The sequence below is a fragment of the Chryseobacterium sp. SIMBA_029 genome, from assembly GCF_046535275.1.
Taxonomy (GTDB): domain Bacteria; phylum Bacteroidota; class Bacteroidia; order Flavobacteriales; family Weeksellaceae; genus Chryseobacterium.
This window is the reverse complement of the sequence record NZ_JAWRXA010000002.1, coordinates 1-461,373: the sequence shown is the minus strand read 5'-3', so window position 1 is coordinate 461,373 and position 461,373 is coordinate 1. Positions and strand designations below refer to the sequence as shown.

The following is a 461,373-nucleotide window of genomic DNA, read 5'->3' as shown; positions in this document are numbered from 1 at the left end:
TTCAATCTGTCTTGCAGTGATCCAAGCACCTTCTGTTGCTTTGATTCCGAAAGTTCCGTAAGCGAGTTGATTCCCTCTTTGGGCAATCCCCTTCATCTTCATCTTGTGAACTCTACGGAATTTGGTTCTTTTTGGTTGTAACATAATTTCTTAAATTTTAGATTTTAGAATTTAGATTTTAAAAAAGTAACGGTCATTTAAAAACTATCCTCTAAAATTTTATTAATTATTTTTTTTATCTCTTGAAGGTCTTCTGTTATCTCTATCTCCTCTGTTTCCGCCTCCTGAAGGTCCTTTTTTCTGTTGTCCTACTAGTGGAGAAAGTTCTCTTTTACCGTAAACTTCACCCTTCATGATCCAAACTTTTACACCTAGTTTACCGTATTGAGTTAATGCTTCACCAATATGATAATCGATATCAGCTCTGAAAGTAGACAAAGGAATTCTTCCGTCTTTGAAAGATTCGCTTCTTGCCATTTCAGCACCGTTCAATCTACCAGAGATTTGAACTTTGATACCTTCTGCACCCATTCTCATTGTACCAGCGATAGCCATTTTAACAGCTCTTCTGTAAGAAATTCTATTTTCAATTTGCTTAGCGATACTATCAGCAACTAATACTGCATCAAGTTCAGGTCTTTTGATTTCGAAAATGTTGATTTGAATATCCTTTTTAGTAAGTTTCTTCAATTCTTCTTTTAACTTGTCAACTTCCTGACCTCCTTTACCGATGATAAGTCCCGGTCTAGCAGTAGTGATAGTAACTGTTACTAATTTTAATGTTCTTTCAATATAAATTTTTGAAATACCACCTTTAGATAATCTAGCTTCAAGGTATCTTCTGATTTTGTAGTCTTCAGCGATTCTGTCTCCATAATCGTTTCCACCAAACCAGTTTGAATCCCATCCTCTGATGATACCTAATCTGTTACCAATTGGATTTGTCTTCTGTCCCATACCTTGATTAATTTTCTTTATTACCTAAGATTAATGTAATGTGGTTTGATCTTTTTCTGATTCTGTGTCCTCTACCTTGTGGTGCAGGTCTTAGTCTCTTCAATTGTCTTGCACTGTCTACAAAAATTTCTTTAACGATAAGATTAGCTTCTTCAATATCAGCACCTTCGTTTTTAGCTTGCCAGTTGGCCATAGCTGAAAGCAAAACTTTCTCTAATTTGTTAGAAGCGTCTTTTTTAGAATATTTTAGGATGTATAAAGCTTTGTCTACTTCTACCCCTCTGATGATATCAGCTACTAATCTCATCTTTCTTGGAGAAGAAGGGCAATCGTTATGTAATGCTTTTACTACATCTTGATTTGTTAATTTACGTGCTAATGCACTTTCTCTTTTTCTTGATCCCATGATTATCTACTTCCTTTGTTTTTATTACCACCATGACCTCTAAAAGATCTTGTTGGAGAAAATTCGCCTAACTTGTGACCAACCATGTTTTCTGTAACATAAACCGGGATAAAAGATTTCCCATTGTGTACAGCGATAGTTTGTCCTACGAAGTCCGGAGAGATCATAGACGCTCTAGACCAAGTTTTGATAACAGTCTTCTTACCAGACTCTATATTTGCCTGAACCTTCTTATCTAAAGTATATGCGATGAACGGTCCTTTCTTAAGTGATCTTGCCATAATTATTTTCTTTTAGATACGATGTAACGGTTAGACCCTTTGTTTTTCTTTCTTGTTTTGTAACCTTTAGCTGGCATACCGTTTCTAGATCTTGGGTGACCTCCAGACGAACGTCCTTCTCCACCTCCCATTGGGTGATCTACTGGGTTCATTACTACCGGTCTTGTTCTAGGTCTTCTACCTAACCATCTGCTTCTACCAGCCTTACCTGATACAGTTAACTGATGGTCTGAGTTAGAAACTGAACCAATCATTGCATAGCACTCAACCAGGATCATTCTAGCTTCTCCTGAAGGCAATTTAATGATTGCATACTTTCCATCTCTAGAAGTAAGCTGAGCTGAAGAACCAGCACTTCTTGCTAAAATTGCACCTTGTCCAGGTTTCATTTCAACACAAGAAATAACAGTACCCAATGGAATGTTTTTCAATTTCATTGCGTTACCGATATTCGGTTCTACGCTTTCTCCTGCGATTACTTTCTGATCTACTTTAATACCGTTTGGAGCGATGATATATCTCTTCTCTCCGTCTGCGTACTCTAATAGAGCGATAAATGCAGTTCTGTTTGGATCGTATTCTACAGTTTTTACCGTTGCTTCAACATCATGCTTGTTTCTTTTGAAGTCGATAATTCTGTATTTCTTTTTGTGTCCACCTCCGGTGTAACGCATGGTCATTTTACCAGTTTGGTTACGTCCACCTGACTTACTAATACCAACTGTTAGAGACTTCTCTGGTTTGTTGGTAGTAATTTCCTCAAAATTGTTTACAACTCTGAATCTCTGTCCTGGGGTGATAGGTTTTAATTTTCTAACAGACATTACTATTATTTATAATTAATAATTAATTTACAGCAAAAATGTCAATTACTTCCCCTTCTGCAAGAGTGATAATTGCTTTTTTCAATTTATTTGTCTTTCCTACTTGAAGACCTTTTTTAGTGTGCTTTGAAGAAACCTTAGGAGCATAAATCATGGTTCTAACGTCTGCTACTTTCACACCGTAAGCTTGTTCTATCGCTTTTTTGATTTGGATTTTATTCGACTTAGGGTTTACTAAGAAAGAATAAGCACCTCTTAAATCTGTAAGATAGTTAGCCTTTTCTGAAATAACTGGTTTAATAATAACTGACATGACTTATTTCTTTAAATTTTCCTGGAATTTTTCAACTGCACCTTCTAAGAAAACGATCTCACCTGCATTGATTAAGTCATAAGAAGAAATTTCGTTGAATTTCATAACTTTAGTCTTAGGTAAGTTTCTTGAAGATAAATATACATTCTTGTTAGTATCAGGAAGAATGAATAAAGACTTCTTATCGTTTAATGCTAATGCATTCAAGATAGTGATGAAATCTTTAGTTTTAGGAGCAGCAATGCTCAAACCTTCCACAATTCTAATGCTGTTGTCTCTCATTTTCTGAGAAAGAACAGATTTTTTCGCTAATCTCTTAAGAGCTTTGTTCAATTTGAATCTGTAGTCTCTTGGCTTAGGACCGAATACTCTACCCCCACCTCTAAAAGTTGGAGATTTAATATCACCGTATCTAGCAGAACCAGATCCTTTTTGCTTCTTAAGTTTCTTAGTAGAAGCAGTAATTTCGCTTCTTTCTTTTGATTTATGAGTTCCTTGTCTTTGTGCAGCAAGGTACTGTTTAACTTCTAAGTAAACCGCGTGCTTATTTGGCTCAATTCCGAATACTGTTTCGTCTAGAGTTACTTTTTTTCCGGTTTCTTTTCCTGATGTATTTAATACTACTAGTTCCATTTTCTGATAATTACATAAGAATTTTTAGCTCCCGGAACAGCACCTTTTACTACTAAAAGATTTTGTTCTTGATCCACTTTTAATACTTGAAGGTTTTGTACAGTTACCTGCTTACCTCCCATTCTACCTGCCATTCTCATTCCTTTGAATACTCTTGAAGGATCCGATCCAGCACCGATAGAACCTGGAGCTCTAAGTCTGTTGTGCTGACCATGAGTAGCTTGCATTACACCTCCAAAGCCATGTCTTTTAACAACACCTTGGAAACCTTTACCTTTTGAAGTTCCTGTTACGTCAACATACTCACCTTCAGCGAATAAATCAACTTTTACTTCTTCTCCTACTTTTACTTCATCAACGAATTCTCTGTAGAATTCTACTAATTTAGCTTTAGGAGCAGAACCAGCCTTTTTAAAATGACCAGCTAACGCTTTACCAACGTTCTTTTCACTCTTGTCATCGAAACCCAATTGAACAGACTTGTACCCGTCCTTTTCTATGGTTCTGACCTGTAAAACCGAGCATGGACCAGCTTGGATAACTGTACAAGGAATGTTTTTTCCTTCTTCGTTAAACAAAGATGTCATACCGATTTTTTTACCAATAATACCTGACATTATTTATATAATATGTTATAAAATTTTCTTGAATCACTTTTCATTTTAGAGCATCACAAGTAATTTCCACGTTTGAAATAGGCATACTTCGCCCCTAAAATGAGTGTGCAAATGTAAGGATAATTTTCAAATTGACAAATTTTCATACAAAATATTTTGATTTTTAATCAATTAGCCCATTTATGAAAATTTACTTCCTCATTTTTCCTCAAAATATTTTTGATTTATTCAAGCGATGAAGTGTTTTTCGATTATTTCACAATCACACTTACTCCCGCTTCTTCCAGAGCAGCCCTGTCTTCTTCTAAAATGTCGTTATCCGTGATCAGATAGTCTATCTTATCTAAGGAGGCTATTTTGCCGAATCCTTTCTTATTTAGCTTTGAAGAGTCTGCAAGAATTACAACCTTATCGGAGCATTCAATCATCAATTGGTTGAGATGAGCTTCTGCCGCATTGGATGTACTGATTCCGAAATCCAGATCAATGCCATCAACTCCAAGAAACAGTTTATTACATGAAAACTGTTTTAAAATAGTTTCCGAGATAGAACCTACAATAGAAGTAGAACTTTTCCTCACTTCCCCTCCAAGCTGGATAATATTAATATTAGGATTATTACAAAGTTCAAGAGCTACCCTAAGCGAAGAGGTAAGAACAGTAAGCTGTCCAAAATTAACCAGCATCCTTGCCAGATAGTGCATCGTAGTTCCTGAAGCCAGAATAATGCAGTCATTTTCCTGAATAAGCTGCAAAGCTGCTTTGGCTATATTTTGTTTTGCCTCTACATTGATATTTTCTTTCTCATCAACATTCCTTTCATAAGCATACCGCACATGCTTACTGGCTCCTCCGTGATTCCGGAAAAGCAATCCTAAGCTTTCGAGATAATTCAGATCCTTTCGAACCGTAACCGACGAAACATTCAACTTCTCACACAGATCCTGTACGAGAACATGACCTTTCTCATCCAGTTCCTTTAAAATGTCATCGTGCCTTGGTATTAACTTTTCCATTCTGATTCTTTCACCAAAAATACCATTTTTTTCCGAGACCGATAAAATTTCATTTATTTTCTTTTTAGTTTCGTTTTTAATTTATACATTTGAAAATGAAACATAAACGAAACATTTATGAAACGAAACGAAGAACTTAGTAAATTAACTGGCGTAGAGGAGTGGGACTTTATCGTCATCGGAGGCGGGGCCAGTGGTCTGGGATCAGCATTAGACGCAACCACCAGAGGATTCAAAACCTTATTATTAGAATCTCATGATTTTGCGAAAGCCACCTCCAGCAGAAGTACGAAGCTTGTGCATGGTGGTGTACGGTATCTGGCACAAGGGGATATCGGGCTTGTAAAAGAAGCTTTAAAGGAAAGAGGGCTACTGGCTAAAAATGCGGCACACGTGGTAAAGAACCAGTCGTTTATTATTCCTAATTATACATGGTGGGGCGGTATCTATTATAAAATAGGGCTATCCATTTATGATTTCCTTGCCGGAAAATTAAGTCTTGGCAAAACACGGTACATCAGCAAAGCTCAAACCATCTCCAAGCTTCCAACGATTGAGCAGAACAACCTGGCAAGCGGAGTGGTTTATCAGGACGGGCAGTTTGATGACGCACGCCTTGCCATCAACCTGGCCCAAACAATCATCGAAAAAGGCGGAAGTGCTATTAATTACCTTAAGGTGGTTAATCTTCTTAAAAATGATTCCAATAAAATAATAGGCGTTACTGCGGAAGACCAGTTTACCCAAAAGCAATATACTATTAAAGCGAAAGCTGTAGTGAATGCTACAGGGGTGTTCACCAATGACATCTTAAATATGAACAATCCCAAGCATGGTAAGTTTGTAGTACCCAGCCAGGGAATTCATTTGGTATTAGATAAATCGTTCCTAAAAAGCAACGATGCGATCATGATTCCTAAAACTTCAGACGGCAGAGTACTGTTTGTCGTTCCGTGGCATGACAGAGCTTTAGTGGGAACTACAGATACTCTTTTAAAGGATGAAAGTTTCGAACCACGTGCTTTGGAAGAAGAAATCAATTTTGTGCTGGAAACTGCCAGACAATACCTTTCCAAAAAGCCAACACGCGAAGATGTAAAATCTGTCTTTGCAGGGCTCCGTCCTTTAGCAGCACCCAAAGGGGAAGGAAAAAATACAAAAGAGGTATCCAGAAGCCATAAAGTGATTACTTCAGAAACAGGCCTTACTTCTATTATCGGGGGAAAATGGACTACTTACCGGAAAATGGCGGAAGACACCATCGACAAAGCAATAGAAATTCAAAACCTGAAGCAGACTCCATCTGTTACTGAGCATTTATCAATCCATGGAAACATGAATGCAGATCAGGTTGACAGAAGCAGCCATCTGTATGTTTACGGCTCAGATATCCCATCGTTAAAATCATTACAGCAAAGCAATCCTGCTTATGCCGAAAAAATACATCCGGACCACGATTTTACCATTGCAGAAGCTGTGTGGGCTATCCATCATGAAATGGCAGAAACCATAGAAGATATATTAGCCAGAAGAGTACGTCTTCTTTTTCTTGATGCGAGAGCAGCCATTGACAGCGCTGGAACGATAGCAAAACTCATTGCGGAAGAAAAGAACCATTCTCCTGAATGGATTGCACAGCAGACCGAAGAGTTTATCGCCTTGGCAAAAGGCTATTTACTGATCCCTTATTCTCCTAGAAACATAATCTAATTAACTACAATATGCGTGAACAATTAATCCTTGCTTTAGATCAGGGCACGACATCCTCTAGAGCAATTTTATTCAACCACAATGGGCAGATAGAATATATGTCCCAGAAAAATTTTGAACAGATCTACCCTACTCCGGGCTGGGTAGAGCATGATCCTAATGAGATTTGGTCTTCCCAGATTTCAGTTGCGGCAGAAATCATCGCAAAAGCAGGCATATCAGGACTCGAAGTAGCTGCTATTGGTATAACGAATCAGCGCGAAACAACCATTGTATGGGATAAAGAAACGGGTGAACCTATTTATAATGCTATTGTATGGCAAGACCGTAGAACTTCCAAATACTGCGATGAGCTGAAAGAACAAGGTCATGCGGAAATGATACAAAAGAAAACGGGACTTATACTGGATGCGTATTTTTCTGCAACCAAATTAAAATGGATTCTTGACCACACAGAAGGTGCGAGAGAAAAAGCGGAAGCCGGAAAATTATGCTTCGGAACAGTTGATACATGGCTTGTATGGAAACTTACACGGGGAAAAATGTTTATCACGGATGTTTCCAACGCCAGCCGTACCATGCTTCTGAACATTCACACCTTGGAGTGGGATGATGAATTATTGGAATTATTTGATATTCCCAAAGCAATTCTTCCGGAAGTAAAACAGAGCAGTGAGATCTATGGCGAAACTGCTACTACTCTATTTTCTACTAAAATTCCTATTGCCGGGATCGCAGGAGACCAGCAAGCCGCATTGTTCGGACAGATGTGTACGACACCGGGAATGGTAAAAAACACGTACGGAACAGGATGCTTCCTATTAATGAATACAGGAAAAGAAGCCGTTTCTTCAAAAAACAACTTACTGACAACCGTTGCATGGAAAATCAATGGAGAAGTAAATTATGCACTGGAAGGAAGTGTCTTTGTAGGCGGAGCTGCCATACAATGGCTTAGAGATGGTTTAAAACTGATCAATTCAGCAGAGGAAGTTAATGATCTTGCTAAAACGGTAGAAGACAATGGTGGCGTGTATTTCGTGCCTGCTCTTACCGGATTGGGAGCTCCTTACTGGGATCAGTATGCAAGAGGAACTATTGTAGGTGTAACCCGCGGAACTACCAACGGACATATTGCAAGAGCTACTTTAGAAGGTATTGCTTTTCAGGTGTGTGATATCGTAAAAGCTATGGAAGCGGATTCGGGAACACCAAGTCTGGAACTTAGAGTGGATGGAGGTGCTTCTGCAAGTGATCTTTTGATGCAGATACAGTCTGATTTATTCGGAGTGAAAATTACACGTCCGAAAACACTGGAAACAACAGCCTTAGGAGCTGCTTATCTTGCAGGTCTTGCTGTTGGATACTGGAAGAACATTGATGAGATACAATCGCAATGGATTGTTGATAAAGACTTCCATCCTACATTGAATAAGGAGAAAGCAGATAATATGATCCATTTCTGGAATAAAGCAGTGAAGCGTTCTCAAAGCTGGATAGAAGATTAATCCCTTTACATAAAAACGATACATATGACTCCATTTATAGCAGAATTAATAGGCACCATGCTCATGATATTATTGGGTAATGGTGTGGTGGCCAACGTTGTTTTAAAAGGCACAAAAGGAAACAATTCAGGATGGATTGTGATTACCACCGCCTGGGCACTGGCCGTTTTTGTAGGGGTTACCATTGCCGGTCCGGTAAGTGGTGCTCATTTAAATCCCGCTGTTACCATCGGGTTGGCTCTTGCCGGAAAATTTTCCTGGGACCTTGTTCCTTCTTATATCGCCGCTCAAATGATCGGTGGAATGCTCGGGGCTTTCCTGGTATGGCTTTTCAATAAAGACCATTTTGCGATTACTGAAGATGAAGGAGCTAAGCTGGCTTGCTTCAGTACTGCTCCAGCCATACGAAAAACCTCTTCCAATCTGATCAGTGAAATTATCGGAACGTTTGTACTGATATTTGTGATCTTCCATTTTTCTGACCCAAGTATTTCTTTACATACCGATCCTACGGCAAAAGTAGGGCTAGGCTCTGTGGGAGCACTTCCTGTAACATTGCTTGTCTGGGCAATAGGCTTATCTTTAGGCGGAACTACCGGATATGCCATTAATCCTGCCAGAGACCTGGCACCAAGAATCATGCACGCCGTCCTTCCCGTGAAAGGCAGCAGCGACTGGGGATATGCCTGGATTCCTGTTGTGGGACCCATTGCAGGAGCTGCTTTGGCCGCAGTTCTTTACGGATTTTTACATTAACAACAGAAATCACATTTATGAATAAAATCTTAACGGTTCTTTGCCTTCTGGCATTGAGCACAGGGAAACTGTTTTCTCAAGACACTATAGAAACCAAGGACAATAACAGACTTGATTTCACGGTAAATATTCAAACCAATCATTTATGGAGAGGGCTTATCATTACTGACAAACCTGTTGTCATGGGAAACCTATCCTACGCTCTGGATGCAGAAAAGAAATGGAAGGTAGGTTTATGGGGTGCCTCTTCTTTAACGGATGATAAAGACGGTACTCATTATAAAGAAATCAATTATTATGTTCAGTATTCGGATGGACGTCTGTATATCGGATTATGGGATTTGTTTAATTCCAGGAACATCAATACCGCTGTGGCTTCAGACGACATCTTCAATTATTCGAACAGAAGGACTGCCCATATTATTGATCTGAGAACAAATTACACTTTCGGACCCGCATTTCCTATCAATGTCGAAGCGGATATTATGCTGTACGGTGGTGCCAATGCAGGAGAAGTTGTTTTAGATCCTGACGGAAGCTATAAAAAGAATAAATATTCGACCTATGTACAGGTAAGCTATCCTGTCATTGCGGGAAAGAAAGTCAATTTAGATGCTTTTGTCGGAGCTGGGTTTGCCCTTAATGACCGCTATTTTTTATACGGAAACGGAAAGAATAGTTTTGACGTCGTGAATCTTGGAGTAAAAGCGAGTAAAGCTATAAAAATCACAGACCATTACAGCCTTCCGGTATCTATGATGGCGATGTGGAATCCTTCCAACAAATACGCCAGAATTCAGCTTGCAGCTACTGTATTTTAATTTGCTTCAAAAAAGTAAAACATTATTTTTAATAACTTTACACTTGGCCTTAAAAAGAAATGTCTTCCAACACTGGAAGACATTTTTTATCTAATAATATGAATCATTATTCTAGTTCAATAGGATTATAAGGAAGCGGTTTCGCTTTTGTTGTGATCACGCTGCCATCTTCATTATAGGCTTTACCATAAAAAAAACCGGGATTATCATGATACGTTTTTTGTACCTGTCTGAATTTTTCACGGCTTACTTTAAAGATAGTATCTTCATTTCTAAGATAGATCGGCAAAGGTTTCCGATCGATTCCTACCGCTATAAAGTGAAAATCATTTTTGGTATCCTCTACTTCGAGAATCAGACCGGGAAGACCTTCGAAAACATACGGCCCATTATTGATGGCAACTTCTTTCGTAAACCAAGCAATATATGTTCTTCCTCTATAACTCGCCTCTGCTTTAGTGCAGGAATACCCCAGAATCTTCTTTTCTCCTTTTTCTAATTTCCAGTTAAAAACCGGCTGTTTTTCTTCATACTGATAAACATCTCTCAACCTGTCCTGAACAATGAGCTCTTTATCCGCTAGTTTCTTTACTATGATTGTCGGATAATTGATATGGATATTCAACATTTCTCCGGCTTCTTTCGCATTGACCATATCCTGATGACTGAATTTTTCAGTCAGCGTATCTTTTTTAAGTTGATTCACATCGGTAAACTTTGAAAAATTCTTCCCGAACTGAAGAACACATAAGGCTTCACGTTTATTTTCAGGATGATCCGGGTTATTGGAAAACTGAAGCTGATAGTAGATATTATAAGAACTGAGTTCATAATCCACAACATGATAAGGTGAAGGCTTCAATGCAAAGCCAGGCGAATTAATAATCGTTTGCCCTTTAAACAATGAAATAATGAGCAATAGTAAGACGCTGTAAATTTTCATAATTAAAATTACAATATAAAAAAAGAACCGGCTACTGCAATAAGCAACCGGTTCCTATGAGTACATTTAATATTTTATCTAAATTAATTGCATTTCACATCTGAAAAATGATGTGCATCTGCCCAGAAAGCATCTGTTGTTGCATAATCATTCATGTCTAAATAGAAAACAGCTCCGCAAGGTGATACGATAGTAATCCAATTGTAAGGCTTCTTCGCTGTTGACTTCTTTTCTACAGAAATAGTTTTTTCAACCGGTGCTTTCTCTTTAGCATTTTCTGTTTTAATTTCTTCTGCGTTTTTTGCACTTACTAATCCTGCCACACCTAGTGCCGCGATAAATAATAGTTTTTTCATGGTTTTAATTGTTTTGTTTTATTTAACACTCCAAAAGTATCAGTATTAATGAATATTTACAAGCATTTAACCTAAAAATAGTATATATTTTATTATGTTAAATCACGTGCTGTGGATATTCACAGGAGCCCTAATTTCTAATTTGGAACGCAACATTTTGAAAATAAAAATAGAGAAATATAAGTTTCTCTCATCATAATCGTTCCTGTTCTAAGCATTTCTATTTTCCCAGAATGCTAAAAACACTACTATACATAAAGTTTGAGAGCAACCAAATGGTAAACTTTCCGGGATTTTACGGTCGTAATGTTATCTGTTTTTCCTTATTTTTGAAAGAAAATATATGAAAAGGATTTTCAGCTTAGTCATCTTATTCATCAGTGTTTTATCTTTTGCACAGACAAAGGCACCATTTACCGGCAAGAGAAGCTTTGATATTATTGAAGGATATAGTGGAACGGGAACACCACATTATTATCTTGATGTAAAGAAAAACGGTGATGTCTATTTCGGATTTGTCCAGGTGAACCAGGCTGACAGAACTGAAACGACAGAGGAAATGAATGCAGGGAAATACAATTCTAAAGTAATGAACGTCCGTTTTAAAAAAATGAACGAAAACTTTTTTGTTAAGTTTGACAAAGACCATATCTATCTTACGGATCAGGAAGGAAACATCCAAAAATCTGAAGATTGCTGCTCTTCTCAGGAAAGTCTGACTAACGATACCTGTACATGTGAAAGCAAACTCTATCAATAATGAGAGTACTGTCACTTTTATTCATTCTCCTTCTTTCGTTCTCATGCAGCAGGAGGGAAAATCATCCTTATACTTTTTATTATTGGAAAACAAACCTTAGCCTTGATCAGGAAGAGAAGAAAACCCTGGATCTGGCGCCGGTTCCCTATTTATATACAAGATTTTTTGATGTTGATAAAACTGGTGGAAAATTTCAGCCGGTTGCAGTGATTACAAAAGATCAAAGTTTTGAAAGCAACAAACAGATCGTTCCGACTGTTTTTATTACGAACCAGAGTTTCCTGAATATTTCCAAAGAAGAGATTACCTTTCTGGCCGAAAGTATTAATACCCTCATCCAAAAGAAAATTATAGAATACCACTTCAAAGTCAATCAGGAAATACAAATTGATTGTGACTGGACTGCCGGTACCCGGGATGATTATTTTGCTTTTTTAAAAGAATTAAAGAAAATCTCCGGTAAAGAAGTTAGCTGCACACTTCGTCTGCATCAGGTAAAGGATAAAAAACAGACTGGAATTCCGCCCGTAGGAAAAGTCTATCTGATGTGCTACTCTACTTCTTCTCCGCTGGAAAATTCGGATAAAAACTCAATTCTGGATGTTAATATTTTGAAAAGCTATCTTTCAAAATTGGAAGAATACCCTATTAAAAAAATTGAAGTCGCTTTACCGATCTATTCCTGGGGAATCATCACGAATCATCTGGAAAAGCACAAACTGATTAACGCTTTATCTGCAAAAGATCTGGGAAACCCGAATTTCAAAAAAATATCAGATCACGAAGTTAAAGTAATGAAGGATGGATTTTATTTTGGAAGCTATTTAAATAAAGGGTTCAAGATAAAAGTTGAAGAAATCACAGATGACCAGCTTCAAGAAGTTGTTGATTTTCTACATAAAAAAATACCTCATTTTAACATTATATATTATCAATTAGATAGTAAATTTGTAAGTAACCGTAATTTTAAAAAGTTTTAACTTAAATATCCTCTGATTTGCAGATCGTATTTCTTCGGATTTTAATATAAATCCTCAACGACAATACAAATTTTCTGCAACCAGATTTATCAATCATAAAAAACACCATACGCTCATATGAAAAAGTATATTCTTTCAATTGCCATCCTGTCTCTCTTCTATACGAAGTCTGATGCGTGTGCATGGTCCGATCCGGATTATGAATACTTTAACCTGTTTACACAGAGTATTATAAAAGATAAATCCTATCTTCCTTTTCTGCATAGTTATTCTACGAGATTTTATACAGATTTCAAGCAGTCTCAAATTCCTGATGAGAATATTGAAGCCTGGAAAAAATTCTTCAATGGCCAGCTCAGTTATTCCGAGACGAATTATCTGGTGAACACCATGAGCCTGAATGACCTGAATGACCTGAAAAAAGGAACTCCTAATAACCAGCTGCTGCAAAAACTGGGAACAGGTTTCTATCAAAAATACCGGGAAGGATTGGATTATTTAATCGAGGCTAAATATCTCGAGCCTTATATGAGAATCAACTTCGTTGAAAATGAAAATTCATTTTATTACGGCGGCACCGGAAAGGATAAAAACGCGACAAATATCGATTACGATAAAACAACGGCAGCCTTAGTTTCATTATACAATGCAACCAAAAATCCTGAAATAAAACAACGCTACGGCTATCAGCTTGTGCGTTTCAATCATTATACAAGGAATTATGAAACTGCTCTTCAGGCATTCAAAACCTATGTAGAACCTATACGGCTAAAGGGTGTTCCTTATTTTATGGCATTGGACCAGCTTGCCGGCGCCCAGAGAGGTCTGAAAATGAACAGTGATGCCAACTGGAACTTCTTCCAGGTCTTCATGAACAGCGACAGCCGAAAGGAGTCCGCTTTCGTTTCTATGAAGCTTTCAGATACTGCTTCTTTCAATAATATTTTAAAAAGAGCAGGAACCAGTAATGAAAAAAACATGGCCTATTTTCTTCTCGGGTATGAGGATTTCAACAATCCGATTCCCATCATGGAAAAAATGTACGACATTAATCCTGATTCTGAAATCCTGAAAGTAATGGCTGTAAGAAGTATCAATGAACTGGAGAGAAGCTATCTTCCCATCTATTATTACACCAATAACGATACGGATGCTGCTTCTGTAAATAAAGATCCCAGTTTAGGCAAAACAACAGATAAGGATAAAGCCGCACCGGAAAAAATAAAAGAGGAGAAAGTTTCTTTCTGGCAGAAAATTGTACGGTTTTTCAAAAGGCTCTTCGGTATTAAATCTGATCCAACGGCTGAAGGAGGCAAATCTGATCAAAGCGATGATGAATTGTTGGAAAATCCTAACAGAATTCCTTTCTACAATAACAATAATTACTGGTATGATGAAAAAACCAAAGACTATCTTGATGATCTTGAAAAATTCACAGAGAAAACAAAAGCAAAATCTAAAGATGAATATTGGCAGATTGCTGATGCCTATCTGAAGTTTTTGAAAAAAGACTATAAAGCCAGCACTGAAATTTTGGAGGATATTAAAACTACCAATCCTGAATATCTGGAAGAGATCAAAAGAATGAAAGTGCTGAATGATATTGTTTCCCAGCCGAAAATTGATGCAGCTTATGAGGATCATTTGATGAAGGATTATGCTGAATATTTTGTTGAGAAAAAAGAAGTTAAAAAAGATACTACGGAGACTGATGGCTATGATGATTATTACGGACCTGTTCCTTCTACTGCTTCTTTCCTGAAAGATGTTCTGGCCAACCGTTATTTTCTGCAGGGTGAAGATGGAAAATCATTCCTGATGAGTAATAAGCTTTCTGACCTTCAATACAATCCGAATTCAAGTCTGGTAAAGAGTGTGGAAAATTTTTACCGAAAGCCGAACAAAACACAGTTTGAACAGCAGATCATTTCTAAAAACATGGATGATGTTGGAAATATAGATGCTTTTTTCAGTGTCATCTACGGAGACCGTGCCATGAGGGCCGCTGATTTTGAAAAGGCCAAGTCTTATTATCAAAAAGCACAGAACTTTGTCGGAATTCCAAGAATCAATTATGACTGGGTTTCCAGCGAACAGCCTAAAGTTCCTCACAAATATGGTGATAATGAATACAATGGATTCAGAAATATTCCAAGCTACGTTTTTGGCCATAATGTCTGGGAAAGCTATCAGAGTGATGCTGCAACCAGTATGGAGAATGAGGACTATTCTCAGTTTCCTTTTATTAAACCGAGCATGAATAAGCTTGAACTGGCAGATGCGTTGATTCAGCTTAAAAAAATAGGTACCGGAAAGGATGAAAAGTCTGTTAAAGCCAATCAGCTGATCGGAAACTTACTCTATAATACTTCTATTTTGGGATATTACAGACAGGTATTTGTGATGGATGTAGATAATACCAACGGTGGAAAATATGACTTCTGGAATACCAACCAAAAGAATCCATATAAGTATTATTACAAAAACTTTATGGACAGAACTTACATAGAACCGGATAATTTTGATCTTGCCATTTCTTATTATAAAAAAGCATTAGATGCTTCCACCATGAAAGAAGAAAAAGCAAGAATACTCTTCCAGATGGCAAGCGCCGAACAAGGAAAGTATTATCAATATGAGGCAAAAAATAAACCTACAGAAAATTATTCTGATCCCAAATGGTCTGAAAAAGCGGATGCCTACCAAAAGCAGCTGGATGATATTAAAAATCAAAAATTCAGAACGTATTTTGCCATGCTTAAATCACAGTATTCAGATACTGAAACAGCTAAAAATCTTATGGGCAGCTGTTCGTATTTTGGGTATTTTATGAAATAGATTGTTTTATAAAAACCGTTCGATAGCGGAGGGTTTAACCAAAAGAACAGCTGCTTAAAGCAGCTGTTCTTTTATTTTAAATAACCATTTTTCCGGGATTCTTCAAAAAAATTATTCTCTATTATACTATCTTTTCTAAAAATATATTCTATAGAATCGCCTTTCTTCTTTGAAACAGAATCTCCTACTTGATATGGAAATTCTAAAATTTTTTGAGTTCCATTAGAATATTTTACATAGGGAAAATTATGTTCTTCTTTATTATTATAAATTTCAATTACTCTAGTATACCTTTCAATAGATAGTAATTGCTTTTTTATAGAAGAGTTTGAGGTTACAATTAAATAAATGATCGTAGACAATAAAATACATCCAAAAAAAACTATAAATATTATAATCGTTTTTTTACTAGACTTATCAACTTCTATATTAAAATTATTTTCCATACACTATTGTCTCTGCAATATTAGACATATAAAACGATAAACAGTACGTCTTCGCTCTCATAAATGCATTCCTGAACCAACCCAAATTACACAATCAATGATGTGAAACCAACACTACTCAATGAGTAGCGTTGGTTATTTGTATAGCTTTCATCAAAATAAGCAACCTCATTGCTATATCTATAATTTATCTTACGTAAAGATATAAAAAGAGGTAGTTTACTAAAACCTAATTATTAATAAAAATGCCGCACGAAAGGGTTCGTGTGGCAGCTTGGGGCAAATGCAGTGATTTATTTTTATTATCAAAGCCAAAGACTTTGCGCAACGAGGTAACTTTAAAAGTTAGCTTAATTATTTTTACTTAATTTATTGCATTTACATGGAGATGGGGCACCACCTATGTTTGTGGTGTCTAGATTTAGGTAATAATTATTCTCCTTATTTTCAATAAATAATGTTAAACTATCTTTCTTTTTAGAAACATAATCTCCTATTTTAATTTTATTTTTCCATTGATTAAGAAGGGGTAAGCATATTTTGCCAAAATTCAAATAAGGATACATATGATTTGTTGTATCTGCAACCTCTCCTAAGTATTTATATTTGTTCATTACAATTGGTGAAAAATCATTCAGAAAAAGCTTTTCATCTGATTCGAAAAAATCAGACATGCTTTTTTTTTCTAAATTAAAGCAGATGAACAAAAAAATAAAACCAATAAGGGAAATCAAAAACATTATTTTATTACTACTTTTCATATTTGCATTTTATGTTTTTTATGTTTTTTATGTTTTTTATGTAAAGATATAAAATGAGGTAGTTTACTAAAAAGTAATTATTATTAAAAATGCCGCACGAAAGGATTCGTGCGGCAGCTTGGGAAATTTTATTCCCAATCTAACATATTTTTTAAAATGCCCGGATTATATATTTTATCATATCCTGTTTGGTCATAAAATATAAAAGTAATGATTAATGGTTTTTGGAGATAATTAGGATTACTATTCTTAATATAATATTGGACATATTTCCGTTTTTATAAATAGTATCTTTTATCTTTATATTTTCCCTTAAATTAACTATAGCATTAATTTTTATGTAATTTTTATGTAAAAAATGCTTTTCCATAGATATTACACCTGGGTACTCTTCACTTTCATAGATTAATGATTTGTACTTACTCCCATCATCTTTTTCTACAGCACTTAAAAATTCAGTTACCGTTCGTTTTATTTTTCTTTCAGCTGAAGCTTTAGTATTGCAAGATATTAAGGTAATACCTAACAGTACTAGTAAGATTTTTATTCTCATTGTCCTCCGTTTTGTTGTTTGTTTTGACGATCCATCCTTTCTTGTTCAAGTTCTTTTCTTTTCTGCACTTCAGGGCTGTTACGAACAATGATTCCATTTTTTTCGCATCACTGAATTTGCAGTATTGACAATATTAGATTTTGAAACTAAATTAACTACCGAATTATTTCTTTTATTAATATCTTTTGGTAGAGAACCATCGAATACATATTTGGCTATTTCTGTTTTTTTCTTACTATCTAATTTTAAATCCGCTTTATTAACAACGTCTTGTGCTTTTTGTATAGCATCAAACTGTTTATTTAATTTATCCATGTAATTAATTGCTTTTACATTTTTGTCCGTTGCAATCATCCCTTTCACTCCTTCGATTCCCTTATTTACAACATTATATAATTCGACAACACCTATTACCCCTTTAAATGAAGAAGAATTTTCCGCTCCTTTTGCAGTCGAATTCGTAGGATACGTTTCTGCAGTCATTAAATCGGGATCAGGAGTCGAAGGTTTATAATTTAAATAAGACATATAATCAGGTAGTGGCTCCCTTGTGTACACATCATATTCTGTCATACCTGTTGATGTTATTAAACCTCTTTCCTCCAATAATTCAGCTCCTTCTAATTCTTTACCCAAGCCCATTTTATTTTCCTGAAACGCATAAGTAGAATTATACTGATATTTTTCCGCAAGAGGATCTATATTAAAGAATCGCCCTACATCTGGCATATAGTTCCTCCACTTAAACGAGTAAAACCAGTCTCTTGTAACTCTTGCCCTTGATACTTGTATTGATAAGCATTCTGCGTTGTCATTGTATAATTATGCAGTAATCCAAAAGGATAATAATTATTGACTTCTACAATTTCACCGGGTTTCCAGTAATCGATACACATCGGGACTTCAAATGGAGGATTCCAGGTACCTTCACATTGCTGAACATGGTACTGCCTGGGTTGTATTATTCCGTCCTTATTGGTATCTGTATAACTTAGTCTTACATTTCCCAAATGGTCGGTAAAATTATAGATATATTGATCATTAATGGCATCATAGTATCCTTCTGCAGTAGGAATAATTCTTAACTTTAATTCAGGAGCCTCATTAGGTTCCGGTAAAGATATTACGTATCCTCCGCCTACAACAATTCCTACTTCGTGTTCATACATTGCTTTATACTGAAATCCATCCAGAATAGTTTTGATTAAGTTCCTGTTGGTTTTCTTTAGCATAAAAACCCATCGCATTTGCGATGGATTTTGTTTATTTGGAATTTTCTTTAGGTGGTTTCGGCATATTAGGATAACCACCTGAATTATTATGATTAGGTACAGAATGATACAGCTTATTTTCAAAGGTTTTCTTATACAATTCTATATAATCAGCATTATTCAATTCAAAATAATCAACTTTTATTGATTCAGTATTAAATGGAATTTTATATCTAACAGAATTTCTAAAATATAAATTCAATGTATCATTAGAAAAACTACATATAAAAGGGTCTAGACCTTTTAAACTATTAGTTTTATCAAAATCTTTTACATCAATTATTTTTTTATTTGTTATTACTGTAAATTGTTTATCACCAGTAGCACCTATGTTAATTGTCGATATATATATTCTTTCTCCTTTGCTGGAAACTATTTCACTCTGATTTAATTGCTGACTTCCTAAATCATTACTACAAGATATTATACTTAAAAATAATGATGTTATATAAAGGTAATTTTTCATAATGTTATTTATTGTTTTCTTTTTCACCAGCTTTTATACCTTCCAAAATTCTCCGTCCAGAATATGGCTCTTCGCCATAATATGGTGCTGGGCCGTAACTATTACCAAAGAATAATACACTACCAATAAGATTATAATTAAGAATTGCATGTGGCGAGCTCAATAATCCTTTTTGATAAGCTCCTGCCATTTTCATATATGTTCATATATGTTGAACGAGAAAGTACTTATTAATAAAAATATTGTTGGTTTATAGAACACAAAAACCTCACAAGATGCAAGGTTTTGTGACATTTGAATTTTATTTAGGTGCCGGATAACAAAATGAACTATTATCAAAACTTCTTTCATACAATTCTACGTAATCAGCACTATTCAATTCAAAATAATCTATTTTTATTGATTTTACCCATTTAAAGTTATATTTTTTATTAATTACGAGTTTTTTCATTATATTCTTTTTCAGTAATTAAAGTGTCTTGCAGAATTTTTAAGCTACCAATTTCTTTCTTATATTCATATATAATATTAGATGATGGCTTATAACATTTCAGATATAATGTATCCTTACCTTTAAAATAAACATCAATAACAGAACCAAAATTTCCATGAAAAATAATATCTTCTTTATTATTTTTTTCTATAGCAACATAGTTTGTAATATCTGAAATTGTACTTACTTGAAAAAAAGTAATTTTAAAATTTCCATTATCAATAGTTTTGACAATAATTCTATTTTTTTGTTCTTGTTCTGCTGTATTTTCTTTCTTGCAACTATATAAGCAAGTTAAAATCACAAAAAATAATATTCTCATTATTAATTTTTATATCTGTTCTGTAAGCGAATCTTCCATAATAACCATGAAAAATATATTATCCTGAAAATGTATGCTCTCCATAAAATGGCCAGCCTTGATTATACCCTGTAGCTCCTTTATTTGGGGATTGGTTATAGCTTACATTCCAAAATGATTTGTAATTGTAAAATTTAAAATTTTTTAGATTAAAAAAAAATTGTATGTTCTAAAAAAAGAGTAACAACTCCGTATTATACAGTTAATACTAAAATAATGAAAGATATTAAGAATAAAAATGAGAATCCCACGATTATATAATCGTGGATTTTCATTTTTTTGTAATCTATTATTATTGAAATAATTAATATAGTTTGTAGTATTATTCCAAAATAGAAAATTATATTTAGGAGCCCTTGTAATTTTCTTGGATTTACTATTTCAAAAATAATATTTGGCAATAAATAGTTATATAGCCGATACCTTATTAATATGCAAATTATTAAAACCAATAATAAGAAAGTCCTTTTCTTTTTCATATAATTATTTTTTATATACACCTTTGTAAAAATGTTTATGTCCTCTCCAAATTGCGTTTTGATCTCTATTACTCTCATTACCAAATTCGTTTAGTCTTGCACCCCAAAGTGCTTTTTCAGAAGAAAGGCCGATATATTTTGTCCATGCACCCCACATAAAATTACCAGCATCAAAAGTATTATAGATCATATTTACATTATCAAATCTGAAAAAAGCATTTGGAATAAACTTATCTTGCAAGTTTTCGTTTGTAACCTCAACCTTATTATTTTGTAAAATAGGAACTAAAAAACTATATGTAAAATCAGAACCTTTTCCTACACCAAGATTATATGAATTTAGAAACAAATCAACGTAGGAATTATATTTGCTTCCTATATTATCCACACTGTTCATAAGAATCAGCTGATTGGCATGATGTACACCTTTTACTTGTGATTTTAAATCAGAAAATGAAATAGGATAATATAATCTATCACCTACATTAAAGTATTGAGAGAATATATATTTATCATCATGTTGAGAATCATTAAAAAATAATTGTTTTCCACCTTCATCAAAGAATCTATTAGGCTGACCATTTCTTAATACATTACTGATAATTCCTTTACTATTAACAGTTACATCATCAGTAGGTTTTGAAATTGAATTTCTCAAATTTATAAAAGCTTGTGCTGCTGCTGTTCCTGTAAGAGCTTCTCTTCCATCAGGATCAATAAACATAATGGGATTGTTAAGCGCATAATTATATGTTGAAAATCTTCTTGATTTCTCAGCCAGCGGATCGACTACTCCCCATCTTCCAATATCAGCCATGTACATCCTCGCTCCATAATCATACATTCCTGTCTCTTGGAGTTCTTTACCGTTGTACTTGTAACTTTACTTACTGTAATATTTTCCTATTGAGTTTGTTGCTACAAATGTTAGAGGTATCTCTTTGTAGTTCGAAGCCTTATAAATTGTGTCTTTTTCTATAATTAAAAATGCTCCCAATTGTTGCATATTAGAAACTGTAGGTTTTTTAGGAACGACGCTAAATATATATTTTTGATTTGGTTTAATTTCTTCTAATGTTCCTAATTTTGGCTTTTTATAATTATTTTTATTATAATAATTTTCCTTCAATGATAAAATTAGTATAGTATCGTTTTTTTGATTTAATGCTTTAAATTTAAATGCATATTCATATTCTTGTATATCAATTACTAGACATTTAAGGAAAATATTATCTCTCTTATTTCTTAAAGAAGAGCAACCAACAAAAAAAAGTAGAAGCCCCGAATACAATATTAAATTTTTCATTTTTACTTAGATAAGTCATTAATTAATAATTCTACATTTAATGATGGAATAGCAGAATCAGATTTATTCATATACAATTTACCATCAATAGGATCTTGTGAAACAACTGGAACAATATGTCTGGGGTCTATTGATTCTGTTTTATTATGTGCATTATTATAAGCTTTAAATTCAGAAGTTGTATTATCAAATGTTGGTGCTCCTATGCCAGGAGAATCAACACCTCCTATATATGATTCTAAAACTTCGTGAAGAACGGACACTCCTTTTTGAGCCTGATAAAAATTATCTATCTTTTCTGTTTGTTCTGGATTTACAGTCTGACTTGTAATTGTTACCTTATCCGCGCTCCCGTTGATTGAAGAATCAATGCCTAAACTAGCTTGCTTACTTCCACTATATGCACCACCAACAAACCAATGTCCAGATTTTGTATAATTAGAAGATGTTGCATCCACATTTACTTTAACTTTCGAATCAGTTGTTGCAGATAGTAACTTTTTGTCTGCATCAGTTTTAGCATTACCTGAAGCAGTAACTTTACCATTATCATCCATTTTTAATTTTAATGATGTTGACTGTTGTAACTGTTTAAAAGCTTCTTTCGCTCTATCGCCCGTAATAACAACATCATTAACCCCTCGTCCATCCGGATCAATAAACCTAATAGGATTATTTACTGCATAATTGTAAACGGAATGTCTTCTATATTTCTCCGCTAGCGGATCTATCACACCCCATCTTCCAATATCCGGCATATACATTCTCGCTCCATAATCATACATACCAGTTTCTTGTAGCTCTTTCCCGTTATACTTATATTGATAATTAGGATTTCCTGCCAAAGGATTATATCCCTCATGTTTTAACCCAAAAGGATAAAAATTGCTTTCTTCAAGAACTTCTATGTTGCTCCCATTATTAAGGTAGCTCAATCTTACGTTTCCTAAGTGATCAGTATAATTGTAAATATACTTATTTTTTACAAAATCAAAATAACCTTCCGGGGTTGGATAAAATTCTAATGCCGTCACTACAGTTGATCCTCCTCCTCGGGGACCTCCGCTTGTTACAGACTTTGTTTTATATTGGAAACCGTCAAGATAATCAGTTATTTCGGTTGATAATTCGGTTGCTGTACCCAAAGGATCGTAAGGTGCATATTTGTAGATTTTCTTTAATTTCACTCCATCTGCTCGGTATAGATGTGTAGTATTATTTCTCACAATTCCTGTTCTTGTAGAGAGTCCCGCATTAAATAATATAAAATCAGGAAGATTTAATACATTATAAGTAATACCTAAGATCCCTTTGTCCCGATGAATCGTCATATTGCCATTAAGATCGTAAGCGATTGTATTTCCCGATGTATCGGGATAACCACTGTATTGACCGGATAGATCAGTCACGTTGCTCAATGTGTTACCTGTGTAATTATAATTAAGGTTATCAATTGTCATTGCGGTGCTGCTTCTCGGTAATATGCCTTCAGATCTTTTAAGATTTGTAATATTTCCGTTCAGATCATAGGTCATTTTTTCAAAATATTCTTTGGCTGCAGGATTGACCTCATTTTGATAGAATCCTGCTTGAAGCCTGTTTAATCCGTCATATACATAACCATATCTTCTCAGATTGTCATTAGGGTTTGTACCTGTTTTCCATGATACTTCTGCAATATTTCCGTTATATCTTGGCTTTACTTTAAGGTCTGTATAATCGGAATTGGGAGTTTCCAATCCTTCTACCTGATTATAGTTGATCTTGTATCCAAAAAGATCAGTTCCTAAATCTCCCGGATTGTTAATCTGCGTCATCCAGCCACGGATATTGTAAGCATAATCAATTTTTTGAAGTGGAGTAGTAATATTTGTCCCTCCAACTTTTTTAGATTCTAACTGAGAAAGCTCATTGTATTTATTCTGGGCCAGGATTTCTTTGGGATTAGTATTTACCTGATGTTTATGCACCAGCAATCTGTTTTGCAGATCATATTGAAAAGTCTCTGTAATGACCTTTTCGGTATCAGTATCGAGTCTCTTATGTTTGGTAACGGATTTTAATGGAACGCCGGCAAAATCTAGTTTGGATTCGGTTTTGGTATATCCACCCAAATGGTTGATGGAATATCCTCCCACCGCTCTTCCTTTGGTATCGTAATAGCTGTAATTTTTAGTCCAGTTATCGTCTTCAATGTTTTTTACCAAACTCATTACAGGAAATCCTTTGGTACTTCTTCCATCAGAGGATGGAATATCCGTAAGCAGAGTTGCTCCCTGAATATCTGTAGGAAATGCAGGATTAAAACTGTAAGATGGATAAGTGTCATAATAATTGACACTAAGTAGTTTAAAATTAGTTGTCGGATATGCGGTATTGTTAGTATAATACACATCCATACCACTATTATTCCAGCTAGAAGAACTCCTAACTTCATTATTAGATCCTAACGCCTCTATTGCGTTTACCTGCTGAATCCTGCCTGGAGGACTGTCTAATACGCCTGTATAGATTGGTCTTGAAAACTGATCATATTTAGTGAAGAGCCACTGTCCTTTTATTCTTAAATTAGCATCCTGAGTTAAAACAAGTCTGTCTTGTTTATCATAGACCATATATTCCCAGCCTTTGCCCGGTGTTTTCTTTTCCACTAATCTATCCCAAATATCATAACGATACTGATAGCAGAGATTATTTAAAATATCATCATTAATTGTGGTTGATATGGAAGCTAGAGGAGGGATTACATAAGCTAAGTTCTGATAATTATCATACACATAGTAAGTATCTACATTCTGTACTCCATCATTTTTGCGTACTAAAATGGTTTGTTCTCTTCCGTTTTTAAATTCTATGGAAACATTCCCGTCTTCATCAGTTATACTATTCTTGTACAATTGATTTGCAGCGTATGTCCCTGAAGTAGTTACGGTAGATATTGTTGTCTTATCTGTCCAAACTGTAGAGGTTGTATATTTTTTGACCTCACCATCTATATTAAAATCATAAGCAAATTGAACTGGCTTATTATTCCAATCATTCCCAACTTGCTTTTGTTGTAATATTTTATCTAAAGGTGAGCTTTCTAAAATTTTCTCCGAATAGATCTTCTCTGATCCATAAGGCGTATTTGGAATATTTGCTAACGGAGTCGGAACAATTGCACCATTTAAAGTTCCATCTTGTGGGACTGGAAGATAATCTCTTACCTGTCTCCCAAATCCATCATATTCAATATGACTTACAACATCTCTTCCCAGTGGGCTTGCTTTTACATTAACGACCTGTTTTGGCCTTCCTAATCCGTCAAGATATTGAACTGTTTGAATTTGCTTGGCTGTTGGGCTGGAAGAAGTTACTGCCTCCAAATAAGTTCTGGTCTGTATATAGTTTTCTGTTATTGTTTGTGAATGAAATAAACCTGTCACAAACAATGTACTGATTGGAATTATTATTTTTTTCATCATTATTAGTTTATAGGGAAATAAAATTCGTAATTATATGAGGTATTATTGGGAAGAGCATTTCCTGTTTGTGTTTTTAAAATAACATCCCCATTGGCCTGAATAGTATAGTATACTTGTCCATTATAAGAAGGAAAGTCTGTTAATGGTTTACAAGTACCCGTTATGGTTGCAATCTTTACCCCTGTTGTCCAAGCCAGATTGGTTGAATTGGATCCAGAAGAAAACCCAAAAGATAATTTATAATTAGAATTTCCAGAAACGGAAACACTACCACCTCCTGCAATACCTAATGATGAATTAAAGGAAAGTGAGCAATATATTGGAGTACATGTTCCATTTGAATTGGCTGCATTCTGTCCATTTATATTAATATCATTCTGAACTTTTTGATCTACATCTAGTTGGTCTATTATTGAAGTGTACTGCCCTGCAGGAACTGTGTAATTATAACTTCCCCCTATTGCACTTGGACCACAATTATTTCTTGTAAAAGTCTTACTTTGTAATGAACTATAGAAAGTAGTTGGTGCATAATTATAATTGTTTTCTTTTAAAATTTTCCCATTACTATCAATTATCTGCTTTAGACGGTTAGACGAATCATAAACATATTGTTCTCTGATTCCTGATGGAGGGATAAAATTCGTTACACCCACTAAAGGATTATAAGTATACGCAGTAATTTGATAATTGCTCATTTCAGGTTTTTTCCTTAATGCGTCGAAAGCATTAATCAGGGTCTGTTCACTTGCAGCATCAACATCAAGATCAGACTTATCAATAATATCTTGTAAATATTGACTAACAGACGCATAGGAAGCACCTTCTATTTTAGCAACTGGAAGCGTTTGTTTATACCCCCACACAATAGTTGTTGGAATATTTTCACCGTTTTTATATTCCAATAAATTACCTTTAGTATCATAAGTAGTATAATTTATTATTGTTTTACTGTCTACAGTGTAATTAGGTGGCTGAACTTGGCTGATTTCAACAACAGAAGTAGGATTTAAATGAGAAGTATTATCATATTTTGTTGTAATCTGAGAATAATCGTCCCCTCCCTTGGAAATAACTTTTGAAAGAGGAATAGAAATCATATTCGCATTCATCAATCTTTGGTCATTATAATCATATGGATACGATAAGCTTATACGCTCAGTTCCTCCATCTGGAAAGGTAGTAAGCTTATTTTTTATATTACCCATAGAATATAAATAATCTGACTGGGTGGTAAATGTTTTATTATTTAGATAGTCTTTTTTTATTGACTGTGATAAAAAACTTTCTTTAGAAAAAATAGGATAATAGCCTAGTACTGTTACACCATGTTGGTAAACGGCCCAAGAACCACCCATACCCGCATTACCATTCCAAAAATATCTTGAATTTTTACTTAATGAAGTGCCATATAAAACATCAGAATAGATCTCTGAATAACTATTGTCAGTTTGCTGAATTCTATTCATTGAAGAATCATAAACGATTTCACTTAATACTTTACCATTTTCTGTTGAGTTAGGTGATTTGCTTGAAGGCATACTGATAGGAATTACTCCCTCTTGAAGAAAATAATGAAAATCAGGAGTATTGGAATAGTTGTTTTCAATTGAACCCTTGTTATTATTTTGAGCATCTTTCTCAGTTTTTATTACTTTAGAATAGCCTATGTAATCTCCTTATGATAAAGGAGAAGCAGAGTTATTATTGTTAGAATTCATAGAAATAATCCCTGATGAATACGAGAATCCCTCTCCTAAATTATCAATAGAACTTTGTCTCCACTCAAAGGTAGAATATGAATTTTTGTTAAATAAAAATAAAGGATTTGTTGATATCCCATCAAAATACTTAAATTCAGTTTTACCAACAAACTGATTATCTATATCTCTATTAGTCTGGCTAGCCAGTCTTAACCCATTTCCCACTGTTAATTTTCCATAGTCGTATTGATAAAACAAGTTATTTGCACTGTTTAATTCATATTCAAAAGAAGAAGAACCTTTGGTAGGATAAATTATTTTATTTAAAATGGCTGATTGAGAATAATTAAGGTCTGCTTTCTTAAAATTATTATTATATGCATCATCTACTGGTACGGGAGTGGGGTAATTAAAGTCGTTAGGATTTAAGAAAAGAGTTTTATTCGTAAAACCACCATTAGAATATCCCCAATAATCTACTCCTATTGAATGTTTAGAGGGTAATTGTGTTTCATTATAGCCAAATGTATATGGCTGCTCATTGTTTATTTTCACCGATAAAAGCTTAAGTCTTTTTGTCAATCTATCTGGTGGGAGCGATTGATAAAATGAGCTTAGCATACCTTGATAATATGGAGCCTCTGTTACATTTGCAGAATTTTGAGAATTGAAATAATCATAATTGAAGCTAACTGTTTTGACAATCTGATTTATATTATTTTGCTCTTCAATTTTATCTAGTTTCTGGGTTGGAAAATCAATCCGATCAGAATAATAAAAATTAACTTTTCCAAAATTTCCAGATATTGAATTGATAGGCAAATAATTTTGTTTTGTTGACCAACTCATAAGTGGTGTTGCAAATCCTACACTTTGTGGGCTTTTAAGAGGATTTGAAGATGACCCAGGGTAATAATCATCAAATTCTCCGAGCCCTGAAAAATTTGGTGAATTTGTGGCTAAAGGTAAAGTTGAATGATGAGTAGTTTGGCCTCCAAAAGTATAATTTAGTTTCCCTCCAATTGAAACTAAATTTTGGATATTAGCATATTCATTATACGTAAAGTTTATATCATTATTATTAATGTCTGTTATTTTTGTGATGACATAATTCTTACTTACACTATTCAATGTTGTAACATCTTCAACTTTTGCAAAATAGTATTTTGTACCTCGCGGATCAATGATTGTAAAATACGTATTACTATTGTACGAAATGTTATATCCCCTTTTATTTAGACAATAAAAAGTGGGATTGAAAGTATGAGTAGTATTTCCTGTCGGATAATTATTTACAACAAACTCTAACTTTTCTCCAAATAAATTACAGGTAAATATATCTGGTGAAGTATCGGTATCAACTGTAAAAGGGGCAAGATTATTTAAATCTGCAAAATTTCCATTTAAAGGCAAAAATCCATCAATAGTTTTATAATAAGAATAAGCATCCTTAGTGGGTTGTGAAACAAATCCAGCTGGAAGAGGTTGAACACTATGCGGAAAATAATTATTAAAAGGATTAGCCGACTTTGTAAAAGGCGCTAAATATTTGGCAACATCATCAAAATCACTATACCCCCCTAAAATTGATTGGGTAATTGTGGGAAGATTTATGTCCCAGCCCAATCCAACTGAGCCTGCTTCCTGAGCCACTTTAATACCATTTCCTGAAATATATCGTAACATCAACGGAATTTTAATAGTGCCCGATTCAGCTGTCAATAATGGAATTTGTGGACTATTAGTTCCAGTATATTCTGAATTTTGTATATCTCCATATCTTAAAAAAGTAGCCGTGGATGGAGAATTAGGGAAGTTTTTAAAATAGTATTCACTATATTTATTCTGAGCCCCTATTTTAGAAAAAAGTATTCCTAAAACAAAGCTTAGTATTATGTTTTTCTTCATTGTGTTATTTCTTAATCAGTTTGGCACTAGCGGTTTTGTTTGTATCTGTTTTGACAGTAACCAGATAAGCGCCTTGAATCAGGTTCTGGGTATTGATTTTGGTCACTTTATTCTTGGTTTTAAAATTCTGCAGCTGTCTGCCACCCATATCATACAGGGTAATATCCGCTTCTTTGAAATCAAAGCCAGTTTCTACATACACATAATCGGTTACCGGATTTGGATAGATTTTGATCTCCTGTTTTTTAATGAGCTTATCAATTTGACTGTCGCCGAGCTTTACAATCTTCCAATTCTCTTTTCCAAGTTCTTCGGCACTGGTTCCTGCGAGTAGAATGGAGCCATCTCTGTTGAGTTTGAGATCAGATAATCTTTCTTCTTTCTTTCGGGATTCTCCTTTTACATGTTTTCTCCACTGCTCATTACCATCCTGATTTAAGTACAGCATCCAGAAAGTTTCATCATCACTTTCTATTCTGCCTTCTGCCTGAGTGTAGCCACCAAGTAGAATTCCTTTTGAAGATTTATCATCCGCTGAATGCAGGATGCTCATTCCCATCAGCACATCTCGATTTTTGAAATTGAAAGATTTCTGCCAGATCTCTTCGCCTCTTTCATTGAGTGAAATCAGCCACAGATCGGTTCCTTCTTCAATACCAACAGTTTTATTACCTGATCTTTCGGATCTTGATTCGCCGCCGATAATGTATCCATTTGAAGTCAGGGCTAAGGTTCTTAAATGATCATCACCTTTTCCTCCATAATTCTTTTCCCATTCAACTTTTCCTTCCTTATTGAGTTTGATAATCCAGTAATCTCCTTTACCAAAGTTTTCGGTCTTCTTTGAACCTCCAATATTGCTTCTTGAGTAGATCCCTAACAATGCACCTCCATCTTTCGTTGGAATCATCTTTCAACTTCATCAAGCCCTTTCCCGCCTAAAATCAGTTGTGATAATTCTTTTCCGTTTTTGTCCAGTTTTATGATCAAAGCATCTTTTGAGCCATAACCTTTGCTGGAATTTTGGATATTTCCGGCCACAAAGAATCCAAGGTCTGTAGTCTGAACAACAGCCCGGGCTTCTTCATCAGAAGAACTTCCCAATGTTTTTTGCCAAAGTTCATATCCGAATTCATTGATGCGAATCAGCCAGATGTCAGAACCACCTTTGGAATCATCTTTCTTATCCTTATTTTTTCCGGAATATGAGGTGCCAGAAATTAAAAATCCTCCCTCTTGCGTTGCCACTGTAGCAGATAAAAAATCGTGGTTATTTCCGGAGAAATATTTTCCCAGACCTGGTCACCTTGCTGGTTCAATTTTACTAAATGAAAATCGTAGCCATTGTTTTGGGTATTATCCGTAGAAAGTTTTTTAGATTGTATTGAACTTCCTGTAATAAGGTATTGCTGATCGATGGTGGTGGTTACCTGGCTTAGAAAATCCTGTGTTGAAGACTTAATATCCTTCTGCCACAATACTTCCTGAGCAGATATACCCAAGACTGTGCACATTGAAAGTACACTCGTGTAGAGTTTTCTCATCTATTATGTGTTTTAAAGTTAATGCTAGATTTTATTATATTTCCGAAAATTTAACCTTTATTAAGAGTTAAACAAACTTAATTTATAAGATTTAATATTTATTTCATCAATTCATCATTACGATGATAATACAAATGTATTTCTACACAACGACAAAACGTGACGTATTAAATGATAAATACTGTTATTAATAAAAAAGATACTTTATTTTAATATAGAAATTTTAATCTCCGGAGCAAATCGATTTATTAAATCCGATAAAAAAATAGGAATCAAATTGATTCCTATTTTTTTTGTTTTTCAAGCCAGTCTTCATGCTTCTTTTTGAAAACATCTCGCTTGTAGTTCTGATTTCTTTTAGCGGCATCAATAGAATGTGAAGTATGGATATCTTCGTCTTCTTCAGCAAAATCTGACAGCTTTTCGTAGTATACATGCAGCTGATCCAATTCCTTTTCACTAAGGTCTTCAATATCAACAATACGGTTGCTGGCTTTTTCATGGGCTGCAATTAGTTCATTCAACTTAATCTGAATTGCTTTTGAATCTTTATTCTGGGCTTTCTGGATAAGGAAAACCATCAAAAAAGTAATAATTGTAGTTCCGGTATTAATGACTAACTGCCATGTTTCAGAATAGTGAAAAACAGGCCCCGAAATGGCCCATATGACTACAATAGCCGTTGCTCCGATAAAGGCTGATGAACTGCCCGTAAATTTTGTTGCCCAATTGGAAAATGTCTCAAAAAAATTATTGTTCTTATGACTCATTATTTTATTTTAAAGAATAAATGTATCAAATAATATGATTGTTTTGATACATTTATTCAAAACAATAGAGAAGAATATTATTTTGTCTTTCTAAAATCATCCTTCTATTCTTTGGGCTGTACAAAAAATTTTATTGCAATTCATATTTTCATTTTTCGTAATAAAGAAAAATCGTTTATCACAATGACCGAAAGTATTTTTATGAAGGCAAGAGTTCATATGTGATCTCACTCAAATCTATACCAATAAAAATCCGTCCCTAAAAAGGAACGGATTTTATAATCATTGCAAAGTATGCAGTTATCACACTTTAATTTCTACGTCTACACCGCTTGGTAACTCTAATTTCATTAGAGCATCCACAGTTTTAGAAGAAGAAGAATAGATATCCATCAATCTCTTATGAGCAGAAAGTTGGAACTGTTCTCTAGCTTTTTTGTTAACGTGTGGAGATCTCAATACAGTGAAGATTCTCTTATTTGTAGGTAATGGGATTGGTCCGTTTACAACAGCACCAGTAGCCTTTACCGTTTTTACGATTTTCTCAGCAGACTTGTCTACCAAGTTGTAATCGTAAGATTTTAGTTTTATTCTGATTCTTTGTGACATTTTTCTAATTTAAAAAATTAACCTTTAGCTTTAGCGATAATTTCTTCCGCAACGTTCTGAGGAGTAGCCTGGTACTTCTCTAATTCCATAGAAGAAGTAGCTCTTCCTGATGAAAGTGTTCTTAGAGTAGTAACATAACCAAACATTTCAGAAAGTGGAACTGAACCTTTGATTACAACGGCACCGTTCTTTTCTTCTTGTCCACTGATAGTACCTCTTCTCTTGTTAAGGTCACCAATGATGTTACCCATGTATTCTTCCGGAGTTACAACTTCCAGTTTCATAATAGGCTCCATAATTACTGGCTTAGCAGCACGTCCCGCTTCTTTAAATCCTAATTTAGCAGCTAATTCGAAAGAAAGAGCATCAGAATCCACTGCGTGGAAAGATCCGTCTTTAAGAACTACTTTAATACCTTCAACTTCGAAACCAGCCAATGGACCGTTTTTCATTGCAGCTTTAAAGCCTTTTTCAATAGCAGGAACAAATTCTCTAGGAACGTTACCACCTTTGATCTCGTTAACAAATTCTAGACCGATTTTACCTTCATCTGCTGGTCCTAGTTCGAATACAATGTCAGCAAATTTACCTTTACCACCAGATTGTTTTTTGTAAACTTCTCTGTGTTGGGCAACTCTTGTAAGGTTTTCTTTGTACTCTACCTGAGGTTGTCCTTGGTTTACTTCAACTTTGAATTCTCTTCTCATACGATCTACAAGAATGTCAAGGTGAAGCTCACCCATTCCTGAAATAATCGTTTGACCAGAAGCTTCGTCAGTTTTAACCTGGAAAGTAGGATCTTCTTCAGCTAATTTAGCTAGAGCGTTACCCATTTTATCCTGGTCAGCCTTAGTTTTAGGCTCAACAGCGATACCAATTACCGGATCAGGGAACACCATCGATTCAAGAACGATTGGGTGCTTCTCATCACACATAGTATCACCAGTTTTGATAGATTTGAATCCAACAGCTGCACCAATATCTCCTGCTTCAATATATTCTACAGGATTTTGCTTGTTAGCGTGCATCTGATAAATTCTAGAGATTCTTTCTTTATCTCCTGAACGAGTATTCAAGATATAAGAACCTGCATCTAATCTTCCAGAGTATGCTCTGAAGAATGCTAATCTTCCCACGAATGGGTCAGTAGCAATCTTAAACGCTAAAGCCGCGAAAGGCTCGTTTACGTCTGGTTTTCTTGTAATATCAAGATCTGTTCTTGGATCAGTACCTTTGATATCATCTTTATCCAATGGTGAAGGCAAGTATTTACATACTGCATCCAACATGAACTGTACTCCTTTATTCTTGAATGAAGAACCACAAGTCATTGGGATAATAGATAAATCGATAGTAGCTTTTCTAAGCGCTTCGTTGATTTCTTCTTCAGAGATTGAATCTGGATCTTCGAAGAATTTCTCCATCAAAGTCTCATCGTAGTCAGCTACAGCTTCTACTAATTTCTCTCTGTATTCATGAACTTCAGCCTTCATGTCTTCAGGAATTGGCACTACTTCAAAAGTAGCTCCTTGTCCTGCTTCATCCCAGATGATAGCTCTGTTTTTAATTAAGTCAACAACACCTTTGAAATCTTCTTCAGCACCGATTGGTAAAACGATCGGAACTGCATTAGATCCTAACATTGTCTTAACCTGGTTTACCACGTTAAGGAAGTCAGCACCTTGTCTGTCCATTTTGTTTACGAATCCCATTCTTGCAACTTTGTAGTTGTCAGCAAGTCTCCAGTTTGTTTCAGACTGAGGCTCTACTCCATCTACTGCAGAGAATAAGAATACCAATCCATCTAATACTCTCAAAGATCTGTTTACTTCTACCGTGAAGTCAACGTGTCCCGGTGTATCGATGATGTTGAAGTGGTAAGGTTGAGTTTCAGGTAATTTTTTACCTTGGTCTGTTGGAAAATTCCAAGAACAAGTAGTTGCAGCAGAAGTAATGGTAATACCTCTTTCTGCTTCCTGCTCCATCCAGTCCATTGTAGAAGCACCATCGTGAACTTCACCAATTTTGTGGTTTACACCTGTATAGAATAAGATTCTTTCTGTAGTGGTAGTTTTACCGGCATCAATGTGCGCAGCAATACCAATATTTCTTGTAAATTTAAGATCTCTACTCATTTCTAATTAGAATTTAAAGTGTGAGAAAGCTTTGTTAGCTTCCGCCATTTTGTGAGTATCAGATTTTTTCTTGTAAGCAGCACCTTCTTCTCTAGAAGCAGCTACAACTTCATTAGCCAATTTCAAAGCCATAGACTTATCATTTCTAGCTTTTGAATATTTAATTAACCATTTCATTGCCATAGAAATTTTTCTGTCAGCTCTGATTGGCATAGGAATCTGGAAGTTAGCTCCACCTACTCTTCTAGAACGTACTTCTACGTGAGGCATTACGTTAGTTAATGCATCTTTCCAGATTTCAAGGGCAGTTTTTTCAGTTTCTCCTTTTTTGTTTTCTACGATTTCTAATGCATCATAGAAAATTTTGAATGCGATAGACTTCTTACCGTCTAGCATTAAGTTGTTTACGAATCTCGTTACCAATTGATCATTAAATTTTGGATCTGGTAACAACGGTCTTTTTTTCGCTTTTGTCTTTCTCATTGCTTCTGTACCTTATTTAATGATTATTTTTTCTTTCCTTTAGCTGGCGCAGCTGGTGCCTGACCTGGTTTAGGTCTCTTAGCTCCATACTTCGATCTTCTCTGTGTTCTTCCACTAACACCTGCAGTGTCTAGTGCACCTCTTACGATGTGGTAACGTACTCCCGGTAGGTCTTTCACCCTTCCGCCTCTTACCAATACTATCGAGTGCTCTTGAAGATTATGTCCTTCGCCCGGGATGTAGGCGTTGACTTCTTTTCCGTTAGAAAGTCTTACCCTTGCAACTTTTCTAAGTGCAGAGTTAGGTTTCTTAGGAGTGGTAGTATATACTCTCGTACATACACCTCGTCTTTGTGGACAAGAATCAAGGGCAGCTGATTTGCTCTTCTTGGCAAGCGTGGCTCTTCCTTTTCTTACTAATTGTTGAATAGTAGGCATTTAATTGCTTTTTATTTTAAGGTGCAAAAATAGTAATATTTTTTCAATTGGCAAACAGTTATCTGTAAATAATCTGATTTATTAAAAATTAATTAACAGCGAGTTACGTTTAATCCATCAATCTGACCGTTACGTTTTTATCCCAGTTAAATTTCCGGATATTGTTTTTCAAAAGTTCAAGATTAGCTGTATCAATAGAATAGATCGATACTTCCAGCTGGGCGACCGTTATTTTATTTTTAATCTTAAGTACCGCAGCTTTCTTCCAGTTTTTAGGAATATGTCCATTAAGCCATGCATCATAAACCACTGCTATTTCGTATTTATTTGCAAGGCTGTATTGGGTAAGGAAATCCTCGAATTTTTGGTCAAATTTCTTTTTATTTTCATTAAAAGGAATGGTTTCTTTAGATCCTAAGCCGGCAATGTCTAATAAATGAATATCCGTATAATAAGTAATTGCCCCAATATCATTGGCCACTACTTTAGATGTATTATAATAGGTATGTAAAAAATTTGCTGACTGCACTTGCTGTTCATAGATGTTTTTCCCACCGTTATCAATAATCTGGTGAGCCACCCAGCTTTTGTAGATCATCAGTAAAACATTCATTGCAATAAGCAGACTGATGAAAATTTCTTTTCTGCAATATTTTTTAGCATCAATGAAAATATCTTTTACTTTTGGAATAAGCACCATGGAAAATCCAACAAGAAGATAGGCCTCGTAGCGGAAGAGCCCTTTAAAATCTGCAAACATGGAATGACAAATGATGGTCAGAGAAAATACGATGAGAAAAAAGTTGTTTTGAACCGCTTCCTGAAAAGTTTTGCTTTTGAAATCTCTATAGATAAAGATAGCACACAACAGAACAGGGAAAAACCCTACTTTATAAAAGCTTATGTTCAATAAAAGGTTGTCAACAACAATGGTTTTAACCTGCATTAAAAAATGGGAATCGAAACTCAGCTTGGTTCCTTTTACCACGACAGAATTGGGGAAAAAGTAGCCATCCTGCTGATAATTAAAGTAACAGAAAATAATAATCGGAATAAATCCTGCCAATAACACCCCTACAGCATCCTTCCCTCTTTTAAGCACCATCAAAACAAAAGCCAATACCACAAAATAAAACATACTTTCGAAGCGCATCAGCCCCATCAGCAGCAGCGTACTATAAAATCCCGCCACTGCCCATTTATTCTGATCCCATTTGAGGAAACAAAAAATATTAACAATGAACAGAAATACCTGAAAGATATGTTCCATCCCGGCAAGCAGCTGCAAATGCAGCACCGCGAAAAATACAGTGAACAATACGGCTATCACTATTTTTTTTACTTCATTGAAAATTTCTGCATAATACTGCGAAAGGAAATAAAGAATTCCAACACTGAAAATCATATTAAAATACAGCGGAATCTGGTCATTATTACCGAATATTTTAATTAAAACACTCAGGAGAAAAGTGAATAAAGGGGAAGAAGAGGTGGAAGAAAACTGATATCGTGTAATTCCCCAGATATGATGAAGTGCAAAATTTTTGGCTACTGCCAGATGAATATAAGTATCATCCAGAACGTACACATAATGTCCTCCCGTCTTTGAAACCGAATTCACATAATATAATAAACACACCACCACAAAAACGGCAAATGACATAAAAAAACTCCTTAGTCCTATATTTCGGAATGACTGCATTTTAAGATCAATTATAAAAATATCAAAGATAAGTATCATCAATTATAAACCTTCATTTTCGGCATGATATTTACTAAATTTGTGGTACACAATAAATAAACTATCTATATGAAGAATGCAAGTATTATCGGTTTACAGGAAACCGACTGTAAAAATATTTCAGAAAAGCTTAACGTCCTTTTAGCTAACTATTCTGTGTTTTATCAAAATACAAGAGGTTCGCACTGGAACATCAAAGGAGATCAGTTTTTCACTCTTCACCCGAAATTTGAAGAGTTGTACAACAGTCTTGTCTTAAAAATTGATGAGATCGCTGAAAGGATTCTAACGCTGGGTGCAACGCCTGCCCATAACTATTCTGATTATCTTAAAGTATCTACGATTAAGGAAAGTAAAGAAGTGAGCGACGGTACAAAAAGTGTTGAGAATATTTTAAATTCTTTCAAGGTGGTACTGGATTTACAAAGAGAATTACTAGAGATTACTGATACAGCTGGTGATGAGGGAACCAACTCGCAAATGAGCGACTATATTACAGAGCAGGAAAAAGAAGTATGGATGTATAACTCTTATCTTGGGAAGTAATTATCTTTAAACTCTTTTAATCTTTTCCTTAAATAAGGTATGTCACTTTTTGTAACAGCATAAAAATTGACATACCTTATATTAGGATTTCTGAAATTACTCATTTTCCATTTTCCCACCAAAACCCAATTTTTGGGAATTTGTCCCACAAACCATTCCGGATATATTGCAGCAATTCGCGCATTTTTACGGTTACTCAATTCTCCCATAAAATATGAAAAATCATTCTTACCAAAGTTTTTATATTTATATTTTGCAATATCTGTACTACCCAATCCATACATATCTAAAACTTCAATATTCGTAAAATAGGTGATTGCGCCAATATCATTGGCTACGATTGTTTCAGAATGATAATACTTTTTTAAAAACTGTGCGAGTTTATATTGATTGTAGTAAAGATTTTTAGAATCAGTATATAAAACCGGATGGTACCAATACATTTTGAATAGCCCAAAAACTACTGAGTAGCCTATAAATAAAACAGCAGAAAGTTTAGGAATAGAGAAATCTGAAGTTTTAAGATAATAATCACAAATTTTAACTAAAATAAAAAGATAGGCAATCATCAAATAATTTTCATATCTAAATGTCATTATTCCAAAAATGAGCTGTCCGTAAGATGTAAGCAAAATTATGATTGGCAATGCTTCCATTTCAAGAACTCTTTGAAGTTTTAAATTTCTATATCTGGAAAAAGCATATATAAAATAAAATATACTGAAAGGAAGTAAATATTTGATATAATCCACACTCAAAAACTTGCTTTTCAAAATTGTTATAAAACTTTGTACATCTGAAACATGAAAATTACTTTTGACAAGTACTGAATTTGGAAAAAACAAACCTCCCATAAGAAGAGAGTATAGTCCATAAATAATTATAGGGAAAAATCCGACAAGACCAATCAACAAACCCTGTCTAAATTTCTTCTGACCTATAAAAACAAAAATAACGGCAGAAATGAAGAACATACTTTCAAATCTTACTGCTCCGAGAAAAAAAACAACTATTAATAAATGCGAGAAAGCCTTTACATTTCCTAAAGCTAATTTATTATAAAAAATAAAAAACAAAACTATTAGGAATATATGAATGGTATGCTCCATTCCTAATATAGAGGAAAGATAAATCATTGCTAACGGCTGTAACAGAAGAGCAAAAAACAGAGCAAACTTCTTTCCATATTGAAGGACAACAAAATTGGTTGCGTAAAAACTTGTTAAAACCCCAAACGTAAGATTAATAAACAAAGGATAATAAGATGAATCTCCAAAAACTTTTATTAAAAGGCTCAAAAAAAAACTATATAATATAGATGAAGATGCCGGATCAAATGAATTTGAGTTGATAGAAAATAAAAACTTATCAGCTATATTTTTTGCTACCTCCAAATGAATATAAACATCGTCAACAGGATAAAAATAGCCTACACCTTTTGGCAAAGAAAGAATCTCCGAAACTAAGTAAAAAAAATAGCCTAATAGAAAAACAAAAACACTTATAAATCCGTACTTTTTCATTTTACTGCCTAAATAAATATGTAGAACAAAATTAAATTATAATTATTAAACTTTGTTATAAAAAAATATCTGCATTAACCTTTAACTCAATACTCGACAATGATTTTTACAGCATTATGCAAAATACCACTGTAAAATTACGCATAGATCAAACTCTCAAATGAGCGAATATATTACCGAACAGGAGAAAGAAGTTTGGATATACAATTCTTATCTTGGAATATAACTCCATTAAAAGCATGGAAATATTTCAAAAAAATCGTCTTACATTTAGACGATTTTTATTTTTAATTACTATATTTGCGTTAAAATTACACAATATGCACGACGTACGATTAAACTCTATACTGGACAATGATTTCTATAAGATAACCATGCAAAATGCAGTGGTAAAATTATTTCCAAGCTCCATTGTAAAATATGAATTTATCAATAGAGGAAAACATCATTTCCCGGCTGGTTTTGATGCGGCCTTGAGGGAAGCTGTCACCAAAATGGCTGAGCTCAAGCTTACGAAGGATGAAAAAAAATTCATGGCAAGAACCTGCCCATATCTGGATCTTCCTTATCTGGATTTTTTAGAAGGTTATCATTATGATCCGTCTGAAGTAAAAATCCATCAGGAAGGAAGCGACCTAACCGTTACCGTTGAAGGACTTTGGTACAGAACGATTTTATGGGAAGTCCCATTATTGGCTTTAATCAGCGAACTTCATTACGAGATGAATCATATGGAAAGGGATTCCAACGAAGTAGTAATGAGCAAAACGATTGAAAAAGCAGATTCACTGGCAAGACTTGGAGTTACTTTTGCCGAATTCGGGACCAGAAGAAGACATTCTTATAAGGTTCAGAATTTGGTTATGGAAGCTCTTACGCAAAAGAGAGAATCTACCTTCATAGGAAGTTCCAACGTTCATTTTGCAATGAAATACAATGTAAAACCTATAGGAACCCATGCCCACGAATGGTTCATGTTCCATGCTGCGGAATATGGTTTCAAAATGGCCAACGAACTGGCATTAGAACACTGGGTAGATGTCTACAGAGGAGATCTTGGAGTGGCTCTTTCTGATACATATACTACGGATGTTTTCTTTCAGCAGTTTGATAAAAAATTCGCCAAACTTTTTGACGGTGTGCGTCATGACAGCGGAGACGCTCTTGAATTTGCCGACAAAACGATTGCCCACTATCAAAAGAACGGAATCAATCCTTTATTCAAATACATCATCTTTTCTGATGCCTTAAATCTGGAAAAAGTAGAAGAAATCACCAATTATTGTAAAGGGAAAATAGGCGTATCATTTGGGATCGGAACCAACCTCACTAATGATGTAGGACTAAAACCGATGAATATTGTAATGAAATTAATCGGAGTACAGGCTTCCAACAAAGAATGGATTCCTACCGTAAAACTATCTGACGAACACGGAAAATATACCGGAGATCCAAAAATGATTGAACTGGCTAAAGAGTTTTTAAGAATTAAAGATTAAATTAGATTTCAGATCGTAGACTGATAAAACCAATGCTATGAAATTAAAAATTTATGTATCCCTTAGTATTTTGATCGCCTCATTATCTTTTGCTCAGGTAAAGAAAACAGAAAAGCCGGCATTCAACCAGGAGCTGGCTACTTCTCTGGGTGCAGATCAATATGGAATGAAAGCATACACCATCGTGATGCTTACCACAGGAACTACAAAGATTGAAGATAAGGCCAAGATGGGCGAATTGATGAAAGGCCATATGTCCAATATTGGGAAACTGGCAGATGAAGGTAAAATTCTTGTGGCAGGGCCATTTTTAGAAAAAAATAAAGAAAACTATCGGGGCATGTTTATCTTCAACACCAAATCTAAAGAGGAAGCAGAAGCATGGGTAAAAACCGACCCCGCAGTACAAGCCGGTGTTTTCAGTTATGAAATTTTCCCGTGGTACGGATCTGCTGCACTGCCTCTTTATTTGAAACATCACCAAGAAATCGCAAAGGAAAATCCGTAAAATGGGCTTTTACAGTAATTTTTCAGAACAGGATCTGATTATATCTTATACGAATCAAATTGATCACCAGGGTAAGGCAAATAAAGAAATCTTAGAAGAAATCGCAGCCAGGGGTTCTCTGGAAAGTTTTCATGCTATTATTGAAAAGCAAAACGAAATACAAAATGAAAGGAACAGAATTATCCGGGAAATTCATCAGTATTTTATGGATAAACAATCACAAAACGAGTGTTTATCAAAAATAAAATCTGATATCCTATCCCGGGAAGACATTCACCTTCTTGTTCGAGCAAAATACAGTCAAATACACAAGAATGTTGAGAACTTAAAAGTCGATTCAAAAACAATACTATACAGTTTGATTGGTGCTATCATTGCATCAGTCATTAGTACCATTGTTATTCTCCTCATTCTTTATCAATTTATTTTTCTGTCAGTTTTTGCCTTTTCATTGCTCATTCCTGCCTATATTATGAATTATTGGATAATACGTTTAATTACAGGGAAAACCAGAGTTAATTTAGCTGTATTTATCGCTTCATTTTTAGCAACTGTACTTAATGGTGTCTATTTCTTTTTAGTTATAAACAGCACCCATTAAAATTCAGTAATCTACTTTAAAGAAAAACAGATTTTACCAATACAATTTAAATTCGCATTTTTGTAAAAATACCCGTTATGGAAAAAGAAAAATTACGCAGATTAAGAAAGCAAAAAGGCTTTACCCAACAGCAAATTGCGGATGCAATTGCTACCGATCTGTCTAACTACAGCAGAAAAGAAACTGGTGATGTAAGAATTATAAGAGAGGAATGGGAAAAAATTGCAAAATTTATGGACGTTCCTTTAGAAGAAATTTACCAGGAGGAAGAGGCTACAATCATTATAAATAATGAAAATAACACGGTAAGCGATCAAGCTGGTTTTTACAATATCAATGGAAATAATAGTAATAATTATAATATCCCGAATTCAGTTATTGATAACCTTCAGGAATATATCACGTTACTAAAAGAAGAAATTGCAAGACTTAAGGAAAAGAAAAAATAAGCGTATATTCTCTTAAAACCGAAAACAAATGGGCTTATTATCTAACATTCTCTGGGCTTTTCAGAAGAAGAATTACAATAGTATCGAGGATTTCAATAAGGAAATCACAGACTATCAGACCCTGATTTTAAAAGAAAAGGCATCCTGGGAACCTTACAAACTTGTAATAGATGCGCCTGAAATAAACGTATTCTATGAAGCGTGGATCAAAGGAAAAGAAGATATGGCGGCCAATGAAACATTATTGGGGGACGAAAGTGATGTATTTAGCGAAGATAATAGTGACGATGGCATGTTTCAGGTAGAGCTTTGTGCAAAGCTGAAAGCAAGCAATTATACCAACTTCCCCGCCCTTGATTTACTGTATCAACTACAAAATCAGGTCAGTAATAAAGAACTCGGTGATCATATATTTTTTGAAGGTCTCACTCCACAAGACAATGAAGAAGAAAAAAACAATATACCATCATATTATATGTACTGCGGAAGCTGAATACAACAATATTTCATTCTCATCACTGAACAAAATATAAATAAATCAATATGCACCATCATGGTGATTTATTTTTTACTACCTTAGAGGTTCATTTTCAGATTTATACAAATTAAAACCAACAAAAAATTAATTCCATGAAAAAGAACTCAACAAAACTTTCAAGAACAGAACTGAAAGAGGTATTCGGCGGGTATTTATATCCGGCACCATGCCCCGGAGGATGTCCTGGCGAAGCCATGATTAAATGTCCTGACGGCTCCACCACTATGACTAATTTCGTATGCATGGGGAATAGATGCGAACCGGCCGCCATGTGCAAACCATTGGTGCTTGAGCCTTTTCCGGATCCGATTACCATCACTCCTTAATCTGATCAACACCAATACAGTGAGCTTTTCCGGCTCACTTTTTCATGATCAAAAAGATCATTCTATTCGTTTTCAAACCAATACACCACTGATGACAGGTTTTTATTATCTTTAAATAAACAAAAACCCGCCATGAAAACCATTGAAGAAGTTCTGCAAAAACTGGATACTATCATCATCTGGTGCAAAGAAAACCAAAGCCCTGCCGGATATTTTGCCTGTACATACCGGATTATGACCGCTCAGGTATTAAAAGGAATTCAACAGAAAAAATTTGAAGACAATCCCAGAATGACTATGCTTGACCTCGCGTTTGCGCAGCGATATCTGGATGCCTGGGAAAACTACAATAAGGGTAAAAAATGTTCAAACGCCTGGTATCTTGCTTTTGAAGCTGCAAAAAATAAAAACCTTCTCATCCTACAGCACATTTTCTTAGGGATGAATGCCCATATCAATCTGGATCTTGGAATTTCAGAGGCTTCTGTTATGCCTTACCGAAAGATTAATCCGCTAAAAAAGGATTTTGAAAACATTAATACGGTGATTGCTTCCATTAATCAGAAAGTGCAGGATTCTTTGAACAAAATCTGCTATCCGGTTGATCTGATTGATAAACTTTCTAACGGCAATGATAATGTGGTGCTGGATTTCGCGATCTCCAGAGCCAGAGACACTTCCTGGGCTACAGCAGTTATTGCTTCCAACACTCCCAACTTTTTACAGGAATCTGTCATTACCATTGTAGATTATGCCGCCGCTAAAGTAGCCACTCAAATATTAAACCCAAAGCTCCTTACCCCCGCTTTAATGAAAGAATTAAAGAAATGCGAAAGCAGTGATGTAGTGAAAAACATTGAAATCTTAGCATCAACGAAAACCGTTTAATCACAAAAATTGCCGGAACAATCAATCGTTCCGGCAATAAAAAAAACTAACAAGGGTATTCAAAACTTATTCAGTTTCAACATATTTTTTACGGTAGGCATAGTAAAATATAATCGGCAATATGGTGAATGATAACAGCATACAGATAATCAATCCTCCTACAATCATAATGGCCAGCGGTTTTTGAATTTCAGAACCCATTCCATTGGATATGGCTGCCGGGAATAATCCCATTGATCCCATTAATGCAATCATTACAACCGGACGAATTCTACTCTTCACCCCCTCTGCAATTGCTTTCTTTAGCGGTATCTTATGCTGTAAATTTTCTTTCATCACGCCAATTAGTACAATTCCGTCAATGGTAGCGACTCCGAAAAGAATGATAAATCCTATTCCTGCAGAAATCCCGAAAATAGTTCCCGTTAACCAAAGGGATAAAAACCCACCGATAAATGCAAACGCCAGCGTTACCGAAGAGATCAGCGTATCTTTCATATTTCCAAAGTTGAAATACAGCAGCATCAGGATAAGCACCAATGAGATAGGAACTACCATTGCCAGCTGTTTCGCCGCTCTTTCTTTGCTTTCAAATTCTCCGGCCCACGTCATTTTATGATTACTCGGAATGTGAACATCTTTAGCAACTTTCGCTTTTGCTTCAGCAATCGTACTTCCCAAATCGCGCCCTTCAATATTGAATCCTACCCCAATGTATCTGCTGTTTCCTTCCCGGTAAATAAATGAAGGTCCGGTATGATAATCGATGGTGGCAATTTCTTTCAACGGTACTTTTTTATTGTCTTTAGTAGGAATCAGGATATTCCCTATTTTTTCAGGGTTGTCACGGTACTGTTTTTCAAATCTGAGCATGACATCAAACATTCTTTCTTCTTCGTAGAACTTTGTGGCAGCCTGCCCGCCAATCGTCATTTCAATGACAGCCTGAGCATCTGCGGTGGAAACTCCGTATTTGGCCATTTTAGAATCATGAAGCTGAATCCTTAATTCCGGGAGTCCGATATTTTTAAAGACATTCACATCAGCAATTCCGGGTACTGTTTTAATGGAATTGGCTACCTGATTGGCATAATTTTCCAGCTGGAAGAGATCGTTTCCAAAAATCTTAATCACCAGCGGAGCTTTTACCCCTGCTACATATTCTTCAACATTATCCTGAATCGGCTGGCTGAACCCGAAATTAATTCCCGGATATTTTTCTAAGGACATTCTCATTTCTTCCAGAAGGTCGTCTTTCGATATTTTTTTCTTCCACTCACCTACCGGTTTCAACTGGATATTAAACTCAATATTAAAAAATCCGGTTGGATCTGTTCCGTCGTTGGGACGTCCGGTCTGAGTCATTACAAACTGTACTTCATCATACGTCATTAAGACCTTCTTCATTTCTTTCGTTAGCCGTACCGACTCATCCAGATTGACACTATTGGGAAGGGTGGCCCGGACATAAATAGCTCCTTCATTAAGCTTAGGTAAAAATTCTGAACCATAATTGGAAAATTTCCATCCGCAGACTGCCAGTAACAGCACGAAACCTAACATAAATCCTTTGCGGTAACGATCACTGAACCTGTAAAATTTAAACATGTTTACTCTAAAGAAACGGGAAATGAAATTCTCTTTTTCTTCAATATTTTTGGTGAGTAAAAGTTTACACATTGCCGGAACATACGTTAAACTTAGAATTAAAGATCCCAGCAATGCATACCCTAGTGTAAATGCCAGGGGAGAAAACATTTTCCCTTCTACCTTCTGGAAAGAGAAAATAGGCATCAGTGCTACAATCAAAATCAATAATGCAAAGAAAATATATCCGGCTACGCTGCCTGCACTTTTCTTGATAATTCCAAGTTTGGACATTTTATTGAAGCGTTCCAATCCAATTTTCTTGGCTTTGAGCTCGAGGGCAACAAAAACATGTTCTACAATCACCAGTGTTCCTTCGAGGAGAAGTCCAAAATCAAGCGCACCCATTGAAATTAAGTTAGCCGGAAGCCCCTGAATTTTCAGCATAATGATCGCAAACAAAAATGCCAGCGGAATAACCGACGCTACAATAAATGTGGTTCTCCAGTTATATAAAAAGATAAATACAATGATAGAAACAAGGATAATTCCTTCTACCAGGTTTTTAGAAACGGTATGCACGGTGGTATTCACCAGTTCTGTACGATCGATGATGGGAAGAATTTTAACATCACCCGGTAATTCACCGCCGTTTAATTCTGTAATTCTATCTTTCAGCCTGCCAATCACTTCACTAGGGTTTTCCCCACGAAGCATAATAACTATTCCTTCTACAACATCATCTTCTTTGTTGTAGCCTACCTGCCCCAGTCTTGGCTTTGCTGAAACTTTCACTTCAGCCACATGCTTTACTAAAATAGGCGTTGATCCTTTTACCTCAATCTGAATATTTTCAATATCTTCCTTACTTTCCAACAGTCCAATTCCTCGGACTACATAAGCCTGGTCGCCTTTTGAAACTACATCTCCGCCGACATTGATATTGCTTTTAGAAACTGCTTCATACACATCAAGCGGCGAAAGATCATAATTGTGTAATTCTGTTGGATTAATTTTAATTTCATACGTTTTTTCTTCGCCACCAAAACTTACCACGTCTGCCACTCCGGGAACTGCGAGCAACTCTCTTTCAATCACCCAATCCTGAATGGATGTTAATTCTTTAATCGGCAGCTTACTTTTAATAATATACCGGTAAATTTCTCCAGTGGCTCCGGATGGAGGTTCTATACTGTAATCGGCACCATCCGGAAGTTTCACATTTCCTAACCGGTTGGAAGCATATTGCTGGGCATAAAAATCGTCTACGTGATCATCAAAAATCACCGTCACAACAGATAATCCAAATAATGAGATGGACCGTACCGAAGTTTTATTCGGGATGGTATTCATCTCCTTGGAAATCGGGAGCGTAACGAATTTTTCTATTTCTTCGGCACTTCTTCCCGGCCACTGGGTAATCACCCGCACTCTTGTATTCGTAACATCAGGAAAAGCTTCAATAGGTGTATGGATATAAGAATAAATTCCACCTACCAACAACACAAATGTTCCCAACAGAACGAGTAAAGAATTTTTTAACGAGAAAGAAACTATATTCTGAACAAATTTTCGCATTACTTCGTAGGATTATTGGATTGGTTTTTCATGTTTTCGTAGATGAGCAATCCGTTGGAAGCAATTACCGTTTCCCCCTGCTTCAAATCTCCTTCTACATAAATATTCCGGCTGTTGGAAGCCACTTCAGTCACCGCCCTTACTTCCAGTGCACAATCTTTTTTATAGACAATCACGTAACTTTGATTGTTATCAAAAATCAATGCCTTTTCCGGAATTGCCAGGGCACTTTTATTCTGTGCATTTACCGGAAGTACAATATCTGCAGACATTCCCGGTCTCAGCCTCATATGATGATTGTCCATAATAATTTTAGCCTTCAGCACCCTTTCATTTTCATTAAAAACCTGTGAAATGGAATTGATTTTGCCTGAAAAATTTTCATCAGGATACGCCAGTGTTTTTACTACTACTGGCTGATCGACGTATACATGCCTCATATTGGTAGCATACACATTCGCCATTACCCAAACCTTCTCCAGATTTGAAATGGTAAAAAGCTGATCACCACCGGCTGTTACAGGCATTCCGCTGGATATATTTTTCGAAATAACATATCCGTCTGCCGGTGATTTAATCTGAATCGTGCTGCTGCCTGCAGAATATAGCTCTCTGTTTTTTCTTATTTTCAACACATTAGACTGTAGGATTTCAACTTCTGATCTGGCTTCCTGCAAGTCTTTTTGGGAAGCAATATCATCTTTGTACATGGATTCTACGGAGGCTAATTTTCTTTTAGCAACTGCCAGCTGTGCCTGTAAAGTTTTGGTATCATCCTGCATTTCATTCACGGAAACACTTTTTACCGAAGCCAGCACCTGCCCTTTCTTCACATAAGCTCCCAATGAAAAATAGGTTTCCGTCACTACTCCGTCGACAAGGCTTACAAAAGGAACCGTCTTATCAGAATTGCTTTCCACTTCGCCAGTCAGGGTAATACTTTCTTCTATGGGCAGCATCGTTACTTCCGCCAGTTTCAGATCTTTTTTAAGTTCTTTACCAATACAGTAGTTTTGAACTCCGGGTTCTTCATTTTTTTCTTTTCCGGCACAGTCTGTGAGAGCAATCATTGCCAAAAATCCCGCTGCTGCCATATATTGAGTCGATTTCATTTTCATATCTATAGATCTTGTCCCACAACATACTGCAGGTTTTCGTAATATTGATTTAATTCTTTTTTGGTATCCAGGATGATCATTTTATTGCTGATATACGTATCCAGAAAATCCATATACTCCAGCATGCTTATATTTCTGAGTCTGAAATTTTTCTCATGGCTGGTGAGCAGACCATCTAAAGTGGTTTCATACAAATCATCGATTTCGTGAGAGATTTGCTGGGTTCTGATGTAATTTTGAAACACCGAAACAATTTCATTTTCCGATTTCAGAATATTCTTACGGGTTTCGTAACCTGATTTGGTGATTTCCAATTTTGCTTCCTGAATATTTCCTTTGTTCCTGTCGAAAACTGTAAGGTCAAACGACACTCCCAATCCAATAAAATCTTTCATGATATTTCCTCCGCGGTCATAGCCTAAAGACAGCGCAATATCCGGTGTCTTTAAAGCATTCTGTAATTCCAGATTTTTCTGTGCATACTTTTCTTTGTTTTTTGTCAGTAAAATATCCGAGCGGTTTTCTTTGGCGATATTCATCCATTTGGACAATTCCAATTCGGAAATCTGTTGAGCCGGCATTTCCAACGGATCTGAAATCACAATATAAGATGAAGAAGGAATGATAAGCAGCGCTTTCAGTTCTGCCTGCTGCTCTTCGATGTCCTGATGTAAGGAAATCAGCTTTTTCTTAAATTCAATTTCCTGAGCTTTCAGCCTGATGTATTCAGATTTGCTGATATTCCCAAGATTCAATTGATTTTGATAGGATTTCGTTAATTTCTCAATAGAAGAAATCTGGTTATGATATAATTTCTGCTGCTCCTGATTGTATATCATTTCGGTAATGGTATTCCGCAAGAGTTTTTTAAGCTCACGCAGCACTTCCTGGAGCTCATACTTTTCTCCATCCACTTCAATTTTCTGAAGTTCGATATTCTTCCGTCTTTTTCCGGCGGTTTGTATTACCTGCTCTATTTCAGCCGAGATCTGGGTATTTTTTCCCCAGTTTCCGATCAGTGCAGGCTGTTGTTCAATATCATAAGTTCGCCATAAATTGACTTCACTGATGCTTAGTTTAGGGTTAGGCCAGAATTTAGCCTGTACTACACGGGCTTCAGCCTGGGAAATCTCAAGTTTTTGACTGATAAGATCCAGATTGTTCGCAATAAAGATCGATTCAGCTTCTTTTCTGCCAATCGATAGAGTATCGGAAATCTGCGCTGAAAAGAAACCGAAAAAATGAATGTACAATACGGTAAAAATAATTTTCTTCAAGGTCTCATATTTAAGACCACAAAGCTATTTCCTGCACATTAAAGCCCAATTCAAATAGAATTAAGATTGGATTAGGCCCACATTAGAGTTTGATTAGAGTGTCCCGGATACTTTGGGAAATGTAAGAGAAACCGTAGTTCCCCGGCCGATCACAGAATTAATTTCCATGTCAATATGATGGTGATCAAAAATACTTTTAGACAGCGAAAGTCCAATGCCACTCCCCTTTACATGATCAACATTTTTGCCCCTGTAAAAAGTTTCTGTCACTTTACCGAGATCATCATCGGTAATTCCTTTGCCTTGGTCTTTAATCTCTATCTGCAATTGTTGATTATTTTCCAGCAATGTAATTACAATCGGATGATGATCAGAATATTTAACAGCATTTTCCACAAGATTATACAATGCCAGATATAACAGCGTTTCATTTCCCGGAAACTCCAGCAAATACGGTTTTGTAATTTGCAAATCAATACTAATGGAATCGTTATTTTCCAACTCTTTAGGATGTAACTTTTCATAAATCTTCCAGATCAGTTCATCAATTCGTACCTGTTGGTGAGATTTTTCAAGTTTGGTCAGCCCCGACATCAATAAAAGATTATTGAGAATGTTTTCGATCTCATATACATTTTCTAATGACTCTTTAACCACATTTCTATATTCTTCCGGAGTTCTGTCTTTTTGGGCAAAAACTTCCAAATTTCCTGAAATGGCTGTCAAAGGTGTTTTAAATTCATGGGAAACATAATTGATAAAATTCTGCTGCAGTAAAATACTTTCAGAAATTCTGCCCAGTAATTTATTGTACGATTTAATAAGCTCATCAATTTCATCATGGGTATTGGTAGAAGTAATCGCTTTAGAAATATCGTTATATTCTACATTATTGATCCGCTCAACCACATTAGAAATTGGCTTGTATACTACCTTAGAGAGATACCGGCTCAAAAAGTATATTGCCAGAAGCCCGATGATCAATACACACAGCATAATCACCGAAAGCCTGATCATCTGCGAGGTAAAAGAACAGCTTGATGATTTGGCAAAGACCACAAAATTCCCCTGATTATCCGGATAAAAAATACCATAATAGAAATTATTATCCGCCATGAATTGCACACTTTTGCTGTTTCTTGCAATCCGCAGATGTTGCAGCTTAATATTTTTATCATTCAGGTTCTGTCCGAAAGTCACCTGATTATTCTGATCATATACAGCGACCTGTTTGTTTTCAATAAGGTGGGTGTATTCGCGTTTTATCTGAGCATGCCTGTTTTTCGGGAGTTCATCTTTTTCGAGGTAGTAAATCGCAGAAATCAGTGCTGTATTTTTCAGCCTTTCAAAATAAGAGATCTTCGTACTGTCATAATACGCCAGGAAAATGATTCCAAACGTAACGATGGAAACAATGCCGAATGAAAGGCTGGAAATCAGGGTAAATCTGTTTCTTAATGTCATTAATCTTTAACCAGGTAACCTGTTCCTTTTACGGTATGAATGATTTTTTGTTCTGTTTCATCAATTTTATTCCGGATATAGGAAATATAAACATCCACGACATTCGTGGTACTGTCAAAATTAATCCCCCAAACATTATGTAAGATCTGTGTTCTGCTCAATACTCTGTTTTTATGCTCCATCAGAAAAGTCAGAAGCTTATATTCGGTAGGAGACAATTCAATTTCTTTATCGTTCTGGATCACTTTATGAAGATTGGTATTGATCCTCAGATTTCCACACGACAGAAGTTCGGTATCTTCCTGATAGCTCAATTTATTCCGTCTTGTGAGTGCTTTGATTCTTGAAATCAGCTCTTCAAAATGAAACGGTTTGGATAAATAATCATCAGCCCCCAGATCAAGCATTTTTATTTTATCATCTGGACTGTTCAACGCACTTAAAACCAGGATAGGTGTATAATTTTTTTTGAATCGGATAAGCTGGGTCAACTGCATTCCATCCATTCCCGGAAGCATAATGTCCATCAGAATAATATCAAAATCATAGGTGTTGATAAAATCACGTGCCTTTTCCCCGGAATCTGCAAGCACAATCTGGTACCCGGCTTCCCCCAACCCTTTTACAAGGAATTTACTGATTCGCTCATCATCTTCAACTAACAAAATATTCATAGATCCTGAAATTTCCTATAAATATAAGGATTCAAAAAAATAAGCCTGTATCAAATACACTCTGCGAATCTATTTTAATAAAATCTTAAGCAGTGATAGTTATTCCAATAAATTTTTACACCCGGCTTTTTTTCATAATTTTGAAAGATGGAGCTGACCTATTTAATTATTGGATGTATTGCCGGAGGAATTCTGGGAGCGGTTATTTTATATTTTGTGCTGAAATCGTCTACGGTTTCAAGAAGTTCTTATGACGAACTGAATAATGCATATATTAAAAGTACATCAGATCAGGAAAATGCAAACCTGAAAATTCAGGAATTACATCTTACGCTCAATCAGGAAAAAGAACTGAGTTTACAGCAGACCGATCTTTTCAATGACCTTAAAAATGAGTTTGCAAAGATCTCAGCAGAATACTCATCGGTAGCCACTCAATTTCAGGAACACAGAAATATCAACGTGAAGCTAAATGCTCAAATTGACACGCTTTTAGCTGAAAAACAGGATATTTTCGCTAAAAATGCTGAACTTTTTGCAAAAAATGAAGGATTACAACAATCTCTCAATACCCAAAAAGAAGAAATCACCAAAATTCAGGAAGAGTCTAAACTGCAATTTGAAAATCTTGCTAATAAGATATTAGAGGAAAAATCTGAAAAATTCACCACTCTTAATCAGAACAATTTAAAAACAATTCTTGAACCTTTTCAGGAAAAAATTGCCGATTTAAAAAACCGGGTCAACGAAGCCTATGAAAAGGAAAATAAAGAGCGCTTCTCTCTGGCAGAAAAGGTAAAAGAGCTTGCAGAACTGAACCAGCAAATCTCTGAAGATGCAAAAAAACTGACAAGAGCTTTAAAAGGAGAAAGCAAAACACAAGGAAACTGGGGTGAGATGATTCTGGAAAGCATTCTTGAAAAATCAGGTTTAGTAAAAGGCAGGGAATATTTCCTTGAACATGAACTCCGTGATGAAGATAACAAAGCGCTGTTTTCAGAATTTTCGGGTAAAAAAATGCGTCCGGATGCCGTGATAAAATACCCTGATGAAAGAAATGTAATCATTGATTCTAAAGTATCTCTGACTGCATTCACAGAGTTGGTAGATGAAACCGATCAGGACATCTACATGATTAAGCTGAACCAACATTTGTCTTCTATCAAAAACCACATCAATCAGCTGAGCCAGAAAGCTTATGACGATTATGGAAAATCTCTGGACTTCGTGATGATGTTTATTCCAAGTGAGCCCGCTTATATTGCGGCAATGCAGGCAGACCCAAACTTATGGAACTACTCGTACGACAGAAGAATCCTTCTCTTAAATCCAAGCAACCTGATTACTTCATTAAAGCTGATCGCTGACCTTTGGAAACGCGAGTATCAAAATAAAAACTCCATGGAAATTGCAGAACGGGGAGCTAAACTCTATGATAAATTTGTAGGATTTGTGGACAATTTAGAAAAAGTCGGGAGAAATCTGGATCAGGCTAAAAATGTATACAATGAAGCCTATAAGCAGTTGTCTACAGGAAATGACAATCTTGTGATCCAGACCCAGAAATTGAAATCATTGGGAATTAAAAATAAAAAAGACCTGCCTCAAAGTATGATCAACAACTCTCAGGTTTATCTTGAGAATGATGAGGAATAGTATATTTCCTTTCTTTTAAAAGAAATTAACATCAGATCAAAAAATATTTTCCCAGCAGAAGTCGGGATTTTTATGGGTCTGTTTTTTACTTACCTGCTTATTTTTCATAACAACTAAAGAAGTCTAGTCATAAAATTTACATAATTTTGCAGCATGCTAATAGAAAGTCTTCAGAACGATAAAGTAAAATACATCACTAAGCTTATTACTGATAACCGATTTCGTAAAAAATCCAAAGTTTTTACGGTAGAAGGGCAGCAGGAAAATGAAAGGGCACAGCAATACAGCTTTGAAGCTGTAGAGTTTTTTGTCTGTGAAAGCATTTTCAAAGGAGATATCCCAAAGGGAAAGATCCATCATGTAAGCGAAAAGGTGTATGAAAAAATAGCATACCGTGGAAGTTCGGAAGGAATTATAGGAATTTACCATACCAAAGAATCGGAATTATCTTCTTTCAACCCAAAAAATAATTCTACGGTTATTATTGTTGAAGGGGTGGAAAAGCCGGGAAATCTCGGGGCAATCTTAAGAAGCTGTGAAGCATTTGGAATTGATGCCCTGATTGTAGCAAACGGAAAAGCAGACTTTTATAATCCAAACGTGATCCGATCAAGTGTAGGATGTCTGTTCGGAATGGAAATTTTTGAAGCTGAAAATGACGAAACGTTAGAATTTTTGCAGAAAAACAACTTTAACATCTATACCACTTTAATGGATGAGAGCGCAGAAGACCTTTATAAAAGAGATTTCAGCCAGCGGTCTGCTGTCCTTTTCGGAACCGAACATTCAGGCTTAAGTGATTTCTGGATAGGAAAAGGAAAAAACACATTGATCCCAATGGCTGGAAGCATTGATTCTCTGAATCTAAGCAATGCTGTTGCCATTACCTGCTATGAATCTTTGAAACAGAAGAAGGGATAAGGAAGATATTCAGATATTAGATTTCAGACACCAGACTATAGACTTTCATTAGGATAAACGACTATTAGAAACCATCTTTAAAAGGAATATCTAAAATATAAAGCATAAAAAAACCGCTTCACCAGGTGAAACGGTTCTTTTATTTGTTAAGCGTGAGCTAGAATTATTTCTTAGCAGCTTCTTTAGTTGCATCTTTAGCAGCTTCAGCAGCACCTTTAGCAGCATCAGCAGCACCTTTAGCAGCATCTCCAGCAGCAGCAGCAGTAGCTTTAGCAGCATCTCCAGCAGCAGTAGTTGTAGCAGCAGCAGCATCTTTAGTTGCACCAGCAGCAGCAGTAGCAGCAGAATCTACAACGTGAGCAGCAGAATCAGCAACAGTAGCAGCAGAATCAGTAGCAGCAACAGCAGCAGAATCAGCACCTCCTTCAGTAGAAGTAGCTTCAGTTTTTTTACAAGCAACTAGAGAGATTGCAGCGATAGCAGCTACGAATAATGACTTTTTCATAATAAATTAAATTTAATTTTGTTAATATTGTTTTTTTAAATTTTCTTCTGTTCTGTTATTTGAACAAGACAAAGGTATAGCAGATAGAAAAGTTGTTTATGAAAAATAATTGTAATACCTTTGTAAAATAGTTTTACAATTAAATATCACTGATAATCAATAATTTAATTATTTAAAATAAATTGACAGATTTAGATCTATTGCATTTTGAGCAGCTAAAAAAGGATGTGCAGGCTCAATATTTAAAAGAATACACTCCTTCCCATGATGATATTTCAAAATGGAAAGGAATTGATATTATATATTTCCAGGAAGACCTTCGCAAAAAAGCAAAAGGCAACATCAGCGAAAAATCTTTTTACACCTATTTCAAAACTTCACCGGTTACTAAAATTCCAAGAATTGATATGCTCAATTTATTGAGCATCTATGCGGGTTACGATTCATGGTATGAATTTAAAAAACAGCATCTTTTTTCCGGAGAATTGCTTCAGGATGACACTGATTTAAGTGATGAAGAAGTGAAAGAATTAGAAGAAACGGTTGCCCAATCACCTGTTTCTTTAAAAACAGAGATTCAGCAGAATAAAATTGATTCCACGCTACAAGAAAATATTGATTTACAAAAATCAACACCTGATAATCAAGTATTTAATGAAAATAAAAATACTGATCAAAAAGATGTAATTTCAAAACCCAATAAAAACTTTTTTAGAAAAAATATCTGGGCAATTGTTACAACTGTGCTGATTTCTATAACAGGACTCCTTGGATTTAAGGATGAAATTTTTTCAAAGACCTATAAATACTGCTTTACAGATGCAGACAGAGGAACTTCCGTGATCAATACGCTTGAAATAAGAGTAATGAAAGAAAACGAGTCGCCTTTGATCTATAAAATAAAACCGGGAGAATGTTTCTACTATTCTACGAAGGACAAAAATCTCATCATGGAGATCAGCGCCCCTTTTTATGAATCTTTAAAGGTCAATAGAAGCCTTGAAAACGCTCCGGGAGAAGAATTGATTGAGATGAAGCCTGATGATTACAAAATGGCCGTTAATTACTTCTCAGTAAAAGATGCGAATGGGAACCCTGAGCTTCTTAAACAGAAAAGAAGTCAACTGGAAAACCTGATCAGCAGCAATGCCGTTATTTATCAGGTATATGATAATAAAACCTACGGTATAGAAAGACTGGACAAACAGAAGTACATTACTTTAGTTACTACCCCTACCACATCATTGAAAAATCTTAACGTCATTGAGATGAAAAAAGATAACAATGGGAAAATAATATCCATTAAATTCAAAATAGCAAGTACAGATGAAAAGAATAAATAATTTTTTAATTTTTACCTTAATGCTTCTCGCTTTGGCTTCCTGCAGCAAAAATAAAACCGAAGCAAGCGATCTGGATAAGCTAAGAAACAGCAACAATACTAAAAGTTATCCTGCGGTGCAGATGGATAGTATGCAGGCTGTCAATACGATTACCAAACAAAAAGTACAGGAACTTCTGGACCTGTCTACCCTTTACCTGTCGGGTAATAGGAATACAGAAATCGATACCGTCATCTATTCTCAAATGGAAAGCTATTTCCATAAGCCTGATACACTGACTTTCAAAAAACTGTTCAGAGAATTGGACAGCCTGAAAGTAAAGACCGTAAAAGTGAATAACCTGAATGTCTATAAAGAATTTTATAAGCTGGATACTCTGGATTATGCAAAGTTTAATGTAGAATATTTCGACAATAAAAACAGATCTCTTGGAATTTTTGAGAAAAATGCCCAATATATTTTACTTTCAACAGCTAAAGCAAAAAAGGAATTTAAGTTCTACTTCCTTGATTTTTACTCGGCACCATTGAAGAAAGACAGTACTTCGGTGGTAGTCACCAAGTAATCTAACGGAATATCATGTTCCCAGACATCTTCAATGATTTCATCGGGAGCAAAGTAATTAACCCCTATTTTTTTTGAGTGTTGAGAGAGGCTTTTAAAAAAAGCATCGTAAAAGCCTTTGCCATAGCCTACTCTATTTCCTTTTTTATCGCAGTATAGCAAAGGAGTAATGACATAATCAAAGTGGTTTTCACCAGAATCTTCGTTAGAAACCGGTTCTGAAATCCCCCAACTGTTGGTTTCAAACACTGTATCAGGAAAGATTTCTACTGAAATCAATCCATCTGCAATTTTAGGCACATACACACGGATATTCTGCTCTAAAAAATACGTAATGAATACTTTGGTGTTAATTTCATTAAACTTCTCAATCGGGACGAAAATATGGATCTTCTGCCCTGCTGTTGGTTTAAAATAATCAATACAATTTTTAAAAATCTTTTCAGATAACAAGAAAGCCTCATCGGAAGACAAGGCTTTTCTTTTTTGCATATATTTTTTTCTAAGCTCAGCTTTTAACATGATCAAATCGTTTTTACTGAATAATTTCTAACAAACAAACCGGACGAAGTTTAACACATTTTTAAGTTATACGTTGTCAGAATTCTGTGCAATTTTATATAATTTGTCCGATAAACGAACTCTGAATGGAAGTTCAAAGGTAATCTGATCTCCTTTTTTTGCAATTTCGCAAGGACTTCCATTGCCATAAATTTCAGTGATGGTAAATTCCTGTTCTCCAGTAGTAGGACCTGAAATCAATACTCTATCTCCAACCGAAAGCTCTTTATTTTCAATTAAAAACTGTGCAATCTTTGATTTTGTATAATAATGTTCTGCTTTCCCTATCAATGTTTTTTTGACAGTTATTTTCTGGCGAACATTTTTTGTTATTGCTTTTGCTAAAGGTTTATCTGGTAAATCACCTGATTTTTTAAATTTCAATGCTTCAGACTTTCCTTTTCTGAACACTTTATTTCCAACCTGCAGTCCGCTTCTTAATTTCACCTGTTCCTCTAAAGGCAGATGGGTAATTTCCAGACATTCTGTAGAACAACAGTTCTCCATTGCAGCTTTACATTCATCACACTGGATAAACAGTAAATGACATGCATCGTTGGAACAGTTGGTATGGTTATCACAAGGTTTTCCACACTGGTGGCACTGTGAAATAATATCATCTGTAATTCGTTCTCCTAAACGGTGGTCAAATACAAAGTTTTTACCGATAAATTTACTTGGTATTCCTTCTTCTCTTATCTGGCGGGTATATTCAATAATTCCGCCTTCTAGTTGATATACGTTTTTAAAACCCTGATGTTTAAAGTATGCACTGGCTTTTTCACAACGGATTCCACCGGTACAGTACATCAACAGTTTTTTATCTTCTTTGAAATCCTGTAACTGCTCGTTGATAATCGGTAAACTTTCTCTGAAATTTTCCACATCAGGCGTAATAGCCCCTTCAAAATGACCTATTTCACTTTCGTAGTGATTTCTGAAATCAACCACAATAGTATCCGGATCTTCAAGCAAATTATTAAATTCCTGTGCTTTTAAGTGAATCCCTTTATTGGTAACATCAAAAGAATCATCATTCAAGCCGTCAGCAACAATTTTATGTCTTACTTTTATGGTTAGCTTTAAAAAGGAATGATCATCCTGGTCCACCGCTACATTTAAACGGATTCCTTTCATAAAATCATATACTTCCAATGTATCGCGAAACGCTTCAAACTGATCTGCAGGAACACTCATCTGAGCGTTGATTCCTTCATGTGCCACATAAATACGGCCCAATGCATCGAGTGCGTTCCAGGCTATAAACAATTCGTCACGAAATTTTTTGGGATCTTCAATTTTGGCGTACGCATAGAAAGACAATGTAAGACGTTCCTTACCAGCTTCATCAATAAGTTGAGCTCTTTCTTCTGCGCTTAAGGTGTTATACAGTTGCATGCTATAAACGTTTTAAGTGAGAAAAATATTTTTGCAAATATAATGATTTTTTTAATTGAGTTAATTCATCAGCACCACCCCAACCTCAAGAACACCTGGAAATAAGCAATATCACAAAGGATAATTTTTGTCATTAATGGTAAATACTCCCATAATAATTGAATAAACAATTTTGTATTTATTAGTAATTTAGACTTAACTTTAATGACAATACAACCATCTATATGTCATATTGTCATTAATATTTTTTTAAGGTTTGTTAATTGAGACCTTAATAATTATAGTATAATATATAAATTATTGCTATTGTTGTTAAATTTTAGTTAAAGCTGAAACATTCAATACCAATTGCATACCTATTTAGCATTAAATTTGTTTACAGTTAAACAAAATAAGTAATAAATAACTAAGAAAGATATACAATGAAGAGTACTTTAAAAAAACTATTACCATTTGCTGTAGTAGGAGTAATCTCCGGAGCTACTACTGTTGGAACATTACAATATTTTGGTCAACATTCTAATAATGGAGACCAATCATACTTCACTTCATCACCGAATGCCTCATTTGTAGGCATGAATACTTCGGCGACCGGAGATGATTTTGTAAAAGCGGCCAAGACAACTGTTCCCGCTGTTGTAACTATTAAAAATTATCAAAGCAGAACCACAAGCAGAGCTTCAGAACAGGATCTGTTTGACTTCTTCTTCGGTGATCCATTCGGAGGCGGAGGAGGCAGAGGCCAGCAAAAGCAAAGACAGCAACAGCAGGCTCCTGATAATATGCCATCAGGGATGGGATCAGGTGTGATCATCTCTCCGGACGGTTATATCATCTCGAATAACCACGTGGTAGCAGGCGCCAATAAATTAGAGGTTGTATTAAGCAATAAAAAATCTTATATCGCTACCCTGGTAGGAACAGACCCTAATACTGATATTTCGTTATTAAAGATCGAAGAAAAAGGACTACCATTCCTGAATTTTGCCAACTCCGATAATATTGAAGTAGGACAATGGGTACTTGCGGTAGGAAATCCACTTGGATTAAATTCTACAGTAACTGCCGGTATTGTTTCTGCTAAAGGAAGAGGTATCGGAATTTTAGGCGGACAAGGAAAAGCCAGCAACCCTATTGAAAGCTTTATCCAGACGGATGCTGCCATTAATCCAGGTAACTCCGGAGGTGCATTGGTAAATGTAAACGGAGACCTTATCGGAATCAACTCTGCTATCCAGTCTACCACAGGGTATTACCAGGGATACGGATTTGCAGTTCCTGCCAACCTTGCCAGAAAAATTGTTGAAGACATCAAGAAATTCGGAATCGTACAGAGAGGATTCCTGGGGGTAACTTCACTTGATTTATCTGACGACCAGCAGGTAGCATTATACAACAAAAGCAAAAACACGACTATAAAAACAGGTTCCGGAATCTATGTTACTGGATTCGGAGATAAGAGTGGTGCTGAAGATGCAGGTCTTAAAATCGGAGATATCATCACGAAGATTGATAATGCTCCTGTGACAGACTTCGCTGATCTATCCATTGCTGTAGGAAGCAAACGTCCTGGTGACAGAGTATTGGTGACCTATGTAAGAAATGGAAAAGAAAACACAACAACCGTAACGCTGAAAGATCAGAAAGGAGGAACTTCCACCAAAACAAAAGCTGACCTTAGTGTAACAGAGAAAATTGGAGCTGAGTTTGATCCGCTTAATGACAAATTCAAAACTGAATACGGACTGAACAGTGGTGTTGTGGCGAAAAGCGTATCTGAGGGAAGCGAAATGGCGAAAATCGGAATTGTAGACAACTACATCATTATAGAAGTCAACGGCAAGCCGGTAAATTCCCAAAAAGATGTTGAAAAGATATTAGATAAATATCAGGGCAATGTACAAGTGAAATTCGTAGATGATTACGGAAGAATCTATACGAAAGGGTTCAAAATGCCTTAATCAGAATAATTAAACAACAACTTCATATCAACAAAAAACGCTGCAAATTGCAGCGTTTTTTTTATTTTGATTTATTCATTTTTTCAGCGATTCTTTTTTTCTTATTCCGTTCATAAATAACTTCTACAATTTTACCTCCTATCCAGGAAAAAGGGAAAAAGGTAAGAAATATAGAGATCTTATAAAAGGTAGGATGATAAGGAAATATAATCACATCCAGCATCGCTATAAACAGCATGATAAACCCAATCAGGATTGCATAGGCTACTTTTGCATACTTCACAATAATGGCAGTTGCCACACCCCCGACTGTAGTTCCTAACCCGGAAATAAACAACAGGAAGCCAAAAAATGCCTTATCGCCTTTCATGCTAAAAAGAAACCTCTGCCAGTGCTCAAACGGAGCAAAAGCATCGAAAGTTACCCATTGCGGAAAAGCCCTTATACCAAGAGTGATAATAAGCCCCGCTATACCAAGGCCCACCAAAACCGCAATTGTATTTCTTATAATGTTCATTAATCCTGATGTGCAATCATAGAAATTTCTATATCAACATTTTTAGGCAGACAAGAAACCTGTACCGTTTCACGGGCCGGGAAACTTTCTGCATCCAGATAAGAAGCGTAAATATCATTCATTACTGCGAAATCATCCATGCTCTTAAGGAAGATGGTAGCTTTTACAACATTTTTAAATGTCATTCCTGCTTCTGTAAGAATCGCTTCAAGGTTTTTCATAACCTGATGCGTTTCTTTTTCAATTCCTTCTACTAATTTACCAGTTGACGGATCTACAGGAATTTGGCCAGAGATGTATAAAATACCATTTGCCATGTTCGCTTGTGAATAAGGCCCGATTGCTGCAGGAGCATTAACTGTGTTAATTATTTGTTTCATATGTGGATATTTATTTTTTTCAAAGGTCCTTTGGAATCACTACCGTCTGCATTTATCTTTAAGAAAATTTCGTCAGCAACGATTTCATTAGAATTTATTTTGGGTGCAAATATAAAATTTATATTATCAAATGCCAATCCGATATTAGAAAGGTGCACCCGGCTGCGTGAAACTTCTGTCTTTATACTTAAGTGCATCACTTAAAATGTTGGCTTTTATCCCGATAAAGAAGTCGTACACTTTATATTGTCCGAACGGAACCCAGTTGAAATTAATGGTAAAACTTCGCTGATCTCTCGAGAATCCTATTCTTGTATAAGCCAGCTGTTTCGTTACCATATCATAATGGGTACTTCCGTTGATATTCCAGTATGGAGTAAGTTTAATACTTCCGTCCATTCCTACGGAAGCAATTTTAGTACCTTCCCGTGAAAGACTTCTGGAATAAGCATAATTAGCATTAACATTCAAAGTCCATGCCTGATCGAAATGCGCATAATGATCATCATCAAAATAATACTTCTCATTTCGGACCTCTCCTTTTGAAGAATATTTTTTAGCATAATCTGTCTTTTCACCAAAAAGCTCACTGCTTAAAGGATAAGAAAGCTGAACATTAAATCCTTGTACACTGAAACTTCCAAACTGCTCCGTTCTGATTCCTGTATCTTGTCCCGGGATAAAAATAATTTTATACGGATCCAGAGAAAGACTTGTATTAACGCTTAATTTATTATTGAAGAAAGAAGATTGTCCGTTGATCGTTAACACAGACCATGGGTGATCTTTAGCTGCAAAATTGTAGTTTCCTGAAAGATTTAAAGATTCAAATAATTTTACTTTTTTCACTCCGGTAGAATCCTTTTTAGATTTAACCTTCATCTCAATATTATTTCCGATATTAAATCCTAGTGCACCTACCATTCCGCTTGAAGGACTTCCTACAATTCCTTTTTCAAAGATGGAATACGGAGTTAAAGCACCACTCGCATTGTAATAATTTCTGTAATATCCGAAGTTAGGACTCGAAAAATCCGGAGAATAAGTAAATCCGATACTCGGCGTCATCATATGTCGAATCGCTTCTATGGAAGATCCTTTTTTAAACTTCAGCATTCCGAATAAAGTAGTCTGAAGACTGGCAGTTGTTGTGAAAGTAGAATATCCCGTAAGATTTTTATCAATCTCATCCACCACTACATTTTTTACAGGATCATAAAATCTGTTCAGGGTCTTCGTCGTTAATGCGTTATCAACATTTGCACTTAAACTGAACGTAAAATATTTTGCCAGGGTTGTATTGGTCCCTATTGCAATATTATTTTTAAGTCCTGTCTGCATTTTATCCCACATCGCTTTTGTGAAAAGCTCATTTTCCTGTGTAGTCACAAAGTTAGTTAGGTTAAATCCTGTATTGATGGTAATATTTTCCAGAAGCCCCTGTCTTACTCCCGTTTTTGATTTTAATAAATAAAACTGGTTGATGGCCACGTTCATTTGAGGAAGACGAAGATCCGCCAATCCCGTTGCAAAATTCTGAGAATAAGAGGCTGTTCCCGTAATCGTTACCGGAAGTTTCAGGAATCTCTTCGTAAGAGTTACCGTTGAGTTCTGCTGGGTATTCAACACATTCTGGTTGAAGATATAATTGTTGTTAAGCGGATTATTATAAAATTTGGTACTTACCATATCCACGGAAGCTGCAAACGTAAGGAAAGGGTTTGCTTTGGTGTCCTGTGTATGATTCCATGTAATTCTGTAAGTACTGTTTTTGGTATAGTCGTCCAATCCTTTGATCCCTCTTACCATTGTTCCCACATCTGCCGTAAATGTTCCGGAATAGCGGTATTTCTTCAAGTAGTTCATCTGCGGCCTCAGGTTCCAGCTTCCTTTGGTATAGATATCCGCAAGTACTTTCATATCAAAATGCTCTCCTATCGGCTGGTAATATCCAATTCCGTTCAGGAAAAACCCTACATCTTCCCTTTCTCCAAAACTCGGAATCAAAATCCCCGCTGCTCTCTTGGCAGAGAAAGGTAAAATAGCAAATGGCATGATCAAAGGAGTCGGAACTCTTTCGATATACATCTGGATAGGCCCTGTAACAATCTGAGATTTATTTTTGGTCTTGATTAACTTAATGTTGGAAGCCCGCATGAAGTAATCGGCTGCCGTATCTTTTTTCTTAATGAAATATTCATCCGTCGTATAATCCGCATTTCTCATGGCAAAGACTGAATCATTGTATTTTTTAGTCTTTTTCGCAATGATTACCCCTTCACTTTCTTCTGTTCTTGCATTAAAAGCGATTGCCTGTCTTGTTTTGGTATTATAGCTGAATTCGTTCGTTTCGTACTTTTTTCCGGCCTGAGTGGTAATTACCGGCTCGATAATCTTTCCTAAAGAATCCAGTTTTCCACGGGCATAAATTAAATTTTTATCATCATCAATAGAAATATAATCTGCATCAATCTGCATGTCCTGGTACTTTACCTGGGCCTTTTTATTGAGGTAAGTCATCTTTTTTTGGACATCTCTTCTCTGATCTTCAGCTTTTGTGCGAAGAATATCTTCCAAAGATTCTTTTTTTACAACTATGGTATCCTTTTTGGGAATAGTATCATTAACCGTATTTTTAGGCAATTTTTCAGGATTTTTCTGTGCTAAAAAATTGTTAAAAATTAGGATAATTAAAATTTGTAATATATTTTTGAGGACGGTTTTGGCCAATTTTGTTATATAATTTAAGGCTCAAAATTAGTATAATTTTTAAAACTGTAAGATGCACAAACAAAATTTTAAAATAATTTTATCATTTCTCCTTATCATTTTAAGCAACTTTATCTTTTCACAAAAGAAGTTTACCATCGTTTTAGACGCTGGGCATGGGGGAAGTGACCACGGAGCCAATAGAACATACAGTGATATCGGAAGGGTGGCAGAAAAGGACGTTACACTGGCAATTACTCTGAAAGTGGGTAGCATGCTTGAAAAAAATAAAGATTTTAAGGTAATTTATACCCGTAAGTTTGACGAATACCCTTCACTTTCGGACAGAACGAACCTTGCCAACAGAAGTAAAGCTGATCTTTTTGTGTCCATCCACTGTAATTCATCAGTGAGACCGACTGCTTATGGAACGGAAACTTATGTTCAGGGGCCCAACCAGAATGATGAGAACCTTGAAGTGGCAAAAAGAGAAAACGATGTGATCTTCCTCGATGAAAAAGATAAGCAGACCTTCGGATCGTATAATGCCAGCTCACCGGAATCTTTAATTGCCTTAAAACTTCAGCAAAGTAAGTATTTGGAATCAAGTCTTTTGCTTGGCGGACTGGTAGAGGATAATTTTGTGAATAAAGACAAAAGGTTTTCAAGAGGTGTTTTCCAGAAAAACCTTCACGTTCTCCGTATGAATGCGATGCCATCGGTGTTGATTGAGACGGGTTTCATCAACCATCCTGAAGAAAGCCACTATCTGGCCTCTGAAAAGGGTCAGAATGAGATCTCTGAAAGTATTTACAATGCTATTATTGAGTATAAAAAAGCCGTTGACCGAAAATCTGGAGGATCAATCGCCATGAATAATAAAAAGCCCGAGCCTGAAAAGCCAGCAGAAACTGCGCTAAAAAATGATTTCAGAATTTTATTACTGAGTTCTCCTGTAAAATACAATGAAGGAGATCCGGCGTTAAAAGGGCTGAATTATATTCTTCCTCTTAAAGAAAACGGTCAGTATAAATATTATTATGGGGTTACCAACATGGCTTCCGTAAAAGATATCAATTTAAAAACGGCTAAAGATGCCGGCTTCAGAAATGCTTTTGCAGTAGGATTTATGCCTAACCAAAAACTAAGTACCGGCTACTATACGATAGAGGTATTTGTGGGTGAAAAACTGAACGGAAATTCTTTTATCTTACAGACATTGAAGGATGTAGAGAGAAACAAGGACAACGGAGTATTCTACTACACCTATGGTAAAGTCTATAGTTTGGAGGACGCAGTGAAGCTCCAGAAGGAGATCGAAGCGAAGGGAATTAAGAATACAATTATTCAAAAAGTTTATAAATAATCTAAAAAATAATTTTGAAGTTAAAAAGTTAATCGCTACTTTTGCAACCTCAAAATTTGGCCTATTCGTCTAGTGGTTAGGACTCAAGGTTTTCATCCTTGCAACAGGAGTTCGATTCTCCTATAGGCTACTAAACTACATCACTCAATCCCTGATCAATACAAGGTTCAGGGATTTTTTTATTCCAAAAGTCAACGGAATCTCCACGGATTTTAAAAGAACTCTCGTACACGCTTTGTACAGGACGAATTTCCAAAATATTTTTTAATCTCCAAAATTTTTCTTTCCTTTTGTATCTTTTTGTTTCTTGAAATTGGTTCGGAAATATTTTACCGCTCTCAGGCATGAAAGTGCTTTGAATTTCCATCTTTGTCTGAAAAACATGGGCTACCATTAAGAGAACAAAAAACAGGCTCAAAATAAGCCTGTTTCCCATGTTTTCACCAACACATCTAATAAATTATTATTTCCGCAATCTTATACCCCTATGTTTTGATCGTTCAATTTTCAAAGACATCAAATCAATCAACCCAAAATCCAACAAAACACAACTAATAATTACCCGCTTCTCCTTACTACTTTAATTGCCTTTAATTTTCGGTGGTAGTTCCATACTGAGTTTTATAATAAAAAGTTTATATCCAAATTACAATTGAGTAAGTTATCAACTATCTGTTTAACGATTGAATATTATTTTATTCACAGGAAATAACACAAATACTATCTAATTCGATATATTTTATTTAGAATTAATCCAAATTTAAAACAAAACATAAACGTATTATAATAATACTTATTTTTGAAACTCAAACACAAAAAACACCTTATAAACTTGAAAAAAAACACATACCTTTTCTTCCTATTATTTCTATTATTTCTTTGTCAATTCTCATTTGCTCAGCAGTTTCAATTAACCGGAAAAATAGTTTCTGGAAATGGCTCTCCTTTAGAGTTTGCCGAAATCTCAATATTAAAAAAAGATTCTACAGCGGTTAATAGTGAACTTAGTAATAATGCTGGATTATTTTCAATTAAAGCTTATACAGGTAATTATATAATTCAAATTAAAAGATTTAAAGATGTTCTTTATTCAAGGAATATTGATTTAAATAGTAATCTTAACTTAGGAGAAATTAAAATTGATAATATAAAGAATATAAAAGAGGTAATACTTGACGGAAAAAAGAAGCTGATAGAGCGGAAAATAGACCGTTTAATTTTTAATGTAGAAAACTCGATATCATCTACAGGAGGTGATGCCTTGGATGTATTAAAGGTTACTCCTGGAATCCGTGTTCAAAACGATCAACTTTACATGGTAGGGAAGAATAATCTTTCATTATTAGTTGATGATAAATTAGTTCAATTTTCGGGTAGTGATTTAACAAACTATTTAAAAACAATACGATCAGATGAAATTGCAAGTGTTGAAGTAATTACAAACCCATCAGCAAAGTATGAAGCAGAGGGAAATAGTGGATTAGTAAATATCAAACTAAAAAAGAATAAAAAAGATTCTTGGAGTGCTTCTGTGAGATCCATTTATGAACAAAACACCTATGCTAGCGGAACTTTTGGAGGAAACTTTAATTATCAGAAAAAAAATTTTACAATTCAATCTAATTTATCATATACTGATGGCTCTCTTAAACCACAGGAAACTGAACAAATTGATTACCCATTAAAAAATTGGTATAGTAATACTATTACTAGAAATTATTCAAATCTTATATCAGGTAAACTAGGAATTGATTATAAAATTAATGATAAGTTTACACTAGGAGCTCAATATTTAGGAGGTAAAAGTTCACCAAACATTAAGCAAAGCGCAAATTCAAGTCTTTTAGGGTTAGACCAGAATCTAATTAATGATTTACATACAGATTTATCAAATAAGAGGACTAATGAAAATCATTTATTGAATTTTCATTCATCTTATGTCATGGATTCTTTAGGTAGAAAGTTGACTTTAAACGTAGATTATTTTAAGTTCAAAAAAGAAAACAACCAACTGTTTTCTACATTTATTAATGATTATGAAAATGGAAAACAACAATTTCTATCAAGTAATAACTTAGGAGAGCAAAATATAGAAAATTATTCTATAAAACTAGATATGGAGCATCCACTAACTCTCGTAAATCTAAGCTATGGAGGTAAATTATCGTCTACAAAAACAGCTAATGACCTAACATTTTTTAATTTGAATACGGGTAATCCTGTTTATGATGCCAACCAAAGTAATACATTTAATTATACTGATAATATCCAATCAATTTATTTCATGGGAAATAAAAAATTTGGAAAAGATAAATGGGAAGTTCAAGCAGGTTTAAGGCTAGAAAGCACCCAAACAGACGGTATTTCATTGACAACAGGTCAACAAACAAAATTAAACTATACAAAACTATTCCCCTCTTTTTATATTTCATATACACCCAATGATGATAATACATTTTCTTTAGATTATGGACGAAGAATAAGTAGACCTAGATATAATTTGCTTAATCCATTCAAAACATATTCTAGTAGTTACTCATACTCTGTAGGAAATCCATTATTAAAACCTAGTTATTCAGATAATATTACATTTAACCACACATTTAAAGGTGTTTTAAATAGCTCAATTTATTATTCATTAGAAAGTAGTGGATATTCAATGATTACATTTATTGATAATAACTCGATAAACCAAATAACAAGTCCAGTTAATTATTATACATCTCATCAATTCGGCTTAAATGAAAGCTATACATTTAATAAATTTTCTTTCTTGGAAAGTTATATAAGTGTAAATGTATCTTATTCAAGAACCATTTCTGACAACCCATATACCGAAAAAATTACAGAAGGGTTTGGAGGTGACATTTCTTTAAACAACTCATTTATATTCAATAAATCAAAAACTTTTTTAGGGGGTGTAGATCTTTCATATTCTTTTCCTACTACTTTTTTAAACACTAGAAATAAGTCTATTTTTAATATGGATATTGGATTAAGATACTTACTAATGCAAAAAAACCTGCAAATCGGTTTTAATGTCTCGGATATTTTCAAAACGAATAAACAAAAATGGACAACTGTAAACAATAATATTAATATTTACAGAACAAATTACGAAGACGTTCGAGGATTTCGGCTTTCAGTACTTTATAAATTCGGAAATAATAAGCTAAAAGTTAAGGACTCGAAAACAGGCAGTATTGAAGAATTCGGTAGAGCTAAAGGAGATTAAAGTATAACTATCTATAATGATAGTATATTATATGTGAAATTTTATTTTTATTAATCAATTAATCGTTTAATTATGTTTAAAGACAACTTTAAGAAAATGGTTCTAAAGAAGGATTTCAAAAATACTGATTTTGAAATCATACAGGACAGTCAGGCATCATCTATTATTGGTGGATGTAATGCATTAGTACAATGTGGAACATTTACAGGAGCATGTGGTGATTTACAGCGATGTAATAAGTTTACTGAGAAAAGCAAATTAATAGAAGAATCTTTGTAAAAAAACTAAAATTATGTTCAAAAACAAATTTAAAAAAATGACTCTTAATAAGGATTTTAAGAGTTCTGATTTTGAGATCGTGAAAGATTCTCATGCTTCATCAATTATTGGTGGTTGCATTTCACTACAATCTTGCAATATTTTTACAGGTTCTTGTGATAACACTCTAGCAAAGTGTAATTCTTTTACTGAGAAGCACAAACTAATGGAGGAATCTTTGTAAGATTCATCCAATTTCAATGAGAAGTTGTCTTAACGAGTATTTGTTAAGGCAACTTTCTTTCTAATTAAAACATAAATGAAATGAAAAAATTTTCAGAATATTATTTAGCAACGGATGAACTATCTGAAATGGGAATGCCTGATAAAAGGATCATCTTTTCTACAAGAACATCATCATCAATTCTTATAGATGAGAATATTTATCAACATGCTATAAATGAAGAATTTCATAAAATAGATGAAAACATCTATAAAACCTTATTGGAGAAAGAGTTTGTTATCGATAAAGAACTGGACGAGTACAATAGCATAATGTATATTAATAAAGAGGCTAGGGAAAAGACCAACTTTCTTGGTATGACGATACAACCTTCTGCAAATTGCCAGCTAGGATGCCACTATTGTGGACAAACCCACACTAAAGATTATGCTAGTAATGATCTTATACAAAAATATTATGATAGGACTAAATATTTACTAGAAAATAATCAATCTTATAATGGCCTAGCTGTAACTTGGTACGGAGGAGAGCCATTAATGGGATATTCATCGATTAAAAAAACTTCAAAAAAATTAATTGAATTATGTAAAGAAAAAGGATTTTCTTATGTAGCAGACATTATAACAAATGGGCTGAGTTTGAAACCAAAACTATTTGAAGATTTGGTAAAGGAATGTAAAATCACCCATTATCAGATAACAATAGATGGTACAGCAGAAAGTCATGATAAAAGAAGAATAACAAAATCAGGTGAACCAACTTTTGATATAATAATGCGAAATATAGTTGATATTGTTAATACTGAAATTTATAAAGAATACGATTGTAATATTTCTATTCGAGTTAATATAGACAAAACCAACTATCAATTTGTAGAGCCATTAATAGATTGTGTAATAAGTAATAATTTACAAGGAAAAGTTTCTATGTATTTTGCTACTATTGTTGATTTTGGAGGAAATGATGCTGGTAAAGACAGCTTATCTAAAGATTTTTTTGCACAAAAAGAAATAGATTGGTTATTTAAATGTTATGAAAATAATATTGATGTAGGGGCTATTCTTCCTAAAAGGTCTTACTCCGTTTGTATGGTAGAAAATAAAGATAGTGAAGTTTGGGATGCCTTTGGTAACATTTACGCTTGTTGGGAATTTCCTTATTCTGAAACTTATGAAAAAGGAGATAGTTTGATTGGTAATCTTTTCGAACCTGTTGATACATATAATCAAAATGCAACTTTAAGAAATTGGTCAGAAGTAGTAGACTCAGGAGAAGTATGGTGTAAGACTTGTAAACATTTACCTGTGTGTGGAGGTGGATGTCCTAAATCGTGGCATGAAGGCACTCCCGCCTGTCCCCCGTTTAAATCAAATTATAAAGAAAAACTATTACTAGATTATTATATTAGACAAAAAAGAAAAGAGATTGCCGAAGCTTAAAATAGTTTACCAGCTAGATGAAATGGACTGCGGACCATCATGTTTGGTTATGATTGCTAAGCATTATGGTAAAGAGTATAGTCTTTCTTATTTGCGTGATATTTCATTTATTACAAAAAACGGAGTTAGTTTGTTAGGAATATCTCAAGCAGCACATACAATTGGCTTTGATACTATTTCTGCAAAACTTACACTTGAAAAATTAAAAGATAATGACCTTCCTTTCCCGTGTGTTCTTCATTGGAATGAAGGGCATTTTATTGTATTATACCGAGTTAAAAAAAAACGACTAGGAAAATACCTGTACTATATTGCCGATCCTGCACATGGTCATGTAAAGATAAGTGAGGAAAATTTAAAAAAAGGCTGGATGCATAATGAGGATAAGGGAATTGCTTTATTTTTAACTCCTAAAGAGGAATTTTATAGCCTAGAATCAAACGCTAATAATACTAATTTTTCATATTTATTAGAATACTTAAAGCCTTTTAAAAAGCAAATGTCAACAATATTTGGAGGATTGCTTTTAGGTAGCTTAATTACTCTTATTTTCCCTTTTTTAACGAAAAATTTGGTAGACAAAGGAATATCACACAAAAATCTAAATATAGTAAGTCTTATTCTAATTTCTCAACTGTTTCTTTTCTTTAGTCAAACTATTATCGAAATTTTTCGGAATAGAATATTACTCTATGTGGGTACTAAAATTAATATTCAAATAATCACCGATTTTTTAAGCAAATTAATGCTTATGCCGTTGAAATTTTTTGATTCTAAAAGAACTGGGGATCTAACTCAAAGAATACAAGATCATAAAAGAATTGAAACATTTCTTACTTCTCAAAGTATTTTAACTTTATTCTCTTTATTAAATTTTTCTGTTTTCTTTTTTGTATTGGCTTATTATAATTATTTTATTTTACTTATCTACATTTCCTTTACGATAGTCTCCATACTTTGGGTAATTTATTTTCAAAAATATAGAAAGGTATTAGATTATAATAGATTTAAACTACAAGCAGAGGACCAGAGTACTGTATATGAGCTTATCACAGGTATGCAGGAGATAAAATTAAATAGTTTTGAAGAATTTAAAAGGTCTCAATGGAAAATCATACAAGATCAGTTATTTAACGTAAACTTAAAAGTTTTGAGGATTGATCAATTGCAACTTTCAGGATATACCTTTATGAATAACATTAAAAATATTTTTATTTCATTTATTGTTGCTAAAAGTGTTATTAATGGAAATTTGACATTGGGAAGTATGTTAAGTATATCTTATATTGTTGGGGAGATGAACTCTCCTATTAATCAGTTGATTACTTTTTTTCGCTCTTTACAAGATGCTAAATTGAGTTTTTCAAGACTTAGCGAAATTCACAATTACGAAAATCATAATAATGATATTTCTTTATATAATGACGAATCTTTTATCGATGAAGTTCAAAATGAAGATGCTGGAATTAAAATTAATAATTTAAGTTTTCAGTATGGAGGACCAAAATCTCTTTATGTATTGAAAAATATAAATCTTTTTATTCCAAATAATAAAATAACAGCAATCGTTGGTGCAAGTGGTAGCGGAAAAACTACTTTATTAAAATTGATATTAAAATATTACGATGCTACTCATGGGTCAATTTTTATTGATAATAAAAACTTAAAAAATCTTGAATTTGAAGATTGGAGACAGTATTATGGTACAGTTATGCAAGAAGGATTTATTTTTTCTGAATCAATTGAAAGAAATATTGCAACTTCTGATGAAAAAGTTGATGATTTAAAACTTAAATCAGCAATCAAAACTGCCAATTTGGAAGACTATATAAATAATTTACCTATGGGGGTGAAAACCAAAATAGGAGCCTCAGGATTAGGTATTTCAGGTGGACAAAAGCAAAGAATACTTATAGCAAGAGCAGTATATAAAAATCCAGATTTTCTTTTTTTTGATGAAGCGACCAGTAGCCTAGATGCTAATAATGAAAAAGTAATAATGGAGAATTTGGAACTATTTTTTAAAAATAAAACTGTCATTATTGTAGCACATAGACTTTCTACTGTAAAAAATGCAGACCAAATTATTGTTTTAAAAGATGGAGAAATTGTCGAACAAGGAAATCATAATGAATTAGTAAGCAACAAAGCAGATTATTTTAATTTGGTAAGAAATCAGCTTGAACTAGGAACATAATTTTCATTTTTACTACGCCATAACAATAGATTCACTAAGATACCGGAAATAAAAAGAGGAGGGCTTTTCGGAAACATTTTATATGCGATAATTGTTATTAAATCCTGCATTATTAATCTAACAAAAATATACTGACTCAAATAAAAAGCTTAAAAACCTCGTACAAATACTTTACGAGGCTATCTTCTTATTCTCAATTATAGATTTATCTAGGAATAGTTTTTATCAAGAATTTCACTTATCATTTTCGTTTCACTATAGTTTCTTCCTGTTGTTTGGACTAATAGACCATACTTTATTTGTTCTTTGTATAAAACCAATTCTATAGTGCCATTCTTGTAGATCTTTTTAACAAAATTGTTGCATCTTCCTCTACACCATTCCATTGATCTCATTTCAACAACATATTCATTATTCCTAAGTCTTTTGCAAAGCGCTTTTAATTCTGCCTCACCATGATGACTAGCAATATGAATTTTTTTCTTATCAAAAGGTATAGATGTCTTTATAGGTAATATTTCCCTAGATTTTTCTAAAAAATCTAATATTACAGGATTACTGAAAGAATCTTCTGTAGCTATGTTATGAACATTATCAGTAAAAACTTCTCCCGTTTCTTTCTCAATTAAAATTGGCAAAATTGCATTTTCCCAAATTGGCACAGATGGGATGCTAGCGCTTAAGGTTTCATATAAATAAGCACCTGCCAATCCCACACAAGGTCTTTTATCTATTCCAAGAGTATTCTCTTCAAAGAAATAACTAGACAAAATATATTGTTCTTCTATTTCTTCATCCTCATCTTTGATAAATGGTTGAACAATCATGCCTAAAACCAGATTCCTATATATTTCCGGCACTTGCTTATTAGATATCCAATCATGCAGATTATAATCAGAAGCTAGCGATAATTGACTTGCATATGAATCCGAGCGTAAATATCTGTATCCATTTTGCCGAGCTATTGATAAAGCTTTTGTAAATTTAACCATCTTTTCATTAGCAATGAAACTATTATCACTTAATGGCTCCAAGCTTAATTCATTAAATAGTAATTCCATAGTTAAATTAATTTAGATAATTGATTACTCCATTCATCTAATAAATTTTCAGGATATTTACTTAATGTTCCATTTTTATCAATCTCAATATCCTCAATGGAACTATACTGTTCTGATGCATCTACAACTTTTTTAAAATAAAATGCTTTAACATCATCTTTATCAATTATGTTTTCTTTTACTGCTACTCTTATACCGTTTAGTATATGATCACTATGTGATTCGATTACAATTTGAACATCATTCTGTGCTGTTAGTGCTATAAGTTTACCTAATTCTGCTTGTCCTCTTGGGTGTATATGACTTTCAGGATTTTCAATAATAATTAACTGACCAGGTCTACTAGATAATAAGGCTGTTACAACGTGTAAGGCATATGAAATTCCAAATCCAACATTTTCAGGTTTAAATCTATTGGTATTACCGTAGTTTGGTTGTTTAAAGACATACTCTAGAAGGACAACATCAGAACCAACTTGTGTAGTTCGTACGTTTACTCCTGGAGATATTTCACCTAACCATAAATTTATTTGATTAATTAATGTTTTATTCACAATTTTTTTCCCAGTAACAGAATCTAATACTGAAGAATGCTTATGTAATAAATTGTCGAAAAAAATCTCCTCGTTTGCAAACAGCTCAATAAAATGAGCGGTATATTGACCATACTTTCCAATACTTCTTTTATCAACAACATTAGACTGGCTTGTTATATTAATTAATTTAGGTTCTACTCTTTGAGCATTTAAATATTGGAAATTAGAAGTAAATAAGGCTTCTTCTTCATTTTCTACAAGATATTTATTCGGTAACTCATTAGTAAGCTGCTTAATTACATCAGAGCCTATCTCATAATTGAAAAGTAATTCGTCAGCCTTTTTTTCATCAGTAAATTGAAGTATAAATGACATAACTTCTTCATCAGCATATTGATAGAAAACATCTTTCGAGGTACCTAAATTTACTAATCCCGTTAAGCCATCATTTAATTTAAGTTCTCCATTAAGTGCTAATTTATCAGATTGCCTAAGTAGCAGTAATGCCTGAATAAAGGATGATTTACCCTGTCCATTTAAGCCAAGTAAAATATTAAGATTTCTTAAATCAAAATACTTCTTTTTTATTGACTTGAAATTTTTTATTTCTATAGATTTTATCATTTGTTTAAAATGTCATTAATAATTTCCTCAATCTGACTATGCCGATAGTTTATCCTTTTCTGATTACCTGTTGAACTTGTAATAGTTAAATTAAAATAATCATCATGTTCAAATAAAGAATAAAATTTATCTCTGAATAATCTTTTATTGTTTAGAAGAGCTTCACTTTCTTCAAAATTCAGCAATGCAAATTGGGAAGAAAGTACGTCAAATAAAGCCTTGTTTAAAGGAGATAATCTCTGAGTTGAAAAATTTGGTCTTCTAAAAGCTTCCTTATCAAATATTTCAGATGATAAAAACATAGCTCTTTTAAAATCATTTCCGATTTTTTCAATTTCATCATTTGTTTTGTCATATAAGCTGGCCATAGCTTTGCTCATATAAGTATCTAGATCAGGCTGATAATTTTTGTAGCCTAAAAGATAGAAAGCTAAAAATCTATTAATAAAATCCCTGTCGGCCATACGTTTGGTCGAAATTGTGCCGAAAGTAGCATCAATAAATTCACTACAATTTGCTAAATCCTGAACAAATTCAGCTGGTTTTCCTTGAAATAAAGCATGTCTTATTTCTTGTGGCGATAAACTGATTCCACCTGTATTTATTCTTTTAAATATATTAAATTTAACATCCGTAGGTGTTCCTGGCATTATTTTATATATAACGACCTGGGTTTCTTCAATTAACCTCTGCATATCCCCTCCTAGATCATCCCATGATTTTCCATTTAATTGTGTTAAAAACTCTAATTTATCTAGTACTAAAGTCTTATCAACACAAAAGTTTCTAATACTACTAAGTCTTTGCAAACCATCTACAATCAACCAATTTTCATCATCTGTAGCATCAAAATAAAAAGCTGGTAATGGAAATCTAATCAATATAGATTCTATTAGTCGACTTTGTTTTTTATTATCCCATAAATCTGCCCTACGTTGAAAATATTTAGACGTATCCATTTGAATATTCCCTCTATATATTCTTTTTATCAATGTGTCTAAAGAGGGAGTTTTCGTATCAACATCAATTTTTGTAGGATCGAATGGTTGTGACATATATTCAGACTCAGAATCATCCTCGTTGTCATTTGATTCTACATCATCAATAACGTTTTCATCTTCAAAAAGACTTAATTGTTCATAGTCTTCACTAATTCCTCTCCATTCTTCAATCGGATATCCACCTATTACAAGTTTATTATCTTTACTAATATAAACAACAAAAATATCACCTCCATTTGGTTTAAATCCTTTTCTTAAATATAAGCGTAATTCTGATTTTGATGCTTTCGGATATACTAAATTTAATTCTACTTCCATTAAATCAGGAAGTATTAAAAATCTTTTAGAAGAAAGTTCTACATTTGATTTAACACTACCTACATTTATATTGTTTTTACCAAAGTAACTCTCCACAATATCAGCCTCAACTCCTGTAAGAGTTATTTGAGAATCATAAAATTCTCTAGGAGTTACTTCAGAATAAGCTCCTTTTTCAGCAGAAAAATACTCTTTTAATTTATGATCAAATTGCACTATCGTAAATTTTATTTAAGTTTACTTTTAATTAATTCAGCTATTTGCTTTATAACCGGAACTGCCACAGAATTACCAAATTGCTTATAAGCAACGCTATCACTAGCAGGTAAAATATAATTTTCAGGAAAACCCATTAATCTAGAGCATTCTCGAGGAGTTAACATTCTTGGATTTCCATTTTCTTGAGGAATTAGACATTCTTTTCCATCTTTATAATATCTTGCAACAATTGTTTTAGAAGGCTTTTCGATATCTGCAGTATTAGCAGAGAATCCAGTACCTCTTTCCAAATTTTTTTTTGTTCTTCTTATATGCCCCTCCCATAATTTGTCAGAAATTGTATATTTCTCAGGAACATGCTCTTCTAATATTGATTTTAATTTTAAAGGCTTTCCTTCAAATTCAGGAAAGCTAAAATTTATTCTCTTATCTCTAAAACAAACCATATACGTCCTTTCTCTTCTCTGAGGAACTACTGTCTGAGAATTTATAACTGTAGAAAAAAAGGAATATCCAATATCTCTTAGCGTTTTTTCAATTATTTTAAATGTATTACCATTATCATGAGATTTCAGATTCTTTACATTTTCCAAAAAAATTATTTTTGGCTTATGTTTTTTTGCTATTTCAATTATTTCAAAAAACAGATTACCTTGCGTAGGATGATTAAATCCATGTTCTAAACCTAATGAATTTCGTGACGAAACCCCTGCTAAACTAAAAGGCTGGCAAGGAAATCCTGCACACAAGACATCAAAATTTTGTGGGATAAATGCCTTAGTAGAATTTAATGTAATATCTCCAAAAGGAATTTCTCCAAAATTAGAAAAATAAGTTTTTTGGGAATCCTTATTCCACTCGGAACTAAAGACGCACTTTCCATTTAAATTTTGCAGGGCAAGCCTAAATCCACCTATTCCGGCAAATAAATCTACAAAAGTGAAATCATAGTCCAAAGGCTCTGGAAAAGGAATATTTTTACATTGATTTTTATACCACCACTTTGCAAGTATTTCTATATCTCTATCGTCAACATTTAGTGTTTCATCAATTTCTAAAATTTCCCTTAAAAATTTTAAAGCTGTTTTTTTTAGCCCAATATCCGATGAACTTAAATATTTAACAATTAATGCTGATTTATAATTCTCAGGGCCAAATAATTCGTTTCTAAACAATTTTTTAATAATATTTTCAACGAGAACATTATTAAAAATAGTTTTATTTTCTACTGCTATATTCATTTAAATTGTCTACAAATAATTTAATTAGTTGTGACTTCATTTTTAATTTGATTTATTGTTTTTTCTATTTTGTCTAAACAACCATTTAGATCATCTTTAATCTCCTTACTCCAAAACCTTAAAATTATCCAGTTGTTTTGTTCGAGGAAAGAATTAACCTCTATATCTCTTTCAATATTTCTTTCAATTTTTTTATGCCAAAATTCAATATTTGTTTTGATTCTATTCTTTTCAATCTCCCAATTTTTTCCATGAAAAAATTCACTATCAACAAAAATTGCTAACTTATACTTTTTTAAGGTTAAATCAGGCTTTCCAAAAACTGTCTTGTCATTTTTACGATATCTATATCCTAATTTCCATAATGCTTTTGCTAGTCTAATCTCATCTTTTGTACCTGTGCTCTTTATAGCTCTCATATTTTTTGAGCGTTGTATTTTATTATGACAGTCCATAAATTTACATTTTAAATAGCCCTATTACAATATAACAAAAATAACAAATACCTTCCTAATTATGGAAGGCATTATTTTTTAAAATATGTTTTTCAAATAATCCTTTTGCAAAAGCACGATCTTTTAAGCCTTGGCAAATTTAAATCTTATTAACGTCAAAACTTGACGTATTATATTTATTTGTCAATTTGTCTTGTTCTCCCGAACTTCAAGCCTACCAATTTGTTTGATTTGTCGTAAATAAACAAATTGTTTTGAGCAGATACATTCATTCCTTTGTTGAATTTGAAACCTTCTGAAAATAAGTCATCGGTAAACAAAAGTTCACAATCAAAATAAACCCTGTCTAATTCCTGACCATTTTCAGAAAAGGGAAAGATTTTTCTGATTTCTAAATTCTGAACCTCAACCTTGTTTTCAAGCATTCCTTTCAAATCATAATCTACCTGTTCTATGGTTGTTCTTTTGGAGCAGGAAACCAACAAGAGAGCAATTATTGATATTACAGCAATCCTTTTCATTCTTCTTCAAAATTTATTCTGATGATTTTCTGTGATTTCACATTTTCCTCACTGGTTTTATTGACAACCAAATAAATTCCTTGCTTCTGCATTTTCAGACTTAGCTCTTTGTATAAGTCTGAGGATTTATCAAGTGTATCTTTCATGATAAAGTCTTTTGAGGTTGATGTATCATTGAGTCTGTAATCAATATCAAGGTAGAATCTTGGATTGGTAACTTTTCTCAAATTTCCCTCTCCGTCTGAATAATACAAGTGCTGAATAAATGAGAAGGGTTGTTTGAAATAGGAAGTACTCACTATTTTTGCATCAATCATCCAATCACCGTGAGGTATTGTATTTCCGTCATAGTAAACTCCCTGTTCTCCTTTGAAATATTTTGGTGCTGGTATTCCTGCCACTCCCCGTTTGTTTTTGATGATGATAGTATCTTTGATCGTGTAAGGCAAACCCTTGTCTAAAAACACCTGTACTACATATTCTTTTGGGATTGTTCCGTCTGGATATAATATGTTGTTTTGAGGTTGATTAGTGGTATTTGATTGTTCTTTTGCCTCAGAAGTCTTGTCTTTTTCAATTGATTCTAAATAACCAAACAAAGGAAAATCAATAATATCCATTTGAGACTCAAATCCTGATTCTTCAACAGCGTAGGACTCTGTGAATTTGCTCGTTTTTATGTTGATATTTTCCTGTTTTATCAATCCTCTGTCCTTAGAATAGTATTCAACTATTTTTTCAGGGAATTGTTGTCTTCCTGACATTTGCCTTTCAATAACAAGAAGTTTTTCTTTTCCTGTTTTCCAATAGCACTGACCATAATAAATTGTTCCGCCATAATCAGCATAGCTCCATTTGGTTGTTCCTATTGGGGTAGGGAGCTTGAAATAAATGTTATTTCTCCCCAAATCATGTTCTTCTCCACCCATGTCCCCAAAAGCTCCGTCTTTTGTTCTAATCAATGAAATTTCATCATTCCCGATCTCAAAGAGCTTGGCACTGGGGTCTGAATTCATGAATCCTATGTTAAGGGTTGTTCCGACAAGCTTGTCTGAAATTTTGAAGTAGTTGATCCTGAAAAAATCCTCTGAATTTGTTTTGGATTTCAGAGAAAGAAAATTGTTTTTGGCTGGAAAAATCCATTGTTCCAGCTTTTCTGTTTCTTGTCCTTTTATTCCTTGACAAAAAGCTGTCAAACTCAATAAAAGGAAGAAAATAGCATAAATTTTATTCATTTTCTTAGTTATTACTAATCGCAAAACTAACACAAATTCTTGACTTTTACCAAGTTGTTTATCATGAAGAAGCAAAAAAAGACGAGAATTGAGCAGTTTGTAATTGATAAAGTGAAGGAAATTCGTATTCAAAAAGGAATTTCTCAGGAAGAAATTGCCCTATATTTAGAAACAACAAAGGGCTTCATTGGTCAAATTGAAACCCCAAATCATTCTTCAAAATATAATATCAATCATCTAAACACGATTGCGGTTGAATTTAATTGTTCAATCAAAGATTTTTTTCCAGACCTACCCTTCCCTGAAGAAGATAAAATCTAAAATTTGACATTTTTTCTTTGATTCTCTTTGGTTTCTTTTAAAAAGCACAAAGTAGGTCAACAACAACCTACTTGACTAATTTTTCAACAGATTTCTTCTTCATTCTGAAAATCTGTTTCAAGCCTTCAACATAGGCAACTTTCACTTTGTGGCTCAGTTCCTTGGTGTGTTGTTCAAATTCAAAGCTAAAATTATCCAACATTGCATCTTTAAACAACGCAAGTCTTTTTGATTTATCACTCGAATAAATACATTTTTTCTTCACTCCTTGTTTCATCAAAAAATCCAATCGTTCCCAACCCATTGTCTGTACTATATATCTTCGCATAAATTTGTCAAATCCTGGCAAACCTTTCAATCTCTCTGGATAGATCAGCAAAGCCTCTTTCTCAATATCAAAGTATATATCATACCAAAACCTCAAAATATGCTTACAGGTTTCTTCCTCAAACAAATCGTAAATCCTAACATCCTTTATACCCAAAATCTCAGAAATTCTTGATTGCATCTGCATTTCAATTCGCATCAAGTGTTTTTCATCAGTTAAAAAACTCAAATCATCATCAATTAGTTTCTCCCTGCTTCTAAATTCAGATAGTTTGTCATACAATAGATAATTAATCCCAACACTATTTCCCTGATACCGAAGTGTTGTTTTTCTGGCAGTATTCCGCTGAAAATATTCCAAACGAAGCAACTCAGGAAAATAATCAACAACTTCCTGATTCAAGCCAATATTTACACCAATATCGAGCCTAATAATTTTTCCATTTTCCAAGGGTACACCCATTTCATAGGAAAGCAAATCAATGGCTTTTCTAAAATTTCTCCAATCAAAATTTTCAACATTATTTTTCTGCCAATATTTGGCAATACTTCCTTCAACAACTATTTTCCTCTCATTAACCCAAATTGCCATATTTTTTATGAAACCATCAGGTTTAAAACCAATTCTGTGGAACTTCTCAAAAGGTTCAAGTTTCGATTTGATTTCATCCACATTCCAGCCCTCTTTCGTATATGAGGGCAACAAAATAAATTTCACTGAATCTGTCATTTTTTTTGCCACCTGTATTAAGACCTATATATCTTTCTTTTATCAGAAATTCAGTACGCTTTTTATCTATTTTTATCCAAAAAAGTGAGGTCTGAAATTTTTTGAGAGAATTTGAAAAACTAAAATTCTAAATTCAGAAAGGGAATAAGTCAGATTATTTAAAAATTCTTTTTTTTTGAAAAACCCAACTTCAAAATAAAAGTTGGGTTGCCCTTTTCTATTTCCGTTTGATCCGTTGATTTATTAAAGTAGCCTCAGTCTGAATTTCATCATCAGTTGGTATTTTGATCTGGGTAAGCCAATCGTTGATTTCTTCCCTTTTGAAAAATATACTTTTCCCTCCAGGGGTTTTGTAGTGCGGAATAGCTCTCCTGCTTGTCAGTTTGTACAGGTAGGATTTTTCAAATCCTGTGTACAAAGCAACCTCGTCAATATTGAGGATTTCTTTTTTCAAAAGCATCAGATTTCTGATTTCAACTAAAATATCGTAAAATTTGTTGTTGGTAGGTTGTTCTGGTTGTTTCATTATATATGGTTGTATTATTTAAACATTGAGCGAAGACTTTTGACAGCTTTTGATTTTGAGTTTTCTGCCACTCTTATGTAGATTTCTGTTTCTTTCAGGCTTTTGTGACCCAACAACTTGGAAATCGTGGTGATATTTTGATTCTGGTAGTTTAAAAGTGTAGCAAAGGTATGCCTTGAACAGTGCCAAGTGATATGTTTATTGATTCCTGCCTTTGCAACCCATTCCCGCAAAATTTTCAGACAGGTTGTATTAGTCGGCAGTTGAAAAACAAGCTTATCATTATTCTGTCTTTTGGAGATTTCTAAAAGTTTGACAGCATCTTGGTGAAGATCCATTGTTAAGCGTTCTTTGGTTTTGAGTTGTACAATGTCTAAGGTATTATTATTTTTTATGTTATTCCATGTCAATGCCTGAACATCACAAAAACGAATACCTGTATAACAGCAGAACAGAAAGGCTGTCTTGATTTCTTCATTTCGACACTCTGTTTCCAGTAAGGCTTTGACCTCTTCAAATACCAGAGTTTCTTTTTCTTTTGACTTTCCTTTGCTGTTTACAATTTCAGCCATTGGATTTGTCCTAAAATACCTAGCAATTGTTGCCTCTTTGATGACTCTTTTCAGCTTTTTGAAATAGTTGTAGGCAGAAACACCTGATAGTTCCAAATCAAGATAATCTTTGAAACCCAACAAGAATTCTTCATCAATATCACTGCAAGGAAGCTTTTCTTTCCCAACATAGCGTATGAATTTTTTTAGCATCGCTAAGTAGGTTCTCTTTTCAGAAAGTTGAACTTTTCTCTCTAGGAAATCATAAAAGTATTCAATAAAATCTTTGTTCCATTGAAAACCTTTCTCTATCATATTGATAGCATACAGCTCGTCAATTTCCATTTTCGCTTTCATTTTATCTGCTAATTGAAGCTTTGCTTTTCTCTCCTGACGCTCTTGTGCTGTCCTTGGACTTGCAGGATATGTGATCCCAGGCCTGAATGTTCTTCTTTTGCCATTCATGTTGAAGTCAAATTCAATCGTGTACCTCTTCTTGTCTTTTGATAAGACTTTTCTATACTTTACTGACATAATGTTGTCCTTTTTTTGAAATTAATTACTCATCTAGTGTAAGCGCTTACATTTAGGATAACTTGCATGTCGTTTTTTGGAGGGGTTATTTTAACTGAATTTTTGAATTTTAACAAAAATTTAACCTTTTTATGACATTTTCAGGTGTTTTCTGAGGTTCTAAAAGCTGTAAAAAACTTCAACAAAACGTGCAAGTAAGAGAAAGTCAAATAAAAGAAACAAAAGTCAAGAAAAAATTGAATTGATTGACAAGAAGAAAATTTTGACTGCAAAATTTATTATAATTCTAACAAAAATGATTCTTTGAAGATTCAACTCTTCATCACAAAAGCTATTTATTGTGAAGCGTCATAGAAATTTGCTATTTCCATTGGTCTCATTCTGTTTGGTGGTTCTAGTGGCTTTGTTTATTAATATATTTGGTAATTTATTGATGGCATTGGTTTTTGACAGCTCAGCCGTACGGACATAAATTTGAGTTTGTTTGAGGTCTTTATGACCTAACAACGAAGAAACGGTATTGATTCCAACTTCTTCAAAAACCAATGAGGTTGCAAAGGTGTGCCTTGAGCAGTGCCAAGTGATATGCTTGTCAACTTCTGCATCGGACGTCCATTTCTTAAGAATTTTCAAACAGCCTGTATGGGTAGGCAGGTTAAAAACTAATGCTTCTCCTGCTTTTTTCCGTTTTCCCAACAAATCAACGGCATTGGGATGGAGAGACATTGATAATTTTTCTTTGGTTTTTATCTGAACTATTGTCAAAACATTGTCTCTGCTTATGCTACTCCAAACAAGTGCTTTCACGTCACAAAATCTTAGTCCTGTCAGGCAACTGAAAAGAAAGGCTCTTTTTACATTGTCATTGGAACAGTAGGTTTCGGATAATGAAAGTGCTTCCTGTAATGTCAAAACATCTTTTTCAGCAGAAATCCCTTTCAAATTTTTCAAATGCTGGGAAGGATCAGCTTTGAAATGTTTAGCAATCGTTGCTTCTTTGATTATTCTTTTCAGCTTTTTGAAGTAGTTGAATGGGGTACTTCCATTCAATGTTGTATTCAGATAATCTTTAAACGAGAGCAAAAATTCTTCATCAATATCGGAACAAAACAACTTTTTCTTTTTATTGAACGTCTTAAGTTTTGCAACCATTGCTCTGTAAGTACGCATTTCGCAATGAGGAGCTTTTCTCTCTATAAATTCATCGCAATACTCAAAAAAATCTTTGTTGCACTGAAAACCCTTATCAAGCATATTGGTTGCATACAGCTCGTCAACCTCAAGTCTTGCCCTCATTTTATCTGCCAATTGTCGTTTTTCTTTTCTTTCCTGACGTTCTTCTGCCGTCTTTGGATTTTCAAGATAAGTGATTTTGGGTCTGAACATTCTTCTTTTGCCGTTCAGGTTTAAATCAAACTCAAGAGTCACTCTCTTGTTGTCTTTCAATTTAATTTCACGATAACTTACTGACATAATGTAATTTTTTTTTGAATTATTTCTTTCTTTGTTGTAAGTTTACACTCAGTTATGTGCAACCCTTACAGCCTATGTAACAGGGATATCAAACTGACACCCCTGATTTTGCTCGTTTTAGAACATTTCGCAAGAGATTTAACATTTTCCCTTGACGATATTGGATTTTCTTGTGAAAAAAAAGTTCACGAAAAGTTCACGGAACATCAACGAAACTTCGACAAAAAGTGTACGAGGAGAGTGTCAAATAAAAGAAGTGAAAATCAAAAAACTTTTGTTATATTTGCCAACTCAAAATTATTTGAGCAAAGAAAATTAGCCTATTATTTAACCTATAGGCTACCAAATTTGATATCATGCCGGATTTAAAAATACAAGAAGCTACATTGCTTTTTAAGAAAATCCACTCTAACCCAAAAAGTTATGATTTACAAGTCAATGAAGACGGGATTGCAGGCAGGGATGATAAAATAAGTTTCAGGCTTTACAGGAAAGAAGAAAGGGTCGACTTTGAAGTAACGATTGACGGACTTACCTTCACCAATACGACTGGAGAATGGAACAACGCGATGATTATGCTGAAGAGCACAATCAGGAAAATAGAGAAAGAACAAGAAAATTTAAAAATAGAACAAGCAATAGATAAACTCAGAAAATACCTGTCAGAAGAAAATTAAAATAATTTAGAAATAAATTTGGCAGTTAAGAAAAAAGTTTTTATTTTTGCACTCACATTTGAACGATATGGCAAATCATAAATCAGCATTAAAAAGAATAAGACAAAACGAAGTTAGAAAAGTTCGTAACAGATATTATCACAAGACTGCTAGAACAGCTATCAAAGTGTTAAAAAATGAAGAAGATAAGACTGTTGCTTCTGAGCAATTGCCTAAAGTAGTCGCTTTATTGGATAAGTTAGCTAAGAAAAACATCATCCACAAAAACAAAGCTGCTAACTTGAAAAGCAAATTAACGAAGCACGTTAATAAATTAGTATAAAAGTATAGTAGGCCCGTTCGTCTATCGGTTAGGACCTCAGATTTTCATTCTGGTAAGAGGGGTTCGACTCCCCTACGGGCTACAAAACTAAGAGTTGATAAACTTATAAAAACAAACACTAACACGTTAATTATATTAGCGGAAGATAGAGGGCCCGTTCGTCTATCGGTTAGGACCTCAGATTTTCATTCTGGTAAGAGGGGTTCGACTCCCCTACGGGCTACAAAGAGAAGACTTTTATAAAGTCTTCTCTTTTTGCATTTATAGTATTCTGTCACATGAATTCAGGTTTCAGCTATAAGATTTGGGGATTATCTTATCTTAATTATCCCAATATTCTCTCCTTTATTTCTTTTAACAAATCCTCTATAAAGCTTTTTTAAAGCTATTAGGGATCAATCCATATTCGTTTTGAATGCATCCCTTACAAGTATTCTTCTTGTATTAAAAACCGAAACTCATTATTGTTTATTATTCTTTCGAATCCTATGTATTAAAAAAATAATCCCTATTTATTGGTAAATCACATAAAATTGAAATATGTCTTTTGGTTTATTCTTTTTATCCCTAAATTTGAATCAATCTAATAACCAAAAATTCATAACATGCGATTTAATTTTCTATCGAAGTGTAGTCTGCACCTAAAGGCAGCATTTTTATTATTGCTATTAAGCTCTCTATCTTTTGCACAGAACAGAATCTATGCCTACGATCAAATCTCCGACACCTTCGGTGTATGCCTGGCTTGTAATGTGCAAAATCCTTTAAATGCAATAGGAGATAATGAGAACGACTACTCTACACTTACCATGGGTACCGTATTATTAGGTGGAGTTTCACAAACCCTATTGTTTCCGGATGCAACTTCCAACACGAAACTGGTTGTAGGTATCGGTACCAATAATATTCCTTTAACGGTTCAGTTACTTGGCGGAGTTACCATCGAAACGATGAACGGAGATGTTTCCAACGGTGATATGAAATACATTAACAGCAGTATCCTTAAGCTTGGCGGAGATACTCCTAACAGGGCAACTATCGAATTACAACCTACCAAACCTTATACGGGTGTGAAAATAAGAGTAAGCGGCGGAGTACTTAGTCTTGGTGGCGGCTTCCGTATTTATTATGCCTACCAGGAGCCTGTTACTTTTACTGCTTTCGGTACTACCAACGGGCAGATTAGTTTAAGTGGAAATGTTCCTGTGGAAGATTCTCAAATGACTATTACGAATATCTCAGGTAAAGAAGTATACCGTTCAAAAATCAACTCGAAAAATATTGATCTTTCTACTCCTCTTCCCGAAGGAATCTATATCCTCAATCTACAGACCAAAGAAAACAGGATTTATTCACGAAAAATAATCATCAAGTAAAAAAAATATAATCCGGTAGATTGATGTCTACCGGATTTTTTTTCAAATTATAAAATTCCAAAACAGGACTTCATTTATTTTTGCAAAAAAAAGTTGTACCTTTGCAATCATCAGATGATAAGATGTATGAGTATAATTCAAAAAAAGAGTTTGGCTCAGGAGGTTGCCGACCGACTGATAGCAGGAATTGTTGCTAAAGAATATACAATTGGCGACCAATTGCCGATTGAACCTGAATTAATGAAAATGTATGGAGTCGGACGTTCCAGCATTCGTGAGGCGATTAAAATATTATCAATACAAGGTGTGCTAAGGGTACAACAGGGTGTTGGGACGTTTGTAGTTTCCGATAATCTTCAGGAATCACTGGAATCTCAAATTAACAGAGCTGAAATAGAAGAAGTTCTTGAAGTACGTTCTTTAATTGAATCAAAAATAGCCGCAAAGGCAGCCTTACATCATAATGAAGATGAACTTAAGATTATTAAATCCTATCTTGATCTAAGAGGTATAATGGCAGAGAAAAATCAGGCACTGGAATGTTATGAGGCGGATATCAATTTCCATGTTTCTATTGCAGAGGCTTGCGGGAATCCCCTTTTGAAAGAAATTTATAAGATTGCCAGCAAACAGGTCATGAGAACTTTCGAAAATGGCCACAATAATAATACGGATGCTTTTAAAGCTTCGCATGAACTTCATACGAGTCTGTATCATTCTATAAAAGAAAGAAATGCAGATCGTTCCGCTCATATTGCGCAGCAAATCATTGATAAATTATTTTAAAAAAACTAATTCTATTTAATATCATCTTAAAATTCATCAGATGACAAGATGAATGTAAATTTATTATTTATGGACAACACACAAACCAAAAGCATTGATACAAGTACGATTGTATATCCTATTTTGTTCATGATCAGTTTTTCGCATTTTTTGAATGACCTGATCCAATCTACTATTCCTTCTTTATATCCGATTTTAAAAGGAGAATTTAAGTTATCTTTTGCCCAGATAGGAATTATTACGCTGGTATTTCAGCTTACTGCCTCCATTTTACAACCATTTGTTGGCATTTATACTGATAAAAAACCGAATCCAAGATCTTTAGCCATCGGAATGGCTTTATCAATGGCCGGCCTGCTGTTACTGGCTTCTGCTCATCAATATTATGTCATTCTTCTTTCAGTTGGACTGATTGGTATGGGATCTTCTATTTTCCATCCTGAGGCTTCCCGGGTGGCTCAGCTTGCTTCCGGAGGCCAAAAAGGATTGGCACAGTCTATTTTCCAGGTTGGCGGGAATTCGGGAAGTGCTATAGGACCTTTATTGGTTGCATTGATTGTTCTTCCTTTAGGTCAGGGATATGTTGGTTTATTTGCAATTGCTGCATTTATCGGTATTATTCTGTTGTGGAGAATTGGAAACTGGTACGCTGAAAGATTATCCATTAAAAAAACAGCAAAGCATACCGATGCAGTAGTGAATATCCAACTTTCGCGAAAAAAAGTGTTATTTTCCATTAGCATTCTATTGGCACTGGTATTTTCAAAATATATTTATCTGGCATCGATGACGAATTATTTCACCTTTTTCCTGATGGATAAATTTCATATCTCGGTAAAAGATTCTCAGCTATATCTATTTATGTTTCTTGCAGCGGTTGCCGTAGGAACTATTCTGGGCGGAAAACTGGGCGATAAATACGGTAGGAAAAAAATCATCTGGATTTCTATTCTCGGAGCTGCCCCGTTTACCCTTTGTCTTCCCTATCTTTCCTTAGCATGGACTATTGCATTTGCGGTGATAATCGGATTGATCATTGCCTCCGCATTTTCTGCGATCCTGGTGTATGCTACTGACCTTATGCCTGATAAAATTGGATTGGTAGCAGGATTGTTCTTTGGATTTATGTTTGGAATGGGCGGTATTGGTTCTGCCGTATTGGGTGCCATCGCCGATGATACAAGCATTGAATATGTCTTTAAGATATGTGCATTTCTCCCTCTGATCGGTATTATTACAGCCTTTTTACCTAATATCAAAGGATCGAAAAAAAAATAAGATCAAAAAATTGATCATCCTTATAAAAAAAGCCTCTACTGTATGGAAGTAGAGGCTTACCTATAAAAATAGATATCTAAAAATTATTTTTTAATTACTTTCTGCTGATATACTGCTTTATCAGTCACCGCTTTCAATATATACATTCCTTTTGGAAGCATGCTTACATTGATTTGCCCGTTATTGAACTCGGTATTGATCAGTTTACCAGAAGCATCGTAAAGAGAAACATTAAGTACTTTCTCCTGTGTTTTAATCGTAAGAATATCAGCTACCGGATTTGGATAGATACTGAATTCCAGTTTCTTCACTTCGGCTGTTGCTAAAGTAGAAGTCGTTGCATTGACCACAAGCGTTTTTTCAACCGTTTTACCGTTTGAATTAAAACTGATGACAATATTTGATGTTCCTGATGCCAGCGGAGTCAATACCAATTCGTCATTGTCGTTAATAACGGCAGCAACAATTGCCGGGTTGCTGTTTGATTTTACTGATTTTACGATTGCAGCTGATAAGTTATCATCATCTGAAACTACAGTCTTTAAATCAATCGATGTCATATTTCCTGCCGTAACCTGAGAAGGGAAGGTATTACTTACTGTAGGAGCTGTATTATCCGGGAATACCGCTAATGCCGGGAACCAGTAATAATCGTTCAGTGTTTTTGTATTCGTCAGAGCTCCTGTATTGTCAAACGTATGGATCCAGTTTTTCTGATAATGTGCACCGAATCCACTTTCTGTGGTATTAAGAATCAATTCATCCGTTGTTGGATTTACACGAAGTCCTGCTCCGTATGGAATCTGCTTATAGGTTCCTGTCTGGCCGGGAATCACTGCAAAATTTTCATTGAATGTTTTTGTCGTTACATCAAATTTAACAATCTGTGTTCCGGAATTAAAACTATTAATTGAATTGATCCAATATAAAGCATTCTGCTGGCGGCTTGCTGAAAAGCTTCCTGCATTCCAGGCACCCCATGATCCAAGGTATTTGGTGGTAGGAATATTGTACGAAGTAACCGCAAAAGTAGTAGGATTGATGTTCACCACTTTTTGATCCTGTACCGCCCAGATACTTCCGTCTTTAGCCTGCACAATGGAATGATATGCTCCTGAAATCGTACTGATTAAAGTATCCGTAGCAGGATCTATCACCAAAATACCCGCCGTCTGCTTTACAGCAAAAACATATTTTGAAGTACGGATCATATTACCAATCTGTCCGGCGTAAGCACTTCCGCCACCTGTTCCTGTGATGAGATTGCCAACCTGTAGATTATCAATATCAAAAAGGAATATTCCGTTTGATGCTCCGATATATCCTTTATGTTCATTCACACCTACAAAAGTTCTTCCGTCTCCGCCACCAATAGTATTGAAGCCAGCAATTTTCTGCATAGTCTGCGCATTTGCCACAACCAATCTTCCACCCGGAGTATACTGTGTATCTCCGCCATCCGCAGCCTGTTTTGAGATAAAATAGAATTTATCTCCATAGATCGTTCCGTATTGTGTGGTTGCTCCAAAAGCATGATTGTTATTGGCATTGCTGTATACACGGTAATTAATCTGTCCGTTACTATCAATAAAATTGACAGATCCGTTGGTATGACTGTACCAGTCTTCATTCACCATAAAATACCCATTCGTAAAGTTGGTAGAACTTACATACGGAGAAACAGCCGTCATTGTGGAAGAAATAGGAAATTCAGTAAAGTTTGGGTTAAAATTCCAGACATCCCATGATCCGTTGACCAGTGCTCTGGTGGTTGCTCCTACTCCTGAATACCCGAAGTCGGCATCAGTAGGATCTTTCACCCAATATGACCAATATCCGTTGGTCGCCCATCCTGAGCTCCAATGATCCGCAGCATCCGCCGCTGTATACTGGTCGAAATCGTAAGCCGAAGTATTTACAATTCCGTCAACTGGATAAAAAGGATATGTTACATTTCCGTTTTTGTACAGTGCATTTGAATTAGCACCATTCAAATCAAAACCAAACCCTCCAATGGCTGATCCGAACTGAGTTCCCTGATACAGCAAAGAGAAAAACCTGTGGTCAGCTTTTGCGATTGCTTTCAGCATATCTTCACCTGTTGCATTTCCGTTCCATCTGAATCCCCAGACCAAAGCATCGGGATTTTTACCATCATTCCATTGTACAACAAAAGCAGCTTCATTTGTTCCTGTTCCTACCCAATACTGAACATCAGCAAATGTAATAGCTGTAGTCGTCTGATTTTGAGTGGTCAGATTCTGAATGTCATTTCGGGGAACTCCCTGAACTTTTATCTGTGCATTCGTGAAAAATGCAAACAGCAAAAGCATTGTAAAAAGATAAAACTTTTTCATTTTCTAATTATTTTAAAAGTATTGTTGAATTTTAATTAAGATGAAGGTCATATGCTCCGGCAACTTCTGTTGAAACTTCTCCAAGCCAGCCTGCTTCCTGATTGACGCCGGTATATACTTTTATAAAGTCGATGCCCGGAAGTTTTACATAATGTCCGTTTTTGTCCACCGCCCAAGAAATATCAATATTGGAGGCTTCATCATTATTTGGTGCATTGTCCGCATAGCCGAAATCATACGACTTCCCTACCCAATAAGTCCCCGCTCCGCTTTGGTCGTAAAAATTATCTTTAAGCCTAGTTCCCAGGAAGCTGTAACTGGCATCTGAGATCCATAAAGGATAATAGCTTTGTGCATGGAAGGTATTTTTGGTTTTAAATCCTGAATTCCCATAATTATCTTCCCATTTGATGTACTCCACATCAGTCTGCCAAAGTTCACTTCCCGGAACGGTAGGCTTGTTTTCATTGGGTTTGAAGTAGGTTATATTGTAATTTTTAGTGGTTGTATTTTTAAAGTATTCACTTCCCGCGATCTCATACCATTCGTCATCATCAGGTTTACCGTTTCTGTTTTTGTCATAAGCCACCATGACAATTCCCGGCTCGCAAGATCCTGATCTGGGATCGTTGGCATCATTTCCCCAGAAAGCATTTCCCAGAATTTTAAAATCTCTCCCATCCAGGTTTGGAATGGTATGATCGAAACCCACTGTAACATAACCACCATAGCCTCCTAAAGTAATCATGGAAGAATTCCCTCCTACCAGGGATTCTTTGGCTTTTTGAATCATCTGGGCAGCATTGCTTCCGGAAATATATTCGGGAATTTCATTCGTAAACTGCCCTACACCAGGACGAAAATCAAAAACATTGGAAATGTATTTGCTGTAAGGAGTTTGCTCCTGTTTTACAATGATGGTTGATTTGTATGTTTTTACGATTCCATTCACTTCCACTTTCAAGGTTAAAGGATAGGTATTCGCTATATGACTAATAAAATCCAGGTCTGAATTTTCAGAAATAATAGAATCATTGATAATCCAGGTCAGTTTTCCATCAACTTTAGGATCAATATTTAAAATTTTCAGGCGGTCTATCGTGTAAGAATCCTTAAGAACTACCGAAGGAACCGTAACTTCTGCCACTACCTCATCGGTGTCGCTTTTACAGGCTACTGTCCCTATTAAAACAGAAGACAAAAGCACCGTTTTTATCATCGTAAGAGTTTTTCTTTCCATTTTTTTGATTTAATTATTTATATAAAAAGACGAAATGAGCGGGAATATTACCCCCTTCAGTCTTCCATTTGAATTTTCCGGTTTTATCAAAACAGTAGACATACCCCGTTGAAACATAATTCCGGGCATCGGTAAGATAAATATCCTCAGTGATTGGGTTTACCGCTATTCCATAAGGTGTTTTAATGGCATCTACATATTGCTGATCAATAATTTTGTTGGAAATGATCTGCTCAGTCTTCACATCGATAATTCCGAAGGATTTTGTGTAAGAATGGGTGTTGTAGTTGAATTCATTCCCGTAATAATAGAGCTTGTCATTCACGATGGTCATTTCGCTTACGGCAATATGAAAATCTTTTTTCACCACACCGGTCGCAGCATCTACGAGGAATAAACTGGATGGGATATTGTAATAATCTCCTCTGGACGTCACATACAGATCTCCGTAATTATCTTTTTTAATATGGTGAAGGTTGATGGCTACGTCTATTTTCTTGGTTTCTTTAAATGTCGAAAGATCCACCACAGAAACCGTTCTGTCATAATTAGGAAATTTATATCCTCCTGAATTGGCTACAAAAAGCTGATTTCCTATAATTTCCATTTCCTCAGGCTGGTAACCTACTGTAACTTCCCGCTGGATAGAAAGAGAGACGGTATCTATTTCGGCTACTTTTCCTAATGGTGCGTTGGGATCAAGAGAAACAGGACCCGCATAGCTTGATGCGTAGGCTTTTCCATCTTTAAACGTAATGTATCTGCAATTTTCCAGCTGAATGGTTTTAAGACGTTTCGCCGTCTTTGCATCCAGTACTTCAATTTTGTTGGAAACATTAATCACTGCATACATCTTACTTCCGTAAATCTGAATATCATTCCCTACATCTCCCAATTCTTTTACGACAGTCGGGTTGATCTGTGCATAAATATTCCGGTGGTAGATTCCGGTTTTATAATCAAAAAAATCCAGGGTCGCTTTATTGGTTCCCATATTTCCTTCGTTCAGCAAATAAAATCCTTTGATGGGAAGATCTCCTTCAGCCGGGATAAGGTAATCCAGCTCTTCACGGTCAACATATTCATCGGTTCTGCAGGAAAGAACAGCAACAAACAGTAAGGCCCACAGGCAAAAATTGAGTTTTTTCATAAGGTATAGCTTAGAGTGAGTCTGAAATTTCTTCCGGGCATCGGATAACTCAGCACGACTTCATAGAATTGGTTTAGGACATTATTAACTTCCAGGCTGGTTTTAAACTGATGCCCCTTCCATCTGAATTTTTTCTGAACGGAAAGATCATGGGTATACCAAGGCTGCACATGATTGGCAGGTATGTTATTCTGATTGATGTCATACCTTTCCCCTACATACATAAAACTATAGTTGAAGGCCCAGTCTTTATAATCCGCCATCAGCGTAAATGTTCCACTGTGCCAGGGCGTATACGGAATCTGATCTCCGAAATAGGATTCTTCTCTGCTGGTAAAATCGCGTGCACTTTGGAAGGTATAACTCAGCAAAGGTTTTACCGTTACATTTCCCAGCTTCAGTTCTCCCTGGATATTGACATCAGTCCCTATAATTTCAACTTCTCCCAGATTATACATTGACCACCGGAACATACTTCCGTTGGGTGCCGCAATAATCTTGTTCTCTACTTTATTAAAATAGCCGTCTACTTTTACATACCATCCTTTAAAGACCGGATGATCATACAATTTTTGGTAAGTAAATCCCAGATTATATTGGTTGGTAAATTCAGGTTTCAGGAAGGTATTTCCAATATTTGTATAATACAGATCGTTGAACGTTGGCATCCTGAAAATACGTTTATAAAAAGCTCTTACAATAAAATCTTTACCATCGAAAGGCTGATAGCTTAAAAATGCAGCCGGTGTCCATTCAGCTTTATCCGGAGATTTGGTGTTGAGCTCTACTTCTTCGTGAACAAAAGTTCCTAATAAGCTTCCCAAAAATTTAAGTCTGTTCCAGTGATAGGTGGTGGCAAAAGCTACCAGTGAAGTGTACCTTGTAGGGTAAGAGAATAATTTGAGATCCGAGTCCAGCATATTATACTGGAAATCTGCGCTTGCACTTACCTCCCAGTTAGGATTGATCGTATACAGACTGGAAGAAGACAAATACACTTCCTTCTGAATATATTGATTGTTTATTTTTATGGAAGAAAGCGTATCGACAAAATGAGTATAGTCGTAAGCAAATTTTGCTTTGAACTGGGTTTCCAGTTTTGGGAATATTTTTTTCCTGAAATTACCCTGCACAAAATAATTTTCATCTATCAGGCGTTGTCCCCTTGCCCCGAAACGGTTATTGACAATAGCCCCGGGGATTCCGCGGTTTGATATATAGCCATATCCTCTTACATTCCAGCTTCCGTTATTCATTGTTCCGTTAAAACTGGTTTCAAAACGCTTTGCCCGGATATCCGAATCGTATCTTTTCGCAATAGTATCATTGGCGATCTCACCGTCAGGATATTTCCTGGTATACCGGAATTTATAGATCCCGTCACTCTGCATAAATTCTGAACTGAAACTGGCCGATACTTTATCAGAAATCTTCTGCTCCACCCGAATCGACGGATTGAATAAGTCGATGGAGCTATTTTTTACCCTGATCGTCAGATTGGTTTTTCTTCCGTTTTTAAAACTTGGTGTTTTAGGCTGCAGGTAAATAGATCCTGAAGAACCAAAATCTTTGGCCGGCTGGAAAATTTCACTTTTCTGTCCGTTGTACAGCGAAATTTCTTCAAGATCATCTAAAGAAAACCGTCCTAAATCTACTAAGCCGTTCTGGGCATTCCCCAATTGGATTCCATCATAAAAAACACCGACGTGCTGGCTTCCCATACTTCGGATGTTAATCGTCTTCAACCCTCCTATTCCGCCATAGTCTTTAATCTGGACACCGGAAAAATACCGCAGGGCATCTGCCACCGAATGACTGTTAAGCCTTTCTAATTGCTCTCCTGACAACGTTTGTGCAGGAAGGATTTCTTTAAGATTTTTTTTATAGAGATCGATCTGAAGAATTTCTTTTTCCCTGAGGCTGTCCTTCGACTGGGAAAATAAAAACTGCCCTGTTATCACAAGAATTGCAGTAACTGATCTGTAAAATTGAGAAGTACTATATTGTATTACCATTAGCTCACTTGAATAATGATAACGCTAATGGATATGGGAAAACCATGACAAAGCACAGCTTTAAACTGCACAAAATCAATGATGTCCTAAGCTTTATTCCACGAAAGCGTCAAACGTTAATTGTCCGGCAGGTCTTCTGACTTACTCCATTTTTGAAATCCTTCCCATTTTACAACAGTGGATATATTCTTCAAAAACTTTGGTTTGGAGCTTACAGCAGCGGGTCTGTTCCGGATTTTCACCGGATTCCCTTTTAAGCGCTTTTTATGGCGCACCAGATTCCGGCAAAGATAGAAAATTATTAAGATATCCAATAAAAGGCTTAATAAATTAATTTTCAATAGGATAAATACAAATCCCAAGATAATCTGTCTCCTATTAAAAACTTAAAGTGTCGTTTTTATCTAAAAATTTTCTATAAAAAAACCTTACAGATTCTTGAAATCTATAAGGTTTGTACTCCAGCTTGTTTACACTTTTAATTTTACCCACAATGCCATAAAAGCTTTTTAAACATTTTAGCTTTTTAAGGTTAAATGATTACGTATACTAAGTTCAGCTAAGTGTAAAAAATCATATTTTTATTCATCATACAGAAAATAATCTGCTTAATTAGAGCCATCTGCGCGAGCTAAAACATAATCATCTGTGAAATGTGTAAAATCTGTGGTCATAAAATTTAAACCACCTTAATTTTTTAATCTTAAATCTACATCATTTCACGTCAAATTCCCACATTGATAAACAGGCTAAATCTGGATTTTGCTTCAATATCGCCTCCTGCCAGATTGGAATAGGCAGGCAGCATCACTTCTCCTCCTAAACTCAGGTTTTTATAAGCTGCTTCAAAGCCAAGTTTTCCATATAAAGCACTGCCCGCGGTATTGGGCAGCACTTCATTAAACTGTCTGTTTCTGTCATACACTTCACCCTGAAGTCCGCCTTTTCCGGAAACAATCACCTTTTCATTTCTGTAAAGCTGATAAAATCCTGCCGCTGCATAATTCCATTGACTTCCAAATCGGTAGTGTTTTTTATTTTCGGTTTTAACAGCGTAATCCGTATTGAAGAGTATTGCCAGTTTATTTTTTTGATATTTATAGTTCAAAACCATCTGATAATCCCAGCTTCCGGTTCCCAGCTGAAAACTGGGATTCACCCCGGTGATTCCTTTTTCATCAAATTTTCCCAGTGGAACTTTCACTCCAAGGCCTCCGTTGAGCTGATGAAAAGTATTTTTAGAATTCAGGAGCTGGTAAATTCCCATTACATTCATATCTCCGATTCCACTGATCCGGATATCTCCCTGCATTGTCTGTTTCTCATGAAAATGAAAAGGAAGACTGGCATATACACTTAGTTTTTTAGTGAGTGGAATTTTCCCCCAAAGCTGAAGGGTATTAAAATACTGATCCTGCGTAAGATCTTTTACAAATAAATTTTCTTTGGCCTTATAGTGCTGGACAAAATATTTAATCCCGATGAACTGAGGATTCAGCAGGGATTCAAAACCTGAGGAGCCGTTTCCGGCAGCACAGCCGCAAGCATCACAGTCATCATCAAGGATAACTTTATTGTAACTTATTGTCGGGATATAAAGACTGTCCCTGATGGTTGATGCCTGGCAGACTGTCAATACAAACAGACTGATTATTACAATGATCTTTTTTATGTTATGTTCCATTTATTCTGCAAATTTTGGATTGGTGATAAAATTGTTGTCACTGAGTGTTTTCAGAAAAGCAATAATATACTGCTTATCCTGCCCCGTCATGGGAATTCCGATGTGTCCGTTCTGCTTCAGCTGTGGATCAAGATTGGCATTGTCTTCTACGTTATCCGAATAAAAATTGAGGACTGCGTCCAACGTATAGAATCTTCCGTCATGCATATAAGGAGCTGTATACTCTATATTTCTGAGACTCGGAACCCGAAATTTCATCCAGTCATTCTGATCCAGGGTTACCCGGTAGCGTCCGGCATCTTTAAACTGACTGTTGTAATACATTCCGGTATTGCGAAAACTTTCATCGGTGAATAATTCTCCGCTGTGGCAGGCTGTACATTTTTGCTGAAACAGAGTCATTCCCTGAGATTCACCAGCAGTAAAAACGGCTTTTCCCTGTCGGTATCTGTCGTATTTGGAATCTGCAGAAATCATGGAGGCCATAAACTGCGATAAGGCTTTCAACACTCTTTCCCCTGTAATGTTTTCATCGCCGTATGCTGATTTGAAAAGCTGTTTATATTTTGAATCCGCATTGAGTTTGGAAATCACTTCCGGCATCGAACTGTCCATCTCATTGGCGTCTGTAATTGGAATAATGGCCTGTTCATTGAGGTTATGAATCACTCCATCCCACATATACCGTTTCAGGAATGCCATATTCTGAACTGCCGGAGCATTTCTGATTCCTATCCGGTCATCAACACCATGGCTTACGGTATGCCCGTGGTGGGTAAATGCATTTTCCTGAATATGACAGAATCCGCATGAAATGGTATTATTCCGCGAAAGCCTGCCTTCATAGAATAATTTCCTACCAAGTTCAACGCCGTTTTTTGTTATCGGATTCCCGGACTGATCAAAAGTCATTTCAGGAAAATAAGAAGGGATTTGCAAATGGTAAGCCTCATCTTTATCTAAAGGCTGAATAACCTCATCGGAACATGACACAACACTTAACAAAAAAATCAATGTCCATCCTATAGCAGAAAGCATTCTAGTCATTGTGAACATGGTCTACTTTAAACATTTTGGTTATATTATTCGTCACATTCACCAAATGCTGGCTTGATCCCATCATCATATCGTTCGTAGTGCTCAGCGTAAGAGGGATATCTCCGCTGAGATATTGATTGAGATTCGCCAGAATATGGATGGAAGGCGTAATCTGATTGGTTACCCTTGCTGTAGTGGGAAGGTTTAATATAATTTCCCGGTATAGATCAGGAGTATTATTGGCCGTAACATTTCCCATATTTCCTGTATGGTTCATGAATTCTGTATTGGGAGCTCCGGTTCCGTATTTACCTTCCAGTTTCACAAAAACATAGCCAGCTGCCCAAGACCATGACATTCCTTTTTGTTTGGCCTTATTCCAAAATTCAGCCTGCCCGTCCTGTCCCAGTAAATAAGCGTTCTGGCTGAGTCCTAGTCCGAATTTTATTTTTTTATAATTATTTTTCGGGATCTCATTTAAGTTCAGATAAATAATCCCGGCAACGGCATCAGCCTGGTCGATAATGAAAGCCCCTTTATCGGGGTTATTTTCATTGTACTTGAATTCATTTGCATTTTCATCAATCAAACTGATGTTACTGATCATATATTTCAGTGCAGAAAACTGATGTTTCTGTCCCTGGGAAGAAGTTTGGGTAGTCTGATTTAAAACGATATCACCCAGGTTATTGAATCCGTTTTCAAATTTGAGCTGAAGTTTTCCTGAAGTTGTAAGGTCTGTAGTATCTTCCTCGCTGCTGCTGCATGATGTAAGGGTTATTACAGTAAAGGCAATAAAGAATAATGATAAAAATTTATAAATTTTCATGTTGATTTTTTAAGTTGAATAATGTTGATGATAAAGCATAGAAATGCTCTTTGAATGGTTGTACATTCAATTTTTATAATAAAAATAATTGATGGTAACTTAAAAAACCGGTGGCCTGAAAACAGAGGGAAGAAACAGAAAGGAGTATGCTGTTTCGTATGTAAAATTGAAACTGGAAAACAGTGGTTTTTCCGTGATGGTTATTTCTGCAACATCAGGAAGAATGTAAATATCTAAGATTTTCTGTCCTGAATTTTTTGTTTTATGAAGAGGAGAAGATTCGGTATCGTTTGTTTTTGCAAGCTCTTTGCTCAGGTAACATTTTCCATTACAGTGAAGCTCCGGTTTGCTTTTATTAATACAGAGAACTTCTGAAATATAATGATAATCTGCAACATACTCTACGATGGGGATCAGAGGCCTGACCACCATATAAAAAGTAAGGAATATGCTGCAGATTAATTTCATGAATTATTTTTTGCTGATGGCATTTTCATATCTTTTGCTTACTTCTTTCCAGTTCAGCACATTCCAGATGGCAGCAAGATAATCAGCTCTTTTATTTTGATATTTCAGGTAATACGCATGTTCCCAAACATCAATTCCTAAGACTGGAGTACCTTTCTCTTCCACTACATCCATCAATGGGTTATCCTGATTAGGAGTTGAAGAAACGAACAGTTTTCCGTTTTTATCTACAGAAAGCCAAGCCCATCCTGATCCAAAACGGTCTGCTCCTGCTTTGCTGATCTTTTCTTTAAAAGCATCCATACTTCCGAAAGATTCATTAATGGCTTTTGTTAATTGTGCAGAAGGCTGGGTATTTTTTACCGGGGTAAGCATCGTCCAGAAAAGTTCATGGTTGAAATGTCCACCCGCATTATTTCTCACGGCAGGACTTAATGTTGATACTTTAGAAAGGATTTGGAACAGGGTTTCTTTTTCCTGAGGTGTTCCTGCAATCGTTTTGTTCAGGTTGGCAACATAGGCAGCAGCATGCTTCGAATAATGGATTTCCATAGTCTGGGCATCGATAGAACCTTCCAATGCGTTGTAAGCATACGTTAAAGGGGTCTGCTTAAACTGGGCAAACGCAAACTGCGCCGCAAAAACTGCACTTAAAGCAGCTATTTTCATAATCTTCATAACGTTTTGTTTTTGTGGTTTAACACTATTATTTTAATAATTTCTTGATATCTTCTATTAATATTTCCCTGTCTGGATGGTATTTTCCTATCAGTTTAGGAAGTTTTCCTTCCGGATCTTCGTAGTTTAATCCTGAATAATACAGAATCGGCATGTTGTCTTTATTGTATCTGCACCGGATATTTCCTTCCTGATCAACCAGAGCGATCATTCCGCTGTGGTTCAGGCTTTCACCTTCGTCTTCTTTATCGCCTACATAGATATTGAACTGGTCTGCAATCTTTCCTATATAATCCCTGTTGCCAGTTAAAAAATGCCAGTTGGGTGATTTCACACCAATTCTTTCTGCATGTTTTTTCAGGATTTCAGGAGTATCGTGTTCGGGATCAATACTGATGGAAACAATTCCAAATTCCGGGTTGTTGATTTCGTCTTCAATAGCTCTCATATTGCTGTTCATTACCGGGCAGATGGTAGGACAGCTGCTGAAAAAGAATTCTACCAGATATACTTTCCCAAGCATATCTTTATTGGTAATCTTTTTGTTATTCTGATCGGTCAGCGTAAAATCCGGAACTTTCATTACAGTGTAGAGGTTATTTTTAAAATAACTCATTCCAACTCCTATCGCCAAAAATAACAGGGCTATAACGGCAATCGGGATAATAATCTTCCTTTTGGCGCTGTTATCAGTCTTTTTACTTCTGGGCATACTTCTCTGGATTTTTTTTGAACTCGTCTTTACAGTATACACTGCAAAAACCGTACGTTTTATTTTTATAGACAGCCGTATCTTTGGTATGCTCTGTATTTTTCATGTGACAGATCGGATCTTCGGCATTGACTATTTTTACATTTTTCATAGGGTTTCCAGAAGAAGCTGTGCTCTTTTTATGCTTTACTTTAGGTGCCTCCTGCGCACAGGACAGCAATGATAGTGACAGTAAAGCTGTCAAAATAATTTTAGATTTCATTGTAAGTATCAATTGAAATTAATAATGATCGTTTATAAGAAGTGAATGGGTATTAAACTAAATAAATGGGTTTGTAATGTGAAGATCATTCAAAATCTTGTTACAAACTTATGGTATCATTACAAAAATATGCTTTGATAAAGCTATTGCAATCAACGGTATATTTAGTTTAAAATAAAAATCAGACCAGCGGGGGATGGAATATTCTGGAAAAATATTCTGATGTATGGGAATTCAAATATCCTGAACCGGAGTTTTTGACAAGAAGTTCACCTTCATATTGTTTTGAGAACGAAAGAATATCGTGGTGAAGAAAAACATCAATGACAGAAATTTTAATGGTTTGAGGATTGGTTTGCTTTTCTGTTTTTGCCAATTCTTTTCCCACGTAGCATTTTCCTTTACAGGTAGATTGCGGCACATTTCTGTTTTCACAAAGATTTTTTACGATGTAATCATAGTTAACAGCGTAATTGATCAATGGCAAAACAGGGCGTATTGCAATGGTAAAGATGATGAATATGGATAATAAAAATTTCAATGATAAATTCTGTCCTACAAATATACTACTGAAAATGACTGTATGCTTCATTCCTGATGAAAATCATTGATCTTATTTCAGAAAAACAAAAGCCCCGATCCCTATATACAGGTATCGGAGCTTCATCATCGCCTTGAATTTTGTGCTTTCATAAAAGCATCTGTGAATTCTTGACTTTATTTTAAAAATTCATTCTCTGTATCCTTACGGCATTCAGGATGGCCAGTAAAGCGACTCCAACGTCTGCAAAAACCGCTTCCCACATGGTTGCCAACCCTCCGGCTCCCAAAATAAGTACGATCCCTTTCACGACAAATGCGAGGATGATATTCTGCCAGACAATTTTTTTGGTTTGTTTACCAATGTTGATCGCCATTGGGATTTTACTTGGTTTATCATCCTGAATCACGACATCAGCGGTTTCAATGGTGGCATCACTTCCGAGTCCGCCCATTGCAATTCCTACATCACTTAAGGCAACAACAGGAGCATCATTCACCCCGTCCCCCACAAAAGCGACTGTCTGGTTTTTTGCTTTGATCTCTTTGACTTTATTCACTTTATCTTCGGGTAATAAATCCCCAAATGCATTATCGATACCCAGCTGCTCTGCTACAAATTTCACCACAGTACTTTTGTCTCCGCTCAGCATTGTTGCTTTTACATTCATCTTATGAAGTTTATCAACGGTTTCTTTGGCGTCTGCTTTTATACTGTCTGCAATCGTGATGTAGCCTGCAAATTTTTTATCATAAGCAATGGCAATGATGGTGTATACGATATGAGCAGGATTAAGATCATAGCTGATGTTAAATTTATCCATCAACTTGAAATTTCCTACCAACAGTTCTTTTCCGTTAACGGTTGCTTTCAGACCATGCCCGGCAATTTCTTCCATATGCTCTAAGGGAATAGAATGGTTGATATCACCAACATACTCATGGATTGCAGTTGCTACAGGGTGTGTACTTTTACTTTCCAGGGTATTGACCATTTGCAGGATTTCGTCTTTATTAAATTCAGAGGTAATGCTTACTTCCTGAACTTTAAAGACTCCTTCTGTCATTGTTCCTGTTTTATCCATCACTACATTTTTGATTTCTGCGATACTGTCCAGGAAATTACTTCCTTTAAACAGGATTCCATTACGGCTGGCAGCTCCTATTCCTCCAAAGTATCCCAAAGGAATTGAGATCACTAATGCACAAGGACAAGAAATCACAAGGAAAACCAATGCTCTGTACAGCCAGTCTCTAAACTGATAATCGCTCACAAAAAAGTAAGGCAGCAGGCAGATCAGAATAGCAAGGATGACTACAATAGGAGTGTATATTTTCGCAAATTTCCTGATGAACAGTTCGGTTGGAGCTTTCTGTGAAGTAGCATTCTGTACCATTTCCAGGATCTTACTCAGTTTACTGTCCTCATAAGCGGTTGTAACTTTTACTAATGCTACCCCATTCATGTTAATCATTCCCGCAAGCACCGCTTCATTTTTGTTTTTTGTATCAGGTTTGCTTTCTCCGGTTAAGGCAGCGGTATTGAATGATGCTGAGTCTGAGATCAGCTCACCATCCAATGCCAGCTTTTCGCCCGCTTTCAGCTGAATGGTATCTCCAATTTTCGCTTCCTTTGCTTTAATGGTTTTTGGCTGGTTGTTTTCCATTACCGTTACCTCATCTGGACGTTGGTCCAGCAATGCTTTTATATTTCCTTTGGCTCTGGACACCGCCATGGTTTGAAATACTTCTCCTACGGCATAAAAAAGCATTACGGCAACTCCTTCAGGATACTGCCCGATAGCGAAGGCTCCCACTGTAGCAATTCCCATTAAAAAGAATTCTGAAAATACGTCTCCTTTAGTAATACTCTCGAAAGCTTCTTTCAATACCGGTATTCCTACAGGGATATAGGCAACTCCGTACCATAGGATACGAACCCATCCTTTGAACCATTCTGTTGGTATATAATTATCCAGCGCTACTCCCAACAGCAATAATACTAGGGAGATTATTGCAGGAAGGAACATCTGAAAGACCGTTTTATCTGTATTGTCGTGAGAATGATCATGATCGTGTCCATCTCCTTCGGTATGAACGTGATCTTTTTCGTGGCTGTTTTTTGGCATTTTATGCGCTTCCATACGTGATAATTTTAAACAAAATTAAGGGTAAACTTCATGCAATACTATTGCAAACTTTCAAGACAGTGTTCACAGATTCCTTTGGCAAAAAGCCTTATTTCATCAATTCTGAAATTGGTCTTTGTGTTTTCAGGGAAAGAAATATCTTCTCTGCATGTGGTCTGTTTGCAGATTTTGCAGTAGAAATGAAGGTGCCAGTCTTTATGCATTTTTTCGTTGCAGCCGTCATCACACAATTTATATTTTGTAGTGGTATTTTCCTGGATACTATGCACAATTCCTTTTTCCTCAAAGGTTTTTAAGGTTCTGTAAATGGTCGTCCTGTCGGCATTTTCAAAGTGATGTTCCACTTCGGATAAGGACAGGGCACTTTCCTGAGAACGTAAAAAATCGTAGACCAAAATCCTCATGCTTGTAGGTTTGGTATTTTTATCGATGAGTTTATTTTCAATTTCTTTTTTCATTTTGATGGTTTAATTAATGAATACATTTCATGAAATTAATCATAAAACGGAATACTGTTTCCTGATAAAACAACTCTAATTTAGGCATAAAAACCGAGATTATACGCTATCAGAACCTGAATATTCACGTCTTATTCCCTTATTCATGCTCTCCTGAATTTACCAGTTTCGCATTTACAAAAAAGGCATTTTTCACTACGATTTTTGCATCAGATGGGATCGCTCTTACGGGAGTGATGGCTGTATATCCTACATCAGAGGTTCCTTTTACGACTTCTATCTTTTCAAAATTGATGGTTTTCGCATGCTCTTTCGTTTTCCCTTCTTTTTCTCCGGCTTCTTCATGTTCTTCCGGTTTTTTATCGGTTTGTACGAAGATGTAGTTTTTACCTTCCGCATCTACGATGGCTTCATTAGGGACAGCTGCTGTTGTGCTTTTATCGAGGCTTACAATCCCTGTGATATTCATTCCGTCGATCAGTCCTGCTTTATTTCCGGTAACGTCACAGTGCACTGAAATTGTTTTACTTTCATTTTCGAAAGAGGATCCGATGCTGTAGATTCGGGCATCATATTCTGATTCCGGATTATTGGTCAGTTTGAAATGAACAATCTGTCCTACTTTCATTTTGGGAAGGTCTGTTTCAAAAATCTGCAAGTCGAGGTGTATTGAACTGTTGTCTATGATTTCCGCAACGGGCGATGACACATCCACATAACTTCCTATCTGTGCAGAAATACTGCTGATCGTTCCGCTGATCGGAGCTGTAATAACTAAACCGGATCTCATATTTCCATTGCTAACTTTTCCCGGGTTGATTCCCATCATCTGAAGTCTGTTCTGCAAAGACGCTTTCCTGCTTCTTAGTGTTTTTAGCTCTGCATCGGCATTCTGAAGATTTTTCTTTGCTCCGGCATCATTATCAAAAAGTTCTTTCTGTCTTCTGTACTCCTGTTCGGCAAAGGTAATTCTGCTGTTTACCGTAAGATAATCTTCCTGAAGCTGGATAAATTCGGGATTCGCGATGGATGCAATTATTTGTCCTTTCTTTACAAAACTTCCAACCTGAACGTTTAAGGTTTTAATAATGCCTCCATACAAAGAAGTGATGGTTGCTTTATTATTATTCGGAACCCTCAGCAGGCCGTTTGCTTTAATGGTAGAGGTCAATTCTTTCATTTCTATTGAGCCTAAAGTGATTCCAACAGACTTCATTTGCTCTTCCGTCAGGGCCGCAATGGTTGGCGCTACTTCTTCATTATGTTTTTCATTCTGCTCGGTTTTTACAGCAGATTTCTCCGTTGATTCTTCTTTTTTTCCACAGCTCATGATCAACAAGGAAATGATTACCAGGCATATGCTATTATATTTCAGTTTCATATTATTTATTAAGTATTGAATTAATCGTCACTACAGATTGATTGACCTGCTGGATGGATTCTAAGTATTTTAATTGAATGTTCGTAGCTGTCTGAAGGGCAAAAAGATATTCCACATACGTGATTTCTCCTGTTTTATACCCCAATTGGCCTGCTTTTACTATTTTTTCAGCATTAGGAATTGCCTGATTGACATAATACTCATACTGCTGTACATCCTGCCGGTATTGGTTAAAAGCATTTTCCAATTGCGCCGAAAGCTGTTTCTGCTGTTGTTTTGCATTCATTTCGGCCATCTGTTTCTGATATTCCAACGACTGAATCCTTGCTTTGGTGGCACCGAATGTCAGCGGAATTGAAACTCCAAGATTTACGGAATTGAAACGGTTTGAAGCATTAAAATACTGCTCCACTCCGTTTTTGATACCGGGTCCTGTAAGTGACTGATTGGTATATCCGATTGTAAATTCAGGAAGCCCCATTGATTTTTCCACGTCTTTATTCTTCTCGGCAATTTCCATTTCCTGGTATAAAGCTTTTACAGAAGGATTGTTTGCAATAGCCGTACTATCCAGAACCATTTGCACTTTGAGCGGTTCATAGCCTTTTTGATCAGGGATCTCAATATCCTGTGGCGTATTTAACAGTGTCTTTAAATTTTTATAAGCATTGCTGAGGTAGACTTCATTCTGCTTTAACAGAAGATTAATTTCCCCTTTCTGAGTTTCCGCAGTATTTATTTCGATCTTTTTGACATCTCCGGCTTTAAATCTCACCGTTGCAATTCTGATAAAATCCTGGTAGAGGCTGTCGAGGTTACTCAACTTCGATTGAGTATATTGGAGATATTCAATCTGATAATAATATGTGCGAACCTGCTTCATCAATTCATTCACAGATATTTCTTTTTCAATCTGTCTGCTTTTAATATTTTCATTAATTAATTCTTTCCTGGCTTTGAACAACGTAGGAAAAGGAACACTTTGCGAAATAGAGAATGACTGATCGAATTTCGGACTGTTATATTGGCCTAACTGCGCGTTAAAATTGAGTTTAGGAAGTTCATTCGCGGTCTGTTTCAACGCTTCCTGCGACTGGATGCCCAACTCTTTAGATTGTAGGGTCAGGTTATTCTTTGCAGCTATTTCCATGGCCTGTTCTACGGATATCGTTGTTGATTGTGCTTTAAAAGTCTGTCCAAGGCATAAAAATCCAAGCAGTACCACGGCAGTAGTCAATTTTGTTTTACCAAAAGTCCCTGATATTTTTGAATTAAAAATAATGTACAACATCGGAAGTACAAATAAAGTAAGGAAGGTAGCACTTACCAATCCGCCGATGACTACCGTTGCCAAAGGTTTTTGAACTTCCGCTCCCGCACCTGTAGAAATTGCCATTGGTAAGAAACCTAAGGAAGCCACCGTTGCTGTCATTAATACGGGTCTTAATCTGCTTTTTGTTCCTTCATATACTCTCTTTAAGACATCTGTTTCACCATCTTTCTCCAATTGATTGAATGTTCCAATCAAAACAATCCCGTTAAGTACGGCCACTCCAAAAAGGGCTATGAATCCAATTCCGGCACTGATGCTGAAAGGCATATCTCTGATAAGAAGGGCAAAAACCCCACCGATAGCACTCATCGGAATAGCAGTAAAAATTAAGCCTGCCTGCTTCAAGGAGCGGAAAGTAAAATACAGCAGCATAAAAATAAGAAATAAAGAAACCGGAACAGCAATCATCAATCGTTTGCTTGCTTCCTGTAAGTTCTCAAACTGTCCGCCGTAGGTAAAATAATATCCGGACGGTAATTGTATTTCCCTATCCAGTTTCACCTGAATATCTTTTACTACACTTTCTACATCGCGGTCTTTTACATTAAAACCTACTACAATTCTTCGTTTTCCCTGTTCACGGCTGATCTGCGCCGGTCCCAGCTTATAGCTGATTTTAGCAACCTGAGAAAGGGGAATCTGTGCTCCTGAATTGGTGGAGATCATCAGATTATTCACATCTTTAATATCTGTTCTGTGAAGGCTGTCCAACCGGACTACGAGATCAAAACGTCTTTCATTTTCAAACACCTGGCCTGCACTTTTTCCTGCAAATGCCGTACTTACTGCATTGTTGACTTCTTCAATATTCAATCCGTAATTGGCCATTCTTGTCCTGTCATATTCAACATTAATCTGCGGAAGACCGCTTACACGCTCAATCTGAGGGGAAGTTGCTCCTTTCACCGTTTGAATAGCCCTTCCTACTTTATCGGCATATATTGCTAGTGAGTCCAGATTTTCTCCAAAAATTTTGACGGCAACATCCTGTCGTACTCCGGTCATCAATTCATTGAAACGCATTTGTATCGGCTGGTTTTTTTCAAAAAATACTCCGGGAATATTTTCCAATTTTTCACTGATCTCATCGGCCAACTCATCATAGGATTTTTTAGATTTCCATTCGCTTTGAGGCTTCAATACTACAATCATATCAGTCGCTTCGGGAGGCATCGGATCGGTAGGAACTTCGGCAGAACCTGTTTTTCCCACCACCATTTTAACCTCATCAAACTGTTTGATAAGTCTGGAAGCCTGCATAGAGGTTTCAATACTCTGGCTTAATGAACTTCCCTGGGGCAGGATACAGTGGAACGCATAGTCTCCTTCCTGTAACTGAGGAATAAATTCTCCACCCATATTTTTAAAGATGAAAACCGTAATCACAAAAATGAAAAAAGTTGCTGATACGATTATGTATTTTAACTGAATGGCTTTCTTCAACAAAGGCTGGTATATTCCCTGCAAAGCATCCATCATTTTGTCGCTGATTGTTTTTTTATTTTGGATATTCTTTGAAAGAAACAGCGCACTTGCCATCGGAATATAGGTAACGGATAAAATGGTCGCCCCGATAATCGCAAATCCTACGGTCTTAGCCATAGGCGTAAACATTTTACCTTCTACTCCTGCCAGCGTAAGGATCGGAATATATACGATCAGAATAATAATCTGCCCGAATATGGCACTGTTCATCATTTTGGATGCCGCTGTTCCTACTTCCTGATCCATCTGGACCTGCGTAAGTTTATTTTTATGGTTTTTATGCTGAAGCAAATGCAGCGTAGATTCTACAATAATAACCGCTCCATCTACAATAAGCCCGAAATCTATAGCCCCCAGGCTCATTAAATTGGCACTTACCCCAAACACATTCATCATCCCCAATGCAAATAACAGCGAAAGAGGAATAGCTGAGGCAACAATCAACCCTGCTCTTAGATTTCCGAGGAAAACAACAAGCACGAAAATAACGATCAGGGCACCTTCAACCAGGTTCTTTTCAACAGTACTAATAGCCCGGCTCACCAAATCGGTTCTGTCAAGAAAAGGTTCTATCACGACATCGTCCGGAAGGGATTTCTGAATGTTGGGAATTTTATCTTTGATATTCTGCACTACTTCACTGCTATTGGCGCCTTTCAGCATCATTACAACACCGCCTACTGCATCTACTTTTCCGTTGTAGGTCATGGCCCCATAACGGACAGCACTTCCAAAGCGCACATCCGCAACATTTTTTATAAAGATCGGCACACTTCCCGTTTCATTTTTTACGGCAATATTTTTAATATCCTCCAGTGACGATACCATCCCTATTCCACGGATAAAATAGGCATTAGGTTTTTTATCAATGTAAGCTCCGCCTGTATTTTGGTTATTTTTCTCCAAAGAAGTAAAAATATCTGTAATACTTACTCCCATGGCTTTTAAGCGATCAGGATCAATGGCAACTTCGTATTGTTTTAATTCACCCCCAAAACTGTTGACTTCAGCAACGCCGGGTGTCCCGTTCAGCTGTCTCCGTACGATCCAGTCCTGCATACTGCGGAGTTCCTTGGCATTATATTTATTTTCACTTCCTTTTTTTGGATGCAGGATATACTGATAGACTTCTCCAAGCCCTGTACTTACAGGAGCCATTTCAGGCGTTCCTACTCCTTTGGGAATTTCTTCTGCCGCTTCTTTTAATTTTTCACTGATCAGCTGACGGGCAAAATAGACATCGACATCTTCTTTGAAAACTACTGTAATCACGGAAAGTCCGAATCTTGAAATACTTCTGGTTTCTTCAATATCGGGAACATTCGCAATACTTTGTTCAATGGGAAATGTCACCAGCTGCTCCACTTCCTGCCCTGCGAGGGTGGGGCATACTGTAATAATCTGCACCTGATTGTTGGTAATATCAGGTACGGCATCTATAGGCAGCCTGGTAGCACTCCAAACTCCCCAGATAATCAATAATAGGGTCATACTTCCAATGACGATCTTATTATTGATACTGAATTTAATGATTTTATCTAACACAAATTGGGTTTTAATTTGTGATTATCTACATGGCTTTGAGGCGTTTTTTAAACGACAATATTAATATGAGGGTTTGACCTAACATATTGCACCAAGGTGCCTTAAGCAGAAAAGCTTTTAGGCAGATAATCAATTTAATTTTATCGAAATACTTACTGTCATTCATATAACAGCAGGCAAAAATACCATGAAGTTCTCTGCAATGGAATTGCAAAGTTTCAAGCATCATTTAGAAAGCAAATGTTTCTAAAAGCAATACAATTAAATTTTAGGAGGTTGCCAGATATGGTCGTACACCTGATAGGCGAAATTATTTTTCTGAAAAAGAATTTTCTTAGAAAAGTACATATTCATCTGCACCGGAATGTCTATTACTGAAACCATTTTGAAAGCCGAAACGGTAATCTGGCAACAGCTGCAAACACAAAGCGGCGAACAGATATCGCCTTTATCTTTGGAATGGGATCCCTGGATATTTAATGACAATTTTGTATCATCTGAACCTGAAGGACCGCGCACATCTTCACAAGGCATCAGTGTCAATGCCATGAAATAAAATGCTAAGAGCAGTCTCAATAGGTTCATATGGACAAAGGTAGAGATTTTTTTCTAAAAGTAATTTACTGCTTATAATAGAATAAATTTGAAATAAAACCAATATTATTAATAAAAAATTAACAATTATTTAACAATTCCAACAACAAACACAAATATCTACAAATAAGCAACTTAAATCTTCTTACCGTGATTTTTTCATTATATTTGCGCTCAAAATTTAAGACATTTTAACTATAATGAATATAAGATTATTAGCGGCTGCTTTGTTATTTTCAACATTTACTTTCGCACAATCCTGGAATCTTACTGGAAATTCCGGAACAATCCCAACAAACAACTTCATAGGGACAACTGATGATCAAGAAGTTGTTTTTAAAACTAATAATATCGAAAGACTAAGACTATTAGCAGGTTCTAATGGAAACGGTATTAGTATAGGAAGCAGGATTGCACCCGGAGCACCAGTGGGAGCAAGGTTAGAGATTGTAAGTGTATTATGCAATGGTTGTTTTTCTACTTGGGCTGTCCCATCAGACCTTGTAATTAGAAGTGTGGGAGGTAGCAAGAATATGGAATTCCATATGCCTAACGATAATGCTGTAGATCCCAATAGAGATGTTACCACTCCGAATTCACCGGGAATCACAAAAATAAAATTTTCTGATGTTGTCCATAAAAGCAGCCTTGTAATTTTCAATACCGGGAAAGTAACCGTCGGTACTGATCAATATGACAGTGATCCTAACTATATTTTTTATGTGAGAAAAGGGATAAAAGCTGAACAAGTGAAGGTAGAAAATCCAGCTGCGAACGGATGGGCAGATTATGTTTTTAAGAAAGACTATCAACTGAGATCTCTGGAAGAAGTCGAGAAACACATTGAGCAAAAAGGCCATCTTCCTAATATTCCTTCTGCGAAAGAAGTAGAAGAAGACGGGATCAATCTAGGTGAAATGGATGCTAAACTTTTGGAAAAAATAGAAGAACTTACCCTTTATTCTATAGAGCAGAATAAAAAGTTAAAGCTTCAGTCTGAAAAAGTTGAGAAACTTGAGAAACTGGTTGAAAAACTTCTTTCTGAACAAAAATAATATAAGATTTTCAAAGTTCATTATACTTTAATATCTCAATAATTTACTCTCAAGATGAAAAAAAATATACTTTCTCTATTTTCTTTATTGATAGGTTTTCTAGGCTTTTCGCAGACTGAAGTTTACTTCAAATATGACGAAACGGGAAATCAACGATACAGAGGACCTAACTCTGCCGGAAAACAAGCTCCTGAAGAAACTAAAACAGAAGCAAAAACTATCATTCCGGAAGTAAAAACAGCAACCCTTATGCAGGCTGCACCTGCTATGGATGAAAAAACGTTCTGGAAACAGATCAGGCTCTACCCTGTTCCTGTGAATAATTTCCTTACGATCGACTGGACTGAAGAAGCAGATAACCTGATTGAATCTGTTTCTATTTATCAGCACAGCACCGTTCACTGGAAATTCCAACAACAGAATATTTCTGGTCTTAACCGCCAGCTCAAAATTGATATGTCCGGTTATGATTGGGGAGTCTATATTCTCCGTTTTACCTTAAAAGACGGAAGAGTCTTCGGCAAAAATATTACGAAGAGGTAGATTGTTCAAAATTGAAAATTAAAGAATCTAAAGGTTTGAAAATCATCCTTCTTTAATTACAGTTTTATAGCATCATTTATTAATCATTATTCTTATTACAAATATGAAATTTTTTTCATCTTTTATACTGTCTTTATGTTCAGTATTGGGCTTTTCACAGACCATACTCTACCAGACGGAAAACACATCACGTACAGTTCAGGATCCTCAGGTAGTAGTACTTGCCCAGGGCTTCCACGCAACATCAGCGACTTCTAATCCTTTTGTTGCTAAAATTGGTCCTGGCACAGAAAATCCGGGAGGAGGACCTATAGATTCTGGAGCGGGAGCTACAAATCCTTCGGGAACAACAGAAACAGCAGATAACAAATTTCATGATACCAAAGGAGATATCGACGTTTCCGGAAGTGGACAGTTGCAGTTTTCATTACCTGTTGCATTGCCTCCTGGTGTAAAAAGTGTAGCACCACAAGTAAATCTTGTTTATACTAGTGGTTCCGGGAATGGGATTGCAGGTTATGGCTGGAATATTTCCGGTGTAACAGCTATTGCAAGAATGGGGAGAAGCATTGAAAAAGATGGAAATTCTAAAGGTATACAGCTGGATTATTCAGACTATTATAGTTTCAACGGGCAAAGGCTTATTATAAAGTCCGGAGAATATGGTAAAGACGGAGCTGAGTATACCACCGAAAAATATTCTAACATCAAAATCAAATCAATAGGAAGCATTAGTGGCAAACCCTGGAAGGGGCCTGAATATTGGGAAATAACTTTTGAGGACGGTTCTCAGGCATGGTATGGATCAACAACTTCCGGAGAAAGTACGGCAAGAACTCCTATAGAATATAACATTGTTAAATGGAAAGATATAAAGGGTAATTATATTACTTACAACTACATTCATAGCAATAATGTTTCTGTTATTTCCTCAATATTGTGGGGCGGCAATGAGCCATTGAATAAAGCGCATTTCAATGAGATTGATTTTACTTATGGAGTCCGAGAGCTTACTGAAACATTCTATGTTAACGGGCAGCTATTCATTCAGGGGAAATTACTCAGCAATATTACTGTAAATACGAATAATAGTTTATTTAAAAAATATAATATAAATTATGCTATAGATTCTTCCATTTCAAAATATCAATTCGTAGAAAGTATATCTGAACAGGCTGACGGTGATCAATTTGCTAATCCTGTAAAATTTTATAAACCATCGATACCTCAAATAGCCAATAAAGAAGGACTGGACACCAATTTAATTTCCCAGGATCAGAAATTAGGTGATTTTGATGGAGATGGCAGAGTGGATCTATTATATTATAGTACAGGAAGTGCAGGATACTATGACTGTATAGAAACTGATGACAATGGAAACTGTATAACCCAGGGAGCTTATATAGAACCCATGTCAAGCGGTACTTATATCGTTTTCAACAAATTAGACGGAGGGCTTTCCCCGGTAAAGGTTTCTGATGAAAATTTAAGTGACGGTATTGTTGTAGGCGGAATACTTGATAGCAACCAAAAACTATCTACCAATCAAGGGATTGTAACTTATAAAGAAAGTAATGATCCTTTACCCTCTAAAAAGCTTATTCTTAAAGCATATATTTTAAAAAACAATCTTTTAACACTCGTTAAACAGAAAGAAATCCTTTCTAGTCTTTACGATCAGACCGGTGTTTACCCTCCAAATCCAGGCTTGTTTGAAGGACATGAAGATGTAAGCACCTATTTAGGTTCTTTTAAAGAGGCCGACATTAACGGAGATAAAATTTCAGAACTTGTTTTCTCAGCGGATAATAAAAGATGTACGACCACTTATATATACAATGGTAGCCATAATCAAATCCCTACTGTAGAGACAACATGTGATGAGTATTACCGTAATTATGTCATTGACTTATTTTCTGATGCACCCTCTTCTAATCAACTTACTGAGCTAGGCATCGGAAAAAGTATTGATAAAATTGATCTGATAGATATCGATGCAGATGGCACAACAGATTTTATTGATAGAGGAAACGGCTATTTCTATATACTTGCTAAAGGCGGAAATCTAATGGGAAGTGCCGTTTTAGTTGATTTCAACGGAGAAAAAGAAGGCTTAGTGTATGGGGATTTCAATGGGGATGGAAAAGTTGATTTTGCTGTCCCAGAAAAAGACGTTGACGAAACCAGAAACTGGAGGTTCTATACCAATATGGGGAACGATACCTTTAAGGAGCAGTATATGCCTGATTTTGCCACGTATAGAAAAGTACCTTATAGCAGTAACTCAGGTTTAAAGAGGCAGATTATCAATTATAATATTGTTAAAGATGTCAATGGTGACGGGAAGGATGACTTTATCAGCGTACAATCTGAAACATTTAGAAAACATAATCTTGGGGCCAACAGAGATTCCATGTTTGATTTAAAAATTAAGATTAATGAGGGCGGTGACAGTACAGGAAATCTTGTTTTCAGAGAGGGATATACTGATAACATTCTATCATCCAATGATGCTCACTTTACCCCCATCAATATTTCTGCGAGAATCTATAATGTCGACCGCTTTATCATGATTAAACACGGAAATACATCCTTGTTTACTTATGATTATTTCAATCTTCCCCAGAAATATACAGTAAGCAGTATTTCACAGGGAGGTATAACAACTGATATTTCATATAATGATTTAGATTCAGGCAACAGCAATACTTCGAACTTTTATCAGTCAAATAATGATACTCTTGTTTATCCTTATGCCAATCTGAAAAACTTACCTTCTAAAACAGTAGTTACACAGCTTCTCCAGGAAGGAAGAAAGCAGGACTTCAGATACAGAGACCTTACCGCTCATTTTCAGGGCCGTGGTATTCTTGGATTTACCCAAAGTGCCCGTTCATCATGGTATAAGGACGGTTTTGAAAATACAAAAATATGGGCTGGAGCTCAGATTGACCCTATACACGATGCTCTCCCTATGAAAGAATGGTCGATCAGAACAACGGATGAGTCTAAAATTTTTCCTAATGATATTTCGGAAAATAATACACAGCTTCTTTCGTTCAAGTCCAGTGTTTACAAGATTGATAAATTATTAAACGGGCAAATCGTTACTACCGTACAAGATTCTGATAAACCAAAAATTGTAACCGCTATTACTCCTGTTTCAGCCTTAGTGAAAGACTTCCTAACCAATACGGTTACCAACAATACGATAACATATGGTGATTATTATCTTCCGGCACAAACAGTATCTAACGTTAACAATGGTTATGCTATAAAAACCTCCACCCTTGAATACATCCATAACTTATCAGGTATTGGTGTAGACTATTATGTTGGACGTCCAAAGTCTAAAACTGACGCTGTACAAGCATATGGTGACACCAAATCGGCTAAGGAAGAATATATTTATGAAAATAATCTGCTTAAAACACTTAAAACCTGGAACAGAGATAATACGGGATATACACAGGAAACATACAATTATGACGGTTTCGGAAATGTAACGCAAAAAGTTATCAGCAACAGTGTTGATTCCCAAACCCAAACTACCATAGCCCAATATGAATCTAAAGGTCGGTTTGTAGAAAAGAAAATCGATAATTTAGGATTAGAAACCAATATTACCTACAATGACTTAGGGCAGATTCTTACTCAGACTGATCCTTTAGGAAATAGCATTAGAAACACCTATGATAAGTGGGGGAAACTATTGACTGCTAAAAGTAATCTTGGGGGAACAACAACCTATCAATACGAGAAAGATAATAACTCCAACGTTATTATGTCTCAATACGATCCCGATGGTAATATTTCAAAGAAATTTACAAACAAGCTTGGACAGGATTATAAAACTTCCACTAAAGCTTTTGGACAGGGACAATACATCTCAAAAGAAACCCAGTATGATGTATTGGGGAGAAAAATCAAAGAAAGCGAGCCTTATTTTGAGGGACAAACTGCCAGCCAATGGAATGTAACAGAATATGATGACACCGTATTCCCCGCCAAAGTAAGAATGGTATTATTCAACACTAAAGAGACTACAGCATCTGTTTCAGGAAATACGACTACTATAAAAGAGGCAAATGGCTATGGACGAACTACATCCAAGACAACTGATGCACTGGGAAATACGATTTCCACTACGGATAAAGGCGGTACAATCAATTTCTCATATAATGCAGCAGGAGAACAGATTCAGGCTAAATATGCTGAAAACATTGTAACGACCCGTTATGATGCATGGGGAAGAAAATCAGAATTTAATGATCCCTCTAATGGAACTTATAAATATGAATATGATGGGTTCGGACAACCTAAAAAAACTATAAGTCCAAAAGGAACCAAAGAATATACTTATAATTCCTTAGGACAGGTTATTTCACAAAAAGAAATTTCTACCACAGACGGTGGGGAGGCAACCAATAAGATGATCTCCTATACCTATGACAATAAAGGAAGAATCATTACAAAATCCGGTACATCCAAAGGTAAGGTATACAGTTCAAATGTATTCTATGATCCTCAGGGGAGAATGCTATCGGCATCTGAAAGCAGCAATGATAAATATTTTATCCAAAAAGGACTCACTTACGATGACAAAGGAAGAGTGATTTCTTATGAAAAAAACCTTTATTCATCAGGAGTACTGACAAAAGTTACCATAGAAAATATCTACAGCAGCTGGAATGGCGACTTATACCAGGTTAAAGATAAAAACTCAGGGAAAGTATTATGGGAGCTTAACGAGCTTAACGCTAAAGGTCAGGTCCTTAAAACTAAGCTTGGGGCTGCAGTTATTAATAACACCTATGATTCAAACGGATTTTTAATTACCACTAATCATTCATCACATGCTAAGCCAAGTATATTACAGCTTTCTTACTCATTTGATGCGATTAAAAATGAATTAAAAAGCAGAACAACAGGAGGCGATTTTAATATTGTAGAATCATTTGATTATGATGATAATAACCGATTGGTCAATTGGACTAATCCGGTAACCGGCATCAAGCCTTCAGTCAATAGAAACATTTATGATATAAAAGGAAGAATCATTGAAAACGATCAGGTAGGAACCATTAAGTATGAAAATGCTGCCAAGATCTACCAGCCAACAGGAATGACATTGAATGCCGCAGGTACTCAAAACTACAACAATGACCTGATACAAAGCATTGCTTATAACGAGAACAATGATCCGGTATTTATCAATGGGGAAAAAGGAGATGTTGCTTTTCAGTATGGCTTAACGAGCATGAGGCAGAAAGTAAGCTACGGAGGGAATTTCGATCCTGATCAGGAAGGTAAGTTTACAAAATTCTACAGCGAAGACGGAAGTTTTGAAATTGTAAAAGACAATACAACCGGGAAAGAAAAGCACATAATCTATATTGGGGGAAGTCCTTATGAAAGTAATATTATGTATCTTAAAAATTATGATGACACCAATGGATCTTATAAATTTTTGCATAAAGATTATTTAGGCAGTATCTTAGCCATCAGTGATGAGGCGGGAAATAAACTGGAACAGAGGCATTTTGATGCCTGGGGTAATTTCACCCATCTTCAGATTGAAAATGGACCTGTGATCACCGATAAAAATATTATTGACACAACTCCGTTATTAACAGAAAGAGGATACACCAGCCATGAGCATTTTGCAGAGGTAGGCATCATCCATATGAATGGAAGATTGTATGATCCACTGCTGAGAAGATTCTTAAATGCAGATGAAAACATTCAGGATCCTACCAATACCCAAAACTACAATAAGTATGGGTATGTAATGAATAATCCACTGATGTACAATGATCCTACGGGAGAATTTTTTGGGTTGGGAGAATTTTTATCTGCTGTGATTATTGCCGCTATTGTTGGGGGAACAGCATATTCAATAGGCGTTTTAATTTCAGGAGATTATTGGAATATTGGAAGCTTTCTTAAAGCAACAACTATTGGTGCCGTATCGGGAGCCATAACATTTGGAATAGGCACTGTATTCTCAACTGCTTTCGAAACGATTAAGGGTACGGCATTAGGACCTGTTTTAGCAAGGATAGGATTAAGTACTGTACAAGCAGGAGTACACGGTTTTGTACAGGGAACCTTATCTTTAATGCAGGGAGGAAACAATTTTGAGCAATCATTTGTAGCTGGAGCATTAGGAAGTTTAGCTTCTTCAGCATACATAGATTTTGTAGGCAGTACTGGAGTTGGAAATATACTATTTAGTGCTTTATCTGGCGGAGTTGGATCCTCACTAACAGGAGGGAATTTCTGGGAAGGAGCTGTTATAGGTGGAATTGTTGCTGGATTAAATCACGCAATGCATGCAACACAGACAAAATCTACCGCAAATATTTATATTGAGACAGATGGTGTAGGTCACGTATTTATTGAAATAGATGGAGTTGTTTATTCGTACGGAAGATACGATGGTAGCTACTCGCCAGCTTCAGGAAGTTTAGCTCCTTTAGGAGATGGTGTCTTGTTGAAATTAGAGGGCAAAAATGCCTCTAATTTTATTGCAGAAAGAAATGCCAAATACCCAACTGATAAATATTCTGTAAAAGTTGATGGAGCAAAAGTAAAAGCATATTATAATGAACGATACAATAAGGGAACTCCGCTAGCAGGTAAGGATGGGTATTATAAATATGGCAGAGCAATTGATAAATATAATTTAATGGGTCCGGGAGGAAATAACTGCACAACAATTACATACAAAGCACTAAACTCTGGTGGAGCAAATATCAAACCTGCCCAGACACCTGCAGGATTACGATATGATCTTCAACAATTAGAATATTATAAACAAGGATATAATCCTTCTCAACATCTTTGGGGCCCAAAATAAATAAGTTATGAGAATTAAAAAAATTTTAATGATAATATTATTTGCTTTAATAATAGGATTAGGTTTAAATTATCTTAATTTATGCATTTCCGAAAAATATGAAACACAATTGGAAGGATTAAATCCAACTGAAAAAAGAATTAAAGAAGCGGAAGAGTTAAAAAAGAAAATAGACACTCATAAGAAAATTTCTCTTTATATAATTTTCATTTCTTTGGTTGCTTTTTATCCTGTTTCTTTAATAAAAAAATAAATGCATTTATTTGTTAAAAATAATCTCCTGAATTTCGAGGAATAAGTTTATAATGCTCCGTTCTGCTGGACTAAATCTTTAATTTTTTCTTGGGGATAAAAGTATTCGATAATTGTGTATATTCCTTTTTTTATCCAGTTACTGGAGTCCCAGAAGAACTTTATCTTTAATGCAGGGAGGAAACAATTTTGAGCAATCCTTTGTAGCTGGAGCATTAGGAAGTCTAGCTTCTTCTGCTTTCACAGGTATTGTAGGTAGTACTGGAGTCGGAAATATATTATTTAGTGCTTTATCTGGTGGAGTTGGCTCAAAACTAACAGGAGGAAATTTCTGGGAAGGGGCTGGAATTGGTGGAATTGTTGCAGGGTTAAACCATGAATTACACACATTAAGAAGCTCACTAGTCATGAGAGATGTAATAAACCGTATAGATGAAGAAATTAATAAAGCTTACGGTAATGAAGAAGCAAGTAATGCAAAACCAGAAGTAACTGCACAAGCAGCAGCAAAATTAATTTTAAAAATCCCAGAATTATCAAGGCTATTGAATGAAATAATTAAATCAGGAGGTTCAGTAAATCTATACGCTTTAAAAAATTATGAGATACATGCTATCGACGAAAAAGGAAATAAATTTAAAGCCAAAGCAATGACAACGTTTAGAGGGAAAACAGGCCTTATTAAATTAGCAAGAATAGCTTATTTTAATAATAGAAGTTTAGCTTTAACTTTAGGACACGAATTAATGCATGTTTTTTCACAGGTAAGTGGAGACTATTCTGAATGGATAAATACTTGGGGGCCTTCAAAAGCAAATGCTATGGATGAAATTAGATCATGGGAATGGAGTAAAGCATGGGGACAAGGCGCAACTGGTTGGCGATCGTTTTTACCGGATTACTATAATAAATTTAATAATTAATTATATGAAAAATATAATAGCCGGATTACTAATAATTTCTCTTTCTAGTTGTAAAAAACAGCAAGATGTTAAATTAAACATATTGAATTATGAAAATAATAAATTAAAATTTGAAATAATAAATAATAGTCAAAAAAATTACTATTTCCCCATCAACAATAGAAATTTACAATACACTACAGTAAATTTTATTAAAAACAATGGCATTTACATGATTTTTAAAAATATTGATGGTAGTAAACTTGAAGATACGGAGGTTTCATACTATCCAAGCCAATTAAGTGATGAAGTAAAACAGGATTCTATAGTAAGAAATAAGATCCCTGAGTTTCATAACAAGACATTAAGCTGGATATCTTATTATAGAAATAACTTTGTCAATAACATTTATTTACAGAGTGAGGATAAAATTGTCATTAATTCTTATTATAATGCAAATTATAGATTAAAAAAGGGAGCCAAATATAAGTTACAACTAGCAATAGCTGTAGATACTCTTGAATTTAAAAAACATTCATATAGTTCGCTTATTGAAAAATTGACGTTAAATAATTATAATGTTTACCAAGGTATATTATTTTCAAATGAAATTAGTTTTACAGTTAAATAAAAAAATAACTTCATTTTCAAAAAAAGTAAAAAAACACTAATCCATAAACAAAGGAAGCTACTTGGTAGCTTCCTTTTTGCTTAAACCCTGAAAAAAGCAAGAGCCCCAGAATCATCTGAAGCCCTTACCCCCTTATATGAGAAATCAACTCTATTACAAATTCGGATTATTTTCAATTTCCTTTTGAGGAATACTGAACAGATAATACCTGCTGTTCGGTGCAAAAGCGGTCTGGTCAGGGAACGCAAAAATGCTGTGTCCTCTTCCATTGACGGTTTTTACGGTTCCGGAAGGGGTGGTTATCTGCACCTGAATAGGCTGTCCGGCAGCATTCGTGTAAGGTTTTCTTACCACTGTTCCCTGCGTTCGGATAATATCGGATAATGAGAACCCTTCGCCAAACAATTCTTTTCTTCTTTCAATCAAGACTTCTTTAATGACGTCATTCTGCGCTAGAGATCCTGTATAAAGATTGGCATGCCTTGCGGATTTCAACTGGTTTAAAACAGCTATAGCATTCGTAACATTCCCATTTCTTGCTTCAGCTTCAGCCTCGATCAGATACATTTCTGACGCTCTCATGAATACAATATCAGCAATAAGATTGGCTTTAAATTTAAACTTCGCATATCTCAGCAGCCCTTCCCTTCCCGGAAGTCCGTCCCATGAAAACAAAGAATACCGGATATCATTGGTATCAAACAAATCTTTAAAATAAGGATCAGCCATAAAACTGTAATAATAACTTCCTGAAGATGAAACATCCAGATAATGGAATGCATAGCTCTCTCCCGACTGCTCCGCAGTCTGACCGTGCCCCCAGATCCATTCTCCGTTACTGATGTCGTTAAATCCTTCTTTATATTTTTCGGGAGTCATTAACGGATATCCTGCTTTTGCTATTTGCGCAGCAGTGATCGCTTTAGACCATTCTCCGGTGTTCAGATAAGTTCTTGCCAGCAATCCGTTGACCACAGAACGGTCTATTTTATCTTTATTGTTTCGGGTGTAGTTCTGAAGCAGATTACTCGCTTCGGACAGATCTGTTTTAATCAAAGTATAGATATCTTCAAGACTCGCTTTTTTTCCTCCTACAGATCCCGTTGTGGTAGGTACTGTATAAACGGGAACCGCTAGAGCCGTTTTATCCTTCAAATAGCTGAACTGATAAAAGCTCGCCAGATTCAGATAACAGAAAGCACGCAATGCTTTTGCCTGGCCCTTCACTTGGTCTTTCTTATCCTGGCTTCCTTCCGTTGCGTCAATTCTCGCAATCACATTATTCATATTATTGATCGTAGAATACAACATGCTCCAGATAAAAAGAGGCCTGCTTCCCGTATTATTAACCAAATCCGTGAATGCATACGCAGAAGGAAAACCGTATTTATTCGTTAACACAGCTACATCACTTCCCATCGCATCACTGGTTCTCAACACGGTTGAATACCCAATATTCGCAAAGGTTGTTCCCTCATCATTAAAGGTTGCCCAAGCTCCGTTAATAACCGTCTCAGCACTTTCCGCCGTTTTAAAGATCTCTTCTTCACTCGCCTGATTGGTTGGTGCTGTTTCCAGGTCACTTTCACAACTTACAAAAGATAATGCAGCCGCTAGAGCAAAAGATATATATATAATTTTTTTCATTGTTTCAATTTTAAGATATTAAAGAGTTGCCTGAATTCCAAAAGTTACCGTCCTCATAGCAGGATACCTGTAATACGTCGTTCCATCTAAGGTCTGTTCAGGATCCATTCCCTTATGCTTGTAGAAGGTTAAAAGATTCTCTCCCTGTACATAAATTCTGAATTTTTTCAGTCCCAGTCTCTCAAAATAATCTGACGGAAGCGTATATCCGATACTCACATTTTTCAGTCTTGCATAGGTTGCAGAATATAAAAATCTTGACGAAGCAGACGTCCAGTTATTCGTGGTTGTATTCAAAGCAGGAACATCAGTATATCGGTTTTCCGGAGTCCAGCGGTTAAGCATTTCTTCGCTCCATGCCCTTCCCGGTAAATTTCCACCCGATAAGATTGAAGTATAATCCGTATCCAGCACTTTACCCCCAATTCTGAAAGTCAACAAGGCAGATAAGTCAAAGTTTTTGTACGCAAGGTTCGTAGTAATTCCTCCCACCAGTTTTGGAAGCGATGAACCCTGAATTTCTCTCGTAGCTTTCCCTATTTCAGACGTTGTCCCTTCTACAGTCTGTCCGTTGGCATCCGTAATAATCGTCTTCCAAAGAGGTTTTCCATTACTTGGATCTACCCCAACCCAGGTCGGAAGATAGAAATCATAGACCGAACCACCTTCTCTTAGCAGCTTTGTTCCGCTAATGATGGAACCTTTGGGAAGCTTGGTGATTGTATTACTTAAAGTACTCAGATTGATATCAACATTCCATTCGAAATATTTCGTCCTAACCGGAGTCGTAAACAATGAGAATTCAAAACCTGAGTTCTGCAGTTTCCCGATATTCGCCTGAAAACCTGTAAATCCTAATGAAGGAGCCAAAGGCATTTCAAATAATAAATCCTGGCTCTCCCGTTTAAAATATTCTACATTTCCTTTAATTCTGTTATTTAAAATAGCGAACTCTAATCCAACGTTCAAATTAATATTCGTTTCCCATTTCAAATCTGGTGTAGGAAGTTTATTCGCTACTGTTCCCGGTTCTCCAAGATTATTGTAGAAAGTATATAAACTCTGATACGCGTAATACGTTTTCAGTTTATCATTTCCCTGACCTCCATAACTTGCACGAAGGGTCAGCTGATTAAAGACATTCAAATCTTTAATAAAATTTTCGCTGGATGCTTTCCATGAACCACCCACTGACCAGAAAGTTCCCCATCTGTTATCCGGTGAAAATCTGGAAGAACCATCAGATCGTACCGATCCGGAAATAAAGTATTTGTTCTGATAATCATATTCTATTTTCCCAAGGAAACTTAATAGTCCTAATTTGTCACTGCTCCCGGTAAAACCTCCTAATAATGATGCTGCAGCAGGCTCGTAATAATAGGGAAGTGAGAACTGGCTTCTGCTTCCTGATATCGTCTGATATTCATAGTGGTAGAACTCCTGCCCTGCTAACGCATTAAAATGGTGCTGCCCAAATTTTTTATCGTACGTTAAAATATTACTGGTGGTATAAGAAAACGTCCTGGAGTTTGTTTTCGTCACAGAACCTCCGATTTCGGCTCCCTGCCCCAACAGCGGATTGGTATAATAATGCCCGTTATAATTCACCAAATCAACAGAAAAACTGGATTTAAACTTCAGTTCAGGTAAAAAACTAAAATCTAAAAACCCTTTCCCGGAAAAGTTATCTTCCCTGTTTTCATTTTTATCCAAAGGTAAAGTTGCCGCTAAATTCTGGTTCTGGAAAGCACTGGTAGGTCTGTATGATCCAAAATCAAAAATAGGATTTCCATTAAGATCCAGTTTCTGGCTTCCATCGGCATTTCTTTCATAATAAGGGTAAAATGAAGGAATAATACGTCCTACATTGATAATATTATCCGAACTGGAATCTGATGAAGATGGAGACAGCTGGATACTATTCGTGTAACTTAAATTCGCACCGACATTTAACCATTTTTTGACTTCAGAATTGATTTTAAGTCTGGTACTGTATTTTTTAAAACCGGATTCAATCGCAATCCCTTTATCATCAAGATATCCCAGTGAAAAATAATAATTGCTTTTCTCACTTCCGCCACTGAAATCTAAATCAACCTGATTCCTGGAAGCTACTCTTTGAAGAACATCGGCCCAATTGTCATTCCACAACGGTTTTGCTCCCGCCAGAAGTTTCCCGTCTGTTCCTACCGGTTTTGAATAATTAGCTCCATAAGGATTGATCCCCAAAGCATTAATAAGATTATCTGTGGCCATTTGCCCAGCCTGCTGAGCTGAAATCAGATTGGATTGATAGCCATTCCTCAAAGCCTCCCAATATAACTGGAAATACTGATCCGTACTCACCTGTTTGTAATCTTTTACCGCTCTTGAGGAAAATCCCTGGCTCATGTTAAAATTAATTCTCGACTCTCCTTTTTTACCAGATTTTGTTGTCACCAGAATCACTCCATTAGCTCCTCTTGATCCATACAGCGCACTTGCAGAAGCATCTTTCAAGACACTGATCGACTCGATATCATTCGGGCTTATGGTATTGATATTTCCGTCAAAAGGAATTCCATCAATGACATACAACGGATCACTTGAAGCACTCACAGACCCAATTCCACGAATCCTGACAGAAGCCACTGAACCAGGCTGACCTGAAGAACTTACTGCCTGAAGTCCCGCAACCTGCCCTTCTAAAGCTTTCGTGATATTATTCACAGGTCTGTTGTTAATCTTATCACTTGAAATAGTTGCTACCGATCCCGTATAGCTTGTTCTTTTAGCCTTTCCGTAAGCTACCACTACTACTTCATCAATCTCCTTTGCCTGGAGTGTATCTTTTTTAGCCTTTGTTGTCTGCCCGTTTGCACTGATAATTCCCAGGAAAAATACAGCAACAGGTGGAATCCAAATTCTAGAATTAATTAATTTTTCACTAATCATAATCAATTTTATTTATCAATATTAAAAAAACAACCCTTTGCGGAAAAGTCAGCAAAGGGCATCGATAAATACGATTAACCAATTGCTTATTTTTCCTTTAAGGCTGAATGTAACACCTTGCATAGTGCAGGTTGTTAAGACTTCACAGGGTCAGTTCCCTCCATCTTTCTTTATAAGCCGATCGAAATATGGTTGCAAATCTAAAAACAATTAGTCTATAAAACAAGTAGACTACTTATTTTTTAATTATAATTTCACAAAAATTAACTTAATTTTATTTTAAAAACCACCAAAATAGACACTTATACCGATTGTCAATTTTACAAATATGAGATATATCATTATCAATAATTCAATTTTAAGCATGAAACAAAAAAATGACGTCAATGACGTCATTTTATCTTTTACTAAAGTTCAATTATAATTCTTAAATTCCAAATTTTATTGATTAAATATTTTCTTCCACTTTGCTACAGAATTTCTGCTTAACTTAAATTTACTGGCAACCTGTGTGTTATTATATCCGTTTCTTTTTTGATATGCTAAAATTTCAAGAATAGAAGATTCATCATAAGATCTTTGTTTACGGCTGAATTCAGCTGTCCCCTGATCTTCGGTGGCAAAGATCATTTGATTGAGATTAATAACATCCAACACAGATAAAACCTTTTTTTGCAAAATAGAACGACAGCGTTCAGACTTTTCAGGATATTTATTAGAAATAATATCCTGAAAAATTTTTTTATAATTTGGTGCTAATTTTTCCATATATTTTCTTTATTTCTATTGTAGAGACTTTTTCATTTTCAAAAAATATAAACATAACTGTTTTTCTGTATAAACGCTTTATTTCCAGAACATAAGTCCAGGTATTAGCCGGATAGAAGTTAAATTCATGCCCCAGCAATTCTATCACTTTTTCTTTATTCAGGTTCAATAAATAATCATATTTATTTCCTTTTTCACTCATTGCCATCATTATATTTACTGACCCATTTATAAAGTGTTGTTTTAGGAATTCTATATTCTTCAATCACCTGATGCTTCGTTTTCTGTCCTGTATTAATTAATTCTAAAATAAAATCCACCACCTGCCTGGTATAAACATTTTTCCTAAAGTTAGGAAGAGACGCTTCACCTTTAGATAAGGTATTGATGTGTGAGTTGTTTTCAGGAGCAAATAAAATAAGATGCTGAGTATAGATCCTAAAAAAATCATATTCCAAAAGTTTACTCCATTTCAGAAGAACTTCCGAATCAAGACTTTTCTGGGTATACATAGCAAGTATTTCATCCTCTGTAGTTTTGTGAAAATTACAGATACGGTCCATTGCAATCTCCATCTCTTCAACTCTTTTTTTTATACAACTCCCAATGTGGATATTTTTAAAATTAAATTTCATTCTATCTATCTTTATTCCTTTAGCTCTCTTCTGATTTTATTCTTTAAGATTTCCCATGTAATCCAGACAATTTTCCTTGTAAACATAAATGATACAATTTAGAAAACGTTGTATTCAAGTTATTTTATAATCAATCTTTCAACATATTGAAAACAGGAAAGAAGAACTTTTGATAGTTCCTCTTTCCAAAAATTTATAAAAATGGTTAGTATAATCTCTGGATTGATATGTAAACTTCCAAAGTATTATCTGCAGTACTAGCATCAGTAGTGGGATTTTGATCTCTACCGTTGACTGGGGTACCTGTCGTAGATTTGTTATCTATACGTAATACATAATATACTCTGTACCATTTGTTATCTGCTGTAGTAACATCTAATGTCACCGTCTCATTAGCTCCCTGAGAAAGGTATACACCATCATCAAACTCAGCATAATTCCCCGGTCCCAGCAATCTGTTTCCGGTAGATGCATCTCCGGTAAATGTAGATACTTCAGAAACCCATACTTTTGCATTTGCAGCGGTTATATTATAAATACGTGGAACAAAATTGGTATTAGTACCCGTATTATCAAATGCATTTGGAGCATTGACAAAAGCATCAACTCTAAACGTATTGTTCACTACTGGAAGATCAGTAAGAAACTGGCTTAAAATAAAATTTGCTGTCTGACGTGGAATTGAAGTATGATAATATACCAACTCTCCAGGAGCAATCACAGTTCCTCCTCCTACTGTAGCACTACAAGTCTGTCCTCCAATACTTAACGGAAATGTAGTCAGTGTAGGACTGGATACAGTAGGCGTTCCTGATACTGTATAACTAAGGATTCCTGATCCTGAATTAAAATTCCCGGAAGCCAGCGTTGCTGTAAGCCCATTAACAGGACCTACAATTTGTGCCGGATAAGTACCTCCGTTTCCTCCGGTATAAGGAACAGTCATTGTCCCGGTATAGGGTGTTCCGGCAGTATAAGTCCCCGGAGATAATGTTACCCCATTACAGGTAATAGCCCCCAAAGTTCCAGCTGCAAGAGAGCCGTTATTAAACGTTCTCCACTCTGTACCGTTCCAGAATACATACCCTACATAACTTAGTCCACCTGTTCCTAAATTATACACAAGCAAACCTGCTGCTGGTGAAGGTATTGTAGCCTGATCTATCTGAGAAGTCAGAGCCACTTTAGGGCCTAAAAACCCTTTTTTACTTCCAGTAGCCAAGCCATCTACATTCACATCAAGAATTGCCGATGCATTAGGCGCTGCAGTCCCAATTCCTACACTACCTGTTGAGGTTACTGTAAAATCATTAGATCCCTGTGCTGCGGTTGGAGCACCTGTTGAAGGATTATCTTTCAATCCATCTACATGGAAAGTTCCTTGGGGATTTACGGTATTAATACCTACTTGGGAGTACATAAATACCGAAGCAATGGTTGCGAGTAATAATATTGTTTTTTTCATTTTTGAATTTGTTTTTAAGTTAAAAATTGAGAAAAGTTTTGAGGAAAACTTTTCTCAAGAAATCATCATTTGTGTTTTTAGATCATTTATATCCTTATAAGGCTCAGGATATCGGTGGGGGCCTGATACAGCAATATTTAATTATTCCCAGTGCAATAATTAAATCCTTCCTGACATTGATTACCAATTTTTTGTATGAAAAAAAAATAAAAAATTTTTGTTGGTCAGCTGGAATCCCATCATACTTATATGGATTCCCATGGATTACTTTTAATTCTCCGGACAATAAAGAATGATATTTTTCATCCGAATCCTTTCTGCATATACTGATTGTATTAGTAGCATACTTTGCGGGATACTTCTTTTCTTCTACCTTTTCATTTTGATCCAATTGTTGAGAAGGTTTTTTAGAACTGATTTTAGAAATCCTATTATCTTTCTTTTCTATAATATTGACTTCAGCGGCTTGTATGTTTTCAATTCCGGAAATAACAGTTCCTTCAATGACAAAAAAATTCGTCTTAGTATCATTATCAATATTTCCTCTATTAATAGAATCATTTCCAATTTTACAGTGAGCAAAAAGAAATACTCCCAGCAATACGCTGCAAAATATCTTTTTTAGTAAAAGTTGAAAATTTATCTGAAACATTATCTCTACTGTAATTCATTTACAAAAGTATCTCTATAGATAAATCAAAAAAAAGGTCAGTAAGTCAAATTCAGGAAAATGACTTAAATTTTGTATATCAATGAAAATCAAAATATTAAAACAGTCAAATTCTAATATTCACTACTTAAATTCATCCAATTTAAATTTTATATAAAAAATCGAATACTAAAAATTTTAGTAAAACCAAAATCAATTTTGCAGATATATAATTTTCAGGAGATAATTGAAATATATTATAGCATTTGTTTTTAATTAAAAAAGATTTCTTTTTAATGATAACGGAGACTTTTATACCAAAAAATTAACTTCATTCTTCTTATTTAACAATATTATTTCGTGGTCATAATTTTATTTTTGAAATAATTGAACAGCAATTTCAACATGCCATTTTCCATACATCACATGCAGCCAGTCGTATGAAAATTATCTATCTTTGAATAAATTTTTTAAATGAAAATCCTAATTATTAATGGTCCCAATCTGAATCTTTTGGGCACAAGAGAACCTGAGATCTACGGAAATATTTCCATGGAAGATTATTTGGAAACATTACAGTCTGAATTTTCATCTTATCATTTGGATTATTATCAGTCTAATATTGAAGGGGAAATCATTAACAGGCTTCAGAAGGATGATTTTGATGCGGTAGTCATTAATCCGGGCGCGTTTACCCATTATTCTTATGCAATAGCCGATTGTTTAAAGAATATTCAGAAGCAAAAAGTGGAGGTTCACATCAGTAATATTTACAAAAGAGAGGAATTCCGCCAGAAATCCGTGACCGCAGCTAATAGTGATGCTGTATTGTCTGGATTTGGAATGGATGGATACAGATTAGCGATTTTGAGCTTAAAATCTTAAATAATATATTGACCACAGATTTTCACAAATTCTCACAGATATAATGCAAACACCTGTGCTGGTCTGATAAAATAAATATGTGTCAAATAAAAAAGCCTCATCGATGATGAGGCTTTCTATTTTTAATTAGTAGTCTGTTCCTGTAATTGAGGTCCTGAAGAGATTAATTTCTTTCCTTCTTCTGTACCGCAGTACTGTTCAAAGTTTTTAATATATCTTGAAGCAAGATCTTTTGCTTTTTCTTCCCATTCTGCTACATCGCTATAGGTATGTCTAGGATCCAAAATACCTTCAGAAACATTTGGAAGCTCTGTAGGAATCTCCAGATTCATAATCGGAACGTTGGTTTTAGGAGCATTTTCAATAGATCCGTCAATGATTGCATCAATAATTGCTCTGGTATCTTTTAAAGAAATTCTCTTTCCGGTTCCGTTCCAACCTGTGTTTACTAAATAGGCTTTTGCACCATGCTCTTTCATTTTACCAATTAATGTTTTAGAATACATAGTTGGATGTAAGGTAAGGAATGCCTCACCGAAGGCGGGTGAAAAAGATGGTTCAGGTTCTGTAATGCCTCTTTCTGTTCCTGCTAATTTTGAAGTATATCCACAAAGGAAGTGGTATTGTGCCTGGTTTTCATCTAAAATAGAAACCGGAGGCAATACTCCGAATGCATCCGCAGAAAGATAAACGATTTTTTTCGCATGTCCCGCTTTTGAAGGAAGAACAATCTTATTGATATGGTAGATAGGATAAGAAACTCTTGTATTTTCCGTGATTGATCCGTCTTTATAATCAGCAATCCCATTGTTTACCACAACGTTTTCAAGAAGTGCATCTCTTTTAATTGCTCTGAAAATATCCGGTTCTTTCTCTTCAGAAAGGTCGATAACTTTAGCATAACAACCCCCTTCATAGTTAAATACACCATTGTTGTCCCAACCATGCTCATCATCACCAATCAGATATCTTTTAGGATCTGCAGATAATGTTGTTTTTCCTGTTCCTGAAAGACCGAAGAACAGAGCAACATCTCCTTCCTCGCCTACATTGGCAGAACAGTGCATAGAAGCCATCCCTTTTAATGGAAGGTAGTAATTCATCATAGCGAACATTCCTTTCTTCATTTCGCCACCATACCATGTACCACCGATGATCTGTAGTTTTTCAGTAAGGTTGAACATGATAAAGTTTTCAGAATTCAGACCTTGAGCTTCCCAATTTGGATTAGTTGTTTTAGATCCGTTGATTACTGTGAAATCCGGTTCCCCGAAGTTTTCAAGTTCGTAATGTGAAGGGCGGATAAACATATTAGTAACGAAATGCGCCTGCCATGCTACTTCTACGATGAATCTTACTTTAAGTCTGGTATCTGCATTCGTTCCACAGAAAGCATCTACAACATAGATTTTCTTAGAAGCTGAAAGCTGATTCAGCACTAATCCTTTACAAGATTCGAAAATGTCTGAAGTAGTAGGTAAATTTACTTTACCGTCCCAGAAAATAGTATCTTTTGTAACATCATCCTGAACGATATATCTGTCTTTAGGAGAACGGCCTGTAAAAATCCCTGTTTTTACGGATACCGCACCAGATTCTGTAAGCTCAGCTTCTTCAAAGCCTTGATTCTCAGGAGAGACTTCAGCCTGATATAATTCTTCATAAGAAGGATTATATATTAATTCATAGTCTCCTTTAATTCCTAATTTTTCTAAATCTTGGATGATTTTAGCGTGTTTCATTTTACTTATATTTTCTATTTCTTTTTTAGATTCAACAAAATTAATATTAATTAATTGTTAAAGGTGGTTTAAATATAATGATATAAGTCAGAATGACAAATAAAAAAATAGGATTGTAAAATATTGATTATAAATTAATTATGTCTACCCATTCAAAAACAGTCGTAAAACCTTTTCCCCAAAAATAGTCCTTATAGCCGCCAAATTTGGCACTCATCACAAAATCTCCGCCCCAAGCTCCCAGACTTTTGACAAAAGAGGGGCAATCCTGGAAAAATTTCTCCTTAACAGTAGAAATTTCAAGGAAATTGGCGATTTTTTGTTCATGAATCATCATTAATTGAGAAAAATTTTCCAATTCATTACATAACAAAATATTTCTTGTAAGATTCGAAAACTCTTGAACCAATTCCGGGGACTTATTTTTAGACTTATAAAAGTTGATTCCTTCTCGGCTATCCTGCTTTTGATTTAAATGGATAAAAATAAGTTCATTTTTGAAAGGAGGATTAAAATCTACCTTTTCATATTTAATTTCGGGTTTATTTTGGTAAAGTACTGCTACCTTTTCTTTTGCAACAGCAATATCATATCCGCTGCCTCCGAGACTTATGGTATTAAGATAGAAAGGATCTACATCGGACCACTCTGCAAGATTATTCATCAACGTAGAGCTGCTTCCCAGTCCGTAATCGGCAGGAAACTGAAGATTAGTCTTTATATGGTAGTAATCTGTGCTTTTGAACTTTGTTTCAGATAGAGACTGAACATTTTTTAAGGTTTTGAGGATAAATTCAGCAGCTGATGGGATATTGGATTCCAGAATCTGCCAGTTTTTATAATCAATGACTGTTTTTAGCCATAGTACATCCTGATGATGGGCTTCCCAATATATCAGAGAATTCCCGTCCTGTTTTTCCTCAAAAAAAAACTCTTGTCCAAGCTTGGTAGGTACCGCCAGGACAAGAGCTCCATCCATTGCGAAATATTCTGAAGTAAGCATTAGCTTTCCCGGTGAAAATATCTCGCCCATGGTTTATTTTTATTAGATTAAATTGCGGAAGCTACGTCTACAGAACTGTCAATTTTCTTGATCAATCCCTGAAGTGTTTTTCCGGGTCCTACTTCTACGAAGTTATTAGCACCGTCTTTAATCATATTTTGAACAGATTGTGTCCATTTTACGGGACCTGTTAATTGTGCAATCAGATTTTGTTTGATTTCGTCAGGGTTTGTCACCGCTGTAGTTGTGATGTTCTGGTAAACAGGAATCGTTGCTTTTCTGAATTTTGTCTGTTCGATTGCTGCTGCCAGCCTCTCTTGTGCAGGCTGCATCAATGGAGAGTGGAATGCACCGTTTACAGGCAATAATAAAGCTCTTTTTGCTCCTGCTTCTTTTAGTTTTGCGCAAGCTTCTTCAACGGCTGCTGTTTCTCCTGAAATAACAAGCTGTCCAGGACAGTTATAATTGGCAGGAACAACGATACCGCTTATCTGTGCACAGATTTCTTCAACTTTAGCATCTTCCAACCCTAAAATCGCTGCCATTGAACTTGGATTGGCATCACAAGCCGCCTGCATTGCTTTTGCTCTTTCAGATACTAATTTCAGACCGTCATCAAAAGATAAAACTCCATTGGCAACTAATGCTGAAAACTCTCCTAAAGAATGTCCTGCAACCATTTCTGCTCCAAGACCGTTTACTGCTTTCAGGGCAGCAACTGAGTGTATGAATATTGAAGGCTGGGTAACCTCTGTTTTCTTTAGATCTTCATCTGCTCCATTAAACATAATAGAGAGGATGTCGAAACCTAAAATTTCATTGGCAGATTCCATCAAGTCCTTTATGTCTTTTCTAGAATCATACAATTCTTTTCCCATTCCTATGAACTGAGAACCCTGCCCAGGAAATACAAGTGCTTTCATGTACTAAATTAAATATTATGCAAATATAAATATAATGTTAATAATATTCTAGAAACAGATATAAATCATTAAGGCACCAAACGAATCACTCGATACCCTGTATTTACATACGCTCCATTTGCTTTAGATTTTACGAATTCAAATTTTGTAGCCAGCTGCGTCTGAACTTTATTCATTTGCTTAAAGATCTCTCCTTTTTTATTTTCTCTGGTAAGCATGTCATTCACGACATCAAATCCTACCACAGCATATTTCGGAGGTGTTTTGCAGTATTTGGTCTTATAGGCTGCCAGGATTTCTTTTTCAAAGTTTCCATCTGTATTGATCTTTCTGTCCATAAGGTAGACCATACTCGCCTGGCTCAATTCATCTACTTTCTTTTCGAAAACCGGTGAATAGTACATACTGAAAGCTTTCACTCCCTGAACCTCTTTAGATAGAGCAATTACCTTGTTGGCAAAAGCTTCGCCTGCTGCATCATTGTCATTGGCCATAATAGCGATAACCGGCACAGACTGCCCTGTCATCATATTCTGATCCAGCTGAATCTCAGCAGGAGAATTAACAATGATTACGTTAGGGTTTTTAACCAATTTTTCAAGTCCAGCCTTGATATAATTGGCATTTTCTTTTTTGGCATCTGCCACTATGTATATTTTCTGATCTGAATATACCGCCTTTACTTCTTCAACGATTTTATCAGCATACGTCTGATCATTGGTTTCAACAATAATTAAATTGCTGTAGCCATAGAGTTCCGGAGAATTAGCAAATGGCGCTACTACCGGAATTTTTTGATTTTTTGTAAAATCAAGGACATCAATAACGTTTGATTTGAAGAATGGTCCGATAATCAGGTCTGTATTCTCCGGGTTTATCTGTGTTAATGAATTTCTGAATGAAGCTTCATTTCCAGAGTCTACAATTTTAATATCTAGTTTTTGCCCGTTTCTGGCATTTCTTTCAATTGCCAATTTTGCTCCTGTCAGAAAATCCAAAGCCATAGCTCTGTATTGGGTTTCGTTTGTACTATATCCAAAAGGAAGCATCAGGACAACGCTCAATGCGTCACCATTTTTTTTGATGTAAGCAGGATCCTGTTTTTTGATTTTTAAAACCATTTCTGTTTTCAGGCCGTTAGAAAGATCCGGGTTTAGTGCAATTAATTCATCAATTGTCACCCCAAATTTATTCACGATCGAGAAAACCGTATCCCCCTGCTGAACCGTGTAGGTCACATAATCATCTGCTGTACCTGTGACTGGTGCACTAGATTTTTCGGTACCGGAATCTATTTTCGTTTTTGAATTTACAGGTTCAGAAACGGTATCTGTATTTGATTTTTTTATTTTGATGGTTTCACCAGGTTTCAATCCTTTTTCTTCCAATCCGGGATTTAAAGCAAAAAGATCCTGCTGACTGATTCCAAACTGTTTTGAAACTCTGTAATAGTTATCTTTAGGCTGGATAACATAGGTATCTCCTTCTACCGTAGAAGTTGCGGGTGTCTCAACCTGAGTCTCTACTGTTTTTGTTACTGTAACAACAGGCGTTTGTGCCTGATCACCGCCATATTTTTTTATACTTTCAAGAGGAAGTGCGATTTCATCCCCGATTTTCAAATGGGAATCTAATTCAGGATTGAGTTTTCTTAACTCTGTTTCAGAAATATGATATTGTTTTGTAATTCCATACACAGTTTGCTTAGGCTGCAAAACAATCTTTCCAAGCTGGTTGCCTGAAACTGATTTTGCTTTTTCTACAACGACGGTTTTAGCTGCAGTTCCCTTTTTGTCTGATTTTACAGTCAATACATCTCCAATCGCAAGTTTTCCGTCTTTAAAATTCGGATTTAGCTTTTGTAGCTCATCTACTGTTATTCCATACTTCTTTGCAATATTGTAAGGATTATCTCCTTTTACAACCGTGTGTGATTTCTGGGCAGAAACGCCTAAAATCATACATAAACTGGACAGAATAAAAAACCTCTTTATCATATTTGGGAATTATAATTTACAAAAATACTCCTTTAAAATTAAATGGCAACAATTATTAATTTGGATTCTTGAACCACCATTTCCTCCAAACAATTTTCAAGCCATGCGTATCCGCTATCCGAAAAGAATACACTAAAGTTATACACTCTTTCCTGCCAGATTTTAGAAGGATGCACGTCTAAAAATAGATTTTCCAATCTTTCAAGCAGTTCATTCTGTTTTATTTTTTCGGCATGAAGAAGGCGCTTTTTCATCCTTTTGAATGATTTCAGCTGTCTTACTTCTTCTGCTTTAACCATATTTCCAAATGATTTTTCTGTTGTTTCGGCTGCTGCTTTAAGTTCAGAGAAATTCGTGATTAAAAGATTTTCTTTTTCGTCCAGCAATTGCACCGTTGTATTATCTTTTAGTATTCTGCGGTTAGTAATCACAGTGAAGTTTTGGAAAAAGTCTTCCAGTTTCAGATCCAGTTTTTCAATTTTGCCGATTGTTTTTTCTTTAATAAAAAGCATTGAATTTCGGGGAATTAAAATAGGAAACGGAATATTAATGAGAGAGAAATAATCTTTCAGCTCCAGCCAATACATAATTTCCGCATTTCCTCCGATGTAAGCCAGGTTAGGTAATATGTTCTCCTGATATACGGGACGCATCAAAGCATTTGGACTGAATTTTTCAGGAAAGTTTTCCAGTTCATCCAGTATTTCTTCCTGCGTAAACTGAATATTTTTATCTACAATATGATAATTGTTTCCATCAAATTCAATTCTGTCTCTTGTATCGGACAGGTAAAAGAGATTGATATCACGGGGATTCACCTGAACCTTTCCATATTTTTCAGTCAGAAAATCCACTTTTTCTTTTGAGGATTTTTGCAGGCTACTATTAAGAAGTTCATCTTTGAAGATGTCTCTGATCTGCATTTTGAGTTCTTTTGAATCCCCATCGAGGATCAACAATCCAAATTCAGAGAAAAGTCTATTAACTAAGATTTTGATAGCATCAGTAAGGGTGTTTCCAACTTTATATGCTTCTTTCAGCATTAAGATCAGTTCTGTTCCAAAAACAGAATCTTTAAATTCTTTTTCAAATTCAGAAATAAAGAAAGTATCACTTATTTGGATTCTTCCAACCGGTCCGCCAGACTTTTCATTGGTCTCGTAATAATTATTTTCGGTTTTAAAATGATTGATTTCGGCAAAATCATGATCTTCCGAAGCCATCCAATATACCGGAACAAAATTAAAATCAGGAAAGTTTTCTTTTAAATAGCTACAGGTTTTTATGGTCTGCAAAATTTTGTACACAAAGAAAACAGGTCCCGAAAATAGATTAAGCTGATGCCCTGTTGTAATGGTAAAGGTATTCGGTTGCCTCAGATAGTCTATATTTTCTTTCTGTTTAATAGAAAGGGTAAGACCTGAAAGTTGTTTTTCAATGGTTTCAGACAGTACTTCTCTCTGATTTGAGGTAAAAGAATCTTTCCTCAGATGGATTTGTTTGATAAAATGATCCAGAGAAAAAGTATAATCCTCGAAGCCCTCAATGTTTTGATTTAAAAAATCTTTTACCAATTGAGGAATATTTTCTATATCGTTAAACGATATTTTATTTATTGTTTTCAACTTGTTTTGCTTTTAGTTGAACATATACCATACAATTCCGATGTTCAATCTGAAATCATAAACCGGATAATGTGGAAATGCATATGCTTTATTATTAGAAAGAACGGTCCCTATCTGCTGTCCTTCAACAAAGAAGAACATCTTTTTAACCTTCATATTAAAGTAAATATCTGCAATGGGCTGTCCCCCGATTGAAAACGAATTGGCATTGGGTAGAATATATTCGTTAAGAATCGGAAAGAAGTCTCTGGATGCAAATTTAGAGAAATAATACACCTTGATTCCGGCCTGAATTTCAGCTGCTTTCTCGAATGCCTGTGTCTGAAAGAAGAAGTTTGCTCTTCCAATAAATCCGGGCATTGGATACAGCTCTTTATTGGTTAATGCATTCTGGAACTGAACTCTTGTATTAAGATGCCATCTTCCATAAGTGAATGTTGCATCACCTCCGATCTGGGAAATGTTTAATGAACTTTGACTTTGTTTTGGTGCTGCATTACTGTCGAAATAGGTATAGTTATCTATTCTGAAATAGTTGGCGAAAATTTCTGTCTTGAACCATTTTAAGTTGATATTTCCTCCAATTTCGGTTATTGTCTGATTTTTTGCATTTTCCAGATAATAATTATATTTACTGTACGCAGAGGTGTTTAAGAGATAATTAAATGAAGGATATACACTTTGGAAATTAACTTTGGCATTGATAAGGTAATCTTTGATCGGTTCATAGCTCAGGTTATTGGTAGTCTTAAGATAGCTTCCGAATTGGCTTCCCTTAGAGAATTCCACAAACGACTTTAACTGGATCTTGTCCAATAATTTTACCTGAAGATTTCCAACTGCTCCTATTCTGTTTTCTTTAAGTTCACCGGGATAGGCAACGTCATTAACGGCAATAATATCTTTTATTCCGAATTTAAGCATCTGGTAGCGCACTCCGGCATCAAGCTTGAATTTTTCATTGTCAAAAACCAAACTAAGTGTATTGCTCAAATTTTCCGAATATTTTTTTGTAGTAAGTGGAAATCCAGCGACCACATCAGCTGCACTATCATACCAGTAAGGTTCTAACGCGCCCTGATTATAATAGTATTTGTTTCCCTGATGGGAAAGGGTATGTCTTATTCTGAAAGGAAATTTTTCTGAGTTAAAAGGTGTAAACTGATGACTCAAATAATATCTTCTGTATGAAAACTGAGAACTGGACGAAGCCAGATTCACCTGTGCGTTCTGTCGGTTGCTGTAGTTGCTGTCTCCGCTTTGAAACAGATCGTCTTCAACAATCCCTCCACTTTCCTGATTATTGACGTTCTGATGAAGGTAGTGAGCAAATAGTTCATAGTTTCCACTTTTAGAAATATAATGTCCTGAAAACAACGTATTGTTATTTGCTGCCAATGAATTTCTATAAAATCCCTGGGAACGAAGCCCCATATATTCTACTGCAAAGTTGAATCTCTTCCCAATATTCTGGGTATAGGTTGATTTTAAGGCTGCACCATTTTTCATTGCGGTATGGTACACAAATGTTGCCGTAGGTGTTTTTACATCATAATATCTTACTTCATTTGCTCCCATAATCATATAGGATTTATTGGTAGGCAACAAAGATAGATTTTGTTCAGCATTGACTTCATAGGAAAGCGGATTGAATCCTGCTCCGATATTCGCTGCCTGTGCTCTTCCAAAATTATCTCTGTTATTATATTGTGAGAAGATGTAGGTTTTATCAAAAGTCATTACGGTATCGAAGACTTTCTTTTCAGAAAACTGAGTCTGATACTGATAATCGTTAATCGTAGGTTTGAAAATTTTTAAAGAGTCTTTTTTCCCGGAGTCTATGACAAGGGTATCTTCTGTTGTTTTTACAATCTTAACAGAATCGGCTTTATTTACTTTCTGAGCTTTAGCGAAAAAACCAATGAAAGATATTAGGAGAAATAGGTATTTCATGTATTCATTATATTAAATAAGATCAGTGTGTATTGCACGATTTGACTTCTGATTTTATACAGCAAAAATAAGAAATAAAAGGAAATAAAAAACCCACAATAAAATTGTGGGTTTATATATCAATAAAAGTTTGATAATTAGTTGTCGTAACCTGGGTTAGATGTAACTAAAGTACCTGAAACGTTTGTTTCTGATTGTGGAATTGGGAACGCTAAACGAGTATCACCAATATTTAAAGTCGCTGTAAGACCTCCACCAGTTGAATTATACACCGGAACAGATTGCCCCCATCTTAGTAAATCCCACATTCTGAATCCTTCACCTAGAAGTTCTTTTCTTCTTTCGGTTTTTAATTTTGTATCATTTATAGGACCTAAGGCTGCTATTTGTTGAGCAACGCTTGATGTAATATTACCATTAGCATCAACTACGTCAGACAATCTATTTTTCAAGATTAGCTCCCAATAAGCTTGAGCCTTTGTAACACTACCTCCATTAAGCTCTGCTTCTATACCATTAAGAAGAACTTCTTCATATCTAACTAGTTTGATGTTATCAGCACCACTTGTATCAGCATATTTTTGCTTTATGAATCTATATCCACCTGAAACATCAAAAGTAGCAGCACTTCTTCTAACATCACTAGTTGAGAACAAATTATAAGTAGTTGGTAAAACTGCTACATTTTTATATGCCCCAGAAAAATTCATCATTGCATTTAAACCAGCAGCTCCATAAGCATTTGCTGTTCCTACCGAAAGTTCAAATAGTGAGTTTGTAGAAGCGTTGTTTAATGTCCAGCTAATTACATATGAATCCTTAGCAGCTACACTATAAACCCCTTCAGCAACAATATCATTAACATATTGTCTAACTTTAGCATAATCTTGTTTGTATAAGTAATATCTAGACATTAATGCCTTTACTGAAAGTATATTAAGCTCAGTTCTATTTGCAGTATTGTTAAACTGATTGTCTTCTAATAGTGCTATAGATTTTGCGAAATCAGACTCAATTTGAGCTTGTGTTTCAGCTACGCTTGCCCTAGCCATATTAGCCTTAGGATCATATTTTGTTGGAATTACAATTCCTTTAGTACCATTAGAATATTGTTGACCATATAGTCTTAATAAGTCAAAAAATGCTAATGCACGAACTGCATATGCTTCACCTTTTATTTTATTTACTTTATCAGTGATTGTAGCCTGATTCAGGGTTTGGCTCCAAGTAAGATTATCCGGCGAGTTAAGAACAATATTAGCTTTTGTAACAACGCCATAAATTACACCGTAAGGACCAGTTGCATATGCATCCGTAGAAGTCATTGATAAGTTGGCATATGATGTAAAATATCCTGCAGCTCTTCTTGAGAACATTTCATCACTTCTAATCTCACCAAATAACTGATAATAAGCTCCGTAATAATTAACATCTCTCATCGAACCATATGCACCTGTAACAAAAGACTGCAATTTCTCAACACTTGTAATCTGTTCTGCCTGTTCCGAATTTCCAAAATCAGTGGCAATAAATTCTTCGCTACAAGAGGTTAGTGAAAACCCGACCATTGTTGCTAAAGAAAATGCTATAATATATTTTTTCATTTTTTTTTAATTTAGAATTCAACATTAAATCCAACTAAATACGTTTTTAGAGCTGGTAAGTTTAAGTTACTTGTACCTAATAGAGCCATATCCGGATCATATTTAAGCTGCTTGTCGTATCTGTAAGTATATAAGTTATTCGCCATTACATACACAGTAACTTTATTAATTGGAGCACCTTGTAAGAAGTCCTTATCAAATGTATACGCTACTTTCAGATTACTAAGTCTTAAGAAATCAGCTTTTCTAAGGAATCTTGTAGAGGTATTATTTGCTGCCGTTGAGCCAGTTCCTCTAGCACCAACTCCATAAAATGGTTTTGGATTTGCTGCACCTGTATTAGTAGGTGTCCAATAATCCATCGCATCATCATAACTATTGTAAATATATGAATTTGTACCATCACCTTGTAAGTAGAAAGCCCAGTCATCATACATCTTAGCTCCAAAACTAAATGTACCTTGTGCACTTACTGAAAAGTTTTTATAAGACATATTTAATCCTAAACCTCCATACACTTTAGCAATACGAGATCCTTGAATTGCACGCTGAGCTTGGCTATAATTACTCGTTGTAGCTCCATCTACACCATTCACATACCATAGTGGGTTACCATTCGCAGGATCAACTCCAGCCCATTTTCTCATATACCAGCTACTCACTGTTTCTCCCTGTCTTAATATTGTAGAACCAGAAATTACATCTTTACCTTGATAAAGACTGGTAACTTTATTATCTAATGTAGAGATATTTCCGTCTAAGCTTAATGCAAATCCTCCTTTAGAAGCCGGCGTTAAGATATTACCATTCGCTGTGAATTCAAAACCTTTGTTCACTAAATCTCCAACATTATCATAATAAGCCCCTAAACCTTGTGCTGTTGATAATGGAATATTATAAATTAAGTTCTTTGTTTTCTTATTAAAATATTCAGCCGTAATCGTTAAATTATTTTTGAAAAAGCTTAAATCAAGACCAGCATTGAAAGGATTTACAGTTTCCCACTGTAAATTAGGGTTATTAAATCCTCCATAACTAGCACCTGCGAAGTTATTATAATTAATTGTATAAGAATAAGTAGCATAAGGAGACACAGAAACTCTGTTACCTACTTTACCATAAGAAGCTCTTAATCTTAATGAATTTAAATAGTCATTTTGAGGAATCAATAGTTTTGCTATGTCAAATCCTACCCCAGCTGACCAGAAATTCCCTCCTTTGTTACCTGGTTGTAAGTATGAAACAGCATCTCTTCTTCCTGATAAATCAACGTTTAAAAAGCCATCATAGTTATATCCTAAAGATGCTCCATAACCAGATCTAGAAGTAGTTTGAATTACTCCTGTATGATCAATAGGTACCACAAAGCTAGAAAGATTATCTAATGTACTTAACGCTACAGACTGTCCTGTTGCAGCTAACGTTCTACTGTTTGTCTTATACGCTTCTTGGAAGATACTTGCATTAAATTTATGCTTATCTGCAAGAGTGAATCCATAACTTAAAGCATTCGATACGTTAAAGTTGAAATAACGCACAGAACTTGAAGTCATTCTACCATTGGTATTAAAGCCATCACCATACACTGGAGATAAATATTCATCTTCTTCCGTTACAACATATTCCGGAGCAAAATTAAATTTATAATTTAAGCCTTTCAAGATGTTATATCCTACTCCAAGGTTAGCAAACAAACGGGTTGAATTAGCCTTATTGGTGTTATATGCCAATATTCCAGCTGGATTGAAAAGTCCACTAAGTGGCAAGCCATTATAAGTTCCATCATCCTGAGATCCTAAAAAGATAGATCCGTCAGGGTTGTAAGCAGGTTCTAAAGGAGAGGTAAAGAATCTTGCTAACACTGGATTTGCAAATGCTCCTCCATTAGGAAGTGTTCTCGTTGTCGAATTAGCAATCTGAAAATCTGTATTGATTGTTAATCTATCCGTAGCCTTATATTCCAATTTTGTTGAAGCACTAAATCTTTTAAAATCAGAATTTTTATAAATACTTTCCTGATCAAAAGTTCCAAAAGAAGAATAATATTTAAATTTATCACTTCCACCTGATGCAGTAAAGTTGATGTCATTTTGTGCGGCATTGTTTCTTTCAACAATTTTTCTCCAGTCTGTTTCATTATTTTCATAAGGTGACCAATAATTATCAACTAGATATTGATATGCGTCATCAGAACTAAAATTAGCATAATTACTAAGCGCATCTGTTGCATATTTTTTAAATTGGCTTGCATTCAAAACTCCCGGTTGTTTTACCGCAGATTTATTGATACCATATGATGTTGAAAAGTTAAATCTTGGCTTTCCAGATTTTCCAGACTTTGTTGTAATGATAACAACTCCAGCTCCAGCATCTGCACCATAGACAGCAGTCGAAACAGCATCTTTCAATACAGTCATCGATTCAATATCATCAGGATTCAAACTTGACAAAATATTTCCCGTAGTATTATTAATTGTTGGATCGCCAGACATTACTCTAACACCATCAATAATATAAATAGGATTGTTATTTCCATTAATAGAAGCTTGACCTCTAATACGAAGAGTTACAAATCCACCTGGCTGACCTGACGCGATACCACCCTGAACACCAGCTACTCTACCCATTAAAGCTGCTTCAGGAGATGCAATCGGCAAATCATTAAGTTTATCTGCTTTCAAAGTTCCTACAGATCCTGTAATCTCTTTAACAGCTTTCTTTTGCCCGAATCCTACCATTACTACCTCATCAATTTGAGTAGCATTAGCCGTATCCTTCTTTGTTTTTTGCGCATAAGCCACCTGTCCTAAGAAAAACAGAGCCCCAGCACTTAATACACGTAGTTTAACATTCATATTAACAAATTTTAATATATTTTAATGGGCAAATATGTTAATAAATATTAACATTTGCAAGTTTTTCTCCTACACATCTTACACTTTTTTTCACACATTACTTGAAATATTACACTAAACAAATGAGATTTAATAACAATACTCAGTTTTTATTCCATAAAATGCAAATTTTTAACACTTAGAAAAATTTTTAACACATTATTATCAATACAAAAAATGTTATTTAGAATTAATACAAATTAAAAAGATCGAAAATAATATAAAAACCACTTTATAAAAAAGTGGTTTTCATACATTTAGAAGAAAATTATTTCAACCTATTTTTCCAAAGCATTCCTATCCAGATTGCTTATATCAATGAGTTTGCTTCTATTTTAGTCATCATCAAAACTTCATGGTTTAAAAAAAATACATTAAAAATGAAATTTCACTAAAAATAGATTCTGATGAAATTTTAATGTCAAATTAGTCCTTAAAAATCTCCAAAAAGTCACCTGTTTTTAACCTTAAAAAAAATATAATCATAATATTAAAAAAATAGTTTTTTCACATTACAGAGAAATCAAAATTTAAAGTATCTTAACATTTACTTTCACAGCAGGCTTTTCGCTTCCTCATCTAAACCTTAGCCCATTTTAAAAAGAGAATATTACTCAAAAAAGGGAATTATTCTAGGTTTCAAAATATAAAACTTGTTTTCAATAAGCGAACTAAACTTGCAGCTCATTTTTTGGGTTTGGGATCAAAAATATGCCCATAAATTGAATTTTTAAATCAGAATAAAATGACAGTAATTGAATTTTGCTAGTTTCTTACCACCTGTCAATAGACTGAAATTTTCGAAAAACACTATAAAGCTCATTGTAATGCACAAAAAAAACCACTTTTTACAAAGTGGTTTTTTATATATTCAGAAGATTATTATTTCAACTTCTTTTTAACAGCTACTTCCTCGTATACTTCAAGGATATCACCTACTTCAATATCATTATAGCCTTTTAAGTTCAGACCACATTCGTAACCTTTTGTTACTTCTCTCACATCATCTTTGAAACGCTTCAAGCTTTCCAATTCACCTTCAAACTTAACGATACCGTCTCTAAGAACTCTTACTTTAGAACTTCTGGTAACTTTTCCTGAAAGGACCATACATCCTGCAATTGTTCCAACTTTAGAAATTTTGAATACTTCTCTAATTTCAACATTTCCAATTACCTGTTCTTTGATCTCAGGAGAAAGCATACCTTCCATGGCTTCTTTCACCTCATCAATAGCAGCATAAATTACTGAGTATGTCCTGATTTCGATTTCTTCTTTATCAGCTAGATCTTTAGCATTTGCACCAGCTCTTACGTTAAATCCAATGATAATTGCATCGGAAGCCGTTGCTAAGTTAACATCAGATTCAGTAATCTGTCCAACTCCTTTATGCAAGATATTTACATTGATCTCTGCCGTAGATAATCTCTGCAACTGATCAGAAAGTGCTTCTACAGAACCATCCACATCCCCTTTCAGGATAATGTTCAATTCTTTGAACTCACCTAATGCAATTCTTCTTCCAAGTTCTTCAAGAGTAGTATGCTTTTTAGTTCTTATTGAAAGTTCTCTTTGAAGCTGCTCTCTCTTATTAGCAATTGCTTTAGCTTCACTTTCATCAGAATACACCTTAAATTTATCACCTGCTGTTGGAGCACCATCTAAACCTAAAATAGTAACAGGAATTGACGGGCCGGCTTCTTTAAGGTTTCTACCTCTTTCATCAAGCATTGCTTTTACTTTACCGTGGTTTTTACCTGCCACAACATAATCTCCAACTCTTAGGGTACCGGTTTGTACTAACATTGTAGCAACATATCCTCTACCTTTATCTAATGAAGCTTCAATAACAACACCTTGAGCTGCTCTATCCGGGTTAGCTTTTAAGTCAAGCATCTCTGCCTGAAGTAATACTTTCTCTAAAAGAACGTCCATGTTATTACCAAATTTCGCAGAAATTTCCTGCGCCTGAACATTTCCTCCCCATTCTTCTACCAGGATATTCATTCCAGAAAGCTGCTGACGGATATTATCCGGGTTTGCAGATGGTCTGTCTACTTTGTTCAAAGCAATAATCATTGGTACGCCTGCTGCCTGCGCATGAGAAATTGCTTCTCTTGTTTGAGGCATCACATCATCATCCGCTGCAATCACAATAATTGCGATGTCGGTGATTTGAGCACCTCTGGCTCTCATTGCGGTAAACGCTTCGTGACCAGGTGTATCTAAGAATGTAATTCTTTGTCCGTTTTCTAATTTTACATTATATGCTCCAATGTGCTGAGTAATACCTCCTGACTCACCGGCAATAACGTTTGTTTTTCTGATGTAGTCTAGTAATGATGTTTTACCGTGGTCAACGTGACCCATTACAGTTACAATTGGTGCTCTAGAAGATAGATCTTCTTCAGTATCCATATCTTCTTCAGATTCTACCTCTTCCAAGTCAGCATCTGAGAATTCAATTTTATATCCAAATTCGTCTGCTACTAATAATAAGGTATCAGCTTCCAGTCTTTGGTTCATGGTTACCATTACTCCAAGAGAGAAACATGCAGAGATCACTTCTGTAGGAGAAACATTCATTAAGCTCGCTAATTCACCTACTGTGATGAATTCAGTTACTTTTAATGTTCTGTCCTGAGCATCGATTTCCTGCTGACGTTCGTCCTGTTCTCTACGGTATGTTCTCTTGTCTTTTCTGTGTTTTGCAGATTTAGACTTACCTCCTTTATTAGTAAGTTTTTCAAGGGTTTCCTTGATCTGGTTTTTAACCTGCTCATCAGTAAGTTCAACAGGCATCGTTCTTTGTCCTGGTCTGTTATTGTTCTGACCTGGTTTTTTGAACCCGCCACCTTGACCTGGAGGACGATTTCCTTGGTTATTTCCAAAACGGTTTCCACCTGGACCTCCTTGTCCCGGAGGACGGTTTCCACCTGGGCCACCTTGCCCTGGAGGACGGTTTCCTTGAGGACCCGTATTAGGTCTGTTTCCACCACCTTGCTGGTTATTATTTCCGCCTTGTTGGTTATTACCTCCATTTTGAGGAGTATTGTTACCACCCGGCTTCTCAATTCTCTTTCTTTTCTTTTTAGCTCCGGAGCCTGGTTTCGGTGCAAACTGAGATAAGTCAATCTTTTCACCAACAATCTTAGGACCGTCTAGTTTTTGATAAACTGTCTCAATTTTTTGAGATTCCTGAGGTTCAAATTCGTTCTTTCGAGGTTCTGTTTTTACCTCAACAGGCTTAGCCGCTGGCTCAGCCACTGGTTTTGGAGTTTCTTTCACCGGCTCAGCTGGTTTTTCCTCCGCTTTTTTCTCTTCCACTTTTGGCTTATCTTTTTTAGCCGGTCTATTTCTCGTTTCTATTTGGGACAAATCAATTTTATCCAGAACTTTGAATTCCTGTTTTTCAGGAGCCGCTTTAACTTCAGGTTCAGGTACCGGTATCACCACTACTTCTTCTTTCTTTTCTTCTACTACCGGTGCAACTGGAGCTGCAGGAGCTTCTTCAACTTCGGGCTTCTTAGGCTCCAAGTCTATTTTACCTAAAATTTTAGTTTCTGGTTTATTAGCTTTAGCTCTTATTACTTCAGGGGTTTTCTTTTCCTCAATTTCCAGTTTCTCTTCCGGAACTTTGGTGATCACCACCTCATGGGAAGCTTTTCGTTGTTCGCCATCCTTGGCAAACTCAGCTTCCAATGCAGAATATGCCGCTTCTTCTAATTGAGCGTTAGGATTGCCTTCAACCACGATCCCCTTGGATTGTAAAAACTCCACTAGTCTGGACATCGATATGTTGAATTCCTTAACCGCTTTATTTAATCTTATTTTTGGCATCTATTATATTTACTATTTTTTTAATTCTTAAAATTAAAGTATTTCTTTTTACTGTTATTAAAATTTATTAAAAAATCTTAATCTTCAAATTCTTCTCTTAGAATACGCTTCACATCTTCAATAGTCTCCTCTTCCAAGTCAACCATATTCAAGAGGCTCTCAGTCTCTTTATCCAACACTGATTTTGCAGTAGTAAGACCTACTTTTTTAAATTCATCCAGAACCCACTGTTCGATGTCATCGTTAAATTCTCTCAAATCAACATCATCGTCTTCACTAGATTCTCTATATACATCAATTTCATATCCTGTTAACCAAGAAGCAAGTCTGATATTCTGTCCTTGCTTACCGATTACCTTAGAAATTTCTTCAACAGGCGTATATACTAATGCATAGTTTCCATTCTCGTTGATATCAATTTTGTTGATGGTAACATTCCCTAAAGCTCTTTTTACCAAAATTTCAGGGTTTTTAGACCACTGAATAACATCGATGTTTTCATTTCTCAACTCTCTTACAACTCCGTGAATTCTAGATCCTTTAACACCCACACAAGCACCAACCGGATCTATTCTGTCGTCATAAGCATCTACTGCAATCTTCGCCTTCTCACCAGGAATTCTCACTACTTTTTTAAGTATAATCGTTCCATCCTGGATTTCAGGAATTTCCAGCTCCAATAATTTTTCTAAGAATTTAGGTGCAGTTCTGGAAATAATAATCTGCGGTTTAGAACCTTTAAAGTCTACCGTTTCTACAATAGCTCTGATGTTCTCTCCCTTTTTAAAGAAGTCGGAAGGAATCTGATTTTCTTTTGGTAAAATAAATTCATTGTCTTCATCATCCAGCAAGATCACATGTTTGTGACGGATATGGTGGATTTCTCCGATAACAATTTCCCCGATTTTATCTCTAAACTGCTCATACAACATAGCATTGTTATGCTCCTGAAGTTTTGTTGCTAAAATCTGCTTCAACGTAAGGATATTCCTTCTTCCCAATTGGGCAACAGGAATTTCCATTGTAAAATCTTCCCCTACTTCAAAAGTAGGATCAATTTTCTTTGCTTCAGAGATTTCAATTTCCAAATCATCATCTTCAGACATCTCATCTTCTACAATAGTTTTATTCAAAAATATCTGAAAATCTCCTTTATCAGGGTTCACAATCACATCAAAATGATCATCTGAATCAAATCTTTTTCTCAAAAGTGTTTTCAGTGAATCTTCAATAATTGCCATAAGATCAATCTTACTGATCCCCTTTTCGTCTTTAAAATCACCAAAGGATTCAATCAACGCTATATTATCCATCTATTCTTTTTTCTTTTTAAAATTTAATTACTACTAATGCTTTCTTAATCTCAGAGTAAGGAATTTCCTTTTCCTCTTCCACATCTACTTTTCCTTTGCCGATATCTTTCGGTTTACGGTAACGCAGAATAAGTGTGATTTTCTCTTCATCCACTTTGGACAGCTCCCCTTCGATTGTAGAAGAATCCTCGAGCATTACCTCAATTTCTCTTCCCATATTTTTATTGAACTGTCTTGGAGTTGATAATGGCTCGCTCAGTCCTGCAGACATCACCTGAAGGCTAAAGTCATGCTCTTCACGATCCATATTGAATTCTACTGCACGGCTTGCATCAAGGCAGTCCTGCAAAGTAACTCCGTTATCACCATCTAAAATCACTGTAATATCATCCCCTGCCGAAAATTTTAAATCAATAAGAAATAAATCTTTTCTGGTTTCAAGGAATTCATTTAATAATGTTTCTATATTCTTTCTAAACTCCATAAAATTTTACCTTGATTTACCTGTACGAAAAAAGGCTTTCTCCCGAAGCCTTTTCATTATTTTCTGTAAATCCATTGCAAATATACGCATTTTTTCTAAAAAAGCAAAATCATCTTATAATCAAGCAAATAAGTTAGAATTCATTTATAGTAAATTAAAAGACACCGTGAAGGTATTTTTATTATTTTTGTCCTTGAATTTAAAAAACAGACATTTTGAATATAACGATTGTAGGAACAGGTTATGTAGGATTAGTCACTGGGACTACCCTGGCAGAGCTTGGCAATTCAGTATACTGTGTTGATATTGATGAAAAAAAAGTAGAAGGTTTAAAAAACGGCGTAGTTCCCATCTATGAGCCGAACCTTGAAGAGATGTTCCACAGAAACATTCAGTCCGAAAGACTATTCTTCACCACCAATCTTAAAGAAGCACTGGACAAAAGTGAGGTCATTTATTTAGCCTTACCTACCCCTCCCGGAGAGGATGGTTCGGCAGATCTTTCTTATGTTTTACAGGTAGCCAATAATATCGGCGAACAAATGACCGAATACAAGGTCATCGTTAATAAAAGTACAGTTCCCGTAGGAACAGCGGATAAAGTAAGAGAAGCTGTTTCTTCAAAAACAAACATCCCTTTTGATGTGGTTTCCAATCCTGAATTCTTGCGGGAAGGTTTTGCCGTTGAAGATTCCATGAACCCTTCGAGAGTGGTTGTAGGAGCAAACTCCGAAAAAGCAAAGGACATTATGGCTAAAATTTACCAGCCATTTACCAATATTGGAATTCCTATTATATTTATGGATGAAAAATCGTCCGAACTTACAAAATATGCTGCCAATTCATTCTTAGCTGTAAAAATTACCTTTATGAATGAAATTGCAAACTATTGTGAAAAAGTAGGTGCAGATGTTGATAAAGTAAGATTAGGAATGGGGAGTGATGACAGAATAGGACACCGATTTTTGTTTCCAGGAATCGGGTACGGAGGAAGTTGTTTCCCTAAGGATGTAAAAGCATTGATAAAATCCGGAAAGCAGGAAGATTTTAATTTTCAGATTCTTGAAGCCACAGAAAATGTAAATAACACTCAAAAAGTAATTTTAGTTTCTGAAATTGAAAAATATTTCGGAGGCAGCATCGAAGGAAAAAAAATTGCAATGTGGGGATTGGCCTTTAAAGCTAATACAGACGACATCCGGGAGGCATCCTCTTTAGACAATATTGCATTACTATTAAAAAAAGGCGCGAAAATTGTTGCGTATGACACCGTTGCTGAAAATAACGTAAAAAAACTTCTCGGCGATCAAATACAATACGCCAAAGGAATGTATGATGCACTGGAAGACGCAGATGCTTTATTCATTGCTACAGAATGGCCGGAATTTAAAAACCCAAACTTTGACCTTATTGCCAAAAAAATGAAAAATAAGGTTATTTTTGACGGAAGAAACATGTACCCACTGGAAATTCCAGAACAAAATGGGTTCTATTATAAAAGTATAGGAAGAAAGACAATTTCAAAATAAATAGATGAAAAATATAATTATCACGGGCGGTGCAGGATTCATCGGATCCCATGTTGTAAGAGAGTTTGTAAAAAACAATCCGGATTCTACCATCATCAATCTTGATGCTCTTACGTATGCCGGAAATCTGGAAAATTTAAAGGATATTGAAAATGAACCCAATTATGTATTTGAAAAGGCAGACATTACAAAACCTGAAGAATTAAGAAAAGTATTTGAAAAATACCATCCGGATGCCGTTGTACATTTAGCGGCTGAAAGTCATGTAGACCGAAGCATTACAGATCCTATGGCTTTCATCGAGACGAATGTAAATGGAACAGCCAACCTTCTGAATCTATGTAAAGAATTCTGGACAATGAACCCAGACCATACTCACGGAAGATTCCCAGATGAAAAAAGAACGAACTTATTTTATCACGTTTCTACAGACGAGGTGTATGGAAGTTTAGGAGAAACAGGTTTTTTCCTTGAAACTACTTCATATGATCCACAGTCTCCGTATTCAGCATCCAAAGCAGCTTCTGACCATTTGGTAAGAGCGTATGGTAATACTTACGGAATGCCTTTTATCGTATCCAACTGTTCTAATAACTATGGACCGAATCATTTTCCAGAAAAATTAATCCCGCTTTGTATCTCGAATATCATCAACGAAAAACCATTACCTATCTACGGTGACGGAAAATACACAAGAGACTGGTTATTTGTAATTGATCACGCCAAAGCTATCCACCAAATTTTCAACGAAGCTAAAACTGGGGAAACTTACAATATCGGAGGTTTCAACGAATGGCAGAATATTGATCTTGTAAAAGAGCTTATCAAACAAATGGATGCTAAATTAGGAAAACCGGAAGGTCATTCTGAAAAGCTGATCACTTTTGTAAAAGACAGACCTGGTCATGACAAACGCTATGCTATTGATGCAGCAAAATTAAATAAGGATTTAGGTTGGAAACCTTCTGTAACATTTGAAGAAGGTCTTTCAAAAACAATCGACTGGTATCTTGAAAATAAGGAATGGTTAGAAAACGTAACCAGCGGAGACTACCAAAAATATTACAACAACCAGTATAACTAAAACACAAAGAAGATGAAAGGTATCATTTTAGCAGGCGGGTCTGGAACCAGACTTTACCCTCTCACCATTGCAGTAAGCAAGCAGCTGATGCCGGTTTATGATAAACCGATGATTTATTATCCGCTCTCAACATTACTGCTGGCAGGAATTAAAGACATTTTAATTATTACTACCCCACACGATCAGGCTGGTTTTATTAAATTACTGGGAGACGGTTCACAAATCGGATGCAATATAGAATACATCGTACAACCAAGTCCGGACGGTTTAGCACAAGCTTTTATTTTAGGTGATCAGTTCATAGGTAACGATTCAGCTGCATTGGTTTTAGGTGACAATATATTTTATGGATCCGAAATGGGAACATTATTGAAAAACAAGACCAATCCAAGCGGAGGCGTTGTCTTTGCATACCATGTTTCAGACCCTGAAAGATATGGTGTTGTAGAATTTGACAATAACCTTAAAGCGGTATCTATTGAGGAAAAACCGACCAATCCAAAATCTAATTACGCTGTTCCCGGGTTATATTTCTATGACAATGAAGTGGTAGAAATTGCCAAAAACATACAACCTTCTCCACGAGGAGAGCTTGAGATCACCGATGTCAATAATGTTTACCTGAACAGAGGCAAACTTGAAGTTGGTGTTCTAGACAGAGGAACTGCATGGCTGGATACAGGAACTTTCGATTCTCTTCATGATGCTTCCGAGTTTGTAAGCGTTATTGAAAAAAGGCAAGGTTTCAAAATTGGATGCATAGAAGAGATTGCTTTCAGAAATAAATTCATTAATGAAGAGAAACTACTGGAAACAGCAGTAAAATATGGAAAAAGCGGCTATGGTGAATACCTGAAACAGCTCGTAAAAAAATAACATCCCGATTTTATAAATTTCACAAACTATTGGCTTTATGGCCAATAGTTTTTGTTCATAACAACAAATATTAATATATTAGTTGTCGATTTCTGGTTTTATGTAAATAATAATTCATAAAACAAAAAACTGCGAACGAATTAATTATTATAAATTTGTAAAAAATTTACACAAATGAATGAACCACAACAAAAGTGGACAGAAACAATTGAAGATAGCCATTCTTTATTTGATTTGAAACTCAAAGAGGTCTGGAGATATAAAGATCTGATCTATATGTTTGTAAAACGAGATTTTATATCCAGTTTTAAACAAACTATCCTAGGGCCTATCTGGTTTTTCATCAACCCTATCTTCACGACCATCACTTATCTTATTGTTTTTGGAAGAATTGCCAATTTACCTACAGATGATGCACCACCAATACTATTTTACCTGGCCGGTGTTACCCTCTGGAATTATTTCTCAACCTCATTAATAGGAACATCTTCTACCTTTATAGGCAATGCCAGTATATTTGGAAAAGTATATTTTCCAAGGCTTGTAACCCCTCTTTCTATTGTATTATCCAATTTAATGCGTTTTGGAGTACAGTTTATGTTGTTTCTTATTGCTTGGGGCTATTACTTGGCAAAAGGGCAGGTTCACCCTAATATATGGGTATTAGCCACTCCTTTCCTAATTATTCTAATGGCATTATTTGCTTTAGGAGTGGGAATGATCTTCTCAGCTTTGACAACAAAATACAAGGATCTTAGTATGTTGTTAGGGTTTGGTATAAGTTTGTATATGTATGCTACACCTGTTATTTACCCTACCTCTGCCCTTCGCGGTGTTTTCAAAGAGCTGGCATTTTACAATCCTTTGACGGGTATTTTTGAGTGCTTTAAGTATGCATGGTTAGGTGTTGGCGATTTTTCGCCATTAATGCTGGCAATCAGCACATTTATTATTCTCATCATCTTATCAATAGGAGTCGTTATTTTCAACAAAGTTGAAAAAACCTTCATGGATACCGTATAATTATTCCCTTTTCTTTAAAAATATAAATTGAAAAAAAATATGCTGGCCTTAAAAGCAGAAAATATATCAAAACAATACCGCCTCGGACAGGTGGGTACAGGAACACTCTCTCATGATCTCAATAGATTCTGGTATAAAGTAAGAGGAAAAGAAGACCCTTATTTGAAAATTGGAGAGACAAATGATCGAACTATAAAAGGAGATTCTCAATATGTTTGGTCACTTCGTGATATCAACTTTGAAATAGAAAAAGGAGAAGCCGTGGGTATCATTGGAAGAAATGGTGCAGGAAAATCTACATTACTAAAGTTATTGAGTAAAGTAACCAAACCTACTACCGGAAAAATATACACCAACGGAAGGATCGCTTCTTTATTAGAAGTAGGAACAGGTTTTCATCCGGAAATGACAGGACGTGAGAATATATTCTTGAACGGGGCCATTTTAGGAATGACTCGTAAAGAAATCAGAAGCAAATTCGATGAAATTGTAGATTTCTCTGGAGTAGAACGATATATTGATACTCCTGTTAAAAGATATTCTTCAGGAATGTATGTCCGATTGGCATTTGCTGTTGCAGCCCACTTAGAATCTGAAATTCTTATTGTAGATGAAGTGCTGGCCGTAGGAGATGCTGAATTTCAAAAGAAGTGCTTAGGAAAAATGAATGATGTGACCAAAGGAGAAGGAAGAACTATTCTTTTTGTGAGCCACAATATGGCGGCTGTTAAGCAACTTTGTACATCGGGTATTTTACTAAAAAATGGAGAAGTTGCCTATCGGGGGACGATGCATAGCGTATTGGAAAACTATATCATTAACGAGCTATCGCCTACTACAGCCTTTAAATATGTTGAAGATATAAGTAAAAAAGCGCAGATTCAAAAAGTCAAAATATACAATAACAAATCTGTAGAAACAATTGAGTTTGGACATAATGATGATATTAATATTGATTTAGATTTCATCAACAGAAGTGTGAAAAATGGTGTGAGAGTAAACATTGCTGTTTTAGATAAATTTGAAAATGTAATCTTTATTACCAGAAAGGTGATTGAAGGTAAGGAAAACAATTTAAAAATAAAGATCGAAGGCGGTAAATTAATCCCGAACACCTATATGCTTTCTATCGCCATAGATACTCCGGCAGTCGAACTATATGATGCTATAAAAGGAGGCATCCAGCTTAATATTATTGAGACAGGGCATGATAACTTTATTACCGGAGATACTGACAATGGAATCATAAGTCCTCCTGTAATATGGATGTAGTCATGGGTAAAAAAATATTAATCCTTTCCACAGGTGATGTAAACGGGGCATACGAAGCCATGTATAAAGTGGGACATATTATGAAAAATATGGGGCACGAAGTTGTTATGTGTGTAAAACAAAAAACAAAAAATGAAGATTTCATTAAAGTTTACAAACATACTACTTCTTCCGTGGCACATCCTGGATTACTAACAAGAGTAATCAATAAATTAAAGAATAAAATCAAGCCCGTACAGATAAAAGCACTCCTTAGTACAGACGGCAAATATGCTTTTTTAAGTAAAGACGAGTTGTCAGAAAATATTAATGTTCAAAGTATGCTGAAAACTGTGGGCTTTACACCTGATTTTATTTTCACAGGAATGACCATTGATTTTCTCAACACAACAGATCTTCTCAATATATACAATGCTACTAAAGCAAAAATATATAATGTTACGGTAGACATGAATCATTTCACCGGAGGATGTCATTTTTCGTGGGGATGTGACGGTTATATTAGAGGATGTGATGAAAATTGTCCCGCTATTACAAAAGAGAGTGAAAAAATAGTGGCAAAGAATAATTTTGACAGAAAATATGAAAATGCCCAAAAAGCTAATTTTCAAATCATTGCCGGTTCAGGATTAACATTAACACAGTCTCAAAATTCGAAGATTTATAAAGATCAGAAAACAATTTATAATATCAACAGTTTAATTGATACCAATTTACTCAATGACAAGAATAAATCAATAGCCAAAAGGATTTTTTCATTGTCTGATGACCACTTCTATATTTTGACAGGAGCTCAGAATATGGAAGACCCCAGAAAAGGCTTCACATATCTGATAGAGGCTCTTGAAATACTGGATCAGGAATTACCTCAGCATGTAAAGGATAAGATCGTTCTGCTGGTGGTTTCTAATAGTGTAAATGAAGAATTTGACAAAGTTACCTTCACCAAACAGAAAGTAGATTATATAAAAGACTACAGACTACTCGCATTACTGTATCAGGCTGCTGATCTTTTTGTGAATTCCTCAATTGAAGATTCAGGACCTATGATGGTTTCTGAAGCTTTAGCCTGCGGAACTCCGGTTGTAGGTTTTGATACAGGTGTACTAACCAATATGATAATAGATAATTATAACGGGTATAAAGCTCCGTTGAAAGATAGTAAGAAATTAGCTGAAGGAATTAAAAAGATCTTTGAACTCAATAAGGATTCTTACAGTATTTTTTCTAAAAATGCAGTTAAACAAGTGGAAGAATTTTCATCCTATGAATATGCAGAGGAAATTTTCACTAAAATTTTGGAACAGGATGATCAAAAGACTTTATAACGAAAAAATTTCCGGGCTTGGCCTTTCTATTTTCAGAATTGCCTATACTATAGTATTATTCTGTGAGGTAGTTCAGCTCAATTATTTTAAACACCTAATTTTTGATAAAATTCCATTTATAAGACCCGCTGAAATTGATTTTGGTATTCCTATAAAAATATGGATGATTGCTATCATTTTTATAATGTTGGGACTCTTCACAAGATTGGCAACAATCATTAATTATCTAATGACAATTATACTGGTGGGCAGCATAACTACCTATGAGTATCATATGTTTTATGCTTATCTGGGAATCAACTTTCTCTTAATGTTTTTACCTATATCCAGAAATTTATCTCTGGACAGGCTTTTGTTAAAGTACAAATATTCCAATACCCGATTTCAGTATAACCCGCCTGAAAAAATCAGTGCTTTATGTTACCTGGTTCCTATATTCGTCGGATTAGCTTTTGTATATTTTGATTCCATATTTTATAAATTTACATCGGCTTACTGGACTGTAGGATTGGGAATGTGGTATCCAAGCAGTCTTCCTTTTACCAATTACATTTCCATTCCTTACATACTGGATCAGAAATACCTGATGCTATTTTTGGGATATTTAACCCTTATTTTTGAATTGGTTTTCATTTTTACTTTTTTCCTGAAAAAATGGAGAATTCCATTGCTTATTATTGGATTAGGATTACATCTGGGCATTTTGATATGCTATCCTATTCCTTGGTTTGGATTAGGGATGTGTACCATTTATCTGCTGATGGTTCCTGTTTCCTGGTGGGAAAAATTGTTTAAAAGCTCTGAAAAACCAGCCCTGCTCACTTTTTATTACGATGGTGAATGCCCCCTTTGTAACCGTACCAAAATTACAATACAGCATTTTGATATTGCCAAAAGGATTGATTTCAAAACGGTACAATATTATGCGGAACAAAATGAATTATTAAAAGAAATTCCTACAGATGAACTTCTGAACGATATTCATTCTGTAAGAAACGGAAAAGTTTATAAAGGACTGGATACCTATATTCAGGTTTTCAATGCTATTACTTATTTAAAACCATTAAGCTGGATTTTACGTATTCCCGGTATTTACCACATTGGAAAAGCTGTTTACCAATACATAGCCAAGAACAGAAATACAGAACGCTGTACAGAAGAAAACTGTGGTTACACACCACCGCTAATTCCTGTGGATGAGGATAAAATAAAGATCCTTCAGAATTATACCGTTAAGGATTTTAGGATCTCCCTTATCAAAGGAAGCCTGTGTCTCGTTATACTATTTCAAATAATTGTTTCTTACAATTCTATAAAGAACAAAGGAGGTTTCGAAAATACCTCAGCTGGAAAAGAAATGAGTAAATTCTCAGATGCCGTAGAAAAACCAACTAAAACATATTTTGGAATTACCCATCATGCCGTTTTTATGGATTATCATTTTAATCAATATAACCATATTATTTCTGTTGTTTATGTTGATAAAAAGGGCCAGCAGGTATGGCTGCCTATTATTAATAAGAATGGAACGGCAGGAAGCTATCTTCATGGCCCTACATGGATCAAGTGGACTTTCCGTACTACAGATAATATCATTAATCAGGAAAATCTTAAAAGAGGAATCCGGGATTTTACCGCATTTTGGGCAAGGATGAATGGAGTAAGTCTGGAAGATTCCAAATTTATAATTAAAGTAAAGAAAATTGATACCCCTCCTTATCATTGGGAAAAAGGCTTTCTAAAAAAGCAAATGGAAAAACCATGGATGGATGCAGGTATTGTAACCTGGTGTGATAATAAATACACTATAGACATCAAAGAAATTGAAAGTTTATAACATTTTATTGAATAAAAATCTTACCCTCAAATTTTAAAACAATAAAAAATGAAAAAAATTGCAATATTAGGAGCCAGTTACTTACAACTTCCCCTTGTTCAAAAGGCAAAGGAGAACGGATTGGAAGTTCATTGTTTTGCCTGGGATGACGGCAAAGCGATTTGTAAAGATATTGCTGACCATTTCTATGACGTTTCTGTTTTAGAGAAGGAAATAATTCTTAAAGAATGTAAATCAATAGGAATAGACGGCATCCTTACTATAGCTACAGACATCTGCATTCCTTCCATTGCATATACAGCCAATAACTTAGGCTTAATTGGAAACAGTATTGAGTGCTCATTACTGACAACCAATAAATCCTTAATGAGACAATGCTTCAAGGAAAACGGCATACCTTCTCCCCAATCCATCACTGTTTCCGAATTTAATGCAAAAGACTTTGAATCATTCACCTATCCTTTAATCATCAAACCCTCAGATAGATCAGGAAGTTTAGCTGTTATTAAAGTTACTTCGTTGGAAGAATGTAAAAAAGCGATAGAAAATGCAGTACAGGTTTCCTTTTCCAAAACCTGTGTGGTAGAAGAATTTATCAAAGGAAAAGAAGTAAGTGTAGAAACTATAAGTTATAAAGGCGAACACCTGATTATCACCATAACGGATAAAGAAATAACGGAAGAGCCTTATTTTGTAGAGCTGGCACATCACCAACCAAGTGCTTTTTCTGAAGAAATCAAAGATAAGATCCGCGAGGTCAGCTATCATATCCTGAATGCTACAAAGGTTGAAAACGGAGCGTCTCACATAGAGCTTATGATTACTGACGAAGGAAAAGTTTACCCTATAGAAATAGGAAGTCGCATGGGAGGTGATTTTATTGGCTCGGATCTCGTTCAGCTTTCTACAGGCTTTGATTATCTGCAGGCCGTATTGGATATAGCATTAAACCAATATACCCTTCCAGAAAGTGTGCAGTCAGTAGCATACGCTGGTGTCTATTTTCTGTCAGAAGAAACAGAATATCTTCTTCCTGTTATTAAGAGTGATAACCAAGAGAGTTATATTGTTAAAAAAGAACTTTTATTAGACAGTCTTAAACCTGCCCACTCAAGCAATGACAGATCCGGCTATCTGATTTACAGATCTTTCGATCATAAAATAATTTTAGAATAAAAAAATAATGTAATTTTCCACACAATATAACACCACAAATATGAAAAGAATTGCCATTATAGGCTCAGGACATTTAGGACAGCAGATCGCTTACCACATCCATCAGGATTCCGGCGATAAAGTTGTCGCCTTCTTCGATGAGTTTCAGCCGGTAAATACCCTTATCAGCCAGATTCCCGTTATTGGAGGAAATAATGACATTATTACAAAATATCAGCAGAATGAGTTTGATGCAGTTCTAATAGCCATTGGTTATAAACACCTTGGCGTAAAAAAAGAACTGTTTCAGAAGCTTTCCGGTAAAGTTCCCTTTCATACGTTTATTCATTCTTCTTCTTACACGGATCCGTCCGCGTCTATCGGGCAGGGATCAGTAATTTATCCCGGATGCGTTATTGACCAATATGTAAGAATTGAAGAAAATGTTTTAGTAAATATTTCCTGTACCGTCGCACATGATTCGGTCATAGGAAGCCATTCCTTTCTATCTCCATCAGTTGCCATTGCAGGTTTTGTAAACATAAAAGAACAGTGTATTATAGGAATTAATTCTACTATTATAGATAATATTACCATAGCTGCCAAAACCCAGATAGGAGGTGCAGGTGTTGTGATTCAAAATATTGACGAGCCTGGGCTGTATGTAGGAAATCCTGTCAAATTTATACGATAAGCTGATGGATATAAAAAAACATATTTTTTTTGGCGGATTAAATGAATTAAGGGCAATTGCTGCCTTTGCTGTTATTCTGCACCATATTGAACTATTTAAAAGCCGTGACAAACTTCCCTCTCTATTAGGTTCAAAGTATACATCATATTTTATTGAGCATTTAGGTAAAAACGGTGTACATCTCTTTTTTGTCCTCAGCGGTTTTCTGATCACTTATCTTTTACTATCTGAAAAACAAAAAAGCGGCCGCATCAACCTGAGAAAATTCTATTTAAGAAGAATATTCAGAATATGGCCTTTGTATTATATTATTGTTCTTATATCCTTTATTCTGATCCCTTTTTTAGCCAATTCTTTTACCTTGTTCGCTGATTCTTCCTCGTATTATAATATAGTAGTCAGCCAATCGGATTATGGCTTAAGAACCATATTACTTTATGTTTTCTTCCTTCCTAATTTTGCACTACACGAAGGAAAAATTATTGTAGGAGCGTCCCAATCCTGGTCTGTGGGAGTAGAGGAACAATTTTATATAATATGGCCCCTTATTGTATCTTTTTTTAACAAAAAAGTAACATCTGTAATTTTTGGTGCTATTCTGGTCGCCATCGTATTGATAAATTTTAAATTTTATAATTCCATATTAAGTACAATAGTGGCCATCATTCCAATTGAATATATGGCAATTGGTTCATTAGGAGGTTATTTTATTCAGAATGTTCCGATATTATTACACAATACACAAAAAGTAAATTCATTTATACAACGGTACTGATATTGATAGGATTCTTGATTGCTGTTCCTGTGTTCAAACTGTATATTCAGAGCCTTACTTTAGGATTCCTGTTTCTGTTGCTTATTCTGATTACCATCAACCAATCCAATCCGCTACCTCTCAGGAACAAATATCTATCATTCTTAGGAAACATCTCTTATGGTGTTTATATGTACCATCCTTTTGTGATGTTTTTGCTATTCCCTGTTTTTTATAAGATATTAGCATTTTATAATAATATATTTGTATTCAATATTGCGATATATATTTGTATTCCAGTTTTAACTGTTATGATTAGTTATCTTTCTTTCAAATACGTTGAGAAAAAATTTATAAAAATTAAAGATGCAAAATTTAAAACACTATGATCCCATTTAACAAACCATTTATTATTGGTAAAGAACTTACATACATCGAAGAAGCGGTAAGAAGCGGTAAAATTTCCGGTGACGGAATGTTTACAAAAAAATGCCAGCAATTTTTTGAAGAAAAATATAACTTTCCTAAAGTACTCATGACAACATCATGTACAGATGCTTTGGAAATGGCAGCCATTTTGTGCAACATAAAACCTGGAGACGAAATCATCGTTCCAAGTTATACGTTCGTTTCTTCAGCAAATGCATTTGCCCTTCGAGGAGCAAAAATAGTTTTTGTAGACTCATATCCTGACAACCCTAATATTGATCCTGCAGAAATAGAAAAACACATCACAGATAAAACAAGAGTTATCGTTCCTGTTCATTATGCAGGAGTTTCCTGCGATATGGAAAAAATAATGGATCTGGCTCACAAACACGACTTGTTTGTAGTAGAAGATGCTGCACAAGCCATTGACAGCTATTATACGTTCTCAGATGGTACAAGAAAAGCATTAGGTTCTATAGGGCATTTTGCCGCCTTTTCTTTTCACGAAACAAAAAATATCATCGCCGGGGAAGGTGGAATGCTTGTCATTAATGATTCCAAATATTTTGAGCGGGCTGAAATTATTCGAGAAAAAGGGACAAACAGAAGTGCTTTTTTCAGAGGAGAAGTTAATAAATATGGCTGGGTAGATCTAGGTTCTTCATTTTTACCTTCAGAGATCATCTCTGCCTTTTTATATGCTCAATTAGAGAATTTAGAAATCATTCAGAAAAAAAGATTAGAAATCTGGAACAGATATCATGATGGCTTACTTCCTTTAAAGGAAAATAGTTTTATTATATTGCCTGACATTCCTTCGTATGCTACAAACAATGCCCATATGTTTTATATTGTTTGTAAAAGCTATGAAGAAAGAAGCAATCTAATACAACATTTAAAAGCTCAAGATATCCACCCTGTTTTTCATTATTTAAGTTTGAACAAAAGTGATTTCTTTTTAGCAGATAATCCTGCAATAGATATTCCTAATTCTGATCATTTTACAGATTGTCTGTTGAGACTGCCATTTTACTATGAATTGTCTGAAAGTGAACAGAATACAATCATAGAACTGATCAATAGCTTTTTTACAAAATAAGAAGGATACAATCATTCTCAATACTAAATTATGAATTTTTTAAAAAAATATATTGTAAAATTTCTGAGCAAAGTGCTGAATTCAAGCACATATAAAGCCCAGCAGCAAGCTAGAAATAATGCTTGGGCCAGAAATAATTTTAAAAAATTTGACGCCAACTCCAACCTTCCGGACGTCTTTTATATAAAAAATCCTGAATATATATCGATAGGTAAAAATTTAATGTCTTTATATAACTTAAGATTAGAAGCATGGGATAATTTCAGAGGAGAAAAATATACTCCTGAAATAGTAATTGGTGATAATGTAATCTTTAATTCTGATGTTCATATTGGAGCTATAGATAAAATTGTCATAGGAAATAATGTGCTCATGGCAAGCAGAATATATATATCAGACCATACGCATGGAAATATAACCGGTGATGATCTGAAAAATGTCCCGGCTATGAGGCCATTACATTCCAAAGGTCCTGTCATTATTGAAGACAATGTATGGATTGGAGAAGGAGTATGCATTCTTCCGGGGGTTACCATTGGCGAAAACTCTATTATTGGAGCTAACTCTGTAGTAAACAAAAGTTTTCCAAAAAACTCTGTCATTGCAGGAATACCCGCCAAAATAATAAAAACATTAGAAAACTGATTATGAAAAAAATAAGACCAATCGCCATACATTTGCCACAATATCATCCGTTCCCGGAAAATGATGAATGGTGGGGTAAGGGTTTTACAGAATGGACGAACGTCACAAAAGCAAAGCCATTATTTGACGACCATTACCAGCCACATCTTCCTGCAGACTTAGGATTTTATGATTTAAGGCTGGAGGAAGCAAGAATGGCGCAGGAACTTTTGGCCAAAGAATATGGAATTTATGGGTTCTGTTATTATCATTACTGGTTTAATGGGAAGAGATTAATGAATGAGCCCGTTGACAGAAAATTAAAAAATCCAAAAGAAGATTTACCTTTCATGCTATGCTGGGCCAATGAAAACTGGACCAGACGCTGGGATGGTAACGATCATGAAGTACTCATTGAACAAAAATACTCCGTTAAGGACGACGAAGATCACATCGATTTTCTGCTTCCTATTATGAAGGACCCAAGATATATCAAGGTAAATAATAAGCCCATTATTGTCATTTACAAACCTAATATTCTTCCTAATGTACAGGAAACCATTAAATGCTGGCGGGAAAAGGCAAAAGCAGCAGGACTAGAACTCTATATCTGTCATATGGTTTTTTCTTATCAGAAAGACTGGGATCAGTTAGTGGATGGGTTTGATGCTGTAGTTGATTTTGAACCTTTTGGAATACGCAGAAAAAGTGTTTTCAAAGAAATTCAGGAAAGAAACACGAAACCTGAGAAAGGGATTATAGATAAAATTAAAGGGCGTCTTGGGAAAAAAATAACAGAGAACACATACAATTCCGTTCCTTACAAATGGATGGGAGAAAATTTAGCCCCTCAAAAGGATTTTCATTGTAAAATCTTTCCATCTGTTGTACCCGGATGGGATAACACTTCCAGAAGAGGTAAAAACCCTACCCTGATACTTGAAGATTCAACACCGGAATATTTTGAAAACTGGCTTTCAAATATTAAGTCAGATTTCACCCCATATTCTGAAGATGAGAACTTCATTTTTATTAATGCCTGGAATGAATGGGCAGAAGGTAACCACCTGGAACCTGACCAAAAGTTTGGAACGCAATATCTGGAATCCGTTAAAAAACTATTTTCGAATCAATGATGAAAAAAATAAAACCACTGGCATTTTATCTCCCTCAATACCACCCTGTTCCGGAAAACGATGAATGGTGGGGCAAAGGATTTACCGAATGGACCAACGTCGCAAAAGCAAAGCCTTTATTTGAAGGACATGAACAGCCTATATATCCTGCAGATCTGGGATATTATGACCTTCGTCTCCCGGAAGTTAGAGAACAGCAGGCCCAAATGGCAAAAGACTATGGTGTGCATGGATTTATCTATTATCACTATTGGTTCGGAAATAACAAGCAACTATTAGAGCGTGTCGCAAAAGACGTATTGGAGACAGGAAAACCCGATTTCCCTTTCTGCTTCTGCTGGGCCAATGAAACCTGGTCAGGAATATGGCACGGCTTATCAGAAAAAATATTGGCAGAACAGGTATATCCTGATGAAAAGGACCTGATTGCTCATTTCGAATACCTTTTACCTTTCTTCAAAGACGACAGATATATAAAAGTGGATAATAAACCGGTTTTTATTATCTATGACCCCAATCACTTAAATGAAGGTGATCCATACTATATTTCGAAATTCAGAGAACTTGCCAAGGAAAATGGTTTTGATGATCTGTATATTATGGCTTCCAATAAACTTCGTGATGATCTTCTCGATTATAAATCGCTGGGATATGACGGCAAGATTTCCAATGCATTTCAAAAAGCATGGGGCCCTTACATTGAAGCCAAAGAATATATATCACACTATAAATACTATAAAAACAGGATCAAAGGGCTGATTGGAATTAAGCGAAAAAAACAGCAGCAGGTCAGAATGCAGGATGCCAGTTTAGTAGTTAATGATTTAAAATTTGAAGAAAAGAATATTCCTACATTTCCATGTGTATTACCCAACTGGGATAATACTCCAAGAAGTGGCTACAGAGGAATTATACTGACCAATAATTCACCGGCACTGTTTGAAAAACAAATAGAAAAAGCCTTAGAATATTTAGAAGATAAAAAGTATCCGGAACCTTTTTTAATCATTAAATCATGGAATGAGTGGGCAGAAGGAAATATTCTGGAACCGGACAGAAAAAATGGCTTTGCCTATTTGGAAACCCTAAAAAAAACGTTACATAAACACGATATAAATGAGTAAATTCAGCCTACTTATTGCCAATTATAATAATGGCCATTTTTTTGAAAAATGCTACCAAAGTTTAATTTCCCAGACTGAAACAGATTGGGAGGCTGTTATTTTAGATGATGGATCAACTGATAATTCGCTTGACATCATAAAACAGATTACCCAAAATGATTCCCGATGTAAAATATACCAAAACGAAGGAAATAAGGGAATCGGATATACCAAAAGAAGATTAATAGAGCTTTCAGAAGCTGAAATATGTGGCTTTTTGGACCCTGACGATGCATTGGTTCCCCAGGCATTGGAAATCGTTCTAAAAACCCATGAAGAAAATAAGGAAGCAGGCCTGGTATACTCAAATCTGATATTCTGTGATGAACACTTAAACCCAAAGTCAGTACATAAAGGAAAACAGATCACAGCATTAGATGAATCTTACTATAATTTTAATGGTGAGATTTCACATTTTGCCTCTTTTAAAAAGAAAATATATAAGCAGACATCCGGTATTGATACATTTCTAAAGATTGCTGAAGATAAAGACTGGTACATGAAAATGTGTGAAGTCGCTCCTGTTAAGTACATAGATGAAGATCTCTATTTGTACAGAATCCATAATAACGGAATTTCCACCAATAAAAATACCGAGAAAGCTTTGTACTGGCATTGGGTAGCCTTGATTAAAATGGCTGAAAGAAGAAATGTTAATATAGAAGACCTTTTTGTTCAGAATTATGTATCAAAAAAAAGGTATGAACACGTCACCAATACCTTAGGCCGTGTAAAAAATTCAAGATGGGCAAAACTAGGAAATACACTTGGGTTATTTAAAATTTTCAAATACTTATAATCCCTTTTGAAAATCAAATATTCCCATGAACTCTTATATATCAAAGCTTATACGATTTTATAATGATGTTCAGAAAATGACATATAAAAACTTAAACAGATAGATATAAGTCCTGATACAATGTAAATGATGTACGTTGTAGTATCGGCTTAATTAGAAAAAAAATTATTGATGATTATTGGAAATGGTTTATTAGCAAATGCTTTAAGGAATTATGACAGAGATAGCATTCTTTGTTTTGCTTCCGGAGTTTCAAATTCACTGGAAGAAAATCCTTCTGAATTTGAAAGAGAGCTTACTCTTTTAAAAACTAACGTTGAAAAATATCCTGATAAAAAGCTGGTATATTTTTCAACATGCAGTATTTATGATCCCACAAAAACAAACAGTCCCTACGTAATCCATAAATTAAATGTGGAAAAGTTTATTGCTGAAAATTGTACAGATTTTGTGATTTTCAGGGTGGGAAATGCAGTAGGAAAAGGAGGAAACCCTAATACTTTGATCAATTTTCTCAAAAACGCAATTGTATCGGAAACTCCATTTACTCTTCACAGTAATGCCGGAAGAATCCTGATCGGCATACATGATATTGCTTTATTTGCTGATCGTTATCTTGACAGCCTTACCAATGAAATTGTGAATCTGGCATTCCCTTATCAGTACTCGCTTTCAGAAATTCTGTCTCAACTGGAAAAGCACCTTGACAAAAATGCAGTGTACGAAAATACAGATGAAGGTTCTTTTTATACCATTGAATTCAGCCCTCTTACAAAAGAATTTTTTACCGGAATATCATCAGAAAACTATTTAAAAAAATTATATTCAGCTTATTTATAATAAAAAAACAAATCAAATGGGTCTTTTCTTGTAAATCAGCGTCCCCTGTTTAATACAAGAAAAATTGTACCTTTACCCCCGTGAATTCCGCATCAGAATAACAGCTTATGTACATTCACTTTTTTATATCCCTCAATAAAAATTATACAAATGTTCGAAACAACTTTAATCAGGATTTCCCCTCCTGAAAATGATTACAAAAAACGAATGGAAGTCTTTCCTTTCCAACAAAAACATACTGCTTTAGCAGATACCACACACGGATATCAACATTTTTAAAAACTATTGTAATGATCTTTTTTAGAATAAAAAACATAGGTAATGGCAAATAAAGTATCCATCATTGTTCCATGCTTTAACCATGCAAAATATCTGGAAGAATGCATCCAATCCATTAACAACCAGTCCCATACCAATTGGGAATGTATCATTGTAAATGATGGTTCTACGGATGACACTGAAACAGTATCCCGAAAGCTCGAAAACGAAAAAGTACGATATATATATCAAGAAAACAAAGGGTTGCCCGGAGCAAGAAATACGGGTATCAGAAATGCTACCGGAGATTATATTCTGCCTTTGGATGCAGATGATACATTGAATCCGCTCGCTTTAGAAAAAATGATTGCTGTTTTTAATCAGACACCAGAAACTTTAATTGTTTTTTCAGATACGGTAACTTTCGGAAGCACCAACAAAAAGTCTAATTTACAGGAAAAATTCACCCTTAAAGAACTTCTTTTAGGGAACAAATTATACTGTACTTCTATGTTTCCCAAAAAATATTTTGATGCAGGAATCATCTTTGATGAAAAATTAAGACATGGCTTTGAAGACTGGGAATTCTGGATCCAGCTGATAGATGCTAACAGGGAAAAACCTATTACCAAAATAGATTATACTGTTTTCAATTACAGATCACATCCCGAAACATCAATGATCAAAGAGATCGTTGGAAATAACGACAAAAAAGAGATCATTTACCATGCGGTTTATGAAAAACATAAGAAACTCTTTCATGAATTTTTCCCAAGCTATATTGCCCTCTTGAATAGAAAGAATTTCTATGAACAAAAACTGGAGAGGATATACAGCAGCAAACCATACAGAATATATAACTTTTTAATAAATTTGTTTAGATGAGCCAGTTCGTACATATTATAATGACAAGATTCAATGTTCCAACGAAGGGTTGGGACGAGACCCGTTCAGGATTCAAACCTCTTACAGAAGAATGGCTGGACGACAGGTTCAAACTATTCAGAACCTATGTTCTTCCTTCTTATAAAAACCAGACTAATCAGAACTTTATCTGGCTTCCTTTTTTTGATGTTAATACTTCTGATAAATTCAGAAAAATTATATCCGAGATATCAGAAGAATATCCGACATTCAAACCAGTTTTTGTAAAGGATTTTGACGATATGAAAGTTAAAGCGGTAGAAGTGATTCCACAATTCTTTACTCCGGATACCAAATTTGTCATTACTTCTGAACTTGATAACGATGATATGCTCCATAAAGATTATGTAAAAACTGTACAGGAGCACTTCAAGCCTATCCATGATCTTGTCATAGATTTAAGAAGAGGATACCAGCTGACCATTCTACCAGAGCACAAAGCTTTAGTAAAGGCTTATAATGCCGTAGCTAATCCTTTTGTGAGCTTAGCAGAAAGCACTGATAAGTTTAAAACCATGCTTAAAGAAAGAGCTCATAACAGCTACCGTGATTATGAGAATTTCTCCGTGGAAGACAGCAAAGAGATGTATATTCAGATTGTTCATCAATTTAATTTAATGAATACATCGTTTAAACATAAAGCAATACCTACAGTAGACTTTTCAGAATATGGAATGACTGAAGAAACAAGGTTTACAATAGACGGATTCAGAACACTTCAGCATAATATTGGCAGAATCCCTTTTGTACTAGGCCTTATTGCAAAAAAAATATTTAAGAAATAAGATAACCTATTATAAAGCTTAACGTTCTACATAAATTAAGGGAAATTTCAGCAGTACCAGTTTACTGCTTCCATTTTCGTGAAACTATAAATTTTCCCCTGATTTCAATCCTGGTAATATAGTATTCAACAAAGAAAATGCCTGGATTCCTGTAGTATTTTGAAGAAAAAAAATTCCCAATTATTTACCATTAAAAGCACAGCTTGATACCAATGAAAATTTCCATAATAGTTCCCGTTTACAACGCTGAAAAATTTGTTTCTCAGGCGGTAGAATCAGCTCTTCAATTTGAAGAAGTTCATGAGGTTATTTTAGTCGAGGATAAATCTCCGGACAATGCATTGCTGGTCTGCCAGGAACTCGCAGAAAAACATAGCAGAGTAAAGCTCTATCAGCACCCCGACAAAGCCAATCATGGAGCCGGAGCCAGCAGAAACTTAGGGATACAAAATGCAACAGGAGATTTCATCGCATTTCTGGATGCTGACGATTATTATCTTCCCAACCGGTTTGATGCAGAAAAAGAACTCTTCAAAAATGAAGCAGTTGAAGGTGTTTACGGTGCTATAGGAGTACATTATTATTCCGAAAAAGCAAAGGAACAGTATTACAGAGTATTCGGAGACCGATTAACTACTGTTTATAAAAAGCATGATCCTAAAGATGTTTTCCCGGGACAGCTTAATATGAGAGGGACTTTTGGTCTTTTCAGTATTGATGCCCTAACCATAAGAAAAAGCGCTTTAAAAAAGATGGAATTTTTCTTTAAAACTCATCTGAAACTTCATCAGGATACCGAATTTTTGTTCCGTTTATCTTACTACCTCGACTTATATCCCGGAATTCTTGATAAGGCAGTTGCTATCAGAGGAGTACACGAGAACAACAGAATTACCAAAATAGATTCCCGGGAAGTAAAGCCTGCTACGACAAGAGTCGTACTATGGAAAGAAGTAAACCATTGGGCAGAGCATGAAGCTACACTTCCTAAAGAAATTAAGCTCCACATAAAAAGAGTATACCGAAGTTTTGAGATTGCTAATGCTCCTTTTCTACAAAAATGGGGAATGATCACAAAATATCTGTTGACAGACTACCAAAGTATACGTTCAGGATTATATAATATTAATTTCAGGAAAGATCTTTTTTAACAGCCTTCAGCATCGTTTTTTTATTTTTTTGAAAACCTGATCTTTCTTAAAAGATTTCTCATCGGCTTTTCAATCAATTGGTAAAAAAGTGCAGAACTGATCAGCAGAATAATGATATATATTCCAAATACTGTATCAATACCTGGACTATATTCTTTCCATTTTAAAAATTCTCTTAGGATGTACAATACAGGAATATGGGTGATGTATATCGCGTAGCTTATCTCACCCAAATATTCCAGTGGTTTCAGAGAAAAGAGTTTCGTGATGCTTCCGCTGTTACTGGAGATCAGTATAATGGCAGGTACAAAAAGTAATGCCATTAAGCCATTATGGTAAAAAAGAGGAACAAATATTAAAGAAATTAAGATCAATCCAAAGACCAGAATTAATGGCAGATCATAATTTTTGGGGTTGTAATTTTTCATAAAATATATTCCTGCCAGATTTCCGATCAGAAACTCATTGAGATGCCAGAATGGGAAATAATACAGAAATTCGTGGCTTTTGGTATGTGGCCCTTCATACATCCAGGATGCTTCATACCAATTGGAAAAGACCTGAGTAACCAACCATATACCAATCGTAAAGATCCAGATGTATTTATTTTTTTTAGAATAAAAATGGTTGTATAAAAACGGAAAAAGCAGATAGAAAAAGAATTCTACCGAAATCGACCATCCAGGAAAATTTAAGATCATTGCCTTTCCCGGTATCCAGCTCTGAACTCCCAGCAAATATAAAATGAGCTCATATAAATCAAATACATTGTATCTGGTCATAAAATATAATAAAAGCCCTATAACGTACAAAGGATAGATTCTCGCAAACCTGTTTTTATAAAACTCCCAATAATCAATTCTGGACTTTCCGCTATACGCTACGATCATGATAAATCCCGAAAGAATAAAAAAGTAACTGACACCTACGTTGGCTCTTAAAAAAAGATTGGAAACAGCCCCTATTTTATATAAAAACAGATCTTTGTTGAAATGAGAAATAACAATTGCTATGGAAGCAATAAATCGGGTAAATGTGATCTGACTTATCTTCACAAAAATAATTCTTTACTTTATTAAAATACCTGCACAAAATCTACAATATCTATCTTCCTTGAGTTTTCAAAGAACTCCCTGTTTGATTTGACGACAGTCATATTTTGTTTAAAGTGTTAATTTTAAGGCACAAAAGTAAGATTTAATTATTATAATTCTGTAAAACAAATTATCTTTGCGAGCTACAAATGTGAAAAAAAATAAATATGTTTTATGAAATTTTTGCAAAACTCCAGAGAAAGAGCCAGATTTCCCTCCTCAAGAAGCATCCGCATGTTTTCTTCAAGGAAATAAAATTGGGCAATAATAACCATTTCATCTTACATGACCATTTAAAAAAAGTAAGTATTGGAAATGCTGTCAGCTTCCGGAATTTTGTGCATATTCTTGTCCAGAAAAATGGTGTCTTAGAACTTGGAAATAATTTTTTCATGAATAATTTCTGTTCTATTAACTGTCTCGACCATATTTCAATAGGCGATAATACCTTATTTGGAGAGAATGTAAAATTATACGATCATAATCATGCCTACCAAACATCGCCGGAATACAAATTATTTCCTTCTGATTTTACAACTGCTCCCATAAAAATTGGAAAGAACTGCTGGCTTGGAAGCAATGTTATCGTTTTAAAAGGTGTAACTATAGGTGATAACTGCATCATTGGTGCAGGATGCTGTATTTATAAAGATGTTCCCGCAAATACCAGAGTAGTCAACAAACAAGAATTAATTTTTAAAGAGCAATAAATGAAGTTTTCCATCCTTATTGCCCATTATAATAATGCTCTTTTTTTCAAGGACTGTTTTGAAAGCATACTGAAGCAGACATACACAGACTGGGAAGCTATCATTTTAGATGATGCATCGTCAGCAGACGAAAAAAAGATCATACAGGAAATCATTTCGAACGATACAAGGTTCAAATTTTTTGAGAATGAAAAAAATTCCGGTGTGGGGGTTACAAAAAGTAAACTCATTGAATTAGCAACGGGAGAAATATGCGGGTTTTTAGATCCGGATGATGCCATTACTCCTACGGCCATTCAAAAATGCATGGATATTTTTCAGTCAAAAAGCAAGGTTGTTCTTACGTATTCAAGATTCATGACCTGTGATCAGCACCTTAAACCTATTTCGCCGTTTGCTTCGGCAAGACAGGTCCCCAACAATGACCCTTATTTTTTTAATTATCCCATTCAGATTGCCCATTTTGTTACTTTCAGAAAAAACATTTATGAACAGACTGAAAAGATGAACTCCAATCTGCGAATAGGAGAAGACCAGGATCTCTATTTAAAAATGTATGAAAAAGGGAAAGTACAGTTCATTAATGAAACCAATTACCTTTACAGAACACATCAGGGAGGCATCTCCCAAAACGAAAATAAAAAAAGATCCCATGAGTATTTTGCTCAGGTGATCTTTAACACAATGAAACGAAGAGGCCTGAAAATGATAAACGGCAAAAAGATCCCTGGAAGTTATACGGATTATCAGGAGATATTTAATTTATTGAACTATCAAAATGAATTGCCTTTCAGGATCAAGAAAAAAATAAAAATTACTTTACAATCAATCTTCGGATAATGTTAGAAAAAAAAATAAAAATTTTGTTCCGACACCGTTCTATGGAAATGGGGGGCGTAGAAAAAGTTCTTCTGGGACTTCTTAACAATCTCGATCCCAACAAATTTGAAATGACGGTGTGTTTAACACTCAATCAAGGTAAGCTGCGCAACGAAATCCCTCAACATGTTAGGACGCTATACCTTACCGATGGAAAAGAAGATTTTTCCACCAATCCTCTTTTACAAAAGCTGCAGCTCATCGCACGAAGGATACGCCTGAAAAAATTAGAAAATAATCCGGCTATTGCAGATCGTATCATCAATGATACTTTTGATGTAGAAATCGGGATGGATTACAGAGATTATGATGCTATCTTACATTCAACGAATAAAAATTCGAAAAAAATAGGCTGGTATCATTCAGAAGTGAATGTTCCTGAATTTCAGCCTCTGGTTCCCGGAATACTAAAAAGCTTTCCACAATTCGACCATATGGTGTACTGTTCACACAAAATAAAGGACATGATGCATCAATATTATCCGGATCTGAACTACCCACCCGAAAGCGTGATTATCAATCCTATTCCTATTGAAGAGATCAAAAAAAAGGCTGCAGAAAAATTAGAAACTTTCCCTACAGGAAAAGTTTTTGTTTCCATCGGCCGCCTTCATACCAGAAAAGGATATCACAAACTCATTGAAGCACACAAAAGGCTCATAGATGAAGGATTTCATCACACCATTATCATCGTAGGAGATGGAGGGGAAATGAATAACCTGACCAACCAGGCGATTAAATATAATGTAGAGAAAACTTTTATTTTAGTCGGAAATCAGATGAATCCTTATCCTTACATAAAAAATGCAGATTACTTTATTCTGCCATCAGAATCTGAGGCGTGGCCACTGGTTATTGCTGAAGCATTGGTTCTTCAGAAACCAATTATAGCAACGAACGTAGGAGATATAGGAATGATGATCAAAGACAAAGAAACAGGAGTTCTCATCAGCTATGAGATTGACGAAATGTATGAAGCTATGAAGGCATTTCTTACGAACCCGGAATTGGTTCATGGAATTAAAGAAAATCTTAAAACTATTGAAAGCCAGTTTGATAATAAAAAGATATTCGACGCAGTAGAAAATACGATAGAAAATCTTTGTAAAAAATAGAAATCTTGCGCCTTTTCCGATTGTTTTTCCAAGATAAAATATGATGTTGAAATTATTCTGAAATCCCGATCGGGGAAGGTTACTATTTTGACCATACAGGAAATTTTCAACCTAAGGCCTAATTATAAATAGGGCAAAAAAATATCAGGTTAACACACTATCAATCAATTCTTTTCAAATAAAAATCAATATAATGAAAATATTTTGATGAGTTCCGATTATAATGTTAACTTTAATGTCGTCCTACATTATCTTATCATGAACAATCATCGTCTGTTTCAGTTGTAAAAAAACAGGATAGACAATTACATTAACCGTAAAACTGAAGTGCCTTATACGACCTAAAGGAAATTTCCCCTTGGATTTAAAGGTTATTTCATATACTTTTGTCAAAGAAAACACTATTTAATTATGAAATAACAAAAAGAATTACCCACAGATAAACACCATTATTTTTCTGTTTGGATCAGAATAAATAGAATAATGATGATTTATTCTAAAAAAAATTAAGATTAAATTAAAAAACACAATCTCAACTATTATTAAATTTTAATACAATATTTTTGATGAAAACCAATCCCTTCCATTTATTCCCTTTTTTAGTTGTTACCATTTAGCTTCTCTTTTTATACTCAACAAATGTATTTTGTATCGTATAAAAGGCTGCTAAAACTCAAACCCTTAACAATTAAAAAAATAATGTAACACAAGTTAATATCGTATGAATATTTCCCAGCAATAGATCACTCCGGATTCATAAAATCATCTACAGGATCTTAATAAAAATTGCACTATAAATACATATTAACCTTAAAATAAACAATTTCATTCACTCATGGCAAAAAAAATTATTCTTGTTCTCACCCTCATCATATATATAACAGGCTTTTTATTTTCATTTCCATATATCTACGACAATTTATTCGGACCGGAAAAGTTCGACAGTATCAGAAATTTTTTCGAATATGGAATTATGTTCTGCTCTTTTCTAGTCTTCAACGCCCTGCTTTTTAAAAACAAATATACCTCCGTCATAGCAGTACTTTTAATCCTGCTCTTAGGTCTTAATTTCCTCATCTCTGTCTCATGCTTTTTTGTGTATCATTCGGGATTCAATGTCGGAATGGCGATCAGTATTCTGGAATCCAATGTAAATGAAGCACTGAGCATGTCTTATATGTTTATTCTACCAAGCATTTTGTTTATTGTCTTTACGGGAATGGTCCTATATTCTGTGAATTACCTTAGAAAAAATGTAGTTACGTTTAATATTAAGTTTGGTATCATCGCTTTGCTATGGCTGCTAATGCCGTTGACTTTTCATCTTAAGCACAAGTATATAAGCAATAAAGGAGGTGGAAAAATGATAAAAAGCGTTTATTATCATTTTTCAGACTTCAGTACCGCATTGAGAATTCAGGAAGACATCAATCTTATTAAGAAAAATGTTCCTGTTTTCAATATAAAAAAGATTCAGCCCGGAATAGAAAATGTGATTCTGATTATCGGAGAATCGGAAAGAAAGCAGAATATGTCACTGTATGGATATAACAAAAAAACAACACCATATACGGACCTGCAGGCTAATAATATGCTGATATTCGATAACGCTGTATCTCCGGCCGGAATCACCAATCTAAGTGTTCCGTTAATCCTTTCAAGCATAGATCCTGACGAATTCAGATATAACTACAGCAAATTGTCATATAATATCATTAATCTGGCTAATCAAAGCTCTTATAATACGTTTTGGATCAGTACCCAGGCAAGTGCTAAAGGAATCACGGCAATAGCCTCAATGGCTAAAAATAAAAAATGGGTAAATGGTTATGATGAAGCTATTATCCCGGAATTAAAAAATGTAATTCGTCAGAAAAACGACAAATTTATTGTATTCCATATTATGGGAAGCCACCCAAATCCATGCAACAGATTACCTGCCAACTGGAATTCTGCAGATTTAGACTGTTATGATAGTTCTATAAAGTATACAGACTTTGTGATGAAAGATATTTTCAGCACCCTTAAGAACACCAATTCTGTTGTGATTTATGCATCAGATCACGGACTTAAAATGAAAGACAATAAATTATTACATGTTGACTCTAAAGAATCAACGCAGGTGCCATTTTTCGTATGGTATGGTGATAAAGTACCTGAAATCTACAGAACCCCAGGACACAATACACAACTGACACAGACCACTTACATCTACCCTCTCATCATGAAGTACATGGGTCTGGAAGAACCACAGCATTACAAAAATGAGAAAAACAGATATCTGAATTTAAACATGGTAGGTTCTGATTATGACAAATTAGAAGAGTAAATTTAATCATGAAATCATAAACATTTCACCAGCGTTCAAAATGTGAAATGTTTATGGTTTATCTTGCCTGAATATCACAACAAAAGTATTCAGAAAATACAGATCTGAATATATAGAGATGGCTAATAAAAATCAATAGGACTAGAAAAACTTTGTAGAAAGTATTTATTGGGCAGAATACCCGCCATCGATCACTAGGTTGGAGCCTGTCACCCACTTGGCAGCATCAGAAAGTAAAAAGATACACGCATTCGCTACATCTTCCGGTTCGCCGATTCCCAAGGGATGTTTTTTCAGGATTTCCTGAGAGGCCTCTTCTCCAATATTTTCAAACATTTTTTCTAAAATCGGAGTATTTACCATGGCCGGACTCACACTGTTGACCCGGATATTACTTCTGGAAAGTTCCATGGCCAAAGATCTTGCCCCGGAAACGACAGCACCTTTACTGGCAGAATAAGCTGCTTTTCCAATTTCTCCTACCATCCCTGCGACAGAAGAGATAAAAACAAAACTAGATTTTTCGTTTTTGTATTTTTTCAGGGAGAGTATTTTAGCAATTTCAAATCCTGAAATAACATTAATGGCAAAAATGTCATTGTATAATTGCGGGGTATGCTTCTTGAGTGGAAGCGTTTTTTCAATACCTGCGCAATGAATAAAACCTGAAATTTTTCCCAGAATGTCAACCTTTTCAGCAATAAGCTCTTCGAGATTTTCACAATGGGTAATATCTGCAATAATAGTTTCAGCTTTGGTCCCGGGAGCCAGCATCATTACTGTTTTCTGCAGCTCCTCTTCGTTTCTTGCGATAAGAATCAGGGCCGCTCCGTTATTACTGCATTCTACAGAACAGCTTCTCCCTATACCGGAAGAAGCGCCTGTGATAAGAATAGTTTTATCTTGTAAGGAAAATGAACTCATTAGTCTTCGAAATTTTCTTTCCCGATAATGTCTGCTAAATCTGAAACGGTTTCAATATCTTTAAAATGTTTCGTATCAATTTTTTTGTTGAAGTTTTCATCTACAAATGCAATGACAGAAAGCAAGCTTATTGAATCATAGCTTTCTAATTCTTTAAGGTTAGTCTCAAGAGTCAGCGTTTGATCCTCTTCCAGTTCTTCTTGTAATTTCTCTAAAAAAACGGATGTTTTCATATACTATATAATTTTAAAATTAAATTTCTAATATGGTAGCTCCCCAGGAATACCCAACGCCAAACCCGGCCATTAAAATCTTATCTCCTGCTTTCAACATTCCTTTATCCATCATATTTTTCAGGGCAATCGGAATGGTTGCAGAAACGGTATTTCCTGTTTTTGCCATGTCAATATAAAACTTTTCTGCTGGTATTTTAGCCTTTTTTCGTAAGTAATTCAGCATGAAAGAATTGGCCTGATGGAAAACAAAATGGTCGATATCATCCATGGTTAGATTATTTACTGCCAATGTCTCTTTAATAAGTCCCGGAATATTTTCAATCGTAAAATTAAAAATTTCAGGCCCATTCATGTAAAGATCTTCCGCGCCAAATTCGTTATTAGGGTTTAATTCAAAATCAGTTTTAAAAGCACCCTTTTTCACGATAAGGTTTTCCGCACCGCTTCCATCCGTACCGAGGCAAAATTCATACCCTTTCGCATTTTCTGCCTTTTCAATAATAGTTGAAGCTGATGCATCTCCGAATATACTTCGGTTTGCTTTATCTTTCGGATTAAGATGTTTCGTATAGGTTTCTGAGGTAACCAATAAAATACTTTTAGCGATTCCAGTGGCGATAAGGCCTTTAGCAAAAGCTAATCCGTACACAAAACCGGAACATCCTAAATTAAAATCTATGGCTCCTATATTTTTTCTTAATCCAAGCTTATCTTGTAAGATGCATGCAGTAGTTGGCAGGAAATACTCCGGACTCTGGGTACAGAACAAAATAAAGTCTATTTTGTTTCTGTCATAGTTTTCGAAAAGCTTTTCTGAAGATTGTACTGCGAGATCCAGTACGGTCTCATTATCAGCAGAGATGTGACGCTGTGTGATCCCTATTTTTTCTTCGATCCTTTCTGAACTCCATTCGGGAAACTCTTTTTCCAAATCCTCATTGGTAAGAACCAGTTCAGGCAAATAATATTCTATTTTGGAAATTTTTATCATATAAATTCTTTTTCTTTGCAAAAGTAAAAAACAAATGTACGATAATGAAAATATTTATTTTTAGAATCCTTTTAAAAATATATTCTCTTTACCACTCCCTCCTGAACAAAGCCAGCCTTGAAGCGGCAAAACACAGGGGCATGAAGGTAGGAAAGAGCTTCAATATGCCTGATAAAGTGTATTTTGGAACAGAGCCTTACCTTATTGAGATCGGCGATCATGTGAATATTGCAGCAGGGGTACGCTTCGTCAATCATGGGGGAACCACTACCCTTCTGAGAAGACTTCCCGGGTATGAAGATGCAAGAATTTTTGGAAGAATAAAGATCGGTAACAACTGTACCATTGGCATCAACTGCGTCATTATGCAGGATGTACAAATCGGTAATAATTGTATCTTAGGTGCTAATTCGGTATTATCACAATCGATGCCTGACAATACGGTTTTCATAGGAAATCCGGCTCAGTTCCTTTGCACTATTGAAGACTATGGCGATATTGTCTTAAAAAACAATCCGGAATATCCCCGCGAACTGGAAAAAGACAGAAAAAAACTGGATGAATATGTAAAGGCCAATCTGCCTTATAAATTCAAAAAAGCAAGAAGAATAAAATAAACACAATTCCTGAACAAAAATTTATTTACTCAAAAAAGTAATTGATCAACTGTATGCTGAAAAAGAAGAAAATACTGATCAGAATAGGGTCGCTGCGCCACGGAGGTGCAGAAAAAGTCCTTGTTAATTTCCTGAAAAACCTCCCGGAAGATAAATATGAAGTAGATCTGCTGATCAACCTTTATACAGGGATGTACATCAAAGAAGTCCCGTCATGGGTCAATATGTATCATCTGTTAAAGGGTGAAATGATTACCACCAACAAGCCTCATGAGATCCCTGTAAAAATATTCAGAGTACTGTATCAAAAGATGTTTCTCTGGTTTCCTTTTCTCTTATATCGTTTTGTTTTAAAAAATAAAAAATATGACGTAGAGATCGCGGCAATCCACGGAATGTACAGAGAACTATTATCAAGTCCTCAAAAGGAATCAAAAAAGATCATCTGGATTCAAAATGATATCTTTAATCTGAAAGAATTTACACCCGATGTAATCAGACAGCTCTTCAAATTTGACAGAATATTGGTTATTTCCAATAAACTGAAAGAAGAGATGCAGAAGCTCGCCCAAAATGACCGTGAAAAACAGGCAGTCATTAAAATTTTCAACCCGATTGACAAAGCAGATACGTTACAGAAAGCGAATACAGCCATCGATGATTATCCTTTTTCCAATCAAATCCCTACTTTTATTACAATTGGAACGGTTTATCCGCAGAAAGGGTATGACAGACTTCTGGACGTTCATAAAAAACTGATTGAAGAAGGGCTTATTCATCAGATCATCATCATTGGTGATGGTTTTGATTATGTGAATATCCATGCTAAACTGGATCAGTTAGGTCTTCAGGAAACGGTAAAAATGCTGGGTTTCAGAAGCAATCCATATCCTTATCTGAAAAAAGCTGATTTTTATGTAATGTCTTCCAGACATGAAGGGTTCCCTACCATTATTGCAGAAGCATTAATTTTAAATAAACCTATTGTATCTACAGATGTTTCCGGAATAAGAGACCTTCTCCAGGAAGGTAAATTAGGTGTCATTACTCCCAACTCAGAGGATGGAATCTACGATGGAATGAAAAAGTTCCTTACCGACAAAAGCCTGTCTGCACAATATGAAAAAGAAATTGCAGCAGCAGACCTTCCTTTTGTCTTGCAAAAATCCGTAGCACATCTACAGGAAATTATTGACGGACTCTAAATATTTCTATCATGCCAGAGCACACAGTAATACAAAAAGATTTCTATAGAGAAAGCGGCAGATGGCTTTCTTCGTTTGAAATTTGGAAAAAATGCATCAACCCGAACCTGCATTTTATTTATATATTAAGAAAAGCGCAACAATATAGCGGAAAACCAATTTTAGGAATATTCTGGAAGTTTGTTCTCAGACATTACCAGATAAAATACGGTTACCAGATTTATCCCGAAACCAAAATCGGGGAAGGTTTTTACCTGGGGCATTGGGGAAGTTTAGTCATTAACCCTAAAGCTAAAATCGGGAAAAACTGCAATATTGCACAAGGGGTGACTATTGGCCAGCAAAACCGTGGTAAATTACAGGGCTTTCCAACGATCAGTGATGAAGTATGGATTGGCTCTAATGCGGTAATTGTAGGCGGCATTACTATTGGCAATAATGTTTTAATTGCGCCTAATTCTTATGTTAATTTTGATGTCCCTGCCAATTCTGTAGTCATGGGTAACCCAGGGACGATTTATCCCACAGAAAGAGCAACAGAAGCCTACATTAATAATACAATATAAAATACGATATTACTAAGCTGTTAAACGTATAAACCGTCTCAATCTGTATTGAGACGATTTTTTTTACACTATTAAGAATATTTTAATTTGATTCATGCATTTTATAATTTATACTTTGTAATTTTATACTGCGTTTTTACCATTTATATTATTATTGAAATCTGAAAAATCAATATGAAAACATCCGATTTATACTTCTATACTGGAGTTTCCATATGATTTTAAACATATTTCTATATTAAACTTTGTTAAAAATGATTGGCATTTCGTCAAAAATTATATTTTTGCATAATTATTGATTCAGTCTATTGAATTTGAAAATAATTTAAACGAAATAAATAATATAAACCTTTTTAAAATTTAAATTATGTCACAATCGTACGAAGTTATTTTCGAAAACAACAGGAAATGGGTAGAATCTAAAATTGCTCAAGACCCAAATTTCTTTAGTGAACTAGCTAAAACTCAACATCCGGAGTTTTTATACATTGGATGTTCAGACAGTAGAGCTACAGCAGAAGAATTGATGGGAGCAAAACCCGGAGAAGTATTTGTTCACAGAAACATTGCTAATGTAGTCAACACTTTAGACATGAGTTCCACAGCGGTTATTCAGTATGCTGTAGAACATCTTAAAGTAAAACACATTATTGTTTGCGGACATTACAACTGTGGGGGTGTAAAAGCAGCGATGACTCCTCAGGATTTAGGATTATTGAATCCTTGGTTGAGAAACATCCGTGACGTTTACAGATTGCATCAAGCGGAATTAGATTCTATTGAAGATGAAGGTAAGCGTTATGATAAACTGGTAGAACTGAATGTTCAGGAACAGTGTATTAACGTAATCAAAATGGCCTGCGTACAGGAAAGATACATTTTAGAAGAGTATCCTGTTGTACATGGTTGGGTATTTGACCTTAGAACCGGTAAAATTATTGATTTAGAGATCGATTTCGAAAAAATACTGAAGGACATCCAAAAAATCTATAACCTTACAAGTTCTGATTGGGTAATGAGCAGAAAGACTACATAGTTTTTCTAAAAAAGAATGTAACATGAAATTCTGGAGTATTATTGTATTGACGGTTTTCCTAAACTTTACTGCACTGCCAAGCATTGCTGCGGTAGCGGGTTGGGATATACTGAGAACCAATACCATAGTCAATGAAGAAGAACCGCATTCTCACCCATCCTCTTTTACTGTTTACGAAAAGACACTTCCAAAAACTTTAGATGTATTTGATTACCTAAAGTTTTTCGAGCCTGATCCAAAAGGCAGATCTTTTGTGTTGATAGATGACCACTTTCATCTGTCTCCTTTACTCACTATATTTTCTCCGCCTCCGGAAGCTTAATTTTTCAGCACACCTATTCATCATTATTCATATCAATATTTGATATCGGATTCACATGCTTTAAAATTAAATTTCCAATCTTTTATAATTGATTATTTTAGGATAAATCAGTCAATTATACTATAGTATTTTTCAAAGACATCATGAAAAAAACATCTTTATTAGGAGGAATCAAGGAGAATTTCCCTTCAGGGCTCGTTGTATTCTTAGTGGCTCTGCCTTTGTGTTTAGGAATCGCCTTAGCATCAGGAGCTCCACCATTATCGGGAGTAATCTCCGGTATAGTAGGAGGTCTGGTCGTAGGATTCCTGAGTAATTCAAACATTTCAGTATCAGGGCCTGCCGCAGGTTTAACAGCAATTGTTTTAACAGCCATTACAGATCTTGGAGCTTTTGAGCTTTTTCTCTGTGCTGGTATTATCGCCGGACTCATTCAGTTGGTCTTAGGATTTATAAGAGCCGGAAGTATTTCCAATTATTTTCCAAATAATGTGATTGAAGGAATGCTTGCCGCCATCGGAATCATTATCATCTTAAAACAAATACCTCATGCATTGGGATTTGACCAGGATTATGAGGGACACGAATCTATTTTTGATAAAGGATTAAACTTCAATTACTTCACCGAATTATTGGGTGCCGTACATCCAGGAGCCATCCTTGTAACTTTAGTTTCAGTGGCTATCCTTATCATCTGGGACAAAGTACCTGCACTCAGAAGAATGAAAATGCTGCCAGGCGCTTTGGTAGCAGTGGTGGCAGGTATTTTACTGAACGAAGCTTTTAAGTTATCGGGAAGCTCACTGGCCATCGGAACACAACATCTTGTTTCGCTGCCTGTACCGCAGTCGCTTGATGATTTTAAAAACCTGATTACCATGCCTGATTTTAATGGATTTACCAATCCTAAAGTCTGGATCGTAGGGGCAACTATTGCCATTGTAGCCTCTATTGAAACACTGCTTTGTATTGAAGCTTCGGACAGGCTTGATAAGCAGAGAAGGATTACAGATACCAATCTCGAGCTTAGGGCTCAGGGGATCGGAAACCTCATCAGTTCATTCATTGGAGGACTTCCGATGACTTCTGTAGTGGTAAGAAGTTCTGCCAATGCCAATGCGGGTGCCACTTCCAAGATGTCTGCAATGATCCACGGTGTTTTGCTGCTGGTTTGTGTACTTTCCATTCCTTTCATCTTAAATTTAATACCGTTGGCAACACTTGCCGCAGTATTGATTTTGGTAGGATATAAATTAGCAAAACCGGTTACCTTCAAACATTTTTGGGATCTTGGAAAATTTCAGTTTATTCCCTTTGTTGCAACAGTAGTGGCTGTAGTAGCTACCGACCTTTTAAAAGGAGTTGGGATTGGATTGGCTATTTCTGTTTTCTACATCCTTCAGGGAAATATGAAACGGGCTTATTATCTGAGTAAGGAAAAACTGGATGGAGCAGACGGAATTAAGATGAAACTTGCCGAAGAAGTTTCGTTTTTGAATAAAGCAGCAATCAAAAAGACGTTGAAGAATATCAAACCCAACTCTACCATAGTGATTGATGCATCCGGAACTTCATATATCGCGACTGATGTACTGGAAATGATCCAGGATTTTGCCAATATCCGCGCAAAAGAAGAAGATATCAGTGTGGAATTGATGGGTTTCAAAACTTCATATAAAGACTATGAAACAGATCAGGATTCTCATATCGTGATTACCCACAGAAGAGCAATGTAATTATATCAGATTGGAAAATACGATATAAAAGCTATCAAAAAGGCCATCGAGATTCGATGGCCTTTTATGATTATTTAATTCAAAAAACTGCTTTGTTGGTTTATCTAGTTAAATTATTTTCCGTTAAAAGCAGACATGGTATTATTGATGCCAGCAAAAACAAATGACAGGCAGGCTTTCGAAAATTTGTCGATTCTTTCGGAAAGCTTTTCAGATTCCTCTTCATTCCAGGTACCCAGTACATAATCTACCTGTCTTCCTTCAGAAAAATCAGCAGAGATCCCAAAACGGAGTCTCGCATAATTTTGAGTCTGAAGCATCTCGTTAACGCTTTTAAGCCCGTTATGCCCGGCATCGGAGCCTTTCATTTTCATTCTTAACGTTCCGAAAGGCAGTACTAAATCGTCTGTGACAATAAGTACATTTTCCAGCGGAATATTCTCTTTCTGCATCCAGAATTTCACCGCATTTCCTGAAAGGTTCATATAGGTATCCGGTTTCAGTACAAGTACTTTTCTTCCTTTATATTTGCCTTCTGCCATCCATCCGAAATTGGTGGTATTGAATGAAGCCTCCAACGTCTCAGCCACTTTTTCAGCAACTTTAAAGCCTATATTGTGTCTTGTATTTTCGTATTCCGGGCCTTTGTTGCCTAAGCCCACTATTAAATATTTCATGAGAAATTTTTTGCAAAATTAAGAGATAAAAAATAAAAAACTCAACCTTAGAAAGATTGAGTTTACATATTATTAAAATTTGTTTTCCTATAAAGGTTTATAAATATAATTTACACCCAATCCTTTAGTCATGTAGGTCTGAGGATCATATGAATAATTCGTTGTCTGAATAACAGGTGCCGGAATCGGTAATGTAAGATCTGAAACTGAAAGTCTTTTCGGACTGTTCGGAGAAAGGATAAAACTTTCCGCATCATTTCTTTCTGTAGATAAAAGCCTTGAGATCTTATAAGCCATTGGCAATAAAGTAAATGGACTGATTTGAGTATCATAACTGCTAAAATCATATCCGTATCTTTCTGTAGCGGTTCCAAATACACCTCCTGTCATAGGTCCGTAATTTCTTTCTGCTCTGGAAATATTATCTCCTAAATACGTATACGTAGTTTTTGAATAGTCGGTATACGCAAATGGAATTCCTGAAGCATCAGGACCGTTTCTCATAGTAATGGTTTCCAGCTTGGAAGTTGTTGTACTGTATTCTAAGCTGTATAATGTTTTAGACTTTCTCAACAATGCCATTGGGTTCGGTGTAGTAGCCGGCGGAACAATTGGAGGTCTTCTGTAAATAGAACGGTTTTCTGAAATTGTTTCTAATCTTCCGCTGTTTCCATAGGTAAATAACTGAGTATAAGAAACGCTGTCTGTATCTATACTACCATTATCATCAAGATCAAGGTACCCGTTAAAATTGATTTTGCTTACTTTATCTCCACTGTACATGATGTCAGTGATTGATTTCGGTTTTCCTGCAGCAACACCGCTTGAAAGAACTTTTGATAGAAGAAGTCCGTTATATTGGTATTCTGCTATGGTATCAGCATCTGTAATCTCTCTGTAAAGAGCTCTTGGACCTATTAAGCCTCCGGTATTGTTCAAATCCACTAAAGGATTTCCGTCATCATCCAATAAATCCTTGCAAGAATGTACCGAAGAGAAACCTGCTAATAATAAGATAAAGTAGAAAAGTTGTTTCATTTCCAGGTGATTGTTTATATTTCCACAAATATAATTTTTTTTTGCATAAAAATTATATTTTTATTTATATTCTAGTAAAACTAATAATGTATTAGCTCTTATAAAGTTTTGTATGTATACTTTACGGTTTGAGTTTGATCTGAAGTTGGATAATTCTGAGAATCATACATATATGACTTAGGAATACTTACTGCAGGCGTCGGAGACGGATACATGAAGTACATTGATGTAGGGTTATTCGGAGAAATTGTATAAAAATTCTGCGGACGAATCAAGCTCCATACCACAAAGAATGCTTTAGGCAGTGTACTATACGGGCTTTTTCTCGTATCATAATTCTGAAAATTATAGATATTAGTGGTTGCAGTCGCCATATTCGGAGCACCGGTTCCATCTACTACTCCTTTTGACCAAACTGCCTGAGTAACATTTTCTCCCACATAGTTAAGTACAGCCTGTGTAAAGACAGTATAGGTAGTCATCCCTCCTACTTTTCTCTTTTCCACTACCTTCGTAAGCTTTCCTGTCGCATCATAGGTGTAAACAAAATCGCTTATATATGAATTGGGTGCCGTGGATGCGGTAGCAACGCATGCTGTGCTGTATACTCTTCCATTGCTGTCTAAAATAACATTGAAATCATATGCAGTGCTGCCCGCTGCAGTTCCGGTAAATTTTATGTTGGAGATTATTTTATTACTTGTATACGTTACTGCACCCGTTAATGTAGCGCCAGCCGTATTATCATCTTTTACGGTACCTTTTTGTAAAATACCGGCGTTGGTGATGTATTCTTCCTGAACCGCATTGTTAACGGTAATCTTATCCAAAACTCTGGAGTCTGGAGGTGTAGTGCCATTTCCACCTGAACCGCCGGGTTCTACAGGATCTGAAGTCGTATTATCACAAGAAACCATAAACCCGAAAAGTATTCCAGCAAGTATTTTAAGAAGATAGTTTTTTCCCATGTAAAATTTAGATTTTAGCCGCTTCAAATATAATTTATTTTTTTTTCAGAACATTCATTTTTTTAAACAAATCGCAATTATTTAATTTTATACACAAAAAAAAATCTAAAAACATGTCATTTTTAGATTTTCAATTATATTTTATTATGAAATTAATACGGCTGTAAAACAGAGGTCGTCAAAACAGACTGCGACATCTCACTATTCAAGAAAGTAGTATTCACTGCTGTACCTATTCCCAGCGTTCCCGCATTTAGATTTCGTTTTGTACAGGCTACTTTCACACTGTAATTGTTTTTAAGGCCCAGGTTGGTAAGCGTTGCATTAAGATTAAAAATCTTATAGGATCCCTCACTACCTAACAATACATCCGTTCTCACTGCTCTAAGTGCATTATCCACAAAAATACCACAGGCAAAACCTGAAGAAGCGGTTGTATTTCCTGTCTTTTGAGCCGTTGTCTGAAAATTGAATACGACTTTATTGGTAGCATTGGTAATAGAAAAAGTATCTGTATTACCTGCAAGTACAGTCCACGTATTCCCTAATGCGTCTCCTTCACCATAAGGTGCCGTAGATCCATTTCCATTATTGAAAACAGCTCCCGTCTGATCCGAAACAGAATTCATAGAAAACATGGCCATACTTCCCTGTCCATCCGCAATTTTCACACTTTTCCAATCATTACCAGCAAGGTCTGTATTATTGTGTAGCATCGTGCCTGCTTCTCCCGCGGAACCTTTCAACAGATTGGTTCCTCCTGTTCTGATTTCTTTTCTTACACTAAGATCTCCATTTACATCCAGCATATTAACCGGAGTCGATGTATTAATGCCCACTTGCGCATGAGCAAAAACAGTCAGCAATAAAGATGTTATAAAAAATATTTTTTTCATGATTTGATTTAGTTTGTAATAGAATTAAAGACCTGTGGAACTTCATACACGTCTACTTTAAGAGAAGACTGGGTAATAAAGTCATTAATATTGCTGCTTGCATTAATTCCGATAGCTAATACAACATCATTTGTTGTATTGTAAGATTTTAACCTTGAACATGCCACACTTATGTTATGTGAACCTTTAGAAAGATTGGATACTACCCCAATCTGATTATGAGTGATAAAAGTATTTGAAGCACTACTCGCTTTCAGGTTTCTTTGTCTCAGGTTAACTAATTTATTATCCACAAAAATACCGCAGGCATAATCAATGGAGATATCAGGAGATGTATTGGCTGGAAACGTAGCCTGAACCACAGTTTCAAACTGGAAATACGTTTTACTTTCCAAGCTGTAAACCGTAATAGGCTGCGACAATCCATCTATTTTTTTAAATCCTGAAAATGTACCGATATCATTTCCTTTCGCAAACGTTGTAGATCTTGCTGTAATTGCTGATTGTTCCGTATTTGTAAATTTAACTCCCGTCTTATCCGAAAAAGAGTTGTTAAATATTAAGTAAAATTTATTAGATTCATATTCAGGAATACGGAGTGTTTTCCATGTTGGAGGATATCCTTCACCCTGAGAAACCAAAAGCTGGTCATTATTCCCCTGAAAAAGTGTGTTATCGGTAGTGTTAAGTACCACTATTTTATTTCTAAAATTCACATCACCATTCACATCCAGGCTTGCTTTTGGACTTTCCGTTTTTATTCCGATTTGTGCAGATAATAAAAGCCCCGCTGAAAAAAGCAGAGTCGATAATAATTTTTTCATCGCTATTAATTGGCTTTGTAGGTTACATATTCAATAACGTCTATTTTCATAACAGACTCAAGGGTAAATGCATTGGAAACTGTATTGGTATTCGACACATTACGACCTATTACAAACTGGGATGCTACATTGGATACATCGATTTTTCTGCACGCAACTTTCACTTTCTGTATTCCTACAGGTGCATTCTGTTCTGTATAACTAAGTGTGAAAATATAGTCCTGGATGCCTTCTTTATCAGAATTATTATTGGAAGAGATTTTATCCGGACGTACAGCCACAAGCTTTCCGTTTCTGAAAACCGCACATGCAAATCCAATATTCTGGGACGTTGTCGCAACCGGAGCTTTCATTTCAACTCCTGTCTGGAACTGATAGGTCAATCTGTTTTTTCCATTTTTGATTGTAAAATTATTTTCAAGTCCCGGAATCTCTACCCATTTTCCTTTATTGGTATCGGTTATATCATCAGCAACATTATTTTTATAAATGGTATCTCCTGCTATGTTGCTGGAAAGAGTAGTGATACCCACCTGGTCTGATGATAAATACGAATTTATTAATTTGTACTGTCCTTCTTCCATAAAAGAAAGATTTAATGACTTCCAAACAGGAGGCAATCCTTCTCCCTGTGAAACCAAAACCTGGCCGTTTAATCCGGCACTTCCTGCCAAAGCTGAAGTACCGCCTACTCTAAGTTCTTTTCTCAAGGTGGTTTTCCCGTTGACATCGAGAGTAGAATTGGGCGAACTAGTACCTATTCCCACCTGCGCGTTAGCATAAAGCGATAAAAGCCCAGCTAAACAGCAATACATTGATTTTTTCATATTAAGGGCTGCAAAGGTACAAATTGCCAACACAAAAAACCAATTAAAAGCCCGTTAAACCAATAGTAGTAAGCTTATTACAACATATAATTCACCACTTAAAAAGTAGACTTATTACATTATTTGAATATTTTTTTATCATAATTAGTAAAAAATCAATCCTTCAAAACATTGATTACATCAAGGTTAACAGCTTTATTTTTCTCATTAAAATGTGACTTGTAGAGCCCACAGACACTGTTTATCCGTAATTAGTGATTTAAATTTTGAATGTAATAATATTTCTGATTTTTGATAAAAATCATGAAAAATATACTATTTATAAGGAAATTGATTAAAAAAGAACTCCCGAAAAGAGGAGCAGAAAGAGATCTAACAGGAGAAAAAATAAAAAAAATCTAAAAGTACCGGGTATTCTAGATTTTTTTTATGTGAATAATAAGACCAAAAAAATGAGTGGTTATTTTCAGCTATGTCCAATAATAGCTTTCAATAGGATATTTACCTCATCTACATTCTTCACCTTCTCCTTCCTCATCATCAGTTGATTTCCTTCCTTACCTACTTTTTCTTTAAGCTGAGCTTCGGCAGGATTCTGAGTTAAATAGCTGATAATATGTCTGAATCGATCCGTCTGGTAAAACTTATCCTGCGGATTACCCGGGAAATATCCTAAAAACACACCGTTTTTCATCACAATTTTCTCAAAACCTATGTCTGAAGCTAACCATTTCAAGGCAACACTCTTTAACAAATTAACAGCTTCTTTTGGCAATGCCCCGAAACGGTCTGTTAATTCCGATTCAAATTGCTGAAGAGTTTGCTCATTGTCGATATCCGCTAATTTCTGATAAAGTAACAGTCTTTCTTCAATACTTGATATATAAGAATCCGGAAGCATGAGTTCAAGATCCGTATCAATATTCACATCTTTTACAGATTTGAAAAGCTTTTGTCTGTCTTCTTCATTGTCAAACAGGTTTTCGAAATCCTCATCGTCTTTCAGTTCTTCAAGCGCCTCCTGCATCAGCTTCTGATACGTTTCAAATCCCATTTCATTGATGAACCCGCTCTGTTCAGCACCCAGCAGATCACCTGCCCCACGAATTTCAAGGTCCTTCATCGCAATCTGGAAACCACTCCCCAAATCGGAAAACTGCTCAATCGCCTCGAGACGCTTTCTGGCATCGGAGGTCATCATATCATAAGGCGGAGTAATCAGGTAGCAAAATGCCTTTCGGTTGCTTCGTCCTACTCTACCGCGCATCTGGTGAAGATCTGCCATCCCGAATCTTTGGGCATCATTAATGAAAATGGTATTGGCATTAGGAACGTCCACGCCGCTTTCAACAATCGTTGTAGATACAAGGACGTCATACTTTCCTTCCATGAAATCCAGCACATTCTTTTCCAGCTGTTTCCCTTCCATCTGGCCATGTCCCGTGATCACTCTTGCATCCGGAACCAGCCTTTGAATAAGCCCGGCAATATCTTTAAGATTTTCAATCCTGTTATTGATAAAATACACCTGTCCATCCCTTTGCAGCTCATAAGAAACAGCATCACGAATGATTTCTTCATTAAACCCTACCAGCTGCGTATCAACCGGCTGTCTGTTGGGTGGTGGTGTTTTGATAACTGACAGATCCCTTGCTGCCATCAGAGAGAACTGCAGTGTTCTTGGAATAGGAGTAGCCGTCAACGTAAGCGTATCCACATTATTTTTCAGTGTTTTAAGCTTATCTTTTACTGAAACTCCAAATTTATGCTCTTCATCAATAATCAGTAAACCTAAATCCTTAAACTTTACGGAGCTGCTTACCAACTGATGCGTTCCTATAATAATATCTACTTTTCCCTCTTTTAAAGCATTTAAAGTTTCTGTCTTTTGTTTTGCGGTTCTGAATCTGTTGACATAAGAAACCGTTACAGGAAAATCTTTCAGTCGCTCTTTAAAACTTCTGTAATGCTGGAACGCCAGAATTGTAGTCGGCACCAAAATAGCAACCTGCTTTCCGTCAGTGGCGGCTTTAAAAGCTGCACGGACTGCAACTTCGGTTTTTCCAAAACCTACATCACCACACACCAACCGGTCCATGACCGTATCGGCTTCCATGTCTTTTTTTACGTCAATCGTTGCTTTTTCCTGATCCGGAGTATCCTCATAAATAAAACTTGCCTCCAATTCATTTTGCAGATAAGAATCCGGAGTGAAGGCAAATCCTTTCGCTGTCTTTCTTTCCGCATACAAACGTATAAGATCGAAAGCAATTTGTTTTACTTTCGCTTTCGTTTTTTGTTTTAATGATTTCCAGGCTGGGGATCCCAGTTTACTTAGCGTAACTTCTTTTCCGTCCGGTCCGTTGAATTTTGAAATTTTATGAAGTGAGTGAATGCTTACATATAATAAATCACCGTTCTTATAGGTCAGTTTAAAGCATTCCTGAATTTTTCCATCATTATTAACTTTAACCAATCCCATAAATTTTCCGATTCCGTGGTCGATATGGGCAATATAGTCTCCTACTTTCAGGGACATTAGGTCTTTTAGAGTAAGCTGTTCAGATTTTGCGAAATTATTTTTGGCTTTATACCTTTGATATCGGTCGAAAATCTGGTGGTCTGTATACACCAAAAGCTTGTGTCCATTATCAACAAACCCTTCATGCAATTCAGACTTGAAACTTTTAAACGGGAGCTGATGTTCCAGTTCTTCAAAAATAGATTCAAGTCTTTCCCTTTGTTTTTCTGTGGAAAAAGAAATCCACGTATCGAAACCTGCCGACTGCTTTTCTTCCAAATCTTCTATAAGCAGTTCAAAATTTTTATGGAAAGTCGGCTGAGGAATCTGTTCAATTTTAATTTCAGCCATTTCCTTAATTCCATCGATAGAAACGCTTCCGAAATCAACGGTTGCAAATTTCTTATAATCAAACAGAAATTCCTGATCGGAAATAAAAAGTTCATTCGGGGGTCTGTGGGCAATATCTTTACTTAACGTCTCATACTTTTCTAATGACTTTTCATAGAATGTTTTAATTCTCTGCATGCCTAACACTCCATTTTTAGAAACAATGAAGCTTTCTTTCGGCAGCAGCTGCAATAAGGATACCCGGCTTCCGGATACCGAGAAATTCATATTGGAAACCAGCTGAAACTCTTTTACCTTATCTATGGAAAGTTGTGTTTCAATATCAAAGGTTTTGATATTTTCAACTTCATTCCCAAAGAAGGTAATCCTGTACGGACGTTCATATGAATAGGAAAAAACGTCTACAATTCCTCCTCTCACAGAAAATTCTCCCGGCTCGGATACAAAATCAGTCTGCTGGAAGTTGTAATGACTCAGCAATTCATCAACAAAATCAAAATCAAGCTGGTCTCCTACTTTAATCTGATGGGAAATTGCTTTAAAATCTTCTTTTTTAAGAACTTTCTCTGATAAAGCTCCTGCATAGGCTACAATCACTTTCGGAGATCTTCCTGAATTTATTTTATTTAAAACCTCGGTTCGTAAAACAAGATTGGCATTTTGAGTTTTTTCAACCTGGTAAGGTTCAAGGTGTGTTGCCGGAAAATACAGAACTTTATCTTTTCCAAGAAGGTCTTCCATTTCAGTATTGGCATAAAGAGCCTCTTCTTTATCATCTACCACATAAAGAATATTCTTTTTCTGGGTTAAAAAAAGTTCAGCTATAAAAATAGAAACTGAAGAACCTGCACTTCCTCTTACAGAAATATGCTGACTGCTTTCCAGCTGCATAAAAATTTCTTTTCCAAATTCTCTTTGTAGCAGATCCGGAAGAAACTTTTCATTGATTGGTTTTAACTGCATAAATAGTAATGGTATAAACGACAAAAGCGATTTCGGGAGTTTTCCGAAACCGTTTCTGACTACACAAAGGTAAGAATATTTTTTCTTTCAAATTTCGTTACGGATTATTCAAAATTTATAACAAATACCCCACCAATCCTTAATCTTAATTTTATGCTATAATTTGTAAATAAAAGTTAAAAAAATACTCAAAATCTCGCATGGCATAGTGTTTGGGAAATTAGTACTAACAACAACTTAAGAAATAATATTATGAAAAAAGCAATTAAAATTTTAGGAGTATGTATGCTGGCAGTTTTTGCCGTTTTATCTTTTTCGTCGTGCAGCCATGATGACGATCCCACCAACAATGATTTTTTCGCAGGAACTTACAAAGGAACTATCACTTATAAAGATGGTGGCTCCACCAACATCAGTACTGACAACGGAAGTGTATTTGTAACGAAAATCGCAAGTGGAACCAAGTATAACTTCGCATTCTCCAACAGTATTCCAGACCTTAATGGGGTGGAGTTTGAGCAACAAGGGGACCATACCTTAGTAATGATTGGATCTTCCGGTACATCATACATCAGAATTGACAATAATGAATTGAAAATTTTATTTATCAAAGACGGTAAAACATGGACAGCCAATTGTACACGTTAAAATCATGATATAAATTTTTAAAGCCTGCCTTCTTACATGAAGGCAGGCTTTATTATAATATCCCCACAACCTTTAAGCTTTTTTTAATCTGTAATAAACTTTAGTTAAGTTTCTCAAATTCAATTTTTCAGCTTACTTTTTGCTTACATTTGAGTAACGAAAAACAAACATTAATTCTTATGAAAAAACTATTATCCGCAATGTCATTACTCTTAGGATTAGGACTTGCAACAGCACAACAGACTACTCCGGCAACAACACCTCCTCCTCCACCTCCAAAGGTAGCGCATCATACAAAAGCACCTGCTAAAACTGCAGCAATGACGCCAGCCAAAGAGGCTAAACCAGCCGCAGCTCCAACAGCTGTTAAGATGAAAAAGGACGGAACTCCGGATAAAAGATATAAAAACAGCCAACACCTGAAAAAAGACGGAACTCCGGATAAAAGGTATAAAGCAAATAAATAAACTCAACTTATAGTTGTTATTTTCATAATCAAATTTCGAAGAACCGATGATACTCATTCATCGGTTTTTTTTTGCATATTGTATTAAAATGACGGCAAATTCTTCAGTTATTTATAAATTTGACCCATGTTAAACTTCTTCAAGAAAAATGCGGCACTTATTTGGGCAAAAAAACATGTTCAAAAGGCTGAGGAATTCAAAAAAAATCCTGAAAAGAATCAGGAAAACCTATTGTTGTCTTTGGTAGAGACGGCTAAGAAAACCCTTTTTGGAAGAGAACATGATTTCGAGAATATTCATTCAATCCATGATTTTCAGAAAAGAGTTTCGGTCGCCGATTATGAAGACCTGAAACCTTATATAGAAAAAGTAAAAAGAGGCCAGGCCAATATTCTCTGGACAGCAACACCGGAATATTTCGCAAAGACATCGGGAACTACATCCGGATCAAAATACATTCCGATTTCTAAAGAAGGAATGCCTTTTCAGATTGCCGGAGCACAAAGTGCACTGTTCCATTATATTCACAAGAAAAATAATGCAGATTTCATTAAGGGTAAAATGATTTTCCTTCAGGGAAATCCTGAACTGGAAGAAGTTTTCGGAATAAAAACAGGAAGATTATCCGGCATTGTTGCCCACCATATTCCCAACTATCTTCAAAAAAACAGGCTTCCAAGCTGGGAAACCAATGTAATAGAAGACTGGGAAACGAAAGTTGAAAAAATAGTTGAGGAAACTGAAAAGCAGGACATGACTCTGATATCCGGAATCCCGCCATGGCTGATCATGTATTTTGAAACACTTACTGAAAAGCATGGCAAGAAGATCAAAGAATTGTTTCCCAATTTACAGCTTATCGTAACCGGCGGTGTAAATTATGAACCTTACCGTGATAAGATGGAAGATTTACTGGGCGGGAAAGTAGATATCATCCAAACTTTTCCTGCTTCTGAAGGTTTTTTTGCTTTTCAGGATGATTATTCGAAAGAGGGACTTCTTCTGTTAACCAATCATGGTATTTTCTATGAGTTTATTCCTTTGGAAGAATATGGAAAACCTGATGCCCAAAGATTACCGTTAAAGGATGTTGAGCTCAATAAAGACTATGCTTTGATCCTGACGACCAATTCCGGTTTGTGGGCCTATTCTATTGGGGATGTGGTGAGATTTATTGATAAAAATCCTTATAGAATTTTGGTAAGCGGAAGAACGAAGCATTTTACTTCAGCTTTCGGGGAACATGTTATTGCTTTTGAAGTTGAGGAAGCTCTTAAAGCGGCGTTGGAAAAACACCCCGCTCAGATTACAGAATTCCATCTGGCTCCTGAGGTAAATCCGGCAGAAGGTCTTCCGTATCATGAATGGCTGATAGAGTTTGAAAAACAGCCTGATGACATGGAATTATTTAGAAATGAGCTCGACGACCAGTTAAGAAAAAGGAACACATATTATGATGACTTGATTTCCGGAAATATTTTACAGAAACTGCACATCAGCAAACTAAAGAAAAATGCATTTCAGGAATATGCCAAATCTCAGGGAAAGCTGGGCGGACAAAATAAGATCCCAAGGCTGGCCAACGACAGAAAAATTGCTGATTTATTAGAAATCTACAAATTTTAGTCATATTTTTTCAATTCCAAAAACGTATATTCAAAAAAAATTATAAATTTGAAAAATTAAAAAATAATAATGAAAGCATCTGTACTTCTAAAATCATCTTTACTAACGTCCTTATTTGTAATTTCATCTTGTGCTACGACCAAGTACAGTGAAGATGTTTCAAAGAATAACTATTCTAATCTGGAAGCCGGAAGAATGTATGTAGTGACCATGAAAGACGGTTCTCCAAAACAAAAAATGTTGTTCCGAAATATAGACGGCGATAAACTTGTAGGCACAGCCGGTAAAAAAGACAGTGCGGTAGTGATCATTCCAAAATCTAATGTTGCAGCTGTAAAAGACAGATCGAAAGCAAGAGTAGTTGCAGGAGCTACGGTTATCGGTGCAGCGGGAGTTGCAGCCCTTGTGATCAGTTCTTTACGAGCAGACTAAAATAGATTTTATCTTTCAGTATATATTTGATTTATCATTTAAAAATACAGTATAAAAACAGCCTTAAATAGATATTTAGGGCTATTTTTGTGCATGATTTCTTTTACACCGTTAAAAACATTGCAAAATGTTGAATTCAGAAATCTTCTTACCGGGAGATTTTTTATTGTTTTAGCCTTCAGAATGCTTGCTACTTTATTGGGATGGTGGGTATATCAGCTAACAAAAGATCCCTTTTCCATTGGTCTTATTGGACTCTCGGAAGTAATTCCTGCGGTAAGCTGCGCGTTGTATGCGGGACATGTTATCGACATGAATGAAAAGAAGAGACTACTTCTGATCTGTAATTATGCCTATATTTTTCTGATCGGCCTGCTGTTGATTCCTGCATTTTTTAATGTACAGCTGCATTTTACGGGTCATCAGATTACTTATTATATTTATGGGGTTATCTTCTTCACGGGAATTGCCAGGGCTTTTATTGGGCCCATCGTTCCTTCAATGATTCCTAAAATTGTAAAGAAAGATAATCTTCCGAATGCGGTAACCCTGAATCAGGCTACTTTTCTTATTTCTTCGGTTTGTGGACATGCAATCGGCGGATTTCTTATTGGTTCATTTGGTGTAAAATGGACTTTAGTAGTGATTATTTCCCTGATTTTTACGGCTTCTCTGTTTTTCTGGAACCTGAATAAGCAGCATTCGGAATATAAAAAAGAAACGGTAAATGTGGTGGAAAGTATGCGTGAAGGAATTTCCTATATTTTTAAGACCAAAGAAATTTTAGGCGCATTATGTCTGGATATGTTTGCTGTACTTTTCGGAGGTGCGGTAGCGCTTATTCCGGTATTTGCCACTGATATTCTAGATGCAGGAGCTGAAGGTTTTGGATTCTTAAATGCGGCTTCTGATATTGGTTCAATGTGCATTATTACTCTTCTGTCCGTTGTTCCCTTAAGAAAGAATCAGGGAAAAATACTTCTGGTAGCGGTTGCCGGTTTTGGGCTGTGTATTATAGGATTTGGATTATCCAAACTGTATTGGCTTTCCTTCCTGTTCCTGGTTATGAGTGGAATGCTTGATGGAATTTCCGTAGTGATCAGAGGAACTATTGTACAGCTGAAAACACCGGATCATATAAGAGGGCGCGTATTGAGTGTGAATTCTATATTCATCATGTCCAGTAATGAAATGGGGCAATTTGAAAGCGGACTGGCTGCAAAATTATTAGGAGTAGTACGTTCTGTGATTTTCGGGGGAACGATGACGGTACTGATTGCTCTTTTTGTAGGAAGTACAAATTCCAAGCTTAGAAAAATGCAATATTGAAAACCAATATAGCAGATTTATTAAATATATCACAAAATCTTTAAATCAACGTTAATAATTTTTTATATTTGCCTTATAAAATTCCCCCTTTATGAACAAATTTTTACTAATGTTCTGCTTTTGCGTAGCAGGCTTTGGGGCCAAAGCACAGGCATTTACAGAAAAAAACCTACAACAGACTGTTTTACAATTCAATACATCTAAAACAGTAAATGATTACGATGCGCTTTTTAAGAAATTTTCAACAGCTAATGCTTCCGAAAGATGGCAGGCATATTACTACCAGTCTGCTGCTATGCTTCTTAAAACAGATCAGTTAGCGAAAAAAGGACCGGCAGAGTCTCTTAGGGAACCTAATGCACTTGCAGGAAAAGCTGGATTTGCAGCATTTACCTCCCAGCGTGATAATGCTGAACTGAATATACTTATGGGACTTGTTTCTCTTCAAAGCATTCAGCTGAATTTCTGTCTGGATGTTCAAAAAGAATTAACAGCTATTGCTAAAAATATTGCAACCGCAGAAAGCAGTTCTCCGAACAATCCAAGATTGGCTATTCTGAAAGCAAGGATCGCTGAAAGATCAGGAGATAAAGCTGAAGCTGAAAAGCAATATCAAAAAGCCCTGAACGAATTTACCAAGTACAATTCTTCGGACAGCTCTATCCCGAACTGGGGCAGACAGCTTATTCCAACCAACAAATAATCTTAAGGATCAAAAAATTTTAAACTGATTAAAATGAAAAAATATCTACTGCTTTTTCTATTTTTCATAGCACAGGTAGCCTATGCACAGCAGGACTGTATCACCGCGATACCTATTTGCAGTGATGCTGATATTGCCTTAACTCCTGGCGGAACAGGCACAGTGGCAGAGGGAAGCGGGTGTTTACAAACCGAAACTAATTCCATCTGGTTCACTTTCAGTGTACAGACTGCGGGAACTTTAACATTTGTCATTACACCAACAGGGCCTACGGCTTACGATATTGATTATGACTGGGCACTTTACGGACCTAATCATAGTTGCGCCAATGTGACTGAACTGCCTTTAAGATGTTCTTTTGCAGGATTATACAATAACCTTATAAGGCCTCTTACCGGTCTTAACATGACATCAACAGATACCACTGAAGATGGCGGCGGGGATGGTTTTGTAAAATATATCGATGTTCTCCCGGGGCAGGTTTATTATTTACTGTTAAATAATTACTCACCCACTGTTTCACCGTTTACTTTATCTTTTGGAGGTACCGCTTCACTGCTTACCCCATTTGATCATAACTCATCACATATCTATCAACCTAATCCATTCCTGGAGCCTGGACAAAATGGTGATATTAATGTTTGCGGTAATCCTTTTACTTTTGATTTCTCGACGTTATCATCACATATCCTGAACAACAATCCTAATTTTGTTGTTAAATATTATAGATCTGCTGCTGATGCTGCAGATGATAACAACCCAATTACAGGTCCTATTCCTGTAAATCCTACGAATAACTATACGTATGCGATTTCGTATGTAGATCCTGGCAGCACAACCAGTTTCTTAAATCAATGTAGAGAATTCGGACCGATTAAGTTTATCGACAAATCTTTCACCCTTACTCCGGCTACACTTACTTCTTGTAGTAACAACTATTCGGGGACAGCATCATATGATCTGACATCAGCTACCATCAATGCTCCTACTACCGGAGTTACCCTACAATACTATCCGTCACTAAACGATCTGAATAACGGAATCAACGAAATCACGGTTCCTTATGCTTATGTTTCTGCTGAAGGATCTGCTTTTGTAAAGGCAACCAACCAGTTCGGATGTATTACAATAGCTGAAATTACTCTAAAATTCCATCCAACGGTAACTGTAAATGAAGCTACTTTGAGATCTTGCTTTATTGAAACCAATCCTTCAACAGCATCATTCAATCTGATCAATGCAGGGGTAAGCAGCCAGCCGGGAGTTACCAAGAAGTACTATCCTTCTTTAACAGATGCTGAAAACGCAACTAATGAAATACTTACACCAGCTGCATATATTGCTCCAAATGGTGTAATTTATGTGAGAGTATCTAATGCTCAGGGATGTTTCTCGGTTGCTAAAGTAACTTTAATCGTACTTCCTCCGGTAAAATCTGCAGTACTTGTTGATAAAATCATATGTATTGAAGACAAAACAACATTGGATGCCGGACCTGGATTCAATGGTTATGAATGGAGCACAGGAGCTACTACTCAATCAATCAATAATGTAGGAGTTGGAACTTACTGGGTGAAACTGAAAACAGGAGACTGTATCACTACACAGACGGTAAAAGTATATCCTAACGAACAGCCTGTTGTTTCTAATATTGACATTTCAAACAATTCAATAACGGTAAATGTTATAGGAGGAACTCCACCTTACAAATACTCTCTGGATAATATCAATTGGCAGGACTCCAATATATTTACGAATATATCAAGAGGAGATCATAAGATCTATGTGAAAGATGCTTATGACTGTGAACCTATCTCTATTTCAGTGATTGTTCCTAATCTGGTTAATGCTATCACTCCAAACGGAGACGGAGTAAATGACGTGATTGACTATTCTGCACTTTCAGGGAAACAAAGCTTGGTATTAAGTATCTTCGACAGATACGGATCAAAAATCCATCAAGCCGACAAATCCAACGGATTCAAGTGGGATGGTACTGTTGCAGGAAGAAGAGTACCAACAGGAACATATTGGTATTCTGTAACATGGAATGAAAATGACAAAAAGAATACCCCTATCAAGTTCTCAGGATGGGTAATTGTAAAAAATAAAGAATAATTTAATAAAAAAATAAAAAACTGTCCCTTGGGGCAGTTTTTTATCAAAATAATCTTTATTACATTACGTATTGACATTATTTTAGCTAATTTTGTTTCACAAAAATCATTTTAAAATGAGAAAATCACTACTTCTTTTAATTTTATTCATATCACAGGTATTCTACGCACAGTCGGACTGCTCTTCTGCAATTCCTGTGTGCGGAAACTCTAATCTATCCTACACTCCTTCCGGCCATGGAAATGTAGTAGATATTCCAACCACCGGTGCCCCAGCCTCACTTTGTCTGAAAGGAGGAGAACATTATTCCGTATGGTATTCATTTACAATAGCTACGTCGGGTACATTAGCATTTACCATTGATGCTAATGATAATATTGATGATTATGACTTTGCTGTTTATGGGCCAAATCCTAGCTGTAGTTCTTTATTATCTCCTATAAGATGTAATTATTATGGATCTGATAATTTAGGGAATACAGGTTTATCCCTGACCATTCCCCCAGGCGGAGCTAACCAAACGGTTTGGAGCCCATACATGGATGTGGTAGCAGGTGAAATCTACTACCTACTGGTTGATAACTTCCTAAGTTCTCCCAATGGCTTCTCTCTGAATTGGGAAGGAACAGCTTCTCTTAGTTCAGCATTCAATGATATAACTTTGACACCTAATCCATTTGTGACTCCAGGGCTTCCTTCAGCGACTCCTGGCCAACCTAATGAGGTGATGATCTGCGGACTTCCTAGCGTATTTAATTTTACGACTCTTACAGGAGGTATTCTCAATGGCAACAGCAGCAATTTTATCGTTACTTATCATAACACAACTAATGATGCCGTTACCGGACAAAATCCACTTACTTCTACTACAGTAAACGCTACAACTACCTATTATTACAGGATAAAATATCAGGATCCCAATAATCCGAACAATCCAATGAACGGATGTTTTATAACTGATAAATTCAAGTTTAAGGATGCAAGCATTACCGCAAAAAATGCCTCTCTTTATTCATGTAATAATAATGGTGCCGGTTCAGCTACCTTCAATTTGACTACTGCCGATGTATATGGAGTTCCGGGTACTCCCAATACCGCTACAATACAGTATTACCCAAGTCTTAATGACCTGAACGCAGGAACCAATGAAATCACCAATCCTACGGCTTATACTTCTCCGGAAACAATAATCTATGTAAAGGTAACTTCTGCACTGGGATGTATAGCGACCTCAACGGTCAGACTATTATTCAATCCTGTGGTTGTATTAAAAGATGTGGTGGTTGAAGAGTGTTATATTGACAACAATATCACAAACGGACTATTCGATCTTACCACAGCACCTGTAAGCACTCAAACAGGACTTGACAAGAAATTTTACAAAACGTTAGCTGATGCTACTAGTCAGACGAACCCAATTGTAAATACAACGAACTATATTACGACCAATACGGAAGTATATGTAAGAGCAACCAACACCAACCAATGCTATGCTATCGCCAAGATCACGCTGAAAGTATTACCTCCGGTAAAATCTGCCGTTCTAAAAGACAAAACAATTTGTGCGGAAGATAAAACAACTTTAGATGCAGGACCAGGATTTGATTCTTACGAATGGAGCACAGGAGCTACAACTCAGTCTATCCAGAATGCAGGAATTGGTGCCTATTGGGTTAAATTGCATACGGGTAAATGTTTCACGCTTCAGCCAGTAAATGTTTATGCTTCTCAGCAACCGGTTATTGCCAGTGTAGAAATCACAAACAATTCTATTAAAGTGAATGCTTCAGGTGGCACCCCTCCTTATATGTATTCAATAGATGGTATCAAATGGCAGGAATCCAATACATTTACCGGACTTCCAAGAGGAGACAATAAAATATTTGTAAAAGATTCTTACGACTGTACTCCTATTCAGATTACCGTTACTGTGCCTAATCTTATCAATGCGATTACTCCTAACGGGGACAACGTGAATGATGCAATTGACTATTCTGCATTAGCTTACAAGAAAAATCTGGTATTCGTAGTCTATGACAGATACGGAAATAAGCTTTATGAAGCAGATAAAATGAGAGACTTTAAATGGGATGGAACTGCTTTCGGCAAAAAAATCCTTACAGGTACCTACTGGTACACGATCTCATGGAACGAAAATGACAAGAACAGTACTGAAACTAAATATTCAGGATGGGTACTGGTAAAAAACAGAGAATAATTGATTTTTTTTAATATTGCAAAATCACCCCAGCTTTGGGGTGATTTTTTTTATTCACAGAAGAAATCCTTATCCCTACAGAATCTTAATAAGGTCCGCAAGAAAATGTTGATTACTATTTTCCAATTATTTTCTAAATAAACTATCTTTGCACCATGGCGCAGAAAGAAACTTTATCATCTCTTACACATGGAAACTTTGCGAAAGAGCTCTCGATTGCTGATGGGAAAATGCCTCCTAATGCAGTAGATTTCGAAAGACTGGTGATCGGTACTTTTTTAATTGACAAAAAAGGGCTTGACCATTCTATCGACCTCCTTACTGCGGAAGTATTTTACGACCCAAGACATCAGGTCATTTTTTCTAGCATTCTGAAATTATACGAAGGAAACCATCCTGTCGATCTGATGACGATTATTCAGGATTTAAAGAAAGAAGAAAAATTAAGTCAGGCTGGTGGCGATCATTATATCATAGACCTTACCATGGGAGTAAGTTCATCTGCTCATATTGAATACCACGTTCGTGTCATTCTTGAAAAATATATTTTACGTAGTTTAATTAATGTTTCTGCAAACGTTATTGATTCTTCATACAAAGAATCCACGGATGTCTTTGAACTTTTAGATAAAGCCGAACAGTCATTTTTCGAAATTACCAACGGAACGATCAAAAAAGGTTTCGATACTGCCAATTCATTAGTAAAGCAGGCTATTGAGACCATTAAATCTTTAAAAGATAAGGAAGGAATTTCCGGAGTACCTTCGGGATTCAGAGATATTGATAAAGAAACCGGTGGATGGCAAAACTCTGACCTTATTATCATTGCAGCACGTCCGGCGATGGGTAAAACAGCTTTCCTTCTTTCCATGGCGAGAAATATAGCAGTTGGGCACAAAATCCCGATGGTCCTTTTCTCTCTGGAGATGGCATCTGTACAGCTTATTACCAGAATGATCGCATCCGAAACCAAAATTTCTTCTGAGAAATTAAGGAAAGGAACTTTGGATGATGACGAGTGGCAAAGGCTGTTCTCCAATGTATCGGAATTGGAAAATGCCCCGCTATTTATTGATGAAACTCCTTCTCTTTCAATATTCGATTTCCGTGCAAAATGCCGAAGACTGGTAATGCAGCATGGCGTAAGACTGATCATGGTCGACTACCTCCAGCTGATGACAGCAGGAAGCAGCGGAAAAGGAGTAGGAAACCGTGAACAGGAAATCTCCATGATCTCCCGTTCATTAAAAGCGATCGCCAAAGAATTGAACGTTCCGGTTATTGCACTTTCCCAGCTTTCAAGAAGTGTGGAAACGCGTCCGGGAAAAAGGCCTCAGCTTTCTGATCTAAGGGAATCAGGAGCAATTGAGCAGGATGCAGATATTGTGTCTTTCATTTTCAGACCTGAATATTATAAAATTTCTGTTTGGGATAATGATGAGGAAGGCCAGGAAACATCTACGGAAAATCAGGCAGAATTAATTATTGCAAAACACAGGAATGGTGCTACAGCAGATGTACGTTTATCTTTCCTTAAGCATTTTGCAAAGTTCGGTGATATTGAAGCTGCTATGGGTGGACCAGATGGATATCCTTCTAATTTCGGAGCCCATGAAACGAGCGGTTTTGATAAAATCAAGACTACGATCCAGCCTGGGGCAGCATTTGATCTTCCGGACAGCTCAAAACTTTCAGGGTCTTCCATGAATGACTTTGACGATGATGATGATTTCCCGTTCTAACCTATTAATAACAAAACAATTCTTATTCCCTTGAAGGTTTACTACAATATTTACCTTCTTGAACAGTAAGAATATTAAGTTTTATATACCTCTACATTTTTGAGAATCGAAATATACACTGACGGAGCCTGCAGCGGAAATCCCGGAAAAGGAGGATATGGCATTCTCATGCGCGTTCCCGAAAAAAATTACCAAAAGACTTTTTCCAAAGGCTTCCGTAAAACAACCAACAACAGAATGGAGCTGCTGGCAGTGATCACGGCTTTAGAAAAATTAAAATCTCCTGAAAACGATATTCATGTTTATACAGACAGTAAATATGTTGCGGATGCAATTAACCAAAACTGGATCACAGGTTGGATAAAAAGAGGCTGGAAAAATGTAAAAAACCCTGATCTCTGGAAAAGATTCATTGAGCAATACAATACACACAAGCCTAAAATGCACTGGATAAAAGGACATGCCGGCCACTTTGAAAATGAGCTTTGTGATAAATTAGCCGTTGCCGCAACCAATTCTGATACGCTTGAAATAGACACCTATTTTGAAAATCTGGAAAATAACTCACTTTTTTAAAACAACAAGACAATCCAAATTTTTAATCAATCTAAGTTCATTTCAATACCTTTAATTAATTCATTACCTAACTTATCATTCATTAAAGAATAACTATCATTTTTAGCAAAATTAACATTAAATACATATTTATTGATTAGGATTTAATATATTTACACGTCTAATTAAAAGTATCCCTATTCAATGAATAAAAATTTACTGTCTTATTTTTGCATTTTCTTATTATGCATCTCCGGGAAGCTATTTACCCAAACCTATCAACTCGCAGGAAATCCTGTCAATACCACAGGATGGACAATGGTTTCTCCTACTCAGGTAATGGGCGATTTCGTTCAGCTTACCCCGGATACCAATAACCAATCAGGATCGATCAGGCTGAACGATCCCATCAACCTGAAATACTGCGATAAGTGGAGGGTAGAATTCGATTTCAGGATGGATTCCAACCAAACTTCCAATGGTGACGGTATTGCATTCTGGTATCTGGCCAATCCGCCGGTAGCCAGTGTATTGGGCTCCGGTCTCGGGGTTTCACAAAATGCAGTTGGCTTTATTGTAGGGCTTGATACTTATAATAATACGACTACTGCCACCATGAGTAAGGTACACGTTGCCTATGGTCAGGTTCCCAATACAACCGATACTAATAACGTAGAGTTTTTCAATGTTGCAGGAAGTTCTTTCCATTCACCGGATCTGAACACCACTCAACCTTTTCAGGGAACTACTTTTAAACACGTTGAAGTTACTGCTCAGGTAGATACGGCTGCCCCTACCAACTGGATTATAAAAATAACCCTTGACGGTACTGTGATTTGCAACCAATCTTTTGCACCCTCAGGGACAGCAGCTGCAATGACGGTAGGATATTTTGGATTTTCAGCTTCTACAGGGGGTGCAAGATCAAGACATTCTATTAAAAACGTAAAAATCTACACTGATAAAGTTCCTATTTTACAAGTTGCTGCAACCCAGTCATTCTGCCCCAACCCTTCCACAGGATTAGGTGCTGTAAATTTAACCACATTCAATTCTCAGTTTGTAAGCAACCCAGGAAACTATACTTTCACGTATTATGTTTTAGGAAGCTCAACACCGATTGCAAATCCAACTAATTATCAGTTCAATGCCAATACAACCATCACGGTAGTCGTAAAAGATAATGCAGGGATACTTTGTGATAATCCTGACGGAAAAATACAGCTCGTTCTTGCTCCGTTTACCGCCACTGAAGCTACCCTTACGGAATGCAACAACAATAAAGCAGGTACAGCAATATTCAACCTTACCACCGCCAATGTGACCGGAGTATTAGGAGTTACTAAAAAATACTACAAAACATTAAATGATCTGAATGCAGATACCAATGAAATTCTAAATCCAGCGACTTATCCTTCTGCCGCAGGAACAGTATATGTAAAGGTAACTACACCACAAGGATGTACAGGTAATGCAAAAATTAATCTGACATTCTATCCAGATATCCCGGTAACAGAAGCAACCCTCCGTTCTTGTTTTATTGCATCCAATATCACAACGGGAGGATTTGATTTAACCTCAGCCAATGTAACAACCCTGGCTGGCACTACTAAAAAATATTATACAACGTTAGCCAATGCTACAAGCGGAACCAATGAAATTGTAAGTCCATCATCATACATTTCAACAAGTACAGTGATTTATGTTCGCGTAACGAATGCCACCGGCTGCTACATGATTACAAAAATCAACCTTATTGTGATCCCGCCTGTATACTCTACAGTCTTAAAAGATAAAATAGTGTGCGTTGATGCCCGAACAACCCTAGATGCAGGACCTGGGTTTGACAGCTATACCTGGAGTACAGGTGCTACTACACAGTCTATCACCAATGTTCCCGTAGGAATCTACTGGGTTAATCTGAAAACAGGAAACTGTACAGCCCAACAAATTGTAAAAGTAAATGCATCGATAAACCCTGTTATTACAAGTATTGATATTAACCACAATACGATTACGGTAAATGTATCAGGCGGAACACCACCCTATCAGTATTCTTTAGACGGAATTACGTGGCAGGATTCCAACACATTTGGAGGTCTTGCAAGAGGTGAAGTAGTGGTTTATGTTAAAGATTTTTACAATTGTCAACCCGTTAAAGTTCAGATCACCGTTCCAAACCTTATCAATGCCATTACTCCTAACGGAGATAATATCAATGACTTTATTGATTATTCTGCATTAGCTTACAAGAAAAACTTAGTTTTTGTAGTATATGACCGATATGGTAATAAGCTGTATCAGGCAGATAAAATGAGAAACTACAAATGGGATGGAACCGCTTCCGGTAAAAAAATACTTACAGGAACGTACTGGTACACCATCACCTGGAATGAAAACGACAAAAACAATACTGAAACAAAATACTCAGGTTGGGTACTGGTAAAAAATAGAGAATAATTATTTCTACGCTAAAAATCACTCCACATTTGGGGTGATTTTTAGTAACCCATCTTTAAAACAGTAATTATTCACAAAACACCCGTTTCACTCTTCAATCATATTCATTAAAATAATTAGACATATTTTATTATTTTACGTATACGATTGACATTTCATCGCAATACTAATCTTTTTAATTACATAATTAATATTTATAATATCTTCAAATAACCAGAATTTATATTTTTACATTATTAATAACTAACCAACTCGCTACCCATGAAAAAAACTCTACTCATTTGTTTTTTAACTACTTTATTGGGCTTGTCTGGAAAACTATTTTCGCAGACCTATCAGCTCGCAGGAAACCCCGTAAATACTACAGGATGGGACCTGGTCTCTAGTGCGATCGTCAGTGGAGATTTCGTTCAGCTTACTTCAGACCAAACCAGTCTATATGGAGCCATAAAACTCGCAACCCCAATCACATTGAGCTATTGCGACAAATGGAAAGTAGAATTTGACTTTAGAATCGATGGAAATGGTACAGCTCAATTCGGAAAGGGTGATGGTTTTACATTCTGGTATCTAGCCAACCCTCCAACTGGATTTGTTTCCGGAGGAGGACTGGGAATCCCGGCCAACGCTTCAGGGCTGATGGTAGGATTTGATATATTCAACAACACCACAGAAGGACAGATGAGTAAAGTGCATCTTCTGTACGGAACGAATGATACAGCAGGAAGCAACATCGAATACAATAATACTCCCGGCAGTACCTTCCATTCCCCTGACCTTATCTCAACACAGCCATTTGTAGGCCCAACCTATAAGCATGTGGAAGTAAACGGCGAAACAGATCTTACCAACCCTACCAACTGGATTATTAAAATAAGAATCGATGGTGTACTTATCGTTGATCAGTCTTTTGCTCCTTATGGCGGGGCTATAGGAATGTCGCAGGGATATTTTGGTTTTTCCGCAGCAACAGGTGGAGCCAGCGCAAGACATTCTATTAAAAATGCAAAAGTATTTGTAGACAAAGTTCCAATTCTGAACAATACGATCACTCCTTTTGTGTGTACCAATCCTGCTACTGGAAACGGAGTGGTGGATTTAACGTCTTTCAACTCACAGTTTGTTAATAATCCCGGAAACTATATTTTTACGTATTATGTTCTGGGCAGCTCAATACCTATTGCCACTCCTACCGCTTTCCAATATTCTGGAAACACGACTATCAAAGTGGTTATCAAGGATCCATCTTCTACACTCTGTGATAATGGAGACGGAGTCATTCAGCTTAACCCAACACCATTTGCGGCAAACAACGCAACCCTTACAGGCTGTAACAACAATAATGCAGGAACAGCAATATTTGACTTAACCACAGCCACTGTCACGAATATCCCCGGAGTTACGATGCAGTTCTACCCTACTCTATATGATATGAATAACGGGACCAATCAAATTACAAACCCTACCGCATACGCATCTGCACCAGCAACGATATTTGTAAAAGTAACAACTCCTCAGGGATGTGTAAGTACTGCACAGGTAACATTAAATCATTATCCTGTTGTAACCGTAAATGATGCTATTTTAAGAACCTGCTTCATTGAAACCAACCCTTCAACAGGTTTATTCAATCTGGTCAATGCTACCGTAAGCAGTCAGGCAGGAACAACTAAAAAATATTATCCTTCATTAACTGATGCTGTAAATGGAACTAACGAAATTCCTAACCCATCCACTTATATAGCTCCAAACGGAGTAATCTATGTAAAAGTAAGCAATGCAAATGGCTGCTACGCAATTGCTAAAGTTACTTTAACAGTAATCCCTCCGACATTATCAAGCGTTTTACAAGACAAGGTTATTTGTATTGAAGATAAAACAACCCTGGATGCCGGGCCGGGATTCAACGCTTATTTATGGAGTACCGGAGCAACCACACAATCCATTAACAATGTAGGAGTTGGCACCTATTGGGTAAAGCTTAAAACAGGCGACTGTACTGCTCTTCAGACTGTAAAAGTCTATCCTTCAGAGCAACCGGTAGTTACGACTATAGATATCTCAGGAAGTACCGTTACCGTTTATGCAAACGGAGGAACTCCCCCTTATAAATATTCAATGGACAATATTAACTGGCAAGATTCCAATGTGTTTACTAATATTGCAAGAGGAGAAGCAAAAGTTTTTGTAAAAGACAGCTACGACTGCGAACCTATTGTGATCAATATTACCGTACCTAATCTGATCAACGTAATCACTCCTAACGGTGATGGAGTAAATGATGTGATTGATTATTCTGCATTATCCGGCAAGCAAAATCTGGAAGTAAGTATTTTCGACCGATATGGCTATAAGCTATATACAGCCGACAAATCAAACAGATACACTTGGGATGGAACCACCAACGGAAGCAGAAAAGTCCCTACAGGAAATTACTGGTACTCCGTAACATGGAATGAAAATAACAAAAACAGCACTCCTATAAAATTCTCAGGCTGGATTATGGTAAAAAATAGAGAATAATGTAATACTTATTAAATAGCAAAAGGATCACCTCATACAGGGTGGTCCTTTTTGCATCATTTAAGAGGAGATATTTCATTTTAAGCATACTTTATTCACATTCAATTCTTAAATTTGTTCTATGAATTATTTGGAAGCTTTAAGCAGAAGATATTCTGTAAAAAAATTTAATACGGAAATTATTCCTCAGGAAGTACTTCACAATATTCTTGAGTCCGGAAAATTATCGGCCAGTTCACTGGGGCTCCAGCCTTATAAAATAGTGGTGGTGGAAAGTAAGGAAATGAAACAGAAACTCATTCCGGCTTTTTACAATCCATCACAAATTTCCACGTGCTCACACCTGGTTGTCATTATTTCAAAGAAAATAATTGAGGAAAGTTATATTAGGGGATATTTTAATCATATTTCTGAGGTAAGAGAAACTCCTGTCGAAAAACTCGACTTATTTAAAAACAGCATCAATCAACATATTAATCAAAAAACGCAGGATGAAATTTTCTCCTGGGCCGAAAAGCAGTCTTATATAGTACTGGCAAACCTCATGTATGCTGCTGCAATAGAAAATATTGACTCCTGCCCTATGGAAGGCTTCCGACAGGATCTGATAGAAGAGATCCTGAACATCAACTCCGAAACAGAAAAAGTAACCGTCACCCTCGCTTTAGGCTACCGTTCCGAAGAAGACCACTTCCAACACATGAAAAAAGTAAGAAAACCAAACGAAAAATTGTTTAAATTTATTTAATTATTTAAACAATTGCCTTAAAGCAAGCATATGATAAAAGCGGATGTATTAGTAATCGGTTCCGGAATTTCGGGACTTTCTTATGCCATAAAAGTTTCTGAGCACCTTCCTGATGCCAAAATAATCATCGTAACAAAATCCGACGAGGATGAAAGCAATACTAAATATGCCCAGGGCGGTTTAGCAGTCGTTACTGATTTGAAAAATGATAATTTCGAAAAGCATATTGAGGATACCATGCGCGCCGGAGACGGAGAAAACAAACGCGATATCGTGGAAATGGTAGTTCGGGAAGCACCGGCAAGATTCAACGAAATTGTAGAATGGGGCGCCAAGTTTGACATGAAAAATGGCGAATTTGCTCTAGGCAGAGAAGGCGGACATACAGAAAACAGGATTGTACACCATAAAGACATTACCGGTTTCGAGATCGAAAGAGCACTCCTGGAGACGGCTAAAAACAGTCCTAATATTGAAATCCTGGATCATCATTATGTAATTGATATCATTACCCAGCATCACGTTCCCGGAAAAGAATTAAATCAGGGAGATATTCATTGCTATGGGGCTTATATTTTAGATGAAAAGTCTAAAAAGATAAAAAAAATCACTTCAAAAATAACATTAGCAGCAACAGGAGGTGCCGGACATGTTTATAAAAACACCACCAACCCAACCATTGCAACTGGAGACGGAATTGCTTTTGTAGCCCGTGCTAAAGGTAAGGTTTCCAATATGCAGTATTACCAGTTCCATCCTACAGCGCTTTATAGCAAAATTGATGGTATGTTATTTTTAATTTCCGAAGCCGTACGTGGAGACGGAGCGAAATTAAGAACCAAAAAAGGTGAAAAATTCATGCACAAATATGATGAGCGTGAAGAACTTGCCTCAAGAGATATCGTCGCGAGAGCGATTGACAATGAAATGAAAATTTCCGGTGATGAATATGCCGGTTTAGACTGCCGGGCCATGGATCAGGAAAAATTTCTGGAACATTTCCCTAACATCTATAAAAAATGCAGAGAAGAAGGAATTGACCCTTTCACCCAGCTGATCCCAATTGTGCCTGCCTGCCATTATCTGATGGGCGGTATCGAAGTGGACAGAGACGGACAATCTTCTATCAGAAACCTTTTCGCAGTAGGAGAATGTACCAACTCCGGACTTCACGGAGCAAACAGACTTGCTTCCAATTCATTACTTGAAGGATTGGTTTTCGGACATAACGCTGCGATGAAGACCGTCAGTCTTCTTGACAAAAATAATTTCAACTTTGATGATTTAAAAGCAGTTCCGGAATGGGATGAGGAAGGAATGAAGATCATGGATGAGATGGTCATTATCAGTTACCTGAGAAAACAGCTTCAGGAGATGATGAGCGACCTTGTAGGGATCGTAAGAAGCAATAAACGCCTTATTATGGCCATGCAGAAGCACCAGGAAATCGCCGCAGCCGTTGATGAAATCTATCATTACTCTATTCTTTCACCACAATTATCAGAACTTAGAAACCTCACTACCGTTGCCCACCTTATTATCACTGAATCTATAAAGATGACGGAAAATAAAGGGGCATTTTATAATAAAGATCTAGCATAAAAGAATTATATGAAAAAGCCAAGCTACGTAACTGATAAAGCCCTTAAAACTTTTATAAAAAATGCTCTGGAAGAGGATATTCAGGATGGTGATCACTCTACCTTATCAACCATACCTAAAAATCTGCAACAAAGTGCGAAACTTCTTGTAAAACAAGATTGTATCCTTGCAGGAGTTGAATTAGCGGAAATCATCTTTAAAACTTTTGATGACAATTTAAAAGTAGAAACTTTTATCAAAGACGGAGCCGTAGCAAAAGTTGGCGACATTGCATTCATCGTAACCGGAAGCGCAAGATCTATCCTTTCAACGGAAAGACTTATCCTGAATTGTATGCAGAGAATGAGCGGCATCGCCACCCTTACTCACGAATGGGATTCCAGACTAGTAGGAACAAAAACAAAATTGCTGGATACCAGAAAAACGACTCCTAATTTCAGAATCTGTGAAAAATGGGCAGTTGCTATTGGCGGCGGCACCAATCACCGGTATGGATTATATGACATGATTATGCTGAAAGATAATCACATTGATTATAACGGAAGCATTACCAATGCTGTAAAAATGGCAAAAGATTATGTTAAAAAAACTAAAAAGAAGTTAAAGATAGAAGTTGAAACCAGAAGTCTGGAAGAAGTTAAAGAAGCTATAAAAGCAAAAGTTGACAGAATCATGCTTGATAATATGGATGTGAAAACAATGAAGCAAGCCGTGGATATGATTAACGGATCATGTGAATCTGAAGCTTCCGGAGGAATTACCCGTGATATGCTTAAAGAAATTGCCACTACCGGTGTCACCTATATCTCCGCCGGAGCCCTCACTCACTCGGCAGAGAATATCGATTTGAGTCTCAAAGCAGTGAAATAGCGTTATATTTTTAACAAAAACAACCCCCTTTTATTAAAAACTCAATAATGTGATTTTTTTCATGTTAAAAGTCATTTTTTATTCATTACACTGAAAATCAACAACTTAAACATTATTAAGATTGAGTAAAAATTAACATACAGTTAATATTAGTTAAATTTTATTTTAGCAATTTTGCAGAAAATTAAATCTAACTATTACTAACGATTATGAAATTAATCAACAAATCGATGCTGTCTGCAGTAATCACGCTTTCTACAGCCAGTGTCTATTATGCTCAACAAGTTCAGGATACGATACACTCGAAGTCCAACGACATTGAACAAGTTGTAATAACTGGTGTTGCCGATATCGCTAAAGATAGAAAAACACCGGTAGCAGTTTCAACAATTAAAGAAGCACAAATTGTTGAAAAATTAGGAAATCAGGAATTCCCTGAGATCTTAAATACGACTCCATCAGTATATGCTACTAAAGCAGGAGGTGGTTTCGGTGACTCTAAACTTAACATTAGAGGATTTAGTCAAAATAACATTGCCGTAATGGTAAACGGTATGCCAGTTAACGATATGGAAAATGGGTCAGTATACTGGTCTAACTGGGCTGGACTTTCTGATGTAACTTCAGCAATGCAGGTTCAGAGAGGTCTTGGTTCATCAAAATTGGCGATTGCATCTATCGGAGGTACAGTAAATATTTTGACAAGAGCTGCTGATAAAAAGCAAGGAGGGATTGTTTCTTTAGGAGTAGGTAATAATGACTATGTAAAATCCTTATTCGCTTACAATACTGGGAAATCTGCTAAAGGATGGTCTTCTTCATTCTTAATGAGTAGAACAGCCGGTTCTATGTATGCAGATGGAACTAAGTTTGAAGGTTACAACTATTATTTCGCATTAGGATATAAAAAGCCAGGAGGTAATCATGATTTCCAATTTACAATTACCGGAGCTCCTCAGTGGCACAACCAAAGGTCTTTTGCATCAACAATCGATAGCTATATCACTTACAATCAAGATCATGACGGAACACCAGATAGAAAATATAACTCTGACTGGGGATATCTAAATGGTAAAGAGTATTCAGCAAGAGTAAACTATTATCATAAACCAGTAATGTCTTTAAACTGGGATTGGAGCATCAGTGATAAATCAAAACTTAACACGGTTGTTTACGCTTCTTTTGGTAGAGGTGGTGGTACAAGTACTATAGGTACAGCAAATGGCAAATCTTTAAGTAGTTTCAGAGATCCTAATACCGGACTTTATAACTTTGATGCAATTTATGCAGCAAACCAGGCTTCAAACCCTACAAAAGGTATTTTAATCAGAAACTCTTCTGTAAACTCTCATAACTGGTTTGGTTTGATCTCTTCTTTCAACCATAACTTTAATGAAAATTTAAAACTAAGTGTAGGTGTCGATACAAGATACTATCAAGGATACCATTATCAAGTAGTTAGCGACTTACTAGGTGGATCCGGTTACCTTGATAAAAGCAACAAAAATATTGGTAACAATATCGTAACGGCAACTGAAAGTACAGATCCTAAATGGAATCCTTTTGGCGGAAAGCTGATGGATGTGAACAACAGAATCGGTTTTAGTAATGATTCTAATGTACTTTGGTATGGTGGTTTCGGACAACTAGAATATACAAAGAATGATTTCTCTGCATTTGTACAAGGATCGGTTTCTAACCAAGGCTTCCAAAGAATAGATAACTTTATCATTGATAATGTTACTAAATCTAAGAATGGTACAATTATGCCTACAACAACTGATTATAAAAACTTAGTCGGTTACAACATCAAAGGGGGAGTAAACTATAATATCAATGAGCACCATAATGTATTTGGTAATATTGGTTATTATGAAAAACAACCTTTCTTTAACTCAATCTACAGAAGTAATGAAAACGTTGTTTCTCCTGATGCAACCAATGAAAAAATCTTTGGCGCAGAACTAGGATATGGATTTAGATCTGCTAAATTTAATGCAAATGTAAACATCTATAGAACTACTTGGGATGATAGATATCAAAGAAAAACAGGATTATCTTATACAGACCCTGCTACCAATGTAAGAACGACTTATTATGCAGAAATTAATGGTCTTAGTGAGGTTCACCAAGGTATTGAATTTGATGCTAACTTAGTTCTTAATAAATTCTTATCTGCTTACGGTATGTTCTCAATAGGAGATTGGCATTATAATGGAACTGCAAACGCTACATTATTCAACGATACAGATAACTCTCCTTTCAATTTACCCGGAACTTCATCTAACGAAGCTAAACTGAATTTAGATAAAGTAAAAGTAGGTGAATCAGCTCAGATGACTGCTGCGTTAGGTATTACAGTTACACCCGTTAGAGATTTGAAATTTGATGTTAACTGGAGATATGCAAACAAACTCTATTCTTCACTAGATGTATATTCTTATAGTAGTTCCACTGCTAAAGGAGCACTACAACTTCCTGACTACCATTTATTTGACCTAGGAATCTCTTACAAAATAAGATTAAAAGATCCTTCACAATTCTTTACAATTAGAGGAAACGTTTACAACTTATTTGATACTACTTACATCGCAGAATCTCTTACTGCTATTCATGCTGATGATAAAGTTAGTACTGCAGCTACAGCTCAAACTTACGAACAAGCAGGTAAACTATACAATGGTGTTGCCACAGGTAACCAAGTTTACTTCGGATTCGGTAGAACATGGGCAGCTACATTGTCTTTCAACTTCTAATCATATAAAAACATTAGATTTTATAAATATGAATCCCGGCTTATCGCCGGGATTTTTGTTATATTTGCTACTAGAAAAAAAGAAAAAATAGGATTATGGATTTTTACAAGATTTTTCTCAGTGCCCATAAGGGATTTGGGTATTTGGAATTGGTTTTAGTGGCTTTATTTATTATTGCATTATTAACTACCATGTTTGGGTTTAGTGGAAAAGTGAACAAGTTTTTAAAGAAAACTACACTTTTCACAATGATTTTCTTTCATGTTCAGTTTTTGGTAGGAATATGTTTATTATTCATATTCTCTCCGGGCTTTAAAGCAGCCCTAGATTCCGGAACATTGATGAGTGACTCTTACTCAAGATTCCAGTATGTAGAACATCCATTTTCTATGCTAGTTGCTGCTGTTTTAATGACAATTGTTAACAAAAAAGTAAAAGTTAATCCTACCATTTCTTTAGGAATTGTAATTATGGGATTAATTGCAGCCGGTTTATTTGCATTCGCGTTTCCATGGACAAGAGTCTTTGGAGCATAATATATTAACTTAAATAATGTAATCATTAAGATGAAAGTAGCTGTAGTCGGTTCAACAGGAATGGTTGGACAAGTTATGCTTAAAGTATTAGAGGAAAGAAACTTCCCTGTAACAGAATTAATTCCGGTTGCATCGGAAAGATCTATAGGTAAGAAGGTGAAGTATAAACAGAAGGAATATACTATTGTAAGCATAAACGACGCCATAGCTGCCAAACCTGATATTGCCATATTTTCTGCAGGCGGATCTACTTCTCTGGAGTATGCTCCGAAATTTGCAGCAGCAGGAATTACTGTAATTGATAATTCTTCAGCATGGAGAATGGATCCTGATAAAAAATTAGTTGTTCCCGAGATCAATGCTAATGTATTGACGAAAGAAGATAAAATCATTGCCAATCCTAACTGTTCTACCATTCAGTTGGTAATGGTTCTGGGTCCGCTTAATAAAAAATACAACCTGAAAAGAGTGGTTGTTTCCACCTACCAATCTGTAACAGGAACAGGAAAAGCAGCGGTAGACCAGTTGAATGCTGAAATCAATAATGATGATTCTGTGGCAAAAGTATATCCTTACCAGGTGTTCAAAAATGCCTTACCTCACTGTGACGTTTTTAGTGACGACGATTACACTAAAGAAGAGATTAAATTAATGAAAGAACCTAAGAAAATTTTAGGAGATGATACATTCAATTTAACAGCCACAGCAGTAAGAGTTCCGGTACAGGGAGGACATTCTGAAAGTGTAAATATTGAATTCGAAAACGATTTTGAAGTTGACGAAATAAGAAAAATATTATCTGAAACGCCAGGGGTAATTGTGATGGATGATGTAAAGAACAATATATATCCAATGCCTTTATACTCTGAAGGGAAAGATGAAGTCTTTGTCGGTAGGATAAGACGGGATTTGTCACAACCGAAAACCCTCAATCTCTGGATTGTAGCAGACAATCTGCGAAAAGGGGCGGCAACCAACGCAGTACAGATCGCAGAATACCTTGTAGCAAACAACTTAGTATAAACTAACAAATAAAAAAAGAGTCTCAACATTGAGATTCTTTTTTTTATCAAACTTATGAAGAATAAGAAAAGTAACAATAAAGATAAAATTGGTTTCCAAAAGCTTATTGCCGTTTTTGGAGTTATACTTTTCATCGGAAAATTGGTTGCCTGGAAGCTTACGAATTCCGATGCCGTATTTTCTGATGCCATGGAAAGTGTAGTGAATGTCATCAGTGCATTTATGGGGCTCTACTCCCTTCACCTTGCCGCCAAGCCCAAGGATGAAGATCATCCTTACGGACATGGAAAAGTAGAATTTGTAACCTCCGGTATTGAAGGTGCCCTTATCGCCATTGCCGGAATCATGATTATTTACGAAGGAATCAACAGCTTGATCGTAGGAAAAGTTTTAAATAAACTGGACTGGGGAATCTGGATTATCGCAGCCACAGCGGTAGTCAATTACCTGCTTGGATATGTTTCCATTAAAAAAGGAAAAGAAGAAAACTCATTAGTCCTTATTTCATCCGGAAAGCACCTTCAGTCAGATACCATTACGACACTTGGTGTTGTGATCAGTTTAATTGTGGTATATTTTACAAAGATTTATTGGCTGGATTCTGTTGTAGCCCTGGTTTTTGGGGCTTATATCATTATTGTAGGGTATAAGATTGTCCGCAAGTCTTTAAGCGGAATTATGGACGAACAAGACCCTGACCTTCTCCGGCAGATCGTTCAGATCCTTGAAAATAATAGAAGAACAGAATGGATCGACATACACAATATGAAAATTCAGCAGTTTGGAGCATCTCTTCACATTGATGCCCACATTACTCTTCCCTGGTATTACAGCCTCCGTGAGGCACATAACGAAATGGAAAAGGCCATCATCCTTCTCGCCAACAATACAAAACGAAGCATTGAGTTTAATTTTCACATGGACGACTGCAAGCCGATCTCATGTTCTGTATGCCAGATCAAAGACTGTCCTGTACGCGAAAGAGATTTTGTAAAGCGTGTAACCTGGACTCCGGAAAATGTAACAAGTGTAGATAAACACACAGCAGAAGAGCAGACAAATTAAGTGATGTAGTTTTTACGTATTTTTTAATGTCCCGATCTGTTTCCGATAATAAAACATAGGAACAATTAACAGTAAAATTAATGGCTGGATCACAAATCTTCTCATGTAAAAAGAGAATAGATATCCTATATCAAATCTATCATAAACACAGTACAGATAGATAGGGAAAGTAATGAAAAAAATAATCGTTATCATCAGCGCTCCCTGCAAGGTCCATTGTTTATTTTTAAACAAAAAATGAATAATCAGACATGAAAAAAACAGGTTTAAAATAAATCTGAAAAGATGTCCGATTATTAATTTCCCCCATACAAATTCAGGGAATGTAATATTCTTAACCGCCTCGTGAAAATAATTCAGGAAAGGATCATAGAAAAGGCGGTCTTCCAGCAGTCTTACGCTTATAAGACCCACTACACCTGCTATGACCAAAAACCAATTAAGAATTTTCATTTTTCAATGCAAAGAATTTAATCCACACCAACCAAAGAAGTACTACACTTCCATAAATGATCGCAGGGAAAATAAAATCGTGGAACATTTTACTGTACTCAATGTGATCCGTTCTTACAATATTAAATCCTACGATTCTTGCCACATTCATACCGTAAAGAAAAACAAGTCCGAGGAAGACAAAAACAAATGTTTTAGCACCTTTATAGAACGCAAAAATAAAAGAAACGAACAAAATCATGACAGAAACAGCATTACATCCCTCTATCATTCTCGTGGCATAAGCCTCCTTTACATAAAACCAAACCTGGTCCTTTTTGATATCGTCATAAAGTGCTGTAGGATACCCTACTCTATTCTGAATCCAGCTAACCTGATCCGCGATTATTCTTGAAAATGAATCCAGCCCTGACCCTTTGCAGCTATTCAGAAAAAACTGATAGGCAAAAAGCAGCACCAGATAGATAATGATGAAGCGGAGCAAAATGTTTAAAACTGGTTTAAAATCCTTTAGCATGCTGCAAAGATAAAAATTAGATTGTAATTTAGTATATTTGTTTCCATATTATGACTTCCGAAAACGCAAAACGATTTTTTGAAAACTATCTGGGTGACAAATTTTCTGAGTTCATCACATTGGCTCAAAGCGGTTCAGCCAGGGTAAACTTTCTGGCAGCATCTTCCAGCAAAAAGTATATCGTAACCTACAATGAAAACATTCCCGAAAATGAATGTTTTTTATACTATTCTGAAATTTTTTCGTCATTGCATCTTAATACTCCAGCTGTTTTTGCCATTTCTGATGACAGAAAAACATATATCCAGGAATTTTTGGGCGAAAATACACTTTCCGAGCTTATTTCAAATGAAGGACTCTCCCCTAGAATACAGTCACTCGTTATGCAAACCTTAGAAAAGCTCTTCCGGCTTCAGATTGAAACACAAGGAAAAATTGATTTTTCAAAAACTTTTGAATATGAAAGTTATGATGAGCTTCCGGTGATCCACGATTTGTATTATTTTAAAAATTTCGTAGCTGATGTTCTTGAAATTGAATACCACAAATCTACTCTTCTGAAAGAATTTAAAGAGATCGCCAAACGTATCGAAAATCTTGAGCCAAAGGGAATTATGATTCGTGATTTTCAGGCCAGAAATATCATGGTGAATCAAAATGATGAAGTTTCATTCATTGATTATCAATCGGCTATGAAAGGTCCTTTGATGTATGACGTTATTTCTTTTCTTTTTCAGGCTAAGGCCAATTTTCCTGAAGATTTTAAAAATGAAATGCTTGAATTCTACATCCAACAATTTGAAGACAAAAACATAAAGAATCAACTAAAAGAATCGGTTAAACCTATTCAAATGATGAGATTCCTGCAGGTTTTAGGAGCTTACGGTTTCAGAGGATTGATTCAGAGAAAACAGCATTTCCTGACAAGCCTTAAACAGGGAATTCTGAACATTACCCAATTTGCCGATTCCTGGGAACATATGAAAGACTACCCGGAACTTAAAAAAGTAATCAGCCAGTTAACGCTGGAGAAAACGGAATTAAAAATTAATGAAATTATCAATTCTTAGAATTGATTTACTCGGGGCTACCGAAGAAACTAAAAGATTAGTATTACTATCTGATAAAAATTAAATATAACCTTAATGGTTAATAAAAAAATAAAATATGCTTCACATCGACATACACAGTTTTTCGTATAAAAAAGGAGGAATTCCAAAAGATGAATCAGGAAACGGAGGTGGTTTTGCTTTCGACTGCAGGGGAATACTTAACCCGGGAAGAATCGAAGAATATAAAATCCAAACAGGAAATGATATCGGTGTGCAGAAATACCTTGAAGAAAAAACTGAAATGCCTGCATTTTTAGAATTGGTAAAAAGCATCGTTTCGATCAATATTGATAATTATCTTGCAAGAGGTTTTGAAAACCTTCAGATCAATTTCGGATGCACAGGCGGGCAGCACCGATCAGTATATTGTGCTATAAAAATTGCTGAATTCATTAAGGAAAAGTATCCGGAAGGCACTGAAATCAGCCTTCACCATGATGAACAGCACCACCTGAATTCATAACGATAAGTGATATATTCTAATTAATTTATCTTTATCTCATTCATTAATCACCTATCAATTATACAATGAAAGCTCTAATTTTCGCAGCTGGAAAAGGCACAAGGCTTAAACCGTTTACAGATCACCATCCCAAAGCATTGGCAAAGGTTAATGGAATCCCTCTTCTGGAAAGAAACATCCAATATCTTAAAAGTTTTGGAATTAAGGATTTTGTCATCAATATTCATCATTTTGGAGATCAAATTGCTGAATTTCTCAAAAAGAACAATAATTTCAACTGTAATATTGAAATTTCTGATGAAACAAACGAATTGCTGGAAACAGGTGGTGGTTTGATTTTTGCTAGAAGATTCCTGGATCATGGGGAAGATTTTTTAATCATGAATGCTGATATTTTAACCAACATCAATATTACAGATCTGGTTAATTATCACAAAAAGATAAAAGATTTTGCTACTTTAGCCGTTTCGGATAGGGAAAGTTCAAGAAAATTGCTTTTCAATGATGAATTAATCTTAAGAGGCTGGCTGAATGTACAAACCGGAGAACAAAGGCTGGCTGAATTCAATAAAGGATTTAAGGCTTTAGCGTTCAGTGGTGTACACTGTATCAATCCCAGTATCTTTGAAAAAATAAAAAGAACAGGCAAATTTTCTGTTATGGAAGAATATCTGGACCTCATGCTGACCGAGCAAATACACGGTTTTGTGCATGACAGCATCCTGATAGACGTCGGAAGACCGGAATCTGTAATAGAAGCCGAAAAACATTTTAAATAATTTTTGCAATGGAAATTGATGGAACCCGGGATGAAAGCTTAGTAAATCCAGAACTCGACATAAATGAATCGAAGCTGCACAACAGCTTCAGACAGAAAACCTGGGACGAAACTATTACCAAAGACAGCTGGATGGTTTTCAAAGTGATGGCAGAATTTGTAGATGGGTATGAAAAACTCGCCAAAATCGGCCCTTGTGTTTCGTTGTTTGGCTCTGCACGATTGAAGCCGGAAAGCAAATATTACGAGATGGCTGTAGAAATTGCTGAAAAGATCACAAAACTAGGTTTCGGGATTATTACCGGAGGTGGTCCAGGGATCATGGAGGCTGGCAATAAAGGCGCTTTTAATGCTAAAGGGAAATCCATCGGTTTGAATATCGATCTTCCTTTTGAACAGCATTTTAATCCGTATATTAACAAATCCTATTCAATGAACTTCGATTACTTTTTTGTAAGAAAAGTGATGTTTATTAAATATTCTCAAGGTTTTGTTGTAATGCCAGGAGGATTCGGTACTTTAGATGAATTAACAGAAGCGATGACACTGATCCAGACCAATAAAATTGGGAAATTTCCTATTGTTTTGGTAGGCAGCAAATTTTGGAGCGGATTATTGGAATGGTTTAAGGCAACCTTACTGGAAGAGGGAATGATTGCTGAGGATGATCTTGATCTTTACAGAGTTGTGGACACTGCAGATGAAGCAGTAGCGCACATTAAAGCGTTTTATGATAAATACGCGGTGAACGTCAATTTTTAATTGGCATATTATTTGTGACTTAATACAAACAAGCATGATTGTAAATCTATTAATTAAGATGAAAAAACTTTTATATATATCTAGTATTTTAACATTTTTTGTGTTAATGAGTTTTATGTATGTAGACTTTTTCTCTTCGATGACCAAAGTGGATTATATTGATGGAAGCAAAACATTGAAGTTTACCACAAAAATGAATACAAACCACATTTCTGATGCTATTAAGATCAACCCCAACACCGCTGGATTTGAAGCTGAAGTAAAAAAATATGTGAATAATAATTTTGATGTGTACGTCAATGGCTCTCCTAAAACAATTACTTTCACAGGAAGCCAGGTAAATGGAGAAACTGTATGGGTGTATTTTGAAACCGGCGGAGTATCGGACATCAGCACCTTAAAAATAAAGAATACAATCCTTTTAAGCGCTTTTCCTAAGCAAATTAACGTAGTTACCATTGCTTACAAAGGAACTCAGAAAGCAATGAATTTCCAGCGCGGAAAAGAAGTGAACGAAGTTTCTTTTTAAAAAGAAATTTTAAAGTATAAAAACCACTGCAATGCAGTGGTTTTTTGTTTGAGTATATCAAAATCCCGACTTCCATAACAATACATTAAGATCCAATTCACTAATGTCAAAGCCATCTGCATGTGATTTAAAGCCAGGTTTCATTTTCAATACTTCAACCGCTTTTTCGGCTTGATCTAAGGAAGAAAACACACCTATGTACCTTTCATCATCCAAATGAGTATCTATCGTATAATAATGGCTTACACTAAAAATAGTATTTAATTCTAATTCTTTTACAGAACGGCAATTTTTATCAACCTCATCTCCTTTTTCCAGATAATCACGTCCCATCTCACCGATAGCTTCGTGAAATCCTTCAACCCAGTGAATTTTATCGAGAATATATTGATTAACCACAAAACACTCAGGATATTCTTTAAAGCCTGGCAGAATAACAGCTTGTTTTTTCATTTCTTCAATGCCCTTTAAGCTATTAAGAAAGCCTAACAGTTTAGAATCAGTATGCCATTCATCTGTATAGGCGTGACTGAGAACATAGACGAAATATTCCATTGTTTATGGTGTGAAATTAATAAAAAAGGCGGACTTTAAAAAGTCCGCCCTGGTATTATTTAAAAGCTCTTACTATTGTGCTTTTATTTTGAAATCATCTACTTCCCATGTCGCTGCTGCTGAAGTCGTAGAAGTATATTTAAATGCAATTCTAACGTTCTTACCCAGGAATGCACTTAGGTTTACATTTCCAGAACCTACCCAGTCACCAAATGCAGCGTTATTGGTATCCAGTGTTGCTGGTAATAAAGTCCAAACTGTTGTTGCCACATTTCCTGTGAAGTTATCCGTTGCATATACCTGTAAAGCATTTCCTGCATATCTTACATCGGTAGTGAAACTCACCGCAGCTTTTGTTTTACCTACCAAGCTTACTGCTTTAGAGATTAACCAATCTTCATTAGCATTGTTTACAGAAGCAAAACCGTTCATCATTGCATAGTAGTTTGTTCCGTTACCCTGGTTTGAAGTACCCCAAACCTGAGCTCCTGTTACGTTTACCGCAGTCCAGTCTGTACTGAATCCACCACTTGCAAAGTTTTCACTGTAAATGGTAGGGATTGGTGTATAAATACTTCCATCACATCTTGGATTATCCAAATCAACATTCGCTAATTTTGTAATCCATAATTGATACGTTCCATTGAAGATACTCGCGATTGCATATACATCACCTTTACCTCCTTCGATTTCAGTAGAACCTGGTTTTTTAGGTACTGTAGATGTTCCGAAATCTGCCAATCCACTTGTTCTAAGAAGGATTTGGTTTCCTGCACAATCTTGTAATGTTCTGTTTGAAGTTCCTGTACCGTCCGTATATGTTTTACCAAGGTCACTGTCAATAAACTGAAGATCTTTGATTTTAATCCATCTTCCTACATCAGCATTGGTAAGCTGCGTAATGGTTCTTTCTGTAGGAACTACCGGTCTTGAAGCGGTATTGGTATCAAAGAAATACTTATACATATCAGTTTCTTCAATCTGTCCGAACTGTGTATTATTATTAAACAGGTTTCCTAATTGTATTTCTCCGCTAACGTTTCTTACATATAGGTTTTTCAATTTAATATTAACATCTTTTCCTAATCTGAAACGGTTATCAAGATATAAATTCAATTTATTAATGTTTACTCTGATTCCGCCTGTAGCATCTTCTATGTACACATATTTGTATAAGTTCCCTGTTTCGTCATTAGCAACTACCTGAGCTTTTACATAGAAATCTCCTGTAATCTGTGTCCAGTTTGTTCCTGTAGACATTTGCTTAAGATCAGCTACTGTTTTAGCAGTCAGTGTACTTGGATTAAAATCACACGGGCTAGAGGTAAGACCATCTAAACGTGGGAATTTATTCATATCAAGGTCAGTCGGTTTATTAACATACAATTGATATGTAACTGTAGAGGTTGGTGTAGACTGGAATTTACTGTAAATCCCTACAAACTTACCTTTCCCTGAAGGAAGAAGCTGATTGGCAAATGAAGCATATCCACTGTTTCTTACGATCGCAGTTTTTGTGTATTTTCCTACACCGCCAGTTACTGTCCAACCTTCACCTATAGTTTTATCTATAGTTACACCGTTAGGGGCATAGGTTGTACATAATGCTCTTCCGTCAAATTCAACATCATTGATCTGGATAAGGCATCCGAAATACTGGTCATTGGAAGCAACCATATCACTCATCGTCATTACTTTAGGAACAATATTCCCTCTTGTTGTACAAGATCTGAAGATGAATTTTGCTACTTGTTTTTCCGGAATTCTTGATACTGCTCCGGCAGAGGTTTCAGCACCTGTTTTCATACCCAATTGTACAAGGTTACCGTATGCTCCTACTGCAAGACCATTAAGTTTAACATAAATCTTTGATCCTTGAGGATATCTTGTATAGGTACTTACCGCATCCACACTGATGGTAAATCCGTGGGTAGGGTTTTGTAAAGCATCCTGAATATAGATCGTCTTGTAGATATTTCCTGTTTCATCCGTAGAAGAAACATATCCTACCATATATAAATCATCAGATTCATCATTGGGCGTTTTATCTTCCGGGAAAACGTAAGTAGTACTGTTTTGATATTTTGCTTTTATATCGGCAAATGGTACTACTATTCCTTTTTTATCAGCACAGTCGAAACCGTCAAGGTTAGGCTGGTCATATTTATCATCATGTACACATCCTGTAATATACAGAGAGGCAATGATTACAAAAATATATTTTAAAATTGAAGTATATTTTTTCATAGTGGTCTTTTTAGAATCTTAAATAAACGTTAGTAAAGAAGGTTATTCCTTTGTCATACCAAAGTTTTGGTCCGAAATAAGGAGTGTCTCTCTGAGAATCCGCAAGAGCATCTGCAAAGTTTACATTTCTTCCTTGTTCAAATCCTCCGGTTACATAGTTTCTGTTGTTCAGAATGTTGTTTACAGATACACTAAGTCCCATTCTGTATTTTCCAAACTGGAAAGATTTTCCTGCATTAGCATTCAGCATAAACTGGTTGTTGAATTTCTTTTGTTTGGTAATCTGCTGGATAAGTTCAGGCGTTACTCCAGGATACGGATCGTTTGTTGTCTGATCTGTATACATGTATGGAGTTTTGTTAAGCGCTGAGAAATCCAGATACTGATCCATCAGGTAATTCGCTGAAGCACCAACCCACCAATATTTAGGAGAATTGTATTTTAAACCAAAAGAAAATGCTTTCTGAGGGGTTCCTGCTACTTTGTAATCTTTTACATTCGCTTTTCCCCATACGTCAGTTCCTCTGAATCCATTAAGGTCATCAAAAGTTGAAACTTCCGGATTGTTAGTATATTTATACTCACCAATACTTGCTACCCCAACTGCATTTAATGTAGGTGTTACTTTCACATCAAAGCCTAATTCAACTCCCATGTATCTTTTGTTCACACCACTCATTGCTTCGTTCACCAAAGTACTGAATGAGTTCCCCAGTGTTCCGTCATTAACATCTGCATAATATCTTGAAATTTCAGTAGCATTCTGAATCGTTGTAAGATATCCTGATAATCTTAATTTCAGAATCTGCCCTCTCATGATATAGCTGATATCATTAGAATTGATGATCTGATTTTTAACACCAGGCGTTAAATAATCCACCATTCTTGGGTTAATATAGATCTCATTCATTGTTGGTGCTAAACTGAAGAAAGCTCCGTTGTATACGATAAAGTTTTTACCGTCGATCTTATAAGTAAGTTTTGCTTTAATCCCAGCATCTAAAGCATCATAAACAGCACTTTTTCCTTTAGAATTGTCGCTGAATCTTGCAATACCACTTTTGAAATTACCTTCTCTGTATGCTTCAGAATAAGAAGAGAAGATGGAAGCTACCACATTAAATTTGCTGAAATCAATTTCTGATGAAATATTCAGAGAGTAATGATTTCTTGTCAGTTCATAAGAATACTGCGTTCTGTCTCCTTCTCTTACTTCTACATTCGTATCATCTGCATTGTATCTTACATCATTATTGAAAGCATTAAGATTGTAAGCATAATTAGCCCCTAATAAATCTTTAATTCTTCTAAAGTTGTCAGATTTTAAATTCTGGTAGTTAAAGTTGATATTCAATTTCCAATTGTCTTTTAATCTTGTATCAAAGTGAGAGGAGAAATTGAATGTTTTATCTTTATTCACGTCTTCTACGATGGTATACACAGCTCCTCTTGGTGAACCATCCATATTGGTAAGGTTAAGACGGTTTGCATTGTATATAGAATTCCAGTCGATTTGAGACTGCTGTCTGAACTCATCAGCTGATAAAAGTCCGTAGCTTGGTAATTTTCTGTAATACGTAGGGTTTGGATCTGCGGCATGGAACCAGTCTAATCTGCTTCTTGCATCGCTTCCAAACTGATAAGAAACTGTGTTGGTCCAGTTTGAGTTTTTACCAATTTTCAGGTAATCGGTCAACATGAAGATCGGTTCAAAAACATTTCTGATTCTTGAGTTTCTTTTTTCTCCATCCTGCCAACCCCAGTAAGAGTTGTAGTTTTTACCCATAATATCATATACTTCCTGGGTATTTGGAGCGTTTGAAGCTCTATAGGTAGGAGATCCGAAACCGGTAAGGTTGATCGAGTGTCTGTCGCTGAATTTCTTTTCAATAGATCCGAAATATGCATAGGCATCCTGATATACTCCATCAATAACCGCTCTGTCTCCCCATCTTCTGCTTCCAGAGAACGTAAATGCCCAACCCTTCTTGGTTAATCCTGAAGAATATGTTGCCATTGCTCTCTGCATGTAACTTCTATTGGTAAATGAATACGCTAATGAAGTCTGCTTTCTGTAGCTGGAAGCTCTGGTGTTATAATAAGCTACCCCTCCCAGATTACCAAAAGTATATTCTGAAGGTGTAATGTTGTCTACGTTCTCATAAGGATATCTGGTCACATCATTCAAACCACCCCAATTGCTGAAATCAACTCTACCGTCATCATTTTTAGACATCGATACGCCGTTGAAAACTACATCCTCAAATCTGTTATCTACCCCTCTTGGTCTGAACCAGTAAGCACCTAGTTCAAAAGCAGCAACATTTTGGAAAGCATCTCTCCCTGAGCTCAAAAGTCCAACTGTAGGCTGCATTGATGAGCCTCCATCTTCGGTATCATTTGCAGAGTCGTCAATGACTACAACTCCTGCATCTGTTCCTAGATTGTAATTAAGTGTAATAACACCTAAGTCTTTTCTCTTCTCATCAGCCGTTACATCAAATTCTAAAATTTTAGATTCAAAATTTGATTTTGCAACAGTAATAAGATAATGGCCAGGTTTCAAATCCACAAACTGGAAGTATCCAATTTTATCCACAGTCACATCACCGCTGGACTGTGCTAGATCTACTTCTGCTTTCTCTAATGGCTTACCGTCCTGATCCTTAACATATGCAAAAACGGTAGTCTGTGCAAAATAATAAGATGCAGGCAATAGGGTAAACAAAGAGATTAGGGATAGTTTTTTAATCATAATAAACTTATTTTTAACTCCTTCTTTATTTAAGGGGCCACAAATTTAGAACTATTTTCATTAAGTCAAACATTTTAAGCTTTTTATTCTATTAATTTTTCTTAACCTTCCACCATTATCCTAACAATATTATCTTTTCATCATTAATATAAAAATACATTTGTTAAACTATTTTTAATATTAGTCTTATATAAAATTAGTAATTTTACCCCCTTAATTTTTTTAGAATACTAAGAACATGAAAAAATATCTAATCATTGCTGCAGTATTTTGCTTTGGATCTGCTTTTTCACAGCAGAAACAAGTTAAAAGAGCGGCTGTCGCTTTCCTGAATGTAGAAAACCTTTGGGACACTATTCCTTCTGCGGATTATATCGACGGAACCCTTCAGGTAAACAATCCTAAATTTCATAGAAGCGTACCATTAGATTCTTTAAAATATCTTGAAACCACAGAAGATTACAGAGGAGAATGGAGTGATGATCTTCTTATTGGAAAAAAAGTAATCCGAAAGCAGATCTTAGCCGACGACTTTACAGCGAACAGCCCTAAAAGATGGGGAACGAAATCATACAACCAAAAATTAGCAAACGAAGCTAAGGTGATTTCCGAACTGGGAAGACAGTATACCAATGACAATCCTGTTATCTGCGGACTGATAGAAGTTGAAAACAGACAGGTGATTGAAGATCTTATCAAGCAGCCTGCCCTTGCAAGAAGCAATTATGGTATTGTGCATTTCAACACCTATGATTCAAGAGGTATTGATGTCGCGATCATTTATCAGAAATCAAGATTCTCTGTGATAAGCTCTTACAAAAAAGAAATAAAGATCTTTGGAGACGAAGGAAGAAGAGAATACACCAGAGATGTTGTAGTAGCAGTAGGCTTATTAGATGGTGAAAAAGTTGCCATTCTGATGAATCACTGGCCTTCGAGAAGAGGTGGAGAAGCAATTTCACAGGCTAAAAGAAATACGGCTGCTACCGTTTTGAAAAACGAAATGGATAAACTGACAGCTGAAAACCCAAGCATCAAATTATTCTCTATGGGTGATTACAATGATGATCCGGTAAGTCCAAGTGTGAAAAAACATTTAGGGGCAGTAGGTGACCCTAGTGAACTGTCGGACACAACTCCTTATTATAATTTAATGTACAAATTATACAAAGCAGGGGTTGCTTCTTTAGCATATAGAGATGCTCCTAACTTGTTTGATCAGATTATCGTTTCAAGAAACTTATATTCTCCTGACAAAATTACCCCTACGTATACAGTCTATAAGGCAGAGATCTACGCTCCCTCTTATTTAGTAAACAAGGAAGGACAGTACAAAGGATATCCATTCCGTTCTTGGGACGGCGACAGGTTTACCGGTGGATACAGTGACCACTTCCCTGCCGTTTCTGTAATTCAAAAGGAATACATTAAAAAATAAAACAAAAGCACTCTTCTTAGGGTGCTTTTTTAATATATTTAAGGTAAATATATCCATCATGAAAAATTTTGTATTGCTCTTAATTCTCGCGTTTATTCCTTTCAGTTGTTTTTCACAAACGACTCCCAAGAATACGAAAGAGAAATCTGAAATCAAACCTTCTAAAAATGATGACGGAGAATGGGATATCACAGTAATGGATACCCAATTTGACTATTTTCTAAATGGTGTTGCAAAACCCATCAGCCAATATTCAGAATCTTACTTAAAGACTAAAAATGCCTTTCTGGTGAACGAATGGAACTCTTACTACAACACAGGAAAGTACAGAAACATCATAGAATCCGGAATCGATTATGATCCAAAAGAAAATTACGGGATCAAATTTGAATATAAGTTGTATCAGGTATTTGCTTATGTAAGCTGGAAATACGGATTAAGGATGAACGGGTTATCCGGCAGCGATGTCATACGATAGTATTCCTTAACAATCATGCACAAAAAAGGTTCAGAAAATATTCTGAACCTTTTGCTTTTATAGGATCTAACAATTATTTGTTGAATAATTCTTCTACTTTATCCCAGTTTACTACATTGAAGAAAGCTCCAACATAGTCAGGTCTTCTATTTTGGTAGTTTAAATAATACGCATGCTCCCAAACGTCCAATCCTAATACCGGAGTTCCTTTAACATCTGCAACAGGCATTAACGGGTTGTCCTGGTTTGGAGTAGAAGAAACAGAAACAGAACCGTCTGCATTCTTAACTAGCCAAGCCCATCCTGAACCGAATCTTGTTTTAGCTGCATCAGAAAAATCAGTTTTGAATTTTTCAAGACCACCATAGTTTTCAATCGCTGCTTTTACATTTCCTACAGGCTCTTTGCTTCCACCAGGAGTTAAGATATTCCAGAATAAGCTATGGTTGAAGTGTCCTCCTCCATTATTTCTTACCGCTGGCTTATCAGTTCCTGTCTGGCAGATCTCTTCAATTGTTTTTCCTGCTAATTCAGTTCCTTCAATTGCTTTGTTTAAGTTATCGATATATGCCTGGTGATGCTTAGTATAATGGATTTCCATTGTTTTTGCATCAATAGTAGGCTCTAATGCATCGTAAGCGTATCCTAATGTTGGTAATTCAAATGACATAATTTTATTTTTAATGTTATAATCCAAAGTTAGCCAATATTTAAGCTATTATCAAAAATTGGAGATTATTTTAATAAATCTTTAACATTGATATATTCATTGCCATGAATCATTCTTCTTCAAGAAATAGAGCAGATTTAAATCCTTTGTATTTCTTTTACACAATATTTCTTTCGGATCTGAGAATTACAATTCAGGAAATGAAAACATATTTTTTTGTTATAATGATAATCAGGAATACATACTTCCATAAAAATAAAAAGCACGAACCATACGATCCGTGCTTTCTATTTAACAATATTAAATTTATTTATTCATAGACATCAGGAATTCTTCATTATTTAAAGTTCCTTTGATGTTTTTATTTACAAATTCCATGGCTTCTATAGGATTCATTTCAGAAAGATATTTTCTGAAGATCCACATTCTCTGTGAGGTAACCTCGTCCAGAAGAAGATCATCTCTACGTGTGCTTGAAGAAATTAAATCGATAGCCGGATAAATCCTTCTGTTCGCAATTTTTCTGTCTAACTGAAGTTCCATGTTTCCGGTACCTTTGAATTCTTCAAAAATAACTTCATCCATTTTGGAACCTGTATCGATAAGAGCCGTTGCAATAATCGTTAAAGAACCTCCGTTCTCAATTTTTCTTGCTGCTCCGAAGAATCTTTTTGGTTTGTGTAACGCATTGGCATCTACCCCACCGGAAAGAACTTTTCCGGAAGCTGGTGTTACCGTGTTATATGCTCTTGCCAATCTCGTAATAGAGTCCAGCAGGATTACTACATCGTGTCCGCATTCTACCATTCTTTGTGCTTTAGCAAGCACAAGATTCGCTACTTTCACATGTTTTTCTGCCGCCTCATCAAATGTAGAAGCAATCACTTCAGCATTTACACTTCTTTCCATATCGGTAACTTCCTCAGGACGTTCGTCGATAAGAAGCACCATCATGTATACTTCAGGGTGGTTGGCCGCAATAGAATTGGCAATATCTTTAAGCAACATGGTTTTACCTGTTTTAGGCTGTGCCACGATCATTGCTCTCTGTCCTTTTCCAATCGGGGCAAAAAGATCTACGATTCTTGTAGAAAGTGTAGAATTATTTCCTGCCAGATTAAATTTCTCTTCAGGGAAAAGCGGTGTTAAATATTCAAAAGCAACACGGTCTTTAATGAATGCTAAATCACGTCCATTAACTTCCGTAGGCTTTAAAAGCGAAAAATATTTTTCTCCTTCTTTTGGCAATCTAACAATACCTTTCACGGTATCACCCGTTTTTAATCCAAAGTTTCTGATCTGTGCCGTAGAAACATACACGTCATCCGGAGAAGAGATGTAGCTAAAATCTGAAGATCGTAAAAAACCGTAGTTATCCGGAAGGATTTCTAAAACCCCTTCAATACTAACCATTCCGTCGAAGTTAAACTCTTTTCTGGACTCATGATGTTCTTCATGCTTCTCAGAATGTCTGTTTTGATTCTGGTTTTGATTAGAATTTTGATTCTGATTAGAATTCTGGTTAGGATTCTGATTCTGATTCTGATTCGGGTTTTGATTTGGATTCTTATGAGAATTTCCACTATTCTGTGGATGATTGTGATTTTTTTGAGGTCTGGCCTGAGATTGAGGGGATGCAGGCTTTTCTTCTGTAGGAGCAGATTCCTGAGGTTCTGCATTTTTAGGCGTTTCTTTTCTTTCCTGAACAGATTCTGTATTACCTGTATTGCTATTCGGAGGAGAAACTCTTTGTCTTTTTTTCTTAGCCTGTGCAGTTTGTGCTTCTGTTTTCGTTTCGGTTTCTGTTGTTACTTCCTCCGGTTTCTGTTGTTCAGGAACACGTTGTTTTACCTCTGCTTTTGCCTGTACCTGTGGCTTTATTTCTACTTCTTGGGGTTGTGTTTCCTCCTGAAGTGTCGCTTCCGACTTGGGTTTCGGTGCGGTTTTCTTTGGAGCTGGTTTTCTTGCAGGAGCTTTTGCTGGTTTCTCAGCCGGTATTTCTTCAGTAGTTATACTGGTTTCCGTGGCGTTGAAATAATCTTTAGCAACTTTAGGGTTAGAAGCCTGAAAGTCAAGAATTGCAAAGATTTTGTCATTTTCATTGCTGTTTCTTGCAACTTTAACGCCCAAATCCTTTAAGATTTTAGTCAAGTCCGTTACGGATTTTGACCTTAACGTTTCTAGGTTAAACATATTTAATGTAAAAATGTAATTAATTGTGAGTAAGAAAAGTAAGTCCGGTGACTTTTATTTTCAAGTACATTGTATAATGCAAATCTACACTTATTTTTGAATTGTGCAAAATTTATGTTATTTTTGCCAACGAATTAATATTCAATGCTACAAAGAATACAGACCATATGGACATTTTTAGCAGTTTTGGCTGCTGTTTCTCTTTTCTTAACGGGACAAGATGCTACTGTTTTTGGTAGTATTCCCGTGGTAAACATTGGGTGTATCACCCTTGTTTTAGTTGGATTACTGAGTGTATTCAGCTATAAAAACAGAAAAAGACAAATTTTGCTGAATACCATCAGCATCATTATAAACGTTTTGTTGATTGGTGTATTGACGTACTGGTTACTAAACTTATCCGGAGGAATACAATTTCCTGAGAAGGGTATTGAGCCGGTTTTCCCATTGATCGCGGTAATTTGTCTGCTTATTGCAAACATCTATATCCGCAGAGATGAGAGGCTCGTAAAATCTGTAGACAGACTGCGATAACCTTACAACGATTTTTTGAGTGAAAGCAGCTTCTTTTTAGAAGCTGTTTTTTTATTATATTTATCGTATCAACTGCAACATTTCATGTAAAGCTGCGACAGATCATATAAATGTTATCAACAATGAAAAAACTAACCTACCTTACTGTATCACTTTTTTCAGTCTTTACTTTCGCTCAGGAAGTTTCGAAAGAAAGAGTGAACACCATTATTTCAACATTGGCATCAGATGAAATGAAAGGCCGCGAAATCGGAACTCCTGAAAATGAAAATGCAGCCAACTACATCGCCACTCTATTCAAAGAAAACAACTTGGAATACTGTACCGGCAATTCTTATCTCGTTCCCTTCAACTATAAAGAAAAGACAGTCTATAATGTATGTGGTGTAAAAAAAGGAAAAACGGATAAATACTTAGGATTCTCAGGGCATTTCGATCACATCGGTACCAATAATAAAAGCGGCGACAATATTTACAACGGCGCAGATGATGATGCAAGTGGTATCACCACGCTGGTAGGTATTTCTGATTATTTTAAAAATAAAAAACCTGAATTCTCTATGGTTTTCATGGCTTTTAACGGCGAAGAAAAAGGAATGCTGGGTTCTACAGCCATTGCCGGTGATAAAAATTTAGATAAAATATATAATAATTTATCTGCGCTTTTCAATTTTGAAATGGTAGCTACAGAATCCCAGTTCGGAAAGAACGCCGTTTTCATGACAGGTGATGAATTTTCTGACATGGACGAGCTTTTCAATAAAAATGCGGTAAACGGATTAACGATAAATCCTGATCCTTACGCTGAAGAACAACTATTTTACAGATCAGACAATGTGAATTTTGTGAAAAAGAAAATTATTGCCCATTCTATTTCGACAGCAGACATGACCAAAATAAAGCATTACCATCAGGTAAACGACGACGTAAGTATTGTTGATTTTGATAATATGACCCAGATTATTAATAATTTCGGGAAAACACTGGAAAAATTAAATCCGAAGAATTTTGCTCCGAAGTATACGGATAAAGTACAGTTTTAAGGAAATTCTATTCAATAAAAACCACCTTTTGGTGGTTTTCTTTTTTTATACGGACACCTTATTGATTCCTAATTTTTGAACATCATTTTTCTGCATTTCGGCTTCTACAAGCAATCTAATAGAATTTTCCTATTGCTAAAATTCACCTATTTCAGGATATTATTTAACATACTGAAGAAGTAATGCAAATAAGTTGTAACAAAAAAGATTTTATGCAAACATATTAGTTAAAGTAAAATCCAATTAAGAACGTCTTTCAGTATATTTTAATTAATTTTGCTATCCAATTTTTCATTCAATGAACGAATATAAAAAAATATTAAAATTCGCGAGGCCGCATCAAAAATATATCTACGGAAGTTTATTTTTCAACATTTTGTATTCTGTATTTCAAATTGCTTCCTTAGGAACCATTCTCCCTGTTTTGGGAATGCTTTTTGGCACCATAAAACCTGAAAAATATGAATCGGCACCTGTGTACTCAGGAGATCTGACAGACTTTTTTTCATACTTAAAAGAATATTCCAATTATTATGTACAGCATTTAGTAACTCAATATGGTTCATTGAATGTTCTTGCCTGGCTGTGTGTTATTACTGCCTTTATGTTCTTATTAAGAAATGCATTCCGTTATTTCGGATCTTTCTTATTGATCAACTATCGTGTAGGAGTTACCAAAGACCTTCGTGGTGCGATGTACCGCAAAATTCTGTCTTTACCGGTTTCATTTTTTACCGAAAGCAGAAAAGGTGATTTGATGTCCCGTATGTCTAATGATGTAGGAGAAGTTGAAGGGAATATTTTAGGAAGTTTAATTGAGTTGATCAATGCTCCGTTTATGCTGATTAGTACGTTGGTTACCTTATTTTTCTTAAGCCCGGAAATGACACTTTTCTCACTGCTGGTTTTACCTGTTATGGGAACAATGATTGCATTGGTTGGAAAAAGCCTTAAAAAAGACTCTCATGAAGCACAGCACGAAATGGGAACTATCTTTTCTATCGTTGATGAAACCTTGAAATCATCTAAAGTGATCAAGATCTTCAATGCGGAAAAAATAATGGATAACCGATTCATGCAATCAATGAATAAATGGATCTCCAGCTCGATTAATTTAGGAAGAAAGAAAGAACTGGCTTCGCCAATGAGCGAATTTTTAGGATCTATTACTTTCCTGATCATTGCCTGGTACGGAGGAAAACAAATTATTGTTGAACAGAGTATTTCTCCTGCAGATTTCCTTGTATTCTTAGGAATGTTCTTCCAGATTTTACCTCCGGCAAAAAGTTTATCAACTTCTATCTCTAACGTTCAGAAGGGAGAAGCTTCTCTGAAAAGAGTATTGGAAATCCTGGATGCCGATGTGAAAATTGAAGAAGTAGCAGAACCTGTTTCTATTTCTACTCTTCAAAATTCAATTGAGTTTAAAGACATCGGATTCTTCTATGATAAAGATAATCTGATCCTTAAAAACTTTAATTTAACCATTCCGAAAGGGAAAACCGTTGCCTTAGTTGGACAAAGTGGTAGTGGAAAAACAACTATTGCTAATCTTCTGGCAAGATTCTATGATGTTTCCGAGGGTGAAATTTTAATTGACGGAACGAATATTAAGCATTTAAGATTACAGGAATATCGAAAACTTCTGGGAATGGTAACTCAGGAATCTGTGTTATTCAATGATTCGGTATACAATAACATTTTGATGGGTAAACCTGATGCTACACAGGAAGAAGTTATTGCAGCAGCAAAAATAGCCAACGCCGATCTATTTATTTCCCAACTTCCTGACGGCTATAACACCAATATCGGTGATGATGGTGGAAAACTTTCCGGAGGTCAGAAACAAAGGGTATCTATTGCCAGAGCTGTACTGAAAAATCCGCCGATTATGATTTTGGATGAAGCAACTTCTGCACTGGATACGGAATCTGAAAGATTTGTTCAGGATGCACTGGAAAAAATGATGGAAAACAGAACTTCTTTAGTAATTGCCCACCGACTTTCAACTATTCAAAAAGCTGACTGGATCGTAGTGATGGAAAAAGGAGATGTTGTAGAACAAGGCACCCACCACGAGCTGATTGCCCGAAAAGGGATGTACCATAAACTGGTCGAGCTTCAAAACTTTGATTAATCTTTTTTAATAATCAATGAATCCTATACAAGAGTATTTCTACAGAATCGAAGAGCCTGCCAGAAGTACTCTTTTGTTTTTAAGAACAAAAATACTAGAGTCTGATACCGAAAACATAACCGAGACGTTAAGTTTTGGGCTTCCTTTCTTTAAATACAAAAAGAAAATGCTGTGTTACTTCTATTACAGCAAAAAGCATAAAAAACATTATGTCAGCTTTTATCACGGTGACCGGTTAGATCATCCAGAACTTATCCAGGAAGGCCGAAAGAAGTTTAAAATCCTTTTAATTGATGTGAATGAGGATTTACCTGTTGAGCTTATTCTAAGCCTCATGAAAGAAGTGAAACAATATATCAAAGTATAAATTATACTGAAGTTTATCCGTAACTACTCTACTTAACCAAATCTTTTCTTCTGTATATTATCGTAGGTTTTTACATAATCAGGATGTTCCGTTTTCATGACCTGATCCCAAAACCGAAAATACAAACCATAATTTCCTTTGAATTTATGATGGTGAAGATTATGATGCACCGATGTGTTGAAAATTTTAAACAGAAAGGAGTTTCTCAGCCATTTTGGAGCAATTTCATAACCTAAATGTCCATATCCATTGATGAACAGAGAGCTTAGTATAAAGATCACAATACTTATATGGTGCAAGGGAATAAGAAAAAGCAGAATAGGAACAATTAAGCCTTCTGCAGCAGCTTCAAGCAAATGAAAAGAATAGGCAGCAAAAGGACTCGGGTTTGTTGATTTATGATGGATAAGATGCACATACCTGAATATTTTTTTATGATGTAACAACCTGTGCATCCAGTAGAAATAGGTATCATGAATGCATAATCCTATGATAACACTTCCTGCTAACCAATATAACGAATAATCACTAATATTCTCATAAATTTTTGTATACCCACGCAAGGGACTCTTTACGACCAGAAAGATGATTAATACCATGATACATGATGAACCGGTAGAATGAAGTATTTCTCTTATAATATCCTGCCTTTTCATTTCTTTTTGCTGAATTTTTGCATTATACAAAGCCCTTTTAAAAAGAAAGTAACAGATCCCGTAATACAATCCGGTGAGTAAGAAATACTGCAGTAAGCCCATAAAACTTAAATTGAAAAACTCGCTTATATAATTCATCATACTATAGGGTTTAAATAAGAAAAACACCAATGTTATATTTCTATAAGCATTAGTGTTTTTTATATTGATGAAATTTGTGTTTTTTAAATCTAATCTTAAGTCCTATGGAGTATTTATTCCATTCGTTTCCGCCTGTTTCATTGCCCAAGCTAAAGCATTAGCAAAGATGATAGCATTCTGAACCTGCATTCCTCCTGTAGTATAGCCGTTACCTGCATAACCGTAGGTAGACTTCTGCACAGGAAAATATCCGCCCGTACTTGGTGCAACAAATGGCTCAATAGTATTGCTGGAAAATTGACTTCCATTGGCATTTTCATCACTTAGGAATCCTCCGTCTCCAAACCATACTAAATTTAAAGATGAGTGTCTAAATCCTGAAATTCCTGTTCTGGAAGTTGTGCTGTTAATCGGTTGGGCATAGCTAAATGGGATAAAACCACTTGTAAGCCCAGTAATATTTGTAGTAGTAGAAGCATCTTCACCCCAGTTTTTCCCTCTTACATCTCCGAAAGGTCCGTTTAATATTGGATCATTTGTATTAGCAAGTGCGTAAACTGAGCCTGCTCCTGCACCCCCAGTGGTGGAAATTGTAGGATCAGAGAAGATTGCTCTCAACATATATTGAGCTGAAGTACTATTGTCTTCAAAATCAATTATAACACCTTTCTTATTTAAATAATCTGTAAAATATCCAGCATCAGTAGCATTTACAGTATAACTAAAACCCAAAATCACAATGTCTGGTTTGTTATTTAAAGCAGCCAATATTGCAGCACTTGAAGGACTATTACCTAAAGATATATGTGTATATCCTGCAGATTTAACTACACTTGTTGCCGTAGTTCCAAAGTTAGTTGGAGAATCCATTAAGCTTCTTGAAGGCCCCGTAAAGGCACTGTATCCATACGCTGTTTCAGCTCCGATATGCAATACTATTTTTACAGGGATCGTCATCACTACGGTAACATTACAAGTACTTGCTGCATCTGCACTGTTAGAGGTAATGGTCATCATTTTATCCGTTGTAGAAGTAGGAGTTCCTATTCCTGATAACGTTACATTCTGATTTCCTGTAGCAGTAAAGGTTCCTGATCCGCTGAAAGAAATTCCGTCTACCGTATTGGTAGTAATAGAATAACTTCCCAAAGCACTTACCACAACAGGTAATGTAATAGTATTAGTTGCTCCTAGAGCCGTTCCTTTTGTATATACTCCATTCACGGTTGCGCTTCCACAAGATATTGTATAAGTTCCTGCAGAACTTAAAACATTGATAGAAATAGCTGGCGTACAAGTAACATTCACTCCGTTTGCAATAAGTTGTACAGTATTGGTCTGTACAGCAGCAGGAGTACCCTGTCCTGGGACTCTTACCGTTTGCACTCCTGTATTTAGGAAAACACCTGTTCCATAGAAATTATATCCGTTGGTAGTAGTCCCGGAAATAGTATAGTTACCAATTTTAGTAACGTTTACCGAAACACTTAAATAGTTGGAGCCCGTTAATTCCTTACCTTGAATATAAGTTCCTAACGCTTTGCTATTGGAACAGTCAACGGTAAAAACCGATTTTCCAATTTGTCCGCAGACACTTTTCCATTCACTATCTGAAAGACTCCAGTAATTGTAACAGTCTTCTGTAACATTAAAGATCGTAAGACCATCATCCGTAGCCGGGTGTATGGAAATTGCATTCCTTTGAGTCTCTGTTAAACGCGGAATAAGTATCCCTTTGTTATTGCCTCCGGAAACAACTTCCAAAACTGAATTCGTATTGGGAGTAGAGGTATTAATCCCAACTGCACCATTATTCACTTGTGAATAAAACTGTCCAAAGGTGAAAAACAATACCAAAAGTAATGTTCTAACTTTTGCTTTTGTAAATTTTACATTCATCATCGTTTTTGTATTAATTGTTAGTATTCTCAATTATCTATCACTAGATTTAACTTTGCAAAACTACCACAGAACCATTTATTCTGATGAACAAAGCACTACTCAATACTACTCGCACGTATTAAAACTCACGTAAAACAGCGATATCTTATATTTTAAGTATAAAGTTATTAATATTGATATCCGAAGCAATTCCTAATTTTTTACGGATTCTATACTTCCTGCTTTCTACTGCCCGCACACTGCTGTTGACACATGAAGCGATCTTTTTTGTGTCAAAATTTAGTTTCATCAAAGCACAAATATGCAGTTCAGAATGTACCACAGATGGGTTTATTTTTAAAACATTAGGGATAAATTCAGGAAAATAGATTTGAAATTTTTCAAGAAATATGGGGGAGTTACTTTCCGCAAGACCTACAATCTCTGAAATATTGTCCTCCGTTAGATTATTAATAACAATTTGCTGTATCATTAAATCATTATTGTATTTCAGCAGATCTTCAATGGTAGAATCCTGCATCTTTGTTTGCTTGATCAGTCCTAAAATCAACTTGTCTTTTTGGGAAACGAAATAAATATCTATGAGGAATGTTGTGATGGCAAAAATGATATTAAGCAACTGAATCAGTTTAAAGTCATTGGGCCTAATAAACCTACTTTTTGGTAAAAAATCTAATTCAAAATACAGACAGCCTATAAAATTAGCTGCAATAATAGCAACGATCAGTAATATAAAATAATAATCTTCTTTGTAGTTAAAAAAGAAAGGAATGGCAAATAAAAGAGAAAAGTAAAAATATTCAACTCCGGCATTTCTCCATGTATAGATGTAAAAAAAACTGACAATAAACGTGAGTATTATAAAGGCTATAATGTAGGCACCTTTCAAAAGATTTTTGTATTTGCTCATTTTGTTCTTGATCCCAAATAAGAACAGCCAAAAAAAAGTGATAATAATTAAAACGGTAGAACTGAAAACGTCACCAAAAAAAGAGATAATAAAATTGGAATAAAACAGGAATAATAAAAAAAGAAATAGAAGATAACGGTTAACAAGAAATAAAGACTGCTGATCAAAATCATTAGTTGATTTATCCAAATCGTAGGTCATTATTTTAGAAAATATTCTGTTTATCATATCCTAAAAACTTTATCATGAAGAATACATGAGAAATTCCTGGGAATTGCTCATCTAGAGTTTGGCACAATTAAATATAAAAAAAATATCTTATTTTAATAGGAATGAAATATCTTATTTTAAAAATAAGATATTTCAACTTAATATATTCACAAAAACAAGACAAAAGGCGGATTTTGTTCCATTTATGAAAGATTCAGTAATATTTTCTCCATTTTGCAATGGTATTTCTGCTCATTTTAAAATGAAGAGCAGTCATGCTATTACTAAGATTGTTTTTCTGCTGATAATCCAGAATTTTTAAAACAGAGTTTTTATCGTAGGAACGAAGTTTTTGATTTTTAGATTCGGCCAGCCCATCTGCCTGCCCGAAGATCAGAGTATTGAGGTTAATAACATCCATGACGGTATTCATACATACAATTTTATTTTTGATCTGTACGTCATTCATTTTTTCAGGATATTTTTCCTTGATAATATCAGTATATATTTGTTGGTAATCTGGGGCCATATCTCTTATTACATTTTTTTAATCCATTTGTACAAAGTCGTTTTGGGTACTTTATAAGTCATAATTACTTCCTGAGGTGTCATTTGGCCCGTAGTAATCTTTTCAAGAATAAAGCTTTTAACTTCTTCCGTATAAATATGTTTTCTGAATACCGGCAGTTTGTTTTCATCAGGCAAAACCGGGCTTGCATTCCTACTTGGGGCATACAAGATTAGATGCCCTGAAAAAAGCCTGAAAAAATCATATTCCAAAAGTTTAGACCATCTTAGCAAAAGATAAGTATCAATACTACTTTGCTTATATGTCATTCTGATTTCTTCTTCGCTGCATTTTAAAAATTTCTCAGCTCTTTCATAGGGTATCTGAAGCTCCTTCATCCTGTGCTCTATAAACTCACCAATGTGTATTTTTTTTAAATTCATTCTCAACAATCTTTTTTTCAATGCATTATTTGATCATTCTATCTGAAAAACATTGATTACATTAATTATTTTGATGAGCAAAAATATCCATTTAATGAATGAGACTTCCCACCTCCCGATACGCAATAATACGCACGAGTAGAAAAACTCATACGGAATCACGTTTTCATTTAGTTCTAAAGATGGTATTATCACAAAATAAAAAGGAGAAAACCATTACTGATCTTCTCCTTTTCTATTTATAAATAGTGTTATATTAATCTTTCATTCTTGCAATCACGTCAATTCCACCTTTGGTAATATCTCCGATCTTACAAGTGATCTCAGTGTCTAATGGTAAGAAAACATCCATTCTTGATCCAAACTTAATGAAGCCAAATTCATGCCCAGCTTTAGCATGATCACCTTCATTACAATAGAAAACAATTCTTCTTGCAACATATCCTGCAATCTGTCTGAAAACGACCTTATGATTTGTTAAACTTTCTACCGCCACAGTTGTACGTTCGTTTTCAGTAGAAGATTTTTCATGCCAGGCTACCAGATATTTTCCGGGATGGTATTTTTTATAAATTACATTACCAGAAACCGGATAACGGCAGATGTGTACGTTCAGTGGAGACATAAAGATTGAAACCTGAATCGCTTTTTCTTTCAAAAATTCAGTTTCCTCCACTTCTTTTATCATCACTACCTTCCCATCTACCGGAGCAATTACATTTTCTCTATGATCCAGAATATCCCGGTTTGGAACTCTGAAAAACCAAAATACCAAACTGTAGATGATCAACAGAGGTAAAATGATCAAAAGTGACCACATTTTTAAATAATAAATAGCTAATGCACCAATGATGACGAAAATTATGGTTGCTACTGTAATCGTTCCCTTCGATTCTTTATGTAATTTCATGAGTTTAAATAAATTTTTCTAAAATAAAGTACAAATATACGACAGGAACGCAAATTAAAAAACTATCCAGTCTATCCAATACGCCACCATGCCCCGGAATGAGGTTTCCGCTGTCTTTTACCCCAAAATTTCTTTTCAGCTGGCTTTCCACTAAATCCCCCAAAGGAGCGAATGCAGCGACAAGAAATCCTACCACCATCCAGTTCCCGCGAAGATCATGCTGATAACGCTCTATAAAGTATGATAAAATTAAAGTTAATACAACACCTCCTATATATCCTTCCCAGGTCTTCTTTGGGGATATTTTGGGAGCCATTTTATGTTTCCCGAAAAACTTCCCTGTCAGATAGGCAAAAGTATCACTACTCCAGATTAAAATAAACAGAAAAAGAACTTCTAAAGAAAACTTATCATCGTAGCTTGAAAATTTCGGAAGTCCAAGGGCAAAACTAAATGGCAGCGCCACGTAGATGACCGTAAAAATCAGTTTTCCGCTGTCGTAATACAATTCGTTGGGATACTTAAATAAAGTAACCACAGCAATAGCTATTAAAGAAAGAGCAAGGATTTCACTTAACCGGAAATCAAAAAAGAAATCATGGTAGAAAAATCTCTTTGAGAATATATAAAATATAAAAATAATCAACGGGAAAACGACCCATTTTTCATATCCTTTCCCGAATTTCATGAGTTTAACACATTCCCATGAACCTACTGCAAGCAGAAGGGTAATAAGACCGTGATACAAATATTGCTGCTTAGCAAGGCCGGGTGATACGCTGTTGATCAATTGAGATCCTAACGGAGTCGTGCAAAGGATGATAATGGCAACGTAGACAATTCCGGAAATTGTTCTTTGAATAAGGTTTTTGTCCAAAATGTAAGATTTATAAGTTACCGCTTAGTCTTCAAGCAGTAATAAAAACAGTTTAGTATTGGTAGTAGAGGAAGTATCCATATTTGATTTACCTCCGCTGATGGAAGTGAGGTTTTTGATATTTCCGTTTCTTTTGATCTTGCCCATCGCATCGTTAAGGTTATTCACAATCTGTGATACATTGGCCATCACAATAATCTTATTGGGAAGCTTTGAGGAGTGGTAATGTAGAATATTATTGTGTGAAAGCATAATGCGCCCGTCATAGGCAATAAGATACTCACAGGTAATGAATGCCACATCATTGGAATATTCCATTTCTGAAGTATATGGCTTTTTTACCACATTCAGAAAGCTTTGAAGCTCTTTATCCCAGCAAAAAATGTTGTGGATATCTTCAATCTTGACAATTTGATTTAAAGTCTGTAGCGCCTCCGCTTCATCTGCACAATAATTAAAAAATCCTCCTGAATGCGTAAATAATTGCGCAAACTTATAGTCGAGATCTGCATTTTTCAGCGAATCCCCTAGTTTTTCCAGGCTTTGTTTGTCATCCTCCTCAGGCTGGTTGGTAAGTTTGCTTACAATCTTCTTGAATAAATTCAACTTAATCTATTTTTAGTCAACTTTATACAAAAATAGAAAATAATTTACAATAGATTCTAAAAATGCAGGGTTAAATATGAAAAAACCTGACAGTTTTTACACTATCAGGTTTTAAATTATGTATTTCCGGGGAATTCTACAAGATGCTCGGGCTTTCAGGAGCCTGAATTTCACTTGCTTCTTCCTTATCTTTTAACGGAATGGTATTCGTTACTGGTCTTTCAGTTAATTCCGGATCCCAGGCTCTCTTTCCGAAGATTTCTTCCAGGTCTTCACGGAAAATAACTTCTTTTTCTAAAAGCTTGGTTGCTAAAGCATCCAGTTTATCTTTGTTCTCAGTAAGAATTTGTACTGCTCTCACATATTGGTTCTCAATGATAGATTTAATCTCTACATCAATTTTATTAGCAGTATCTTCAGAATAGGGTTTCCCGAAAGAATATTCTGACTGACCTGAACTGTCATAGTAAGAGATGTTTCCGATAGTAGGACTTAATCCATAAATCGTCACCATAGCCTGTGCTCTTTTCGTTACTGTTTCCAGATCAGAAAGAGCACCGGTTGAAATATTATTGAAAATCACCTGCTCTGCCGCTCTTCCTCCTAACGTTGCACACATCTCATCAAGCATTTGCTCTGTAGTGGTCAACTGTCTTTCTTCCGGAAGATACCATGCTGCTCCTAAAGAACGTCCTCTTGGAACAATGGTTACTTTTAAAAGCGGTGATGCATGTTCCACCAACCATGAGATCGTAGCGTGGCCTGCTTCGTGATAAGCCACTCTCTTTTTCTCAGACGGCTTGATAGCCATATTTTTCTTTTCAAGTCCACCAATTATTCTGTCTACAGCATCCAGGAAATCCTGTTTTGTAACAGAGGTATGATTGTATCTTGCTGCGATAAGTGCCGCTTCATTACAAACATTTGCAATATCTGCTCCACTGAATCCAGGAGTTTGTTTTGCCAGGAAATCTCGGTCTACATTATCATCTAATTTGATTTTCTTCAAGTGAACATCAAATATTTCTCTTCTCTCATGTAATTCCGGAAGGTCTACATAGATGGAACGGTCAAAACGTCCTGCTCTCATCAAAGCTTTATCTAAGATATCTGCTCTGTTGGTTGCTGCCATTACGATCACATTCACATCGGTTCCGAAACCATCCATTTCCGTAAGAAGCTGGTTCAGTGTATTTTCTCTTTCATCGTTACCACCGGAGAAATTATTTTTCCCTCTGGCACGTCCGATAGCATCAATTTCATCAATAAAAATAATCGCCGGAGATTTTGCTTTTGCCTGGGCAAATAAATCTCTAACTCTGGAAGCTCCTACTCCAACGAACATTTCAACGAAATCTGAACCTGAAAGGGAGAAAAACGGAACTTTAGCTTCCCCTGCAACAGCTTTCGCCAACAAGGTTTTACCGGTTCCCGGAGGGCCTACTAAAAGGACACCTTTAGGAATTTTACCTCCTAATTTGGTATATTTCTCAGAGTTTTTCAAGAAATCTACTACTTCCTGTACCTCTTCTTTTGCTCCTTCCAATCCTGCAACATCTTTAAATGTTACCTGAATTTTTTCTTTTTCATCAAAAAGTTTTGCTTTGGATTTTCCGATAGAGAAAATCTGTCCTCCAGGGCCACCGCCACCGCCCATCTTTCTGAAAAGAAGGAAGTAGAATAATCCTAAAATAGCAATCCAGATCAATGCTGAGAATAAGATATCCATGAATGGGTTTTTACCCGCTCCGTAATCTTTTGTCGTTTTGATATTGGCATCAGCTGCTTTTATCTGATCAAATTTTTGAAGGAAAAGCTGAAGATCTCCGTATTTCACAGAATAATCTGCTTTAGGAGCCATTTCAAATGCTGATAGAGGATTGTTTTCATTGGCTGATTTGTTTACCACAGCAGCCTTTGCAGCTTTTGTCAGGAAAACATCTGCTTTCTCTGTGTCTTTGTATATAATAATACTCTGTACTTTCCCCGACTGCAATTCTCTGAAGAATCCATCTTCATCAATAGATTTCGCACTATCACCTCCTAAAAAATTGGAGCCAAAAAATAACAAAAGAGCTACGATCGCAATTGGAAAAAACCAGTTGAATCCTTTATTGTTCATTTATACTTTTTAAAATTTAATATTCTGTTTCAATTTTTGTGATGACTGCATCACCCCATAGTTCTTCGATATCATAATACTCTCTCGTTTCTTTTTGAAAGATATGAACCACTACCGTAACATAATCTACTAAAACCCACATTGCATTTTCGGTACCCTCTACATGCCAAGGTCTGTCCTGAAGTTCATTTCTTACTTTTTTCTCTACACTACCTGCTAATGCAGCCACCTGCGTATTGGAGTTACCACTACATATTATAAACGTCTCTGCCACAGAGTTTTCAATTTTTGAAAGATCGAAAATCATTACATCTTCTCCCTTTACATCTTGAATGGCTTCAACGATTTTATCTATTAGCGCTTGCTTTTCTACTGTTTTATTCATTAAAAATATACTATAATCTGCAAATTTATTGTTTTTTCTTTACTTAAGCCTTACTTTTAGGCCCTTAATGTTCTTAAAGTTTTCTTAAATGCACCAATTATTCTATTTAAAAGAATGCTCTTCTACTAATGACGAAGTTTCAAAGTTTTTACTTTATGAAAATTCAGATTTTATTGGAGTGCATACATTTAATCAAACCCAGGGCCGCGGACAGTACGGAAATACATGGACTTCTACCGCCGGACAAAATTTAGCGTATACGCTGGCAGTAAAGGCTAAGAACTTCTTGATTTCTGATTTCATGTTCAATTATTATACCGCAATCGTGATCCGTGATTATCTGGCCAATTTGACTGAAAACACAGTATTTATCAAGTGGCCGAACGATATTATCCTCAACAGGAAAAAAATCGTCGGAATTCTGATTGAAAAGAGAAAGATTCATCAGGAGCAGTACTTTATTATCGGGGCAGGTTTCAATATTCTGCAGGAGAAATTTGATGAAATATCCAATGCAGGATCTCTTTTAACGCAGACCGGGAAAAGATTTGACCTTGAAGAATTTACAGAAAATCTGAACGATTTTTTAATTGAAAAACTTAAAAACATTCCTTCTGAGCAGGAGATTATGGACCGGTTCAACAGCCATCTGTTCCGAAAAAACGAAATATCCGTCTTTGAAATTGAAAAAGAAAGACAAAATGGCATCATACGCTATGCTGATGAAAAGGGTGAAATCTGGATCGAGCTGGAAGACGAAATGAGATCTTTTTATCATAAAGAAGTAAAACTCCTTTACTGATTGGCTCTTTTGAGATATAAATACAGGGTAAGCGGAAGAAAAACCAGATTCGGAAGCCACATCGCCAATGCTGGAGACAGGCTTTTGTTTTCAGAAACTACTTTTAATGCTTCAAAAGAGAATACGAAAATAAAGGCCATTGAGATCCCTATTGCCAGGTTAACGCCCAACCCTCCTCTTTTCTTCTGTGAAGCCAGAGAAAGTGCTAAAAACGTGAGAATAATGATAGAAACAGGCATTGAAGTCCGCTGATGAAGTTCATTAAGATAAGAATTCAAATTGGAGTTTCCTTTTTCCTTTTCTCTTTTAATAAATTTCAACAGCTCCGGAGTGGTTTTATTCTGTCCTAAAAGTTCATTCGGGAAAAGTTCTTCCGGAGTGTGTCCATAGCTTTTTCTCAGCTCAGGACCATTGCCAAGTTTCTCTGTATTATCTTTGTTGATGGTTTTTTCAACGTAATTATTTAAGACAAACAGCTTCTTTGCTTTATCCCATGAAACTTCGGATGATTTAAGTTCATAAAGCATTCTGCGGTTTTTATCAAATTTCTGATAAATAAAACCGGAACCTCTATTTTCTCTTTTATTCCATGAGTTAACAAAAATATATTCGCTTTTACTGAGCTGTGCAGAGGCCGGGGCCGTTCCTAAGATCTTCTCTTTATTGGCTGCATTATAGGTATATGCCTCCAGCTCGTTCTTTTTGATATTCGCCCAGGGCAACACCATATGATTCACTACAAGTGACAGTAGCGCAATCAATATGGAAGTATATAAATAGGGTTTTGCGAATCTGTGAAAGCTGGCACCACTGCTTATAATGGCAACAATTTCAGTATTATTCGCCATTCGCGAACTGAAATAGATCACCGAAATGAAAACTAAAATGGAAAGGAAAGTCACCACCAGATTAATAATCCAGAAGGGATAAAAATGCAGCAAAAAGTACATCAGATCCAGTTTTGGATCTAAAGCCTTTGCGGATTCTATTCTTGGTATTTTCTGCTGGACATCAATAACCAAAACTACGATAGACAGCAATATCAGCATGAAACTAAAAGTTCCAAGATATTTTTTGATAATATACCGGTCTATAATTTTAAGCATTTCCTTTCTTTATTTTTTAAAGCCTTTGTCTAAGAATCGGTACAATAGAGTTTTTCCACTGATAGAAATCTCCTGCAACGATATGCTCTCTTGCTACTTTTACCAAATCTAAATAAAAAGCCAGATTATGAATGGACGCAATTTGTTTTGCCAAATATTCTTTTGAAACAAACAAATGACGCACATACGCTTTTGAATATTCTCTGTCAACGAAACTCGTTCCAAATTCATCCAAAGGCGAAAAATCTTTCTTCCATTTTTCATTTTTAAGATTCATAACGCCCTGCCACGTGAAAAGCATCGCATTTCTGGCATTTCTTGTAGGCATTACACAATCCATCATATCGATTCCCAATCCAATAGACTCCAGAATGTTCCATGGAGTTCCTACTCCCATAAGGTATCTTGGTTTATCTTTTGGCAGAATATCGGTAACCTCGTCAGTAATCCTGTACAGTTCTTCTTCTGGCTCACCAACGGAAAGTCCGCCGATAGCGTTTCCTTCAGCACCTGCCTCAGAAATCACTTCTGCTGAAATTTTTCTTAAATCCGAATAGGTAGAACCTTGAACAATTGGAAAAAATCTTTGTTTGTGACCATATAATTCAGGATTTGCCTCATTCCAGTCGATACATCTTTTTAACCATCGATGGGTCATTTCCATAGAAGCTTTTACTTCGTTGTATCCGCTAGGATAGGCAACGCATTCGTCAAAAGCCATGAAAATATCTGCTCCGATCTGTCTTTGGATTTCCATTGATTTCTCCGGAGTAAATAAATGGTAACTTCCGTCAATGTGAGATTTGAATTTTACCCCTTCTTCTGACATTTTTCTGCTTTTAGAAAGCGAAAACACCTGGAAACCTCCTGAATCGGTAAGGATAGGAAGATCCCAATTCATAAATTTATGCAGACCACCCGCTTCCTGCATAGTATCCATCGTAGGACGAAGGTACAGGTGATAGGTGTTTCCTAAGATAATCTGGGCTTTAATGTCTTCTTTTAATTCTCTCTGGTGAACGGTTTTTACACTGGCAACGGTACCTACAGGCATAAAAATAGGAGTCTGAATTTTACCGTGATCGGTGATCAATTCTCCTGCCCTGGCCTTCCCCTCAGAGGTTTTTTCTATATTAAAAAATTTCATTCGTATATTTTTTTATTTCACCGCTGTTACGGTTGATATTTCTGTCGAATGGAACGTGTTTCTGCTTCATCACTTATTTTGCGAAAGAAGGCACGTTACCGCTCTTCTTTGATTTATCTTTTACATATTGATCCGCTTTGGGATCTTTTTTTAATAACTTTTTCTGTGCATCGTCAGCAATCCCGTTCATTTTGTCTTTTACCACATAGTATTTAAAACTGTCGATAAAATCAGCTGATTTTACATGATGGGTTTTAAGAACAAACCGGGTTCCAGCTTCTAAATTTCTATTCTGATACATGTAAGTTGCCTGGTCATTCACTGAAAGATCAGCCAGGATTTCCGCCATGGTATCTTCATCGATCAGGTTTTTAGGTTTATCGATGTAGTCGCCGCACGAAAACAGACTTAATAAAACGAAAAAAAAGATCAGTTTTTTCATAATCTGTTGATGATTGATTTCCATTTTAAATTTAACACCCCAAAAACGGCTTCATGAATGATTCCTCCGTTCATTTTGCTTTCTCCTAAAATTCTATTGGTAAATATAATCGGAACCTCTACAATTTTGAATCCTTTCTTAAAAGCTCTGAATTTCATTTCTATCTGAAATCCGTATCCTTTTAATCTTACATTATCCAATCCTATTTCTTCCAGAACCTTTCTTGAGAAACAGACAAAACCAGCGGTCGTATCATGGATCGGAAGTCCTAAAATGAATCTTACATATTTGGAGGCAAAATAGGAAAGCAAAACTCTTCCCATCGGCCAGTTGACAACATTCACTCCTCTTGAATACCGTGATCCGATGGCCATATCTGCGTTCAGGCAGGCTTCGAAAAGTTTAGGTAAATCGCTGGGATTATGTGAAAAGTCAGCATCCATTTCGAAAATATAATCATATTTATTTTCAAGCGCCCACTTAAATCCGTGGATATAAGCTTTCCCCAATCCATCTTTTGTATGTCTTATTGACAGGTGCAGATGGTGCGGGAATTTTTTCTGAAGATCTTTTACAATCCAGGAGGTTCCATCAGGAGATGAGTCATCCACTACCAGAATATGAAAGTTATCTTCCAATGCAAAAACCGCGGAAATAATATTTTCAATATTTTCCTTTTCGTTGTAAGTTGGTATGATGACCAGTTTTTTCATTTCAATTTGCAAAGATAGTTTATTTAACCTTTTTATTTTATACAAAATAATCTATAATTTTGCAAAAAACATTCCGTTGCCGTTATCACAAAATTTTACAAATCATATAAGAATACCTGAGAACAATGATTGGGTAATCTTTATCCTGCTAGGCTGTATCTTTTTATATGTTTTCATGATGAACATTATTGAAAGAGATGCCAACCTGAAAGACTTTCTGCTTCAAAAATATTTTGATGCAAGCAATAACCTGCCCAGCTGGATCATTACTTCGTGTGTAACCACGCTTAGTTTGTCCGTTTTACTGTCCCAATACATCCCTATCGTGCCAAAATATGTGGCAGATTTGCAGGTTGGGGGGTATCAACTTAACAAATTTGGGTATACTTTGATTGCTGTGGTATTTTTTTATGCTGCAAAATCTGCCTTAGGTTTTTTATTTTACCAAAGTATTGGAGATGGAAAAAAATGGTCAATTTTTTATTTCACCTCCACCAAATTCTACTTCGTCATCTCTTTTTTACTTATAATTCTCTGTATAACCCACTATTATTTCCCCATAGACAGATATAAAATATTTTCTTACTACTTATTGTTCTTTTCGTTTGTCTTTATTTTCAAGGTTTGTTTCTATTTATTTCACAAGAACAATATATTGCCGGAAAAATGGTATTATAAATTTTTGTATATTTGCACCCTCCAAATCGCACCATTATTGTTGCTTTGGAAATTATTATTTTTTTAATAAAAGTCAATGATGAGAATAAAGTCTATATTGGTTTCTCAACCAGCGCCTAGTGAGTCTTCTCCATATTTGGATATAGCGAAGAAGGAAAAAATAAAGATTGATTTCCGTCCTTTTATCCACGTCGAAGGGGTTGACAATAAAGAACTTAGAACACAAAAGATCGATCTAACGCAGTTTACGGGTATTATCTTTACCAGTAAAAATGCGATAGACCATTACTTTAGACTTGCGGAGGAATTGCGTTTTGCTGTTCCTGATACAATGAGATACATCTGCCAGTCTGAAGCGATCGCTAATTATCTTCAGAAGCACATTGTGTACAGAAAGAGAAAAATCAGTTTTGGGGAGAAAAACTTCGCAGATCTGCAGCCTCTTTTCAAGAAATTCCCGAGTGAGAAATATCTACTGCCGTCTTCGGATGTATTAAGTCCGGATATCATTAAAACATTAGATGCTTCAAATGTTGACTGGACAAGAGCAATCATGTACAGAACGGTATGCAGCGATTTGACGGATATCAATATCAAGGATTATGATATGCTTGTCTTCTTCAGTCCTCAGGGTATTAAATCTCTACAACAGAATTTCCCGGATTTCAAACAGGAGGATACCAAAATTGGAGTTTTTGGGAATACAACCCTTGCTGCAGCGGAAGAATCAGGATTAACTATTGATTTAATGGCGCCTACTAAGGAAACACCATCCATGACTATGGCCCTTGAAAAATATATTAAAAGCCTTCACAAATAGTTTTTAATACACCCTATAAAACAGCCGTCTTTTCAATAACAAGGAAAGATGGTTTTTTTTTAATTAAATTTGAACAAGAATTAATATTGAATGAAAGCTCCACAGGCACAACAAATAGATAAAACACTCGAAATACACGGCGATACTAGAACAGATAAGTATTTCTGGCTTAACGAAAGAGAAAATCCAGAAGTCATCAAATACCTGGAAGAAGAGAATGCTTACGCAGATTTTGTAATGAAGGATACGGAACAGCTGCAGGAAGATCTTTTTGAAGAAATGAAAGCCCGATATAAGAAAGATGACGAATCTTTACCGTATTTCTACAATGAATACTGGTATATCGTCCGCTATGAAGAAGGAAGGGAATATCCTATTTTCTGCAGAAAACATCTAAGTCTGGAACATCAGGAAGAGACCATTTTAGATGTCAACATCCTGGCAGAAGGGGAAACTTTTTTTGAAGTAGGAAGCGTTGCGGTAAGTCCTAATAATAAATTGGCTTCATTTTCTTCAGATAATGTAGGAAGAAGAATTTATGACATCAATTTTAAAGATCTAACCACTGGAGAAATCCTGGCGGATAAAATTGAAAATACGACAGGAAAAGCCGTTTGGGCCAATGATAATACCCATGTCTTTTATATTAGAAAAGATGACAGTTTACGGGCATTCCAAGTATACAGACATGCATTGGGAACAGATCCTTCTGAAGATGTTTTAATTTTCCATGAAGAAGATGATACTTTTGATGTGAATGTTTTCAAAACAAAATCTTTACAATATATTTTCATTGCAAGCTCAAGCACAATTTCTGACGAGCACCGTTTTATTCCTTCTGATGATGTTTTTGCAGAATGGAAAATCATTCAGCCCAGAATTGATGATCTTGAATATTCTGTAGAACATTATGAAGACGAATTCTACATCATTACCAATGCAGATGATGCCTTCAATTTCAAAATCGTAAAGGCTAAAATTGAGAATTGCGGAATAGAAAACTGGGTGGATGTCATTCCTCACCGTGCTGAAGTTCTGCTTGAAGGTTTCGAGATCTTTAAAGATTATCTCGTTATTGAGGAAAGGGAAAAAGGTCTGCTTCAGATTAAAATTATTGATGAAAAGACGAACGAATCTTATTATCTGCCTTTTTCTGATCCTACGTATACAGCATATATCGCTATTAATTTAGAATTCGATACCGAGGTTCTTCGCTATGGGTACACTTCATTGACCCAGCCAAGTTCGACGTACGAATACAATATGAAAGAGAAAACCACAAAACTTCTGAAACAGCAGGAGGTATTGGGTGGAACATTCATTCCTGAAAATTATATTTCTGAAAGAATCTGGGCTGATTCCAGAGATGGAGAATCCAAGGTTCCTATTTCATTAGTTTATCATAAAGACACTAAAAAATCGGCCGATACTCCCCTTCTTTTATATGGATATGGAAGTTACGGACATACGGTTGATGCCAGCTTCTCCAATGTAAGGCTCTCTATTCTAGACCGGGGCTTCATTTATGCGATTGCCCACATCCGTGGCGGAGAATATCTGGGAAGAGAATGGTATGAGGATGGTAAAATGCTTTTTAAGAAAAATACATTTTTCGATTTTATTGATGCCGGAAAGCACTTAATCAAAGAAAACTATACTTCATCAAAGCATTTATATGCGATGGGCGGAAGCGCCGGAGGTTTATTAGTGGGTGCCGTGATCAATTATGAACCTAGCCTTTTCAATGGAATTGTTGCTCAGGTTCCTTTTGTAGACGTCGTTACCACAATGCTGGATGAAACTATTCCTTTGACAACTGGAGAATATGATGAATGGGGAAATCCTAATGATGAAGAATATTACCATTACATGAAAGAATATTCGCCTTACGATAATATCGAAGCGAAAGATTACCCGCATATGCTGATCACAACGGGTCTGCACGATTCTCAGGTTCAGTATTGGGAGCCTGCAAAATGGACAGCAAAACTAAGAGAATTAAAAACCGACAACAACCTTTTAGTCTTCAAAACTGACATGAGTTCCGGACATGGAGGAGCCAGCGGAAGATTTGAATCACTGAAAGAAGATGCTTTAGAGTACGGTTTTCTTTTAAAATTAGAAAATAAAAAATCATGATCAACGAAGCTGAATACTGGAAAAAGATAGAACAATTTTTTGAGGAGAACTTCCAGACTGAAAAGAATCCACCGATTGAAACCATCCTGTTTCTGATCGGGCTTCAGGAATTGGGAAGCGGCCAGCAAAAATATACGAAAGACGACAAGTTAAACATTCTTCATATCGCGGTTTGCAGATTACTGGAACCGTTTGGATATTATAAATTCACGCATTATGAAGATGGATGGCCTCATTTTGAAAAAATAGAAGGACTTCCTGAACTGAGACCTAATGAACAATCTTTGCTGATGAAAAAAGCAATTATTCAATATTTTCAGGATGAAGAACTGATTTAGTCAACAAAATAAAAAATGGAAAGTACAATTACTTTCCATTTTTTATTTAAATTCATTAACAGCATTATTTCACAGAACAGACTTAAAAGTCCACGAGCAAAACATCACATTTAATTATTTTGTTCTAAGAATATCTTCCAGCTGGTTCAGCGTCATTGTAAAGCCTTCTTCAAATCCCATTTCATCGTGCTTTTTCATCGCTTCTGTAGACGGAAAATGAATATTCACGGTCATTTTAGCGCCTTCTTCTACTCCGGTAAATCCTACCAGCCATTTAGACGGTTCTACTTCTTCATTTACCTTTCCATCTTCATCACAGAAAGCTGCTACCCCGTCATAACTTCTGTGTGCATTAATTTCGCCGTATTGCATCTGGGCGTGCATTCTCTCGCCATTCGGACCCGTCATTACGTAATGCCAGATTCCATTTCCTTTAAAATCCATTGCTACAGTTTCGCATTTCCATGGTTTTGGAGCCCACCACTGATCCAATAATTCGGCTTGGGTAAAATAATCCCATACTTTTGAAACGTCTGCGTCAAAAATTTTCATGACATACACAGTATTCAAATCAAAATCTTTGTTAAAAATGATCGTTGAGTTCATAAGTAAATATTTATAACAAACTTAGTATTTTAATTTATAGAAGGGCTTTTCATAGGACAAGATCTTAAATATTTATAATAAAATGTTAAAAAACATGGTTTTAAGAAAAATTACACAATTTTTTGGCTCGTTTTTTGTTTATGAAGTCTTAAAATAATTAATTTTAACATTCATAATTCCAAATAATTCTAATTAAAAATAAATGAATAATAAATTCATCCCAATAATCTCGGTGTTTATGACGATTTCACTGATTGTTTTCGTTACACTCCAGTTTTATTGGCTGAAAGGTTATTACGGCGCACTGGATCAGGAGTTTTCCAATAAAGTTTATTCGGCTTTGGAGAGCACCTCAAAAAGCATTGGAGAAATTGAAGTTGATAAAATCATGAACGGAGATTACAAAAATTTCAGAAATAACGTTCTTGCCAACAACAGTCAACCTTCTTTAACCACTATTCAGCAAGTAGAAGATTCAGGTATCCAGCGTCAAATCATTTACTCTAAAAATATCATTGAGAAAACACAGCTTCCCATCTCCCAACGAGGAGATTCTATCCGGTTAACCACTTTATATACCGATGAAGCTGCTTATAAAGTAAAACGGGACACGGCCAACCGTGAACCTCTTACCGCAGAAATCAACCGAGACATTGAAAACGGTGATTATGCGGTGAAAGAATTTGTAAAAGTGAATGGCAGCAACCTTCCCATTACAAAAAGGGTGGATGATAAAATTTTAGATTCCGTTCTGATCAAAGAGCTTAAAATACGGGGAATCAGTTCAAAATTCGGGTTTGGGGTTACGGATAAAAACAATAACCTTACCAGTATTTTCAATAAAGCCTACAAAGAGAAAAAAGACAACAGCGTCTACAGCTACCCTCTTTTCACAGACAAAAAAGACCGTACTCTATACAGTTTAGCCCTGGTATTCCCGAAAAAGGAATATTCTCTGGCGATGAACAACTGGCCGATGCTGCTGGGAACATTCCTTTCATTACTGACTATTCTGGGGATTTATATTATTTCCATCAATTATATGATGAGGCAGAAGAAACTGGCAGAGATAAAAACGGATTTCATCAACAATATGTCTCACGAGTTCAAGACTCCTCTGGCTACAATTTCTGTAGCTACGGATTCTTTGGCTAATGATAAAATTGCAACGAATCCCGATAAAGTAAAATATTACTCCGAGCTGATCAAGCAGGAAAATATACGAATGAAAAAACAGGTGGAGAATGTTCTGAACATGTCTAAACTTGAAAGAAATGAGGTGAAATTGTTTTTAAAGGAAACCAACGTTCGGGAATTAATTAAAAGAACTACGGAGTCTTTTAACCTGATTGTACAGCAAAGAAACGGTTCTCTTACCCAGGAGTTCAATGCTTCTCAATACATCTTTAAGATTGATGAATTTCATATCTCAAACATGCTGGTTAATTTACTGGACAACGCCAATAAATACTCTCCGGAGGCACCCGAAATTCATGTAAAAACAAGAAACGAGGGTAATATGTACGTCATTGAGATTTCTGATAAAGGAATGGGAATGGAAACCGAGAATAAAACTAAAATCTTCGAAAAATTCTTCAGAGAGGAAACAGGAAACATCCATAACGTAAAAGGGCAAGGCCTAGGGCTGTCCTACGTCAAAAAGATTGTAGAACTTCATAAGGGACAAGTCCTTGTAGATTCTCATAAGGAAAAAGGAAGTACGTTTACTATAAAACTTCCAATGAGCTAGAGAATACATGATAACAGATTTTAATCAATTTATATAACAATACGAACCTAATAACAAAATATAAGAAGTAAAGAGTGAGGAAGCTCATTCTAGCTATTAATTATTTAATATTTACAACTATGAGCAACAGGATATTATTAGTAGAAGACGACCAGAGTTTCGGAGCAGTGCTGAAGGATTACTTAACAATAAATAACTTTGAAGTTACCCTTGCTACCGATGGTGAACAAGGATTGAAAGAGTTTACTGAAAATGAATTCGACATCTGCATTTTTGATGTGATGATGCCGAAAAAAGACGGATTTTCATTAGCAGAAGATGTGAAGAAAATCGATAAAAATACTCCTATCATCTTCCTTACCGCAAGAAATATGAGGGAAGATATCCTGAAAGGATACCAGTTGGGAGCAGATGACTACATCACAAAACCGTTTGATACTGAATTGTTGTTATATAAAATAAAAGCAATTCTTCAAAGAAGTTCTACCCTGGAAAATGAAGAGCAGGAGCAGTTCAAAATCAGCAATATCTTCTTTGATTCTATGTTGAGACAACTGAAAGTAGGTGATAAAGAATACAAGCTTTCTCCAAAGGAAAACGAGCTATTGAAACTTCTTTGTATCCACAGAAATGATTTCATGCCGAGAGATCTTGCCCTAAGAAAAATCTGGAAGAAAGAAAACTACTTTACCGCGAGAAGTATGGACGTATATATTGCCAAACTTCGTAAGCTATTGAAAGATGATGAAGGATTGGAAATCATCAACGTTCACGGTGAAGGATTCAGACTTCTGGTTAAAAATTAATTCCAAAACCGGATTATAAATATAAAATTAGCAAAACAATTCAAAATGTTTTGCTAATTTTGTTTCATACCTATGGATATGAAGAATACATTCTTTGGCTTGATGGCCATTTCAATACTTACGGTTTCCTGTAAAAAAGATGAAAGAGCAACTTATTTAAAAGAAGAAGCAGGGGCAGCCCAGCCAGGAATGGCGGTTAACAACGCTCCCAAAGCATCTCTTATGGATCAGGCCGGAATAGCCAATACCGTTTCTCCAGCTCCTACAGCCACAGCTCCAGGGATGAATCCTCCTCACGGACAGCCAGGCCACCGATGTGATATTCCTGTAGGACAGCCTTTGAATGGTCAAACTGCGGCTCCTGCAGCACAAAATATTACAGTCAATGGCAATAATACCATTCAGATCGATCCCAATGCCGTATCTCCCGGAAAAATCATGATTGATAATAACGGAAAGCAGGTAAAAACAGCACCGGGAATGAATCCTCCTCACGGACAACCCGGACACCGTTGTGATATTCCTGTAGGGCAGCCATTAAGCAGTAAGCCTGCACCACAGCCTACCGCTACACCAATTGAACAGAAAGTTGCCGCACCGGTTACTGTCTCACAGCAAGCATTGGCAAGTGGCGAAAAACCTAAACTTAACCCGGCTCATGGGGAACCTTTTCACGACTGCAGCTTAAAAGTTGGTGATCCATTCCCATAATTTTTGTAATTTTGCAGCTGTGAAGCTATTTCAGATTTTGGCGATATTATTCTGTTTAGGGGTCTTTTTGATTCCTAAGGATAATTTCTATGCTCAGGCTTCACAGGAAACCTGCTGCAAAAAAGAATCTAAAAGCTGCTGTAAGAATCACAGTACTTCTTCCAAGGACAAGCATTCTAAAGACAGTAAATCATCGTGTAATGACGACTGCTGTACCTTTTGCGTGGCTTGTGCCCCATTCCTGGAAATAGCCTCTTCAAAAAGTCTGATCTCTTTAGAGTTTTTGAATCTCAGCCTTAACAAAAATGGACAGTTTCAATATGCTGATCCTTACCTTTCAGATAGTTTAAAAGAAATCTGGCAACCGCCTAAATTAGGTTAATTGTATTATCAGACAGTTCATTTATAAAGTAATGAACTGATTTTCAATTAATTTAAATTTAAACAAAATGAAATCATATATTTCCAAGTTGGTACTTGGTGTATTCCTATTATTCACCTCTTTTACATTTGCCCAAAATCTCTCAAAAAATCAGTTCCGCGTAAAAGGAAACTGTGAAATGTGCAAAGAGAGAATAGAAACCACCGCAAAGAAAGCAGGTGCAACATCAGCACGATACTCTATTGACCTTCAAACCCTTACTTTAGAAACAGAACCTTCTGTTTCTCCTGATGAAATCCTGAAGAAAGTAGCCGAAGCTGGCCATGATAATGAAAAATTCAAAGCGTCAGATGCAACCTATGAAAGTCTTCCAGGATGCTGTCATTATGAAAGAGACACACAGCAACCTGAAATAAAAGCTGAAGTAAGTGATCATCAGCACGACCATAAAAAAGAAAACGAATTTTATGTAAAAGGCAATTGTAGTTCATGCAAAGCCAGAATTGAAAAGGCAGCAAAAGATGCCGGAGCTACTTCCGCAGAATGGAGCGCAGAAAAACAGTCTGTTATCCTGAATTTTGATCCTTCAAAAACCTCAGCAGACAAGATTTTAAAAAAAATTGCAGAGGTAGGACACGATAACGAAAAATACAAGTCTTCGGACCGTGTTTATAAAGCGCTTCCAGGATGTTGCCTGTATGACAGAGACATTCCATTGGGAGCAAGCAATCCTAAAGTTCATCTTGAGGAAAGTGAAAATCATGGAAACCATGAAGGTCATTCAACGGAATCCAATGGGGAAACTCATCAAAAAAACATTGAAGGAGTTGTGGTTACCGCTTCAAAAGCAGCTACCGCTTTAAGTAAAAAAGAAGCCGGTCTTGTGTTTAATATTGATAAGAAAGAACTGTTAAAAGCAGCATGCTGTAATTTGTCTGAAAGCTTTGAAACCAACGCGACAGTAGATGTTTCTTTCAGTAATGCTGTTACGGGCACCAAACAGCTGAAAATGCTGGGTCTGGACCAAAAATACACCAGTCTGACGAAAGAACAACTTCCTGAAATCAGAGGATTGGCTTCTGCTTACGGGCTTAATTTTATTCCCGGAAGATGGATTGAAAGTATCCAGCTTACCAAAGGGGGAAGTACGGTGACTAATGGCTATGAAAGTATTACGGGACAGATTAACACGGAACTTTTAAAGGATCCTGCAACTCCTGAAACTTCATTGAATCTTTTTTCAGATTTTAATGGAAGAGCGGAAGCCAACATTACCAGCGTTGCTCCTATTAATGAAAAATGGTCTCAGACATTTTTACTTCACGGAAACGGAACATTCGGAAATACTGATATGAACCACGACGGTTTTCTGGATCGTCCGAAAGGCACACAAATCAATGCGGGGTATTTACTAAACTATAATGATCTTGAAAAATCGGGATTTGGTTCTCATTTCGGAATTAATTTCGTGAAAGACAACAGGACAGCCGGACAAACGGCTTTTGATAAAAAAATTGATCAGGACAAGCAGCCTGCATATGGCGTAGGAATCGATATTTCAAGATTTCAGGTATGGAATAAAACAGGGTATGTTTTTAAAGGAAAACCTTATCAGAGCCTAGGCTGGATGAACCAGTATGTGTACCACCAGCAGGACAGTTTTTTCGGGTTGAGAAATTATTTCGGAAAGCAGCAGACGTATTATTCTAATTTGATTTTTGAAAGTATTATCGGAAATACAAACCATAAATATAAAGCCGGAGCGAGCTTCATGTATGACGGATATGATGAAACGTATGTAACGGATCATTTTAAAAGAAATGAAATTGTTCCGGGAGTATTTGCAGAATATACATTGACCGGATTAAAATACACCTTGGTAGCAGGTGCAAGAGCCGATTTTCATAATCTTGCAGGAACCCAGTTTACGCCAAGGCTGAATTTCAAGTATGACTTCACTCCGAAGACCATCTTAAGGCTTTCTGCCGGAAGAGGATTCAGAACAGCTAATGTTTTTGCGGAAAACCAGCAATATTTTGCCTCGAACCGAAGTATTCAGATTCTACAGAACGGTGGAAACATCTATGGTCTGAAACCGGAGATCGCATGGAATTACGGAGCAAGTATGCAACAGGAATTTAAATTGTTCGGAAGAAAATCCAGCATCGTTGCCGATTTTTTCAGAACAGATTTCCAGGATCAGGTATTGGTTGATCTGGACCGGTCTCCACAACAGCTTACTTTTTATAATTTAGAAGGAAAATCTTTCGCGAATTCATTTCAGACGCAGTGGGATTTCATGCCTTTCAAAAATTTTGAAGTAAGATTGGCCTACAAATATTATGATGTGCAGGCTGATTATCTTGATGGAAGAAGGGAAATCCCTTTCATGGCAAAACACAGAGGTTTTGTGAATCTGGGGTATGCTACCAACAAAAATACACATGGAGGATTCTGGAGCTTTGATACGACCCTAAATTGGGTAGGAAAGCAAAGACTTCCCAATACTTCAAGCAATCCGGCAGAATTTCAGCTGCCAGCCTATTCAGAATCGTATGCGGTTTTGAACGCTCAGATTTCAAGAAATTTCAATAAAAAGATAAGGGCTTATGCAGGTGGTGAAAATCTTACCTCTTATTATCAGAAGAATGCAATCGTTGATTTCAGAAATCCTTTTGGAAATTATTTTGATGGCGGGATGGTGTATGCGCCTATTATGAAAGCTAATTTCTATGTGGGGCTGGATGTGACCTTCTAATCATTGTATTCTAAAATTACTTGTCTTTTTCTGTCGCAAAGCTGATGATTTATACTGAAGATTTTAGCCGAGTAGAAAAATAAGCAACGGAAGCATTTCTATAGATAAACATCTATAAATCATCGATATATATCGATGGTATTTATAGGGAATCTTATTTCGGAATGTTGTTATTTTGTACCAGTAAAATTAACCAATAAGGATATTGATTTATTCCCAATGAGAAATTTTACCAGAAACAAAATGATGAAATAAAATATCGATGGACAGATAGCCTCAAGAGCTTCTTTATAATTCAAAAACACAAATGCATTAAAGAAGTTAACTTGGTTTATAGGTTATTTGACAAAAAAAGAGACTGTTTTCGAGACAGTCTTTTTTTTTGTTTATAATTTTATCTTCCGAAATCATCCTGTACCCTTACAATATCGTCTTCATCGGATGGATGAGAGGCATCGGTATGCTGCCAGATTTCGGCTACTACGCCCCAGCCGGCTAAGCCAATCAGCCGGTGTCTTTCTCCCTGCTGAAGTTTGATCTGGTCTTTCGGATAGTATTCTTTCAGCTCCCCTTCTTCATCGGTAGTACTGGTTTTAATTCCTACTGTACCTTCCACCACCTGCCAGATTTCGGCTCTTCTATGATGATACTGCCAGCTCAATCTGGCTTGCGGGGCAACGATCAGAATCTTAGGACTCAGTTTTCCGCCTATTTTTAAGCTTTCTACATCAATCCCTTCAAAATACTGATTGGCAAAATCCTGTGCCTGATTTTCATCTATCACAAAAAAACCGCCCCAAGGCCTTGTATCATCTTTTGCAGAGAGGGTAAAGCCCTGAGCTGTCAGCATTTTCTCTACTTTCTCGAATATTTCTTTTTTTCCTGCGCTCATACAGTTGTATTTCTATTTAAAGTTATGGTAATTATTCTTTCGACATCGAATATGGAAAATCTTTTTCCTGCGAGCCTCTTTCTTTATCAGGCTTATTGTCCATCTGGAATTCCAGCACGGCTCCGTTCATTAATTCTTTATGACTCAGCCAGTTTTTTGGATAAGACCGAAAGTTTACGTTTAACGATTTTACATATAGGTTTTCAGCACTGTTTTCCGGTGCTTTGATCTCAATTTTCTTTCCATTTTCCAAATGGATTATGGCTTCTTTGAAAAGGGGTGCCCCCAGCACATACTGATCTGTTGCTGGTGTTACCGGATAAAATCCTAAGGCTGAGAATACATACCAGGCAGAAGTTTGTCCGTTATCTTCATCACCGCAGTATCCGTCCGGTGTTGCAAAGTAGAGTTTATCCACCACCTGTCGGGTCCAATACTGAGTTTTATAGGGTGCTCCTGCATAGTTGTATAAATAAATCATGTGCTGGATCGGCTGGTTTCCGTGGGCATATTGTCCCATATTCATGATCTGCATTTCACGGATCTCGTGGATTACACTTCCGTAGTAAGTATCGTCAAAAACCGGCGGAAGGGAAAAAACCTCATCCAGTTTAGCTTCGAATTTCTTTTTACCGCCCATTAATTTAGATAAACCCTCAATATCCTGGAAAACAGACCAGGTATAATGCCAGCTGTTCCCTTCTGTAAAAGCATCACCCCATTTAAACGGATTGAATGGCGACTGGAATTTCCCGTCTTTATTTTTCCCGCGCATCAGACCTGTTTCCGGATCAAATACATTTTTATAGTTGTAAGCTCTTTTTTTATAAATATCAATTTCTGAGGCAGGTTTTCCCAAAGCTTTTCCCAATTGATAAATGGCAAAATCATCGTAAGCATATTCCAACGTTCTGGCGGCATTCTCATTGATCTTGACATCATAAGGAACGTAACCTAAGGTATTATAATATTGTACTCCTCTACGGCCGACGGCATCAATCGGGCCTTCGTTATTGGCACCATGCTTTACGGCCTGCCAGAGGGTTTCCACATCGTATCCGCGAAGTCCTTTGATGTAGGCATCTGCCACTACTGCAGCTGAATTATTTCCAATCATAATATCGGAATACCCGGGACTGCTCCATTCGGGAAGAAATCCTCCTTCTTTGTAGGTGTTTACCAGGCCTTCCTGCATTTCAACATTGATGCTTGGATATACAAGATTCAGGAAAGGGTATAGCGCACGGAAAGTATCCCAGAATCCTGTGCCTGCAAACATTTTCCCATCAAGTATTTTTCCGTTATAAGGGCTCCAGTGCTTTATTGTGTTCTGGGCATCGATTTCGTATAATTTCTGAGGGAAGAACAACGTTCGGTAGAGAGAGGAATAAAATGTTCTGATTTGCTGATCGGTTCCTCCTTTTACTTCAATTCTTCCCAGGGTTTTATTCCAGATATTTTTAGCATCTGTTTTTACCTGTTCGAAATTTCTGCTTCCAATTTCTCTTTTCAGATTGAGTTCTGCCTGTTCGAAACTGATGAATGAGGAAGCTGTTCTCGCATACACGCTTTCTTTGTTTTTTAATTTAAAACCAACAATTGCTCCTGCATGATCGCTGGTAATTTCTAACTGATTTTTTACAAAGACACTGTCCTTCCATGTAGTTGTCAAATCAAAATCTTTATCAAACTGAATGACAAAATAGTTTTTGAAATCATCATATTTTCCTCTGGAATATTTGGTTGTATAGCCTAAAATTTTTCTTTCTTTGGGAAGAATTTTAATGTAAGAACCTTTGTTTAAGGCATCAATAACAATATATGCACTGTCTGTTTTAGGAAAATCAAATTTGAAAAAAGCAGCTCTTTCTGTTGGAGTAAGTTCTGTTGTCACATTGATATCGGCTAAATAAACACTGTAGCTGTACGGTTTTGCATTTTCAGCTTTATGACTGAACCAGCTTGCACGTTCTTCTTCCTTAAATTTTAGTTTACCCACTCCCGGCATTATAGCAAAAGCGCCGTAATCATTCATCCATGGGGATGGTTGGTGAGTCTGTTTAAAGCCTTTTATTTTGTCTGCATCGTAAGTGTAAGCCCATCCGTCACCCATTTTTCCGGTTTGCGGAGTCCAGAGGTTCATTCCCCAGGGAAGTCCTATGGCGGGATAGGTATTTCCGTTGGATAATGAAGGTTTAGACTGGGTTCCCATTAAAGGATTTACATAGTCTGCCAGAGCTGTTTCCTGTCCAAATACAAAGATATGCAAGGCAATAAAAAGGGTTGAAAATAAAAACTTCATGGTATCATTTTGTTAAATTGATTCGGGCTTTTTTCAAGGCATAGCCTACAGCACCGAGAATAGCAGCATCTTCAAAAATAGCAGAAATTTTAATAGGAAGGTTGATTTTATGTTCTGTTAAATGCTGATTTAATCTCTTTTTAAAATAAGGATATACTTTCGCGATATTTCCACCAATGACTAAAACTTCTGGTTCGTAGTTCTTTACATATTTCACGATGAATTCCGCAAAGGAATCCGCATACTCATCAAATATTTTGGTTTGAATTCCCTGGGGTTTATCCAACAGGTCTTTGGTTCCGGAAATCTCCTCACCAGTTAACGCATGATAATAATTAACAAACCAGCGTGTTGCGAGATAATCTTCGCAAATAGAATCTTTAAAAGGAGAATCCCACAGATCTTCATCGGATGCGGTTTCCCCGTTATAGAAAGCTGACCCCAGCCCTGTTCCCAATGTTACCCCAAAAATGCGGCTGTAATCCTGTACACAACCTCCGAAAACTTCTCCTTCGAGAAAAGCCCCGGCGTCATTCACAAAATGAATTTGATCCGTCGAAATGGAAAGCCTTTTTGCTAATTCTTCTTTTATATTGACCTGATAGATATCGATAAATTTTCCCTGCTGTATGAGTGAAATCCCCTTTTCATAATCAAAAGGTCCGGGCATCGCTATACCGATCAAAAGATCTTTTTTAACCAAATCGTGGGTCGCTTTTTCAATAGTAGAGATCCAGGCGGAAAAGATACTTTCTTTAGCACCAAAGGAATCTATATGTTCCCTTACATAGGTAGAAGTAATGATTTCCCGTTTCTCCGGATCCACCTGGGCCATAGTAATATGCGAACCACCAATGTCTATTCCTACTATATTTTGCATATCCTTTTACTTTATTTTCTTACACTCTTATTTACTCTAAAAACAGACAGACAAGAAAGCAATTTGCTCTCTGTCTGCCCATCATAAAATCCTCTAATTTAATTTTTACTTTTTATATTTCCCCTGAGGATTAGGCTTTTATTCTACGATCACTTTTCCTGAAGACTGAACTTTTCTGTCTTTTGAGCTGATGGTATAGATATATGTTCCTGAAGATAAATTCTGGGTATTGATGACCATATTATCTTTATCAATTTTTTGAGTTACTATTACTTTTCCTGCCATATCATACAATATAATTTCGCTGGCAGAACGGTCATTGATGGTAAAATGGATATCATTTCCTTTTTTAACAGGATTTGGATATATCGTATTTACACTTCCTTTTTCAGACGCAACATCTTTTGTGGATAGCGATACCGCACAACCTACATCTGTTTTCCAGTTTGTATTGGTCATACTGATCAGGGTGGCAAAGTGGGTATTGGCTGTAGCGTCCAACGCTCCGTTTCCACTTCCTTCATTCATTTTCCAGTTGGCTTCAAGGCCTGATGCATTGGCCGGAACACTACAGTTGTTAGCAAGAATTTCTGTAGCCGTTAATGCTCTTTTCCAAACTCTGAATTCATCTAAGAATCCATTAAGGGTACGGGCATTTTCATAATTTCTGGCCAGATACATAATTCCATTTGCTGTAAAATTCCCTGAAGCTGTCGCACTTGCATCAAGCGCTCCGTTGATATAGATTTTCATAGAAGAACCGTCGTAAGTAGCAGCTATATGATACCATGTATTCGTATTCAATCCTGTAACGCTGTTAAGTTTCACCTGGGCAGCTCCAAAGCTTAATATAAACTGTAATTTGTTATTGGCTAAATTTCCGTCTCCAAATCTTAGCATGGCAGAATTATTATCGCCTACTTCAATACCCATTACAGATGAAATATAAGGAAAAGCAGTCTTGAATGCATTGACTTTTACCCATCCTTCAAACGTTACCGCATTTCCGCTAAGGTTAAACTGTCCGGCATTCAGATATTGGGTGCTTCCGTTGAAAGAAAGAGATCTTGCACCAGGACTCTGAACGGGGGCAAATCCACTGTTAAATGGTGTTTCACCGGAATATACGCTGGTATTTGTTCCGCCACATACAGCCTGTACTTTCCACACATAATTTGTATTTTCTGTTAAAGCAGGCAGCGTATAAGAATTGGAGGTAATATTCTGAACCTCAGTCCATGCAGTTGCTGCAGCTGTTTTATATTGCAGCGTGTATGAAGTTGCAGTTCCTACTGCATCCCACGATACTTTTGTTGTTGTTCCCAGATAGCTTTCAGATTTAAGACCGGATGGCGTTCCACATGTACTGCCGGAATTGAAACGAGGCGCAAAAAGGTAGGTGCTTTTTATGGTTGCAGAGCAATTCGACTGTATTCTCCAGTCATAATCTGTATTCTGAGTTAAGTTATTGATCGTAATATTGCTTCCGGTGTAATTATTGGCAACGTTCGTCCAGATGGTTGAATTAGCTGGTTTATAATCAATATTATAGGTTTGGGAGCCACTGGCAGTCCAGTTTAATTTAGCAGAAATCCCTGTAGTATTGGTTACTTCCAGCCCCAAAGGCGGATCGCAGGTATCTCCCTGGCTCCATGAATAGAGCTGTCCGGTAAGCAGTGTATTTTCGTTGTACAGAATATTGGATCCGGTACTTAAGTAGCTGGCGTTATTGGCTCCATTAAGATCGTACCACATAAATACACCATACCCATCATTTTTCGTACTGGTCGCCGAACTTGCAAGTACAGAAGTCGTAGTATTATTTACCCATATTGCTGCTGCAGAAAGCTTGGTATTGGTAAGAGGCGGTACTACAGGAGCATTGTACGTTCCATAGTAGGCGTTCCAGCTATAGTCGATGTAATTCCCTGCTGCATCACCATTGTAGCTCTGTCTGGTAGTAGCAGGGCCTATATAATAAAATGTGATCAGTTTATCCGGCATTGCCGCCTTTAGCTCCTGCAAAAGCATTACAAAAGAACTGTCATTAGGCTGGCCTGTTCCGTTATTTCCATAGCCAGCATATTCGTCATCCATATCTACTCCATCCAAACCGTAGGTATATACGGTGTGTGCAACCTGTAATGCAAAATCACGGGCTGCTTCCCGATTTGGAAAATTGGAAATTCCGGCTCCCTGGTGATTTCCTAATAGATCCAGCAATACTTTCATCCCCTTCTGTTGTAAAGGCTTTACGTAAGTATTTACGTCGTTCAGAACTTTTGTGACATTGTTGTTGTTGGAAATGTAGGCTCTGTTTTTTGATACGTCATAATTAATATTGGCAGCAAAAATAATAGCTACATCAAACAACTGTCTGTTGGTATTCTGCAACGTATAAGATCCTGCATTCAGCATGTTGTTATTATTCACTTCTACGTAGCATATTCCAACAGGATTAAGCTGTTGTGCATGAAGCACAGATGTTGCCTGAACGATCAGTAAGACCAGTGCAGTAAGAATGGATTTTTTTTTCATAGTATAATTTGTTTGGTAGTGTACATGAGGGAAATTCATACAGCAAGCTGAATGAGATTTATATAGTTTATATCAATAGATCCTGATTTTCGTTAAATGTTTTCCATAACAGTTCGCCGAATAAGGTATTAGCCCAGGCAAACCATTCTCTGGTAAATTTTTTGCTGTTGTCTTTATGGAAGGATTCATGCATAAATCCGGTTCCGCCATGGGTTTTCTGTAGTGTTTCTATACACCATTTGATTTCCTTTTTATCATTGGTGGTCAAGGCTTTCATAATGATACTCATCGGCCAGATCATATCAAGACCAATGTGAGGTCCGCCAATTCCTTCTGCCAGTTTTCCTTTGAAAAAGAACGGGTTATCCTGTGACCAAACGTATTTTCTGGTATTCAGGTAAATGGGATCATCGGCTTTTACAGCACCCAGATATGGTAATCCAAGCAGGCTCGGGCAGTTGGCATCATCCATTAAATTGTAGCTTCCAAATCCGTTCGTCTCGAAAGCGTAGATCTTTCCGTACTCCGGATGGTCATAGATTCCGTATTTCTTAATCGCCGCATCAACCTCATCAGCAAGGCTGTTAAGCTGCTGGGCCAGCGCTTTTTCATTTTTAATCTGTGAAACCATTTCTGCTGCCTGGCGTAAGCTTACCACTGCAAATAAATTGGAAGGGATCAGGAAAGCATAGATCGTAGCATCATCACTGGGACGGAACATAGAATTGATCAATCCGACAGGTTTTGTAGGATACCCATAACCGCCCATTGGAATTCCGTCTGTAGCCCAGGCGGTTGTACGTTCGAATTGATAAGGTCCTAACCCTGTTTTTCTCTGCTGCTCGGTAAAAGTCTGTAAAGTCAGCTTAATTCCCTGGAGCCAGTTGTTGTCAAAAGGTTTTGTATCTCCTGTTTCCTTCCAGAAATGGTAGGCAAGGCGGATGGGATAGCAAAGTGAATCTATTTCCCATTTTCTTTCATGGATACCGGGTTTCATGTCCGTATGGTCATATTCTTTCCACTTGCTTATTTTATTATTATCGTTATAAAAAGCATTAGCGTATGGATCTTTCAGGATGAACTCTGTCTGTTTATGGATGACTCCGGAGATCAGCTTGTGAAGTTTTTCATCTTTTTTTGAGAACTGCAGATAAGGAAAAACCTGGGCAGAACTGTCGCGGAGCCACATGGCATCAATATCTCCTGTAATCACGTAGGTATTCGGAGTTCCATTGATTTCTTTATAAAAAACAGTGGTATCTAAAGTATTGGGAAAGCAGTTTTCAAACAGCCAAGACAGCTCTTTATTCTTTACTTTCTTTTTAAAAGCTGCGATGGCATTGTCTACCGCTTCACTCGTAAAATGTCTTTTATCTTTAGGAACACGAACTATAGGAAAATCTTCCATGCTCAACGTTTTAGCAAATATATTTTGAGTAAACAGCAGTCCTGCTCCTGCAATGGCACTTGTTTTTATAAATTTTCTCCTTTCCATTATTTTCTTTATTTTTTATTGATTGTATTGTACAGGTTTGCTTCCCATTACAAATTTCAGTTCACCACCATTCATGATGTCGCTGTGATTAATTTCCCAACTCTTGAATTCTTTCCCGTTCAAAAACATTTTCTGAACATAGATATTTTTATCTGATATTTTATCTGCCGTAATGGTGAAAGTGTTCCCGTTTTCCAATTTCAGGGATACTTTTGGAAATTGTGGTGCTCCAATCGCGTAAACAGGCTTTCCGGGAGTTACAGGATAAAATCCTAATGACGAGAAAATGTACCATGCCGACATCTGCCCGCAGTCTTCATTATTGACAATTCCGTCTGGTTTTGCCGCGTACATATTATCACGGATATATTTTACCATCTTCTGGGTTTTGTAAGGCGCTCCAGCATAATTGTACAGGTAAGGAACATGATGTCCGGGCTCGTCACCAAATCCCAGCGAACCGATGAATCCTGAAATATCTACGTGCTGTTCACCAATCATTTTAAGCTCTTCGGTAAATGTTTTGTCCAGTTTTTCTTCAAATCCTTTCTTTCCACCATATAAATTCATCATTTCATCAATCTGGTGGGGAACAAAGAAGTCATAAGCCCAGATATTTCCGGAAACCCAGTGTGGCTGTAATTTTTTCCAGTCGTTTAAAGTAAAATCCGGTAGAAATTTTCCGTTTTTCTGTTTGGGCCAGAAATGGTTATTTTCTTTATTGAAAGTATTAAGGAAGCTCATAGAACGCTTTTTATAGACTTCCGCTTCTTCTTTTTTACCCAGTTTTTCAGCAAGCTGCTGAATACACCAGTCATCGTACGCATATTCCAATGTTGCGGAAACTGAAGCTCCGTTTTCTGATGGCGTGTATCCTAATTTGATATAATCATTAAGACCTCCACCTCCATCGCTGCTGCTCATTTTATCTGTTAAAGACGCATCTTTCATGGCTGCAAATGCTTTTTCCTGATCAATTCCCGGAACTCCTTTGGAAATGGCATCCCAGATGACGGATACGCTGTGATATCCAAGCATACAGAAATTATCATAACCGCACAGTTCCCAGATCGGCATGTGATCTTTACGGTCTGTGTATCGGCTGATCAGTGAGTTGGCAAATTCTTTGGTATGTTTCTGATCCATAATGGTGAGCAAAGGATGTGTTGCCCTGAAACCGTCCCAATACGAATAGGTACTGTAGTTCGTAAACCATTTGGTGTTCATATTTTCCTGTGCCGCTACATAATCACCGTTGGTATCCATATAAAGATTAGGCGCAATGAATGTATGGTATACTCCCGTATAGAAAATTTTTCGCTGGTCACTGGTGCCGCCTGTCACCTGGAATCTGCTGATGAGATCTCTCCATGTATTCTGTGCATTTTCTTTAGCCTTTGCAAAATCTACATTTCTAGCCTCTGCATCAAAGTTTTCCTGGGCACCTTCTGTGCTTACCGGAGATAATGAAACTTTTACTTCAATACTTTCATTCTCCTGGGTGGAAAATCTCACATACGCTTTGGCGTCTTTGGCAAGGGCAATTTTTTCATTCTCTTTGAGTTTACCTTCAGAGTAAGTTCCGTAAGATTTAAACGGTTTTGAAAATTCCATTACGAAATACGCAAACCGTTTTCCGCCCCAGCCATTGCTGTAGCAGTACCCTTTGATAGTATTGTTTCCTTCTATGCTTACAAGGGTATGATAAATATTCCCGAAGATCTTATTGGTAGGATCAATGATCACATTAGATTCTTCACTTTTTGGAAAGGTATATTTATGAAATCCAACTCTTGGAGAAGCCGTCAATTCTGCCTTAATTCCGTAGCTGTCCAACATCACGGAATAATATCCCGGTGATGCGGTTTCTCTTTCATGACTGAAGGTGGAACGGTACCCGGTTTCCGGCTTTTCTTCTGACCCGGGCAGCATATTGATTTTTCCGACAGTAGGCATAACTAAAATATCTCCAAGATCTGCCCAACCCGTTCCGCTGAGATGGTTATGACTGAATCCCATAATGGTTTTACTGCTGTAATGATATCCCGAACACCAATCCCAGTCGCCACTCTTGGTATTCTGATCCGGACTGAGCTGGATCATTCCAAACGGCGTAGTCGCTCCGGGGAATGTATGGCCATGTCCTCCGGTTCCTATAAACGGGTCTACCCAGGAAAGAATATCATCTTTTCGCTGCTGAGCGCTTCCGGTATGGGAAAACAGGGTTATCAATAAAAATACAAGCAATTCTTTTTTCATAATAGGGAAATCTTAAAAATTTCTCAATATAGAGATTTATTCAACAATATAAAAACCTTAATCATGATTTTAACAGCCGGAAAGATTGCATTAACTGTCTATTTATTAAAGTTTAAAGCGAATTATTTTTCATATAATCAATAATTTCAGAAATATATCCAAATGCAATGGCAACCACGGTATCCGCCGCACCATAATATACCGTTACTTTATCTCCTTCCGACAACGCAGCACATGGAAAAACTACGTTGGGAATATCTCCTGTAAGCTCATACAATTCTGCCGGGGCCAGTAAGTAAGGTTTTGTTCTGTACAATACTTTTGACGGATCTTCAAGATCCAGCAATGATGCTCCCATAGAATAACGGAAACCTCTGCAGGTATTGATTACCCCATGATAGAAAAGCAGCCATCCCTCTTCTGTTTTGATCGGAACAGGACCTGCTCCTATTTTAGTACACTGCCACGCACTTTCTTCAAAGGGAGCTACTTTCATTACACATCGATGCTCGCCCCAGTATTTCATGTCCGGACTGTAGCTGATATAGATATCTCCGAAAGGAGTATGCCCATTATCACTTGGCCGGCTCAGCATTGCATATTTGCCGTTGATCTTCTCAGGAAAAAGAACTCCGTTTCTGTTAAAAGGCAGGAATGCATTTTCGCACTGAAAGAATTCTTTAAAATCAAAAGTATAGGCAATCCCGATCGTTGGACCGTGATATCCGTTACACCAGGTAATCCAGTAGCGGTCTTCAATAAAGGCAACACGCGGGTCATATTTATAATCCGATTCTATCATTTCGGTATTTCCGGCTTTCATATCAATCGGATCGTGATTGATTTCCCAATTGATCCCATCTTTACTGAAGCCTGCAAAAATATTCATCTGCACGGCTTTGTTATCGCAGCGGAACACTCCCGCAAACCCATCTTCGAAAGGAACCACAGCACTGTTAAAAATGCTGTTGGATGTGGGGATTGCATATCTGTTGATGATCGGATTGGCAGCGTAGCGCCACATGATATCGCGGCTGTCTTCCGGACGATCCTGCCAGGGGATCTTTGCTGGTTGAAATGTCATAAAGTATTTTTTACTTTTATTTAATATGTTTAATAAATGATTTAGTGTTCTTTTAATTTTTCAGAATAGGAAAACGGTACCAGCAGCGTGACTATAAAAGCGGGTATAGTTGCTATCAAAACCCAGATGAAAAACATTTTATATCCCACCCAATCGCTGATCATTCCGCTGAACATTCCCGGAATCATTACCCCAAGATTCATAATCCCTGTTGCAAAAGCATAATGAGCCGTTTTATGTTCCCCCGGTGCAATCTGCTGCATGATGTACAGCATCAGCCCTACAAAACCGAATCCATAGCCAAAATATTCCACTACGACTGCAACGCCTACGGGAAGCAATGTATCCGGTTGAAAATGAGCCAATAAGGCATATACCACAAATGGAATATTAAAAGCGGAACACAGCCAGATCAGAGATTTTTTCAATCCTCTGGCAGCGATGAAATATCCTGCGAGCACAGACCCTAAAATAAATGCCGCTGAGCCATAAGTACCATAAATAAGTCCAATATCCGATGTAGATAATCCCAGTCCTCCTGAAGTTCTTGGTGCTTTAAAAAATAAAGGCGCAATCTTTATTGCAAATCCTTCTGCAAAACGGTACAGGATGATAAACAATACGGCCCACATGATGTTTTTCTTTTTGAAAAAGGAAATGATTACTTCCAATAATTCTTTACGGATGCTTCCGGATTTCCGAATTTCTTTTTTACTTCTGTTTTCTTTTGGTAAAACAACATAATGATACAAAGCCAGTGCAAAAAACAGCAGTCCATAAATACCCATGATAATCATCCAGGCATGAGTAACTCCCTTTGTTTTTTCCAGAACTCCGGCGAAATAGACCAGAACTCCACTACTGATGATCTTGGCAAGATTATAAAATGCTCCCTGCCAGCCAATATATTTTGCCTGTTCTTTGTTGGTTAAAAAATTAATATAAGTGCCATCTGCAGCAATATCATGCGTCGCCCCACAAAATGCAACGACCGCGAAAAGGGCGATGCTGTATTTGAAAAAATCAGGTAACGGCAGTGTTAGTACGATTAATGCGAAAAGAATTCCTATAGAAAACTGAGTAGCAACTACAAAGAACTTTTTTGTTTTATAGATCTCCAGAAAAGGGCTCCACAGAGGTTTTAGCGTCCATGAAAACATAATCAGAGCGGTCCAGAATGTGATCCTGGCATCTGAAATACCCATATCTTTATACATAATCCCGGAGACCGCATTAATGGTCACAAAAGGAATTCCCATTGCGAAATATAATGTAGAGATCCAGAGAATCGGTTGTACCGAGCGGGTTTCAGAATTGTTGTTTTCCATATTCAACTAAAATACTAAAGAAAAGAGAATCTTTCAAAAAGTCTCATTCCGGCGTGAAACGAACGTGATTAAAATGAAGAATCTCTGCATCAGAGAATTCCTCCGCCGGAATGAGAAAAAATTAAATCTAAATTTTGAAACAGCTTCTCTATCCTTCTGATGATGTTCTTGCTATCATTATTTTTTATCCCACCACAATTTGGTTCCTCCGGTGTCTGCTCCTCCTAAATATTGCAAAGCTTGAGAATAATTGAAAAGTGAGTTTTTGGTATCGGTCGTGAAAGGAATTCTACGAATCATAGCATCTGTACTGATAAGTCCCCCGCTATCATTCTGTCTTATTTTAAAAAGAATAGGATATCCGGTTCGTCTCTGCTCTGCCCATGCTTCCGGTCCGTTTGGATACAGGGCCAGCCATTTTTGGGTAATGATTCTCTCCAGCTTTCTTTCGGTAGAATCGGCATTGTTCCAGGCGATGGTCACTGTACTCAGCTGGGTATCTCCGGTATTGATATTATTAGCTGCATTTTTAGGATCAACATAAGGAGCTTCGGTTGCGGTAGTATTTGCCAGATAAGTGGCAACGTTTGCACTTTTCCCCCATTCCCCAAAAGATTGCTGAACGCCTGTTACATAGTTCGTTTCTGCATCACCGGCACCGGCATATCCTCTCAGGGAAGCTTCGGCTTTCAGGAACCAGGCTTCTGCTGCTGTAAACAATTTAAGTTTACCGTCCGTTGCAGAAAAATAATCTCCATTTGCAGATTTCGCCTGTGGCTGCGAGAACCCTCCGTAGGTTGTTTTTCCATTTAATAAATCAATGCCCTGACGTATTCCAATATATTTACCCTGAACACTGCCATCTGTTGCAGGAATAGCATATGCCGGAAGTCTTGGATCATTATATCCATTCATATAGGCCATCAGAGGTGCTCCGATAAGGCAATCTCCCCAGGAATAAATAATAAAACTGAGTTCAGACTGTCCTACACTTATTAAAGCATTATCAGCATTATCCGTAATCAAGCCTGCAGGGGATGCAAAAGCTTCTTCTGCATATTGCTTGGATTTTGCAGGGTCGGCATAACTCATCCGCATAGCGAACCTCAGCTTAAGAGAGTTAGCTAATTTTTCCCATTGGGCTATATTTCCCTGATATACCAAATCTGCCTTTTGTAAAGTCGATTTGTCTTCTACATTTTGTGTACTGGATGTATTCTTTATTTTTTCTAAATCGGAAATAGCAGAAGTAAGGTCATTAATGAAGTAATTGTAGGCATCCTGCTGAGAATCGAAATCAGTAACTCCGTTTGCATTCGGTGTTTCGTATTTACTGTATACTACTGGACCGTGATTGTCTGAAACTCTGGCAGCCGTGATCACTTTAAGTATTTTTTTAACGGCAAATGTTGCTGTAAAATCGATCCCGGGATAGTTATTTTTAGCGGCATTATCAATGATGATGGAATAGTTGAAAATATCCTGCTGTCTTGCAATAATCCTGTTATTCCATCCGTCCATCATATAATAGGTCATATTATTTTTCCCTCCGTTAAATTGGGTTGCTGTACTGAACATCCCGCTAAACATATCTGCACTGAGGTTCGGATACAACTGATAATCTGACTGAAGGCCTCTCTGCATAGATTTCATTGGGTTTACCACCGCAATAAAGTCAGCATAAAAATTTTCAGGTCCTCCTAACTTTTCCTGATTATATCGATCAAGTTCACTGGTACATCCGGAAGCAGTAAGTAATACCGCTGCTCCAAATACCCATGTTTTAATAGTAATGAATTTCATTTTCGTATTGTAAAATTAGAAGTTAGCTTTTAATGATAATCCGATGGAACGGGTAACCGGCAGTCCAAATGAATCTACTCCCACTCCGCCCGGTGTGTTTCCAGATACCTGCTCAGGATCAAACGGAGCTTTTTTATAGAAGAAAAACAGATTGGTTCCAATAAGGCTAACCGTTGCATTTCTCATATATTTTGAATCCACATCAAATGTGTATGAAATGGAAGCCTGGCGCAAGCGTACTGTTGTAGCGCTATACATATAAGCTTCATCAATCCCGGTCCCATTATTAACACCACCGGTTGCTGAGTAATAGGCTCTTGCATCGGTTTTTCCGTTATAAGCGGTTCCTGCCTGTGGTGTTCCGGGTGCATATACTGCATTGGGAATAGATACTCCACCAACATCTCTGGCATCGGCAGAAGCTTTACTTACACCGTACAGATCATTTGCTTTTTCAGTGAGAGATAATACTTTCCCTCCAAATTTGCCATCAACAAGGAAGGAAATCCCCAATTTTCCAATATTAAAAGCATTATTAAAGCCTATAATAAATTTAGGATTCGGGTTTCCTAAATAGCCCAAGCTACCTGTAGTGGCTAACGGAACTCCATTGGCATCCACCAGAACACGTCCCTGATCATCTCTCTGGAATTTAATTCCATAAATATCTCCGAACGATCCGCCCAGTTTCATTTTAGTATAATTTCCGCCGCCGGTCAATGAAAAAAGCTGGTCCTGCGGAACACTGATGCTTGTTGGAAATAATTCTACAATCTTATTTTTATTCGCTGATCCATTCACCATAGCGGTCCAGCCAAATTTTTCTGAACTGAAAATTTTGTAAGATAAAGAAGATTCAAGACCTGTATTCTGTATTTTCCCTGCATTGATGTAATATGATCCTGAAGGAATACCTCCCAAGTTGGAAGAAATTGCCGTCTCCAATAACTGATTGGTAGCATTGGAGTTATAATAAGTGATGTCAAAACTCAATCGGTTTTTAAACAATCTCAGCTCTGTTCCCGCTTCAAACGTTTTATTAAGTTCCGGTTTTGGAGATAATTCCTGAATACTGGTTACAAATGAACTTTTAGGATATACGATGGTTCCGGCATCTACTCCATAAGAATAGGCTTTATAATATTCTACCATGGCATTCGAAATATTCGATGGTAATCCCAGTCCGACTGTTGCATAAGACGCCCGTACTTTCCAGAAATCAATAACTTCCGGAAGTTTAAACACAGAAGATAATATAGCATTCGCTCCTACCGATTCATAATCAAAACCTTTTCTTCCGGTTAAAGCCAGGGTAGAATCCCAGTCGTTTCTGAATGTCATATCCACATAGAACATATTTTTATATCCGACAGATGCACTCGCAAAGAATGACTGTACCTGTTTTTTCATGTTCCAGTAGATATTATGATATCCATCGCCCGGAGCTCTGTTCACTGCCCATTGTAGGTTATTTAAAGTAAACAGGTTCGGGTTTGCCAGATAAGAATTATCAATCTGGGTTACTTTGTTTCTTGTCGTATTAATACTTCCTCCCACCGTAAAGTCCAGAGAAATATCGTCCGTTAATTTGGGGTTACCAATAAGTAAGGCATCTCCATAGGTAGAGGAATTTTCATATACATTTTTAAGAAGCCTTCCGTTGAGTCCGTTGGCTAGCAAAGCAGGATCTGAATAGGCAGAAATATCACGCTGGCTGTCCGAAATGTTCCAGCTATAATTTCCACGTACTCTGGCAGAAAGCCACGGGTTGATCTGATAAGACAACGCAATGGAACTGTAGGCATTTTTATTGCTGACTGTCACTTGGTTTCTGTTTAATATCCAATACGGATTCTGAGTAGCCGGATTTCCTTTGAAAGTCCCATCCGGTCCTATTTCCCACCAGTTTTGTGCAGGCAGTAACCGCGTTTTATTGAGGTAGGAATAATTATCCGGTCCGTACTGATCAAAATCTACCCCTCTCGGCAGCCAATACAAACTCACCAATGGAGAAAAAGAAGCTCCCGGGGTCTGTCTGTTTTTACTGTTTTGCAGGGAACCGATGAAGTTCGCATCCAATGTCAGCTTATCATCCAGGTATTTGCTTGAGTTCCTGAAAGAAACGTTATACTGATCAAAATAAGACATGGGCACCACTCCTTTATTCGTGGTATTTCCAATAGAGAAATAATTCGTTGATTTTTCATTTCCCGATTGAAAAGAAAGGCTATTAACCCACGTTGTCCCGTTTTGCAGAAAATCTTTGAGATAATCTTTCGAAGATCCTTTGGCTCCCCAGCTATAAATAGAAGAACCCGGAGTTTCGTTGGGTACCGCAGGATCATAAGACAAATAGCTATGCTGTAATTTAGGCAGACTGTATGCATTATCTACCGTCAGACTGGTACTATAGCTAATGGTACTTCTTCCGGCACGGCCTTTTTTAGTGGTTATCAATATCGCACCATTACCGCCGGCAGAACCGTACAGCGCAGAAGCAGAAGCCCCTTTTAAGAAATTAATGCTTTCAATATCATCGGGATTAATGGAGCTTAACACATCACCGGGATCCGGCATAGAGGAATACTGGCTTATCTCCGGAGCTTTTCCCGCTTCGTTAATAATTGGGATTCCATCGATTACATAGAGCGGCTGGCTATTGGATACCGACTTGTTTCCTCTCATAACGACCCTTACAGAACTTCCCACACCGTTGGTTCTATTGATCTGAACATTAGAAACCTTTCCGTTGATGGAATTTAAAAGATTGGGAGTTTTTACTTCCGTCAGCTCATCTCCGCCAATCTGCTGGCTGGAGTAGGTCAGAGAACGCGCCTGTCTTTTTATCCCTAAAGAGGTAACAACCACTTCCTGGATATCAGTTGTTTTAGCAGAATCAGCCGTCTTTGTATTTTGCGCATACCCAAATAAAGAAAAAGCTAATAAAACCGGAATAACTGTTTTTCTCATAAATTTTAGATTTGTTAGGGGTTATTTTGAATTAAATCCCAATCAAATATTGTTTTCCTAGTGTAAAACAAATTCTATTTACTTTTCCTCAACATTATACTTCAGATGCATCAAATAATTAAAGTTTTGTTAAGATTTAATTCATATTAGCAAATCTAAATTTTGTTGCCAACCAGATATAATACTATTTTATCATAAAACGATATTATTTTTTCATACATTTTTAAAAACAATAAACAATCTACTGATTTTAAAACACATACACCGTAATTGAAGTTGTAAAATTAATGGCATTTTCATGGTAATTTCCAGCAAAAAAAGAATCCGAATGGCTAAATCCAGATCTTAAGAGTATAATTATGTAAGGAAATACAATTTATTCGATTTTTTTCACTCCCTTAAACTGTTCTCTAAATTCTGTTGGGGTTGTTTTTTTTACGGATTTAAAAACCTTATTAAAATTTGCAATATTATTGAACCCGGCTTCAAAAGCAATCTCAAAAACCGTAAGATTTTTTTCCATAAGCCATCGGGCCGCATAACTGATTCTTATTTCATTGAGGTAATTCACGAAAGTTTTACCGATTCTTTTTTTAATAAATCTGTTGAAAGTTACATTACTCATATTTACCAATGAAGCTGCATCGTTCAATGTTATTTTATTTTCAAAATTCTTGTGGACAAAATCATGAATGATTTTCATTTTATCATGATCAGCAAAGGTTTCGAGTTCTATGCTATACGATGATAAGAGTGTGGTATTTTCAGCAGTGGCCAGTTCATTCAGAATTTTCATGATTTCTATGAAAGACTCAAAACTGTCCATTTTCGATAAATTCAGAAAAGAGTCCTTCAGCTTCTCTGCCGTTTCCTGCGAAAACAAGATTCCTTTAATGGAATCTTTTATCATCGTATTGATCGGTTTCAGAATGTTTTTCTCCATCAAGGACTGATTAAAGAAATCCTGATTAAACTGCACAGTAATCTCATGTGTTTTCTTATGTTTATTCCTGTAGTTTGCCCAACAGTGCGGCAGATTGGGACCGACTAATACCAATTCTATATTTCCTATTTCTCCCGTATGATCGCCAATCATCCGGCGGTAGCCTTTGCCTTTGTAAATAAAATTAATCTCTATTTCCGGATGATAATGATATGGGAAATCAAATGATGCTTTTATCCGGTCAAATACAAGAAAACTGTCCTCGGGAGATAATGGCGTTATTTCTCTCAAAATATTTTCTAGCTTACTCATAGGTTCTTTGAAAAAATTAAATTACAGTACAAATTCAGACTTTATAAAATGGACACAACAGTATCAACGGAAATATATGAATTTTTATATGTATTGTTAAAGAAACTAATACCATTCAAAATCCAGCTTTTTTGTATCTTTAAAACTAAAGTAACGATATGGTATTGGAAGATCTCGTTTTTGAAGATAATTATAAGAAATTCGGACTGAATATATTTTCTAATGAAAACCTTGACTCCATCAACAGTATAAAGGCTCATCCTTATATTAAAATCCTTTTTGTTCCTGCCGGATACGAACTTATGATCGATTTTAATTATCACATCACGAAAGTCCCTACTTTGTTTTTCCTTACTTATCAATATCTGGACATTAAAAACGGAAGTGCTGATGAAGCTTCTTTCCTGTATTACAACCGCGATTTTTACTGTATTCAGATTCACGATAAAGAAGTTGCCTGTGATGGACTGCTTTTTCATAACGTTTTTGAAATCCCGAATGTGGAACTTGATCCTGCTGAAAACATTATTATTCAAAGTTTATTCGGTCATATAAAAGATGAACTTAAGTGGAAAGAATCTTCTGGTGAGGAAATGATAAGAACCTATCTGAAACAGATCATCATCCGAGCCACAAGAAAATGGAAGAAACAAAATCTGAAGACGGATATTGTGAATATACCGAACAATGAACTGGATGTTTTTAGAGATTTCAGCAGGTATCTGGAGATTCATTTCAGGGAAAAACATCAGGTTGCCGACTATGCAGAGCTTCTTCACATCGCTCCCAAAACCTTAACCCATAAATTCAAAAACCTGCATATGGAGTCTCCCAACCAGTTGATCATCAACCGGATTTTACTGGAAGCAAAAAGGTTATTATTCTATACAGACAAGAGCGTGAAAGAAATCGCATACGATCTTGGATATGAAGATCCTGCCTACTTCAATCGTCTTTTTACTCAAAAAACGGGAAACACACCTTCAAACTTTAAAAAAAATTACTCTTCGGGAAAAAAGTACAATATTTAAGTCTTTTTATCTATCGTATTGAACTATTGCCCGACTTACCTTTGTAACATCAAAAATAAAATATTACTAAACAACAAAAAACAAACATTATGAGACGTAACGCAACAGCCGTTTGGAACGGTAACATCAAAGAAGGTAAAGGACATTTAACGACTCAAAGTACAACTTTGAATGAAACTCAATATTCTTTCAACAGCCGTTTTGCTGACGGAGTTGGAACCAATCCTGAAGAATTGCTGGCAGCAGCCCATGCAGGATGTTTTACCATGAAATTAAGCGCAGAACTTTCACAAGCTGGATTCACTCCTGAAGAACTGAAAACTACTTCAGTGATTACGCTTGATCCTAACATCGGAAAGATCACCAAATCTGAATTAACACTAACGGCAAAGGTTCCAGGTTTATCAGAAGAAGAATTTCAAAAATATGCTAAAATTGCTGAAGAGGGATGCCCGGTAAGCGCTGCTTTCAATTTTGAAATTACATTGAATGCTACGTTAGCTTAACATAAAACCAACCTGTACCACACAGATTTAAAGCATTGAAATCTGGGCACAATAAATCGCTCAGATTTCATTTGTAAATAAAATATACCACTTGGTATATTTTTGTATCTTTGCTGAAAATATCAACTAAAAATGTCAAAAGCAGAAAAGACAAAACAATTCATCATCGAGAAAACAGCTTCCTTGTTTAATACCAAAGGCTATACCTCGACCTCGCTTTCTGATATTACAGAAGCAACAGGATTAACAAAAGGCAGCATCTATGGTAATTTTGAAAACAAAGATGAAGTAGCTCTTGAAGTGTACCGATACAATGCAGGTGTTTTAGCAAAAAATATGTCAAGATCCTTTGGGGACGAATTTCCCACAACTGTCAATAAACTGCATGCTTTTGTTGATTTTTACCGAAAAAACTGGAAAGTAGTTTTTTCAAACGGCGGATGCCCGCTCATGAATGCCGCTACAGAAGCGGATGACACTTTTCCTGTCCTTAAAAAACAGGTTCAATCGTCTTTTGAAGAATGGAAAAAGAAAATAGGATCTGTGATTGCAGAAGGGCAAAACAAAGGAGAAATCAATAAAGACCGGAACTCCGAAGAATATGCTTCCTTATTCATCATGCTGATCGAAGGAGGTATTTTACTTTCTAAAACAACAGGAGAAATTAAATTCTTGCATCTGGCTCTGGATAGGATACTCAGCCTTATTGATAAAGAACTTACCATCATTCCATCATAAAATTCATCTTATGGAAACAAAAAAAGTGGCTATCGTAGGATACAACAGAATCCCTTTCGCCAGAATGAATACCGCCTACTCCGATGCAGGCAACCAGGATCTGCTTCTTTCCGCATTAACAGGATTGATTACCCGTTATCATTTAAAAGGAAAACTCCTTGGAGAAGTTGCCGGTGGCGCCGTGATCAAGCATATCTCCGAGAGCAACCTCATCAGAGAAACGGTAATGAATACCTCACTGGATCCTGCAACACCCGCATGTGATCTTCAGCAGGCCTGCGACACAGGAATTGAAGCGGCGATTTACATCGGAAATAAAATCGCACTCGGCCAGATAGAAAGTGGTATCGCCTGTGGCGTTGAAGCAATGAGCAATATTCCTTTCGAATCTTCCCAAAGATTAAGAAAAGCGTTGCTGAAAGCCAATAAAGAGAAGTCTGCCTTTGGCAAATTAAAACATTTATTGAGTCCGAAACTGAAAGACTGGATGCCGATTCCTTATAAAGGGCAGGAACCTAAAACAGGCATGGTGATGGGTGAACATACGGAAATTACAGCCAAATATTACCAGATTTCCCGTGAAGAACAGGACCTGCTGGCATTTAACAGCCACAAAAATATGGCTAAAGCATATGATGAAGGTTTTTTTGATGATATGATAACGCCTGCTTTTGGTCTGGATAAAGATAATAATCTGAGAAGAGATACCAGCCTGGAAAAGTTATCTCAGCTAAAACCAGCCTTTGATAAACAGAACGGAACGTTAACCGCAGGAAACTCTACTCCCTTTACTGATGGGGCTTCTGCAGTATTATTGGCAAGCGAAGAATGGGCAAAAGCCAATAATCTCCCAATTTTAGCGTATACTACGTTTTCTGAGCTTGCAGGGATAGAATATGTTGAAAACAGACAGAATTTACTGTTAGCACCCGTTTTTGCCGCTGAAAGAATGCTTAAAAAAGCAGGAATGAATCTGGAAGACTTTGATTATTACGAAATTCATGAAGCATTTGCAGCACAGGTCTTAGCAACGATTAAGATCTGGGAAAATGATGACCTCGCTAAAAAATTCGGACTTGAAAAAGCATTGGGAAAAATAGACCGGAACAAACTGAATGTAAAAGGCGGAAGTCTTGCTGCCGCTCATCCATTTGCCGCAACAGGAGGAAGGGTGATTGCCACTTTAGCAAAACTTCTTGATGAAAAAGGAAGCGGAAAAGGGTTTATTTCGATCTGCGCAGCGAGAGGACAGGGTATAACAATGATTTTAGAAAAATAAATACTGAGTGTATGGACAGACTAGCACAACTCAAACAATTCATCGGAAAAGAATTTGATCAGTCTCCGTCTCCATTTATGAAATGGCTGAATCCGGTCGTTATTTCGGCAGAAGAAGGCCAGCTGGAATTTCAGTATACGGTACGGGCAGAATGGCTGAATCCGATTGGAAATTTACATGGCGGAGTAACCGCTGCCATTGTAGATGACATCATCGGAGCAACAATGTTCTCATTAAATGATAAATCTTTCATAACAACCATCAATAATGTGATCGATTATTTTTCAACTGCAAAAGAAAATGATAATATTGTAGCCGAAACGAAAATCATCAAAAGAGGCAAGCAATTTATCAACGCACAATGCGAAATCTGGAATGCAGACAAAACAAGATTAATTGCAAGGGGAACCTCCAATTTATTTAAAATTAATAACTAGATATGAAACGAGTTGTCATTACTGGACTGGGCGCAGTAACGCCCTTGGGGAATAATGTCGAAGATTTTTGGCAAAATAGTATAAACGGCGTTAGTGGCGCAGGGCTGATCAAGCAATTTGATACAGAAAAATTCAAAGTTCATTTTGCATGCGAAGTGAAAGGCTTTGATCCAAAAGTACACTTAACCCACAATGAAATTAAAAAAAGTGACCTTTTCTCTCAGTACGCCATGTACTCTTCTGCGGAAGCTATTAAGGATTCAGGACTTGATTTAGAAAATATGGACCCGTTTGATACCGGAGTTATCTGGGGAACAGGCCAGGGCGGTATGCAGACTTTCGAAAGTGAAGTGATGGAATTTGCCCATGGTGAAGGTGTACCACGCTTTAACCCTTTTTTCGTTCCTAAATTTATTGCCAATATGGCTTCGGGAATGATCTCTATGAAATATGGCCTTCGCGGAATCAATTATACCACGGTTTCTGCCTGTGCTACAGGAAATACGGCATTAATGGATGCATTCAATTATATCCGTCTTGGAAAAGCTAAAGTGATCATCAGCGGAGGTTCAGAAGCAGCAATTACTCCGGCTTCCGTTGGAGGCTTTTCAATCATGAAGGCCATGTCTACAAGAAATGATGATTTCGCTACGGCGAGTCGCCCTTATGATGCTGACAGAGATGGTTTTGTGATGGGTGAAGGGTCCGGAGCGTTAGTTCTTGAAGACTATGACCACGCAAAAGCCAGAGGAGCAAAAATATATGCAGAACTGGTAGGTGCAGCCATGACTGCCGATGCTTACCATATGACGGCACCGCATCCTGAAGGTGTCGGAGCTATCAAGGCCATGCAGATCGCACTGAAAGAAGCTGGAGCCAATGTGGATGATATAGACTACATCAACCCGCATGCAACCTCAACACCGTTGGGAGATCTTGTTGAATTAACCGCTATTACCAGCCTTTTCAAAGGAAATAAAAACCTGGACATCAGTGCTACGAAATCTATGACGGGACATTTGCTGGGAGCAGCTGGAGCCGCGGAGGCGATTCTTTGTATTAAAGCTATTCAGAACGGTATTATTCCACCTACAATCAATATGCAGAAGGTAGATGAGAAAATTCCAAGAGACATCAATATTGTTTTTGGAGAAGCTAAAGAAAAAGATATTACGTTTGCGTTAAGCAATGCTTTTGGATTTGGAGGACACAATGCCACTCTGATTTTCAAGAAGTTTAGCTAATTTCGTAGCATATATACAGCAATATGTCCAGATTAAAAGAAATAAGAGAGCAAAAAAACCTAACTCAGGAAGAGTTAGCTGAAAGCTCCGGTATTTCTGTGAGGACCATACAACGGATAGAAGCGGGAACTCAGCCCAAAGGCCATACGCTTCGGGTTTTGGCAAAAGCTTTAGATATAAAAGAAAGCGAGTTTCAAAATATAACAACTGAACCGGAAACCCCTGAAATTACGGAAGAGCAGATTTCCATTAATTATTCTTTAATTAAAATCATCAATCTTTCTTCTATCCCTTGTATACTGCTTCCGCCATTAAATATTCTGGTGCCGCTCATTTTAATGTTCAGGCTGAAGCAGAAAAATCACTTGACAAAACAAATCATCTCCGTTCAGATACTTTGGACGGTACTTGCCCCCATTACCTTTATGCTGGGTATCTTTTTAAAACCGGGCCCCGCATTTACTCTCATCATTATGATACTGATTGTACTCTCCAATCTATTTATCATCCTTCGAAATGCAGCGGAAATAGACCGAAACAAGAAACTTTGTTACAAACTGAATTTCAACATGATATAGTTGTGTCAGGCTATTGTCGGGTTTTTGTCGGGTTGTATTTTTTGTTCAAAAAGCAGGAAATTCAATCTTTGTCAAAAATTAAAGACAATGACAAAATCCTTTTATCTTACACTGTTATTTTTCATTTTATTTTTCTGTGAAAGCAATGCGCAGACAGAAAAAACAAGCGAACCTCCTATTACCAATTCAATTTTCGATACTGATGCTGGAATAGAAAACTGGCTGAAAGAACTTAACGTTCCAGCTCTTGGACTTGGAATTATTGAAGACGGAAAGCTCAAACAAATTAGAGTGTTCGGAAAAATGAAAGATGATATTTCAGCACCTTACAACACCATTTTTAATGTAGCTTCCCTTACCAAACCTGTTACTACCATGGTTGTATTACAATTGATAAGTCAGGGAAAATGGGATCTTGACGAACCTGTTTATAAGTATTGGACAGATCCGGATATCGCAAATGATCCAAGGAACAAAAAATTGACGACCAGAATCATATTAAGCCACCAAACCGGTTTTCCCAACTGGAGATATATGAAAGAAAACAAAAAACTAAGTTTTGATTTTGATCCGGGGACTAAATTTCAATATTCGGGAGAAGGTTTTGAATACCTGAGAAAAGCTATTGAAAGCAAGTTTAAAAAACCGCTTGAGCAGCTGGCAAAAGAATTGATATTTGAACCGTTAAAAATGAAGGACACCAATTACGTTTGGGGTAAAAATACTGATAAATCAAGGTTTGCAGTTGGGTATGACCAAAATGGGAAGCCTTATAAAGTAGAAGAGAATACAACCGCGAATGCTGCTGATGATCTGCATACTACTATAGAAGATTACGGAAACTTCCTTGCTCATATTCTTAATGGAGGAAGCCTAAGCAAAGATGTTTACCAGGAAATGATGAAAAGACAGGTTGAAACAAGGAAAAATAAATATTTTGGATTAGGTTTTGTCATTTATGACCTTGGAAATGGCGAATATGCAATTTCACATGGCGGCAATGATTCGGGAACAAACTGTATCACCGTTATTTTCCCAAAAACCAAACAGGGAATTTTAATTTTCACGAACGCAGATGATGGCTATAAGGTATATGATCAGTTGCTTTCCCATTATTTAGGAGAAAATGGACAAAAAATCATTGATATAGAAACTAAATAACATAAAAAGCAGCCTTTGGGCTGCTTTACAACATTGTACGAATTATATAAAACACTGAACCAGTGATTGTATATCTGAAAATCATTTGGAATCCGGAATGAAAAAATCATCAGCATCCTCTGAAATTGGCACATACATTCTCTCCCATTCCTTGCTTTTCACCATATCCCAGCTGTGTCCTTTTCCTTTAAGATCTTCTGCTAAAAGGATTACTCCCGGTTTGATCATAAAAGTAGATCCATCGCTCACTTTAAATTTGATATTTCCTTTTAAAGTAATTACGTACTGCCTTCTTGGAGCAGGGTGTGCATTTTTTTCCCATTCTTCCGTTTTGTTGCTTATCCAGAATGTGGTGGTATTCATATGCTTCAGCGTGGGAATCTTTCCTTTTTCAAAAGTACATGTTCCGTCAGGGTTATTCACGAGCCTTATAGCCGGAATAGATTCGCTGGTACTTTCTGTACTTACGCTTAGATGTTGGTGCTTTTTGTCCTGTCCATTCATAAATCCGACGGTGCTTAATGCTGCTGCAAGGCAGATACCTTTAATGATGTTTTTCATTGTAAATTTAATTGTTTTATTTTTAATTGTAAACCGTATCATGAACCATCATTTTCTCAAACATGGGTTTATACTTTTTTACGAGAGCTAAATGCTCCGGAAGCTGTCCATAGGCTTCCAGCTCTTCTAAACTGTCAAACTCCATAGAAGCATTGTAGGTAAAGCTGTTATCCAGTACACTTCTGGGACTTGAAGCTGCCGGTTTCCCATAACGCAGATTTCTTTGGTAAGGAAGTTTTTTAAGGCCTTCAAAGAAGTTTTCGAACTCTTTGACTTCGGCTGCAGAAAGATCTTTTCTGAGCCAGAACAGTAAATAATGAAAGTACACTTTTTTCTTTTTTATGGGTTTAAATACCGCAGGTAAAGCGGATGCAAATATATTTCCTGAAACCAGCAGCAAAGCGGAAGCCTGTACTGCCTGGAATAAAAATTTTCTTCTTTCCATTGTATCATTTTTTTTAATTAAAATCAATTCTATATTTCAAGACGAACTGCCATTTTCTATCGGAAACAACAGCATTATTGCTTGGATCATTCTCAAAAACGGGTCTGTTTTGAGCATCAAAAGTCAACCGCGAAGACATTCCATTCATGAGTAGTGAAATTCCCGCATCATAAATAACTGCGTTGTCATGAAGTCCTTTTAAGTCGGAAAGCTGCATTCCTACCGCCGGCTGAAGCTGAAGGTTCTTTTTATCTTTATTAAAATATGGAAGCGTACCCCCCAACTGCACATAATACGTATTTCCGGTACCGATCACAGGCATTGCATTCCCGGCTCCGTTCAGGCTTGCCTGGGTAACATCTACAGAAGTTGCAGGATTATTTGTTCCTACATATCTTACGTAGTTGGGTCCGTAGTCATTGTGCATGGCCATTCCATAAGCACTGATTGATGTTCCTTTTTCTTTATTCAGCGGAGCATCGTACAATAAATCAACGGCAAAATTTTTCATATCATCATTTACCATATTCTTATTCACGTCCTGATGCCACATCGCGTTATGGATGTAATCAAACCCGGCACCTAAGCTCAAAACATTCTTTTTGCCTACATACGTTCCTGCATTAAAAGGAGTAGAAATATTTTCTTTGTCTAAAAATGCATATCTGAAATACCCTGAGAAATCTTTCCCCGGCGAGTTTTTACTGAAAGTGGCTACATTTAATTTAGGATCGGCTGTAGCCATTGTGTAAGGATCTGCGACAACCAAACGGTAATCAAATTTCCCCAATTGTCCTTTTACATAAGCGCCTAGTTCTCTTACTGTATAATCCGTTGCTCCTGCATTAGAAGTAGCATAAGCCGGTAAATCGTATAACAGTGTATTTAAAGGTCCTGTGGTAAATCTTGACAATCCTCTCCAGGTAGAACGTCCTGCTCCAAAAGCAATTTTATCACTGAAGCTGTATTCTGCATACGCATCCAGCAGGTCAAAATAATTACTCGCTTTGGCATTTGCATTGACGTTGGTTGTTCCTCCCTGCAGGACAAATAGTAATTTCTCTGTCGGCTTATACGTCATTTTTACCCGTACTCTACGAAGGGAAAGGTCTGATGCTCCTGATGTTGCTTCATTATTGATAAGACTTCCGGGATTCATCTGGGTGTATCTTGCCCATAATTCTGCATACCCGCTAAAAGAGATATACCTTGAATGTTCATCATTTAAATAATGGGTCAGTCCCGGGTTATTGAAGTCATTCTTTTTCTGCGCTTTCACTCCAGCCCCCATACTCATGAATGTCAGCACAACAAGACCTGTTTTAAAAGATTTTCTATTCATACTATTTTCTTTTCTAATCCTTTTCAGTTAATTTTTCTGGGACAAAATTACTTACGGAACCTCCCGGGTATCATTAGAAATCTATTAGAAAATCTATAGAAAATCATTAAAAGAAAGAATCTGCTCTTCTACAATTAAAATATGGAATACCTTTGTATAGGATTTACAGGACGGCTGTCTCTCAACTTGTTGACAGGCTGTTTTTCTTCCGAAAACTGAATATCTTTTTCTAAAAATGTTCCCCACATGAAAGTTTTAATTATAGAAGATAACGCACGAGTTTCCAGCCTTTTAAAGCGCGGCCTAGAAAGCCAGGGTTATCAGATTTACATTTCTGAAGACGCCGAAGATGCGCTCGTAATGGTTGAGAAAATTACTTTCGATCTGGTGATTACTGATATTATGCTTCCCCAGATGAATGGTATTGAGCTGAGTAAAATGATCAAGCAGAAATATCCTGACCTTCCGATCATCATGCTGACTGCGCTGGGAACTATTGATGAAAAAATTGAAGGGTTTGATGCAGGAGCAGATGACTATATGGTAAAACCTTTTGAGATCAGAGAACTGTATGCCCGGATAAAAGCTGTTTTGCAGAGGAAATCATCTACCATTCCAAAGAGTGAACTTTCTTCCCATCTGGAATATCAAGATCTTAAAGTGAACAGAAATACAAACCGCGTATTCAGAAACGGAAAAGAAATTGAACTTACTCCAAAGGAATTTAAACTTCTGATTTTCCTGATGAGCAATTCAGAAAGGGTATTATCCAGAGAAGAGATTGCAGAGAATGTCTGGGGAAACCATTTTGATACCGGCACCAATTATATCGATGTGTATATTGCCTATCTGCGTAAGAAAATCGATAAAGATTTCGAAGAAAAACTAATCCATACCCGACCGGGAATGGGCTTCATCTTCACCCATCAATTATGAAATCGCTAAAGGTAAGTCTCCCGAAAAGATTTTAAATACCAAACGATTATCTATGACCTTTAAAAAATAGCGATCCGCCTATGAAAATAGCAACCAGAACCGCCCTCAATTATGCCATCCTTACCGCAGGAATTCTTTTTGTTTTTGCTTATGTGCTCTATTTTGTTTCAGAAAAAAACCGGGAAGATGAATTCAATGACCGTTTAGGTTATAAAATTACCTGGAGATCCGAATTTATTTTTGACGCAAAAATTGACCCTTCTAAGATCAAGGAACTTCATGAGCGCAATAAAAAATTGTTGAATGAGGCAGATATTAACGTGTACAACCATCAAAAACAACTGCTTTTTTCTGATATTCCTCCTTTGCCAAGCAATGAAAAATACCTGGACCGGCTGATCAAAACGAATAAAAACCGAATGGTATGGCAGAGAGGCGACCGGCAGTATATGGCCATCCGGTATGAATACAACTCAGAAAATCATTACGTGATCGGCAGTGCAGTAGATGTTACGGGAAAGGCACATATCGCGGAGTTTAAAAAAGATGTCATTATCATTTATATCATCTCGATTGCTGTTATTTTTGTGATCGGTTTCCTGTTTTCTTACTATACGCTGAAACCCTTGAAAGATATTATCATTCAGATCCGTGATATTTCCGAACACAACCTCAATAAAAGGCTGGATGTTCCGAAAGCAAAAGATGAGATTTATGAACTCACAGAAACTTTCAATTCAACGTTTAACCGGCTGGAGAAATCCTTTAATAATCACAAGCACTTTGTAACGACCATCTCCCATGAATTCAGGACACCACTTTCTACATTAATTGCAGAGCTGGAACTGGCGAAGGAACTGAACGTGACCCTGGATGATTATAAACTTTCTATAGATAATGCGCTTGAGGACGCCAACCAAGCATCAGCACTTTCTTCTGCCCTTCTCGATTTTGCCCGCGCCAGCTATGATGTCTCCCAAATCAGTTTTGTAGACCTTCGTCTGGATGAAATTGTGGCCGAAGCAAAGCTTTCCCTATTGCAGAAAAACTCCGGCTACAAGGTGGGAATTAATTATATGGATAATACTGCAGATAAGGACCAAAGCAATTATGATTTTCATGGAAACCCTTATTTATTGCAGGTTGCCTTCTTAAATCTGATGGAAAATGCGTGTAAATATTCTGCGGATAAATACTGTACGGTGGAAATAGAAGTGCAAAACGAATATCTGGAAGTTCGGTTTATCGATCAGGGGATTGGAATTTCCGAAGCTGATCTTTCTAAAATTTTTGATCTTTTTTACCGAGGAAGTAATAAGAATTATGAAAAAGGAAATGGTGTTGGACTATCGATCGTTAAAAATATCATCGAAATTCATCAGGGGAAACTTTTCATACAATCCGAACAGGGCAAGGGAAGTATATTTAAGGTTCAGTTTCATACGCTGAAAGCATCTTAACAGAGTTTTCATTTCGAATAAGAAAGAATCATCCTGAAATAAAAAAGCAGTCAAAATTGACTGCTTTTACTTTTATGCTTTTAACCATTCCGACGAGGAAAGGTATTTCTGATCAGGATAATAAATAAACAGGCAGTTTTTGCCTTTTATTGTATTAATGATCGGCTGTGATAATGCTTTCGGAAGGGCGGGACAACCCCAGCTTCTTCCTATTCTTTTATGCACAGCAGCAAATTCATCACTCACATAATCGGCTCCGTGGATGACAACTGCTCTTTTTAGCGCTGCATCATTAAAACCTTTATCCATTCCTAATAATCTCAATGAATACCCGTTATCTCCCTGGTAAGTAGCATCCGTAATATAAAATCCTAAGCTGCTCTGATAAGAACTTTCGGTATTGGAAAAGTTCTGGGCAAATTCTTCCCCGGTATTTTTTCCGTGGGCTACCAATGAGTTGAAAAGCACCTTTTTTTCATTAAGGTCTATCACCCAAAGTCTTTTACTGTTCGAGGACATAGAAAAATCGCAGATCGTTAATAAGTGCGAGTCCTGGTCAAGCATTCCTGCTTTCTTTAAGTTTTCAAATCCTATTAATGCTGTTGAGAAAGCATTAAAATCCAATTTGTGGTCAGCCTCAAATACGATTGAGCTGTAAAGTTCCGCTGAGGAACTAGCTTCATTTTTACTTTTTGCAGATTTTGTTTCAACTACAGTTTCTATTTTATTGGCAGTAGTGGTTTCTTTTTTTATCTTTCCTTTCTCCGGAGAAAGATAAAAAGAGGTGGCAACCATATACGCAATCCCTAATAAACTATACAATCCTTTCATTCAATACTTGGTTAATTCAAAATTAGTGGGGCAAAATTATAAAAACATAATTACCAAGCAGTTAAAAATGAAAGAAGTTTAACGCTATTTAAGAAACTTTAACGGTAAGACTCGATATCATTTTGAATATTATGGTAAATTTTCTCCATTTTTCTTCTCTATCTTTTGCTGAAAAAATAATAAAACTTAGTTTTTAGCATCCGGAACAAATTCCAGACTCACGGAATTCATACAGTATCGTAATCCTGTAGGTTTAGGACCATCATCAAAAACATGTCCCAAGTGTGAGTCACATCTTTTGCAGAGGACCTCTACTCTTTCCATTCCATAAGCAGTATCTTTTTTATAATATACACCTTCTTTATCAGCTTCAAAAAAACTGGGCCAGCCGCAGCTGCTTGCAAATTTTGAGGTTGAACGGAATAAATGGTGTCCGCAGACTGCACAGTAGTAATCTCCGATCTCGTCAAATTCATTATATTTTCCGGTAAAAGCTCTTTCTGTTGCGGCTTCTCTTGCCACAGCATACAAATCGGGGGCAAGGATCTTCTTCCATTCGTCATTGGAAATATCCAATTTTGTGGTATCGGTTCTTGAATAATATGGATTGTTTTTTGCTTCTGTATTTTCCATAGAAGTAGTGTTAATGGGTTTATGGGTCTGCATGCACATGTGCAGAAAGGTCAATAAGAGTATTGAAACTAAAAATTTCATTGTCATTTAATCTTTATCCAATCTTTCAATAATTGAAAGTTATAGAGATTTCATACCCAAATTTAGTAAATTTGAGAATATGAATGATGAAGCAAAAAGAAAACAGCTAAGAAAATATAAAGCATTTGCCACAGGACTGTTTGTGCTGATGGCTGCTATTTTTATCATTACCACCATCCTCCAGAAGACCCATGATTCTCATTGGATCGGCTATGTACGCGCTTTCTCGGAAGCGGCTATGGTGGGTGCCCTGGCAGACTGGTTTGCGGTAACCGCTTTGTTCCGCCACCCTCTCGGGCTCCCTATTCCGCATACGAACCTGATTGAAAACAGCAAACAGAAACTGGGTGATAACCTGGGAAGTTTCGTGGTTTCCAATTTCCTTTCCCCTCAAAACATCCGTCCTTACATTCAGAAGCTTAAAGTTTCCAATTTTGTCGGGGAATGGCTCGCTAAGGAGAATAATCAGGAAATTCTGATCAGAAATATGTCAGATATTGTTCTGGACATCCTTAATAAACTCGACGATTCTACGGTGAGCAGCTTTATCAGCAAAAAAGTGTCGGAAATGACGGATGATATTAAGCTGAACACCATCATTGGAAACGGGATCAGCTATCTTTTAGACAAAAACGATCATGAAAGAATTGTAACCAACTTGTCTAAACAGATCAAAGAATACATCACAGAAAATGAAGATATGATCCAGGAGCGGGTAAAAAAAGGAAGCTACACCTTTATCCCTTCTTTTGTTGACAATAAAATTGCCGATAAGATTGCCAGCGGACTTTCCGATTTCTTTAAAGAAATTGAAGAAAATCCACAGCATGAGATCAGAGCTTTAATTACACAAAAGATCCGCGAATTCTCTGTAGATCTTAAGGAAGATCCGAAATGGAATGATGAATTTAAAAACATCAAAAACGAGCTTCTGAAAAATGATAAACTGGATGAATATTCGAATGACATCTGGGTATCCATCAAAAAAACGCTGATGAAAGAGCTACAGGACGAACAATCTTCTTTAAAAAAATATTTATCCAATAACCTGAATGAGTTTTCACAAAATTTAAAAACCGACGAAAAGCTTCAAAATAAAATTGATCACTGGGTTCGGGTAACGGCCTATAAATACATTCTTAAAAACACCCATCAGTTTGGAAACCTCATCAGTTCCACCGTTGGAAATTGGAAAGGCAAAGACCTGAGCGAAAAAATGGAGCTGGAGGTTGGAAAAGACCTGCAGTTTATCCGGGTAAACGGAACGATAGTCGGAGGGCTGGTCGGACTGATCATTTATACGATCTCTCATTTCTTCCTCTAAAAAACTAAAAACGACTTATAACCAACCATGAAAAAACTCTTAACCTTATCACTCTTATTCCCCTGTATTTTTATTTTATGTCAAAAAGTTGAACTTAAAACCGTTACCGATTCTTCACAAATTTTCAAGGGAGAGATTGCCGGAATGCCTATCACCATGCAGCTGAATTATACAGGTATCGTAGACTGCAGCCAATACCAGCATTTTGTAGACGGATGGTACTATTATGACAAATATCAAAAGAAAATCCCGTTGTCCGGAATTTACGACTATGGAAATTTATACCTCTATAATTTCGGAGATCAGCAAAAGCAGAGTTTTAAAATATTACAGGACAACATCACCTCCCCTCAAACCATAGAAAAGACAGACAGCATTGCTAAAAGGCTTAGTCCTAAAGAAATACTCAATTTTAAGAATGAAAATTCAGATCAGGTGCTTTCGGGGAATTTTTATAAGGGAACTAAAATTCACAATGCCCAATTATTCACCAAAAACAATATGATCTACCGGTATAACAATTACATCACCCTCCCTAACAATAAGAGAATCAATACGTATGATTTTATCAACCGATATGGCGGGAACCAGTTGATCTCCTACGCATCTGATCATACCGGCCACCGGGTTTTGCTTTATTTTGAACATTCTTCCAACTTCAATGCATGCGGAATGTGCGGCGCCAGTGAAGGAGAAAAGGGATACCGCGTGCTATATTTTACCAAAGACTGGAATTATAAAAGATTTGAAGAATTCCTGACGGAAAGCTGTCTCAGCAATATCTATGATACAAAAGTGGTAAAAAGTAAAGATCTTAACATATTAAAATTTACCGTAAATAAAACAACGAGCAATCCTGCCTACACTCTGAAAGTAGATGTAAACAATGCTTCGGTAGTGAAATCCAAATAACAAAAAAGAGAGCTCGTGTGAAACTCTCTTTTTCTATTTTATTTTCTTGGAAGACGGCTAGCTCTTTTTAAAAGCTCCTGGTTGATCTCATTGATCAGTTGCGGACCTTCATAAATAAATCCTGTATATAACTGAATCAGACTTGCACCGGCATCCAGTTTTTCGATCGCATCCTTTGCAGAATGAATTCCTCCTACTCCGATGATCGGAAACGCTCTGTTGCTTTTTTCAGAAAGATATCTGATCATTTTTGTACTTCTCTCACGAATAGGTTTTCCGCTCAAACCGCCATTTCCTATTTGTTCTAAAACTTCAGATGAAGTTTTCAGTCCTTCTCTGTTTATGGATGTATTGGAAACGATCACTCCATCGATTTTTGTTTCTGCGATTAAGTCTACAATCTCATCGAGCTGGGTGGTATTCAAATCCGGAGCAATTTTAAGCAGGATAGGCTTCTGTACCGATTTTGACTGATTGATTTTCTTTACTTCTGTAATTAATTCTCTCAGATATTCTACATCCTCCAGTTTCGCATGACTTCCGACATTCGGACAGCTTACATTCAGCACAAAATAATCTACGTGAGGGTGAAGGCCTTCAAAACAATCCAGATAGTCCTGAGTATAATGTTCCGGGCTTGTATCAGTATTTTTGCCGATGTTTCCACCGATGATAATTTTCCCTTTGTTTCCTTTCAGCTTTTCGATGGCAGCTTCCAGACCGTCGTTATTGAAACCCATTCGGTTGATGATTCCACCGTCTTCTATTAAACGGAATAATCTTTTTCTGGGGTTTCCGGCTTGTGCTTTGGGTGTTACCGTTCCGATTTCTACAAATCCAAAACCTAAGTCTCCCAATTCGTTAAACAAAACTGCATTTTTATCAAAACCAGCTGCCAACCCTACAGGATTTTTAAATTTTAATCCGAAAACTTCTCTTTCCAGACGTTTATCTTCAATAGGTTTTGGGAAAAATAATTTGGTAAGAAACCCAAAATTCTTTAGCATCGAAAAAGTAAAGTGATGAACATCTTCGGGATCAAATTTGAAAAGAATCGGACGAATGAGCGATTTGTACATTGAAAAAAAGTTTTACAAAAATACTCATTTTAAAATTAATGACTGATTACCCTGTGATACTTTATGCAAAAAAAATATTATAAATGTTATCTATAAGATGCAGACATCTGCATAATTTGCAAAATCTGCGAGATTATTTTTTTGACACAAAGTTTTTCTTACTATTTTCAGAAGCTTTTACCCGCTTTCCATTGCAATCTTTTTTTGCAAAAAAGGATTTTCATTTCAATCGGGGCTAGGGTATTCGTCTATAAATCAAACTTTCACAGTTCATTCAACATTATATTTTTTATTCTGCAGGAATCTCAATACAAATTACCAAATGTGCTTAGATTCCACGCTCCCCTTCGTTGCGCTCTGAATGACAAATATTTAACAAGAAATAACTACGAATACGCACTCAAATCGAAATTCAAAATACCCCCTACTCTTTTGAACTCGTCATCTATAGTGGCATTTACTGTAATTCTTTCGTTAGAAATAGGATGATTAAAAATCAATTGATGGGCGTGAAGTGTCATTTTTGTTATCTCAAATGTTTCCAGCCACAACTTATTCTGTTTATTGCATCCGTGTTTACGACAGCCTAAGATCGGATGTAAAATATGCTTAAAATGTTTTCTCAGCTGATGAAATCTTCCCGTTTCAGGAATGGCTTCCACCAAACAATATCTTGAAGTTTGATGTTTTAAAAAAGGCAAATCTATTTCCGAAGTCTGTAAGCGATGATAATAGGTAATGGCGTTTTGCTTGACTTCATTTTCGTTAATCAAATCATAATCTATGGTTTCTTCTTCCTTTGTCCAGCCACGAAGAATTGCGATGTATTTCTTTTCAACGTGTCGTGCTGCAAACTGATCGCTCATAGTTCTCAAGGTTTCTTTATCTAAAGTAAATAACAAAACACCCGAAGTTTTTCGGTCAAGGCGATGCACAGGATAAACTTTTTGTCCAATCTGGTTTCTTAATTCCTGAATGGCGTAAGTATCGGCTTCTCCTGCATAAAAAGATTTATGAACCAATAAACCGCTTGGTTTATTGATGGCAATAAGATGTTCATCGCGATAAAGAATTTCTAACATGGGACAAAAGTAAAGGTTTTCTGTATATTTAATTCTAATCGCAGTAGAAGAGTATTACTAAACTTCAAATGCTCATTAAAAAATGGCAACCATTGATTTTCTCTTCATCCATTTTGTTTGCTAATTTCGCTTCGGTGAATAAAAAACCTAACGGGTTTTGGAAACCCGTTAGGTTTTTATTTTGTGACAAAAAATTTCGGATGATTTTAACCTTGAAACTATTTAAAAATTGGATTAATTAAACTTAATAAAAAAAAATCATTTATATAATTAACTTTTACATCAACATTGAGGTTCAAATAATTCACACACAAATTATATCATTTATAAAATAGGTCTTATTTACTATTTATTGTTCAAATACTTATCATAAATTTCTAAATATTGTAGGATAGATTTAGCAACAGTTTCATAAGTGCCATCAAATGGAATAGGAACATAATAATCATATTCTAAATCTCTTTTCAATGTTTCTTCTTCTAATTCTCCATACTTTTTTAATGCATCAATTTTTCCTATAATAGAAGTACTTGCATCTTTAAAAAGCATCCAATTGGTTAATCCAGCTGGATTGAAATTTTCAATATACTGAGGTATACTAGAGTTAATTACACTTAATAAAAATGTTTTTTCATTTATTAAATTTTCGTCAAATTCATTACTTGGTATTGCACCAATTGGAGTTAAATAATAGCCCCCAAAAGATTTATCCTGTTCAAAAACTACTTCGACTGTTATTCCCAAAAAATTATTAAGTGCGGTCACAAAATCAGAATAACTATTAAATCCCGATATATTTCTATCTTTTAATTCTAACAACTTTATTTGTATCATATTCTTATTTTATGTACGTACTTTTATTTCTATATTGAACTTCATATATAAGTTACTTACAAAGACATCTATAACAGAAAAACCTGTGTAATAACTACTTTATTGCTTAAGCCTAATTCATGTTAATGTAAAAAACCGCCAATATTGACGGTTTCAATTTACATATTTTCTATTTCAGATAATCTTATAAGGTAATCTCCAAATCCTCAAAGGATTGATTAAACCTTTTGCGTTAGTTATAATCCGTATCCTAATTTTATTCTTTTAAATATAAAATCGGCCTTAAACATTATTCTAATTCAAAAATAAAAACAGACTACTTTCGTAGTCTGTTACATTATTTAGGCCATCTTCCCGACTCATATTCTTCAATATAATATACAGAAGATCTTGCTGTTCCTAATTCAATTATTCGACCTGATTTAATTTCAACTATGAATGGGCCATTCCCTAGAATTTCAGTGTCACTTTCTGGATTATCAAACTTCTTTTTACTATTATAAAAAAAGATATATCCATAACTTTTCTTTATAGTATATGCTTCTAACAAAATCATAGGCATTTTAAATACTTTTTCTGAATCTAAAACATACTTTTTTGCTATTTTCAAGATTTCTTGCTCTGTTAACATAATTTGTTTTTAGATACCTCTATTTTACTAAAGCTTGTTTTTGTAGTCTGCAAAGTCATTTTTTAGGCCATCTCCCTGCTTCGTATTCTTCAATATAATATTCTCGAATATTCGCAGTACCAAATACAATAATATTCCCTGTTTCTTTTTCTATTAAAAAAGGGGCATTACCAGCTACAGCGTATCTATCATCTTTAGTTTCAAATAACTTTTTACTGGTATAAGAATATATAAATCCATATGGCTTCTCAATTGTTCTATAAGAAACAATTATCATTTCAATTCCCGTTCTTTTTTGAATTTCATTAATATATTCTTGTCCAATTTTTTCAATTTCGTTTTTTGTCAACATAATTTCTTTTTTTAATTTGTTCTTAAATATTTAAAACTAATATAACCATTTCCTAAATTTGCATTAGTACCACTTTGTCCATCAATAAAAATTAATTTTCTATCTTTCTTAATAACATTAAAGACATGCCCATCAACATCAAATCCTCTATAACCAAAAATTATCCCTCGCTCTCCTTCTTTCATAACTTTATTTATTGAAGGAATTCCCATTGATAAAAACGGACCACCAAATATTTTTTCTAATTCAAAAATATTTTGGACATCTGAAGGTAAAGCGGTCGTTATTTTTCCAGTTCTCAGATATTCGTCCACCGCAATCACCATATTAACACAATGTGTTTCAGACACCTTAACTAAAATTTCTTTTCCATCTTCCAAAGTTATTTTTTTATTCAACAATGGTAATACCTCATAAATATTATCCAAAGCTTCTCCCGATTCTATTTTAGAAAGTCTTTCCAAATTATCTAAAAAAGCAGTAATTTCCTCATCTTTGGCACCAGCTTTCAATGCTCCAGCCAATTTTTTATTAATCTCTGATGCAGGACCGGCAGCTATTTTTTCTCCCTTATAAATAAAAACATATTCGTTCAAATAACTTTTACTTTCAGCAGATCTTCCGGAAAAAATAAGAACATCTCTATCTATAAGTCTTTGCACTGGGACCATTCTCAACATATAATTAGAGTTGAAAAAAGCTTCTTTGCCTGAAGATAATAATTTTATAGAGTCTTCTGTAAAATTAGTAATATTAGTTTCTAAAACAATTTTGATTACTAAAGATTTCAAATAATTTTTAACTTCTACATCTGCTATTTTTGTAAGAAGTTTCGCTGCTCCCAAATAAAAGCCACTTACAATATTGGCTGAGATTAATACAGCCCCTCCATATATATATATCTTCTCCCAAGCATCTAAAAACTCTTTTCCACCTTCATACTTTAGAATTTCTTCTCTAAAAGCCTGTATGGTAAAATCTGTTCCTGCCAAAGAAATATCGGCAACGGCAAGCAAAAGAAAATAAGGGTTACCCGTTGGTAAAGTCAATATCCCAATAATCACAGCTACAATATCTGCCGCCATACGGATATTCTGTAAAACAACCTCCCATTCCTGTGCATCTGCTAATGCTTTCAGGTAGATCGCCGGAACAAAATAAGAAATCTCTTTTTCTCCACTTATATCATTAATGTACACCATGTCTAAAGGATAATATTGTGCCCCTTCATCTATGTCTGTAGTTATTGTCCTTTTTCCAGCACCTGCACCCCCCATTGTCTGGCTGCCTTGAATATTATACGTTACATTTTCTTCTTTCTGCTGCTGCAGAAAAAATGTATCCCGGTAATTATCCCCATCCTGCTGAAAAACGCCACCCTCCAGAATATTACTGTTTATTTTGTATTCTTTCCCAATCGTAAAGGTTTTGGCAGCTTTCTTTTGTTTGGTATTCTTTGAGAACATCGAAAAAACCAACATAATATTGGCAAGGATCATACGATTGCTTAAGGGTTTCCCATTATATTCACTGCTTTTGTCCAGATTGTAATAGATCCTGTTAAGCTTTGCCGGGTTTTCTCTGAAATAGTTTAGAATAGGAATAGGCTCTTCAAACGCCTTGAAAACTTGTATCACTGCTGCACTGCTATCTTTGAACAGATCGGAATCATCATCTTTTGAAAGTATTTCCAGATGATTGATTAATATTTCATTATCTACAAAATTGGACAGATTAGATAAAATAGATTCAGGAATATTTTCATAAATAAATTTCAATTTGTCTGCATCTTTTTCATTACGCAAAACAGTTGCAAAATTTTGGAGAAAATAGTTGTAATCCGATTCATATTTATCAACATCTCCATAATTCAGCAGTATATTCAAATCTCTGAAATCCTGATACCAAGATGTTTCTAGAACAAAAGCTGTTTCCGTACTATTTACGTAATAGAAATGTAACCGATAATAGATTTTCTTATTACGTACATCTATTTTTTGAGTTATCCGTACATCTTTCCATTTCACACTTACGCTCCCTTCTTTAGGATTTCTATATACTTTTAACTGAATAAATCCACCGCTCTTATTTTGAATACTTTTACTTTCAATGTTAGCATTCAGCTCTTGCAGGTTATAAGTGAATTGATAATCACTCATTCCATTATTCGAAGCTTTTATTTTTATGATTAACCGATCCAAATCAACATATTCATCTGTAATCCAGTCTGTAATTTCTGACAGTGATTCTGAAAGATTGGTACCCGTATTCGATGGGAATACATCTTGTACAAATGAACTGTTTTGTTGTAAGGTGTCTGTCAATACATTCTTTTGAAATGCCAACAATATTCCCTGACTTTCCTTATCAAAGTCATCATAGTCTTTTAAATATTTTTTTTCGTCCATTGATATTGTTTTTAGGTATTATTTTAGATTTTTCCTGAGGCAAATATCAATGCTGAAAACGACAAAAGTTGTCGTATTATAATTCATATTTATGCAATTGTCGGATCGTAATCAGAAGTAAAAAAATAACCACAGTTAAAACTTGTTATTTATATCTCTAGCCCTGATTGCAATGGAAATCCCGGAATGGAGCGGAAAGCAGGTTCCCGGCTCCTGAAAAACTCATTTTCAAGAATAATACATCTCCATAAAATTTCTCTACATTCGTAAGAACACAAAAGTTTAAAAATTATGACAGATTATTTTAGCTTTTTCGAATCACTGATCGTCATTTCTATCATTGCAGGCGCCATTACATTAGCTGCTACTGATCCTAAAAAACACAGGGCAATAAGAATTGTATTATTGATTATTGCCGGTATTTTATTGATTATTGGTTTAGGCGGATACTTTTTAATGAGCATCTCCAATGTAGGTTCTTACCGATATTAATATTTTCCCGATAAAAAACATTATTTTTGCAACTCAGACGTTAAAAAATTATGGCAAAGCAAGAAGATGTTTTCAAGAAAGTGATTTCTCACGCTAAAGAATATGGTTTTATTTTCCCTTCCAGTGAGATCTATGATGGTTTATCCGCTGTTTATGATTACGGTCAGAATGGGGCTGAACTAAAAAATAATATCAAACAATATTGGTGGAAAGCAATGGTACAGCTTAACGAAAATATTGTGGGTATTGATTCTGCAATCCTTATGCATCCTACCACATGGAAGGCATCCGGCCATGTAGACGCTTTCAACGATCCATTGATTGACAATAAAGATTCTAAAAAACGTTTCAGAGCAGACGTTTTAGTGGAAGATTACTGTGCTAAAATTGAAGATAAAGAAAATAAAGAGATTGAAAAAGCTGCCAAAAGATTTGGTGAGTCTTTCGATAAGGCTCAATTTGAAGCAACCAATCCAAAAGTGTTGGAATACAGAGCAAAAAGAGAGGCTATTCTTTCAAGACTGGCAAAATCTTTAGAGAATGAAGATCTTGCTGACGTAAAATCTCTTATCGAAGAACTTGAAATTGCAGATCCTGACACGGGTTCTAAAAACTGGACGGAAGTAAGACAATTCAACCTGATGTTTGGAACTAAATTAGGGGCTTCTGCAGACAGTGCGATGGATCTTTATTTAAGACCAGAAACTGCTCAAGGTATTTTTGTAAATTTCTTAAACGTACAGAAAACATCCCGTCATAAACTTCCTTTCGGTATTGCACAGATCGGAAAGGCATTCAGAAATGAAATCGTTGCAAGACAGTTCATTTTCAGAATGCGTGAATTCGAACAAATGGAAATGCAATTCTTTGTAGCTCCGGGAACAGAACTGGAATTCTATGAAAACTGGAAGACAAAACGTCTGAACTGGCACCTTGCTCTTGGTTTAGGTAATGACAACTACAGATTCCATGATCATGAAAAATTAGCCCATTATGCCAATGCGGCAGCTGATATTGAATTTAACTTCCCATTCGGATTTAAAGAACTGGAAGGAATTCACTCAAGAACGGATTTCGACTTAAAAGCTCATGAAAAGCATTCAGGAAGAAAACTTCAGTTCTTCGATCCTGAAAGAAATGAAAACTATGTTCCTTATGTAGTGGAAACCTCAGTAGGATTAGACCGATTATTTCTTTCTATTTTCTCTACGTGCTTAAAAGATGAAGTACTGGAAGACGGTTCAGAAAGAACGATATTATCACTTCCTCCTGCTTTAGCTCCTGTGAAAGCAGCAATCTTACCATTAATGAAAAAAGATGGATTAGCAGAATATGCAGAAACTATTTTCAACGATCTGAAATACGATTTCAACCTGTTCTATGAAGAAAAGGATGCTATCGGAAAACGTTACAGAAGACAGGATGCCATCGGTACTCCTTACTGTATCACGGTTGATCACGATTCTTTAACGGACCATACCGTAACCATCAGAGACAGAGACACAATGCAGCAGGAAAGAGTTCCTGTTTCAGAGTTGAGAAGAATCATTGATGAGAAAACAAACTTCAGAAATTTACTTTCTAAAATATAATTGAAAAGCCCTGGTTTCAGGGCTTTTTTTATTTCCTGAAAAACATATAGCAGAAATGATTATTTTTGTAAAAAATACAAACCATGAAAAAAATAATCTGCCTTATGCTAGGCCTATCCTATGGGCTTTTTCATTCTCAGTCTCAAGATCTTGCAAAAATTGCACAGGGAAAATACTTAGGGTTACAATCCATTTCAGACCGCGAAAAAAATCTTTTTGGATACCTGGCTCTTTACGATCTTGGTAAGACAGAAAGTGATAAGAAGAAAAACAAATTAGAATATATTTTGTTTGATAAAAATCTCAATTCTCTTTCAACAGGAAATTTTGAAAGTGATGAGACTGCCGTTGAATATTATCCTTATCTCAACTCCACGAAACAGGTTGTAATCACTCCTTCTTTCAAAATCTATGACTTCGCTTTTGATAAATCATTTTATATTCCTTCAGATTTTGTTATTAATCTTAGCGATTATCAAATCAAAAAGAAGGATAAGCTGGAGTATGACGGAACCAACCTGACATTTATTTCATCTTCAAAAACGAATAAAGAAATAAAAGACGACAATAAAGACCTAAAAAAAGAAAAAGGATACAAATTATATTCTGAAATTGTAGAACTAGACAACGGGCAGACTATTATTTCAGAATTTAAAGATGAAAAATCCGGTTCTAAAGATATCATGGTAAGTCTTTTCAATAAGGATCACCAGAAACTCTGGGAATATAGATTTTTTGATAAGGATCATAAAAATAATTCTGTCAAGTTTAAAGTTGCCAATTATGACGATGATGTTTTAATCGCAAAAATATTTAAATACCAGGAAGGGGATCCTGAATACTATTTTATGGTTTTTGACATTAAGACAGGCAAGCCTTTAAATAAACTTCCATTTCCCTATGAAACTCATCTTTATATTACTTTAGATTCTGTTGATGGGCCTATCAACAGCAAATATAATACTGACAAAAAACTAACATCATTATTAAAATATTCCGGAAGCTCTACAAATATTGAAGGTTTTGTAAAGCTCACTTATGAAAAAAGCTTGAATCAGCTATCTTTTAATGAGATCAATCTGCAGGACATTTATAAAGATCATAAAGATATTGAAGAATTAAAAGATCCATTTGATTCAAAAGATCTGGATATACAATCTGTCAATTTCTTACAAAATAATGACGTCTTTGTGATTTTACAAAAAATCAACAGAAGAAAGAATGACGTTTCAGATCTTGTAGTGATGGATTATGATCCTGATATGAATCTAAGGAATATCAAAACTTATCCTTCTCAGAAAAACAGCACTTATCTTTTTTCACAATATTTGAACGACAAAAAAGATCTTGCCTTCTTTTATGCTAATACAGAGAAGAAAAACAGAGAAAAAAAGTGGAATCTTTATATTAATACATTTATAAACGGACAATTCAAACAGGAAATCCTGCCCATGTCTTCAGAAAACAATTTTGTCATTCCTTACAATGCTAAAGAGGGATATATTCTTCTTCAGGAACTCAATGAAAAAGAGAAATACAATAAAATTCGTCTGGAAAGGTTAAATTATTAAATTTTCTTTTTACTAATTCTGTATTTTTAGCATTCAAATTTTAACCATGAAAAAAATAACTCTGATTATGTTTGGGCTCATCCAGACATTTGCATTTTCCCAAACTCAGGACCTGACGACGCTGGCTTCCGGAGATCATGTAGGCATGAATGCCCTATTTGATGATAAAGACAATCTTTACGGTTACGTTTCTCTATATTCTTACGGAAAATCCGGTGATAAAACCAAAAAGTTTGAATACGTTATACTGGATAAAAACCTCAACCCTGTTGCCAATAAGGAGTTTGAAGGCGACATTACCGCAGCATCGTATCAGGGATACGTTGATTTTAAAGGGCAGATTATCCTGAGACCTTCCATGATGGATTATTCTCTGGTTAAAAACAGGGAGCTTTTCACCCCGGTTTCTATGGTCATAGATCCTAAAACCAATACGATTACCCGAAAAGTATATTACGATTACCTGGAAGACGGTACCTTTAAAGAAATCAACCAACCCAAAAACTGGAAGGAAGAACGCAAGGAAAACCGTGAAGAAAAAAGAGAAAAAGGATATAACTATGTTTCTGCCGTAGGAGAAATAAAAGAAGGAGGTTATTTTGCCATTGAATATAAAGACTTCGGAAAGTATATCAACAACAACAGCCTGATTAAGTTTGACAATAATAAAAAGGAAGTCTGGAGGTATAAGTACAACACCAACGGCGATAAAAAAGTATTTTCTACCTTATCTGTTATTGAAAAAGATGAAAACTATATCTACTCTATCATCAAGAAAGTAGATGACGGAAAAAAAGTATTCAGCCTGGTGGTTCTCGATATGAAAACAGGAAAAGAAACAGCTAATAAGCCTATCACCGGACTTTCTGACGATACCATAGATTTGATTGATTCTTTTTACTCCGGATACACGGGAAGCATCGATAATGATAAAACCTTTGACGATAAAATTGTGCTGGTAGGAAGAAACTATGCTAAAAATGATTTTGTAGGGTACGCAAGATTAATGGTCAATAAATCTGATTTCACCGTTGATACAAAGGCATTATACTTTAAACCGGATTTCGCAGCGCACCTTCCGAAGATTAGCGCATTAGGATATGTAGAAAGCGGCTATATGCTGCAATCGAAAGATCTTTATTTCATGAGTGACGGCAGCGTGGGTATCCTTGCAGAAAAATTTAAACCTGAAGGACAGTATAATGCACCTAAAACGACAGACCTTGTGTACGTATACACCGATAAAGATTTTAAAATCAAAGAAATAAAGGTTTTTGAAAAAGAAAAAACAAGATGGGTAAACAGTGATTACCTTTTCTCACAATACCTCAACAATGGAAAAGACGTGGTTTTCTTCTACCGCGACTACCAAAAGGATGGAGTTACCAAACAGAAAAAGTGGAACCTGTTCATTAATACCGTAATCGGTGGGAAATTCAAACAGGAAATCATTCCTATTTCAGAAAAGGACAATTATATCGTTACTCCGTACGTTGGAAAAGAAGGATATATTCTTCTCAGGGAATATAACGAGAAAGAGAAATTCAATAAGATCCGTTTAGAAAAACTAAACTATTAAAAACAGAGAATCCTGATCAGTGATCAGGATTCTTTTATTGGTGCATTGGTTTGATAATAGTCTGCAATGTTTTTAACCTCATCCAGACTTAAATTCCACATAAAATTAAGGAACTGCTGGTAGCTTTCACTCTGACCCTTAGGTTCTACCCTATCCAGGTATCGGTTAAGGTTATAATTTTTCCGGGCCTCATATATTTTGGTAAAACATCTTCCGAGCCAGCCTTTATAATATTGTTCCTCTTCTCCGTCCTGTAAAAACTGAAGGCATGTATAAATTCCCAATCCATAATCCTCGGAATGGAAGTAATTCGGAAGGATCTCCATTCTTGCCGTCTTTTGTAAAGCAAGATACGCTTCAGAAGGTGTTCCGGGTTCAACGGCAGTCTTTAATTCAGGAAATATTTTTTTGAGCCTTTCAATTCTTTTGTCCATTTCGGGATGGGAAGCCAACGAATCTTTACTCAGTTTTTCTTTATAAAAATTATAGTTGTACAGGGAGAAATCCTCCTTTTGCATCCATTTATCATTGAATGCCTGCTTGGGAAGGTCAAAAAACTTTTTATACGTTTCCATTTTTAGCTGATTCGGTGAAATCGTATCAAAATCCTGCAGTCTTTGAAGCGCATTCACAAAATCACCTTTTTTGAAATCACCGCTTTTAAAAATCGTATATCCCAGTGAATCAGCCTGCATCTCATGAAGCCGTCTTTCTGCTCCTTTTTTGTACACCCTGTTTTTAAAAATATCAAAAGCTTTCTGGTTCAGGCTCTGGCTACGTGCTTCCGTGGTCGTTTTTATATTCTGAAGGGTAATTTTATCCACCTCATTCTGTTCAATAATCGCTACAAAAGCTTTAAATGAGTGGCCGTCAATTTTATGCCCAAGCTCATGAGAAATAACCGCTGCAATCTGCTCTTCATTGGCGAGCCAGTTATACAGACCCATATTGATCACAAAAGTCCCGTCTGCAAGGCAATACGCGTTGGGAGTATTATCTTTGGCAATCAATATCTTTAAATCCTGCGGAACTTTAGTGTTATTCTTTCGTAAGCGTGCAATCAGGGATTTTATACTCACATCAAACTCTGATTTGAAGATAAAATCTTTGTTTTTAACCTGTTTTTCAAAATCAGCACCAAATTCTTTATAGATTCTGGCGAGTTGTGCTCCTCCTTTTCCTGAATAGTCAGACCTTACCTTTCTGATAAAGGTGTCGTTATTGTTGTTGAAAGTCGTCAAAAAACTCTTTCTCTGAACGTAATCTGCAGTATCCACAGCTTTATAGTTTTGTCCGAAACAGATCACAGATAAGAAAAAGAATAGAAATGTAATGTATTTTCCAGTCATATTTTTTCATCAAATAATCGCAAAAATAACTTATTTGACAGTACGATTCCTTCTTTCTTATCAAAATTATTTTAAATTTGTTTAAGACCGATTCACATGAAAATATTAAAATATGTTGTAGGTGGAACTGCTGCTGTAGTGGCTGCTGCCTACCTCTTAGGATATGACTATCTGTTCAGTGGAATTTCCAAAACCTATCTTAAAGGCAAGTCGAGCGCCTATATTGATGACGGAAAACTTTTTCCCAGCCATCTTATTACGACGGAAACTCCCAAAATATGGGAAGAAGACCCTGAATATAATCAACATGAACTACCGCAACATATCATTGATGACCTAAAGCATGCCCATACCGCCGCTTTTGTGGTCATTAAACATGGGAAAATCCTTCATGAACAGTATTGGGACGGCTATAACCAGCTTTCACATACCAATTCTTTTTCTATGGCGAAAGCCGTTACGGTAATGCTTTTGGGAAAAGCGCTTGAAGAGGGTAAAATTAAAAACCTCAGCGAAAAGATGTCTTCTTTTTATCCCGAATTTAAGGATAAGCCGTTTGGAAATAACGTCACCCTGAAAAATCTGGCTCAGATGGAAGCAGGGCTCGACTGGGATGAGAATTACAACAATCCTTTCCTTCCCAATGCAAAAGCTTATTACGGAACCAATCTTCTCAAAACTGTTTTTTCAAGAAAATTCAAAGAAGAACCGGGAACAAAGTACGAGTATCAAAGCGGATCTACACAGCTTCTAGGCTTTGCAGTAAGAGAAGCAGTACAACAGTCACTCGCAAGCTATTTATCAGAAAAATTCTGGATTCCTATGGGTATGGAACAGAATGCAACATGGAGCGTTGACAGCCATGGTATGGAAAAAACCTATTGCTGCATCCATTCTAATGCGAGAGATTATGCAAAACTGGGACAACTGTTTCTAAATGATGGAAAAGTGGATGATGAACAGATTTTAAATCTTGATTTCATCGAGCAGATGCGAACTCCTACCGAAAAGTCCAAAGAAATCTATGGAATGGGGCTTTGGATCAATAATGATAATCCGGTAAAGCATTATTATTTTTTAGGGCTTCAGGGGCAGTATATTATTATGGTTCCCGAATATAAGATGGTTATTGTAAGAACAGGAAGCTATAACAATCTTCCCAAAAATGACAGGGGAAGACCAGATCAGGTAAAATTCCTGGTAAACGAGCTCACTCAATTTTTCGATAAGGATCATGAAAAAGTATAGCGCCATCATTCATATCTAATGAAATCTGAAGTTGGCTTCCGGAAGTATATTGTTTTTTAAAAAAGCTTCATATTCCGGAGATAATTTGGCGCGTCCGAAAGTATTTTCACCGCTCATGCTTCCCAGACGCACTTTATCTTTTCCAAACTTTTTGTTCATCGCATCCATCGCTTTCATTACGGGCAAATGCTGGTTTTGGGTATCTTCTTCAAAAAGACTGATCAGCCGTTCATTTTCAGGGACAAAATCATTCACCAATACGCCAGCTTTTTTATAATGAAATCCTTCTTTATAAATAGCTTCAAAAAGCTCATGGACTACCCTCCCGATGATAATGGATGAATTGGTAGGATTCGGAAGAATCTGTGTAACGGCATTTTTGTATTCGGGCAAGTCACTTCTAAAACGGTTCGTCTGGACAAAAACAGTCACCATTTTACAGCAGGTATTTTGCTTTCTCAATCTTTCGGAACAGTACATTCCAAAAGTTTCTACCCGTTCCCGGACTTCTTCTTTTTTCGTCAGCATCTCCATAAAGCTTCTGGTAACAGCAATTGATTTTTTCGGAGAGGGAGTATCTAGTTCAAGCTGGCGGATTCCTTTGAGTTCATTAATCATTCTTATGCCATGAATTCCCATGACTTTTCGAACCCACATTTCAGGTTTTTGAAGCAGATCCCATGCTTTATGAACTCCACTGTCCTTCATTTTAACAGCCAGCCTCCGGCCGATTCCCCAGACATCTTCAATGTTGAGCCATTTTAAAGCTTTTTCAATTTTTTGCGGGGTATCCAGCATATAAAGGCCCTTAAACTGCTCGGGATATTCTTTAACAATTCTGTTGGCCACCTTACATAATGTTTTGGTAGGTGCCACTCCTATGCTTACGGGTATCTTTGCTTTTTCCTGAATTTCATTTCTGATTCCCAGGCAGTAATCATGCAGATTAATGTATTTAAATCCTGATAATTCCAAAAAAAGCTCATCGATGCTGTAAACTTCATATTCCAGAACATACGATTGTGCAATCTTCATGACTTCCTGGCTTTTAAAGTTATAAAGCTCAAATTTTGCAGAAAAACTTTTTACGTCATGTTCCTTGAAAAGCTGTTTATACTTAAACGCAGGCGCCGCCATCGGAATGCCAAGTTCTTTTGCTTCTCTGCTTCTGGACACGACACATCCGTCGTTGTTGGAGAGCACCACAACGGGCTTGTTTTCAAGCGTGGGATCCAAAGTCCGTTCGCATGAAACAAAAAAATTATTGCAGTCGACTAAAGCATACATGATAAAAACTGAATATTGTAAGACACAAAATTATGCTATTTTCAATAGAAAATGATCGTTAATTATAACTTTAACATTACCATTAACAACATAACTGTCAAAATATCAATTATTTAAAATACGTCAAGTTTTGTCGTATGAAACCTTTAGCTTTGAAGCCCCAATGGCCTATATCAGATAATTTTAAGGCGTTCTTCTTCCAAATCAATCTGATATAACTGTTGCCGGATTACTTCTTCATCAATCGATATGTCTTTATTAAGCTCTGAAAGATATTGTCTTTGGCTCTCGAGCATTTCAACGATAATCGTTTTGTTTTTCTCGTTCATCCATCCCACATCATCTGCCTTCATTTTTTCTTCCCAATGCTCCAGCATTCGCTCTATTCCCGCATGGCCGTTCAGTTCTTTTTCATGTTTATTTTTAAGAAAATGATAACCATGTTCTTTCAGTTCTCTTTTTATTCTTTGTCGGGTAAGCTCTTCTTTTTCCTCATTCACGAAATCCTGAAATAAGCGCCCCCTCGTTATTAAATAAGGCAGCGTGAGCCCCTGAACCAGCAACGTAACCAGAATGACAACAAACGTAATAAACAGAATCAGGTTTCTATTGGGAAAAGGAGTTCCATTTTCAAGGGTAATAGGAATCGCGAGTGCGGCGGCAAGTGATACAACTCCCCGCATACCGGTCCAACCCAGCAAGAGCGGCATCATCATCTGCCGTCTTCTGGAAGATGCCCGCGGGGCTACGCTAGGTCTAAAAATAAACGTAGCAAGCATTGCAGCATAGGAACTTATTATTCTTGCTGCAATGAGAATACCTGTTACAAGCAGCCCATATTTAATCGCGGTCGCCAAAGGGATTCCTTCAAATCGAAGTCCTCCTACAATATCAGGAAGTTCCAAACCAATGATTAAAAACACAATTCCATTTAAAATAAAAACAAAACTTTCCCAGACGCTGTATCCTTTTATACGGCTGGCACTGTTTAAAAATATCAACCGTCTGGCTGACATATATAAGCCGCCACATACTACAGCCAGCACTCCCGAACTATGAAACTGTTCTGCAATCCAATACATCAGATAAGGCTCAATCAGGGTTAATGCAATATCCGAAGAGGGTTCTGTTGGCAGACGCTTGTGTACTTCCACAAAAATCCAGGCCAGCAAAAGACCTATTCCGGCACCACCGATCAACATCCATAAAAAGCTTAGAGAAGCTTCCTGCCAAACAAACTGCCCGGTCCCTACCGCAATGAGTGCAAACCGAAAAATGATCAATGAAGAGGCATCATTTAATAAACTTTCTCCTTCCAGAATCGCAGAAGTAGAATTGGGTATTTTTACAAATTTCATGATTGCTCCCGTACTCACGGCATCAGGAGGAGACACGATTCCGCCTAATAAAAATCCTAATGCAATCGTAAATCCGGGAATAAAATAGTTAGCTGCCACCGCCACGGAGAGTGCTGTAAAAAACACAACCAAAAAAGCAAAACTCCCGATAATCCGCCACCATCTTTTCATCTCCTTAAAGGAAATGGCCCATGAAGCTTCAAACAAAAGGGGCGGTAAAAAGATAAAAAAGATAAGATCAGGATTGATTTTTATTACAGGCAAGCCAGGCATAAAGCTTACAAGCAGGCCAAAGACAACCAGTAAAATAGGATAGGCTATTTTTAATTTGGCTGCAAATATATTCAGCAGCACAATAGCCGCTATCATTGCCAGAAAAAAAGGTAAGATGGTGTGCATTATAGTATTGTGTTTTTATTTCTTTGAGTGAAAGTCTGATTATCACACAGCTTTCCTTTTACAAATATACAGGCAATTCGCTTTTTTATGATCTTATTTGCTGATCTTATCCAAACTCAATTTTAAATGAATCTTCAGAGTTTCTCAATGAAACAATATTTTTCATATTTTCTTAATTAAAGATTATAAATTTAATTTAATGCGTCAAGTTTAGTCGCAATCATGATATACTTTTGCTTTATAACAAAAAATATACAATTATGGACAAAGTAAGTTTAGAAAGGATTGAAAAACTTCATCCCGCTGTACGGGAAGAAGCAAAACAGATCATTAAAGAATGTGACGAATCTCTTACCGGAAGGGCCAAAATTAGAATTACCCAGGGGTTACGAACTTTTGAGGAGCAGGAAAAACTCTATGCCATAGGAAGAATTACTTCAGGGAAAAAAGTGACCAATGCCAAAGCTGGACAAAGCATTCATAATTATGGCCTCGCCGTTGACATCTGCTTAATGATTGACGGAAAAACAGCCAGCTGGGACACGGTAAAAGACTGGGATAATGATAAAATCGCCGACTGGTATGAATGTGTGAAAATCTTTGCAAAACATGGCTGGGACTGGGGTGGAAACTGGAAGACCTTTAAAGACCTTCCCCACTTTGAAAAAAAGAGCATTTCTACTAAAAAAGGAGTATTAAAAACCAGCTGGAGAATGCTTTCTAAAATGCCCAGGGACAAGCAAAATTATGTTGCATTTTAATTCTCTTTTATTTGAAATTAATTAAAACACGACACGTTCTGTCGCCGTCCCTGACTACCTTTACTTTACCAGAAAAAACAGTAGAAACAATGAAAAAAACAACTATTCTTTCTTTGGACGGCGGCGGAATAAGAGGCATTATTACCTGTATTATTTTACGCTATATAGAAGAACAGCTGCAGTATTATGATAAGCCGACTGCCAAGCTCGGAGATTATTTTGATCTTGTAGCAGGAAGCAGCACGGGAGGTCTGATCGCTTCCATCATTCTATGTCCTGATGAACACCGAAAAGCTAAATATTCAATCCAAAAAGGATTAGAATTATATGCTGAAAAGGGTGGCGACATATTTCAGGTTTCTTTTTGGGAGAAAATGATCAATCCGTTCGGTCTTCTCAATGAAAAAATCTCTCAGGAAGAACTTGAAAAAAATCTGAATGACTTTTTTGGGCATCTTGAATTAAAGGAACTTATAAAACCATGTCTGATCACCAGTTACGATATTGAAAACCGAAGAGCAAAGCTGTTTAATTCATGGAAAGCCAATCTAAGTACTGATAATTTTTATGTGAAAGACATCTGCCGGGCAACCTCAGCAGCGCCCACTTACTTCACTCCGGTACAGATCAAATCAATGTACGGCCAAATCTTCAGTCTGATAGATGGTGGAATGTTTGCCAATAATCCGGCGCTTTGCGCTTATGCTGAAGCAAGAAAAATTCCTTTTGCTGAAGTGTTGAAGAATCACCAGAAAGCCAATCACCCTTCCGTTAATGATATGATCATTATTTCGATCGGAACAGGAATTGAATCACGCTCCTATTCTTTCAAAAAACTGGAAAAAGCCGGAAAAATCGGCTGGGTAAATCCTATTATTGATATTTTAATGTCTGCCAATGCAGAAACGGTAGATTATCAGCTTTGTCAAATGTTCCAGACGTTGGGCCAGAGAAATCAGAAAAATTATTACCGGATTAATCCATCTCTGAAAAATGCATCGCCAAGTATGGATGATGTACGAAGATCTAATATAGAAAACCTGATACAAGCAGGCTTAAGCTATATTGATGACAACAGGGAAACGCTGAACCAGATCGTTCAGAAGCTCATTAAAAACAAAATATAAGCTTTTACCCTTATAACCTATCAATATTAGCTTAAAAGCTTATGATAATCTGATTTTCATTTTTAAGAAATTAAGTAAGAAATAATATTTCACACGTCATGTTTTGACGCCTCCCAAACTTATCTTTGAAATACTAAAAAGGAACAGAAGATAAAATAGAAAATTAAAAACATTAAAATAACACGTCAAGTTTTGTCGCCCTCCTCTACTACCTTTGAAGTATAAGCAAAGACACAAAATAGCAATCCATAAAAACTTTTAAAGCCTTTGAATTCAACACCAACACATGCTGGACAACCAGAATTATGTTCAAATTTCAACACAAATACACAAATACAACCTATGGAAAATACCGATTACAACCCAGACTTACCCCTTGATCAGGAACTCTATACTATCGAATGGAGCGACATCGAAAACACAGAGATAGACTACGAAAATTATCTTAACGATATCGAAAACTTCTTCAGGGAAGATTTTGAACATGATATTTTTGAATAAGAAATAATATAAAGCTTTTTAAAAACACGTCAAGTTCTGTCGCTGTCCGGAATTACCTTTGAAACACCCAATCAAGACACCCGACATCATCCTATAATCATTCACAAAGACCTTTGAATTCACCATTCACAAAATGCTGGACAGCCAGAACTGTGTTTAAAAAGATATAAACAACAAAAAAATGAAGGGATTGAAAAGACCTTTCAAATCTATATTAATATTAAAAAATCACACAATTTTATGAAAACAAAAGAAGAATTAAAACTCCAGTTCGAAAACGGAGACAAGCCTACACAAGAAGATTTTTGGGCCTTACTGGACTCTTACTGGCACAAGAGTGAAAAGCTAGGTAATAATGCCCTGAATTTAATCACTTATCTAGAATTTACTTATTCTCCAACTGACAGCACAGAAATTACGGGTAATGATTCTATTATAGTTTTTCCGGAAGGTATTAAGATTATCGGAGGCTTTAGGTTTAACTTAAGTTCACAAAATCGTATTACAAAAATTCAATTTCCTCAATCACTAGAGACAATTAGAGCTAATGCTTTTGGTGCCCAGTACTTGAGAGGATCTCTAAAAATTCCGGGATCATGCAAAGTTATTGAAGCCAATGCATTCAACAGTGCTGTTGCAGATGTATCAGAACTAATATTAGAAAAAGGAGTAGAAATAATTGGAGACAGTGCTTTTCAATTTCTAAACAATAAGAATTTGACTGACTTATACATCCCCAGTTCAGTAAAATCAGTAGGACAAAATGCATTTAACATTCCATCTCTTAAAACGGTGTCTGCCCTTAACGGATTAGACTTAAGTAATGCAGGCATTCCAGAAACAGCAGTAATAATGCGCTATGTAGATTTATAACAATTAAAAACACAAAAGAAAAATGAAAACAAAAGAAGAACTAAAAAAATATTTCGAAAACGGAGATATTCCGGTACAGGAAGAATTCTGGGAATGGCAGGAATCATACTGGCACAAAGATGAAAAAATCCCGTCAGATAAATTAGATTACGATTTTTCAAAAAAAGCAGATGTAAATGCATCCAATATAAACCCGCAAAATGCTCAGCTTTGGAAAGATAAAATAGAAACACAAACATCAATTCAGAATCCTGAATTGAATGGAAATATTTTAACGATATTTTACGTCGGAGAGAATGCTGTTCAACAAAGTAAATCGGTGGATTTAAGCAGTTTGATAACCAATGATATCAGTATTGAGAATGCAGAATATGATGCCTCTCAAAATATCATTACCATTACTCAGAATGACGGATCTTCGTTTCCAATCAATCTTTCTGAATTTAGTATTATTCCAGCTACAAATCCAGATGGAAGTGTTTCTTTGGCTCAGGAAGGTGTCGAAAAAGTAAAAATACATAAAGTTGGTATTTCAGGCAGCTATAATGATCTGAATGATAAGCCAACTTTTACTGGCAATGACACATTACAATCGGTTATAGACAGAGGTAATTCTTCCGTAAAACCTATTGTTTTCAATGCTGGCGAAGGAAGAGCCGGAGAATTGAACTTTAACAAAAACTCCTATTCACATTATTTTGGAAACCACAGCAATAATGATTTGTCTTATTATACAGTTGGTATCGGATATAATACTTTATCAGCATTAACCACAGGTCAGTCAAATGTTGGTATTGGGTCCTATGCACTGGAAGCAACCACTACAGGTACATTAAATACTGCTGTCGGAGTAAATGCAGGACAAAAACTAACCACAGGCCAGCATAATGCCTATTTCGGTTGGGCTTCAGGGAATAGCTGTACGACGGGTGACTCAAATACAATGCTTGGTGATGAAGCCGGAAACAGAACTACAACCGGATACAAAAATACATTTGTTGGAATGGGTGCCGGTTATTATAATACAACTGGAAACCTTAATACATTGATAGGCTGGAAAGCCAATAATCAATCCAATTTAGGTGATAAAAATATTATGATTGGTGTTTCAGCCGGATCGGGTGTTACAGGCAATAATAATGTCTTTATTGGTACAGGAGCAGGAATGAGTGAAGGAGCAGTTAACAATAAATTAGTCATCCATGGTAACCAAACATTAACAGGATATTCCAATACTGCCGATGGAAGTTTTGGAAGTTTCCAACAAGGCCAATTAAATAGGGCTTTAATCACCGGTGATTTTGGAGATCGCTGGGTTAGAATGAATGCCGGATTTCTACAAATTGGAACACCCGCTTCAAATGCTGATGATATCACAATAACTCCCACAGCAGGAATAACAGCAGCAAAACTATATACTCCTACAAGTAATAACGATTATGTTCAACGTGGTTGGATATTTAATAATTACTATAACCAGACTCAAATTAATTCACTATTGAGCAGGACGTATCGTGTAATGGGTTCCATTAACAATTTTGGGGCTTTACCTACAACAGGTCAAACAGTAGGTGATGTGTGGAATTTACTTGACACAGGTGAAAACTATGTTTGGGTTGACAACTTGAATAATACCGGCATTCCTGGCTGGGATAAGCTCTCCGGAATGGTGGATGTTTCGGGATATATCCCAAGAACAGGAACCACTACAGGTCAGCCTATAACAGGAGATCTGGTTCTTGACAATACAAATGGAAACAGAGAAATCAAAGGAGCTGTACAGGGATCATATATCTCCTTCTTTGATGATGGGGTAATTGAAATAAACAACAGTCCTAATACAAGCAGCAATGTTACTATATCAGGAATGGACTTTCTGGGAACGCAGCAAGGATTTTCTGGGATTATTGGTTCTCATTATTATGGAGATATGTATCAGGACAACTCTTTTATTCAAAAGAAATATGCAGACAAACAGCATTCCTACACTACCAAAGAAGAATTAACAGGTGGAACATGGATTAATGGTAAGCCCGTCTATAAAAAAACGGTGGTTTTCGATCAGATCCCAAGAACAGGTGAAATTGATTTCAAAACTGCATTTCCGGATCTTGAAATCATTATCTCCAACGAGATGTTTACAGAATGGCACGCAATAGATGCTACATTCGCAGGAAACCAATGGCGAACAAAAGTTTGCATTACTGTAGAAAGGGAGAGAGCTACAATTGAGCTGTTGGGTGAACCTAATTATGACTATTCTGTCATTAACTCATTTACCTTGACCCTTGAATACACAAAAAAATAAATCATTAAAACAAAATATTAAAATGGAAACAAACAATGTACCAACAATGTCTGCATTTACCGTAGGAGGATCCTTAGTAGGAGAAGGCATTATTAACTATAAAGAAACAAATAATATGAATACAACCAACAATGCGTCACAGACGCTTTTCAGATTCGTAAGCGTAAGAAGCCCGCAACTATCTGATGAAAAAGATCAGGAAAAAAGATTCATTCTTGCTCCTCAGGCATTAAAAGAAGATGATACTTTTTATCTTCCGGTAGTTAATGGAACCGGATCAAAACAAAGATTATTACAGACTTATGCAGCTAATTATGCAAACAATCCGAAATGTATCTCTTCCGATCGGAACAATGCAAATAATTTAAAAAGGTTCAAAAGTAATTATCCTGAAATATCTGATTTTGCAACATGGTTAGCTAAAAATAAAAGCACATGTACTTATACAGAACTAAAGTCTAAAAAATCCGAATTATTTGAAGGAAAAATTATTGAAAACCCTGAGATTGATTTATGGAATAACTTAATCTATCAAACGGTTACGCAAAAAGATTTCTATATCAAGGAAACGATCATGCAGATGCTTTTAGCATTACATGTTCTTCCAGTTGCTAATGAAGACCAATCAAAAGCATTACTCGGTGCAAGAGTTGTGCTTCCCAAAGAATTAATGCTGGATGATGAAAGCCTTCCTTCTTCCCAAATAGCCTCTAAAATGGCTGTTGGAGAAATCAAGGAGACATATCCAACGGAAGAAATGAAAAAGCAGCAGCTTATTTCTGTTGCCAAAACAAAACTTGAAAAGTATGAATCTTTACAAAAGAATCTTTCAACATTAGAACGACAATATCAAACTGAATATCAGAAAGAATATAAAGTCCAGGATGAGTCTTACCAAGAAAAAAACAGACCTGCTCTTGAAGAATATTACAGCGAACTAGCCAGAGTAAAAGAAGAATTCTGTGCAATAAGAAAACCTGATGTAAAATATGATCCTGCTGACCCATGCCAGCAACCTAAAGAAGTTTCTTATCCTGATATTCCGGCATTCGACTTTTCATTCCGTCCCGAAATAAGTGCAGATGAATTGAACCGTTCTTTAAAACCGGAAAATATGGATGCCCTTCTCGATATTTTAGGTTATGAATTTAACCCAGAATCTGCCAACGAAAGAAGCATAACAGACTCAGAAAATATTGAATCCCTGTTGGAAGGTAAAGATACTTTTGCAGAAATTAATACGCTTATCAAGGAATCTACAGACAAAGCTAATGCTGTTATCGTAGAAAATACAGAAGGAAGTAACGAAGTTTATACGAGTATTGGAGGAGTTATGATGCCGCTGGCTAAAACTACAGCCGTAGCTTATACCTACCAGATTTGCCCTAAAGCAGTATACAAGTTATTCAATCTCGATCTCTCCTTAAATGTTCCAGACTCATCATGGGAGGTATCCGGTGTATCCTATGCTTTATTTGGCAATGGAATTAATGTTGACGGATTCTCTTATGTAAAATCCAGAACAGGTAATACTATTTTCTTAAATGATCTTCTTGGCCAGGGCGTAGAATTTTCTACAATGCAGGACTCTTCTTTTGAAATCAAAGTCTATTTTACCAATGGAAAAATTGCTCAGTTTAAAACTTTAGGGATCAATGTAAGAACGTGTATCTCTTCCAAGTTCGAACTTCTAGTTGATGAAGGAGAACCCTCTGTCATTATTGATGATGAGAATCATTTTATTCCTTCAGGATTTGGCTTTAAACAAATCGGTATTGCTGATTATCTAAAAGTAGAACAAAGTACTCATGCGTATGTAGAAGGCGAAGTTGCACACATCGAAAATGTAATGGCAAGAGAATACCGTGAAAAATCTACCCGAAGATTAAGAAGAAGTGAAAATACAACAACAACCTCTTCAGATACGGAAAGAGAGCAACTTTCTGATACTACTACCGCAAACCGTTTTGAAATGCAAAATGAGATTGCTAAAATAATGCAGGAAGCTTCAGATAACGGCACACAGTTTAATGTAGCAACCAACTATAAAATGGGTGACTTTAACATCAATACGGGACTTGGTTTAAATAACGCCCATCATAGTTCTAAAGAAGAGAGTACCCGACAAGCTATGACACAGGCTCAGGAAGTGACATCAAGAGCTATGGATAGAATTGTAACGAAAGTTCATGAAGAAAGAATTGAGAAAATTATCGATGAGTTCGAAGAAAATAATTCTCACGGATTAGATAACAGAAAAGGAGATAAGCATGTTGTTGGCGTTTACAGATGGGTGGATAAGCTGATGAAAAACCAGATTTACAATTATGGAAAGCGTTTGATGTTTGAATTTATGGTTCCTGAACCTGCCAAACTTCATCTTTTATGGGTGAGCCAGAATAAGGCAGCCTCTACTTTAGTAAAGCCTGAAGATCCGAGAACTTCTGTAGCAATGCCAATGAAAGATTTCACAGCACTTGGTACAGACAGCATTTTAAAATATTGGATCAGTAAATATAATGTTGAAATTGAAAATTTACCTACCGAAGTCATTAAAGTCACCAAAGGCTTTGCTTACGGAAGAGATAAGGTTGCAGATGTAGGAGCATCAAGTAGTACAACAAGTGCTATTGGGATGCAGGATGTCGTTAAAATTCCTGAAGGATATGTAAGTACAAATTATGCCATAAGTGGTGGTGGTAAAGAATATGAAAAATGTCTTTTAAATATCAACATAGCCGATATGCGCGTTATTTCTAACAGTAGTTCACAAACATTTGTTTCATCTGGAGCGTTTTCAGGGTATAGCGGCGATGTTGCGGTTAGTATTTCAACAGACAGATTTTATTCATTTGAAACATCACTTTCAATAACATGTCAGTTAACTTCAGAAGCAAGAAAACAATGGCAGCAGAAAACATTTAAAGCAATTATTGAGACCTATGAAGAAGCTTTAATTGAATATAATAATGCTGTGTCTGAAGAGCAAAATAAAGCAGTAGAAATAAAAGGTTCTAATCCAAACTTCTACCGTCAGATTGAAAATACCGTTCTTCGTAAAAACTGTATCTCTTATATCGTAGACAGAAATGCCGGGTCTACTCATGGCTATGGATTGGAAGGACTTACCCAAGGGTCATCTTTTAGTGATTATGAGACCGTTTTATCATCTAATTTAGATAACTATACAGCCTATATCAAATTTATGGAGCAGGCTTTTGAATGGGAGAACCTTTCTTATTACCTGTACCCTTATTACTGGGGGAGAAAAACCAATTGGAATGACCTGTATCAGTCTGATGACACAGATCCATTATTCAAAGCATTCTTACAAAGTGGTATGGCAAGAGTTGTAGCAACTGTTCGTCCAGGATTTGAAGATGCTGTTCAGTTTTATATGGCTACCGGTAAAATCTGGAATGGTGCTGAAGTTCCGGTAATCGGTGATAATCTTTACTTATCAATTGTAGATGAAATGAAAGAACCGAAGGGAGAGAAACAAGGAAAAGCCTGGCTCACAAGACTTCCTACTGCATTGAATATTCTTCAGGCAGAAAGTATTGGATTGAAAGTTGCTCATGCATTACCATTTACAGCTGAAGATCCGAATGATTTTGAAGTTCCTTCTGAAGTAATTACTGAAGATAAATTCAATTTTGAAAAGAATGACAGTCTCTTAGGTGGTGGAGCTACTGAAAAATGGATTGAAATATCATCAAGATTATTAGATAGTACTTCAGAATATGGAATAATTCAAAACTTTGATGACTCCAATCTGTTTCCCAGAATCTATAAATGCATGGGATCTGATATAGAAATCAATAGAGATGCACAATGGGAAAAAACAGATTCATCTTTAGTCCTTTATAATGCCATAGCAGATGAGCTTTCCAAAATTGATGGGATTCAGGCTTTTCCAAGTGGAGAAAATGGATTAACCTTCCGCATTGACATTACAAAAATTAAGCATTTTAAATTTGCTAAACCGCCTCATTATTCACCAGAAATGGATACTATAGAATTCTTGACAGACGGTGAATCATTTTTAAAATTCTCAGGTGATTTTATCAATTCTGCTTTTAGAATTATGGACAAAAATGGAAAAAAAATTACAAAAGAAGAATATGTGGAAAATATTCCTTTATCAAGATTTCTAATTTAATCAATAATTTTTAAACAATGAGTCGAGTAAAACTCGAGACTATTTGGCAGCATGATAAAGTGCTGCCTTATATCCTCACTACCCTAAAGGACAGGATTGACGATATTACTGCCGTAGAAAAGATTTTTCTTTTTGGAAGCAGAGGCAGAATTCCTTTTGAAGAATGGAAGGAACTGGAAGGAAAAGACTGGGATGTCTTAGTACAGGCAAAATGCAAACTAAAAAATGCTCATGTATTAGTAGATAAAGATTATTATCTTGACCTTCTTGTATTGGATGAGGAAAAGATTAGAACCTATTATTCAAAAAATAAAATGGTAATGGTGTTTCCTGAAAATGAATTAAATAACATAGAAAACCACTTAAACGCTCCTAGAGAAATAACATAAAAAAATTTAGATCCAATAAAAGATTTGGAATAGTAAATATGATGAAATTCACTAAATTTAGATGAATATTATCTTTAAACTATGTGATATCAAAATATAAAACCGCCTCATCATCGAGGCGGTTTTTTAATTGAAAGAAACCGAATTAATTTCAGATAAGACAATTGCATTCTCTATCATAAAATTATGGAAGCCATAAATTAACGTTTTTACATTATTATTGAAATTTTCTTCTTTTAAAACCTAATAAAAAATAAAACACGACACGTTTTGTCGCATTAAGAATCTATATTTGTCTTACAAAATTAGATCATGAAAAAAGATTTTTACCTGACAAGATATGCCTTAATTATAAAAAGATTAGAAAGTTCTCCGGCGACGTATTCTCAACTGGAGGACTATCTTTTAAACTCTTTCGAATTTCAGGATGCTGATATCAAAAGCTACTCGATTCGTACATTGCAAAGGGATATCCGGGAAATTTCAGATCTTTTTAACCTTTCCATTCACAATAAAAAGAAAGGAGATAATCGTTATTATATTGAGAGTCGTCCGATTATGGAAGTAGATGAGTACAACCAAAAATTGTTGGAATCTTTTCAGGTCAGTAATGCCCTAAACCTTCATCCGGATTTTTCCAATTTCATTTTTTTCGAAAGCAGAAAACCTACCGGGATTGAGAACTTTTACGATCTGTTCTTTGCCATTCGTAATAAAAGAGTGGTTTCTTTTGAACACTACAACTATAAAAACAAGCTGATGACCTCCCGAAAAGTTCATCCTCTGGCATTGAAGGAATCCAAAGACAGATGGTATCTTATTGCCATTGATACAAAAGATAAAATCTTAAAATCATTTGGACTGGACCGTATTAACTACCTGGATGTAAGCGATAATAAATACAGAGAAAAATACAGCTTTAATTTCAGGGAATATTTTAAAAATGCTTTCGGTGTAATGAATCTCACCGAGCAAAATCCTCAAAATATTGTCTTAAAATGCAGCAGACATCAAGGGGAATATATTAGAAGTTTCCCGCTCCATCAATCTCAAAAAGAGACCAAGGAAACACCTGAAGAGATCTATTTTGAGTTTTTCCTTCATCCCACTTATGATTTTATGCAGGAGATTCTTTCGTTTGGAAAAGAGGTAACGGTTTTAGAACCTAAATGTTTAGTTGATGACATTCGCACCCATCTTCAGGAGTCGCTGAACCGTTATTTTCAAAACTAATATAAGAGAGAAAGTTCCATATTTTTTGATTATATTTACATAAACATATCCATATTGAAGGCTTTTTTCATCGGTATCTGCTGCTTATTTTCCTGTTTCTGTCTGTCACAGCAGAAAGAAGAATTCAAGCAGGTAAAAAACTATTATAACCAGCATCGCGGTATGCTGAATACTGAATTTAAGAAAAAGTTTGATGCCGAATCCAATACCTTCAAAAAAGCTACCATAAAAAATGATTTCCTTTTTTTTATGAAAAAAATGGATAGTATTGAGAATGTGGCCTTAATCGGAGCACTGCTTAAAGTCAGAAACCTGGAAGATCTCCAAACAATCACCCATACAGGGTATTCCACCGATAAATTTGCAGACAAGTCGACAATTATTGAAAAGCCTGCAGATTATCCCGGAGGAATCGATATTTTAAGACAGGAAGTCATTAATCTCTTTTATGCGGATGGTGTTTATACTGAAACCAAATCCATAAAAACAAATGTGGCTTTTGTCGTGGAAAAAGACGGCTCCATCAGCAACGTCCATGCACAAGGTGATAATTTCACCTTCAACAGACAAGCTGAAATTGCATTATACTCCATTTCGGAGAAGTTTTCTCCTGCTGTCATCAATGGTGATCCGGTACGATTCAATTTCAAATTTCCATTAACCCTGACCTTCGAATAACTACATGTTTACAGACGAATATTACATGAAAATGGCTCTACAGGAAGCCGAAATAGCATTAGAAAAAGATGAGGTTCCCATCGGATGCGTCATCGTTTCCAACGACCGTGTGATTGCAAGAGCACACAACCTTACCGAAACGCTCAATGATGTAACTGCCCATGCAGAAATGCAGGCCATTACCTCAGCAGCCAATTTCCTGGGTGGAAAATATTTGAAAAACTGTACATTGTATGTAACACTCGAGCCTTGTGTAATGTGCTCAGGAGCTTTGTCTTGGTCGCAAATTTCGAAAGTTGTGATTGGCGCAAGGGATGAGCAAAGAGGTTTTATCAATAAACACCTTTCTCTTCATCCTAAAACTGACATAGTAACAGGAATTATGGAAAATGAATGCTCCACGATCGTTAAAGAATTCTTTAAAAGTAAAAGATAAATTTTATTTCACTTCTTCTATGATAGTATGAAAAACTGGCTGCAAAGCCTTCATTTTTCTCCAGTTCAGCCCTTTGGCTTCTATCCTACTCTTTCCTATGGTAAGAGTTATAAGACTGTCTTTCTTTCGATAGCTACAACCAGCCTGTATTTTTTTGCCGTTATAATCCTCCAGCACCATATTCTGCTTCGATGGTTGAAATGAATAATGAAAGTCCATCGTATTTTCATTTTTGTCCATCAGAATTAAATAATGGTTTCGATGAAAAAAAACATACCGGACATCAGAATTTTTATCTATATTTTTAAAAGCCCCGTGAATAAATGGTCTGGCCGCAGTATCATCATTATAATTTCCCGAATATACATATGGGAAAAGAATCATGACCAGTGATAATCCCAGAAAAGCAGTTTTAAAGAATCCCCATATGGGTTGTAATTTACTATTGGAAATTGTTTCATCAGTAAGCCTTTTTTCTTTTTTCACAATTAAAAACTGATAAAGGATTACCCATTCATTTTTTAAAGTAAAAACTGCCATCAACAGCAATACCAGAGAAAATAATTTCACGGAAATATCAAACCCTATATTAATCGCAAAAACATTGATGAGAATACCGATTGCAAGCAGAAGTCCGAGAATTCGGGTTTTATTAAAGAGGATTAGCACTGCAGCTGCCAATTCCAGAATTCCAGCAAACACAGAATAGAAATGAGAAGTTCCCATTGTGCTCCAGTACAGAATATCCTTATCTAAATTTCCGAAACGGGAGTACAGAATATTGGGTTCCGGAAGATAAAACTGAGCTTTAAAGATTTTATCTAGCCCGTATTTCATTACAATAACAGCGAGATATAAAACAATAATTTCTTTGGATAAGAAGAGAATATTCTGCCTGTATTTTTTAGCTGTCAGTATGCTCAATATAACAGACACTATCAGCAGCAAGCTAATTAACACTACCATTGACAGGCTGTCTGAAGAAAAATCAATTCCTGCATTTTTCACCTTAAAAACATCAATAATAAGCCATTCCGTAAGATCGCCAAACAGGAAAGAAGTTAGTTTTTCCTGAAAATTACCCAGAAAATCCAACGGAAAAAATATCATGAAAAGCAGAAAAAAAATTCCCGCATAAAGCAGAAATCTATTTTTCATGATTCTTTTTATTTCTTTTCCACTTGTAGAGTCCAGAAACACCAGAAATCATTAAGATTCCTACCAGCAGCCCCTTCGGCATTCTGTCAGGTTTCTCCTGCTGAGGTTTTTGTATGATGGGTTTTATCTCTTTGTAAGAATTTTTTGTTTTATCATATTCCATAAAAACAACACTGTCCATGTCATTTATGAAATAGTATTCCTCTTTTAAGACCTTCTTCACGCTATCTATATTTTTTTTGGAAAACAGCTTGTTATTCCATACCGTTTCCCTTCCGGGCCTCCATTCTTTTTTTATTCCTGCCGGAAGCGTTTTGCTTGCTGAACTGGTGACCAGAATACTTTCACTTTCATTTAAAATAATAACAGAATCAAGTTTTGCGTCGGTAACCATTCTTTTGGGAACTATTCCCAAATTCGAAAAATTAGCATCAAAAAGATTTTCGGAAACAGCCGTATTGAAGTGCATAGAACTACCACTATGGCTTTTAAAAGCAATGAGCTTTGTCTGTGAAAAAGCAGATACGCCCAGTGTTATAAGAAGCAAAGAATATAAATGTTTCATGGAAATAATTTAAGGTTTGATTCCTTTTATGTCAAAAAGTTAAAACTTCACATTTTTACGGAAAACAGTTTAAATATTCACAAAAAACAATATTTTATTTGAAAACAATGATGAAATTTACTCTAAAACATACAAGTAATTAAATAATTTTCTATTTTTGGACACAACCAAATTAAAACAATATGAGAAAATTATCAAGAAAAGAAACGGCAAAAATTAATGGAGGCTTAATGCCCGGTCAATGTCTGTATACAGATCCTAATACAGGTAAAAGAGCAATAGGATGTAGATTACAGCCCATTCCGGATTGTTGTGGGGGCTGGGTATATCCAATTCCCGGAAATGACTGTGTATCATGCAACATTGAGCCATAAAAAATTAAACAGCCTTAAAAGGCTGTTTTTTTTATCCGTTATTCTTTATTTCTAAAGAGAGAATACATGACAATATCAAGATACTCGTCCTCTTTTTTGATATGCTGTTTCAGTAAAGCTTCTTTTTCCATTCCTGTTTTTTGCATGATCCTGCCAGAAGCTGGGTTATTCAGGAAGTGAGTAGCGTATATTTTATTAAACTTCAATGTTTCAAATCCGAAATCTATTATTGCTTTTGCCGCTTCTGTAACATATCCTTTATTCCAGAAGGGAACGGCCAGCCAGTATCCCAATTCAGCTTTATCATCTCCCCGGTCATGAATTCCAACGGCACCCATAAATCTATGTCCATGATCGCGAATAGCAAATGTATATCCCGTTTTATGAACGAAAGCTTCCCGTGACATTTCCAGCCAGAATTCAGCGTCTTTTTCGGTATAAGGATACGGAATATTGGATGTAAGCTCAGAAAACACCTTTTGCTGAAGGTATCCAACAATAAAAGGGATGTCAGATTCATTCAGCTGGGAAAGAATCAATCTTTCTGTCAATAAAACCGGAAATTCTTTCATTTACAAATCTTTTCCTAAAAAGTAAAGCCCTTTTAGCGTATGAAGCCTGTCGGCAATATGAATTTTATCTGTCAAAGGCTTATAAACATGCGAAACTCCTCCGGTAGCAATCACAAAACAATCATCATTAACCTCATCATTAATACGGTCGATAAAGCCTTCTACCATCCCTAAAAACCCATATACCATCCCACTCTGCATGCAGGTAACGGTATCTAATCCCAACACTGTTTTTGGTTTTTTCAACTCGATTTCAGGAAGCTGGGCAGTGTGGCTGATCAATGAGTTTAAAGAAGTAATGATTCCAGGAGCGATAATTACTCCCAGTGTTTCTCCACTTTCTGCTACACAGCTTGCGGTAAGTGCCGTTCCAAAATCAAGGATGATTTTTTTCCTGTCCGGATACATATTATGGGCTGCTACAAGGTTGGCATAAATATCCGTCCCCATTTGCTTAGACTTTGCCTGCACTTCTGAGGGGGTATTACGGTCTACGATAACAGGCTGAATACCATGAATTTTTTTTATTGCAGAACTCATCACTTTGGTAAGCTGAGGTACGACCGAGCCTATAATCACTCTGGTGATCTCTGTCGGTTCCACTTTATAGGTCTGGTACAGCATCAGTATCTGAACATAAAGTTCGTCCGCTGTTCTGTATGGCTTTGTATTGATTACCCATGATATATCGCAATTGTCATCATCAAAAAGTCCGAATCTGATATTGCTGTTTCCCACATTGATTACGATAGAATTCATTTACCTGCTTTTCAGTTGTTCGATTTCTGTTTTAGATTTCGGATCTGCTTCATACATTGCGTATCAGCTTCCCGGAATTCAGAATATCGTTTAAAATTTTATTGTGGCTGCCTGTATTATCTTTACAATGAATAAGACTGCCGTATTTGTACTCGTTTTTGCAACGATAATAATACCTATCGTAAAAGTAACAATTTTTCGGAAAAGGCATATTGTGTATTTCTAAAAAATATTTAATTCAATGCTCACTAAAAACATTAGTTCTTTAATTTGAATTTTTATAAGCTGTTTTATATTGAAAATAGTAAAGAACAATCTGTATTTTCGTTTATACCAACATTTAAAATCACACTTAAAGAAAATATCATTACACTTATTAGATCTCAATGAACATCTGCTAATTCTTTCTTTCTTCTTATTCGAGCAACTTATATATTTGATCTTAATAACATTAAAGTACTAAATCAAATTAAAAAAATTTTATTATGAAAAATCTCAAGAAAATGTCAAGAAATGCACTAAAGATGATAACTGGAGGAGAGGTAATTTGTCCTATGCCAAGTGGCATACCCGCAATATGTCCTGGAAGTATATGTCCTGCTAATCCTTGTACAGCAGTACCTTATTGCAGAAGGGCAATTCAAGACTGCGGTCCTTCTGGAATTTTCTAAAAAACAATTCTTTAGATTTAAAGATAAGGACAAACAAAAAGGGGAGTATTTTTCATATACTCCCCTTTTTGTTATTTTACATCTATAAAATTATCTTCCATATTCACATCTGCCAATCGCTGGCTGAAATCTATTCCCAACACAGCCAGCTGGGATTTTGTATAAGGAATCGTCAATGTATATTCTTTTTGCGTCCATGGCCAATATTTCAATGTAGTAAAATCACCGTAGATATCTTTATCTTTCCAGGTATGGGTCATATTCAACGGAATCTGGTAAGTGACTACTTTTTTATCCGTAGTCATTACACTGAAGTCGATCGGCATCGGAACTTGTCCTTTATTCACTAAAGTAATGGTCGTAGACTTTGCCTCGTATTTCACATCTTTAATCCCATAATCAATAGTTTTGGTGGTATTGATCCAATAGTTCTGGAACCATTTCAGATCCATCCCGGAAACTTTTTGGGCAATATGCAGAAAATCTCTGTCCGACGGATGTTTCAAACTCCACTGATCATAATACTGCTTCAACGTTTCTGCTAAATTCTGCTCACCCATAATGTAACCCAGTTGAACTAAATACAATTCTCCTTTCACATAGGATGCATAAGTATAAGAACTTCCATTGTCATGGTGGTCTCCCAACCAGATCGCAGGTTCTTCAATTCCTTTTTTGATGAATTTCCTGTATGCCTCCAGTGTTTTAGCAAAAGGATTGGGCATCTGATCTGCCGGAGGAAATAACTGATACATCGTGTATCCTTCCGCATAGCTCGTAAAACCTTCATCCATCCAGGGACGCATCGATTCGTTTGTTGCAAGCATCTGCTGATACCATGAATGTGCCCCTTCATGAGCCATTAATCCCATCAATCCTTCAATATCCTTGGCTTCTCCTAAGATCATCGTACACATTCCGTATTCCATTCCCCCATCTCCGCCCTGAATAAAGGCATATGTTGGATACACATATTTTCCAAAATGAGCATTCATAATCTGGAAGTATTTGGTAACATAAGGCTGTGCCTCTTCCCATGCTTTTGTTTTATCATTTTTCTGATACACAAGGTATACTTTTGGGCCACCCTGAACATCAAAACTTTTGATCGTATAATCTCTGTCTGCGCTCCAAGCAAAATCTAAAATATTTTTTGCCGTCCACTTCCAGGATACCTTTTTATCTTTATCTGCTTTTATTTTTGAAGCAGGATCATAGCCTTTTACTTCTGCAGGGTTTTCAAGGATTCCTCCTGCTCCTAGAACATAATCCTTATTAATTTTAATGGTAACATCAAAATCAGAGAAAGGCGCGTGAAACTCTCTTCCGATATAATCAAAAGTAGCCCAGCCATCATAATCGTATTCTGCAATTTTAGGATACCACTGTGTCATCGTCATATCCACCCCTTCATTGTTATTTCTACCACTCCTTCTGATCTGCTGCGGAATCACAGCATCCCATTCCATAGTAAAAGTCGTAGTTGAATGAGGTTTAATAGGTTCTGCCAGGTAAACTTTCATAATAGTCTCCTGAACTTCCACTTTCAGATCTTTTCCATTTTGTTTGATCCAATGGATATTTTGTGCCCCTTCCTGATCTTTAGGAATAGAAGCAAGTCTGGAAATTCCATTTTTCTGCAATCTTGAATCTCCATTTTTACCTTGGCCAGCCACCCGCTGATCCATCATTGAATTAGATTTAAAAGCATTCCAATAGAGATGAAAATATACCACATTCAGCTCATCCGGAGAGTTATTGGTATATTCTAAAGTTTGATTGCCCTGGTAGGTAAATTTTTCAGCATTCACGTCAATATCCATTCTGTATTTCGCAGATTGCTGATAATAGGCATTTTGCTGAGCCGAAGCGATTGAAAATAATAAAAGAAATAATCCTAAAAACCCTTTACTCATCTTTACATAGAATTTGAATGGGAAAGATAAGCATTTTTTAAAAAACATTTAAAACAGGCGACTTACAGATCGATATCTCCAATCATCTTAATTTTCTTATTTTCGTAGATCGAAAATAAGTTTTACAATGTTGACAGTAGAAAAAATAGGAGGGACTTCCATGTCTCAGTTTCAGGATGTTCTTTACAATATAGTTATTGGAAAAAGAAAAGAGGGAGAATTTTACAATAGGGTTTTTGTAGTCTCTGCCTATAATAATGTAACAAACTGGCTATTAGAACATAAAAAAACAGGTGAACCTGGTGTATATCAAAAATTTTTGAACGGTGAAGATTATAAAGCTAATCTTGATGAAGTATGTCAAAAACTTATTGTAATTAATCAAGGATTGGAAACTATTGGTCTTCAGCTTTCTGAAGCTAATGAATTTATAAAAAACAGAGTGGAGCAGGCCAAAACAATGCTTAGCAGCTTAAGTAAAGTGTTGGCATCAGGATATGTAAATGCTCATGATATTCATCTTGCGGCAAGGGAAATTCTTGCATCTATCGGTGAAGCACACTCTGCATGGAATTCTACCAACATTATTACTAATAACGGAATTCGTGCAAAGTTTGTGGATTTATGTGGATTTGATGATAATGAAGCCCTTACGATTGATGAGAGAATTTCCAAAGAATTCAGCGGAATAGATTTCGAAAATATCATTTGTGTTGCAACGGGCTACACCAAAGGAACGGAAGGAATTATGAGAGTTTTCGACCGTGGTTATTCTGAAGTGACTTTCAGCAAGGTCGCTGTAGATATAAAGGCTGATGAAGCGGTAATACACAAAGAATATCACCTGTCCAGTGCAGATCCCAATATCGTGGGTATAGAAAACTGTGTTCCGGTGGGGCTTACCAATTATATCATTGCAGATCAGTTAGCTGATATAGGCATGGAGGCGATCCACCCGAAGGCAGCAAAGCCGCTGGAGCTTTCCGGAATTAATATTCGTATTAAAAACACCTTCGAGCCGGATCATATTGGCACCTTAATCTCAAAAAACTATGTATCTCCGGATGCCCGTGTTGAGATTGTTTCCGGATCTAAAAAAATGCTGGCCATAGAAATTCACGATCCGCTTATGGTAAGTGAAGTGGGTTATGATGCCCGGATTATGGACTATTTTCAAAAATATAATATCAGTTATGTTCTAAAGTCTACCAATGCGAACTCCATAACCATGGTGATTTGGGAAAGTAAGACTGCTGAAAAGCTTTTGGAGGAACTTAAACAAAATTTCTATCAGGTAACGGGAGTTCCAGTTGCGTTAGTATGTGCAATGGGAACTAATATTGCGACTCCGGGATTTCTATACCGGGCAGCGAAAGCATTATATGAAAATGACATCAACATTGAATGCTATGCACAATCTATCATGCAGGTCAATATGCAGTTTGTCGTAAAAAGAGAGCATTATGAGAAATCTATTATAGCTTTAAACCAAGCATTATGTAATTAATATCAAATGAAATTTCATAAAAAAGCCCCAAATGGATAACATTCGGGGCTTTTCTTATTTTGTTGAAGATTATTTTTTCGAGCTTTGTTTTTTCCCGCTGTCTAAAATCTTTTCAAGAATCTTCTGGGTAATCAGATACGTAGGTTTTACGCCTGTAAGTCCAAGTCCTCCTGAAGATAATGTACTTCCGGTTTCCAGTGGATTATCCGAAGCATAATAAGCATAACATACAAACAGATCCGGTGCAATGTGGTGTCTGATTTTAGAAGCCACCTGAATTGCTTTCTGGTAATGCGCTCCTTCCATTTCAAGACCGATCGCTTTCCATGAAGTATGCATAAAATAAGATAAGATGTCTCTGTTCTGAAGTGAAGTTCCTAAAACAGTGATCATGGTTCCTTCAAATGCTTTCAGTTCATCATCTTTGAAATCATCAAGTTTTAAGGCATTTTCAAAAGGATAGTTATCCGCAGTTCCTTCAAAAATATGAGAAGTAGGGATCATAATATCCCCTTTCGCACCTTCTAAAATTCCTGCTTTCCCCATGATGGAAACAGACTTCACTTTCATCATATAGACTTCTCCTTTCTGTTCGAAAGGTCTTAGCAATTCATCCATTACTTCATAAGCCTGCTCTCCGAAAGCATAATCAAATACTAAAATAACATCGTCACCAGCATATTTCATGTGTCCGAACGGTGTGTTTTTCAGGTCTGTTTTGCTGAGGTCTATGATTTGTACATCAATATTACTTCCGCTTTTATCATTGATATAGATTAAACCTTCATCCAACGCATATTTAGAAACTTTGTCACGAAGTTCTTTCTTGTCAGAAATATCGCCATACATTTTATAGTCCACCTCTTTATGCTCTTTTTTCTTAAGGGCATCATTGGCGTACAGCATATTTTTCACAGAGTGCATATTCGCAGAAATAATATGCAGCGGGCGCATATGAAGATCATTTTCAAATAAAACTTCTTTTACTTTATTCGCCCATTTTTCACCAAAATAATGGTGCCCTACTCTTTCCTTTAATATAGCACTGAAATGAATCTCTCTCTCTCTGGTCTGTTTAGCATCTTCTAAACTTACTTTTCCAAGATTATAAATAATTTTGAATAAACGGTCTGGGTTTTCATCATCTCCAAAAGTATTGTAGGCATTCAGTGTTTCCTCAAATGTTCTTCCCATTAAAGAAGAAAGGTGTATTAACGCTACTTCTTTTTCTTTTCTGCTGAATTTCTTTTCTCCTTTTACTACTTCTTCTATAATTTTCCACGCACGTGTCGGTTTCCAGTTTTCATCCTGAAGGAAAGCCAGGTTACGTACTTTATCAGCCTCTATAAATAAAAAGGTTAAATGGGTAAGGATATCATAAATTTCTGAACGGCCCAAAAGAACCTCGATATTCATCTGATGCTCGTCTATTCTATAGCAGTTTCTTCTTCTCTTTTTAGGAACAATAGGTTCGAAACTTCCTTTATCGAAACCTTCATCTGACGTAAGATGAATAAATGCACATTCTTCAATCCCCTCCGGAAGTCTGTCTAAAACATACATCAAACCATCAAGCTCCAGCTTATTTGGAATATTCATGGTCCCATAAATTTCAGGATTGATCGTTTTCAACAAGCTTCTGATACTTTCTCCAGAAACACCCCCAGGCTTGAAAAATCCTCTATAAAACAAATGTCTCATAGAAATGTATAGTCTTTCAATTGCCTCTGTGGTCTCTCTTGCTCTAGAATTTGTCATAAAATAAATTTCACACAAATATACAACTCTTTGGTCAATTTTATTTTAAGCATCTTTTAACAAGCTGTTTAAGAATATTAACTTTATAAAGCTGCAAAAAAGTTAAATAAGCGTTTGAAAAATATTTTTTCTACAACTACCCCTATATTTTTTAGGGTTAAAATGTTTTGAATTCATTTTTTTTGTAAATTTGCCCCACAAAATACAACCTTAATATGTCAACTTTAAGATTCAAAGCATTAGAAACATTACCATTCAAGGACTTTAGAAAGGATAATTCAGTAGAAATTCCTGCTAAATTATCTGAACTATTTTGTGAAAATGTATTCTCTGAAAACACAATGAGAGAATATTTAACAAAAGAAGCATTCCAATCAATCATGGATGCGATCAAGAAAGGAACAAAAATCCAGCGATTAATTGCAGATCAGGTAGCCGTTGCTATGAAAGATTGGGCAATGAGCAAAGGAGTAACTCACTATACACACTGGTTCCAGCCGTTGACAGGAAGCACAGCAGAAAAGCACGACTCTTTCTTCACTCCTATTGAAGGAGGCAGAGCTATCGAAAGATTCAGTGGCGGAATGCTGATCCAGCAAGAACCAGACGCCTCTTCTTTCCCGAACGGAGGGATCAGAAATACTTTCGAAGCCAGAGGATACACCGCTTGGGATCCTACTTCTCCAGCGTTTATCATGGGAACGACTCTTTGTATTCCTTCCATCTTCATTTCTTACACAGGAGAAACGTTAGATTATAAAGCCCCTCTTTTAAGAGCTTTGAATGCTGTAGATGAAGCTGCAACTAATGTAATGCAGTATTTTGACAAAAACGTAACAAAAGTAACTCCTACTTTAGGTTGGGAGCAAGAATATTTCTTAGTAGATTCAGCATTATTCCAGTCCCGTCCGGATCTTGTTTTAACAGGTAAAACCTTATTAGGACATTCTCCTGCAAAGGGGCAACAATTGGATGACCACTATTTCGGTTCTATTCCTACGCGAGTAATGAACTTCATGAAAGAGCTGGAAATCGAATGTATGAAACTGGGAATTCCTGTAACAACAAGACATAACGAGGTAGCTCCAAATCAGTTTGAGCTTGCACCAATGTTTGAAGAAGTAAACGTTGCCGTTGACCATAACTCTTTATTAATGGACATCATGGCGAGAGTTGCTCACAAACACCATTTCCATATTTTATTCCACGAAAAGCCATTCGCAGGAGTAAACGGAAGCGGGAAGCATAACAACTGGTCTCTAGCAACTGACACGGGAGAAAACCTATTAAGCCCGGGAAAAAACCCTAAGAAAAACTTACAGTTCTTAACGTTCTTCGTGAATGCCATCAAAGCAGTTCATGAATATGCCGATCTTTTAAGAGCAAGCATCGCGTCTGCAAGCAATGACCACAGATTAGGTGCCAATGAAGCTCCACCAGCAATTATCTCTGTATTTATCGGAAGCCAGCTGTTCAGAGTATTGGAAGAACTGGAAAAAGTAACGGAAGGAAAACTTTCTCCGGACGAAAAAACAGATCTTAAGCTTAATGTTGTTGGAAAAATCCCTGAAATTCTTTTAGATAATACTGACAGAAACAGAACATCTCCATTTGCATTTACCGGAAATAAATTTGAGATCAGAGCAGTAGGTTCTTCTGCAAACTGCGCAGAATCTATGACGGTAATGAATACCATCGCTGCAAAACAATTAAACGATTTCAAAAAAGAAGTGGATGCTTTAATTGAAACAGGATTAAAGAAAGACGAAGCTATTTTCAACGTTTTAAGAGAATACATTAAGCAGTCTAAAAGCATTATGTTTGAAGGTGACGGATATTCTGATGATTGGGCAAAAGAAGCTAAGAAAAGAGGCCTGAACAACTTAAAAACCACTCCGGAAGCGCTTAAGCAGGAAATGGATAAGAAGTTTGTAGATCTGTATGAGGAAATGGGAATCTTCACTCACAGAGAAGTTGAGGCGAGAAATGAAATTAAACTTGAGAAATACTCTACCGTTATTGATATTGAAGCAAGAGTTTTAAGTGATATCGCAAGGAACCACATTATTCCTTCTGCTTTAAATTATCAAAACAGATTAATTGAAAATGTAAAAGGTCTTAAAGAAATCTTCGGAGAAAAAGAATTCAAGACTTTAGCGAAAGAACAAATGAGTTTAATTACTCAGATTTCCGGAAACATCTCTAAAATCAAATTAGGGGTTGAGGATCTTATGAAAGCAAGAGAAGCTGCAAAAGCAACGTCCAACAGCCAAAAGCAGGCAGAAACCTACTGTGAAAAAGTAATACCTTTATTCGATGGCATCAGAGAAGCTTCTGATGATCTTGAGATGATGGTAGATGATGAGCTTTGGCCAATGACGAAATATAGAGAAATGTTATTCACAAGATAACATCTGTAAAGTTCCATATTAGTTAAACTCTCCGGTTTTCCGGGGAGTTTTTTTTGCTTAATTAACAGTAGTGAAAAGTGGAGTTGTAAATCTTAAATCACGATTAATAAAGGAAAAGCGATTTATTTTGTTAAAGGATCTTAATAAAAAAAACCGCAACCCCACGAAAAAAGGGACATTGCGGTTTGTTTTTCCTTAACATACATGCTTTATATGTTAAAGTGTGTTAAAATAAGAACCTGACAATAATCATATCAGGGCTCTTTTATTTGGAATCTCTACTTTTGTATTGCTTTTGAAAATAAATGTTCCTTTTTAACACGGATAATCAAATATATATGAAGAAAAGAGTTTTGTTTTATTTAGTTGCTTTAGTCTCTACTGTTTCACTGCAATCTTGCGCTACGAATTATGTAGCATCACAACCAGCAACTTATGCTAAAGAATACAAAACAGATGCCAAACTAGCCTCTCTTGATACTAAGAGAATGGAATTGGATAAGCAAAGACTTATTGATTCTTTCCTTGAAGAAAAGGCTGCATCTATCGCTAACGCAAAAAAATCCATTAAGAATACTGAGATTGCCAAAGCAATCAAACATAATAAAACCATTGATAATATCTTAACAGAAGCTGAAACATACCTGGGCACTCCTTACCGATATGGTGGGATGACAAGAAACGGTATTGATTGTTCAGCTTTCGTTCTTTCTGTATTCGGAGCTGCAGCAGGTCTTAGTTTACCTAGAGTAGCTGCTTCTCAATCTCAGGAAGGAGAAAAGATCGAGAAAGAAAACCTTCAGAAAGGAGATTTGATTTTCTTTTCTCACGGAAGAAGAATTTCTCACGTTGGTATCGTAGAAAGCGTAACTGAAGATGGTGAGATCAAATTTATTCACGCCGCTACTTCGAAAGGAGTAATGATTTCTTCGCTTAACGATTCTTATTGGGGGCCGAAGTTCAGATTTGCAAAAAGAGTGATCAACGAAAACGGAGACACTTATAATAATCTTGCTTCTTCAACTCCATCTGCAGCGACAAGTTTTTAATTTTAAATAATTGATTTAAATAATGAAGCCATCAAAATTTGATGGCTTTTTTATTGTTGTATTAAATTCCGTCTAAAACTAGCTGTTTCCCTCGATCTGAATGTCCAGCTTATACAGAAGACCATGTACTTCAGAAAGTGAAAATTTAGCCTTCTTAAGCCTGTTAATATTGGGATCTATTGAATAATGGAAAGAAGTCCTGAGATCCGCTTTCTCAAGATTGGTATTTTGGAATACAGCTCCCGTAAAATCACAGCTGCTGAATACCGAACCGGAAAGATCACATTGCTCAAAATCTACTTCAGTGAGTTTCGTATCTTTAAACAAAGTCTTTTTAATCACGGTTTTATAGAATATGGAATTATTGAGTAAACAGCTTTCAAACTTAAAGGAAAGGCCAAACTCATTACAGTCGCTGAACTGAAGCCCAAACATCTTGCATTCTTTAAAAACCACATCCCGGAAGGCGGTATTGATTAGTTTTGCCATACTCAGATTGCAGCCTATAAAATCGCAGTCTGTAAACTTAAATCCTGACAGATCTGCATATTCAAAACTGTAGTTTCTGAAAGTACAGTTTTCATACTCTCCACGATCTAATGGAAATTGAATGCAGTCGGTATTTTCAAAATTTTGATCTGAAACATAAGCTTCCTTCATCATATTTTATGATTTTGATTTTGTAATGGAATTTGAATGAATGGTAAAGGCTATATTCCCGCTTATTAACGGAGTATTATTACACCAGCTGTATATGCTGAGGTTTTCCAGTTTTTAAACCAGACTGTTCTTATCAGAATAATTTAGCTTAAAGAAAATAAAAGTCATCATAGAAAAGGCAAGCAGTGAGCTTCCTCCATAACTGAAATAAGGCAATGGAATACCAACGGTCGGGAAAAGTCCCATAACCATCCCTAAATTGATCGTAAAGTGCATGAGCAGGATCGAGGCAAAACAATATCCGAATACCCTATTAAAGGTGGATTTCTGTTTTTCTGCAAGATAATAGATCCTGCCGATATAGACCATATAACATAAAACAAGAATTGCACTTCCTAAAAAGCCCCATTCTTCGCCTACGGTACAAAAAATATAGTCGGTTTCCTGTTCCGGAACAAATTTCCCCTGAGTTACTGATCCTTCACGATATCCTTTCCCCAAAACTCCACCAGAACCAATGGCTGTTTTTGAATATAATAAGTTATAGCCTGATGTATCTCTAAATGCTTTCTCTCCTTTAAAAAGAACCTCAATTCTTTCTCTCTGGTGTTTTGGAAGTTTCTCCAAAATATAGGGAGAACCAAAAGCCAAGCCGCACAACAATAGAATCGATCCGGAAATACTGGCAATAGAAATAACATCCCAGGACATTCTATGATAATTCAATGCTATCAAAATACCCGCGATGACAACAATCACAATGACAACATATAAAGGAGGTACTGCAAGCGAAACTAAAAAGACAGCCGCAAAAACAAAACCAATCCCAAATAAAAATCCATTTAACCCTTCTCTGTAGAGTGCAATAAAAAATGCAAGGAACACTAATAGTGATCCTACATCAGGAATGGCCAGTACGACAACACCCGGAATTCCGATAATGGCTAATATGGTTAATAAAGATTTTCTGTTTTTAAGATTAAAATCCGGTCCGGAAACATAATTGGCAACCATCAGCGCTGTCCCGATTTTTGCAAACTCTACAGGCTGCATCGTAAAGCTTCCGAATTTATACCAGTTTTTCTGTCCCAGGATTTCCTTACCAAAAGGAAAAAGCCCGATGAGTAATAATACTCCGCCAATATAAATAATACCGGACATGTTTTCGAAAAACTTGCTTCTTCCCACAAAAATTACCAGTCCTACCACCAAAGAGATACAGAAAAATACAAGCTGCTTTTCTCCTAATTTCTGGTCAACACTATAAATGTTTGCAATGGCAAAAATGCAAAGCAGGAAATATAAGCCAAGACCTAATTTATCTATTCCTTCTGTCCATTTCATTGCTTACTGGTTTTAGTGCCTTTAGTATTTTTAGTTTCTTCGTCTATTTTTTTTGAAGTTTGATACAATTCCAAACTGTCATTTTCTTCAAAAACGGAAAAGATTTTTAAATAACGTGTGTTCAAAGTGTTTTCAAACTTTTTGTTTGATTTTAAATATTAATGCATAAATAACGATAAATATAAAGGAAATTATACTTGTTACCAATACATTAAGTAATATTTCAAAAAATCTGCTGAACTTAAAGAACTCGATATACTGTACTAAAAGCTGATGCAGAAAGATGCTCGAAAACAAAAACAGTAAAAACTGCGCCCATTGAAGGGACTGGAAAGAGAAGAAATCCGTAGATGTATCCGTAGATGTCCTGAAAATCAATGTTCTGAAATAAGCAATCAGTGTTGTCGCAAATGCGTTGATTCCCCATGAAAAGAGAAATGCATCCACCGACAGTCCGATTAAAAAACTTAAAGCTAAAAATTGATATTTATTTCTAAAGAAAGGATAGAACATGACAAATACAGGATATAGTACCGGAGTATATTTCCCGAAAATGGTAATCCTGTTCAATACAAAAATTTGTAATGCAACCAGAAAAATCATGATCAATATATCGGTAAATAAAGTCCTGCTAATCATTTTCTTTTTTTATTACAGCCTGTAAAGTATCCTGAATTTTCTGTACTTCGGCTTTTTTAAGGTTTTTCACCACATATACCTTGCTTAAGGCACCCATCTTCTCACTTAACTCAACAGAAATATCCCAGAACCCTGTTTTATTATCAACGGAGTATCCTGCGACTGTACCAATCATTACCCCTTTCGGAAAAATTGCTGATTTACCATCTGTTACTACACTGTCACCAATTTTTAAGGCAACATATTTTGGAATATCTGCTAAATGCATCACTCTTGAATTATCACCATTCCAGGTTAACGTCCCAAAATAGCCTGATTTTTTCAGAGCAGCATTAATTCTGATTTTATTAACGCTTAAAACAGACTGAACTAATGCATAGCTGTCTGTAGAATTGATAACGATCCCTGCAATACCCTTAGGGGCCATTACGCCCATTTGAGGTAAAACACCGTCTCTTTTGCCACGATTGATCGTAAAGTAGTTATTTCTTCGGTTGATACTGTTAAAAACAATTTCACCGTCCACAAATGTATAGATCTGTCCGCCTCCCAACGTGTCATGAACTTTTCTGAATACCGGATTTTTAGCCCCTTCTTTTCCATAAAGTTCCAGCATCAAAGCTTTGTTCTGAGTAACCAGATCTTCATTGGTCTGCTTCAGCTTAAGGTAAGAAACCCCTTCATCAATATATCCTGAAATCCAGGAATTCAATGCAGCTGACTGACCGGCTACCCATGACTTCTGCATGGCGTTTTTGGAGAATATCAAAACCAGAGCAATAATTTGCAAGAAAATAAAGAAGACAAAAAGAGCGTTCTTCGAAAATAATCTCAGCAAGAATCCCATTCAGATATAAAGTCGTAAAAAGTTAAAATTATTTGATTAAGAAATTGAACTTATCCATATTCTTAAGTGCGATTCCTGTTCCGCGAACTACAGCTCTTAGCGGGTCCTCTGCTACAAAAACAGGAAGTCCCGTTTTCTTGTGCAGTCTGTCTGCCAAACCTCTCAATAGTGCGCCACCACCTGCAAGATAGATTCCTGTCTTGTAGATATCAGCGGCCAATTCCGGAGGAGTCAGAGAAAGAGTTTCCATTACGGCATCTTCAATTCTGATAATCGATTTGTCTAATGCACGGGCAATCTCTTTATATCCAACCATAATTTCTTTTGGCTTCCCTGTGATAAGGTCTCTACCTTGTACCGGGATATCTTCAATATCAACATCCAGGTCTTCAACAGCGGATCCCACTTCAATTTTGATTCTTTCAGCAGTTCTTTCACCAATGTAAAGGTTATGGTGTGTTCTAAGGAAATAAGCGATATCATTGGTAAATACGTCACCTGCAATTTTCACAGATTTATCACATACAATACCACCTAAAGCCACTACGGCAATTTCTGTAGTTCCTCCACCTATATCGATGATCATATTACCTTCCGGTTTTTGTACATCGATCCCAACTCCTATTGCAGCAGCCATTGGCTCATAAATCAGCCTTACTTCTTTTGCATTTACCTTCTGAGCTGAATCTCTTACTGCTCTTTTTTCCACCTCCGTAATTCCAGAAGGGATACAGATAACAATTCTCAAAGCCGGCTGAATGAATCTTCCTTTAATTCCAGGAATTTTCTTGATAAATTCTTTGATCATATGCTCAGAAGCATGAAAATCTGCAATCACTCCATCTTTCAAAGGACGGATGGTCTTGATATCTTCGTGAGTTTTACCCTGCATATGTTTTGCCTGTTCACCAACAGCAATAGGTCTTCCCGTAGAACGTTCAATTGCTACAATTGACGGCTGATCTATAACAATTTTATTATTATGGATAATTAGGGTATTGGCTGTTCCCAGGTCTATCGCAATTTCTTGCGTAAACATATCGAATAAACTCATATTTTTCTTCTGATTTTAAGTTTACAAAGATATAAATTAAACCCCACTAAAGAAATTTCATAAGCATATAATTTGGTTAAAATTTTATTAAAATTCAAAAATATTTACTAAGTTTTGGTTTAATTAATTACAGACTCCACTTAAACCAGTTTCCAAGACCATTCTTATAGTTTTTCACGATAATTATCATATACATTATCTGAAAATGTTTAATTAAAAAAAACGTAAATTTGCCCCGCTTATGTTACAGTATTCCCCCATACATCAAACGTCAAATTTTGCCGTACTTTCTATAAGCTATGAAAAAGCAGATGGAGAAACACGAGGGAAATTTGCGTTTTTTGATGAAAATATTAAAAATTTTGTCACCCAAATTCATGACGAGAATCTAGGGGATGCTTTTGTGGTTTCTACCTGCAACAGGACAGAGATCTATACGACTTCGCCCAATTATCTTCTGGTAGCCGAAGAATACTGCAAAACAATCGGAGTTAACATCACTGATTTCCTACAGTTTGCCAATATCCTTACCAAAGAAGAAGCCCTTACCCATTTATTCAGAGTAGCCGCCGGCCTTGAAAGCCAGATTATCGGGGATTTTGAAATTATCGGGCAGATCAAAAAAGCATACAGCCGTTTTAAAAAAGAAAGACAAAATTCCAATCCATATCTGGAAAGAGCTATTAATTCTGCGATACAGATTTCGAAAAGAATTAAAAATGAAACCGGAATCTCCAATGGAGCTGCATCCGTATCCTATGCAGCAGTTCATTATATTTTAAACAATCAAAAAAGAATAACCGAGAAAAACATCCTTCTTTTGGGGGTGGGAGAAATCGGGCAGAATACTGTTGAAAATCTGGTAAAGCATGTTTATCAGCCTAAAATAAAAATCGCCAACAGAACCCAGGAAAAAGCAGAGAAGATTTCTCAGAAATATAATATTCCTCATGTTGACTATTGTGATTTTGACGAGGAACTGAAAAAAACAGATATCCTTATCGTGGCAACGGGAGCAAAACAACCTATTATCAATGCAAGTCATTTTCCAAATGGCAAAGAAACATTGGTGATCGATCTTTCTATTCCGCACAATGTAGAAAAAAACGTCACCAACAATGAGAATGTAACTCTCATTGATGTGGATGAACTTTCTAAACAGATCCAGCAAACCATCCAGCAGAGAGAAAAAGAAATTCCAAAGGCAGAAAAGATCATCAAGGAAATGACCAAAGATTTTCTTGAATGGGAGAAAAAGAGAAAACTGGCTCCCAACATCCACCATTTTAAAGCGTCTTTAAAAAATATGGAGCGCAACGAAATGCATAACTTCTACCGAAAAAACAAGTACATCAATATCAACGACATGGAGCTTTCTGAAAAAATGATTCAGAAAATCACCAATCGTTTTGCAAAATATATCATCGATAATCCTTTGAAAGCCGAAGAAATTAGTAAATTAATGCACGAAATATTAGTTGAACAACCAAACAACGAATTCAATGAAAAGCATTAGAATCGGAACAAGAAATTCCGCACTTGCACTTTGGCAGGCAAGAGAGGTTGCCAGGCACCTTCAAAACAGCAATTATATTACAGAGATTGTTCCTATCGTTTCTTCAGGCGATAAAAATCTCAATCAACCCCTTTATTCTTTAGGAATTACAGGTGTCTTCACAAGAGACCTTGATACTGCCCTATTGAATGATGAAATTGATATTGCAGTACATTCTCTGAAAGATGTTCCTACCAAGCTCCCAGAAAATATTGAGCTGATCGCTTATCTGGAAAGAGATTATCCACAAGACGTCCTGATCCGTAAAGAAGCATCCAAAACTAAAGAATTCCATGAACTGAAACTTGCAACAAGCAGTTTAAGAAGACGCGCTTTCTGGTTAAAATATTATCCGGAAGCTGTTTTTTCAGACATCCGTGGAAATATCCAGACACGTCTTCAGAAACTGGAAGATCAGGATTTTGATGCTACTATTTTATCATTAGCGGGAATCAAAAGAATGAAGATGGATACTGAATATGAGATGATGCCTTTTATGATTCCAGCTCCTTCTCAAGGTGTTGTCGCGGTTGCAGGCCATTCTGACAAAAAGGAAATCAATGAAATCTTACGCACCATCAATCATAAAGAGACACAGATCTGTGTAGAGATCGAAAGAAACTTCCTGAGCACCCTGGAAGGCGGATGTACCGCCCCTATCGGAGCTTTTGCAGAGATCATCGAAAACCAGATCCGCTTTAAAGCAGCCCTTTGCTCCTTGGATGGTAAAAACTGTATTTCTACCGACGAAAATTTTGAGTACAACGAAACCGAGAACTTTGGTGAAAAGTTTGCCAAGGTCGTTCTCGAAAATGGAGGAAAAGAGCTCATGACTGAAATTAAAGGTTCATTGTAAGAACTTTTAGGCATATTTGTACCTTATCTATATTCAAGTACAAAATAATGAAAAAGTCCCTGATTTTATTAGTATTCGGATTCTGTGTGTTTACTGCAAATGCACAGAATACATTTGCATTTCGGGTATCGGATGCTGCTCTGGGGATTATAGACAAAACAATTGCGTATGATCCTGCGTATTTTATACTTCCCTATCCCAATGGAGATGTTCCTTCAAATAAAGGTGTTTGTACAGACGTTATTATCAGGGCGTACAGAAAAGTAGGCATTGATCTGCAAAAAGAAGTACATGAGGATATGGAGAAAAATTTTTCAAAATATCCAAAAACATGGGGCTTAAAAAAGCCTGATACGAATATTGACCATCGGAGAGTTCCCAATCTTGCCGTCTTTTTTTCAACATTTGGAAAACAAAAATCCATAGAAACCAATCCTGCATTATATGTTCCCGGAGATATTGTTACCTGGATTTTACCTGGAAACTTAACCCATATTGGAATTGTTGTCAATAAAAAATCGGCAGACGGAAAGAGATTTTTGATCGTACACAATATAGGAGCCGGACAAGTGCTGGAAGATATCCTTTTTAAATATACCATTACAGGACATTATCAGTACCCTAAATAAGCTATTTTTATGAAACACTTTATGTATGCTTTATTGGTATTGATCACATGCTGTATAAAAGCTCAGACCAACGAATTTAAAATAATCAGTAAACCTATTGATTATTCTCCTGAAAGAATACGTTTAAGCATAGAGTACCTTAAGGATCATTATAATATTATTCAGAATTCAGCTGTTATTTCGCCTAAAATAATTGTACTGCACTACACTGCCGGCGGAACGGTTGAAACAAATTATAAATACTTCAACAAGACTTACCTGGAGTCTGCCAGAAATGTTCTAAAAAAGCAAAGTGTTTTAAATGTTTCTTCACAGTTTATTGTAGACCGGGACGGTACCATCTACCAGCTGATGGAGCCTAATACATTCGCAAGACACACCATCGGACTCAATTACTGTGCGATTGGTATTGAAAATATAGGAAGTAAAAATCAGCCGCTTACTGAAAAGCAATCTGCATCAAATGCCCAATTAATTCGATATTTAACCAAAAAATACAATATAGAATATCTTATAGGACATTCAGAATATGGTATATTTAGAGGATCTAAACTTTGGAGAGAGACCAACCCGAACTATTTTACCGTTAAAGATGATCCGGGAAAAGATTTTATGAAAAAAGTAAGACTGTTAGTTGCTGATTTACATTTAAAAGAAAAGCCGTAATGAAAATTCTATTTACCAAAACCATAGACACCCATTTATTATCCAAAGAATTAGGATCGGATATTTCGGCTGACTGTATTGAGGTAATTAGAACAAAACCTATACAAATAGATGCTTTTGATTTGAAAAGCCATTCTCTGATTTTTACCAGTGTCAATGGTGTCAGTGCATTTTTTAAAAACCACTTCAAGCCCAACGAAGATTTTACTGCAAAAAATTACAATAAAATCTACTGTGTCGGGGAGAAAACAAAACGTGAACTGAGAAAATACGGTTTCGGAACATTTAAGGTGCTGAAAAATGCCGAAACGCTATCAAGGTTTATTATAGGAAACTGCCAGCACGAACAGTTTTTACACTTCTGCGGCAATCTGGCCCTCGATGTGTTGGATAAAGATCTTCCTCTGCAGAATATCCGGTACAAAAAAATCACTATTTACAAGACTGAAGAAATTCAACCTTCACTACCTGAAAAATATCATGCTGCAGTTTTTTTTAGTCCAAGCGGAGTTCGTAGTTTTGCAAAACTCAACTCTTTAGAAGAAATGAAGATTTTTTCCATTGGCGAAACGACCTCAAATGAACTGAGGAAGCACACCACAGGAAACATTTTCACATCGGAAGAAAATACACTGGCTTCTATTTTTGGGCTGATAAAAAAAGAACTTTGAGCAGCTGCAAGGCTGGCTGTTAAAAATAATGAGTGCCGGGAACGGCCGTATTAGTTTAAATAAATTATGATTAAAAACGACTTATATTTAAAAGCACTCCGCGGAGAAACGGTAGAAAGGCCGCCAGTATGGATGATGAGACAGGCCGGAAGATACCTGCCGGAATTCATTGCACTTCGGGATAAATATGACTTCTTCACAAGATGTCAGACTCCTGAATTGGCATCTGAAATTACTGTACAGCCCATCCGCAGATTTCCTTTAGATGCCGCGATCCTGTTTTCTGATATTTTAGTAGTTCCGCAGGCAATGGGAATTGATTTTAAAATGAAGGAAAATGTGGGCCCATGGCTGGATAACCCGATCAGAACAATGGAACAGGTTCAGAATGTTGTCGTTCCTGATGTGAATGATACTTTAGGATACGTTTTTGATGCTATTGAGCTTACATTAATTAAATTGGATAACGAAATTCCTTTAATTGGTTTTGCCGGGTCTCCATGGACAATTCTCTGCTACTGTATAGAAGGAAAGGGAAGTAAAGCTTTTGATATAGCCAAATCATTCTGCTTCCAACAGCCGGAAGCCGCTCATTTGTTACTTCAAAAAATTACAGATACTACAATTGCCTACCTGAAGAGAAAGGTTGAAAAAGGGGTCTCTGCGGTTCAGGTTTTTGATTCATGGGGAGGAATGTTATCTCCTCAGGATTATCAGGAATTCTCTTGGCAATACATCAATCAGATTGTGGAAGCATTAAGCCCGCTTACTCATGTGGTGGTATTTGGAAAAGGATGCTGGTTTGCGCTGGAAGATATGACGATGTCTAAAGTTTCTGCCTTAGGAGTAGACTGGACCATTACTCCTGAGCTTGCAAGAACATTAACAAATCATACGATGACGCTTCAGGGGAATTTTGACCCGGCAAGGCTTCATTCAACTCCGGAAACGATCAAGAAGATGGTAACCGAAATGATCAACCGTTTTGGAAAAGACAGATACATTGCTAACCTTGGTCATGGAATTTTACCAAACATCCCGGTAGAAAATGCAGAAGCTTTTATTAGAGCTGTCGTGGATTGGAAACCCACTATTTAATCTAAACTAAGTTTTACAATATAAAATCCCGTTCATCTCTGAACGGGATTTGTTTTTTAATATATTAGTTAATTTCTGTAATGAAATTTTCTTTAGACTTTCTTACTTTAGTGAGGTTCACTAACCAATCGGATTCAGAATTCCTGTACCCTAAAGGTAAAAGTAATACACTTTTCAAGCCTTTCTCTTTTAAGTTTAAAATTTTATCTACTTCTTCAGGGGAAAAACCTTCCATTGGTGTTGAATCTACTCCTTCAAACGCAGCTGCAATAATTGCCGCACTAAAAGAAATATAGGCCTGTTTTGCCGCATGAATGAAATTCTCTTCGGCGGATCTCTGAGGGTAGGTAGCTAATAACATTTGTCTGTAATTCTCCCAGCCTTCATTTTTAAAACCTCTGATCTCATTGGTAAGATCAAACATACTGTTGATTCTGTCTTCCGTATAATTATCCCAGGCAGCAAAAACCAAAAGATGGGAACAGTCTGCAATTTGCGGCTGATTCCATGCATGGGGTTTGATCTGCTCTTTTACGTCCTGATTAGTGATCACAATAATCTCAAAAGGCTGAAGCCCGCTGGATGTAGGCGCAAGTCTTGCCGCTTCCAATATTTTATCCACTTTTTCCTGTGGTACTTTTTGACCGTTCATTGCTTTCGTTGCAAATCTCCAGTTCAGTTTTTCTATTAATTCCATAAATTAATTAAATTTAGACCAGACAAAATTACTCCAAGAACCAGGATGATGAGATATAAAATTTCCTATCTCACAGATTGGTAAAGTCTATTATTTACAAACATGCTGCTCCTATTGTAGCATTAAAATCAATAAATCCTCCAAAATTTGGAGGATCTATTAATTATCGGGTGATATTTTAATTATCTTTATGTTAACATTTAAATCATTGAATATGAAAAAATTAGACAAAGAAAAAATGAAGAACATCATAGCCGGCGGAGAAATCTGTCTTGAATGTGCTATTGGATATGTTCAGGTGATTATTGAAGGAAGATGCTACTGCATTCCTCAGGATTAACTTAAAAAGAAAGCAGTTAGTCAACTGCTTTCTGTATTTTTATCCCAACATTTGCTGAGCTTTCTTCACTCCTTCTACAAGCTTGTCAATTTCTTCAAAAGTATTATAAACCGCAAAACTTGCCCGTACTGTACCTGCAATATTAAAGAAATCCATAATCGGCTGCGTACAATGATGCCCTGTTCTTACAGCAATCCCCATTTTATCGAGGATCATCCCAACATCCGAGGAAATACCCGTTCCCTCAAGATTAAAGGAAACTACCCCTGTCCTGTTCGCTTTCTCTCCATAAATCTTGATGTTCTCAATTTCCAGAAGTTGTCTCTGAGCATAATCCAGCAAAGCATTTTCATGTTTCTGAATAGCATCCTGACCTACTTTTCCAATAAAATCTATAGCTGCTCCCAAAGCAATGTTTCCACCTACATTAGGTGTTCCGGCTTCATATTTAAAAGGTAGCCCAGCATAGGTTGTTCCATCAAATGAGCAGGTAGCAATCATCTCTCCTCCTCCATGAAATGGAGGTAGAGCTTCCAAAATGTCCTGTTTTCCGTATAAAATACCCGTTCCCATCGGAGCGTACATTTTATGTCCTGAAAACACAAAGAAATCACAATCCAGCTTTTGCACATCAATGGTAAAATGCGGAGCAGACTGTGCACCGTCAATCACGATATAGGCATCAGAATTCTTTCTTGTTTTAGCAATAATTTCTTCAATAGGGTTTACAATACCTAAAGCATTTGAAACCTGATTTACAGAAACTACTTTTGTTTTTTCGCTTAAAAACTGATCCAGGAAATCCAGCTGAAGAATTCCGTTCTCATCGATTGGAATTACCCTAAGCTTGGCTCCGGTTCTGTCACAAAGCATTTGCCATGGAACAATATTGGAATGATGCTCCAGGTAAGAAATGATTATCTCATCATCTTTTTTAAGCTTCTGGGTCAAAATATAAGCGATGAGGTTTAATCCCTCTGTGGTTCCTTTTGTAAAAATGACTTCAAAGTCATGCTTTGCATTGATGAACCGTTGAACCTTTCTTCTTGAAAGCTCCATTTCTTCGGTCGCCAACTGGCTAAGCGTATGAATACCACGGTGTACGTTGGCATTGATCTCTGTATAATATTGATTCCAAACTTGTAAAACCGAATGCGGTTTTTGGGAGGTTGCTGCATTATCCAGGTAAACCAATGGTTTCCCGTTCACCTGCTGGTCTAATATAGAAAACTGACTTCTTATTTGTTGGATGTCAAACATTTATTAAATTTTTAAATTAAAAAGCTCTTATTTAGAACACTTCAAATTTACGTCTTTTTTTTCGAAAGGATGAATTTGCTTGAATACGGATGCTGATCAGTTGATAGAAATATTCAATAAAAGAGATTGAAGGTTTTAGATTTGGGAATTTATTTTTTTGCCCATAAAAAAACCTGCCAAAAAATTGACAGGTTTAATAGTATTGTTGAGTAAGCAATTCTTATTCAGCTGCAGTTTCTTCTGCCGGAGCTGTTCCTTCAGCTTCTACAGTTTCTTCTTCATCATCGTCATCTGCTACTGCACCTCCTTTCATTGCATTTCTAGACATCTTAACAGCTACAACAACTGCATTGTCTGGGTGTACGAATGAAAAGCCATTAGCTTTGATACCTCCAACATAAAGTTTGTTACCAATTTTAAGCGGAGTAACATCTACAACGATCTCATCAGGTAAATTAGCAGGGATTGCTCTTACTTTTAACTTTCTGAAAGACTGACGTAAAACACCACCAGCTACAACACCTTTAGAACGACCTGTAAGTCTTACAGGAACCTCCATAACAACTGGCTTATCAGCAGATAACTGATAGAAGTCAGCATGAAGAATTTTGTCTGTAATTGGGTGAAACTGAATATCTTGAAGAACAGCCGCGATTGTCTGGCCGTCAATTTCAATAGATACCGTGTGTGCTTCAGGAGTATATACCAAACCTTTAAAAGCTTTCTCTGTAGCAGAGAAGTTTAATGGTTCTGTACCTCCATAAACAACACAAGGGACTAATTCAGCATCACGTAAAGCTTTTGTCGACTTTTTGCCCACGCTTTCTCTTTTTGCACCTTGAATTGTAATAGATTTCATTTATAAAAATTTAAAAAATTGTTTTAATAAGTAATCGCTAGACTCTGATAATCAATTAAATAACAAACTTACTGCTAATTGATTGATGCTCATGAACCATCTTCATAACGTCCGCAAATAATGGGGCGCAAGATAGCACTTTTATTTTAGTTGACAAATTATTTTTAACAGGAATTGAGTCAGTTACAATTACTTCCAGCAATTTCGAGTTTTCAATATTATCATAAGCTTTACCAGAAAGTACCCCATGAGTAGCCATCGCTCTTACTGATTTTGCTCCCTTGTCCATCAAGATGTCCGCAGCTTTACAAAGTGTTCCTGCAGTATCGATCATGTCATCAATAAGGATTACGTTTTTTCCTTCCACATCCCCGATAAGGAACATCTCTTCCACCACATTAGCTTTCTTTCTTTCTTTGTAAGCAATTACTACATCAGCACCAAGGTGACCTGCATAGTTTTTTGCTCTTTTTGCTCCTCCCATGTCCGGGGAAGCAATCGTAAGACTGTCTAAGTTCAGCGCTCTAATGTAGTCTACGAAAATACTGGATGCATACAAATGATCTACCGGAATTTCAAAGAATCCCTGGATTTGGTCTGCGTGCAGATCCATGGTCATGATTCTTGTTGCTCCAGCAGCAGTTAAAAGGTTTGCGACCAATTTTGCACCAATTGGCGCTCTTGGTTTGTCTTTTCTGTCTTGTCTTGCAAGTCCAAAATACGGAAGTACAACAGTAATGCTTTTCGCAGAAGCTCTTTTTGCAGCATCAATCATAAGAAGAAGTTCTAAAAGATTGTCTGCTGGTGGGAACGTAGATCCAATTAGGAACACTCTACCTCCTCTTACAGATTCGTCTAAAACAGGTTCAAATTCCCCGTCACTAAACTCCTGAAAGTTGATTTTCCCTAGTTCCTGCCCATAATGCTGGGCAATTTTTTCTGCCAAGTCCTTACTAGTCCTTGTTGAAAATAGATAACTTAACTGATCGGCCATTTTTACTTTTTAAAGATTTGCAAATTTAAAAAAAAACCACAAGAAACGCTCTTGTGGTTTTTAACTTTTTATTTATCTGTCATATTAAGGGAACTTTACTCCCGAATAACCATTAGGATTTACCTGTGGTAGCGTAGATTTATATTTACCATTAATAGATTTAATAAATTCATTGGCAACGATAGCATATCCTCTACCTGTAAGGTGTACTCCATCCAGGGAGAATGCTCCTCCTGTAACAAATTTAGCCGTGTATTTTACCCCGTCAAATGAAATACCTGACTGACCATTTAAATCAACCATTTTAGCATTGGCATCTACAAAGGCTAATCCATAAGTATCAGCAAGTGATCTTATAGAGCCATTATAGGCATCTATTGCTGTTTTTACGTAAGCCGCTTCTGTTTTTGTTAAAACATGTTGGTTTTGTAATGGATAAGAAACACCGTACACATTTACCGGCGCTGGTGCACCAGGTGCAGTAGTTCCAATCACAGAACTTGAAGTAAGAAGAATATAATCTTCCTTAGTTGACTGTCTTGCCTGTCCAAAGATCTGCCCAAAAGCTGTAGCTGTCGGTAATCCCAGAGATGGCGTTAACGCTGCAGTAAGCTGAGCTGATAAATCCGTAAGAGATACATCTTTAATTAAAACAGGGTTTGAAGTAGTAGCAGAAAGCAGATTAATTCTATCTCCTGCACCAAAAGCGGTAAGCGCTTGTTTTAAAGGACCATATAAACTTGCGTTAAGGGTTGCTAAATTAGCTCCCAAAGTCGTAGGCGTCAAAGGATTGTAAGGAACTGTCGTAAAATAAGGAACCGAAGTAACGTAAGGGATATTTGCAATAACTCCTTTTGTTGTTCCTACACTTTTAAGACCATCCAGAACTCCTTTAATAGAAGCTGCCACTACATTCGGATCTGAAATATCATTTGATTTATATGTGGCAGGATTTGTGTTTCCTGTCTGAACCGTAGCTGTAGTATACGTGGTAACTCCTCCTACTGTCTGAGAGTTTGTTCCTCCATTGGTAGCATACAATAAAACATCATTATTTCCAATCCAAAGAGAGAAGAATGTAGGCTTCTGAGCCATTGCATCTGCCAAAACACTGGTAGTAGCAGAAGAAGCAAACCTCACAAAGTAAGGATTAGCAGTTCCTGTCAAAAGACCAGCCTGGCTACCATATCCATTTGCTACCAAATGATATGATTTCGCACCCGGCACTCCCATATTCTGATAAGGGGCACCAGCAGATACATTATCCAATGCAGCAGCAGGAGCACTTGGAACCGGAGATACAGATCCGTTAACCAATTGAAGTGTTAGTTTTCCAGAAAACCCAGGAAGATTGTTAAATCCTCCCACATCATTAGGCATTAAAGGCTGCTTAAAAGCTCCACCTCCTGCCAGGCTCATTTGCATAGCAATCATGCTTGGATAAGATTCATTTTGTCCGCTGCTGTAAAGCGCTCCATCTCTATACCCTGAAGTCAGTGAGTTTCCTAAAGCAATATATTTAGAGAAATCTGCGTCTCCTTTCGTTACTGCGATATCTTTCACATCAGTATCGAAATCATTTTTACAACCTGTTGTTAAAAGAAGTGCGGAGACGGCAAATGTTGATATTATAATTTTTTTCATAGTCTTTCAATTAAAAGGGATTATAGGATAAACCTAGACCAAAATAGAACGCTGTGGCCTTAGCCTGTCCATAAAAACCAAGGTAATCATTCTCTACATCTCTGGATTGAGGCATCGCGTAACCGCCTGCAATATCAACCCCGAATTGTTTAAACTTGAACCCTACTCCTCCTGTTACTACATACGTATTAAAAGAAGGTGTTTCAGCAATAAAGTTTTTATTAGAATAAGGTGCTTCATCATAGTAAGCTCCCAAACGTCCAAAAATCATATCACTGAACGCATATTGTGTTCCTAATCTGAATGTTTTTGAGTTTCTGAAGTTTTTAGGAGCAACAAGAATAGTAGGATCTGCCTGGTTTCCAACAGGAGCTGTTGCAAAATCCAACGTCAGCTTGCTGTATCTTTCCCAGCCATGATAATTGAAATCCGCTGAAACTAACCATTTTGGAGTCACTTTATAGGTTAATCCAACCGTATATTCTTCTACTAACGGAAGTGTTGCTGTAAATTTGTCTTGACCCGTTGATGCATTTAATCCTAATAATGTGTAAATAGACTGTGATGGGAAATTGAATGTTGCAACCCCATTTTTAGCCTTCATATCTACAGGAGAACGGTAAGCTATACTTACATCAAGCTTGGGATCCGGTCTGAAATAGAAACCAAAACCATAACCGCTACCAGTGGCTTTATTATCTTTAAGGTTAAGCTCTCCTCCAAACTGAGTAACCGCTTTATCCCAATTTACTTGCCCTCTGGCGTAGATATAACTTGCACCAAATGATATCCATGGTGCCAGCTTTACAGAAACCATCGGCTGAAAATAGAAACTTTTTAATTCCAGTTTTTGAACCATTTCTTTTCCCTCCCAATTGCTTGGATATTCAATGGTACTTCCGAAAGGTGTTGAAAAACTAAAACCAACTGACAAGTTCTCTATCGGTCTGTATGCAATTGCTGCATAAAGAGGCGTTCCAATAGGGTTATCCGTTGATGTACTCTGTAAAGTATTCAAGTTCTGAAAAGTAACTTTGTTACTTGCGCCGAATCCTCCTGCTACGACACTCAGTTTGGAAGGAATGAATGACATACCCGCTGGGTTAAAGAACGCCACACTTGCATCTTCGGCATGAGCACTAGTATGCGCCATTGCCAATTGTTTTACCCCCTGCAGAGAAACCCTGAAGCCACCTGCGTAAGATAGAACACCCGCCAATAAAGCAGTTGATACTAATATTTTTTTCATAGACTGTTATTATATAATCCAAATATAAAATTATTTTGAATACACCTGTTAATAAATCTTAATATTTTAAACAATATGCTAAAAGAAAATTATGTTTAAAATAGTACTTTAAGAATATTTCACTATAATCAGTTAGTTTTTAGACATTTAATAACCAATAAGATGCTTAAGAGATTTATTGTTTAATGTTAAACATTGATGTTATTGAATATTTGAGTATTTTAGAATTGCATAAAGATAAAATTACATAAATTTGCAAGATTATAAATAATAAATTATATGAGTTGTGGATGCAAAACATCCGGCGATTCTGCACATTCTTGCGGACCCAAGAAAACCGCGAATGGCTGTGAAAGTGTAAATACCTGTGGTAATAGTTATAAATTAAGTGTTTTTGACTGGCTTTCTGACGTTAATAATCCCGCCCAGAATAGGTGTGATTTAGTGGAAGTTAGATTCAAAAATGATAGAAAGTCATTTTATAAAAATGTAAATAATATCCCTTTACATATAGGTAGTATAGTAACAGTAGAATCTAGCCCGGGACACGATGTAGGCGTAGTAAGCCTCACCGGAGAATTAGTAAAGATTCAGATGAAAAAGAAAAAATTTCCTGAAGAATCTATTCTAAAGATATACAGACAGGCCAATCAAAAAGATCTTGAAGTTTGGCAGGAAGCAAGAAAAAAAGAAGACAGCGTAAAGATAGAGGCAAGAAAAATTGCCCAAAGAATCGGTCTTGAAATGAAAGTTACTGATGTTGAATATCAAGGTGATGCCTCAAAAGTCACTTTTTATTACACAGCAGACAACCGTATCGACTTCAGACAGCTGATCAAAGATTATGCAGGTGCTTTCAGAACTAAAATCGACATGAAACAGATCGGTTTCAGACAGGAAGCTGCAAAAGTAGGCGGAATAGGATCTTGTGGAAGAGAACTGTGCTGTTCTACCTGGCTTACCGATTTCAGATCGGTAAACACCAATGTGGCCAGATATCAGCAATTGAGTATCAATCCTCAAAAACTAGCCGGACAATGTGGAAAGCTTAAATGCTGTCTTAATTATGAACTAGACAGTTATCTTGATACATTAAGCAATTTCCCTTCTTCTTCTACAACGTTAGACACTGAAAAAGGAAGGGCATTCTGTATCAAAATAGACGTTTTCAAAAGAAAAATGTGGTTTGCATACATCGACAACTCTGTTGCATGGTATGATTTTGACATTGAATTGGTTAAAAAGCTAATCGCAAAAAACAAAAGAGGTGAAAAATCTCTTCCGTTGGAAGATTTGAAGCAGCCTGATACCCCGTTCCAAAGTATTGACCTTATTCAGGAGAATAATGTAGACCGTTTTGAAAAGAAGAACAAAGGAAACAGAAATCAAAACAGACCTAACAACGGACAAGGCCAAGGTCAGGGTCAGGGGCAAAAGAGAAACAGAATCGAAAGACCTGAAAAATCTGAACGTCCTGAAAGACCTGAAAAGCCAAATGGTAATGGAAATGCTAATTCCAACAACCAGCCAAGACAGCCAAGACCACAGCAGCAGCCGAAACCTCAGTTGGAAAAGGCAGAAACAAGTCCCGATGCTGAAAAAAAACCTCAAAATCCGGCCAAGAAAAAATTCAAAAAGAAATACCCTCCAAAAAAAGATAATAATGCATAAAATTTTAGGATTTCTTACCCTTATCCTTTTCTTTAGCTGTAATTCTTCGAAAGGAGAAGATATCATCATGAATTCTGTTGATAACAAATGGAATAAGAAAAGTGAACAGAAATTTAATCTTGAAATTTCAGATCCGCAAAATCCTAAAAATATTATATTTGTTGTAAGAAATAACAATAATTACCCTTACAGCAATATAAGATTCATTGTGAATTTCACCAATCTCCAAAACAAGAAAAAAGAAACAGATACCTTGAATTATGTACTGGCAAAGCCAAACGGAGAATGGCTTGGTACAGGTTTTGGTGACACGAAAGAAGCTCTTTTTCAATACAGGCTGAAATATAAATTCCCGGAAAAAGGTAAATATCAAATCGGCTTGATTCAAGCGATGAGAAATGACAACCTTCCAGGGATTGAGGATATCGGAGTAAAAATAGAAACGGCTAAACCGTAACCATAAATGGAAGAAAACAAACAAAATGCAGGAAGCAAAGGAAAAACGTTCCCCCTTCCTCCCAAAAAGAAAAAAGATACCTCATGGAAAAAATGGGTTAGATTTATCTGGATTGGACTCATTGCGGTAGTTTTAGGGATTTCAGGGATTTTCTTTGCAGTCTCTCAAGGCTTTGTAGGAGAAATGCCTGATGTAAAAGAACTTGAAAACCCAGACATTTTTGTTGCTTCTGAGATTATTTCTTCAGACGGTAACATTCTGGGCAAATTTGAAAAGGAAAAAACCCAGCCTATTTTCTATAAAGATCTTCCTCCTTATCTTATTTATGCATTACAGGCTAAAGAAGATGAGCGTTTTAAAGAGCATTCGGGAATTGACCTGCAATCTGTAGCCAGAGCTGTTGCCTACGGAGGTGGACGAGGTGGAGGTTCTACTATTACCCAGCAGCTTGCCAAGCTTCTTTTCACAGGAAATGCATCGCAAAACAAAGTGGAAAGAGCATTCCAGAAACTGAAAGAATGGGTAGTTGCGGTAAGTTTAGAGAAGAGATATACCAAAGAAGAAATCATCACACTTTATTTCAATAAATTTGATTTCCTTTTCAATGCAAACGGTGTTGAAATGGCCTCTAAAATATATTTCAACAAGAAAACATCGGAACTTACTTTACCGGAAGCAGCCACATTTGTAGCAATGCTTGAGAACCCGAGAAAGAACAATCCGTATAGAAATCCTGATAAAGCAAAGGAAAGACGAAATGTGGTTTTAGACCAGATGCAGAAAACAGGATATATTGATCAGGCTACGTATGAAAAGGCTATCAGTACTCCTATCACTGTTGATTTTCATCCTATAAAAAATATCACTGACGGATATTCTGCTTATTATAAATTTTATTTAAGAAAAGAAATCGATAAGTATCTTGATGGTTACGAAAAAGAAACCGGTAAGAAACTTAATCTTTATAAAGATGGTCTAAAAATATATGTTACGCTTGATTCTAAAATGCAGAAGTATGCAGAAGAATCAATTAAGGAGCACTTAACAGACCTTCAAAAAAGATTTGATGCCGAACAAAGAGGCAGAAAAAACAGACCTTTCTATTATCTGAATGATAAACAGATCAGCAGTGTAATGCTTCAGGCCATGAAAAGAACCGGGCGTTATAAACTGTTGAAAGCAGACGGTATGCCGGAAGATTCCATTATGATGGAATTTAAAAAGCCTATCAAAACATCTAGATTTACTTGGGCTGGAGAGGAAGAAGTAGAAATGTCTCCTTGGGATTCTATCAGATACCATAAACAAATCGCACAGGCAGGCTTAATGTCAATGGTTCCCGGAAGTGGGGAAATCAAAGCCTGGGTAGGTGGTATAGACTGGCAGCATTTCCAATATGACCATATTAAGCAAGGTAAAAGACAGGTAGGATCAACTTTCAAACCTTTCGTATATGCTACAGCGATTATGAAATTAGGAATGACTCCTTGTTCAGCAGTATCTAATGCGACCTATGATCATAATGGATGGCATGTTCCAGGAAGAGGAGGAATGCTTACCTTAAAAGATGGTTTAGCCCATTCTCAAAACCCGATTGCAGCAAGACTTATTGAAATGACCGGTGTAGATGCTGTAATTCAAACAGCAAGAGACCTGGGTGTTACAGAAGAAATTCCTAGAAACAATACTATTGCACTAGGTTCATCAGATATTACTATTTACGAAATGCTAGGTGCTTACAGTACTTTTGCCAATTACGGAAACTACAACAAACCAGAAATGGTATGGAGAATTGAAGATGCCAACGGTAGAGTAATTAAAGAAGTAAATGTAGAACCGAAAGAAGTGATGAACCCGCTGTATGCATATACCATGATTGAATTAATGAAAGGTGTTGCACAATACGGAACCGCTTCAGGAGAATTAGGAAGAAGGGGGATTTCAAAAGCAGTAGAAATTGCTGCAAAAACCGGTACCACACAGAACAACTCTGACGGTTGGTTTATGGGAATTACCCCTAAATTAGCTACAGGAGCCTGGGTAGGCTGGGAAGACAGAGCCACCCACTTCTTTGGAACCGGTGAAGGACAGGGTGCGAAAATGGCATTACCAATCTGGGCGATCTTCATGAAGAAAGTTTGGGCTGATAAATCCTTAGGAATTACCCCTGATGATAAATTCATCAAACCTTCAGACTGGAAAGACGGATGTTCAGGCCTAAAAGGTTTAAGTGGCGGATATGGAGATGATGGTGGTCTTCAGACCATTGATGAGATTAAAAACCCAAGACCTTCAGAACCTAACCCTAAAAAGAGTACTGAAAAGAAAGAAGAAAATATCAATGAAAACCTTCACTCAGCAGATGAGGTAGATTTCAATAAATAAATTCTCTTTTAGATATACATAAGACCTTTCATTTATTTGGAAGGTCTTTTCTTTTATAATTAATACCTTTGAAGAATGAATATTGAAAAGATCAGACAGCCTTTTATCAAGATATTTCCAGGAGATTTCTCGGGCAATACTATGCAGAGAAATACTCCGAAAGTCTTATTTACCACTATTAGCCCGGTGGGTTTTACAGGTCAGCAGTTAATTGCTTTTAACGAAGCCCTGTCGGAAGAAATAGGATTGGGAAAATTTGAAGAAAAAAACCTTGATTTCCTTGTGGGAAATCATCTTCCTGAAAACATTCAGACCTATGCAACAGCTTACGCAGGACATCAGTTTGGGAACTGGGCCGGACAGCTGGGAGACGGGAGAGCCATTGTAGCGGGAGAGATCATCAATAACTCTGGAAAAAAAAATGAAATCCAATGGAAGGGTGCAGGAGCAACACCCTACTCCAGGCACGCTGATGGAAGAGCTGTATTAAGATCATCCGTTCGGGAATACCTGATGAGCGAAGCAATGTATCATCTGGGAGTTCCAACCACAAGAGCACTAAGCTTATCTTTTACCGGTGAAAATATTATCCGCGACATCATGTACAATGGAAATCCTCAGGAAGAAAAGGGAGCCGTTGTGGTAAGGACTGCGGAAAGTTTCCTCCGGTTTGGCCACTTTGAATTACTGTCTGCACAAAGAGAATACGACACACTGCAAAAACTTTCCGATTTTACGATTGAAAACTATTTTCCTGAGATTATTTCAGAAGGAGTTGAAAAATACAAAGATTTTTTTAAAAACATCTGCACACGAACAGCTGATTTAATGGTGGAATGGTTCAGAGTAGGATTCGTACACGGAGTGATGAATACCGATAATATGTCTATTCTAGGCTTAACAATAGATTATGGTCCTTACTCAATGATGGATGAATATGAACTCAACTTTACCCCAAACACCACCGACCTGCCTGGAAGAAGATATGCATTCGGAAATCAGGGACAGATTGCCCAATGGAATCTCTGGCAACTCGCCAATGCACTCCACCCTTTAATTAAGGATGAGAAATTTTTAGAGGACACGTTAAACCAGTATGGTACTTATTTCTGGAATGCTCATGATACCATGCTTTGCAAAAAGTTTGGATTTAATGATCTACAGGACAGTGATGAAGATTTCTTCACCAACTGGCAGGCCTTAATGCAGGAACTTCATTTCGATTATACTTTATTTTTTAATCAGCTGGAAAAATTAGAAGCAGAAAGCAATCTACAATCTCTTTTTGAAAATACCTCCTACTCCTTTTTAGATGAAGAAAAATTGAGAAAATTAGAGGACTTCATCAAAAAATATACAGCCAGACTTCATCTAAATACCATTTCAAAAGAGGAATCATTAGCATTAATGAATGCTGCAAATCCAAAATTTACCCTGAGAAACTATCTTCTTTATGAATGTATCGAAGAAATTACTCTTGGAAAAACTGAAATGCTTGATAAACTGATAAAAGCATTAGAGAATCCTTATAAAGAACTCTATCCTGAATTCTCCGTGAAAAGGCCCGGAACATATGATGACACCACGGGATGCTCCATGCTTTCATGCAGCTCGTAATGAGAAATAATTAATAATTTTAAGTTTACAATGAATATTTATCATGGTTTATGTATTTTTTGACTACTTTTAAGAAAAAAAATTACCATGAAAAAAATTCTACTTTCTATCGCTGCATTATTAGTGAGCTCTACTGCTTTTTCTCAATTCTGGAGTACTCAAAATACAGGTTTCGCAACCGCTTCAAGGGGAATAAGCGGAATGGAAGTATATGATGCCAATACTGTTTGGGCGTTTGCTATTGACGGAAACGACACCACAAATAACATTCAAGAATTTACAAAAACCACAAACGGAGGCACAACATGGACTGCAGGAACCATTAATATTGGCAATCCAGCCCTAAGCATCACTAACATTTCCGGTGTAAGCGCAACAACTGCTTGGGTGGGAGCATTTGATCAAACAGACGGGCTTGGTGGTGTATGGAAAACAATAGATGGAGGTGCAACTTGGACTAATCAGCTTTCGTTAACTACCGCAGGTCAATCATGGACTAATTATGTACATTTTTTTGATGCCAATAATGGAGTTGCCGGTGGAGATCCTGAAAGCGGTGAATTTGAGATTTATACAACTTCTAATGGGGGCACAACCTGGACGAGAGTTCCTGCCGCAAATATCCCCAACCCTCTTGCAGGTGAATATGGATACAATAGTGGTTACTATGCTGTTGGTAATAACATGTACTTCTATACTGGAAAAGGAAGAATTTTCAAATCAACAGATAAAGGTCTAAACTGGACAGCTTTGGCTACAAATACCATCATCAGTGATTTTGGAAGTGCTACCATCAATGGAAACATGGCTTGGAGTGATGCTAATACAGGAATGATTTTCAGAAAAACTTTTTCCGGAACAGGATTACCTACAGGACTAACTCTTTATAGAACTACTGACGGTGGAGCCACATGGCCCGCTGTTACCTTTACAGGAATTACCGCAGGCAACAAAATTAATGATGTCACATACGTTCCAGGAACTACCATTTTAATAGCAACAAGTTCAGCAGGAGGATCTTGGAAAAGTACCGACAATGGAACTACATGGACAGCTTTAGATACAGGAGTACAGCATTTGGATGTAAAATGCTTTAATGCAAGCACATGTTATTCAGGAGGCTTTAATACATCAGCTACCGTTGGTGGAATGTTCAAGTCTACTCAAGTACTTGCTACTTCTGAGGTTGCAGGTGTTACCAAACATTTATCGATATACCCTAATCCAACCCAAGGACAAGTTAATATTAAAACTGACAAAAAAGTAAAAACAACTGCTGTTTTAGATTTTTCAGGAAAATCTGTTATGAAAACAGATGCTGCAAAACCAGATATTTCTTCTCTTCCAAAAGGAACTTACCTGATTCAAATTGAATTTACTGACGGTACTTCCACTACGGAAAAAGTAATTAAACAATAATAACATATACAATATTGTAAAACCACCAAATTTGGTGGTTTTTTTATTTTACTTTTGCAAAAATTTGATCCGTGTCTGCTATTAAAATAAAATTCATTCACTTTTTAAGACTCCTCTTTCCCTGCAATTATATTGAATGGGCTGTTTTCTTATTTTTCATAGTTTGTTATGGGATTTTAGGCTCTTATATTGCCCTTCACTACAGAATCATATTCGACAGCAGGATTCCGTGGGATGCCTATTTCAGCTTCGATAATAAAGCGATTGTGATGACTGGTGGCAGCTTTGAACGCCATCCCCTTTCCTATTATTTTTTCAACTGGATAAGAGCCATTGCACTGTTTATTTCAGATGGGAAAATGAACGCCACCTTCAGACTTACCTTAGCATGGTTTAGTAATATAGCAATAAGTTTAAGCTTGGTACAGATATTTAAATATCTAAAAAATATCATCCAATTACCTTTAACAATCACCTTACTGATCATTCTGTTTTTCAGCATTTTTTCTACAAACATCATACTGTCATTTACTCCTGAAAACTTTACATATACCTTATTTTTACTTACTCTATACAACCACTATGCAGCGATAAAAATCCGGAAAGAAGAAAAAACTCCTGCTTCAGCATTGGTATTAGCAGGAATCACTATTGGCGGTCTCACGGTCACCAATATTGTGAAAGTATTTATACCTGTATTATTTGAAAAAAACCTTTTTAAGAATTGGAAAAAGCTGGGGAGCGCAGTACTTAGAGTGTGTATTGCCTGCATATGTTATGTTTTATTGTATCTCAACAGAATTGATTTTAAGTATCAAACTATATTTTCTAAGACCAACCAGCAATATGAGAAATTCTCAAATGTAAAGTCTACCCCTATCTGGGATATGATCTATTCTTTCTTTTTTGGAGGAAACATTTTATTTCCAAGTTTTATCATCAGTGACAAGAATAACATGAAAGGTTTTGCTTATAAAGGACTTTTTATGGACACCTATTCATCATTGGCACCTTATATCTTTGTCGGAATTATATTGATCCTTTTATGTTGGAGTTATTTAAAAAATTTCAAAAATAAGCTGGTTCAGGTTATCGTCATTTCGTTTTTTGTAGATATCCTCATTCATTGTTTTATGAGATTTGGATTACACACTTCCTACATCTATGGAGGACATTTTATTTTTGTGTATCCACTCCTTTTGGGATGGCTTTTTTACGCCTACCGGTCAGCACCAAAAACACTGTCATTTCTAACTCTTACTATAAGTATATTGTTCGTTTATTTACTCATCAATAATATGATAAGAATGTCAGAATTCTTCTGGTTTCTAGATACTTATTACCAATAAAAAAAGGCTGAGAAAATTCTCAGCCTTTTATGTTTTTATCAGGTTATTTACTTTGCTTCTGCACAGAAAATTCTATACTGTACAGGGATCGCAGACTTGAAATATTCTTTTATTTTCGAAATATCTGATGCCGCACTTTGCTTGGTAAAATAGCTTCCCGCTAAAATTTTGTAATTAGGTCTTAGTGACGCGTCAGTTTCAACCTTTAAATTAGGAAATCTCTTTCTGAAATAAGACTTTACTTCATTCGCTTCCTCATTACTTTTCACCGTGGTGATCTGTATTTTGTATCCTAAAATTCTAGGATTCTTTCTACAAATCTCCGCATTAGTGAGTTCCCTGCTCGGAACATAAATTTTAGTGGGCTTGGAAGGAGTATATGGATTGTCAATTGCACTGTCCCGAGTGGAATTATTATTCACCGCCACTCTCGAACATTTGTCTTCAATGCTCTCCAAAGCCGAACTCACTTTGGAGTCCATAGTCATAATAAGCTCGGTTCCGGCAAGTGTATCTTTCTTAACAACCTGCTGTGCTTCAACACTATAAAATCCAAATAATGATACTATCGAAAATATTTTTATGAAATTTCTCATTTAAACTTGTTTCCGCAAATTTATACAAATTAAAAAATTATACCAAACAGAGTTATTTAGAATCAATACAAATTAAACGTAAATGATATTTTCCCCTTTGTATATACCGTTAAATTCCTGTTAAAAATATTATTTTTGCGGGATTGATTGAATGTTCAATATTTTACTAACATAAGATAATTTAAATGATTAGTTGGAGAAAGCATTATAAACAAACGTTGATTGCAATAGGATTATTGCTATCAACCAGTGCTTCAATTTACGGGCAAGACGGCGATCCTAAAAACGGCGAGAAACTTTTCAAAGCGAATTGTACTGCATGTCACGCGCTGGACAAACAAGTAATAGGACCACCTTTGAAAGGGGTTGTAGAACGAGTGAAGACAGAAGGCGGGGTAGACAAAGATTGGCTTCACAAGTGGATCAAAGACAATAAAGCTCTAAGAGCTTCTGGGGATAAATACGCCAATGAGATTTTCGAAAAATTTAATAAGACTGAGATGTTGCAGTTTCCTAATCTTACCGATAAGGACATTGACGACATTTTAGCATTTACAACTAATCCTCCGGCACCGGCACCAGAACCTACGGCAACGACAGCTCCAGCTGGAGAGGCTACAGCTGCACCGGCAGACAAAACCACTACAAGCATTGTGATTATTTCATTAATTGCTATTGCAGGTTTATTAGTTTGGATCTTAATTAAGCTAAGACAATTAGTGAAATTAGGCCAATCTGAAGAATTAGTGGGTCTTAACGAAACACGAGTTCGTTCGTTCAGCGAGATTTATGAAAAATACCATTACATTGGTAAAGGATTGCTTACTATTCTTGCAATTTTAGCTGCTTATGGTGTTTGGAACTGGATCATGTGGATCGGGGTTTACAAAGGGTACAAACCTGAGCAACCTATCTACTTCTCTCACAAAATCCACGCTGGAGAAAACAAAATCGATTGTCAGTTATGTCACTCAAGTGCTAAATACGGTAAAGTATCTGAGATCCCTTCTATGAACGTTTGTATGAACTGTCACAGAACAATCTCTGAATACAACGGTAAATACATTGAGCCAGGAAAAGACAAAGCATTCTATGATGGAGAAATCCAGAAGATTTATGCAGCGACGGGTTGGAATGCTGAAAAACAGCAGTACACAGGTAAAACGCAGCCAGTAGAATGGACAAGAATCCATAACATGCCGGATTTCGTTTACTTTAATCACTCTCAGCACGTAGTAGCAGGAGAACAGGCAATCATCAACTCTTTCAACAAGAAGAATCCAAATAACAAAATTGATGTTGTTTGTAAAGCTTGTCACGGAAAAATTGACACAATGAATGTTGTTCAGATGGCTAATGACTTCACTATGGGATGGTGTATCGAGTGTCATAGAACTACAGAAGTTGATATGAACAACGGTTATAATAAAGAATACTTCAAAAATCTACATGAAAAGTTGAAAAAACAATATCCTAAGGATGGCGGTAAGATCACTGTAGATGCGATTGGAGGTCTTGAGTGTGGTAAATGTCATTATTAATAACTAAAAATTAGAAGTATAAATGGCTTCAAATAAAATACAATTTAGAAGTATTCATGAACTTAAAGATCCAGCTTTAAACAATAAGCTGGCTCAGAAAGAGTTTCAGGAAGAAATTCCGGTAGAAGATTTCCTTGGAGATGCTGAACAAAACGGATCAAGTACTTCAAGAAGAGATTTCTTAAAATTATTAGGATTCTCAACAGCTGCTGTTACATTAGCAGCGTGTGAGGCTCCGGTAATTAAAACGATCCCTTACGTGGTAAAACCACACGATATTATTCCGGGGGTTCCAAATTATTACGCTTCAACCTATTTTGATGGTTTTGACTTTGCTAGTGTTTTAGTAAAAACCCGTGAAGGACGACCTATCAAAATAGATCCGAACCCGTCAGCTGGAGATTTAGGTAAAACTAACGCAAGAGCTCAGGCAAGTGTACTTTCTCTTTATGATAATGATAAAGTAAAACAGCCTAAATTAGACGGTAAAGACGAAACTTTCGACAAAGTAGATGATTTCGTTCTTAAAGGTTTGGCAGAAGCTCAGTCAGCAGGTAAGAAAATTGTGCTTTTATCGCACTCTTTCGCTTCACCTACTTTCAAAAAGTTATTCGCTGAATTTAAAGCAAAATATCCTACTGCTGAATTAGTAACGTATGATGCGATTCCTTACTCTGCTTCTCTGGATGCAGCACAGGAAGTTTTCGGACAAAGAGCATTACCGGTTTACGACCTTAAAGGTACTGAGCTAGTTGTTTCTTTCCAGGCAGATTTCTTAGGAGATTATAATGCTTCAAGCTTAGAAACATCTTATGCAGCAGCAAGAAAACCGGGACCAAACATGTTGAGACACATTCAGGTGGAAGCTAACATGTCTATCACAGGTGCGAATGCTGACTCAAGATACAGATTAAAGCCAAGTGCGATAAACAAAACATTAGTTGAAGTTTATAATGCTATCGTTACAGGAACAACTCCTGCAGACGTAACGGCTTCTGAGATCGTAAAAGAGCTGAAAGCTAAAAACAGTAAAGCTGTTGTTTTAGCAGACGGATCTAAAGGAGCTCAGGTTTTGGCACACTTAATCAACCAAAAATTAGGTTCTGTAGCTTTCACTGGTAAAGCGAACTTCCTAAAAGAATTTGATAAAGCAAGATACCAGGAATTCTTAGGATGGGTAAATGCAGGTCAGGTTGGAGTATTAATTACCAACAATGTAGATCCAATTTACTCTCATCCAAAAGGAGAAGATTTCAAAAAATCTTTATCTAAAGTTGCTTGCGTAGTTGCTGTTGCTGACAAGAAAAATGAAATGTACAAAGCAGCGAAAGCTGTAATTCCTGTAGCTAACTGGCTAGAGTCTTGGGGAGATATTGAACCTCAAACTGGAATTTATACATTAATGCAGCCTACTATCCAGAAAATTTACAAATCGAGACAGATTGAAGAATCTTTATTGGTTTGGAAAAACGGTAAAAACAGCGCATCTAATAACTACTACGATTATTTAAAAGGAAGTGCTGCTTCTATTTTGGGAGCAACTTCTTTCAATAAAGCTTTATACAACGGTATCGTTACTTCCAACAATGCAACAACGTTGTCTTATGCAGGAGGAAATGCTGCACAGGCAGTTGCTGAATTAGGAAACTTTAAAGCTTCTGAACTGGAATTGGTATTGTATACTAAGACTTCAATGGGAGATGGTACTCAATCAAACAACCCTTGGTTGCAAGAATTACCGGATCCTCTTACAAGAATGTCTTGGGATAACTACTTGACTATTTCTCCGAAAGATGCAGAAAAATTTGAAATAGAAAACGATCTTAATGCAAGAATGCAGTTAGACGGTTCTATCGTAAATCTTACTGTAAACGGAGTAACAATAAAAGATGTTCCTGTATTTATTCAGCCAGGACAAGCAGAAGGATCAGTAGGTCTTGCGCTTGGATATGGTAAAAAGAACTCAGGAGCAACTGCTGATACAGGAGTAAACGCTTATCCTTTATTTGATGGTTCTAACTTGACAGTGTCTGGTGTGAAAATCGAAAAAACAGGAGAAGATCATGAGTTTGCTGGTATCCAGCTTCAAAACACGTTGATGGGTCGTTATGAAATCGCTAAAGAAGTTCCTTTAGCAGAATTTATCAACGTTCCTTTTGATGATGAGCACAAAGGATGGAACAAGCCTTTAGAATATCACACCATCAGCGGAGCTCTTCCTGCAAGAAAAATCGACCTTTGGGACGCTTTTGATGATACAGACGGACCTCACTTTAACTTGTCTATCGACTTGAACTCTTGTACGGGTTGTGGAGCATGTATTATTGCTTGTCAGGCAGAAAACAACGTTCCTGTTGTAGGTAAAGAAGAGATCAGAATGTCAAGAGATATGTATTGGTTAAGAATTGACCGTTACTATTCTTCAAGACAGAAAGTGGAAGTATATGAAGGATTAAAAGAGGGAATGGCTGTTCCTGAACTATACGGAAGTAAAGTTCTAGGTATTGAAGGAGCCTTAGAAAACCCTGCAGACAATCCTGATGTAATCTTCCAGCCAGTAATGTGTCAGCACTGTAACCACGCTCCTTGTGAAACTGTTTGTCCGGTTGCGGCAACATCACACGGTAAGCAAGGTCAGAACCACATGGCGTATAACAGATGTATTGGTACAAGATATTGTGCAAACAACTGTCCATATAAAGTAAGACGTTTCAACTGGTTTACTTATAACTTAAATGATAAATTTGATTTCAATCAAAATAACGATTTAGGAAGAATGGTACTAAACCCTGATGTTGTTGTAAGAACAAGAGGGGTTATGGAGAAATGTTCAATGTGTATCCAAGAAACACAGGCTACAATCTTAGCTGCTAAGAGAGACAACAGAAAAGTAACAGATACTGAATTCAAAAATTCTTGTGCTTGTGCTGCTGCTTGTTCTACCGGAGCAATGACGTTTGGAGATATGAATGACAAAGAGTCTGAAGTTAGAGATTTATATTCTAGCAACAGAAGATATTATTTACTTGAGGAGATCGGAACAAAACCAAACGTGTTCTATCACACTAAAGTAAGAAACAGAGTAGAAAAATAAAGTTTAAATAATAAATAGGTAAAAAATGTCAGGACATTACGAAGCTCCGATAAGGGAACCTCTGATTATTGGTCACAAAACTTATCACGATATCACAGAAGATATTGCAAGACCTATAGAAGAAAGAGCAGGTAAATTATGGTGGGTATCACTATATGCAGCCTTAGTTCTATTCATCTATGGATTTGGATGTATCGCTTATACTATCGGGACAGGAATTGGAGCATGGGGGCTTAACAGAACTATTAACTGGGGTTGGGATATTACCAACTTCGTATGGTGGGTAGGTATCGGTCACGCCGGAACCCTTATCTCCGCAGTATTATTATTATTTAGACAGCGATGGAGAATGTCGGTAAACCGTTCAGCGGAAGCGATGACGATCTTCGCGGTTGTACAGGCGGCAATCTTCCCTGTAATCCACATGGGTAGAGTTTGGGTAGGATACTGGGTATTCCCTCTTCCTAACCAGTTTGGTTCTCTTTGGGGGAACTTCAACTCTCCTCTACTTTGGGACGTATTTGCGATCTCTACGTATTTCTCAGTATCTACGGTATTCTGGTTTATGGGATTAATCCCTGACTTTGCAATGATCAGAGATAGAGCAAAAACTCCTTGGACAAAGAAAATTTATACATTCCTAGCATTCGGTTGGGGTGGTAAAGCAAAACACTGGCAGAGATTCGAAGAATTATCTTTGGTTCTTGCAGGATTAGCAACTCCACTTGTATTCTCAGTACACACTACTGTATCTTTTGACTTCGCAACTTCAGTAATTAAAGGATGGCACTCTACGATCTATCCTCCTTACTTCGTTGCTGGAGCAATCTTCTCAGGATTTGCAATGGTACAAACACTATTGTTAATCGCTAGAAAAGTGTGTCACTTAGAAGAATATATTACAATGTATCATATTGAAATTATGAACATCGTAATCGTTCTAACCGGTGGTATGGTAACAGTAGCTTATGCAACTGAATATTTCATCGGATGGTACTCTGGATCAAGATTTGAAGACTTTACCTATCTTTCGCCAGGTGCGGCAGTAGGACCTTACTGGTGGGCTTTCTGGTCATTGATTATCTGTAACCTTGTAGTTCCTGCTTCATTCTGGTTCAAGAAATTGAGAACGAATATTATCTGGACTTTCATCGTTGCATTGATCATCAACATCGGTATGTGGTTTGAACGTTTTGATATTATCGTTATCAACCTTTCTAGAGATTACTTACCAGGATCTTGGACCATGTTTAAACCAACGATCATTGATGTGGGTGTATATTTAGGAACGATCGGATTCTTCTCTGTATTATTCTTATTATACGCAAGAACATTCCCTGTAATTGCACAGGCTGAATTAAAATCGATTCTGAAAATTTCAGGTGAAACTTATAAAGTAAAAGAAGGAGATGAGCACCACTAAAATTGTATACGGACTTTATGCTGATGACGACGATCTAATGAACGGCGTTAAAGCATTCAACGATAAAGGAATATCAATAAATGAAGTTTATACTCCATTCCCTGTTCACGGACTAGATAAAGCTTTAGGGTTAAAGAAAACCAGAATTTCTGATGCTGCATTCTTCTATGCTCTTTATGGTATTACAATCGGTTCAACAGTAACTTGGTACGTAATGAATCATGACTGGCCTCAGAATATTGGTGGTAAGCCTGCTTTTGACTGGGCACACAATATGCCTGCATTCGTAGTTCCAATGTTCGAATTAATGGTTTTCTGTGCAGCTCACATGATGTCATTGACTTTCTTAGTAAGAAATAAAATGTATCCTGGAGCTCCAGCACAAAACCCGGATCCGAGAACTACAGATGATAAATTCATGATGGAATTTGTAACTGAAGATGTAGAATCTGTAAAACAGTTACTGATTGAGACTGGAGTGGAAGAAATAACTGTTAAAGACGCTTAAAATGAAAAAGAATGTATTAAAAATTACAGCAATTTTAGGTTTAACTACAGTGTTACTTAATTCTTGCGGACCAAAAGAAAATACACCATTGGTATATTTTCCAGATATGTACTTTCCGGTAGCTTATGATCCATTAATGAAAGCTCAGGATGCCTACTCAGATCATGAGAATGAAATCCCGGCGTTTGTTAAAAACAGTTTTGCAACAGGTCTTGCTCCAGTAGAAGGTTCAGTTGCACAAAATAAAGATGGTATTTTTGAAGAAGGTTTACTTCCTAAAAATGCAGATCAATATAATGCAGGATATGACGCTTCTAAGAAGATGACGGTATCTCCTCTTAATCCGGCTAATGCAGCTAAGGATATTGAAAGAGGAAAGATGCTATTCGATCATACTTGTGCGGCATGCCACGGAACAGGAGGTGATGGACAAGGTCCAATTGTACAATCTGGTGCTTTCTCTGGTGTACCTAACTATGCTGATAGAGAAATTACTGTAGGATCTGTTCATTATGTATTAACAAACGGTAGAAATGCGATGGGTTCTTATGCAGGACAATTAAACGCAGGAGACAGATGGAGAGTTGCCATGTATGTGATGAGTGCATTCAAAAAGAATGCAGCTCCAGCAGCAGCGGCTCCAGCAGCAGCTAAAACAGATTCTACCGCAACTAAAAAATAAGAAAAGAAATGTATAGTTTTTCACCAAAATTAAAATCAACTTCTATAATACTTCTTGTTGTAGGTTTAGTTCTATTTGGTATCGGCTTCTTTTTAAATAAAGGAATCAGTACTGAGAAAATAGAACAGATGATGGAAGCTGTTCATGCTTCAGGTCATACAGCGCCTACACATTCAAGTGAAATGATAGGACCTCAGGATCATGCAGCTCATTTAGAGCATGCTGAACTTCAGATTCATAATCAGCCTTTAGCATCATTGCACTTTGTGGCTGTCTTTTTCTTTGGAGTAAGTTGTGCTGTACTGTTTTTTTACTGTATTCAGCACGCAGCTCACGCAGGTTGGCCAATCATTATTACAAGAGTAATGGAAGCTATCGCTTCTTACATCCCATACGGAGGAGCAATCCTGGTTATCATGATGATATTGAATATCACTCACAATGGCCACTTATTCCACTGGATGGATCCCGAATTGACAAATCCTGAATCTGCACATTTCGATGTGATCTTATTTGAAAAGAAAAGATTCCTGAACATTCCTTTCTATGCAATCAGAACGATTATCTACGTAGTAGGTGCTTCTTTCTTTGCCTGGAAATTAAAAGCTCAGTCTAAAAAAGTAGACGAAACAAAATCAAGAGTAGACTATCAAATGCTTTACAGATGGGCTGTTGGATATATTGCATTCTTCGGATTTGCATCTGCAGCTTGGGCGTGGGACTGGTTGATGTCTATTGACCCTCACTGGTATTCTACAATGTATATCTGGTACTCAATGGTAAGTTGTCTATCAAGTGGTATTGCAGTAATCATCTTATTGAGTGTATACCTTAAGAAAAACGGATTCCTTCCTCAGTTCAATGATAACCACTTACACGATTTAGGAGTATTCCTTTTCGCTACAAGTATGCTTTGGACGTATACATGGTTTGCACAGTTTATGTTATACTGGTATGCTAACGTACCGGAAGAGGTAAACTACTTCTTTGGAAGATTCCAGCATTATGGTACTACTTTCTTGCCAATGTTGATCATCAACTTCCTATTACCATTATTGGTATTGGTAAGCAGCAGCATCAAGAGAAACTACAAAGTGGTAACAACAATGGCAGTAGTAGTTATCCTAGGTCACCTTTTAGATTACTTCAATATGGTAATGCCGGGAACGGTAGGACCTTACTGGAACACTCCTGAAGTATTCTTATTAATTTTAGGTGCTGTTTTATTCGTAGCAGGATTGTTTATGTTTACTGTATTAACAGCTTTATCTAAATTAAAGTTGATCCCTACAGGAAACCCTTACCTACATGAATCTGAAATTTATGAGTATCCTTTCTAAGAAGAACTCCTAACAGAAATAAATAAAAAGACCGGTCTTTACGACTGGTCTTTTTTGTTTTAAGATATTCATATTCCCAAATATAAAACTTATAACGGATCTGTATTCCAAGTTACTTCGTGAGGTAATAAAAAAAGATCCGGAGAAAAATACTTTCTCCGGATCTTTTTATTGTTATTTATTATTTAAAGCCAATAATAAGTACGAAATAAAGTCATTTAACGAACAAATTTCACACTGCGGTGTTCAGCCTGTAAATAAACCAGTTCTTTATTTTTAATGCTATTATTCAGATGATCTATAACGCTCTCCGGGGTAAGGTTATCCTGAAAATATTGTAAAACATTTTTCCTCAATTCAGCAATTTCCAATTCGGACATTTCAAAAATATCCTGTAATATACCATTCAAATGTGCCAAATCATCAAAAATGATCGCATTAACCCTATCCGTAAGGTTCGGGTACATTACATCCGCATATTCTTTCTGAATCAATGGAATTGTTCCTACAGACATTGCTTCAATTACATTATGGCATAAAGGCATAACGACTCCGGGACAGCACAAGTAAAAATTAAAATGAGATAAAGTTTCTCTTACATCTGCCATCGGAAGTTCAAAATGCTCTTTAATCGCAAAAGCATATTTTTTCTCTAAGCTCCCCTCTTCTATTCTTTTCAACATTTCAGCTTTTCCAGGAAGTGCCAGGAAATTCGCTTTGCTTTCAAAATAACTTAGAAGTTCAGTCCTTGGAATCACTGAAAATTCTGTTCTCTTGATGTCAAGGTAAGCCTGAGCATCAAAATTACCGTAGCAAAAAATTGAATTGATTCTTTTTTTGTTGAGATCTACTTTATGATTCCAGATTCCATAATGATACATAAGGGGATGAAAGCTCATCGGAACATGATAAACCCCAGTTGTATTATTTCCCTTTTCAAAATAACTGGAAAAATAGTCCGGGCTGAACATCTCATCTGTTATTTCAATATAGTTTTCAGGCTGATATTTTTTATTCACAATTAAGAAATTATCCTCCCTTATAATTAAACTAAGATATTTTTCTTTATTACGGATGTTCCTGAATGTGGCAAAGTCCATTGGGTAATAAACGTTGTACCCGGAAAGTTTGTAGAATTTCAGGAGCAGATAAAAAAAACGGTGATAAACGGTGTGATGCTTAATACTCACTACTACTGCTTTAGGAGTATTTTCAGGGGTATTCTTTTTAATTTTCTCAAAAGCCAGACTATCTTTTATAAGCCGGTTTACCTGATCAAATCTTTTCTTAATCATTGTGTGTGTTCATTTAAAACAAATATAACATTTATTTCAGAAACGTGTATTGTAACGATATAGTAGCCTGTCAAATCATCAAACATTCATAACGAAAGATGATTGAAAATATAAGATTGAAATTTTCGGTGATAAGAATTCATTTCCAGATCACGAGTTACATTGTCTTTATGATAGATTTTTCATATTTCATTCTCTCGTTTGTTGGTATTTCCAGGTTGAGCTGTTCTGTGGCTTCATTCACCAACCTTCCTTCAACCGGTATTTTTTCCTGTGCATTTTGCAGATACCACATATATTCCAAATCTACGTGCCCAGTATCTATTGTCCAGATATTTTCTTTTGCCAGATCAAAAGCCATTACTGTCGCTGTAGGACCTAATGCAAGAAGAACCAACTTGTTTCTTCCATGGGTTTTAATTTCAGAAAGAATTTCATGATAGGCAGAAAAAGCATCTTTCGTGGGGCAAAGTATTCTTTTCAATGATTTTACTCCATCAAAAAGATCATTTCCAACGCCTAAACGAGAATATGCTCCTTCCACAATTAAAACATCCTGATCTTCCCAAATCTTTTTAAACTTCCTCAGGATATTTGGAATATGCTTTTTCGTTTCGTAATCTAAATAAAAACGGGTGATAAAAGCATTGGAATATTTTTTTTCAGGTTTGAGATACTGCGAGATCTGAACTCCTACCGTGTTGATGTAATTCAGCCACCAAAATTTTACCCGCCAATTGAGATTATTTTTCAAAGAGAACGTTTCGGGAATGGCAATAAGGTGATTGGGTACATTGGAGGCCAAAACTTCTCGAAGCTTCTCCGTTAGTTCTTCACTTCCATTTTGAAAGCCAATACCTGAAGTATTAAGTACTAAACGAAACTCTCCGTCTCCAAACCTGCTGATATTTTTTTTATGAGTTATAATTTCATCCAGCGTTTCATCCAACGTTTCCACTTTATAGAATGGGAAATTTTTCCTCAACTTTCTCGTGTTGAAAAAAAAACGGTAGTAATGGTATCTTTTTTTTAAGCTATTCATTAGAATCTAAAAGTTAAGAAAAAAGCAAAAAGCTTAAGCTTCTCCTGTAAAATTCTGTCCCTAAAAATTAGGAACGGGTAAAAATACAATATTTTTCTAACCACATGAAAAAAAGGAGAAAACATCTATATTTGTCTGATTATAAGTATAAAATAATCAGCCTTTATTACACTTAAAATTGAAATTGAAAAAGCTTTCAGGCAACCATTTTAAATTTTATGCGTCTTATAAATAAACCTGATTGTAATACCTCTTACCCTATACCCATGAAAAAGAATCATCTGTTTTATCTTCTGCTTATTTTGCTGTTCAATTTTGCAGGCGCACAAACTATTACTTTTATTTCAGATAAAAGTTCCAACCCCTTACCCAAAGTTTCTGTTTTCGGGAAAGATGGAAATATCCTGGCGTATTCTGATATCGATGGAAAAATTGATAAAAAATCCCTGAGCCCGGAGCAGGAAAAATTTAAAATTGTCTATGATAACTTTGCCGTAGCGACCCTATCCTATTCTGACTTTGATAAGGATATCATCCGACTGAACGATCAGGTAAAAGAAATTGAAGCGATTGTCATTAAAAATACCAAACCGGCAAAATACATCTTTATTAAAGGAAATTTCAATTCTTATGTAACCGTAAATAAAAGATTAAACTGTTATGCAGATGGAATTGTAACCTATATTTTCGATAATAAAACGAAGAAACTGAAAAGCACCAACGTTGAACAGTACAGAGTCTATCGTCTGGATGATCCTAAAAGCGAGAAAAAACAGACTGCTTCATGGGATTATGCTTCTTCATTATCCGTTCCTGAAATGAAAAACGTTGGAAATCTAGAAGAATACAAAAAGAAAAACACCAAAGTGAAGGAATTAAAGGGGGATCGGAAAGACGAAATAGAAATTACAGGGGAATTCCTTCAGCAAAAAGAATTTGCGTTTCTTGGATTCCGGTTTTTTGATCTGAAAGGAATTATCAATATTGCATTTGAGAAAGACTCCAAGAAAACATTGAAAGACCTGTTGGAATATAACGAGATTGATTTTCTGAAACTAAAACACAAATCAGAAGAAAACTACAATCAGTTAATAGCATACAGTAACTTCTACTCTACAGAGTTGGGCTTCACCAACGAAAATGACCTTGAAAAAGTAAAATTCAAAAAAGAAAGCAGCAACTACACCTCAAAGTTCTGGGAAAATCCTTCATTTCCCAATATGCAGCTTGTTTTCAGTTCATTCTTTAAAGATGATTTAAAAGAACAGGAGAATAAACCAAAAAATTAAGATTCTTATTTTTCCAATAAGGGATTTAGAAATAAGCCTCAAAACCCGCTTTATTTTCTAAAACAGACAAAGTAAAAATAAAAACTCTTCATTAATAAAGGTTTTACTAAATTTGTAGCAAACAGATAAAAATGAAAAAGTTTTCTTTTCTACTAGTTTTCAGTTTGTTGCTTTTTACTGCATGCAAAAAAGACCATGTAGATGCGACAACTACTAAAACGTTACAGTCAAGTATCAACGACATGACCGCCAGTCTTACGACCATTAAACAGATTAAGTTTAATGAAGCGCTCTATATCCTTAAAACATTTGGAGTAGAGGCAGACGGCGATATTAATGAATTGAAAGCTCTTGGCAAGCTCATCGACGGAAAAAAAGTTCCGGAAATTTTAGCACTCGCAGACCAGGTTGCTCAAAAAAACGGAATAGAATGGGCAAGTACTTCCCCACCTTCATTAGGAGAAATGAATATCTTCGGAGACGATAAAGCCAAAGAAAGTGATCCTAATGATGTAAAAGCTGCATCATTAAGCATCATCACAAGACCTACTGCCGATGATGGAAACGGAGCTACTGCTATCCAGATCATTCCAAGATTAGTAGACAATGCAGGAAATCCTATTTCATTTACCGGTGCCGGATTGGAAGCAACCTTAGAGGTTTTCAGTAACGGAGTAAGAATATCAACCGCTAAAAACCTGATGCAGGATAACAATTTTAAAGGTTTTAATCTAAAATTCTCGTCTATCCTTGCTTCAAAAGTAGTAGATAATAAAATTGACATCACTGTTTCTGTAAAAACAACGGCAAAAACATTCAAAATGTCTAAAATCGGATTGGATGTAAATCCATCTGCATTAAAAGTTCCTGCCCCTCCAAAAACAGATTCTACCACAGTAAACCAGGATCCAAGTGCGGTTGTAGACCCTAACAATCCTACAGCAACACCGACTACTCCAACAGATCCGAATGCTGCAACTCCTCCTCCGGCTGCACCAAAACAGCCAGTGGCAGACCCAAAAAATACAGTAAACAAATTTTTAAGTAATGTAGGTTCTCAAAATCTTAAAGCAGCATTTGATGCATCAAGCAACCCAAGCTGGGGAAGCTATGAATCTTTTGCAAGTGCAACTTCCGGTTTTGGTTCTGTAAAAAACGTAAGTGTAAAAAACATTTCTTCCAATGCATCCAATAACACGAGCGCAAGCGTTAATGCTACCTACGATGTTACCGATAAAAGTGGAAAAACAACTTCTCTGAAAGTAACTTTCGGTCTTAAAAATGTAAATGGTGACTGGAAAATTTCCAGTTACAAAATAAATCCATAATGGCGTCACAAGAACTCATCAGAAAATTAGAAGAAACCATTGAAAATGTTCCGGATTTTCCAATCCAGGGGATACAGTTCAAAGATATCTCTCCTATTTTTTTGAATCCTAAACTTTACGAAGCTGTGATTGAAGATTTGGTCGCTTTCAGTAGAGGAAAAGTAGATGCAGTCTGTGGCATAGAAAGCCGCGGGTATCTTTTTGGTATTGCGATCGCAGTAGCGTTAGAAGTTCCTTTCATTTTAATCAGAAAAAAAGGAAAACTTCCACCCACCACCGTTTCAGAAAAATATGACCTGGAATATGGGAGCGCAGAAATAGAAACACGCGAAGGACAGATCAAAAAAGGACAACGAGTATTAATTCATGATGACCTGCTGGCAACGGGAGGAACCACAGAAGCCGCCGCAAAGCTTGTTGAAAAACAAGGTGCAAAAGTGGCTCAGTTCAGTTTCCTGATTGGCTTAACAGATCTTAAAGGAGATGAAAAGCTAAAAAAATTCGATGCTGAAATCTACCATATCCTGAGTTATTAATATTACATGTAAAGCATCATCAAAGTATTTTTACGGATAAACAATTTATAATTCACAAGATTTACGCAATAATACCCGCAAAGTATTTTGTAAATCATTCAGAAACAATTAAATTTGCAATTCAATTTTTAAGAATTTATGGCAAAATTGGGAAAGAATGCTCAAAACGAGCAAGAAGGTAAAGAAACAGTTGAGTTCTTTAAAGACCTTGATAGAGAGGCTTTAAACACTGAGAGATTTCTTGAGAAATATTCAAAACCTCTAAGTATTGCATTTGGAGTTTTGGTGTTAGGTGTTTTAGGTTTCTTTGCTTACAAACAATTCGTTGTAGCACCTAAAAACATTGAAGCTGTAAAAAGTTTCCTTGCTGCACAAAAAAATCTTGCCGAAGGGAAAGATAAAGAAGCATTGGGAGGAAAATCTGCTGCAAATCCAGGTTTTATAGGAACATATAACGAATACTCTAATACCAATGTAGGTAAACTATCTGCTTATAATGCAGGTTTACTAAAATTTAAAGAAGGAAAATTCCAGGAAGCTTACGATCTTCTTGACAAGTTTTCATCTGACAACAAAACATTGATGGCAATGAAATATGGCGCAATGGCAGATGCTCAGTCTGGTCTTAACAAAAATGATGAAGCTTTATCATTGTTAGACAAAGCATCTTCTGCATCTGATGATCCTTACACAACCTACTATTTTACAAGAAAAGCAGGGATTGTAGCTTTAGGATTAAAAAAGAATGCTGACGCTAAAAAATACTTCTCTGTAATTGACGAGAAATATCAAGACTACGATAACGGAATGTCTGATTCTTATATTGAAATGACTAAATATTACTAAAAAATGGCAACAGTTAATCTTTCTGATTACAAGCCACTTCATATAACAAATGCCGAAGATTTTTCTATCGGCATTGTTTTTTCTGAGTGGAATGATTTTGTAACGTACAATCTTCGTGATGCAGCCTTGGAAATCCTTGAGAAAGAAGGCGTAAAATCTGAAAATATAAAACTTTTTCCAGTTCCGGGAGCTTTTGAACTTAACTATGCGAGTATGCAGCTTTGTAAAGAAAGAAAATACGATGCTGTAATTGCAATAGGATGTGTTATCAGAGGGGAAACTCCACATTTCGACTTTGTCTGCTCTGCAGTAGCACAAGGAATCAAAGATTGCAATATTCTGACGGACACTCCTACGATTTTCTGTGTTTTAACAGACGATACCAAAGAACAGTCTATAGCAAGAAGCGGTGGTGATCTTGGAAACAAAGGTGTAGAAGCTGCAGTGACAGCTTTAAGTATGATTAATTTTAAAAAGAATCTATCCGAGAAGAAAGGAAATATCGGCTTCGGACATTCTTAATAATTTATCCATTGATACAATACAGGACTATTTTTTTAATAGTCCTTTTTTATTGCATTCCCTCTATACTTTATACATTGGGATTCTTTCAACACTATTAAAAAGTCTAAACGAATATTAATTCCATCATAAAATTTCTTTCAGACAGCAGGTTTACATTTTTTTTGTTAAAAAATAGCACACAAAAACTATCTTTGTGAAAGTTAATATACCATCCAGATGTATCCTCAAAAAATAAAACCATTCCTGTATCTAGGGATTTTTTACCTTATTATTTCTTTAATCATAAGAGTAATATTCTTTTTCCATCCCATTACTACAGCAAGCTTCAGCGTTTTCGAAGTCATTAAAGTTCTTTCAATAGGCTTTCTGAATGATGTCTTTGTCTTCGTCCTTGCCAGTTCAATTTTGGCGATATACTTTTTATTCCTTTCAAACTCAAAATATAAAAAACCGTACGGATACATCATTCTGGGGGTCTTGGTCCTCTTTTTCCTGTACATCTGGCTGATTCCCAACAATATTTTCAAGCAGTATGGAGGATCAATATCAGAAGTAGCCCTTACTTTTGTAGGAATTAAGACCTTTTTCTTCGCTCTCATGCTGTTCCTTCCTAACCAAAGGATTAAAATACGGAACGTATTATATTTCATCACATTACTCCTGTATGTTCTACTGATTATTTTCAATGCAGTAAGTGAGTACTTCTTTTATAATGAATTTGGGGTACGTTATAATTTTATCGCAGTAGATTATCTTATCTACACCAATGAAGTGATTGGAAATGTGATGGAAAGCTATCCTGTAATTCCATTATTTTCAGCAATATTGATCGTTACACTGGCCATTACATGGTTTATATTTAAAAAGACGAAAAACGAATTACTGGAATTACCCAATTTTAAACAGAAAATGGTCTTACTGGGATCTTTTATTGTGCTTTCATTCATCAGTGTATGGGCGGTATCCTCCTTAATGAAGATAAAATCTGAAAATGTTTTTGCAGACGAAATTGAAAACAACGGTCTTCCAAAATTCTACTGGGCATTTACCCATAATGAATTGGATTATTTCCAGTTTTATTCCCAAATCGACCAAAAAGAGGCGGAAAAGAACTTTTTAAGTCAGTTTCCGGAACATACGCTAAAAAGATCTATTACTTCTGAACAGCCAGAACTTAAGAAAAATGTAGTGCTAATCTCTATTGAGAGCCTTTCCGCAGATTTCATGGAGCATTACGGAAATACCCAAAAAATCACTCCTTTCTTAGACAGTCTTGCTAATAAATCATTGATGTTTACCAATCTTTATGCAACCGGAAACAGAACGGTAAGAGGCCTGGAGGCATTAACGCTTTGTATTCCTCCGACTGCCGGAGAAAGTATTATTAAAAGAGATGATAACAAAAATAAATTTACCACAGGAAGCGTTTTCAAATCTAAAGGTTACGATGTGAAATTTTTATACGGCGGATATAGCTATTTCGATAATATGGCAGACTTTTTTGGTGGAAACGGCTATGATATTGTAGACCGAAATAACTTCAAACCTGAAGAAGTCACATTCGCTAATGTTTGGGGTGTAGCAGATGAAGATATGGCGAGAAAAGCTATTCAGGTGATGAATTCAGAAGCAAAATCCGGTAAACCGTTCTTTAACCACTGGATGACAGTTTCCAACCACCGACCTTTTACGTATCCTGACGGAAGAATTGATATCCCCGGGACTGCAAAATCCCGTGAAGGAGGCGTAAAATACACCGATTATTCCCTTAGATTGTTTTTTGAAATGGCTAAAAAGCAAGACTGGTACAAGAATACCGTTTTCGTAATCATTGCTGATCACTGTGCATCGAGCGCCGGAAAAACAGAACTTCCGATGGAGAAATACCGAATTCCGGCTATGATATTCTCTGAAGGGTACATCCAGCCTCAGAAATTCGATAAACTGATGTCGCAGATCGATATCATGCCAACGTTGTTTGGATTGCTTAATTTCAGTTATCAATCTAAATTTTTAGGACAGGATGTTTTCAAAAAAGAATTCCAGTCTAAAGCATACATTGCCACTTACCAGGATCTCGGATTTGTAAAAGACGGTTACATGACCATCATTTCTCCGGTTAAAAAAGTAAAACAATACTCATTAACCGCGGAACAAAGCGACCTTGCCCCTGAATTCAAATACAAATACGATGAGAAATTGTTGAAAAAGAATAACGAACAGTTAATTAATGAGACCATTTCTGCCTATCAATCGACTTCTTACTGGCTGAAAACAAAGCAGCTGAACCGATAGTTTTTACCTGATAATAAAGGCTTTATAAAAATCACCATTGTATGATTTTTTTTATTACTTTTGAAAAGATAAAACTTTAACCAAAATTATTATGAAAAATCTTAAAAAGATTTCAAGAAGCGAATTAAGAACCGTAAAAGGAGGTATAGAAAACAACTGTCATTGCAGCCCTGGCGACTCTGGGTTACCTCCAAGGGACTCATGGACACCTGATTCAGATACTTGTTTCAGATCATGTGTTTGTTACAGAAAAGGAGGATGCTAAGTAAACACTTTAAAATATTATACTTTACAATATGAAGTATTCATTTTCTAATAAGAGGATATTCTGTATCCTCTTATTTTATTTCTCTGTGGTAAGTGCTCAAAAAGTTACTTTTATCAACAATACGAATACCGCTGTTACCATCAAAAATGGTGATAAGGAGATTAATATTCAGGAGCATGAAAAAAAGGAATTGGCAGATGTAACGGACATCTTAATGCTTAAAGAAATAGACAGATCCATTTATTTATTCCTGGAACCAACAGAAAAGCTCACCGTAACATTAGAAAAAGGCAATAAATTACATTACGCCGGTAACCGGGCTTTAGTCTATGAGTACATCAATGGAAATTTAAACGCTGATACATATGGAAAATTCAATGATTATGTAAAAGCTGTAAAAAATAAAAATATCGGAGAATTAGCTAAATATTCAGAGTTGTTATTGATAGATATTCTACGGAATATCAAGCAAACTACTATTTTACCCACTGAAAATGATTCTTATGCCACTAAAAAAATGAAAAGCTATATCAAATACAATTGGTTAATGACCGTTTTCTCTGCCATTGACAGCCAAAACTATACAAGCTTTTCTGGCAACGCTTTTAATTATTTCAAAAAATATATTGAAGCAGATATACCCCAATACAGATGTGTTACTTTTTACCAATACAGCGTTCTTGAAAATTTAGCCCGATATAATAATCTATTAGAGAAAAAGCTGCCCACTTATCCTATCATCGAACATACAACAACAGAAAGAGATAATATCAATCAGTTTCTCCCTAAGACATGTCAGAAATATTATTTTTCTAATAAATACGAATATCTCAATCACCTTAATAGTCCTGAAAAAGAATACTATAAAAAAATTTTAAATGAAAAATTTAATGATCAGTAAACAGATTTTATTAAACACTATCATTATATACTTTGTATTTTGGTCATCTAATTTTTTTGCACAAAATTACCAGATCACCTACGAAGTAAAGTTTAAGCCAAAAAAAGAAAGTGATTCGCTGGTCAAAGAATATATGGTCTTGAAAATCATTAAAGGGCAAAGTATTTTTTATAATGTAAATAAAGAAAAAATAGATTCTCTGGTAAGAAAAAATAACTTTAAAGCAGTTTATACGATTAACAGCTCTTTATTAAGATTACAAGTATCTAAAAGTTTATCTAAAGATTACAGTACAATAGGAATTACTTTTAACCAATTCAAGTATTGGTACAAAGAAAAAAATCCAAAATATTATGACCTTAAAAAGTATGGTCCCTTTAAGGAGTATACTACCAATGAAGCCTTCACCGACTTTGGACAGAGAAAGTGGCATCTTTTATATACCGCTGATATCCCAATCAATGATGGGCCTTATATTTTCTCCGGCCTTCCGGGTTTAGTGATAAAAGCGGAATCTATAGATGGAGATTATAGTTTCGAGGCTGTTGAAATCAAAAAATTAACTGATTCACTGTTATTAACAGAAAATAAAGAAAATATAAAAAAAGATAAACTGATGAAAAATATTGGTGATTTCATTAAAGATCCTGCTTCTCACCGCATTAATTTCAAAAATGATTTTGGAGACAGTTTTACCTATGAATTCGGCGGAGCAAGGGATACAAGCTATAACAAAACAAATGAAATCATAAAAAAAGTTCTTCAGGATTTTAATAATTATCCGGATAAGAATATTCCAGTCATAACATTTTAGTGGTTGTAAACATTATTTTTATAAATTTACCTACACAAAAAAAAATACTATGAGATGGACAGACGACAGAAGTGATAATGTTGATGACCGCCGAGGCACAGGAGGAGGAGGAGGCATGATTGTAGGAGGCGGATTAGGAACATTAATTATTGCTGCTATAGTTTTCTTTTTAGGCGGCGATCCTTCTTCTTTACTTTCTTCTGGCGGTGGAAATGCACCTGCACAGACTGAACAGAGAACATTAACCCCTGAAGAACTTCATATCCGGGACTTTATAAAAATGCTCACCGCTGAAAATGAACAGACATGGACTTCCATTTTTGCAGCCAACGGAATGCAATATACTCCGGCTACAGTCGTATTATTTGAAAATAATACCACTTCAGGATGTGGACCTGCCGAGTCGGCTATGGGACCTTTTTACTGCCCGGCAGACCAAAAGGTGTATATGGATATGAGCTTTTTTAATGAACTCCAGCAAAAGTTTGGAGCCAAAGTAACGGAATTCACGGTCGCTTATGTGTTAGCTCATGAAATGGGCCATCATGTACAGACCTTATTAGGAACCACTCAAAAAGTAGATGCGCTGAGAAGAAACGGGCGCTATTCTGAAGCCGACCTAAACAGAGTTTCTGTTGCTACAGAATTACAGGCTGATTTCTATGCTGGTGTCTGGGCAAAAAACACAGATGATAAGGAACATATTTTACAACCCGGAGATCTACAGTCTGCCATTGATGCCGCACAGGCCGTTGGGGATGACAATATCCAGAAAAAGTCTCAGGGATATGTAAATCAGGAAAGCTTTACGCACGGATCTTCTGCACAACGTAAAGAATGGTTTATGAAAGGTTACAATACCGGAGACATTAAACAGGGTGATACTTTCAATCAACTTTTAAAATAATTCTCCTTAACAAAAATAAACCCCCTGAAGTTATTCTTCAGGGGGGTTTGCTTTATTGCAATTCGATAGGGTTGCTGTTTTTCTTCGCTTCTTCTTTTACCCTCTCCTCCATTCTTTTTCTCATATCTGCAGGATTCTGGTTGCCGCCACCGCCTCCCGCTCTTGGCGGAGCCGGAAAGCCACCACCTCCATTTTGCATAAATGATATCGGATCAGTCTTATATTTTTGTTGTTGCTTCAGGTAATCTGTTCTTTTCACTTTCAAGGTGTTTCCAAACTGATTTAAAGTAGGAATTTCAGCAATTTTATAATTCTTCATCAGGTCAAAAGAATATTCACCTTTATCATCTTCAACTTTAACAATAAGTCCCGGAAGTCCACTAAACTTATAAGGTCCGTCCTGATAAGGCAAATCCGTTGTAAACCAGGCTGTCCATTTTCTTCCTCCAAAACCGGTGGTTGCTTTTTGAACTTTATATTCTCCTATCTTAGAAGTTTCGGAAGACATCTTCCAGTTCAAAGGACGATCCTCTTCGTAAACGTAAATATCTCTTCCTATCCTGTCTTTATAAGATATTTTCTGACTGGATTTGTCTTTTTCAACAGAATAGCTGATATTGGTCCTAAATCCTTCCAACTGCTCTCTATTAATTGAGCCTCTTCCACCTCCACCCTGAAAAGCTTTTTGTAGAGTAGAATCTCTTTTCGCTCTGTTTTCAGAATAAAAAAGGGATTTTTCTGCTGAAATATCCAGATATGCATTTTCTGTTTTAATATCATTTTTATTTTCAGCGTCTGGTTTCATTGTAACCTGATACACAAACCTGTTGGTCTGTGCAAAAGTATTCTGTATAAACAGCGCTAAAGCAATGATGCCTATTTTTTTCATTTTTAATTTATTTTAATTCAATTGGATTTTGGCTTATTCCGCTTTTAAAAGGAAGATTTTCTGTACCGGTATTTGAAATGGAAGCAGAATTATCTTCCATTCCTCTGTGTGACATTCCGCCACCACCTGAATGGCCGCCGCCCATTCCGCCGCCTCTCATTCCGCCCATTCCGCCGCCATGTTTTCCACCTCCGCCACCGCTGAAGCTTTGCGTCCGTCCATCACCACCTCCTGCCTGAAGTCTTTTATTTTTCACAAATTCCAGTTCCATAGCCGCTTTATCACTGTGGAAATTAGCTCTTGTACTTTGTCTTGCATCAGAAGAAACGGGCTCTTCGAAAGCATTTTTCAACGTCACTTTTTTAACAAGATCGAATTTATAATCTCCTTTATCATCTTCTAATTTCACGATCAGCCCCGGTAATCCGGAAAATTTATAGGGTCCATCCGAAACAGCAATCTGTTTGGTAAACCATGCTGTCCAGACCCTTCCACCAAAATTAGCAACCGCTTTCTGAGCAGGATATCCGTTTTGTTGCTCCGTATCATTAAGTATGTCCCATTGTATAGGCCTGTCTTCCTGATAATAAATTTGTTTTCCGGCTACTCTATCATAATAATATACCTTGTGATCAGGAACATTTTTAGTGATGTAATAGTCAAAAAAAGTAGGCTCAGCATGTTTTCCTATGCCAAGCTTAGAAAAATCTTTTTTTTCTTTTTTATTTTCTTCCTTTTCATCCATTTTCATTGTGGTGAATAAAGAATCTTTAATCAGCTTGTTCTCACTGATAAATAAAGAGCGGTTTTCTTTAACATCCAAAAATGTTCTTTCACTTTTCATACTTACCAGATTGATTGAATCCGGGTTGACTAAAGTTTCATAAATGTATCTTACCGTCTGTCCATAGGACATCGTTAATAAAAACAACCCAAAAAAAACGAGGAGTTTCTTTTTCATAATTATTTCTTTTATAGATATAAAATCCGGTTCAAAGTTAAATCAAAAACAGATTCTTCAGATTGACGATAGAAAATTTATATAATTTTAACAGTAACAATCATATTCATAATGATCTTAATAAGAACGGAATCATTAAAATAGATATCTTCAATTTGAGATTGCGGAAATTAGTTCGTATTTTTGCATGATTAAATCATTCTAAATAAATACAATGATAAAAGTTTCAGATTACGCAAAGGAAAAAGCAATCCAATTGATGACAGAGGATGGCTTCGACCCTACTGAAGATTATATAAGAGTTGGGGTAAAAAGCGGAGGATGTTCTGGATTAGAATATGTTTTGAAGTTTGACAACCAAAAAACAGATACAGATCAAATTTTTGAAGACAATAATATCAAAATTATTATAGATAAAAAGTCGATCCTCTATTTAGCGGGTACCACTCTTGAATATTCAGGAGGTTTAAACGGAAAAGGATTTGTGTTCAACAATCCTAATGCATCCAGAACATGTGGTTGTGGAGAGAGTTTTTCTTTATAGAGAAAGACAGTAGATAATATCAGACTCAGACTATGTTCTGAAATCTAAAAAAAAACAATGAGTAAATATACTGAAGACGACTTAAGAGTCGATCTAGAAAATAAAAAATACGAATTCGGTTGGGAAACGAAGATCGATTATGAAGATTTCCCCATTGGATTAAATGAAGATGTTATCCGTGCTATTTCTGCTAAGAAAGAAGAGCCGCAATGGATGACAGACTGGCGTTTGGAATCCTTCAAGATCTGGCTGAAAATGGAAGAACCTACTTGGGCAAATATCAAGTATGAAAAACCGAATTTTCAGGGAATCCGTTATTACGCAGCTCCAAAATCCAATCCTGAACTGGCAAGTCTGGATGAGGTAGACCCGGAATTACTAAAAACGTTTGCAAAACTTGGTATCAATATCGAGGAGCAAAAAAGATTGTCAGGGGTAGCGGTAGATATCGTTATCGATTCTGTTTCTGTGAAAACAACATTCCAGGATACTTTGATGGAAAAAGGAATTATTTTCTGCTCCATTTCAGAAGCAATTAAAAATCACCCTGATCTGGTAAAGAAATATCTTGGAAAAGTAGTTCCAAGAGGTGATAATTTTTACGCCGCATTGAATTCCGCAGTATTTTCTGACGGAAGTTTCTGCTATATTCCTAAAGGAGTAAGATGCCCAATGGAACTGTCTACTTATTTCCGTATTAACCAAGCCGGAACAGGTCAGTTTGAAAGAACACTGGTTATTGCTGATGAGGGAAGTTATGTTTCTTATCTTGAGGGCTGTACAGCTCCATCAAGAGATGAAAACCAGCTTCATGCTGCTGTTGTAGAGCTTATTGCTTTAGATGATGCTGAAATCAAATATTCTACCGTTCAAAACTGGTATCCCGGAAATGAAGAAGGAAAAGGAGGTGTTTTCAATTTTGTAACCAAAAGAGGAATTTGCGAACGAAATGCAAAAATATCCTGGACCCAGGTTGAAACCGGTTCTGCAGTAACCTGGAAATATCCGTCTTGTATATTGAAAGGGGACAATTCTATCGGAGAGTTCTACTCTATTGCTGTGACGAATAATCACCAATATGCAGATACCGGAACGAAAATGATCCATATTGGAAAAAATACGAGATCAACCATTATTTCAAAAGGTATTTCAGCAGGAAAATCACAAAACTCATACAGAGGATTGGTAAAAGTAATGCCTTCAGCAAAAGGAGCCAGAAACTTTTCTCAATGTGACTCTTTACTGATGGGTAATGAATGTGGTGCTCACACATTCCCTTATATTGAAATTAAAGACCCAACGGCACAATTAGAACACGAAGCAACCACCTCAAAAATCGGAGAAGATCAAATTTTCTACTGTAACCAGAGAGGAATTGATACAGAAAGAGCAATTGCACTGATTGTGAATGGTTTCAGCAAAGAAGTTCTGAACAAACTACCCATGGAATTCGCCATTGAAGCCCAAAAATTACTGGAAATTTCTTTGGAAGGTTCTGTTGGATAATAAAAATAAATCGAGAATAAGCGGTAAGAAGTGATTATTCAATTGCCTATTACCAAATGTCATATTAAAACTTATGTTAAATATAAAAAATCTACACGCCAAAATTGAAGACGGCGCAGAAATATTAAAAGGTATTAATCTAGAAATAAAGCCAGGTGAAGTTCATGCTATCATGGGACCTAACGGTGCTGGTAAATCTACTCTTTCTTCTGTAATTGCAGGAAAAGAAGACTACGAAGTTACAGACGGAGAAATTATTTTCCAGGGAGAAAACATCATTGAAGATGCTCCTGAAGATAGAGCACACAAAGGAATTTTCCTTTCTTTCCAATATCCGGTAGAGATTCCTGGTGTTTCTGTAACGAACTTTATAAAAGCTGCTTTAAACGAAAACAGAAAAGCAAACGGACTTTCCGAAATGCCTGCAAAAGAAATGCTTGCTATGATCCGTGAGAAATCTGAAAAGCTGGGCATCAAAAAAGATTTCCTTTCAAGATCTCTAAACGAGGGATTCTCCGGAGGTGAAAAGAAGAGAAACGAAATTTTCCAGATGATGATGCTTAATCCTAAATTGGCGATTCTTGATGAAACAGATTCAGGATTAGATATCGATGCTTTAAGAATTGTGGCTGACGGGGTAAACCAATTTAAGAATGAAGGAAATGCAGTTCTTTTGATTACTCACTATCAAAGACTTCTTAATTATATCCAGCCGGATTTCGTCCATGTTTTGGCCAATGGTAAAATTATTAAAACTGGTGACAAATCGCTTGCTTTAGAATTGGAAAGCAAAGGCTACGACTGGCTTCTTAACTAATATTGAACGCTAGAGCATTTTTGGGAACAACCTATTTTATGTTCTCCGGGATGACAACGAATGAAACGGGGAAACCGTAACATATTGACAACAGTTTTATTTTAAATATATTAAAAAAGGTGATGGCCGAAATATCAGTAATGGCGTTATACGAACAAATTACAGACAACCATAGTAAATTTCTGGAGAGCCTTCGTCACAGATTTTTAGACGAGGACAGACAGGCTGCTCTTCATACATTTGAAAACCTTGGTTTTCCTACAAAAAAAGACGAAGAATATAAATATACCAACCTAAAGGAAATCACGGAAAAAAGCTATAATTTCTTTCCGAAAGAAAGTCATAATATTACGAAAGAGCAATTGGATCTTCTTCATTTGGGAGAAGAAAATTTTGACTGGATCGTTTTTGTAAACGGTAAGCTTCATAAAGAATTATCAAAAGTTTCTATTGAAAATGTAGAGTTTCTTTCTTTCAACTATGCGTTGAATGATGAGAAGCACAAAGAGGTTTTTGACAAGTATTTTAATACCATTGCTTCCAAAGACACCGCTTTTACCAATCTGAACCTTGCGTACTGCAAGTATGGGTTCTTTTTGAAAGTACCAAAAAATGTAGTGATTGAAAAACCAATTCACGTTTTTTATATTTCTCAAAATCAGGAAGAAAATACATTCTACAATACGAGAAACTTATTGATCGTAGAAGAAGGAGCAAAAGTGGAAATTATTGAAAGCCATCATAATTTTGATGATACTTTCGTACTGACCAATTCAGTAACAGAGATTTTCACGTATCCTAATGCTAAAGCAGACTGGCATAAAGTTCAGAATGATAATGACACTTCTTATCTTATAGACAGTACGTTCGCAAGACAGGAAAAAGACAGTTTAACGACTGTAAATACGTTCACTTTTGGAGGTAAGCTGGTAAGAAACAATCTGGATTTCATTCATAATGGACAGAATATCAATTCATTTATGAATGGAATTACCATTATTGGAAAAGATCAGCTGGTAGACCACCATACGGCAGTTCACCACAACCAGCCTCACTGTGAAAGTTACCAGAATTATAAAGGGATCTTTAAAGATAATGCACATGGTGTATTCAACGGAAAAGTCTTCGTTGACAGAATCGCTCAGAAAACAAATGCGTATCAGCAAAATAACAACGTTTTATTAAGCGAAGGAGCAACGATTGATACCAAACCTCAGTTAGAGATCTTTGCAGACGATGTGAAGTGTTCTCACGGCTGTACCGTAGGTCAGTTGAATAAAGATGCCCTGTTCTATTTAAGAGCAAGAGGTATTTCTAAAAAAGAAGCTCAGGCTTTACTGTTATATGCATTTGCGAATGATGCAATGCAGAATATCGACATTGAGCCTCTTAAAGAGAAAATATCAAAGCTTTTAGCAGAAAAACTAGAAGTAGACATAGAGTTCTAAAATAAATTGATACATAAAAAGCACCTCCGTCGAGGTGCTTTTTTAATTTTATATCTGTTGGATTATTTCATCCACGATTGATTGTCTTTTTTGTCGGAACGTTTTCTTCCGTTATCAAAATTATATCCAAATCCCACTCCTAAAGTCTGTTTAAGCTGTGTTTTCTGAATTTGATTATGATCATACATCAGATCCAAAGTAATATTGGAAGAAATATATTTATTGATCTTCATATTTAAAACAGCACCATAAGCAAGCACTAATCTGTCAGGATGATCTAAATAATTTGAAAATACAGAACCCGTATTCGTCAAGTTAATATTCTCCATAAGCTTCACTTTATACATTGCCGTTCCTAAGAAACCGAACTGAAACAATGAAGTATCACCATCTTTCTTCAAACCGTAGCTTCCGGCATATTGCAGATCTTTATCTGATACAAAAGTTATTCTTGCATTAGCAGGACGAAGGGTCATTGTAAAATTTTCATTAGGACGGTAAGTCACTCCTACCCCAACATTAATGTATCCAGGAGCCATAAAATTTGAAATTTTACGGGCATCGGGGTTATTCCCGTCTTCATATCCAGCTGCAAACTGAGTCTGCAGACTTGCACCTCCGGAAAGATACCAGTGTTGTGCAAATTCTCTTCCATAGTTCGTAGAAAGATTAATTACATCCTGTGTTTTTCTTGTTCCTGTACCTTTTGTATTGTTCTGCCCATAGCCCAGAATAACGATGTTTTCCCAGAGATCTTTACCTTTCTCATAAGTCATATTGTAATTGACACCGGCAAGCCATCCAACATTGTTGGCTCCCCCGCCAACCCAGTTTGAAAAAGCAGCTTGATTAAGCATTAATGTATTTTGTCCCTGGATAGACCAAGCCTTTACAGTATCTACTGCCGGGGCATCGGTTTTAGCTTCTTGAGCAACAGCGCTTACCCCTAGGGAAAAGGAAGCAGCTAATAAAAGTTTTTTCATGTTTAACGATTTTCATTACAAATGTATAAATATAATTCCTCACGAAAAACAAATCACTTAAAATTGAAATACGAAATTACTATTTAACGCATTAAAAGCTTGAAGATTACAAAAATAAAAGGTAAAAAATGAAGAACTAAACTTAAAATAACTTATCTCATTATTGCTTTACATGCAATAAAACGGGGGCTTTTAGATCTAAAAGCCCCCCGGTTTATAAAGTATATTTGTTTTATTTCTTAATCCACCATTGACTGTCTTTGCGGTCGGAACGCTTTCCTCCTTTATTTAAAACATAGGCAAAACCTATTCCCAACGTTTGTTTTAGCTGGGTTTTCTGAATTTGATTATGATCATATAACAGGTCTACCGTAATATTGGATGAGATGTATTTGTTAACCTTGAAGTTTAAAACAGCACCATAAGCAAGTACTAACCTGTCCGGATGATCCAGATAGTTTGAGAATATAGAAGCAGTACTGGTTAAATTCACATTTTCCATGATTTTCACTTTGTATAAAGCTGTTCCCAGGAAACCGAACTGCAGCAATGAAGAGTCACCATCTTCTTTCAGACCATAATTTCCGGCCAGCTGAAGCTCTTTATCAAGAACAAAAGTCCATCGGGCGTTGGTAGGACGTAAGGTAACCGTTAAATTATCATTAGGTCTGTATGTTATACCCATACCCACGTTTAAATAGCCAGGTGCCATGAAATTGGAGATCTTTTTTGCTTCTGGATTATTTCCGTCTTCATATCCTGCAGAAAACTGGGACTGTAAACCTGCTCCTAACGATAAATACCAGCTTTTGGAAACTTTCCTTCCATAATTGGTGGAAATATTAATGACATCCTGCGTCTTTCTCACTCCCAATCCTTTGGTGTCATTCTGACCATAGTCCAATGCAATAATATTCTCCAAAAGATCGTTACCTTTTTCATAGGTAATATTATAATTAACCCCGGCAATCCATCCTACGTTATTCGCTCCACCACCGACCCAATTCGAGAAAGCAGCCTGATTAATCATCAAACTGTTTTTCCCTAAAACCGACCAATATTTAACGGTGTCTACTACTGCAGAATCCTTTTTTAATTCTTCTTGTGCACTTGCATATATCCCCATAGAAAAGGAAAGAATCAATAAAAACTTTTTCATTATTTTAAATGATTTTCATTGCAAAAGTATTAATATATTTTTTGTTGAGCGAAAATTTTCCTGACAAAGCACCTTTAAAAGCAACATCTTTCAGTATAAAAAACTGATAACAAACCATTTATAAAAAACCCGTTTCAATAGATTCGATTGTATAACCAGTGGCCTAAAACCTTACCTTTTGTCTTAAAATCCGTCTGCTTTGTACAAATCATCGCCAAAATTTCCGAAATTTATCATTGGCTTTTGATTTGACGTAAAATCTTCATGTTTAAAAATGTAATTTCCAACAGAGCTATTATATACCCACTGGTAATGCTTGCCGCCATGTGGTTTGGCTACTTTTTGCAAACGCAGGGATTTTTCAGCAGCTGTTTTGGTGCCATCATTCCCTTACTTCCGGAAGGCCTGCTTGGAATTATCACCTCTCCCCTTTTACATGGGAATCTTGATCATATTATAGGAAATTCAATTCCGATTGCTGTGTTGATGTTCCTTCTTTATCAATTTTATCCTTTAGTGGCCAATAAGGTCTTTATCAGCGGCTGGCTGGCTACGGGACTTCTCGTTTGGCTTTTGCCGCCTATTGACATTGTTACCGGCGAATACATGTACACCTGTACAATCGGTGCAAGTGGAGTTGTTTATGTTCTTGCATTTTTTCTTTTTTTCAGTGGCGTATTTAAGTGGAATACAAAGCTTTTAACGATATCTCTGCTTGTTGTCCTGTATTATGGAAGTTTGATCTGGGGAATGTTTCCGGAAGAATTATTTTACAATCTTCAGGAGCCAAGCAAAATCTCATGGCAGGCCCATCTTTCAGGTGCTGTAGTGGGGAGTATTATAGCGTTCGCATTTAAAAATGTAGGAGAGAAAAAGAAAAAATACATCTGGGAATTTCCTAATTATTATAACGAAAAAGATGACAAGCTATGGCAGGAATACAAAGAAAATCACCCCGATGACTTCCTGGAACTGCCTTATAAAAAACGTGACGATATCTGGGATCATTTGGAGGAATTAAGGAGGAAATAAACTTATTTTACTACATTTGAAAAAAAACACACATGATTTCCGAAGAATACCTCTATGCAATCGCGCTGCGCGAATGCAGCTTTATCGGCGACATCAATTTCCATAAACTTGTGCAGACCTTTGGAAGCGCAAAAGAAACCTGGGAAAAAGCGAAAAAGGAATACAACAGGCTGGATGGAATAGGCAGAAAAACCGTTTCTGATATTGGCAATACAGAACATCTGAAATTTGCGGAGAAAGAACTTCAATTCTGCGAAAAGAACAGCATACAAATTAAGCTCAGACATCTCAGTGAAATTCCTCAACTGCTTAATGAATGTGATGATGCTCCCGCTATTCTGTATCAAAAAGGCACCCTTGATGATCATTTTCAAAAAATAAGTATCGTTGGCACCAGGAATATAACTCCTTACGGCAAACAGTTTATCCATGACTTCTTTGATGAAACTCAATCCTTTAAATATGTATCAATCAGTGGACTAGCTTTAGGCATTGACAAAGAAGTCCATGAACAATCTCTTCATTATCAGATTGCTACGGTTGCTGTTTTAGCCCACGGTTTTCATACATTATATCCGGCAAAAAACAGAAAATTATCTGAGAAAATACTACAGGAAGGAGGCGCTTTACTCACGGAATTCAATTCAGCGAGAAAACCGGACAGAGAAAATTTCATTCAAAGAAACAGAATTGTGGCGGGAATTTCTCCTTCGACGATCGTTGTAGAAACAGCTTTTGGAGGTGGTTCAATTAGCACAGCTACTTTTGCCAATCATTATAACCGGGACGTTTTTGCACTCCCCGGAAAGATAACAGATTCTTACAGCCAGGGATGTAATCACCTGATTTTTCAGAACAAAGCGGCGGCCATTTCGTCTGTAAAAAACCTAATCGATTCTTTAGGATTTCATAAACCTAAAGAGAAAATAGAAGAGCTATTTCCTTATCATGAAACAACCATACAACTATCTGAAAATCAAAAACTAATATATCAATCAATTAGAGACAATCCACAAATTTCTTTAGATGATTTGGCGGAAAAAATTTCACTCGCTTCGTATAAAATTTTGCCTGTAATTTTAGAATTAGAGCTTTTGGGGAAAGTGAAATCGCTTTCCGGGAGACAATTTATGGCAATTTGATATTTAACGATTTCTTAATATTACATTATTTCAGACATAACATTTAATTTTTAATAAAAATTACACACAAATTATCAATTTAATAAAAATTCGAAACATTATTATTAAATTTTTAACAATCTTTAAATAAGGTATTGTGAATCTTGAAAAAAAAATTAAATTTGTTGACAATAATATTCAACCTTACTATATGGAACAATATAATATTGACCAGAAGATCCAGGAGTTTATTGCAAAGATTGAAGCAAAAAATCCTAATGAGCCAGAATTTTTACAAGCTGTAAAAGAAGTTGCTGTCACTGTAATTCCGTTTATTATGACTAAAAAGGAATATACAGGAATGAAGCTGCTTGAAAGAATGGCTGAAGCTGAAAGAATCATTATCTTCAGAGTTCCATGGGTTGATGACAAAGGAGAGATCCAGGTAAACAGAGGTTTCAGAATTCAGATGAACTCTGCGATCGGACCTTACAAAGGGGGAATTCGTTTCCATCCTACGGTAAACCTTTCTGTTCTTAAGTTCTTAGCTTTTGAACAAGTGTTTAAAAACTCTCTGACGACTCTTCCAATGGGTGGTGGTAAAGGAGGTTCAGATTTTGATCCACAAGGGAAAACTGATATGGAAGTAATGCGTTTCTGCCAGGCTTTCATGACAGAATTATGCAAGCATATTGGTCCTGAAACGGATGTTCCTGCGGGAGATATCGGTGTAGGTGCAAGAGAGATCGGATACCTTTTCGGACAGTATAAAAAAATCAGAAACGAATTTACAGGAGTTCTTACCGGTAAAGGTCTTGCTTACGGAGGTTCATTAATCCGTCCTGAAGCTACAGGATATGGTGTTGTTTACTTTGCTGAGCAAATGCTTAAAACAATCGGACAGACATTCAAAGATAAAACGGTAACGGTTTCAGGTTTCGGTAACGTAGCTTGGGGAGTTATCAAAAAAATAACTGAACTGGGAGGTAAAGTAGTAACCATCTCCGGACCAGACGGATACGTTTATGATAAAGACGGTATTGATGGTGATAAAGTAGATTACTTATTAGAACTTAGATCTTCAGGAAACAACAGAGCTGAAGATTATGCTAAAAAGTATCCATCTGCAGTATTCCACGCTGGAAAACGTCCTTGGGAAGTGAAGTGTGACGTAGCGATTCCATCTGCTACTCAAAATGAGCTTGACTTACAGGATGCTAAATTACTTGTTGAAAACGGATGTTTATGTGTAACTGAAGCGGCCAACATGCCTTCAACTTTAGATGCCATCAACTATTTCCTAGACAGCAAAGTATTATTCTCTCCTGGTAAGGCTTCTAACGCCGGTGGTGTAGCCACTTCAGGATTAGAAATGACTCAAAACTCAATTCGTTTGAACTGGACTTCTGAAGAAGTGGAGGCAAGACTGAAAGAGATTATGATTGGGATCCATAAAGCTTGCAGAGACTACGGAAAAGAGGAAGATGGCTATGTAAACTACGTAAAAGGCGCAAATATCGCCGGCTTCGTGAAAGTTGCTGAAGCAATGTTAGCTCAGGGAGTTGTCTAAAAAATAAATACAGGTCGGGAATTTTCCCGACCTTTTTTGATACAGCCTGTTCCCGGGATTATAAATGGGAAAAAGTAAAAAGTGAAAGGAGAAAGCATTGATATATTCAATGCTTTTTTTATGCTAAAATATAGCATTGCTAAAATTAAAAATGTGAGATCTCTTATAGATTATCAAATTAAAAAAATCCTGAAACATATGTCTCAGGATTTCATTTCTACTTTGTACTCTATTTATTTCGACTTTTCTTTACGTTTTGATTTCCGTTCTTCTTTTGGAACATCTTTAGATTTTGATTTTGTCTTAGCTTCTTCTGCCGTGGTCGCCGGAGTTGCAACAGGTTCTGCTGTTACGGGTTCAACTTGAGTTGTCGTTGTCGTAACTGGTGTTGCTGAGCCTGCCGTTGCCGGTGTGCTTGCTGGCTGGGCTGGTATTGTTTCTGTTTTAGAACCTTCGGCCGGTTTTTGAGTCTGTGCCTGTGCTGATACCGCAATGATTCCTACGAATGTAAAAGCGGCTGTTAAGATTAACTTTTTCATATTACTATTTTGAATGGTTGTTTAATTTAAACGCCCATCATTTATAAATAGTATCTTGAAATCAGTACTTTAACTTACTTTATAATCATTTAAGAGGATTTTAGAAAATCTCCTATTTTACTATATTTTTCATAATTTTTTCAACAAATTCAAAAGCGGCAGGACATATCACGGTATTTTTCATCATCAGATCGTTGATCTGGTAAATCTTTTTACGGTCGGTATGAGGATATTCACGGCAGGCTTTCGGCCTGACTTCATAGATGGAGCAGGTATTGTCATCAAGGAGGAAAAAACACGGAAGATTCTGTAATACTTTATCATCGTCTTCGTCTACCCGTAAAAACTTCGCCTCAAAATCAGCAGGCTTCATGCGGAGATGCTTGGAAATACGTTCTATATCCTTCTCTGTATAAAGGGGGCCGGTTGTTTTACAGCAATTAGCACATTGCAGACAGTCTACTTTTTCAAAAACTTCATCATGGGTTTCCTGTACTATATAATCGAGATTTTTAGGCGGTTTTTTCTTTAATCCGTCCAGAAATTTCTTGTGCTCTTTCTGTTTTAGTAAAGCTTGTTTTTTGTAAAAGTTTAAATCCATTTATATTTGTTCTTCCTCTCTGACAGGAAGATCTGCTGTTTGATATTCATTTATTTTATCTAAATCCAGGACGGTTGTAAGGTGTTCTTTAGCCGGATAATACATCGGAGTAAATTTTGCTCCATAAACAATTTCACGGGAAACATAGGAAGACCTCTGAACCACCGTATTCGAAAAAACTTCATCAAATGCCCTTATCTGAACAATGATCTCAATATTTATATTTTTAAAATCATCTTCAGAAAAGCCATAAAAAGGTGAATTCTCGTCTATCTTATGAACTACCGTCCAGTTAAGCGCCAGTGTATTGATCTTGCTCAAATGAGTATCCAGTCTGTAAAAATTATTCTTTGCTACCCCATCTTCGACCACTTCAATAGCTGTTGAAAGAATCACATCAGCATCTGTAAGTGCATTATTCTTATAAGGAGCCAGCCTGAACATTAAAGCTGTCGTATCCTGAAAAGGAGCCACCACCGCAATATCCGAAAACCTTAAATACGCTCTCGGTCTGGAAAATCTTCCGTAAAAAAGTCCGGTTGCAATGGCAAAGGTAAGCAATCCTAAAAAAGCCTCAAAAGTAGCGACCAGACTTGCTGTGAAACCTACCGGAGCAATTCGCCCGTATCCTACCGTTGTAAAGGTTTGTGAGCTAAAGAAAAAAACGTCGATAAATTCATTTAAAGGATCGCTTTTATCTATTCCGGTAAGGTGCTCTACCCCGATCAGGTAATAGATCATGGCAAAAACAATATTGATGAGGATATAAGCAATCACCAGATAGGAAAGAAAACGGAATGTAGAGAGGTTCAGCATCGTATGGTACCAGCTTAATCTGTTAAAAACATTCACTCCCCTTCTCTGAACGTTGGGAAGACCGTCTTTATTGATAAATCTGCCGGATGCATTGCTGCCAAACCCACTGTTTTCTGTATTTTTTAGACGAATTTTTTGTCTGAATCCTTTTGCCATTTTTAAATCATTTGTTGGTATTGCCTTGAAAAAAACGAATGGAGGATCTGCCTTTTTATTCGTCTTCAATCCTGCAAAGATAAAATATTGTATTCATGAAATTTATCAAAAGCTTTTGATAAAGTCTGTTATCAAAACTTAAATATAATCAAAAGTCTAAAAAATAAATCTTAAGATATCAACTAGTTAGGCTATTAACTTTGTACTTAGACTTTTGATTACATTATTAAAATTATCCCAAACCTTTAAGAAAATCTTTTAACGCAGAATTTTTTTCCCACGAACGTTCATTATTAACTTGAGGTAATACATCTTCATAAACGGATTCTAAAGCTTTTCTTATCTGTCTTGAATTCGTTCTAGTATATCTATCTGTCGTTTGTACACTTGAGTGACCAAGAAAATCTCTTATCCAAAATAAACTTAATCCAGCTTCAGCAAGATGCATAGCTTTTGAATGCCTTAATGTATGTGGACTAATTATTTCAGGAATAATTTCAGGATTAACAAATCTAGCAGCACTAGCATATTTTTTAAGGATATATGTAACTCCCGCAGATGTAAGCTTTTCTCCAACTCTGTTAAAAAATAATGGAGTATTTTCTTTTTCTCTTTTGTCAAGCCCATAATCGATTATATATTGTTTTAAAAATTTTATTTGTTCTGCTTGTAACGGTACTAATCTCTCTTTATTTCCTTTACCACGTAGTAATATCTTACATGGTTCTTCAAATCTTATATTACACGGAGATAGGTCTATTAATTCCTGAACACGAGCTCCGCTGTCATACAATAGAGCCAGCATCGCCAAATCCCTTATCGAGCCGCGATTATTCTTCGGAATTTGTTCAAGAAGTAACTTAATTCCCTCAATAGATAAATATAAAACAGTTTTAATAATTGTTTTTTTTAATCTAATTGATCGGATGTTTTGCCATTCACCTATCCTAGTTGGCTCTTCATACATTAAGAATTTAAAAAAGGATCGAATAGCTGCAAAACGCTGATTTCTTGTTGCTATATTATTATTATGTTCATACTCAAGCCAGGATAAAAAGTCTAGTATAACATCTTTACTAATATGTTTAAGCTCAATCTTATCAGCATCTATAAATTTAACTTTATTCATAAAAGATAATAATAACGAAAAGCTATCTCTATACGCCCTAATTGTATGTTTTGACGCGCCATACTCATTAATCAAATATTTGTGGAAAAACTTTTCTAAATATTTAGCAAAATCTGTCATAAATCATCAGTATTAATAAATTTCATATCAGGAAAAACAAAAGCCGTTTTACTTTGAATTTTAATTAGATCCGGAAACATTTGTGTTGTCAATCTAATATAATGTGCTGTTGATTTTAAATTTTTATGTCCTAAAAACATTGAAATCGAAGGAAGCTCACTATGTATATCTGTACCCAAACTTATTAATTTCTGCAAGCTATGAACAGCAGCAGTATGTCTTAAATCATGTATCCTGGGAGAGTTAACATAAGTTTGCTTAGGGATATCCGCATAATACAAAGTTTTATGAAACCAAACCCGAATGTTTCCTACAGAACATTTCTTACCCATTTGTGTTGTAAAGAAATGTCTATTTGGAGTATCTATATCATGAATTGGGATAAAGTTTCTGAATGTCCTATACTCTTTTAGAACTGACAATAAAGAATCGTTCATAACAGCCAATCTTTGTTGCCCATTTTTAGCTCTGTTTATATAAATAAGTCGTTTATCAAAATCCAAATCTTCATTTTTAAGAGACAGTGCCTCACTAATGCGCATTCCTGTACTATAAAGTAATCTACATATAACTGGCATAACAAACATTGGAGTAGTATTTCTATTTCTATCTATTCGAAGTTTATCAACAGTTGCAAAAATTAGATCAATCTCTTGAGATGTATATATGTAAGGTATATAATCATTTTGGCTACCTTCCCTTGGGGATCGTGGAATATAGCATTCTATTCCTATACTGCATAAATATCTACAAAAATTTATCCAGGCAGTATATTTATAGTACAAAGTTCGTTTACCATCACTAATTCTCGTGTTTCTCCATTGCAAAATGATACCTTCAGTAATATTTAAATCCGTTATGTTGTATTCTTGGAAAAATTTATCAAATTCCAACATAAAGCCTTTTAATACTTTTGTATCAGAAAGACCTTTCTGCTTTTTTTCTATAAGGAATCCATTTATATATGGTGCGAATCTGCTTTTATAAAGATCTTTTGGTTCTTCCATAATTACGTTTTTAGTTTATTTGTAGATAAAAATATTTGCTAACGGGGGGCACATCCAAAGAGCACTTGAGTAAATCTTCAGTATTTAAATGAACATAAATCATTGTATTTGCAGTACTACTGTGCCCTAGAGTTCCTGAAATTACAGGTAATGGCGTTCCTTTTTTAAGAAGATTCGTTGCCAAACTGTGTCGTAAGGAATGTGGACCATGACGTTTTTTTGCAAACTTAACATTAGATTTTATAAAATACTTTTTCGTTATTGCGGTCAAAGCTTGTCCTCCCAAAGGTAAATGTGGAGAGTTTCCTTTAAGAAAAATGTACTTAGAAAAAGATTTAGGTCTACCGTATTTGATATAATCTATAATCGCCTCACCCACATCTACTAATAATGGTAATTCAATTGGTTCTTTGGTTTTAAATTGCTCAAGAATTATAACATTATTTTCCCAATCAATATTAGAAAATTGTAAAAGTCTTATATCTGAAGATCTTAAACCTAACCGAGTCGCTAATAAATTATAGCGTAATCCCTTTTACCTATTGCATATTTCCTATAGATTTCTCTATGCACATAACTTCCTCAGGTGTATAGTGAGAAGGTAGCTTTTTATCGGATCTAGTTTTTACATTGGTAAGAATATTTGCTGTCCGAAAATCAATAATTTTTTTTGAATGAAGATCTGCTAAGACTGATCTTAAAATAGCAGCCACATGCTCTTTATTTTTTTGTAAGTAAACAAATTCAAGTACATATTCTGCCGTAATATTATGAAGATTTGAAATCTTATCTTCAACCAATTTTTCACAAAACTTTTTAAGTCCGATATAATAGTAAGTTCTCGTATATTCTGACAAATGCCTTTCTTTTGCATACGTATTGAGAAAATCAAGCATATAACCTCCTAGATTACCTGGTAATGGTATATTATAATCTTTTCTTCTTTTCTTTACAGTCCAATCTCCATTTAATACGGAATTTAAAAGTTCAATATACCATTCATGATATTGATCTTTAGAATTTTTATTTAGCTCACTTTCACCTTGTGATTGCAGATATGTCAAATATTGTTCTCCTGTATTTTCATTATAGAGGAGAATCGATTTGGAGGACATATAGAAGGAAAGGCGATAAAATTCAGACAAAAATTTCTTTTTTAAAGTATTTGAAAAAGCATTTTCCTCCATACATTTTTCAAAAAGATTTTGAAGTTCATTAAGTTTTTTTCCCATAATGTATATAATTTTAAAGTTATAAAACCTCATATAGAAAAATAAACTTTCGACCTTACCTATTCCATTATCTATTGATATAATATTTTTGAAGTTTTCCAAAAATATTAATACTCATAATTTTTTTATTCAGCAATAAATTTTATATTTGCTAGATAAAAATACGGTATAGGGGACAAAAGAAAGTTCTTTTTTCCATATATCAAAACGAAAATATAATCCGTCGGTGCTGGAATACTGAACGGATTTTATTTTACACAAACATATTAAAAAAATACAAAACTTAGCTTTTTTTTATTCAAAACATAAGCATTCCTAATATATATTGTGAATATTATAAATATTATGTATATTGTGTACATTTCAAATAAGAATAATTTATAAAACGCTGATATTAAATTTTTTATAAAAATTATTATAATAACTCACAACCATTATCAGAAGCTCTCGATAATTCCTGTTATCGAAAATTATTTTAATCCGAAGTTGAATTTTACAATAGATATAGTTTTCTGATTTTCAATTCATGTTTTTGATCATCATAATGTGGACAAAGAGATTGATTCACTTAGAGATCAATGCCAATTTATTAAAGGGATGACGTTCAAAATTTAAATGCTTTTTGGGCTGACAGGAGAAGTTATGAATCGTGACTGAAACTTTGTAATCGAGTATAATGAGTATGTTTTCTATTTGATTACACTTGTTTTTCGAAATTGTTATTATCAAGCATGTTTTTATAACGAAAAAGATTTAATTTTTCTCGTTTCTTTTTAATTTTTATATTATTAATTCCCAGTTTTGCGAGTTTGCGTAATATGTGGTTAATTTCGCTTTCTGAGACCTTTAAAACTACCTTTATCATCCTATAATTGCTTGCTTAATATCTTACATTAAAATCCTTTGCTGCTAGATACTGCTTTTATAAATGAAAGCCACCAACCATACACTGTCCATCCTAAGAATGCATTGATTAATAATACAACTAGAAATTTAAACTTTAGAACTGGAAGGCGTAGTAAAGCTATCATTGAAGGAATGAAATAGATGAACAAAATTATTTTTAGAAATAATGCTCCTCCTTCTTCTTGTTGGGTAGTTACGGTCAAAATTTGTATCATGCCTATTTTCATAAAAAAGCGTGGAACTAATATCAATCCGTACATAGGCGCCGCGAAGTACCCGATAACCAGAAAGACTTAGCCCACGCCGTATAAGCATGGGCGTAAGTCTATCATTTTTGGTTATCATTTTAAAGTTCGCGGCTTTATGTACCAAAACGATAGCTTACGCTTGACGTTATTTTAATTTGTAGGCAAATATATAAAAAAAAGAAACATCGTATTTTTATGAGATAAACTTTAATATTTTTTTGTAAATTAAAAAAAATAATAACAAGAAAACTTTAATCTGCCAGGATGGCATGTCCAATTATGTGTATAGAAAAGCATTCATTAGATGATATTATTCGTGAGTTCCTTATAAAAATTCAAAATGAAGGCATTGCAAAGGTCCTAACAAAGAGATTTTGGGGGCATACATTAAACTATGTAGTCCTTTAATAGAATAAGCACTTCCTATTTGCTAAAAATATATTTGGAAGCCCTATAGGTGAGTTTTTATGGTATATGGCTGGGCCTAATAGGCTTTATTTTATTTTTTTTCGCCTTTAATTAAAAACCTCTCAAATTAGATTTCAAAAATTGAGCATATTTGAATATATATTGTTCTAAATTAATAATGAAAAAAATAGTTTTATTTCCAATAGTAATCTTTCTATTAAGCTTCATTCAACAGCAAGTTCAATTAATTCCATGGAACAGTAAAAGACCTTTGAGATATGAAGATTTTAAAATTGCTCAAAAAGATACTATCAAAATTGCAAATCGTGACGGGAGAAAGGAGGTGTTAGGAATGTGGCTTGGAAAAAATGAAAGTTCAGCTTTCTGGATGGTGGTTCTTACAGATCTAAAAGCTGGATTATCAAAAGCAATAGGGGATTTGGGAGTTTATTATTTGATTAACAATCCTAATTGTGATAAAAATGTTTTGATAATAATTAGTACCATTGTTATTGATGTTTACTTCGCTAATTCTGTTGGCGCAAAATATTAAAACCTCGAAAAAAATCTTTTAATACTGATTGTGGCTTGTCTATATAAAATATATAATGAATTTTATCAAAAAAAAGGAAATACTAAAGAAAAAAACGCTCTAAAAGAGCGTTTTAATTTTAATTTAAAAATTCAATTAAATCAGTGGTTTGTCTAGGGTTAGGACGGTAATTGCCTGAACTAAAATAAGCTTCCATAAGACTTTCTTTAATAATTTCGGCTGTATTTTTATCTACTGCATAAAACTCGAATTTAGCAATCTCTTTATTTCCGCCCTCGGCAACTGAAAACATTGCTATAATTGTAAATTGATATTTAATCATGATTTTAATTTTATTTAAATATAAGTAAAACATTTACCTTCCTACTATAAACTTATGTATTAATCAAATATTTAGATTGCTCATTTACTGGATTAATATGATAAACACTCTTTTTTTGCTGTAATGCAATTTTAACAATATCTCCGGTACCTCCCAAACCTTTTGCTGGCTTTCCATCCCATATCGCTATTATTACGGTTGCTTTATTGACTATTTCAATACCTGCTGAATAGAATGCAGCTTCACTGGGCTTATCAAAATCAAGTGTGTAAGTACCTTTTGACATGTTTAATAAATCTATGAAAGATTTAGAATCCTTTAGAGTTTTAAAAGTAGATATATAATTATTGCATGGAATAATCACATCATAGTTGATATTTCTTTTAATTAATTCTCTACAGAAAAGTTGATCTGCACCAATTGCCAAAGATGACATCCCCTTTCTAACATTATTCTCCGTTAAAAAATTGCCAATTGTCACTTTAATCCAATCTAAGTCAAAACCTTCGAGACTTTGATGACCGGTTATTCCTAAAATCATATAAATCTGTTTTTATTAATTATTTATGTATAAAATTTACATATTTTATTCAGTAAGCTAATAGTCAGGTTTCTCAATATCTAGTTTCCGAGCAAATGTATCACTACTTTAAATTACATTTTTCAAAATATGTTTTAAAGATTTTTACCTTCCTTCATCATCTGAGAAATTGCATTTGCAATACCATCCCAAGTCCATTGAATAACCCTATTCCTAGCCAAACCTACCGGTAAAGTAGATGAAGAATTTGCTTCATCGACATATACTCCAAAAAAAGGAACATTATTTTTAATTGCCATTTGAATTTCTTTATTTACACCAGTCGCAGTACCCATATTTCTACCAACCAATACTATCATCATATTACATCTTTTCATCTTATCTTCAATGATTTGTTGCCATGTTGATTGTGCTAAAGCTGTCTTTGAAGACCAATCTTCAATATTAAAAGGAGTGCGCGAATTAACTGATTGTCCGATAAAATACATTTTTTGCCCCTCGTTGTTATCAAAATCGAAGCTTATAAATGCTCTTGGGTTTGCCATATTTATTTATTTTAAAAAGTTGTTTAATTATTTTTAAGATTTGATTATTTAAATTCAAGACTACTAAATCGATCAGAAAAATTCACTAACAATATTTCCGTAAATCTCCCCAGTAAGTATCCAAAAGATGGTTCAAAATCGATTATTTTACCATCTGATCTAGTGACGTAAAATTCTATTTGTTTCTTAGCAATATTTAAAAAGGGCTTCACAAATAATTCATCATCCCACTGACCTGATTTTGTTGAATGATAATACAATGTATACCCATTACCGTCAGTTTTCTTTTCCCAAGTTTTAAGATCTTTTGAGATTTTATTTCTGATATCCTGATTCAGTTCTTCTACAGAATCTGTGTTTAAAAGAATTTTCATATTATTTTAGTTTGTATATTAATTTAAATTCTATCATTTTTTACAAGGTTCCAATAATGTTCACCTAATGCTGTAAGTTTACAAGATTTGGAATTTATGGCAGCATAATACATGTGATCCGAGTCAATTGGAACTACGAGCCCAACTCTGTTATAACTTTGCATAATTTCAAATTTTTCGCAATTATTTTTATCTGCATTATCACTGGTCGGTTCATAAGAAGGCTCTAATAAATGCTCTTCTCTAGCTGGGAAAAGTTCAGTGATTCTCCTCAAATCAGAAAGTGAAACGGAAGGATTTACTTCTCGTAAACTAATAAATGTTTTTACATTGGTTCGAAACATTGGACGTTGTCCAAATTCTCCTAAAGATTGATCGATATGGGCATATACGCTACCTGGTGTAATATTTCCTAAAATATTAGCTGCCCCACCCATTAATGCATCAACAAAAAGCTTAGTAAATAAGCCCGATCCGTCAATTTCTGATGCATATTGTTTATCTGTAGAGGCAGTCAATATAGTCATCCCTTCACAGATTGTAACAGATGTTTCAGCACCAGGACTACCCATCTTGCCACTATGACAACAATCTAAAATTATAATTTTATTTAAAGCTTTTGAAGCAGTAGCATATCCTAAGATTTCTGTCATGGAAAGTCCTTGATCTCCGTCTTCACAGTCAGAAGTTACAAGATAGCCTCCGGAATCTTCTAAATAGCCATGACCTGAAAAGTAGAATAACGCTATTTCTGGATTATCTTCATTGAATACATCTAAAATAAGATCTTTTAACTTTCTTCGATCAATGGCTGAATTTTCATCTACAGCAGTTTCTAATACTACATCAAAATTTTTTGTCCCATCGGCATCTCTTTCTAATACTGTTTTTACTTCATACGCGTCACTTACACACCCAAAAAGATTTTTAACATTATCGGATTTATAATAATTGACACCTACAACAACAGCTTTTGCTCTCCTTCTTCTCATTATATTTAGTGTTTAAATAATTTGTAATTTTTGTTCATTTCTTATCTTAACCATTCTTTTAAACTTTGATAGCTCCTTGAGTTTTCATTTAACCATAATATTTCTTCTGTCGAAATATTGCCTGTTACAAGACCTTTTACAGACTCTTTTGTGACATAGGGGTAGACGGATAAAAATTCTTGACCTTCAAACGTAGAGTTTTCGTAATCTGTAATTGGAAGAATGGCACATCTGCTAGTCTCTCCATCCATATAGCCTAATTCCCAAGGCATCCACTTTGATGTTGAAGCATTTTCGGAAGTTGCATAAATTAGAGATTTTGACTGCTTCATCCTGTTTCGTATTAAGGCAACAGTCCTCTTATCTACATTTTTTCTGTCAAGATGGGAATCAACTATCCAGTCAACATAAACCTTGAATCCTTTTGATGATAATTCTAAAAATAAACCTTCTATATACTCCTTATCTCGATAGCTATGAGACAAGAAAATGTCAAAGGACATACTATTTTTACTTTCATTTACTGTTGCGGAAAAGGTTTTTGTGCCCTTTCTTCCGGTTCTTGAGAGATCTCTCAAATAACTTTTTGTGTAGAACATTTTTTTAAATTATATAATTAAACTATTTACTTGGACAGGAATCAATCTGTCTTTAGATTCTTTTGGGCTAAAATTTTTGTTCATAACTTGGAATGTTTCTTTTTCAAACTTCATCAATTCCATAAAAACACTAACATTCTTTGACCAGTCTTTTATGAAAAAATCTCCATTTTGATTCTTAATATTTAATTCTGCTGAAACCCCAATGTCTATTCCTTGTGTTTTTAATCCATTGATGTTTCCGGCTAAAGTAATTTCAGAGTTTTTTGATCTGGACTGCATTATTAAAGCATTTGATGCATAGGTTACAGAAGTTACGAGATAAGTATTATCCCATATTAGAACCTTACTTTTTGAAATGATTTCATTTTCAAGTTTTGTGATGTCACCGATTTGCTTTTTGTAGCACTCAAGAGCATGGAAGTAAATAGAACCTTCCGATGTAAATTGTAATGTTATTTCACCATTTGCATTCGGTAACTCATCTACAACTTCAATTTGTGAATTTGCTGATGTAATACTCTTTACAGAGTTTTTACTTGAGAATTTGTAACTATGCTTGTTTCCTAAACTATCATCTTCTGAATAGTTGACATCAAGATTTTTGAGCGAAGAAATTTTTGTAAAAGTACCAAGTGGAGCTTCTTTTTTTAAAAAACCCGCTTTACCATATGGAAATTTAATAATATCACCTACCTCAATGATTTCACCTGGCAGATAAACTGCAATCTTACCAAGCTCCTTGGCAATTTCTGTTGAATATTTTATTTGTAAAGACATTGTAATATTTTTATAATTTGATTACAATGCAAAGTTAAATAGCCATATTACAGTGGGTTTCCCCAGTTTTAAGGATTTTTCATCCTCACTTTTGAGGATAAAAAAAGCTGCTCAAAAAGCAGCTTTTAATATTAAGTAGGATTGTAATATCCGTTTTCAATTGCAAATTTGATAAGAGTATTTGAATTCCTAACACCCGTTTTTTCTATAAGATTTCTTTTATGGGTCTCAAAGGTAGTCTTGGCAATATTTAGCTTATCAGCAATTTCAGGACCTGTGTATCCATTCCCAATATAAGTAAGAACCTGTTTTTCCTTCTCAGTAAGTTTAATTTCTCCTACTACATCTTTTGATTTTAATGTTGCATAAATTGACTGCGTAACTTCTTCCGAGAAATAATCCTTTCCATTATGAATGCTATATATAGCGCTCAATAACTCCTCTTTTCCTTTGTTTTTCAATATATATCCATTAGCTTCTGCATTGAAGATACTTCTTATAAAACTAATTTCCTCATGCATACTAAGAATAAGTATTTTAATTTCAGGATGATTTTTTTTGAGAAACTTTGTTGTTTCTATACCATCCATAATAGGCATGTTGATGTCAAGTACAACAATATCTACATTTTTAGTATTAACTATTGAAATAACATCTGTTCCTGTCAGTGCACGTCCAACAATCTCAATATTAGGATCATTCTTAATGACTAATTCCAAACCATCAAGAACTATCTCATGGTCATCAGCAATAATAATCTTTATCATATATTACTATTTATAGGTATTTCTATATTCACATAGGTTCCACGTCCAATTACAGAATCAATATCGATTTCACCTCCTAATGAGCTCACTCTAGACCTTATATTTTGTAACCCCATGCCATTGGAGTGTTCATTAGTGTTAAAGCCAATACCATTGTCTTCTACTTGAACATTTACTTTATTTTTAAGCTTTAATATTTGAATAGTTACATGACTTGAATCTGCATACTTTAAAATATTATTCATCAACTCTTGAATGATTCTATATATTTGGATTTCAATATTGTTTTCTAGTCTATTTTCTAAATCACCTGCTATGAATTCTATCTTTATTTTCTTAGTTTGTTCAATAGTAATTACTAAATCTTCAACGGCTGAAAGCAATCCGAATTTAGTGAGTACACCAGAGGACATTTCATAAGATAACCTTCTGACTTCTTGGCAAGCTTCATCTATCAGCTCATTTGCCTTCTGGAAACTCACAAGATCAAAATTCTTATTTTGTAAAAGCTGTTCTTCTCCAGATTTGTAATAGACCTTGGCAACTGATAGTATGCTTCCTATCCTGTCATGTAAATCTTGTGAAATTCTCTTACGTTCTTGATCCTGTGTATTCAACATTTCATTGTAAGATTTGATTTCTTGATTTTTAATTAGTTGCTCTAATTTTTTTTCCTCTAATTCTCTATCTTTTACTGCTATTTCTTTCTTTTGTCTTTCAACTTTCCATTTTGTCCAAAGAAAAAATAATAATACGAATAAAGAAAATATGGTAGATAAGGTGTATATCAATATGTTATTATTTTGATTTTTAAGTTCTAAATTTTTAATATTTACTATTGAAATTTTCTTATCTCTTTGTAAAAGTTCATTTTCTTTCTGTATTCTCGCAAACTTTTCTCTATAATCTACAGCCTTCTTATAGTCAGTTTCCAAACTATCTCTTAAAAAATTATACTGTTGGGAGTAGTATATTGCAGAATCATAATCTTGTTTCACAGAATATGCCAGATACAATCCATCTAAAGCTTTTAGTTTTTCTGACTTATTTTGTGAGGTTTTTGAGGTTTCTAAGGTGTTTTTATAAAACTTTATAGCTTTATCATATTCCTGATTTCGAAAGTAAATATGCCCTAAATTTATATTTGCTTCTTTAAGTCCATTTTTAGAAATATATTTTTTCTGTATATCAATACTTTTTTTAAACTTCTGAATAGCCTGTTGGTCATCGCCTTTTTTATAATAAAGAGCACCAAGATTATTGTATATCTCTGAATTTGTATCTTTTAAACCTAATTTAATCTTTAATTTCATTGCTTTATTATAATACTCTTGTGATAAAGTATTGTTTCCGGTTTCAAAGTATACAACTCCTAAATTGTTGTATATCTTCGAGAGTTCGTAATCATCATGGATTTTAATAAAGTAATTTTCACTTTTAAGAAAATATTCTTTAGCGCTTTCATGATTTTTCATGACTAAATACAGGATGCCTAAATTCGTATAGCTATGTGCTATATTTTTTTCCTCTTTCAATTGTTCCCTTATTGAAAGTCCTTTTAATAGGTATCTGTTAGCTTGTTCATATGATCCCATATTCTGATATATAAGTCCTACATTATTAGAAACCAATGCCTCTAATGATAGTTGTTTAAGCTGTCCAAATATATTCAACGCATCTAATCCATACGAAAGCGCTTTATTTAAGTCTTTTTTATTTCTGTATATTTCACTAAGTTGATTGTTGGCTCGGCCAATACCATATTTATTTCCAGATTGCTTTTCTAAGCGTAAGACTTTCACATATTCTTTTTCCGCAAGTGAAAATTGTTTATTAAAAATATAAGCGGTACCAAGTCTATTCAAGCTTGTAACGACACCATTTGGATAGTTTATTTTTTTACTAATCTTATAAGCATTTAAAGCATAGTATTTTGCTTTACTAAAATTAGTTTTTCTTAATTCCCAAGAGAGCTCATTGAAAGCTTGTATTTTCAATGTATCATTTAATGTTTTAGATTGCGACAATAAAATTAAACTATCTATTATGTTTTTTTGCTGGCAATTTGCATTAATGAAATAAATGCTAAAAAAAATCACAAATACTCTATACATATACAAATGGTGAGGGCTTTACTATGTAAATATAGTAAAACCCTCTGTTTTTGGATTCTAAGAAAATTATCTTTTTTTAGGGTTTCTTTCCCGTCCTTCAATAGGTTTAATAATTTCACCAGCACCTTCGGGTGAAGTTGTTGGAGGAGGATCTACAGTTGTTGTAGGGGGTGTTGATCCTTGGGCTTTTGAAGTTTCAGTTTCTCCTGTTGAATCGTTAGAGCCGTTACCGTTTTCATTTGTTTCAAGCTCTTTTTCTAAGTTGTTGTTTTCTTCCATAATGAATTGTTTTATGTTTTACAAAGGTCATTAAAGAAGATTTAAATAAAATCCTTAAAAAAAAGTATTTTCTTATCCTTACAAATGAGGAGGATAAAATAATCATTTGGAAATAATTGTCGTTTTTTAAGACCAAATAGGATTTTTAAAGATATTGAACCCTATATATCTTTATAATTAGTAAATATTAATATTGTTAACGGAAAAATAAGAAAATTCACCAAAACAAAATGTCTTTTCCTACCAATGATGCAGTAATGAAATCAGTGTATCTCGCATTAAAAGAAGCCACTAAAAAATGGACAATTCCTATTCAAAATTGGGGCATTGTTCTCAATCAATTTATGCTTATTTTTGAAAAAAGGCTCAGATTATAAAATCTAAGCCCTGACTTTTTAACTTACACACTTTGTGGGATAATGTCTCTATTAAAACGGTTTGGATATTAGGCTCTCTCCAATTTCTTTCGTTAAAACTTCTCTCCTATATTCATCGGAAAAGCTAAGTGATACAGAAGAAGCATTTCTATTGACGATACAGGAAATTCTGTATTAATTTATAATCTTAAAAATATAGAATTATAAATATCTAACTAATTACAAAATAATTCTCATCAACGAGATAGTGATATTAAAAATTCATCAAGAATATCTGAAAGATGATCACTAGGATTATCACCCGAATCTTTCATTTGCAACATTTTATTGAGATCCTGATTTTTAAGAACTATAATTAATTTACCATGTTCTCTAAGTGCACCCTTTGATGCCTTTAAAGCTTGTGGTTTCCCTCCCTCTCGGCTTATAATAAAGGCTACAGACCTAAGTCCTCGTAGAAAAAGATATCGCTCTGTTGTATAAATTTGGTCTTGCCCAATCGGATCAGTATAATTTTTGAATTCAAAAAGTACGTATCGTGTTTGAAATGATTGGATTAGACTTGACCAAAATGAACTTTGCCCAATAATTCTGCAAATCATATCAAAACGACTTAATTCATCATCTGTAGTATTTTGTGCGCTCCAATTACTAAGTTCATCCTCAAATACATATTTTAAAATTTCAATACATTTAAGTTCGTATCGTCTCCACCCATCCCTTCCTGTGGGAATTTCAACTAGCTCTTTATATAAAGCTTCTCCATCAGTTTTTATATCGATTGTAATATCCTGTAATTCAGGGAAGCTAAATAAATTTAGAAACTCTTCAGCTGTTTGTTCGCTATGAATAACCTTATCAAAAACATCCTCAATATCTACTCCTTGCTTTGCTTTTAATAATAACTTCTCGAAACGTTCTAAAAGCAAGTCATCCTTTAATACTTTTTTAATTAAATAATAAATGTCAGATCTATCCCAAATTGATATTCCATAATCTTCACTTGTTACTTTTTTGAAATCTTGGGTTACATAGGATGATATGATAAGTAATCCGGTTGTTTTTTCATCAGAATATATTTGAAGTTTATTAGATAGTTTTAAAATAGCATTTTTTATATTATTTATACTAACTCTGTCATCACGATAAAATTTTACTTCAGCCCATGTTGACAAACCATTTTTCTTACAAAGAAGATCAACTTCAAGAAATAAATCAGGTCGGATAGCAACCTCGACCTCAGTTTCAAAATCAAATTTAATAAAAACATCTTGAAGAAGTTTTTCAAATTCATATCCTAAATACGCATAATTCATACTTAATCTTATTTTTTAGTATTAGAGTATTTTAAAACTAAAAATTAGTACTCTATTTATTTTTACTAAGCCAATTAATTTTATATATATTTATAACAATTTAACAATAGTAGATTTAGAATTGAAAAGCCTATTTATATCTAGGATCTCATTCTTGTCATTATTATAGTATTCTTGAATCTCTATGTTATCATTTTTATTTTTCTCTTCATTGACTTCAATCTGAGATGAAATATCAAAATCATACTCTATTATAATTGGTGAACTTTTTAAACCAATATTTTTATTAATTAGAAATGCTTCCTCTTTTCTTTTTTTAATAATTTCATGCAGTTCATCCTTATCAGTTACATTGTCAATACCATTGGTGTCATTTATAAAATCATCTGAAACAATTTCCCAAGAGTTGTTTATGTTGTGCTGTATCTCATTAAAATAGTCGTCATTATCTTTATCATTAATGATATCATAGAATTGAGGGTTTGCATTTATTAAATTTGAAAATTGCTGAATAAGATAGTATGAAGGTATATCTTTGGAAAGCACCTTGATCAGTTCAGCAAGATTATCAATTTGACTTTCTAAATTATTTTCAGAAATATAATTCAAGATCTCAGTCAAGATACTTCTATCATCCCATGATAAATAAAGTATATCTAAAGAATTAATCTTTTCAATAATCTCTTTTTCACCTTCATTTTCGACAAATAATCTGATAATTGTTGAGAGGATGCCAAATTGCGAATTACTTGAATGATAACCTTTCAAATTATCTTCTTTTCGCTTAAAAAGTTTATATAATTTCCGTTTAATACTTTTATTAGAAAAGTCTATTCTCTTTTCATTTTTCTTTTTGTTTATTGTAATTCTATATTTAAATTGCTCAAAATATACTGCTGATTCGAGAACTTGAAAATATTCTTCGATTGAATTTTCAAAATAATCAAATAGAAAATCTTCAATAGATGGGTTAAAGAAATTATATCTAACTTGATTTTTATCGACAGTCCTAATAATAAATCCGCCAACTAGTTCTTTTAATGCCGAATTGTACTCATTTCCATTTCTTTGAAAATTATTGCTAATAATTTCATTCGCTATTCTAGCATTAAATGATTCCCTTAATCGTTCATCTGTTATATAATAAATTCCTCCACCCAAAGAATACATTGTTAATAACAAAAGTCTAGAGATTTTAGATATTTGCACATTAAAAGGTTTTTCCCATATTTTTTGTGGAGTATTTAAAATATCTAAAACATATTTTTCTGAAAACCCAGAATCAATTATATTATTCTTCTTTGTAATGCCTTGAATAAGTCTTGGATTATAATATCTGTGTTTAATTACTTTCCAATGAAAGTCATTTTGGAAAAAAACTAATTGTTGTTCATTACTCAAATCAGAAAGATACAAATGATTATAAAGTATCCTTGCTTTATTCCAGTCCGTATAGTTTTCAACTTTTACTTCGTAGTTTGAAATATCAATATCAGAATTTTCAATCTTATCTGAGATATTTTTAGCTTGATTTAAGATTGTTGTCCTACAAGTTAATATTAATCGCTTATGCTTATCATTTCTGACTCTATCTATAAAGTTTACAATAGCTGAATCCGCATTTTTTGAACTATAGAGATCTAATGTTATTGCGCCCAGAAAATCATCGAAATAGAAAACCTGTTTTTTATTAGATGTGAAAGCCTCCTCAGCCTCTGTTATTTCCCGAACATATATTAGCTCAAAACCCTCAGCTAATAACTGATAAGTAAGCATATTAGCTAAAGTTGACTTTCCAATCCCAGGTGAACCGGTAATTAACAAAAAATGATTAACATTTAAAACGTTAACTGCATCATTATGAGTTTTATTTGGGACATATAAAGTTATTTCTTTTAATATTTTTTCCTCATAGAATTCTGACCTTCCTTTAATTCCATTTCTAAGAATTTTCTTTATTATATCAATTGATGATAACCACAATTTAAAATGTCTTTCTTGTATTTCAGGATAATCTTGAAGCCATTTATTTAAATCTTCATTACCAATGACATCCGATGTTGATAAAATATATGGGTAACAAATCTCTTTAATTTTATCCTTATCTGAAGGTGATAATGGTAGTGAAGTACAAAAAATATATCTTTTTGGTGCCAGTGATATAATTTTTGGAAGTTCTATTTTTTTTAGATCCTGTTTTAGCTTACCTATGCCTGAATTTCTATAGTGTTTAACTTGAACAACTATTTCATTTTCATCATTAAAAGTGGAATATCGTAAATCAATTCCTTGATCTGGACCAGGTTTAAATGATTGAAAATCAATGGAAAGTTTTTTCGAAAGTAAATCTCTCGTTAACTCTTCAAGATCTCTATCATTTAGTGTTGAAAAATTATAGTTCATTTTTTAGCTAAATGTTTGTTCCAAAACCAGATCTTGCACATTCTGAATTGAGGCTTTCATATTATATTTTTCAAATTTATAGCTTATATATCTTGAGATAAAGTCATCATGTGTTGAAAGTATTATTTGATAATCTGCAAATTCATGTCTAAGAAGTTCAACAAAAGAGTGGACATTCAGATTATCCATAGTTTGAATAGGATCGTCAATCGCTAAAAACTTAAAGTTCTCATTAGTGTTATAAACCTTGTTTAAAGATAAACAAAATGCTAAAGATACAACAGCCATTTGCCCCGCACTTAAATGAAATACAATATCGTGATCTGAATCTTTTCCGGTTTTTAATAAAACATTATTTCGTTGTCCAGTTGGTAGAATATCAATAAAAATTCCAAATCCTTGCTGATAGTTTTGTAATATCTTTCCTGAATATATAAAAAAAGGAATCTTAATTTTTTCAATCATTTCCACTTTATGATTCTTGATCGTGGAAAATATAGTTGTATTAAGGGACTCTATATGATTGTACACAGCGGTAAGTTTTTCGCCTCTTTCTTTTAAAAAAGAAAGTCTTTCATTAGATAACAATTGAAACTTCAATTGCAGATATTGTTTTTTCTGCTTAAGTAAACCATCAGAAATTAATTTCATTCTTTCTTCATCACTATCGAAATACATAGAATAAAATTCTTTGTTATTGATCTTTTGAGAATTGTATCTATATTTATTTAGCAAATCGTTTTCAAGAAAATTCTTCAACTCCTTCTTTTTAACATCAAATTCCGATATTTCACTTGGTAAAATACTAAGGTAGATATCATCCGGAAATCCCAATTCTAATTTAAAAAAACGCTCTTTAATACTATTAATAGAATTTTGTAGATTAGGATAATTACGTATTAGTTCAATAATATTATTGTTTATGGGTAAATTTTCTTTTAAGAATTTTTCAACATCATTTTTAATAGTTCGATAAAATAACTTTAATGTTTCGAGTAATTTCTGTTTTTCATCGATCTTATTTTGATTAAACTTTGTTAAATTTTCTATCTGCTTCTCGTATGCTTGAATAAGTTGTTCAAAATTTGAGAAATCAGAATTACAAAGGGGGCATTGATGGTCTGAAAGATGATTATTATCTAATGCATTATTATAATGGCTCCAAACCATTTGATTTGCTGAGATTAAATTAGAAATGATTACACCGATTTCTCCTAGTTCAGTATTAATATCAGTAATTTGGTTTTCTAACATTTCATATTTTTCTTTTTGATCGTCATCAAAAAATTCTTGGATATTTTCCTTTGTAATGAATTGATTATCCTCCAAATCTAAAATTTTCTTATATCGTAGTATTTTCTGATTGTTACTGCTAACCTGATCTAATAGGCTTCCAGTATAGATGTTAGAAATAAGTAATGAATTTAGTAGAAAATCATTTACTAAAATTTCATTATTAATCTCATTAAAAATTATTGATTTATTATACTCACTAGCATCAAAAACGTTAATAAATGTAATTAATTTATCTATCTGTTCTATATATGAAGGAAAAAAAGTATTTGCATCTTTCAGATCTTCAAAGGGTTCAATTTTATCAAAATTAATTTCCTTTAGTTCAAATAAATTTTGATATTCTATGCTTTGAAGGCCAAATTGAGAAGATTCCAATATTTCGATCTCTTCATCAATAGTATTTTTTTGCTTTCTGAAATTTTCAACTATTTTTTCAAGTTGCATTTGCTGATTTTCTTCTTTTTCTATATTAAAAAGAAAAGCAAGTGAAGAGCCTTTAATATCTTCCCTTTGTTTGAGAAAACGTATACTTTCTTCCTGTTGGATGTAATTGAATAGATAGTATATCGAGTCTAATTCTACATGAGCTTCGCTGCCAAGAAATAACTGATTAATGCCTAATTGATCAACTAACTTATTTTCGTCAAAGGTTAAAGATTCAAAATTATCACTATTTTCTTCAAGATAAGTGAAGAAAAAATTATGAGAATCCTCAGGAATAAAATCTTTTGCAGTATTTCCTCTTTTAGGAGAATTTACATCATCATATAATTTTGTTATGATAATTTCCTGTTCATTTTTTTCAAGAAGTAGTTTAATCACTACATTTTCTCCGTCAGTGTTCTGAAAAAATGGTTTATTCCTACTCCTATTTTTTATCTGTACATCTTTAAATGTTTGAATCCTGTCAAATTTACCCGTAATACAAAGTTCTAGTGCTTCAAAAATTGTCGTTTTTCCGAAACCATTAGGACCAGATAGAATTTGATTATGATTGTTATTTTTCTGAAAATCGACTATTATTTTATTTTTGATTCCCTTAAAATTATTTATTAAAAGTTTTTTAATTCGGATCATTTGTAATTAATGTAAATAGGTTATTAATTTCAGATTCACTCTCTTCTGATAAAAAATCAAGATTTTCAATTTGTTCATAAGAGCTTAATAATTCTTGATATGTAGTATAATGATCTTCAAGCTTTATTTTAAGCTTTTCGCCTAAAGTAATAAACTCTTCTTCATTAAATTTTAAGGCTAAAAATGGCAGCTTAATAAATATTTGCAATAGCACAATATAGTCTTCGTTTTCTTGAGTAAAACCCTTAATTAAAATATTTTGAAAAATCGTTTTATTATTTACTGCTCTTTGTAACTGTTCGTTTGTTACAAAACCTGAATTTTTTTCTAAAGCGTTTTCAGTATAGACAATTACATATTTTTTAACATAAAACTGATCTTCCTCAATCAATAAGATTTGTGACTGTAATTGTTCAATTACTGTAATATCACCTGCAGCAACGAGTATAATGAGAGAACTATTTTTTTCTACCGCAGAAAAGTTCTCTTTAGAACACAATTCATTAAATTGTGTTAAAAATGCTCTGTACCATTCACTCTCATTTAATGACTCTCTACTTTTTACTGTTTCTAATATGTCAGAATTAATCTCTTTGATAAAAAAGTAAGATTTATTTTCTTGATGAAATCCATTGATCTCATCTTTAAAAACAAAACCATTATTATTTAAAATATTTTCAATTAGTGTCTTCATTTGGTTAAATTAGTTTTTGCTGTTTCTCTACAAACCAATGCTGTAGAACCATTATATTGCATAAATGACGTGAAATCTTTTTCCTTATCTTCTTTTTTTCTGATGTCAAAGAAATCAGGATTCAAGTCATAAAATGTTCCATTTATTTCCTTATTTATTATAGATGTCTTTTCCCAAAGCAACTTATGTGAGTCAAGATTAGTAAGAATATTTTTTACAACATCTTTTGCATCTTCGCTTTCGTCAATAATAGTGGATAAAATATATCTTACCGAAGAGTATAAAATAGTAAAGTCTTCCTTAACAAGGTCTGGATAAATATTCGGTATACCTAGCAATAATTTGAAAAAAACCTGCTTTAAGCCATCTTCATTGTATGTAGAGTGAGTAATATGTTGGTTTTTTGAATTTCGATTTAAACTTAAACGGCGGAGAAATAGTAAAAAATCAGTATCTGAAAAACTATGATAAATTTGATCAATCAATAAATCAATTTCTGATATTTCATCATCTGATAATGATGATTTTTTTAAAGCCTCATAATAGAGCTCGTAAAACATATTTCTACATATATAACTTTCATTTTGTGATATATCTTTCGAATCATGGATTATATCAAATATATCTTTAAAACTAAATTGAATCTCATAATCATTTTTAGAATCTTTAGTTGCATGTTCAGTTCTTATTTTTAAGTCAAGTTCGAAGGTCAATCGTTTTAATGACATACCTGCGGAGCCATTATTTCCCGCAAGAAAATTGTCACTAACTAATTCTGTAATTATAAAGTCCGAAATTTGATCTGTACCACAGAAAAAAATATTGCGACTATATTCATATCTTTTGATGTCGTTAGGATTTCCACCTACAGATGAAAAATCATTATCCGTTGGCCAGTTTCTTATATTTTCCACAGTATGCAAAAAATTGCTAGAATCACACCATTGGCCTGGTTCATAACTGCCCGTTTCAATCTTGTTTCCTTCACTGTCTTTTAATAATTTTCCATTCGCATCATGTTCATAAATTGGAGCACCAGTAAAAACTGACTTGTAAGTACTTAATAAATGTCCTTGTGAATAATACGCCTTAACTTGATGAACAGAAATTAATTCTTTGGGTTCACCTCCTATTTGTTTTGAAATAGCAACATCCTCATTATTTTCATATTCTAAATAATGTATATCGAATTCATTTTGTCTTCCTTCCAATATTAAATTACGCATATCTCTGACGGCAATAAGAATTCCAACAAGTCCTTGATGAGAGTAACCACTCCAACTTGCAGTAGCATTTCTATTACTCATAGTTTATCATTTATTAGTTTCATTGGTTATTATTTTTTGATTTATCATAAATTCTCCACTAGAAGAGAAAATTGATATCTAATAATTGAAAGATAAGGTTTCTTTACTTTTTAATTAACATCCTCTTCTTTCTTCAAATCATAAAATATAATAATAAGAAATATTTCATGTTTATTGCAATCCGTATTTATACTGAATTATATAATAACTTAACCCACAATTTAATTTTTTTTAATTCCCATATTCTTAATTCCTCGTCTGTGTAATGATCCAGAATTTTCCTGTAACAATATAATGTAGCTCTTGATAATCCATCGTTTAGGAGAGGTGAAGAACTTTATGTCCGGAGACAAGACAGACTTTTAGTTATCAAAAGATAATTATCAAAAGAACTCTTAGTTTTCAATGACTTATAAGCATAACTAAAATAAACTTTTGATTAAAAAAAACTTTTGATAATGAAATTTATCAACTCGGTGATTGAATTTATAAATTGATTTTACACTACATTTGAAATATGAAAAAACTGGAATCAAGAGAAGATATTGAACATCTTGTTAATTCATTTTACACAAAAGTGACTCAGGATGAAACCATTGGCTTTTTCTTCAGTGATATCGCCAAGGTTGACTGGGATAAACACCTTCCGAAAATGTATTCGTTTTGGGAGTCTATTCTTTTTGGGCAGATGAGCTACAAGGGAAATCCCATGGCCGTTCACTTTCCTATCAATGAAATTCAAGCTATGGAAAAAAGACATTTTGACAAATGGCTTGAGCTGTGGCGAAAAACCATAGAAGAAAATTTCACGGGTGAAAATGCGGACACCGCGATTTATAAATCCGAAAACATCGCCAAATTAATGGCTTTCAAAATGGAAATGGCCAGAAAGCCCTAAGGAACAATTACCGTAAAAATATATGCTGCGAGATTCACAAGAAGCACTGTTCCGTAAAGAATATTGGTCTTGCCACGGCTTAGGGAAAGCATTACGATAAATACGGATAAAGAAAGCAGGATGATGTCTTTTTTATCCAACCCAAGTACAAAAGGAATATCATACATAATACAAACAATAGATACCGCTGGAATGGTCAGACCAATACTTGCTAACGCAGACCCCAGGGCCAGATTTAAGCTCGATTGTATCTGATTGCTTCTTGCTGCTCTTATAGCCGCTACCCCTTCCGGAAGCAGCACCACCGCCGCAATAATGACTCCTACCAAAGATTTTGGAGCGCCAACACTTCTTACCATATCTTCAATCGTACCGGAAAGACCTTTTGCCATTAATACTACAATAACAAGGCAGATAACCAGAAAAATAAAACTGATAATCGTCGCCGTCTTTGTAGGAATATAATGGGAATCAGAATCCTCATCTGTAATGATAAAGTAGTTTCTGTGCCTTACCGTCTGAACCATGAGAAAGACTCCGTAAATGACAAGGCAGGCAATGGAAACAAAAATAAGCTGTGCGGTATTATAAAAAGGTCCGTTGACACTTGAAGTAAAATTGGGAAGTACCAGAGTGAGTATTAAAATAGAAACAATACTTACGAGATAGGTTGTTGCGGAAGTCCTTGCAAAAAACTGTTCATAATATTTCACGCCTCCAATCAAGATGCAGATTCCTATAATTCCGTTAAGGATGATCATTACTGCAGCAAAAACAGTGTCTCTGGCCAGTGTGATGGCCTGATCGCCTCCGGCAACCATGAGTGAGATAATTAATGCCACTTCAATGATGGTAATACACAGTGCCAGAATAATCGTTCCGAAAGGTTCTCCTACTTTGTGCGCTACCACTTCTGCATGGTGTACTGCGGATAAAACACTTCCTGTGAGCAAAAGGCCTGCAATGATATCATAAACAACTCCATTTCCTATTAATCCGGAAAAGTAATATACTACTGCCAGAACGGGGAAAATATACGTATAATGCAAAAATTCTTTTAATCTCATAAGTGACTGTAAAATACAAAAAATCTATGGGTTTTGAAATATCAAAAGAAAATATTAATAATATTTTAATGGTACCAGAAATTATAGTCTTGAAAATCAGTCAACATATGGAGCAAAAGTCCGATGCCAATAATTCTAATATTTCCTTTAAAAAACAACATCAAAAAATACACCGCAATAGCATAATATGAATGTAAAAAATGAAAACCTATACTTGCCCTGTTCGGATCGAAAATAGGATCTGCGAATAAATGATCAAGGTCTACCAGCATCGTTGCCAGCAGCATAAGATATACTTTTACCCAGTTTTTACGATAAAAAATCAATGCAATAAAAACAGGAAAAACCAAATGCAGGAAGTAATGAGTGCATTGTCTGAGTAATGCGATTTCTGAAAAGCTCATCAATAATTAATTAATTATTTAGGAATAAAATACTTTATTTACCACCGTAAAATTAAGGGTAATTTTTCTTTCTTTCCTTGTAATCTGATATAATAATCTTCGCCTTTATTACCGTAAAAAATATAGTCAATAGCAGAGAGGATTCCTTTGTTGATAAAGCTGGCAGATGATGATAGCAAAGCATCATTTTTAATGAAAATATAGTTCTCCCTTAAGTCTGGAGACAGTTGTATGGGATTTTTTGTAGATTCTATGACAATTCCCTCTTTATTTTTATAGATAGAATTGGGCTGGAAAGGAATGATTGTGAATTGATTTTGTGAATTGATCCATTTTTTATTTTGGAAATATTCCCAGGTCTTTTCAGGAGTTGGACTCTGAAGGCTGATCACATATTTAGGCTGAGTAATTTTTTGAAAAGTCTTTTTTTCAATTTCATTGAAATTATCATCGTATCCGTAGGTTACAATGGTATCATTCACCTGCTCCAGTTCAGCACTTGCTTTATAATGGGTGATTTCTGGTATATCACTGTTGCTTTTATTGAAAAAGGAAGTGAAACGCTTCACATTTTCAGCATCCAGTTCTATTTCTAAAAATCGTGCTTTCTGCTGTACTTTAGTAAGAAGAACGTTGAAAGCTTCTGTTTTTGAGGTATTTTTTATTTCAACTTCGTCATCTTTTAGCTCAACTGAAAAATTCTGAATCTTTTGTCCCGAAATGAAGGAAATACTTCCTGTGGTCCCTTCGATAAACTGATCGGCATTATACTTCTTTTTTGCAGAAGACTCTAAAAGCAGATGATGTATACTATCAAAATCCTGCTCAGAAGTCCCTACAATACAATGATCACCTTGTATGCTAAGAAAAATATGATCTTTTTGATAAAGGTTTTCGCCCTTATTTATGAATTTACATTTCTTTAAAAATGATAAGAATTTCTGATGATCATCAAGTTCTATGACGGTATACCAATGGGAGAAACCGGTATTTTTAAGGTGGAAAATCTGCAGGAAATCCGGGATTTTCACTCCGGCATCCCCTACAGAACTCCCTTCTTTTTCTGTTTTTTTTCCTTCAAACCATTGGGAAGGATGGGTGATAAAGCTGGAAATATATTGTCTCGTTAGCTTTTTCACATCTACCAAAGCCACAGCATCTGCATTTTCGGGGACAAATTGTAAGGTTTTGTCTTTATGAAAAAACACAAAATAACAGGCAATTGCAAGTACGAGAACTAACGGGACAATAATTTTTTTCCGGCTCATGTATTACAATGTTTTAAGCTCTTTTTTAGGCTCTTCCATAATTTTATAGATCTCGTCGAACACGTCGAAGAAATACATCAAACTGTTTTCTGAAGAGTCTTTGATGTTATAGTCAATTTCGGTCTCTATCCGGTCTCCTTTTGCCTCTGTTTTGTAATATACTTCACCAATATGTTTTCTTAAAACATCCAGCGTTTTTCTTTCTGAGGTACTTTTGAATTCTTTTTCAAGGCCGATCAGAAGTTTCTGAATATCAAATCTTCCGGTTAACGGATATTTCCCTGAATCTTTACCCCAATCTTTAGAGATTTCAGATTGAGGTTTAGGAAGAATGTTATCCGTTGAGGTAGTAAAGTATACAATTCCGTCTTTTACTGTAAAGAAAAGCTGATCAATATATCCTGCACTTTTTTCTTCTTTAAAAGTGTAAAAATCTCCTTTTTTTGAGAATGTTTTTGCTAATTTTTTATTGGTAGCCAGCACATTGAAAATATGGTTCCAGTATTTTTCATTTTCTGTAGCAAAGGCAAAAGTGAAATTAGGGACCATAACATCCTTGGTTTTCTTCACTTCTTTTTCATTATAATCAGCGTCGTAATCATAATCTGTATATTCTACTTTTTTGGATTTCAATTCGTTTAAAACAAAAATTCCATTTCCCGGTGCTATTTTAGCAATAGCTTCTTCATCCAGCACAATCTTCATCGTCTCCATCATCAGCTGCATTTCTTTTTCATACTCCCCTTCTCCTGTGTTATCCAACAGGCTGTACATCATATCAAAATATTTGCTGCCATTCACATTCATGGCATAATATCCAATGCTCTTATCGTTAATAAGTGCCATCAGTTTTTTGTTTTTCTTCCCTTTGTATATGGAAGAAATGTTTTTCTGAATTTCCGTATTTTTATGCTGATAGGTATTGACCAATTTTACTTTGTCTTTGTCAAAATATAAATTGTATGATGTGTTTGAATTGTATACTTTGTCGAAAAACTGATTGAAATCGTAACGCTTCATCATTCTTCCGTAAATTCCGTCTTTAACGATTTTCCCGTAATCCGTATATACAAAAACATCTGAATTGGGATCCCTGAAATTGAGCATTGTCTGAGGAACGTCAAGTTCTAAATTTGAATTGAAATAAGTTTCGAAGCGGTCTTCCGCAAATTTTTTCACGATCTTGAACTCCTCTATGCGCAAAGAATCCATTTCTTTCTGGTATGCTGTGTCTACAGGAAAGTCTTCATTTTCCGATTCTCCTTCTGTAACGGCAGGAGGCATTACCTCGGCATCATTTTCAGAATATTCCTTATCTGTTGTTTCTTTCTCCTCTTTTGGATATTCATGGTGCTTTTCCAGGTACTTGATATCTTTCTGGATTCTGGCAATTTCAGTGTTATTCTCTTTGATATTATCTTTTAGATATTTAATATCATCTTTCAGATTTTTGATCTCATCTTTGTAATTAAAAGGCAATTCCGGCTCATCGGCATATGCGGTATCCACTACAGCAGCAGCACTGTCTACAACCGCATAAGCACTGTCTACCACTACATCATCCTTCCAAAGATCTTTGTATGGTTTGTTATAGTTAACGACACTCAGAACTGCGCGGTTATCATTCCATGCCACAAAAGTATTATCTCCTATGTCTACGTAGGAATATTTGCTTTTCTTTGAAATTTCCAGTCCTTTCTTCTTGGTAGAATTAATGAATTCCAGAAATTTTTCTTTATTATCTAAAATAAAATGGGTGGTATATGTTTGTATGGAATCATTAAAGGTCGCGTAATGATATTGAGTCGCGTCATATTTAATTCCCGTTTTGGAATAGTCATTCCATGAAAATTTCTCTTTGCTTTTTTTGTCTTTTTTGGTGATCTCCTGTATAAAAGGATTCAGTTTTTCCCAATTGACTTTTTTATTGAGCTGCTTGCCGTTGATTTCCATATAGAAAGGAGCGTCGGTCGGAATTTTCATCTTTTGCTGTGCAGAAATAAGCACAAAACCTAAAAGCAAAAATGCAATTTGTTGTGTTTTTAATATAACAGATTTCATGGTGTAGGATTATTGGAATAGGATATTATTTTGTATTTGTTTTTTCTGAAGGATAAAATCTAAAACATTGGCTTCCAGTTTCAATGCTTTTTTATTGGGTGAAACTGAATAGGAGCTGTTGGTTTGAGAGTTTATCGTATTTTCAAACTGAAGGATAGAAGTATATTTGGCGTTTGTAAAGATTTCCCGGTCGGCCGTGCTCATCTTATCGTAATCGCTTTTGAAAGTATTTATTTTGTTTCTGGTGAATGATTTTTTTGCAAGGTTTTGGCTGTAAATCTGTGTAGGAATCATTTTTCCTACAATGTTTTTGGCCTTCAGCTGCTCTAATCCGGCATTGATGTTTTCAATTTTTTTGAAATTACAGCTTAGCTTGATAATGTAATTGTCAAAATCCATCGTTGTTTTCACATTGCTGATTCCGGGAGTTGCTTTGAAAATCCTGGCTGCTTCATTAATCTTACTTTCAATTTCTGATTTCTTGGGAACTTTTTTCCCGTTAACGGTCTCCATTTTAGAGATTGAAGCAAGCCTTGTTTTACTTTTGCTGGCATTCAGGATTACGGTATATTCGCCGGTTCCGTCAGCTTTAACATTCACTTTGTCTACAATATCAAAACAACTGGTTAATAGCAGTAAGAGAAAAAGCAGTACAAACTGCCTGAGAAAAGTTTTCATGATTTGAGTTTTAAAATGACAAAATTACTTAATTCTAGCTTTAAAATGCCTGCGTCATCAATTATTTTTTGAATTGCACCAAGCACAAGAAGAACTTCATTGTTTACACTCTTCCTTTAAGATAATCTTGTCTTAGGTCTTCATCCAATTTTTCAATGGCATACCTCAGACAGGTTCTGGGCATTTCTTTATAGTATTGATTGAGATAAGTAATCAGTTCGGTTTCATTTTTATTTCCCATTTCACGCAATAGCCAGCCGTTAGCCTTATGCATCAGATCATGGGTGTGTTTTAAATTGGCGGTCACAAATTCCTTTGTCAGCTCAAAAGATCCTTTTTTTATATAATGCATCGTCCCTACGACAGCAATTCTTTTATGCCACATTTCTTCAGAAGCAGAAAGTGTTCTCAAAAGCTCTTCTTTCTTATTCTCATACGCGTACCTGCCGAGAATTTTATAGCAGCTGGAATCTACAAGATCCCAATTGTTGACATACGGAAGATGGTTAAGGTAAAATTCAACGATTTCTTCTTTTGCTGATTTTTCTTTAGCCTTTTCAAACTTCGATATCAGCATAAACAAAGCGGTTAAGCGATGTTCATGGTATTTTGAAGAAAGTAGGATGCTCAGATCCTTCAATGATATTTTTGCATAATATTCTTTAGCCACAGCACGCTGATCCGGGACTTTTACCCCTAAAAACAGGTCGCCTTCACCATATTCTCCTTTTCCGGTTTTGAAGAACCTGGGAAAGAATGCTGCTTTTTCAGGAATTGATAAAACAGCGAGTGATTCTTGTATTTCTTTTACGATGGTATTTGTCATAGGGATACAAGTTTTATAATTAATGGTTTTTACTATAGCATAGATTCAGTATACGTTGAAAAATTCACCCTTTTCAAAATACTGACTGTCTAATTTTCAATTAATTATTTATGGTCTTCTAAAGCAACACTTTCTAACTCTCCTTCTTCCTCGGCAATTTTATTCGGGTTGGCTACTTTTGCAATCGTAAGTCCCTGAACAATAATAGAGAAAACAACCACACAATAGGTAATACTTAAAATGATATTACTGTATTCACTTTTAGGGATAGACATGGCCAACGCAATAGAAACTCCTCCTCTGATACCGCCCCAGAAAAGAACTTTTATCGTCTGAGGACTGAACCTCGTCCTGAATGACATGAATTTTGAAGGTCCCCAAATGGAAATAAAACGGGCAGCCAACACGACAAGAATCGCTATAAGCCCAGGAATGATGAAATGGTTTAAGTCTTTTATCATCAACAATTCAAAACCAATGAACAGGAATAATACGGCATTCAGAATTTCATCAATCAGTTCCCAGAATTTAATCAGGTAATCCTGTGTGATAGATTTCATTTTAAATCTTACATTGAAATTACCCATAAATAACCCGGCTGCTACCATGGTTAAAGGCCCTGAAATATGCATCTGTCTTGCGATAAGATATCCTCCCATTACGACAGAAAGCGTTACCAATACCGAAATAATATAATCATCCACCTCACGCATCAGCCTTGAAGTAATCCATCCTAGTAAAACACCTAACAGCAAACCGCCTCCGGCTTCTTTCATTAATAACAGTCCAATACTTTCAACGCCCAGATCCACTTCTTTTCCGACTGCCAGCTGCAATACTACGGTAAAAACCACTACCGCCATACCGTCATTAAAAAGAGATTCTCCGGCTACCTTTGTTTCCAGTGATTTGGATACTTTTGCCTGCTTCAGGATACTTAAAACAGCCACAGGATCTGTAGGTGAAATTAAGGCTCCAAAAACCAAACAGTAAATGAAAGGAAGGTGAACTCCCACCAGCGGTAATAAATAAAACATTCCAAATCCCACGATAAAGGTAGAGATCACTACTCCTGCAGTGGAAAATATAAGCACAGGCCGGAACTGTTCTTTAAGATCATCAATATTAATGTGAATTCCTCCTGCAAACAACAGGAAATTCAGCATAGCACCCATCAGAACTTCTGTGAAGTCGATGCTGTTCATTAATTGATTAAGATGTCCGAAAGTTCTTGGCAGTACCGCTTCTCCAAATAGAACCAGAAAAATAGAAACGATGATGGCAATCACCATGATCCCGATGGTATTCGGAAGCTTAAGAAATCTATGATTAAGGTATGCGAATATTGATGCTAATACGATTAACGCTGAAAATGAATAATATAACTCCACTAAGTTTTCTTTTTTTTAATTTATAAGTCTGTATAAAGTATTTTAATATATATTTTTTTGTCGTCTTTTTCCCAGATGTCAAGCATCCCCTTTTTAGAAGCTTTGGAGCTTCTTGTATACTCTTCTCCTATATTGAGAATGTTCAGAAGAATGTATTCATCCCCTACAGAATTAACTTGATAAGCTGTTTTCTCAGAAAGTCCGTCTCCGGAGCTTTTAATACCGTCTGTGAGTGCTCTGAACTGGCTCAGGTGATAGATCAAATTATTTCCGTCTTTTTGATCATCATAAGCCCGAAGTAAAATCAATAGAACGTCCAGATTGGTCGGGTCTTTTTCGTATAGAATTTTTCCCTGTGCTATACAGTCGGCAAAATTATTCTGTTTGAAAGCCTCAGCAAGATTTTTGAAACGTTCATCTGAAGCAGAAATTGTGTCTGTTCTGAAATTTCGTCCGTAGTACAGATAGCGCGATTCGGTACTGTCTAAGGATTTTGGATAAGCCTTATATTTAAAAATAAGCCTTTCATAATAGTAAGGGGACCGAGAATTAGTAAGGTCTTTCTCAATCCCCTTTATGTCAATTTTTGATTTCTGGCTGAATCCAAAAACAGAAAAAAAGATCAATAAAAGGGAAAAATGATATTTCATTAATCGTTCTTTTCCTCTTCTTGTGCTTCTTCTTCGTCATTATCGAAATATTCGAAAAGAAAATCATTGTAAGGGAATCTGGAAATATGGATCTTCATTACCTCATCGTAAATCATCCTTTTCATTTCCGGGAAATTTTCTTTTGTTAAAGCCGAAATAAATACCGTTGGATACTTAGATTTTCCCATCCAGGTATTCTGCCATTCTTCCAGAGAGATATTCTTTTTCGTAGATGGTGTAAGATCGTCCTCATCTTTTTTATCATAACTGAAATCATCAATCTTGTTAAAGACCATGATCATCGGTTTCTGATGAGCATTAATCTCCATCAGGGTATTATTTACAGATTCGATATGATCTTCAAAGCTTTCATGAGAAATATCCACCACATGGATTAAAAGATCTGCTTCACGAACCTCATCCAATGTAGATTTAAAAGATTCTACCAGCTGTGTCGGAAGTTTTCTGATAAATCCTACCGTATCGGTCAGCAAAAACGGAAGGTTTCCGATCACTACCTTTCTTACTGTGGTATCTAATGTTGCAAATAATTTATTTTCTGCAAAAACATCAGATTTGGAAAGGGCATTCATCAAAGTAGACTTTCCAACATTGGTATACCCTACCAAAGCAGCACGTACCACTTTCCCACGGTTGTTCCGTTGAGTAGCCATCTGCTTATCAATCGTTTTCAGTTTATCTTTTAACAGGGAAATCCGGTCACGGATAATACGACGGTCAGTCTCAATTTCCGTTTCACCGGGACCTCTCATCCCGATTCCTCCTTTTTGACGCTCCAGGTGAGTCCACATTCTTGTCAATCGGGGCAAAAGATATTGATACTGTGCCAATTCCACCTGAGTTCTTGCATAAGAGGTTTGTGCTCTTTGGGCAAAAATATCAAGGATAAGATTGGTTCTGTCCAGAATTTTAACTTCTATTTCTTTTTCAAGATTTTTAAGTTGGGAAGGTGATAATTCGTCATCAAAAATGACGGTCCCTATTTCATTTTCCTTTACGTATTCTTTTATTTCCTGAGCTTTTCCACTTCCAATAAATGTTTTGGAATCAGGCTGAGTTAGTTTTTGTGTAAAACGTTTTTGTACCGTTGCTCCTGCTGTGAAAGCCAAAAACTCCAATTCATCCATATATTCCGTAAGCTTGTCTTCATCCTGATTTTGTGTTATAACACCCACCAAAATGGCTTTCTCGTAATTATGTTCTTTCTTATCTAACATTAAGTTCTGTCTATGTTTGTGATTTTTACAAGTTACCATTTTCAGCAGAAAAAACAAAATCATTTTTTATTTAACCTTATATTTTAATATTAATTTAAGTTCATCATATTATTCTTTTGTGAAAAATTAATACCTTTATGTGGTAAATTTTTGATTGATAATCATTTAAAATTAAAAATTACGTAAAAACTAACATCCAGAAGATCATGATTCCTAATATTAGATGTATGGTTATTGATAATGACGAACTGGACAGGCTTGTCCTCCAACATTATCTTAAACTCTATGGAAATATAGAAATTGTCGCCTCATTTGATTCGGCCGAGAAAGCAGTTCCCTATCTGGAGCTTCCGATTGATCTCCTGATCATCGAAACCCACCTTACAGGAATGAGCGGAATGGAATTCAGGAAGCTGGCCCATAAAATTCCGGCATGTATTTTTGTAAGTTCCCATCCCGAATTAGCCGTCAATACTTTTGAGATCAATACATTGGATTTTATCACCAAGCCTTTAAAAGCAGAACGCTTTCATCATTCTATGCAAAAGCTTTTTGATTTTTTCAAAATGAAGGAAAAGTGCGATTGTTTTGATGCCATGGTTGGAAAAGACAGCATTAAAATAAAAGAAAACGGAAGCGTCTTTCACATTAAAATAGCCGATATTCTCTATCTGGAAGCATTAAAAGATTATACCCGGATTGTGACTTCTGAAAAGAAACACTGTATTCTGGACTCCCTCGGCAATCTTCTGCATAAAAGCTTCTTTGAATCTTTCGTAAGGATCCACCGAAGCTATGCCGTCCCTAAACATCTTATCCTAAGCAAAAATGCTCATGAAGTAGAACTGATCCACCAAATCAGGCTTCCTATCGGCAGAACTTATAAAGATAATCTCTCTTTTTTTGAATTATAGAACCTCCTGATTTTCAGCAAACTTAACACAACATGCTATTCGTCTATTTTTTATGCTGTTCGTCTATTTTCCAACGATCCGCTTCTGATATGTGGTAAATTAGTCTTCCTTAATTTTCATCCGAAAAAATGGAAACCACCAATTAATAACCACAAAACTACTGTACATGAAAAGAACATCTATTCACTGCTTCTTTCTCATTCTGTTCACCTTTTCCGTTAGTCTGCTGAATGCACAATCCGCAGTACTCACAACAGGAACGAATGCTTCAGGAGGCGCCGGCTCTGTTTCTTACAGCGTTGGACAGATTGCTTACCTATTTAAGGGAACCCCTCCACAAGTCATGGAAGGCATGCAGCAAGCTTATGAAATCACGACACTCGCAACTAATGAAAGCTCAGGCTCATCAAAGCAAGAAGGTATCTTATTATATCCTAATCCTTTCAAAGATGAACTGTATTTAGATTTTACAGTAAACAACTACAAGGATTCGGAATATCAATTATTCGATGCCCAAGGCAAACTAATCAAATCGGAAAAAATTCAGCAGTCTAAGTCTGAGTTTAACTTTTCGGCTCTTCCATCTGCCTTATACATCATCCGGATCACCAAGAACGGAGAAAACATCAAGACCTTTAAAATCATAAAAAAATAACTACCATGAAAAGAATATTATTAGCGTTGGGGATTATGCTGGGCCTATTTATGGGACTAGCACAGGCTCCGGAAAAAATGAGTTATCAGGCTCTCATGAGAAACGGCTCCGGCCAGCTGCTTACCAATCAAAGTATCGGAATACGGGTAAGTGTATTGCAAGGGTCTCCTGCCGGAACAGTTGTATATTCTGAAAGACTTACCGGAAACACGAATGCCAATGGACTGATAAGCCTTGAAATAGGTACAGGCACTGTCCTTTCGGGAACTTTTTCAACGATTAGCTGGCCAACCGGAAGCTATTATTTAAAAACAGAAACTGATCCGGCAGGAGGCACTAATTATACCATTACCGGAACCAGTCAATTATTAAGCGTTCCTTACGCTATGTATGCCAAATCAGCTGGAAGCTCAGGAGGAAGTTTTAGCATTCCCTATGTAAATACCGTTAATAATGCTGCCACTCTTTTTTCTTTAACAAATGATGGCGACGGTACTTCTTTGGAAGGAATCAATAGTACAACAACTTCCAGTATTGCAGCCGTTCGGGGTATTGTAAGTAATACCGCTCCTGGCGGTTTTTCTTCTGGTGTCCGGGGAATTAATAATGGTACCGGAGGTTTAGGCGTCGGAGTATGGGGAAGCCAAAACGGAAGCGGATGGGGAGTATATGGCGTTACTCCGGCTGGTATTGGAGTTTATGGTAATGCTTCAGGGGCCGGATATGGTGTTTATGCCAATAGCAATACAGGAACCGGACTTAACGCAACAAGCACAAACGGCATTGCAGCGAATATAGCTATATCTAATAATGCAAACAATAATAATGTTATTAATGCTTCAACATTAGGAAACGGAACAGTCGTTAATGTCTCCTCCTCCGGAACGGGAGCCGGAGTTTTAAGCTCCACAGGAAGCGGATTTGCCGTGCAGGGTATTACAAGCCAACAAACATCTGCCGGTATCGTAGGAGATAATAGCGGAAACGGTGAAGCCATCGTAGGAAGAACAACCAGTGGTATTGCAGGTGCTGTTGTGGGCCGAAATGACGGAGCGGGATATGGTGTGAGAGGATTTATAGCCACCAATACCGCAGGTACAGGTGTTGGTGTTTTCGGACAGGTAGGCCTTAGCAACAGTACAGGTCGTGCAGGAAGATTTGAAAATACGAATACGACGAATGACCGAAATGCTTTTGAGGTAGAAAGCAACGGAAATGGAAATATTCCAGATAATACTCAAGGAAATGCCTCTTCTTTTCTTGTCAACAATACAAACAGTGTTGCGGCAGCCGTACGCGGTGAAGTTAAAACCATTTTTGGAAACTTTGGTGCGGCGGGAATCTTTGGGGTTTCTTCAGGAACAGGAGGATTCGGCGGTCTTTTCTATTCTTCAAATATCAATGGAAATGGAGCTGCTTTAGTCGCATTAACTGATGGCAACGGAAATGCCATTACGGCTAATGCAGGAAAGAATGGCAATGCTATAGAAGCCAACGTAGATGGTACAGGGCGTGCCATGTATGGATGGGTTCCTTCATTCGGTACTGGTAAGGCTGCAGAGTTTCAAAATTTTAACGATGCCAATAATACAACTGTTGTCACTGTAAAAACGATTGGAAACGGTACAGGTGGAGATTTTCTTGTAGATAATGTATCAGGGACTTCGCCGGCCGTGCATGGTAAAGTAACTTCTCAGTTTGCAAACTTTGGTACTGCTGGTGTTTATGGTGAGTCTGCTGGTACAGGAGGTTTTGGAGGGTTATTTTATTCAAGTAATGCTTCCGGAAACGGACCTGCATTAATCGCTCTTACGGAAGGAAACGGAAATGGTATTACTGCCAATGCGGGAAAAAACGGAAATGGTATTGAATCATCCGCAGATGGTACGGGAAGTGCCGTGTACGGGTGGGTTCCCAATTTCGGTACAGGCAGAGCGGGGTTTTTCAGGAATTTTAACGCAGCCAACTCTGTACCGGTATTGTCTGTTACTAACGCAGGAACAGGAACGGGGCTCTTCATCAACCATACGGGGCCTTCCGGAAATATTGCAGTATATCAAAGTGCAACCTTAAACGTTGCCCGTATTGATAAAACCGGAAAAGGATTTTTTAATGGGGGGACACAAAGCAGCGGAGCCGACGTAGCGGAACTGTTTGATGTAGAAGGAAATACTTCTGAATATGAAACCGGCGATATCCTGGTTATTTCAACAGATTCTGACAGAACGGTAGAAAAGTCTTCAAAACCTTATTCCACTCTTGTTGCAGGAGTATACGCCACCAAGCCCGGAGTTCTTTTAACGGAAGAAAATATTGATTCCGAACTGACTGATAAGGTTCCTATGGGCGTAATCGGTGTAATTCCTACTAAGGTTTGCCTGGAAGGAGGTGTTATAAAAAGAGGTGATCTCCTGGTAACCTCATCACAATCCGGAGTCGCAATGAAAGGTAACAGTAAAAAAATAAAAATAGGACAGGTGATCGGAAAAGCCCTCCAGGACTATAACCAACCCGAAACCGGAAAAATAAAAGTACTTGTAAACATTAAATAAAACATTATGAAATCGTTATATATCACTACCCTATTGCTATTGAGCGTAAGCATCTACGCTCAGGAAAGCAATACTACAGAATTGAAAGACCAGACACTGGTCGTAAAAGGGCTTAAAGATCAAGATGCTCAAATGATAAAAAACAATCAGGAAAATACACAGAAAAAACAGGCTCCAGCGGCCTTAGTTTCAGAACAAGGACTGGCCGTTAAAAAACAGGAACAACAGAGTAAAGCAAAGAATGATAATTCTGAAAAGCTGCTGCCCAATACGGCAAGTATTGAAGAGATCAAAAAAACTATTCCCAACAGACAGGCAACTACCCACACAGCTAATTCTAGGAACACAAATAATACTATTCCCGGTATCCCCAATACAGCAACTTTAGAAGAAATCAAAAGAACAATTCCTAAAAACTAATGACCTCACTAGATTTTTCAACACAAAGAAGTCCGCAAATTGCGGACTTTTATCTTGTATATGTAATGTAAATCTTCGATTAATCCCAATCTGCTGCCACAAATTTCATAGCATTACCATTATCATCAGAGACCGTTAAAAAATGACCTTCTACAGAATAGGTTGTCATTTTTTCAAATTTCTTTTGAAAAGAAGTCTCCAGATTCATATTTTGACAAGCCATCATGGTACTCCCAAGCCCTGAGATTTTTACTTTCCCGTTATTTTTAAATTCTGAGGTAAAAAACATTCTGTTGCAACCCATATAAGCCGATCCCCGGATTTTACCATTTTCATTTTTGGCAGTCAGATTGATTTCTGCTTTGTTTTTAATAAGCTCATCTTTAGAAAAACCATCCAGAGAAACCAGCATCCACTGTCTTTGAATATGAGGATTTTTAACCTGCGCTGATGAGCAGTTTATCATCATTCCTAAAAACAAAACCGTGAAAAGTGCAACTATTATTTTTTTCATGCCTTTTATCCTCCCATTTTCGTACCAATCCAAAACAGAATATCGTAAAAATTAGTAAATTAGCGACACAAAAATTATTATATAAAATGAAAAGACTATTTCTACTGTTCACTTTCTTATTGGGCTTTGCTCAGATGAGGGCGGATGAGGGGATGTGGCTGTTAATGCTCATCAAAAGACTTAATGGTGTCGATATGCAAAAAGAAGGCTTGCATTTGACGCCAGAAGAAATCTATTCAGTCAACAATTCCAGCATGAAGGATGCTATCGTAAGTTTCGGTGGCTTCTGTACTGGTGAGATTGTTTCTGATAAGGGACTTATTTTCACTAACCACCACTGTGGTTATGGTGCTGTTGCGGCAGCTTCTACTCCGGAAAAAGACTATTTGAAGAATGGTTTCTGGGCAATGAAGCAGAAAGATGAATTTAATGCAAAGGATCTTTATGTACGATTTTTAGTAAGAATGGATGATGCTACTCAGCGAATCAATTCTAAGCTAAGCAACAATATGACCGGAGAGCAGAGAAAAGCTGTTATTGATGCTGAAACTAAAGCGATCCAGACTGAAAATTCTGAAAATGGAAAATATACAGTAGTGGTAAGAGATTTCTTCAACGGAAATGAATTTTACTATTTTGTGTATCAAGATTATAAAGATATCAGATTGGTAGGAGCACCTCCTTCTTCATTAGGTAAATTCGGTGGCGACACAGATAACTGGGAATGGCCAAGACACACCGCTGACTTTACGGTTTTCAGAGTGTATGCTGATGCAGCAGGAAATCCTGCAGAATATTCTCCTAGCAATACTCCTTTGAAGCCTAAGCATTTCCTTCCGGTTTCTCTTAAGGGAGTTAAACCTGGTGATTTCTCAATGATCTTAGGATATCCAGGAAGAACTAACCGTTACCTGACTTCTTATGGTATTCAGCAGATGGTTAACAAAGATTATCCGGCTTGGGTAGAAGCTTCTAAACTGGCAATGGATGTTATGAAGAAGTATATGGATAAAGACAAAGCGACTCAGCTTAATTATGCTTCTCAATATGCTTCTGTAGCTAACTATTGGAAAAACAGACAGGGAACAATCGATGCTGTTGAAAAAAACGGAACGATTTCTGACAAAAAGAAAATCGAAGAAGCCTACAGAACCTGGTCTGTAATGCCAGGAAATGACATCTACGATGGTGTTTTAGAAGATATTGAGGCTTATTACAAGCAGGTTTCTGAAAGAAATGTGGAAAGAAATTACGCTTCTCAATTCTCAAGAAATGCAAAATATATCAGCCTTGCTTTACAGGTAGGATCTGTTCTTAAGGCCTACGCTGCACAAGATATGCAGGGAAGATTGGCAATGAAGCCTAAAACTGAAGCAGCTATTAAAGCAGCTTATGAAAACTTCAACCCATCTTTAGAAGGAGAAATGCTTGCATCAATGGTAAAATTATACCAAATGAGAGTAACTAATAAAGACATTGCTTCTCCGACTATTTTAGGATTAAGTTCTGATAAGCTTTCCAATACGGCTTATGCTTCAATTTTTGCGAACAAAACGTCTGCTACCAACTTTGTGTTGAACCCGGATGCTTTAAAGCTTGATGCAGATCCACTTTGGAAAATTGCAAATGGTATTGTAACCGATCAGAAGATGAGCACTGAAAAATTCTCTAAAGTAGACGACAATTTTGCAAAAAACAACCGTTTATTCTTAGCTGGTTTAATGAAAGCAATGCCAGAGAAAAAATTCTATCCGGATGCTAACTCTACCATGAGATTAACCTATGGAACAGTAGATAAATTACCTATCAGAAACGACAGAAACTACTTCGGAGTTACTGACAACTATTATACTGATATGGCAGGTCTTGTCGGTAAATACAAAAAAGGGGATGAAGAATTCGATCTTCCACAAAGAGTGATCGATCTTTATAATCTTGGAGATTTCGGACAGTATGCTGATGCAGCTGGATATATGCCGGTAAACTTCCTTTCTAATAATGATATTACCGGTGGTAACTCTGGTTCTCCTGTAATTGACGGAGACGGAAACCTTATTGGTATTGCATTCGATGGAAACAGTGAAGCATTAAGCGGAGACATTGTTTTTGAACAGGAATGGCAAAAAACAATCAACGTGGATGTTCGTTTCGTTCTTTGGACTATCGACAAGTATGCCGGTGCAAGAAGATTAATCGACGAGTTGAAACTTGTAAGAGGGGAAAACACTCCTGCTGATACAAAAACTAAAAACTCAGGCACCACTGCAATGCCTAAAAAAATAAAGAAAAAATAATCTGTTCTGATATATTTTTAAAACCGTGAAATAATATTTCACGGTTTTTTTTATTTTTAATCTATTAAAATATTCATGATGAAAACCCAGGAAATACAATTTACCGCAATTATAAAACAAAATGGAGAAATGAATGCCGCCTTTGTAGAGTTTCCATTTTCAACAGAGAAGCTATTTGGTAAAAAAGGTCAGGTAAGAATTAAAGCTACTTTTGATAACGCCGTTGAATACCGTGGCAGTCTTGCAAAAATGAAATATGACTGTCATATTCTGGGACTTACCCAAGACATCAGAAAACAACTGGGAAAAACGTTCGGTGATGAGGTTTCTGTCTCTCTTATTGAAGATCGTGAGGAAAGGATTGTTGAAATCGCGGAAGATATTGCGGTTGTATTTGACGAAAACTCAAAGGCAAAAGAACTTTTTGACAAGATGAGCTACACTCACAGAAAAGAATATATCCGCTGGATTGAGGAGGCAAAAAAACCGGAAACCAGGGAGAAGAGAAAAGTGAAAATGATTGAAATGATTTTAGACGGAAAAAAGGGAGTTTAGAAATCCAAACTCCCTCATTTTTATATTAATTTTTTAATTAAACTTTTAGTTCAGCTTTTAAATACTGCCCTGTGTCACCGTTAATGAAAGTGATGGATCCGTTATTATGAGTAACAGATACTCCTAATTCATTGACCACTTCTTTAAAGAATCCTGTTTTATTAACACTATTTATATTTCTCTGCCACAAGAACATTGCAAACTTCCCTATACTGTTATGAATGATTAAGGTTCCGGTAGTACTTCCGAATCCAAAAGGTTCAAAATCTACAGTGAAACTATCATGGGCTTCAAAGTTTTTACTTAATAAATTAATTGATCCGTTTAGATAAGCTTCTGTTTTTTTGCCGTTAGTCTGCCAGGTATGCGTCATATAATTTGCTGTCGTAGATGCATCCATTGCTGTCGCAGCAAATTGGTGATCTCCATCCTCAAAAAATCTACCGTGAAAAACCTGTGGCGTAAAGATAACGGGTACATTCCATTCCGGAGAAATATTTCCCCTGCCACCATCAAAATCTCCTATAAATTCAGATGACTGGCTTATTGGAAGTCCAACTTGTTGCGACGGAGTATATCTCCATGCATTCCCGCTGTAATTAATATTTCTCTGGGTAGAATCTCCATTTCCACTTACGTTAACAGCATGAAGTGTTCCAATAAAATTTCCTGTAATTGAAATCCCTACAACTTTATCTAATTTAATAGCTTGCATTGCTCCAGTATAAAATAAGTTTCCGGCAATATTAATTCCCGCCACATTCTCATACCTTGCACTTAAGCTTAATTTGATATAGCTGTCTACTTTATTTTCATTATACCCTTCGAAATAATTTCCTGTAATGTTAATTCCAAAACTTCGGTCTAAAACTAAACGTCCTGAAGCGTCTTCAAAACTGCAGCCAGATATGTTTCCACCTGTTGTTGTATTGCTTATTTCTGATGGAATACCAGCTCCATGAACCTTCATGTTCGTTACATTAAATGCATTTGTTGCATCATGAAACTTAAAGGCCTGATAAACTGAATGAAAATAAACAGCATTAATTTTGGTAAAATAACAGTCTTTTAAATCAAATCCGAGCTTCATTCCATCAAAACGACAGTCCGTAATTCTTAAATAATGGCTTGATGTTGCTTTAAGGAATGTCTGTGCGGTTGTAGAATTCCCCGAAATAAAGTTTTTGATATTGATATTATTGTAATACTCGAAATCTTCTGTTCCTGCAATAGGAGTAGCCTCAATAGTAAAAATGATATTGTCATAATCTTTAGTACTTGAAAGCTCACAATTCTTGCCATCAATAATTAAATCGCCTCTTTTAATGTTCAATGTTGAGTTGATGACTACCTTTTCCAGACCATAAAAGGCTACTTCATTTACTTTTTTATTCGTTTTAATATCCAAAAGCATTTGATTTAACGCTGTACTTTCGTCCGTTCCATCTCCTTTTACACCCCACCATCTCACATCGGCTACTTCAAACATTCTTTCATATTTATATCCGTCAACATTTTTAGTTAGGACATTATCTACATTGCTATCTGCGACTCCTATTTTTTTCCATGAGTACTCCAGTCCTGTAAACTCATCTGCTAATACAATAAATTCGTTCATTTTACTATTTTTGATATTGGTTAATTTTTCTAGATAAAGATTCATATGGCCATATCTCTTTTCTATCTATAGCAAATATCGCTCTGTACTACGACAAAACTCGACGTATTATAATCGGTTAAAATCTATTTTATAAACGGTATTTATTTTCAAAAACACGATAACAAAAAACCAGACAGAAAGGCTGTCTGGTTGTAATTATTATTTAATTATATATTATAAAAAAGCTGCCCAAACAAGCTAAGGACAGCGTAATAAAAGTATAAATGTATTTGACTTATGCTGTCAATACAGGAGTTGTTGGTGTAGTAGGCAAATCCTCCCGAATATGAGCAAAATAAAAAATAATACGTCAAGTTCTGTCGTGATACAGAGCGATATTTGCCCTAAGATAAAAAGAGATGCAAGTCATTTTTATTAACCAATAATAAGAATATTATATGAGTAATTTTATTATACTATTAAATCACTTTTAACTAATGAAAATATAGCGTTAGATAACATTTGGGATAATAGAGATAAATAGATAAAGCCTGGAAACCAGACGAAGCTAGTAAAGTTACTTTTATAGAATAAATAAATAAAAAATTAAATTAAATAATTATGAAAATTAGTGACGCAAATGGTGACTTAAGCCTGGCATTAAGCTTAAGTAAAATAGTAACAATTGATGCTGAAACTGTAATTCTATCCAATACACTTGATAGAGAATTACTATATGATGCATCAATAATAGGAATAGGAAATCAGTCGATTATAAAAGTAATTGGCAATATTAATCCTTTTGATTTGCAGGGAACTCAAAGATGTAACATTAAAGAGGTAAAAATAGAAATTGATGCAAATAACGAAAACGATGTTTTCAAAATTACTGGAAATGGCTTAGGGGAGTGCATTAATAATTCTATTTCATGTACTATTAATACTACTACTAATAATCAAGGTAAATTTACAGGAGTAAGACTAACCTCTGATACAAGTGGGATATACGATAATAATATAAATGTAAATATTGAAAACTGCAAAAACGGTATAGTTCTGGAAGGGATTACAACTGATTCTTGGGTGACTCATAATCTTTTTTATGGATGTTGTATAAAACGATTTACTGGTACTGCATTTCTTATTCAGGAAAATCCTTCAACTTCTATAATTAATAATATAATTACTGATCTAAGGATTATAGATCAAGTAGATGATAATATTGAAAAAATTGGAATACGACTATCCGGAATGTCAAATGTTTTTTCTAATCTTCAAATTTTTAATGATTCGACAACTGGCATTTTCTACTGGCTTGATTTATCAGCAACTAATATCAGAAGTTATAATAATTCCTTTATAGTAGGAGGGGTAGAAGGGTTGATTAAGGATGAAAGTAATATGGTAAACCATTATTTCAATTTGAATATTGTTAAAAGACCATATTCACCTACAACATTTGATAACAAATTTCAGCCTATCAGATATGGAAAATCATTTATCTCTAACATTTTAGATAATAACTTTAATAGAATAGAACGCTATATTGGACAAAATTGTAGTTTTGGGAAAATTAGTAATAGTATTAAAATAACACAAACATCACAATTCGGAAAGTTTTACACTAATTTATTAGAACCATCAAAGTATTTTGGAAAGTATGTTACTCTTACTATGAAAGTTAAATCTAATTATAAGGTGTTTCCTATAATTGTAAACTCCGAAATATCTTTCCTACATGGAACTCCAAATTATACACAAGATTATGAAATTATAAGTGTATCCAAAAAAATAGATAATAATAATTTAACCCAAGTTGGGTTGGTTTTTGATGTAAATGCACCTATAGGGTCTATTGCTGAAATCGATTGGATGGTTGTGAATGAAGGTCGATTATCACCTAATGAAAACGTTCCAAATATTCCATATAAAGCAAACGGAATAGTGAAAATTATCGATACAGAAGACCGAGTCCCTGTAAATCATGGGCTTCCTTTTACTATTCCATTAGACTGCATAAATATTTCTCCTATAAATAATCTAGGGCAAGCAAAAAAGTGGTGGATTGATTCGAGTTCAGAAGGAAGTTTTTATATTGTTGTAGACTCGGCTCCAGGAGCAATGGAGGCAAAATTTGCTTGGAGTATAGAATATTAAAAACAACACTTGAGATAACTAAGCTTTATACTAATAGATTTTATTTTACACCCAAACGACTTTAGCCCATTTGTGGTAATCTTAATGTTCACAGAGGTATAAAAAATAAGAAAAAAAAAACTCATACAAAGAGATCTCATTTACAATAAACTATTAGAATAACGAAATGCTTTTTTTTAGTCATTTCGTTATTCTAATAGTTTATGTATTGTTTGTATTATTGATATTGTGCACTCCTCCATTATTCAACTTCTTTTTAATTTAATCAGCCGTTCCAAAATTCCCGGTCTAAACTTCTATACTGAATTGCTTCTGAAACATGATCCGACAAAATATTCTCAGTTCCTTCCAAATCAGCAATCGTGCGCGCTACTTTCAGAATTCTGTCATAAGCTCTTGCAGAAAGGTTCAATTTTTCCATGGCTAATTTGATAAGATTGAAAGAGGCTTCATCCAAATCACAAAACGCTTCGATTTCCTTCGGACCCATCTGAGCATTATAACTGATATTAAGATCTTTATAGCGTTCGTTCTGCATACCACGGGCCAATAGTACCCGAGCTCTGATATCGGTGCTCTTTTCTCCTTTTCTTTTTTCAGATAGCTTTTCAAACTCTACTTTCTGAACTTCAATATGGATGTCAATGCGGTCCAGCAGCGGACCTGAAAGTTTGTTCATATAGCGCTGCATTTCATATATCGATGAGGTATTATTGGGATCGTCGGGGAAAAATCCGCTGGGACTTGGGTTCATGGAGGCTACAAGCATAAAACTCGCAGGATAGTTTACGGTAAAACGTGCTCTTGAAATGGTTACTTCACGGTCTTCAAGAGGCTGCCGCATCACTTCAAGAACGGTTCTTTTAAATTCTGGCATTTCATCCAGAAATAATACTCCGTTATGAGCAAGAGAAATCTCTCCCGGTTGAGGATAGCTTCCACCACCAACCAAAGCCACATCTGAAATAGTATGATGAGGAGATCTAAAAGGACGAACAGTCATCAAAGAGGTTTCTACTCCCATCTTTCCGGCTACAGAATGAATCTTTGTGGTTTCCAGTGCTTCTTTTAACGTCAAAGGAGGTAAAATACTAGGAATCCGTTTAGCTAACATTGTTTTACCACTTCCGGGAGGCCCAATGAGAATGATGTTATGTCCACCTGCGGCAGCGACTTCCATTGCTCTTTTCGCAGTTTCCTGGCCCTTTACTTCAGAAAAGTCAAACGGGAAGTCATTTATTCTTTCCTGAAATTCTTTTTTTGTATCCAGCGTTACTTTCTGCAATGCTTTCCCTTCATTAAAAAAGTCAATGACTTCTTTGATATTTTCCGCTCCATATACGTCGATATTGTTCACAATCGCAGCTTCACGGGTATTTTGCATCGGAAGGATGATTCCTTTAAAACCTTCTTCTCTAGCCTGGATGGCAATGGGAAGAACTCCTCTGATGGGCTGTAAACTTCCATCCAGGGAAAGTTCCCCCATAATGACATAGTCCTGAATATTTTCAGCCAGAATCTGATCTGAAGCCGCCAAGATGCCAACAGCAATGCTCAAGTCATAGGCTGCACCCTCTTTCCGAAGATCGGCAGGTGCCATATTGATAGTAATTTTCTTTCCAGGAATTTTATAGCCTACATTTTTTAAAGCAGCTGAAATCCTATAACTGCTTTCTTTGATTGCATTATCGGCAAGGCCAACCAGATGGTAGCCTATTCCAGTATCTACATTTACTTCGATAGTAATGGTTTGTGCAGCAACGCCATGAATTGCGCTGCCATAAATTTTGATCAGCATGATTGTGTTTTTAGGTAAAAATAATCCATATTTTATTTAGGAAAATTCCTCTTTCACCTGAAAAAAATTAATATTATTTCCAAAATTTTTAAATTTATTTATTAAAAATAAGCCGACACAAAAATGCATCGGCTCACCAATTATTAAAAAACTAACTAAGGAGTATGATCTTCCTATTTCTTTATAAATTTATTTTTATATACATTTCCTGCTGAATCTTTAGAAACAATAATATAGTTCCCAGGCACCAGCTTGCTGACATCTATTGCCTGGCTGAATTGATGATCATTCTTCTGCAAAACAAGTTTTCCGGACACATCAACTATTGAGATTTCTTTATAGACCTTATCGGATTCTTTCCCTATGTAAATAAATTGTGCTGTAGGATTGGGATATACCTGCAAAGTACTCTGTTTCTGTTTTGTTTCTCCTGTTCCTAAACTGCAAAAGCCCCAGTTACCATAATTCAGTTTTACAAATCCACCTAATCCTAAAAACTCACACTGATCCGGGCAATAGGCTGTACAGGCATAAAATCCATAGCTCCCAGATTTTGTGGCAGTATACGAACTTCCGGAAACTCCACTTACAATACATTGGTCACCTGCAACGGGAGGAATCGCCCCCGGTGTACATTTATACCATGTATGAGTGCCATACAAAATAGGAAATACATTTTCAAAGGTCACGGGAGCCTCGCTACAAACGTTATACTCTCCAGCATCAACCTGCTGAAAGGTTCCTGGTGTAAAGGTGGTGAGCATTGCAGGAAGAGAATAGGCAAATCCGTCGGCCATAACAGGTGTACTTTCTGCCATACAATCATTCTGGGTAACCACCACTTTAAAATTATAAAGCATATCGTCATTTCCATTGATCGTTAAGCTTTGAGAAGTTGCTGCAGGCACCGCAACCCACGGATGAGGATTTGGTAATTGCCAGGCCCATTGCTGCTTATACCATTGATAGGAGGCAAATACTTGAGTGGTTGACATGGTTTCAGTTTCTGTACCGCAGAATACAATTTTATCTGCAAATTGAGCTCCAAGCCTTGGGCTGGTAATAACCGGAACACATTGCGCTCTGATATTCAATATACTAAAGAATAAAAAAGCGAAAAGAATTAGTTTTGTTTTCATATTAAAAATATTTATTGGGTGATGTTTCTTAGTAAGTACGCTTCATCAGTCGATCATCAGTCTGATGCCGAATTTCACATTGAAATTCAGAGGTTTTTCTTTATAAATGGTATTAAGGGCACTGTTATCTTTGAAATGATATCCAATACCCGGCTCTGCATAAATGCCAAACTTATCGATAACTTTGAGCTGTAGCCCAATTCCGGTATTGACGGAAAACTGTACGGGTTTTATATTCAGTTGTTCTTCTGAAGTCTCCTTTATCTCATCATTGACTATATATTTTGTCCTAAGCTTTCCCGCTACAGCTTTTTCAACAAGGGCTCCCGCAGTAGCATATCCCGTAAATGACCCTTTTTTAATGATCGTATAATTGACCTGAACCGGTACGCCCAGATAATGAACAGACTGATCGCCTTTTATATAATTGGAAGCACTTCCGGAATGCAGCTCGGATGAAAGCTTGGTATAATTAATTCCCGTTCCTATTCCCCATTTTTTTCCTAAATTATAGTAAAGAGAAACTCCTAATGTAATAGGAATTTTATGTCTGAGCTTTGCTTCAACCTGCTCATTTTGATTGGCTAATAATATTTCCATCAAAGGATCATCGTCATAATTGGCACTACTCCACACCTGATCGACGCTCATCGGGCTTCCACTCATAGTAGCATATCCGGGAAATTGTTGTTCAGTAGCATTGGAGGATGCATTTCCGGTCAGCATGCTCAGCATCCATGCTTTTTTACTATGTTTTTTTCCCGATTTCATTTTTTCAACGGCAGCATAATTTTCCTGTAATTTGCTTTCCGGTTGAGTTATAAGCTCTTCGCTATCGGTTTCTTTATTCTCATTGACAGGAGAACTATTTTCTATTATCGTATTATTTTTAGTGAATAAATTTTCTGTATTCTGAATATCAATTTTCGCATTTTCAAAAACATCTGTACTCCTATTTATGGTAGTATTTTCAATATTTCTATAAGCAATATCATTTAAAGTTGAGCTTTCTATGGAATGACTTAAATTATTATTTTTTAAATCGATACCAGAACCTGAATACCATTCAGTATTTGATTTTTTTGGATTATTCAATGGATTATTATACTCTGCTTTTTTATTCTTTGTTTGAGATATTGCAACTTTCTTTACGGATTCCTTTTCAGAATCTGAATCCCAAAGTTTTTTGCTCACAAAAAAGATCATTACAATAGAAGCCGCAATACCACTAATCCGGTAAAGCAAAGATGGATTCCTGGAACCTGAACCTTTTTGTACTTCTTGAGGATCATCTTCCATAATAATACCTGGGATCATATTTTCATCCTCATCAGAGAATAATTCATTTCCAATATTTTCCCACAGTCCATCCGGAACATCCTGTTCATGATCTTCCATTTTTTTGCGCAGATCATTTAACCATTGATTACTCATATTGCGCTTTTTTTGACATTTTATATTCTTTAATTTTCTGAGCAAGCATTGCTTTAGCCCTATGAAACTGGGAAGCGGAAGAGTTTTCTGCTATTCCTAAAAGCATTGCGATTTCTTTATGGCTTTTTTCCTCAAATACATACAGATTGAAAACAGTTCTGTATCCATCAGGAAGCAGCCGGATCATTTTCATAATCACAGTCTGCGGGATCTCTTCAAGATTAGGTTCTTCTTCATTAGGGATATCAGGAAATTCAAATTCATGGTTAACATACTTTAATTCTGTATTTTGCTTAAGATATTTCAACGATTCGTTGACAACAATTCTGGTCATCCATGCTTTCAGGGAACCATTGCCCCGGTATTCAAAAGACTCTATCGAACGGAACATTTTAATAAAACTGTTTTGAAGAACATCATGGACATCTTCCTTTCCAATGATATAACGGGAACACACATAGGTAAGATTCCGGGAATATGCTCCGAAAAGCTCTTTCCACGCGGTTTCTTCCTTCAATAGAAGGTGTTGTACCAAAATCTGCTCCTTGTTTTCTTCCATGTACTATCGCCGCGTCCTCTTGAACGACTGATTAAAATTGTAAAGCAAAAATAGATTGCATCTTATAAAAACACAATCTATTTTCACAGCATCTATTATTTAGTTCTTAATACAGTAAGGAAAATCGTAATTAATAATCTCATATGTACTGAGTGGTGTTCCATCAACCGTTATTTTTTCTGCCAGCAATCCATATCGTAGAGATCGGTCCTGCCCTACATAAAACCCTTTCTGTTTAGCAGCAATGGTAACTACTGTTTTTTTATTGACCCCATCTACAGGAATCTGAATTTCCAGCGTGTTTGGTGCAAAACTTAGTTCTACGACATTTTTATCTGTGTTTATTTTTGAAGCAAACTCTAGATTGTATTTTACTTTCCCTATAGCTTTTATAGCTGATTCTGCTTTTACAGGATCTTTCACTACCGATTTTACAATTTCCCCAATCGGAAATTCAGCAAATGCGACGGTATCTTTTTTTACTTTAAAATCTACTATTTTCTCAGTCTTCATAATTCCCTGAGTGGTTATGAGCCTCCCTTTATAATTGCCATTAACATCTTCTAATTTTACGGGCACAATTTCAACATCATCATCTTTACAAGAGATCATAGAAAAGCTTACCCATACAATTAAAACAGCTGTTAAAGCCTTAAGCACTGTCAATTTCTTCATTACATTATTTTTTACATTAAACATTATTATTTTTTGAGTACTCATCTATATAAACCCGGCTTTAGAAAAATCTTGCATCGAAATGTTTAAAAAAGATGAAAAATTTCGCAAATAACTGATTTAAAGAGTGTAAAATTTAGTTTACCTACTTGAAATTCAATTGATTTTATTTTTAAAAATGGTATAGTTTACGGAGCAAAAACAATTTTACTCTTTTCAAATTCATTCTATTTTTCAATATTTTAATACATTTGTTTAAAACATATTCTGAATGAACTTCGAACAGATCAATCTGCATCTTGATGCTTATAAAGAACACGACCAGATCATAGACGCAGCACAATTTTTAATTCATTCTTTTGGATTAGAGCATGAAAACTTTGGTGGATTTGGCTTTCGGGCAGAGCTTTCCCCGAATTCAATGCTTCTGACGGCAGAAGGAGAGCTGGAGAAACCTCAAAAAGTGATGATTCCTAGAAACCTGTTTGATTTTGATCTGAGTCTCGTCCTGAATATGATTGCCCACGAAATGCTCCATGTACGCCAAAAGGCGCCGGGACAAGTTATTGAAGATAAGAATGAAAGAGAATTTCAGGCATATTCTGAAATGCTTTTCCATAAAGTTTTTCCTCAGATCCCTGAGGTTACGGATTTTCATAAAAAATTCTTCGGAAACAAAGCCTTGGAATATTACAGAAGAATGGGTGAAGGTTCTACCTTGCAGCAAAAGTATGCAGAACAGAAAACAGAAATAGAAAACTTAATCAACTCATTATCATGATAATAAAACCAGAAATATCCTGGACGGATTTTGAAAAAATAGACATCAGATGCGGAACGATAATCTCTGTCGATGATTTTGAAAAAGCCAGAAATCCTTCTTATCAGCTGGAAATAGATTTTGGAGATCTGGGCATCAAAAAATCATCCGCACAGATCACTTCATTATACACCAAAGAAGAATTGGTAGGAAAACAAATTTTAGCCGTGGTGAATTTCCCTAAAAAACAGATCGCTAATTTTTTCAGTGAGTGCTTAGTCTTGGGCGTATATGGAGAAAACAAAAGTGATGTCACTCTGTTAACAGCTTCATTACCTGTAACCAACGGAATGCAGGTCGGATAATAAAACCAACACACATGATACAAAATATTCCTTTAGAAAAAGTCTTATTTATTGATATTGAAACCGTTCCACAGTCAGGATCATGGGAAGAGCTTCCAGAAACAGATCAAAAACTCTGGGATAAAAAAACAAAATTCCAGCGAAAAGATGATATTTCTGCAGCAGAATTTTATGACCGGGCCGGTATAATGGCCGAATTCGGTAAAATCATCTGTATCACTATCGGAATGCTTGAAAAAAATGAAACATTGAAAATCAAAAGCTTTTCGGGACATGATGAAAAAAAGATGCTTCAGGAATTCGGTGAAATTTTTAATAGCCCAAGACTTCGGGACATCATTCTCTGTGCCCATAATGGGAAAGAATTTGACTTTCCCTGGATCGCAAGGAGGTTTCTGATCAATGGGCTCCAGCCCCCCGTTCCTTTCCAGATGTTTGGAAAGAAGCCTTGGGAAATTCCTCATATTGATACGATGGAACTTTGGAAATTCGGAGATTATAAAAGCTTTGTTTCTCTTGAATTGCTGGCTCATGTATTCGGAATTCCCACTCCTAAGGATGATATAGACGGCTCAATGGTTTCATCAATCTACTACATAGAAAAAGACTTGCAGCGAATAGTTGACTATTGTGAAAAAGATGTCTTAACTTTGGCAAATGTTTTCCGGCGTATGCGTCAGGAAGATTTGTTGAAAAGGAATATCAATCTAGATTAAAAAATGAAATTTACAGACGATCAAATTGCTGATATCGGAGAAGAGATTATAAGTGTACTTAAAACCGTTTACGACCCGGAAATTCCCGTGGATATTTACGAACTCGGACTGATATACGATGTACAGATCTCCGATGAGGGTGATGTAAAAATTATCATGACGCTTACCACTCCAAACTGCCCTGTTGCTGAAACACTGCCTCAGGAAGTTAAAGATAAGGCTGCAGAAGTAGAGGGTGTAAAAAGCGTTGATTTAGAGCTTACTTTTGAACCTAGCTGGAATAAGGATATGATGAGCGAGGAAGCGAAGTTTGAACTGGGAATGCTTTAATTCTCAAATACCATACAAAAGGCTGTCATTTTTGACAGCCTTTTATTTTTATACCATCAAAAACAGATGGATTATATTTCTTTTGCAATTTCTTTGCCTTCCCTTCTACTCCATTCACTCCAGGAACCTACATATAACTTAGGAATCTCAAATCCAGCATAATACAGGGCTAATATCGTATGACACGCCGTAACCCCTGATCCACAATGAATGATCAAATCCTTAGAAGTATTTTCCAGCAATTTCGAGTATTTTTCTTTTAAAACTTCAGGTGACAGAAAGTTTCCGGCTTCATCAAGATTTTCAGAAAAAGGAATATTAATAGCTCCTGGAATATGTCCGGCCACTAAATCTATTGGTTCAGATTCTCCTTTATAACGGTAGGCATCTCTTACGTCAATAACCGTTGAAGAACGTTTTTCCAATTCATTTTCAACCTCTTCCAGATTTACAACAGGAAGAAGCCACTGATCTTTCTTAAGCAATGAAGTTTTCTCAAAATGTTCATTTCCAGATGAAAATTCTACTCCTTCTTTCTCTGCAGCCTGAATTCCGCCATTTAAAACCTGAACATTGTCGATTCCAAAAGATTTCAGCATCCACCAGGCTCTTGCAGCGGCATTCCCCCCATTTTTATCATCATAAATAATGACATGAGATCTTTCAGAAATTCCTGCATTTGAAAGTGTTTCTGCAAATTTTTGAATATCCGGAAGCGGGTGCCTTCCTCCAAAAGCAGCATCTGTACCGATCTCTGCAAGATCTTTATCAAGGTCTATGAATCTTGCTCCCTTAATATGGTTTTGAAGATAAGTTTGAGCAATATCTTTTCCAACTCTTCCATCAAGAATAACAAGATTTTCTTTTTGGAAATTTTCCTTTAATTCGGAAACTGAAATAATTGGAGACATGGTATTCTGTTTTATGGTTTGATCTATTTTTAAGGCGGGCTAAAGCCCGCCTCTATTGATGTTTTTATTGATTATAATTTAAAAATGAAAAATATCCTTAGCCCGGTTATATGAGCTTTCGAAGTTTAACAAATTCAGATTATGATCTACTTTTTCTACGCTCATAAAGTTGATCACCTGCTCCGTAGGCATATTTCCTACCAGGTCATCTTTGGCCATCGGACATCCGCCAATTCCTTTAATGGCACTGTCAAATCTTCTGCACCCTTTATCATATGCTGCTTTTAATTTTGAATAAGAATCTTCATATCGGTTATGAAAATGTCCTCCAAAATGAATATCAGGATATTTCGAAGGGATCTTATCAAATAAAAGAGAGATCGTCTCCGGTGTAGCAACTCCTGTTGTATCAGACAATAAGATATTTTTAATTCCGATTTCTGAAAATCTTTGTGCCCAGTAATCTACCTCTTCCCATTTCCACATTTCTCCGTAAGGATTTCCAAATGCCATTGAGAAATAAATGTTCAGTTCTCTGTTTTCACTTTGGGTAAGTTCAAGAATTCTAAGCACTTCATTAAAGGCTTCTTCCTGGTTTTTATTGGTATTTCTATGCTGAAAGGTTTCAGAAATAGAGAAAGGAAACCCCAGAATATCTACAGTCTGATGTTTTAATGCTTTTTCAGCTCCTCTGTAATTTCCGATAATGGCAGAAATTTTAGTATTGGATAGCGATTTATCAATATTTTCAGCAACCTCATCAGAATCGGCCATCTGAGGGATTGCTTTAGGAGAAACAAAACTCAGACTATCTAAGACATCAAAACCAACTTCCATCAGAGAGTTGATATAGTCTATTTTTTTTTGAGTCGGGATAAATTCTCCCCAGCCCTGCATGGCATCTCTCGGGCATTCAGTTAGAAACATTGGCACATTTTGATTTTATCAAATATAATAAAACTAAACAATTTCTTGTCAGCGTTCTACAAAGCTAACATTATTTTGATTTTCAATGATTTATATATGATTTATAATTTCAATACTTGATATTCATGCGCAAATAACCTGTTCTGAGCACCAAATTTGCTAACTTTGTTAAAATTTTTGATATCAAATGAGTACTATAGAATTCAACCCATTGTGGAAAGAAAAGCTACTGAACCGTTTTCTTAGCTATGTAAAAATATATTCAACCAGTGATGCAGAGAGCGAAGCTACTCCGTCTACCCCACAACAGTGGGACATTGCGAAATACATTGTTGAAGAATTAAGGACAATCGGCTTAGAAAATGTTTCTATTGATGACAATGGTTATATTATGGGATATGTACCTTCTAATCTGGAAAATGACAACACACCAACGATTGGATTTATTTCTCATTATGACACTTCTCCGGATTTCAACGGAGAACATGTAAATCCTCAGATATGGGAAAATTATGATGGAAGTGATCTGGTTTTAAATCAAACAACAGGATTCACTTTATCGCCTTCAAAATTTGAAAGTTTAAAAAAATATATCGGTCAAACATTGATCACTACAGACGGGAATACGCTTCTTGGAGCTGATGATAAAGCTGGTTGTGCAGAGATTGTAACCGCAGCGGAATACCTGATCGCTCATCCGGAAATCAAACACGGAAGAATCGCAATCGGTTTTACTCCTGATGAAGAAATCGGAAGAGGGGCTCATAAATTTGATGTTGCCAAATTCGGTGCTGAATGGGCTTATACCATGGATGGCGGAGAAGTTGGCGAACTGGAATATGAGAACTTTAACGCTGCGGGAGCTGTGGTAAAAATCCATGGACTAAGCGTACATCCCGGATATGCGTTTGGAAAAATGATCAATGCGGGTCTTTTGGCTGCTGAATTTGTACAGTCTCTTCCGGCTAATGAAACGCCTTCCACGACTAAAGGTTTTGACGGATTTTATCATTTAATGGATATTACCGCTGATATTTCTGAGGCTAAACTTCAGTACATTATCCGTGATCATAATGAAGAGAAATTCGAGGTCAGAAAGAAATTTATGGAAGAGAAAGTGGCCGAGTTTAATCAAAAACATGGTGCTGGAACCGCAGAAGTTGAGATTAAGGAACAATACCGCAATATGAAGCAGCAGTTTGAAGGTAAGATGCACATTGTAGACCTTGCTGCCAAAGCGATGAAAGAGGCCAATATTGAACCTAAAATAAAAGCAATCCGAGGAGGAACAGATGGTGCCCAGTTATCTTATATGGGTCTTCCTTGTCCTAATATTTTTGCGGGCGGGCTTAACTTCCACGGACCTTACGAATATGTAGCACTGGAAAGTATGGAAAAAGCGGTTGAAGTAATTATCAATATTGTAAAAGCTTAGACATGAAAAAATTATTAGCTTTAGCCGGTATTCTTATGCTGTCCTTCAGTTATGCGCAGGTATCTGAATTTGAGAAGGCGGATGTACGCTATGACAGAAAAATAAAGGCATTATACACAAAGTATCCTAAGGCTAATGATGAAAGAACTAAGCGGGAGTGGCATCTTACGGAAGAAAGAGTAGCAACGTACAGAAACGCTCTGGAAAAAATTGAGGAAGAACAAAAAAAGACGATAAAGGATACTCCATCTCCGGTAATGCCCAAAATCTCTAAGGAAGCAGCTTATGAAAAGGGAATAGCCTCTTTCAAAAAGCTTTTTAATGAGACTCTTGCTCTTTCCCTTGCGAATTTCGCTTCGGAACCTTATAAGGCAGTATTATCATTTGTAGTGGATTCTAAAGGAAATCTATACGGAGCTAAGGTTAACAATGGCAAAAATGAAGACATCAACCTGTTCATCCTTGCTGCATTTTACCGTATTAAAGACCAGGGTAAATGGAAACCGGCAGAAAGTAACGGCCAGCCTGTATCTTCTGTGGTTAATTTCCCAGTTGAGTTTAAACCTTAGCGTCTACATTAATATACATCATAAACCCTGCTGCGTCCTGTGGCAGGGTTTAGTTTTTCAGATACACGTTGTTTTTGGTCAAACCCTGTTTACCATTCATCAAATAAAATTTTAATTCGTTTGTCCGATGTGTTGTTTTGCATCAGATTTTAAAAATATCTTATGAAACAACGATTTTTAGCAGTAAGCTCTCTTTTAGTATGTATTACCTGTTCTGTAGAGACCAGGGCACAGCAAACCCCAGCCTTTCATATCGGAATCAAAGCGGGCACCAACTTTACAAAGACAGATGCGGGATCTTCAGATCTCAAAGGGAAATATGGGCTTGGCTATCAGGCAGGCATTATGACAAGGGTTGATCTTGGGCGGATGTATGTGCAGGGGGAAGCTTTATTTAATACAAGAAAAACGTCTTATGATTTCAAAGAAGGAAATGCCGCAAAACTTCAATGGAATTCTATCGATATTCCTATTGTAGCGGGTTATAAATTCATCAATGCCAAAGATTTCAACGTTAGACTATTCGCCGGCGGTGTATACAGTTATACCTTCAAAGATAATGTGTCGAATTCACAAGCGCTTCGGGAAGGTTTTAAAAAATTTGATAAGTCCAATATCGGAATTACAGGAGGCGTCGGAATGGATTATAAAAACTTTACAATGGATCTTAGATATGAAACAGGACTTTCCAGCATCAGTAAAGAATTTAAATCCAAACCCCACAGTATTTCACTTGGAATCGGATATTTCCTTTTCTAAAAACTTAAATTACCTTTACCCGTTAGAAACTGCATTTCTGTAGTTTCTAACTTTTTTATAATCAATTTAGCTCATCTATGGCAACACCTTTTGTTCTAAAAAAACACACTCTTGTTATTATTTTCTGGCTTGTTTTCGGAATGGCGATCTGGATACAAATCCAGGTAGATGCCGGAATGTATAATGCCTTTATTCAGACATCTATCATTCTGATAAGCTCTTTTATTTTAGCTCATTTCCTAACTGACAGACTACTACCTAAAGCACTGGCGTTCAAAAAGATGAATCAATTTCTAATAGAAGCTATTATTGTAATTTTTTTATTGAGTTTTATCTTTTCATTTGTATTCGCCTATATTAATATTGATCCTAAAACGCCTCTCCCGCCAATCTTTTCAGAGCATCTTGCGGTCTTATGGAAAGGATTTTATCTATCAATTCCAGCATCTCTTTTAATCAACGGGACGGCGTGTGGTATCCGGTTTTATCTGGAGCACGGAAAAATAGAGCGGGACCATATTCTTCTACAGCAAGCTCATTTAGAGAATCAGCTGAAAATGTTGCAGGACCAGATTAACCCGCATGTGGTATTCAATATTCTGAATCATATTCATATTTTAATGAAAACCAATACGGAGCTGGCGTCTTTTCTTCTGCTTAAGTTTTCTGACATCCTGAGGTATCAATTATATGACTGTAATCAAAGCCACGTCATCCTTAATAAAGAAGTTCAATATCTGCAGGATCTGGTAGAAGTTGAAAAACTAAGATGGGGAAATGAACTGGATGTACGCGCAACCTGGGAAATTAGCAATAAAAAAGTTTATATAATGCCGCTTCTCCTCGTTCCTTTTATTGAAAATGCATTTAAATATGTGTGCCGCTTACCGGGACACAGGGGCTATATTATGATCTCTTGTAAAGAAGAAAATAATTGTCTTTCCTTTTATGTAGAAAATTCTTATTCCAGTATCACTTCTTACCAAAAGAAAGACAGTGCTCATGGAATAGGACTTCAGAACGTAAAAAAACGCCTTAATCTTCAATATCCGGATTCACATACGCTAAAGATTGAATCTGATGAAAATGTTTACAAAGTATCTTTAATTTTATTTTTATCTCAAGAAAATGACCAATAATAATCTTCCAAAAATGAAGTGTATCATTATAGACGATGAACCGCTTGCAAGGTTTCACCTTAAAGAAATGGCCGGTCAAATCGACTTTCTAGAGGTTGTAGACACCTGTGCAACTGCTCTGGAAGCGAAGGCTAAAGTTCAGGGACAACACATTGATTTGATTTTTCTGGATATCAATATGCCTTATCTGACTGGGCTGGAGTTTCTGGAGCAGCTGGAGAATCCTCCTTTATGTATTCTTGCTACGGCATATTCCGAGTATGCCTTGGAAGGCTACAGACTGCAAGTGGTAGATTATCTCCTGAAACCGATTGCTTTCAATCGTTTTTATCAGGCGGTGAATAAGGCACAGCAGCAATTTATCCTGACTGAAAAAATAAAAAGAAACACCCAGCTGGATGATCCGTTTTTATATGTCCGGCAATCCGATACATTTATAAAGGTGTCCTGGGTAGATATTTTATTTATTGAAAGTATGCAGAATTATACCAAACTGCATTTTAAGGATAAATCGATCGTCATCCATCAGACGATGAAAGCGATTGAAGAATCTCTTTCAACGGAGCATTTTTTCAGGATTCATAAATCATTTTTAATTAATATCACGCACATTGATATGATTTCCGGAGGACGGTTATACATCAATAAAATTGAGCTTCCTATTTCCAGGACCCGCAAGGAGGAATTGCTGAATCAGGTGGTGTATAAGAAGCTCATCAGCAAATAAATTACGGAAGATTCCAACGCAATGCTACTGCTACATAAAATGTGCTTGCAAACCGGGGATCTTCCATTTTCTTTGTTTTGAAAATACTTTTTATCTTGCGGTCATTTTCATTAAAGCTTCTCAGCAATGCGGTTCCACCAGTGATCCTCAGGCTTAGCGATTCGCTGAGCCTGAGCTCAGGCCGTAATCCCGCCGTAATCTGCTGATATCCCAATAAGGTAGATTTTCCGCCTTTATTTCTTTCCACTGTCATCCCGTTTAAACCTACTGCGGCTTTCAAAGCAAATTTATCTGAGAACTGATATCCGGCTTCCATTCCTTCAGGAAAATTGATGTTAAATTTAATCTTACTTCCTGTTTTCCAGTCAAAATAGATCCATGGCATAATCATGGGAACCCCAAATGCTGTTGTCAGGACCGGACCGCCCCCAAGCGCAAGATTAGGACTGAAGTGTTTTATAAAAAGGATACCACCCTGCCCCAGAACATCGTTGAAATCAATGTTTTCCATATCGGTATATACTCCAACGGAGGCTGTCATCATCATACTCCATTTTTCTCCCAACGGTCTCATATGCTGAAGACCCACCTGCGCATTGAGCATCTGATTGGGAAACACCTGGGTTTCATAATTTCTGTGGGACATTTTAGCATAAGAACTGTTGAGCAATAAAGACCACGCTTTTACTTTGCCTGCATCATTTTTCTTCACTGACAATGGAATACTGAGACTTAAGTCAACTCTTTTAAAATCGCTTTTAGAATCTGTCTTTACACTGTCTTCGGGACGTATATAACTTGAATGGGGAATATATTCCGTTTTGAGTTCGCCGGAAATTCCGGATTGGGCATCTACTCTGCTGCCTGCTGATACCAGTAAGCAAAAAGCGGCCAAAAGGCTTCTCTTCATGTTGTAAAAATTTTCACAAAGAGAGGTCTTTAGTGTTTTTTTACAAAAATTACTTGATTAAGTGCCGGAATGCTATGATGAGAAGGAATGGTGGCAGGATAAGATCATTCTCAGATTTTGTTATTAATGCTATATTCTGACAATAACAGCCCTTTTTATATGGTTATTTTTTTGTTTTTAAATGAGCGGTATGCAAACCAAACGGCAATTAATGCAATCCCGGCACGTAGAATAACCATCGGCATTATAGAATCTGCCTCCAGGAAACCAGCCAGCCCTGAAAGTAAAAAAGTAACCATAAGCTGCATAAATCCCATTACCGCCGCTGCGGTCCCCCGCCCTTCTTTAAAAGGTGACAAAGCATGAGCTGATGTAATAGGAAACAAAACTCCTATCGCAAACAATGACAGATACAGCATCATAATTTCCAGAACAACGGAAATATCTGAAGCTGCTATCAGAATGTGAAGACTGCATACCACCAGCAATACAATCGTAGCTGTCAGTAAAAGTTTTGTATCGCTTATTCTCTTTATTAATCTAGGGGTAAGATAGGCTGCTGTTATTAATGCCAGTGAATTGAAACCAAATATCAAACTGAAAGTACCACTGGAAAACCCATGGATCTTCATAAATAAAAATGGCGCATTAGAAATATAAATGATCAAAGAGGCAAAGGCAATACTCCCTATCATCGTGCTGTTGATAAATTCTTTATTGGAAAGTATTATTTTTAGGTGATCCTTTAATCCTTTTTCATCTTCTGTATGATCAGAAAGCGTCACTCTTGAATTGGTTTCGGGGACGTATTTATATACCATTAACAGGGTTAAAAGACCCATTATACTCAAAAAAGCAAATGAGCTGTTCCACCCCCAGAACTTGAGAAATACGCTTCCCAGCAACGGAGCAACAATCGGAGCAATACCGCTTATCTGAGACTGCTGTGAAAAAATAGTGACGGATTTTTGTTTGTCATAAAGATCAATCACAATAGCGCGCCCAATAACAATCCCGGCACTTCCACCAAAGGCCTGCAGAAAACGCATAGTCCAAAGCATATAAATGTTTTCTGTAAAAAATATCGCTGTAGCGCCCAGAATAAAAAGCAAAAGTCCGCAGTACAGCATTGGTTTACGTCCTGTCTTATCTGACAAGGGTCCCCAAAGCAACTGTCCAAAAGCAAATCCTGCAAAAAAAACAGAAATTGAGATCTGGATATGCCCTATATCGGTCTGGAAAATCTGGGCCATCCTTGGAAAAGCCGGCAGATAAAGGTCTATACTTAATGATTCCAGGGTGTTGAGCAGTGCCAGAATAAACACTACAATACTTAAATTTCTCATAAAACAAGGTATCCGCAAAGCGGTTTTTCTGTCTGCAAAATTCCTTTAAAATCCAATACCTTTCAATATAATAAGTGAAGGAAGACTAGCACAAACTGAGGATTATAATTGACGCATTCTTGAGATAATCCCTATTTTAAAATGAATGTAAAATAACTTTCTGAAGATTAGCCTTTTCCAACCTTAAAACCATCAGGATTTTGATCGGTATGTTTCTTGAAAAAACGGGAGAAATAAGAAGCATCACTGAATCCTAATTTAAAAGCAATTTCTTTAACGCTTAAAACTCCGAAGCTAAGTTCTCTTTTTGCTTCAAGCAAAAGCCGTTGGGCGATCATCTTTTTCACGGTTGTTCCTCTTGAGAAACGGGCAATATCGTTGAGGTGATGCGTGCTTACTTTTATCTGATCTGCATAAAAACGGGTGTCTCTCTGAATGGTATAATGTTCTTCGATTAAGCTTACCAACTTTTGGATGCGCTGCCTGTCATTGATTGAAGGATCCTGCAGATTGATCTGCTCCGTACTAATGATACAAAATGCTCTGAGGTAAGTTTTTAATAAATCGATCCTTGATGCACCAGTATATTCCTGTTCCATAAGCGAGATAATAGTATTGCAGGTTTCTGCACTTTGAGGATCTAAAGAAAAAGGACACGTTCCCCCTGCAAGAATTGTTTCGATATCGCAAGCTTCTTTAAATATCTCCCGGCTTATGGCCAATACATATCCTTCTTCACCTCTGAGTTTCATATTAAAGACTTGTCCCGGTGCAATGATACAGATCTGATTATTTTTGAGGGTATGGTGTTCAAAATCCAGTTCTAAACTGCTGTTCTCCTTCACGTGTCTGAACCAGATAATCTCGAAGAAATTATGCCTATGGACATCATTAAAATTCTCCGGATGTCCTGTACCCAGGGTAGTCAGCAGAAACGGCTGCGAAGTGAGATGATGGATGGGGATGTCTTTTTCTGATGAGTTCATTGGTCGGATTTTTTATGGGTAAACAAAAACCTCAGCAAAAAACGGTAGGATGTCTGCTGATTAGCTGTTTGATTGTTTTATAAATGTAGAAAATTTATTTTCTTTATGAAAAGAACCGTCACAATATTGTGGCGGTTCTTTTTTATTAGTGGATTGTCTAGTCCTGAAATATCGATACACAAAAAAAGAATCGTTATGGAAGAACATTTAGAAACCCAGTATGTCAAGCG

At 35.9% G+C, this 461,373-nt stretch carries 410 protein-coding genes, 3 tRNA genes, 4 pseudogenes and 2 riboswitches (1 of these 419 only partly in view); of the genes and pseudogenes, 199 read left to right on the top strand and 218 right to left on the bottom strand.

Annotated elements, in window-relative coordinates:
• From rplP to SB679_RS05280, 9 genes are all read right to left on the bottom strand, one after another.
• On the bottom strand, positions 1 to 144 hold the 5' end (the start) of the coding sequence (gene rplP / locus SB679_RS05320; RefSeq protein WP_047491432.1) for a 50S ribosomal protein L16. Its footprint begins 282 nt before the window's first position; only the first 144 of its 426 coding nucleotides appear in the window; its start codon is at positions 142 to 144; the stop codon falls past the left edge of the window.
• A gap of 78 nt (positions 145 to 222) precedes the next feature.
• Positions 223 to 957 carry a 30S ribosomal protein S3 gene (gene rpsC, locus SB679_RS05315; protein ID WP_034713014.1) on the bottom strand — a complete coding sequence of 245 codons (735 nt, stop codon included), beginning with the start codon at positions 955 to 957 and terminating at the stop codon, positions 223 to 225.
• A gap of 7 nt (positions 958 to 964) precedes the next feature.
• Complete coding sequence (gene rplV, locus SB679_RS05310) at positions 965 to 1,363, bottom strand: 50S ribosomal protein L22 (RefSeq protein ID WP_034713017.1); 399 nt, start codon at positions 1,361 to 1,363, stop codon at positions 965 to 967.
• A 2-nt stretch (positions 1,364 to 1,365) separates the two neighbouring features.
• Complete coding sequence (gene rpsS, locus SB679_RS05305) at positions 1,366 to 1,644, bottom strand: 30S ribosomal protein S19 (RefSeq protein ID WP_027387215.1); 279 nt, start codon at positions 1,642 to 1,644, stop codon at positions 1,366 to 1,368.
• A 2-nt stretch (positions 1,645 to 1,646) separates the two neighbouring features.
• Positions 1,647 to 2,468, bottom strand: a complete 822-nt coding sequence (rplB, locus tag SB679_RS05300; protein WP_034713020.1) for a 50S ribosomal protein L2 — start codon at positions 2,466 to 2,468, stop codon at positions 1,647 to 1,649.
• Between the two features lie 22 nt (positions 2,469 to 2,490).
• Positions 2,491 to 2,781: a 50S ribosomal protein L23 gene (gene rplW / locus SB679_RS05295; protein WP_410701199.1), complete on the bottom strand. Its 291-nt coding sequence runs from the start codon at positions 2,779 to 2,781 to the stop codon at positions 2,491 to 2,493.
• Between the two features lie 3 nt (positions 2,782 to 2,784).
• On the bottom strand, positions 2,785 to 3,414 hold the full coding sequence (gene rplD / locus SB679_RS05290) for a 50S ribosomal protein L4 (RefSeq protein ID WP_034713027.1): 630 nt from the start codon (positions 3,412 to 3,414) through the stop codon (positions 2,785 to 2,787).
• Complete coding sequence (gene rplC / locus SB679_RS05285) at positions 3,405 to 4,031, bottom strand: 50S ribosomal protein L3 (protein WP_007839520.1); 627 nt, start codon at positions 4,029 to 4,031, stop codon at positions 3,405 to 3,407. The genes rplD and rplC overlap by 10 nt, the downstream gene beginning before the upstream one ends.
• A 251-nt stretch (positions 4,032 to 4,282) precedes the next feature.
• The gene (locus tag SB679_RS05280) at positions 4,283 to 5,047 is read right to left on the bottom strand and encodes a DeoR/GlpR family DNA-binding transcription regulator (protein WP_410701197.1); all 765 of its coding nucleotides are present in this window, start codon (positions 5,045 to 5,047) and stop codon (positions 4,283 to 4,285) included.
• Between the two features lie 117 nt (positions 5,048 to 5,164).
• Here SB679_RS05280 and SB679_RS05275 point away from each other — a divergent pair, with 117 nt between their 5' ends.
• From SB679_RS05275 to SB679_RS05260, 4 genes are read left to right on the top strand one after another with little or no spacing between them, the layout of a single operon-like run.
• Entirely contained in the window at positions 5,165 to 6,757 is a 1,593-nt protein-coding gene (locus SB679_RS05275; RefSeq protein ID WP_410701195.1) for a glycerol-3-phosphate dehydrogenase/oxidase, read from the top strand.
• Between the two features lie 11 nt (positions 6,758 to 6,768).
• Complete coding sequence (glpK, locus tag SB679_RS05270; protein WP_410701193.1) at positions 6,769 to 8,265, top strand: glycerol kinase GlpK; 1,497 nt, start codon at positions 6,769 to 6,771, stop codon at positions 8,263 to 8,265.
• 24 nt (positions 8,266 to 8,289) lie between these two features.
• Positions 8,290 to 9,021: an MIP/aquaporin family protein gene (locus tag SB679_RS05265; RefSeq protein WP_410701191.1), complete on the top strand. Its 732-nt coding sequence runs from the start codon at positions 8,290 to 8,292 to the stop codon at positions 9,019 to 9,021.
• A 17-nt stretch (positions 9,022 to 9,038) separates the two neighbouring features.
• A complete protein-coding gene (locus SB679_RS05260; RefSeq protein ID WP_410701189.1) occupies positions 9,039 to 9,842 on the top strand; it encodes a hypothetical protein in 804 nt (267 codons plus the stop codon).
• 106 nt (positions 9,843 to 9,948) lie between these two features.
• Here the strand turns inward: SB679_RS05260 and SB679_RS05255 are convergent, their stop codons facing one another.
• The gene (locus SB679_RS05255) at positions 9,949 to 10,785 is read right to left on the bottom strand and encodes a GLPGLI family protein (protein ID WP_410701187.1); all 837 of its coding nucleotides are present in this window, start codon (positions 10,783 to 10,785) and stop codon (positions 9,949 to 9,951) included.
• A gap of 83 nt (positions 10,786 to 10,868) precedes the next feature.
• Positions 10,869 to 11,141 (bottom strand): hypothetical protein, encoded by a 273-nt coding sequence (locus SB679_RS05250; protein WP_051882072.1) that lies wholly within the window; start codon positions 11,139 to 11,141, stop codon positions 10,869 to 10,871.
• A gap of 343 nt (positions 11,142 to 11,484) precedes the next feature.
• On the opposite strand from SB679_RS05250, the gene SB679_RS05245 reads away from it, so the two are divergent.
• The 3 genes from SB679_RS05245 to SB679_RS05235 all read left to right on the top strand — a co-directional run bounded on the left by SB679_RS05245 (position 11,485) and on the right by SB679_RS05235 (position 15,719).
• A complete protein-coding gene (locus tag SB679_RS05245) occupies positions 11,485 to 11,901 on the top strand; it encodes a hypothetical protein (RefSeq protein ID WP_410701185.1) in 417 nt (138 codons plus the stop codon).
• Positions 11,901 to 12,881, top strand: coding sequence for a hypothetical protein (locus SB679_RS05240; protein ID WP_410701183.1), 981 nt, complete (start codon positions 11,901 to 11,903; stop codon positions 12,879 to 12,881). Before SB679_RS05245 ends, SB679_RS05240 begins: the two co-directional genes overlap by 1 nt.
• A gap of 117 nt (positions 12,882 to 12,998) precedes the next feature.
• Entirely contained in the window at positions 12,999 to 15,719 is a 2,721-nt protein-coding gene (locus SB679_RS05235) for a hypothetical protein (RefSeq protein WP_410701181.1), read from the top strand.
• Positions 15,720 to 15,790: 71 nt separating this feature from the next.
• Here the strand turns inward: SB679_RS05235 and SB679_RS05230 are convergent, their stop codons facing one another.
• From SB679_RS05230 to SB679_RS05120, 23 genes and pseudogenes are all read right to left on the bottom strand, one after another.
• A complete protein-coding gene (locus SB679_RS05230) occupies positions 15,791 to 16,165 on the bottom strand; it encodes a hypothetical protein (protein WP_410701179.1) in 375 nt (124 codons plus the stop codon).
• A 350-nt stretch (positions 16,166 to 16,515) separates the two neighbouring features.
• Positions 16,516 to 16,926, bottom strand: a complete 411-nt coding sequence (locus SB679_RS05225; protein WP_410701177.1) for a hypothetical protein — start codon at positions 16,924 to 16,926, stop codon at positions 16,516 to 16,518.
• Between the two features lie 214 nt (positions 16,927 to 17,140).
• Complete coding sequence (locus SB679_RS05220; RefSeq protein WP_410701175.1) at positions 17,141 to 17,479, bottom strand: hypothetical protein; 339 nt, start codon at positions 17,477 to 17,479, stop codon at positions 17,141 to 17,143.
• Positions 17,480 to 17,557: 78 nt separating this feature from the next.
• The gene (locus SB679_RS05215; protein WP_410701173.1) at positions 17,558 to 18,208 is read right to left on the bottom strand and encodes a hypothetical protein; all 651 of its coding nucleotides are present in this window, start codon (positions 18,206 to 18,208) and stop codon (positions 17,558 to 17,560) included.
• Complete coding sequence (locus SB679_RS05210; protein ID WP_410701171.1) at positions 18,196 to 18,726, bottom strand: hypothetical protein; 531 nt, start codon at positions 18,724 to 18,726, stop codon at positions 18,196 to 18,198. The genes SB679_RS05215 and SB679_RS05210 overlap by 13 nt, the downstream gene beginning before the upstream one ends.
• Before the next feature lie 16 nt (positions 18,727 to 18,742).
• Entirely contained in the window at positions 18,743 to 19,216 is a 474-nt protein-coding gene (locus SB679_RS05205; protein WP_410701169.1) for a hypothetical protein, read from the bottom strand.
• A gap of 4 nt (positions 19,217 to 19,220) precedes the next feature.
• Positions 19,221 to 19,412, bottom strand: a complete 192-nt coding sequence (locus tag SB679_RS05200; RefSeq protein WP_410701167.1) for a hypothetical protein — start codon at positions 19,410 to 19,412, stop codon at positions 19,221 to 19,223.
• Between the two features lie 105 nt (positions 19,413 to 19,517).
• Complete coding sequence (locus SB679_RS05195) at positions 19,518 to 19,667, bottom strand: hypothetical protein (protein WP_410701165.1); 150 nt, start codon at positions 19,665 to 19,667, stop codon at positions 19,518 to 19,520.
• Entirely contained in the window at positions 19,648 to 20,031 is a 384-nt protein-coding gene (locus tag SB679_RS05190; RefSeq protein WP_410701163.1) for a hypothetical protein, read from the bottom strand. The genes SB679_RS05195 and SB679_RS05190 overlap by 20 nt, the downstream gene beginning before the upstream one ends.
• A gap of 1,221 nt (positions 20,032 to 21,252) precedes the next feature.
• Positions 21,253 to 21,429 (bottom strand): annotated as a pseudogene (locus SB679_RS05185) (RHS repeat-associated core domain-containing protein); the annotation flags it as partial.
• Between the two features lie 3 nt (positions 21,430 to 21,432).
• Positions 21,433 to 21,855 carry a hypothetical protein gene (locus SB679_RS05180; protein WP_410701161.1) on the bottom strand — a complete coding sequence of 141 codons (423 nt, stop codon included), beginning with the start codon at positions 21,853 to 21,855 and terminating at the stop codon, positions 21,433 to 21,435.
• A gap of 2 nt (positions 21,856 to 21,857) precedes the next feature.
• Positions 21,858 to 25,319: a DUF6443 domain-containing protein gene (locus tag SB679_RS05175; RefSeq protein WP_410701160.1), complete on the bottom strand. Its 3,462-nt coding sequence runs from the start codon at positions 25,317 to 25,319 to the stop codon at positions 21,858 to 21,860.
• 5 nt (positions 25,320 to 25,324) lie between these two features.
• Positions 25,325 to 26,863 (bottom strand): DUF5977 domain-containing protein, encoded by a 1,539-nt coding sequence (locus SB679_RS05170; RefSeq protein ID WP_410701159.1) that lies wholly within the window; start codon positions 26,861 to 26,863, stop codon positions 25,325 to 25,327.
• A gap of 138 nt (positions 26,864 to 27,001) precedes the next feature.
• Entirely contained in the window at positions 27,002 to 28,933 is a 1,932-nt protein-coding gene (locus SB679_RS05165) for a hypothetical protein (RefSeq protein WP_410701157.1), read from the bottom strand.
• Between the two features lie 4 nt (positions 28,934 to 28,937).
• On the bottom strand, positions 28,938 to 29,843 hold the full coding sequence (locus SB679_RS05160; RefSeq protein WP_410701155.1) for a T9SS type A sorting domain-containing protein: 906 nt from the start codon (positions 29,841 to 29,843) through the stop codon (positions 28,938 to 28,940).
• On the bottom strand, positions 29,840 to 30,181 hold the full coding sequence (locus SB679_RS05155) for a hypothetical protein (RefSeq protein ID WP_410701153.1): 342 nt from the start codon (positions 30,179 to 30,181) through the stop codon (positions 29,840 to 29,842). Before SB679_RS05155 ends, SB679_RS05160 begins: the two co-directional genes overlap by 4 nt.
• The gene (locus SB679_RS05150) at positions 30,154 to 30,477 is read right to left on the bottom strand and encodes a hypothetical protein (RefSeq protein WP_410701151.1); all 324 of its coding nucleotides are present in this window, start codon (positions 30,475 to 30,477) and stop codon (positions 30,154 to 30,156) included. Before SB679_RS05150 ends, SB679_RS05155 begins: the two co-directional genes overlap by 28 nt.
• Positions 30,478 to 30,761: 284 nt before the next feature.
• Positions 30,762 to 31,247: a low affinity iron permease family protein gene (locus SB679_RS05145; RefSeq protein ID WP_410701149.1), complete on the bottom strand. Its 486-nt coding sequence runs from the start codon at positions 31,245 to 31,247 to the stop codon at positions 30,762 to 30,764.
• A 303-nt stretch (positions 31,248 to 31,550) separates the two neighbouring features.
• Positions 31,551 to 31,856, bottom strand: a complete 306-nt coding sequence (gene rpsJ, locus SB679_RS05140) for a 30S ribosomal protein S10 (protein WP_002661363.1) — start codon at positions 31,854 to 31,856, stop codon at positions 31,551 to 31,553.
• A gap of 17 nt (positions 31,857 to 31,873) precedes the next feature.
• Positions 31,874 to 33,991 carry an elongation factor G gene (gene fusA, locus SB679_RS05135; protein ID WP_410701148.1) on the bottom strand — a complete coding sequence of 706 codons (2,118 nt, stop codon included), beginning with the start codon at positions 33,989 to 33,991 and terminating at the stop codon, positions 31,874 to 31,876.
• A gap of 6 nt (positions 33,992 to 33,997) precedes the next feature.
• Positions 33,998 to 34,474 (bottom strand): 30S ribosomal protein S7, encoded by a 477-nt coding sequence (gene rpsG / locus SB679_RS05130; protein WP_034684795.1) that lies wholly within the window; start codon positions 34,472 to 34,474, stop codon positions 33,998 to 34,000.
• Between the two features lie 23 nt (positions 34,475 to 34,497).
• Positions 34,498 to 34,911: a 30S ribosomal protein S12 gene (rpsL, locus tag SB679_RS05125; RefSeq protein ID WP_034708259.1), complete on the bottom strand. Its 414-nt coding sequence runs from the start codon at positions 34,909 to 34,911 to the stop codon at positions 34,498 to 34,500.
• Positions 34,912 to 35,020: 109 nt separating this feature from the next.
• Positions 35,021 to 36,574, bottom strand: a complete 1,554-nt coding sequence (locus tag SB679_RS05120) for a hypothetical protein (RefSeq protein ID WP_410701146.1) — start codon at positions 36,572 to 36,574, stop codon at positions 35,021 to 35,023.
• A 147-nt stretch (positions 36,575 to 36,721) separates the two neighbouring features.
• On the opposite strand from SB679_RS05120, the gene SB679_RS05115 reads away from it, so the two are divergent.
• Positions 36,722 to 37,198, top strand: a complete 477-nt coding sequence (locus tag SB679_RS05115) for a Dps family protein (RefSeq protein ID WP_410701145.1) — start codon at positions 36,722 to 36,724, stop codon at positions 37,196 to 37,198.
• Here the strand turns inward: SB679_RS05115 and SB679_RS05110 are convergent.
• Entirely contained in the window at positions 37,183 to 38,721 is a 1,539-nt protein-coding gene (locus tag SB679_RS05110; protein ID WP_410701143.1) for a hypothetical protein, read from the bottom strand. The genes SB679_RS05115 and SB679_RS05110 overlap by 16 nt on opposite strands.
• Before the next feature lie 320 nt (positions 38,722 to 39,041).
• Between SB679_RS05110 and pncB the strand changes: the two genes are divergently transcribed.
• From pncB to SB679_RS05075, 7 genes are all read left to right on the top strand, one after another.
• A complete protein-coding gene (pncB, locus tag SB679_RS05105; RefSeq protein ID WP_410701141.1) occupies positions 39,042 to 40,220 on the top strand; it encodes a nicotinate phosphoribosyltransferase in 1,179 nt (392 codons plus the stop codon).
• A gap of 37 nt (positions 40,221 to 40,257) precedes the next feature.
• Entirely contained in the window at positions 40,258 to 40,728 is a 471-nt protein-coding gene (locus SB679_RS05100; protein ID WP_410701139.1) for a YciI family protein, read from the top strand.
• 1 nt (position 40,729) lies between these two features.
• A complete protein-coding gene (locus SB679_RS05095) occupies positions 40,730 to 41,329 on the top strand; it encodes a hypothetical protein (RefSeq protein WP_410701138.1) in 600 nt (199 codons plus the stop codon).
• Positions 41,330 to 41,406: 77 nt separating this feature from the next.
• Positions 41,407 to 41,778, top strand: coding sequence for a helix-turn-helix transcriptional regulator (locus SB679_RS05090; protein ID WP_410701136.1), 372 nt, complete (start codon positions 41,407 to 41,409; stop codon positions 41,776 to 41,778).
• Positions 41,779 to 41,806: 28 nt separating this feature from the next.
• Positions 41,807 to 42,271, top strand: a complete 465-nt coding sequence (locus SB679_RS05085) for a hypothetical protein (RefSeq protein ID WP_410701134.1) — start codon at positions 41,807 to 41,809, stop codon at positions 42,269 to 42,271.
• 137 nt (positions 42,272 to 42,408) lie between these two features.
• On the top strand, positions 42,409 to 42,642 hold the full coding sequence (locus SB679_RS05080; RefSeq protein ID WP_131368435.1) for a hypothetical protein: 234 nt from the start codon (positions 42,409 to 42,411) through the stop codon (positions 42,640 to 42,642).
• A gap of 132 nt (positions 42,643 to 42,774) precedes the next feature.
• Complete coding sequence (locus SB679_RS05075) at positions 42,775 to 43,530, top strand: DUF5995 family protein (protein ID WP_410701132.1); 756 nt, start codon at positions 42,775 to 42,777, stop codon at positions 43,528 to 43,530.
• A 66-nt stretch (positions 43,531 to 43,596) separates the two neighbouring features.
• On the opposite strand, the gene SB679_RS05070 is transcribed toward SB679_RS05075, so the two are convergent.
• The 5 genes from SB679_RS05070 to SB679_RS05050 form a co-directional block, all read right to left on the bottom strand.
• Positions 43,597 to 46,695, bottom strand: coding sequence for an efflux RND transporter permease subunit (locus SB679_RS05070; RefSeq protein ID WP_410701130.1), 3,099 nt, complete (start codon positions 46,693 to 46,695; stop codon positions 43,597 to 43,599).
• Positions 46,695 to 47,813 (bottom strand): efflux RND transporter periplasmic adaptor subunit, encoded by a 1,119-nt coding sequence (locus SB679_RS05065; RefSeq protein WP_410701128.1) that lies wholly within the window; start codon positions 47,811 to 47,813, stop codon positions 46,695 to 46,697. The genes SB679_RS05070 and SB679_RS05065 overlap by 1 nt, the downstream gene beginning before the upstream one ends.
• A gap of 2 nt (positions 47,814 to 47,815) precedes the next feature.
• On the bottom strand, positions 47,816 to 49,090 hold the full coding sequence (locus SB679_RS05060; RefSeq protein ID WP_410701126.1) for a TolC family protein: 1,275 nt from the start codon (positions 49,088 to 49,090) through the stop codon (positions 47,816 to 47,818).
• Positions 49,091 to 49,183: 93 nt separating this feature from the next.
• A complete protein-coding gene (locus SB679_RS05055) occupies positions 49,184 to 50,554 on the bottom strand; it encodes an ATP-binding protein (protein WP_410701125.1) in 1,371 nt (456 codons plus the stop codon).
• Positions 50,554 to 51,228: a response regulator transcription factor gene (locus tag SB679_RS05050; RefSeq protein ID WP_410701123.1), complete on the bottom strand. Its 675-nt coding sequence runs from the start codon at positions 51,226 to 51,228 to the stop codon at positions 50,554 to 50,556. The genes SB679_RS05055 and SB679_RS05050 overlap by 1 nt, the downstream gene beginning before the upstream one ends.
• 147 nt (positions 51,229 to 51,375) lie before the next feature.
• Between SB679_RS05050 and rmuC the strand changes: the two genes are divergently transcribed.
• Positions 51,376 to 52,884, top strand: coding sequence for a DNA recombination protein RmuC (rmuC, locus tag SB679_RS05045; RefSeq protein ID WP_410701122.1), 1,509 nt, complete (start codon positions 51,376 to 51,378; stop codon positions 52,882 to 52,884).
• Positions 52,885 to 53,037: 153 nt separating this feature from the next.
• On the top strand, positions 53,038 to 53,805 hold the full coding sequence (locus SB679_RS05040) for a TrmH family RNA methyltransferase (protein ID WP_410701121.1): 768 nt from the start codon (positions 53,038 to 53,040) through the stop codon (positions 53,803 to 53,805).
• 163 nt (positions 53,806 to 53,968) lie between these two features.
• Here SB679_RS05040 and SB679_RS05035 read toward each other — a convergent pair whose 3' ends face one another.
• Entirely contained in the window at positions 53,969 to 54,310 is a 342-nt protein-coding gene (locus SB679_RS05035; RefSeq protein ID WP_410701119.1) for a hypothetical protein, read from the bottom strand.
• A gap of 182 nt (positions 54,311 to 54,492) precedes the next feature.
• Between SB679_RS05035 and SB679_RS05030 the strand changes: the two genes are divergently transcribed.
• Both SB679_RS05030 and SB679_RS05025 read left to right on the top strand, forming a co-directional pair.
• A complete protein-coding gene (locus SB679_RS05030; protein ID WP_410701117.1) occupies positions 54,493 to 55,653 on the top strand; it encodes a hypothetical protein in 1,161 nt (386 codons plus the stop codon).
• Positions 55,637 to 56,218: a hypothetical protein gene (locus SB679_RS05025; RefSeq protein ID WP_410701116.1), complete on the top strand. Its 582-nt coding sequence runs from the start codon at positions 55,637 to 55,639 to the stop codon at positions 56,216 to 56,218. Before SB679_RS05030 ends, SB679_RS05025 begins: the two co-directional genes overlap by 17 nt.
• Here the strand turns inward: SB679_RS05025 and SB679_RS05020 are convergent.
• Both SB679_RS05020 and SB679_RS05015 read right to left on the bottom strand, forming a co-directional pair.
• Positions 56,167 to 56,739 carry a 5-formyltetrahydrofolate cyclo-ligase gene (locus SB679_RS05020; RefSeq protein WP_410701115.1) on the bottom strand — a complete coding sequence of 191 codons (573 nt, stop codon included), beginning with the start codon at positions 56,737 to 56,739 and terminating at the stop codon, positions 56,167 to 56,169. The genes SB679_RS05025 and SB679_RS05020 overlap by 52 nt on opposite strands.
• A gap of 66 nt (positions 56,740 to 56,805) precedes the next feature.
• Positions 56,806 to 58,176: a rhodanese-related sulfurtransferase gene (locus tag SB679_RS05015; RefSeq protein WP_410701114.1), complete on the bottom strand. Its 1,371-nt coding sequence runs from the start codon at positions 58,174 to 58,176 to the stop codon at positions 56,806 to 56,808.
• 422 nt (positions 58,177 to 58,598) lie between these two features.
• Here SB679_RS05015 and SB679_RS05010 point away from each other — a divergent pair, with 422 nt between their 5' ends.
• Positions 58,599 to 60,137 carry a trypsin-like peptidase domain-containing protein gene (locus SB679_RS05010; RefSeq protein ID WP_410701112.1) on the top strand — a complete coding sequence of 513 codons (1,539 nt, stop codon included), beginning with the start codon at positions 58,599 to 58,601 and terminating at the stop codon, positions 60,135 to 60,137.
• Between the two features lie 61 nt (positions 60,138 to 60,198).
• On the opposite strand, the gene SB679_RS05005 is transcribed toward SB679_RS05010, so the two are convergent.
• The 3 genes from SB679_RS05005 to SB679_RS04995 all read right to left on the bottom strand — a co-directional run bounded on the left by SB679_RS05005 (position 60,199) and on the right by SB679_RS04995 (position 63,764).
• Positions 60,199 to 60,654: a hypothetical protein gene (locus SB679_RS05005; RefSeq protein ID WP_410701111.1), complete on the bottom strand. Its 456-nt coding sequence runs from the start codon at positions 60,652 to 60,654 to the stop codon at positions 60,199 to 60,201.
• Positions 60,654 to 61,034: a RidA family protein gene (locus SB679_RS05000; RefSeq protein ID WP_034708296.1), complete on the bottom strand. Its 381-nt coding sequence runs from the start codon at positions 61,032 to 61,034 to the stop codon at positions 60,654 to 60,656. Before SB679_RS05000 ends, SB679_RS05005 begins: the two co-directional genes overlap by 1 nt.
• Before the next feature lie 144 nt (positions 61,035 to 61,178).
• On the bottom strand, positions 61,179 to 63,764 hold the full coding sequence (locus tag SB679_RS04995) for a putative LPS assembly protein LptD (RefSeq protein ID WP_410701110.1): 2,586 nt from the start codon (positions 63,762 to 63,764) through the stop codon (positions 61,179 to 61,181).
• A gap of 52 nt (positions 63,765 to 63,816) precedes the next feature.
• Here SB679_RS04995 and SB679_RS04990 point away from each other — a divergent pair, with 52 nt between their 5' ends.
• From SB679_RS04990 to SB679_RS04965, 6 genes are all read left to right on the top strand, one after another.
• On the top strand, positions 63,817 to 65,109 hold the full coding sequence (locus SB679_RS04990; protein ID WP_410701109.1) for an N-acetylmuramoyl-L-alanine amidase family protein: 1,293 nt from the start codon (positions 63,817 to 63,819) through the stop codon (positions 65,107 to 65,109).
• A gap of 58 nt (positions 65,110 to 65,167) precedes the next feature.
• Positions 65,168 to 65,239: transfer RNA gene (locus tag SB679_RS04985), tRNA-Glu, on the top strand.
• 702 nt (positions 65,240 to 65,941) lie between these two features.
• Positions 65,942 to 68,344 (top strand): TonB-dependent receptor domain-containing protein, encoded by a 2,403-nt coding sequence (locus SB679_RS04980; protein WP_410701108.1) that lies wholly within the window; start codon positions 65,942 to 65,944, stop codon positions 68,342 to 68,344.
• Between the two features lie 72 nt (positions 68,345 to 68,416).
• Entirely contained in the window at positions 68,417 to 68,623 is a 207-nt protein-coding gene (locus SB679_RS04975) for a hypothetical protein (protein WP_410701106.1), read from the top strand.
• Between the two features lie 303 nt (positions 68,624 to 68,926).
• A complete protein-coding gene (locus tag SB679_RS04970; RefSeq protein WP_410701104.1) occupies positions 68,927 to 70,285 on the top strand; it encodes a radical SAM protein in 1,359 nt (452 codons plus the stop codon).
• A complete protein-coding gene (locus SB679_RS04965) occupies positions 70,272 to 72,482 on the top strand; it encodes a peptidase domain-containing ABC transporter (RefSeq protein ID WP_410701103.1) in 2,211 nt (736 codons plus the stop codon). The genes SB679_RS04970 and SB679_RS04965 overlap by 14 nt, the downstream gene beginning before the upstream one ends.
• A gap of 209 nt (positions 72,483 to 72,691) precedes the next feature.
• On the opposite strand, the gene SB679_RS04960 is transcribed toward SB679_RS04965, so the two are convergent.
• The 7 genes from SB679_RS04960 to SB679_RS04930 all read right to left on the bottom strand — a co-directional run bounded on the left by SB679_RS04960 (position 72,692) and on the right by SB679_RS04930 (position 79,693).
• Positions 72,692 to 73,543 carry a hypothetical protein gene (locus SB679_RS04960; protein ID WP_410701102.1) on the bottom strand — a complete coding sequence of 284 codons (852 nt, stop codon included), beginning with the start codon at positions 73,541 to 73,543 and terminating at the stop codon, positions 72,692 to 72,694.
• A gap of 2 nt (positions 73,544 to 73,545) precedes the next feature.
• Positions 73,546 to 74,703, bottom strand: a complete 1,158-nt coding sequence (locus SB679_RS04955; RefSeq protein ID WP_410701100.1) for a DUF3696 domain-containing protein — start codon at positions 74,701 to 74,703, stop codon at positions 73,546 to 73,548.
• A complete protein-coding gene (locus SB679_RS04950) occupies positions 74,700 to 76,238 on the bottom strand; it encodes a DUF262 domain-containing protein (RefSeq protein ID WP_410701099.1) in 1,539 nt (512 codons plus the stop codon). The genes SB679_RS04955 and SB679_RS04950 overlap by 4 nt, the downstream gene beginning before the upstream one ends.
• A gap of 11 nt (positions 76,239 to 76,249) precedes the next feature.
• Positions 76,250 to 77,482 (bottom strand): DNA (cytosine-5-)-methyltransferase, encoded by a 1,233-nt coding sequence (gene dcm / locus SB679_RS04945; RefSeq protein ID WP_410701097.1) that lies wholly within the window; start codon positions 77,480 to 77,482, stop codon positions 76,250 to 76,252.
• Positions 77,483 to 77,502: 20 nt separating this feature from the next.
• The gene (locus SB679_RS04940) at positions 77,503 to 77,937 is read right to left on the bottom strand and encodes a very short patch repair endonuclease (RefSeq protein ID WP_410701096.1); all 435 of its coding nucleotides are present in this window, start codon (positions 77,935 to 77,937) and stop codon (positions 77,503 to 77,505) included.
• A gap of 176 nt (positions 77,938 to 78,113) precedes the next feature.
• Positions 78,114 to 78,458, bottom strand: coding sequence for a hypothetical protein (locus SB679_RS04935; protein ID WP_410701094.1), 345 nt, complete (start codon positions 78,456 to 78,458; stop codon positions 78,114 to 78,116).
• Complete coding sequence (locus SB679_RS04930; protein WP_410701093.1) at positions 78,455 to 79,693, bottom strand: hypothetical protein; 1,239 nt, start codon at positions 79,691 to 79,693, stop codon at positions 78,455 to 78,457. The genes SB679_RS04935 and SB679_RS04930 overlap by 4 nt, the downstream gene beginning before the upstream one ends.
• A gap of 63 nt (positions 79,694 to 79,756) precedes the next feature.
• On the opposite strand from SB679_RS04930, the gene SB679_RS04925 reads away from it, so the two are divergent.
• Positions 79,757 to 80,014 (top strand): helix-turn-helix domain-containing protein, encoded by a 258-nt coding sequence (locus SB679_RS04925; RefSeq protein ID WP_410701091.1) that lies wholly within the window; start codon positions 79,757 to 79,759, stop codon positions 80,012 to 80,014.
• A gap of 67 nt (positions 80,015 to 80,081) precedes the next feature.
• Here the strand turns inward: SB679_RS04925 and SB679_RS04920 are convergent, their stop codons facing one another.
• The 4 genes from SB679_RS04920 to SB679_RS04905 all read right to left on the bottom strand — a co-directional run bounded on the left by SB679_RS04920 (position 80,082) and on the right by SB679_RS04905 (position 84,155).
• The gene (locus tag SB679_RS04920) at positions 80,082 to 81,071 is read right to left on the bottom strand and encodes a hypothetical protein (protein ID WP_410701090.1); all 990 of its coding nucleotides are present in this window, start codon (positions 81,069 to 81,071) and stop codon (positions 80,082 to 80,084) included.
• Positions 81,072 to 81,288: 217 nt separating this feature from the next.
• Complete coding sequence (locus SB679_RS04915; RefSeq protein ID WP_410701088.1) at positions 81,289 to 81,597, bottom strand: helix-turn-helix transcriptional regulator; 309 nt, start codon at positions 81,595 to 81,597, stop codon at positions 81,289 to 81,291.
• A 14-nt stretch (positions 81,598 to 81,611) separates the two neighbouring features.
• Positions 81,612 to 82,682: a tyrosine-type recombinase/integrase gene (locus tag SB679_RS04910; protein ID WP_410701087.1), complete on the bottom strand. Its 1,071-nt coding sequence runs from the start codon at positions 82,680 to 82,682 to the stop codon at positions 81,612 to 81,614.
• Between the two features lie 348 nt (positions 82,683 to 83,030).
• A complete protein-coding gene (locus SB679_RS04905; RefSeq protein ID WP_410701086.1) occupies positions 83,031 to 84,155 on the bottom strand; it encodes a tyrosine-type recombinase/integrase in 1,125 nt (374 codons plus the stop codon).
• Positions 84,156 to 84,511: 356 nt separating this feature from the next.
• Between SB679_RS04905 and SB679_RS04900 the strand changes: the two genes are divergently transcribed.
• From SB679_RS04900 to SB679_RS04870, 7 genes are all read left to right on the top strand, one after another.
• Positions 84,512 to 84,832, top strand: coding sequence for a hypothetical protein (locus tag SB679_RS04900; protein ID WP_410701085.1), 321 nt, complete (start codon positions 84,512 to 84,514; stop codon positions 84,830 to 84,832).
• Between the two features lie 67 nt (positions 84,833 to 84,899).
• Positions 84,900 to 85,154, top strand: coding sequence for a 30S ribosomal protein S20 (gene rpsT, locus SB679_RS04895; protein ID WP_410701084.1), 255 nt, complete (start codon positions 84,900 to 84,902; stop codon positions 85,152 to 85,154).
• Between the two features lie 10 nt (positions 85,155 to 85,164).
• Positions 85,165 to 85,236, top strand: a tRNA-Glu gene (locus SB679_RS04890).
• 69 nt (positions 85,237 to 85,305) lie between these two features.
• Positions 85,306 to 85,377: transfer RNA gene (locus SB679_RS04885), tRNA-Glu, on the top strand.
• A 382-nt stretch (positions 85,378 to 85,759) separates the two neighbouring features.
• Positions 85,760 to 86,530 (top strand): T9SS type A sorting domain-containing protein, encoded by a 771-nt coding sequence (locus tag SB679_RS04880; RefSeq protein WP_410701083.1) that lies wholly within the window; start codon positions 85,760 to 85,762, stop codon positions 86,528 to 86,530.
• A 126-nt stretch (positions 86,531 to 86,656) separates the two neighbouring features.
• Positions 86,657 to 87,316 carry a FadR/GntR family transcriptional regulator gene (locus SB679_RS04875; RefSeq protein WP_410701082.1) on the top strand — a complete coding sequence of 220 codons (660 nt, stop codon included), beginning with the start codon at positions 86,657 to 86,659 and terminating at the stop codon, positions 87,314 to 87,316.
• 69 nt (positions 87,317 to 87,385) lie between these two features.
• A complete protein-coding gene (locus tag SB679_RS04870) occupies positions 87,386 to 88,594 on the top strand; it encodes an MFS transporter (RefSeq protein ID WP_410701081.1) in 1,209 nt (402 codons plus the stop codon).
• Between the two features lie 83 nt (positions 88,595 to 88,677).
• Here the strand turns inward: SB679_RS04870 and SB679_RS04865 are convergent, their stop codons facing one another.
• From SB679_RS04865 to SB679_RS04785, 17 genes are all read right to left on the bottom strand, one after another.
• Positions 88,678 to 90,951, bottom strand: coding sequence for a DUF5074 domain-containing protein (locus SB679_RS04865; protein ID WP_410701080.1), 2,274 nt, complete (start codon positions 90,949 to 90,951; stop codon positions 88,678 to 88,680).
• A gap of 31 nt (positions 90,952 to 90,982) precedes the next feature.
• On the bottom strand, positions 90,983 to 92,191 hold the full coding sequence (locus tag SB679_RS04860) for a cell surface protein (RefSeq protein WP_410701079.1): 1,209 nt from the start codon (positions 92,189 to 92,191) through the stop codon (positions 90,983 to 90,985).
• A gap of 13 nt (positions 92,192 to 92,204) precedes the next feature.
• Positions 92,205 to 93,341 carry a YncE family protein gene (locus SB679_RS04855; protein ID WP_410701078.1) on the bottom strand — a complete coding sequence of 379 codons (1,137 nt, stop codon included), beginning with the start codon at positions 93,339 to 93,341 and terminating at the stop codon, positions 92,205 to 92,207.
• Positions 93,338 to 95,356 carry a TonB-dependent receptor gene (locus SB679_RS04850; RefSeq protein WP_410701077.1) on the bottom strand — a complete coding sequence of 673 codons (2,019 nt, stop codon included), beginning with the start codon at positions 95,354 to 95,356 and terminating at the stop codon, positions 93,338 to 93,340. The genes SB679_RS04855 and SB679_RS04850 overlap by 4 nt, the downstream gene beginning before the upstream one ends.
• Positions 95,357 to 95,464: 108 nt before the next feature.
• Positions 95,465 to 95,650: riboswitch (cobalamin riboswitch) on the bottom strand.
• A 430-nt stretch (positions 95,651 to 96,080) separates the two neighbouring features.
• Positions 96,081 to 97,040, bottom strand: a complete 960-nt coding sequence (locus tag SB679_RS04845; RefSeq protein WP_410701076.1) for a transporter — start codon at positions 97,038 to 97,040, stop codon at positions 96,081 to 96,083.
• On the bottom strand, positions 97,041 to 98,096 hold the full coding sequence (locus SB679_RS04840; protein WP_410701075.1) for a cytochrome-c peroxidase: 1,056 nt from the start codon (positions 98,094 to 98,096) through the stop codon (positions 97,041 to 97,043).
• A complete protein-coding gene (locus SB679_RS04835; protein WP_410701074.1) occupies positions 98,080 to 98,907 on the bottom strand; it encodes an MbnP family protein in 828 nt (275 codons plus the stop codon). The genes SB679_RS04840 and SB679_RS04835 overlap by 17 nt, the downstream gene beginning before the upstream one ends.
• A gap of 99 nt (positions 98,908 to 99,006) precedes the next feature.
• Positions 99,007 to 99,375, bottom strand: a complete 369-nt coding sequence (locus tag SB679_RS04830; RefSeq protein WP_410701073.1) for a hypothetical protein — start codon at positions 99,373 to 99,375, stop codon at positions 99,007 to 99,009.
• A gap of 3 nt (positions 99,376 to 99,378) precedes the next feature.
• A complete protein-coding gene (locus tag SB679_RS04825) occupies positions 99,379 to 100,053 on the bottom strand; it encodes a superoxide dismutase (RefSeq protein WP_410701072.1) in 675 nt (224 codons plus the stop codon).
• 28 nt (positions 100,054 to 100,081) lie between these two features.
• The gene (locus SB679_RS04820) at positions 100,082 to 100,765 is read right to left on the bottom strand and encodes an SCO family protein (RefSeq protein WP_410701071.1); all 684 of its coding nucleotides are present in this window, start codon (positions 100,763 to 100,765) and stop codon (positions 100,082 to 100,084) included.
• On the bottom strand, positions 100,752 to 101,027 hold the full coding sequence (locus SB679_RS04815) for a YHS domain-containing protein (protein ID WP_410701070.1): 276 nt from the start codon (positions 101,025 to 101,027) through the stop codon (positions 100,752 to 100,754). The genes SB679_RS04820 and SB679_RS04815 overlap by 14 nt, the downstream gene beginning before the upstream one ends.
• A 181-nt stretch (positions 101,028 to 101,208) precedes the next feature.
• On the bottom strand, positions 101,209 to 101,568 hold the full coding sequence (locus SB679_RS04810; protein ID WP_410701244.1) for a hypothetical protein: 360 nt from the start codon (positions 101,566 to 101,568) through the stop codon (positions 101,209 to 101,211).
• Positions 101,569 to 101,749: 181 nt separating this feature from the next.
• Positions 101,750 to 103,399, bottom strand: coding sequence for a heavy metal translocating P-type ATPase (locus SB679_RS04805; protein ID WP_410701243.1), 1,650 nt, complete (start codon positions 103,397 to 103,399; stop codon positions 101,750 to 101,752).
• Positions 103,400 to 103,755: 356 nt separating this feature from the next.
• Positions 103,756 to 104,175, bottom strand: a complete 420-nt coding sequence (locus tag SB679_RS04800) for a Fur family transcriptional regulator (protein ID WP_410701069.1) — start codon at positions 104,173 to 104,175, stop codon at positions 103,756 to 103,758.
• 139 nt (positions 104,176 to 104,314) lie between these two features.
• A complete protein-coding gene (locus SB679_RS04795) occupies positions 104,315 to 105,556 on the bottom strand; it encodes an efflux RND transporter periplasmic adaptor subunit (protein WP_410701068.1) in 1,242 nt (413 codons plus the stop codon).
• Position 105,557: 1 nt separating this feature from the next.
• Positions 105,558 to 109,919 carry a CusA/CzcA family heavy metal efflux RND transporter gene (locus SB679_RS04790; RefSeq protein ID WP_410701067.1) on the bottom strand — a complete coding sequence of 1,454 codons (4,362 nt, stop codon included), beginning with the start codon at positions 109,917 to 109,919 and terminating at the stop codon, positions 105,558 to 105,560.
• Positions 109,920 to 110,180: 261 nt separating this feature from the next.
• Entirely contained in the window at positions 110,181 to 110,504 is a 324-nt protein-coding gene (locus SB679_RS04785) for a DUF6660 family protein (protein ID WP_410701066.1), read from the bottom strand.
• A gap of 209 nt (positions 110,505 to 110,713) precedes the next feature.
• Here SB679_RS04785 and SB679_RS04780 point away from each other — a divergent pair, with 209 nt between their 5' ends.
• The 6 genes from SB679_RS04780 (at position 110,714) to SB679_RS04755 (ending at position 120,758) form a co-directional block, all read left to right on the top strand.
• Positions 110,714 to 111,568 (top strand): cell wall anchor protein, encoded by an 855-nt coding sequence (locus SB679_RS04780; RefSeq protein ID WP_410701065.1) that lies wholly within the window; start codon positions 110,714 to 110,716, stop codon positions 111,566 to 111,568.
• 54 nt (positions 111,569 to 111,622) lie between these two features.
• The gene (locus SB679_RS04775) at positions 111,623 to 112,111 is read left to right on the top strand and encodes a T9SS type A sorting domain-containing protein (RefSeq protein ID WP_410701064.1); all 489 of its coding nucleotides are present in this window, start codon (positions 111,623 to 111,625) and stop codon (positions 112,109 to 112,111) included.
• A gap of 103 nt (positions 112,112 to 112,214) precedes the next feature.
• Positions 112,215 to 118,973, top strand: a complete 6,759-nt coding sequence (locus SB679_RS04770; RefSeq protein ID WP_410701063.1) for an RHS repeat-associated core domain-containing protein — start codon at positions 112,215 to 112,217, stop codon at positions 118,971 to 118,973.
• A 7-nt stretch (positions 118,974 to 118,980) separates the two neighbouring features.
• On the top strand, positions 118,981 to 119,226 hold the full coding sequence (locus tag SB679_RS04765; protein ID WP_410701062.1) for a hypothetical protein: 246 nt from the start codon (positions 118,981 to 118,983) through the stop codon (positions 119,224 to 119,226).
• Positions 119,227 to 119,395: 169 nt separating this feature from the next.
• Entirely contained in the window at positions 119,396 to 120,148 is a 753-nt protein-coding gene (locus SB679_RS04760; RefSeq protein ID WP_410701061.1) for a hypothetical protein, read from the top strand.
• 4 nt (positions 120,149 to 120,152) lie between these two features.
• Positions 120,153 to 120,758 (top strand): hypothetical protein, encoded by a 606-nt coding sequence (locus SB679_RS04755; protein ID WP_410701060.1) that lies wholly within the window; start codon positions 120,153 to 120,155, stop codon positions 120,756 to 120,758.
• Between the two features lie 153 nt (positions 120,759 to 120,911).
• Here SB679_RS04755 and SB679_RS04750 read toward each other — a convergent pair whose 3' ends face one another.
• From SB679_RS04750 to SB679_RS04720, 7 genes are all read right to left on the bottom strand, one after another.
• Positions 120,912 to 122,405, bottom strand: a complete 1,494-nt coding sequence (locus tag SB679_RS04750; RefSeq protein ID WP_410701059.1) for a RagB/SusD family nutrient uptake outer membrane protein — start codon at positions 122,403 to 122,405, stop codon at positions 120,912 to 120,914.
• Positions 122,406 to 122,423: 18 nt separating this feature from the next.
• Complete coding sequence (locus SB679_RS04745; RefSeq protein ID WP_410701058.1) at positions 122,424 to 125,339, bottom strand: SusC/RagA family TonB-linked outer membrane protein; 2,916 nt, start codon at positions 125,337 to 125,339, stop codon at positions 122,424 to 122,426.
• Positions 125,340 to 125,422: 83 nt separating this feature from the next.
• Positions 125,423 to 125,518, bottom strand: a riboswitch (SAM riboswitch).
• 262 nt (positions 125,519 to 125,780) lie between these two features.
• Positions 125,781 to 126,107: a helix-turn-helix domain-containing protein gene (locus SB679_RS04740; protein WP_410701057.1), complete on the bottom strand. Its 327-nt coding sequence runs from the start codon at positions 126,105 to 126,107 to the stop codon at positions 125,781 to 125,783.
• Positions 126,082 to 126,309: a hypothetical protein gene (locus tag SB679_RS04735; protein WP_410701056.1), complete on the bottom strand. Its 228-nt coding sequence runs from the start codon at positions 126,307 to 126,309 to the stop codon at positions 126,082 to 126,084. Before SB679_RS04735 ends, SB679_RS04740 begins: the two co-directional genes overlap by 26 nt.
• Positions 126,302 to 126,742, bottom strand: a complete 441-nt coding sequence (locus SB679_RS04730) for a transposase (RefSeq protein WP_410701055.1) — start codon at positions 126,740 to 126,742, stop codon at positions 126,302 to 126,304. Before SB679_RS04730 ends, SB679_RS04735 begins: the two co-directional genes overlap by 8 nt.
• Positions 126,743 to 126,947: 205 nt before the next feature.
• Complete coding sequence (locus SB679_RS04725) at positions 126,948 to 128,207, bottom strand: hypothetical protein (RefSeq protein ID WP_410701054.1); 1,260 nt, start codon at positions 128,205 to 128,207, stop codon at positions 126,948 to 126,950.
• A 103-nt stretch (positions 128,208 to 128,310) separates the two neighbouring features.
• Positions 128,311 to 128,859, bottom strand: coding sequence for a hypothetical protein (locus tag SB679_RS04720; RefSeq protein WP_410701053.1), 549 nt, complete (start codon positions 128,857 to 128,859; stop codon positions 128,311 to 128,313).
• Between the two features lie 471 nt (positions 128,860 to 129,330).
• Between SB679_RS04720 and SB679_RS04715 the strand changes: the two genes are divergently transcribed.
• A complete protein-coding gene (locus SB679_RS04715; RefSeq protein ID WP_410701052.1) occupies positions 129,331 to 129,741 on the top strand; it encodes a type II 3-dehydroquinate dehydratase in 411 nt (136 codons plus the stop codon).
• Between the two features lie 122 nt (positions 129,742 to 129,863).
• Here SB679_RS04715 and pckA read toward each other — a convergent pair whose 3' ends face one another.
• From pckA to SB679_RS04675, 8 genes are all read right to left on the bottom strand, one after another.
• Entirely contained in the window at positions 129,864 to 131,483 is a 1,620-nt protein-coding gene (gene pckA / locus SB679_RS04710; RefSeq protein ID WP_317740674.1) for a phosphoenolpyruvate carboxykinase (ATP), read from the bottom strand.
• A gap of 127 nt (positions 131,484 to 131,610) precedes the next feature.
• Positions 131,611 to 132,516, bottom strand: a complete 906-nt coding sequence (locus SB679_RS04705) for a GYDIA family GHMP kinase (RefSeq protein ID WP_410701051.1) — start codon at positions 132,514 to 132,516, stop codon at positions 131,611 to 131,613.
• 17 nt (positions 132,517 to 132,533) lie between these two features.
• On the bottom strand, positions 132,534 to 133,409 hold the full coding sequence (gene fabD / locus SB679_RS04700) for an ACP S-malonyltransferase (protein WP_034708353.1): 876 nt from the start codon (positions 133,407 to 133,409) through the stop codon (positions 132,534 to 132,536).
• 68 nt (positions 133,410 to 133,477) lie between these two features.
• A complete protein-coding gene (locus SB679_RS04695) occupies positions 133,478 to 135,406 on the bottom strand; it encodes a LysM peptidoglycan-binding domain-containing protein (protein ID WP_410701050.1) in 1,929 nt (642 codons plus the stop codon).
• Positions 135,407 to 135,444: 38 nt separating this feature from the next.
• Positions 135,445 to 137,031 (bottom strand): bacillithiol biosynthesis cysteine-adding enzyme BshC, encoded by a 1,587-nt coding sequence (gene bshC / locus SB679_RS04690; RefSeq protein ID WP_410701049.1) that lies wholly within the window; start codon positions 137,029 to 137,031, stop codon positions 135,445 to 135,447.
• 12 nt (positions 137,032 to 137,043) lie between these two features.
• A complete protein-coding gene (locus SB679_RS04685) occupies positions 137,044 to 138,984 on the bottom strand; it encodes a putative porin (protein WP_410701048.1) in 1,941 nt (646 codons plus the stop codon).
• A 137-nt stretch (positions 138,985 to 139,121) separates the two neighbouring features.
• The gene (locus SB679_RS04680; protein WP_410701047.1) at positions 139,122 to 140,588 is read right to left on the bottom strand and encodes a RagB/SusD family nutrient uptake outer membrane protein; all 1,467 of its coding nucleotides are present in this window, start codon (positions 140,586 to 140,588) and stop codon (positions 139,122 to 139,124) included.
• Positions 140,589 to 140,599: 11 nt separating this feature from the next.
• Positions 140,600 to 143,443 carry a SusC/RagA family TonB-linked outer membrane protein gene (locus tag SB679_RS04675; RefSeq protein ID WP_410701046.1) on the bottom strand — a complete coding sequence of 948 codons (2,844 nt, stop codon included), beginning with the start codon at positions 143,441 to 143,443 and terminating at the stop codon, positions 140,600 to 140,602.
• 281 nt (positions 143,444 to 143,724) lie between these two features.
• Here SB679_RS04675 and SB679_RS04670 point away from each other — a divergent pair, with 281 nt between their 5' ends.
• Positions 143,725 to 143,877: a hypothetical protein gene (locus tag SB679_RS04670; protein ID WP_410701045.1), complete on the top strand. Its 153-nt coding sequence runs from the start codon at positions 143,725 to 143,727 to the stop codon at positions 143,875 to 143,877.
• A 487-nt stretch (positions 143,878 to 144,364) separates the two neighbouring features.
• On the opposite strand, the gene infB is transcribed toward SB679_RS04670, so the two are convergent.
• The 3 genes from infB to rimP all read right to left on the bottom strand — a co-directional run bounded on the left by infB (position 144,365) and on the right by rimP (position 149,119).
• Positions 144,365 to 147,322, bottom strand: a complete 2,958-nt coding sequence (gene infB / locus SB679_RS04665; RefSeq protein WP_410701044.1) for a translation initiation factor IF-2 — start codon at positions 147,320 to 147,322, stop codon at positions 144,365 to 144,367.
• A gap of 77 nt (positions 147,323 to 147,399) precedes the next feature.
• On the bottom strand, positions 147,400 to 148,635 hold the full coding sequence (gene nusA, locus SB679_RS04660) for a transcription termination factor NusA (protein WP_410701043.1): 1,236 nt from the start codon (positions 148,633 to 148,635) through the stop codon (positions 147,400 to 147,402).
• A 16-nt stretch (positions 148,636 to 148,651) separates the two neighbouring features.
• Positions 148,652 to 149,119, bottom strand: coding sequence for a ribosome assembly cofactor RimP (gene rimP, locus SB679_RS04655; RefSeq protein WP_410701042.1), 468 nt, complete (start codon positions 149,117 to 149,119; stop codon positions 148,652 to 148,654).
• Between the two features lie 215 nt (positions 149,120 to 149,334).
• Here rimP and SB679_RS04650 point away from each other — a divergent pair, with 215 nt between their 5' ends.
• The 20 genes from SB679_RS04650 to SB679_RS04555 all read left to right on the top strand — a co-directional run bounded on the left by SB679_RS04650 (position 149,335) and on the right by SB679_RS04555 (position 169,879).
• Positions 149,335 to 150,648: a UDP-glucose dehydrogenase family protein gene (locus SB679_RS04650; protein WP_410701041.1), complete on the top strand. Its 1,314-nt coding sequence runs from the start codon at positions 149,335 to 149,337 to the stop codon at positions 150,646 to 150,648.
• 4 nt (positions 150,649 to 150,652) lie between these two features.
• The gene (gene rfbB / locus SB679_RS04645; RefSeq protein WP_410701040.1) at positions 150,653 to 151,732 is read left to right on the top strand and encodes a dTDP-glucose 4,6-dehydratase; all 1,080 of its coding nucleotides are present in this window, start codon (positions 150,653 to 150,655) and stop codon (positions 151,730 to 151,732) included.
• A gap of 12 nt (positions 151,733 to 151,744) precedes the next feature.
• Positions 151,745 to 152,608, top strand: a complete 864-nt coding sequence (gene rfbA, locus SB679_RS04640; RefSeq protein WP_410701039.1) for a glucose-1-phosphate thymidylyltransferase RfbA — start codon at positions 151,745 to 151,747, stop codon at positions 152,606 to 152,608.
• 174 nt (positions 152,609 to 152,782) lie between these two features.
• On the top strand, positions 152,783 to 153,631 hold the full coding sequence (locus SB679_RS04635) for an ABC transporter permease (protein WP_410701038.1): 849 nt from the start codon (positions 152,783 to 152,785) through the stop codon (positions 153,629 to 153,631).
• 39 nt (positions 153,632 to 153,670) lie between these two features.
• Positions 153,671 to 154,903, top strand: coding sequence for a polysaccharide ABC transporter ATP-binding protein (locus SB679_RS04630; RefSeq protein ID WP_410701242.1), 1,233 nt, complete (start codon positions 153,671 to 153,673; stop codon positions 154,901 to 154,903).
• 2 nt (positions 154,904 to 154,905) lie between these two features.
• Positions 154,906 to 156,231 carry a glycosyltransferase gene (locus SB679_RS04625; RefSeq protein ID WP_410701037.1) on the top strand — a complete coding sequence of 442 codons (1,326 nt, stop codon included), beginning with the start codon at positions 154,906 to 154,908 and terminating at the stop codon, positions 156,229 to 156,231.
• A complete protein-coding gene (locus tag SB679_RS04620; protein ID WP_410701036.1) occupies positions 156,212 to 158,068 on the top strand; it encodes a DCC1-like thiol-disulfide oxidoreductase family protein in 1,857 nt (618 codons plus the stop codon). Before SB679_RS04625 ends, SB679_RS04620 begins: the two co-directional genes overlap by 20 nt.
• A gap of 48 nt (positions 158,069 to 158,116) precedes the next feature.
• Complete coding sequence (locus tag SB679_RS04615) at positions 158,117 to 159,244, top strand: acetyl-CoA carboxylase biotin carboxylase subunit family protein (RefSeq protein ID WP_410701035.1); 1,128 nt, start codon at positions 158,117 to 158,119, stop codon at positions 159,242 to 159,244.
• 40 nt (positions 159,245 to 159,284) lie between these two features.
• The gene (locus SB679_RS04610; protein ID WP_410701034.1) at positions 159,285 to 159,917 is read left to right on the top strand and encodes an acetyltransferase; all 633 of its coding nucleotides are present in this window, start codon (positions 159,285 to 159,287) and stop codon (positions 159,915 to 159,917) included.
• Between the two features lie 4 nt (positions 159,918 to 159,921).
• Positions 159,922 to 160,692, top strand: coding sequence for an acyltransferase family protein (locus SB679_RS04605; protein WP_410701033.1), 771 nt, complete (start codon positions 159,922 to 159,924; stop codon positions 160,690 to 160,692).
• Between the two features lie 364 nt (positions 160,693 to 161,056).
• Positions 161,057 to 162,199, top strand: coding sequence for a dTDP-4-amino-4,6-dideoxygalactose transaminase (gene rffA, locus SB679_RS04600; RefSeq protein ID WP_410701032.1), 1,143 nt, complete (start codon positions 161,057 to 161,059; stop codon positions 162,197 to 162,199).
• 30 nt (positions 162,200 to 162,229) lie between these two features.
• Complete coding sequence (locus tag SB679_RS04595) at positions 162,230 to 162,844, top strand: DapH/DapD/GlmU-related protein (RefSeq protein WP_410701031.1); 615 nt, start codon at positions 162,230 to 162,232, stop codon at positions 162,842 to 162,844.
• 2 nt (positions 162,845 to 162,846) lie between these two features.
• The gene (locus SB679_RS04590) at positions 162,847 to 163,959 is read left to right on the top strand and encodes a glycoside hydrolase family 99-like domain-containing protein (RefSeq protein WP_410701030.1); all 1,113 of its coding nucleotides are present in this window, start codon (positions 162,847 to 162,849) and stop codon (positions 163,957 to 163,959) included.
• Positions 163,956 to 165,083 (top strand): glycoside hydrolase family 99-like domain-containing protein, encoded by a 1,128-nt coding sequence (locus tag SB679_RS04585; RefSeq protein WP_410701029.1) that lies wholly within the window; start codon positions 163,956 to 163,958, stop codon positions 165,081 to 165,083. The genes SB679_RS04590 and SB679_RS04585 overlap by 4 nt, the downstream gene beginning before the upstream one ends.
• Positions 165,076 to 165,921, top strand: a complete 846-nt coding sequence (locus tag SB679_RS04580; protein ID WP_410701028.1) for a glycosyltransferase family 2 protein — start codon at positions 165,076 to 165,078, stop codon at positions 165,919 to 165,921. The genes SB679_RS04585 and SB679_RS04580 overlap by 8 nt, the downstream gene beginning before the upstream one ends.
• 171 nt (positions 165,922 to 166,092) lie before the next feature.
• Positions 166,093 to 166,761 (top strand): NAD-dependent epimerase/dehydratase family protein, encoded by a 669-nt coding sequence (locus SB679_RS04575; RefSeq protein ID WP_410701027.1) that lies wholly within the window; start codon positions 166,093 to 166,095, stop codon positions 166,759 to 166,761.
• A 150-nt stretch (positions 166,762 to 166,911) separates the two neighbouring features.
• Complete coding sequence (locus tag SB679_RS04570) at positions 166,912 to 167,040, top strand: hypothetical protein (protein WP_410701026.1); 129 nt, start codon at positions 166,912 to 166,914, stop codon at positions 167,038 to 167,040.
• 42 nt (positions 167,041 to 167,082) lie between these two features.
• Positions 167,083 to 167,904, top strand: a complete 822-nt coding sequence (locus tag SB679_RS04565; protein WP_410701025.1) for a glycosyltransferase family 2 protein — start codon at positions 167,083 to 167,085, stop codon at positions 167,902 to 167,904.
• Positions 167,901 to 168,728: a glycosyltransferase gene (locus tag SB679_RS04560; protein ID WP_410701024.1), complete on the top strand. Its 828-nt coding sequence runs from the start codon at positions 167,901 to 167,903 to the stop codon at positions 168,726 to 168,728. Before SB679_RS04565 ends, SB679_RS04560 begins: the two co-directional genes overlap by 4 nt.
• A gap of 212 nt (positions 168,729 to 168,940) precedes the next feature.
• Positions 168,941 to 169,879 carry a glycosyltransferase family 2 protein gene (locus SB679_RS04555; RefSeq protein ID WP_410701023.1) on the top strand — a complete coding sequence of 313 codons (939 nt, stop codon included), beginning with the start codon at positions 168,941 to 168,943 and terminating at the stop codon, positions 169,877 to 169,879.
• Positions 169,880 to 169,899: 20 nt separating this feature from the next.
• Here SB679_RS04555 and SB679_RS04550 read toward each other — a convergent pair whose 3' ends face one another.
• Complete coding sequence (locus SB679_RS04550) at positions 169,900 to 170,934, bottom strand: acyltransferase family protein (RefSeq protein WP_410701022.1); 1,035 nt, start codon at positions 170,932 to 170,934, stop codon at positions 169,900 to 169,902.
• A gap of 206 nt (positions 170,935 to 171,140) precedes the next feature.
• On the opposite strand from SB679_RS04550, the gene SB679_RS04545 reads away from it, so the two are divergent.
• The 4 genes from SB679_RS04545 to SB679_RS04530 all read left to right on the top strand — a co-directional run bounded on the left by SB679_RS04545 (position 171,141) and on the right by SB679_RS04530 (position 176,006).
• Positions 171,141 to 171,683 carry an acyltransferase gene (locus SB679_RS04545; protein WP_410701021.1) on the top strand — a complete coding sequence of 181 codons (543 nt, stop codon included), beginning with the start codon at positions 171,141 to 171,143 and terminating at the stop codon, positions 171,681 to 171,683.
• Positions 171,684 to 172,523 (top strand): glycosyltransferase family 2 protein, encoded by an 840-nt coding sequence (locus SB679_RS04540; RefSeq protein ID WP_410701020.1) that lies wholly within the window; start codon positions 171,684 to 171,686, stop codon positions 172,521 to 172,523. It begins immediately after the preceding gene.
• The gene (locus tag SB679_RS04535) at positions 172,523 to 173,677 is read left to right on the top strand and encodes a glycosyltransferase (RefSeq protein ID WP_410701019.1); all 1,155 of its coding nucleotides are present in this window, start codon (positions 172,523 to 172,525) and stop codon (positions 173,675 to 173,677) included. The genes SB679_RS04540 and SB679_RS04535 overlap by 1 nt, the downstream gene beginning before the upstream one ends.
• Before the next feature lie 835 nt (positions 173,678 to 174,512).
• On the top strand, positions 174,513 to 176,006 hold the full coding sequence (locus tag SB679_RS04530) for a phosphoethanolamine transferase (protein ID WP_410701018.1): 1,494 nt from the start codon (positions 174,513 to 174,515) through the stop codon (positions 176,004 to 176,006).
• A gap of 165 nt (positions 176,007 to 176,171) precedes the next feature.
• Here SB679_RS04530 and SB679_RS04525 read toward each other — a convergent pair whose 3' ends face one another.
• Genes SB679_RS04525 through SB679_RS04515 form a run of 3 tightly spaced genes read right to left on the bottom strand, consistent with a single transcriptional unit; the run spans position 176,172 to position 178,157 of the window.
• Positions 176,172 to 176,930, bottom strand: a complete 759-nt coding sequence (locus SB679_RS04525) for an SDR family NAD(P)-dependent oxidoreductase (RefSeq protein ID WP_410701017.1) — start codon at positions 176,928 to 176,930, stop codon at positions 176,172 to 176,174.
• Positions 176,930 to 177,163 (bottom strand): phosphopantetheine-binding protein, encoded by a 234-nt coding sequence (locus SB679_RS04520; RefSeq protein ID WP_034708403.1) that lies wholly within the window; start codon positions 177,161 to 177,163, stop codon positions 176,930 to 176,932. Before SB679_RS04520 ends, SB679_RS04525 begins: the two co-directional genes overlap by 1 nt.
• Before the next feature lie 19 nt (positions 177,164 to 177,182).
• Positions 177,183 to 178,157: a 3-oxoacyl-ACP synthase III family protein gene (locus SB679_RS04515; protein WP_410701016.1), complete on the bottom strand. Its 975-nt coding sequence runs from the start codon at positions 178,155 to 178,157 to the stop codon at positions 177,183 to 177,185.
• Positions 178,158 to 178,201: 44 nt separating this feature from the next.
• Between SB679_RS04515 and SB679_RS04510 the strand changes: the two genes are divergently transcribed.
• From SB679_RS04510 to SB679_RS04485, 6 genes are all read left to right on the top strand, one after another.
• A complete protein-coding gene (locus tag SB679_RS04510; RefSeq protein ID WP_034708409.1) occupies positions 178,202 to 178,774 on the top strand; it encodes an acyltransferase in 573 nt (190 codons plus the stop codon).
• Positions 178,775 to 178,827: 53 nt separating this feature from the next.
• Complete coding sequence (locus SB679_RS04505; RefSeq protein ID WP_410701015.1) at positions 178,828 to 179,979, top strand: glycosyltransferase; 1,152 nt, start codon at positions 178,828 to 178,830, stop codon at positions 179,977 to 179,979.
• Positions 179,980 to 179,990: 11 nt separating this feature from the next.
• Positions 179,991 to 180,545, top strand: coding sequence for a serine acetyltransferase (locus SB679_RS04500; RefSeq protein WP_410701014.1), 555 nt, complete (start codon positions 179,991 to 179,993; stop codon positions 180,543 to 180,545).
• A 367-nt stretch (positions 180,546 to 180,912) separates the two neighbouring features.
• Positions 180,913 to 181,581: a carbonic anhydrase gene (locus SB679_RS04495; protein ID WP_410701013.1), complete on the top strand. Its 669-nt coding sequence runs from the start codon at positions 180,913 to 180,915 to the stop codon at positions 181,579 to 181,581.
• Between the two features lie 22 nt (positions 181,582 to 181,603).
• A complete protein-coding gene (locus SB679_RS04490) occupies positions 181,604 to 181,903 on the top strand; it encodes a hypothetical protein (protein WP_410701012.1) in 300 nt (99 codons plus the stop codon).
• A 143-nt stretch (positions 181,904 to 182,046) separates the two neighbouring features.
• Complete coding sequence (locus SB679_RS04485; RefSeq protein ID WP_410701011.1) at positions 182,047 to 183,639, top strand: SulP family inorganic anion transporter; 1,593 nt, start codon at positions 182,047 to 182,049, stop codon at positions 183,637 to 183,639.
• 113 nt (positions 183,640 to 183,752) lie between these two features.
• Here SB679_RS04485 and pth read toward each other — a convergent pair whose 3' ends face one another.
• The 7 genes from pth to mfd all read right to left on the bottom strand — a co-directional run bounded on the left by pth (position 183,753) and on the right by mfd (position 192,704).
• Positions 183,753 to 184,316: an aminoacyl-tRNA hydrolase gene (gene pth / locus SB679_RS04480; protein ID WP_410701010.1), complete on the bottom strand. Its 564-nt coding sequence runs from the start codon at positions 184,314 to 184,316 to the stop codon at positions 183,753 to 183,755.
• 87 nt (positions 184,317 to 184,403) lie between these two features.
• Positions 184,404 to 185,354: a hypothetical protein gene (locus tag SB679_RS04475; protein ID WP_410701009.1), complete on the bottom strand. Its 951-nt coding sequence runs from the start codon at positions 185,352 to 185,354 to the stop codon at positions 184,404 to 184,406.
• Positions 185,355 to 185,452: 98 nt separating this feature from the next.
• Entirely contained in the window at positions 185,453 to 186,322 is an 870-nt protein-coding gene (locus SB679_RS04470) for a hypothetical protein (protein WP_410701008.1), read from the bottom strand.
• A gap of 152 nt (positions 186,323 to 186,474) precedes the next feature.
• Positions 186,475 to 187,218, bottom strand: coding sequence for a hypothetical protein (locus tag SB679_RS04465; protein WP_410701007.1), 744 nt, complete (start codon positions 187,216 to 187,218; stop codon positions 186,475 to 186,477).
• 8 nt (positions 187,219 to 187,226) lie between these two features.
• A complete protein-coding gene (locus SB679_RS04460) occupies positions 187,227 to 188,042 on the bottom strand; it encodes a hypothetical protein (RefSeq protein ID WP_410701006.1) in 816 nt (271 codons plus the stop codon).
• A 5-nt stretch (positions 188,043 to 188,047) separates the two neighbouring features.
• Positions 188,048 to 188,869, bottom strand: a complete 822-nt coding sequence (locus tag SB679_RS04455; RefSeq protein ID WP_410701005.1) for a hypothetical protein — start codon at positions 188,867 to 188,869, stop codon at positions 188,048 to 188,050.
• Between the two features lie 466 nt (positions 188,870 to 189,335).
• Positions 189,336 to 192,704 (bottom strand): transcription-repair coupling factor, encoded by a 3,369-nt coding sequence (gene mfd / locus SB679_RS04450; protein ID WP_410701004.1) that lies wholly within the window; start codon positions 192,702 to 192,704, stop codon positions 189,336 to 189,338.
• A 252-nt stretch (positions 192,705 to 192,956) separates the two neighbouring features.
• Between mfd and SB679_RS04445 the strand changes: the two genes are divergently transcribed.
• The 19 genes from SB679_RS04445 (at position 192,957) to SB679_RS04355 (ending at position 218,125) form a co-directional block, all read left to right on the top strand.
• On the top strand, positions 192,957 to 193,352 hold the full coding sequence (locus SB679_RS04445) for a hypothetical protein (RefSeq protein ID WP_410701003.1): 396 nt from the start codon (positions 192,957 to 192,959) through the stop codon (positions 193,350 to 193,352).
• Positions 193,353 to 193,531: 179 nt separating this feature from the next.
• Positions 193,532 to 193,819 carry a hypothetical protein gene (locus tag SB679_RS04440; RefSeq protein WP_410701002.1) on the top strand — a complete coding sequence of 96 codons (288 nt, stop codon included), beginning with the start codon at positions 193,532 to 193,534 and terminating at the stop codon, positions 193,817 to 193,819.
• A 126-nt stretch (positions 193,820 to 193,945) separates the two neighbouring features.
• A complete protein-coding gene (locus SB679_RS04435; RefSeq protein WP_410701001.1) occupies positions 193,946 to 195,445 on the top strand; it encodes a GH3 auxin-responsive promoter family protein in 1,500 nt (499 codons plus the stop codon).
• Positions 195,446 to 195,514: 69 nt separating this feature from the next.
• A complete protein-coding gene (locus tag SB679_RS04430; protein WP_410701000.1) occupies positions 195,515 to 195,877 on the top strand; it encodes a hypothetical protein in 363 nt (120 codons plus the stop codon).
• A 93-nt stretch (positions 195,878 to 195,970) separates the two neighbouring features.
• Entirely contained in the window at positions 195,971 to 197,206 is a 1,236-nt protein-coding gene (locus SB679_RS04425) for an MFS transporter (RefSeq protein WP_410700999.1), read from the top strand.
• A 91-nt stretch (positions 197,207 to 197,297) separates the two neighbouring features.
• Positions 197,298 to 197,909: a hypothetical protein gene (locus tag SB679_RS04420; protein WP_410700998.1), complete on the top strand. Its 612-nt coding sequence runs from the start codon at positions 197,298 to 197,300 to the stop codon at positions 197,907 to 197,909.
• 33 nt (positions 197,910 to 197,942) lie between these two features.
• Positions 197,943 to 200,027, top strand: a complete 2,085-nt coding sequence (locus SB679_RS04415; RefSeq protein ID WP_410700997.1) for a T9SS type B sorting domain-containing protein — start codon at positions 197,943 to 197,945, stop codon at positions 200,025 to 200,027.
• 115 nt (positions 200,028 to 200,142) lie between these two features.
• The gene (locus tag SB679_RS04410; RefSeq protein WP_410700996.1) at positions 200,143 to 202,245 is read left to right on the top strand and encodes a gliding motility-associated C-terminal domain-containing protein; all 2,103 of its coding nucleotides are present in this window, start codon (positions 200,143 to 200,145) and stop codon (positions 202,243 to 202,245) included.
• Between the two features lie 155 nt (positions 202,246 to 202,400).
• Positions 202,401 to 203,987 (top strand): replicative DNA helicase, encoded by a 1,587-nt coding sequence (gene dnaB / locus SB679_RS04405; RefSeq protein WP_410700995.1) that lies wholly within the window; start codon positions 202,401 to 202,403, stop codon positions 203,985 to 203,987.
• Positions 203,988 to 204,086: 99 nt separating this feature from the next.
• A complete protein-coding gene (gene rnhA / locus SB679_RS04400) occupies positions 204,087 to 204,563 on the top strand; it encodes a ribonuclease HI (protein ID WP_410700994.1) in 477 nt (158 codons plus the stop codon).
• A gap of 183 nt (positions 204,564 to 204,746) precedes the next feature.
• Entirely contained in the window at positions 204,747 to 207,002 is a 2,256-nt protein-coding gene (locus SB679_RS04395; RefSeq protein WP_410700993.1) for a lectin-like domain-containing protein, read from the top strand.
• Between the two features lie 261 nt (positions 207,003 to 207,263).
• Positions 207,264 to 209,525, top strand: a complete 2,262-nt coding sequence (locus SB679_RS04390) for a T9SS type B sorting domain-containing protein (RefSeq protein WP_410700992.1) — start codon at positions 207,264 to 207,266, stop codon at positions 209,523 to 209,525.
• 121 nt (positions 209,526 to 209,646) lie between these two features.
• Positions 209,647 to 210,273, top strand: coding sequence for an NAD(P)H-dependent oxidoreductase (locus SB679_RS04385; RefSeq protein WP_410700991.1), 627 nt, complete (start codon positions 209,647 to 209,649; stop codon positions 210,271 to 210,273).
• 30 nt (positions 210,274 to 210,303) lie between these two features.
• The gene (gene nadB, locus SB679_RS04380) at positions 210,304 to 211,875 is read left to right on the top strand and encodes an L-aspartate oxidase (RefSeq protein ID WP_410700990.1); all 1,572 of its coding nucleotides are present in this window, start codon (positions 210,304 to 210,306) and stop codon (positions 211,873 to 211,875) included.
• A 9-nt stretch (positions 211,876 to 211,884) separates the two neighbouring features.
• Positions 211,885 to 212,745: a carboxylating nicotinate-nucleotide diphosphorylase gene (nadC, locus tag SB679_RS04375; RefSeq protein WP_410700989.1), complete on the top strand. Its 861-nt coding sequence runs from the start codon at positions 211,885 to 211,887 to the stop codon at positions 212,743 to 212,745.
• 209 nt (positions 212,746 to 212,954) lie between these two features.
• Positions 212,955 to 215,501 carry a TonB-dependent receptor gene (locus tag SB679_RS04370; RefSeq protein WP_410700988.1) on the top strand — a complete coding sequence of 849 codons (2,547 nt, stop codon included), beginning with the start codon at positions 212,955 to 212,957 and terminating at the stop codon, positions 215,499 to 215,501.
• Positions 215,502 to 215,596: 95 nt separating this feature from the next.
• Complete coding sequence (locus SB679_RS04365) at positions 215,597 to 216,037, top strand: hypothetical protein (protein WP_410700987.1); 441 nt, start codon at positions 215,597 to 215,599, stop codon at positions 216,035 to 216,037.
• 30 nt (positions 216,038 to 216,067) lie between these two features.
• Complete coding sequence (locus SB679_RS04360; protein ID WP_410700986.1) at positions 216,068 to 217,060, top strand: aspartate-semialdehyde dehydrogenase; 993 nt, start codon at positions 216,068 to 216,070, stop codon at positions 217,058 to 217,060.
• A gap of 54 nt (positions 217,061 to 217,114) precedes the next feature.
• On the top strand, positions 217,115 to 218,125 hold the full coding sequence (locus tag SB679_RS04355; protein WP_410700985.1) for a cation diffusion facilitator family transporter: 1,011 nt from the start codon (positions 217,115 to 217,117) through the stop codon (positions 218,123 to 218,125).
• Between the two features lie 12 nt (positions 218,126 to 218,137).
• On the opposite strand, the gene SB679_RS04350 is transcribed toward SB679_RS04355, so the two are convergent.
• Together SB679_RS04350 and xrtF are read right to left on the bottom strand one after the other, a co-directional pair.
• The gene (locus SB679_RS04350) at positions 218,138 to 218,578 is read right to left on the bottom strand and encodes an exosortase F system-associated membrane protein (protein WP_410700984.1); all 441 of its coding nucleotides are present in this window, start codon (positions 218,576 to 218,578) and stop codon (positions 218,138 to 218,140) included.
• Positions 218,565 to 219,095 carry an exosortase family protein XrtF gene (gene xrtF / locus SB679_RS04345; protein ID WP_410700983.1) on the bottom strand — a complete coding sequence of 177 codons (531 nt, stop codon included), beginning with the start codon at positions 219,093 to 219,095 and terminating at the stop codon, positions 218,565 to 218,567. Before xrtF ends, SB679_RS04350 begins: the two co-directional genes overlap by 14 nt.
• A gap of 50 nt (positions 219,096 to 219,145) precedes the next feature.
• On the opposite strand from xrtF, the gene SB679_RS04340 reads away from it, so the two are divergent.
• The 5 genes from SB679_RS04340 (at position 219,146) to SB679_RS04320 (ending at position 222,739) form a co-directional block, all read left to right on the top strand.
• Positions 219,146 to 220,165 (top strand): aminoglycoside phosphotransferase family protein, encoded by a 1,020-nt coding sequence (locus SB679_RS04340; RefSeq protein WP_410700982.1) that lies wholly within the window; start codon positions 219,146 to 219,148, stop codon positions 220,163 to 220,165.
• A 97-nt stretch (positions 220,166 to 220,262) separates the two neighbouring features.
• Positions 220,263 to 220,670 carry an ATP-binding protein gene (locus SB679_RS04335; protein ID WP_410700981.1) on the top strand — a complete coding sequence of 136 codons (408 nt, stop codon included), beginning with the start codon at positions 220,263 to 220,265 and terminating at the stop codon, positions 220,668 to 220,670.
• Between the two features lie 65 nt (positions 220,671 to 220,735).
• A complete protein-coding gene (locus tag SB679_RS04330; RefSeq protein ID WP_410700980.1) occupies positions 220,736 to 221,449 on the top strand; it encodes an NDP-sugar synthase in 714 nt (237 codons plus the stop codon).
• An 8-nt stretch (positions 221,450 to 221,457) separates the two neighbouring features.
• Positions 221,458 to 222,210, top strand: coding sequence for a TIGR00730 family Rossman fold protein (locus SB679_RS04325; protein ID WP_410700979.1), 753 nt, complete (start codon positions 221,458 to 221,460; stop codon positions 222,208 to 222,210).
• Between the two features lie 58 nt (positions 222,211 to 222,268).
• Positions 222,269 to 222,739, top strand: a complete 471-nt coding sequence (locus SB679_RS04320; protein WP_410700978.1) for a DUF6702 family protein — start codon at positions 222,269 to 222,271, stop codon at positions 222,737 to 222,739.
• 57 nt (positions 222,740 to 222,796) lie between these two features.
• Here SB679_RS04320 and SB679_RS04315 read toward each other — a convergent pair whose 3' ends face one another.
• The 3 genes from SB679_RS04315 to SB679_RS04305 all read right to left on the bottom strand — a co-directional run bounded on the left by SB679_RS04315 (position 222,797) and on the right by SB679_RS04305 (position 228,296).
• Positions 222,797 to 223,294, bottom strand: a complete 498-nt coding sequence (locus tag SB679_RS04315; RefSeq protein WP_410700977.1) for a hypothetical protein — start codon at positions 223,292 to 223,294, stop codon at positions 222,797 to 222,799.
• 72 nt (positions 223,295 to 223,366) lie between these two features.
• The gene (locus tag SB679_RS04310) at positions 223,367 to 225,541 is read right to left on the bottom strand and encodes a DUF5689 domain-containing protein (protein ID WP_410700976.1); all 2,175 of its coding nucleotides are present in this window, start codon (positions 225,539 to 225,541) and stop codon (positions 223,367 to 223,369) included.
• 10 nt (positions 225,542 to 225,551) lie between these two features.
• Positions 225,552 to 228,296 carry a carboxypeptidase regulatory-like domain-containing protein gene (locus tag SB679_RS04305; RefSeq protein WP_410700975.1) on the bottom strand — a complete coding sequence of 915 codons (2,745 nt, stop codon included), beginning with the start codon at positions 228,294 to 228,296 and terminating at the stop codon, positions 225,552 to 225,554.
• A gap of 238 nt (positions 228,297 to 228,534) precedes the next feature.
• Here SB679_RS04305 and SB679_RS04300 point away from each other — a divergent pair, with 238 nt between their 5' ends.
• Together SB679_RS04300 and SB679_RS04295 are read left to right on the top strand one after the other, a co-directional pair.
• Positions 228,535 to 229,734: an endonuclease gene (locus SB679_RS04300; protein ID WP_410700974.1), complete on the top strand. Its 1,200-nt coding sequence runs from the start codon at positions 228,535 to 228,537 to the stop codon at positions 229,732 to 229,734.
• Positions 229,735 to 229,792: 58 nt separating this feature from the next.
• Positions 229,793 to 230,212, top strand: a complete 420-nt coding sequence (locus tag SB679_RS04295; protein WP_410700973.1) for a DUF6146 family protein — start codon at positions 229,793 to 229,795, stop codon at positions 230,210 to 230,212.
• A gap of 73 nt (positions 230,213 to 230,285) precedes the next feature.
• On the opposite strand, the gene SB679_RS04290 is transcribed toward SB679_RS04295, so the two are convergent.
• Both SB679_RS04290 and rho read right to left on the bottom strand, forming a co-directional pair.
• The gene (locus SB679_RS04290) at positions 230,286 to 230,882 is read right to left on the bottom strand and encodes a superoxide dismutase (RefSeq protein ID WP_410700972.1); all 597 of its coding nucleotides are present in this window, start codon (positions 230,880 to 230,882) and stop codon (positions 230,286 to 230,288) included.
• 306 nt (positions 230,883 to 231,188) lie between these two features.
• Positions 231,189 to 233,075: a transcription termination factor Rho gene (gene rho / locus SB679_RS04285; protein WP_410700971.1), complete on the bottom strand. Its 1,887-nt coding sequence runs from the start codon at positions 233,073 to 233,075 to the stop codon at positions 231,189 to 231,191.
• 144 nt (positions 233,076 to 233,219) lie between these two features.
• Here rho and SB679_RS04280 point away from each other — a divergent pair, with 144 nt between their 5' ends.
• The 4 genes from SB679_RS04280 (at position 233,220) to SB679_RS04265 (ending at position 237,156) form a co-directional block, all read left to right on the top strand.
• A complete protein-coding gene (locus SB679_RS04280) occupies positions 233,220 to 233,609 on the top strand; it encodes a DUF4293 domain-containing protein (RefSeq protein WP_410700970.1) in 390 nt (129 codons plus the stop codon).
• 122 nt (positions 233,610 to 233,731) lie between these two features.
• Complete coding sequence (locus tag SB679_RS04275) at positions 233,732 to 234,652, top strand: M28 family peptidase (RefSeq protein WP_410700969.1); 921 nt, start codon at positions 233,732 to 233,734, stop codon at positions 234,650 to 234,652.
• A gap of 298 nt (positions 234,653 to 234,950) precedes the next feature.
• The gene (locus tag SB679_RS04270) at positions 234,951 to 236,789 is read left to right on the top strand and encodes an ABC transporter ATP-binding protein (RefSeq protein WP_410700968.1); all 1,839 of its coding nucleotides are present in this window, start codon (positions 234,951 to 234,953) and stop codon (positions 236,787 to 236,789) included.
• Positions 236,790 to 236,805: 16 nt separating this feature from the next.
• The gene (locus SB679_RS04265) at positions 236,806 to 237,156 is read left to right on the top strand and encodes a DUF1801 domain-containing protein (RefSeq protein WP_410700967.1); all 351 of its coding nucleotides are present in this window, start codon (positions 236,806 to 236,808) and stop codon (positions 237,154 to 237,156) included.
• Between the two features lie 32 nt (positions 237,157 to 237,188).
• Here SB679_RS04265 and SB679_RS04260 read toward each other — a convergent pair whose 3' ends face one another.
• The 10 genes from SB679_RS04260 to rsfS form a co-directional block, all read right to left on the bottom strand.
• Complete coding sequence (locus SB679_RS04260; RefSeq protein WP_410700966.1) at positions 237,189 to 237,953, bottom strand: sterol desaturase family protein; 765 nt, start codon at positions 237,951 to 237,953, stop codon at positions 237,189 to 237,191.
• Positions 237,954 to 238,055: 102 nt separating this feature from the next.
• Complete coding sequence (locus tag SB679_RS04255) at positions 238,056 to 239,885, bottom strand: hypothetical protein (protein WP_410700965.1); 1,830 nt, start codon at positions 239,883 to 239,885, stop codon at positions 238,056 to 238,058.
• Positions 239,886 to 240,000: 115 nt separating this feature from the next.
• The gene (locus SB679_RS04250) at positions 240,001 to 240,993 is read right to left on the bottom strand and encodes a helix-turn-helix transcriptional regulator (RefSeq protein ID WP_410700964.1); all 993 of its coding nucleotides are present in this window, start codon (positions 240,991 to 240,993) and stop codon (positions 240,001 to 240,003) included.
• A gap of 196 nt (positions 240,994 to 241,189) precedes the next feature.
• Entirely contained in the window at positions 241,190 to 241,504 is a 315-nt protein-coding gene (locus SB679_RS04245; protein WP_410700963.1) for a helix-turn-helix domain-containing protein, read from the bottom strand.
• An 8-nt stretch (positions 241,505 to 241,512) separates the two neighbouring features.
• Complete coding sequence (locus SB679_RS04240) at positions 241,513 to 241,926, bottom strand: transposase (protein ID WP_410700962.1); 414 nt, start codon at positions 241,924 to 241,926, stop codon at positions 241,513 to 241,515.
• A 256-nt stretch (positions 241,927 to 242,182) separates the two neighbouring features.
• Positions 242,183 to 242,836, bottom strand: a complete 654-nt coding sequence (locus tag SB679_RS04235) for a phosphatidylserine decarboxylase family protein (RefSeq protein WP_410700961.1) — start codon at positions 242,834 to 242,836, stop codon at positions 242,183 to 242,185.
• A gap of 4 nt (positions 242,837 to 242,840) precedes the next feature.
• A complete protein-coding gene (locus tag SB679_RS04230) occupies positions 242,841 to 243,713 on the bottom strand; it encodes a phosphatidate cytidylyltransferase (RefSeq protein WP_410700960.1) in 873 nt (290 codons plus the stop codon).
• 24 nt (positions 243,714 to 243,737) lie between these two features.
• The gene (locus SB679_RS04225) at positions 243,738 to 244,319 is read right to left on the bottom strand and encodes an LUD domain-containing protein (protein WP_410700959.1); all 582 of its coding nucleotides are present in this window, start codon (positions 244,317 to 244,319) and stop codon (positions 243,738 to 243,740) included.
• Between the two features lie 136 nt (positions 244,320 to 244,455).
• Entirely contained in the window at positions 244,456 to 246,441 is a 1,986-nt protein-coding gene (gene ftsH, locus SB679_RS04220; RefSeq protein ID WP_410700958.1) for an ATP-dependent zinc metalloprotease FtsH, read from the bottom strand.
• A 16-nt stretch (positions 246,442 to 246,457) separates the two neighbouring features.
• A complete protein-coding gene (gene rsfS, locus SB679_RS04215) occupies positions 246,458 to 246,826 on the bottom strand; it encodes a ribosome silencing factor (RefSeq protein ID WP_034708532.1) in 369 nt (122 codons plus the stop codon).
• A gap of 88 nt (positions 246,827 to 246,914) precedes the next feature.
• On the opposite strand from rsfS, the gene SB679_RS04210 reads away from it, so the two are divergent.
• Positions 246,915 to 247,628: a biotin--[acetyl-CoA-carboxylase] ligase gene (locus SB679_RS04210; RefSeq protein WP_410700957.1), complete on the top strand. Its 714-nt coding sequence runs from the start codon at positions 246,915 to 246,917 to the stop codon at positions 247,626 to 247,628.
• Here the strand turns inward: SB679_RS04210 and SB679_RS04205 are convergent.
• The 4 genes from SB679_RS04205 to SB679_RS04190 all read right to left on the bottom strand — a co-directional run bounded on the left by SB679_RS04205 (position 247,622) and on the right by SB679_RS04190 (position 251,036).
• Positions 247,622 to 248,734 (bottom strand): LptF/LptG family permease, encoded by a 1,113-nt coding sequence (locus SB679_RS04205; protein ID WP_410700956.1) that lies wholly within the window; start codon positions 248,732 to 248,734, stop codon positions 247,622 to 247,624. The genes SB679_RS04210 and SB679_RS04205 overlap by 7 nt on opposite strands.
• Before the next feature lie 16 nt (positions 248,735 to 248,750).
• Complete coding sequence (tgt, locus tag SB679_RS04200) at positions 248,751 to 249,881, bottom strand: tRNA guanosine(34) transglycosylase Tgt (protein ID WP_410700955.1); 1,131 nt, start codon at positions 249,879 to 249,881, stop codon at positions 248,751 to 248,753.
• Between the two features lie 73 nt (positions 249,882 to 249,954).
• Entirely contained in the window at positions 249,955 to 250,323 is a 369-nt protein-coding gene (locus SB679_RS04195) for a DUF4296 domain-containing protein (protein ID WP_410700954.1), read from the bottom strand.
• A complete protein-coding gene (locus tag SB679_RS04190; protein ID WP_317740597.1) occupies positions 250,320 to 251,036 on the bottom strand; it encodes a polyprenol monophosphomannose synthase in 717 nt (238 codons plus the stop codon). Before SB679_RS04190 ends, SB679_RS04195 begins: the two co-directional genes overlap by 4 nt.
• Here SB679_RS04190 and SB679_RS04185 point away from each other — a divergent pair.
• The 4 genes from SB679_RS04185 to SB679_RS04170 all read left to right on the top strand — a co-directional run bounded on the left by SB679_RS04185 (position 251,017) and on the right by SB679_RS04170 (position 255,011).
• Positions 251,017 to 251,781, top strand: a complete 765-nt coding sequence (locus tag SB679_RS04185; protein WP_410700953.1) for a DUF4271 domain-containing protein — start codon at positions 251,017 to 251,019, stop codon at positions 251,779 to 251,781. The two genes, SB679_RS04190 and SB679_RS04185, sit on opposite strands and share 20 nt — an antisense overlap.
• Before the next feature lie 12 nt (positions 251,782 to 251,793).
• Positions 251,794 to 252,534 carry a uroporphyrinogen-III synthase gene (locus SB679_RS04180; RefSeq protein WP_410701241.1) on the top strand — a complete coding sequence of 247 codons (741 nt, stop codon included), beginning with the start codon at positions 251,794 to 251,796 and terminating at the stop codon, positions 252,532 to 252,534.
• Positions 252,535 to 252,624: 90 nt separating this feature from the next.
• A complete protein-coding gene (locus SB679_RS04175) occupies positions 252,625 to 254,673 on the top strand; it encodes a S9 family peptidase (protein ID WP_410700952.1) in 2,049 nt (682 codons plus the stop codon).
• The gene (locus SB679_RS04170; protein ID WP_034708541.1) at positions 254,670 to 255,011 is read left to right on the top strand and encodes a hypothetical protein; all 342 of its coding nucleotides are present in this window, start codon (positions 254,670 to 254,672) and stop codon (positions 255,009 to 255,011) included. The genes SB679_RS04175 and SB679_RS04170 overlap by 4 nt, the downstream gene beginning before the upstream one ends.
• Before the next feature lie 114 nt (positions 255,012 to 255,125).
• Here the strand turns inward: SB679_RS04170 and SB679_RS04165 are convergent, their stop codons facing one another.
• A complete protein-coding gene (locus SB679_RS04165; RefSeq protein ID WP_410700951.1) occupies positions 255,126 to 255,617 on the bottom strand; it encodes an SRPBCC family protein in 492 nt (163 codons plus the stop codon).
• A gap of 202 nt (positions 255,618 to 255,819) precedes the next feature.
• On the opposite strand from SB679_RS04165, the gene SB679_RS04160 reads away from it, so the two are divergent.
• The 5 genes from SB679_RS04160 (at position 255,820) to SB679_RS04140 (ending at position 262,024) form a co-directional block, all read left to right on the top strand.
• The gene (locus SB679_RS04160) at positions 255,820 to 257,367 is read left to right on the top strand and encodes a sensor histidine kinase (RefSeq protein WP_410700950.1); all 1,548 of its coding nucleotides are present in this window, start codon (positions 255,820 to 255,822) and stop codon (positions 257,365 to 257,367) included.
• Between the two features lie 119 nt (positions 257,368 to 257,486).
• Positions 257,487 to 258,173: a response regulator transcription factor gene (locus SB679_RS04155; protein WP_002982671.1), complete on the top strand. Its 687-nt coding sequence runs from the start codon at positions 257,487 to 257,489 to the stop codon at positions 258,171 to 258,173.
• Between the two features lie 78 nt (positions 258,174 to 258,251).
• Positions 258,252 to 258,884 (top strand): hypothetical protein, encoded by a 633-nt coding sequence (locus SB679_RS04150; protein ID WP_410700949.1) that lies wholly within the window; start codon positions 258,252 to 258,254, stop codon positions 258,882 to 258,884.
• A gap of 19 nt (positions 258,885 to 258,903) precedes the next feature.
• Positions 258,904 to 259,266 carry a hypothetical protein gene (locus tag SB679_RS04145; protein ID WP_410700948.1) on the top strand — a complete coding sequence of 121 codons (363 nt, stop codon included), beginning with the start codon at positions 258,904 to 258,906 and terminating at the stop codon, positions 259,264 to 259,266.
• A 67-nt stretch (positions 259,267 to 259,333) separates the two neighbouring features.
• The gene (locus tag SB679_RS04140) at positions 259,334 to 262,024 is read left to right on the top strand and encodes a TonB-dependent receptor domain-containing protein (RefSeq protein WP_410700947.1); all 2,691 of its coding nucleotides are present in this window, start codon (positions 259,334 to 259,336) and stop codon (positions 262,022 to 262,024) included.
• 394 nt (positions 262,025 to 262,418) lie between these two features.
• On the opposite strand, the gene SB679_RS04135 is transcribed toward SB679_RS04140, so the two are convergent.
• The 11 genes from SB679_RS04135 to SB679_RS04085 form a co-directional block, all read right to left on the bottom strand.
• Positions 262,419 to 262,916 carry a phosphoheptose isomerase gene (locus SB679_RS04135; RefSeq protein WP_410700946.1) on the bottom strand — a complete coding sequence of 166 codons (498 nt, stop codon included), beginning with the start codon at positions 262,914 to 262,916 and terminating at the stop codon, positions 262,419 to 262,421.
• Positions 262,917 to 262,947: 31 nt separating this feature from the next.
• Positions 262,948 to 265,218, bottom strand: coding sequence for a GH92 family glycosyl hydrolase (locus SB679_RS04130; protein WP_410700945.1), 2,271 nt, complete (start codon positions 265,216 to 265,218; stop codon positions 262,948 to 262,950).
• A 4-nt stretch (positions 265,219 to 265,222) separates the two neighbouring features.
• On the bottom strand, positions 265,223 to 266,098 hold the full coding sequence (locus SB679_RS04125) for an ROK family protein (protein WP_410700944.1): 876 nt from the start codon (positions 266,096 to 266,098) through the stop codon (positions 265,223 to 265,225).
• Between the two features lie 138 nt (positions 266,099 to 266,236).
• The gene (locus tag SB679_RS04120; protein ID WP_410700943.1) at positions 266,237 to 268,636 is read right to left on the bottom strand and encodes an endo-beta-N-acetylglucosaminidase H; all 2,400 of its coding nucleotides are present in this window, start codon (positions 268,634 to 268,636) and stop codon (positions 266,237 to 266,239) included.
• A gap of 67 nt (positions 268,637 to 268,703) precedes the next feature.
• Complete coding sequence (locus SB679_RS04115) at positions 268,704 to 270,131, bottom strand: glycoside hydrolase family 125 protein (protein WP_410700942.1); 1,428 nt, start codon at positions 270,129 to 270,131, stop codon at positions 268,704 to 268,706.
• A gap of 15 nt (positions 270,132 to 270,146) precedes the next feature.
• Complete coding sequence (locus SB679_RS04110; protein WP_410700941.1) at positions 270,147 to 272,390, bottom strand: GH92 family glycosyl hydrolase; 2,244 nt, start codon at positions 272,388 to 272,390, stop codon at positions 270,147 to 270,149.
• A gap of 112 nt (positions 272,391 to 272,502) precedes the next feature.
• Positions 272,503 to 273,474, bottom strand: coding sequence for a glycosidase (locus SB679_RS04105; RefSeq protein WP_410700940.1), 972 nt, complete (start codon positions 273,472 to 273,474; stop codon positions 272,503 to 272,505).
• A gap of 41 nt (positions 273,475 to 273,515) precedes the next feature.
• On the bottom strand, positions 273,516 to 274,802 hold the full coding sequence (locus tag SB679_RS04100) for an MFS transporter (protein WP_410700939.1): 1,287 nt from the start codon (positions 274,800 to 274,802) through the stop codon (positions 273,516 to 273,518).
• A gap of 177 nt (positions 274,803 to 274,979) precedes the next feature.
• Positions 274,980 to 276,605 carry a SusD/RagB family nutrient-binding outer membrane lipoprotein gene (locus SB679_RS04095; RefSeq protein WP_410700938.1) on the bottom strand — a complete coding sequence of 542 codons (1,626 nt, stop codon included), beginning with the start codon at positions 276,603 to 276,605 and terminating at the stop codon, positions 274,980 to 274,982.
• Between the two features lie 15 nt (positions 276,606 to 276,620).
• On the bottom strand, positions 276,621 to 279,575 hold the full coding sequence (locus SB679_RS04090; RefSeq protein ID WP_410700937.1) for a SusC/RagA family TonB-linked outer membrane protein: 2,955 nt from the start codon (positions 279,573 to 279,575) through the stop codon (positions 276,621 to 276,623).
• A 376-nt stretch (positions 279,576 to 279,951) separates the two neighbouring features.
• The gene (locus tag SB679_RS04085; protein ID WP_410700936.1) at positions 279,952 to 280,830 is read right to left on the bottom strand and encodes an AraC family transcriptional regulator; all 879 of its coding nucleotides are present in this window, start codon (positions 280,828 to 280,830) and stop codon (positions 279,952 to 279,954) included.
• 158 nt (positions 280,831 to 280,988) lie between these two features.
• Between SB679_RS04085 and SB679_RS04080 the strand changes: the two genes are divergently transcribed.
• From SB679_RS04080 to SB679_RS04045, 8 genes are all read left to right on the top strand, one after another.
• Positions 280,989 to 281,861 carry a helix-turn-helix domain-containing protein gene (locus SB679_RS04080; protein WP_410700935.1) on the top strand — a complete coding sequence of 291 codons (873 nt, stop codon included), beginning with the start codon at positions 280,989 to 280,991 and terminating at the stop codon, positions 281,859 to 281,861.
• An 89-nt stretch (positions 281,862 to 281,950) separates the two neighbouring features.
• Positions 281,951 to 282,367 (top strand): OsmC family protein, encoded by a 417-nt coding sequence (locus SB679_RS04075; RefSeq protein ID WP_410700934.1) that lies wholly within the window; start codon positions 281,951 to 281,953, stop codon positions 282,365 to 282,367.
• A 132-nt stretch (positions 282,368 to 282,499) separates the two neighbouring features.
• Positions 282,500 to 283,105 carry a TetR/AcrR family transcriptional regulator gene (locus SB679_RS04070; RefSeq protein ID WP_410700933.1) on the top strand — a complete coding sequence of 202 codons (606 nt, stop codon included), beginning with the start codon at positions 282,500 to 282,502 and terminating at the stop codon, positions 283,103 to 283,105.
• 10 nt (positions 283,106 to 283,115) lie between these two features.
• On the top strand, positions 283,116 to 284,384 hold the full coding sequence (locus SB679_RS04065) for an acetyl-CoA C-acetyltransferase (protein WP_410700932.1): 1,269 nt from the start codon (positions 283,116 to 283,118) through the stop codon (positions 284,382 to 284,384).
• 11 nt (positions 284,385 to 284,395) lie between these two features.
• On the top strand, positions 284,396 to 284,821 hold the full coding sequence (locus tag SB679_RS04060; protein WP_410700931.1) for a PaaI family thioesterase: 426 nt from the start codon (positions 284,396 to 284,398) through the stop codon (positions 284,819 to 284,821).
• Positions 284,822 to 284,823: 2 nt separating this feature from the next.
• Positions 284,824 to 286,065 carry a beta-ketoacyl-ACP synthase II gene (gene fabF / locus SB679_RS04055; RefSeq protein ID WP_410700930.1) on the top strand — a complete coding sequence of 414 codons (1,242 nt, stop codon included), beginning with the start codon at positions 284,824 to 284,826 and terminating at the stop codon, positions 286,063 to 286,065.
• Between the two features lie 23 nt (positions 286,066 to 286,088).
• The gene (locus SB679_RS04050) at positions 286,089 to 286,643 is read left to right on the top strand and encodes a helix-turn-helix domain-containing protein (protein WP_410700929.1); all 555 of its coding nucleotides are present in this window, start codon (positions 286,089 to 286,091) and stop codon (positions 286,641 to 286,643) included.
• Between the two features lie 87 nt (positions 286,644 to 286,730).
• A complete protein-coding gene (locus tag SB679_RS04045) occupies positions 286,731 to 287,804 on the top strand; it encodes a serine hydrolase domain-containing protein (RefSeq protein ID WP_410700928.1) in 1,074 nt (357 codons plus the stop codon).
• Positions 287,805 to 287,885: 81 nt separating this feature from the next.
• On the opposite strand, the gene SB679_RS04040 is transcribed toward SB679_RS04045, so the two are convergent.
• Genes SB679_RS04040 through SB679_RS04030 form a run of 3 tightly spaced genes read right to left on the bottom strand, consistent with a single transcriptional unit; the run spans position 287,886 to position 290,152 of the window.
• Positions 287,886 to 288,365, bottom strand: coding sequence for a hypothetical protein (locus tag SB679_RS04040; protein WP_410700927.1), 480 nt, complete (start codon positions 288,363 to 288,365; stop codon positions 287,886 to 287,888).
• A gap of 22 nt (positions 288,366 to 288,387) precedes the next feature.
• Complete coding sequence (locus tag SB679_RS04035; protein WP_410700926.1) at positions 288,388 to 288,810, bottom strand: Dabb family protein; 423 nt, start codon at positions 288,808 to 288,810, stop codon at positions 288,388 to 288,390.
• Between the two features lie 13 nt (positions 288,811 to 288,823).
• Positions 288,824 to 290,152: a hypothetical protein gene (locus tag SB679_RS04030; protein WP_410700925.1), complete on the bottom strand. Its 1,329-nt coding sequence runs from the start codon at positions 290,150 to 290,152 to the stop codon at positions 288,824 to 288,826.
• A 246-nt stretch (positions 290,153 to 290,398) separates the two neighbouring features.
• On the opposite strand from SB679_RS04030, the gene SB679_RS04025 reads away from it, so the two are divergent.
• Together SB679_RS04025 and SB679_RS04020 are read left to right on the top strand one after the other, a co-directional pair.
• Positions 290,399 to 291,088: a response regulator transcription factor gene (locus SB679_RS04025; protein ID WP_410700924.1), complete on the top strand. Its 690-nt coding sequence runs from the start codon at positions 290,399 to 290,401 to the stop codon at positions 291,086 to 291,088.
• Between the two features lie 80 nt (positions 291,089 to 291,168).
• Entirely contained in the window at positions 291,169 to 292,548 is a 1,380-nt protein-coding gene (locus tag SB679_RS04020; RefSeq protein ID WP_410700923.1) for an ATP-binding protein, read from the top strand.
• Between the two features lie 72 nt (positions 292,549 to 292,620).
• Here SB679_RS04020 and SB679_RS04015 read toward each other — a convergent pair whose 3' ends face one another.
• Entirely contained in the window at positions 292,621 to 293,379 is a 759-nt protein-coding gene (locus tag SB679_RS04015) for a murein L,D-transpeptidase catalytic domain family protein (RefSeq protein ID WP_034708583.1), read from the bottom strand.
• Between the two features lie 186 nt (positions 293,380 to 293,565).
• Positions 293,566 to 294,051, bottom strand: coding sequence for a peptide-methionine (R)-S-oxide reductase MsrB (msrB, locus tag SB679_RS04010; protein WP_410701240.1), 486 nt, complete (start codon positions 294,049 to 294,051; stop codon positions 293,566 to 293,568).
• A 121-nt stretch (positions 294,052 to 294,172) separates the two neighbouring features.
• Between msrB and SB679_RS04005 the strand changes: the two genes are divergently transcribed.
• Both SB679_RS04005 and SB679_RS04000 read left to right on the top strand, forming a co-directional pair.
• Positions 294,173 to 295,417: a DUF445 domain-containing protein gene (locus SB679_RS04005; RefSeq protein WP_034708590.1), complete on the top strand. Its 1,245-nt coding sequence runs from the start codon at positions 294,173 to 294,175 to the stop codon at positions 295,415 to 295,417.
• 27 nt (positions 295,418 to 295,444) lie between these two features.
• The gene (locus tag SB679_RS04000) at positions 295,445 to 296,329 is read left to right on the top strand and encodes a hypothetical protein (protein WP_410700922.1); all 885 of its coding nucleotides are present in this window, start codon (positions 295,445 to 295,447) and stop codon (positions 296,327 to 296,329) included.
• A 38-nt stretch (positions 296,330 to 296,367) separates the two neighbouring features.
• On the opposite strand, the gene SB679_RS03995 is transcribed toward SB679_RS04000, so the two are convergent.
• The 6 genes from SB679_RS03995 to SB679_RS03970 all read right to left on the bottom strand — a co-directional run bounded on the left by SB679_RS03995 (position 296,368) and on the right by SB679_RS03970 (position 302,715).
• Entirely contained in the window at positions 296,368 to 297,408 is a 1,041-nt protein-coding gene (locus SB679_RS03995; RefSeq protein WP_410700921.1) for a quinone-dependent dihydroorotate dehydrogenase, read from the bottom strand.
• A gap of 386 nt (positions 297,409 to 297,794) precedes the next feature.
• Positions 297,795 to 298,490, bottom strand: a complete 696-nt coding sequence (locus SB679_RS03990; RefSeq protein WP_410700920.1) for a pseudouridine synthase — start codon at positions 298,488 to 298,490, stop codon at positions 297,795 to 297,797.
• A 345-nt stretch (positions 298,491 to 298,835) separates the two neighbouring features.
• Positions 298,836 to 299,324, bottom strand: a complete 489-nt coding sequence (locus SB679_RS03985) for a hypothetical protein (RefSeq protein WP_410700919.1) — start codon at positions 299,322 to 299,324, stop codon at positions 298,836 to 298,838.
• Between the two features lie 337 nt (positions 299,325 to 299,661).
• The gene (locus SB679_RS03980; RefSeq protein ID WP_410700918.1) at positions 299,662 to 299,955 is read right to left on the bottom strand and encodes a hypothetical protein; all 294 of its coding nucleotides are present in this window, start codon (positions 299,953 to 299,955) and stop codon (positions 299,662 to 299,664) included.
• A gap of 55 nt (positions 299,956 to 300,010) precedes the next feature.
• The gene (locus SB679_RS03975) at positions 300,011 to 300,307 is read right to left on the bottom strand and encodes a YrhB domain-containing protein (RefSeq protein ID WP_410700917.1); all 297 of its coding nucleotides are present in this window, start codon (positions 300,305 to 300,307) and stop codon (positions 300,011 to 300,013) included.
• Between the two features lie 11 nt (positions 300,308 to 300,318).
• The gene (locus SB679_RS03970) at positions 300,319 to 302,715 is read right to left on the bottom strand and encodes a hypothetical protein (protein WP_410700916.1); all 2,397 of its coding nucleotides are present in this window, start codon (positions 302,713 to 302,715) and stop codon (positions 300,319 to 300,321) included.
• Between the two features lie 291 nt (positions 302,716 to 303,006).
• On the opposite strand from SB679_RS03970, the gene SB679_RS03965 reads away from it, so the two are divergent.
• From SB679_RS03965 to SB679_RS03950, 4 genes are all read left to right on the top strand, one after another.
• Positions 303,007 to 303,207, top strand: a complete 201-nt coding sequence (locus tag SB679_RS03965; protein ID WP_410700915.1) for a hypothetical protein — start codon at positions 303,007 to 303,009, stop codon at positions 303,205 to 303,207.
• Between the two features lie 50 nt (positions 303,208 to 303,257).
• Positions 303,258 to 304,799 (top strand): glycine--tRNA ligase, encoded by a 1,542-nt coding sequence (locus SB679_RS03960; protein ID WP_410700914.1) that lies wholly within the window; start codon positions 303,258 to 303,260, stop codon positions 304,797 to 304,799.
• Positions 304,800 to 304,882: 83 nt separating this feature from the next.
• A complete protein-coding gene (locus tag SB679_RS03955; protein ID WP_410700913.1) occupies positions 304,883 to 306,370 on the top strand; it encodes a hypothetical protein in 1,488 nt (495 codons plus the stop codon).
• A gap of 46 nt (positions 306,371 to 306,416) precedes the next feature.
• On the top strand, positions 306,417 to 307,949 hold the full coding sequence (locus SB679_RS03950) for a hypothetical protein (RefSeq protein ID WP_410700912.1): 1,533 nt from the start codon (positions 306,417 to 306,419) through the stop codon (positions 307,947 to 307,949).
• A 23-nt stretch (positions 307,950 to 307,972) separates the two neighbouring features.
• Here SB679_RS03950 and SB679_RS03945 read toward each other — a convergent pair whose 3' ends face one another.
• Positions 307,973 to 309,298: a M48 family metalloprotease gene (locus tag SB679_RS03945; RefSeq protein WP_410700911.1), complete on the bottom strand. Its 1,326-nt coding sequence runs from the start codon at positions 309,296 to 309,298 to the stop codon at positions 307,973 to 307,975.
• A 96-nt stretch (positions 309,299 to 309,394) separates the two neighbouring features.
• Here SB679_RS03945 and SB679_RS03940 point away from each other — a divergent pair, with 96 nt between their 5' ends.
• Entirely contained in the window at positions 309,395 to 310,546 is a 1,152-nt protein-coding gene (locus SB679_RS03940; protein ID WP_410700910.1) for a serine hydrolase domain-containing protein, read from the top strand.
• Between the two features lie 15 nt (positions 310,547 to 310,561).
• Here SB679_RS03940 and SB679_RS03935 read toward each other — a convergent pair whose 3' ends face one another.
• Together SB679_RS03935 and SB679_RS03930 are read right to left on the bottom strand one after the other, a co-directional pair.
• Positions 310,562 to 311,833: a DUF4113 domain-containing protein gene (locus tag SB679_RS03935; protein WP_410700909.1), complete on the bottom strand. Its 1,272-nt coding sequence runs from the start codon at positions 311,831 to 311,833 to the stop codon at positions 310,562 to 310,564.
• Between the two features lie 173 nt (positions 311,834 to 312,006).
• On the bottom strand, positions 312,007 to 313,590 hold the full coding sequence (locus SB679_RS03930; protein ID WP_410700908.1) for a Na+/H+ antiporter: 1,584 nt from the start codon (positions 313,588 to 313,590) through the stop codon (positions 312,007 to 312,009).
• A gap of 260 nt (positions 313,591 to 313,850) precedes the next feature.
• Here SB679_RS03930 and SB679_RS03925 point away from each other — a divergent pair, with 260 nt between their 5' ends.
• From SB679_RS03925 to SB679_RS03880, 10 genes are all read left to right on the top strand, one after another.
• Positions 313,851 to 314,351 (top strand): M15 family metallopeptidase, encoded by a 501-nt coding sequence (locus SB679_RS03925; RefSeq protein WP_410700907.1) that lies wholly within the window; start codon positions 313,851 to 313,853, stop codon positions 314,349 to 314,351.
• 89 nt (positions 314,352 to 314,440) lie between these two features.
• A complete protein-coding gene (locus SB679_RS03920; RefSeq protein ID WP_410700906.1) occupies positions 314,441 to 315,478 on the top strand; it encodes a patatin-like phospholipase family protein in 1,038 nt (345 codons plus the stop codon).
• Between the two features lie 342 nt (positions 315,479 to 315,820).
• Positions 315,821 to 315,979: a hypothetical protein gene (locus SB679_RS03915; RefSeq protein ID WP_410700905.1), complete on the top strand. Its 159-nt coding sequence runs from the start codon at positions 315,821 to 315,823 to the stop codon at positions 315,977 to 315,979.
• 240 nt (positions 315,980 to 316,219) lie between these two features.
• The gene (locus SB679_RS03910) at positions 316,220 to 316,852 is read left to right on the top strand and encodes a leucine-rich repeat domain-containing protein (protein ID WP_410700904.1); all 633 of its coding nucleotides are present in this window, start codon (positions 316,220 to 316,222) and stop codon (positions 316,850 to 316,852) included.
• Between the two features lie 22 nt (positions 316,853 to 316,874).
• On the top strand, positions 316,875 to 319,160 hold the full coding sequence (locus SB679_RS03905; protein ID WP_410700903.1) for a hypothetical protein: 2,286 nt from the start codon (positions 316,875 to 316,877) through the stop codon (positions 319,158 to 319,160).
• A 22-nt stretch (positions 319,161 to 319,182) separates the two neighbouring features.
• Positions 319,183 to 323,322, top strand: a complete 4,140-nt coding sequence (locus tag SB679_RS03900) for a hypothetical protein (RefSeq protein ID WP_410700902.1) — start codon at positions 319,183 to 319,185, stop codon at positions 323,320 to 323,322.
• Between the two features lie 17 nt (positions 323,323 to 323,339).
• Positions 323,340 to 323,711 (top strand): hypothetical protein, encoded by a 372-nt coding sequence (locus tag SB679_RS03895; protein WP_410700901.1) that lies wholly within the window; start codon positions 323,340 to 323,342, stop codon positions 323,709 to 323,711.
• Between the two features lie 312 nt (positions 323,712 to 324,023).
• Positions 324,024 to 324,944: a helix-turn-helix transcriptional regulator gene (locus SB679_RS03890; RefSeq protein ID WP_410700900.1), complete on the top strand. Its 921-nt coding sequence runs from the start codon at positions 324,024 to 324,026 to the stop codon at positions 324,942 to 324,944.
• A gap of 54 nt (positions 324,945 to 324,998) precedes the next feature.
• Complete coding sequence (locus tag SB679_RS03885) at positions 324,999 to 325,622, top strand: energy transducer TonB (protein ID WP_410700899.1); 624 nt, start codon at positions 324,999 to 325,001, stop codon at positions 325,620 to 325,622.
• A 4-nt stretch (positions 325,623 to 325,626) separates the two neighbouring features.
• Positions 325,627 to 326,058, top strand: coding sequence for a nucleoside deaminase (locus tag SB679_RS03880; RefSeq protein ID WP_410700898.1), 432 nt, complete (start codon positions 325,627 to 325,629; stop codon positions 326,056 to 326,058).
• A gap of 3 nt (positions 326,059 to 326,061) precedes the next feature.
• On the opposite strand, the gene SB679_RS03875 is transcribed toward SB679_RS03880, so the two are convergent.
• Positions 326,062 to 327,216 (bottom strand): hypothetical protein, encoded by a 1,155-nt coding sequence (locus SB679_RS03875; RefSeq protein ID WP_410700897.1) that lies wholly within the window; start codon positions 327,214 to 327,216, stop codon positions 326,062 to 326,064.
• On the bottom strand, positions 327,206 to 327,781 hold the full coding sequence (locus SB679_RS03870; RefSeq protein ID WP_410700896.1) for a hypothetical protein: 576 nt from the start codon (positions 327,779 to 327,781) through the stop codon (positions 327,206 to 327,208). The genes SB679_RS03875 and SB679_RS03870 overlap by 11 nt, the downstream gene beginning before the upstream one ends.
• Positions 327,782 to 327,963: 182 nt before the next feature.
• Here SB679_RS03870 and SB679_RS03865 point away from each other — a divergent pair, with 182 nt between their 5' ends.
• Complete coding sequence (locus SB679_RS03865) at positions 327,964 to 328,155, top strand: hypothetical protein (RefSeq protein WP_410700895.1); 192 nt, start codon at positions 327,964 to 327,966, stop codon at positions 328,153 to 328,155.
• A gap of 38 nt (positions 328,156 to 328,193) precedes the next feature.
• Here SB679_RS03865 and SB679_RS03860 read toward each other — a convergent pair whose 3' ends face one another.
• Both SB679_RS03860 and SB679_RS03855 read right to left on the bottom strand, forming a co-directional pair.
• The gene (locus SB679_RS03860) at positions 328,194 to 328,727 is read right to left on the bottom strand and encodes a GNAT family N-acetyltransferase (RefSeq protein WP_410700894.1); all 534 of its coding nucleotides are present in this window, start codon (positions 328,725 to 328,727) and stop codon (positions 328,194 to 328,196) included.
• Positions 328,728 to 329,486 carry a type III pantothenate kinase gene (locus SB679_RS03855; RefSeq protein WP_317740549.1) on the bottom strand — a complete coding sequence of 253 codons (759 nt, stop codon included), beginning with the start codon at positions 329,484 to 329,486 and terminating at the stop codon, positions 328,728 to 328,730. It lies immediately after the preceding gene.
• 485 nt (positions 329,487 to 329,971) lie between these two features.
• On the opposite strand from SB679_RS03855, the gene SB679_RS03850 reads away from it, so the two are divergent.
• Complete coding sequence (locus SB679_RS03850; protein ID WP_410700893.1) at positions 329,972 to 330,157, top strand: bacteriocin-like protein; 186 nt, start codon at positions 329,972 to 329,974, stop codon at positions 330,155 to 330,157.
• A 71-nt stretch (positions 330,158 to 330,228) separates the two neighbouring features.
• Here SB679_RS03850 and SB679_RS03845 read toward each other — a convergent pair whose 3' ends face one another.
• Positions 330,229 to 332,073: a M1 family metallopeptidase gene (locus SB679_RS03845; protein ID WP_410700892.1), complete on the bottom strand. Its 1,845-nt coding sequence runs from the start codon at positions 332,071 to 332,073 to the stop codon at positions 330,229 to 330,231.
• 127 nt (positions 332,074 to 332,200) lie between these two features.
• Between SB679_RS03845 and SB679_RS03840 the strand changes: the two genes are divergently transcribed.
• Complete coding sequence (locus tag SB679_RS03840) at positions 332,201 to 333,580, top strand: aspartate kinase (protein WP_410700891.1); 1,380 nt, start codon at positions 332,201 to 332,203, stop codon at positions 333,578 to 333,580.
• Positions 333,581 to 333,649: 69 nt separating this feature from the next.
• Here SB679_RS03840 and SB679_RS03835 read toward each other — a convergent pair whose 3' ends face one another.
• On the bottom strand, positions 333,650 to 335,338 hold the full coding sequence (locus SB679_RS03835; protein ID WP_410700890.1) for a DUF6909 family protein: 1,689 nt from the start codon (positions 335,336 to 335,338) through the stop codon (positions 333,650 to 333,652).
• Positions 335,339 to 335,553: 215 nt separating this feature from the next.
• Here SB679_RS03835 and SB679_RS03830 point away from each other — a divergent pair, with 215 nt between their 5' ends.
• Both SB679_RS03830 and SB679_RS03825 read left to right on the top strand, forming a co-directional pair.
• Complete coding sequence (locus SB679_RS03830) at positions 335,554 to 337,749, top strand: glutamine synthetase III (RefSeq protein ID WP_410700889.1); 2,196 nt, start codon at positions 335,554 to 335,556, stop codon at positions 337,747 to 337,749.
• Between the two features lie 338 nt (positions 337,750 to 338,087).
• Positions 338,088 to 338,798 carry a C40 family peptidase gene (locus SB679_RS03825; protein WP_410700888.1) on the top strand — a complete coding sequence of 237 codons (711 nt, stop codon included), beginning with the start codon at positions 338,088 to 338,090 and terminating at the stop codon, positions 338,796 to 338,798.
• Positions 338,799 to 338,876: 78 nt separating this feature from the next.
• Here the strand turns inward: SB679_RS03825 and SB679_RS03820 are convergent, their stop codons facing one another.
• From SB679_RS03820 to SB679_RS03800, 5 genes are all read right to left on the bottom strand, one after another.
• Entirely contained in the window at positions 338,877 to 339,461 is a 585-nt protein-coding gene (locus SB679_RS03820; RefSeq protein WP_410700887.1) for a pentapeptide repeat-containing protein, read from the bottom strand.
• Between the two features lie 111 nt (positions 339,462 to 339,572).
• Positions 339,573 to 340,802, bottom strand: coding sequence for a rod shape-determining protein RodA (gene rodA, locus SB679_RS03815; RefSeq protein WP_410700886.1), 1,230 nt, complete (start codon positions 340,800 to 340,802; stop codon positions 339,573 to 339,575).
• Between the two features lie 132 nt (positions 340,803 to 340,934).
• On the bottom strand, positions 340,935 to 341,441 hold the full coding sequence (locus SB679_RS03810; protein WP_034708717.1) for a hypothetical protein: 507 nt from the start codon (positions 341,439 to 341,441) through the stop codon (positions 340,935 to 340,937).
• Complete coding sequence (gene mreC / locus SB679_RS03805) at positions 341,434 to 342,288, bottom strand: rod shape-determining protein MreC (protein WP_410700885.1); 855 nt, start codon at positions 342,286 to 342,288, stop codon at positions 341,434 to 341,436. The genes SB679_RS03810 and mreC overlap by 8 nt, the downstream gene beginning before the upstream one ends.
• Positions 342,289 to 342,316: 28 nt before the next feature.
• On the bottom strand, positions 342,317 to 343,342 hold the full coding sequence (locus SB679_RS03800) for a rod shape-determining protein (RefSeq protein ID WP_034708722.1): 1,026 nt from the start codon (positions 343,340 to 343,342) through the stop codon (positions 342,317 to 342,319).
• A gap of 241 nt (positions 343,343 to 343,583) precedes the next feature.
• Here SB679_RS03800 and hemA point away from each other — a divergent pair, with 241 nt between their 5' ends.
• The 6 genes from hemA (at position 343,584) to hemE (ending at position 348,817) form a co-directional block, all read left to right on the top strand.
• The gene (gene hemA / locus SB679_RS03795) at positions 343,584 to 344,858 is read left to right on the top strand and encodes a glutamyl-tRNA reductase (RefSeq protein WP_410700884.1); all 1,275 of its coding nucleotides are present in this window, start codon (positions 343,584 to 343,586) and stop codon (positions 344,856 to 344,858) included.
• Positions 344,845 to 345,753: a hydroxymethylbilane synthase gene (gene hemC, locus SB679_RS03790; protein ID WP_410700883.1), complete on the top strand. Its 909-nt coding sequence runs from the start codon at positions 344,845 to 344,847 to the stop codon at positions 345,751 to 345,753. The genes hemA and hemC overlap by 14 nt, the downstream gene beginning before the upstream one ends.
• 47 nt (positions 345,754 to 345,800) lie before the next feature.
• On the top strand, positions 345,801 to 346,382 hold the full coding sequence (locus SB679_RS03785; protein WP_410700882.1) for a DUF1287 domain-containing protein: 582 nt from the start codon (positions 345,801 to 345,803) through the stop codon (positions 346,380 to 346,382).
• A 9-nt stretch (positions 346,383 to 346,391) separates the two neighbouring features.
• Positions 346,392 to 347,048 carry an N-acetylmuramoyl-L-alanine amidase gene (locus SB679_RS03780; RefSeq protein ID WP_410700881.1) on the top strand — a complete coding sequence of 219 codons (657 nt, stop codon included), beginning with the start codon at positions 346,392 to 346,394 and terminating at the stop codon, positions 347,046 to 347,048.
• Entirely contained in the window at positions 347,048 to 347,719 is a 672-nt protein-coding gene (locus SB679_RS03775; protein ID WP_410700880.1) for a uroporphyrinogen-III synthase, read from the top strand. Before SB679_RS03780 ends, SB679_RS03775 begins: the two co-directional genes overlap by 1 nt.
• Positions 347,720 to 347,785: 66 nt before the next feature.
• The gene (gene hemE / locus SB679_RS03770; protein ID WP_034708735.1) at positions 347,786 to 348,817 is read left to right on the top strand and encodes a uroporphyrinogen decarboxylase; all 1,032 of its coding nucleotides are present in this window, start codon (positions 347,786 to 347,788) and stop codon (positions 348,815 to 348,817) included.
• A gap of 64 nt (positions 348,818 to 348,881) precedes the next feature.
• On the opposite strand, the gene SB679_RS03765 is transcribed toward hemE, so the two are convergent.
• On the bottom strand, positions 348,882 to 349,514 hold the full coding sequence (locus tag SB679_RS03765; RefSeq protein ID WP_034708737.1) for a nitroreductase family protein: 633 nt from the start codon (positions 349,512 to 349,514) through the stop codon (positions 348,882 to 348,884).
• Between the two features lie 214 nt (positions 349,515 to 349,728).
• Here SB679_RS03765 and SB679_RS03760 point away from each other — a divergent pair, with 214 nt between their 5' ends.
• Complete coding sequence (locus SB679_RS03760) at positions 349,729 to 349,854, top strand: GNAT family acetyltransferase (RefSeq protein ID WP_410700879.1); 126 nt, start codon at positions 349,729 to 349,731, stop codon at positions 349,852 to 349,854.
• A 39-nt stretch (positions 349,855 to 349,893) separates the two neighbouring features.
• On the opposite strand, the gene SB679_RS03755 is transcribed toward SB679_RS03760, so the two are convergent.
• The 5 genes from SB679_RS03755 to SB679_RS03735 all read right to left on the bottom strand — a co-directional run bounded on the left by SB679_RS03755 (position 349,894) and on the right by SB679_RS03735 (position 355,860).
• Positions 349,894 to 351,114: an aminotransferase class V-fold PLP-dependent enzyme gene (locus SB679_RS03755; protein ID WP_410700878.1), complete on the bottom strand. Its 1,221-nt coding sequence runs from the start codon at positions 351,112 to 351,114 to the stop codon at positions 349,894 to 349,896.
• A gap of 220 nt (positions 351,115 to 351,334) precedes the next feature.
• On the bottom strand, positions 351,335 to 351,973 hold the full coding sequence (locus SB679_RS03750; RefSeq protein WP_410700877.1) for a 50S ribosomal protein L25/general stress protein Ctc: 639 nt from the start codon (positions 351,971 to 351,973) through the stop codon (positions 351,335 to 351,337).
• 55 nt (positions 351,974 to 352,028) lie between these two features.
• Entirely contained in the window at positions 352,029 to 352,967 is a 939-nt protein-coding gene (locus SB679_RS03745; RefSeq protein WP_410700876.1) for a ribose-phosphate pyrophosphokinase, read from the bottom strand.
• An 84-nt stretch (positions 352,968 to 353,051) separates the two neighbouring features.
• Entirely contained in the window at positions 353,052 to 354,611 is a 1,560-nt protein-coding gene (locus SB679_RS03740) for a G-D-S-L family lipolytic protein (RefSeq protein ID WP_410700875.1), read from the bottom strand.
• Positions 354,612 to 354,621: 10 nt separating this feature from the next.
• On the bottom strand, positions 354,622 to 355,860 hold the full coding sequence (locus SB679_RS03735) for an OmpP1/FadL family transporter (RefSeq protein WP_410700874.1): 1,239 nt from the start codon (positions 355,858 to 355,860) through the stop codon (positions 354,622 to 354,624).
• Positions 355,861 to 356,139: 279 nt separating this feature from the next.
• Here SB679_RS03735 and SB679_RS03730 point away from each other — a divergent pair, with 279 nt between their 5' ends.
• The 6 genes from SB679_RS03730 to SB679_RS03705 all read left to right on the top strand — a co-directional run bounded on the left by SB679_RS03730 (position 356,140) and on the right by SB679_RS03705 (position 364,758).
• A complete protein-coding gene (locus SB679_RS03730) occupies positions 356,140 to 357,531 on the top strand; it encodes a stage 0 sporulation family protein (RefSeq protein WP_410700873.1) in 1,392 nt (463 codons plus the stop codon).
• Entirely contained in the window at positions 357,524 to 357,988 is a 465-nt protein-coding gene (locus SB679_RS03725) for a gliding motility lipoprotein GldH (protein WP_034709799.1), read from the top strand. Before SB679_RS03730 ends, SB679_RS03725 begins: the two co-directional genes overlap by 8 nt.
• A 6-nt stretch (positions 357,989 to 357,994) precedes the next feature.
• On the top strand, positions 357,995 to 360,373 hold the full coding sequence (locus SB679_RS03720; protein WP_410700872.1) for a transglycosylase domain-containing protein: 2,379 nt from the start codon (positions 357,995 to 357,997) through the stop codon (positions 360,371 to 360,373).
• A gap of 75 nt (positions 360,374 to 360,448) precedes the next feature.
• Positions 360,449 to 361,990: a protein adenylyltransferase SelO gene (locus SB679_RS03715; protein ID WP_410700871.1), complete on the top strand. Its 1,542-nt coding sequence runs from the start codon at positions 360,449 to 360,451 to the stop codon at positions 361,988 to 361,990.
• Positions 361,991 to 362,077: 87 nt separating this feature from the next.
• Positions 362,078 to 363,409 (top strand): T9SS type A sorting domain-containing protein, encoded by a 1,332-nt coding sequence (locus SB679_RS03710; RefSeq protein WP_410700870.1) that lies wholly within the window; start codon positions 362,078 to 362,080, stop codon positions 363,407 to 363,409.
• 71 nt (positions 363,410 to 363,480) lie between these two features.
• Complete coding sequence (locus SB679_RS03705) at positions 363,481 to 364,758, top strand: DUF6080 domain-containing protein (RefSeq protein WP_410700869.1); 1,278 nt, start codon at positions 363,481 to 363,483, stop codon at positions 364,756 to 364,758.
• 47 nt (positions 364,759 to 364,805) lie between these two features.
• On the opposite strand, the gene SB679_RS03700 is transcribed toward SB679_RS03705, so the two are convergent.
• Positions 364,806 to 365,354, bottom strand: coding sequence for an SPOR domain-containing protein (locus tag SB679_RS03700; RefSeq protein ID WP_410700868.1), 549 nt, complete (start codon positions 365,352 to 365,354; stop codon positions 364,806 to 364,808).
• Positions 365,355 to 365,539: 185 nt separating this feature from the next.
• On the opposite strand from SB679_RS03700, the gene SB679_RS03695 reads away from it, so the two are divergent.
• The 6 genes from SB679_RS03695 to SB679_RS03670 are packed head-to-tail and all read left to right on the top strand — an operon-like array spanning position 365,540 to position 373,942.
• Positions 365,540 to 366,895, top strand: a complete 1,356-nt coding sequence (locus SB679_RS03695) for a c-type cytochrome (RefSeq protein ID WP_410700867.1) — start codon at positions 365,540 to 365,542, stop codon at positions 366,893 to 366,895.
• Between the two features lie 22 nt (positions 366,896 to 366,917).
• Positions 366,918 to 369,989 (top strand): TAT-variant-translocated molybdopterin oxidoreductase, encoded by a 3,072-nt coding sequence (locus tag SB679_RS03690; protein WP_410700866.1) that lies wholly within the window; start codon positions 366,918 to 366,920, stop codon positions 369,987 to 369,989.
• A 25-nt stretch (positions 369,990 to 370,014) separates the two neighbouring features.
• Positions 370,015 to 371,412 (top strand): NrfD/PsrC family molybdoenzyme membrane anchor subunit, encoded by a 1,398-nt coding sequence (gene nrfD, locus SB679_RS03685; RefSeq protein WP_410700865.1) that lies wholly within the window; start codon positions 370,015 to 370,017, stop codon positions 371,410 to 371,412.
• Positions 371,399 to 371,920: a DUF3341 domain-containing protein gene (locus tag SB679_RS03680; RefSeq protein ID WP_410700864.1), complete on the top strand. Its 522-nt coding sequence runs from the start codon at positions 371,399 to 371,401 to the stop codon at positions 371,918 to 371,920. The genes nrfD and SB679_RS03680 overlap by 14 nt, the downstream gene beginning before the upstream one ends.
• A gap of 1 nt (position 371,921) precedes the next feature.
• Positions 371,922 to 372,602: a c-type cytochrome gene (locus SB679_RS03675; RefSeq protein ID WP_410700863.1), complete on the top strand. Its 681-nt coding sequence runs from the start codon at positions 371,922 to 371,924 to the stop codon at positions 372,600 to 372,602.
• An 8-nt stretch (positions 372,603 to 372,610) separates the two neighbouring features.
• Positions 372,611 to 373,942, top strand: a complete 1,332-nt coding sequence (locus tag SB679_RS03670) for a quinol:cytochrome C oxidoreductase (protein WP_317740519.1) — start codon at positions 372,611 to 372,613, stop codon at positions 373,940 to 373,942.
• 218 nt (positions 373,943 to 374,160) lie between these two features.
• Here the strand turns inward: SB679_RS03670 and SB679_RS03665 are convergent, their stop codons facing one another.
• Together SB679_RS03665 and SB679_RS03660 are read right to left on the bottom strand one after the other, a co-directional pair.
• Entirely contained in the window at positions 374,161 to 375,237 is a 1,077-nt protein-coding gene (locus SB679_RS03665) for a hypothetical protein (RefSeq protein WP_410700862.1), read from the bottom strand.
• A 157-nt stretch (positions 375,238 to 375,394) separates the two neighbouring features.
• On the bottom strand, positions 375,395 to 376,279 hold the full coding sequence (locus tag SB679_RS03660) for a GT-D fold domain-containing glycosyltransferase (RefSeq protein WP_410700861.1): 885 nt from the start codon (positions 376,277 to 376,279) through the stop codon (positions 375,395 to 375,397).
• 266 nt (positions 376,280 to 376,545) lie between these two features.
• Between SB679_RS03660 and SB679_RS03655 the strand changes: the two genes are divergently transcribed.
• The 10 genes from SB679_RS03655 (at position 376,546) to SB679_RS03610 (ending at position 385,988) form a co-directional block, all read left to right on the top strand.
• Positions 376,546 to 377,568: a hypothetical protein gene (locus SB679_RS03655; protein WP_410700860.1), complete on the top strand. Its 1,023-nt coding sequence runs from the start codon at positions 376,546 to 376,548 to the stop codon at positions 377,566 to 377,568.
• Positions 377,569 to 377,699: 131 nt separating this feature from the next.
• Entirely contained in the window at positions 377,700 to 378,896 is a 1,197-nt protein-coding gene (locus SB679_RS03650; protein WP_410700859.1) for a hypothetical protein, read from the top strand.
• On the top strand, positions 378,896 to 379,432 hold the full coding sequence (locus tag SB679_RS03645) for an adenine phosphoribosyltransferase (protein ID WP_410700858.1): 537 nt from the start codon (positions 378,896 to 378,898) through the stop codon (positions 379,430 to 379,432). Before SB679_RS03650 ends, SB679_RS03645 begins: the two co-directional genes overlap by 1 nt.
• Before the next feature lie 138 nt (positions 379,433 to 379,570).
• The gene (locus SB679_RS03640) at positions 379,571 to 380,278 is read left to right on the top strand and encodes a tetratricopeptide repeat protein (RefSeq protein WP_410700857.1); all 708 of its coding nucleotides are present in this window, start codon (positions 379,571 to 379,573) and stop codon (positions 380,276 to 380,278) included.
• A 3-nt stretch (positions 380,279 to 380,281) separates the two neighbouring features.
• Positions 380,282 to 380,800, top strand: a complete 519-nt coding sequence (ribH, locus tag SB679_RS03635) for a 6,7-dimethyl-8-ribityllumazine synthase (RefSeq protein ID WP_410700856.1) — start codon at positions 380,282 to 380,284, stop codon at positions 380,798 to 380,800.
• Positions 380,801 to 381,019: 219 nt separating this feature from the next.
• A complete protein-coding gene (locus tag SB679_RS03630; protein ID WP_410700855.1) occupies positions 381,020 to 383,098 on the top strand; it encodes an LTA synthase family protein in 2,079 nt (692 codons plus the stop codon).
• A gap of 91 nt (positions 383,099 to 383,189) precedes the next feature.
• Positions 383,190 to 383,363, top strand: coding sequence for a bacteriocin-like protein (locus SB679_RS03625; protein ID WP_410700854.1), 174 nt, complete (start codon positions 383,190 to 383,192; stop codon positions 383,361 to 383,363).
• A 31-nt stretch (positions 383,364 to 383,394) separates the two neighbouring features.
• Positions 383,395 to 384,267 (top strand): hypothetical protein, encoded by an 873-nt coding sequence (locus SB679_RS03620; RefSeq protein ID WP_410700853.1) that lies wholly within the window; start codon positions 383,395 to 383,397, stop codon positions 384,265 to 384,267.
• Positions 384,245 to 385,081: a GLPGLI family protein gene (locus SB679_RS03615; protein WP_410700852.1), complete on the top strand. Its 837-nt coding sequence runs from the start codon at positions 384,245 to 384,247 to the stop codon at positions 385,079 to 385,081. Before SB679_RS03620 ends, SB679_RS03615 begins: the two co-directional genes overlap by 23 nt.
• A gap of 49 nt (positions 385,082 to 385,130) precedes the next feature.
• Positions 385,131 to 385,988: a neutral zinc metallopeptidase gene (locus tag SB679_RS03610; protein ID WP_410700851.1), complete on the top strand. Its 858-nt coding sequence runs from the start codon at positions 385,131 to 385,133 to the stop codon at positions 385,986 to 385,988.
• 52 nt (positions 385,989 to 386,040) lie between these two features.
• On the opposite strand, the gene SB679_RS03605 is transcribed toward SB679_RS03610, so the two are convergent.
• A complete protein-coding gene (locus SB679_RS03605) occupies positions 386,041 to 386,877 on the bottom strand; it encodes a GLPGLI family protein (protein WP_410700850.1) in 837 nt (278 codons plus the stop codon).
• 7 nt (positions 386,878 to 386,884) lie between these two features.
• Positions 386,885 to 387,838 carry a GLPGLI family protein gene (locus tag SB679_RS03600; protein WP_410700849.1) on the bottom strand — a complete coding sequence of 318 codons (954 nt, stop codon included), beginning with the start codon at positions 387,836 to 387,838 and terminating at the stop codon, positions 386,885 to 386,887.
• A gap of 214 nt (positions 387,839 to 388,052) precedes the next feature.
• Here SB679_RS03600 and SB679_RS03595 point away from each other — a divergent pair, with 214 nt between their 5' ends.
• The 4 genes from SB679_RS03595 (at position 388,053) to sufD (ending at position 392,153) form a co-directional block, all read left to right on the top strand.
• On the top strand, positions 388,053 to 388,382 hold the full coding sequence (locus SB679_RS03595; RefSeq protein WP_410700848.1) for a HesB/IscA family protein: 330 nt from the start codon (positions 388,053 to 388,055) through the stop codon (positions 388,380 to 388,382).
• Positions 388,383 to 388,439: 57 nt separating this feature from the next.
• Positions 388,440 to 389,888: a Fe-S cluster assembly protein SufB gene (gene sufB / locus SB679_RS03590; RefSeq protein ID WP_034708779.1), complete on the top strand. Its 1,449-nt coding sequence runs from the start codon at positions 388,440 to 388,442 to the stop codon at positions 389,886 to 389,888.
• Between the two features lie 73 nt (positions 389,889 to 389,961).
• Positions 389,962 to 390,705 (top strand): Fe-S cluster assembly ATPase SufC, encoded by a 744-nt coding sequence (gene sufC / locus SB679_RS03585; protein WP_034708780.1) that lies wholly within the window; start codon positions 389,962 to 389,964, stop codon positions 390,703 to 390,705.
• Positions 390,706 to 390,845: 140 nt separating this feature from the next.
• On the top strand, positions 390,846 to 392,153 hold the full coding sequence (gene sufD, locus SB679_RS03580) for a Fe-S cluster assembly protein SufD (RefSeq protein WP_034709802.1): 1,308 nt from the start codon (positions 390,846 to 390,848) through the stop codon (positions 392,151 to 392,153).
• Between the two features lie 62 nt (positions 392,154 to 392,215).
• Here sufD and SB679_RS03575 read toward each other — a convergent pair whose 3' ends face one another.
• Together SB679_RS03575 and SB679_RS03570 are read right to left on the bottom strand one after the other, a co-directional pair.
• Positions 392,216 to 393,136 carry a DUF3078 domain-containing protein gene (locus SB679_RS03575; RefSeq protein ID WP_410700847.1) on the bottom strand — a complete coding sequence of 307 codons (921 nt, stop codon included), beginning with the start codon at positions 393,134 to 393,136 and terminating at the stop codon, positions 392,216 to 392,218.
• A 232-nt stretch (positions 393,137 to 393,368) separates the two neighbouring features.
• A complete protein-coding gene (locus SB679_RS03570; protein WP_410700846.1) occupies positions 393,369 to 394,295 on the bottom strand; it encodes a DUF3078 domain-containing protein in 927 nt (308 codons plus the stop codon).
• A 264-nt stretch (positions 394,296 to 394,559) separates the two neighbouring features.
• Here SB679_RS03570 and SB679_RS03565 point away from each other — a divergent pair, with 264 nt between their 5' ends.
• The 3 genes from SB679_RS03565 to gdhA all read left to right on the top strand — a co-directional run bounded on the left by SB679_RS03565 (position 394,560) and on the right by gdhA (position 398,018).
• On the top strand, positions 394,560 to 395,327 hold the full coding sequence (locus SB679_RS03565; protein WP_410700845.1) for a rhomboid family intramembrane serine protease: 768 nt from the start codon (positions 394,560 to 394,562) through the stop codon (positions 395,325 to 395,327).
• 32 nt (positions 395,328 to 395,359) lie between these two features.
• The gene (gene dprA / locus SB679_RS03560; protein ID WP_410700844.1) at positions 395,360 to 396,469 is read left to right on the top strand and encodes a DNA-processing protein DprA; all 1,110 of its coding nucleotides are present in this window, start codon (positions 395,360 to 395,362) and stop codon (positions 396,467 to 396,469) included.
• 190 nt (positions 396,470 to 396,659) lie between these two features.
• Entirely contained in the window at positions 396,660 to 398,018 is a 1,359-nt protein-coding gene (gene gdhA / locus SB679_RS03555; protein ID WP_410701239.1) for an NADP-specific glutamate dehydrogenase, read from the top strand.
• A gap of 233 nt (positions 398,019 to 398,251) precedes the next feature.
• Here the strand turns inward: gdhA and SB679_RS03550 are convergent, their stop codons facing one another.
• From SB679_RS03550 to SB679_RS03515, 8 genes and pseudogenes are all read right to left on the bottom strand, one after another.
• Positions 398,252 to 398,557 carry a hypothetical protein gene (locus tag SB679_RS03550; protein WP_410700843.1) on the bottom strand — a complete coding sequence of 102 codons (306 nt, stop codon included), beginning with the start codon at positions 398,555 to 398,557 and terminating at the stop codon, positions 398,252 to 398,254.
• A gap of 112 nt (positions 398,558 to 398,669) precedes the next feature.
• Entirely contained in the window at positions 398,670 to 399,158 is a 489-nt protein-coding gene (locus SB679_RS03545) for a YkgJ family cysteine cluster protein (protein WP_410700842.1), read from the bottom strand.
• Complete coding sequence (locus SB679_RS03540; protein WP_410700841.1) at positions 399,159 to 400,130, bottom strand: ion channel; 972 nt, start codon at positions 400,128 to 400,130, stop codon at positions 399,159 to 399,161.
• A 232-nt stretch (positions 400,131 to 400,362) separates the two neighbouring features.
• Complete coding sequence (locus tag SB679_RS03535; protein ID WP_410700840.1) at positions 400,363 to 401,379, bottom strand: tyrosine-type recombinase/integrase; 1,017 nt, start codon at positions 401,377 to 401,379, stop codon at positions 400,363 to 400,365.
• Entirely contained in the window at positions 401,376 to 402,386 is a 1,011-nt protein-coding gene (locus tag SB679_RS03530; protein WP_410700839.1) for a tyrosine-type recombinase/integrase, read from the bottom strand. Before SB679_RS03530 ends, SB679_RS03535 begins: the two co-directional genes overlap by 4 nt.
• A gap of 10 nt (positions 402,387 to 402,396) precedes the next feature.
• Positions 402,397 to 402,888 (bottom strand): annotated as a pseudogene (locus tag SB679_RS03525) (tyrosine-type recombinase/integrase); the annotation flags it as partial.
• Positions 402,889 to 402,925: 37 nt separating this feature from the next.
• Positions 402,926 to 403,618 carry a hypothetical protein gene (locus SB679_RS03520; protein ID WP_410700838.1) on the bottom strand — a complete coding sequence of 231 codons (693 nt, stop codon included), beginning with the start codon at positions 403,616 to 403,618 and terminating at the stop codon, positions 402,926 to 402,928.
• A gap of 893 nt (positions 403,619 to 404,511) precedes the next feature.
• Positions 404,512 to 404,739, bottom strand: coding sequence for a superinfection immunity protein (locus SB679_RS03515; RefSeq protein ID WP_410701238.1), 228 nt, complete (start codon positions 404,737 to 404,739; stop codon positions 404,512 to 404,514).
• A 763-nt stretch (positions 404,740 to 405,502) separates the two neighbouring features.
• Here SB679_RS03515 and SB679_RS03510 point away from each other — a divergent pair.
• Positions 405,503 to 405,595: pseudogene (locus SB679_RS03510) on the top strand (transposase); the annotation flags it as partial.
• A gap of 256 nt (positions 405,596 to 405,851) precedes the next feature.
• Here SB679_RS03510 and SB679_RS03505 read toward each other — a convergent pair.
• The 10 genes from SB679_RS03505 to SB679_RS03460 form a co-directional block, all read right to left on the bottom strand.
• Complete coding sequence (locus SB679_RS03505) at positions 405,852 to 406,055, bottom strand: hypothetical protein (RefSeq protein ID WP_410700837.1); 204 nt, start codon at positions 406,053 to 406,055, stop codon at positions 405,852 to 405,854.
• Positions 406,056 to 406,107: 52 nt separating this feature from the next.
• Entirely contained in the window at positions 406,108 to 406,596 is a 489-nt protein-coding gene (locus tag SB679_RS03500; protein WP_410700836.1) for a hypothetical protein, read from the bottom strand.
• A gap of 134 nt (positions 406,597 to 406,730) precedes the next feature.
• Positions 406,731 to 407,141 carry a TIR domain-containing protein gene (locus SB679_RS03495; RefSeq protein WP_410700835.1) on the bottom strand — a complete coding sequence of 137 codons (411 nt, stop codon included), beginning with the start codon at positions 407,139 to 407,141 and terminating at the stop codon, positions 406,731 to 406,733.
• A gap of 44 nt (positions 407,142 to 407,185) precedes the next feature.
• Entirely contained in the window at positions 407,186 to 407,515 is a 330-nt protein-coding gene (locus SB679_RS03490) for a hypothetical protein (protein ID WP_410700834.1), read from the bottom strand.
• Between the two features lie 23 nt (positions 407,516 to 407,538).
• Positions 407,539 to 408,507: a caspase domain-containing protein gene (locus SB679_RS03485; RefSeq protein WP_410700833.1), complete on the bottom strand. Its 969-nt coding sequence runs from the start codon at positions 408,505 to 408,507 to the stop codon at positions 407,539 to 407,541.
• A 41-nt stretch (positions 408,508 to 408,548) separates the two neighbouring features.
• The gene (locus SB679_RS03480) at positions 408,549 to 409,106 is read right to left on the bottom strand and encodes a TIR domain-containing protein (protein ID WP_410700832.1); all 558 of its coding nucleotides are present in this window, start codon (positions 409,104 to 409,106) and stop codon (positions 408,549 to 408,551) included.
• A 9-nt stretch (positions 409,107 to 409,115) separates the two neighbouring features.
• Entirely contained in the window at positions 409,116 to 409,886 is a 771-nt protein-coding gene (locus SB679_RS03475) for a hypothetical protein (protein ID WP_410700831.1), read from the bottom strand.
• A gap of 131 nt (positions 409,887 to 410,017) precedes the next feature.
• Positions 410,018 to 410,653 (bottom strand): response regulator, encoded by a 636-nt coding sequence (locus SB679_RS03470; protein ID WP_410700830.1) that lies wholly within the window; start codon positions 410,651 to 410,653, stop codon positions 410,018 to 410,020.
• Entirely contained in the window at positions 410,650 to 412,767 is a 2,118-nt protein-coding gene (locus tag SB679_RS03465; RefSeq protein ID WP_410700829.1) for a tetratricopeptide repeat protein, read from the bottom strand. Before SB679_RS03465 ends, SB679_RS03470 begins: the two co-directional genes overlap by 4 nt.
• Before the next feature lie 66 nt (positions 412,768 to 412,833).
• The gene (locus SB679_RS03460; RefSeq protein ID WP_410700828.1) at positions 412,834 to 413,046 is read right to left on the bottom strand and encodes a hypothetical protein; all 213 of its coding nucleotides are present in this window, start codon (positions 413,044 to 413,046) and stop codon (positions 412,834 to 412,836) included.
• A 186-nt stretch (positions 413,047 to 413,232) separates the two neighbouring features.
• Between SB679_RS03460 and SB679_RS03455 the strand changes: the two are divergent.
• A pseudogene (locus SB679_RS03455) lies at positions 413,233 to 413,423 on the top strand (IS256 family transposase); the annotation flags it as partial.
• Between the two features lie 236 nt (positions 413,424 to 413,659).
• Here the strand turns inward: SB679_RS03455 and SB679_RS03450 are convergent.
• The 5 genes from SB679_RS03450 to SB679_RS03430 form a co-directional block, all read right to left on the bottom strand.
• Positions 413,660 to 414,739 carry a hypothetical protein gene (locus tag SB679_RS03450; protein WP_410700827.1) on the bottom strand — a complete coding sequence of 360 codons (1,080 nt, stop codon included), beginning with the start codon at positions 414,737 to 414,739 and terminating at the stop codon, positions 413,660 to 413,662.
• Positions 414,740 to 414,829: 90 nt separating this feature from the next.
• Complete coding sequence (locus SB679_RS03445; RefSeq protein ID WP_410700826.1) at positions 414,830 to 417,142, bottom strand: restriction endonuclease; 2,313 nt, start codon at positions 417,140 to 417,142, stop codon at positions 414,830 to 414,832.
• Positions 417,143 to 417,145: 3 nt separating this feature from the next.
• The gene (locus tag SB679_RS03440; protein ID WP_410700825.1) at positions 417,146 to 419,515 is read right to left on the bottom strand and encodes an AAA family ATPase; all 2,370 of its coding nucleotides are present in this window, start codon (positions 419,513 to 419,515) and stop codon (positions 417,146 to 417,148) included.
• Positions 419,502 to 420,209: an ABC-three component system middle component 1 gene (locus SB679_RS03435; protein WP_410700824.1), complete on the bottom strand. Its 708-nt coding sequence runs from the start codon at positions 420,207 to 420,209 to the stop codon at positions 419,502 to 419,504. The genes SB679_RS03440 and SB679_RS03435 overlap by 14 nt, the downstream gene beginning before the upstream one ends.
• Entirely contained in the window at positions 420,206 to 421,516 is a 1,311-nt protein-coding gene (locus SB679_RS03430) for an ABC-three component system protein (protein ID WP_410700823.1), read from the bottom strand. The genes SB679_RS03435 and SB679_RS03430 overlap by 4 nt, the downstream gene beginning before the upstream one ends.
• A 517-nt stretch (positions 421,517 to 422,033) precedes the next feature.
• Between SB679_RS03430 and SB679_RS03425 the strand changes: the two genes are divergently transcribed.
• Positions 422,034 to 422,414 carry a group III truncated hemoglobin gene (locus tag SB679_RS03425; RefSeq protein ID WP_410700822.1) on the top strand — a complete coding sequence of 127 codons (381 nt, stop codon included), beginning with the start codon at positions 422,034 to 422,036 and terminating at the stop codon, positions 422,412 to 422,414.
• Here the strand turns inward: SB679_RS03425 and SB679_RS03420 are convergent.
• The 9 genes from SB679_RS03420 to hflX all read right to left on the bottom strand — a co-directional run bounded on the left by SB679_RS03420 (position 422,411) and on the right by hflX (position 431,997).
• Positions 422,411 to 423,481, bottom strand: coding sequence for a calcium:proton antiporter (locus SB679_RS03420; protein WP_410700821.1), 1,071 nt, complete (start codon positions 423,479 to 423,481; stop codon positions 422,411 to 422,413). The genes SB679_RS03425 and SB679_RS03420 overlap by 4 nt on opposite strands.
• A 65-nt stretch (positions 423,482 to 423,546) precedes the next feature.
• Positions 423,547 to 423,885 carry a DUF6122 family protein gene (locus SB679_RS03415; RefSeq protein ID WP_410700820.1) on the bottom strand — a complete coding sequence of 113 codons (339 nt, stop codon included), beginning with the start codon at positions 423,883 to 423,885 and terminating at the stop codon, positions 423,547 to 423,549.
• A 38-nt stretch (positions 423,886 to 423,923) separates the two neighbouring features.
• Positions 423,924 to 425,153 carry a hypothetical protein gene (locus SB679_RS03410; protein ID WP_410700819.1) on the bottom strand — a complete coding sequence of 410 codons (1,230 nt, stop codon included), beginning with the start codon at positions 425,151 to 425,153 and terminating at the stop codon, positions 423,924 to 423,926.
• A 3-nt stretch (positions 425,154 to 425,156) separates the two neighbouring features.
• Positions 425,157 to 427,214, bottom strand: coding sequence for a hypothetical protein (locus SB679_RS03405; RefSeq protein ID WP_410700818.1), 2,058 nt, complete (start codon positions 427,212 to 427,214; stop codon positions 425,157 to 425,159).
• Positions 427,215 to 427,223: 9 nt separating this feature from the next.
• Positions 427,224 to 427,892, bottom strand: coding sequence for a hypothetical protein (locus SB679_RS03400; RefSeq protein ID WP_410700817.1), 669 nt, complete (start codon positions 427,890 to 427,892; stop codon positions 427,224 to 427,226).
• Between the two features lie 103 nt (positions 427,893 to 427,995).
• Positions 427,996 to 428,718: a DNA alkylation repair protein gene (locus SB679_RS03395; RefSeq protein WP_410700816.1), complete on the bottom strand. Its 723-nt coding sequence runs from the start codon at positions 428,716 to 428,718 to the stop codon at positions 427,996 to 427,998.
• Between the two features lie 104 nt (positions 428,719 to 428,822).
• The gene (locus SB679_RS03390; RefSeq protein WP_410700815.1) at positions 428,823 to 430,109 is read right to left on the bottom strand and encodes a cation:proton antiporter; all 1,287 of its coding nucleotides are present in this window, start codon (positions 430,107 to 430,109) and stop codon (positions 428,823 to 428,825) included.
• A gap of 20 nt (positions 430,110 to 430,129) precedes the next feature.
• Positions 430,130 to 430,759, bottom strand: a complete 630-nt coding sequence (locus SB679_RS03385; RefSeq protein WP_410700814.1) for a DUF4919 domain-containing protein — start codon at positions 430,757 to 430,759, stop codon at positions 430,130 to 430,132.
• Entirely contained in the window at positions 430,759 to 431,997 is a 1,239-nt protein-coding gene (hflX, locus tag SB679_RS03380) for a GTPase HflX (RefSeq protein ID WP_034709804.1), read from the bottom strand. Before hflX ends, SB679_RS03385 begins: the two co-directional genes overlap by 1 nt.
• A 206-nt stretch (positions 431,998 to 432,203) precedes the next feature.
• On the opposite strand from hflX, the gene SB679_RS03375 reads away from it, so the two are divergent.
• The 4 genes from SB679_RS03375 (at position 432,204) to SB679_RS03360 (ending at position 436,538) form a co-directional block, all read left to right on the top strand.
• Positions 432,204 to 432,911 (top strand): LytR/AlgR family response regulator transcription factor, encoded by a 708-nt coding sequence (locus SB679_RS03375; RefSeq protein WP_410700813.1) that lies wholly within the window; start codon positions 432,204 to 432,206, stop codon positions 432,909 to 432,911.
• Positions 432,912 to 433,077: 166 nt separating this feature from the next.
• Positions 433,078 to 433,566: a T9SS type A sorting domain-containing protein gene (locus SB679_RS03370; RefSeq protein ID WP_410700812.1), complete on the top strand. Its 489-nt coding sequence runs from the start codon at positions 433,078 to 433,080 to the stop codon at positions 433,564 to 433,566.
• Between the two features lie 5 nt (positions 433,567 to 433,571).
• Entirely contained in the window at positions 433,572 to 436,118 is a 2,547-nt protein-coding gene (locus tag SB679_RS03365) for a beta strand repeat-containing protein (protein ID WP_410700811.1), read from the top strand.
• Positions 436,119 to 436,124: 6 nt separating this feature from the next.
• Positions 436,125 to 436,538: a hypothetical protein gene (locus tag SB679_RS03360; protein ID WP_410700810.1), complete on the top strand. Its 414-nt coding sequence runs from the start codon at positions 436,125 to 436,127 to the stop codon at positions 436,536 to 436,538.
• Between the two features lie 79 nt (positions 436,539 to 436,617).
• Here the strand turns inward: SB679_RS03360 and SB679_RS03355 are convergent, their stop codons facing one another.
• Complete coding sequence (locus tag SB679_RS03355; RefSeq protein ID WP_410700809.1) at positions 436,618 to 437,052, bottom strand: META domain-containing protein; 435 nt, start codon at positions 437,050 to 437,052, stop codon at positions 436,618 to 436,620.
• An 86-nt stretch (positions 437,053 to 437,138) separates the two neighbouring features.
• Here SB679_RS03355 and SB679_RS03350 point away from each other — a divergent pair, with 86 nt between their 5' ends.
• Both SB679_RS03350 and SB679_RS03345 read left to right on the top strand, forming a co-directional pair.
• On the top strand, positions 437,139 to 439,346 hold the full coding sequence (locus SB679_RS03350) for a S46 family peptidase (protein WP_410700808.1): 2,208 nt from the start codon (positions 437,139 to 437,141) through the stop codon (positions 439,344 to 439,346).
• A 78-nt stretch (positions 439,347 to 439,424) separates the two neighbouring features.
• Positions 439,425 to 439,901: a YdeI/OmpD-associated family protein gene (locus tag SB679_RS03345; RefSeq protein WP_410701237.1), complete on the top strand. Its 477-nt coding sequence runs from the start codon at positions 439,425 to 439,427 to the stop codon at positions 439,899 to 439,901.
• A gap of 37 nt (positions 439,902 to 439,938) precedes the next feature.
• On the opposite strand, the gene SB679_RS03340 is transcribed toward SB679_RS03345, so the two are convergent.
• Positions 439,939 to 441,519 (bottom strand): hypothetical protein, encoded by a 1,581-nt coding sequence (locus SB679_RS03340; protein WP_410700807.1) that lies wholly within the window; start codon positions 441,517 to 441,519, stop codon positions 439,939 to 439,941.
• A 603-nt stretch (positions 441,520 to 442,122) separates the two neighbouring features.
• Between SB679_RS03340 and SB679_RS03335 the strand changes: the two genes are divergently transcribed.
• Positions 442,123 to 443,658, top strand: a complete 1,536-nt coding sequence (locus SB679_RS03335; protein WP_410700806.1) for a hypothetical protein — start codon at positions 442,123 to 442,125, stop codon at positions 443,656 to 443,658.
• A gap of 265 nt (positions 443,659 to 443,923) precedes the next feature.
• Here SB679_RS03335 and SB679_RS03330 read toward each other — a convergent pair whose 3' ends face one another.
• The 5 genes from SB679_RS03330 to SB679_RS03310 all read right to left on the bottom strand — a co-directional run bounded on the left by SB679_RS03330 (position 443,924) and on the right by SB679_RS03310 (position 449,263).
• Entirely contained in the window at positions 443,924 to 445,456 is a 1,533-nt protein-coding gene (locus SB679_RS03330) for a YifB family Mg chelatase-like AAA ATPase (protein WP_410700805.1), read from the bottom strand.
• Positions 445,457 to 445,629: 173 nt separating this feature from the next.
• A complete protein-coding gene (locus SB679_RS03325; RefSeq protein WP_410700804.1) occupies positions 445,630 to 446,595 on the bottom strand; it encodes a T9SS type A sorting domain-containing protein in 966 nt (321 codons plus the stop codon).
• 45 nt (positions 446,596 to 446,640) lie between these two features.
• Positions 446,641 to 448,029, bottom strand: coding sequence for an outer membrane beta-barrel protein (locus tag SB679_RS03320; RefSeq protein ID WP_410700803.1), 1,389 nt, complete (start codon positions 448,027 to 448,029; stop codon positions 446,641 to 446,643).
• Entirely contained in the window at positions 448,022 to 448,588 is a 567-nt protein-coding gene (locus tag SB679_RS03315; RefSeq protein ID WP_034708809.1) for an RNA polymerase sigma factor, read from the bottom strand. Before SB679_RS03315 ends, SB679_RS03320 begins: the two co-directional genes overlap by 8 nt.
• Positions 448,589 to 448,687: 99 nt before the next feature.
• Positions 448,688 to 449,263 carry a DUF4840 domain-containing protein gene (locus SB679_RS03310; RefSeq protein ID WP_410700802.1) on the bottom strand — a complete coding sequence of 192 codons (576 nt, stop codon included), beginning with the start codon at positions 449,261 to 449,263 and terminating at the stop codon, positions 448,688 to 448,690.
• Between the two features lie 271 nt (positions 449,264 to 449,534).
• Between SB679_RS03310 and SB679_RS03305 the strand changes: the two genes are divergently transcribed.
• From SB679_RS03305 to SB679_RS03290, 4 genes are read left to right on the top strand one after another with little or no spacing between them, the layout of a single operon-like run.
• Positions 449,535 to 450,044 carry a hypothetical protein gene (locus SB679_RS03305; protein WP_410700801.1) on the top strand — a complete coding sequence of 170 codons (510 nt, stop codon included), beginning with the start codon at positions 449,535 to 449,537 and terminating at the stop codon, positions 450,042 to 450,044.
• Complete coding sequence (locus tag SB679_RS03300; protein WP_410700800.1) at positions 450,041 to 450,388, top strand: tRNA-binding protein; 348 nt, start codon at positions 450,041 to 450,043, stop codon at positions 450,386 to 450,388. The genes SB679_RS03305 and SB679_RS03300 overlap by 4 nt, the downstream gene beginning before the upstream one ends.
• 14 nt (positions 450,389 to 450,402) lie before the next feature.
• Positions 450,403 to 451,104 (top strand): 3'-5' exonuclease, encoded by a 702-nt coding sequence (locus SB679_RS03295; protein WP_410700799.1) that lies wholly within the window; start codon positions 450,403 to 450,405, stop codon positions 451,102 to 451,104.
• Positions 451,105 to 451,107: 3 nt separating this feature from the next.
• On the top strand, positions 451,108 to 451,434 hold the full coding sequence (locus tag SB679_RS03290) for an SUF system Fe-S cluster assembly protein (RefSeq protein WP_034708813.1): 327 nt from the start codon (positions 451,108 to 451,110) through the stop codon (positions 451,432 to 451,434).
• Between the two features lie 71 nt (positions 451,435 to 451,505).
• On the opposite strand, the gene SB679_RS03285 is transcribed toward SB679_RS03290, so the two are convergent.
• Together SB679_RS03285 and SB679_RS03280 are read right to left on the bottom strand one after the other, a co-directional pair.
• Positions 451,506 to 452,345 (bottom strand): sulfurtransferase, encoded by an 840-nt coding sequence (locus tag SB679_RS03285; protein ID WP_410700798.1) that lies wholly within the window; start codon positions 452,343 to 452,345, stop codon positions 451,506 to 451,508.
• A gap of 78 nt (positions 452,346 to 452,423) precedes the next feature.
• Positions 452,424 to 453,272 carry a hydroxymethylglutaryl-CoA lyase gene (locus tag SB679_RS03280; protein ID WP_410700797.1) on the bottom strand — a complete coding sequence of 283 codons (849 nt, stop codon included), beginning with the start codon at positions 453,270 to 453,272 and terminating at the stop codon, positions 452,424 to 452,426.
• Between the two features lie 187 nt (positions 453,273 to 453,459).
• Here SB679_RS03280 and pepT point away from each other — a divergent pair, with 187 nt between their 5' ends.
• The 5 genes from pepT to SB679_RS03255 all read left to right on the top strand — a co-directional run bounded on the left by pepT (position 453,460) and on the right by SB679_RS03255 (position 457,901).
• Entirely contained in the window at positions 453,460 to 454,707 is a 1,248-nt protein-coding gene (gene pepT / locus SB679_RS03275; RefSeq protein WP_410700796.1) for a peptidase T, read from the top strand.
• 2 nt (positions 454,708 to 454,709) lie between these two features.
• A complete protein-coding gene (locus tag SB679_RS03270) occupies positions 454,710 to 455,276 on the top strand; it encodes an energy transducer TonB (protein WP_410700795.1) in 567 nt (188 codons plus the stop codon).
• A 162-nt stretch (positions 455,277 to 455,438) separates the two neighbouring features.
• A complete protein-coding gene (locus tag SB679_RS03265) occupies positions 455,439 to 456,035 on the top strand; it encodes a porin family protein (protein ID WP_410700794.1) in 597 nt (198 codons plus the stop codon).
• 77 nt (positions 456,036 to 456,112) lie between these two features.
• Positions 456,113 to 457,174 carry a sensor histidine kinase gene (locus tag SB679_RS03260; RefSeq protein WP_410700793.1) on the top strand — a complete coding sequence of 354 codons (1,062 nt, stop codon included), beginning with the start codon at positions 456,113 to 456,115 and terminating at the stop codon, positions 457,172 to 457,174.
• A complete protein-coding gene (locus SB679_RS03255) occupies positions 457,164 to 457,901 on the top strand; it encodes a LytR/AlgR family response regulator transcription factor (RefSeq protein WP_410700792.1) in 738 nt (245 codons plus the stop codon). The genes SB679_RS03260 and SB679_RS03255 overlap by 11 nt, the downstream gene beginning before the upstream one ends.
• A gap of 1 nt (position 457,902) precedes the next feature.
• On the opposite strand, the gene SB679_RS03250 is transcribed toward SB679_RS03255, so the two are convergent.
• The 3 genes from SB679_RS03250 to SB679_RS03240 all read right to left on the bottom strand — a co-directional run bounded on the left by SB679_RS03250 (position 457,903) and on the right by SB679_RS03240 (position 461,143).
• Positions 457,903 to 458,811: a DUF6268 family outer membrane beta-barrel protein gene (locus tag SB679_RS03250; protein WP_410700791.1), complete on the bottom strand. Its 909-nt coding sequence runs from the start codon at positions 458,809 to 458,811 to the stop codon at positions 457,903 to 457,905.
• Between the two features lie 155 nt (positions 458,812 to 458,966).
• Positions 458,967 to 460,157, bottom strand: coding sequence for a multidrug effflux MFS transporter (locus SB679_RS03245; protein WP_410700790.1), 1,191 nt, complete (start codon positions 460,155 to 460,157; stop codon positions 458,967 to 458,969).
• Between the two features lie 167 nt (positions 460,158 to 460,324).
• Positions 460,325 to 461,143 (bottom strand): helix-turn-helix domain-containing protein, encoded by an 819-nt coding sequence (locus SB679_RS03240; protein WP_410700789.1) that lies wholly within the window; start codon positions 461,141 to 461,143, stop codon positions 460,325 to 460,327.
• Positions 461,144 to 461,373 lie beyond the last annotated feature (230 nt).

Bases quoted from the DNA above. Each gene is read 5' to 3' on its own strand.
- rpsC (WP_034713014.1), bottom strand. From the start codon at position 957: ATGGGACAGAAGACAAATCCAATTGGTAACAGATTAGGTATCATCAGA.
- rplV (WP_034713017.1), bottom strand. From the start codon at position 1,363: ATGGGATCAAGAAAAAGAGAAAGTGCATTAGCACGTAAATTAACAAAT.
- rpsS (WP_027387215.1), bottom strand. From the start codon at position 1,644: ATGGCAAGATCACTTAAGAAAGGACCGTTCATCGCATATACTTTAGAT.
- rplB (WP_034713020.1), bottom strand. From the start codon at position 2,468: ATGTCTGTTAGAAAATTAAAACCTATCACCCCAGGACAGAGATTCAGA.
- rplW (WP_410701199.1), bottom strand. From the start codon at position 2,781: ATGTCAGTTATTATTAAACCAGTTATTTCAGAAAAGGCTAACTATCTT.
- rplD (WP_034713027.1), bottom strand. From the start codon at position 3,414: ATGGAACTAGTAGTATTAAATACATCAGGAAAAGAAACCGGAAAAAAA.
- rplC (WP_007839520.1), bottom strand. From the start codon at position 4,031: ATGTCAGGTATTATTGGTAAAAAAATCGGTATGACATCTTTGTTTAAC.
- SB679_RS05280 (WP_410701197.1), bottom strand. From the start codon at position 5,047: ATGGAAAAGTTAATACCAAGGCACGATGACATTTTAAAGGAACTGGAT.
- SB679_RS05275 (WP_410701195.1), top strand. From the start codon at position 5,165: ATGAAACGAAACGAAGAACTTAGTAAATTAACTGGCGTAGAGGAGTGG.
- glpK (WP_410701193.1), top strand. From the start codon at position 6,769: ATGCGTGAACAATTAATCCTTGCTTTAGATCAGGGCACGACATCCTCT.
- SB679_RS05265 (WP_410701191.1), top strand. From the start codon at position 8,290: ATGACTCCATTTATAGCAGAATTAATAGGCACCATGCTCATGATATTA.
- SB679_RS05260 (WP_410701189.1), top strand. From the start codon at position 9,039: ATGAATAAAATCTTAACGGTTCTTTGCCTTCTGGCATTGAGCACAGGG.
- SB679_RS05255 (WP_410701187.1), bottom strand. From the start codon at position 10,785: ATGAAAATTTACAGCGTCTTACTATTGCTCATTATTTCATTGTTTAAA.
- SB679_RS05250 (WP_051882072.1), bottom strand. From the start codon at position 11,141: ATGAAAAAACTATTATTTATCGCGGCACTAGGTGTGGCAGGATTAGTA.
- SB679_RS05245 (WP_410701185.1), top strand. From the start codon at position 11,485: ATGAAAAGGATTTTCAGCTTAGTCATCTTATTCATCAGTGTTTTATCT.
- SB679_RS05240 (WP_410701183.1), top strand. From the start codon at position 11,901: ATGAGAGTACTGTCACTTTTATTCATTCTCCTTCTTTCGTTCTCATGC.
- SB679_RS05235 (WP_410701181.1), top strand. From the start codon at position 12,999: ATGAAAAAGTATATTCTTTCAATTGCCATCCTGTCTCTCTTCTATACG.
- SB679_RS05230 (WP_410701179.1), bottom strand. From the start codon at position 16,165: ATGGAAAATAATTTTAATATAGAAGTTGATAAGTCTAGTAAAAAAACG.
- SB679_RS05225 (WP_410701177.1), bottom strand. From the start codon at position 16,926: ATGAAAAGTAGTAATAAAATAATGTTTTTGATTTCCCTTATTGGTTTT.
- SB679_RS05220 (WP_410701175.1), bottom strand. From the start codon at position 17,479: ATGAGAATAAAAATCTTACTAGTACTGTTAGGTATTACCTTAATATCT.
- SB679_RS05215 (WP_410701173.1), bottom strand. From the start codon at position 18,208: ATGCCAGATGTAGGGCGATTCTTTAATATAGATCCTCTTGCGGAAAAA.
- SB679_RS05210 (WP_410701171.1), bottom strand. From the start codon at position 18,726: ATGCGATGGGTTTTTATGCTAAAGAAAACCAACAGGAACTTAATCAAA.
- SB679_RS05205 (WP_410701169.1), bottom strand. From the start codon at position 19,216: ATGAAAAATTACCTTTATATAACATCATTATTTTTAAGTATAATATCT.
- SB679_RS05200 (WP_410701167.1), bottom strand. From the start codon at position 19,412: ATGAAAATGGCAGGAGCTTATCAAAAAGGATTATTGAGCTCGCCACAT.
- SB679_RS05195 (WP_410701165.1), bottom strand. From the start codon at position 19,667: ATGAAAAAACTCGTAATTAATAAAAAATATAACTTTAAATGGGTAAAA.
- SB679_RS05190 (WP_410701163.1), bottom strand. From the start codon at position 20,031: ATGAGAATATTATTTTTTGTGATTTTAACTTGCTTATATAGTTGCAAG.
- SB679_RS05180 (WP_410701161.1), bottom strand. From the start codon at position 21,855: ATGAAAAATTTAATATTGTATTCGGGGCTTCTACTTTTTTTTGTTGGT.
- SB679_RS05175 (WP_410701160.1), bottom strand. From the start codon at position 25,319: ATGAAAAAAATAATAATTCCAATCAGTACATTGTTTGTGACAGGTTTA.
- SB679_RS05170 (WP_410701159.1), bottom strand. From the start codon at position 26,863: ATGCCTTCAAGCAAATCACCTAACTCAACAGAAAATGGTAAAGTATTA.
- SB679_RS05165 (WP_410701157.1), bottom strand. From the start codon at position 28,933: ATGAAGAAAAACATAATACTAAGCTTTGTTTTAGGAATACTTTTTTCT.
- SB679_RS05160 (WP_410701155.1), bottom strand. From the start codon at position 29,843: ATGATTCCAACGAAAGATGGAGGTGCATTGTTAGGGATCTACTCAAGA.
- SB679_RS05150 (WP_410701151.1), bottom strand. From the start codon at position 30,477: ATGAGAAAACTCTACACGAGTGTACTTTCAATGTGCACAGTCTTGGGT.
- SB679_RS05145 (WP_410701149.1), bottom strand. From the start codon at position 31,247: ATGAGTCATAAGAACAATAATTTTTTTGAGACATTTTCCAATTGGGCA.
- rpsJ (WP_002661363.1), bottom strand. From the start codon at position 31,856: ATGTCACAAAGAATCAGAATAAAACTAAAATCTTACGATTACAACTTG.
- fusA (WP_410701148.1), bottom strand. From the start codon at position 33,991: ATGAGTAGAGATCTTAAATTTACAAGAAATATTGGTATTGCTGCGCAC.
- rpsG (WP_034684795.1), bottom strand. From the start codon at position 34,474: ATGAGAAAGACAAAAGCGAAAAAAAGACCGTTGTTACCAGATCCAAAA.
- rpsL (WP_034708259.1), bottom strand. From the start codon at position 34,911: ATGCCTACTATTCAACAATTAGTAAGAAAAGGAAGAGCCACGCTTGCC.
- SB679_RS05120 (WP_410701146.1), bottom strand. From the start codon at position 36,574: ATGTCATTTGCCGTTTTTGTGGTGGTGTGTTTATTATATTATGTGAAT.
- SB679_RS05115 (WP_410701145.1), top strand. From the start codon at position 36,722: ATGAAGAATGCAAGTATTATCGGTTTACAGGAAACCGACTGTAAAAAT.
- SB679_RS05110 (WP_410701143.1), bottom strand. From the start codon at position 38,721: ATGAAAAAGTACGGATTTATAAGTGTTTTTGTTTTTCTATTAGGCTAT.
- pncB (WP_410701141.1), top strand. From the start codon at position 39,042: ATGCACGACGTACGATTAAACTCTATACTGGACAATGATTTCTATAAG.
- SB679_RS05100 (WP_410701139.1), top strand. From the start codon at position 40,258: ATGAAATTAAAAATTTATGTATCCCTTAGTATTTTGATCGCCTCATTA.
- SB679_RS05095 (WP_410701138.1), top strand. From the start codon at position 40,730: ATGGGCTTTTACAGTAATTTTTCAGAACAGGATCTGATTATATCTTAT.
- SB679_RS05090 (WP_410701136.1), top strand. From the start codon at position 41,407: ATGGAAAAAGAAAAATTACGCAGATTAAGAAAGCAAAAAGGCTTTACC.
- SB679_RS05085 (WP_410701134.1), top strand. From the start codon at position 41,807: ATGGGCTTATTATCTAACATTCTCTGGGCTTTTCAGAAGAAGAATTAC.
- SB679_RS05080 (WP_131368435.1), top strand. From the start codon at position 42,409: ATGAAAAAGAACTCAACAAAACTTTCAAGAACAGAACTGAAAGAGGTA.
- SB679_RS05075 (WP_410701132.1), top strand. From the start codon at position 42,775: ATGAAAACCATTGAAGAAGTTCTGCAAAAACTGGATACTATCATCATC.
- SB679_RS05070 (WP_410701130.1), bottom strand. From the start codon at position 46,695: ATGCGAAAATTTGTTCAGAATATAGTTTCTTTCTCGTTAAAAAATTCT.
- SB679_RS05065 (WP_410701128.1), bottom strand. From the start codon at position 47,813: ATGAAAATGAAATCGACTCAATATATGGCAGCAGCGGGATTTTTGGCA.
- SB679_RS05055 (WP_410701125.1), bottom strand. From the start codon at position 50,554: ATGACATTAAGAAACAGATTTACCCTGATTTCCAGCCTTTCATTCGGC.
- SB679_RS05050 (WP_410701123.1), bottom strand. From the start codon at position 51,228: ATGAATATTTTGTTAGTTGAAGATGATGAGCGAATCAGTAAATTCCTT.
- rmuC (WP_410701122.1), top strand. From the start codon at position 51,376: ATGGAGCTGACCTATTTAATTATTGGATGTATTGCCGGAGGAATTCTG.
- SB679_RS05040 (WP_410701121.1), top strand. From the start codon at position 53,038: ATGCTAATAGAAAGTCTTCAGAACGATAAAGTAAAATACATCACTAAG.
- SB679_RS05035 (WP_410701119.1), bottom strand. From the start codon at position 54,310: ATGAAAAAGTCATTATTCGTAGCTGCTATCGCTGCAATCTCTCTAGTT.
- SB679_RS05025 (WP_410701116.1), top strand. From the start codon at position 55,637: ATGAAAAGAATAAATAATTTTTTAATTTTTACCTTAATGCTTCTCGCT.
- SB679_RS05020 (WP_410701115.1), bottom strand. From the start codon at position 56,739: ATGTTAAAAGCTGAGCTTAGAAAAAAATATATGCAAAAAAGAAAAGCC.
- SB679_RS05015 (WP_410701114.1), bottom strand. From the start codon at position 58,176: ATGCAACTGTATAACACCTTAAGCGCAGAAGAAAGAGCTCAACTTATT.
- SB679_RS05010 (WP_410701112.1), top strand. From the start codon at position 58,599: ATGAAGAGTACTTTAAAAAAACTATTACCATTTGCTGTAGTAGGAGTA.
- SB679_RS05005 (WP_410701111.1), bottom strand. From the start codon at position 60,654: ATGAACATTATAAGAAATACAATTGCGGTTTTGGTGGGCCTTGGTATA.
- SB679_RS05000 (WP_034708296.1), bottom strand. From the start codon at position 61,034: ATGAAACAAATAATTAACACAGTTAATGCTCCTGCAGCAATCGGGCCT.
- SB679_RS04990 (WP_410701109.1), top strand. From the start codon at position 63,817: ATGCACAAACAAAATTTTAAAATAATTTTATCATTTCTCCTTATCATT.
- SB679_RS04975 (WP_410701106.1), top strand. From the start codon at position 68,417: ATGTTTAAAGACAACTTTAAGAAAATGGTTCTAAAGAAGGATTTCAAA.
- SB679_RS04970 (WP_410701104.1), top strand. From the start codon at position 68,927: ATGAAAAAATTTTCAGAATATTATTTAGCAACGGATGAACTATCTGAA.
- SB679_RS04960 (WP_410701102.1), bottom strand. From the start codon at position 73,543: ATGGAATTACTATTTAATGAATTAAGCTTGGAGCCATTAAGTGATAAT.
- SB679_RS04955 (WP_410701100.1), bottom strand. From the start codon at position 74,703: ATGATAAAATCTATAGAAATAAAAAATTTCAAGTCAATAAAAAAGAAG.
- dcm (WP_410701097.1), bottom strand. From the start codon at position 77,482: ATGAATATAGCAGTAGAAAATAAAACTATTTTTAATAATGTTCTCGTT.
- SB679_RS04940 (WP_410701096.1), bottom strand. From the start codon at position 77,937: ATGGACTGTCATAATAAAATACAACGCTCAAAAAATATGAGAGCTATA.
- SB679_RS04935 (WP_410701094.1), bottom strand. From the start codon at position 78,458: ATGAAAAGGATTGCTGTAATATCAATAATTGCTCTCTTGTTGGTTTCC.
- SB679_RS04930 (WP_410701093.1), bottom strand. From the start codon at position 79,693: ATGAATAAAATTTATGCTATTTTCTTCCTTTTATTGAGTTTGACAGCT.
- SB679_RS04925 (WP_410701091.1), top strand. From the start codon at position 79,757: ATGAAGAAGCAAAAAAAGACGAGAATTGAGCAGTTTGTAATTGATAAA.
- SB679_RS04920 (WP_410701090.1), bottom strand. From the start codon at position 81,071: ATGACAGATTCAGTGAAATTTATTTTGTTGCCCTCATATACGAAAGAG.
- SB679_RS04915 (WP_410701088.1), bottom strand. From the start codon at position 81,597: ATGAAACAACCAGAACAACCTACCAACAACAAATTTTACGATATTTTA.
- SB679_RS04910 (WP_410701087.1), bottom strand. From the start codon at position 82,682: ATGTCAGTAAAGTATAGAAAAGTCTTATCAAAAGACAAGAAGAGGTAC.
- SB679_RS04905 (WP_410701086.1), bottom strand. From the start codon at position 84,155: ATGTCAGTAAGTTATCGTGAAATTAAATTGAAAGACAACAAGAGAGTG.
- SB679_RS04900 (WP_410701085.1), top strand. From the start codon at position 84,512: ATGCCGGATTTAAAAATACAAGAAGCTACATTGCTTTTTAAGAAAATC.
- rpsT (WP_410701084.1), top strand. From the start codon at position 84,900: ATGGCAAATCATAAATCAGCATTAAAAAGAATAAGACAAAACGAAGTT.
- SB679_RS04880 (WP_410701083.1), top strand. From the start codon at position 85,760: ATGCGATTTAATTTTCTATCGAAGTGTAGTCTGCACCTAAAGGCAGCA.
- SB679_RS04875 (WP_410701082.1), top strand. From the start codon at position 86,657: ATGAGTATAATTCAAAAAAAGAGTTTGGCTCAGGAGGTTGCCGACCGA.
- SB679_RS04870 (WP_410701081.1), top strand. From the start codon at position 87,386: ATGGACAACACACAAACCAAAAGCATTGATACAAGTACGATTGTATAT.
- SB679_RS04865 (WP_410701080.1), bottom strand. From the start codon at position 90,951: ATGAAAAAGTTTTATCTTTTTACAATGCTTTTGCTGTTTGCATTTTTC.
- SB679_RS04860 (WP_410701079.1), bottom strand. From the start codon at position 92,191: ATGGAAAGAAAAACTCTTACGATGATAAAAACGGTGCTTTTGTCTTCT.
- SB679_RS04855 (WP_410701078.1), bottom strand. From the start codon at position 93,341: ATGAAAAAACTCAATTTTTGCCTGTGGGCCTTACTGTTTGTTGCTGTT.
- SB679_RS04850 (WP_410701077.1), bottom strand. From the start codon at position 95,356: ATGGTAATACAATATAGTACTTCTCAATTTTACAGATCAGTTACTGCA.
- SB679_RS04845 (WP_410701076.1), bottom strand. From the start codon at position 97,040: ATGGAACATAACATAAAAAAGATCATTGTAATAATCAGTCTGTTTGTA.
- SB679_RS04840 (WP_410701075.1), bottom strand. From the start codon at position 98,096: ATGTTCACAATGACTAGAATGCTTTCTGCTATAGGATGGACATTGATT.
- SB679_RS04835 (WP_410701074.1), bottom strand. From the start codon at position 98,907: ATGAAAATTTATAAATTTTTATCATTATTCTTTATTGCCTTTACTGTA.
- SB679_RS04830 (WP_410701073.1), bottom strand. From the start codon at position 99,375: ATGAAATTAATCTGCAGCATATTCCTTACTTTTTATATGGTGGTCAGG.
- SB679_RS04825 (WP_410701072.1), bottom strand. From the start codon at position 100,053: ATGAAGATTATGAAAATAGCTGCTTTAAGTGCAGTTTTTGCGGCGCAG.
- SB679_RS04820 (WP_410701071.1), bottom strand. From the start codon at position 100,765: ATGCCCAGAAGTAAAAAGACTGATAACAGCGCCAAAAGGAAGATTATT.
- SB679_RS04815 (WP_410701070.1), bottom strand. From the start codon at position 101,027: ATGAAATCTAAAATTATTTTGACAGCTTTACTGTCACTATCATTGCTG.
- SB679_RS04805 (WP_410701243.1), bottom strand. From the start codon at position 103,399: ATGGGAATTGCTACAGTGGGAGCCTTCGCTATCGGGCAGTATCCTGAA.
- SB679_RS04800 (WP_410701069.1), bottom strand. From the start codon at position 104,175: ATGAAAAAAGAAATTGAAAATAAACTCATCGATAAAAATACCAAACCT.
- SB679_RS04795 (WP_410701068.1), bottom strand. From the start codon at position 105,556: ATGAAACTGAAATATAATAGCATATGCCTGGTAATCATTTCCTTGTTG.
- SB679_RS04785 (WP_410701066.1), bottom strand. From the start codon at position 110,504: ATGAACCTATTGAGACTGCTCTTAGCATTTTATTTCATGGCATTGACA.
- SB679_RS04780 (WP_410701065.1), top strand. From the start codon at position 110,714: ATGAATATAAGATTATTAGCGGCTGCTTTGTTATTTTCAACATTTACT.
- SB679_RS04775 (WP_410701064.1), top strand. From the start codon at position 111,623: ATGAAAAAAAATATACTTTCTCTATTTTCTTTATTGATAGGTTTTCTA.
- SB679_RS04770 (WP_410701063.1), top strand. From the start codon at position 112,215: ATGAAATTTTTTTCATCTTTTATACTGTCTTTATGTTCAGTATTGGGC.
- SB679_RS04765 (WP_410701062.1), top strand. From the start codon at position 118,981: ATGAGAATTAAAAAAATTTTAATGATAATATTATTTGCTTTAATAATA.
- SB679_RS04760 (WP_410701061.1), top strand. From the start codon at position 119,396: ATGCAGGGAGGAAACAATTTTGAGCAATCCTTTGTAGCTGGAGCATTA.
- SB679_RS04755 (WP_410701060.1), top strand. From the start codon at position 120,153: ATGAAAAATATAATAGCCGGATTACTAATAATTTCTCTTTCTAGTTGT.
- SB679_RS04750 (WP_410701059.1), bottom strand. From the start codon at position 122,405: ATGAAAAAAATTATATATATATCTTTTGCTCTAGCGGCTGCATTATCT.
- SB679_RS04745 (WP_410701058.1), bottom strand. From the start codon at position 125,339: ATGATTAGTGAAAAATTAATTAATTCTAGAATTTGGATTCCACCTGTT.
- SB679_RS04740 (WP_410701057.1), bottom strand. From the start codon at position 126,107: ATGGAAAAATTAGCACCAAATTATAAAAAAATTTTTCAGGATATTATT.
- SB679_RS04735 (WP_410701056.1), bottom strand. From the start codon at position 126,309: ATGAGTGAAAAAGGAAATAAATATGATTATTTATTGAACCTGAATAAA.
- SB679_RS04730 (WP_410701055.1), bottom strand. From the start codon at position 126,742: ATGAAATTTAATTTTAAAAATATCCACATTGGGAGTTGTATAAAAAAA.
- SB679_RS04725 (WP_410701054.1), bottom strand. From the start codon at position 128,207: ATGAAAAAAACAATATTATTACTCGCAACCATTGCTTCGGTATTTATG.
- SB679_RS04720 (WP_410701053.1), bottom strand. From the start codon at position 128,859: ATGTTTCAGATAAATTTTCAACTTTTACTAAAAAAGATATTTTGCAGC.
- SB679_RS04715 (WP_410701052.1), top strand. From the start codon at position 129,331: ATGAAAATCCTAATTATTAATGGTCCCAATCTGAATCTTTTGGGCACA.
- pckA (WP_317740674.1), bottom strand. From the start codon at position 131,483: ATGAAACACGCTAAAATCATCCAAGATTTAGAAAAATTAGGAATTAAA.
- SB679_RS04705 (WP_410701051.1), bottom strand. From the start codon at position 132,516: ATGGGCGAGATATTTTCACCGGGAAAGCTAATGCTTACTTCAGAATAT.
- fabD (WP_034708353.1), bottom strand. From the start codon at position 133,409: ATGAAAGCACTTGTATTTCCTGGGCAGGGTTCTCAGTTCATAGGAATG.
- SB679_RS04695 (WP_410701050.1), bottom strand. From the start codon at position 135,406: ATGATAAAGAGGTTTTTTATTCTGTCCAGTTTATGTATGATTTTAGGC.
- SB679_RS04685 (WP_410701048.1), bottom strand. From the start codon at position 138,984: ATGAAATACCTATTTCTCCTAATATCTTTCATTGGTTTTTTCGCTAAA.
- SB679_RS04680 (WP_410701047.1), bottom strand. From the start codon at position 140,588: ATGAAAAAATATATTATAGCATTTTCTTTAGCAACAATGGTCGGGTTT.
- SB679_RS04675 (WP_410701046.1), bottom strand. From the start codon at position 143,443: ATGAATGTTAAACTACGTGTATTAAGTGCTGGGGCTCTGTTTTTCTTA.
- infB (WP_410701044.1), bottom strand. From the start codon at position 147,322: ATGCCAAAAATAAGATTAAATAAAGCGGTTAAGGAATTCAACATATCG.
- nusA (WP_410701043.1), bottom strand. From the start codon at position 148,635: ATGGATAATATAGCGTTGATTGAATCCTTTGGTGATTTTAAAGACGAA.
- rimP (WP_410701042.1), bottom strand. From the start codon at position 149,119: ATGGAGTTTAGAAAGAATATAGAAACATTATTAAATGAATTCCTTGAA.
- rfbB (WP_410701040.1), top strand. From the start codon at position 150,653: ATGAAAAATATAATTATCACGGGCGGTGCAGGATTCATCGGATCCCAT.
- rfbA (WP_410701039.1), top strand. From the start codon at position 151,745: ATGAAAGGTATCATTTTAGCAGGCGGGTCTGGAACCAGACTTTACCCT.
- SB679_RS04635 (WP_410701038.1), top strand. From the start codon at position 152,783: ATGAATGAACCACAACAAAAGTGGACAGAAACAATTGAAGATAGCCAT.
- SB679_RS04630 (WP_410701242.1), top strand. From the start codon at position 153,671: ATGCTGGCCTTAAAAGCAGAAAATATATCAAAACAATACCGCCTCGGA.
- SB679_RS04625 (WP_410701037.1), top strand. From the start codon at position 154,906: ATGGGTAAAAAAATATTAATCCTTTCCACAGGTGATGTAAACGGGGCA.
- SB679_RS04620 (WP_410701036.1), top strand. From the start codon at position 156,212: ATGATCAAAAGACTTTATAACGAAAAAATTTCCGGGCTTGGCCTTTCT.
- SB679_RS04615 (WP_410701035.1), top strand. From the start codon at position 158,117: ATGAAAAAAATTGCAATATTAGGAGCCAGTTACTTACAACTTCCCCTT.
- SB679_RS04610 (WP_410701034.1), top strand. From the start codon at position 159,285: ATGAAAAGAATTGCCATTATAGGCTCAGGACATTTAGGACAGCAGATC.
- SB679_RS04605 (WP_410701033.1), top strand. From the start codon at position 159,922: ATGGATATAAAAAAACATATTTTTTTTGGCGGATTAAATGAATTAAGG.
- rffA (WP_410701032.1), top strand. From the start codon at position 161,057: ATGATCCCATTTAACAAACCATTTATTATTGGTAAAGAACTTACATAC.
- SB679_RS04595 (WP_410701031.1), top strand. From the start codon at position 162,230: ATGAATTTTTTAAAAAAATATATTGTAAAATTTCTGAGCAAAGTGCTG.
- SB679_RS04590 (WP_410701030.1), top strand. From the start codon at position 162,847: ATGAAAAAAATAAGACCAATCGCCATACATTTGCCACAATATCATCCG.
- SB679_RS04585 (WP_410701029.1), top strand. From the start codon at position 163,956: ATGATGAAAAAAATAAAACCACTGGCATTTTATCTCCCTCAATACCAC.
- SB679_RS04580 (WP_410701028.1), top strand. From the start codon at position 165,076: ATGAGTAAATTCAGCCTACTTATTGCCAATTATAATAATGGCCATTTT.
- SB679_RS04575 (WP_410701027.1), top strand. From the start codon at position 166,093: ATGATTATTGGAAATGGTTTATTAGCAAATGCTTTAAGGAATTATGAC.
- SB679_RS04570 (WP_410701026.1), top strand. From the start codon at position 166,912: ATGTTCGAAACAACTTTAATCAGGATTTCCCCTCCTGAAAATGATTAC.
- SB679_RS04565 (WP_410701025.1), top strand. From the start codon at position 167,083: ATGGCAAATAAAGTATCCATCATTGTTCCATGCTTTAACCATGCAAAA.
- SB679_RS04560 (WP_410701024.1), top strand. From the start codon at position 167,901: ATGAGCCAGTTCGTACATATTATAATGACAAGATTCAATGTTCCAACG.
- SB679_RS04555 (WP_410701023.1), top strand. From the start codon at position 168,941: ATGAAAATTTCCATAATAGTTCCCGTTTACAACGCTGAAAAATTTGTT.
- SB679_RS04545 (WP_410701021.1), top strand. From the start codon at position 171,141: ATGTTTTATGAAATTTTTGCAAAACTCCAGAGAAAGAGCCAGATTTCC.
- SB679_RS04540 (WP_410701020.1), top strand. From the start codon at position 171,684: ATGAAGTTTTCCATCCTTATTGCCCATTATAATAATGCTCTTTTTTTC.
- SB679_RS04535 (WP_410701019.1), top strand. From the start codon at position 172,523: ATGTTAGAAAAAAAAATAAAAATTTTGTTCCGACACCGTTCTATGGAA.
- SB679_RS04530 (WP_410701018.1), top strand. From the start codon at position 174,513: ATGGCAAAAAAAATTATTCTTGTTCTCACCCTCATCATATATATAACA.
- SB679_RS04525 (WP_410701017.1), bottom strand. From the start codon at position 176,930: ATGAGTTCATTTTCCTTACAAGATAAAACTATTCTTATCACAGGCGCT.
- SB679_RS04520 (WP_034708403.1), bottom strand. From the start codon at position 177,163: ATGAAAACATCCGTTTTTTTAGAGAAATTACAAGAAGAACTGGAAGAG.
- SB679_RS04515 (WP_410701016.1), bottom strand. From the start codon at position 178,157: ATGATAAAAATTTCCAAAATAGAATATTATTTGCCTGAACTGGTTCTT.
- SB679_RS04510 (WP_034708409.1), top strand. From the start codon at position 178,202: ATGAAAATATTTATTTTTAGAATCCTTTTAAAAATATATTCTCTTTAC.
- SB679_RS04505 (WP_410701015.1), top strand. From the start codon at position 178,828: ATGCTGAAAAAGAAGAAAATACTGATCAGAATAGGGTCGCTGCGCCAC.
- SB679_RS04500 (WP_410701014.1), top strand. From the start codon at position 179,991: ATGCCAGAGCACACAGTAATACAAAAAGATTTCTATAGAGAAAGCGGC.
- SB679_RS04495 (WP_410701013.1), top strand. From the start codon at position 180,913: ATGTCACAATCGTACGAAGTTATTTTCGAAAACAACAGGAAATGGGTA.
- SB679_RS04490 (WP_410701012.1), top strand. From the start codon at position 181,604: ATGAAATTCTGGAGTATTATTGTATTGACGGTTTTCCTAAACTTTACT.
- SB679_RS04485 (WP_410701011.1), top strand. From the start codon at position 182,047: ATGAAAAAAACATCTTTATTAGGAGGAATCAAGGAGAATTTCCCTTCA.
- pth (WP_410701010.1), bottom strand. From the start codon at position 184,316: ATGAAATATTTAATAGTGGGCTTAGGCAACAAAGGCCCGGAATACGAA.
- SB679_RS04475 (WP_410701009.1), bottom strand. From the start codon at position 185,354: ATGAAACAACTTTTCTACTTTATCTTATTATTAGCAGGTTTCTCTTCG.
- SB679_RS04470 (WP_410701008.1), bottom strand. From the start codon at position 186,322: ATGGGAAAAAACTATCTTCTTAAAATACTTGCTGGAATACTTTTCGGG.
- SB679_RS04465 (WP_410701007.1), bottom strand. From the start codon at position 187,218: ATGAAAAAAATATTTTTTATAACATCTTTATTGCTGACTGTTTTTGCT.
- SB679_RS04460 (WP_410701006.1), bottom strand. From the start codon at position 188,042: ATGAAAAAATTATTATCGACTCTGCTTTTTTCAGCGGGGCTTTTATTA.
- SB679_RS04455 (WP_410701005.1), bottom strand. From the start codon at position 188,869: ATGAAAAAATCAATGTATTGCTGTTTAGCTGGGCTTTTATCGCTTTAT.
- mfd (WP_410701004.1), bottom strand. From the start codon at position 192,704: ATGCAGTTAAAACCAATCAATGAAAAGTTTCTTCCGGATCTGCTACAA.
- SB679_RS04445 (WP_410701003.1), top strand. From the start codon at position 192,957: ATGAAAAAAGCAATTAAAATTTTAGGAGTATGTATGCTGGCAGTTTTT.
- SB679_RS04440 (WP_410701002.1), top strand. From the start codon at position 193,532: ATGAAAAAACTATTATCCGCAATGTCATTACTCTTAGGATTAGGACTT.
- SB679_RS04435 (WP_410701001.1), top strand. From the start codon at position 193,946: ATGTTAAACTTCTTCAAGAAAAATGCGGCACTTATTTGGGCAAAAAAA.
- SB679_RS04430 (WP_410701000.1), top strand. From the start codon at position 195,515: ATGAAAGCATCTGTACTTCTAAAATCATCTTTACTAACGTCCTTATTT.
- SB679_RS04425 (WP_410700999.1), top strand. From the start codon at position 195,971: ATGATTTCTTTTACACCGTTAAAAACATTGCAAAATGTTGAATTCAGA.
- SB679_RS04420 (WP_410700998.1), top strand. From the start codon at position 197,298: ATGAACAAATTTTTACTAATGTTCTGCTTTTGCGTAGCAGGCTTTGGG.
- SB679_RS04415 (WP_410700997.1), top strand. From the start codon at position 197,943: ATGAAAAAATATCTACTGCTTTTTCTATTTTTCATAGCACAGGTAGCC.
- SB679_RS04410 (WP_410700996.1), top strand. From the start codon at position 200,143: ATGAGAAAATCACTACTTCTTTTAATTTTATTCATATCACAGGTATTC.
- dnaB (WP_410700995.1), top strand. From the start codon at position 202,401: ATGGCGCAGAAAGAAACTTTATCATCTCTTACACATGGAAACTTTGCG.
- SB679_RS04395 (WP_410700993.1), top strand. From the start codon at position 204,747: ATGAATAAAAATTTACTGTCTTATTTTTGCATTTTCTTATTATGCATC.
- SB679_RS04390 (WP_410700992.1), top strand. From the start codon at position 207,264: ATGAAAAAAACTCTACTCATTTGTTTTTTAACTACTTTATTGGGCTTG.
- SB679_RS04385 (WP_410700991.1), top strand. From the start codon at position 209,647: ATGAATTATTTGGAAGCTTTAAGCAGAAGATATTCTGTAAAAAAATTT.
- nadB (WP_410700990.1), top strand. From the start codon at position 210,304: ATGATAAAAGCGGATGTATTAGTAATCGGTTCCGGAATTTCGGGACTT.
- nadC (WP_410700989.1), top strand. From the start codon at position 211,885: ATGAAAAAGCCAAGCTACGTAACTGATAAAGCCCTTAAAACTTTTATA.
- SB679_RS04370 (WP_410700988.1), top strand. From the start codon at position 212,955: ATGAAATTAATCAACAAATCGATGCTGTCTGCAGTAATCACGCTTTCT.
- SB679_RS04365 (WP_410700987.1), top strand. From the start codon at position 215,597: ATGGATTTTTACAAGATTTTTCTCAGTGCCCATAAGGGATTTGGGTAT.
- SB679_RS04360 (WP_410700986.1), top strand. From the start codon at position 216,068: ATGAAAGTAGCTGTAGTCGGTTCAACAGGAATGGTTGGACAAGTTATG.
- SB679_RS04355 (WP_410700985.1), top strand. From the start codon at position 217,115: ATGAAGAATAAGAAAAGTAACAATAAAGATAAAATTGGTTTCCAAAAG.
- SB679_RS04350 (WP_410700984.1), bottom strand. From the start codon at position 218,578: ATGAAAATTCTTAATTGGTTTTTGGTCATAGCAGGTGTAGTGGGTCTT.
- xrtF (WP_410700983.1), bottom strand. From the start codon at position 219,095: ATGCTAAAGGATTTTAAACCAGTTTTAAACATTTTGCTCCGCTTCATC.
- SB679_RS04340 (WP_410700982.1), top strand. From the start codon at position 219,146: ATGACTTCCGAAAACGCAAAACGATTTTTTGAAAACTATCTGGGTGAC.
- SB679_RS04335 (WP_410700981.1), top strand. From the start codon at position 220,263: ATGCTTCACATCGACATACACAGTTTTTCGTATAAAAAAGGAGGAATT.
- SB679_RS04330 (WP_410700980.1), top strand. From the start codon at position 220,736: ATGAAAGCTCTAATTTTCGCAGCTGGAAAAGGCACAAGGCTTAAACCG.
- SB679_RS04325 (WP_410700979.1), top strand. From the start codon at position 221,458: ATGGAAATTGATGGAACCCGGGATGAAAGCTTAGTAAATCCAGAACTC.
- SB679_RS04320 (WP_410700978.1), top strand. From the start codon at position 222,269: ATGAAAAAACTTTTATATATATCTAGTATTTTAACATTTTTTGTGTTA.
- SB679_RS04315 (WP_410700977.1), bottom strand. From the start codon at position 223,294: ATGGAATATTTCGTCTATGTTCTCAGTCACGCCTATACAGATGAATGG.
- SB679_RS04310 (WP_410700976.1), bottom strand. From the start codon at position 225,541: ATGAAAAAATATACTTCAATTTTAAAATATATTTTTGTAATCATTGCC.
- SB679_RS04305 (WP_410700975.1), bottom strand. From the start codon at position 228,296: ATGATTAAAAAACTATCCCTAATCTCTTTGTTTACCCTATTGCCTGCA.
- SB679_RS04300 (WP_410700974.1), top strand. From the start codon at position 228,535: ATGAAAAAATATCTAATCATTGCTGCAGTATTTTGCTTTGGATCTGCT.
- SB679_RS04295 (WP_410700973.1), top strand. From the start codon at position 229,793: ATGAAAAATTTTGTATTGCTCTTAATTCTCGCGTTTATTCCTTTCAGT.
- SB679_RS04290 (WP_410700972.1), bottom strand. From the start codon at position 230,882: ATGTCATTTGAATTACCAACATTAGGATACGCTTACGATGCATTAGAG.
- rho (WP_410700971.1), bottom strand. From the start codon at position 233,075: ATGTTTAACCTAGAAACGTTAAGGTCAAAATCCGTAACGGACTTGACT.
- SB679_RS04280 (WP_410700970.1), top strand. From the start codon at position 233,220: ATGCTACAAAGAATACAGACCATATGGACATTTTTAGCAGTTTTGGCT.
- SB679_RS04275 (WP_410700969.1), top strand. From the start codon at position 233,732: ATGAAAAAACTAACCTACCTTACTGTATCACTTTTTTCAGTCTTTACT.
- SB679_RS04270 (WP_410700968.1), top strand. From the start codon at position 234,951: ATGAACGAATATAAAAAAATATTAAAATTCGCGAGGCCGCATCAAAAA.
- SB679_RS04265 (WP_410700967.1), top strand. From the start codon at position 236,806: ATGAATCCTATACAAGAGTATTTCTACAGAATCGAAGAGCCTGCCAGA.
- SB679_RS04260 (WP_410700966.1), bottom strand. From the start codon at position 237,953: ATGATGAATTATATAAGCGAGTTTTTCAATTTAAGTTTTATGGGCTTA.
- SB679_RS04250 (WP_410700964.1), bottom strand. From the start codon at position 240,993: ATGATAAACAGAATATTTTCTAAAATAATGACCTACGATTTGGATAAA.
- SB679_RS04245 (WP_410700963.1), bottom strand. From the start codon at position 241,504: ATGGCCCCAGATTACCAACAAATATATACTGATATTATCAAGGAAAAA.
- SB679_RS04240 (WP_410700962.1), bottom strand. From the start codon at position 241,926: ATGAATTTAAAAAAAATACACATTGGTGAGTTTATAGAGCACAGGATG.
- SB679_RS04235 (WP_410700961.1), bottom strand. From the start codon at position 242,836: ATGAAATTACATAAAGAATCGAAGGGAACGATTACAGTAGCAACCATA.
- ftsH (WP_410700958.1), bottom strand. From the start codon at position 246,441: ATGAACAATAAAGGATTCAACTGGTTTTTTCCAATTGCGATCGTAGCT.
- rsfS (WP_034708532.1), bottom strand. From the start codon at position 246,826: ATGAATAAAACAGTAGAAAAGCAAGCGCTAATAGATAAAATCGTTGAA.
- SB679_RS04210 (WP_410700957.1), top strand. From the start codon at position 246,915: ATGCACCAATTATTCTATTTAAAAGAATGCTCTTCTACTAATGACGAA.
- SB679_RS04205 (WP_410700956.1), bottom strand. From the start codon at position 248,734: ATGCTTAAAATTATAGACCGGTATATTATCAAAAAATATCTTGGAACT.
- tgt (WP_410700955.1), bottom strand. From the start codon at position 249,881: ATGAAATTTTTTAATATAGAAAAAACCTCTGAGGGGAAGGCCAGGGCA.
- SB679_RS04195 (WP_410700954.1), bottom strand. From the start codon at position 250,323: ATGAAAAAACTGATCTTTTTTTTCGTTTTATTAAGTCTGTTTTCGTGC.
- SB679_RS04185 (WP_410700953.1), top strand. From the start codon at position 251,017: ATGATGACCAGTTTTTTCATTTCAATTTGCAAAGATAGTTTATTTAAC.
- SB679_RS04190 (WP_317740597.1), bottom strand. From the start codon at position 251,036: ATGAAAAAACTGGTCATCATACCAACTTACAACGAAAAGGAAAATATT.
- SB679_RS04180 (WP_410701241.1), top strand. From the start codon at position 251,794: ATGAGAATAAAGTCTATATTGGTTTCTCAACCAGCGCCTAGTGAGTCT.
- SB679_RS04175 (WP_410700952.1), top strand. From the start codon at position 252,625: ATGAAAGCTCCACAGGCACAACAAATAGATAAAACACTCGAAATACAC.
- SB679_RS04170 (WP_034708541.1), top strand. From the start codon at position 254,670: ATGATCAACGAAGCTGAATACTGGAAAAAGATAGAACAATTTTTTGAG.
- SB679_RS04165 (WP_410700951.1), bottom strand. From the start codon at position 255,617: ATGAACTCAACGATCATTTTTAACAAAGATTTTGATTTGAATACTGTG.
- SB679_RS04160 (WP_410700950.1), top strand. From the start codon at position 255,820: ATGAATAATAAATTCATCCCAATAATCTCGGTGTTTATGACGATTTCA.
- SB679_RS04155 (WP_002982671.1), top strand. From the start codon at position 257,487: ATGAGCAACAGGATATTATTAGTAGAAGACGACCAGAGTTTCGGAGCA.
- SB679_RS04150 (WP_410700949.1), top strand. From the start codon at position 258,252: ATGAAGAATACATTCTTTGGCTTGATGGCCATTTCAATACTTACGGTT.
- SB679_RS04140 (WP_410700947.1), top strand. From the start codon at position 259,334: ATGAAATCATATATTTCCAAGTTGGTACTTGGTGTATTCCTATTATTC.
- SB679_RS04135 (WP_410700946.1), bottom strand. From the start codon at position 262,916: ATGAGCGCAGGAAAAAAAGAAATATTCGAGAAAGTAGAGAAAATGCTG.
- SB679_RS04130 (WP_410700945.1), bottom strand. From the start codon at position 265,218: ATGAAGTTTTTATTTTCAACCCTTTTTATTGCCTTGCATATCTTTGTA.
- SB679_RS04125 (WP_410700944.1), bottom strand. From the start codon at position 266,098: ATGCAAAATATAGTAGGAATAGACATTGGTGGTTCGCATATTACTATG.
- SB679_RS04120 (WP_410700943.1), bottom strand. From the start codon at position 268,636: ATGAAAAAAAAATCCATTCTTACTGCACTGGTCTTACTGATCGTTCAG.
- SB679_RS04115 (WP_410700942.1), bottom strand. From the start codon at position 270,131: ATGGAAAGGAGAAAATTTATAAAAACAAGTGCCATTGCAGGAGCAGGA.
- SB679_RS04110 (WP_410700941.1), bottom strand. From the start codon at position 272,390: ATGAAAAAAGAATTGCTTGTATTTTTATTGATAACCCTGTTTTCCCAT.
- SB679_RS04105 (WP_410700940.1), bottom strand. From the start codon at position 273,474: ATGACATTTCAACCAGCAAAGATCCCCTGGCAGGATCGTCCGGAAGAC.
- SB679_RS04100 (WP_410700939.1), bottom strand. From the start codon at position 274,802: ATGGAAAACAACAATTCTGAAACCCGCTCGGTACAACCGATTCTCTGG.
- SB679_RS04095 (WP_410700938.1), bottom strand. From the start codon at position 276,605: ATGAAATTCATTACTATTAAAACATGGGTATTTGGAGCAGCGGTATTA.
- SB679_RS04090 (WP_410700937.1), bottom strand. From the start codon at position 279,575: ATGAGAAAAACAGTTATTCCGGTTTTATTAGCTTTTTCTTTATTTGGG.
- SB679_RS04085 (WP_410700936.1), bottom strand. From the start codon at position 280,830: ATGAGTAAGCTAGAAAATATTTTGAGAGAAATAACGCCATTATCTCCC.
- SB679_RS04080 (WP_410700935.1), top strand. From the start codon at position 280,989: ATGGTATTGGAAGATCTCGTTTTTGAAGATAATTATAAGAAATTCGGA.
- SB679_RS04075 (WP_410700934.1), top strand. From the start codon at position 281,951: ATGAGACGTAACGCAACAGCCGTTTGGAACGGTAACATCAAAGAAGGT.
- SB679_RS04070 (WP_410700933.1), top strand. From the start codon at position 282,500: ATGTCAAAAGCAGAAAAGACAAAACAATTCATCATCGAGAAAACAGCT.
- SB679_RS04065 (WP_410700932.1), top strand. From the start codon at position 283,116: ATGGAAACAAAAAAAGTGGCTATCGTAGGATACAACAGAATCCCTTTC.
- SB679_RS04060 (WP_410700931.1), top strand. From the start codon at position 284,396: ATGGACAGACTAGCACAACTCAAACAATTCATCGGAAAAGAATTTGAT.
- fabF (WP_410700930.1), top strand. From the start codon at position 284,824: ATGAAACGAGTTGTCATTACTGGACTGGGCGCAGTAACGCCCTTGGGG.
- SB679_RS04050 (WP_410700929.1), top strand. From the start codon at position 286,089: ATGTCCAGATTAAAAGAAATAAGAGAGCAAAAAAACCTAACTCAGGAA.
- SB679_RS04045 (WP_410700928.1), top strand. From the start codon at position 286,731: ATGACAAAATCCTTTTATCTTACACTGTTATTTTTCATTTTATTTTTC.
- SB679_RS04040 (WP_410700927.1), bottom strand. From the start codon at position 288,365: ATGAAAAACATCATTAAAGGTATCTGCCTTGCAGCAGCATTAAGCACC.
- SB679_RS04035 (WP_410700926.1), bottom strand. From the start codon at position 288,810: ATGGAAAGAAGAAAATTTTTATTCCAGGCAGTACAGGCTTCCGCTTTG.
- SB679_RS04030 (WP_410700925.1), bottom strand. From the start codon at position 290,152: ATGAATAGAAAATCTTTTAAAACAGGTCTTGTTGTGCTGACATTCATG.
- SB679_RS04025 (WP_410700924.1), top strand. From the start codon at position 290,399: ATGAAAGTTTTAATTATAGAAGATAACGCACGAGTTTCCAGCCTTTTA.
- SB679_RS04020 (WP_410700923.1), top strand. From the start codon at position 291,169: ATGAAAATAGCAACCAGAACCGCCCTCAATTATGCCATCCTTACCGCA.
- SB679_RS04015 (WP_034708583.1), bottom strand. From the start codon at position 293,379: ATGAAAGGATTGTATAGTTTATTAGGGATTGCGTATATGGTTGCCACC.
- msrB (WP_410701240.1), bottom strand. From the start codon at position 294,051: ATGTGCATGCAGACCCATAAACCCATTAACACTACTTCTATGGAAAAT.
- SB679_RS04005 (WP_034708590.1), top strand. From the start codon at position 294,173: ATGAATGATGAAGCAAAAAGAAAACAGCTAAGAAAATATAAAGCATTT.
- SB679_RS04000 (WP_410700922.1), top strand. From the start codon at position 295,445: ATGAAAAAACTCTTAACCTTATCACTCTTATTCCCCTGTATTTTTATT.
- SB679_RS03995 (WP_410700921.1), bottom strand. From the start codon at position 297,408: ATGTACAAATCGCTCATTCGTCCGATTCTTTTCAAATTTGATCCCGAA.
- SB679_RS03990 (WP_410700920.1), bottom strand. From the start codon at position 298,490: ATGTTAGAAATTCTTTATCGCGATGAACATCTTATTGCCATCAATAAA.
- SB679_RS03985 (WP_410700919.1), bottom strand. From the start codon at position 299,324: ATGATACAAATAAAGTTGTTAGAATTAAAAGATAGAAATATATCGGGA.
- SB679_RS03980 (WP_410700918.1), bottom strand. From the start codon at position 299,955: ATGTTAACAGAGCAAGAAATCTTGAAAATAGCAAAAAAGTATGTTTTA.
- SB679_RS03975 (WP_410700917.1), bottom strand. From the start codon at position 300,307: ATGTTGACAAAAAACGAAATTGAAAAAATTGGACAAGAATATATTAAT.
- SB679_RS03970 (WP_410700916.1), bottom strand. From the start codon at position 302,715: ATGGACGAAAAAAAATATTTAAAAGACTATGATGACTTTGATAAGGAA.
- SB679_RS03965 (WP_410700915.1), top strand. From the start codon at position 303,007: ATGACAGATTATTTTAGCTTTTTCGAATCACTGATCGTCATTTCTATC.
- SB679_RS03960 (WP_410700914.1), top strand. From the start codon at position 303,258: ATGGCAAAGCAAGAAGATGTTTTCAAGAAAGTGATTTCTCACGCTAAA.
- SB679_RS03955 (WP_410700913.1), top strand. From the start codon at position 304,883: ATGAAAAAAATAATCTGCCTTATGCTAGGCCTATCCTATGGGCTTTTT.
- SB679_RS03950 (WP_410700912.1), top strand. From the start codon at position 306,417: ATGAAAAAAATAACTCTGATTATGTTTGGGCTCATCCAGACATTTGCA.
- SB679_RS03945 (WP_410700911.1), bottom strand. From the start codon at position 309,298: ATGACTGGAAAATACATTACATTTCTATTCTTTTTCTTATCTGTGATC.
- SB679_RS03940 (WP_410700910.1), top strand. From the start codon at position 309,395: ATGAAAATATTAAAATATGTTGTAGGTGGAACTGCTGCTGTAGTGGCT.
- SB679_RS03935 (WP_410700909.1), bottom strand. From the start codon at position 311,833: ATGTATGCTTTAGTCGACTGCAATAATTTTTTTGTTTCATGCGAACGG.
- SB679_RS03930 (WP_410700908.1), bottom strand. From the start codon at position 313,590: ATGCACACCATCTTACCTTTTTTTCTGGCAATGATAGCGGCTATTGTG.
- SB679_RS03925 (WP_410700907.1), top strand. From the start codon at position 313,851: ATGGACAAAGTAAGTTTAGAAAGGATTGAAAAACTTCATCCCGCTGTA.
- SB679_RS03920 (WP_410700906.1), top strand. From the start codon at position 314,441: ATGAAAAAAACAACTATTCTTTCTTTGGACGGCGGCGGAATAAGAGGC.
- SB679_RS03915 (WP_410700905.1), top strand. From the start codon at position 315,821: ATGGAAAATACCGATTACAACCCAGACTTACCCCTTGATCAGGAACTC.
- SB679_RS03910 (WP_410700904.1), top strand. From the start codon at position 316,220: ATGAAAACAAAAGAAGAATTAAAACTCCAGTTCGAAAACGGAGACAAG.
- SB679_RS03905 (WP_410700903.1), top strand. From the start codon at position 316,875: ATGAAAACAAAAGAAGAACTAAAAAAATATTTCGAAAACGGAGATATT.
- SB679_RS03900 (WP_410700902.1), top strand. From the start codon at position 319,183: ATGGAAACAAACAATGTACCAACAATGTCTGCATTTACCGTAGGAGGA.
- SB679_RS03895 (WP_410700901.1), top strand. From the start codon at position 323,340: ATGAGTCGAGTAAAACTCGAGACTATTTGGCAGCATGATAAAGTGCTG.
- SB679_RS03890 (WP_410700900.1), top strand. From the start codon at position 324,024: ATGAAAAAAGATTTTTACCTGACAAGATATGCCTTAATTATAAAAAGA.
- SB679_RS03880 (WP_410700898.1), top strand. From the start codon at position 325,627: ATGTTTACAGACGAATATTACATGAAAATGGCTCTACAGGAAGCCGAA.
- SB679_RS03875 (WP_410700897.1), bottom strand. From the start codon at position 327,216: ATGAAAAATAGATTTCTGCTTTATGCGGGAATTTTTTTTCTGCTTTTC.
- SB679_RS03870 (WP_410700896.1), bottom strand. From the start codon at position 327,781: ATGAAACATTTATATTCTTTGCTTCTTATAACACTGGGCGTATCTGCT.
- SB679_RS03865 (WP_410700895.1), top strand. From the start codon at position 327,964: ATGAGAAAATTATCAAGAAAAGAAACGGCAAAAATTAATGGAGGCTTA.
- SB679_RS03860 (WP_410700894.1), bottom strand. From the start codon at position 328,727: ATGAAAGAATTTCCGGTTTTATTGACAGAAAGATTGATTCTTTCCCAG.
- SB679_RS03855 (WP_317740549.1), bottom strand. From the start codon at position 329,486: ATGAATTCTATCGTAATCAATGTGGGAAACAGCAATATCAGATTCGGA.
- SB679_RS03850 (WP_410700893.1), top strand. From the start codon at position 329,972: ATGAAAAATCTCAAGAAAATGTCAAGAAATGCACTAAAGATGATAACT.
- SB679_RS03845 (WP_410700892.1), bottom strand. From the start codon at position 332,073: ATGAGTAAAGGGTTTTTAGGATTATTTCTTTTATTATTTTCAATCGCT.
- SB679_RS03840 (WP_410700891.1), top strand. From the start codon at position 332,201: ATGTTGACAGTAGAAAAAATAGGAGGGACTTCCATGTCTCAGTTTCAG.
- SB679_RS03835 (WP_410700890.1), bottom strand. From the start codon at position 335,338: ATGACAAATTCTAGAGCAAGAGAGACCACAGAGGCAATTGAAAGACTA.
- SB679_RS03830 (WP_410700889.1), top strand. From the start codon at position 335,554: ATGTCAACTTTAAGATTCAAAGCATTAGAAACATTACCATTCAAGGAC.
- SB679_RS03825 (WP_410700888.1), top strand. From the start codon at position 338,088: ATGAAGAAAAGAGTTTTGTTTTATTTAGTTGCTTTAGTCTCTACTGTT.
- SB679_RS03820 (WP_410700887.1), bottom strand. From the start codon at position 339,461: ATGATGAAGGAAGCTTATGTTTCAGATCAAAATTTTGAAAATACCGAC.
- rodA (WP_410700886.1), bottom strand. From the start codon at position 340,802: ATGAAATGGACAGAAGGAATAGATAAATTAGGTCTTGGCTTATATTTC.
- SB679_RS03810 (WP_034708717.1), bottom strand. From the start codon at position 341,441: ATGATTAGCAGGACTTTATTTACCGATATATTGATCATGATTTTTCTG.
- mreC (WP_410700885.1), bottom strand. From the start codon at position 342,288: ATGGGATTCTTGCTGAGATTATTTTCGAAGAACGCTCTTTTTGTCTTC.
- SB679_RS03800 (WP_034708722.1), bottom strand. From the start codon at position 343,342: ATGAGTTTATTCGATATGTTTACGCAAGAAATTGCGATAGACCTGGGA.
- hemA (WP_410700884.1), top strand. From the start codon at position 343,584: ATGTTACAGTATTCCCCCATACATCAAACGTCAAATTTTGCCGTACTT.
- hemC (WP_410700883.1), top strand. From the start codon at position 344,845: ATGAAAAGCATTAGAATCGGAACAAGAAATTCCGCACTTGCACTTTGG.
- SB679_RS03785 (WP_410700882.1), top strand. From the start codon at position 345,801: ATGAAAAAGTCCCTGATTTTATTAGTATTCGGATTCTGTGTGTTTACT.
- SB679_RS03780 (WP_410700881.1), top strand. From the start codon at position 346,392: ATGAAACACTTTATGTATGCTTTATTGGTATTGATCACATGCTGTATA.
- SB679_RS03775 (WP_410700880.1), top strand. From the start codon at position 347,048: ATGAAAATTCTATTTACCAAAACCATAGACACCCATTTATTATCCAAA.
- hemE (WP_034708735.1), top strand. From the start codon at position 347,786: ATGATTAAAAACGACTTATATTTAAAAGCACTCCGCGGAGAAACGGTA.
- SB679_RS03765 (WP_034708737.1), bottom strand. From the start codon at position 349,514: ATGGAATTAATAGAAAAACTGAACTGGAGATTTGCAACGAAAGCAATG.
- SB679_RS03760 (WP_410700879.1), top strand. From the start codon at position 349,729: ATGAAAAAATTAGACAAAGAAAAAATGAAGAACATCATAGCCGGCGGA.
- SB679_RS03755 (WP_410700878.1), bottom strand. From the start codon at position 351,114: ATGTTTGACATCCAACAAATAAGAAGTCAGTTTTCTATATTAGACCAG.
- SB679_RS03750 (WP_410700877.1), bottom strand. From the start codon at position 351,973: ATGAAATCTATTACAATTCAAGGTGCAAAAAGAGAAAGCGTGGGCAAA.
- SB679_RS03745 (WP_410700876.1), bottom strand. From the start codon at position 352,967: ATGGCCGATCAGTTAAGTTATCTATTTTCAACAAGGACTAGTAAGGAC.
- SB679_RS03740 (WP_410700875.1), bottom strand. From the start codon at position 354,611: ATGAAAAAAATTATAATATCAACATTTGCCGTCTCCGCACTTCTTTTA.
- SB679_RS03735 (WP_410700874.1), bottom strand. From the start codon at position 355,860: ATGAAAAAAATATTAGTATCAACTGCTTTATTGGCGGGTGTTCTATCT.
- SB679_RS03730 (WP_410700873.1), top strand. From the start codon at position 356,140: ATGAGTTGTGGATGCAAAACATCCGGCGATTCTGCACATTCTTGCGGA.
- SB679_RS03725 (WP_034709799.1), top strand. From the start codon at position 357,524: ATGCATAAAATTTTAGGATTTCTTACCCTTATCCTTTTCTTTAGCTGT.
- SB679_RS03720 (WP_410700872.1), top strand. From the start codon at position 357,995: ATGGAAGAAAACAAACAAAATGCAGGAAGCAAAGGAAAAACGTTCCCC.
- SB679_RS03715 (WP_410700871.1), top strand. From the start codon at position 360,449: ATGAATATTGAAAAGATCAGACAGCCTTTTATCAAGATATTTCCAGGA.
- SB679_RS03710 (WP_410700870.1), top strand. From the start codon at position 362,078: ATGAAAAAAATTCTACTTTCTATCGCTGCATTATTAGTGAGCTCTACT.
- SB679_RS03700 (WP_410700868.1), bottom strand. From the start codon at position 365,354: ATGAGAAATTTCATAAAAATATTTTCGATAGTATCATTATTTGGATTT.
- SB679_RS03695 (WP_410700867.1), top strand. From the start codon at position 365,540: ATGATTAGTTGGAGAAAGCATTATAAACAAACGTTGATTGCAATAGGA.
- SB679_RS03690 (WP_410700866.1), top strand. From the start codon at position 366,918: ATGGCTTCAAATAAAATACAATTTAGAAGTATTCATGAACTTAAAGAT.
- nrfD (WP_410700865.1), top strand. From the start codon at position 370,015: ATGTCAGGACATTACGAAGCTCCGATAAGGGAACCTCTGATTATTGGT.
- SB679_RS03680 (WP_410700864.1), top strand. From the start codon at position 371,399: ATGAGCACCACTAAAATTGTATACGGACTTTATGCTGATGACGACGAT.
- SB679_RS03675 (WP_410700863.1), top strand. From the start codon at position 371,922: ATGAAAAAGAATGTATTAAAAATTACAGCAATTTTAGGTTTAACTACA.
- SB679_RS03670 (WP_317740519.1), top strand. From the start codon at position 372,611: ATGTATAGTTTTTCACCAAAATTAAAATCAACTTCTATAATACTTCTT.
- SB679_RS03665 (WP_410700862.1), bottom strand. From the start codon at position 375,237: ATGATTAAGAAAAGATTTGATCAGGTAAACCGGCTTATAAAAGATAGT.
- SB679_RS03660 (WP_410700861.1), bottom strand. From the start codon at position 376,279: ATGAATAGCTTAAAAAAAAGATACCATTACTACCGTTTTTTTTTCAAC.
- SB679_RS03655 (WP_410700860.1), top strand. From the start codon at position 376,546: ATGAAAAAGAATCATCTGTTTTATCTTCTGCTTATTTTGCTGTTCAAT.
- SB679_RS03650 (WP_410700859.1), top strand. From the start codon at position 377,700: ATGAAAAAGTTTTCTTTTCTACTAGTTTTCAGTTTGTTGCTTTTTACT.
- SB679_RS03645 (WP_410700858.1), top strand. From the start codon at position 378,896: ATGGCGTCACAAGAACTCATCAGAAAATTAGAAGAAACCATTGAAAAT.
- SB679_RS03640 (WP_410700857.1), top strand. From the start codon at position 379,571: ATGGCAAAATTGGGAAAGAATGCTCAAAACGAGCAAGAAGGTAAAGAA.
- ribH (WP_410700856.1), top strand. From the start codon at position 380,282: ATGGCAACAGTTAATCTTTCTGATTACAAGCCACTTCATATAACAAAT.
- SB679_RS03630 (WP_410700855.1), top strand. From the start codon at position 381,020: ATGTATCCTCAAAAAATAAAACCATTCCTGTATCTAGGGATTTTTTAC.
- SB679_RS03625 (WP_410700854.1), top strand. From the start codon at position 383,190: ATGAAAAATCTTAAAAAGATTTCAAGAAGCGAATTAAGAACCGTAAAA.
- SB679_RS03620 (WP_410700853.1), top strand. From the start codon at position 383,395: ATGAAGTATTCATTTTCTAATAAGAGGATATTCTGTATCCTCTTATTT.
- SB679_RS03615 (WP_410700852.1), top strand. From the start codon at position 384,245: ATGAAAAATTTAATGATCAGTAAACAGATTTTATTAAACACTATCATT.
- SB679_RS03610 (WP_410700851.1), top strand. From the start codon at position 385,131: ATGAGATGGACAGACGACAGAAGTGATAATGTTGATGACCGCCGAGGC.
- SB679_RS03605 (WP_410700850.1), bottom strand. From the start codon at position 386,877: ATGAAAAAAATAGGCATCATTGCTTTAGCGCTGTTTATACAGAATACT.
- SB679_RS03600 (WP_410700849.1), bottom strand. From the start codon at position 387,838: ATGAAAAAGAAACTCCTCGTTTTTTTTGGGTTGTTTTTATTAACGATG.
- SB679_RS03595 (WP_410700848.1), top strand. From the start codon at position 388,053: ATGATAAAAGTTTCAGATTACGCAAAGGAAAAAGCAATCCAATTGATG.
- sufB (WP_034708779.1), top strand. From the start codon at position 388,440: ATGAGTAAATATACTGAAGACGACTTAAGAGTCGATCTAGAAAATAAA.
- sufC (WP_034708780.1), top strand. From the start codon at position 389,962: ATGTTAAATATAAAAAATCTACACGCCAAAATTGAAGACGGCGCAGAA.
- sufD (WP_034709802.1), top strand. From the start codon at position 390,846: ATGGCGTTATACGAACAAATTACAGACAACCATAGTAAATTTCTGGAG.
- SB679_RS03575 (WP_410700847.1), bottom strand. From the start codon at position 393,136: ATGAAAAAACTTTTATTAGCTGCTTCCTTTTCCCTAGGGGTAAGCGCT.
- SB679_RS03570 (WP_410700846.1), bottom strand. From the start codon at position 394,295: ATGAAAAAGTTTTTATTGATTCTTTCCTTTTCTATGGGGATATATGCA.
- SB679_RS03565 (WP_410700845.1), top strand. From the start codon at position 394,560: ATGTTTAAAAATGTAATTTCCAACAGAGCTATTATATACCCACTGGTA.
- dprA (WP_410700844.1), top strand. From the start codon at position 395,360: ATGATTTCCGAAGAATACCTCTATGCAATCGCGCTGCGCGAATGCAGC.
- gdhA (WP_410701239.1), top strand. From the start codon at position 396,660: ATGGAACAATATAATATTGACCAGAAGATCCAGGAGTTTATTGCAAAG.
- SB679_RS03550 (WP_410700843.1), bottom strand. From the start codon at position 398,557: ATGAAAAAGTTAATCTTAACAGCCGCTTTTACATTCGTAGGAATCATT.
- SB679_RS03545 (WP_410700842.1), bottom strand. From the start codon at position 399,158: ATGGATTTAAACTTTTACAAAAAACAAGCTTTACTAAAACAGAAAGAG.
- SB679_RS03540 (WP_410700841.1), bottom strand. From the start codon at position 400,130: ATGGCAAAAGGATTCAGACAAAAAATTCGTCTAAAAAATACAGAAAAC.
- SB679_RS03535 (WP_410700840.1), bottom strand. From the start codon at position 401,379: ATGACAGATTTTGCTAAATATTTAGAAAAGTTTTTCCACAAATATTTG.
- SB679_RS03530 (WP_410700839.1), bottom strand. From the start codon at position 402,386: ATGGAAGAACCAAAAGATCTTTATAAAAGCAGATTCGCACCATATATA.
- SB679_RS03520 (WP_410700838.1), bottom strand. From the start codon at position 403,618: ATGGGAAAAAAACTTAATGAACTTCAAAATCTTTTTGAAAAATGTATG.
- SB679_RS03515 (WP_410701238.1), bottom strand. From the start codon at position 404,739: ATGATACAAATTTTGACCGTAACTACCCAACAAGAAGAAGGAGGAGCA.
- SB679_RS03505 (WP_410700837.1), bottom strand. From the start codon at position 406,055: ATGATTAAATATCAATTTACAATTATAGCAATGTTTTCAGTTGCCGAG.
- SB679_RS03500 (WP_410700836.1), bottom strand. From the start codon at position 406,596: ATGATTTTAGGAATAACCGGTCATCAAAGTCTCGAAGGTTTTGACTTA.
- SB679_RS03495 (WP_410700835.1), bottom strand. From the start codon at position 407,141: ATGGCAAACCCAAGAGCATTTATAAGCTTCGATTTTGATAACAACGAG.
- SB679_RS03490 (WP_410700834.1), bottom strand. From the start codon at position 407,515: ATGAAAATTCTTTTAAACACAGATTCTGTAGAAGAACTGAATCAGGAT.
- SB679_RS03485 (WP_410700833.1), bottom strand. From the start codon at position 408,507: ATGAGAAGAAGGAGAGCAAAAGCTGTTGTTGTAGGTGTCAATTATTAT.
- SB679_RS03480 (WP_410700832.1), bottom strand. From the start codon at position 409,106: ATGTTCTACACAAAAAGTTATTTGAGAGATCTCTCAAGAACCGGAAGA.
- SB679_RS03475 (WP_410700831.1), bottom strand. From the start codon at position 409,886: ATGTCTTTACAAATAAAATATTCAACAGAAATTGCCAAGGAGCTTGGT.
- SB679_RS03470 (WP_410700830.1), bottom strand. From the start codon at position 410,653: ATGATAAAGATTATTATTGCTGATGACCATGAGATAGTTCTTGATGGT.
- SB679_RS03465 (WP_410700829.1), bottom strand. From the start codon at position 412,767: ATGTATAGAGTATTTGTGATTTTTTTTAGCATTTATTTCATTAATGCA.
- SB679_RS03460 (WP_410700828.1), bottom strand. From the start codon at position 413,046: ATGGAAGAAAACAACAACTTAGAAAAAGAGCTTGAAACAAATGAAAAC.
- SB679_RS03450 (WP_410700827.1), bottom strand. From the start codon at position 414,739: ATGAATTATGCGTATTTAGGATATGAATTTGAAAAACTTCTTCAAGAT.
- SB679_RS03445 (WP_410700826.1), bottom strand. From the start codon at position 417,142: ATGAACTATAATTTTTCAACACTAAATGATAGAGATCTTGAAGAGTTA.
- SB679_RS03440 (WP_410700825.1), bottom strand. From the start codon at position 419,515: ATGATCCGAATTAAAAAACTTTTAATAAATAATTTTAAGGGAATCAAA.
- SB679_RS03435 (WP_410700824.1), bottom strand. From the start codon at position 420,209: ATGAAGACACTAATTGAAAATATTTTAAATAATAATGGTTTTGTTTTT.
- SB679_RS03430 (WP_410700823.1), bottom strand. From the start codon at position 421,516: ATGAGTAATAGAAATGCTACTGCAAGTTGGAGTGGTTACTCTCATCAA.
- SB679_RS03425 (WP_410700822.1), top strand. From the start codon at position 422,034: ATGAAAAAACTGGAATCAAGAGAAGATATTGAACATCTTGTTAATTCA.
- SB679_RS03420 (WP_410700821.1), bottom strand. From the start codon at position 423,481: ATGAGATTAAAAGAATTTTTGCATTATACGTATATTTTCCCCGTTCTG.
- SB679_RS03415 (WP_410700820.1), bottom strand. From the start codon at position 423,885: ATGAGCTTTTCAGAAATCGCATTACTCAGACAATGCACTCATTACTTC.
- SB679_RS03410 (WP_410700819.1), bottom strand. From the start codon at position 425,153: ATGAGCCGGAAAAAAATTATTGTCCCGTTAGTTCTCGTACTTGCAATT.
- SB679_RS03405 (WP_410700818.1), bottom strand. From the start codon at position 427,214: ATGAAATCTGTTATATTAAAAACACAACAAATTGCATTTTTGCTTTTA.
- SB679_RS03400 (WP_410700817.1), bottom strand. From the start codon at position 427,892: ATGAAAACTTTTCTCAGGCAGTTTGTACTGCTTTTTCTCTTACTGCTA.
- SB679_RS03395 (WP_410700816.1), bottom strand. From the start codon at position 428,718: ATGACAAATACCATCGTAAAAGAAATACAAGAATCACTCGCTGTTTTA.
- SB679_RS03385 (WP_410700814.1), bottom strand. From the start codon at position 430,759: ATGAAATATCATTTTTCCCTTTTATTGATCTTTTTTTCTGTTTTTGGA.
- hflX (WP_034709804.1), bottom strand. From the start codon at position 431,997: ATGTTAGATAAGAAAGAACATAATTACGAGAAAGCCATTTTGGTGGGT.
- SB679_RS03375 (WP_410700813.1), top strand. From the start codon at position 432,204: ATGATTCCTAATATTAGATGTATGGTTATTGATAATGACGAACTGGAC.
- SB679_RS03370 (WP_410700812.1), top strand. From the start codon at position 433,078: ATGAAAAGAACATCTATTCACTGCTTCTTTCTCATTCTGTTCACCTTT.
- SB679_RS03365 (WP_410700811.1), top strand. From the start codon at position 433,572: ATGAAAAGAATATTATTAGCGTTGGGGATTATGCTGGGCCTATTTATG.
- SB679_RS03360 (WP_410700810.1), top strand. From the start codon at position 436,125: ATGAAATCGTTATATATCACTACCCTATTGCTATTGAGCGTAAGCATC.
- SB679_RS03355 (WP_410700809.1), bottom strand. From the start codon at position 437,052: ATGAAAAAAATAATAGTTGCACTTTTCACGGTTTTGTTTTTAGGAATG.
- SB679_RS03350 (WP_410700808.1), top strand. From the start codon at position 437,139: ATGAAAAGACTATTTCTACTGTTCACTTTCTTATTGGGCTTTGCTCAG.
- SB679_RS03345 (WP_410701237.1), top strand. From the start codon at position 439,425: ATGAAAACCCAGGAAATACAATTTACCGCAATTATAAAACAAAATGGA.
- SB679_RS03340 (WP_410700807.1), bottom strand. From the start codon at position 441,519: ATGAACGAATTTATTGTATTAGCAGATGAGTTTACAGGACTGGAGTAC.
- SB679_RS03335 (WP_410700806.1), top strand. From the start codon at position 442,123: ATGAAAATTAGTGACGCAAATGGTGACTTAAGCCTGGCATTAAGCTTA.
- SB679_RS03330 (WP_410700805.1), bottom strand. From the start codon at position 445,456: ATGCTGATCAAAATTTATGGCAGCGCAATTCATGGCGTTGCTGCACAA.
- SB679_RS03325 (WP_410700804.1), bottom strand. From the start codon at position 446,595: ATGAAAACAAAACTAATTCTTTTCGCTTTTTTATTCTTTAGTATATTG.
- SB679_RS03320 (WP_410700803.1), bottom strand. From the start codon at position 448,029: ATGAGTAATCAATGGTTAAATGATCTGCGCAAAAAAATGGAAGATCAT.
- SB679_RS03315 (WP_034708809.1), bottom strand. From the start codon at position 448,588: ATGGAAGAAAACAAGGAGCAGATTTTGGTACAACACCTTCTATTGAAG.
- SB679_RS03310 (WP_410700802.1), bottom strand. From the start codon at position 449,263: ATGAAGAAATTGACAGTGCTTAAGGCTTTAACAGCTGTTTTAATTGTA.
- SB679_RS03305 (WP_410700801.1), top strand. From the start codon at position 449,535: ATGAACTTCGAACAGATCAATCTGCATCTTGATGCTTATAAAGAACAC.
- SB679_RS03300 (WP_410700800.1), top strand. From the start codon at position 450,041: ATGATAATAAAACCAGAAATATCCTGGACGGATTTTGAAAAAATAGAC.
- SB679_RS03295 (WP_410700799.1), top strand. From the start codon at position 450,403: ATGATACAAAATATTCCTTTAGAAAAAGTCTTATTTATTGATATTGAA.
- SB679_RS03290 (WP_034708813.1), top strand. From the start codon at position 451,108: ATGAAATTTACAGACGATCAAATTGCTGATATCGGAGAAGAGATTATA.
- SB679_RS03285 (WP_410700798.1), bottom strand. From the start codon at position 452,345: ATGTCTCCAATTATTTCAGTTTCCGAATTAAAGGAAAATTTCCAAAAA.
- SB679_RS03280 (WP_410700797.1), bottom strand. From the start codon at position 453,272: ATGTTTCTAACTGAATGCCCGAGAGATGCCATGCAGGGCTGGGGAGAA.
- pepT (WP_410700796.1), top strand. From the start codon at position 453,460: ATGAGTACTATAGAATTCAACCCATTGTGGAAAGAAAAGCTACTGAAC.
- SB679_RS03270 (WP_410700795.1), top strand. From the start codon at position 454,710: ATGAAAAAATTATTAGCTTTAGCCGGTATTCTTATGCTGTCCTTCAGT.
- SB679_RS03265 (WP_410700794.1), top strand. From the start codon at position 455,439: ATGAAACAACGATTTTTAGCAGTAAGCTCTCTTTTAGTATGTATTACC.
- SB679_RS03260 (WP_410700793.1), top strand. From the start codon at position 456,113: ATGGCAACACCTTTTGTTCTAAAAAAACACACTCTTGTTATTATTTTC.
- SB679_RS03255 (WP_410700792.1), top strand. From the start codon at position 457,164: ATGACCAATAATAATCTTCCAAAAATGAAGTGTATCATTATAGACGAT.
- SB679_RS03250 (WP_410700791.1), bottom strand. From the start codon at position 458,811: ATGAAGAGAAGCCTTTTGGCCGCTTTTTGCTTACTGGTATCAGCAGGC.
- SB679_RS03245 (WP_410700790.1), bottom strand. From the start codon at position 460,157: ATGAGAAATTTAAGTATTGTAGTGTTTATTCTGGCACTGCTCAACACC.
- SB679_RS03240 (WP_410700789.1), bottom strand. From the start codon at position 461,143: ATGAACTCATCAGAAAAAGACATCCCCATCCATCATCTCACTTCGCAG.